At 44.9% G+C, this 461,373-nt stretch carries 437 protein-coding genes, 27 tRNA genes, 2 other RNA genes and 1 pseudogene (1 of these 467 only partly in view); 240 read left to right on the forward strand and 227 right to left on the reverse strand.

The features are described from left to right. Positions 1–751 precede the first annotated feature (751 nt). Positions 752–3,919 (forward strand): autotransporter domain-containing protein, encoded by a 3,168-nt coding sequence (locus E7008_00005; protein MBE6456321.1) that lies wholly within the window; start codon positions 752–754, stop codon positions 3,917–3,919. Positions 3,920–4,264: 345 nt separating this feature from the next. Then, the gene (locus E7008_00010) at positions 4,265–4,927 is read left to right on the forward strand and encodes a hypothetical protein (GenBank protein MBE6456322.1); all 663 of its coding nucleotides are present in this window, start codon (positions 4,265–4,267) and stop codon (positions 4,925–4,927) included. Positions 4,928–4,953: 26 nt separating this feature from the next. Here the strand turns inward: E7008_00010 and E7008_00015 are convergent, their stop codons facing one another. Next, a complete protein-coding gene (locus tag E7008_00015) occupies positions 4,954–7,011 on the reverse strand; it encodes an AAA family ATPase (GenBank protein MBE6456323.1) in 2,058 nt (685 codons plus the stop codon). Positions 7,012–7,154: 143 nt separating this feature from the next. Between E7008_00015 and E7008_00020 the strand changes: the two genes are divergently transcribed. The 5 genes from E7008_00020 to E7008_00040 all read left to right on the forward strand — a co-directional run bounded on the left by E7008_00020 (position 7,155) and on the right by E7008_00040 (position 10,744). Further along, positions 7,155–8,588 carry a DUF4301 family protein gene (locus tag E7008_00020; GenBank protein ID MBE6456324.1) on the forward strand — a complete coding sequence of 478 codons (1,434 nt, stop codon included), beginning with the start codon at positions 7,155–7,157 and terminating at the stop codon, positions 8,586–8,588. A gap of 78 nt (positions 8,589–8,666) precedes the next feature. Then, the gene (locus tag E7008_00025) at positions 8,667–9,035 is read left to right on the forward strand and encodes a 50S ribosomal protein L28 (protein MBE6456325.1); all 369 of its coding nucleotides are present in this window, start codon (positions 8,667–8,669) and stop codon (positions 9,033–9,035) included. 19 nt (positions 9,036–9,054) lie between these two features. Next, positions 9,055–9,139, forward strand: a tRNA-Leu gene (locus tag E7008_00030). A 26-nt stretch (positions 9,140–9,165) separates the two neighbouring features. Further along, positions 9,166–9,843 (forward strand): DNA repair protein RecO, encoded by a 678-nt coding sequence (recO, locus tag E7008_00035; protein ID MBE6456326.1) that lies wholly within the window; start codon positions 9,166–9,168, stop codon positions 9,841–9,843. Between the two features lie 76 nt (positions 9,844–9,919). Continuing rightward, positions 9,920–10,744, forward strand: coding sequence for a hypothetical protein (locus E7008_00040; protein ID MBE6456327.1), 825 nt, complete (start codon positions 9,920–9,922; stop codon positions 10,742–10,744). Positions 10,745–10,829: 85 nt separating this feature from the next. Here E7008_00040 and E7008_00045 read toward each other — a convergent pair whose 3' ends face one another. Then, positions 10,830–11,048 carry a hypothetical protein gene (locus E7008_00045; protein ID MBE6456328.1) on the reverse strand — a complete coding sequence of 73 codons (219 nt, stop codon included), beginning with the start codon at positions 11,046–11,048 and terminating at the stop codon, positions 10,830–10,832. 18 nt (positions 11,049–11,066) lie between these two features. Then, the gene (locus E7008_00050) at positions 11,067–12,026 is read right to left on the reverse strand and encodes a hypothetical protein (GenBank protein MBE6456329.1); all 960 of its coding nucleotides are present in this window, start codon (positions 12,024–12,026) and stop codon (positions 11,067–11,069) included. A gap of 77 nt (positions 12,027–12,103) precedes the next feature. Between E7008_00050 and E7008_00055 the strand changes: the two genes are divergently transcribed. Next, positions 12,104–12,667 (forward strand): hypothetical protein, encoded by a 564-nt coding sequence (locus E7008_00055; protein MBE6456330.1) that lies wholly within the window; start codon positions 12,104–12,106, stop codon positions 12,665–12,667. 27 nt (positions 12,668–12,694) lie between these two features. Next, a complete protein-coding gene (locus E7008_00060; GenBank protein ID MBE6456331.1) occupies positions 12,695–13,027 on the forward strand; it encodes a hypothetical protein in 333 nt (110 codons plus the stop codon). 25 nt (positions 13,028–13,052) lie between these two features. Here E7008_00060 and E7008_00065 read toward each other — a convergent pair whose 3' ends face one another. Further along, complete coding sequence (locus E7008_00065; protein ID MBE6456332.1) at positions 13,053–13,322, reverse strand: hypothetical protein; 270 nt, start codon at positions 13,320–13,322, stop codon at positions 13,053–13,055. Positions 13,323–13,466: 144 nt separating this feature from the next. Between E7008_00065 and E7008_00070 the strand changes: the two genes are divergently transcribed. From E7008_00070 to E7008_00080, 3 genes are all read left to right on the forward strand, one after another. Further along, positions 13,467–14,048 carry an ATP-dependent Clp protease proteolytic subunit gene (locus E7008_00070; protein ID MBE6456333.1) on the forward strand — a complete coding sequence of 194 codons (582 nt, stop codon included), beginning with the start codon at positions 13,467–13,469 and terminating at the stop codon, positions 14,046–14,048. Between the two features lie 26 nt (positions 14,049–14,074). Next, on the forward strand, positions 14,075–15,334 hold the full coding sequence (gene clpX / locus E7008_00075) for an ATP-dependent Clp protease ATP-binding subunit ClpX (protein ID MBE6456334.1): 1,260 nt from the start codon (positions 14,075–14,077) through the stop codon (positions 15,332–15,334). Positions 15,335–15,445: 111 nt separating this feature from the next. Next, positions 15,446–16,660, forward strand: coding sequence for a tyrosine--tRNA ligase (locus E7008_00080; GenBank protein ID MBE6456335.1), 1,215 nt, complete (start codon positions 15,446–15,448; stop codon positions 16,658–16,660). Positions 16,661–16,680: 20 nt separating this feature from the next. Here the strand turns inward: E7008_00080 and E7008_00085 are convergent, their stop codons facing one another. Both E7008_00085 and E7008_00090 read right to left on the reverse strand, forming a co-directional pair. Continuing rightward, positions 16,681–17,514 (reverse strand): hypothetical protein, encoded by an 834-nt coding sequence (locus E7008_00085; protein ID MBE6456336.1) that lies wholly within the window; start codon positions 17,512–17,514, stop codon positions 16,681–16,683. 18 nt (positions 17,515–17,532) lie between these two features. Next, positions 17,533–18,387, reverse strand: a complete 855-nt coding sequence (locus tag E7008_00090; GenBank protein ID MBE6456337.1) for a hypothetical protein — start codon at positions 18,385–18,387, stop codon at positions 17,533–17,535. A 194-nt stretch (positions 18,388–18,581) separates the two neighbouring features. On the opposite strand from E7008_00090, the gene E7008_00095 reads away from it, so the two are divergent. Continuing rightward, positions 18,582–19,655 (forward strand): hypothetical protein, encoded by a 1,074-nt coding sequence (locus E7008_00095; protein ID MBE6456338.1) that lies wholly within the window; start codon positions 18,582–18,584, stop codon positions 19,653–19,655. A gap of 4 nt (positions 19,656–19,659) precedes the next feature. Here the strand turns inward: E7008_00095 and E7008_00100 are convergent, their stop codons facing one another. After that, positions 19,660–20,457, reverse strand: a complete 798-nt coding sequence (locus E7008_00100; GenBank protein ID MBE6456339.1) for a hypothetical protein — start codon at positions 20,455–20,457, stop codon at positions 19,660–19,662. Positions 20,458–21,018: 561 nt separating this feature from the next. Between E7008_00100 and E7008_00105 the strand changes: the two genes are divergently transcribed. Next, positions 21,019–21,095: transfer RNA gene (locus tag E7008_00105), tRNA-Pro, on the forward strand. 36 nt (positions 21,096–21,131) lie between these two features. On the opposite strand, the gene E7008_00110 is transcribed toward E7008_00105, so the two are convergent. Together E7008_00110 and E7008_00115 are read right to left on the reverse strand one after the other, a co-directional pair. Further along, positions 21,132–22,925, reverse strand: a complete 1,794-nt coding sequence (locus tag E7008_00110; protein MBE6456340.1) for a ribonuclease E/G — start codon at positions 22,923–22,925, stop codon at positions 21,132–21,134. A gap of 205 nt (positions 22,926–23,130) precedes the next feature. After that, positions 23,131–24,348 (reverse strand): UPF0104 family protein, encoded by a 1,218-nt coding sequence (locus E7008_00115; GenBank protein MBE6456341.1) that lies wholly within the window; start codon positions 24,346–24,348, stop codon positions 23,131–23,133. 117 nt (positions 24,349–24,465) lie between these two features. On the opposite strand from E7008_00115, the gene E7008_00120 reads away from it, so the two are divergent. Further along, on the forward strand, positions 24,466–24,684 hold the full coding sequence (locus E7008_00120) for a helix-turn-helix transcriptional regulator (GenBank protein ID MBE6456342.1): 219 nt from the start codon (positions 24,466–24,468) through the stop codon (positions 24,682–24,684). Positions 24,685–24,708: 24 nt separating this feature from the next. Here E7008_00120 and E7008_00125 read toward each other — a convergent pair whose 3' ends face one another. Beyond that, entirely contained in the window at positions 24,709–26,121 is a 1,413-nt protein-coding gene (locus E7008_00125; GenBank protein ID MBE6456343.1) for a hypothetical protein, read from the reverse strand. Between the two features lie 69 nt (positions 26,122–26,190). Between E7008_00125 and tpiA the strand changes: the two genes are divergently transcribed. The 6 genes from tpiA to E7008_00155 all read left to right on the forward strand — a co-directional run bounded on the left by tpiA (position 26,191) and on the right by E7008_00155 (position 31,308). After that, on the forward strand, positions 26,191–26,895 hold the full coding sequence (tpiA, locus tag E7008_00130) for a triose-phosphate isomerase (protein ID MBE6456344.1): 705 nt from the start codon (positions 26,191–26,193) through the stop codon (positions 26,893–26,895). Positions 26,896–26,914: 19 nt separating this feature from the next. Continuing rightward, positions 26,915–27,433: a nucleotide exchange factor GrpE gene (locus E7008_00135; protein MBE6456345.1), complete on the forward strand. Its 519-nt coding sequence runs from the start codon at positions 26,915–26,917 to the stop codon at positions 27,431–27,433. Positions 27,434–27,705: 272 nt separating this feature from the next. Beyond that, positions 27,706–28,596, forward strand: a complete 891-nt coding sequence (locus E7008_00140; GenBank protein ID MBE6456346.1) for a hypothetical protein — start codon at positions 27,706–27,708, stop codon at positions 28,594–28,596. A gap of 1 nt (position 28,597) precedes the next feature. Beyond that, positions 28,598–29,305 (forward strand): hypothetical protein, encoded by a 708-nt coding sequence (locus tag E7008_00145; GenBank protein ID MBE6456347.1) that lies wholly within the window; start codon positions 28,598–28,600, stop codon positions 29,303–29,305. Positions 29,306–29,317: 12 nt separating this feature from the next. Next, positions 29,318–29,611, forward strand: a complete 294-nt coding sequence (locus E7008_00150; protein MBE6456348.1) for a hypothetical protein — start codon at positions 29,318–29,320, stop codon at positions 29,609–29,611. Positions 29,612–29,757: 146 nt separating this feature from the next. After that, on the forward strand, positions 29,758–31,308 hold the full coding sequence (locus E7008_00155) for a J domain-containing protein (GenBank protein ID MBE6456349.1): 1,551 nt from the start codon (positions 29,758–29,760) through the stop codon (positions 31,306–31,308). A gap of 804 nt (positions 31,309–32,112) precedes the next feature. Here E7008_00155 and E7008_00160 read toward each other — a convergent pair. From E7008_00160 to E7008_00170, 3 genes are all read right to left on the reverse strand, one after another. Then, positions 32,113–33,318: a DUF2778 domain-containing protein gene (locus E7008_00160; GenBank protein MBE6456350.1), complete on the reverse strand. Its 1,206-nt coding sequence runs from the start codon at positions 33,316–33,318 to the stop codon at positions 32,113–32,115. 171 nt (positions 33,319–33,489) lie between these two features. Then, positions 33,490–33,565: transfer RNA gene (locus E7008_00165), tRNA-Glu, on the reverse strand. A 78-nt stretch (positions 33,566–33,643) separates the two neighbouring features. Then, positions 33,644–34,075, reverse strand: coding sequence for an META domain-containing protein (locus E7008_00170; protein ID MBE6456351.1), 432 nt, complete (start codon positions 34,073–34,075; stop codon positions 33,644–33,646). Between the two features lie 127 nt (positions 34,076–34,202). Here E7008_00170 and E7008_00175 point away from each other — a divergent pair, with 127 nt between their 5' ends. Next, positions 34,203–35,372: a hypothetical protein gene (locus E7008_00175; protein ID MBE6456352.1), complete on the forward strand. Its 1,170-nt coding sequence runs from the start codon at positions 34,203–34,205 to the stop codon at positions 35,370–35,372. 368 nt (positions 35,373–35,740) lie between these two features. On the opposite strand, the gene E7008_00180 is transcribed toward E7008_00175, so the two are convergent. Further along, positions 35,741–36,097 carry an inorganic pyrophosphatase gene (locus tag E7008_00180; GenBank protein MBE6456353.1) on the reverse strand — a complete coding sequence of 119 codons (357 nt, stop codon included), beginning with the start codon at positions 36,095–36,097 and terminating at the stop codon, positions 35,741–35,743. A 536-nt stretch (positions 36,098–36,633) separates the two neighbouring features. Here E7008_00180 and E7008_00185 point away from each other — a divergent pair. After that, complete coding sequence (locus E7008_00185; protein MBE6456354.1) at positions 36,634–37,989, forward strand: hypothetical protein; 1,356 nt, start codon at positions 36,634–36,636, stop codon at positions 37,987–37,989. A 222-nt stretch (positions 37,990–38,211) separates the two neighbouring features. Here the strand turns inward: E7008_00185 and E7008_00190 are convergent. Further along, positions 38,212–38,287, reverse strand: a tRNA-Thr gene (locus E7008_00190). 199 nt (positions 38,288–38,486) lie between these two features. On the opposite strand from E7008_00190, the gene E7008_00195 reads away from it, so the two are divergent. Next, a complete protein-coding gene (locus E7008_00195) occupies positions 38,487–38,768 on the forward strand; it encodes a hypothetical protein (protein MBE6456355.1) in 282 nt (93 codons plus the stop codon). Between the two features lie 59 nt (positions 38,769–38,827). After that, entirely contained in the window at positions 38,828–40,087 is a 1,260-nt protein-coding gene (locus tag E7008_00200) for a U32 family peptidase (protein ID MBE6456356.1), read from the forward strand. 24 nt (positions 40,088–40,111) lie between these two features. Here E7008_00200 and E7008_00205 read toward each other — a convergent pair whose 3' ends face one another. The 4 genes from E7008_00205 to E7008_00220 all read right to left on the reverse strand — a co-directional run bounded on the left by E7008_00205 (position 40,112) and on the right by E7008_00220 (position 45,546). Further along, on the reverse strand, positions 40,112–40,852 hold the full coding sequence (locus E7008_00205; protein MBE6456357.1) for a hypothetical protein: 741 nt from the start codon (positions 40,850–40,852) through the stop codon (positions 40,112–40,114). 366 nt (positions 40,853–41,218) lie between these two features. Next, complete coding sequence (locus tag E7008_00210) at positions 41,219–43,432, reverse strand: hypothetical protein (GenBank protein MBE6456358.1); 2,214 nt, start codon at positions 43,430–43,432, stop codon at positions 41,219–41,221. Between the two features lie 337 nt (positions 43,433–43,769). Beyond that, positions 43,770–44,939: a phosphoglycerate kinase gene (locus tag E7008_00215; protein MBE6456359.1), complete on the reverse strand. Its 1,170-nt coding sequence runs from the start codon at positions 44,937–44,939 to the stop codon at positions 43,770–43,772. Next, the gene (locus E7008_00220; protein MBE6456360.1) at positions 44,920–45,546 is read right to left on the reverse strand and encodes a ribonuclease HII; all 627 of its coding nucleotides are present in this window, start codon (positions 45,544–45,546) and stop codon (positions 44,920–44,922) included. Before E7008_00220 ends, E7008_00215 begins: the two co-directional genes overlap by 20 nt. A gap of 129 nt (positions 45,547–45,675) precedes the next feature. On the opposite strand from E7008_00220, the gene E7008_00225 reads away from it, so the two are divergent. Together E7008_00225 and E7008_00230 are read left to right on the forward strand one after the other, a co-directional pair. After that, entirely contained in the window at positions 45,676–45,972 is a 297-nt protein-coding gene (locus E7008_00225; protein MBE6456361.1) for a hypothetical protein, read from the forward strand. Further along, positions 45,966–46,997 (forward strand): hypothetical protein, encoded by a 1,032-nt coding sequence (locus E7008_00230; GenBank protein ID MBE6456362.1) that lies wholly within the window; start codon positions 45,966–45,968, stop codon positions 46,995–46,997. Before E7008_00225 ends, E7008_00230 begins: the two co-directional genes overlap by 7 nt. Positions 46,998–47,030: 33 nt before the next feature. On the opposite strand, the gene ssb is transcribed toward E7008_00230, so the two are convergent. After that, entirely contained in the window at positions 47,031–47,489 is a 459-nt protein-coding gene (gene ssb / locus E7008_00235; GenBank protein MBE6456363.1) for a single-stranded DNA-binding protein, read from the reverse strand. Positions 47,490–47,621: 132 nt separating this feature from the next. Between ssb and E7008_00240 the strand changes: the two genes are divergently transcribed. Then, positions 47,622–48,263, forward strand: a complete 642-nt coding sequence (locus E7008_00240) for a master DNA invertase Mpi family serine-type recombinase (GenBank protein ID MBE6456364.1) — start codon at positions 47,622–47,624, stop codon at positions 48,261–48,263. Here E7008_00240 and E7008_00245 read toward each other — a convergent pair. Continuing rightward, positions 48,252–50,093 (reverse strand): hypothetical protein, encoded by a 1,842-nt coding sequence (locus tag E7008_00245; GenBank protein ID MBE6456365.1) that lies wholly within the window; start codon positions 50,091–50,093, stop codon positions 48,252–48,254. The genes E7008_00240 and E7008_00245 overlap by 12 nt on opposite strands. A gap of 267 nt (positions 50,094–50,360) precedes the next feature. Here E7008_00245 and rpsB point away from each other — a divergent pair, with 267 nt between their 5' ends. The 5 genes from rpsB to E7008_00270 all read left to right on the forward strand — a co-directional run bounded on the left by rpsB (position 50,361) and on the right by E7008_00270 (position 55,702). Continuing rightward, a complete protein-coding gene (rpsB, locus tag E7008_00250) occupies positions 50,361–51,212 on the forward strand; it encodes a 30S ribosomal protein S2 (protein MBE6456366.1) in 852 nt (283 codons plus the stop codon). A 15-nt stretch (positions 51,213–51,227) separates the two neighbouring features. Beyond that, a complete protein-coding gene (locus tag E7008_00255; protein ID MBE6456367.1) occupies positions 51,228–51,500 on the forward strand; it encodes a hypothetical protein in 273 nt (90 codons plus the stop codon). 28 nt (positions 51,501–51,528) lie between these two features. Further along, positions 51,529–52,398: an elongation factor Ts gene (locus E7008_00260; protein MBE6456368.1), complete on the forward strand. Its 870-nt coding sequence runs from the start codon at positions 51,529–51,531 to the stop codon at positions 52,396–52,398. Between the two features lie 346 nt (positions 52,399–52,744). After that, a complete protein-coding gene (locus tag E7008_00265; GenBank protein ID MBE6456369.1) occupies positions 52,745–54,409 on the forward strand; it encodes a hypothetical protein in 1,665 nt (554 codons plus the stop codon). Between the two features lie 582 nt (positions 54,410–54,991). Continuing rightward, positions 54,992–55,702 (forward strand): hypothetical protein, encoded by a 711-nt coding sequence (locus tag E7008_00270; GenBank protein ID MBE6456370.1) that lies wholly within the window; start codon positions 54,992–54,994, stop codon positions 55,700–55,702. Between the two features lie 24 nt (positions 55,703–55,726). Here E7008_00270 and polA read toward each other — a convergent pair whose 3' ends face one another. Together polA and E7008_00280 are read right to left on the reverse strand one after the other, a co-directional pair. After that, on the reverse strand, positions 55,727–58,495 hold the full coding sequence (polA, locus tag E7008_00275) for a DNA polymerase I (protein MBE6456371.1): 2,769 nt from the start codon (positions 58,493–58,495) through the stop codon (positions 55,727–55,729). A gap of 54 nt (positions 58,496–58,549) precedes the next feature. Continuing rightward, complete coding sequence (locus E7008_00280; GenBank protein MBE6456372.1) at positions 58,550–59,101, reverse strand: porin family protein; 552 nt, start codon at positions 59,099–59,101, stop codon at positions 58,550–58,552. Between E7008_00280 and E7008_00285 the strand changes: the two genes are divergently transcribed. Further along, on the forward strand, positions 59,094–59,669 hold the full coding sequence (locus tag E7008_00285) for an aminoacyl-tRNA hydrolase (protein ID MBE6456373.1): 576 nt from the start codon (positions 59,094–59,096) through the stop codon (positions 59,667–59,669). The two genes, E7008_00280 and E7008_00285, sit on opposite strands and share 8 nt — an antisense overlap. Positions 59,670–59,703: 34 nt before the next feature. On the opposite strand, the gene E7008_00290 is transcribed toward E7008_00285, so the two are convergent. From E7008_00290 to E7008_00305, 4 genes are all read right to left on the reverse strand, one after another. Next, positions 59,704–61,044: a hypothetical protein gene (locus E7008_00290; protein MBE6456374.1), complete on the reverse strand. Its 1,341-nt coding sequence runs from the start codon at positions 61,042–61,044 to the stop codon at positions 59,704–59,706. Between the two features lie 17 nt (positions 61,045–61,061). Beyond that, on the reverse strand, positions 61,062–61,493 hold the full coding sequence (locus E7008_00295) for a hypothetical protein (protein ID MBE6456375.1): 432 nt from the start codon (positions 61,491–61,493) through the stop codon (positions 61,062–61,064). A gap of 291 nt (positions 61,494–61,784) precedes the next feature. Then, the gene (locus E7008_00300; protein MBE6456376.1) at positions 61,785–64,769 is read right to left on the reverse strand and encodes a hypothetical protein; all 2,985 of its coding nucleotides are present in this window, start codon (positions 64,767–64,769) and stop codon (positions 61,785–61,787) included. A 225-nt stretch (positions 64,770–64,994) separates the two neighbouring features. Beyond that, positions 64,995–65,079, reverse strand: a tRNA-Leu gene (locus E7008_00305). A gap of 126 nt (positions 65,080–65,205) precedes the next feature. Between E7008_00305 and E7008_00310 the strand changes: the two genes are divergently transcribed. Genes E7008_00310 through E7008_00320 form a run of 3 tightly spaced genes read left to right on the forward strand, consistent with a single transcriptional unit; the run spans position 65,206 to position 68,296 of the window. After that, positions 65,206–66,804, forward strand: coding sequence for a hypothetical protein (locus E7008_00310; GenBank protein MBE6456377.1), 1,599 nt, complete (start codon positions 65,206–65,208; stop codon positions 66,802–66,804). Between the two features lie 4 nt (positions 66,805–66,808). Continuing rightward, positions 66,809–67,423 carry a hypothetical protein gene (locus E7008_00315; protein ID MBE6456378.1) on the forward strand — a complete coding sequence of 205 codons (615 nt, stop codon included), beginning with the start codon at positions 66,809–66,811 and terminating at the stop codon, positions 67,421–67,423. A gap of 12 nt (positions 67,424–67,435) precedes the next feature. Continuing rightward, positions 67,436–68,296, forward strand: a complete 861-nt coding sequence (locus E7008_00320; GenBank protein ID MBE6456379.1) for a DUF3078 domain-containing protein — start codon at positions 67,436–67,438, stop codon at positions 68,294–68,296. 49 nt (positions 68,297–68,345) lie between these two features. On the opposite strand, the gene E7008_00325 is transcribed toward E7008_00320, so the two are convergent. Then, positions 68,346–69,167: an outer membrane protein assembly factor BamD gene (locus tag E7008_00325; protein ID MBE6456380.1), complete on the reverse strand. Its 822-nt coding sequence runs from the start codon at positions 69,165–69,167 to the stop codon at positions 68,346–68,348. Between E7008_00325 and murJ the strand changes: the two genes are divergently transcribed. From murJ to E7008_00355, 6 genes are all read left to right on the forward strand, one after another. Beyond that, positions 69,121–70,584 (forward strand): murein biosynthesis integral membrane protein MurJ, encoded by a 1,464-nt coding sequence (murJ, locus tag E7008_00330; GenBank protein MBE6456381.1) that lies wholly within the window; start codon positions 69,121–69,123, stop codon positions 70,582–70,584. The genes E7008_00325 and murJ overlap by 47 nt on opposite strands. Positions 70,585–70,659: 75 nt before the next feature. Further along, on the forward strand, positions 70,660–71,544 hold the full coding sequence (locus E7008_00335) for a septal ring lytic transglycosylase RlpA family protein (GenBank protein ID MBE6456382.1): 885 nt from the start codon (positions 70,660–70,662) through the stop codon (positions 71,542–71,544). Positions 71,545–71,683: 139 nt separating this feature from the next. Next, positions 71,684–73,045, forward strand: coding sequence for a glycine--tRNA ligase (locus E7008_00340; GenBank protein MBE6456383.1), 1,362 nt, complete (start codon positions 71,684–71,686; stop codon positions 73,043–73,045). Further along, positions 73,008–73,736: a TatD family deoxyribonuclease gene (locus tag E7008_00345; GenBank protein MBE6456384.1), complete on the forward strand. Its 729-nt coding sequence runs from the start codon at positions 73,008–73,010 to the stop codon at positions 73,734–73,736. Before E7008_00340 ends, E7008_00345 begins: the two co-directional genes overlap by 38 nt. Next, on the forward strand, positions 73,729–74,409 hold the full coding sequence (locus E7008_00350; protein MBE6456385.1) for a tRNA threonylcarbamoyladenosine dehydratase: 681 nt from the start codon (positions 73,729–73,731) through the stop codon (positions 74,407–74,409). The genes E7008_00345 and E7008_00350 overlap by 8 nt, the downstream gene beginning before the upstream one ends. Before the next feature lie 56 nt (positions 74,410–74,465). After that, the gene (locus tag E7008_00355; GenBank protein MBE6456386.1) at positions 74,466–75,212 is read left to right on the forward strand and encodes an SIMPL domain-containing protein; all 747 of its coding nucleotides are present in this window, start codon (positions 74,466–74,468) and stop codon (positions 75,210–75,212) included. A 79-nt stretch (positions 75,213–75,291) separates the two neighbouring features. On the opposite strand, the gene E7008_00360 is transcribed toward E7008_00355, so the two are convergent. Next, positions 75,292–75,368 (reverse strand) — tRNA-Val (locus E7008_00360). Positions 75,369–75,456: 88 nt separating this feature from the next. Between E7008_00360 and E7008_00365 the strand changes: the two genes are divergently transcribed. Then, on the forward strand, positions 75,457–76,464 hold the full coding sequence (locus E7008_00365) for a M23 family metallopeptidase (GenBank protein MBE6456387.1): 1,008 nt from the start codon (positions 75,457–75,459) through the stop codon (positions 76,462–76,464). Between the two features lie 32 nt (positions 76,465–76,496). Here the strand turns inward: E7008_00365 and E7008_00370 are convergent. The 3 genes from E7008_00370 to E7008_00380 form a co-directional block, all read right to left on the reverse strand. Continuing rightward, positions 76,497–76,583: transfer RNA gene (locus E7008_00370), tRNA-Leu, on the reverse strand. 131 nt (positions 76,584–76,714) lie between these two features. Continuing rightward, a tRNA-Ala gene (locus E7008_00375) sits at positions 76,715–76,790 on the reverse strand. Between the two features lie 5 nt (positions 76,791–76,795). Beyond that, a tRNA-Leu gene (locus E7008_00380) sits at positions 76,796–76,882 on the reverse strand. 116 nt (positions 76,883–76,998) lie between these two features. Between E7008_00380 and E7008_00385 the strand changes: the two genes are divergently transcribed. After that, on the forward strand, positions 76,999–79,602 hold the full coding sequence (locus E7008_00385; GenBank protein ID MBE6456388.1) for a hypothetical protein: 2,604 nt from the start codon (positions 76,999–77,001) through the stop codon (positions 79,600–79,602). Between the two features lie 12 nt (positions 79,603–79,614). Here the strand turns inward: E7008_00385 and E7008_00390 are convergent, their stop codons facing one another. Together E7008_00390 and E7008_00395 are read right to left on the reverse strand one after the other, a co-directional pair. Further along, entirely contained in the window at positions 79,615–79,821 is a 207-nt protein-coding gene (locus E7008_00390) for a superinfection immunity protein (protein ID MBE6456389.1), read from the reverse strand. Between the two features lie 51 nt (positions 79,822–79,872). Further along, positions 79,873–81,135 (reverse strand): phosphopyruvate hydratase, encoded by a 1,263-nt coding sequence (locus E7008_00395; protein ID MBE6456390.1) that lies wholly within the window; start codon positions 81,133–81,135, stop codon positions 79,873–79,875. Positions 81,136–81,244: 109 nt separating this feature from the next. Between E7008_00395 and E7008_00400 the strand changes: the two genes are divergently transcribed. Beyond that, positions 81,245–86,410, forward strand: a complete 5,166-nt coding sequence (locus E7008_00400; GenBank protein MBE6456391.1) for a hypothetical protein — start codon at positions 81,245–81,247, stop codon at positions 86,408–86,410. A gap of 75 nt (positions 86,411–86,485) precedes the next feature. Here E7008_00400 and E7008_00405 read toward each other — a convergent pair whose 3' ends face one another. Then, a complete protein-coding gene (locus E7008_00405) occupies positions 86,486–87,172 on the reverse strand; it encodes a hypothetical protein (protein MBE6456392.1) in 687 nt (228 codons plus the stop codon). A gap of 108 nt (positions 87,173–87,280) precedes the next feature. Here E7008_00405 and E7008_00410 point away from each other — a divergent pair, with 108 nt between their 5' ends. From E7008_00410 to E7008_00490, 17 genes are all read left to right on the forward strand, one after another. Next, positions 87,281–87,739, forward strand: a complete 459-nt coding sequence (locus E7008_00410) for a hypothetical protein (GenBank protein MBE6456393.1) — start codon at positions 87,281–87,283, stop codon at positions 87,737–87,739. Between the two features lie 104 nt (positions 87,740–87,843). Further along, complete coding sequence (gene smpB, locus E7008_00415; protein ID MBE6456394.1) at positions 87,844–88,314, forward strand: SsrA-binding protein SmpB; 471 nt, start codon at positions 87,844–87,846, stop codon at positions 88,312–88,314. A 117-nt stretch (positions 88,315–88,431) separates the two neighbouring features. Next, on the forward strand, positions 88,432–90,114 hold the full coding sequence (locus E7008_00420; protein MBE6456395.1) for an OmpA family protein: 1,683 nt from the start codon (positions 88,432–88,434) through the stop codon (positions 90,112–90,114). Positions 90,115–90,477: 363 nt separating this feature from the next. Continuing rightward, complete coding sequence (locus E7008_00425) at positions 90,478–90,972, forward strand: hypothetical protein (protein ID MBE6456396.1); 495 nt, start codon at positions 90,478–90,480, stop codon at positions 90,970–90,972. 103 nt (positions 90,973–91,075) lie between these two features. Next, a complete protein-coding gene (locus E7008_00430; GenBank protein ID MBE6456397.1) occupies positions 91,076–91,468 on the forward strand; it encodes a MarR family transcriptional regulator in 393 nt (130 codons plus the stop codon). 48 nt (positions 91,469–91,516) lie between these two features. After that, on the forward strand, positions 91,517–92,272 hold the full coding sequence (locus E7008_00435) for an efflux RND transporter periplasmic adaptor subunit (protein ID MBE6456398.1): 756 nt from the start codon (positions 91,517–91,519) through the stop codon (positions 92,270–92,272). Then, entirely contained in the window at positions 92,265–92,996 is a 732-nt protein-coding gene (locus tag E7008_00440; GenBank protein MBE6456399.1) for an ABC transporter ATP-binding protein, read from the forward strand. Before E7008_00435 ends, E7008_00440 begins: the two co-directional genes overlap by 8 nt. A gap of 2 nt (positions 92,997–92,998) precedes the next feature. Then, positions 92,999–93,904 carry an ABC transporter ATP-binding protein gene (locus E7008_00445; protein ID MBE6456400.1) on the forward strand — a complete coding sequence of 302 codons (906 nt, stop codon included), beginning with the start codon at positions 92,999–93,001 and terminating at the stop codon, positions 93,902–93,904. Then, the gene (locus E7008_00450) at positions 93,901–95,022 is read left to right on the forward strand and encodes an ABC transporter permease (protein ID MBE6456401.1); all 1,122 of its coding nucleotides are present in this window, start codon (positions 93,901–93,903) and stop codon (positions 95,020–95,022) included. Before E7008_00445 ends, E7008_00450 begins: the two co-directional genes overlap by 4 nt. Continuing rightward, positions 95,019–96,119 (forward strand): ABC transporter permease, encoded by a 1,101-nt coding sequence (locus E7008_00455; GenBank protein ID MBE6456402.1) that lies wholly within the window; start codon positions 95,019–95,021, stop codon positions 96,117–96,119. The genes E7008_00450 and E7008_00455 overlap by 4 nt, the downstream gene beginning before the upstream one ends. Before the next feature lie 14 nt (positions 96,120–96,133). Further along, a complete protein-coding gene (locus E7008_00460; protein MBE6456403.1) occupies positions 96,134–97,411 on the forward strand; it encodes a hypothetical protein in 1,278 nt (425 codons plus the stop codon). 18 nt (positions 97,412–97,429) lie between these two features. Beyond that, a tRNA-Arg gene (locus tag E7008_00465) sits at positions 97,430–97,506 on the forward strand. Positions 97,507–98,004: 498 nt separating this feature from the next. After that, on the forward strand, positions 98,005–99,144 hold the full coding sequence (locus E7008_00470; protein ID MBE6456404.1) for a hypothetical protein: 1,140 nt from the start codon (positions 98,005–98,007) through the stop codon (positions 99,142–99,144). 122 nt (positions 99,145–99,266) lie between these two features. Beyond that, positions 99,267–99,743, forward strand: coding sequence for a tryptophan-rich sensory protein (locus E7008_00475; GenBank protein MBE6456405.1), 477 nt, complete (start codon positions 99,267–99,269; stop codon positions 99,741–99,743). Between the two features lie 299 nt (positions 99,744–100,042). After that, positions 100,043–100,498, forward strand: a complete 456-nt coding sequence (locus E7008_00480) for a hypothetical protein (GenBank protein ID MBE6456406.1) — start codon at positions 100,043–100,045, stop codon at positions 100,496–100,498. 17 nt (positions 100,499–100,515) lie between these two features. After that, positions 100,516–100,914 (forward strand): hypothetical protein, encoded by a 399-nt coding sequence (locus E7008_00485; protein ID MBE6456407.1) that lies wholly within the window; start codon positions 100,516–100,518, stop codon positions 100,912–100,914. Between the two features lie 10 nt (positions 100,915–100,924). Then, positions 100,925–101,215, forward strand: a complete 291-nt coding sequence (locus E7008_00490) for a hypothetical protein (protein ID MBE6456408.1) — start codon at positions 100,925–100,927, stop codon at positions 101,213–101,215. A 7-nt stretch (positions 101,216–101,222) separates the two neighbouring features. Here E7008_00490 and E7008_00495 read toward each other — a convergent pair whose 3' ends face one another. Further along, the gene (locus E7008_00495) at positions 101,223–101,549 is read right to left on the reverse strand and encodes a hypothetical protein (GenBank protein MBE6456409.1); all 327 of its coding nucleotides are present in this window, start codon (positions 101,547–101,549) and stop codon (positions 101,223–101,225) included. Between the two features lie 19 nt (positions 101,550–101,568). On the opposite strand from E7008_00495, the gene E7008_00500 reads away from it, so the two are divergent. The 9 genes from E7008_00500 to E7008_00540 all read left to right on the forward strand — a co-directional run bounded on the left by E7008_00500 (position 101,569) and on the right by E7008_00540 (position 110,131). Continuing rightward, complete coding sequence (locus E7008_00500) at positions 101,569–102,480, forward strand: tRNA dihydrouridine synthase DusB (GenBank protein MBE6456410.1); 912 nt, start codon at positions 101,569–101,571, stop codon at positions 102,478–102,480. Between the two features lie 30 nt (positions 102,481–102,510). Then, positions 102,511–103,383, forward strand: a complete 873-nt coding sequence (locus E7008_00505; protein MBE6456411.1) for a DUF4115 domain-containing protein — start codon at positions 102,511–102,513, stop codon at positions 103,381–103,383. Between the two features lie 76 nt (positions 103,384–103,459). Beyond that, positions 103,460–106,330, forward strand: coding sequence for an excinuclease ABC subunit UvrA (gene uvrA / locus E7008_00510; GenBank protein MBE6456412.1), 2,871 nt, complete (start codon positions 103,460–103,462; stop codon positions 106,328–106,330). A 2-nt stretch (positions 106,331–106,332) separates the two neighbouring features. After that, positions 106,333–106,860, forward strand: a complete 528-nt coding sequence (locus tag E7008_00515; protein MBE6456413.1) for a hypothetical protein — start codon at positions 106,333–106,335, stop codon at positions 106,858–106,860. A 51-nt stretch (positions 106,861–106,911) separates the two neighbouring features. After that, positions 106,912–107,181 carry a hypothetical protein gene (locus tag E7008_00520; GenBank protein ID MBE6456414.1) on the forward strand — a complete coding sequence of 90 codons (270 nt, stop codon included), beginning with the start codon at positions 106,912–106,914 and terminating at the stop codon, positions 107,179–107,181. Continuing rightward, complete coding sequence (locus E7008_00525; GenBank protein MBE6456415.1) at positions 107,181–107,840, forward strand: RlmE family RNA methyltransferase; 660 nt, start codon at positions 107,181–107,183, stop codon at positions 107,838–107,840. The genes E7008_00520 and E7008_00525 overlap by 1 nt, the downstream gene beginning before the upstream one ends. A 370-nt stretch (positions 107,841–108,210) precedes the next feature. Beyond that, the gene (locus E7008_00530) at positions 108,211–108,738 is read left to right on the forward strand and encodes a hypothetical protein (protein ID MBE6456416.1); all 528 of its coding nucleotides are present in this window, start codon (positions 108,211–108,213) and stop codon (positions 108,736–108,738) included. Positions 108,739–108,799: 61 nt separating this feature from the next. After that, positions 108,800–109,027, forward strand: coding sequence for a hypothetical protein (locus tag E7008_00535; GenBank protein ID MBE6456417.1), 228 nt, complete (start codon positions 108,800–108,802; stop codon positions 109,025–109,027). Positions 109,028–109,189: 162 nt separating this feature from the next. Then, positions 109,190–110,131, forward strand: coding sequence for a hypothetical protein (locus E7008_00540; GenBank protein ID MBE6456418.1), 942 nt, complete (start codon positions 109,190–109,192; stop codon positions 110,129–110,131). A 3-nt stretch (positions 110,132–110,134) separates the two neighbouring features. Here E7008_00540 and E7008_00545 read toward each other — a convergent pair whose 3' ends face one another. Continuing rightward, the gene (locus E7008_00545) at positions 110,135–110,971 is read right to left on the reverse strand and encodes a hypothetical protein (protein ID MBE6456419.1); all 837 of its coding nucleotides are present in this window, start codon (positions 110,969–110,971) and stop codon (positions 110,135–110,137) included. Beyond that, on the reverse strand, positions 110,964–111,902 hold the full coding sequence (locus E7008_00550; protein ID MBE6456420.1) for a hypothetical protein: 939 nt from the start codon (positions 111,900–111,902) through the stop codon (positions 110,964–110,966). Before E7008_00550 ends, E7008_00545 begins: the two co-directional genes overlap by 8 nt. Before the next feature lie 83 nt (positions 111,903–111,985). Here E7008_00550 and E7008_00555 point away from each other — a divergent pair. After that, positions 111,986–112,062, forward strand: a tRNA-Pro gene (locus tag E7008_00555). 229 nt (positions 112,063–112,291) lie between these two features. Here E7008_00555 and rnhA read toward each other — a convergent pair. Continuing rightward, positions 112,292–112,720 carry a ribonuclease HI gene (gene rnhA / locus E7008_00560; protein ID MBE6456421.1) on the reverse strand — a complete coding sequence of 143 codons (429 nt, stop codon included), beginning with the start codon at positions 112,718–112,720 and terminating at the stop codon, positions 112,292–112,294. A 5-nt stretch (positions 112,721–112,725) separates the two neighbouring features. Here rnhA and E7008_00565 point away from each other — a divergent pair, with 5 nt between their 5' ends. The 6 genes from E7008_00565 (at position 112,726) to E7008_00590 (ending at position 119,297) form a co-directional block, all read left to right on the forward strand. Further along, positions 112,726–114,537 carry a transketolase gene (locus tag E7008_00565; protein ID MBE6456422.1) on the forward strand — a complete coding sequence of 604 codons (1,812 nt, stop codon included), beginning with the start codon at positions 112,726–112,728 and terminating at the stop codon, positions 114,535–114,537. A gap of 2 nt (positions 114,538–114,539) precedes the next feature. After that, positions 114,540–115,232: a M48 family metallopeptidase gene (locus tag E7008_00570; protein MBE6456423.1), complete on the forward strand. Its 693-nt coding sequence runs from the start codon at positions 114,540–114,542 to the stop codon at positions 115,230–115,232. A gap of 350 nt (positions 115,233–115,582) precedes the next feature. Beyond that, positions 115,583–116,884 carry a histidine--tRNA ligase gene (gene hisS / locus E7008_00575; protein MBE6456424.1) on the forward strand — a complete coding sequence of 434 codons (1,302 nt, stop codon included), beginning with the start codon at positions 115,583–115,585 and terminating at the stop codon, positions 116,882–116,884. Next, positions 116,884–117,951, forward strand: coding sequence for a peptide chain release factor 1 (locus E7008_00580; protein MBE6456425.1), 1,068 nt, complete (start codon positions 116,884–116,886; stop codon positions 117,949–117,951). The genes hisS and E7008_00580 overlap by 1 nt, the downstream gene beginning before the upstream one ends. Positions 117,952–117,955: 4 nt before the next feature. Continuing rightward, positions 117,956–118,246: a hypothetical protein gene (locus tag E7008_00585; protein MBE6456426.1), complete on the forward strand. Its 291-nt coding sequence runs from the start codon at positions 117,956–117,958 to the stop codon at positions 118,244–118,246. 373 nt (positions 118,247–118,619) lie between these two features. Further along, complete coding sequence (locus E7008_00590; GenBank protein ID MBE6456427.1) at positions 118,620–119,297, forward strand: hypothetical protein; 678 nt, start codon at positions 118,620–118,622, stop codon at positions 119,295–119,297. A 30-nt stretch (positions 119,298–119,327) separates the two neighbouring features. On the opposite strand, the gene E7008_00595 is transcribed toward E7008_00590, so the two are convergent. Next, positions 119,328–120,440, reverse strand: coding sequence for an autotransporter outer membrane beta-barrel domain-containing protein (locus E7008_00595; GenBank protein ID MBE6456428.1), 1,113 nt, complete (start codon positions 120,438–120,440; stop codon positions 119,328–119,330). A 120-nt stretch (positions 120,441–120,560) separates the two neighbouring features. On the opposite strand from E7008_00595, the gene E7008_00600 reads away from it, so the two are divergent. The 3 genes from E7008_00600 to E7008_00610 all read left to right on the forward strand — a co-directional run bounded on the left by E7008_00600 (position 120,561) and on the right by E7008_00610 (position 123,339). Next, a complete protein-coding gene (locus tag E7008_00600; protein ID MBE6456429.1) occupies positions 120,561–121,121 on the forward strand; it encodes a shikimate kinase in 561 nt (186 codons plus the stop codon). A 4-nt stretch (positions 121,122–121,125) separates the two neighbouring features. After that, positions 121,126–121,704, forward strand: coding sequence for a large conductance mechanosensitive channel protein MscL (gene mscL / locus E7008_00605; GenBank protein MBE6456430.1), 579 nt, complete (start codon positions 121,126–121,128; stop codon positions 121,702–121,704). Positions 121,705–122,625: 921 nt separating this feature from the next. Next, a complete protein-coding gene (locus E7008_00610; protein ID MBE6456431.1) occupies positions 122,626–123,339 on the forward strand; it encodes a TlyA family RNA methyltransferase in 714 nt (237 codons plus the stop codon). A gap of 2 nt (positions 123,340–123,341) precedes the next feature. Here E7008_00610 and E7008_00615 read toward each other — a convergent pair whose 3' ends face one another. Genes E7008_00615 through E7008_00630 form a run of 4 tightly spaced genes read right to left on the reverse strand, consistent with a single transcriptional unit; the run spans position 123,342 to position 127,303 of the window. Further along, entirely contained in the window at positions 123,342–124,016 is a 675-nt protein-coding gene (locus tag E7008_00615; GenBank protein MBE6456432.1) for a hypothetical protein, read from the reverse strand. A gap of 7 nt (positions 124,017–124,023) precedes the next feature. Next, complete coding sequence (locus tag E7008_00620) at positions 124,024–124,899, reverse strand: glycosyltransferase family 8 protein (protein ID MBE6456433.1); 876 nt, start codon at positions 124,897–124,899, stop codon at positions 124,024–124,026. Beyond that, entirely contained in the window at positions 124,872–126,386 is a 1,515-nt protein-coding gene (locus E7008_00625) for a 4Fe-4S cluster-binding domain-containing protein (protein ID MBE6456434.1), read from the reverse strand. Before E7008_00625 ends, E7008_00620 begins: the two co-directional genes overlap by 28 nt. Before the next feature lie 20 nt (positions 126,387–126,406). Then, entirely contained in the window at positions 126,407–127,303 is an 897-nt protein-coding gene (locus tag E7008_00630) for a hypothetical protein (protein MBE6456435.1), read from the reverse strand. Positions 127,304–127,595: 292 nt separating this feature from the next. Between E7008_00630 and E7008_00635 the strand changes: the two genes are divergently transcribed. Continuing rightward, entirely contained in the window at positions 127,596–129,995 is a 2,400-nt protein-coding gene (locus E7008_00635) for a leucine--tRNA ligase (protein ID MBE6456436.1), read from the forward strand. 45 nt (positions 129,996–130,040) lie between these two features. Here E7008_00635 and E7008_00640 read toward each other — a convergent pair whose 3' ends face one another. The 6 genes from E7008_00640 to E7008_00665 form a co-directional block, all read right to left on the reverse strand. Beyond that, positions 130,041–130,358 carry a hypothetical protein gene (locus E7008_00640; GenBank protein ID MBE6456437.1) on the reverse strand — a complete coding sequence of 106 codons (318 nt, stop codon included), beginning with the start codon at positions 130,356–130,358 and terminating at the stop codon, positions 130,041–130,043. A gap of 61 nt (positions 130,359–130,419) precedes the next feature. Continuing rightward, the gene (locus tag E7008_00645; protein ID MBE6456438.1) at positions 130,420–131,508 is read right to left on the reverse strand and encodes a hypothetical protein; all 1,089 of its coding nucleotides are present in this window, start codon (positions 131,506–131,508) and stop codon (positions 130,420–130,422) included. Next, positions 131,480–133,153 carry a hypothetical protein gene (locus E7008_00650; protein ID MBE6456439.1) on the reverse strand — a complete coding sequence of 558 codons (1,674 nt, stop codon included), beginning with the start codon at positions 133,151–133,153 and terminating at the stop codon, positions 131,480–131,482. The genes E7008_00645 and E7008_00650 overlap by 29 nt, the downstream gene beginning before the upstream one ends. Beyond that, positions 133,146–134,633 (reverse strand): hypothetical protein, encoded by a 1,488-nt coding sequence (locus E7008_00655; GenBank protein ID MBE6456440.1) that lies wholly within the window; start codon positions 134,631–134,633, stop codon positions 133,146–133,148. Before E7008_00655 ends, E7008_00650 begins: the two co-directional genes overlap by 8 nt. After that, on the reverse strand, positions 134,630–135,547 hold the full coding sequence (locus E7008_00660; GenBank protein ID MBE6456441.1) for a hypothetical protein: 918 nt from the start codon (positions 135,545–135,547) through the stop codon (positions 134,630–134,632). Before E7008_00660 ends, E7008_00655 begins: the two co-directional genes overlap by 4 nt. A gap of 28 nt (positions 135,548–135,575) precedes the next feature. Continuing rightward, positions 135,576–136,046, reverse strand: coding sequence for a prepilin peptidase (locus tag E7008_00665; protein MBE6456442.1), 471 nt, complete (start codon positions 136,044–136,046; stop codon positions 135,576–135,578). 73 nt (positions 136,047–136,119) lie between these two features. Here E7008_00665 and E7008_00670 point away from each other — a divergent pair, with 73 nt between their 5' ends. Then, positions 136,120–136,668, forward strand: coding sequence for a hypothetical protein (locus E7008_00670; GenBank protein MBE6456443.1), 549 nt, complete (start codon positions 136,120–136,122; stop codon positions 136,666–136,668). A 25-nt stretch (positions 136,669–136,693) separates the two neighbouring features. After that, on the forward strand, positions 136,694–138,775 hold the full coding sequence (locus tag E7008_00675; protein ID MBE6456444.1) for a hypothetical protein: 2,082 nt from the start codon (positions 136,694–136,696) through the stop codon (positions 138,773–138,775). 33 nt (positions 138,776–138,808) lie between these two features. Here the strand turns inward: E7008_00675 and E7008_00680 are convergent, their stop codons facing one another. Continuing rightward, on the reverse strand, positions 138,809–139,333 hold the full coding sequence (locus tag E7008_00680) for a phosphoesterase (protein ID MBE6456445.1): 525 nt from the start codon (positions 139,331–139,333) through the stop codon (positions 138,809–138,811). A gap of 16 nt (positions 139,334–139,349) precedes the next feature. Beyond that, positions 139,350–140,267: a nucleotidyl transferase AbiEii/AbiGii toxin family protein gene (locus E7008_00685; GenBank protein MBE6456446.1), complete on the reverse strand. Its 918-nt coding sequence runs from the start codon at positions 140,265–140,267 to the stop codon at positions 139,350–139,352. 91 nt (positions 140,268–140,358) lie between these two features. Here E7008_00685 and E7008_00690 point away from each other — a divergent pair, with 91 nt between their 5' ends. The 9 genes from E7008_00690 to E7008_00730 are packed head-to-tail and all read left to right on the forward strand — an operon-like array spanning position 140,359 to position 146,526. After that, positions 140,359–140,706: a DUF2155 domain-containing protein gene (locus E7008_00690; protein ID MBE6456447.1), complete on the forward strand. Its 348-nt coding sequence runs from the start codon at positions 140,359–140,361 to the stop codon at positions 140,704–140,706. Positions 140,707–140,715: 9 nt separating this feature from the next. Further along, positions 140,716–141,108 (forward strand): hypothetical protein, encoded by a 393-nt coding sequence (locus tag E7008_00695; protein ID MBE6456448.1) that lies wholly within the window; start codon positions 140,716–140,718, stop codon positions 141,106–141,108. Beyond that, on the forward strand, positions 141,105–141,410 hold the full coding sequence (locus E7008_00700; GenBank protein MBE6456449.1) for a hypothetical protein: 306 nt from the start codon (positions 141,105–141,107) through the stop codon (positions 141,408–141,410). The genes E7008_00695 and E7008_00700 overlap by 4 nt, the downstream gene beginning before the upstream one ends. 1 nt (position 141,411) lies before the next feature. Then, positions 141,412–142,101: a DUF1460 domain-containing protein gene (locus tag E7008_00705; GenBank protein MBE6456450.1), complete on the forward strand. Its 690-nt coding sequence runs from the start codon at positions 141,412–141,414 to the stop codon at positions 142,099–142,101. Between the two features lie 29 nt (positions 142,102–142,130). Further along, positions 142,131–143,222: a tRNA (adenosine(37)-N6)-threonylcarbamoyltransferase complex transferase subunit TsaD gene (gene tsaD / locus E7008_00710; protein ID MBE6456451.1), complete on the forward strand. Its 1,092-nt coding sequence runs from the start codon at positions 142,131–142,133 to the stop codon at positions 143,220–143,222. A gap of 29 nt (positions 143,223–143,251) precedes the next feature. Then, positions 143,252–143,743 (forward strand): hypothetical protein, encoded by a 492-nt coding sequence (locus E7008_00715; GenBank protein MBE6456452.1) that lies wholly within the window; start codon positions 143,252–143,254, stop codon positions 143,741–143,743. A gap of 5 nt (positions 143,744–143,748) precedes the next feature. After that, the gene (gene xseA / locus E7008_00720) at positions 143,749–144,981 is read left to right on the forward strand and encodes an exodeoxyribonuclease VII large subunit (GenBank protein ID MBE6456453.1); all 1,233 of its coding nucleotides are present in this window, start codon (positions 143,749–143,751) and stop codon (positions 144,979–144,981) included. Then, the gene (locus E7008_00725) at positions 144,929–146,113 is read left to right on the forward strand and encodes an aminoacetone oxidase family FAD-binding enzyme (protein ID MBE6456454.1); all 1,185 of its coding nucleotides are present in this window, start codon (positions 144,929–144,931) and stop codon (positions 146,111–146,113) included. The genes xseA and E7008_00725 overlap by 53 nt, the downstream gene beginning before the upstream one ends. Positions 146,114–146,133: 20 nt before the next feature. After that, on the forward strand, positions 146,134–146,526 hold the full coding sequence (locus E7008_00730; GenBank protein ID MBE6456455.1) for an acyl carrier protein: 393 nt from the start codon (positions 146,134–146,136) through the stop codon (positions 146,524–146,526). A gap of 26 nt (positions 146,527–146,552) precedes the next feature. Here the strand turns inward: E7008_00730 and E7008_00735 are convergent, their stop codons facing one another. Then, positions 146,553–147,632 carry an ATP-dependent 6-phosphofructokinase gene (locus E7008_00735; protein ID MBE6456456.1) on the reverse strand — a complete coding sequence of 360 codons (1,080 nt, stop codon included), beginning with the start codon at positions 147,630–147,632 and terminating at the stop codon, positions 146,553–146,555. A gap of 112 nt (positions 147,633–147,744) precedes the next feature. Here E7008_00735 and E7008_00740 point away from each other — a divergent pair, with 112 nt between their 5' ends. From E7008_00740 to E7008_00780, 9 genes are all read left to right on the forward strand, one after another. Next, on the forward strand, positions 147,745–148,899 hold the full coding sequence (locus tag E7008_00740; GenBank protein MBE6456457.1) for a LysM peptidoglycan-binding domain-containing protein: 1,155 nt from the start codon (positions 147,745–147,747) through the stop codon (positions 148,897–148,899). Next, positions 148,899–149,738 carry a radical SAM protein gene (locus tag E7008_00745; protein ID MBE6456458.1) on the forward strand — a complete coding sequence of 280 codons (840 nt, stop codon included), beginning with the start codon at positions 148,899–148,901 and terminating at the stop codon, positions 149,736–149,738. The genes E7008_00740 and E7008_00745 overlap by 1 nt, the downstream gene beginning before the upstream one ends. 1 nt (position 149,739) lies before the next feature. Continuing rightward, a complete protein-coding gene (locus tag E7008_00750) occupies positions 149,740–150,552 on the forward strand; it encodes a hypothetical protein (GenBank protein ID MBE6456459.1) in 813 nt (270 codons plus the stop codon). 54 nt (positions 150,553–150,606) lie between these two features. Further along, positions 150,607–150,680, forward strand: a tRNA-Gly gene (locus E7008_00755). Positions 150,681–151,284: 604 nt separating this feature from the next. Then, on the forward strand, positions 151,285–151,722 hold the full coding sequence (gene rpsP, locus E7008_00760; protein ID MBE6456460.1) for a 30S ribosomal protein S16: 438 nt from the start codon (positions 151,285–151,287) through the stop codon (positions 151,720–151,722). Positions 151,723–151,780: 58 nt separating this feature from the next. Then, positions 151,781–151,981 (forward strand): hypothetical protein, encoded by a 201-nt coding sequence (locus E7008_00765; protein ID MBE6456461.1) that lies wholly within the window; start codon positions 151,781–151,783, stop codon positions 151,979–151,981. Between the two features lies 1 nt (position 151,982). Beyond that, the gene (gene rimM / locus E7008_00770) at positions 151,983–152,447 is read left to right on the forward strand and encodes a 16S rRNA processing protein RimM (GenBank protein ID MBE6456462.1); all 465 of its coding nucleotides are present in this window, start codon (positions 151,983–151,985) and stop codon (positions 152,445–152,447) included. Between the two features lies 1 nt (position 152,448). After that, entirely contained in the window at positions 152,449–153,135 is a 687-nt protein-coding gene (trmD, locus tag E7008_00775) for a tRNA (guanosine(37)-N1)-methyltransferase TrmD (protein ID MBE6456463.1), read from the forward strand. Beyond that, positions 153,132–153,521: a 50S ribosomal protein L19 gene (locus E7008_00780; GenBank protein ID MBE6456464.1), complete on the forward strand. Its 390-nt coding sequence runs from the start codon at positions 153,132–153,134 to the stop codon at positions 153,519–153,521. The genes trmD and E7008_00780 overlap by 4 nt, the downstream gene beginning before the upstream one ends. Before the next feature lie 63 nt (positions 153,522–153,584). Here E7008_00780 and dnaK read toward each other — a convergent pair whose 3' ends face one another. Beyond that, the gene (dnaK, locus tag E7008_00785) at positions 153,585–155,477 is read right to left on the reverse strand and encodes a molecular chaperone DnaK (protein MBE6456465.1); all 1,893 of its coding nucleotides are present in this window, start codon (positions 155,475–155,477) and stop codon (positions 153,585–153,587) included. Between the two features lie 356 nt (positions 155,478–155,833). On the opposite strand from dnaK, the gene E7008_00790 reads away from it, so the two are divergent. Genes E7008_00790 through E7008_00800 form a run of 3 tightly spaced genes read left to right on the forward strand, consistent with a single transcriptional unit; the run spans position 155,834 to position 158,788 of the window. Next, on the forward strand, positions 155,834–156,757 hold the full coding sequence (locus tag E7008_00790; protein ID MBE6456466.1) for a hypothetical protein: 924 nt from the start codon (positions 155,834–155,836) through the stop codon (positions 156,755–156,757). 19 nt (positions 156,758–156,776) lie between these two features. Further along, the gene (locus tag E7008_00795; protein ID MBE6456467.1) at positions 156,777–157,436 is read left to right on the forward strand and encodes a J domain-containing protein; all 660 of its coding nucleotides are present in this window, start codon (positions 156,777–156,779) and stop codon (positions 157,434–157,436) included. Beyond that, a complete protein-coding gene (locus E7008_00800) occupies positions 157,436–158,788 on the forward strand; it encodes a hypothetical protein (GenBank protein ID MBE6456468.1) in 1,353 nt (450 codons plus the stop codon). The genes E7008_00795 and E7008_00800 overlap by 1 nt, the downstream gene beginning before the upstream one ends. A gap of 22 nt (positions 158,789–158,810) precedes the next feature. Here the strand turns inward: E7008_00800 and argS are convergent, their stop codons facing one another. The 4 genes from argS to E7008_00820 are packed head-to-tail and all read right to left on the reverse strand — an operon-like array spanning position 158,811 to position 163,402. Beyond that, positions 158,811–160,517, reverse strand: a complete 1,707-nt coding sequence (gene argS / locus E7008_00805; protein MBE6456469.1) for an arginine--tRNA ligase — start codon at positions 160,515–160,517, stop codon at positions 158,811–158,813. A 24-nt stretch (positions 160,518–160,541) separates the two neighbouring features. Further along, positions 160,542–161,822 (reverse strand): HAMP domain-containing protein, encoded by a 1,281-nt coding sequence (locus E7008_00810; protein MBE6456470.1) that lies wholly within the window; start codon positions 161,820–161,822, stop codon positions 160,542–160,544. Between the two features lie 14 nt (positions 161,823–161,836). Continuing rightward, complete coding sequence (locus E7008_00815; GenBank protein MBE6456471.1) at positions 161,837–162,484, reverse strand: response regulator transcription factor; 648 nt, start codon at positions 162,482–162,484, stop codon at positions 161,837–161,839. Next, on the reverse strand, positions 162,485–163,402 hold the full coding sequence (locus E7008_00820) for a hypothetical protein (GenBank protein MBE6456472.1): 918 nt from the start codon (positions 163,400–163,402) through the stop codon (positions 162,485–162,487). It lies immediately after the preceding gene. A 137-nt stretch (positions 163,403–163,539) separates the two neighbouring features. On the opposite strand from E7008_00820, the gene E7008_00825 reads away from it, so the two are divergent. Genes E7008_00825 through E7008_00860 form a run of 8 tightly spaced genes read left to right on the forward strand, consistent with a single transcriptional unit; the run spans position 163,540 to position 169,036 of the window. Continuing rightward, entirely contained in the window at positions 163,540–164,199 is a 660-nt protein-coding gene (locus E7008_00825) for an alpha/beta fold hydrolase (protein ID MBE6456473.1), read from the forward strand. Continuing rightward, the gene (ruvB, locus tag E7008_00830; protein MBE6456474.1) at positions 164,196–165,182 is read left to right on the forward strand and encodes a Holliday junction branch migration DNA helicase RuvB; all 987 of its coding nucleotides are present in this window, start codon (positions 164,196–164,198) and stop codon (positions 165,180–165,182) included. The genes E7008_00825 and ruvB overlap by 4 nt, the downstream gene beginning before the upstream one ends. Beyond that, complete coding sequence (locus tag E7008_00835; protein MBE6456475.1) at positions 165,182–165,796, forward strand: HD domain-containing protein; 615 nt, start codon at positions 165,182–165,184, stop codon at positions 165,794–165,796. The genes ruvB and E7008_00835 overlap by 1 nt, the downstream gene beginning before the upstream one ends. Beyond that, entirely contained in the window at positions 165,793–166,167 is a 375-nt protein-coding gene (locus E7008_00840) for a 4-hydroxybenzoyl-CoA thioesterase (protein ID MBE6456476.1), read from the forward strand. The genes E7008_00835 and E7008_00840 overlap by 4 nt, the downstream gene beginning before the upstream one ends. 15 nt (positions 166,168–166,182) lie before the next feature. Then, positions 166,183–166,662 carry a MotA/TolQ/ExbB proton channel family protein gene (locus tag E7008_00845; GenBank protein ID MBE6456477.1) on the forward strand — a complete coding sequence of 160 codons (480 nt, stop codon included), beginning with the start codon at positions 166,183–166,185 and terminating at the stop codon, positions 166,660–166,662. Then, positions 166,629–167,072, forward strand: coding sequence for a protein TolR (locus tag E7008_00850; protein ID MBE6456478.1), 444 nt, complete (start codon positions 166,629–166,631; stop codon positions 167,070–167,072). Before E7008_00845 ends, E7008_00850 begins: the two co-directional genes overlap by 34 nt. A gap of 6 nt (positions 167,073–167,078) precedes the next feature. Beyond that, a complete protein-coding gene (locus tag E7008_00855) occupies positions 167,079–167,888 on the forward strand; it encodes a hypothetical protein (protein MBE6456479.1) in 810 nt (269 codons plus the stop codon). Positions 167,889–167,929: 41 nt separating this feature from the next. Further along, positions 167,930–169,036, forward strand: a complete 1,107-nt coding sequence (locus E7008_00860; protein MBE6456480.1) for a DUF2817 domain-containing protein — start codon at positions 167,930–167,932, stop codon at positions 169,034–169,036. Positions 169,037–169,060: 24 nt separating this feature from the next. Here E7008_00860 and E7008_00865 read toward each other — a convergent pair whose 3' ends face one another. Continuing rightward, the gene (locus E7008_00865) at positions 169,061–169,276 is read right to left on the reverse strand and encodes a hypothetical protein (GenBank protein MBE6456481.1); all 216 of its coding nucleotides are present in this window, start codon (positions 169,274–169,276) and stop codon (positions 169,061–169,063) included. A 150-nt stretch (positions 169,277–169,426) separates the two neighbouring features. Between E7008_00865 and secA the strand changes: the two genes are divergently transcribed. The 6 genes from secA to E7008_00895 all read left to right on the forward strand — a co-directional run bounded on the left by secA (position 169,427) and on the right by E7008_00895 (position 180,374). Continuing rightward, positions 169,427–172,039, forward strand: a complete 2,613-nt coding sequence (gene secA / locus E7008_00870) for a preprotein translocase subunit SecA (GenBank protein MBE6456482.1) — start codon at positions 169,427–169,429, stop codon at positions 172,037–172,039. A 66-nt stretch (positions 172,040–172,105) separates the two neighbouring features. Next, on the forward strand, positions 172,106–175,513 hold the full coding sequence (dnaE, locus tag E7008_00875) for a DNA polymerase III subunit alpha (GenBank protein ID MBE6456483.1): 3,408 nt from the start codon (positions 172,106–172,108) through the stop codon (positions 175,511–175,513). A gap of 2 nt (positions 175,514–175,515) precedes the next feature. Next, positions 175,516–176,382, forward strand: a complete 867-nt coding sequence (gene rsmH, locus E7008_00880) for a 16S rRNA (cytosine(1402)-N(4))-methyltransferase RsmH (protein ID MBE6456484.1) — start codon at positions 175,516–175,518, stop codon at positions 176,380–176,382. After that, positions 176,379–176,747: a hypothetical protein gene (locus tag E7008_00885; protein ID MBE6456485.1), complete on the forward strand. Its 369-nt coding sequence runs from the start codon at positions 176,379–176,381 to the stop codon at positions 176,745–176,747. Before rsmH ends, E7008_00885 begins: the two co-directional genes overlap by 4 nt. Before the next feature lie 46 nt (positions 176,748–176,793). Beyond that, positions 176,794–179,181, forward strand: coding sequence for a hypothetical protein (locus tag E7008_00890; protein ID MBE6456486.1), 2,388 nt, complete (start codon positions 176,794–176,796; stop codon positions 179,179–179,181). Further along, on the forward strand, positions 179,181–180,374 hold the full coding sequence (locus tag E7008_00895) for a hypothetical protein (GenBank protein ID MBE6456487.1): 1,194 nt from the start codon (positions 179,181–179,183) through the stop codon (positions 180,372–180,374). The genes E7008_00890 and E7008_00895 overlap by 1 nt, the downstream gene beginning before the upstream one ends. Positions 180,375–180,524: 150 nt before the next feature. Here E7008_00895 and E7008_00900 read toward each other — a convergent pair whose 3' ends face one another. Beyond that, positions 180,525–181,832: a trigger factor gene (locus E7008_00900; protein ID MBE6456488.1), complete on the reverse strand. Its 1,308-nt coding sequence runs from the start codon at positions 181,830–181,832 to the stop codon at positions 180,525–180,527. Between the two features lie 97 nt (positions 181,833–181,929). Next, the gene (locus tag E7008_00905) at positions 181,930–182,349 is read right to left on the reverse strand and encodes a helix-turn-helix domain-containing protein (protein MBE6456489.1); all 420 of its coding nucleotides are present in this window, start codon (positions 182,347–182,349) and stop codon (positions 181,930–181,932) included. A gap of 117 nt (positions 182,350–182,466) precedes the next feature. On the opposite strand from E7008_00905, the gene E7008_00910 reads away from it, so the two are divergent. From E7008_00910 to E7008_00920, 3 genes are all read left to right on the forward strand, one after another. Next, a complete protein-coding gene (locus tag E7008_00910; protein MBE6456490.1) occupies positions 182,467–183,939 on the forward strand; it encodes a 2,3-bisphosphoglycerate-independent phosphoglycerate mutase in 1,473 nt (490 codons plus the stop codon). A 118-nt stretch (positions 183,940–184,057) separates the two neighbouring features. Then, entirely contained in the window at positions 184,058–194,323 is a 10,266-nt protein-coding gene (locus tag E7008_00915) for a hypothetical protein (protein ID MBE6456491.1), read from the forward strand. A 172-nt stretch (positions 194,324–194,495) separates the two neighbouring features. Beyond that, a complete protein-coding gene (locus E7008_00920) occupies positions 194,496–200,393 on the forward strand; it encodes a hypothetical protein (GenBank protein ID MBE6456492.1) in 5,898 nt (1,965 codons plus the stop codon). A gap of 322 nt (positions 200,394–200,715) precedes the next feature. On the opposite strand, the gene recN is transcribed toward E7008_00920, so the two are convergent. The 3 genes from recN to E7008_00935 are packed head-to-tail and all read right to left on the reverse strand — an operon-like array spanning position 200,716 to position 205,430. Next, positions 200,716–202,368: a DNA repair protein RecN gene (gene recN, locus E7008_00925; protein MBE6456493.1), complete on the reverse strand. Its 1,653-nt coding sequence runs from the start codon at positions 202,366–202,368 to the stop codon at positions 200,716–200,718. 7 nt (positions 202,369–202,375) lie between these two features. Further along, positions 202,376–202,831, reverse strand: a complete 456-nt coding sequence (locus tag E7008_00930) for a hypothetical protein (protein ID MBE6456494.1) — start codon at positions 202,829–202,831, stop codon at positions 202,376–202,378. Next, entirely contained in the window at positions 202,815–205,430 is a 2,616-nt protein-coding gene (locus E7008_00935; GenBank protein MBE6456495.1) for a hypothetical protein, read from the reverse strand. The genes E7008_00930 and E7008_00935 overlap by 17 nt, the downstream gene beginning before the upstream one ends. Positions 205,431–205,521: 91 nt before the next feature. Between E7008_00935 and E7008_00940 the strand changes: the two genes are divergently transcribed. Continuing rightward, complete coding sequence (locus E7008_00940; protein MBE6456496.1) at positions 205,522–207,447, forward strand: hypothetical protein; 1,926 nt, start codon at positions 205,522–205,524, stop codon at positions 207,445–207,447. 82 nt (positions 207,448–207,529) lie between these two features. Here E7008_00940 and E7008_00945 read toward each other — a convergent pair whose 3' ends face one another. From E7008_00945 to obgE, 3 genes are all read right to left on the reverse strand, one after another. Next, positions 207,530–208,153, reverse strand: a complete 624-nt coding sequence (locus E7008_00945; GenBank protein ID MBE6456497.1) for a rubrerythrin family protein — start codon at positions 208,151–208,153, stop codon at positions 207,530–207,532. A gap of 72 nt (positions 208,154–208,225) precedes the next feature. Beyond that, the gene (locus E7008_00950) at positions 208,226–208,717 is read right to left on the reverse strand and encodes a hypothetical protein (protein ID MBE6456498.1); all 492 of its coding nucleotides are present in this window, start codon (positions 208,715–208,717) and stop codon (positions 208,226–208,228) included. After that, positions 208,698–209,720: a GTPase ObgE gene (obgE, locus tag E7008_00955; GenBank protein ID MBE6456499.1), complete on the reverse strand. Its 1,023-nt coding sequence runs from the start codon at positions 209,718–209,720 to the stop codon at positions 208,698–208,700. The genes E7008_00950 and obgE overlap by 20 nt, the downstream gene beginning before the upstream one ends. Before the next feature lie 31 nt (positions 209,721–209,751). Here obgE and ssrA point away from each other — a divergent pair. The 3 genes from ssrA (at position 209,752) to E7008_00970 (ending at position 210,771) form a co-directional block, all read left to right on the forward strand. Then, positions 209,752–210,125: a transfer-messenger RNA gene (gene ssrA / locus E7008_00960) on the forward strand. A 35-nt stretch (positions 210,126–210,160) separates the two neighbouring features. Then, on the forward strand, positions 210,161–210,388 hold the full coding sequence (locus E7008_00965) for a hypothetical protein (GenBank protein MBE6456500.1): 228 nt from the start codon (positions 210,161–210,163) through the stop codon (positions 210,386–210,388). A 74-nt stretch (positions 210,389–210,462) separates the two neighbouring features. Next, on the forward strand, positions 210,463–210,771 hold the full coding sequence (locus E7008_00970) for a hypothetical protein (GenBank protein MBE6456501.1): 309 nt from the start codon (positions 210,463–210,465) through the stop codon (positions 210,769–210,771). A 46-nt stretch (positions 210,772–210,817) separates the two neighbouring features. On the opposite strand, the gene E7008_00975 is transcribed toward E7008_00970, so the two are convergent. Further along, positions 210,818–210,893 (reverse strand) — tRNA-Met (locus E7008_00975). Positions 210,894–211,008: 115 nt separating this feature from the next. On the opposite strand from E7008_00975, the gene E7008_00980 reads away from it, so the two are divergent. The 4 genes from E7008_00980 to E7008_00995 all read left to right on the forward strand — a co-directional run bounded on the left by E7008_00980 (position 211,009) and on the right by E7008_00995 (position 213,269). Next, positions 211,009–211,797 carry an aminoglycoside phosphotransferase family protein gene (locus E7008_00980; protein ID MBE6456502.1) on the forward strand — a complete coding sequence of 263 codons (789 nt, stop codon included), beginning with the start codon at positions 211,009–211,011 and terminating at the stop codon, positions 211,795–211,797. A 1-nt stretch (position 211,798) separates the two neighbouring features. Next, the gene (locus tag E7008_00985) at positions 211,799–212,620 is read left to right on the forward strand and encodes a hypothetical protein (GenBank protein ID MBE6456503.1); all 822 of its coding nucleotides are present in this window, start codon (positions 211,799–211,801) and stop codon (positions 212,618–212,620) included. Between the two features lie 45 nt (positions 212,621–212,665). Continuing rightward, positions 212,666–212,742 (forward strand) — tRNA-Arg (locus tag E7008_00990). Between the two features lie 62 nt (positions 212,743–212,804). Further along, positions 212,805–213,269 (forward strand): ATP-binding protein, encoded by a 465-nt coding sequence (locus E7008_00995; protein MBE6456504.1) that lies wholly within the window; start codon positions 212,805–212,807, stop codon positions 213,267–213,269. A gap of 232 nt (positions 213,270–213,501) precedes the next feature. Here the strand turns inward: E7008_00995 and E7008_01000 are convergent. Next, positions 213,502–213,592, reverse strand: a tRNA-Ser gene (locus E7008_01000). A 9-nt stretch (positions 213,593–213,601) separates the two neighbouring features. Beyond that, positions 213,602–213,982 (reverse strand): DNA-directed RNA polymerase subunit omega, encoded by a 381-nt coding sequence (gene rpoZ, locus E7008_01005; GenBank protein MBE6456505.1) that lies wholly within the window; start codon positions 213,980–213,982, stop codon positions 213,602–213,604. Between the two features lie 50 nt (positions 213,983–214,032). On the opposite strand from rpoZ, the gene E7008_01010 reads away from it, so the two are divergent. The 4 genes from E7008_01010 to E7008_01025 are packed head-to-tail and all read left to right on the forward strand — an operon-like array spanning position 214,033 to position 218,127. Next, on the forward strand, positions 214,033–215,277 hold the full coding sequence (locus E7008_01010) for a MiaB/RimO family radical SAM methylthiotransferase (GenBank protein ID MBE6456506.1): 1,245 nt from the start codon (positions 214,033–214,035) through the stop codon (positions 215,275–215,277). Between the two features lie 19 nt (positions 215,278–215,296). Beyond that, positions 215,297–216,475: a D-alanyl-D-alanine carboxypeptidase gene (locus E7008_01015; protein MBE6456507.1), complete on the forward strand. Its 1,179-nt coding sequence runs from the start codon at positions 215,297–215,299 to the stop codon at positions 216,473–216,475. Positions 216,476–216,478: 3 nt separating this feature from the next. Further along, a complete protein-coding gene (locus E7008_01020; protein MBE6456508.1) occupies positions 216,479–217,384 on the forward strand; it encodes an AAA family ATPase in 906 nt (301 codons plus the stop codon). Next, positions 217,375–218,127: a TatD family deoxyribonuclease gene (locus tag E7008_01025; protein MBE6456509.1), complete on the forward strand. Its 753-nt coding sequence runs from the start codon at positions 217,375–217,377 to the stop codon at positions 218,125–218,127. Before E7008_01020 ends, E7008_01025 begins: the two co-directional genes overlap by 10 nt. Positions 218,128–218,162: 35 nt before the next feature. Here the strand turns inward: E7008_01025 and E7008_01030 are convergent, their stop codons facing one another. Both E7008_01030 and E7008_01035 read right to left on the reverse strand, forming a co-directional pair. Then, positions 218,163–218,732, reverse strand: a complete 570-nt coding sequence (locus E7008_01030; protein ID MBE6456510.1) for a hypothetical protein — start codon at positions 218,730–218,732, stop codon at positions 218,163–218,165. Between the two features lie 66 nt (positions 218,733–218,798). After that, a complete protein-coding gene (locus tag E7008_01035; protein MBE6456511.1) occupies positions 218,799–219,533 on the reverse strand; it encodes a hypothetical protein in 735 nt (244 codons plus the stop codon). A gap of 66 nt (positions 219,534–219,599) precedes the next feature. Between E7008_01035 and priA the strand changes: the two genes are divergently transcribed. Further along, positions 219,600–221,798: a primosomal protein N' gene (gene priA, locus E7008_01040; GenBank protein ID MBE6456512.1), complete on the forward strand. Its 2,199-nt coding sequence runs from the start codon at positions 219,600–219,602 to the stop codon at positions 221,796–221,798. Positions 221,799–221,814: 16 nt separating this feature from the next. On the opposite strand, the gene lpxB is transcribed toward priA, so the two are convergent. The 3 genes from lpxB to E7008_01055 all read right to left on the reverse strand — a co-directional run bounded on the left by lpxB (position 221,815) and on the right by E7008_01055 (position 224,813). Beyond that, positions 221,815–222,954: a lipid-A-disaccharide synthase gene (gene lpxB / locus E7008_01045; GenBank protein ID MBE6456513.1), complete on the reverse strand. Its 1,140-nt coding sequence runs from the start codon at positions 222,952–222,954 to the stop codon at positions 221,815–221,817. Beyond that, the gene (gene lpxA / locus E7008_01050) at positions 222,944–223,744 is read right to left on the reverse strand and encodes an acyl-ACP--UDP-N-acetylglucosamine O-acyltransferase (protein MBE6456514.1); all 801 of its coding nucleotides are present in this window, start codon (positions 223,742–223,744) and stop codon (positions 222,944–222,946) included. Before lpxA ends, lpxB begins: the two co-directional genes overlap by 11 nt. Positions 223,745–223,826: 82 nt before the next feature. Beyond that, positions 223,827–224,813 (reverse strand): hypothetical protein, encoded by a 987-nt coding sequence (locus E7008_01055; GenBank protein ID MBE6456515.1) that lies wholly within the window; start codon positions 224,811–224,813, stop codon positions 223,827–223,829. Between the two features lie 40 nt (positions 224,814–224,853). Between E7008_01055 and E7008_01060 the strand changes: the two genes are divergently transcribed. From E7008_01060 to E7008_01075, 4 genes are read left to right on the forward strand one after another with little or no spacing between them, the layout of a single operon-like run. Beyond that, positions 224,854–225,537: a methyltransferase domain-containing protein gene (locus E7008_01060; GenBank protein MBE6456516.1), complete on the forward strand. Its 684-nt coding sequence runs from the start codon at positions 224,854–224,856 to the stop codon at positions 225,535–225,537. Continuing rightward, a complete protein-coding gene (locus tag E7008_01065) occupies positions 225,534–226,811 on the forward strand; it encodes a hypothetical protein (protein ID MBE6456517.1) in 1,278 nt (425 codons plus the stop codon). The genes E7008_01060 and E7008_01065 overlap by 4 nt, the downstream gene beginning before the upstream one ends. A 1-nt stretch (position 226,812) precedes the next feature. Next, entirely contained in the window at positions 226,813–227,163 is a 351-nt protein-coding gene (locus E7008_01070) for a hypothetical protein (protein MBE6456518.1), read from the forward strand. Further along, a complete protein-coding gene (locus tag E7008_01075) occupies positions 227,160–227,606 on the forward strand; it encodes an RpiB/LacA/LacB family sugar-phosphate isomerase (protein MBE6456519.1) in 447 nt (148 codons plus the stop codon). Before E7008_01070 ends, E7008_01075 begins: the two co-directional genes overlap by 4 nt. A gap of 35 nt (positions 227,607–227,641) precedes the next feature. On the opposite strand, the gene groL is transcribed toward E7008_01075, so the two are convergent. Next, entirely contained in the window at positions 227,642–229,261 is a 1,620-nt protein-coding gene (groL, locus tag E7008_01080; GenBank protein ID MBE6456520.1) for a chaperonin GroEL, read from the reverse strand. A gap of 12 nt (positions 229,262–229,273) precedes the next feature. Beyond that, entirely contained in the window at positions 229,274–229,561 is a 288-nt protein-coding gene (locus E7008_01085; protein MBE6456521.1) for a co-chaperone GroES, read from the reverse strand. A 108-nt stretch (positions 229,562–229,669) separates the two neighbouring features. Here E7008_01085 and E7008_01090 point away from each other — a divergent pair, with 108 nt between their 5' ends. Together E7008_01090 and E7008_01095 are read left to right on the forward strand one after the other, a co-directional pair. Then, entirely contained in the window at positions 229,670–230,050 is a 381-nt protein-coding gene (locus E7008_01090; protein MBE6456522.1) for an HIT domain-containing protein, read from the forward strand. 2 nt (positions 230,051–230,052) lie between these two features. Then, a complete protein-coding gene (locus E7008_01095) occupies positions 230,053–230,268 on the forward strand; it encodes a DUF167 domain-containing protein (protein MBE6456523.1) in 216 nt (71 codons plus the stop codon). Here the strand turns inward: E7008_01095 and E7008_01100 are convergent. Next, on the reverse strand, positions 230,265–230,819 hold the full coding sequence (locus E7008_01100) for a TIGR00730 family Rossman fold protein (GenBank protein MBE6456524.1): 555 nt from the start codon (positions 230,817–230,819) through the stop codon (positions 230,265–230,267). The two genes, E7008_01095 and E7008_01100, sit on opposite strands and share 4 nt — an antisense overlap. Positions 230,820–230,868: 49 nt before the next feature. On the opposite strand from E7008_01100, the gene tilS reads away from it, so the two are divergent. The 3 genes from tilS to E7008_01115 are packed head-to-tail and all read left to right on the forward strand — an operon-like array spanning position 230,869 to position 234,362. Continuing rightward, positions 230,869–231,864 (forward strand): tRNA lysidine(34) synthetase TilS, encoded by a 996-nt coding sequence (gene tilS, locus E7008_01105; GenBank protein MBE6456525.1) that lies wholly within the window; start codon positions 230,869–230,871, stop codon positions 231,862–231,864. Further along, a complete protein-coding gene (gene hflB / locus E7008_01110; protein MBE6456526.1) occupies positions 231,821–233,737 on the forward strand; it encodes an ATP-dependent zinc metalloprotease FtsH in 1,917 nt (638 codons plus the stop codon). The genes tilS and hflB overlap by 44 nt, the downstream gene beginning before the upstream one ends. Then, the gene (locus tag E7008_01115) at positions 233,715–234,362 is read left to right on the forward strand and encodes an MBL fold metallo-hydrolase (protein ID MBE6456527.1); all 648 of its coding nucleotides are present in this window, start codon (positions 233,715–233,717) and stop codon (positions 234,360–234,362) included. Before hflB ends, E7008_01115 begins: the two co-directional genes overlap by 23 nt. A 1-nt stretch (position 234,363) precedes the next feature. On the opposite strand, the gene E7008_01120 is transcribed toward E7008_01115, so the two are convergent. After that, the gene (locus E7008_01120) at positions 234,364–234,840 is read right to left on the reverse strand and encodes a hypothetical protein (protein ID MBE6456528.1); all 477 of its coding nucleotides are present in this window, start codon (positions 234,838–234,840) and stop codon (positions 234,364–234,366) included. Positions 234,841–234,923: 83 nt separating this feature from the next. Here E7008_01120 and E7008_01125 point away from each other — a divergent pair, with 83 nt between their 5' ends. The 3 genes from E7008_01125 (at position 234,924) to E7008_01135 (ending at position 238,824) form a co-directional block, all read left to right on the forward strand. Further along, positions 234,924–235,760 carry a hypothetical protein gene (locus E7008_01125; GenBank protein ID MBE6456529.1) on the forward strand — a complete coding sequence of 279 codons (837 nt, stop codon included), beginning with the start codon at positions 234,924–234,926 and terminating at the stop codon, positions 235,758–235,760. Positions 235,761–235,845: 85 nt separating this feature from the next. After that, positions 235,846–237,924: an alanine--tRNA ligase gene (alaS, locus tag E7008_01130; protein ID MBE6456530.1), complete on the forward strand. Its 2,079-nt coding sequence runs from the start codon at positions 235,846–235,848 to the stop codon at positions 237,922–237,924. A gap of 393 nt (positions 237,925–238,317) precedes the next feature. Continuing rightward, entirely contained in the window at positions 238,318–238,824 is a 507-nt protein-coding gene (locus tag E7008_01135) for a hypothetical protein (GenBank protein MBE6456531.1), read from the forward strand. 33 nt (positions 238,825–238,857) lie between these two features. Here E7008_01135 and E7008_01140 read toward each other — a convergent pair whose 3' ends face one another. The 18 genes from E7008_01140 to E7008_01225 all read right to left on the reverse strand — a co-directional run bounded on the left by E7008_01140 (position 238,858) and on the right by E7008_01225 (position 258,611). Then, on the reverse strand, positions 238,858–239,367 hold the full coding sequence (locus tag E7008_01140; protein ID MBE6456532.1) for a YbaB/EbfC family nucleoid-associated protein: 510 nt from the start codon (positions 239,365–239,367) through the stop codon (positions 238,858–238,860). A gap of 167 nt (positions 239,368–239,534) precedes the next feature. After that, positions 239,535–241,706 carry a polyribonucleotide nucleotidyltransferase gene (gene pnp, locus E7008_01145; GenBank protein MBE6456533.1) on the reverse strand — a complete coding sequence of 724 codons (2,172 nt, stop codon included), beginning with the start codon at positions 241,704–241,706 and terminating at the stop codon, positions 239,535–239,537. A 134-nt stretch (positions 241,707–241,840) separates the two neighbouring features. Beyond that, a complete protein-coding gene (locus tag E7008_01150; protein ID MBE6456534.1) occupies positions 241,841–242,758 on the reverse strand; it encodes a tyrosine recombinase XerC in 918 nt (305 codons plus the stop codon). Between the two features lie 7 nt (positions 242,759–242,765). Further along, positions 242,766–243,497 carry a DUF541 domain-containing protein gene (locus tag E7008_01155; GenBank protein ID MBE6456535.1) on the reverse strand — a complete coding sequence of 244 codons (732 nt, stop codon included), beginning with the start codon at positions 243,495–243,497 and terminating at the stop codon, positions 242,766–242,768. A gap of 21 nt (positions 243,498–243,518) precedes the next feature. After that, a complete protein-coding gene (gene trpS / locus E7008_01160) occupies positions 243,519–244,517 on the reverse strand; it encodes a tryptophan--tRNA ligase (GenBank protein MBE6456536.1) in 999 nt (332 codons plus the stop codon). Between the two features lie 189 nt (positions 244,518–244,706). Further along, the gene (locus tag E7008_01165; protein ID MBE6456537.1) at positions 244,707–245,303 is read right to left on the reverse strand and encodes a hypothetical protein; all 597 of its coding nucleotides are present in this window, start codon (positions 245,301–245,303) and stop codon (positions 244,707–244,709) included. Positions 245,304–245,350: 47 nt separating this feature from the next. After that, positions 245,351–247,435: an RNA polymerase sigma factor RpoD gene (gene rpoD / locus E7008_01170; GenBank protein MBE6456538.1), complete on the reverse strand. Its 2,085-nt coding sequence runs from the start codon at positions 247,433–247,435 to the stop codon at positions 245,351–245,353. Between the two features lie 48 nt (positions 247,436–247,483). Then, positions 247,484–248,038 (reverse strand): DUF1013 domain-containing protein, encoded by a 555-nt coding sequence (locus E7008_01175; protein MBE6456539.1) that lies wholly within the window; start codon positions 248,036–248,038, stop codon positions 247,484–247,486. A 261-nt stretch (positions 248,039–248,299) separates the two neighbouring features. Beyond that, the gene (locus E7008_01180) at positions 248,300–249,604 is read right to left on the reverse strand and encodes a radical SAM protein (GenBank protein MBE6456540.1); all 1,305 of its coding nucleotides are present in this window, start codon (positions 249,602–249,604) and stop codon (positions 248,300–248,302) included. A gap of 8 nt (positions 249,605–249,612) precedes the next feature. Further along, on the reverse strand, positions 249,613–251,055 hold the full coding sequence (locus E7008_01185) for a cysteine--tRNA ligase (protein MBE6456541.1): 1,443 nt from the start codon (positions 251,053–251,055) through the stop codon (positions 249,613–249,615). A 193-nt stretch (positions 251,056–251,248) separates the two neighbouring features. Next, positions 251,249–251,336: transfer RNA gene (locus E7008_01190), tRNA-Ser, on the reverse strand. 79 nt (positions 251,337–251,415) lie between these two features. Beyond that, a complete protein-coding gene (locus E7008_01195; protein ID MBE6456542.1) occupies positions 251,416–252,396 on the reverse strand; it encodes a hypothetical protein in 981 nt (326 codons plus the stop codon). Between the two features lie 216 nt (positions 252,397–252,612). Beyond that, positions 252,613–253,881 (reverse strand): transcription termination factor Rho, encoded by a 1,269-nt coding sequence (rho, locus tag E7008_01200; GenBank protein ID MBE6456543.1) that lies wholly within the window; start codon positions 253,879–253,881, stop codon positions 252,613–252,615. A 140-nt stretch (positions 253,882–254,021) separates the two neighbouring features. Then, positions 254,022–254,507: a 30S ribosomal protein S9 gene (gene rpsI, locus E7008_01205; protein ID MBE6456544.1), complete on the reverse strand. Its 486-nt coding sequence runs from the start codon at positions 254,505–254,507 to the stop codon at positions 254,022–254,024. Further along, the gene (rplM, locus tag E7008_01210) at positions 254,507–254,980 is read right to left on the reverse strand and encodes a 50S ribosomal protein L13 (GenBank protein ID MBE6456545.1); all 474 of its coding nucleotides are present in this window, start codon (positions 254,978–254,980) and stop codon (positions 254,507–254,509) included. Before rplM ends, rpsI begins: the two co-directional genes overlap by 1 nt. 216 nt (positions 254,981–255,196) lie before the next feature. Continuing rightward, positions 255,197–256,993, reverse strand: a complete 1,797-nt coding sequence (locus tag E7008_01215) for a ribonuclease J (protein MBE6456546.1) — start codon at positions 256,991–256,993, stop codon at positions 255,197–255,199. Positions 256,994–257,250: 257 nt separating this feature from the next. Continuing rightward, positions 257,251–257,997 carry a CvpA family protein gene (locus E7008_01220; protein MBE6456547.1) on the reverse strand — a complete coding sequence of 249 codons (747 nt, stop codon included), beginning with the start codon at positions 257,995–257,997 and terminating at the stop codon, positions 257,251–257,253. A 20-nt stretch (positions 257,998–258,017) separates the two neighbouring features. Then, a complete protein-coding gene (locus E7008_01225) occupies positions 258,018–258,611 on the reverse strand; it encodes a hypothetical protein (GenBank protein MBE6456548.1) in 594 nt (197 codons plus the stop codon). Positions 258,612–258,738: 127 nt separating this feature from the next. Here E7008_01225 and E7008_01230 point away from each other — a divergent pair, with 127 nt between their 5' ends. Continuing rightward, entirely contained in the window at positions 258,739–259,329 is a 591-nt protein-coding gene (locus tag E7008_01230) for a superoxide dismutase (protein ID MBE6456549.1), read from the forward strand. A gap of 24 nt (positions 259,330–259,353) precedes the next feature. Here the strand turns inward: E7008_01230 and E7008_01235 are convergent, their stop codons facing one another. From E7008_01235 to E7008_01250, 4 genes are all read right to left on the reverse strand, one after another. Continuing rightward, on the reverse strand, positions 259,354–259,632 hold the full coding sequence (locus E7008_01235; GenBank protein MBE6456550.1) for a hypothetical protein: 279 nt from the start codon (positions 259,630–259,632) through the stop codon (positions 259,354–259,356). Positions 259,633–259,642: 10 nt separating this feature from the next. Then, the gene (locus tag E7008_01240) at positions 259,643–260,038 is read right to left on the reverse strand and encodes a hypothetical protein (GenBank protein MBE6456551.1); all 396 of its coding nucleotides are present in this window, start codon (positions 260,036–260,038) and stop codon (positions 259,643–259,645) included. A 338-nt stretch (positions 260,039–260,376) separates the two neighbouring features. Then, positions 260,377–262,122, reverse strand: coding sequence for an acetyl-CoA carboxylase carboxyltransferase subunit beta (locus tag E7008_01245; GenBank protein MBE6456552.1), 1,746 nt, complete (start codon positions 262,120–262,122; stop codon positions 260,377–260,379). Between the two features lie 2 nt (positions 262,123–262,124). After that, a complete protein-coding gene (locus tag E7008_01250) occupies positions 262,125–262,406 on the reverse strand; it encodes an integration host factor subunit beta (GenBank protein MBE6456553.1) in 282 nt (93 codons plus the stop codon). Positions 262,407–262,552: 146 nt separating this feature from the next. On the opposite strand from E7008_01250, the gene E7008_01255 reads away from it, so the two are divergent. Then, positions 262,553–263,269 carry a peroxiredoxin gene (locus tag E7008_01255; GenBank protein MBE6456554.1) on the forward strand — a complete coding sequence of 239 codons (717 nt, stop codon included), beginning with the start codon at positions 262,553–262,555 and terminating at the stop codon, positions 263,267–263,269. 32 nt (positions 263,270–263,301) lie between these two features. Here E7008_01255 and E7008_01260 read toward each other — a convergent pair whose 3' ends face one another. After that, on the reverse strand, positions 263,302–263,646 hold the full coding sequence (locus tag E7008_01260) for an MGMT family protein (protein ID MBE6456555.1): 345 nt from the start codon (positions 263,644–263,646) through the stop codon (positions 263,302–263,304). 83 nt (positions 263,647–263,729) lie between these two features. Between E7008_01260 and E7008_01265 the strand changes: the two genes are divergently transcribed. Both E7008_01265 and E7008_01270 read left to right on the forward strand, forming a co-directional pair. Beyond that, positions 263,730–263,820: transfer RNA gene (locus tag E7008_01265), tRNA-Ser, on the forward strand. A 118-nt stretch (positions 263,821–263,938) separates the two neighbouring features. Continuing rightward, positions 263,939–264,178, forward strand: a complete 240-nt coding sequence (locus E7008_01270) for a GIY-YIG nuclease family protein (protein ID MBE6456556.1) — start codon at positions 263,939–263,941, stop codon at positions 264,176–264,178. A gap of 80 nt (positions 264,179–264,258) precedes the next feature. Here E7008_01270 and E7008_01275 read toward each other — a convergent pair whose 3' ends face one another. Next, the gene (locus E7008_01275; GenBank protein MBE6456557.1) at positions 264,259–265,455 is read right to left on the reverse strand and encodes an N-acetylmuramoyl-L-alanine amidase; all 1,197 of its coding nucleotides are present in this window, start codon (positions 265,453–265,455) and stop codon (positions 264,259–264,261) included. A 263-nt stretch (positions 265,456–265,718) separates the two neighbouring features. Between E7008_01275 and E7008_01280 the strand changes: the two genes are divergently transcribed. Then, on the forward strand, positions 265,719–266,600 hold the full coding sequence (locus E7008_01280; protein MBE6456558.1) for a glycosyl transferase: 882 nt from the start codon (positions 265,719–265,721) through the stop codon (positions 266,598–266,600). 44 nt (positions 266,601–266,644) lie between these two features. On the opposite strand, the gene E7008_01285 is transcribed toward E7008_01280, so the two are convergent. Next, entirely contained in the window at positions 266,645–266,917 is a 273-nt protein-coding gene (locus E7008_01285) for an HU family DNA-binding protein (GenBank protein ID MBE6456559.1), read from the reverse strand. Between the two features lie 194 nt (positions 266,918–267,111). Then, a complete protein-coding gene (locus tag E7008_01290; GenBank protein MBE6456560.1) occupies positions 267,112–268,359 on the reverse strand; it encodes a hypothetical protein in 1,248 nt (415 codons plus the stop codon). A 96-nt stretch (positions 268,360–268,455) separates the two neighbouring features. Between E7008_01290 and E7008_01295 the strand changes: the two genes are divergently transcribed. Then, positions 268,456–269,524, forward strand: a protein-coding gene (locus E7008_01295) for a peptide chain release factor 2 (protein ID MBE6456561.1) whose coding sequence is annotated in 2 segments (ribosomal slippage) — positions 268,456–268,521 and positions 268,523–269,524 — 1,068 coding nt in all. Because the reading frame shifts where the segments join, the coding sequence is not laid out codon by codon here. An 88-nt stretch (positions 269,525–269,612) separates the two neighbouring features. Here the strand turns inward: E7008_01295 and E7008_01300 are convergent. Then, complete coding sequence (locus E7008_01300; GenBank protein MBE6456562.1) at positions 269,613–271,412, reverse strand: hypothetical protein; 1,800 nt, start codon at positions 271,410–271,412, stop codon at positions 269,613–269,615. A gap of 48 nt (positions 271,413–271,460) precedes the next feature. On the opposite strand from E7008_01300, the gene E7008_01305 reads away from it, so the two are divergent. Together E7008_01305 and ligA are read left to right on the forward strand one after the other, a co-directional pair. Next, entirely contained in the window at positions 271,461–272,129 is a 669-nt protein-coding gene (locus E7008_01305; GenBank protein ID MBE6456563.1) for a porin family protein, read from the forward strand. 51 nt (positions 272,130–272,180) lie between these two features. Continuing rightward, the gene (gene ligA, locus E7008_01310; GenBank protein ID MBE6456564.1) at positions 272,181–274,169 is read left to right on the forward strand and encodes an NAD-dependent DNA ligase LigA; all 1,989 of its coding nucleotides are present in this window, start codon (positions 272,181–272,183) and stop codon (positions 274,167–274,169) included. Between the two features lie 27 nt (positions 274,170–274,196). On the opposite strand, the gene secG is transcribed toward ligA, so the two are convergent. From secG to lepB, 3 genes are read right to left on the reverse strand one after another with little or no spacing between them, the layout of a single operon-like run. Further along, a complete protein-coding gene (gene secG / locus E7008_01315) occupies positions 274,197–274,523 on the reverse strand; it encodes a preprotein translocase subunit SecG (GenBank protein MBE6456565.1) in 327 nt (108 codons plus the stop codon). Positions 274,524–274,556: 33 nt separating this feature from the next. Continuing rightward, positions 274,557–275,204: a ribonuclease III gene (rnc, locus tag E7008_01320; protein MBE6456566.1), complete on the reverse strand. Its 648-nt coding sequence runs from the start codon at positions 275,202–275,204 to the stop codon at positions 274,557–274,559. A gap of 1 nt (position 275,205) precedes the next feature. Next, positions 275,206–276,084, reverse strand: a complete 879-nt coding sequence (gene lepB, locus E7008_01325) for a signal peptidase I (protein MBE6456567.1) — start codon at positions 276,082–276,084, stop codon at positions 275,206–275,208. A gap of 71 nt (positions 276,085–276,155) precedes the next feature. Here lepB and E7008_01330 point away from each other — a divergent pair, with 71 nt between their 5' ends. Beyond that, positions 276,156–277,676, forward strand: a complete 1,521-nt coding sequence (locus E7008_01330) for an ATP-binding protein (GenBank protein ID MBE6456568.1) — start codon at positions 276,156–276,158, stop codon at positions 277,674–277,676. Position 277,677: 1 nt separating this feature from the next. Here the strand turns inward: E7008_01330 and E7008_01335 are convergent, their stop codons facing one another. The 4 genes from E7008_01335 to E7008_01350 are packed head-to-tail and all read right to left on the reverse strand — an operon-like array spanning position 277,678 to position 280,673. After that, positions 277,678–278,283 carry a helix-turn-helix domain-containing protein gene (locus E7008_01335; protein ID MBE6456569.1) on the reverse strand — a complete coding sequence of 202 codons (606 nt, stop codon included), beginning with the start codon at positions 278,281–278,283 and terminating at the stop codon, positions 277,678–277,680. A 13-nt stretch (positions 278,284–278,296) separates the two neighbouring features. Next, positions 278,297–279,157: a hypothetical protein gene (locus tag E7008_01340; protein MBE6456570.1), complete on the reverse strand. Its 861-nt coding sequence runs from the start codon at positions 279,155–279,157 to the stop codon at positions 278,297–278,299. A 5-nt stretch (positions 279,158–279,162) separates the two neighbouring features. Next, on the reverse strand, positions 279,163–279,909 hold the full coding sequence (locus tag E7008_01345) for a GNAT family N-acetyltransferase (GenBank protein MBE6456571.1): 747 nt from the start codon (positions 279,907–279,909) through the stop codon (positions 279,163–279,165). A gap of 41 nt (positions 279,910–279,950) precedes the next feature. Further along, on the reverse strand, positions 279,951–280,673 hold the full coding sequence (locus E7008_01350; protein ID MBE6456572.1) for a hypothetical protein: 723 nt from the start codon (positions 280,671–280,673) through the stop codon (positions 279,951–279,953). A gap of 133 nt (positions 280,674–280,806) precedes the next feature. Here E7008_01350 and E7008_01355 point away from each other — a divergent pair, with 133 nt between their 5' ends. Then, complete coding sequence (locus E7008_01355) at positions 280,807–281,571, forward strand: hypothetical protein (protein MBE6456573.1); 765 nt, start codon at positions 280,807–280,809, stop codon at positions 281,569–281,571. 115 nt (positions 281,572–281,686) lie between these two features. Next, positions 281,687–281,923: a hypothetical protein gene (locus tag E7008_01360; GenBank protein MBE6456574.1), complete on the forward strand. Its 237-nt coding sequence runs from the start codon at positions 281,687–281,689 to the stop codon at positions 281,921–281,923. Positions 281,924–282,002: 79 nt separating this feature from the next. On the opposite strand, the gene E7008_01365 is transcribed toward E7008_01360, so the two are convergent. After that, complete coding sequence (locus E7008_01365; protein MBE6456575.1) at positions 282,003–282,203, reverse strand: hypothetical protein; 201 nt, start codon at positions 282,201–282,203, stop codon at positions 282,003–282,005. On the opposite strand from E7008_01365, the gene E7008_01370 reads away from it, so the two are divergent. Beyond that, entirely contained in the window at positions 282,172–282,546 is a 375-nt protein-coding gene (locus tag E7008_01370; GenBank protein MBE6456576.1) for a hypothetical protein, read from the forward strand. The genes E7008_01365 and E7008_01370 overlap by 32 nt on opposite strands. Positions 282,547–282,811: 265 nt before the next feature. Here E7008_01370 and E7008_01375 read toward each other — a convergent pair. The 3 genes from E7008_01375 to E7008_01385 form a co-directional block, all read right to left on the reverse strand. Then, positions 282,812–282,901: transfer RNA gene (locus E7008_01375), tRNA-Ser, on the reverse strand. A gap of 403 nt (positions 282,902–283,304) precedes the next feature. Further along, positions 283,305–284,102, reverse strand: coding sequence for a prolipoprotein diacylglyceryl transferase (locus tag E7008_01380; protein ID MBE6456577.1), 798 nt, complete (start codon positions 284,100–284,102; stop codon positions 283,305–283,307). Positions 284,103–284,109: 7 nt separating this feature from the next. Then, the gene (locus E7008_01385) at positions 284,110–284,460 is read right to left on the reverse strand and encodes a hypothetical protein (protein ID MBE6456578.1); all 351 of its coding nucleotides are present in this window, start codon (positions 284,458–284,460) and stop codon (positions 284,110–284,112) included. A gap of 78 nt (positions 284,461–284,538) precedes the next feature. Here E7008_01385 and E7008_01390 point away from each other — a divergent pair, with 78 nt between their 5' ends. Together E7008_01390 and E7008_01395 are read left to right on the forward strand one after the other, a co-directional pair. Continuing rightward, positions 284,539–285,270, forward strand: a complete 732-nt coding sequence (locus E7008_01390) for a Bax inhibitor-1/YccA family protein (protein ID MBE6456579.1) — start codon at positions 284,539–284,541, stop codon at positions 285,268–285,270. Positions 285,271–285,289: 19 nt separating this feature from the next. Then, complete coding sequence (locus E7008_01395) at positions 285,290–285,472, forward strand: 4Fe-4S dicluster domain-containing protein (protein MBE6456580.1); 183 nt, start codon at positions 285,290–285,292, stop codon at positions 285,470–285,472. A gap of 30 nt (positions 285,473–285,502) precedes the next feature. Here E7008_01395 and E7008_01400 read toward each other — a convergent pair whose 3' ends face one another. Further along, entirely contained in the window at positions 285,503–286,432 is a 930-nt protein-coding gene (locus tag E7008_01400; protein ID MBE6456581.1) for an L-lactate dehydrogenase, read from the reverse strand. Positions 286,433–286,519: 87 nt separating this feature from the next. Next, an RNA gene (rnpB, locus tag E7008_01405) (RNase P RNA component class A) lies at positions 286,520–286,850 on the reverse strand. Between the two features lie 62 nt (positions 286,851–286,912). On the opposite strand from rnpB, the gene E7008_01410 reads away from it, so the two are divergent. The 9 genes from E7008_01410 to E7008_01450 all read left to right on the forward strand — a co-directional run bounded on the left by E7008_01410 (position 286,913) and on the right by E7008_01450 (position 295,206). After that, positions 286,913–288,994 carry an ATP-dependent DNA helicase RecG gene (locus tag E7008_01410; protein ID MBE6456582.1) on the forward strand — a complete coding sequence of 694 codons (2,082 nt, stop codon included), beginning with the start codon at positions 286,913–286,915 and terminating at the stop codon, positions 288,992–288,994. Further along, positions 288,987–290,291, forward strand: coding sequence for a hypothetical protein (locus E7008_01415; protein MBE6456583.1), 1,305 nt, complete (start codon positions 288,987–288,989; stop codon positions 290,289–290,291). The genes E7008_01410 and E7008_01415 overlap by 8 nt, the downstream gene beginning before the upstream one ends. A gap of 127 nt (positions 290,292–290,418) precedes the next feature. After that, positions 290,419–290,634 carry a DUF378 domain-containing protein gene (locus E7008_01420; GenBank protein ID MBE6456584.1) on the forward strand — a complete coding sequence of 72 codons (216 nt, stop codon included), beginning with the start codon at positions 290,419–290,421 and terminating at the stop codon, positions 290,632–290,634. A gap of 128 nt (positions 290,635–290,762) precedes the next feature. Beyond that, positions 290,763–292,547 (forward strand): AAA family ATPase, encoded by a 1,785-nt coding sequence (locus E7008_01425; protein ID MBE6456585.1) that lies wholly within the window; start codon positions 290,763–290,765, stop codon positions 292,545–292,547. After that, entirely contained in the window at positions 292,544–293,089 is a 546-nt protein-coding gene (gene tsaB, locus E7008_01430) for a tRNA (adenosine(37)-N6)-threonylcarbamoyltransferase complex dimerization subunit type 1 TsaB (GenBank protein ID MBE6456586.1), read from the forward strand. The genes E7008_01425 and tsaB overlap by 4 nt, the downstream gene beginning before the upstream one ends. Next, positions 293,089–293,460, forward strand: a complete 372-nt coding sequence (locus tag E7008_01435; GenBank protein MBE6456587.1) for a hypothetical protein — start codon at positions 293,089–293,091, stop codon at positions 293,458–293,460. The genes tsaB and E7008_01435 overlap by 1 nt, the downstream gene beginning before the upstream one ends. Positions 293,461–293,478: 18 nt before the next feature. Beyond that, entirely contained in the window at positions 293,479–293,823 is a 345-nt protein-coding gene (locus E7008_01440; GenBank protein MBE6456588.1) for a hypothetical protein, read from the forward strand. Continuing rightward, positions 293,807–294,199: a ribosomal-protein-alanine N-acetyltransferase gene (gene rimI / locus E7008_01445; protein ID MBE6456589.1), complete on the forward strand. Its 393-nt coding sequence runs from the start codon at positions 293,807–293,809 to the stop codon at positions 294,197–294,199. The genes E7008_01440 and rimI overlap by 17 nt, the downstream gene beginning before the upstream one ends. Continuing rightward, positions 294,199–295,206, forward strand: coding sequence for a hypothetical protein (locus E7008_01450; protein ID MBE6456590.1), 1,008 nt, complete (start codon positions 294,199–294,201; stop codon positions 295,204–295,206). Before rimI ends, E7008_01450 begins: the two co-directional genes overlap by 1 nt. Here E7008_01450 and E7008_01455 read toward each other — a convergent pair. Genes E7008_01455 through miaA form a run of 4 tightly spaced genes read right to left on the reverse strand, consistent with a single transcriptional unit; the run spans position 295,196 to position 298,761 of the window. Beyond that, positions 295,196–296,470: a hypothetical protein gene (locus E7008_01455; protein ID MBE6456591.1), complete on the reverse strand. Its 1,275-nt coding sequence runs from the start codon at positions 296,468–296,470 to the stop codon at positions 295,196–295,198. The two genes, E7008_01450 and E7008_01455, sit on opposite strands and share 11 nt — an antisense overlap. A 3-nt stretch (positions 296,471–296,473) precedes the next feature. Continuing rightward, positions 296,474–297,298, reverse strand: a complete 825-nt coding sequence (locus E7008_01460) for a PHP domain-containing protein (GenBank protein ID MBE6456592.1) — start codon at positions 297,296–297,298, stop codon at positions 296,474–296,476. Beyond that, on the reverse strand, positions 297,298–297,840 hold the full coding sequence (locus E7008_01465; protein MBE6456593.1) for a LemA family protein: 543 nt from the start codon (positions 297,838–297,840) through the stop codon (positions 297,298–297,300). The genes E7008_01460 and E7008_01465 overlap by 1 nt, the downstream gene beginning before the upstream one ends. 27 nt (positions 297,841–297,867) lie before the next feature. Next, complete coding sequence (gene miaA / locus E7008_01470; GenBank protein MBE6456594.1) at positions 297,868–298,761, reverse strand: tRNA (adenosine(37)-N6)-dimethylallyltransferase MiaA; 894 nt, start codon at positions 298,759–298,761, stop codon at positions 297,868–297,870. Between the two features lie 108 nt (positions 298,762–298,869). On the opposite strand from miaA, the gene gap reads away from it, so the two are divergent. Further along, positions 298,870–299,871, forward strand: coding sequence for a type I glyceraldehyde-3-phosphate dehydrogenase (gene gap, locus E7008_01475; GenBank protein MBE6456595.1), 1,002 nt, complete (start codon positions 298,870–298,872; stop codon positions 299,869–299,871). Between the two features lie 25 nt (positions 299,872–299,896). Here gap and E7008_01480 read toward each other — a convergent pair whose 3' ends face one another. The 8 genes from E7008_01480 to E7008_01515 all read right to left on the reverse strand — a co-directional run bounded on the left by E7008_01480 (position 299,897) and on the right by E7008_01515 (position 308,836). Further along, complete coding sequence (locus E7008_01480; protein ID MBE6456596.1) at positions 299,897–300,637, reverse strand: hypothetical protein; 741 nt, start codon at positions 300,635–300,637, stop codon at positions 299,897–299,899. Between the two features lie 630 nt (positions 300,638–301,267). After that, a complete protein-coding gene (locus E7008_01485; GenBank protein MBE6456597.1) occupies positions 301,268–303,010 on the reverse strand; it encodes a hypothetical protein in 1,743 nt (580 codons plus the stop codon). 63 nt (positions 303,011–303,073) lie between these two features. Continuing rightward, on the reverse strand, positions 303,074–304,189 hold the full coding sequence (locus tag E7008_01490) for a hypothetical protein (protein ID MBE6456598.1): 1,116 nt from the start codon (positions 304,187–304,189) through the stop codon (positions 303,074–303,076). A gap of 109 nt (positions 304,190–304,298) precedes the next feature. Continuing rightward, positions 304,299–305,288, reverse strand: coding sequence for a hypothetical protein (locus E7008_01495; protein ID MBE6456599.1), 990 nt, complete (start codon positions 305,286–305,288; stop codon positions 304,299–304,301). A 58-nt stretch (positions 305,289–305,346) separates the two neighbouring features. Then, positions 305,347–306,465, reverse strand: a complete 1,119-nt coding sequence (gene tgt, locus E7008_01500) for a tRNA guanosine(34) transglycosylase Tgt (protein MBE6456600.1) — start codon at positions 306,463–306,465, stop codon at positions 305,347–305,349. Positions 306,466–306,475: 10 nt separating this feature from the next. Continuing rightward, on the reverse strand, positions 306,476–306,880 hold the full coding sequence (locus E7008_01505) for a hypothetical protein (protein ID MBE6456601.1): 405 nt from the start codon (positions 306,878–306,880) through the stop codon (positions 306,476–306,478). Continuing rightward, positions 306,880–307,920 carry a tRNA preQ1(34) S-adenosylmethionine ribosyltransferase-isomerase QueA gene (gene queA, locus E7008_01510; GenBank protein MBE6456602.1) on the reverse strand — a complete coding sequence of 347 codons (1,041 nt, stop codon included), beginning with the start codon at positions 307,918–307,920 and terminating at the stop codon, positions 306,880–306,882. Before queA ends, E7008_01505 begins: the two co-directional genes overlap by 1 nt. Positions 307,921–307,927: 7 nt before the next feature. Then, a complete protein-coding gene (locus E7008_01515) occupies positions 307,928–308,836 on the reverse strand; it encodes a GTPase Era (GenBank protein MBE6456603.1) in 909 nt (302 codons plus the stop codon). A gap of 99 nt (positions 308,837–308,935) precedes the next feature. Between E7008_01515 and E7008_01520 the strand changes: the two genes are divergently transcribed. Further along, a complete protein-coding gene (locus tag E7008_01520) occupies positions 308,936–309,682 on the forward strand; it encodes a hypothetical protein (protein MBE6456604.1) in 747 nt (248 codons plus the stop codon). Between the two features lie 487 nt (positions 309,683–310,169). On the opposite strand, the gene E7008_01525 is transcribed toward E7008_01520, so the two are convergent. The 4 genes from E7008_01525 to E7008_01540 all read right to left on the reverse strand — a co-directional run bounded on the left by E7008_01525 (position 310,170) and on the right by E7008_01540 (position 313,542). Continuing rightward, positions 310,170–310,245: transfer RNA gene (locus E7008_01525), tRNA-Lys, on the reverse strand. A 105-nt stretch (positions 310,246–310,350) separates the two neighbouring features. Next, positions 310,351–311,022, reverse strand: coding sequence for a hypothetical protein (locus tag E7008_01530; GenBank protein MBE6456605.1), 672 nt, complete (start codon positions 311,020–311,022; stop codon positions 310,351–310,353). Positions 311,023–311,076: 54 nt separating this feature from the next. Next, entirely contained in the window at positions 311,077–312,318 is a 1,242-nt protein-coding gene (locus tag E7008_01535) for an MFS transporter (protein ID MBE6456606.1), read from the reverse strand. A 60-nt stretch (positions 312,319–312,378) separates the two neighbouring features. Then, positions 312,379–313,542 (reverse strand): MFS transporter, encoded by a 1,164-nt coding sequence (locus E7008_01540; GenBank protein MBE6456607.1) that lies wholly within the window; start codon positions 313,540–313,542, stop codon positions 312,379–312,381. Between the two features lie 114 nt (positions 313,543–313,656). On the opposite strand from E7008_01540, the gene E7008_01545 reads away from it, so the two are divergent. The 3 genes from E7008_01545 to E7008_01555 all read left to right on the forward strand — a co-directional run bounded on the left by E7008_01545 (position 313,657) and on the right by E7008_01555 (position 318,085). Continuing rightward, a complete protein-coding gene (locus E7008_01545; GenBank protein MBE6456608.1) occupies positions 313,657–316,080 on the forward strand; it encodes a hypothetical protein in 2,424 nt (807 codons plus the stop codon). Positions 316,081–316,201: 121 nt separating this feature from the next. Further along, the gene (locus tag E7008_01550; protein MBE6456609.1) at positions 316,202–316,774 is read left to right on the forward strand and encodes a hypothetical protein; all 573 of its coding nucleotides are present in this window, start codon (positions 316,202–316,204) and stop codon (positions 316,772–316,774) included. Positions 316,775–316,828: 54 nt separating this feature from the next. Continuing rightward, the gene (locus tag E7008_01555) at positions 316,829–318,085 is read left to right on the forward strand and encodes an acetate kinase (GenBank protein ID MBE6456610.1); all 1,257 of its coding nucleotides are present in this window, start codon (positions 316,829–316,831) and stop codon (positions 318,083–318,085) included. 27 nt (positions 318,086–318,112) lie between these two features. Here the strand turns inward: E7008_01555 and E7008_01560 are convergent, their stop codons facing one another. The 11 genes from E7008_01560 to E7008_01610 all read right to left on the reverse strand — a co-directional run bounded on the left by E7008_01560 (position 318,113) and on the right by E7008_01610 (position 327,657). Next, positions 318,113–318,919, reverse strand: a complete 807-nt coding sequence (locus E7008_01560) for a hypothetical protein (GenBank protein MBE6456611.1) — start codon at positions 318,917–318,919, stop codon at positions 318,113–318,115. A gap of 245 nt (positions 318,920–319,164) precedes the next feature. Continuing rightward, entirely contained in the window at positions 319,165–319,314 is a 150-nt protein-coding gene (locus E7008_01565; protein ID MBE6456612.1) for a DUF4223 domain-containing protein, read from the reverse strand. Positions 319,315–319,379: 65 nt separating this feature from the next. Then, on the reverse strand, positions 319,380–319,730 hold the full coding sequence (locus tag E7008_01570) for a YraN family protein (GenBank protein ID MBE6456613.1): 351 nt from the start codon (positions 319,728–319,730) through the stop codon (positions 319,380–319,382). Continuing rightward, positions 319,720–320,490, reverse strand: coding sequence for a hypothetical protein (locus tag E7008_01575; protein ID MBE6456614.1), 771 nt, complete (start codon positions 320,488–320,490; stop codon positions 319,720–319,722). Before E7008_01575 ends, E7008_01570 begins: the two co-directional genes overlap by 11 nt. A gap of 29 nt (positions 320,491–320,519) precedes the next feature. Continuing rightward, entirely contained in the window at positions 320,520–321,161 is a 642-nt protein-coding gene (locus E7008_01580; protein MBE6456615.1) for a hypothetical protein, read from the reverse strand. Beyond that, the gene (locus E7008_01585; protein MBE6456616.1) at positions 321,161–321,859 is read right to left on the reverse strand and encodes a hypothetical protein; all 699 of its coding nucleotides are present in this window, start codon (positions 321,857–321,859) and stop codon (positions 321,161–321,163) included. Before E7008_01585 ends, E7008_01580 begins: the two co-directional genes overlap by 1 nt. A 247-nt stretch (positions 321,860–322,106) precedes the next feature. After that, positions 322,107–324,383, reverse strand: coding sequence for an outer membrane protein assembly factor BamA (gene bamA, locus E7008_01590; protein MBE6456617.1), 2,277 nt, complete (start codon positions 324,381–324,383; stop codon positions 322,107–322,109). Position 324,384: 1 nt separating this feature from the next. Next, positions 324,385–325,452: a site-2 protease family protein gene (locus tag E7008_01595; protein ID MBE6456618.1), complete on the reverse strand. Its 1,068-nt coding sequence runs from the start codon at positions 325,450–325,452 to the stop codon at positions 324,385–324,387. 28 nt (positions 325,453–325,480) lie between these two features. After that, a complete protein-coding gene (locus E7008_01600) occupies positions 325,481–326,128 on the reverse strand; it encodes a CDP-archaeol synthase (protein MBE6456619.1) in 648 nt (215 codons plus the stop codon). Beyond that, entirely contained in the window at positions 326,129–326,896 is a 768-nt protein-coding gene (gene uppS, locus E7008_01605) for a di-trans,poly-cis-decaprenylcistransferase (GenBank protein MBE6456620.1), read from the reverse strand. It abuts the gene before it with no gap. 20 nt (positions 326,897–326,916) lie between these two features. Continuing rightward, positions 326,917–327,657 carry a ribosome recycling factor gene (locus tag E7008_01610; GenBank protein ID MBE6456621.1) on the reverse strand — a complete coding sequence of 247 codons (741 nt, stop codon included), beginning with the start codon at positions 327,655–327,657 and terminating at the stop codon, positions 326,917–326,919. On the opposite strand from E7008_01610, the gene E7008_01615 reads away from it, so the two are divergent. The 3 genes from E7008_01615 to E7008_01625 all read left to right on the forward strand — a co-directional run bounded on the left by E7008_01615 (position 327,625) and on the right by E7008_01625 (position 329,082). Next, positions 327,625–327,700: transfer RNA gene (locus E7008_01615), tRNA-Ala, on the forward strand. The two genes, E7008_01610 and E7008_01615, sit on opposite strands and share 33 nt — an antisense overlap. A gap of 23 nt (positions 327,701–327,723) precedes the next feature. Further along, a tRNA-His gene (locus E7008_01620) sits at positions 327,724–327,800 on the forward strand. Between the two features lie 136 nt (positions 327,801–327,936). Then, entirely contained in the window at positions 327,937–329,082 is a 1,146-nt protein-coding gene (locus E7008_01625) for a hypothetical protein (GenBank protein MBE6456622.1), read from the forward strand. Here the strand turns inward: E7008_01625 and E7008_01630 are convergent, their stop codons facing one another. The 4 genes from E7008_01630 to E7008_01645 form a co-directional block, all read right to left on the reverse strand. Further along, positions 329,083–329,472 (reverse strand): hypothetical protein, encoded by a 390-nt coding sequence (locus tag E7008_01630; GenBank protein MBE6456623.1) that lies wholly within the window; start codon positions 329,470–329,472, stop codon positions 329,083–329,085. Between the two features lie 269 nt (positions 329,473–329,741). Beyond that, on the reverse strand, positions 329,742–330,548 hold the full coding sequence (locus tag E7008_01635; protein ID MBE6456624.1) for an enoyl-ACP reductase: 807 nt from the start codon (positions 330,546–330,548) through the stop codon (positions 329,742–329,744). Between the two features lie 83 nt (positions 330,549–330,631). After that, entirely contained in the window at positions 330,632–330,883 is a 252-nt protein-coding gene (locus E7008_01640; GenBank protein MBE6456625.1) for a hypothetical protein, read from the reverse strand. A gap of 578 nt (positions 330,884–331,461) precedes the next feature. Continuing rightward, on the reverse strand, positions 331,462–331,779 hold the full coding sequence (locus E7008_01645; protein ID MBE6456626.1) for a helix-turn-helix domain-containing protein: 318 nt from the start codon (positions 331,777–331,779) through the stop codon (positions 331,462–331,464). 483 nt (positions 331,780–332,262) lie between these two features. Here E7008_01645 and E7008_01650 point away from each other — a divergent pair, with 483 nt between their 5' ends. Together E7008_01650 and E7008_01655 are read left to right on the forward strand one after the other, a co-directional pair. After that, positions 332,263–332,517, forward strand: a complete 255-nt coding sequence (locus tag E7008_01650; protein MBE6456627.1) for a helix-turn-helix domain-containing protein — start codon at positions 332,263–332,265, stop codon at positions 332,515–332,517. A 63-nt stretch (positions 332,518–332,580) separates the two neighbouring features. Beyond that, positions 332,581–333,789 (forward strand): site-specific integrase, encoded by a 1,209-nt coding sequence (locus E7008_01655; GenBank protein MBE6456628.1) that lies wholly within the window; start codon positions 332,581–332,583, stop codon positions 333,787–333,789. A 203-nt stretch (positions 333,790–333,992) separates the two neighbouring features. Here the strand turns inward: E7008_01655 and E7008_01660 are convergent, their stop codons facing one another. Continuing rightward, on the reverse strand, positions 333,993–335,099 hold the full coding sequence (locus tag E7008_01660) for a cell filamentation protein Fic (protein ID MBE6456629.1): 1,107 nt from the start codon (positions 335,097–335,099) through the stop codon (positions 333,993–333,995). 523 nt (positions 335,100–335,622) lie between these two features. Between E7008_01660 and E7008_01665 the strand changes: the two genes are divergently transcribed. The 3 genes from E7008_01665 to E7008_01675 all read left to right on the forward strand — a co-directional run bounded on the left by E7008_01665 (position 335,623) and on the right by E7008_01675 (position 339,612). Beyond that, positions 335,623–335,961 (forward strand): NUDIX domain-containing protein, encoded by a 339-nt coding sequence (locus E7008_01665; GenBank protein MBE6456630.1) that lies wholly within the window; start codon positions 335,623–335,625, stop codon positions 335,959–335,961. A gap of 1 nt (position 335,962) precedes the next feature. After that, on the forward strand, positions 335,963–337,936 hold the full coding sequence (locus E7008_01670) for a DUF2075 domain-containing protein (GenBank protein MBE6456631.1): 1,974 nt from the start codon (positions 335,963–335,965) through the stop codon (positions 337,934–337,936). A 134-nt stretch (positions 337,937–338,070) separates the two neighbouring features. After that, a complete protein-coding gene (locus E7008_01675) occupies positions 338,071–339,612 on the forward strand; it encodes a hypothetical protein (GenBank protein MBE6456632.1) in 1,542 nt (513 codons plus the stop codon). Here E7008_01675 and E7008_01680 read toward each other — a convergent pair whose 3' ends face one another. After that, positions 339,613–341,190, reverse strand: coding sequence for a hypothetical protein (locus E7008_01680; protein ID MBE6456633.1), 1,578 nt, complete (start codon positions 341,188–341,190; stop codon positions 339,613–339,615). It abuts the gene before it with no gap. Positions 341,191–341,343: 153 nt separating this feature from the next. Between E7008_01680 and E7008_01685 the strand changes: the two genes are divergently transcribed. From E7008_01685 to E7008_01710, 6 genes are all read left to right on the forward strand, one after another. Then, complete coding sequence (locus tag E7008_01685) at positions 341,344–342,378, forward strand: DNA methyltransferase (GenBank protein ID MBE6456634.1); 1,035 nt, start codon at positions 341,344–341,346, stop codon at positions 342,376–342,378. Between the two features lie 3 nt (positions 342,379–342,381). Beyond that, positions 342,382–343,299, forward strand: coding sequence for a DNA adenine methylase (locus E7008_01690; protein MBE6456635.1), 918 nt, complete (start codon positions 342,382–342,384; stop codon positions 343,297–343,299). 4 nt (positions 343,300–343,303) lie between these two features. Continuing rightward, positions 343,304–345,292 carry an AlwI family type II restriction endonuclease gene (locus tag E7008_01695; GenBank protein ID MBE6456636.1) on the forward strand — a complete coding sequence of 663 codons (1,989 nt, stop codon included), beginning with the start codon at positions 343,304–343,306 and terminating at the stop codon, positions 345,290–345,292. A 107-nt stretch (positions 345,293–345,399) separates the two neighbouring features. After that, positions 345,400–346,317: a restriction endonuclease gene (locus tag E7008_01700; protein ID MBE6456637.1), complete on the forward strand. Its 918-nt coding sequence runs from the start codon at positions 345,400–345,402 to the stop codon at positions 346,315–346,317. A 106-nt stretch (positions 346,318–346,423) separates the two neighbouring features. After that, on the forward strand, positions 346,424–346,957 hold the full coding sequence (locus tag E7008_01705; protein ID MBE6456638.1) for a hypothetical protein: 534 nt from the start codon (positions 346,424–346,426) through the stop codon (positions 346,955–346,957). Then, a complete protein-coding gene (locus E7008_01710) occupies positions 346,944–347,213 on the forward strand; it encodes a hypothetical protein (GenBank protein ID MBE6456639.1) in 270 nt (89 codons plus the stop codon). The genes E7008_01705 and E7008_01710 overlap by 14 nt, the downstream gene beginning before the upstream one ends. A gap of 37 nt (positions 347,214–347,250) precedes the next feature. Here E7008_01710 and E7008_01715 read toward each other — a convergent pair whose 3' ends face one another. Further along, on the reverse strand, positions 347,251–347,586 hold the full coding sequence (locus tag E7008_01715; protein MBE6456640.1) for a hypothetical protein: 336 nt from the start codon (positions 347,584–347,586) through the stop codon (positions 347,251–347,253). A 326-nt stretch (positions 347,587–347,912) separates the two neighbouring features. Here E7008_01715 and E7008_01720 point away from each other — a divergent pair, with 326 nt between their 5' ends. Continuing rightward, complete coding sequence (locus tag E7008_01720) at positions 347,913–348,758, forward strand: MBL fold metallo-hydrolase (protein MBE6456641.1); 846 nt, start codon at positions 347,913–347,915, stop codon at positions 348,756–348,758. Between the two features lie 12 nt (positions 348,759–348,770). Then, positions 348,771–349,298 carry a hypothetical protein gene (locus E7008_01725; protein ID MBE6456642.1) on the forward strand — a complete coding sequence of 176 codons (528 nt, stop codon included), beginning with the start codon at positions 348,771–348,773 and terminating at the stop codon, positions 349,296–349,298. Between the two features lie 22 nt (positions 349,299–349,320). Here E7008_01725 and E7008_01730 read toward each other — a convergent pair whose 3' ends face one another. Then, complete coding sequence (locus E7008_01730; GenBank protein MBE6456643.1) at positions 349,321–349,854, reverse strand: endonuclease; 534 nt, start codon at positions 349,852–349,854, stop codon at positions 349,321–349,323. Positions 349,855–350,324: 470 nt separating this feature from the next. Then, positions 350,325–350,400: transfer RNA gene (locus E7008_01735), tRNA-Asn, on the reverse strand. Between the two features lie 139 nt (positions 350,401–350,539). Here E7008_01735 and E7008_01740 point away from each other — a divergent pair. The 3 genes from E7008_01740 to E7008_01750 are packed head-to-tail and all read left to right on the forward strand — an operon-like array spanning position 350,540 to position 351,996. Further along, complete coding sequence (locus tag E7008_01740) at positions 350,540–350,869, forward strand: hypothetical protein (GenBank protein ID MBE6456644.1); 330 nt, start codon at positions 350,540–350,542, stop codon at positions 350,867–350,869. Positions 350,870–350,881: 12 nt separating this feature from the next. Further along, positions 350,882–351,265 (forward strand): hypothetical protein, encoded by a 384-nt coding sequence (locus E7008_01745; protein ID MBE6456645.1) that lies wholly within the window; start codon positions 350,882–350,884, stop codon positions 351,263–351,265. Between the two features lie 11 nt (positions 351,266–351,276). Further along, a complete protein-coding gene (locus E7008_01750; GenBank protein ID MBE6456646.1) occupies positions 351,277–351,996 on the forward strand; it encodes a hypothetical protein in 720 nt (239 codons plus the stop codon). 93 nt (positions 351,997–352,089) lie between these two features. On the opposite strand, the gene E7008_01755 is transcribed toward E7008_01750, so the two are convergent. Next, on the reverse strand, positions 352,090–352,335 hold the full coding sequence (locus E7008_01755) for a hypothetical protein (GenBank protein MBE6456647.1): 246 nt from the start codon (positions 352,333–352,335) through the stop codon (positions 352,090–352,092). A gap of 236 nt (positions 352,336–352,571) precedes the next feature. Here E7008_01755 and E7008_01760 point away from each other — a divergent pair, with 236 nt between their 5' ends. Next, entirely contained in the window at positions 352,572–353,015 is a 444-nt protein-coding gene (locus tag E7008_01760) for a hypothetical protein (GenBank protein MBE6456648.1), read from the forward strand. Between the two features lie 71 nt (positions 353,016–353,086). On the opposite strand, the gene E7008_01765 is transcribed toward E7008_01760, so the two are convergent. Then, a complete protein-coding gene (locus tag E7008_01765; GenBank protein MBE6456649.1) occupies positions 353,087–354,202 on the reverse strand; it encodes a hypothetical protein in 1,116 nt (371 codons plus the stop codon). A 249-nt stretch (positions 354,203–354,451) separates the two neighbouring features. On the opposite strand from E7008_01765, the gene E7008_01770 reads away from it, so the two are divergent. After that, on the forward strand, positions 354,452–355,450 hold the full coding sequence (locus E7008_01770) for a hypothetical protein (GenBank protein MBE6456650.1): 999 nt from the start codon (positions 354,452–354,454) through the stop codon (positions 355,448–355,450). Between the two features lie 24 nt (positions 355,451–355,474). On the opposite strand, the gene E7008_01775 is transcribed toward E7008_01770, so the two are convergent. From E7008_01775 to E7008_01785, 3 genes are read right to left on the reverse strand one after another with little or no spacing between them, the layout of a single operon-like run. Continuing rightward, positions 355,475–356,872 (reverse strand): hypothetical protein, encoded by a 1,398-nt coding sequence (locus tag E7008_01775; GenBank protein MBE6456651.1) that lies wholly within the window; start codon positions 356,870–356,872, stop codon positions 355,475–355,477. A gap of 47 nt (positions 356,873–356,919) precedes the next feature. Beyond that, positions 356,920–357,294 (reverse strand): N-acetyltransferase, encoded by a 375-nt coding sequence (locus tag E7008_01780; GenBank protein ID MBE6456652.1) that lies wholly within the window; start codon positions 357,292–357,294, stop codon positions 356,920–356,922. Then, positions 357,278–358,474, reverse strand: a complete 1,197-nt coding sequence (locus tag E7008_01785; protein ID MBE6456653.1) for an MFS transporter — start codon at positions 358,472–358,474, stop codon at positions 357,278–357,280. Before E7008_01785 ends, E7008_01780 begins: the two co-directional genes overlap by 17 nt. Before the next feature lie 200 nt (positions 358,475–358,674). Between E7008_01785 and E7008_01790 the strand changes: the two genes are divergently transcribed. The 4 genes from E7008_01790 (at position 358,675) to E7008_01805 (ending at position 361,756) form a co-directional block, all read left to right on the forward strand. After that, positions 358,675–358,759, forward strand: a tRNA-Leu gene (locus E7008_01790). An 83-nt stretch (positions 358,760–358,842) separates the two neighbouring features. After that, a complete protein-coding gene (rpmG, locus tag E7008_01795; GenBank protein MBE6456654.1) occupies positions 358,843–359,022 on the forward strand; it encodes a 50S ribosomal protein L33 in 180 nt (59 codons plus the stop codon). Between the two features lie 464 nt (positions 359,023–359,486). Then, entirely contained in the window at positions 359,487–360,563 is a 1,077-nt protein-coding gene (locus E7008_01800; GenBank protein ID MBE6456655.1) for a glycosyltransferase, read from the forward strand. A 5-nt stretch (positions 360,564–360,568) separates the two neighbouring features. Next, positions 360,569–361,756 carry a hypothetical protein gene (locus tag E7008_01805; protein ID MBE6456656.1) on the forward strand — a complete coding sequence of 396 codons (1,188 nt, stop codon included), beginning with the start codon at positions 360,569–360,571 and terminating at the stop codon, positions 361,754–361,756. 25 nt (positions 361,757–361,781) lie between these two features. On the opposite strand, the gene E7008_01810 is transcribed toward E7008_01805, so the two are convergent. From E7008_01810 to E7008_01830, 5 genes are read right to left on the reverse strand one after another with little or no spacing between them, the layout of a single operon-like run. Further along, positions 361,782–362,264 carry a hypothetical protein gene (locus E7008_01810; GenBank protein ID MBE6456657.1) on the reverse strand — a complete coding sequence of 161 codons (483 nt, stop codon included), beginning with the start codon at positions 362,262–362,264 and terminating at the stop codon, positions 361,782–361,784. Between the two features lie 24 nt (positions 362,265–362,288). Then, positions 362,289–362,525 (reverse strand): hypothetical protein, encoded by a 237-nt coding sequence (locus E7008_01815; GenBank protein ID MBE6456658.1) that lies wholly within the window; start codon positions 362,523–362,525, stop codon positions 362,289–362,291. Continuing rightward, complete coding sequence (locus E7008_01820) at positions 362,522–362,725, reverse strand: hypothetical protein (GenBank protein MBE6456659.1); 204 nt, start codon at positions 362,723–362,725, stop codon at positions 362,522–362,524. Before E7008_01820 ends, E7008_01815 begins: the two co-directional genes overlap by 4 nt. Next, on the reverse strand, positions 362,722–364,092 hold the full coding sequence (locus E7008_01825; protein ID MBE6456660.1) for a phage tail protein: 1,371 nt from the start codon (positions 364,090–364,092) through the stop codon (positions 362,722–362,724). The genes E7008_01820 and E7008_01825 overlap by 4 nt, the downstream gene beginning before the upstream one ends. Next, the gene (locus E7008_01830; GenBank protein ID MBE6456661.1) at positions 363,980–364,849 is read right to left on the reverse strand and encodes a hypothetical protein; all 870 of its coding nucleotides are present in this window, start codon (positions 364,847–364,849) and stop codon (positions 363,980–363,982) included. Before E7008_01830 ends, E7008_01825 begins: the two co-directional genes overlap by 113 nt. Between E7008_01830 and E7008_01835 the strand changes: the two genes are divergently transcribed. The 3 genes from E7008_01835 (at position 364,848) to E7008_01845 (ending at position 368,166) form a co-directional block, all read left to right on the forward strand. Continuing rightward, complete coding sequence (locus E7008_01835; protein ID MBE6456662.1) at positions 364,848–366,413, forward strand: replicative DNA helicase; 1,566 nt, start codon at positions 364,848–364,850, stop codon at positions 366,411–366,413. The two genes, E7008_01830 and E7008_01835, sit on opposite strands and share 2 nt — an antisense overlap. A 77-nt stretch (positions 366,414–366,490) precedes the next feature. Next, positions 366,491–367,498 (forward strand): helix-turn-helix transcriptional regulator, encoded by a 1,008-nt coding sequence (locus tag E7008_01840; GenBank protein ID MBE6456663.1) that lies wholly within the window; start codon positions 366,491–366,493, stop codon positions 367,496–367,498. A gap of 26 nt (positions 367,499–367,524) precedes the next feature. After that, a complete protein-coding gene (locus tag E7008_01845) occupies positions 367,525–368,166 on the forward strand; it encodes a hypothetical protein (protein ID MBE6456664.1) in 642 nt (213 codons plus the stop codon). Here E7008_01845 and E7008_01850 read toward each other — a convergent pair. The 16 genes and pseudogenes from E7008_01850 to E7008_01925 all read right to left on the reverse strand — a co-directional run bounded on the left by E7008_01850 (position 368,163) and on the right by E7008_01925 (position 377,529). After that, on the reverse strand, positions 368,163–368,777 hold the full coding sequence (locus E7008_01850; protein MBE6456665.1) for a hypothetical protein: 615 nt from the start codon (positions 368,775–368,777) through the stop codon (positions 368,163–368,165). The two genes, E7008_01845 and E7008_01850, sit on opposite strands and share 4 nt — an antisense overlap. Continuing rightward, positions 368,746–369,297 (reverse strand): hypothetical protein, encoded by a 552-nt coding sequence (locus tag E7008_01855; protein MBE6456666.1) that lies wholly within the window; start codon positions 369,295–369,297, stop codon positions 368,746–368,748. The genes E7008_01850 and E7008_01855 overlap by 32 nt, the downstream gene beginning before the upstream one ends. Positions 369,298–369,316: 19 nt before the next feature. Continuing rightward, complete coding sequence (locus E7008_01860) at positions 369,317–369,664, reverse strand: hypothetical protein (protein ID MBE6456667.1); 348 nt, start codon at positions 369,662–369,664, stop codon at positions 369,317–369,319. Between the two features lie 27 nt (positions 369,665–369,691). Next, complete coding sequence (locus E7008_01865; protein MBE6456668.1) at positions 369,692–371,407, reverse strand: hypothetical protein; 1,716 nt, start codon at positions 371,405–371,407, stop codon at positions 369,692–369,694. Positions 371,408–371,424: 17 nt separating this feature from the next. Then, complete coding sequence (locus tag E7008_01870; protein ID MBE6456669.1) at positions 371,425–371,943, reverse strand: hypothetical protein; 519 nt, start codon at positions 371,941–371,943, stop codon at positions 371,425–371,427. An 84-nt stretch (positions 371,944–372,027) separates the two neighbouring features. Further along, on the reverse strand, positions 372,028–372,261 hold the full coding sequence (locus E7008_01875) for a hypothetical protein (protein ID MBE6456670.1): 234 nt from the start codon (positions 372,259–372,261) through the stop codon (positions 372,028–372,030). Positions 372,262–372,301: 40 nt separating this feature from the next. Then, a complete protein-coding gene (locus tag E7008_01880) occupies positions 372,302–373,123 on the reverse strand; it encodes a hypothetical protein (protein MBE6456671.1) in 822 nt (273 codons plus the stop codon). Between the two features lie 240 nt (positions 373,124–373,363). Further along, positions 373,364–373,822 (reverse strand): annotated as a pseudogene (locus E7008_01885) (hypothetical protein). Positions 373,823–373,934: 112 nt separating this feature from the next. Further along, on the reverse strand, positions 373,935–374,591 hold the full coding sequence (locus E7008_01890; GenBank protein MBE6456672.1) for a hypothetical protein: 657 nt from the start codon (positions 374,589–374,591) through the stop codon (positions 373,935–373,937). Beyond that, positions 374,584–374,781 carry a hypothetical protein gene (locus tag E7008_01895; GenBank protein ID MBE6456673.1) on the reverse strand — a complete coding sequence of 66 codons (198 nt, stop codon included), beginning with the start codon at positions 374,779–374,781 and terminating at the stop codon, positions 374,584–374,586. The genes E7008_01890 and E7008_01895 overlap by 8 nt, the downstream gene beginning before the upstream one ends. Positions 374,782–374,792: 11 nt before the next feature. Then, positions 374,793–375,209: a hypothetical protein gene (locus tag E7008_01900; protein MBE6456674.1), complete on the reverse strand. Its 417-nt coding sequence runs from the start codon at positions 375,207–375,209 to the stop codon at positions 374,793–374,795. A gap of 172 nt (positions 375,210–375,381) precedes the next feature. After that, positions 375,382–376,068 (reverse strand): biotin--[acetyl-CoA-carboxylase] ligase, encoded by a 687-nt coding sequence (locus E7008_01905; protein ID MBE6456675.1) that lies wholly within the window; start codon positions 376,066–376,068, stop codon positions 375,382–375,384. Continuing rightward, complete coding sequence (locus E7008_01910) at positions 376,034–376,453, reverse strand: helix-turn-helix domain-containing protein (GenBank protein ID MBE6456676.1); 420 nt, start codon at positions 376,451–376,453, stop codon at positions 376,034–376,036. Before E7008_01910 ends, E7008_01905 begins: the two co-directional genes overlap by 35 nt. Positions 376,454–376,531: 78 nt before the next feature. After that, positions 376,532–376,723: a hypothetical protein gene (locus E7008_01915; GenBank protein ID MBE6456677.1), complete on the reverse strand. Its 192-nt coding sequence runs from the start codon at positions 376,721–376,723 to the stop codon at positions 376,532–376,534. 20 nt (positions 376,724–376,743) lie between these two features. Then, a complete protein-coding gene (locus E7008_01920) occupies positions 376,744–377,172 on the reverse strand; it encodes a hypothetical protein (protein MBE6456678.1) in 429 nt (142 codons plus the stop codon). A 111-nt stretch (positions 377,173–377,283) separates the two neighbouring features. Then, positions 377,284–377,529: a helix-turn-helix transcriptional regulator gene (locus tag E7008_01925; protein MBE6456679.1), complete on the reverse strand. Its 246-nt coding sequence runs from the start codon at positions 377,527–377,529 to the stop codon at positions 377,284–377,286. 640 nt (positions 377,530–378,169) lie between these two features. On the opposite strand from E7008_01925, the gene E7008_01930 reads away from it, so the two are divergent. Beyond that, positions 378,170–378,385, forward strand: coding sequence for a hypothetical protein (locus E7008_01930; protein MBE6456680.1), 216 nt, complete (start codon positions 378,170–378,172; stop codon positions 378,383–378,385). Here E7008_01930 and E7008_01935 read toward each other — a convergent pair whose 3' ends face one another. Beyond that, entirely contained in the window at positions 378,386–379,270 is an 885-nt protein-coding gene (locus E7008_01935) for a magnesium transporter CorA family protein (protein MBE6456681.1), read from the reverse strand. A gap of 139 nt (positions 379,271–379,409) precedes the next feature. On the opposite strand from E7008_01935, the gene E7008_01940 reads away from it, so the two are divergent. Then, positions 379,410–379,895 carry a hypothetical protein gene (locus E7008_01940; GenBank protein MBE6456682.1) on the forward strand — a complete coding sequence of 162 codons (486 nt, stop codon included), beginning with the start codon at positions 379,410–379,412 and terminating at the stop codon, positions 379,893–379,895. On the opposite strand, the gene E7008_01945 is transcribed toward E7008_01940, so the two are convergent. The 4 genes from E7008_01945 to E7008_01960 form a co-directional block, all read right to left on the reverse strand. Further along, complete coding sequence (locus E7008_01945; GenBank protein ID MBE6456683.1) at positions 379,852–380,604, reverse strand: hypothetical protein; 753 nt, start codon at positions 380,602–380,604, stop codon at positions 379,852–379,854. The genes E7008_01940 and E7008_01945 overlap by 44 nt on opposite strands. Positions 380,605–380,684: 80 nt before the next feature. Then, positions 380,685–381,797: a hypothetical protein gene (locus tag E7008_01950; protein MBE6456684.1), complete on the reverse strand. Its 1,113-nt coding sequence runs from the start codon at positions 381,795–381,797 to the stop codon at positions 380,685–380,687. Between the two features lie 30 nt (positions 381,798–381,827). Further along, positions 381,828–382,601, reverse strand: a complete 774-nt coding sequence (locus E7008_01955) for a hypothetical protein (protein MBE6456685.1) — start codon at positions 382,599–382,601, stop codon at positions 381,828–381,830. A 68-nt stretch (positions 382,602–382,669) separates the two neighbouring features. Beyond that, entirely contained in the window at positions 382,670–383,908 is a 1,239-nt protein-coding gene (locus tag E7008_01960) for a hypothetical protein (GenBank protein MBE6456686.1), read from the reverse strand. 47 nt (positions 383,909–383,955) lie between these two features. On the opposite strand from E7008_01960, the gene E7008_01965 reads away from it, so the two are divergent. The 4 genes from E7008_01965 to radC are packed head-to-tail and all read left to right on the forward strand — an operon-like array spanning position 383,956 to position 386,934. Beyond that, positions 383,956–384,468: a hypothetical protein gene (locus tag E7008_01965; protein ID MBE6456687.1), complete on the forward strand. Its 513-nt coding sequence runs from the start codon at positions 383,956–383,958 to the stop codon at positions 384,466–384,468. After that, a complete protein-coding gene (holA, locus tag E7008_01970; GenBank protein ID MBE6456688.1) occupies positions 384,468–385,457 on the forward strand; it encodes a DNA polymerase III subunit delta in 990 nt (329 codons plus the stop codon). Before E7008_01965 ends, holA begins: the two co-directional genes overlap by 1 nt. A 5-nt stretch (positions 385,458–385,462) precedes the next feature. Beyond that, a complete protein-coding gene (gene map / locus E7008_01975) occupies positions 385,463–386,224 on the forward strand; it encodes a type I methionyl aminopeptidase (GenBank protein ID MBE6456689.1) in 762 nt (253 codons plus the stop codon). A gap of 8 nt (positions 386,225–386,232) precedes the next feature. Then, on the forward strand, positions 386,233–386,934 hold the full coding sequence (gene radC, locus E7008_01980) for a DNA repair protein RadC (protein MBE6456690.1): 702 nt from the start codon (positions 386,233–386,235) through the stop codon (positions 386,932–386,934). Here radC and E7008_01985 read toward each other — a convergent pair. Further along, positions 386,923–387,444 carry a hypothetical protein gene (locus tag E7008_01985; protein ID MBE6456691.1) on the reverse strand — a complete coding sequence of 174 codons (522 nt, stop codon included), beginning with the start codon at positions 387,442–387,444 and terminating at the stop codon, positions 386,923–386,925. The genes radC and E7008_01985 overlap by 12 nt on opposite strands. Before the next feature lie 9 nt (positions 387,445–387,453). After that, positions 387,454–388,449: a hypothetical protein gene (locus E7008_01990; GenBank protein MBE6456692.1), complete on the reverse strand. Its 996-nt coding sequence runs from the start codon at positions 388,447–388,449 to the stop codon at positions 387,454–387,456. Between the two features lie 82 nt (positions 388,450–388,531). Here E7008_01990 and E7008_01995 point away from each other — a divergent pair, with 82 nt between their 5' ends. Both E7008_01995 and E7008_02000 read left to right on the forward strand, forming a co-directional pair. Continuing rightward, complete coding sequence (locus E7008_01995) at positions 388,532–388,744, forward strand: hypothetical protein (GenBank protein ID MBE6456693.1); 213 nt, start codon at positions 388,532–388,534, stop codon at positions 388,742–388,744. Then, a complete protein-coding gene (locus E7008_02000) occupies positions 388,741–389,019 on the forward strand; it encodes a cell division protein ZapA (GenBank protein MBE6456694.1) in 279 nt (92 codons plus the stop codon). Before E7008_01995 ends, E7008_02000 begins: the two co-directional genes overlap by 4 nt. Positions 389,020–389,228: 209 nt before the next feature. On the opposite strand, the gene E7008_02005 is transcribed toward E7008_02000, so the two are convergent. The 7 genes from E7008_02005 to galE all read right to left on the reverse strand — a co-directional run bounded on the left by E7008_02005 (position 389,229) and on the right by galE (position 397,482). After that, positions 389,229–389,822 carry a 50S ribosomal protein L9 gene (locus tag E7008_02005; protein MBE6456695.1) on the reverse strand — a complete coding sequence of 198 codons (594 nt, stop codon included), beginning with the start codon at positions 389,820–389,822 and terminating at the stop codon, positions 389,229–389,231. A 32-nt stretch (positions 389,823–389,854) separates the two neighbouring features. Then, entirely contained in the window at positions 389,855–390,082 is a 228-nt protein-coding gene (gene rpsR / locus E7008_02010; GenBank protein ID MBE6456696.1) for a 30S ribosomal protein S18, read from the reverse strand. Beyond that, the gene (locus tag E7008_02015) at positions 390,082–390,420 is read right to left on the reverse strand and encodes a 30S ribosomal protein S6 (GenBank protein MBE6456697.1); all 339 of its coding nucleotides are present in this window, start codon (positions 390,418–390,420) and stop codon (positions 390,082–390,084) included. The genes rpsR and E7008_02015 overlap by 1 nt, the downstream gene beginning before the upstream one ends. Before the next feature lie 95 nt (positions 390,421–390,515). Next, positions 390,516–392,747 carry a DNA topoisomerase IV subunit A gene (gene parC, locus E7008_02020; GenBank protein MBE6456698.1) on the reverse strand — a complete coding sequence of 744 codons (2,232 nt, stop codon included), beginning with the start codon at positions 392,745–392,747 and terminating at the stop codon, positions 390,516–390,518. Between the two features lie 67 nt (positions 392,748–392,814). Continuing rightward, positions 392,815–393,945, reverse strand: coding sequence for a hypothetical protein (locus E7008_02025; GenBank protein MBE6456699.1), 1,131 nt, complete (start codon positions 393,943–393,945; stop codon positions 392,815–392,817). A 380-nt stretch (positions 393,946–394,325) separates the two neighbouring features. Next, entirely contained in the window at positions 394,326–396,374 is a 2,049-nt protein-coding gene (locus tag E7008_02030) for a hypothetical protein (protein MBE6456700.1), read from the reverse strand. A gap of 85 nt (positions 396,375–396,459) precedes the next feature. After that, positions 396,460–397,482: a UDP-glucose 4-epimerase GalE gene (gene galE / locus E7008_02035; protein ID MBE6456701.1), complete on the reverse strand. Its 1,023-nt coding sequence runs from the start codon at positions 397,480–397,482 to the stop codon at positions 396,460–396,462. Between the two features lie 153 nt (positions 397,483–397,635). Between galE and E7008_02040 the strand changes: the two genes are divergently transcribed. Beyond that, a complete protein-coding gene (locus E7008_02040) occupies positions 397,636–399,225 on the forward strand; it encodes a phospholipase D family protein (GenBank protein ID MBE6456702.1) in 1,590 nt (529 codons plus the stop codon). A 25-nt stretch (positions 399,226–399,250) separates the two neighbouring features. Here the strand turns inward: E7008_02040 and E7008_02045 are convergent, their stop codons facing one another. Beyond that, complete coding sequence (locus tag E7008_02045) at positions 399,251–399,583, reverse strand: hypothetical protein (protein ID MBE6456703.1); 333 nt, start codon at positions 399,581–399,583, stop codon at positions 399,251–399,253. 98 nt (positions 399,584–399,681) lie between these two features. On the opposite strand from E7008_02045, the gene E7008_02050 reads away from it, so the two are divergent. After that, positions 399,682–400,641, forward strand: coding sequence for a DUF3419 family protein (locus tag E7008_02050; protein MBE6456704.1), 960 nt, complete (start codon positions 399,682–399,684; stop codon positions 400,639–400,641). 7 nt (positions 400,642–400,648) lie between these two features. Here E7008_02050 and E7008_02055 read toward each other — a convergent pair. Beyond that, positions 400,649–400,724: transfer RNA gene (locus tag E7008_02055), tRNA-Arg, on the reverse strand. 96 nt (positions 400,725–400,820) lie between these two features. On the opposite strand from E7008_02055, the gene E7008_02060 reads away from it, so the two are divergent. Beyond that, positions 400,821–401,759 (forward strand): ketoacyl-ACP synthase III, encoded by a 939-nt coding sequence (locus E7008_02060; GenBank protein ID MBE6456705.1) that lies wholly within the window; start codon positions 400,821–400,823, stop codon positions 401,757–401,759. 22 nt (positions 401,760–401,781) lie between these two features. Then, positions 401,782–402,072 carry an integration host factor subunit alpha gene (locus tag E7008_02065; GenBank protein MBE6456706.1) on the forward strand — a complete coding sequence of 97 codons (291 nt, stop codon included), beginning with the start codon at positions 401,782–401,784 and terminating at the stop codon, positions 402,070–402,072. 27 nt (positions 402,073–402,099) lie between these two features. On the opposite strand, the gene E7008_02070 is transcribed toward E7008_02065, so the two are convergent. From E7008_02070 to lysS, 5 genes are all read right to left on the reverse strand, one after another. Further along, positions 402,100–402,528: a hypothetical protein gene (locus E7008_02070; protein ID MBE6456707.1), complete on the reverse strand. Its 429-nt coding sequence runs from the start codon at positions 402,526–402,528 to the stop codon at positions 402,100–402,102. Beyond that, a complete protein-coding gene (locus tag E7008_02075; GenBank protein ID MBE6456708.1) occupies positions 402,452–402,754 on the reverse strand; it encodes a hypothetical protein in 303 nt (100 codons plus the stop codon). Before E7008_02075 ends, E7008_02070 begins: the two co-directional genes overlap by 77 nt. Before the next feature lie 391 nt (positions 402,755–403,145). Continuing rightward, a complete protein-coding gene (locus tag E7008_02080) occupies positions 403,146–403,487 on the reverse strand; it encodes a cold shock domain-containing protein (GenBank protein MBE6456709.1) in 342 nt (113 codons plus the stop codon). 159 nt (positions 403,488–403,646) lie between these two features. Further along, positions 403,647–405,047 (reverse strand): hypothetical protein, encoded by a 1,401-nt coding sequence (locus E7008_02085; GenBank protein ID MBE6456710.1) that lies wholly within the window; start codon positions 405,045–405,047, stop codon positions 403,647–403,649. A 17-nt stretch (positions 405,048–405,064) separates the two neighbouring features. Beyond that, positions 405,065–406,540, reverse strand: coding sequence for a lysine--tRNA ligase (gene lysS / locus E7008_02090; protein ID MBE6456711.1), 1,476 nt, complete (start codon positions 406,538–406,540; stop codon positions 405,065–405,067). A 491-nt stretch (positions 406,541–407,031) separates the two neighbouring features. Here lysS and E7008_02095 point away from each other — a divergent pair, with 491 nt between their 5' ends. Together E7008_02095 and E7008_02100 are read left to right on the forward strand one after the other, a co-directional pair. Then, positions 407,032–407,421 carry a hypothetical protein gene (locus E7008_02095; GenBank protein MBE6456712.1) on the forward strand — a complete coding sequence of 130 codons (390 nt, stop codon included), beginning with the start codon at positions 407,032–407,034 and terminating at the stop codon, positions 407,419–407,421. A gap of 27 nt (positions 407,422–407,448) precedes the next feature. Then, positions 407,449–408,099 carry a hypothetical protein gene (locus E7008_02100; protein MBE6456713.1) on the forward strand — a complete coding sequence of 217 codons (651 nt, stop codon included), beginning with the start codon at positions 407,449–407,451 and terminating at the stop codon, positions 408,097–408,099. A gap of 98 nt (positions 408,100–408,197) precedes the next feature. Here the strand turns inward: E7008_02100 and E7008_02105 are convergent, their stop codons facing one another. After that, entirely contained in the window at positions 408,198–408,533 is a 336-nt protein-coding gene (locus tag E7008_02105; GenBank protein ID MBE6456714.1) for a hypothetical protein, read from the reverse strand. A 386-nt stretch (positions 408,534–408,919) separates the two neighbouring features. On the opposite strand from E7008_02105, the gene E7008_02110 reads away from it, so the two are divergent. After that, positions 408,920–409,369 (forward strand): division/cell wall cluster transcriptional repressor MraZ, encoded by a 450-nt coding sequence (locus E7008_02110; GenBank protein ID MBE6456715.1) that lies wholly within the window; start codon positions 408,920–408,922, stop codon positions 409,367–409,369. 615 nt (positions 409,370–409,984) lie between these two features. Further along, complete coding sequence (locus tag E7008_02115) at positions 409,985–410,635, forward strand: hypothetical protein (GenBank protein MBE6456716.1); 651 nt, start codon at positions 409,985–409,987, stop codon at positions 410,633–410,635. 28 nt (positions 410,636–410,663) lie between these two features. Here the strand turns inward: E7008_02115 and plsX are convergent, their stop codons facing one another. The 11 genes from plsX to E7008_02170 all read right to left on the reverse strand — a co-directional run bounded on the left by plsX (position 410,664) and on the right by E7008_02170 (position 424,092). Then, positions 410,664–411,728: a phosphate acyltransferase PlsX gene (gene plsX / locus E7008_02120; GenBank protein MBE6456717.1), complete on the reverse strand. Its 1,065-nt coding sequence runs from the start codon at positions 411,726–411,728 to the stop codon at positions 410,664–410,666. 73 nt (positions 411,729–411,801) lie between these two features. Then, complete coding sequence (gene rpmF / locus E7008_02125) at positions 411,802–411,951, reverse strand: 50S ribosomal protein L32 (protein MBE6456718.1); 150 nt, start codon at positions 411,949–411,951, stop codon at positions 411,802–411,804. A gap of 134 nt (positions 411,952–412,085) precedes the next feature. Next, positions 412,086–416,198, reverse strand: coding sequence for a DNA-directed RNA polymerase subunit beta' (gene rpoC / locus E7008_02130; GenBank protein ID MBE6456719.1), 4,113 nt, complete (start codon positions 416,196–416,198; stop codon positions 412,086–412,088). 85 nt (positions 416,199–416,283) lie between these two features. Beyond that, a complete protein-coding gene (rpoB, locus tag E7008_02135; protein MBE6456720.1) occupies positions 416,284–420,417 on the reverse strand; it encodes a DNA-directed RNA polymerase subunit beta in 4,134 nt (1,377 codons plus the stop codon). A 356-nt stretch (positions 420,418–420,773) separates the two neighbouring features. After that, positions 420,774–421,139, reverse strand: coding sequence for a 50S ribosomal protein L7/L12 (locus E7008_02140; GenBank protein MBE6456721.1), 366 nt, complete (start codon positions 421,137–421,139; stop codon positions 420,774–420,776). A 47-nt stretch (positions 421,140–421,186) separates the two neighbouring features. Further along, positions 421,187–421,666: a 50S ribosomal protein L10 gene (locus tag E7008_02145; protein MBE6456722.1), complete on the reverse strand. Its 480-nt coding sequence runs from the start codon at positions 421,664–421,666 to the stop codon at positions 421,187–421,189. Between the two features lie 181 nt (positions 421,667–421,847). Next, positions 421,848–422,522, reverse strand: coding sequence for a 50S ribosomal protein L1 (gene rplA, locus E7008_02150; GenBank protein ID MBE6456723.1), 675 nt, complete (start codon positions 422,520–422,522; stop codon positions 421,848–421,850). Between the two features lie 4 nt (positions 422,523–422,526). Next, entirely contained in the window at positions 422,527–422,958 is a 432-nt protein-coding gene (gene rplK, locus E7008_02155) for a 50S ribosomal protein L11 (protein ID MBE6456724.1), read from the reverse strand. 102 nt (positions 422,959–423,060) lie between these two features. After that, a complete protein-coding gene (gene nusG / locus E7008_02160) occupies positions 423,061–423,582 on the reverse strand; it encodes a transcription termination/antitermination protein NusG (GenBank protein MBE6456725.1) in 522 nt (173 codons plus the stop codon). Positions 423,583–423,613: 31 nt separating this feature from the next. Next, positions 423,614–423,793, reverse strand: a complete 180-nt coding sequence (secE, locus tag E7008_02165) for a preprotein translocase subunit SecE (GenBank protein ID MBE6456726.1) — start codon at positions 423,791–423,793, stop codon at positions 423,614–423,616. A 225-nt stretch (positions 423,794–424,018) separates the two neighbouring features. Beyond that, positions 424,019–424,092, reverse strand: a tRNA-Trp gene (locus E7008_02170). 135 nt (positions 424,093–424,227) lie between these two features. Here E7008_02170 and E7008_02175 point away from each other — a divergent pair. The 6 genes from E7008_02175 (at position 424,228) to E7008_02200 (ending at position 431,492) form a co-directional block, all read left to right on the forward strand. After that, positions 424,228–424,968 (forward strand): hypothetical protein, encoded by a 741-nt coding sequence (locus E7008_02175; protein ID MBE6456727.1) that lies wholly within the window; start codon positions 424,228–424,230, stop codon positions 424,966–424,968. A 31-nt stretch (positions 424,969–424,999) separates the two neighbouring features. Continuing rightward, positions 425,000–426,511, forward strand: a complete 1,512-nt coding sequence (locus tag E7008_02180; GenBank protein ID MBE6456728.1) for a hypothetical protein — start codon at positions 425,000–425,002, stop codon at positions 426,509–426,511. Between the two features lie 18 nt (positions 426,512–426,529). Next, positions 426,530–428,911, forward strand: coding sequence for a TrbI/VirB10 family protein (locus E7008_02185; protein MBE6456729.1), 2,382 nt, complete (start codon positions 426,530–426,532; stop codon positions 428,909–428,911). Between the two features lie 481 nt (positions 428,912–429,392). After that, positions 429,393–429,737 (forward strand): hypothetical protein, encoded by a 345-nt coding sequence (locus E7008_02190; protein MBE6456730.1) that lies wholly within the window; start codon positions 429,393–429,395, stop codon positions 429,735–429,737. Positions 429,738–429,790: 53 nt separating this feature from the next. Next, complete coding sequence (locus tag E7008_02195) at positions 429,791–430,129, forward strand: hypothetical protein (protein MBE6456731.1); 339 nt, start codon at positions 429,791–429,793, stop codon at positions 430,127–430,129. A 178-nt stretch (positions 430,130–430,307) separates the two neighbouring features. Then, the gene (locus tag E7008_02200) at positions 430,308–431,492 is read left to right on the forward strand and encodes a hypothetical protein (GenBank protein ID MBE6456732.1); all 1,185 of its coding nucleotides are present in this window, start codon (positions 430,308–430,310) and stop codon (positions 431,490–431,492) included. A gap of 27 nt (positions 431,493–431,519) precedes the next feature. On the opposite strand, the gene E7008_02205 is transcribed toward E7008_02200, so the two are convergent. Both E7008_02205 and E7008_02210 read right to left on the reverse strand, forming a co-directional pair. Next, positions 431,520–432,758: a DUF1015 domain-containing protein gene (locus E7008_02205; GenBank protein MBE6456733.1), complete on the reverse strand. Its 1,239-nt coding sequence runs from the start codon at positions 432,756–432,758 to the stop codon at positions 431,520–431,522. A 139-nt stretch (positions 432,759–432,897) separates the two neighbouring features. Next, on the reverse strand, positions 432,898–434,712 hold the full coding sequence (locus E7008_02210; protein ID MBE6456734.1) for an ABC transporter ATP-binding protein: 1,815 nt from the start codon (positions 434,710–434,712) through the stop codon (positions 432,898–432,900). 137 nt (positions 434,713–434,849) lie between these two features. Between E7008_02210 and E7008_02215 the strand changes: the two genes are divergently transcribed. From E7008_02215 to E7008_02235, 5 genes are all read left to right on the forward strand, one after another. After that, positions 434,850–434,925, forward strand: a tRNA-Ala gene (locus E7008_02215). A gap of 79 nt (positions 434,926–435,004) precedes the next feature. Next, on the forward strand, positions 435,005–435,211 hold the full coding sequence (gene rpsU, locus E7008_02220) for a 30S ribosomal protein S21 (protein ID MBE6456735.1): 207 nt from the start codon (positions 435,005–435,007) through the stop codon (positions 435,209–435,211). 110 nt (positions 435,212–435,321) lie between these two features. Next, on the forward strand, positions 435,322–436,035 hold the full coding sequence (locus E7008_02225; GenBank protein MBE6456736.1) for a ribonuclease PH: 714 nt from the start codon (positions 435,322–435,324) through the stop codon (positions 436,033–436,035). A 60-nt stretch (positions 436,036–436,095) separates the two neighbouring features. Next, positions 436,096–436,172: transfer RNA gene (locus tag E7008_02230), tRNA-Gly, on the forward strand. Between the two features lie 664 nt (positions 436,173–436,836). After that, positions 436,837–437,553, forward strand: a complete 717-nt coding sequence (locus E7008_02235; GenBank protein MBE6456737.1) for a hypothetical protein — start codon at positions 436,837–436,839, stop codon at positions 437,551–437,553. 114 nt (positions 437,554–437,667) lie between these two features. Here E7008_02235 and E7008_02240 read toward each other — a convergent pair whose 3' ends face one another. Genes E7008_02240 through E7008_02250 form a run of 3 tightly spaced genes read right to left on the reverse strand, consistent with a single transcriptional unit; the run spans position 437,668 to position 440,642 of the window. After that, complete coding sequence (locus E7008_02240; protein MBE6456738.1) at positions 437,668–438,369, reverse strand: anaerobic ribonucleoside-triphosphate reductase activating protein; 702 nt, start codon at positions 438,367–438,369, stop codon at positions 437,668–437,670. Positions 438,370–438,374: 5 nt separating this feature from the next. Beyond that, positions 438,375–438,557, reverse strand: a complete 183-nt coding sequence (locus E7008_02245) for a hypothetical protein (GenBank protein ID MBE6456739.1) — start codon at positions 438,555–438,557, stop codon at positions 438,375–438,377. 45 nt (positions 438,558–438,602) lie between these two features. Beyond that, the gene (locus tag E7008_02250; protein MBE6456740.1) at positions 438,603–440,642 is read right to left on the reverse strand and encodes a ribonucleoside triphosphate reductase; all 2,040 of its coding nucleotides are present in this window, start codon (positions 440,640–440,642) and stop codon (positions 438,603–438,605) included. A gap of 391 nt (positions 440,643–441,033) precedes the next feature. Between E7008_02250 and E7008_02255 the strand changes: the two genes are divergently transcribed. Continuing rightward, positions 441,034–442,665 carry a hypothetical protein gene (locus E7008_02255; protein ID MBE6456741.1) on the forward strand — a complete coding sequence of 544 codons (1,632 nt, stop codon included), beginning with the start codon at positions 441,034–441,036 and terminating at the stop codon, positions 442,663–442,665. A gap of 107 nt (positions 442,666–442,772) precedes the next feature. Beyond that, positions 442,773–443,345, forward strand: a complete 573-nt coding sequence (locus E7008_02260) for a hypothetical protein (GenBank protein MBE6456742.1) — start codon at positions 442,773–442,775, stop codon at positions 443,343–443,345. A gap of 25 nt (positions 443,346–443,370) precedes the next feature. Here the strand turns inward: E7008_02260 and E7008_02265 are convergent, their stop codons facing one another. The 3 genes from E7008_02265 to E7008_02275 are packed head-to-tail and all read right to left on the reverse strand — an operon-like array spanning position 443,371 to position 446,611. Then, positions 443,371–444,807, reverse strand: coding sequence for a proline--tRNA ligase (locus E7008_02265; protein MBE6456743.1), 1,437 nt, complete (start codon positions 444,805–444,807; stop codon positions 443,371–443,373). A 14-nt stretch (positions 444,808–444,821) separates the two neighbouring features. Next, entirely contained in the window at positions 444,822–445,652 is an 831-nt protein-coding gene (locus E7008_02270; GenBank protein ID MBE6456744.1) for a 1-acyl-sn-glycerol-3-phosphate acyltransferase, read from the reverse strand. 2 nt (positions 445,653–445,654) lie between these two features. After that, complete coding sequence (locus E7008_02275) at positions 445,655–446,611, reverse strand: GNAT family N-acetyltransferase (GenBank protein MBE6456745.1); 957 nt, start codon at positions 446,609–446,611, stop codon at positions 445,655–445,657. A gap of 305 nt (positions 446,612–446,916) precedes the next feature. Between E7008_02275 and E7008_02280 the strand changes: the two genes are divergently transcribed. Genes E7008_02280 through E7008_02300 form a run of 5 tightly spaced genes read left to right on the forward strand, consistent with a single transcriptional unit; the run spans position 446,917 to position 451,535 of the window. Continuing rightward, the gene (locus E7008_02280) at positions 446,917–447,828 is read left to right on the forward strand and encodes a glycosyltransferase family 2 protein (GenBank protein MBE6456746.1); all 912 of its coding nucleotides are present in this window, start codon (positions 446,917–446,919) and stop codon (positions 447,826–447,828) included. Between the two features lie 5 nt (positions 447,829–447,833). Next, positions 447,834–449,057 carry a glycosyltransferase gene (locus E7008_02285; GenBank protein MBE6456747.1) on the forward strand — a complete coding sequence of 408 codons (1,224 nt, stop codon included), beginning with the start codon at positions 447,834–447,836 and terminating at the stop codon, positions 449,055–449,057. Then, positions 449,054–449,935, forward strand: coding sequence for a glycosyltransferase family 2 protein (locus E7008_02290; GenBank protein MBE6456748.1), 882 nt, complete (start codon positions 449,054–449,056; stop codon positions 449,933–449,935). Before E7008_02285 ends, E7008_02290 begins: the two co-directional genes overlap by 4 nt. Next, on the forward strand, positions 449,874–450,731 hold the full coding sequence (locus E7008_02295; GenBank protein ID MBE6456749.1) for a DUF616 domain-containing protein: 858 nt from the start codon (positions 449,874–449,876) through the stop codon (positions 450,729–450,731). Before E7008_02290 ends, E7008_02295 begins: the two co-directional genes overlap by 62 nt. Before the next feature lie 9 nt (positions 450,732–450,740). Next, positions 450,741–451,535: a hypothetical protein gene (locus E7008_02300; protein ID MBE6456750.1), complete on the forward strand. Its 795-nt coding sequence runs from the start codon at positions 450,741–450,743 to the stop codon at positions 451,533–451,535. Here E7008_02300 and E7008_02305 read toward each other — a convergent pair. After that, positions 451,532–452,584, reverse strand: coding sequence for a lytic murein transglycosylase (locus tag E7008_02305; GenBank protein MBE6456751.1), 1,053 nt, complete (start codon positions 452,582–452,584; stop codon positions 451,532–451,534). The two genes, E7008_02300 and E7008_02305, sit on opposite strands and share 4 nt — an antisense overlap. Positions 452,585–452,596: 12 nt before the next feature. Beyond that, the gene (locus tag E7008_02310; GenBank protein ID MBE6456752.1) at positions 452,597–454,120 is read right to left on the reverse strand and encodes a hypothetical protein; all 1,524 of its coding nucleotides are present in this window, start codon (positions 454,118–454,120) and stop codon (positions 452,597–452,599) included. Between the two features lie 92 nt (positions 454,121–454,212). Here E7008_02310 and hemW point away from each other — a divergent pair, with 92 nt between their 5' ends. Together hemW and E7008_02320 are read left to right on the forward strand one after the other, a co-directional pair. Continuing rightward, the gene (gene hemW / locus E7008_02315; protein ID MBE6456753.1) at positions 454,213–455,280 is read left to right on the forward strand and encodes a radical SAM family heme chaperone HemW; all 1,068 of its coding nucleotides are present in this window, start codon (positions 454,213–454,215) and stop codon (positions 455,278–455,280) included. Between the two features lies 1 nt (position 455,281). Then, on the forward strand, positions 455,282–457,264 hold the full coding sequence (locus E7008_02320; GenBank protein ID MBE6456754.1) for a M13 family metallopeptidase: 1,983 nt from the start codon (positions 455,282–455,284) through the stop codon (positions 457,262–457,264). 511 nt (positions 457,265–457,775) lie between these two features. On the opposite strand, the gene E7008_02325 is transcribed toward E7008_02320, so the two are convergent. The 3 genes in view from E7008_02325 to E7008_02335 are tightly spaced (each overlapping or abutting the next) and all read right to left on the reverse strand, a layout consistent with a single transcriptional unit that may run on beyond the window. Then, positions 457,776–459,074 (reverse strand): hypothetical protein, encoded by a 1,299-nt coding sequence (locus E7008_02325; GenBank protein MBE6456755.1) that lies wholly within the window; start codon positions 459,072–459,074, stop codon positions 457,776–457,778. After that, positions 459,074–460,564, reverse strand: a complete 1,491-nt coding sequence (locus tag E7008_02330) for a hypothetical protein (protein MBE6456756.1) — start codon at positions 460,562–460,564, stop codon at positions 459,074–459,076. Before E7008_02330 ends, E7008_02325 begins: the two co-directional genes overlap by 1 nt. Continuing rightward, positions 460,564–461,373: the 3' portion of a hypothetical protein gene (locus E7008_02335; GenBank protein MBE6456757.1), read on the reverse strand. Its footprint extends 384 nt past the window's final position; only the last 810 of its 1,194 coding nucleotides appear in the window; its start codon lies off the right edge, out of view; the stop codon is at positions 460,564–460,566. Before E7008_02335 ends, E7008_02330 begins: the two co-directional genes overlap by 1 nt.

Genomic DNA, 461,373 nt, shown 5'->3' on the forward strand with positions numbered 1-461,373 from the left:
TAGTCCGTTTGTCTGAAATTAAAAAATCGCAGAAATCCGGTGCAAACAGTGGGGTAGAAAAGTTCAGACCATTGTCCTCTGACTCCGTCAGTGTTGGTTCGAATCCAGCTGCCCCAACCAAGATAAAATAAAAATGCCCCATGCGGGGTATTTTTATTTTATCCGGGGCTGCTGGATCGGTCAGAGCGTTGAAAACGCGCATGACCAATACGAGAATAGACAATTAAGAAAATCTTAAAAAATCGACTTGGGAGATTTTTTTGATTTTATTTATTTGTATATCGAGGCACCCAGCTGCGGCCGCCCAAGATAAAATAAAAATGCCCCATGCGGGGTATTTTTATTTTATCAAAGCAATTGCAAAAAATATTTAGTTAGCATATAATTATGGATGAATCCAAAGGGATTTGGTTTCGGGGTCGTAAGAAAACCCATCAGAAAGTAATGCGGTGTGCCGCATTGAATCCGCAAAAAAAAACAATATTTGGACACTTTGGTGGCAGGTATTGTTATAAACCCCGCCTGGATTGGGTCGGGGGGCCGTCAGTTATAAAAACAGGGTTTCCCAAAGGCTGGCGGGGTCATGCTTTCTGGTGATTTTCTTAACCCACCCGACCGCCAAATTTCGTTGGCGGCATATTTTTTTGTTATTTCAACAAAGAATAGGAAAAAATTTTTATTGAATATCAAAATAAGTGTGCTATGAATGGGGTAATCCAATAATAGGATTTAATTGACGAAAGGAGAAGTCATGTCCAATACAAAACATTTGGCGGATTTGTTGAAAGTCTGCAGTATTTTGCCAGCCTTGGCAATTATGCCCGCAATGGCGGATGTTGAGCGTATAGTCACAGAATCGGGTTCAGAACTTACGTGGACCGATAAAACAGTCAGTGATTTTTCAACCAATCCAAAGGAAGAAGCAACATGGGAAGCCGGATTGATTAAGGTGTCTAAGGGCTCGAAACTGACTATAGAGGGTGGTTCGTATTCAAATATCAAATCTGCACATGATGTTTATGGGGTCGGTGGTGTTATTGGACAATCAAGTAATTTTGATATCCCGGCAGAAGTATATGTAAAAGATTATAATGGCAATCGTGCACAGTTTAAAGATAATGCGGCATATGCTGCTGGTGGTGCAATGTGGCTGGGGCGTATTGCTGAAATTAAAAATGCAGATTTTATAGCCAACAGTGTCTACGGGACTGTGATTGGTGATAATTCAGATTCGAGTACATCGATTGATGGTGGTGGTGCATTATTCTTTGGATCGAGTTCTGTAGCAGAAATTATAAATTCGGGTTTTGAGGCTAATTCTTCTACATCCGATGGTGGTGCGATTTCTATGCGTGCGCCATCAATGGGTGATAATAGCCAGGCGAAGTTAGATATTTTTGGTTCTGAATTCAAAGGAAATATTGCGGATATGAACGGTGGTGCGATTTATTCCACGTTCTATGACAGTAAGACGGAACGCAATGCGGTTTATGTGGAAAAGACTGACTTTGAAGGTAATAGTGCTGTAAATGGTGGTGCGATTTATAACGATGGTGTGCCAGATAAAAAAGATAATAAAGCCAGTATGAAAATTGTTGGTGGTGAATTTGAAGAAAATACAGCCACGAACGAAGGTGGTGCAATCTTTAATAAAGGTAACATGACAGTTGTTGGCGCAAAATTTGACGGCAATATAGTTGCAGAGGGCTATGGTGGTGCAATTAAAAACAATGGCGTATTGGTTGTAGAAAACTCAAATTTTGAAGATAATTTGGCGTACGTCAGCGGTGCGTTTGCAACATCTGGTAAAACGGGGCAGACCACAATAACAGGTGGTAAATTTAGCAACAATCATGCGACTGCAGATGGTGGTGCGTTGGGGCTGTATTTAGATGCGACAGTGACAGGGGTTGATTTTGAAAATAATACCGCAGGCAAGACAGTTACCTTGGATGGAAAGGTTTATGAGGCTGCATCCAATGCAAACGGTGGTGGTGCGTTATATGCAGGACAGAAGGTAAAAGCAACACTGACGGGTGTTCGATTCTTGAATAATGAATCTGGTGTTAGTGGTGGTGCTGTGTCTGCACGTCATAATACATCCAAGGATGGCAGCTATCTAAAATTTGAAACGGCCGAATTTGTGGGTAACAAGGCTGCAAAGTACGGTGGTGCAATGGAAAGCATTTATGATGGAGAGGTTTATTTTTCGAATGCTAAGTTCTATACAAACAGCACTGGAAAATTAGGTGGCGCGATTTATAATGGTGTAGATAGAAACTATTATGCGGACGATGACGCAAGTACAGAGTCTACAAATCATGGTGTGTTCTATCTGTCTGGAAATAACGAGTTTGTAAATAACACGGCCGGCGAATTGGGTGGTGCAATTTATAATGATGCGGGTGGTACAATCAATTTTGCAGGTACAAACGTGTTCCGTGGTAATGTGGCCAATGGGTTGGCAAATGATATCCATAACATGGGCACATTAAATATCACAGATGGTACAACATCGTTTGATGGTGGTGTGACCGGAACGGGTACATTTACATTGGCGTCTGATGCAATATTGGAATTAGGAACGGCAACAATCAAACAGGGGACAATTGACCTGTATGGAACGGTTGTCGCATCAATGTTGAATGATTCGGCACGTGGTGGATCGTATGGTCGCTTTATTGGTGATGTAACGGTTGGTGACGACGCGATGTTCGAACTGAATGTTGGGGCGGCGGGTACATACAACATTTGGAATGGTAAAATCGTAGATGCAGAACAAGTTACCGTTGGCGATATCTATGAAATCGCGGGTATTGATGCAAATGGTGTCAAGATTGTGACCAAATCTGTTGCCGATATTGCAGAAACGGTTGGTATTTCAACCCAGGCGGCGGGCGCGGTTGCGGGTCTGGCCAATGCAAACAGTGGCAAGGCACACCAGGTTTCCTTGGCGTTGCAGGATGCGCTGGATGCGGGTGATGTTGAATATATTGAACGTGAAACCAAAAAGTTGAATCCGACCGAAAAACCAGTTGCCCAGGCGGCGGCCAGTTCGGTTCAGAATCAGGTTCTGTCATTAACATCGGGCCGTATGGCGGGCGGTATTTCCGTTGGCCGTGCCGGTGGTGATGAAAGAAGCCAGGAAAATGGTTTCTGGATTCAGGGATTGTTTAACAAGTCTAAGTTCGCAGATGATTTCCACGGATATACACGTGGGGTTGCGTTGGGTGCGGATACGCTGATTGACAATAAATGGACAATCGGTGGTGGTTTGGCATTCAATAATTCGGATGTTCATGCCGATGGTGGTGCGCATACAGATATCAGCAGCAAAACACTGTTCCTGTATGGCCAGTATAAACCAAACAATTGGTTCGTGAATGCAACCGCGACATACAGTATGTCTGAATACACGGAAAACAAGACCGTTGCGGGTGTTGGTTTGGGGGCAACATATGATGTTGATGCATATGGTGCGCAAATCATGACCGGTTACGATTTCACACCGGGTATCACGACCGAGGCAGGTTTGCGATATCTGCATGTTGCCCAGGATGACTATATCGATGGTCGTGACGCCCAGATTATGGCGACGGATACAGATTTCCTGACGGGGATTGCGGGACTGAAATATGCATTTGCAATCGAAAACGATTGGGCAATCCAGTTGCGCCCAGAACTGCGTGCGGCAATGACGTATGATTTCATCAGCGATGACGCTGCCACAACAGTTGTTATGCCTGGGGTCGAAGCCTATGCCGTTAACGGTGAACGTCTGAGCCGCATGGGTGGCGAATTCGGTATCGGGTTGACCGCATTGTACAAGGGAATGGAAGTATCCCTGATGTATGATCTGGATTTACACAAAGATTATACGTCACAGACAGGGATGATTAAATTCCGTGGACGCTTCTAAATAAAAAAATCCCCCGGTTGGGGGATTTTTTTTGAGATATGAATACCACGCTAAATAAAATTTTATCTTAGTTTTTTGGGGTGTACCTTTTGCCTTGCGCGGGGGGAATTATATTGCTATTGTTATTATGTAATCGGGTATTCCGATTGCGGGGTTTAGCGACCCATTCTGATACGCGTACACCCAGTGCGTCAGGGGGTGTGTTTTTGTATCTCCAACCGTCGGTTGGAGGGTGTGGGAATATATCGAATACCACCACTATTTATCAGATAGTCGCTAACCTCCAACCGCCTTTTTCGAAGATGGCGGTTTTTCATTCGTCAGAAAGAAAAAAGGAGGTTAGGAATGAAAAAAGTATTAACAACGTGTTGTTGTGTTGGTTTGGGGGTGATGGTTCATGGTAATGCAATCGCAGTACTTAGTATGTGTTTAGAGCAGATTTGTGCATCTGATACCGAAATTGTGAACACCATACCCAACAATTGTAAAACATATTCCGAAAAATGTTATAACGGATATAGGGTTTATGTATGTACTGAGTGTTATTCTGGATATACGCTGACGGCGGGAACGCCGATAACTATTTCAGGGTGTGCCAACACTGTTGACCCAAAAAGTTGTACCGCTGATTGCGTTGAAACGGATTGCGATGATGAAACATGGACCGACTTTACGACAGGTTATCAGGTGTATAAAACAAGAACATGGAACGCATCTACATGTTCGTGTACGACTACGCAAAGTTATAGATGCGACGACGGGTATTATGGAACGGCAAGTTGTGTAAGAAATGTTGTTACAGGCGGCTATGCTTGTACTGGGTGCAGTAAATGTCCATCGGGTGGGGTTTATACAGATGCGGCTTTGAAGACACCTGCGACAGCGGCATGTTTCGCGGGGAATGGAAGAACGGTGGAAAGTTGTTATTTGCCAATTGGGACATATTATGATGCATCGGGAAAATTCACGTTAAGTGGGCCGGCGAATGCGTGTACATACAGCAATTAAAAAATCCCGCCAGATGGCGGGATTTTTTATCCAACGGTCAGGTCTTTGCCCTTGACATCGATGTATACGGTGCTGCCTTCGCCAAGGCTGCCGGTCAATATCAAATCGGCGATTTTGTCTTCGAGGGCAGATGTAATCAGACGCTTTAATGGGCGCGCGCCGAATACGGCGTCATATCCATTGTCGCCCAACCATTTGATTGCTTTGTCGGTTATGTTCAATTCAATGTGCCGTTCGGCCAGGCGTTTTTCCAGACCGCGTAATTGAATTTTCACAATGCCCGCCATTACGTCTTTGCCCAATGGGTTAAAGAAAACAATTTCATCGATTCGATTGATGAATTCTGGACGGAAATTGTGCTTTACCGCGTCCATATCGGGCAGGTTGCTGGTCATTATTATAATGGTGTTGGTAAAGTTCACCACGTGACCCTGGCCGTCGGTCAGGCGGCCGTCATCCAGAATTTGTAAGAATACATTGAATACATCTGGGTTGGCCTTTTCAATTTCATCGAACAGTAAAACCTGGTACGGGCGACGACGAACACTTTCGGTTAAAACGCCACCCTGTTCATAGCCGACATATCCCGGGGGACTGCCAATCAGGCGGGAAACCGAGTGTGGTTCCATGTATTCACTCATATCAATTCGGGTCATGGCTGTGTCGTCGTTGAACAGATATTCCGCCAGGGATTTTGCGACCTCGGTCTTGCCGACGCCGGTGGGCCCCAGGAACATGAAACTGCCCATTGGGCGACGTGGGTCGGATAACCCTGCGCGGCTGCGACGGATGGCGCGGGCAATTACCCCCAGGGCGTGATCTTGGCCGACGACGCGTTTACGCAGTTCATCTTCGATATTTAATAATTTCGACTGTTCTTCGGCATTTAAACGGTCGGCGGGAACGCCGGTCCATTTGCTGACAACCGCAGCAATGTGTTCCGGAAGAACGGTTTTATATTCGCGTGCGTTTTCGTTCATTTTGCTGATTTGCTCTTCCAGTTCGGGGATTTTGCCGTATTGCAGGGCAGATGCCTTTTCATAGTCGCCATTTCGCATTGCGGTGGCAACTTCGGCCTTGGCAGAATCCAGGGCGGCCATCGCGTCGGACAGGGCGCGCATTTTTTGCTGTTCGGATTGCCATTGGGCAGTTAATGTTTTTGATTCAGACTCGACGCCGGCTATGATGTTTTCCAATTCTTTTAGGCGTTTTTTAGATTCTTCGTCTTTTTCTTTTTTTAGTGCCTGTTGTTCGATTTTTAACTGCATTAAATGGCGGTCAACTTCGTCCAGGCGGTCGGGTTTGGATGCAACCTCGATTCGGACGCGGGCGGCCGCTTCGTCAATCAGGTCAATTGCCTTGTCCGGCAGGAATCGGTCGGTAATATATCGATTCGATAATTTGACCGCAGACACCAATGCAGCGTCGGCGATTCGAACGCCGTGGTGGCCTTCGTATTTTTCCTTTAATCCGCGCAGGATTGAAATCGTGTCATCAACGGTTGGTTCGTCCACATAGACGGGCTGAAAACGGCGTGCCAGGGCGGGGTCTTTTTCAATATATTGACGGTATTCGTCCAATGTCGTTGCCCCCAGGCAGTGTAATTCGCCGCGTGCCAACATTGGCTTTAACAGGTTGGCGGCATCCATAGAACCTTCGCCTTTGCCGGCGCCAACCAGGGTGTGTAATTCATCGATAAACAGGATGATTTTGCCGTCGGCGTCCTTGATTGCTTTCAGGATTGCTTTCAAGCGTCCTTCGAATTGACCGCGAAATGATGCACCCGCCATTAGTGCGCCCATATCCAGGGACAGCAACTGTTTGTTCAGCAGATTTTCAGGTACATCGCCCGATATGATGCGATTCGCCAGCCCTTCGACAATGGCGGTTTTCCCAACACCTGGATTACCAATTAATACGGGGTTGTTTTTGGTGCGACGGCTTAACACCTGGATTGAACGGCGAATTTCTTCGTCGCGGCCAATGACTGGGTCCAGTTTGCCGTCGGCCGCCAGTTTTGTAAAGTCGGTCGTGTATTTTTCAATCGCCTGTTGTGGTGATTCTTGTAAATCATCTGGGTTCATTGTTATGACTCCTTGTAATTTTTCGTTTGTCCTATATATAGTGCCACAAAGGCGTCTTTCAAGACACAGGAACAAATGCCAAAATGCGCCCTTGCGATGGGGGAAAATTTGTTCTAGACTTAGGATATACAAAGGATGGAACAATGTATGAATTTACCCCAGATGATATTCAGCAAATTCAAAGCCATGGACTAAATATAGATGTTGTGCATCGGCAATTGGCGGATTTTGTGACGGGATTTCCATATGCCGATATTGTGCGTCCGGCCGTTATTGGTGATGGGGTGCGTGAAATGTTGGGGGATGAATTTGAACGGTTTTATGATGAAAATCGTGATAATTATAAGATTGTAAAGTTTGTGCCGGCATCGGGGGCTGCAACCCGTATGTTCAAGGACCTGTTTGAATTTTTGTCATCGGGCGTGATGAATAAAACAACGCAAAATGTTCTGGATAATTTGGAAAAATTTGCGTTCTGGGATGATTTAAAGCGTGTATTGCCAGAAAATCCAACGAATCGTGATGCTATAGAATGCTTGGTAACAGAACGCGGGTTGAATTATGGCGCAATGCCCAAGGCATTATTACAGTTTCATAAATATGCGGATGCGAATCGCACTGCGTTGGCAGAACACCTGGTCGAAGGGGCGCAATATGCCGTATCAAATGGCAATGTAGATATTCTCTTTACCGTGTCGCCGGAACATATGGCGGGATTTGATGTGGTACTGGCCCGTATTTTGCCAGAATACGAATCGAAATTTGGGGTAAAGTATAATATTTCTATGTCTGTACAAAAGGCCGCGACCGATACAATTGCGGTTAATCTGGATAATACACCGTTCAGAAATGATGATGGGTCGTTGCTGTTCCGGCCGGCGGGGCATGGGGCGTTGATTGAAAACCTGAATGATATTGATGGGGATTTAGTTTTTATCAAGAACATTGATAATGTATGTCCAGATGATGCGCGCTATGACACAATTGCACATAAAAAGCGTCTGGCGGGATTGGCCATGCAAATTCAGAAACGCATTTTCGAATATCTGCGTGCGATGGATGCGGGTGTGGCGGATGCGGATGAAATTGTTGCGTTTATAAATGAAAACCTGGGGATTGTGGTTGATAATGGTGCAGATTTACGCGCCGTGTTAAATCGTCCGCTGCGTGTATGCGGTATTATCAAAAACACGGGCGAACCGGGTGGTGGGCCGTTCTGGGTGCGGGGGACGGATGGTATGTGCAGTCTGCAGATTTCTGAACCGGGACAGATTGCGCCGGAAAATATTAGTGTTTTGAAGAATGGTGAATTTTTCAGCCCGACTGATTTGGTTTGTATGCCACGTGATTACCAGGGAAAAAAATTTGATTTAACGCAATATGTTGATCCAACCGCTGGGTTTATATCAGAAAAGTCCAAGAATGGGCGGCCGTTGCGTGCAATGGAACGTCCCGGATTGTGGAATGGTGCGATGGCAAAATGGAATACTGTTTTTGTAGAAACGCCACTGAATACATTTACCCCGGTCAAGGTGATTTCAGACCTGATGGGGGTGGGGCACAGGGTAAATGAATAAAATTGTGAAAACATTACTTGACTTTTCTGAATTTTTATTATAAATTTGGGTTCGCTATAAATTAAAAGGTAGAGTATTATGCCACGTGTATGTAAAGTTACAGGTAAGAAAACAGAAGTTGGGATGAATGTTTCCCACTCGCATCGTCGTACAAAACGTACTTTCTTGCCGAATTTGCAAGTTTTAAAGTTCCACAGTGATATTCTGGGACGTGATTTTTCATTGCGTATTTCGACCGCTGGTCTGCGTACATTGACCAAGCATGGTGGTTTGGATGCGTATGTAATGGCGAAACCTGTATCACGTTTGACCGAAGAAATGGCCGCAATTAAAAAAGCCATTGAAAAGAAAAATGGAAAACCAGCAGTACCTGCGAAAAAGCCAGTTCACAAGGCAAACCGCAGCGCACGCCTGGTAAAAAAGGTTGAAGCAAAGAAAGCCGCATAGTTGGTTTTCAATGCATCATGGCCCCGTGGCGGAATTGGTAGACGCGCTTGACTCAAAATCAAGTTCCGCGAGGAGTGTCGGTTCGAGTCCGACCAGGGCCACCAGATAAAAGAAAAACATCCCAATCGGGATGTTTTTTGTTATAATGCGAATTGATATGAAATTGGAATCAAATGGTATCTTAATCGGATTGCGACCATTTAATGAACGTGATGCAATTGCACGGGTGTTCACACGTGATTTTGGTGTGTTGGTCGGTATGATGCGTGGGGCAAACGTTGCGAAAAAAAATCGACCGTTGTTGGGCCAGGTTGGGGCGGTGTCATGGAATGCGCGTCTGGATTCACAGTTGGGGACGTTTCATTGGGATGCAGAAAAAAATCTGGGGGCAGCCATTATGATGAATCCGGGTGCGTTGATGCGCTTGAATGCTGCGTTTGAAATATTGACAACTTTGTTGCCAGAACGCGAATCGTACATGGATTTGTACGATGAAACCCTGAATATGATTGAAAATTTGGGTGTGGGGGCCAAGAATACATATTTAATCTGGGAAATTAATTTGTTGCGCGATTTGGGATATGCACTGGATTTATCAAAGTGTTCGGGGTGTGGTGTGGTGGAAAATTTAAACTTTTTATCACCACGGACGGGACGTGCAGTGTGTGATAAATGCGCCGCACCGTATATAAATAGACTGTATAAATTGCCGGTAAACCTGGATACAACGTTGCGATTTTTGGAAAATATTTGCGTGCAACAGGGGGTGGATGTGCCGGCTGTGCGTCGAATGATAAAAAACATTTAATTTGTTATATTTATTCCTTGCGATTTGGTGAAAATTTGCTATTGTGAAAAACGTTCAACAGAAGAAGGAGAAAATCATGACTTGGACAATTTTGGTACTGGTCTTGGGTATCGCTTTGTATATGTTCGGTGGCATGCTGCTGAAACAGGATACAAAAAAGCCGGCGGCTGGCGTTATCTGGGCAAAAAAAGCAATCAAAGTATTAGCAATCATCATTATGGCGGGCAGTGTTTGTCGTCTGTATGTGCCATATTATTTGACATCTGTTAATCCTGCGATTATTCAGGAAATGGTCGAAGGTATGCAGGCACAGCAAAATGCAGAAAAAAACAAAGCAATTCGCAAATTGGTTCGTGAATCTGCATTTGAAATGAGTGAACATGCACCAATCTTGGGTAATCCAGAAGCGAAAAAGACAATCTATGTTTGGACAGCTGCGTCATGTGGTTATTGCCGTCGTGTTCATGGCGAACTGGATCGTGTGTTAAAGGCACGTGATGATGTCAAGGTTGTGATGAAAAACTTCTCTATCCATGGTGTGATGAGTGAAGGTCCAGCACGCGCAATGATTGCTGCTAAGATGCAGGATACTGCCAAGGCTGCGAAATTTGCAGATATTATTATGACAAAAGAATATCGTCCATCTGAAAACATCCAGGATCAGGAAAAATTGGCCGCGGCGATTGAAAAGAACCTGATGAAATTTGCCAAAGAAGCAGGTTTGGATGCGGATCAATTGAAACAGGATATGACCAGTGAAGTTGTAGAAATCGAATTGGCAAACGTTCGTGATTTGGCAAATCGTTTCGAAATCACAGGTACACCGTTCTTGATTATTGGCGAAGAAGCGTTCCCAGGCGCAATCCCAGCCGATCAAATCAATGCAGCGTTGGATAAATAATTTTTGATTGCAAATTAAAAATCCCGCCTAATGGCGGGATTTTTTTAAGAGCAATTAAGGAATCATTACTTCGCTACACTTTTATTTATCTTAGTTTTTGTTTGGGAAACAGGTGCGAGTGTATATGTTTTATTTTTGCTAGTATCCGTTCATAAAAAAATGGTTCATTCAGCCATCTTTCTTCGCGGGCGGCGGCAATCGCCAATTTTTGTTCGGTTCGCTCGCGATCGGCACGTTCAAATGCAGACTGTAATTCTGTGTCGCGATAGTTTGGGTCTGTGATGGTGATTCCAAATTCATCCATTTTTTATCCTTTTGTTTTTTAGACCACTTCTGTTACGGCACGCAGTGCGCCATCGCGCGATAATTGTACAACGCGAATTTTCTTTTTCATTTCTGCAATTAAATCGGTGCGATTGTATGCAGGTTGGGTGTGCAGAATGCGATCGGCAAATGCTGCATAGGCGGCATCTGCACTTTCCGCGTGAATCGTTGTGTAAAAATGGTCGTGGCCCGTCCCCAGCATTTCCCACAATACGGATGCATTGTCGGTTGATATTTCGCCGCCAATAATTACATCGGGCGTCATACGTACGACCAAGTCCAACAGGCGCGCATAATTAAAATCGTTCGTTTGTTCAGTACGCGACAGGACAAAATGTACACGGTTTGCCTGGGGGACACGAATTTCACGCGCGTCTTCGACGGTAATTACACGGCTGTTTTTATCAATTAATGTCAGCATGTGATTTAAAAACGTTGTTTTCCCCGTTGCGGTTGCGCCGGATACTAGTATCGGGCTGCCATCATTTATGGCGGACATTAATCGGTCGTATGGGTCGTCGGGGCGGACGTTTTCACGTGGTTTGACCCGTAATAATTGTTGGCCGCGGCGCAGATGATAGTTTTCAAAACTGGTGTCTGGGGCACCGCCACCGCGAATGTTTAATGCAACACCGCCGGTAATATCGCGTTCGTCATATTGAACGTTCGGACCTGCAATTGCTGTAAAGCGGTGATTGCCGGGCAAGGTGGCATAAACCACCGGCATGCCATGAACCGGGTCAAATGGACGTTCGTAAATATTTGCAACAGTATGGATTAAATCAACCAAGTATTGTTTGCTTAGAATTTCAGCCTGGTACGATACCCATGGAACGCGCGCACCGTGCAGGCGCATCCAAACTTCGCCGGCGTGGTTGATGGCGATTTCTTCGACAAATGATGGCGAATAAAATTCCGCCAATGGTTTTAACAAAGATTCCAGGACTATATTTGACATCAATTTGATTTTATCATAAATCCTGACTTGAATCAAAAATCTTTATTTGTTAAAATCATAAAAAAGAGAGATTGAACATGAAAAAATCTATTTTGTTTGCATTGTTGGGTGTGCTGACTGTGGCGGGTTGTGCGACGGATAAAGACGCGCCGTATAACGAAGTGGACTTTGCCCAGGGGGGCGAAGATGCACCACTGTATAACGAACGTACCAGTACATTTATGCAGTCTGATAACCAGTATTCAAATATTGATTCGTATAAGCCAAAAACAGCTGCAGAAAAAGAACAGAATTCAAATCGCTGGAATACGTCGCGTATGGAAACACGCTGGCAGGAATACAAAGGGGCAATGGTTCGTGTCCAGATTCTGTTGGGGAATACCGATGTGCGTGAAATGCGGTTGCGACTGATGCAGAATGCAGATGGTATGGATATTGATGGGGATTCGCGTACGGTCTTGGCGGCGGTGGCGGACTATGAAATGAAACGCGTGTGTGGACGCAATGCAGACAGTATTGTTATGGTGTATGACAGGCCGTCGTTTGATGTAATGCGGCCGACGGCGTATTTCGACTATCGGATTGAGGCCGAAGGCGCAACAATGCGTGAATATGGTTTCAGATGTGTTTACAACAAATAATTAACAAAAAAACAAAAGGGGAAAGTAATGAAAAAATTAGTGTCTGTTATGGGAATTATGGCTGCGTTGGGTTTGGCGGGCTGTGGTGAAAAAGCACCGGTTGCGGAAAATGGTGATACGGTTGTTATCAATTTTGCAGGCTTCTTGGATGGCGTTCAATTCCCAGGTGGTACAGCAGAGAATTTCCCATTGAAATTGGGCAGTGGTCAATTCGTCCCAGGGTTTGAAGAACAGCTTGTTGGCATGGCCGAGGGCGAAGAACGTGATATTAACATCACATTCCCAGAACAATATGTAGCAGACCTGGCGGGCAAGGCCGTTGTATTTAAAGTCAAAGTAATTGACATTGTTGAAAAATAAAAAATTCCCGGCAAATGCCGGGTTTTTATTTTGATTTTTGTCTTATATCAAACAGCCATTGTTTTATGCAGGGCATTTTGATGTATTCATGTGCCATGTCGTGGGCCGCGTCGATTTTATCGTCTGTGCACAGGTTGTGGTGAACAGATGCGCCAAGTAAATCGCATATATTGGCGTTGTAGTCATGTAATACGTTTTCATCACAGGAATGAATCAGGGCAGTGCGCAAGACTTCCTGATTACGTTTTAGACGTTGTAATTCAATTGCATAAAATCCAGGTGTGTGCTCATACATAGTGGTCGTATTTTAATGTAAAAAATTGTTTTGTCAAATTTTGTGATGGACTTGCATATCTTAAAAAAGTGGCTATATATATCATAAATTCGCGAATCGGGTTTTTGTATGGTATAATTCACAGAAAATAAAGGATTTTGTATTATGGCACTGATACCAATGGTTATAGAAGAATCGCCGCGTGGTGAACGCTCGTTCGATATTTATTCACGTCTGTTGCGCGATCGTATTGTGATGGTAAATGGGGAAATTGAACCAACAATGGCAAACAGTATTGTCGCACAGTTGTTGTTTTTGGAATCGGAAAATCCAAACGCAGAAATTTCTATGTATATTAATTCGCCGGGCGGTGATGTATCGGCGGGCTGGGCAATTATGGACACGATGCAGTATATCAAAGCGCCGGTTTCAACAATCGGTATGGGCTTGGTTGCGTCAATGGGGTCGGTATTATTGGCGGCCGGTGAAAAAGGTAAACGTTTCGTTCTGCCGAATACCCAGATTATGATTCATCAGCCTTTGGCGGGCGCACAGGGTCAGATTACTGATATGGAAATCAGAATGAATCAATATCAGAAAAACAAAAAGACATTAATCAAACAGATGTCTGAATTCACAGGGCGCAAGGAAAAAGAATTGTTTGATGCGATGGAACGCGATAACTGGATGTGCCCGAGTGAGGCTAAGGAATTTGGCCTGATTGACGGTATTTTGGAACGTAAATAATTCATAGTTTGTATGGGGAAACAGATATGAGTGATGATAAAACACCAAAAACGGAAAATAACCAGCAGTTTTGCAGTTTCTGTGGCAAGGCGGTTTATGAAGTAAAAAAGTTGGTCAGTGGACGTAACGTCTGTATCTGTGATGAATGTATCAATCTGTGTAATGATATTATGGCGGATGATAATCGTCGCGCAGTCAGCCAGGATGTCAAGAAATTGCCAACGCCATCCCAGATTTATAATTTTTTGAATGAATATATTATTGGTCAGGATACGGCCAAGCGTACGTTGGCGGTGGCGGTGTATAATCACTATAAACGTCATTCGATGGCGACTACGTCAGACGTAGAAATTCAAAAATCAAATGTGTTGTTGATCGGATCAACGGGGACGGGGAAAACACTGTTTGCCCAGACATTGGCGCGTGTGCTGGATGTGCCGTTTGCAATTGCGGACGCGACCACTTTGACCGAAGCGGGCTATGTTGGTGATGATGTGGAAAGTGTTTTGACGCGTCTGTTACAGAATGCGAATTTCGATGTTGAACGTGCAGGTCGTGGTATCATTTATATCGATGAAATAGACAAGATTTCCAGAAAATCAGAAAATCCATCGCTGACACGCGATGTTTCCGGCGAAGGTGTGCAACAGGCATTGCTGAAACTGATTGAAGGCACAGTTGCAAATGTGCCCGCCGGTGGCGCAGGGCGCAAACATCCAGGCGAAGCAACGGTGCAATTAGATACCAGCAAGATTTTATTCATCTGTGGTGGGGCGTTTGATGGCCTGAACAAGATTATTGGTAATCGCACGTCGGCGCGTCGTGGAATTGGTTTTGGGGCACATGTCGAATCTGCCGAAGAACGTAAGAACAAAAGTTTCTTGAAGGATGTTGAACCCGAAGATTTGGTAAAGTTTGGAATTATCCCAGAACTGATTGGGCGTTTGCCAGTTATTACGACATTGCAAGAACTGGACGAAGATGCGTTGGTCAAAATTTTGACCGAACCAAAAAATGCGGTTGTAAAACAGTTTACCGCCATGTTGGGTATGGATGGGGTTAAATTGAATATCACAGACGATGCTCTGCGTGCGATTGCGAAAATGGCGGTTGCGCGTAAAACAGGGGCGCGTGGTTTGCGCAGTATCCTGGAACGGGTATTAATGCAGCCGATGTTTGATGCACCGGACAAAGAAGATTTGGCGGAAATTGTAATTGATGCGGATGTTGTTGATGGAAAAAAGCAACCTGTTGAAATTATGAAGGAATCTAAAAAAGCTGCATAAAAATCCCCCGCCATGTGGCGGGGATTTTTTTTTATCTAAGTTTTTTTTGGTGGTTTTGTTGCATGGTGTTGGATTGCGTGATATTATCGTGTTGATAAAGGAATAAAAATTATGCAAAACGAATTATTGGTTGAATTACAGGCACGTGGGTTTATTAATCAGACATCTAATATGGATGGGTTGAACGATGCATTAAATGCGGGAAAAATTACGGCATATTTGGGGTCTGACCCGACGGCGGATTCGTTGCATGTGGGGCATTTAGTGCCGGTGATGATGATGCGTTGGTTGCAGAAATATGGGCATAAACCGATTACATTGGTTGGTGGTGCAACGGGGCGAATTGGCGACCCATCGGGACGCGACAGCGGTCGCCCAATGATGACCGAAGAAGTGTTGGCGAAAAATGTTGCAGGATTGAAAAAATCATTTTCTAAGTTTTTTAAGTTTGGTGATGGTGCGTCGGACGCGATTATGGTTGATAACTATGATTGGATGAAAAATTACAGTCATATGGATTTCTTGCGCGATTTTGGAACGGATTTTACTGTGCCGCGTATGCTGTCGATGGATTCGGTAAAGCGTCGTCTGGACAACGGTATGACGTTTCTGGAATTTAACTATATGACGTTTCAGGCGGTGGATTTTCTGACACTGTATCGTGAACATAATTGTATATTACAGACCTGTGGCGCGGACCAATGGGGCAACGCTATTATGGGGATTGAACTGATACGCAAGAAGTTGGGCAAAGAAGCATTTGTTCTGTCAACATCCCTGATTACCGATGCCAATGGAAATAAAATTGGCAAATCGGCGGGAAATGCCGTTTGGGTGAACGAAGATAAAACATCGCCATATGAATACTATCAGTATTTCCGCAATATATCGGATGATTTGGTGGAAAAATTCTTGAAAATATTTACAGAAATTCCATTGGATGAAATTGCAAAATTGTCTGCATTGCAGGGGGCGGAATTAAATGTTGCCAAGAAACGTTTGGCGTTCGCGGCGACTGAAATTGCACATGGGACGGACGCCGCCGTTGCCGCAGAAGAGGCTGCAAATGCGTTATTTGGTGGTGGTGCAAATTCGGCCAATATCCCAAGCATAGAAATTGAAATGGCGGGCGATATGGGGATTTTGGATTTTCTGTGTGCAACCAAATTGTTCCCATCAAAATCCGAGGCACGTCGCACGGTCGAGCAGGGCGGAATCCAAATCGATGGTAATAAAATTATCGACCCGAAATTTGTTGTGGCGGTGGCATCGGAATTCATGGTGCAAAAGGGCAAAAAAGTATTCTTGAAAGTGATTGTGAAATAAAACCGGGGGATTTCCCCCGGTTATTTATTTGTACCATGTGTGCAGTTAGAAGACCACGTCCATTGTCCAATATCATCACTGATGGTAAAACTGTATTTTGGGATATAGCAACTGCGGACATTTCCCTGATTCAAGTCTGGTGATGTGCTGTATAGTGCGGTGTCGCCAATTGCGCCGTCGGGACAGAGTTCACATGTATTGTCCGGTTTCAAATATGAACCTGCGGTGCATGCGTATTCTATTTTAGGATAGTTTTTAGCACTTGGCCCACAAACGAATTCTTTTTTGTCTGTGTATTTTTTCCCCTGGGTATATGTTGTATATTGCTCGGTTTCGGGGTCCATTATTTTATATTCGCAATATGTAGAAAAAGTATATGTGCCGCATTGAAATTTAGCCGTTGTACGGGTGTATCGGTTATTGTGTTCGGATGTATCAGACCCCCGAACCCAATCAGTTACATAGTCATTACAGTCACAAACCGACGATATATCCGGCCAGCTGCTGGGGTTAAAACAAACATATTCTATGGCGCGGTATTCGCCTGTGTTTGTATCCGTGCATTCGGGTATAGTTAAATATTCTTCATAAGTAAACAGTTCGGTTTTAGTTCCCATCAGACAGATGTCTGACGTTGGACTGTTCTGGTCGCATTTGGGGCGGTTGTTGCCAATACTGCCGTGATATCCAACGCAGTCGCATACCGCAACCTTGTATTTTGTGGAATTGGTATAACAGTCTGCGCCGGGGGCCCATTGGGCGGTTGGTATTAGTGATGCAAAGGCGTTATGTGTTACCAGGCACATAAGCAGTATTATCCGTAAATTGCCGATTGTGGTCATGGTATTTTTCATGCGTTATTTCCACTGTGATTAGTTTGTGCTGTAATTACAATCGTTGCCCCAGGTCCAGTTGCCGGAAGTGTCAGTGACGGAAAAGCTGTCCTTGGGGACGTAACAGGATGCTATGTTGGTTGATGTATTATACTGGTCAGATGTGTCGTATACCTTGACGCCGTCAACTGTGCCGGCGGTGGGACACGCCGTACATGTTGTGCCGTTTTTCAGATAATATCCAGCCTCGCAAGAATAGGTGGTTTGTAATCCGTTTAGTGTTGTTGGACCACAAACAAAGGCTTCGTATGTTTCGAACATAGAACCTTGGGTATATGTTGTATATTGCCCAGTTTCGGGGTCCATCATTTGGTATTCGCAATATGTTGAAAATGTATGGTCGTTGCATACAAATTCGGCGGATTTTTTTTCGTAAAGTATTGAAGACGCGTCGCCAACATGTTGCCAGCCTGTATCCATGTCATTACAGTCACACCAGGTTTCGGTTGCAGTTGCGCTGCCCAGGCTTGTTACGTTTACGCAAATATATTTTATGTCGCGTGTTACCATGCCAGTACCACCCGCCACAGGGCATGTTGGGGTGACACTCCATTCATCAGAATATGAAAATGTTTCGCTTTTTATTCCGGCAACACACGCGTCGTCGGTCATCGTATAATTTGTTGGACAATCGGGCAGGGTTTCACCAATGCTGCCTTGGTATCCAACGCAATCGCATATGGCCATGCGGTATGCGCGATAGTTGCTGTCGGCGCGATAACAGTATGCGCCGGGACGCCATTCCGATTGTGCCAGTAATGTTGCTGCAAATGCGTTGTGTGTGCACAGGCATATAAACAGTGTCGCACATAACCGACCGATTACATTAGGCATATTGTCAAAAAAAAATCCCCCTGATTTCTGCATTTTTTATCCCCCACATTTGTGCCGAATCTAAACGGTGGTTTGGATTCGGCATATGTTTTTTATCTGTACGCCTTGTATTCTATCAATTTCAGGTGTTTTTAACAAGTGATTTATTTGATTTTTTTGTTGGTTTTGTTACAATTGGCGCGAAGGAAATAAATTTGCGATTTTTATGTTCTGTTTTTATTGCGTTATTTGTTTTCGCTGGGCCGGTGTATGGTGCCAGTGAACTGTCCAAGATTAATGCACAGATTAAACAAACTGAACAACAAAATAAAAAGCTAGAACAACAGGTCAAATCGTCCGAGCGCGAAGTATCAAAAACAAAAAAAGAATTGGTGCGTGCCGCAGACAAGGTTAGTTCCCTGGAAGATCAGCGTGGCGCAATGGCAAAGAAAATTGCAGAACTGGATGCGCAACGCGAAAAAATCACACGTGAAATGGAATCGAATCGGGCGCGGATATCGGATGCCGCCGCCAGTATTTTATTTGTCGCGTCACACCCCAGTTTTGATGCCAATGATATGCGGGAATATGTGCTGATGTCGGCGGTGCTGTCGGGGACGGCGCAACAGTTGGATGGGGAAATTGCGCGTGCAGAAGGGCAGGTGCGCGAACTGGGGAAAATTCGTGATGCACGCGCCGTCGAAAAAGAAAAATTGGACAGAACCGCAAAAAAATATGCGCGCGAAAAAAAAGAGTTGGATAAACTGTTGAAAACGCGCAGTGCGCAAAATGAAAAATTAAAAAGTGAACATTCGGCACTGCAAAAAAAATTGCGCGAATTGTCGGCGCGCGCAAAAAGTATTTCAGAATTATCGGCCGGCGTGGGCAGTTCACAGATGTCAGCAGATGCCAGTTTTTCACGACGTAAATTAAACCTGCCGGTGCGGGGGCGTGTGGTGGTGCGGTTTGGTGAAAAGACCGCGCTGGGGTTGAAGTCAGACGGTTGGCGTGTGCGTACGCGTGGGGATGCGTTGGTTATGGCGCCGGCAGATGGTGTTGTAAAGTTTGCGGACAGTTTTCGTGGATTTGGTCGTGTTGTGATTATGTCGCATAAAAATGGATATAATACTGTGATGACAAATCTGGGTGATATTGATGTGACCCTGGAACAAGAGGTTCTGGCCGGTGAACCAATTGGGCGTATGAATCCAGATAAACCCGAAATGTATTTAGAGGTGCGCCGTGGCAACAATGCCGTTGACCCCGCCCGGTTGTTCAAGGAAGAATAAAAGTTTATTTATCTGTGATTTTGCAATTTTTCATAGTTGTTGTGTATTGTGGGTGTTTTTTCTGGTCGGCGTCTGGCAGGCTTAGAATAATTGCACAGGTTTTAAATGTTTCATTGTTTGGACATTGCCAGCAACGTTTCATTGTTGCGCTGGATATTTGATGGTATTTTTTTCCCATTTCAGCGCGACTGATACATTTTTTCGTTTTTGCGTCCCATACTTCTGTGGTTGAATTGCATTTGACGCAAATTTTTTCGTTACCTATTGTGCCTATTCCCTGGGATGCATTGGTGGGACATTCGATGCATGTGTTTGATGTCTTGCTTTCATATGCCATGTTGCCATCGGTTGCGCCACATGGTTCGATACATACGCCATTGCGTTTGATGTATGGGGCGGTGCAATTGGTTGGTTCGGTACAGGGTTCACCACTGATTTCGCCACATGCATTGGTGGTTTGGACATATGTGCATGTGCCACCGTTGGCCAGTTGTACTGTTATGGTTTCGGATGTTTCCCATTTGGATGCTTCTACGAAATATCCAGTTTCGGTCAAAGTACCATCGCAGCACCATGCAGTAACCGATCCATATGAGAATTTTTCCCCGTGAACCAGTGGATATACATTATGTTTGTTTTTCATTTTTTGTTTGCATTTGCGATTGTGTTTGCCACAGAACCAAGCGCTGTCGCGTTTGTGGGTTTCAATATAACATTCTTTTTGGTCGCCAAATCCATCTTGGACAGCAAATGCAACGTTTGTGCATAGAATCATAGAAATTGCGGTAATGATTTTTTTCATTTTGTCCCCCGTTTTTGCAAGAAAAAACCGTCACAGAAATGACGGTCGGGGTGTTAGAAAAATCAGTCATTTGGTGATTCCTGTTGCCTTCGATATATAACAACAGCACCCCGACATGCGTGGGGTAAAAATAACGGTGCAATAGACACCGATATCATCGGATTACGATGCAATTGCACCGAAATGACTGGGCTTTCTAAGGCCCCGAACAAACATCCCTGTTCATTCAGTGTTTATTTTATGTAATTTTAGATATTTTTGCAATATAAAAACATCCCCGCCCAAAAAGGTGCGGGGATTGGTGGATTTTATTTATCACAGTCTTTTTTGTTCATTTCGGGCTTTTTATTGCAACCGCCGTCATGTGTGTTTGAACAGTTTTTACATTTGCCTGATTTGTTTTCAGATTTTGACATTTTTCATCCTTTTGTTAATGTTTGTTTTTGTTGTGTCCGGACGTAAAAATAATATCGTGCGGGGGGCAATATCACAATACGCGTGTTTTCCCAAAAAAAGTATTTGTAATTTTAGTGAATGTACATTAATATCAATGGCGTTGTTCGGGGTGTAGCTCAGCCTGGTAGAGTACTTGCATGGGGTGCAAGGGGTCGCAGGTTCGATTCCTGTCACCCCGACCATAAAAATTAAACCGTCGCGTTTGCGACGGTTTTTTCTTAACTGACCAATTTTTGCCAGAAAGTTTTCTTTTGTGGTTGTTTTTTGCGTTTGCGACGTTGGGCATTGACTGTGGTCCGTTTTGCATCAACGTGCTGGGCATTTTTGCGTTTTGCATCGGTTGATGGTGCGTATGCCCCCAGCAAATCTTCGGTTTTATTCTGTTCAGGTGCAACACGCTGAATCGAATATTGGTCAATGTTCATCAGGCTGTCATCGCCAACAATCACAATTTCGGTTTCGAATTTGGATTCCATTTCGGCCAATTCGGCACGTTTGTGGTTCAACAGATATACTGCGACATCGGTTGGGACGGTCATGATGATTTTCTGAGCCGCCTTGGCTAATAATTTTTCTTGCAAGTGGCGGAACAGAATAATCGCGGCCGTCTGAATCGATGGTACAACACCCGCACCCATACAGTGTGGACATGCGACGTATGATGATTCCATGAAACTGCTGCGCAGGCGTTGACGCGACAACATCAATACACCAAAGTTGTTGATTTTTGCAACCTGGGTGCGGGCGCGATCGCGTTTCATAACTTCGCGCATTTTCAGTTCCAATTTGCGGTTGTTCTTTTCTTCTTCCATGTCGATAAAGTCAATCGCAACAATGCCGGCCAAATCGCGCAGACGCAATTGCAGGGCGATTTCTTCGGCCGCTTCCAGATTAGTGTTCAGGGCCGTTTGTTCAATATCTTTTTCCTTGATCGCGCGGGACGAATTAACGTCGATTGTTACCATGGCTTCGGTCTGGTTGATAACCAGTGAACCGCCCGATGGTAATTGGACGTATGGCCCGTGTAGACCTTCGAGTTGTTTTTCAACGCCGGCCTTGACCATTAATGGAACGCCGGCATCTTTGTAGTGTACCAACTGTTTGCGGGGTGCGCGGCCGTACATTTGGATAAAATGCTGTTTAGCGGCATCAAATGCTTCTTCGCCCTGGATAATCAGTACGTCTTCTTTGTCGCTTAGAAAATCACGAACGACACGGCGCAACAGGGAATCTTCGGTGTGAATTGTGACCGGGGCGACTGATTCCAGTGTTGTTTTGCGGATTTCATTCCACAAATTTACCAGGTAATCATAGTCGGCGGCAATGTCGGCCGATGCCGCGCCCATGGCGGCGGTACGCAGAACAACGGTCATGCCCTTGGGGATTTTCAGACCGTGCAGAACATCGCGCAGACGGGCACGTTCAGATTTATCAGAAATTTTCTTGGAAATGCCATAACTGTTGCGTTTACGTGAATTTGGCATCAGAACCGCGAAACGACCCGCCAATGACAGATATGTTGTCATTGATGCACCCTTTTGACCGCGTTCTTCTTTGACGCCCTGGACCAGCAAGATTTGTTTTGGTTTGATAACGTCCTGGATTTTGAATTCACGTGCGCGTTTGGCAAATTCTTTGTTGTCTTCGCCGGCACTGTGGTCGTCATATTCGGCGACTTCGTCTTCTTCGTCGTTTGGATCGTCGTCGTCGTCAACAATGTTGGCGTGCGCCAATTCCAGCAGTTTCTTTTTCTGTTCAGCAGTTACCTGGTAATAATCAGGGTGAATTTCAGAGAATGGTAAAAATCCATTTTTCCCAGTCCCATAATCAACAAATGCAGCCTGTAAAGATGGTTCAACGCGAATAACCTTGGCCAGATAGATGTTGCCCTTAATCTGGGGTTTGGTGGTGGTTTCAACGTCAAAGTCTGATACGCGGTTAGTTGATGTATCGACAACTACGACACGTGTTTCTTCCGGGTGGACTGCATCCACATATATTTTTTTTGACATTTTGTAATCCTTTTGTTTTGGCGTTGTATGCAATGGCAACAATCCGTCCCCGTGGGGCGTCCAAGCCCATGCCAAGGGATTGCGCCACGATAACCATCAGCGCCATGCGAATTGTTGAAAATAGTGATAATACAAACACTTATTATAGCCCCATATTCATACACGGGTTTTATTCTAACATGCCATTATATAGTTCGCAAGGTATTTATTTTCTGACGCGTATTTCAGATTTTATACGGTTGATTTTTGCAGGTATTTTTTCTTTGGCTTCGTTCAGCCAACGTTTCATACGGGAACGCAACCAGCGTTCATAGATAAAGAACAAACTGCCCATGCCAATCAGTGGCAAAACATAATAAATTATGCGATATGCCAACAGTGCGCCAAATATGTTAGCCTTGTCCACGGTGTCGGGCAGGGCGACCAAAAATACCGTTTCAAATACGCCGATGCCACCGGGAACTTGGCTGAAAACGCCGGTCGATTGGGCAATGGCAAACAGTCCCATAAATACAACAAACGGTATTTTTACAAATGGGGTCAGACAGAAATAAAGTACCAGACCGGCCAGAATACTGTCTGTTATGCCCAGGATTGTTTGTGTAAATGCCATGCGTGTTGATGGTATCTGGAATTTTAATTGTCCGATTTTTATGCTTTTTTTATGAAAGAATATTGTGGTCGCAAAATATACCAACAATGTGACCAAACAAAATATAAATAATGCGTTGATGCCAATACTGGCGCCGACCGAGTTCTGAAACAGCGCATGTGGGACCAAGAAATAACTGATGACCACAATGGCGGATGCCCCCAGGAAATATGTAAAGCCCGATATAGTCAGCATTTTTACAATGTCGCCACCGCGAATGCGCCACCGTGTATACAGACGATATCGAATTGCGCCGCCACTGACCACGGCGTGGCCGGCGTTGTTGCTGATTGCAAAGCCCAGCATCCCCGCCAACATCCATTTCCACCATGAAACGCGTCCGCCAACATAGTTTAACGCTAAATAATCATACAGGGACAGCGTCAAATACCCCAGCATACATGCCACGCATGCCATCGCCAGGTTCATAAATGGAATATCTAATATTGCGTGTGCGATGTCGGACAGACTGTAATCACGCAATTGCCACCACAGCATACCGGCGGCCAATATAAAAAAGAAAATGCCTGAGTAACTGATTACCTTTTTAATCAGGCGTTTTGTCTGTGCTGACATTAAAATCCTTTTACAAGTGTAATAGGATAACAATTTTATAAACAAAATCAATCTATAAATAAAATCTGGTGGGGGATTGGGCGGTTGCTTTTTATTTATCAAAGCAATTGAATATACCAAAATTATTGTGTATAATGTGTTGGCATTGGGAAACTGGTGTGAGGGTTCAAAGCCTCGTAAGGGATACTCCAACATTGGTTGGAGGGTTGTGAATATATTGAATAAGCACACTATTACTCTTAATAGCTTTGAACCTCCAACCGCCTTTTGTGCGGTTTTTTATTTAACAAAATAAAAAAAGGGAGGATTTAAATGGCAACACTGTTGGTTGATGCGCGATATTTTGGTAATTATTTGCGCATGGCGCGAAATTCAATGAATATCACGCGGTTTGAATGTGCAAAATTATTAGGTGTGTCACATTCAGAATTGATTAAGATAGAAAACGGCAAGGTTTTAATGCCCGATAAAATAATTCAAAAGGTTATGACGAACGGTATGGCGATGATTTTATGTAAACGACGCAATTAAAAATCCCGCCATTTGGCGGGATTTTTAATTCTGAAAGAAACGGTTAAATATTTTTTCGTTTACTTCAATTGGATATTCACGCATCAGGAATGAATTGTAATCATCCATTATGCCTGATTTTGACATGGTTTGCATTTCATTGCGCAAATCAGCCATCTTTTTTGTGTCCATTTTTGGCGCAATTGAATCTTTGATATTCAATACATAGAATGCGTCCGATGATGGAACAATTGATTTTTCGCCCGCGTCGCCACGGAATGCGGCAACCAACACGTCGGTTGGTGCGCCCGATGTACGTGACACAGTTGCGGATTTTCCGTTTGCCAATTTTCCGTTTGATTTAAAGTCTGTTAAAACTTCGTTGGCGCGGACGTATGCCTGTTTTTTCTGTTCGGCGCGTTTCCAATCACCCGTCAATGATTTTTTGACAGATTCAAATTCCGCCGTGTGTGATGGCGTAATTTTGTTTACGCGCAAGAATACAAAACCATCCTTGGTTTCAATCATTTCACTTTCCAGTTCGGCGTCCATATCAAATATTTTTGCCATCATTGTATCCGTCAGAACTTTGTCCACAGGGCGATGGTCGCGATCAAATGTGCCCAGGTCAACATATTTTGCGCCATGCGTCTTGGCGGCGTCCGCCATTGGTTCGCCGGCGATGATATCGTCTTCGAATTTAATGGCGATGGCATAGCCTGCATCATATTTGTCTGGTTGTGACATTTCAGCCGGAATAATCACATACGACACATTGCGTGTTTCTGGGACGATTTGTGGGTTTTGTTTGTAATATTCGGCCAATTGTTCATCCAAAGGTGCGGCAACATCAAAATCTGAATATTTAATTGTTGCGTATTCGATTTCGCGTTCCCCATAACGTGCATCGTATGCCGCACGCACTGCAAATTCAGGCACAGGTACATCAACCCCGACCGCGCCCAATACCATAGAACGCAATACATTGCCACGCAGGACGTCGGCAAAGGCAGCCTCGGAATAGCCGGAATTGTTTAAAACCGTGTCGAATGCCAGGGTGGAAAATTCGCCGTTGACCTGAAATTCTGGGAATGAACGAATTTCGTGGGCAATGCGTTTGTCGCTGACCACGAACCCCAGGTCATCTGCGCGGTTTTCCGCCATCTGTTGGGTTGTCATTTTTGTCAAAATTTGTTTGGAAAAAGCGTTTTGGGTTGCGGTGTCTGTATAGATTGCGCGTTGTTCGTCCCGGCTTAACTGGGCCAGGGCACGCGATTTTTCCAGGTTAAATTCCTGGGCGGAAATTTCTGTGTCGCCAACGTGGACCAGTGTGTTATCGTTTACAACGTTGCCAAAAATCCATTCGGCAACACCCCAACCAACGAATGAAAATGCCAAAATGCTGATTAAAATCTTGGCAACTGGTTTTTCTGATGCATTTCTTAAATATTCTAGCATTTGTTCCCCTTTTGCGATACCATAGCAAAACGATATGACAAAAAGCAATTAAAAAAAAGGGAATTTCAAATGAAAATTATTGCTGGAAATTGGAAAATGAACGGGTCGCGCGCAGGGTTGGATGCGATGTTGCGTGATCTGGAAAATCTTGATACAGAAAATACAGTTATTCTGTGTGTGCCATATACTATGTTGCGTGCGGGAAATGCACGCGTGGCGATTGGTGCACAGGATGTGAGTCAACATACACACGGCGCATATACGGGTTCTGTGTCGGCCCAGATGGTTGCAGATGCGGGTGCAAAATATGTAATTGTTGGGCACAGTGAATGTCGTCAGTATAACGGGGATACGAATTCGATCGTGCGACAAAAGGCGGCCCAGGTTTTGGCCAATGGGATGATTCCAATTATCTGTGTTGGCGAAACAATGGATGAAAAGCAGGCCGGTAAAACCATGGCGGTGATTGAATCTGGGGTGCGTGAATCAATTCCATCGGATGTTGGCACACCGATTATTATTGCGTATGAGCCACGGTGGGCAATTGGGGCGGGTTTGACGCCCACGGCGGATGAAATTGCGTGTGCGCATACACTGATTGCCAATACGCTGGCGGAGATGGGATTGGCGGGGACGCCGGTTCTGTATGGTGCGTCGGTCAAGGGTTCGAATGCCGCAGAAATTATGTCGATTCCAAACGTTGATGGGGTGTTGGTTGGTGGTGCGTCCTTGAAAAGTGATGATTTCATACCTATAATAACCAGTGTAAAATAATTATATAGTATGAACAAAAATGGAAGACGGTATGAATAACGAAGATAAAGAAGTTCAGGTAGAGGCAGTGTCTGTTGATGATGCGCCGGTCGTGGACACACCACAGCAAGAATCAGATGTTGAAAAATTAACCGCCCAGTTGGCGGAAATGAATGACAAATATCTGCGTATGGCGGCGGAACTGGAAAATACGCGTCGTCGGGCGGCGTTGGATGCGGAATCGCGTGCGCGGACGCGTTCGATGGGGGTGGCGGAAAAAATCTTGCCGGTGATGGATGCGGTGGATTCTGCGTTAAAGCATGCCCCCGATGATGCAGGGATTCAGTCGATGGCGCGTGCGCTGGAATCTGCATTTGCCCAGATTGGGATTGTAAAAATTGAATCTGTGGGCCAGGCGTTGAACCCGATGTTTCATAATGCGATTCAGGTTGTGGAATCTGGGGATGCAGCGTCCGGCACGATTGTCGAAGAAATGCAGACCGGGTATATGTTTGGCGATACCGTGCTGCGAACTGCAATGGTTGTTGTCGCAAAATAATCCCACCGCCCAGATGGGCGGTTTTTTTGTTTGCCAAAAAAATATAAATTTTTGTATTTTTTTGTGATATAATACCAGTGACGCAGGCGACTGTGTTGGGGCGTAAGAACCTCGAAATTTGTGGTGTCCGTGGGGACAAAAAATACCTCCAACAAATTGGTTGGAGGGTCGCGAATATATTGAATAAGCGCGCTATTTTCCACAAGTTATAGTTCTTAACCTCCAACCGTCTGCTTTGTGACGGTTATTTTTTACAAAAAGGGAATACAAATATGCGATTAACATTTGGGGTTTTAATGTCGCTGATGGTGGGGGCGGCGCATGCAAACACCGACCTGGCCGCGGCGATTGAAAATGTCCGCACCGCATGCGGAAACATCAGTGTGGAATTATCGGACATGAAAAAAATGGCGGGTATAACAACCGCCGTCACCGGTGTTGGCACGGTCGCTGGTGGCGTTGCACTGGGGACAGGTATTGCCAAGGCGGGTGTTGATAAGGAAATAGAGGCCATGGAAAAATTACCTTTATTGACAATTGCAAATGAGAATGAGTTTGAAACCGCTGTGTTAAATTATGCCAAATCAATAAATCACTCGGTCAATACGGCAATAGGGCATGCTGAAAAGAAATCAAAACAACTGGGCAATGTTCGTACGGGAACATTGGCAACATCAACAGTTGCCAATATCGCGGGTGCGATTATGTCGGGTACAAATCGGGTAAAGGGTGATTTGAAACAACAAATTGATGAATGCTTGGCATCGGTTAAAATATTATCAAATGTTCGTATGCAGGCGCGTATTTCCAAAACTGTCACGGATGCTGATTTGGCACGTGCGGAAAATATCATTCATGCATGCGATGCATGGACCACGGTTGATATCAGTTCAATCAATAAACGTTCAACGGGCGCAACCGTATCATCGGGCATTGGTGCGGGGTTGGGGCTGGCCGGCACAATAACATCTGCATCGGCAAATTCAGACGGTGTTCGTGATGGTGATGCCGACAAAGAAAAGAAATTAAACGCCGCGGCAAATGTGTTGGCGGGGGGCACAACGGCGGCGGGATTGTCCGCCACAATATTTAACGCAACACAAATAAGTGCAATTAAACGTGCGGCAACGGTTGCCGATGAATGCGAGGGGGCGCTGAAGTAAAATGAAAAAAATAGCTTTGTTTTTCTTAACTTTTATATTTTCAACTAATGTGTTTGCGAGTCAACAAACCAGTAACGAAATAGAATTAAATACCCCTGTACGTTGGTATGCCAAGGCCTTGAGTAATGCCATATTCAAAATGGTTTATCAATCCAATCAGGATGCAGATGGGGCAGAACATGCCTCCGCAATCAGAAGTGAATTTTTGCAAACCTTGGATGTAAAAGATGGTGTTGTACTGATTAGCCCTGCTGAATTTATAGATAAATGTATGTCTGTATATCAAGCGTTTGATGCATCTACAAAATGTTCGAATGCGTTGATGGATGCTGTTCATTTTCATAACGAACTTGTCCAATCGTTTGCGAACGCAAATGCGCTGAATGATAGAAATACAAAAATAGAGTGGCAATTCCGGGTTTGGTATAGTGCATTAAGCGTCGTTCTTGATTTGGATTTAGATCCGTTAGTGAATATATTTAGCGATTATATGAATACTGTTAACAATACAGCCTCGTTAAATGAGTGGTTGTCAGAGTGTAATAGAGCCATGCAATTTATTTCTTCAAGCAATACACCGTATCATAAAGATGCCGTTGTTAGAATGCAATCTCATGACTTTTCGTGTCAAAAATATATAGAAGCGCTGGAGCAAAAATACAATGAATTTAGGGCGGCATATCATACTGAAACAACGATAAAATTATAAGGAGCTGAAAAAATGAACAAAAATGATTTAGAAAATTTAGTGGAAGACTATGGTTATTTTGATGCGTTTCCCGGTGGTGCACCCGCGGGGCGTGCGTCACAGGCGGTGGAATATATGGCCGTCCTGCCCAAGCGGGGTAAAAAACAGGCCCTGATTGACGGGGCGGCACGTATTGGGGTTTTATTACAAACCGCACGCAAACGATTCCCGGACGGCAAAACACACGAATGTTTGACATTTCCAACGGCATATCAGCAGAAATTCAAACAACAAATTCGTGATGTTGTAAAAGCACGTGAAAAATAACCCCACCGCCCATCTGGGCGGTGTTTTTTTGGGGGGGGGAGAAAGAAAATGTTGTAGCGCGACTTGACAAATATAAATGTTGTGTTATATATGTGTGATACGGAGAGTGAGCCGTATCATGAACAGCATAACCAAGAGGTGCTATCATGACAAACGTAAAAACAAACCTTCCTCAAACATCCCTAGTCAGTAAGACGGCAAATATCATTTCTGAAACACGTCGTCCAGATGGTTCTTTGGCCACGCAGATATTAACAATCGGATTCGACAAATATTTAATTCAATATGATTCCCAGGGTCAGGTTGTGTTCAAAGAAAAAATGGGCGAGTTATTCTTTAATGAAAAAGACATAACTTATAATAATGGTTGCGTTGCATCAATTACACGTCGTGATTATAGGGGCAACAGGGCCATTTCTCAATACGATGAAAATGGTCATATTATTGCGACTATAAATGCTAATAAAAACGATATTGTAAACTTTGCGCCATCAGGATATGTCCGGTCTGTTATTAAACATTTGTCAGAATACGGTGATTTTGGCAAAACAACTGAAATCGAAGAAATCACATTTAATGATTTCGGACATATAGTATCTTCTGCACACAAGGTGAAAATGACAGATTTGTTTGGCCCAGGACGTGATAAATGGATGACAACAGACACCAAGCAATATTATCCAAATGGGCAAATGGCCAGTCATATCACGTATAAGCAAAAAACAAAACGTACAGGCAGATGGACATCTGAAAATCAAGAAGACGAAGCGGCATCGTATATTTCATCAATCACTCAATATAGTGAAAAAGGCAAGTTGCAGGTGTCTGCACAACTGGGCGAATATGATGAAATAAACTTTAACGGCGATAAAGTTGCGTGTATAACCAGACGTGTAAAGAAAGGTGACAGCCTGGAAACAATGTCCCAAACAACATATTATCCATCTGGAAATTTGTGCACAATAACAACATACCAAGATGGCAGGGTTGTGTCTTCTGTGACTTATGATGAACAGGGCAAGCCACAAAGTAGTGCCCAGCAAGGAACAGAAAATTATCAGGATATATATCAGAACGCACAGCAGACACGCCAAAACACACAGAACATTAAGTCTTTTGCCAAGATTGGCATGACGCCACAGCAGGCGGCCAGCATTTTGGGTGTGTCCTTAAGTGCAACCGAACAGGAAGTAAAAGTGGCATATCGTAAACTGTGTAAAATCTGGCATCCGGACAGAAACCAAGGAAATGAAGAGGTGGCTAAGCGCAAAATGCAACAAATCAATGAAGCGTACAGCGTTATGTCACAATACATCAGGAACCGCGGTGGTCAATCTCGTCCTGAACAGCCACAACAACCGCGACCTGAACACATTAACCGAATGCAGCAGGCATGGAATAAACTACAACAGGCTATTCGTGATTATGACTATGCCGTAGATAGGTTAAAAGCCGCCACGGCAGAAAAAGAAAGAATCAGAAGCGAATATGTCAGAACAGCAGCAAATGATCAAAAGAAACGAAAATTGGAACAGCAATTAAGAAAGGCTGAGATTGCTTGGTCAGCGTGTGTTAACAACAAAATCCGGGCACAGGCATATAAAGATAAATGTGAACGTGAATATAATATGTTGCGCATGCAAAAATATACGAAAATGTATCAACAAAAATGTTGTGAATATCAACGTGCTGCATAATTTGACTGAATGTGTAAAAACTCGTCATTTTGGCGAGTTTTTTATATAAAAAAGTTCGTAAATGTGTGAAACGGTGGTGCTTTTGACGTACGATTTACGAACCGATGAAAGTATTGGAAAACAAAGAAAACCACCAAAAGGTCGGTTGTTATTTGGGCAGCCCCAACATCGCTCCTCGATACGCAATAAATAAAATCAAAAAAATCTCCCTTGGTCGATTTTTTAAGATTTTTCTAATTGTGTATTCTCGTATTCGCCATGCGCAACTGGGGTTGCTCTGGCGTATCCGGTTGTGGCGTTATAGCAAAATAAAAAAATCGGGAAAACCCCGATTTGTTTATTTTGGCAGCCCCAGCTGGACGGCTTTCGAACTTTACTGCTGCGCGACTATGACGAAATAGTCAGAAATATCAACGAACTTTCAGAATGGGTTGAAAATAACAAGTGATAATTTTAGCTTGATTTATACTGTCAGCAGAAAAATATATCCCACAGTAAGCAAACTTGGCCAAATGGCGTACCAAATAGCTTTGCATTGTTTTTGTCTGCTGACTTCAATTATTGACCTGTATATAAAAAACACGTCTAAGCACCCCAATAGTATCAGGCTTGTAAAAAAAGCGACCGCAGATGAGCGAATAAATCCGAAAGCCTCGGCTCCCCAATGGCATCCGCCCATTTCTGCGCAATTATAAAAACAAATATCAATAATTGTGTCTGCTATCATATACAGCAAAAACAGGTTCCATATCAAGAATAAGACAAATATTGTATAAAATGCAAACTTTTTTATCATATTATCATCTAATATTTTACGTGCAGTATAACATCTTTTTTGTTTTGCTCAAACCATTTTATAAAATCACTTATTTCTGTTCGTAAGTCAATACAGCCGGCAGAGCCGAAAGCAACGCCGCCATGTATAGAAAATTTGTCTCTCCCGAATGTGTTAGTTTCTTTTGCAGGTTCTAACCATACTCTGTGGTCTCCCCAGGAAGCATAACCGCCTGGCCATCCTGTTATTTTCCCTTTTGTAGAATATTTATCTCTATGTTGGGCATTTATTTGTCGTATCACATATATTCCTTCTGGCAAAGGCCCTTTATCTTTCTCTTTTTGCATATCTTTGCCCTGATAACTTGGCATACCAGACATTGCGCCCCAATATCCTGTTCTTTTATCATTCGTATTTACCGTCAGGGCTACCCCATCAAATACTGCAACTTGATTTTTGTTTGTATTGACCGGATATTCAAATTTTGCGCCATGTGATTCAAACTTCGTATTCAACACGCGTTCTGTTTCGTCACCCGATGATATGCGCCCGGTTATTGGTAAATTGTTATCGCGTTGAAAATCCTTAATCGCTGTAATCAGTTCTGTGTTTGCGTATTTGTGAAATTGCCCGTCAGGCTCGCTACGCTCATTGGGCTTATAGTAATTCATTTTATACAGGTTCTTTTTCAGTTTTATAACATCGTCTTCATTTGTTGCGTTATTGGCCGATACTGTGCCACTCAGGCTAAAATCTTTTTCTTTGGTTTTGTCTTCTTTTTTATCCTTATTTTCTGGTTTTTGTCCGTTATAGTGATATGGGCAAATACGCTCGTATGGTGCAACTTCGGTACCATCGGCACGTGTGTATCCGGATACTTGAATAATTCCGTCGCATTGTTCGGTGGAATCACGACCATTATTTGCACCTTGTTGTCCTTTCAGTTTTGCGTATATGTTGGCCAGTGTGCCTGTGGCCTGAACCCAATCTTTGGTTCGCATAGATGTGTATTCTTTTAATGACATATTTAATCCTTTGGTAAAAAAACACCCGCATATGCGGGCAATAAAAAAGACGACCAAATGTCGTCTGCTGAATGTGTGTATTATACCATAATATACGAATTTTTTCAATAAAAAATCCGCCCAAATGGACGGAAAATCAGATTTGGCAGCCCCAACATCGCCCCTTGACAACCAATAACCAAACCTAGACGCAAAAACTCTATTAACCATATCCGTTTTTGCAGGTTTGCTAATTGTTTGTCTGCGTATTGGTCATGCGCGCCACCTGTCACGTAAACTTTGTTTACGTGTGGCACATAAATGTGCCTGGGCGCTCTGACCGATCCGGTTGTGGCGTTTTAGCAAAATAAAAAAATCGGGTAAAACCCGATTTGTTTATTTTGGCAGCCCCAACCGGATTCGAACCGGTGTTCTCGCCTTGAAAGGGCGGTGTCCTAGGCCTCTAGACGATGGGGCCAAAACTGCCATGTTCATAACTGAACGCCGGCAAATTATACATGTTGTTTGCCGGCTTGTCAAGTGATTATCAATGATTTTATTCCGATGTGGTTTCGGAATCTGCCACAGGGGCAGCGGTGTCTTCGATTTGGGTAAAGATAATTTCTTTGCCGTCAGATGCAATCAATGTTAATTTGCCGTCGCCCAATTCATATGTTTCAACCGTTGGCATGAACTCAAAGTATTCACGTTCGGTTTCCATGGCCTCAGCATCGCCCATCATCATTGTGGATGCAAAGCCTTCGAATTTAATGTTGTTGCCGTCCGCAGTATAACCGCCGTTATAGCGATTTACAACGCCGCCAAATACGCGCATTTCAACCGGGTCAAATGACAATGTAATGTCAACGCCAGGCTGGGCGGATATAAAGTTTGCGCCCTTTAACAATTCGGGGTTCTGGGTGTCGTCCGCGCCACAGGCCGCCAATGCCAGGGCACATGCGCCAATTGCGAATAATTTGAATTTCATGTGTTTTCTCCTTTGGTATTTATATCATGGTTCGATTATAGAACATTATTTTCAATAATAAACAAGAAAATACACCGCGTATTATGCAAGGCTTGACAATAATTGTGTTTGTGTTAACTTTGTCTTTGTGACAGATAAAGATGATGTGATTTTAATTTCGAATGCTGATAACAGGGCAAAGCCAAGTTTTGCCCAGCGTTTTCGTGAACGCTTGGTATATCCGTTCCAGAAACGGCGTTTTTATGCCCAATGGGAAAACGCACCAATGGATATGCGGTTTCGTCTGACTAATAAATGTAATGAAAACTGTGCGCGTTGTTTCGAGTGTTCGGGCCCAGATAAACCGTTAAACATCGTTCCTGTGGATGATATTTCGTTTTATGTTAATCGGTCGGGGGCGAATTTTACAGGCATTTATATGACGGGTGGGGAATGGTCGCTGATATACGATATTCGGCCACACTATATGCGTGAAATATTTGATAAACTGGATTTATCCAGGTCAGATGAATACACCATTCAGACCAATGCACGATGGGTGCGCGGGGTGCATCGGGATGAAATACTGGGGGATATAAAATATATTCAGTCGAAATTGCGGGGGCAAAATCGCGGGCTGAAATTAGATATGTCGGTGGATCGGTATCGCAGTGCGCAAAGTATCGACTGTGTGCGCGATGTTGTTGCTGCGGTTGCGTCGGATGGGGATTTTGATAATACTAAAATTCGGTTAATGTCGTGCGCGTTGGATGCCAAAATGGCAAATGAACGGGTTTTAATTCCTGAATTCTTTGCGGCACGTGGGATAGAGTTAAAGTTTGAAAACCGTTCGTGGTTTAATCCATATTTCCAGGTGTGCTATGCCAACAATACACGCATTGTTATTCACGAAGAAGGGCCAACTATGCGTATCGGGCGTGCCCGGCAAAATGGTATTGGGTATAAAATTTATTATCCGCAATTACAGTGTGGCGGTCTGCAACGTGAAAATACATTGATGGAACTGTCGCTGCGCGAAGATGGTATGATAAAATGGCATAATTGGTACGATTGGGATATAATGACCCCATACCGTGATGCCAATGGTGGGTATAAGTCCATGGGGCAAATTCGGGCGGAACTGGTGGATATGGTATGGCCGCGTTTGCTGCGTCATAATATAAAAAATACAGTACTGAATCTGTTGCCAATATATGGCGATATTCGTCAGATTTATATCAATAATCAAATCCAAAAAACATACGAAGAAAACAGAAAACAATTTGTACACATCGCCACGCCGATTAAGGAATTGTAATACCTGTCGCGGGGCAGGGGACAAAAACGCACCATTTGGTGCTTTTTTTTGCGGTTTGCGTGTGATGGGGGTGATTGTCCGTGACCTACTGATTACAAACCGCCCAAACGAGTGTTGAATAACGTTTGTCAACGTTGAATTTTGCTTAGTATTCTGGGCTTTACAGCGGATTTTAAATTTATTATACTTAAATAAAAATCGGTAGCAAAAACTAAAATTTCATACCTGCGTGGCGAAGATCCGTCGGCCGAACGTCGTGATGTGCTGCGTGACATGACCCCGCGCCGCCCCATGATAATGAAACGGTCGCAACCACGTCGCCAACATTTAGCTTCGCAGGTTTTATGCCCATGTCTGTCCCCTTGATTTTATCTTATAATCGTGTGCTTGAACCACTGTTCTTGGAAAGCGGTTTTTTGTTCAATATATTCGTTTGTTGGATTTTGTCCGTCTGGCACAACAATCAGTTTATCGTCGTTGTCATTTGTGCGATGAATAATCGCAACGCATTTTCCAGAAAATGTTGCCAATGGTGTATCGATGCCCAATACATATGCGTCTAATTCTTCGCCATCGCCCGATATGGTGTTTGGGATAAATCCATAATTCACTTCGTATGTAAAGCCGTGTTTTGGATGTTTGCTGCCCAGTGGTCTGTCCATTTGTACATTGACGATTTTACCCAGAAAATCACGTGCATTTACGATGTTGGAATTTGTGGACATTTTATATCCTTATGGTTGGGATTATAGAATCAGTATAGATTACAATATTTATGTTGTCAAAGTTTATGTATGCTGATTTTTTGCAGCATACAATCCTTTTTGACATCTGTTGAATTTGGGTGAGCATTGAATTGCGGGATAACAAAAGATTCTTATCGGTTGCGCAATATTTTCTGCTTGTGTAATTCTGCGCGTATACGAGATTTTGGACCACACATACGAAATCCAATTACGTGTCCACGACGATATGCACTGGGGACCAGTATCAGACCTGCCATCCCACCCACAATTACTGGCGGATTTAATCGTGTCGGAAAGTTTGCACAAGTCCCAGAAAAAATTTATGTGTCTAACTATTAATATTGGATAAAAATCGTATAAAATTCTTGACTTGTTCTAAATCTGTACTAAACTTAATGGCGAGAGATACCCGGATGGGTGTTTTATTTGTGGCCGGACGGCTGCAGCGGGCTGTATTTGATCATAGATATGGTTGAATATGATATTAATAACAGGCAGAACAAAGGTAAAAAAAGATGTCTGATAATAAAAACAGCGTTACGGTACGCTTTATGAAACCGGTTGTAAAACAAACAATTCCAGAAACTAATATTTCAAGAATCGTAGGGTTTATTGACCCGTTATCTTTTATTCGCTTATATAGAGCTGGTGGAATGGAAGCCAATCCTCGTGTGCCAAAGGAATCGCAAATTACAAAAGCGATTATAGACACAATAGAAAATCAACCAGACTTATTCCCCTTTAAAACCAAAGGCGTATTGTTTGGGGCAACGAAATGTATAGAGTTAGAACGCGAAAGGTATGAAGTATCGTTCGACGGTGAAAAAGATCGTCTAGGCGTATTGGATGGTGGGCACAACACCTTTGCTATTATTAAATATTTATGTGGTTTGCTTGATGATGTTGATGTGCGATTTAAGAAGAAAGATGACATGCAAGATTTTTTTGATGCACATTATCATGATCTGGTGAATAAGTTGCAACAGTTGAAATCAGAAGATGATATATCTGTAAAGTTTGGCATTCCTGTAGAAATTATAATGCCTACAAACTCAGAAGACAAACAAACACTACAAGATTTCTTTGATAACTTGGTTGATATATGTCAGGCGCGTAATAAAAATCAATCATTGAAAGAGGAAGCTTTAGATAACAAGGAAGGCATTTATGATTTTATCAAAGATGAAGTTTTGCCCCATGAAGTCTCAAAACGTATCATTTGGAAGACGAACGAAGAAGGCGATATCCCGTCTACGGATATAATTGCGTTTGCGTGGGCTTTTTTACAAGATTTTGAAAAACCGATGTCGTTAACGCAAATTTATTCGTCTAAGGGTGCGTGCGTAAAGGGGTTTGGAAACCTAGTAAAAAAACGCGATGAAAACGGCCGTTATATTTATGTTGAACAGACACCAGATGCTAAATTAAAAATTACTGATAAGCAACTGCTGTCGGCGCTGAGTTTGATGCGAGTGTTTCCTCGTATATACGATAATGTTTACAAAAAGTTCCCAGAAGCATATAACGCATCTGGTGGATCGTTTGGACGTATAAACGGAGTTAAACGAATAGCTGCCGGTAAAAATCGTAGTTATTTAACCAAGTTTTATAATGAGCCTTGTGATTATTCGTATCCAGATGGTTTTATCGTTCCTTTAATTTGTGGCGCAATTGCCGCTTTAATAACACGTGATGATAACGGTATGTATGCGTGGAAAGTAGACCCGGTTCAGTTTTTTGACGATCATTTAAATGATTTGTTGAAAGTTTATAAGGGGTTAATAGATATGGCGAAATGGAATCCTCAGAATGTTGGAAAAAATTCGTCTACCTATTCAACCATACAGGCTATTGTACCCGCATATCTTTAACAATAACCGCCCCCATGTGGGCGGTTCTTTTATCCATACAATCCTTTTTGACATCTGTTGAATTCGGTTTATACTGATTCCCGGAATGGTGGGATGGGGTTGGAATTGTGCGCCCCGAATAAAATAAAAACCATCCGCCCCACACGACTTCGCCACCCGACACAAACCCCAACAGTGCAAAGAAACTAAACAAAAAACGCACCGTTTGGTGCGTTTTAAAACTGGTGCCGGTTGTCGGACTTGAACCAACGACCTACTGATTACAAATCAGCCGCTCTACCAGCTGAGCTAAACCGGCAATGCCATGCAATTATACATATCTGGGCGCGCAACGCAAGCAAAAAAATCACAAATGGGTGAAAAATATTAGCGCTGGGGTTGGGAGATGTGTCGTGCAATCTGTTATGCGTGTCGATAAGAATGTTTGCCTATGGCATAAGAGTCGGATTTTATGCATAATTTATGGCATGTGTTTAACAATAACAAGGGGCGCTTTTATGATAACCCACCAGGATATTTGGAGTGCGATTGATGCAGTGGCGGTTAGTCATAAAATTACACCATCGCGTATGGCAATTAATTGTGGGCTGGATGCGACCACATTTAATAAAAGCAAGCGTCTGGATTCGTATGGGAAACTGCGTTGGCCGTCATCTGAAACAATTGCCAAGATTCTTAATCGGCATAATATTACCATGACGGAATTTGGGTGTATGTGTGATAAGTGCGCCACAGAGCGTATCAAACGCGAGCAACAGCAGGGTGGAGAAAGTATGTGAACACAAGTGCTGGATATTTTGTCCTTGCCTTTGGGTTTATTTAGGGCAGAATAGGGGGTATGAAAAACGTAAAATTACCAGAATTGTTGGCACCGGCGGGGACGTTGGACGCCTTTAAAACCGCCATTTTATATGGTGCGGATGCGATTTATGCGGGATTGCCCGGGTTTTCAATGCGCGCGCGTGCAAAGATTGATGTCGAAGGGGTGCGCCAGGGTATTGAGTTGGCGCATGCGGCGGGGAAAAAAGTCTATTTGGCATTTAACCTGTTCGCGCATGATTATGAGTATGCAAATATGCCACGAGTGGCAGAGATTATTCGGCATCTAAATCCGGATGCGTTAATTGTATCTGATCCGGGGATTGTTATGTGGGTGCGGGAAAATTTCCCCAATATGCCGATACACATTTCAACCCAGGCAAATATTTGTTCGGCAAAAACGGTGAAATTCTGGCAAAATGCGGGGGCGAAGTTGTGCGTCCTGGCGCGCGAGGTGTCGCACAATGAATTTAAAAACATCCGTGCAGAATGTCCAGATGTCGGTCTGGAAATATTTGTCCATGGGGCGATGTGCATGTCGTATTCGGGGCGGTGTTTGCTGTCGAACTTTATAACAGGGCGACCGGCAAACCGTGGTGCGTGTGCGCAACTGTGTCGGTGGAAGTATGATGTAATCTTGCGTGAGCGCGAATCTGGCGTTGAAATGCCAATCGAAGAAGACGCGCGTGGTGCGTATATCATGAATTCCAAAGATTTGTGCCTGATGCCGCGGTTGGCAGATGTTGTGGCGGCAGGGCCAGATTCATTAAAAATCGAAGGACGCAATCGGTCGGAATACTATGTGGGGTCGGTTGTTCATGCGTATCGTTGCGCGTTGGATGCGTATGCGGCCAATCCAGATAATTTTGATCCTGCGCCGTTTATGGACAGTTTGAACCGGTTGGAAACACGCGGGTATACAACGGCATTCTTTGACGGGCCGGTTGGGGCGGATGCGCATAACTATGAAACAACACGCAGTACGTCGAACTGGCACGCGGCGGGTGTGATTGTGGCGACGGATGATGAAAATATAACGTTTGAGTTACGTAATGAAACGCGCGTGGGCGATGAAATCACATTTATTTTACCAGGGACGATGGATTCTGTGACGGTTAAATTGACCGAATTAATCAACGCCAAGAATGGTGAACGTGTGGAAAAGTTGGCGGCCGGTATGGGCAATTCGATTTTGATTCCGCGGACGTGGTTGGGGGATGCGCATGCGGATAAATTTGTACCATATGTTTTGGCGTACAAGGCCAAGTATCGTAAATAAAAAGACCGCCGTTTGGCGGTTTTGTTATTGTTGCCCCGCATAACTGCATGGGCTGTCCAATTCGAACGAACCAATATCGTCCCAGTATGTGCCCGCAGGCATAATGCATGCGGTTATTTTTATTGCGCCGATTCCAGTTGTAGTGCCATATGCGGGTGTTTTTTTATCGTCGCTATAATGACCCGAAATTTCGGGGCATCGTACGCATTTGTCGGAATCCATATAATATCCAATGTCGCAACCGCATGCAGACCAGGTATTCAGGTCGGGGGTGGTCGAATTGGCGATTGTGCATTTTGTGCATGTGTTATAGTATTTATAATATCCCGCCTTGCATGCGGTAAAGGTTTTTAGAGGGGGGCTTTTGGTGGCGTCGTATTCAAAATATCCGACGTCGTTTAAACCATAATATATGGCGTCTGGCAGATAGCATTGGTCGGCATTGGTGGCGCCGATGTTGCTGGTTTTGTATGCGATTTTGTCGCGCGCCGCGTTGGTGTATAACGTGTTGTTGTCAATGGTTGCGGCGGGACATTTTTCGCATGTTTTTGTGCCATAATATCCGGTATTGCACTTTAATCCCGCTGTATTTGAACAGGTGTCGTAAGTGGTGTAATCTGTGGGGCATTTTATGCATTCGTATTCTTTGGATTGTTCTGTTTCGAAATATGGGAAATATCCATCATTGCATTCTACGCTAAAGCCCGTTGCGTCGGTTATGCCGATGCACATTATTATGCCGATAATGGTGGCTGTGATTTTCATGTGTCGTCCCCCCGTGGTTGGTTGTTAAACAAAACCACCAAAAAACTGTATGGTGGTCGGGGTGTTAGAAAAATCATGAAAAAGAGTGATCCCGTCGGCCTTTGGGGCGAAACGCCCCTGTGGTATAACCGACGGCACCCCGACAATACGACGGGAAAGACACAAACAATTTTGTGTTTGCGTGTATATGGATTACAGTATTTGTTATCATACCGCTTTTTCATAGGCTTTTCTAAGGCCCCGAATACACATCCCTGTATATTCATAAGTAAGTATAATTTATAAAAAGCCCCAGTGCAATTACTTTGCTAAATAAATGTTTAGCAAAGTAAATACGGAATAAAAAATCCCCCAAACGGGGGATTTTTATTCGGAATAGTGGCAGTTTTCGCCATATTCCCAATTGCCGGTGTCATCGGATTCCGAATAGCCCGCCGGGATAAAGCAATCGGTGATGGCGGCTGGGGTGTTGGTGGCTTGATCAAATGTTGTATGGGCAACAAATCCGCCCGATGTTGGGCACAGTTCTGCGCCTGCACCAATCCAATAGGTGGCGGTGCTTCTGTTTGAACCATCAAAAATTATATTTACTGCATCGGCGATGGTATATGTCCCGCCCGGGCAATAATATCCATTTGGGCATGGAAAACATGGTTGTAGCCAAGAACCATATGTACTTGTGTTAAGCGCGGCAAAAGTTCCGGGTTGGCATGTGATTGCTGCGGATGATACATAACATGATGAACTGCTGCCCATATTCCCGGGACATATAGCGCAAGAAGCGGTCCCAGCCCTGCCAAATGTATTGTAATATGCCCCTTCGGTATATACACCGTTGGTTGGCAGTGTTACGGTGCATGGCAGGCATGCATCCACCGATGTTGCGCCGGTTGTGCTGTTATATGTGCCCGCGGGACATGGATACATGCCGAACATGCCAACCGTTTCGAAAAATTGTGAAACACCGGGGCAATAATATCCCTTGGGACAGGTGTCGCATTTGGCGTCGGTGGTAGAGTTTGATTTGTAAAAATACGTTCCGGCGGCACAGGTTGTGACGCTGGTGGCGGCGACACAGGTGTTGCCACTTTTTACATATCCATCGTCACAGGTAAAGTATAAGGTTGTGCCACAATCGCATCCGGACGAGCATGAATAACAGTCGCTTTTGCTGTCTGAACCGGTGGGTGAAGTTCCCGTGTCGCAAATATAATAACAGTCATGTGCATTGTCGGGACATGTGGCGGTTTTTTGCATGGTTGAATATCCGCAACTTTTCCGTCCCTGAAAGGTATCGCCACCAACGGTGTATGTTACGCCGGGACAGTAATAGCCCGCATCACATTCATCGCAACTTTCGCTGCCATCATAATAGTATTTGCCGGCGGGGCATGTGCCGGTTGTTGGCTCGGTTTCGTCGGCTGTCCAATTGGCATAGTATGTTTTGTTGCCGGTTGTGCTGGTTGAAATGCTTGTTGCCTTGGTTGAACCGGTGGATGTTGTGTACCAACCATCAAATGTATAGCCCGAACAAGATGCCGGGGTTGGCAATGTGACTGGCAGGCTGGATGCCGTATATGTTGTCGGGGTCAGGCCGGATACCGAACATGACGATGGTGCGCCAGACTGTTTGGAATATGTGATGGTGTACGATGTTTCAACAGCCTGGCATGCAGTAGAAGTTGTTGTCGTAGAACCGCCCGCCAGACCTGTTGTTGTATAGCCAGAATTACATGTACACGATGTTGCCGTTGCTGATGATGCAGATGAATTGCTGGGGCAAGTTTTACATGTGCCACTGGACAGAAATTGAGTTGTACTGGTACACGATGTGTATGTCTTTGTGCCATCGTCGGTATCGTAAGTAAAAGCACCCGTACTATCTGTGCCATATGCTGTGCCACCGGCTGGTATGCTGCATGCGGCACTGGATGTTGCGCCCGTGGATGATGTTGTGGTGTAAAATGGTGATTGATAGGCGTTTGTTGTGTACAGCAGGTTTCCTTCGTCATCTTCTGCCTGGGGACAACGAGTACATCCATAATAATTACTGGACGTGCCTATTATTAGGTTTCTGTAATAGCCCTTGGCACAGGTAAGTGTTGAACCCGAGCATGTCGCATAAGAACCAGATGATGGACATGGTGCGCATATGTTGTTATATTTATAATAGCCAGAGTTACAGGTGAATGTTGAACTATTGCCACCCGGACATGTTGCATTGTCGGGACATTTGGTACAGCCAGATGTTCCAGACGAGTTCGCCGTACCGTAATAACCACTGGCACATTTATATGTTGGGGCCCCCAAGGAACACGAACATTGAAATTTTGTAGTGCCATTACAGAAATAGCCCGGTTCATTTACGGTGGTTGCCACATAGCCGCCAAGTGTAGTGGTTGTCGTTACGCAAGTGTTGCAGAAATCATCGTTGCAATAATAATCATCAGGGGTCGCGTTTGGGCAACCGCTTAGTCCCGCATTCGCACCCGTTAATGGATAGCAAACGGTTGATGCGCCCCATGCCGTTGTGCCAAGGCAAATTGCCAATGTGGTGAATAGTATGGAAAGTTTTTTCATCTCTTTTAACCCTCGTGTTTTTTTTGTTGTAAAACATGGCCACCAAATGTGGTGGTTGGGTCATCAGAAAAATTATGAAAAAGAACATCAACGACGGTGTATAAAATCAACCGTGTGATTTTTTATAATCAACAACATTCCCCCGATAAGCACGTCGGGGCAAAATACAAACGTTCGCATGCGCGTAACGATTGCGTGTGTGGATTCCAGTACTTGTTATCATACCGCTTTTTCATAGGCTTTTCTAAGGCCCTGAATGCATGTCCCCATGCACTCGGTATTCAGTATAATTTATAAAATGGATAAAAACAAGGGTAAAAATTACCCTTGTTATCTTTTATTTGTTTTCCAGGATTGCAATGCCGGGCAGGGTGCGACCTTCGATAAATTCCAGGAATGCGCCACCGCCGGTGGATACATATGTTATATCGCCTTTTACCCCACATGCGGACAGGGCTGCGACCGTGTCTCCACCGCCGACGATACTGGTTAATTTGCCGGCGCGGGTTTGTTCGGCAATCGCGCGCGCCAATGCAAATGATCCGTATGACCATGTTGGTGACCATTCCGCCATGCCAACTGTGCCGTTCCAGATTACTGTTTTCGCGTTGCGAATGGCCGCAACGTCGCGTTCGGTGGTCTGGATGCCGGCATCAATAATTACGTCGTCATCTTCGATTTGTGTAAAGTCTTTGTTGGTGCGGGCGGCGTCGCGTTCAAATGTTTTTGCGACCCCCTTGTCCAATGGTAATAATACATCGCAGTTGTTCTGTTTGGCGTATTCCAAAATTTCCAGGGCGGTGTCACGCTGGTCCGCTTCGTACAGGGAATTACCAACACGGCCGCCGGTTGCATAGTTGAACGTTGTGCCCAATGCACCGCCGATAATTAAGGTGTCGGACAGTTTGGCCAGGGCCTTTAATACGCCGATTTTGGTGGAAACCTTGCTGCCGGCGACAATGGATAATAATGGGCGTGATGGGTTTTCCATAACTGCGGTCAGGTGTTCAATTTCAGATGCCAACAATTTCCCCGCATATGACGGCAGGATTTCTGCCACACCAACAGTACTGGCGTGGGCGCGGTGTGATACCGCAAATGCATCGTTTACAAATATATCAAATCCCCGTGCCAGGTCGGCGGAAAACGCAGGGTCGTTGGATTCTTCGCCTGCATAAAAGCGCACATTTTCCAGTAATACCACGTCGCCGTCGTGCATTTCGGTCATAAATGATTTATCCAGACAATCAGGGATTAATTTAATTCCCATATAATCTGCGATTGGTTGCAGGGTGTATTCCATATTACGCGCACCCCGTGGGCGACCGCGGTGGGCAACAATCGCGATGCGCGCGCCCAACGCACGCAGGGCGTTGATGGTTGGCATACTTTCGTCAATTCTGAACGGTTCGGTAATTGTGCCGTCTACGATTTGTACGTTAAAGTCGTCGCGCAGTAATACATATTTACCGCGTAAATCCAGATTTTCAATTGTGCGAAGTTTCATTCTTTATCCTTTCCTTAATCGGGCCAAAACTTTTTCGATAATGTTCATTTATACCATATTGGTCAATCGCCTGCAAATGTGATTTCGTGGGGTATCCTGCGTTTTTGTCCCAGCCGTATTGGGGAAAACGCGTGGATAGGTCGTGCATTGTGCGGTCACGTGTTTCCTTGGCAATAATGGATGCGGCGGCGATTGATAATGATTTTGCGTCGCCACGGACGACGGCTGTGCCGACTAAATCGCGCGGCAATCTGTTCCCGTCGATTAAACAGTGGTCGGGCTTTGAATTTAATTTATCAATTGCACGCTTCATGGCGGTCATAGATGCCCACAGTATATTTAATTCGTCGATTTCAGCCGGACTGCATTCGGCAACCGCCCAGATTGTGTTCTGGGTTATCCAGTCGTATGCACGGGCGCGCATGGATGCGGTCATCTGTTTTGAATCGCGGATTATAACGGGAATTTCAATGTCATAGCGTGGGAAAATTACCGCCGCCGCCACAACCGGCCCACACAGGGGGCCACGGCCCGCTTCGTCCACGCCGGCAACCAATTTTGCACCACATGCGATTTCTAATGAAAAGTCAGGTGTTTGTATACTCATGCCTGGAACAATAGCAAGAAACGCGCAGAAAATAAAATACTTTTTTGTTGACAAAAATAGCGTTTTGGAATATTGTCGTAGGCAATATAAAAAGCAGATTGATAACAATCAAAAACAAAGGTAAATATAATGACGCCAAAGCAAGAACTGATTAAATCAACAGAAGAATTGATAAAAAAATCGCAGGACAGTGAACGTGTGTCCCGGGTGGTTGGATATGGTGGTGTTGCAATTGGTGGTGCATGTATGTTGGCTGCAATTGCGATGGCAATTCGGGAAAATTATGATTGGACAGTAATTAATGGTTTGGTTGGGGCGTTGAACCTGTATCTGGGGGGCGCAAATATTCAGCGTGCCAAGACGTGCCGTGGTAATATTCAAAAACTGATTAAGTCAAAGCAGGAATTGGAAAAAATTAAATGGTAGATTCTTATTCCAAGCGTATATCAGATATTATATATGATACGAAAAATTACGAGATTGAGGTACTGTTTTATTTAACCCAGCATTGTAATTTGGGGTGTCGTGGGTGTTATATGCGTTCGTCGCCAAATGCACCCCGGAACGTGTTGCCGTATGATGATTTGGATTTTTATTTGAATCAATTTGATAATGTTCCAAATTTTACAAATATGGTTACTTTTTCGGGCGGGGAAATTTTTACCGCGCCAATAAACTATGTGCGGACGTGTGCGAATATGGTTCTGGACCGTGGGTGGGGATTGCAGTTAAAGACAAATGGTGCATGGGTTATGGATACACAAAAATGCGCCGATGTTATGAATATGTTGCAAAATTTGCAACCTGGGCGCGGAATGGTGGCCGACGAAAAACAAATCCATGATTTCTTGCGCCGATATCCAAAATGGCTGTTGCGGGTTTGTGGTCGGTGGTTGTTGATGCGGAAAATGCCCACCACGTCAATGTTAAGTATGGCGGTGTCTGTGGATGATAAATTGCACCCCGTCCAATCGGCGGATTGGTTTGTGAAAATTGCTGATCTGATTACAAACGACAAGAAATTGCGCAACAGGGTGAATTTAAAGACGTTCACAGTTGCAGATTCTGTGCCATTACTGGAATCACGTGTATTGAATAATCCAGATTTGAATGTGCAAAATTTTCAAAAAATGCCGGGTAAATGGGCCGCAAAATACAAGATAAATGGTGCGACGGTCGAATCGTATGTGGGGGATTTCGTGGATGTTGGTAATGTGCCAATGGAAAAAAAGTTGACCGAAATTGTTGTGCCACCATTGGGCGGGTCGCGTGGGCGTGTTGTTTATTGCTTTTACCCCGATGGTACGGTTGGGTTTGATTGTAATTATCTGGAATCGGTTGGACGCGTTCCGTTCAAGACAGATACAGGAACATATAAATCATTTGCGCAAATTCAACATGATATACATGAAAAATTGGTTTCTGATTATGCACGTGTAATTCAAAAATAAAACCCGCAGTTGCGGGTTTTATTTTTTTTTGGTTTAGAACGGTATGTCGTCACCAATGTCAGCCACAGAAATTTCTTCGCGTGGGGCAGATGCCGGGGTGGCGGATGCCGCATATTCAGAACCCGCGCCGTCCATAGATTTTGCACCGCTTAAAATAACCATCTGGCCGCCAAATGGGTTCAAGACAACTTCGGTTGTATAAACGTCTGCGCCGGATTGGTTTTGCCATTTGCGTGTGCGCAGAGAGCCTTCAAGATACAGTTTTGTGCCTTTCTGCAACATGCGTTCGGCAACCTCGACCAAATTGGGGTTAAAGATTACAACGCGATGCCATTCGGTTTGTTCTTTTTGTTCGCCGGTTGCGCGGTCGCGCCAACGATCAGATGTCGCCAGGGAAAAACTGACCACCTTTTGACCGCTGCCCATGGTGCGAACCTGGGGTTCTTGGCCGATGTTTCCAACCAGTATGACTTTATTAATGCTTCCTGCCATGTCACTTTCCTTTTAGTTTTTATTCATATGTTTGATTTGAGCAATTATAACCCTAAAAAGCAAGTCTTTTTTATATAGGACAAGAATGTCAAGAATACACACGTAAGCCAAATAAAAACAAGGAGATATAAAATGATTTACGGCTATATACGTGTGTCAACAGACCATCAAACAACAGAAAACCAGCGTTTCGAAATCAAGCGTTTTTGCGAAAAACAAGATCTGGTCATAGATTGCTGGATAGAAGAGACGATTTCATCAACCAAGGATTTGAGCAAGCGAAAATTGGGACGATTGCTGCGCCGGATTCAAAAAGATGACCTGATTATTGCGTCTGAATTGTCGCGATTGGGGCGTAATTTATTGCAAGTAATGAGTATTTTGCATCATTGTATGGATGTTGGGGCAAAAATCTGGACGATTAAGGATAATTACAGGCTGGGGGCTGATATTACGTCCAAAGTGTTGGCGTTTGCGTTCGGGTTGTCTGCGGAAATTGAACGAAATCTGATTTCGCAACGAACCAAAGAAGCGATTGCGCGTGTCAGGGCCGAAGGAAAACGTGTGGGACGGCCGCTGGGCAGTCGCAATACATATAAATTAGAGGGGCGCGAAAGATACATATCGCAAAAATTAGGTGATGGGCGTTCACGGTATGAAATCGCACGACGTCTGCGGGTGCATCGTGATACATTGGCCCGGTTTATCGAAGACCGAGAAATTCAGCCAGAATGTAGTGTCGAACAAAACCAAACGCCGGTCTTAAAACTGTAATTTGGTTTTTGCCAGGACGTAAATTTCATCTGTGCCAAATGGATTATCAACAAATCCAGCGGTCATGAATTTATATGATGCAGATATCTCGACAGATGGGCGGGTTGCCATGTCAATAGTATGGTTTGCGAATGTGTATTCGCCATTAACGCGACGACCAGTTGGTGTGCGCAGGTACATGTTGCCGCCAATGATTGTGTCGGGTGTGCCAATAGTGAATGTCCAATTATTATGTTTTACACCCATGGTAATAGAACCGGTCATAATGTCTGAAAAGCCATTAATCATAGATTCTGTGGATGCGGTTGGGTTCATTGTGCCAATTGTTGTGCGACCAAATAATGTTGTGTTGCCCAATTGGACTTCATTGTTTAACCCAATAAAAGTAATTGTATTTTGTGAATCTGTGGCCAGGAATCCATCACTGCTTAATAATTCGCTGTTTTTAAAGCCAAATTCGATGTTGCCAAAATGCATACGTGTTTCGTTGTTGTCGCGCAGACGTTCAAAACCAATACCGCGATTCTTGATTTCGATATTATCGTTCAGGTTTGTGTTAAATGCGCGACCATAGCTGTCAACAAATGCGAATTTAATATTTTCTGATTTTACATTGTGTGCAATCGTGCCCGACATGCGTGCGGTCTGTAATGGTACGGTTGTGCCATTGGCCAAAGGTACTAGTTCTGCGCCAACTGGGCGGGTTGCGCGTTCCAGGTCCAACATGCCGTGTCCATATACATTATCAACGCCCACTGCGCCAATATCGCGCGCGGTTTCGAACAATAATGCGGTAATTTGATTGGATTTTAGGTATGGAAAGGCTTCGCGAATGACGGAAATTGCGGCGGATACGATTGGGGCTGCAAAACTGGTGCCGTCGATGATTTCGTCTGATGCGGGGGCGTTAATATTACTGCCGGGGGCGGTAATACAATAGTTTTTTGTTATTCCACATTGATTGCTGTAATATGCCAATTCGCCGGTTTCGCTGTCCCAGGCAACAACATTTACAAAGTGACCGTTCAGTTCAGGTACGTGCAGCGGTAATGCCGACATGGCACTGGATTGGCTGTTGCCATCGTTGCCAGCCGCCCAAACAAATATAGCGTCGTTTTTTTTGGTTGCGTCTGTTAATGCGCCAATAAAGTTTCGGTCTGTTAATTGTTCCATGTGATAGCGGGAATAAACCTGGTTGGCAAAGATGTCCATAGACCAACTGAAATTATAAATGTTCGCGCCGTCCGATGTGGCGGTTCGGATTGTATTGCCAATTTTATTAAATGAATCAAAGTCGCGGTGTGAACGCGCAACGGTGTAAATGTTTACGTCTGCATCAGGGGCAATTGTTCCACCCGCCAGGGCCGCGACATTTGCGCCGTGTGATGTGGTGTTGTCTGAATCAAATACCGCAACATATGAATTTTTACCTGTGTATCCACGGGCCAATGAATATGCAACACGAATGTCGTTATATTGACTGGCGTTATTATTGTAGTTCGTTGTATTAAATATAGATGCCAGGTGAACAGAATCTACGTCGCCACCAACCATTGTATAGGTTGGCAGGGTGGGGCGGGATGTGCCGTCAGAACCGCTGTCGGATGAAGACGCGCCAAATAATGCGATTGCACCACCAATCAATGCCGCAGCCCCCGATGCAACGCCGACGGTTGTTGCAAATGAAAAACCGTCGCCAGCCAAATCGGATGCGCATTTGTCTGGGTTATAACGGCGATACATTGCGTTGTCGCAATTGTTGGCCACGGCCGGTGCGCAACACAGTGCGGCCGATAAAAAGGCAACAAATATATTCTTGTACGTCGTCATGTTTTTCCTTTTGTTCCCGTGTGGACAACCCACACACTATTAATATAGTACAAAGCCTTTGTTTGTCAATGCGAAATGCGGTTTTTTTCTTATGCGGGATGATGATGATTTTTTTATATTTTTACTTGATTTTTTGATTGGTTTTGGTTATTATCGGGGCACGCACTTGGTGCGAAGAACACAGCCGTTCTGTTAAATTTGTGTCCAAATCATTGGTTTGGGTTTCCACAGACGGCGAGGATAACAACACAAAAAAGGATAAAAATCATGGCATTGCCAACATTTACAATGAAACAGTTGATGGAAGCGGGTGTTCATTTCGGTCACCACACACGTCGCTGGAATCCATTGATGACACCATATGTTTATGGCGTAAAAGATAAAATTCATATCATTAATTTGAACAAGACTGCGCCTTTGTTGCACCGTTCTCTGGTTGCGTTGGAAGCAATCGCGGCCGCCGGTGGCAAGGTTCTGTTTGTTGCGACCAAGCATCAGGCAAAAGATATTGTGAAAGATGCAGCAGAACGTTGTGGTCAGTACTATGTTAACAACCGCTGGTTGGGTGGTATGTTGACAAACTGGACAACAGTTTCACAGTCAATTCGTCGTCTGAAGAAAATGGAAGCGGATATCGCAAATGCTGACAAATTGGGTCTGACCAAGAAAGAAGTCGGCGTTATGACCAAAGAAGTTGAAAAACTGCGCGATATTTTCGGTGGTATCTTGGATATGCACGGCGTTCCACAGGCGATGATTGTTATTGATGTGCCACGTGAAATGAACGCGGTTCGTGAAGCGAAAAACCTGGATATCCCAACAATCGCGATTTGCGATACAAATGCAAATCCAGAAATGGTCGACTATCCAGTCCCAGGTAATGATGACGCGGCACGCGCAACACAGTTGTACTGTGACCTGTTCGTGGATGCGATTTTGTCGGGTATCGAAAAACGTTTGGGCGGGGCGGCCGGTAAAAAGGTCGAATCTGATATGCGTGCAGATGCAGCCGATGAATTAGAAGATGAAATCAAGGAAAAAGAAGCCAAGATTAAGTCAAAAACATCTGAAGCCCGCGCAGAACGTCGTGGTAAATTGGCAGATAAAGCCGATAAATAATACTGGGGTTGTGTTATGGGTAAAAACGATAAAACACAAGAACAGTTAATTAAAACATCCGTCGGAAACCAGTATATGGCAACATATGCTGGGGTTCTGGGGGATGCGAAATACTATGAGTGCAAAGATCCGGTAAACGGTAAAACCGTTGGTTTTGTTGCGACAATTATTCCGGGTAAGTTTGGGCCAATGTGTTTGGACTATATTGCGGCGTCGAAACGTGCGCGCAATATCGTAGACAGTACTGGGTCATGGTGGACACGGATATTGTTTGCAAGACAGAGATAATAAACTTTAAACAAATGGGGGATTCAAAATGGCAGAAATTACAGCAAAATTGATTCAGGAACTGCGCGAAAAAACAGCCGCAGGTATGATGGATTGTAAAAAAGCCCTGGTTGAAAATAATGGTGATATCGAAGCCGCAGCAGATTGGTTGCGTCAAAAAGGTATCGTAAAAGCAGCGTCCAAGGCGGGCCGTGTTGCAGCGTCTGGTTTGGTGACGGTTGTGAAATGTGACGATATGGGCTGTGTCGTTGAATTGAATGCAGAAACAGATTTTGTTGCGAAAAATGAAAAATTCCAGAAGCTGGTTGCCGATGTCGCAAACAAGGCAATGGAATTAAAGGGTGATTTTGATGCAACAATGAGTGCGGTTAAAGATGATATCGCGGCGACTATTTCCACAATTGGTGAAAATATGAATCTGCGTCGTATTGCCAGTGTTCAAGGCGATAAAATCTTTACATATATTCATAACGCATTGGTTCCAGGTATGGGCCAGATTGGTGTTGCGGTTGCAATTAATGGTGATGATGCAAAAATCGATGAAATTGGTTCAAAAATCGCAATGCATATTGCAGCGAACAAGCCTGAATTTATGACAATTGCAGATGTTGATCCGGTTGCGGTTGAACGCGAAAAGAAAGTGTTCATCGAATCGGGTGCGACGGCGGGCAAACCAGAAAACATTGTCGAAAAGATGGTTGAAGGTCGTATCAAGAAGTACTATGGCGAATCCGTTCTGGAAGAACAGCCATTCGTTTTGGACCCTTCCAAGGCAGTTAAGGATGTTGTTGCCGAAGCTGGCGGTAAGTTGGCTGGCTTTGCGTTCTTTGTACTGGGTGAAGGTATCGAAAAACGTGAAGACAACCTGGCCGATGAAGTGGCAAAAATGTTGAAGTAATAAAAAATCCCCCGTTTGGGGGATTTTTATTTGAATTTTTTTTATCTTTATATTATAATCTGCCTTGAACCAACAGGGATGTTGGGTCAGGGACGTAAGAAATCCTTTATCATTGCGATGTTCTTTGGGGCATTGAATCCGACTTTGGCAAAATAAATAAACCAGGGCGCGGATGCGCTTTTTATTTTGCAAAAATTCGCCCGATTTTTGTCGGGGGGTCCGTGGCTATACAACAGCGCATACGCGTAAAGGCCACGGAGGTCATTCAATGATATGATTTTCTTAACCCCCTGACCGTCATTTCCATGACGGTTTTTGTTTAATTAAACGAAAAAGGGAAAAGAAAATGAAAAAACACTTTATTTTAACTTCGTTGGTTGCAATTGCCATGTCTTGCCCAGCCGTGGCGGCAACAGATGTTACATTCAGTGGTATGTATAACGGTGACGCATCAAAGATTGCCGATGGTGTTGCAGATACGACATATGATTACGTAAAATCAGACGGTACAACAGCGTCGGGTGTTGCGTATGATGCAAACCCGGTGTTGACCGATTTTACATATCAGGATGTTGATGGGGCAATCAAAAGCCTGGCCGACGGAACGCCAGATATATCGGTATATACCGGCACAACAACCGCGTCGGGCGATATCGTGAGCACACAGACAGTCGCCGCAGGGGAAACAGCAAGCCGTGATAATTACACCTATAAAAACGGTGCGGGTGAAGTTGTAACACTGGGCGAAAATGCACAGGATATGGTTGCAACGCATACTCTGTCCGATTATGCAGGTGGTGCAGTTGCCACGATTACAAATGGTACATCTGATACAGCAATTGATGGTTCAATGTATTCGTTTGAATATGAAGGTCAAACCTTAAAATTATCATCGGATGGGACACAATATACACTGAATGGTATCCCCCAGGAAGAACCAACCTCAGGCGCATTGTTTGATTTGTTGACAGAAGTTCGTGGTGCATTTGATAACGATAAGACAGCAATTGAAAATGCAAAAACCACAACAGCTGATAATTGGACAACAGAACAAACCAACTTTGACGCAGCAAATGATGTGTTTGTCGCAGATAGCAATAAAATTGCGGAACTGAATGGTTATTTCGAAACTGTTGGTGCTGCAACTGATGCGTTGGAAGCAGCCAAGACAGCCCAACAGGTGGCGGCAGATAAATACGCAGAAAACGGTGCATTGTTCCAGGCGGCGAAAGACGTCTATGATGCGCCAATTCTGGAAACAATCACAAATGGTGCGAATGAAGCAATTGATGACGCGTTGGCCGAAGGTGGTGCAATCCGTTCTGAATTGGATGTAAACGCAACAGCAATTGCAGACAATAAAACTGCAATTGAAACTAACGCTGCGAATATTGAAGTAAACGCGACAAATATTGCTGCAAATAAAACTGCAATTGAAACTAATGCTGCGAATATTGAAGTAAACGCGACAGCAATTGCAGACAATAAAACTGCAATTGAAACTAATGCTGCGAATATTGAAGTAAACGCGACAAATATTGCTGCAAATAAAACTGCAATTGAATCCGAAGTTGCACGCGCAACAGCGGCTGAAATCGAATTGGATGGAAAAATTGCCCAAAATACATCAGCAATTGAAGAAGAAGTTGCAAATCGTATCGCGGGTGATGAAATGACATTGGCATCGGCCAAGGCATATGTCGATTCCAAGAACGAATTGGCATTAAAGTCTGCATATGATTATACAGACAGCAAGGTTGACGCATTGGAAGATGAACTGTCGGCCGGTATTGCCAGTGCCGCGGCGATGTCTTCGGTTGCGGTGTCTGGCGTAGGCAAGGGTGAAGTGTCTGTTGGTGGTGGCTATGGCTATTACAACAGTCAATCCGCGATTGCATTGGGTGCGGCGATGGGGCTGACCGATAACTGGTCTGTGAATGCAGCGGCCGGTTTGGCAGATTCAAATGTCACATTCCGTGCAGGAACAAATTACAAGTTCAAATTGTTTTAGTTGAATAAATCCCGCCAAATGGCGGGATTTTTTTAAGAGCAAATAGCAAAGCGCAAATAGCAATTAAATATTAAGACTCGTCATTCCCGCTTGGTTTCACCCACGCAAACATTTGTTTGCGCAGGGCCCGGGGCGGGAATCCACTGCGTCGCAGACATTTTTATGCAGTCCCTGCGGGGCAATAGATACCTGCCTGGTATCACCCACAAAAATTTTCAATTTTTGCGGGGCCCGAAGCGGGTATGACGATTTTATTTTTTTACTTAAATAAACTTTTATTTATCTAAGTAATTGAATTTATAACAACTATAGCGTATAATTGTTTTGTTGCCGGGTGTTCCGGTGATGGGGTGTCGAAACCCTTGCTCTAAGCGTCTGTGATATTAATTGCACGCCGGGTGGCGTGTTTTTATGCTGTGGACGAGAATTTATAACTCCTGGTCTTTGCTGGTCAGGAGGGTTGTGAATAATGCGCGCCTTGTGCGCAAAATAAGCACACAATTCTTAGAGATTGTTTCGAACCTCCTGACCGTCTGATTATTGACGGTTTTTTATTAACAAAATTAAACAGGAGTTTGAACAATGAAAAAAATTTTAATACCAATATTTTTATTTGCACCAATGGTTGCAAATGCGGCGACGACGGCTGTGTGTGTGTCGACAACGTGTCCGTCTTCTTCGTCCACGGCAACAATTTATGATTTGCCGGACCCGGGATGTGGTACATATACAACGAAATGTCTAAGGCGTCAGGTAGGTACATCTGGTCTTACATCAGATTATGTATATCTGCGGTACAAAGATTGCACCGCTTGCAAAAGTGCTGCTACAATGGTAACCCAAAATATATCAACTGGAACTAATCTTATTAGGTATCAGCAGGCGTGTGGTGAAACAACGTCGATGACGACGCGAAATGAGTGTTCATGTGGAACGCAATGTGATTCTGCGTACTGTTTGATTATGTGGACGCCTTGGTCCACGGTCAAGACGGGGTATCAAGAACGCACCAAGTCGGCGTGTAATGCATCAACGAATTGTGCATGCGCTGTTGTGGAAAGAGAGGTTCGATGTGCCGCGGGATACTATGGTACTGCCAGTTATGGTATGCTTGCCGATGGTACATATGGGTATTCCGGTTGTTCACGATGTCCATCATCGGGTGGGGTCTATGGCACAAGTGTTGCGGGCAGTACCGCGATAACATCATGCTATATACCCGCGGGTGATATATCGTGGACCGATAATACAGGCACCTATGTATGTGGTGAAGATTCTTTTTATGTAAAATAAAATGGGGGTGTCCCCCCAGTTTTGTTATTTGCCCCATGTGGTGCCAATTGTAAATTCGGCCACCAATGGAATGGATAACTGGGTTATATTTTCCATGGCGAATTTTATTTTGTGCGCGAATTCATCGGCAAATTCAGATTTACATTCAAATACGATTTCATCGTGCACCTGCATAATCATGCGGATTTTGTCGGCATTGGGGTGCATGATATTTTTATCAATTTCAACCATGGCGCGCCGCATCAGGTCGGCTTCGAATCCCTGGATTGGGGCGTTGATGGCCGCACGCATTGCATAGGCGCGCATGCGCGGATTTTTGACGTCTGGTAATTCAATTCGCCGTCCCCATGGGGTGTACACACAGGCGTTTGCCAATGCAAATTCTTTGGTTTTATCAATATATTCCCGAATTTCGGGCAGGCCAGCCATATATGTGTTTATGATATTTTGCGCATCCCCACGCGATACACCCAGTTGCGACGCTAGACCAAACGATGATATCCCATAAATAATGGAAAAGTTCACGGTTTTTGCCGCGCGGCGTAAATCACGTGGGACCGGTTGGTCGGTGGGGATATTAAATATCTTGCGCGCGGTTTGTTCGTGGATGTCTGCGTTATTATTAAATGTTTCTTTGAATGTGTGGACGTTTGCCATGTCCGCCAACAGGCGCAACTGAATCTGGGAATAGTCAACTGATATCAGCGTATGGCCCGGGGCGGCGATAAAGCATTTGCGGATTTCTTCGCCCAGTTCGGTTTTAATCGGTATGTTTTGCAGGTTCGGATCGCGACTGGACAGGCGGCCGGTGTTGGTGCTGGTCTGTAAATAGGTGGTGTGGATGCGACCGTCGGATGCAATTTGGCGCGGCAATGCGTCTGCGTATGTGCCAGCCAGTTTTGCGATTGAACGCCAATTTAGTATTTTTTCAATGATTTCGTGCGCGTCGATTAAATCGTTTAATGCATCGGCGTCGGTGGAACGCTTTTTATTCGCGGGCAGGTTCAGTTCATCGAATAAAACGCAGCCCAGTTGTTTGGGACTGGCGATATTAAATTCGTGGCCGGCCAATGTCCAGATTTCAGATTGTAATTTTCCCAGTTGTTCGTGGAATATGGCGGACAGGTGTTGCAATTTTGCCCGATCGGCCAGAACGCCAGCGCGTTCCATTTGCATTAATATCGGCATCAGGGGTAAATCGCATGTTTCGTATAATTCGCGTAATTTGTTGTTTGCATTCAGTTCAGGACGCATTAAATCGTACAATGCGCGACAGATACAGGCATCTTCGGCGGCGTACAGGCATGCGTCTGCGACGGTCAGGGTGTCAAAGCGCATGTCAGCGTCGCGGGTTTTGGGCGGAAACAGGGATGAAAATTTTATGTTTTCGTGCCCCAGGTACATTAATGCCAATTCATCCAGCCCGTGGCCGTGGCGCGTGCCGTGCAAGGCATATGACAACAGCATTGTGTCGTCGATTGGGCGAATTAGTGTTGTATCCCAACCCTCGTTAGCCATAATATGTAAATCATATTTCAGGTTATGACCAATTTTTATAATGTCTGGGTTTGTTAGTATGGGCCACAATTTTTCCCGTACAATTTCAATTGGGATTTGATTTGGCGCGATATTGTCACCCCCAAACAGGTCGGGTGTGCCACACCGATGACGGATTGGGATATATGCCCCATGTGTGTCGTCAATCGCCAATGATATGCCGACGATTTTATCGGATATATGATTTAAACCGGTTGTTTCGGTGTCAATTGCCAATATTTTATCGATACGTCCCAGATATTTTTCCAGTGCTGATACGGTTGTAATTGTTTCGCATTTGATTTCGCGTTTTTTTGCAGGCGCGGGGGCAGGGGACGCGTCGGGTACATCACACGCGTTGCCGGGAAACGAAAATTCAGTTGCAGCGGGTGAATTTTGTTCGACTGGAAACAGTTTTTCGATTTTTGCAATCAGCGAATTGCTTTCGATATTTTTGCGAATAAATTCCAGTGCGCCCGGTGTGTTAAATCGAAATGGGGTAATCGTTAATCCCGATAAATCGACATCTGTCTTTAATGTGACCAGTTGTTTGGAAATGTACGCCATTTCACGGTTGTCGCGCAACAGACCGCGAATGCGTTCGTTTTGAACCGCGTCCAGGTTTGCATACAGGTTGTCCAGGCTGCCGAACTGGTTGATAAGTTCCGCCGCCTTTTTCGGGCCAATACCGGGCACGCCGGGAACGTTATCGGACGAATCGCCCATCAGGGATTGAACGTCGATAACCTGGTGCGGTTTGACACCGAATTTTTCCAGGACGGCGTCTTCGTGGATTTCGCGATTTTTCATGCCGTCGTATAAAAAGACGCAGTCGGATACCAGTTGCATCAGGTCTTTGTCACTGGTGATAATTCGGGTGGCGTTTGTTGATGTACAGTTTTGGTGCGCCAGGGTGGCGATTACATCGTCGGCTTCGACCCCGGGAACGCACAAGACCGGCATTCCCAATGACATCAGGCCAGATTGAATCATTTGGCCCTGGGCGATTAAGTCCGCCGGTGTGGCCGCGCGGTTCATTTTGTATTCGGGGTATATATCCTGGCGAAATGTGATGCGGGATGCGTCGAATACGCATATAAATGCATCGTCGGGTTTTGCGGATGCCAATATGGGTAAAATCATATTGAAAAATCCGTACACTGCACCGGTCGGTGTGCCGTCGGCACGGGTCAGGCGACTGTGCACGCCATAGTAGGCACGAAACAAAAGCGAATTTCCGTCAATCAGTGTCAGCATATAATTTTTCCCCAGGTTGTTAGTTTGGGGGGCAAATGCCCCCCCGATTGTTATTTAAAAGACATAACGCAGTTTTACGCGACCTTCGTATTGTAACAGGTCTGGTTCTGTGTCTGTTGCTTTGAAAATGTCTGGGGCGTACAGGACGCGACCTTCGACGTCGATGTTAAATGGAATTACCGGTATGTCCAGTGTGATTCCCAACATGCCCTGGTATACCAAGGTATCTTCGATATCAATTGTGGCCAGATTTTTGGGTTCGTATTTGCTGTCGAATGTAGAGCCAATACCAACGCCGATGTATGGTTTTACAATTGGGGTGGGTAATTTAAAGTACGCATTAACCAACCCCAGGTTTGCGGTTATGGCATCTGCGTCCAGATAGTTGTATTCCAATTCAACGCGGAACAATGGAATATCCATACCCAGAACCGCACCATATGATTGTGATGATTTAGAAATATCGTTGTCGTCTGCGAACAGGGTATAACCACCAATGCCGTATGTTGCGCCGGCATAGATATCAAACAGCATATTTGCGTTCGCCGCGCCCGCGGACATCATAATTGTGGTCGCAGTTAAAATAGCAAAAGATTTTATGTTCATGTTTTCTCCTTTCTGTGATAGTATAATAAAAAAAAGAGTGGTAAATATGCAAGAAAATAAACCTTGTTTAGTCGTTGGATTGGGGAATCCCGGGGCGCAGTATGCGAATACGCGTCATAATGTTGGTTTTATGGCGGTTGATTACCTGGCGGGGGTGGGGGCGACGTGGAAAAATGAAAAAGACGCGCTAACCACGCGTGCGGAAATTGATGGGCGACGCGTGATTTTTGTAAAACCCCAGACGTTTATGAACAACAGTGGTGTGGCGGTTGGGGCATTGATGACATTTTATAAAATACCGTTGGAAAATTTGATTGTAATTCATGATGATATGGATATTACGGTTGGTGATTGCCGCGAAAAAATCGGCGGGGGCAGTGCCGGACACAATGGTATTCGTTCGATTGATGCGCACGTTGGACGCGATTATCGTCGGATTCGTATTGGAATTGGACATCCGCGTGACTTTGATTTGCCGATAGATCCGGCGGATTGGGTTCTGGGGAAATTTGGTACGGCGCAGTTGGTTTTGATTGACAGTGCAATTGGCAAAATAAAATTGTGGTAGTTGATAAAATAAATCCCGGTTGTCCCGGGATTTATTAGTTGTTTCCACCGTGATAATATATTTTTGTTGTTCCGGGTAATGTAAATTCATTATCGGCTGCGTCCAAAATTATTGTTGTGCCCCCAACCATATAGCATTGGGTTATTGCGGTTGATTTAGCGTCGGATGTCGAACCCGCGGGGCATTCGTTGTCTGTACTGATATCTGGACAGTAATAGCCCGCCGGACATTCGGCCCATTGGGCGGTTAATGTCATATCGTTGCCACCAGATATATCGTTGATGTCTGTGTTCGGGGATATTATGGTGTTGCTGTCATTGCAACCGGATGTGCATTTCCAGCCATTGAATAAATAACCGTTGTATGTACAGCCATTTGGTATATTGGGGGCAGAACATTTTTTGCCGTATGTACAGGATGGTGGGTTCGCGGGTTGGCATGTCGTGCCCGCGTCGCCAACCTGATATGTTATCTTAAATGATTTAGCGGACCATTGGGCCTTTAATTCAATATCGGTGGTATATGTATACTGAAATGTGCCACCCGCCGGCGTGATGTCCAAGGGAAGCGCATCATTTTTCCAACCTGTTAATGTATGACCCGTATTGCTGAATGTTTGGTCACCCAGGGTGGTGACAGTTGAGTCGTAACTGACGTTTTTCTGTGTTGTTGTTTGGTCTGTTCCGTTATTGGCGCGATATGTTATGGTGTATGTGTTTATTACGCAATCGTCCCCATTTGCGACCGTGTCGCTGTTTGTGCCACCAATGATGTGATAATTCGGCCGGCAGTCACAGCCCAGGCCGTTACTGCTGGTTGTTGAGTTTGCGCCGCATCGGGCACAGGCTTTGTCTGTATTGATAGCGCTGTTGATATCGCCCCATGTTCCATTTATTGTGTATCCGGATTCCCTGGTGCCGTAATAATATATACCCTGTAATGCATTGTTTTTTGATGAACAGGCGTTGCACCCCCACCCCCAGGAGTTACCATTAGTAAATGCCTGGGCGGCTTTGCATTGTGCTGTAAATGCGCATGCGTCTTGGGATGTTTGGCCGGTTGAGGTCTTTGACCATTCGGTGTTAGAGTTGGCGTCCCATGTGCCACAGGAAAAGCAAGCAGTTGCGTTTTCGCCAAGCGTACCATCATTATATGTTCCGACAGGACACTTGGCACATGAAGTCAAATGTGTTTGCCAATAGCACCCGGGGGTGGTGTTGCAAGTTGCCTTTGACAGGGTTGTGCAATCTGTATCAGCGGCATGTGCCACGCACGCGCAGAATGTTAATAAAAATGCAGTGGTAATAAATTTCCTCATCCTGAGAGATATGCTAGAAAAAAGGGGGCGATAAAGCAATAAAAAAATCCGACGCATGTCGGATTTTATATGTTTTATCGTTGGTTGTCCGTGGCCAATTGTGCGTTAATTGTCCAACCGTTTTGAACATACCACAGGCTGTCTTCGGGGACTTTGCTGGCTTCGCCTGGTTCAAAGTCGAAGTTGCCACGCCCGCGAATCTTTGGTGACAGTTCTATTCTGGGTTCAAGTTGCAACATGCGGAAATTACGAATCGATACGCGATTCCAATGATTGTAATAGCCAACTGGAACCATGTATACATAACGAACGTCAGGTTGGGCGGCGGCCTTTTCCAGTGCGAAGTATGTCAGGTTGGTCAGATCGTATTCGGAAAACTTAAACTCAATATCGCGGGTGGGTATTGGTTCTTCTTTTTCACAGGATGTGAAAATTGTTGCGCCGGCCAATCCCAGGATGGGCAGTGCGCGTTTCAGGTAATATGGTAATGTTTTTGTTAGTTTCATAGTTTAATCCTTTTTTGTTGGGGTGGGAATGTTTTCCTGGGGTATAAACAAAAAATCCGGCAAAAAGTCCGGATTTTTAGCGTTTATATCGTTGATAAAAAACCAATTTACAGATGGGGTGTTGGTCGTGGTGGCACAGGGCACACCGTCAACCGCCCGCCATGGGTGGGTGGTATTGCGCCAAATCCCGATATGTATATTGGTTGTATTCATGTTATGGATTCTAGCGCAGGTTTATTGGTGTGTCAAGAATATATGCAAAAAACAATATGTTGTTTGTTATGCGCGTGTTTAGGGGCATATGTTGCTGAATTCGATTGACCATTTGTCGGGTTCGGCGCAATCGGCACCACCGCATGTTTTCCATGATTGACCATTATATACACAGGTGTCAGTGGCGGTTTTATAATATGATGATACACCTTTATTATTTGTCGGGTCTAAATAGTGACCATCGTCGTCAATTAATACCAATTTGCCATTGCATTGCACCGATTTGCCATATGGATAGTTGTCGTCCGCTGTGCCCGTCCAGTTAACCGTGCCCAAACACACCAGGTTATAGTATGTGCCGTTGTCGGTATAGCGAACAATCAGGTTTGTGTATTGCACGCCACTGGTTATACAGACATCGTTCCCGCCAATATCGTTTGTGCCAAAATATGTATCCTTTGTGACCTTGACCGATTGTGTCACATCCGATTGGCAACAATTGCGGGCTGTGCCATTTATGTTTTCATATTGGTTATTGTCACCACAACAATTGCGAGTGTTTGCGTTGTCGGCGAATACGCTGAATTGGCGGTCGCCACAAAGGGTGTTCGTGATGTCCATGCTGCCTGGTGGGACGCACATTCCGTCGGAATATGTAAAGCCAGGGCGGCAACTGGTGTCGCGACAACTGTCGGGAGCGTCGGACGTGCCGGTGTTTTTTGCAAACCATGCCAACAGTGTATCATATGTGTTGCCGGATTGATCTGTTGCCCTGATACGGTTGTGATATGTAATGGATGCACTTAGGTTTGTTTTTGCGGGCGCTTCGCAATTGCCCCAAATGCGTTCCGCCAGGCGGCATGCATAGCATTTGGCGGATACTGGGGTATCGGCAGCTGAATTAAGGCATTCCGTTTCACAAATACTGTTAACACAGTTTGAACCTTTCATATCCGAACTTATGCAGGCGTTTGTTTGGGTGGTGTTAGGTTCTATGGTGATGTTGGACCATCCATCAGGTTTTATGCCGTACATTTTGCCATAGAATGTGCGGAAAATATTCGGGCGTGTTTCAGTGTCACCTGTGTCTGCGTCGGCGGTTTCGACGCCTGCGTCTGGGGTATCATTTTTAATCGTGTCCAGTGGGTGCAGTTCTTGAATCCGGTTCAGGGCATCGTCGCCGGCACTGGCAACACATTCAACAACATCGTCCCAACATGCAGTGCGATTGATGATTGATTTGCGGTTAATGGATGTGTCTATGTTTTCACACAGGCCAAAGTTTCCAGTTACAGATGTACAGGCCTGGATAATGCAGGCGCGTCCAACCTCGCGACAGGTTTGCAGGATTGTTTCGTACGTTTTTTCGGTTGATATGTCGGTTATGCCTGTTTGCCAGTTTTCGCCACCACCAGATGTCTGCATTAATGCGGTGCATGCGGTTTGAACATCTGCACACATCGCATTTACCGTTTGGTCAACCGCAACACCAAAGATAGATAGCGCGCGTGCGTCAAATTCGGTAATGGAATCATATGTTTCGTCCAAGCATTGTGCCGTCAGGGTGGTACAGGATTGACGTACTTCTTCTAACTTGGATTCCTGGGCCAATTTGATTTGGGCCAGCGCGTCGTCAATAAAGCCGTCCCAAACATAATCTGATATGTCCTGGCAATTTTCCATGGCGGGTTCTAGGAATTTCTTTTTAGAATTTAAAAATGTTATAAACCGATCGTTGCCCGGGGCAGTGCGCCATGTTTGGCCCGATTCAGGACGCGATATTAATGATGCCAGGTTATACAGTTCGGTGGTTAAAAACGCCGTGCCCGTTGTGGGGTCAATATAGCGGCCGGTTGTGTCCAGACATTTGCCCATGTCGGCACCACATACGGTCGAATCGGTTAACATGTCCAGCATTTTGCGTTTGCAGGTTAAAATGTCGTCAGAATTGCGTTTCTGGTGTATGTCCAGGCGCGACATGTCCAACAGTGCGCCCGATTCGAATACCTGGGTGCGGGCCTGGTCAACCTGGGTCTGGTATGATTTTTTGACGGTGTTGCAATCAGATTCAATCGCCATTTGATAACTGCTTTCTGCGATGGCCAGGTCGTCGGTGCTGCAAACCTCCATCGCCATTTCGCGACATACCGGCAGGGCAGATACATATAAGTCTGTGCCGGATTTCGCCGTTGTGGATGCGCCCGCCATGGAATCAATCGTGTCAAATGCAGAATCCATATTTAATGATAATGATATGGCGTTCAGGCTTTGGTCAAAGTTGCTGTCATTAAAACTGGTGTTTAATTTTTTGGCAATTTCATCCAGCATTTTTTTTGAAGCGGATGTGTCGTCGGCCGCATATGCCAATTCACCTTCGGTTGGTTTGTATAATGCTTCGGCGTCTTCGCGTTCCATGTTGACGGTTATCAGGCGTTGACTGAAATCCATCAGTTTTTCTTCGACGTTGGCCAGGTTCTGTTTCGTGCCGTCAAATTCGTGTATGCGTGAAGAACAGGCGCAACGTTTAAGTTGTGCGTCCTTGTTCGCGCAGAATTCATCCATACAATCATAAAATACCGTGCGACATTTGGAAAAATCACGGTTCAGCATGTCGGACGCAGTTGTTGCAGTTGCGGTTGCAGTGCGGGCGCGTGTTGGTTGCGTGGCTGTACGTGATTTGTTTGATGTGCGTGTAGTGGGCGCGCCGGTGCGCGCGGTCGTCGCCATGGTGCGCGATTGTGTGGTCTTGATTGTGCGTGGCGCAACCGTTGCAGTGCGTGCCGATACGCGTTTTGTTTCCGGGGTGGATGCCATGCGTGTGATGGTTGTGCCGGTGCGCGGTGTTGTGGTTGTCGTTTGTGTGCGTTCGCGCACAGTCGCGCCCGATTTGCCAATATTTGTTGCACGGGATGCGGTGGTTGCCTTTTTCGCGGGCGTTGTGGTCGGTTTTTGACGATTTGTTGTTATTGGGGTTGATGCGCTGCGTCGCGTGGCCGCACGCGCGATGTCAGATGCATCATCAGCAGCCGCCTGAAACGCAAGCGGCGCAAGCAATACAGCCAAAAGCAGTTTAATTCCCTTCATCCTTGTTTATTAAAGTTTAGCAAATTTATAAAAAGCCAGGCAAGGGGAAAATGTGGTATGAGACAGGGCTGTTTGGTTCTTTCAGTCCGTCTGCGCTGACGCTACGCCGAGACGTTGAATAACCGTTGGTTCTTGCCGTCCGTCGGTGCAAAGCACCGCCGAGACACTCAAATTTTCAACGCGCGCTGCGCTTGCTTGAAAATTTGGTGCGACCAGGGGGAATCGAACCCCCAAGGGTTGCCCCACAGCATCCTTAGTGCTGCGCGTATACCAGTTCCGCCATGGTCGCATATGTGAGACATGAGACATGAGACATGAGACATGTCGCGGTGATATATTTTTGCAATATGAAATTTGTTTTTCAACCTTTTTTATGATAAAATTGTTTTCAAAGGACTCAAGGAAAGGGCGTCATATGAAATTTTTGCCACGATTTTTGTTTAATTGTTCGGCGTTGCTGCTGATGTCGGCGGCGGCGAATGCAGCGGGTACATACTATACGGGTAATTATCAGTCCCCACAACGTGGATACGCCACGCAATCGTATGCACAACGTGCACGGACAAATACATCAAACTATTCGTCCCAGGGTGTGTCGGCATATAATCGTAATCAGTATGCAAATGCGGGATATACAAATTCGCGTGCGGGTGTTGCATCGCAACCACAGCAACAGCAAACACGTGCGGCAACACAATCCAGTAAACGCGGATTCAGTCTGGATGCCGGATTGTCCAAGCAGGTGGCAATGTGGGATTTTGAAATGAATACCGCAGGGTCGAAATTACACTATGATAATATTGATTGGTTGGTGTTTGATGCAGCGGGTAAATATGTGTTTGATGTCGGAAATACAACACTGCAAATTGGTGCGGGATTGCAATACGGTATGCAGATGGGCGAATCCACAATGATTGACGATGATATTAGCCATGGCGGGTATCCAAATGGCGCATATGTTGGTGAATACAATAATCAACGGTATTATGGTGAAAAGATAGGTCATGCATTATCCATTGGGTCAAGCAAAGATGGCAGCATGTTTGGATTTAATGTTGGTGTTGGGTTGACTGATTTTTGGAAGTGGGGAAATGTGAAAATTACACCGTCGGTCGGATGGCGTTATTTGAAATATAAATTAGAAACGTCGGACAACAAGGGTAGTGTTATCGTCAGTGCCGATTATGGTAATGAATGCGTTCTTTTTGATGATGGTTCAACACAGTGTGGGCCGGTGGTGACGTTGTCTAATGGATATACACCTGGGGAATTACATGTGTATCCGGGATATACGTATTTTGATGCGAATGGCGTGGTTTTGGATATTAATGAAAATGGTAATTTTGTGTATCCTGGCACAACAAATTTAGCCGAACCAGCATATGCCGCAGTTCTGGTAGATGGGTGGCGTTACGCCGAAGCGGACGGGACGTACTATTTTGAACAACCGGGGGTCAGCCATTCGTATGATGTTGAATGGTCCGGGCCATATATTGGGTTGGATATGCAATATGATATTAACCAGTATAATGTTGTGACGGCGAATGTTGAATTGGGGTTGCCGTCATATACGGCAACGGGTGACCAGCCGTATCGTTTTGATTGGCAACATCCAAAGTCGGTTCAGGACAAGGGTGGTATTGGCAGTGGTTTCCACTTTGGCGCGGGTGCAAATTGGCGTACGGCAATTACAGACAGTGTTGCGTTGTCAATTGGTGTGACATATGATTATTATTCTGTATCGGATGCAGATGCGACGACGTTTTGGGACCCGGTATATGGGGAACAGGAATATAAATATGCACTGGAATGGTGGATGGATGAGTATGGCTTAACCCAGGAATTGGCAGAGCAATATATGTTAACAGGCATGACGACATCTGACGGTGAAAAGATTCCGGCCGAAGGTATTGCGGTGGCCCGTGCAAATAACTGGGAAGACAAGGTTGATGGCGAAATTGAATCGTTCTATAAATCGTTGGGTGTTCGTATTGGTATAAATGCAAGGTTCTGATAGGATGTTGAAAATACGTTCGTTTTTTGTTGGGGTTGTATTGTGCCTGTGTTCTGTGTCGGTGTGGGCGGTTGATTTGAGTGGATCAGCGGCCGTGAGTATCACCAGTGATACCGCCGCAAATGCAAAGACTATGGCCTTTGACGAGGCGCGGCGACAAATTATTGGTGATTCACTGCGGCAATATGTTGACGTGGATACCGTGGCGGTGGCATTGCAAAATGCAAAAAATTCAGAATTGGCCAATTTGGTGGCAACGTCCAGTATCGATGGGGAAAAGGTGTCGGATACAACGTATTCTGCGAATATTACAATGACGTTGGATTCAAATGCGGCGCGGACATGGTTGGAAAATAATAATGTGCAACATTGGTTGCCAGACGAATCCAAACGTGATGTGTTTGTTGTGTCGGTAAAACTGTCAGATCCGATTGCAGATTGGATTCAATTAAATCAGATTGCACGAAATGAACGGATTGATTTGGGAACACAGTCGATTTCGGGGGATATGGTGACGCTGGAATTGCCGGTGTCGGCGCGTGGTAAATTTACAATCGCGGTGCGCGAAGGTGGATGGCGGTACGCCAGTAGTGATGGGGTATTAAAAATTTGGAAATAGTGGGGTGTTGAATTGAAAAAAATATCGTGGGTTGCATTATTGGGTTTGTTGCCGGGTATGGCGTTGGCGGATGATGCAGTGGCGGACAAAGGAAAATTGACATTGGCGGTGCGTCGAATTGGACTGGAATGGTCGCAGACGGATGTAAAAAATGCCGATGTGTATGAAGATTCGCCGGTATCTGCGCTGAAAGCAGACAGTCAGACATTTATGAAGGGTGTTTTTGATACGGCACTGGAATACAGCAAGAATCGATTTCAGTGGGATAATTCACTGTTCATGGAATATGGTGAAACCAAATTGAAACCATCTGACGAGCCTGAAACAGTCAGTGAAAACGCCGATGATATTTTGTTGAGTTCGAATTTGTCATATGCGTGCTGGGAATTTTCAGGGTTCAAGTTTGGTCCAACGGTTCGTGGCGCGTATGATACAGAATTCAAGACCACCGACGGTACACCGCGCCAGAATATTCTGCGTACAAATGCGGGTATTTCGCTGTTTGATAATGAAATTGTGAAAAGTCTGTATTTGACCGGGGTGTATGAATATGACTTTACATATGCCGGCGAACAGACCAGTAAATTGGCGGCGGAAATCGGTTGGCGTTTAGAATATCAAATTCGCGAAGGGGTAAAATTGTCGTCCAATGGATACTATCGTGAATATCTAAGTTATTCTGAATTTGTTCCGACAGACCTGGAACGTGATTTAAGTGCGGTTCTGCGTCTGGATACGAATTTGTGGGGTGATTTGACGATGGGGCCATATGTGCAATATCGTCGCGCCCGCGCCCGTGGGGTTGATGTTTATGGCAGCAACTTTATCATGGGAATCTCTTTCAACTATATCACGTCCTTTGGATTGATATAGAAAACCAGTTCCTTTCTTGTCTTGAAAATCCCGCCAATGGCGGGATTTTTTATTTTAACTTTTTGGTCCAGGTGTTGTCTGGAAAATTTAATTTTAACATTTCGGCATATCCGTGCGCCTGGTCGGGCAGGCCGATGGCGGTGTATGCCTCGGTCAGGCGGTACAGGGCCTCGGGCGTCATGACGGTGTCCTGTGCGTCGCGGACGACGGTTTGCAATTGATTTATTGCACTGGGCCAATTTTCAACGCGCATGTCGTTGCGGGCGGAATACATCACTTTGCCTGCGATATAGTTCTTTAATATATTAATTTTGTTTTCGGCGTTTTTTGCATATTCGCTGGTTGGAAAGCGTTGAACCAATGCCTGAAACTGCGTCAATGCGTACGCGGACATGCCGGGTTCGCGGCGAACATCGCTGACCTGGCGATAATAGCACATGCCGCGCAGGTACATTACATATGGCACATCGCGGTGGCCGGGATGAAATCGCATAAATCGGTCGGTTGCCAACAGTGCGCCCGCAAAGTCGCCATCCATATAATGTGAATATGCCGCCATTATTAATGCGTCGGCGGCCCAAGGACTGGCCGGGTGCTGGGTTTCAGCGCGCAGGAATTCCATGGCGGCGGCTTCGTAATCTTCGTCGTTAAATTCCGCGTATGCCATTTCGTATATTTCCGGCAGGGATTGTTCCGCCACGATTTCGTTATCTGAACCGGCGCAGCCCGCCAAAATTGCCAAAATTCCAATCAAAGCCAATTGTTTTTTCATGTCTTGATTCCTGTCTTGATTTTTTATTGCTGATGGCAGTATAATCGAAAACATGAAACTGGGCAAACATATTTTTGGCGTTGGTGCAATGACTGGCATCAGTCGTATTTTCGGATTTGTGCGCGATATGCTGATTGCGCGCGTGCTGGGGGCGGGGCGATTATCTGATATATTTCTGGCGGCGTTCAAGTTGCCGAATTTGTTCCGCGACCTGTTGGGCGAAGGGGCGTTGTCTGCAATCTTTATTCCGATGTATACGGATTCAAAAAAAGATGAATCATTTGCACGAAATGTGTTTTCGTGGCTGATGGTTGGTTTGCTGGGGATAACGATATTGTTTGAAATATTTATGCCGTTGATTGTGTGGGTGTTGGCGCCGGGGTTTGATGCAGTGCCGGGCAAAATGGAAATGACGGTTGTTATATCGCGGATAATGTTCGTCTATGTGATTTTTGTATGTGGGGCGGCATTTTTATCGGCAATATTGAATGCTTTTTCACGGTTCTTGTTGGCGGCGTTTATGCCAGTGTTGCTGAATATTATGTTGATTGGGGCGTTGCTGATTGCGATGGCCTGGGGTACGACGCATGTTCTGTATTTAATGGCGGGGACGGTCGTTTTATCGGGAATTATTCAGTTCGCTGTGCTGTGGGGGCGGATTCGTCGTCGGCATTTTGGGCTGCGGCTGGTTGTGCCACGGTGGACACCACGGATGAAGTCTTTGTTCAAGCGTCTGGGGGTCAGTATTGTTGGCAGTGGGTTCTATCAGATTACGATAATTGTTGGGACGTTGGTTGCCAGTTTTCAAAGTGGGGCGGTGTCGTGGCTGTATTATTCGGATCGTATTGTTCAGTTGCCGTTCGCGATGATTGGGTTGGCGGTGGGAACGGTTCTGATGTCGTCGATTTCAAATGCGTTGGCGGAAAAAAATATGCGCAGTGTGTATATTCAGCAAAATTCGTCAATGCGGCGGTCGTTGATGCTGATATTGCCGTGTGTGGCGGGGCTGGTTGTGTTGGCAGAACCGATAATTCGATACCTGTTTGAATATGGCGCGTGGACGGCGGAATCAACGCGGGCGGTTGCGCACGCTATTATGATTCAGGCGTTGGTGTTGCCGGCCATGCTGGTCAGTCAGATTTACAGTAAAACCCTGTACGCGTCCCAGGATGTTAAGACCCCGGTCAAGACCAGTATGGTGTCTTTGGGGGTGGCGGCGGTGCTGTATTTGACATTATTCCCGTTTGTTGGATATTTGGCTGTGCCGATTGGTGTGGTGGTCAGTGGATATCTGAAAAATTATTTGTTGGGGCGGGCGTGTCGTGCGCGGGCGTTGGTAAATCACGATGGGCGCACAATGCGCGCGGTTGTGGCGTTCGGTTTGTGGGCGGCGATTTTGGGCGTGTTGATGTCGTGCGTTGAAATTGACAGTATCTGGATGCTGGGGTTTGTAATCGCGGGGTATGGGATGCTGTATCTGCCGCTGGCATATCTGATTGATAGGCGTATTAAATAGTATAAAATAAATTTGAAACGGGGACTGATTTATGATAAAATTATAATCATAAAAGAATGTAAGGAGTCCCAAATTATGAAAAAAATAGTTTCCTTGGCGGTGTTGGCCGCAATGTTGGCGGGGTGTGCAGATCTGAGCACGACTGGCAATAATACAAGTTATGGTGATGGCTTTGGCGAAGAACCATTGGCAGCCGCCCCAGCACAGAGTTTGAATGATTCTTATTTATTGGCGGCAGCACCAAAGTACTATATTGGTACTGCGTACAAAGTTGATGATGTTCAATATATCCCAGTCGAAGATATGACATATAATCAGACCGGTGTTGCGGGGATTATTCCGACGGAATTAAATGGCACAAAAACCAGTAACGGCGAAGTCTTTGATATTAACCAAATGGTCGCAACCAGCAAGACGTTGCCATTGCCAACAATTGCCCGTGTGACAAATTTGGATAATGGTCAGTCTGTTGTGGTTCGTATAAATAATCGTGGGCCGTTTGTAAATACGCGTTTGATGGATTTGTCGCCAGCTGCCGCCCAGAAAATTGGCTTGAATGGCCAGGGCAAGGTTCAAATTCAGGTTATGGGCGATCAATCGATTGCAGTTAAAAATGCGACACTGGGCGCAGCCGCACCAGTAGTTGTGGAAACAACAACTGCAGTTGTTGAGCCACAACCTGTGGCACAGCCTGCACCTGTTGCAACTGCCCCAGTTTCGGGTGATTACAGTGTACAGGTTGCCGCGTTTTATGCCCAGGATAGTGCAGATTCATTGGCGCAGCGTATGAAAGCATATGGTGATGCAGTTGTCGTTAACGAAGGTGACATGTTCAAGGTTCGTATCGTAAACCTGGATGCGGCGCAGGCACGTGGTGTGATTGATGCGTTGCGTAACAGCGAAGGTATGGCGCCGGGACTGTTGAAAAATGGTCGTTGGGTCAATGCGGACAGTATTTAAAAAAATCCCCCGTCTGGGGGATTTTTTTATGGGTTGGCAGAAAACACAACGGCAATAATCCAGGTAATTAAATTCACTGTTGAAAATTATTAAATTCGGTATAATATATAGGTCATATTTAGATATAGGGGTGAATATTATGCCGGCAAAAACAGTAAATGATATTGTTGCGTTATGTAAACGTCGTGGTTTTATTTTTACAGGGTCTGAAATCTATGGCGGTTTGGGTGGTGCATATGACTATGGTCCGTATGGCGTTGAATTGATGAAAAATATCCGCAATGCGTGGTGGAATGCCATGATTTATTCGCGTGATGATATCGAAGGACTGGATGCGGCATTGATTTCAAACCGTTTATTGTGGAAATATTCTGGGCACGAGGCAGGATTTTCAGATCCATTGGTGGAATGCAAAAAATGCGGCACACGTATGCGCCAGGATAAAATGAAAGACCCAACCAAATGTGATAATTGTGGCAGTACGGATATTACCGAACCGCGTGCATATCAGTTGATGATGGGGCTGTCCATTGGGGCGACGGCGGATGGGGCGGTTAATGCGTACCTGCGTCCGGAAACGGCGACAACAACATATACTAATTTCAAAAATGTTTTGGATGCAAAACCGCACAAGTTGCCGTTTGGTATTGCCCAAATCGGCAAGGCGTTCCGGAATGAAATTTCCCCACGTGGATTTGTGTTCCGTATGCGTGAATTTGAACAAGCGGAAATGCAGTACTTTGTAAATCCGGCGGACGATGAAAAATATCATCAGATGTGGATGGAAACGCGCATGGCGTGGTGGATTGATGTGCTGGGGATTCCGGCGAATAAGTTGCGTTTCCTGCCACATGAAAAGTTGGCGCATTATGCCAAGGCTGCGGTTGATATTGAATATGAATTTCCAGATGGGTTTGACGAAGTCGAAGGGATTCATAACCGCCAGGATTTTGACCTGGGGTCGCATACCAAAGGACAGAAAGATTTCAAAATTAACGCAAATGTGTTGGAAAACAAAGACAGTACAACCAAATTGTCTTATTCTGACCCGCAATCAGGTGAAAACTTTATCCCATATGTAATTGAAACGGCGATGGGTGTTAATCGTGCGATGTTGGCGGTTATGATAGAAGCGTACGAAGAAGAAGACCTGGGCGACGGTAAAACGCGTACTGTGTTAAAGTTAAAGCCACAGTTATCGCCGGTCAAGGCGGCGGTTATTCCGTTGGCGCGTAATGTGCCAGAATTGCTGGATATTTCAAATGATGTGGTGTCGAAACTGCGCAAAATGGGAATTGGTCGCATTGAACTGGAAAATTCGGGGAATATTGGGAAAAACTATCGCCGTCATGACGAAATCGGTACGCCAGTATGTATCACAGTTGATCACCAGACAATGGAAGATGGCACAGTGACACTGCGTCATCGCGACACGATGGCCCAGGAACGCGTTGCAATCGCAGATGTGCCGGGGCGCGTGCTGGAAATTGTTAATGGATAATTTGGAAACGCCCCATGTGGGCGTTTTTTGTACAAATATGAAAAAATACATAGATGCGCATTGTCATTTGTTTGATGAAAATTTGCCCAATAATATTGGGGCGATTGTTAATGCAACGCGCCCGTCCGAATGGTGCGATGTGATTGCCGGGGCAGAAAAAAATCCTAATGTTTTCGCGGCGATTGGTGTACACCCGTGGTTTGTTGGCGAACTGGGGGCGGGGTGGGATGCGCAGATGTGTGAATTGTTGGCACAAAATCCCGGGGTGACGATTGGTGAAATTGGTCTGGATAAGCATAAGCCCGATATGGATACGCAAATAAACGTATTTGTGTGTCAGATGGATTTGGCGGTGGAATTGGGGCGTGGGGTACATGTGCACTGTGTTGGTGCATGGGATAAAATGTTCGCCGTATTAAAGAAATATAAATCACAGCAACCGCCATTTATTTTATTTCACCGTTTTTCGGGAAATGCGATGGATGTGGCACGATTGGTTGCGGACTATAATGCGTACTTTTCATTTTCTGGGACGCGGCGCATAATTGCGGATGTGCCACGGGACAGAATACTGGTTGAAACAGATTCAAATAACCCAACGGGGATTATTAGGGTTGCGGAACAGATTGCCGCGATTTGTCCGGATTGTGATTTTTATAAAAATACAATGGGGATGTTGAAACATGGATAGATTACACAGAACACGTTTGTTGTTTGGCGATGCAGGAATTGAAAAACTGAAAAAATCAACGGTTATGGTTGTTGGCTGTGGCGCGGTGGGTTCGTTCGCGATTGAGGCCCTGGCGCGCAGTGGTGTTGGACATTTAGTGGTTGTGGACTTTGATACGGTGGAAGAATCAAATATAAATCGCCAGTTGTTTGCACTGACATCGACCATTGGCCGGCCCAAGGTTGATGTTGCCGCGACGCGCGTGCGTGATATAAACCCAGATATTATGGTTGATGCGCTGAATATCCGTTGGGATGAAAATACAGATGTTAAAATTATACCGGACTTTGTCATTGATGCGATTGACAGTGTGGAATCCAAGGTTGCATTATATAAATGGGCGGATGCGCATAATGTGCCACTGATTACCAGTATGGGTGCGGCGTCCAAGACCGACCCGGCCCAGATTAAAATTGCGCCGATTTCCCGCACAACGGTGTGTCCGTTGGCGGCGCGTGTGCGGCGTATGGTGCGTGGGGCGGGGTTGTCGGATTTCCCAGCCGTTTATTCGACCGAGTCGCCTGCGCCGGTCGTTGGACATGCAAAAAACCTGGGGTCGATTATATGTGTGACGGGGGTGTTTGGGTTGATGATGGCGAACTGGGTGATTGGGAAAATTGTTCGCAATATTTAACTTTGACATATGGCGCGCATTTTATTACATTATAATAGGTGGCAGGGAGGATATTCATGAAAATTACACAGAAATTAAAGTCTATGTCCGGTGTTTGGATGGTTGTATTGGCGATTGGAATTGCGCTGGGCGGGTATTTTATTGGTGATGGGATTTATCGCGCGATGTCAGGTCGTACCGTTACGGTCAAGGGGTTGGCCGAACGTGATGTTGTGGCTGATACCGCGGTGTGGAATATTAAAATTAACGGTGTTGGTGGTGATTTGACTGAACTGCAACAGCGTATTGATAATGATTTAACAGAAATTAATGCGTTTTTAATTGATGCCGGTTTTGCGCCGGGTGATATTCAAAAACTGCGTGTTCAGGTACGTGATAAATATGCGGGATATACCGATTCGGAATTAAAGAATCAGCAAAATGATGGTCGCTATGTCATTGAAACGGGTGTTATGGTGCGGTCGCATGATGTTGCGTTGGTTGACAGTGTATCGCGCAGAATGGGTGAACTGGTGCGGCGTGGGATTACGATTACCGAAGATTATTCAGGGCCAATTTATATATTTAACGGATTGAATGATATTAAAATTTCGATGATTGAGCAAGCAACCAAGAATGCAACGGCGGCTGGGGAACAGTTTGCCAAAGATGCAGACGCGCGTCTGGGCAAGATTAAAAGTGCAAATCAGGGTGTTTTCAGTATCGAATCACGTGATCCGACCGACAGTTGGTCATCCAATGAACGTCAGGCAATAAATAAAAAAGTTCGCGTGGTTGCAACTATAACATTCTATTTGAAATAAATATCCTCGGAAACGGGGATTTTTATTTGTTGCAGCAAGTGTATAATCAAAAACACCCCAAACGGGGTGTTTTTATTTGTGGTGGATGTGATTGGACTCGAACCAACGACCTCTTCGATGTGAACGAAGCGCTCTAACCAACTGAGCTACACATCCAAAACAGTGGGTGTATTATAAGAATAAAACAGTGGCGGTTCAAGTTTTTATTTTGGCGTTTTTGGGGAAAATGTTATAATGCAGTGGTATGATAAAAATCGGATTGTTTTTTATTGTGATCTTATGCGGGATTCCGGTTGGGGCTGTGACGGCGTCACTGTTGCGTCCGACGCAGTTCCCAACAACATCGGCGGACGCTTCTTTTGTAGAACGTATGGAAAACCTGGCCGATGGGTACGAGCCGTATGCCGGAATGAGTGCGTATCAAATAATGGAATTTGAAGAAATGGAAGATTATGCCCAGCGCGCAATCGAGGCAGAATTACATGCCGCAGGTATCCCAGTGTGTGATGGATGTGATGAAAATGGAAAACCACCCGCCCAGGATGGCAGTACGATTGTACCAGATAAACCACAGCAATCGCCGGTCGTGGCGACAGATGTGCCCGCGCCGGCTGTGTCGTCTGGTGGTGTGGCCAATGGGTATTGCAGTATGCGTAATCCCAATTTGCTCAGTGGTCAATCCATACCGTTTGGCTTGCCAGTGAATACGGCGGATTTGTCCAGTGATATATCAGACAGGACAAAAAAAATAGCACGCAATACGGATAAAGGGTTGTTTTGTGCCCCGTATGGGTGCGACCGTGGTCGCCCGCACGAAGGGATTGATATCGGGTGTGATGCGGGATTCTATCAGATGCCAATTTATGCAACCGCGGATGGTGTGGTGGATTATCTGGTGCGCGCGGGTAATAATGCGTCGGCGGGAAACTATATTCGAATTAATCATGGTAATGGTTGGGCCACACAGTATATGCATTTGGATGAAATATTTGTTACACAGGGGCAACGTGTTCAGTCTGGATGTTTAATTGGATTAATGGGGCACACAGGCGGAAATCGTGACCAGAAAGTGCGTCAGATGTCCCGGGATTTGACGCATTTGCATTATGAAATTATATATTCTGGGCGCGCGTCCTATGTTATGGCACCAAATGGTAATAAAATCCCGATTATACGTGGTTGTACTCGGCTGGGGCCGTGTGGGGATTTTAAAAGTAAAATCTATCCTAATGAGATTATGGTGTATGAATAAAAAACGACCAAGAATTTGGTCGTTAATTTTTGTGGTGGGGATAGTGGGACTCGAACCCACACGGTCGCAATGACCAAAGGATTTTAAGTCCTCAGCGTCTACCATTCCGCCATATCCCCGAAGACTTTTAATAATGCCGCATTCCCGCGGCATTGAATATATTTTTACAAATTTGAGCTTTCTTGTCCGTCGGTGCAAGCACCGCCGAGACACTCAAATTTTCAACGCGCGCTATGCTTGCTTGAAAATTTGGTGGAGCTGATGGGACTCAAACCCACGACCTCTACGATGCGAACGTAGCGCTCTATCAACTGAGCTACAACCCCAAAACTGGTGCGGATAAGAAGACTCGAACTTCCAAGGTATTGCTACCACTAGTACCTGAAACTAGCGCGTCTACCAATTCCGCCATATCCGCAGGCGACAGGTATAATATATTAATTTTCAAATCTTTGCAACAAGAAAAATAGGTTTTTTTGTTGTTATTATTCGCTTGCACGGGAAATCGCAAATTTGCTAGACTTTTTATCAGAGATGAAGAGAGTTCTGGTTTTTCTTGCAAATCTGTTGGTTTGCGTTGGTATCGCAAATGCCGCTGTTCGTGATGGAACGGCTGTTTCGCGCGCAAAATCAGACAAGAATACTGTGGCAACCCAGGCGCGCAGTGCGACCGTTGTAAAGCGTGAAACACCACGTACAAGTGTTTTGTCGGCGCGTAGTGCAACAAATTCTGTTCAAAATCGGTCTGGGTCAGTGGCGCGTACCGCTGTTGCGCGGCCGGCCAGTGTGCGGACGGATAAAAATATCAATACCAAGCGTAATATGACGCCAATTGTTGCGCGTGCGGGTTCGGATACGTCGTCGGGGGTGATGTTGTCAACGCGTACGGGCGCAGAATATGAACAGTGTAAGAATACATACTTTTCGTGTATGGATCAGTTTTGTATGCTGAAAAATGATGATTACAGACGATGTTCGTGCAATGATCGTGTGTTTGCATTGGACGAAGTTCGCGATGTATTGGAACAGGCGGGCGAAAAGCTGACCGTGTTTACAGAAAGTTTGGATGTGGTTGGTATGACAGCCGCGCAAGCCACAGCAATGCGCACCCAGTCCGAGGGTGAAGCCGCCTTGACGGGCGATAGTTCAGCGTCCAAGGCATTGTTGCAGGCAATTATGAATTCTATTCGCGGTGAAGACAGCACCGTTGGTGGTAAATATGCAGATTTGAACAGTATTAATATGTCGTTTGATACAGTTAATGCCTTTGGTATGGTTGACGCAGGCCAGGCGATTGCGGCATATAATGGTAATGCGTTGTACAGTGCGGTTTTCCCGCAATGTCGTGATGCGGTGCGGGCGGATTGTAATGATGCGTCATTGCAACGTGCAATAACAGCATATCTGATGGCGATTGAACAGGACTGTAACACGGTGCAAACCGCAATGGAACAGACACAACAAAAAATGAAGGCCGCCATACGCGAAGGGGGGGCAATGTTGGACCTGGCGCGGGTGGAAAATCGGCAAAAACATAATTCGTCTGATATAACAACCTGTATTAACGAGGTTGAATCTGCAATTTTAAGTGAACAGGTATGTGGGGCAAACTATCATAAATGTCTGGATAATGGTCAATATATTGATGTTTCTACGGGCAAACCAATTGTTGGTGTCAAAGATTTTTATAAATTGGAACAAATGTTGGTGTTCAGCGATGGGGTAGAGGCAGCGCATCAAAAACTGGCCAAGAATTCCAGCAATCGTGGATTTGTTCAAAATTTTGAAAACAGGGTAAAAAAATTTGCGCAACCGGCATTGGATAAATGTGTGGAAAACGCAGATGTTGTGTGGGCTGAATATCTGGACAAGGCCATGTTGTCAATATACTATGCCCAGAAATCTAAAGTGGCCGAGATTAAGCAGGGATGTTTTGATTATGTGTCCAGTTGTTATATGAATGGTGATGCGGCGATAACGGCTGCTATGAAAGAATTGACCGGCAGCAGTGGTGTCGTATTACAGCCGGACAAGGTGGTATTGAATGCACAGATGTGTTCTGATTATGTGATTTCGTGCGATAATATGTTTGATGGAAATATTGTTGCGCAGTACATTGACAATATTAAAAATACAGATACTTTGACGGCGTGTCGTGCGGTTGTGAAGCAGTGCTTTGATAAATATGGCGGGACGAACTATGAAAATTTCTATTATCCGTACAGTGGATTGTTCCCGGCAAATTCTGATCGGGCCCCGGATTGGTTCGCATTGTATGAATACAATAACAAGGGAGAGCGGATAAAAAACGATGATGGTACGTGGGCGTATAAATCAGAGTGCGCCAAACAGTTGCAGGGTATAGCAGCATGCAGCGATTCCGATATGATAGAACAGGCGTTCGGTGGATTTGATGTGGTGCAAGCAGAGCGGAGGAGAAATAATGAATATGGTCAATTCGTGTACACATTGCCGAATGACGATACAACGGGCGATTTGTTTGTCAGGTACGGTTTGATAGATGATTCTGATAATACTACATTGAAACATCGCTATACGCGCTCGACAGGTGTCGCAACCGAAGTTTATAATCAGATTATATCCGTTTTATCAACGCAGTGTATGAACCTGCAGGGGCGGTTTATGGAATATCAGTTCTTTGATGATGGTGCATATGATGCGGATAATTTGTGTAAATCTAATTTTGCGGATTCGCGTTATGGGGATAAGAAGATACTGGGGACTTCGTTGGTTGATTTGTACGGTGTTGGTGATGGCGAAGATATGTGCCCACGCGATTATAATTTGGGTGTTGCAACGCAGTCGTGGGGGGCGTGTCTGTGCTGGGAAAATGGTGCACGACGCAGCAAATGGGGCAAGTCTGCAAAATGTGTGGCCGCAGTGCCAAACGTATCCGCAGCGGATGCAATATGTTCTGGCGGTTCTGTTGAAACGGCGACAGATGATTTGACCGAAAATGATTGGTGTACCGTGGGGCGGATTTCAGATTTGAACCAGGCATGTGCGCCGGGTATGACATTGGGGCACGATGATGGTGATTATGAAACCAAATACTGTATATATAATAATGATACAAATAATGATACATTTGGTGATTTGCCCAAGGGGATAGAGTAATTAAAAGAGAAATTATTTACGAGTGGCCCAGAATAAAGACCACAGCCAGCCGATAATTGACCAGCCGAAAATCCAACTGGCTAGTCTGACGGCGTGCATGTCGGGTTTGCCTTGGTTATTTTGGCGGGCAACCCATGCGGGCGCAAAGATAATGCCGATGGTCAGCAATGCGCACAGTGCGTATTTTATTACCAGTACAAAATCAATGTTGTTCAGCATCTTATTTATATAAAGGGGGACAGATGCCCCCCGTTTGTTATTCCGCGATGATTATAAACCATATTTTGCGGATTTGTCCAGTTCTTCTTCGATACGAATTAACTGGTTATATTTTGCCATGCGATCTGTGCGCGACATAGAACCAGTCTTGATTTGGCCGGCGTTTGTTGCCACCGCCAGGTCTGCGATTGTGGTGTCTTCGGTTTCGCCACTGCGGTGGGAAATAATAACACCGTATTTGGCGTCTTGTGCCATTTTGATTGCGCGCAGTGTTTCGGTCAAAGAACCGATTTGATTTACTTTGATCAAAATTGCATTGGCAACGCCATTTTCAATGCCACGTGCCAGACGTGCCGGATTGGTTACAAACAGGTCGTCGCCAACCAATTGACATTTGTTGCCAATACGTTCGGTTAGTTTTTTCCAACCTGTCCAATCTTCTTCGGCCAGTGCATCTTCGATGGAAATGATTGGGTAATCTGAAATCAATTTTTCATAGAATTCAATCATTTCATCAGATGATAATTTTTTCCCTTCGAAACTATAAACGCCGTCAGAATAGAATTCTGATGATGCAACGTCCAGACCGATTGAAACCTGGCTGCCTGGTTCATAGCCTGCGGAACGTATTGCCGCAACAATTGTGTCCAGGGCTTCGGCGCAGGAATTAAAGTTTGGTGCAAAACCGCCTTCGTCGCCAACGTTTGTAGAGTTGCCACCCTTTTTCAGGATTGATTTCAGGTGGTGGAATATTTCAGAACCCATACGGATTGCTTCGACTTCGGATGTTGCGCCGTTGGGAATAATCATGAATTCCTGGGCATCCAGACCATTGTCGGCGTGTGCGCCACCGTTTATGATATTCATCATTGGACGTGGCAGAACACATGGGTTGGCGTTGCCATAAATTTCTGCGATGTATTTATACAGTGGAATATGTTTTGCGTTCGCAACTGCGTGTGCCAAAGCCATGGAAACCGCCAATATCGCGTTTGCGCCCAATTTATCTTTGTTTGGTGTGCCGTCCAATGCCAGCATTTTTTCATCAATTTCAGTTTGCTGGGACGCGTCCATGCCAACCAGGGCAGGCGCAATGATTTCGTTAACGTTTTTGACCGCGGTCAAGACACCTTTGCCCATATAGGTGTTGCCGCCGTCACGCAGTTCAAGGGCTTCGAATGAACCCGTTGATGCGCCAGATGGAACGGCCGCGCGTCCGAATGCGCCGTCTGATAATGTAATATCGCATTCGATTGTCGGATTACCACGACTGTCCATAATTTGACGTGCATGAATTTTTTTGATTTCAAACATAAATTTTTCTCCTTGCTTTCATCTGATAATGTAGACAATTTCATCTTGCCATAGTAAAATGAAATGTGCCATAATATAATCACAATTGTGATGGGAAGGAAACATAAAAATGATAAAAAAGTTATTGTCCTTGGTTTGTTGTGTTTTGCCAATGGGGGTGCGGGCCGCACCACAGGAAATTGCGCCAATTGGTGCAGATGCGGCGGTGGCCACCACATATGACGCGTGGCAGTCGGCCATAGCCGGCGGACAATCAATTGTTGTCAGTGGCGGAAATGGTATTAATGCGACCGGTGGTCAGACGACGGGTGGTGTTGATGTTGCGCCTGGGTTTGATGTGACGAATAACATGATTGTTGGATTAGATTTGAATCCAGGGACAAACGATGCGACACCGAATGGGGCGGTTAATAATTTATATGTTCTAAATAGTGCAAGCAGTCCATTTACCGTAATTTCAACCGGTGATATTTCAATTGGGTCAATGTTACAGGTATTGAATGGGGTAAATTTGGGATTCAAGACGTCTGACACAAATCCAGAAAAGTTTAGCGTGGATGTTGGCGCAGATGGGATAAAAATAGGTGACGCAATAAATACGGCAGCGTTGACATTGGATAACATTAATGTATTAGATGTGGCGGGGTCTGTTATTGCGTATGGGGATTTTTCGGTTGATGCAAATTCGGTGAATGTTACAGGTGGTGTTAATCTGTATAACGGCACGATGAACATTGATTCCGCGGGTGCGGTGACACTGGGGGAATTGATTGCGAATGATAATGTGGTTGGGACAGCTGTGTCTGGGCAAACAATCACGGTTAGTGGGGATGTGTCTAATCAGGGTGGCGATATGGAATTAATCGCCGAAGATGATGTTAATATTACCGGTAGTTTGGAAAATTCGGTGGCATCGAATTTAAGTGTGTCTGGTGCTGATTTGGTTGTGACGGGGACAGTAAAGAATGATGAAACCGATGGTGGTACATTGACGCTGAATGTTGATTCGTGGCGCATTAATGGTGGTAATCAGAATACGTATTCACTTGTTAATAATGGTAATTTGTATGCGACTGTTGATGGGGAAACCTATATGGAATATGGGTTGAACCTGACGGGGATGGGCACAGATAACGAATTTAGTTTAACAACGGGTACTTTGGTGTTTGGGGCGAATGCTGATTCTGATAAGTGGTTCGGTGCGTTCGCAAATAATTTGAATAAATTTAATGTTAATATCACAGGGGGCGACCTGGATAATTTAACGACTGTATTAAATGGTGCGAATGGTAATACAAATGCAACAATGACGGTTGCAGCCCAAAATATAGTTGCGGATTCTGTTCAGAATGATGCGACGTCATTAACAATGAATGCGCAACAGAATATGACGATAAATGGTGCGGTTCAGGGGAATGCTGGGACAACGAAATTAGTCGCTGCAAACACTTTGAGTGTTGTTGGGGCGGTATCGAATAGTGCGAATACGGTGTTAAATGGAAATGTTGTAAATGTTGCTTCGTTGTCTAATTCGGGTGTGGGGGCGGAATTGACGGTGTCTTCGTTGACAGAAGCAAGCGGCACGGTTAATGTGTCGGGCGATATTACAAATACAGCGGGCACAACAACAGTATGGGCAAAAAATGTTGATATTGATGGAACGGTGACAAATAACAGTGGTACGACGACGATTCGTGGGTCTAATGCGAATGGTGGGGCGGTTGCCGTCGGTGGGATTGATGCAGCGGGTGGTGCGATTGATTTAATTGCACTTGCTGGAAATATGGCGATTGATAATAATTTGGCTGTATCTAATGGTGTGCTGAATATAGACAGCAGTTTGCGTAATTTAACCGTTGGTGGAACTGTGCAGATTGCGGGTAATATGAATGTGGGCGCGGGTGGCGCGTCGGCTGCGGGTGATATGAATATTGTGCGCAGTGATGCGTCGCAGTTTGCCATGACGTCATATAATGCAATTTTAATTAGTGGTGATGTGAATGCTGTGGATTCAACGGTGGTTGGTAATGTCGCTTTGGATGCGCCGATTGTGAATATAACGGGTAATGCAACGGTCGCAAATTCTGGGCATTTGACCCTGGGGACGAAAGCGACGTCTTATATTCGTGTGGCGGGCGATTTGACATTTAATGATGGTGGCATATTTGAAACATATGCCCAAGATTTAGTTGTTGGTACTTTGTCCGGTGATGGTAAATTTATGGCGCATGGCGCGGGTATTACTGCAAATAATGGAAATATTGATATTGATGGCAATATCTATTTTGATGCGGATAATGATCCTGTTGACCCTTCGTCGGGTATGGTGGTGCACGATACAACGACATTAACACTGAAAACAACGCTGGAAGATATGGATATCAGTGTTGGTGCGGTTTCATTGGGCGATGGTAACACATTGGTGTTAAATTCTGCAGATGCACTTGATATTAATGGCGTGTTGGCCAATAACGGGACACTGGATATTGATGCCGTGGGCGCGGTTGGCGTTGATGGCGCGACAACAAATACGGGGACGTTGGATTTGTTGGCGGATAGTGTTTCCATGGTGGGAATTAATAATTCTGGTAATGCCCAGATAGTATCTACAAATGGTGAAATTACAGCGGGTGGTATTACAAATTCTGGATCGATGGAAATCAATGCGGCGACGGATTTGGTTGCGGGCGTTATAACGCATACGGCCGGGGTGATGGATTTGGATGCGAATTCATTGAGTGCGCAAAGTCTGGGGGTTAGTGGGGCGACAGGTTCACAGGTAAATGTTAATGCGCCGATTGTTGCAATCGCGGGGAATGCCAAAGTGTCTGGAAATTTTGTTCAGGGTGGCACAGGTGGTATGTTGAATTTAACTGCGACGGATTTTAGTGCCCAGAATTTAACCATTACTGGTGATTTTATCGCGGATGCGGGGAATACGACATATGATGTTACAGAAAATGTTTCGATTACAGGTAATATTAATGTTGCAGATGGTTCGGTGGTGTCGATTGATGCAGGAAATCGAATTGTTGCATCTGATTTGACAAATGCGGGTCGCGTTCAGTTAAGCGCGGGGCAGGGGATTGAATTAGATGAAATCATTAATGAATCGGGGGCAATGTCGATTGATTCTGGCGCAGGCCTGTTGGATTTTGCAAGTTTGGTAATGAATGGTGGTAATTTGACGTTGCGTGGCGTGGGAATGGATTTAGATGGCGCAATCGCAACGGGGGCAAATTTATATCAAAACTGGGGCAGTGTATTGGCTGAAAAAGATATAAATATTGTCGCAGATGATTATGAAATTACGACCGCTGGGTTAGATGTGGCGATGATTAATCAGGATGGTAAATTATTGATTAATACCAGTGATGTGGATGTTGGTGGCGATATCATCGCAAGTGATTTGCAGTTGTATGCAATGCCACGTGGTAATTGGATGAATGTTTCGGTTGGCGGCAATGTGTCGGGGAATGTTGACTTTGTTGGTCTGGAAAAAATGACAATTGCCGGCAATTATATGTTTAATGATGGCAGTCAGATAAACGCCGCAATATTGCCACATGTCGCAGGCGGCGGTGCAAATGCCAGTGGTATTAATTATTGGGCGTCGGTCAGTTTGAATGATGATGCAACATTGGGCGAAATTACCAACGCAACCGATGGCGATGTGCGTGCACTGATTACAGTTGGTGGTAAATTCGAATCGGATTTGAACACGTTGGGCGCTTTGTCATCAGGCGGTCAGTTGGGACAGCCACAGATTGGTATTGATATTTTCGATATTGTTGACCAGGGTACGGCAATTTGGTTCTTGCATGCAGAAGATGGTGTGGCGGATTTAGCAACGAAAATTCGTAATTTGAACGTTAGTTTCTGTAATGCAGACGGCAGTTTGTGTTATGACTATCTGACGTCGTTGAATGCGAATAATGGTTCTGGTGATGATTTGCCGGCATATGTGTCTGTGCGTGATGTGAATGATGATGGTGTGTCGGACAGTTTGTATATCGTGTTTGACCCACGTTTTGGTGGGCCGGTCGAAGTGTTTAAAATTCAGCCGATTGTCGCCCGTACAGACGAACATACACGTGGTGAATATGTGTCCGCCGGTGCGTTGGATAATATGATTGCGGGACAATTGGTTAATAAACAGTTCTATAATCGTACCCCGATAGAGGTTATTCCATTGATTTTTGATGGAACAAATCTGTCAACGATGGCGAATGAATTGTATAACCGTATGGAAGATTATGTGCTGAACCGTGATGGTGGCGCACTGGCGCGGTTTAGTCGTCTGTTCCAGGTGCGTGAAATCGAACAGATTGCAGGCGCAATTGCGTTAAATGAACATACGTCATTCCGTTCATTCGAAGATCGTATGTTTGATGAATTTATATGGAATCGTAACCGCAATTTGAACAAGGCCTGGTTGGATGTTGATTATGGTATGTTCTATCAGAATATTGATGATGGCAAGCATGCTGATGGGCATCGTTTTAGCGTCGCGGGTGGATTTGACTGGCAAGAATCAAATACTTTGGTTCTGGGGCTGACGGGGCGTGTGTCGCACACAACATCCAAGGCAGGTGATGCAATGGATCTAAGTTATGCCGGCGAAACCCAATTTGGGGATGTTAAAATTGATGTTGCGGATACAAATGTTGGTCTGGGCGGATATTTAATGAAGATTCTGGGACAAAAGACGCGGTTGTATGGTAATGCGTTCTTGGATTTGCATTTGTTTGATGTTGATCGTACCCAGAACTTTGTAGACAGAATTGATGGCGATGGTACGGCATTTAGTTTGATGTCTGAATGGGGATTGATGCATGACATATTGAACCAGTATATCGTTGGTAATGCATATGCGCGTGTGGGGTATAACTTTGGATTCAGCGTCAAAGAAAAGGCGGCCGGGGATGACTATATGCGTTTGAAATCAGATGGATATTTTGTGTTAACACCGGGGTATTCATTGATTGCGCAAAAACGTATCTATCCGTCGGCGTGGTTTCAGATTCGCCCCTATGCATCGATTGGTATAGAGTACGATGTGTTTGGCGCACCGGATTTTGCCAAGTATAAATTCGCGGTTGCGGACGATTTTACCAAGTATGACATTGATATCGATCCGTTGTGGGCAAATATTGGTGGTGGTGTTGAATTGTTGTCTGCGCGCGGTATTCAGTTTGGTATAGATTATCGTTATCAGTACAATGATGCGATACAGTTGCATAATATCAAGGTTTCTGGATCATATAGATTCTGATGAAGAAAATCCCCGCGTCTGCGGGGATTTTTTATTGGTGTTCAGAGTATATAGGGGGCAGTTGTAGGATATATTTCATATCTTTTCAAGGTCAAAAATGGATTTGTCCGAAAAAGAAACGCCTGTCTTGATTACGCGTCCGGGATTGCCGGCGATGATTGTATGTGTGTTCGTAAATTTACCCGTCAGGACGGTGCCGCATGCTACAATGGTGTGGTCGGGAATTTGCGCGTTTTTGGTCACAATGGTGCGCAATCCCAACCAACAATGATTGCCGATTATGCATGCGTGGCGCTGGTGATTGATTATTGCACCCGTCGCGCTGTCCATTATTGCATGGCCGTCGGTCGTGCGTATCATGATTTCATAGGATAACATACAATCGTCGCCCAGGTGCAGTTCACTGCCATTGCCCAGCCAGATTTTTGCGCCGTTTATAACCGTGTGACGACCAATGTACAGTTTGTTTGCGTGTCCGGCCTGGAATATAACAATCATGTCCAGGCCGGAACAGTCACCAGAATCGCATAATACACAAATGTTGTCTGATGCGTTTTTATCAAATGTCAGGCACACGTTGCGGGCGCGCAGGGTTTTGTGTATGCGAATAATGTTGTTTGTGCCACCGCCACCCAGGTGTATATTATCGGGTAACTGATAATTATAGAATATTTCATGTTCGCCATTGTCGTCGAATATAAATACGCGCTGTTTCAGGCGTTCGCGATTGCGTAGGCGGGTAAATTTGGATAAAAACTGCATAGTAATCATTATTGAACCAGTAAGTTTTTATGATTTCAATCGGACAAAAATCCTTGTGCGTGGTGGTGCGTTTGTATTAGACTGTTTATTATTAACAGGAGATAATATATGCGGAATTTATTCTGTTTGCTTTGTGGATTGGTGGTGTTGACGGCGTGCAACAGTGTCTATATGAAGCCCAGTACGCTGGACACCGATGAAGTGTTTTATGCCGATCGTGGCGGGTATTCAATGCGTCGCAGCATTAAGGAAACTATGGAGTCGCGTGGATATAATGTTGTTGTCGGCAAGGCTAGATCCAATGAAAATGTACATGATGGTGCAAGCAGTATTGATGTTGATAAAAATATTATACCAAACGATGTGCGATATATAATCAAAACGTCTGAACGTGTTGAAAAATTTCATCCAATGTGGTGTGTTTTTAACGGATTTTGGTGGTGGAATTTTAATGTGTCGATTGCTGACCAGAAAACAGGCGAAGAATTGCTAACGTGGCGTGGGCGGGGATGTGCAAACAGTTCGGTAAGGCTGTTGAATAAAATACTGGATGATATGGAAAAATAAAAAATTTCTGTATTTTCACGGGCGGTTCAAGGAATGCCCTGGACTAAACTTTTGTTTAGTGGGGTGTTGCTTTTTTTTCAAGGCTGGTATAAAATCGGGGCATTATGGTACGACAAATTATTAAATCAGGACAGGTTTCAGAAAACCGCAAGGCGCGGTTCAATTATTCTATTGAAGATACAATAGAGGCTGGGATTTCACTGACAGGGGCGGAAATTAAGTCAATTCGGTATGGATTGGTGACGATTGTTGATGGGTTTGTTCAACGCCGGGGGGATAATTTATGGCTGGCTGGGGTGGAAATTCAGAAACTGCCAACCGCAGCACGGATTGTGAACTTTGATGAACGTCGCAGTCGCCAGTTGCTGTTGCATCGCAGCCAGATTAACAGACTGATTGGAAAATTACAGGAAAAGGGCGCAACAATTGTGCCGCTGAAATTGTATTTTAATAATCGTGGCAAGTTAAAGGTGCTGCTGGGGGTCGGGTATGGCAAGAACAAGGTTGATAAACGCGAAACAATCAAACAGCGCGAGTGGGATAAAAATAAAGCAAGAATCCTGAAAGGAAGATAGTAAGAACCGCCCAGATGGCGGTTCTGTTTGTATGGGGCGGGGTGGTGTTTTTTCTGCTTTACTAAATGCGTCAAAAATCGTATAATAGTGGGGATTAAAGAAAGAAGGGAATTTGGCATGAAATATAAATCTGATGTTGCAACATGGGTTGTTTCACGTATGCTGGTGCTGGCGGGTGTCATGGCGATTGGTGCGTGTGCGCGTTCGGGCGGCGATGTGACGGGGTATACAGGTGTGGCCGCAACACCAACTGTTGACTATGTCGAAGCGTTGGATGTTTATTCGGCGCCGCATCAGGATTCCTTTTTAAATCAATTGGCGATGAATTATCGGTCGTATGCAATTTATAATGCGCGGACCAGTGGTTATGCCGATATGGGCGAATTATTCGCAAACAAAGCGGTGGCCGCGTTCAGTGGTGAAGTTCCATTCCCAGAATCTTTGGAAAATTGGCCGGTGGAAAATGATCAGGAATCGTTTGAACTGTATACGGCATATAACGATTTGATGGAACAATTGAAAAATGATGCCACGTACACTAATCCAGAATTAGCGGCCGAAGCCCAGGCAAAATTCGATTGTTGGCTGTCTGCGTCGGCCAGTGGTCAGATTGCAACCGCCAATCAGTGCAAGGATAGATTTAATAAAACTTTGGTCGCGTTGCGTGATTGCCAGGGGGGTAAAATTGTAAAAAAGCAAAGTGCCGGGGTTGTTGCAAATGAAGCGGTTGTCGCGACCAATGGTGAAACAGTTGTCGAAACAACGACCCAGCGTGTTGCCGGAACATACTATCCAGAAACGCGCGATATGAAGTCTGTGCGTGGGGCGGGTCAAGCGCGCGAAGGTGTTATTATCGTTAATAATGTTAATGTGCCGGAACACTTGATTAATCCAGTGCCGGTTCAACCGATGGTGTTTAATCAGAATATCTATGGTGGTGATAAAACGATTTCAAAAAGCGCAAATGATAACAGCGTGACAAACAGTGGAAATCGCTTGATGGCGGTCGATTGTCCGATGGGTGATACAGAATGTCAAGCGCAGGCACAAAGTCATGAGTATACCTGTAATCATGGGGATGTAAATTGTCAGAATGCACCAACAGTTGCGGTTGTTGTGACTGAAAAAGAACAGCCTGCACCGGTGTGTCCGGCGTGCCAGGCGTGTCCAACATGTCCAGAATGTCAGGCATGTGAACCGATTCCGATGATTAGTGACGAATTGGTGTCGCGTGAAGAGTTTATCAATATGATGATGGCTATGCGTGCTGAATTGGCGGCGATTAATTCGCGTCTGGATCAGATTCAGGCGGCCCAGGGCGAAAAGACAATGATTAAGGTTCAGCAGATTCCATTAGAACCAACCCAGCATGTTATGGAAGAGGTGTTTGAAGTGCGCTTTGATTTCAACAAGGCGACGATTAAGCCGGAATATCAGGAACTGATTAAGCAATTGGTTGATGCAACCCAGGAAAACAAAAACATCAAGGTTTCTGTGGTTGGACATACCGATACAATGGGGACAGCAAACTATAATTATGCGTTGGGTGGTCGCCGTGCCGAAGCGGTGCAAAAAATGCTGATTAAATATGGTATCCCGGCCAGTCAGATTGTTGCTGTGTCGGCGGGTGAGGAAGGGTTAGCAGTGCCAACACCGGATAATACACCAAATGCGGCAAATCGTCGTGTGCGTGTTGTCAAGGAAGTTCACTATACCGAAGACCCGAAACCGGTCCCGATGGCAATTGAAGTAGAAGAATATTCGGCCCAAACATGTGGCGAATATGGTTGCGAACAGTAAAAATATAGCACAATAAGACTTGACAAAAAGTTTTTTGTGGTATATATTGACTGCCGTCAGAGAGATGTTTTGATAAGAGGCATTTGAAATGACTGATATGGTAAAAGAATTAAATAATGCGATGCAGACCCTGGAACAGGGGATGGGCAAGGCGCGTGGCTTTAAAAATGCTGGCGTCAAGGTCGATATTATGAAGGAATTTCGTTTGCGAAACGTCTTTGTTGGCGAAAATGGTGGAAACGAAATGTAAAGTTTTGAACCCCGGCAATTGCCGGGGTTTTTGTGAATATTATCAATTATTTTTTCGTTGACGTTATTTTTTCTTGTGTTAATCTGGGCTTTACGCTTTTAAAAGGAATGTATATGAAGTTGGATAAAATGCCGGAATTAACACGGGCAAACATAGAAAATTTGTTGGATGTGCCGTATCGTTGTGTTTTGGCGTATGATTATCGTACGCGTGACATTAATCGTATGTCGTATGCAAATTATCCGTCTGGCGGTGTGTTTATGTATGCGGATTTGGCGCGTGCGGCGTTAGAATCTGTGCCGGAATTTGGCGAAAGAAAAATTGTCTTGGCGACGGTTCAGGGCGTTCCAGAGGTTTCGTGGCCAGGTGTGAATCAGTTTAAGAAGTTCCCATTAAATAATGAAATGTCAACATTTGTTATGGGAAATGTTATTGTGTTTAACCCAAAAACAGGTCTGTATGAAGCGAACCCGGCCGGCTGGATGGGGCTGGGGATGCCAAATGTGCTGGCGCGTAATGAATATATGGGATTGCAAAACTTTTTATATAATTTGTGGGCGCGTGAACAGGATCGTCGCAGGTTTATCGAACCGTTTAAAACCAAATAAAACATATGAACCATCGCAATTGCGGTGGTTTTTTGTTTGTACTTGATTTAGTTAATGTGGGTAAACTATAATAGTTAACGCAGGTTAACCAAAGGTGTGATGCGTGGACGTGGAAATAATGCGGTTTTGTCGTGCTTTTATGCGTGATATGGGCGATATGCCGATTCGGAACAGTCAATATGCGCTGTTAAATATTATGTGTACGACGCCGGGGCCACATGTACCGGTTGGATTGGCGGAAACACTTGGTGTGTCCAAGGCAATGGTTAGTGCGCATTTGGTGGCGTTGATGGAACGTGGTTTGGTTGTGCGTGTGCCATCGCCCGAAGATGGGCGCAGTGTCTATGTTATGCCCAGTAAACGCGGCAAGGATTTGTTTAACAAGATTGCCCAGGCAAATAATGAAAAACTGAATTTGATAAAAGCGCAATTGGGGGCTAAAAAATTTGATGCGTTTATAAAACTGGTTTCCCAGGTCAATCAGATTATTGATTAAGAATTCATACCCGACGAAATTGTGCCTGGTTTCTGGCATAATTTTTGTATGAAAAATAAAAAATGGATTAAAGTTTTTATTGTGTCTGCGATTGTGGCAATCGCAATTGTTATTTGTATTGTTGTTATTAAATATTTTGTCGCACGACGGCCGTTTTATTACGCGGGCACGTTGGAAACAACCAAGGTTATTATATCGTCGCGGGTGGCGTCTGATGTTTCAGATGTGTATGTAATCGAAGGCGACAATGTGTCCGCAGGTCAGCCGTTAATGGAAATGTCGTGTGATGTGTACAAGATTTTAGCGCAACAAATTGATAAAGACTATGCGCGGGCGACACAATTGCAATCGCGCGGCCATTTGGCGGATTCTGAGTATGATGCGTTGGTGCGAACCAAGCAGGATAATGATTTAAAACTGCGGTGGTGTCGGGTTGTGTCGCCAATAAATGGTATGGTGATTACCCGTTTCCGTGAAGTGGGCGAAGTTGTCGCGCCCGGCGCGCCGTTGATTTCAGTCGCAAATCCGTATGATATATGGGCATATTTCTATGTGCCGTATGGAATGCTGTATAAGTTGCGTGTTGGACAGTCTGTAATTGGATTTTTGCCCGAAGCCGACAATATGAAATTTATGGGGCGGATTATAAAAATTAGCGAGGTTGCAGAATTTACCCCAAAAAATGTTCAAACACGTGATGAAAGAACACGTCTGGTATATGGGGTCAAGGTACAGTTTGAAAACCCAGATTTAATATTGAAATCGGGTATGGTAATCGAAAGTACGTTGCTGACAGATGAGTAATATTGAAATTCATGTTGAAAACGTGTCAAAACAATTCAAGGGTGTCGTTGCCCTGGATAATGTTTCAATGCGGTTTAATACAGGTAATTTATATGGCATAATTGGACCGGCAGGGGCGGGAAAAACAACGCTGTTTCGGATAATGTTGGATTTGATGCGGGCAAATTCTGGGGCGGTGTTGTATCGTGAAAATGGACGACAAATTAGATTCCATAATATCGCAGAACATATTGCATATATGCCACAGAGTCAAAGTCTGTATGCGGATTTATCGGTTGATGAACATCTGGATTTTTTTAGAAAATTATATGGAATAAGTGATGCGGATTTTGCACACAAAAAGGATGAATTGGTGCGTTTGGCGCGTCTGGGGAATTTTCTGGACAGGCCGGCGGGTAAACTGTCGGGCGGGATGTATAAAAAACTGGGGTTGATATGTGCATTGTTGCGGTCGCCCCAGATTATGTTGTTGGATGAGCCGACCAATGGTATTGACCCAATCAGTCGGCGCGAGTTCTGGGGGTTGCTGCATGATTCTGTGGAACAGGGAATTTTGGTGTTAATGTCAACGGCATATATGGACGAAGCCGAACGTTGTGGTGGGGTTGTGTTGATGGAACGGGGACATGTGTTGGCGGCGGGTGCGCCAGATGCGTTGCTGGAACAATATAACAGCCGGAATTTTGATGATTTGTTTATTCGGCGTGGGGGAAGTGTACGATGAAAATGCCGATGGTAAGTGTTCAAAATATGTCTGTGCGATTTGGGAATTTTTATGCCGTGCGGGATGTGTCGTTTGATGTGGGGCGGGGCGAGATATTTGGATTCCTGGGGGCAAATGGGGCGGGCAAGACGACGACTATACGGGTGCTGTGTGGTCTGTTGCCGGCGACAAATGGGCGGGTGATAATAGATGGAATTGAATTTAAGCCACAATACGCCAATGATATTAAACAGCGTGTTGGATATATGTCACAACGATTTACATTGTATGAAGATTTATCGGTTGGTGAAAACTTTGATTTTGCGGCGGCGTTACGCAGTGTTGAACGTGGGGTATATGTGGCGCGTCGGGATATGTTATTAAACTTTATTGGTTTTAATCGAAAATTGAAAACAGTGGTCAAGGATTTGCCAGGTGGCATTAAACAGGCAGTTGCGCTGGGGGTTGCGTTATTACACGATCCGGCGATTGTGTTCTTGGACGAGCCAACCGCGGGTGTTGCACCGCATGCGCGTATGCGATTTTGGAAATTGATACGTGAACTGGCGCGGGGTGGCAAGACGATATTTGTGACCACGCACTATATGGACGAAGCCGAAAATTGTTCCCGCGTTGCATTGATGCGTGCGGGGGAACTGATTGCGATTGATACGCCAGATGGTCTGAAGCAAAAAACATTTGGTGATACGATGTATGGCCTGCGGGCGCGTGTTGCGCGGCCGATGATGCCCATTCCAGATGCTATTGATATCTGGCAGCCGTATGGGGCGGGATTTCATCTGCGGTTTCGTGATGGGGTAAATGTTGTGGCGCAGTTGCGAAAACTGAAACGTGATTGGGAAATTGTTCCAATACAACCTTCGTTGGAAGATGTGTTTATAAAGTTGGTCGAAGGGGACGGCAGATGAAAATATTTTCATGGCGCAGAACGCGGGCAATATTTTTCAAAGAATTTAAACATATCTGGCGCGATCCGTTTACATTGATGATGGCGTTGATGTTGCCGTTGGCGATTGTTCTGATACTGGGCAGTTCGATTGAGTTTAATATTAAATCTATTGATATGGCGTATTTCGACGCTGATAAAACCAGCGCATCACGAAAATTGGTCGAAACATTTGGCAGTTCTGATTATTTCAAGCCGTATGATATCGCAAACCCAGACAATATTTATGATGACGTTGTGGCTGGGCGGGCGCGTGTGGGGTTGGTTGTGCCGCCCGGTTTTGAAAAGGATGTTATGGGTGATGGTGCGTTGGTACAGGTTCTGGTTGATGGTACGGAAAGCTCAACGATGTCGTCTGTGTCTAATTATCTGAATACGATAAATCAAAATGCGTATTTTAAAATTTTGGATGTGCCGGTAAATATGACGCAACAAAATCCCCAGTACAAGGTGCGATATCTGTTTAATCCGGAATTGAATTCGCGGTGGTTTGCAGTGCCGGGATTAAGTGCGGTGATAATTGCGCTGGTGGCGATTATGTTGACAACGCTGACCATATGTCGTGAATGGGAACGGGGGTCGATGGAAATGCTGTTGTCGACGCCGGCAACGCGGCTGGATATTATTGTGGGCAAGGTTGCGCCATATGCTGTGCTTAGTTTTGTTGGATTTGTGTTGGTGTTTATCATTGCACGAATTGTTTTTGGGGTGCCGTTTGTCGGTGCGTATTGGCAGTTAATATTTGGAACGTGGCTGTTTATATTAGGGTATTTGGCGATTGGACTGCTGATATCGGTGTCCACCAAACGCCAAGAGGTTGCCATACAATACGCTGCGATAATTGGTCTGTTGCCGACGGTGATTTTATCAGGTTTTGTGTTTCCAATTGAATACATGTCGCGTGGATATCGGATTGTGTCGTCGATATTTCCGGCGCGGTTCTATATGGATATAACGCGTGACCAATTTTTAAAGGGCAGTTTGTTTTTCGATATTTGGTGGCTGTATGCGGTGTTGGCGGTCCAGGCGTTGGTGATATTGGTATTAAGTGTGTTTCGGTTTAAAAGGTCGCTGGAATGAAATTGGGCGTGCTGTATGGATTTTTTAAAAAGGAAATAATTGCACTGTTGCGGTCGCCGGTGCTGATGGTGGCGGTGTTGATTATGCCTGTGGTTCAGATGATTTTATTGTCGGGGGCGATTACGTTTCAGGCGGATAATTTGCGGTTGGTTATAAAAAGTGCACCAAATGATGTTGTGGCGGAACGGATTTATAATCGGGCGATTGGTTCAGGGTTCTTTGTTGATGCGGGCGTGGATGCGAATCGGGCGGCGGTGGATGCGGTGCAAAGTGGTGCGGCAGATGTCGCGATTGTTATGCCGGATGGTGGCCTGACACGCAGTTTGGTGCGTGGGGGTGCGGAAATTCAGATACTGATTGATTCTATGAATATATTAAAGGCACACAGTATCGAGGCATATTTGCGCGCCATAATTGCGCGTGTGTTGATTGATGAAACGCATGGGGTGGGGCGTCGGCCAATCGATTTTAATGTGCGGGTGCTGTTTAATCCGCAATTAAATACTAAATTTTTTATGGTGCCGTCAATGGTTGCGATTTTGGTGTTCTTGGCATTGTTGATATTGATTTCTGTGTCGATTACCAAGGAAAAAGAAACAGGTACAATGGAAACGTTGATATCGGCGCCGGTATCAAAATACGATATTATCCTGGGCAAGGTTTTGCCATATGTAGTGGTGTCTTTTTTAGTAATGCTGACGATTGTCATTGCGGGGATTGTAATATTTGGTGTGCCGTTTGTTGGGTCGCAGTTTATGTTCTTGTTAGCGTTTTTGGTGTTTTGTGTGCCGGCGTGTGGGATTGGGGTTTGGTTGGCGACATATACGCAAACCCAGCAACAGGCGATGTTGGGGCTGATTATCGTGGCGTTTTTGTCGCTGATGTTGTCGGGCGCGATTATATCAACGGAAAACATGCCAATTGTTTTGCGCTGGATAAGTTATATAAATCCATTAAGTCATTATTCGTTTCTGGTGCGCAATATTATGCTAAAAGGGCCTGATTGGCTGTACTTTGCACGACACGCAGGGGCGATGGTGGCGGCAGGTGCGGTCATTTGGGTCGTGGCATTGCGGCGGTTCAAGACGACTTTGTAAGTGGGGGACGATATATGAAAAGATTTATATATTTTATTACATTGATGTTAATTGCCGATGGGGCGTGGGGGGATATGTATTATGAATTACAATATGTGTATGATGCCAATCCCGTTATTGGCCAGGGACGGGCGGATTTAGACACAGCGCGTGCCGGCGTTGATGCGTCCAAGACGGATTTGCAACCATATTTGGGGATAACGGGTAATGTTGGGATGGCGCGGACAACGGCACTGGGGTATGATTTTGATTATGCGCCAATGCAGTATGGATTGGAATTTCAGCAAAATGTTTTCCAGGGCGGGGCGATGTTCGCCCAGGTGCGTGGGGCCCAGTTACAATATGACGCGGTGCGTGCGAATTTGTGCGCGATTGAACAAGATGTGCTGATGAGTGCGATAAACGCATATATAGAAGTGTTAAATGCGCGTGCGGTTATGGATTTAAATCGGAACAATGAACGTGTGTTGGGGGAATATTATGCGTTTGTACGCGATGCGGCGGACGTGGGAAATTTAACCCAGACAGATGTTGCCCAGGCGTCTGCGCGTCTGGAAATGGCGCGATATGGTACTGTGGATGCGGTGGCACAGTATGAAAACGCAATCGAAGTGTTTCGGCGTATCTATGGCAATGTGCCGGCGGAATTTGTTGATATTAATTTGGCGCGCGTTGCGGATTTGTTTCCGGAATCTGTGCGTGATGCCACAGAATATGCGTTGCGAAATCATCCGGTGTTGCGGGCATTGGATGCCCAGGAAGTCGCCACCCGTGAAAACATAAAAATCGCATATAAATCTATGTTGCCGTCGATTGATGTGCGTGGTGCGGTACAACAGGTGGATAATGTGCCGTTCTTGGATGATATAACAGACAGTCGGATTGGCGTATATCTGCGTGTGCCGTTGTATGACCGGGGGAATGCATTTGCCAATGCCGATCGGGTGCGCGCAAATATTGCCGGCATTCATGAACAGATTATAAACGCACGACGGGTTGTGGTGGAAAACCTGAACGCGGCATGGAATATATATCAATCCCAGGAATATGCGATTAATGCGACCCAGGCCAGTGTTGATGCGAATATGTCTGCGCTGGATGGGGTGCGTGACGGTCAGGCGCATGGGCGACGGACGGTGTTGGATGTGCTGAATGCGGAACAAGAATTACTGAATTCGCGTGTGGCGCACACACGTGCCAAACATGCGCGAATTGCTGCGTTCTTTGCAGTATTGGCGGCGGTTGGGGAATTAACCCCAGAAAATCTGGGGCTTGATATTTCAGAAAAATAGTATAAAATAGGTGGCGTTGCGCCCTTAGCTCAGCTGGATAGAGCATCAGATTTCTAATCTGCAGGTCGAGGGTTCGAATCCCCCAGGGCGTGCCAGAATTTAACCGTCGCGATTGCGGCGGTTTTGTTTTTTGTTTGGATTTTTGTCATTTTTTGGTGTAGTATATACTTTGACATGGCGATTGCTGTGTTGGGCGTCGAAACCCGTTTATGCTCAGTGCCTGTGAAGGTAGAAAATATCTCCAACCAATATGGTTGGAGGGCGGTGAATATATTGAATAAGCCCGCTATTTTCTGAGCATTATAGTTTCGAACCTCCAACCACCCGCTTTGTCAGGTGGTTTTTTGTTTAAAAAAGGATAAAAAATGAGTGGAGTAAACGTGAAGCAGTCAATTAATCAAAATCTTTTGACTTTTATTTTTTCGATGTTGCTTATTGTTGTGGGCGAGTATGCTTGTGTGTCCTGTTGCGTCTATTATGCATTTGCCTATTCTGTGTCGTTGGCAGCGGGCGTTTCTACTATCTTGACATTGGCTGCGTATACAAAAGATTATTGTGCGAAGAAAAGTAATAAATGTAAATAGGTGACAAAAATGCAAGTATTGATAGTAATATTATGTCTTTTTTTGGCTTATCTGCTTCTTTGCTTTTATGAATTTAAGGAGGCATTAGATGACAAAAAAAGGAAACAGAAATTAATGTCAGATTTAGAAATTTTAATAAAAGCAACGAAAAAGTCTGTGCAAAAACTGAATAAGCACGTTGGTCTTTGGCGTCAAGATTATGTAGATATGATTAATGAGTGTATGGAAAGATACTATAAGGTGTTGGAAACTAAATATTTTCAACTTGTATTTGTTGATGATTATGGTAGAGCGCAGCTTTCGGATTTTGAGAGGGAGTTAATTAACTTTTCTTATCAGATTGTCTTTGAGGATGAAATTCAGTATAGATATCAGCAGATTGTGAAGGAGTTTATTGGACACGCTTCATTTAGTGACGTTATTGTTCTTCGGCAATATATGAAACAAAATGGTCTGTCTTGGAAAGAAGTTGAGCAGCTATGGCCGGCGTGGCGTACAGATTTGCGTTATGTTCTGGAAGCTGGTTTGCTTTTTGCTGCTGAAGTGTTGCGGCAATGGTTTCCACCTATGGATAAAGGTATTTTATTGGAAGACGCTGTGCCAGAAAATGATGCTTTTGAAACGTTCTATGATGGGTATTTTAACTTGGAAGGATTTCTTGATGTTAAGGGAGCAGAAATTATATTAAAGGCAAATGCCAAAGTGCTGTGTTTCTCCATAATCGATAATTTGTTCGATATTACATTTAGAAATGCCGTTTATAAAAATAAGTCTTTTACAAAGATAGGAAAACAGAGTGCCCAGCAGAAAGAAACGCCGCAACAATATGAGAGGCATATTGCTACAAATTTGAAAAAACTTGGGTTTGAAGCGCGTACTACCAAGGCGTCAGGTGACCAGGGGGCAGATGTTCTGGCCAGTAAGGACGGTGTGTCATTTGCGATACAATGCAAAATGTATTCTAAACCTGTGGGCAATAAGGCTGTTCAAGAAGCGAATGCGGGACGTGATTTTTATAAAAAAGATTATGGAGTGGTGATTTCTAATGCGGGGTTCACCAAATCGGCGCGTCAAGCCGCGCATGCGTGTGGTATTATTTTATTAAATGACAATCAATTAGAGTCTTTATTGAAATACACCAATAGATGATAAAATGCCAGAATTTAACCGTCGCGATTGCGGCGGTTTTGTTTTGCGGTGTTTTGGGGAATCGTTCCTGGGGCGGGGTGGGGCGCGGTGTGATATACTGGGTGATGTAAAGGGAGGAAATAATGAAAAAATTTTTGACATTTGTTTTAGCAATTGTGATTTCGTTTGTGCCGGGGATTTTTGGCGGATTCTTTTCACCAATGAGTCCGGGTGTAAACGATTGGTATAATGGATTGGCGCAGTCGGTTTTGACCCCAAATGGGTGGGTGTTTAGTATCGCGTGGCTGATTTTATACACTCTGTTGGGGATAGCCCTGTATTTAATTATGCGCAGTGGCAAAACGCGCCAGAACAAGGCGACGGCATATACGCTGTTTATTGTTCAGATGATTTTGAATACGTTGTGGAGTTATCTGTTCTTTGGCCTGCATATGGTTGGTTGGGCGATGATTTGTGTGGTGGCACTGGTTGGGGTGGCATTCTGGATGGCGATTGCGTTCAAGCCAATCAGCCGGGGGGCATCATTTTTGGTGTGGCCGTATATTGCGTGGCTGATATTCGCAGCGTATTTGAACGGCACGATTTTAATTTTGAACTGATTTTTGTTTAAGCCGGCTTTGCCGGTTTTTTTGTTGCAGTATAAAACTTTTATTGGTACAATGACTGTTGTCAGCATGTGTTTTATGCTGGCGGGGTGTGGAAACCCTTTGTTGGCGTCGGAATATTTGTTAATGGCGCAGATTGCGCTGTTTTTTATTGCGGCGGAAGTTACTCCTGACTGTTGGTCAGGAGGGTTGCGATATATATAAATAAGCACACAATTCCAACAATTGTTTCCAACCTCCTGGCCACCTTAGTTTTATGGTGGTTTTTTGAAATTGTACAAAAGGAGGAAGTCGTGAAACAAAAACTAATATGTTTGACAGTTGTGTTGTTGATGGTGTCTGATGCGGCGGCTGGTGTATATGGATGTGTTGCAGCCAGTGAACCGATACCAGCGCAATCAAGCAGATGTTCGGGAATGGACTGGAACTTGCTGAGCAGCAATTATCCATATTGGCAATATGGTGATGTTGTTGCTGGGTTTGCCAAGTGTGTTGGTGGTAGTAGTGTGACATGTACGTGTCGACAAATCTGGCCATATTTTAATGCAATGGGGGAATGGACTGCTAATGCCAGCAGTATAAACAGTCAATGTTCTGCGTCAACAACATCACTATCTGATTGTTATACAAATTGTGCGCGTGCGTGCTTGGCGTCAATTGCGGATAATTATATTACCTGGGGTTATAATGATACTGGCAATCGATATGAATTACAAAATATATTGTCTTATTCCGTGTTTTATAAATAGTAAATGGAGTTAATATAATGAAAAAGTTGTTCGTTTTTTTTATGTTTTTGATGTCATGTGGAAATGCATTTTCGGTTGCGTGTTTGCAATATGATATTAGTGGTTGTTCCCAGTATTCGTCATCAAGTTATACAGACAGTACAGGTGTTACCGCAATGTATAAGTGCGGTGGTGGTGGCAATCGCGTTGATGTCGTTGGCATGTGTGGAACAGAATTGTCAGGTGGTGACATTGTTTACAACACAACAAATCTGAATGATAACAGCAGGTGTTTTTGTCGTATAACTTACCCTTTCTTGTCTGATTGGGTCGTTGCAGGCGGTGGGTGTTATAATCCATCCGCAGGAACAATAGGATGTGTTAGCGCTTGTGAAGCGTTGTTAAATTCTGGTACTAACTGGATATCGTATAAATAAGGAGATTCTTATGAAAAAAGTATTGCTTTTATGTTTTACTGTCTGTATGTTTGGCGCAAACGCAGCGGATTTACCAGCTTGCAGAGGGACGTTACAATTATGGCCAAATGTCGGGTATTATGAGTCATCTTGCCCCGCGGGAACGATTGAATTGGTTGTGGCGTCTTTGCCTTGTGAATATGCAAGCAGTGCTCAGACATGCGGCATGTTCGTTAATGATAATGGCGAAACAGATGTTTATATCGGAGAGGATGCTTCTGGCGTATTCGAAATATCTGGTTTTTGTGGACTGTCGCAGTAGTGTAGCCTTATATCTTTAATATCTTGACATGTGGGTCGCCAATGTTCAGGTATTTTAGGCCCAATTCTTCGACATAGTCGGGACTGTAATTTTGTAACAGTTCAATGTGGCGGTGTAATTCGTTCAGGGTCTGTTGTTCAGATGCCAATTGCTCGCGTTCGTTGCCCAGTTGCCATACGTTGTATCCGAAACGCTGGATACTGACATCGCCCCAAAACATACCGATGAACATAAAACCGGCAAATAATGCCAAAACAATGCCCAGTTTGCCACGTCCGCCACCAGACCAGGCTGAACCTAAAAAACGAAATAAATTTTTGATTTTTTCCTTCATGGATGGCATTATATCATAAATGTTTAGTGATAATCAAATTTTTGCTGCGCCATTGGCTGGGATTACAGACCGGCCGTTTCGACGCGTCATTCGTGAATTTTCCCCAAATGCGCCGATTGTGACGGAAATGATTTCGTGTCATTCGTTGGTGGGGGCGCATAAAAATTGCCTGCGGAATTTCGATAACTATGCGGACGAAGGGAATGTTGGGGCGCAAATCTTTGGCGCGGATGTGGGGTTAATGGCGGATGCAGCGCGAATTTTGGCAGATGCGGGGGCAAAATGGATTGATATAAATATGGGCTGCCCCGTGCCTAAGGTTGCGACACGCGCCGGCGCGGGGGCGCATTTAATGCGGGATCACGCGTTGGCGGGTAAAATTATGCGCGCTGTTGTGCGGGCGGTTGATATTCCGGTGTCAATTAAAACACGGCTGGGGTGGGATGATGATAATCGGGATTGGCGCGATTTGATTGATATTGCAGCAGATGCAGGCGTGCGATTTGCTGCATTGCATGGGCGGACGCGGGCGCAGTTATATCTGGGGAATGCGGTTCATCCAGATGTGTCGGATGCGCCGATTCCAATTATCGCAAATGGTGATATTAAAACTGCAGATGATGTTAATGCGGTTCAGAAATTGGGCTATGCGGGGGTGATGATTGGGCGCGGATTATTGGGACGTCCGTGGGCGTTGGCGGAAATTGCCGGTGGTGCGCCAACATACAATGTTGGGGATGTTGCGTTGCGACATCTGGAATATGCGATTGAATACTATGGCGAAAAAACAGCAATCCCAATGTTTAGAAAACACGCCGCGTGGTACAGCGCAGGTATGCCGAATTCGTCGGATTTTCGTATCAGGGTTAACAGAATGGATAGTGCGGATGCGTTAAAGGTTGCAATTCGTGAATTTTGGGGTATCATTTAGGCACGGTAAAATTTTAGGGGATTGGTAAAGATGACAGAAAATATTGAAAATACAGATGTTGTTGTGGACGCGCCGGTGGTTATGACGGCGGGGGAAATGTTGCGTAATGCGCGTACAACTGGGCGCAGAAAACGTGAAATTCCAACAATTTCTAAACAATTGTGTATTCGTGAGGAATTTTTAGAGGCCCTGGAAAATGGTCAGTATGATGTAATCCCAGAACCCGTTTATATCTTAGGTTTTGCACGCAACTATGCGATGGAGTTGGGATTAAATCCGGACGAAGTTGTTGAAAAAATCAAAAAAGAAATGGGGCTGGTTTCAGACTGTGTGTCCGATGATGATGATGATGTAAGTGCATGCGCAATGCCCAGTATCCAAGAAGAAAGTTGGGCCAAGGTTGCATTTGGCAAGGCGTATCAGTTTGTTTATCAGAACTGGATTTGGTTTGTGGGTGGCGTTATTGCAATTGCGTTGATTGTGTTTGCGGTTGTTATGCTGACACCGTCAAAGACAGATGAAGTTGTTACACCTGCCCAGGTGGTTGTGTCGGTTGAAGATATGGTCAAAGAACCAGAATACAAACAGCCAGTGCGTGAACGTTTTGGTACAGATAATCGCGCCACGGCGGAAATTATATTGCAGGCAAATAAAAAAACCGGCGAAGCGGGAACGTGGGTTGAAATCAAAGATGCGCGCGGTCGTACAGAAATTAGTCGTGTGTTGATGCCGGGCGATGTGTATTATGTGCCGGTCAAAGGGACGTACAAGGCGACATTTGGTAACGCCGGTGGAATTGATGTGTGGGTTGGTGGAAAATTAGCCCCCCAGGTTGGCCCAGAATATAAGAAAGTTTCTGGTGTGGAACTGGTGCCTGAAAAATTAATGAAAACAGGTAAATAAAATATAGAAAGGGGCGAAAGGAATTTTCGCCCTTTGTATTGAAATTTGTTTTACGTAAACTATATATATTCGTACTATGGCAGGAATAATAAAAATTCGCGGGGCACGCGAAAATAATCTTAAAAATATCGATTTAGACATACCAAAAAATAAGTTGGTTGTCTTTACAGGCGTTTCCGGTTCGGGAAAATCGTCGTTGGCGTTTAATACCATTTATGCCGAAGGCCAGCGCAGATATGTCGAATCGCTGTCCAGTTATGCACGACAGTTCTTGGATATGCAGAAAAAGCCTGATGTGGATTTGATAGAAGGGTTGGCCCCAGCGATTTCAATTGAACAGAAAACAACGTCAAAAAATCCGCGATCGACCGTTGGTACTGTGACCGAGGTTTATGATTACCTGCGATTGTTGTGGGCACGTATTGGTGTGCCGCATTCGCCAGTGACGGGTAAACCCATTAAGTCACAGTCGGTCGCAGAAATGGTCGATTGGACTATGAAAATTCCGGCGGATACAAAAATATTTATAATGGCGCCATTGGTGCGCGAACGCAAAGGCGAATATAGAAAAGAATTGGCGTTCTTGGTCAAGCAGGGGTATCAACGCGCAATTATTGATGGGGAACTGGTGGATTTGTCAGCGGTTGCGCCATTGGATAAAAATAAAAAACATAATATTTTTGTAATTGTTGATCGTTTGCAGATGCCACCGACTGATTCAGATACCGAAGAGTTTCGCTCGCGTTTATATGCGTCGTTTGAAGGGGCATTGCGTCTGGTGCCGGGGTCGGTGTTGGTGCGGCGTTTGGATACGAACGAAGATACACTGTATTCCCAAAATTATGCGTGCCCGGTCAGTGGGTTTACAGTACCAAAAATTGAACCGCGATTGTTTTCATTTAATGCGCCAATGGGGGCGTGTCAGAACTGTGACGGGTTGGGTGTGCAATTGAATATGTCACCGGATTTGGTCGTGCCAGATCCATCAAAGTCAATCCTGGGCGGGGCGATTGCGCCGTGGTCGCGTGGCGGGATGTTAAGTCAGTTCGAACATTTGTTAGACGCGTTACATAAAAAATTCAAGATTCCATTGTCTAAGCCATGGCATACATTGACATCAGAACAAAAAGATTTGGTTTTGTATGGCAGTGGTGATGAACCGATTAAGATAAACTGGAATGGGTTCGTTTATGAAAAACCATACGAAGGTGTTATCCCAAATATCGAACGGCGTTGGCGTGAATCTGATTCCGAGGCAATGCGCACGGAATTGGCAAAGTATCAATCTGAAAAGCCGTGTCCAGTGTGTCATGGTAAACGACTGAATATCCATGCGTTGTGTGTGCGCATAAATGATGCGGATATTATGGATGTTTGTGATATGTCGGTGGATGATTGTTTAAATTGGTTCCGTGATTTGCCAAACCATTTGTCGCAAAAGGATAATGATATTGCACGAATCGTTCTGCGTGAAATAACAGACAGATTATATTTCCTGCAAAACGTGGGGCTGGGGTATTTAACACTGTCGCGGATGGCGGGAACGTTGTCGGGGGGTGAAGCGCAACGAATTCGTTTGGCGTCGCAAATTGGCAGCGGTCTGTCGGGTGTTCTGTATGTGTTGGATGAACCGTCAATCGGATTGCATCAGGCGGATAATGATAAACTGTTGGAAACGTTGAAAATGCTGCGCGACAAGGATAATACCGTTATCGTTGTGGAACATGACGAAGATGCGATGCGTGCGGCGGATTACTTGGTTGATATTGGTCGTGGCGCAGGTATTAACGGTGGTAATGTTATCGCGCATGGTACACCAGCCCAGGTGATTAAGAACAAGGATTCTATAACAGGGCAATATTTATCAGGTGCGCGCAAAATTGAAGTGCCGACAAAACGTCGCGCTGGTAATGGTAAATCGATTGTCATAGAAGGGGCGCGTGGAAATAACCTGAAAAATGTGACAGTTGAATTTCCGTTGGGGAAATTTATCGCACTGACAGGTGTGTCGGGGTCAGGTAAATCGACGTTGTTGCTGAATACATTATATCCAGCTTTAATGCGTGCGCTGTATAATTCTAAAATGGAAACAGGGACGCACGATATTATTCGTGGGATGGAAAATGTAGACAAGGTTGTCGATATCGATCAATCCCCAATTGGGCGCAGCCCACGCAGTAATCCAGCAACATATACCGGTGTGTTTGGTGATATTCGTGATTTCTTTGCGGGATTGCCAGATGCCAAGGCGCGCGGGTATGGGCCGGGACGATTTTCATTTAACGTCAAGGGTGGGCGATGTGAGGCGTGCCAGGGTGATGGCCAGATTAAAATTGAAATGAATTTCTTGGCCGATGTGTATGTTGAATGTGATTGTTGCCGTGGCAGTCGTTATAACGAAGAAACATTGGCGGTTAAGTACAAGGGCAAATCAATCGCAGATGTTTTGAATATGACGGTTGAAGAAGCGTACAGATTCTTTGTTAATGTGCCAAAAATTGCACGTAAATTGGAATTGTTAAAGCGTGTTGGATTGGATTATATTAAATTGGGACAAAGTTCGTTGGATTTGTCCGGGGGCGAAGCACAGCGTATAAAACTGTCCAAAGAATTGGCGGCACGCAGTACAGGCGAAACAATCTATATTTTGGATGAACCAACGACGGGTTTGCACTTTGAGGATATCAAGATGCTGTTGTCTGTTTTGCATGAATTGGTCGAGCAGGGCAATACAGTTATCGTTATTGAACATAATCTGGAAGTAATTAAAACCGCAGACTGGATTGTTGATTTGGGGCCGGTAGGTGGCGCAGGTGGTGGTCGTGTTATTGCAACTGGTACGCCAGAGCAGGTGGCGGATGTGGCAGAATCGCAGACCGGAAAATATTTACAGCGGTATCTGGACAAACCAGCAAAAAATAGTAAAATAAATGCGAAAAAGGAGTAGTTATGTTTGGTTTTGGTAAAAAGAAAGACAAAGCGCAGGTAAACAGTAATATTACTGATGCAGATATCAAGGCGGCGGAAAAGGACCTGGGGGTGGATAAAATGCCGGCCGGAATGAAAGAAACCGCCCAGCGCATGATGAGCGGTGAATTTGATATGAATGATATGTTGGCCCAATTAAAGCAAATCAAAAAAATGAGTAATTTTAGCGGTCTGTTGAAAATGGTGCCGGGAATGAGTGGCGCAGTGTCTGCGATGAAGGAAAAGATTAAAGATGGCAGTGTTGATGCCCAGATTAAAATACTGGAAGCAATGACACCGGCTGAACGCGCAGAACCAGAAAAAGTTTTTGCCAATGCCAAGGCGCGTATCGCAGAAACCGCAAAATGTACCGTGCGTGATGTGGAACATATCATCAAACAGTACACCAAGATGAAGCAACAGATGGCAATGATTCAACGTATGGGTGGTATGGAGGCCGTAATGCAGAAAATGCAGCAACAGCCCGGTCCAAAACCACAGGGGTTGTAATGTCTTTTTTAGAGAGAGGGTGTAGTACACAAAAAACTCAAAGGATATAAGATGAAGATAAATTGGAAAAAATTGTTTGATTGGAGCATCGAAGCCGTTGGTGGCCCAGGCGAAACATATGATAAAAATGGTCGTGTGCGTGGGTACAAAGTGGTTGTAAAGTACACACATCATGGTTCAGATGAATTATTTTTTGGCATGGAAGATGAACATTTGTGGACACAATATGGCAGTCCAGAAAATGCCGCAAAGCAGACGGTGAAGTACTATCAGGATAAAATTGCCAAACAGCGTAAAGTACACTTAGCACGTCAAAAATAATGAAAATAACCAATAAAAAGATTGCTAGTAAAAAATCATCGGTCGCCTGGTTGCAACGCCAGGCGGCAGATCCATATGTTGCACGGGCGCAAAAAGAAGGTTATCGGGCGCGTGCGGCATATAAACTGATTGAAATGAACGAAAAGTTCAAGTTTCTGCGCAATGGCCAGGTGGTGGTTGACCTGGGGGCGGCACCGGGGTCGTGGTCGCAATATATTGCGCGAACATATCCAAAATCGCGTGTGTTTGCGATGGATTTGCTGGAAATTTCACCAATCGTCGGTGTGGAAACGTATCAGGGCGACTTTACATCTGATGCGGCATTGCGTTGGCTGGAAGACAAGTTGGGATTACAACCCGATGAAATTGGCGCGGGCACTGCAGATGTGATTGTGTCGGATATGGCACCTAATACAGTGGGACATAAAAAAACCGACCATATTCGTCAGATGGTGTTGCTGGAATATGCGTTTGATTTTGCGTTGCGTGCATTAAAACCGGGTGGAACATTTGTGTGCAAGTCATTTACAGGTGGCACAACCCAGGATTTGCTGAAACAAATCAAGGAACATTTTGAATATGTTCACCATATAAAACCGCCGTCTTCGCGCAAGGACAGCGTGGAAATGTTTATAGTTGCGCTTGGGTTTCGTGGATAACATCCCCCGTTTGGGGGATTTTTTCAAAGTGCAAATAGCAAAGCGCAAAGAGCAATTAATATTTAGATAAATAAAAGTTTATCTAAGTAATTGAATTTATAACAACTATGGCGTATAATGAATGTGTCGTCGGGTGTTCCGATGACGGGGTGTGAGAACCCGTTCCTTTGCGTCTGAGAAATGTTATGGACGCGCCAAAGATGGCGTGTTTTTTGTCAGATGAAAAATAAAAAAACTCCTGATACCCCATTGGGTCAGGAGGGTTGCGATATATATAAATAAGCACACAATTCAAAGGATTGTTCTCAACCTCCTGACCGTCAAAAAAATGACGGTTTTTGTTTAACAAAAAAATCAGGAGATTGAACAAATGAGAAATAAACATATTTTTATTTGTGCCCTGTGTGCGACGTTTGTTGCGCCCGTGGCACATGGGGCAAGTTGTTTTTATGATGTTGATTGCGAAAGTACAAGTCCATCTGGGGGAATTACGATTGGGCTTACTTGTCCCACGATTACGGTTGGACTGAAAACGTATGTGGGTATCATGAAGCATTCGTTCACGCACACATGCAACTTTGTGTCTGGGTCGTTGTATGGTTCGTGTGGTCAATTAATTAATGCGGATGTCCGTTATGCGTGCTGTCCAGGGTATTATGGCGAATGTAGCGATAATACCGATATTACGACGTGCAGTTGTTCACGATGTCCGCAGTTTAGCGATGCGTCTGGAACGGTTTATGGAACGACGGAGGGACCGGTGGCAGGAAACGCAAGCAGTTATTCTGGCAATGCCCCGTCCAAGACAGATTGTTATGTTCCAGCCGACAAGGGATACGAGGATTCAGATGGGACAGGAACATTTGAATTTACGTCAAAATGTTATTATTCCAATTAAAAAATCCCCCGAATGGGGGATTTTTTAGTGGTTAGTGGTAAGTATCTTACAAGGAGGAAATATGAACAAACTATATTTTTTTCTTTTTTTTATTTTTGTGTTGTGGGGGGCATATATCGTTGGGGGACGTGTTGAACATGAAAAATGTAAGGCTGTTGCAGCAGATGATGTTGCAACCCATCAGATGAAATTTATTAGATTACAGGAGGATATTAATGCAGAGGCTGTTAGTCGTGGGGTTGGTGATATTCGTCGCGTCCTGCGCGAAAAATACACAATTGCCGAATAATGTCTGTGCGCCAATCGTATGCGAGCCGATATATGGACGGGCGGACGACTGGGGTGTGATAAGCGATGATTTGGCACGAAATATTTACAGGCATAATAAACTGTGCGCGGAATATAATAAATAGTCGGTTGACAATGTTGTAGTTTGTGCTATATTTATAGTATGATAAAAAACACTGACACTTTGATTAATGATATAAATGCGCCACGTGTGCATCACCGTGCCTTGACGGGGTATTTGCGGCGCAATTGGTCACGCAATCCGAATGAGTTAAAGCGAATTGTTTATAATACAGATGTGTCACAATATCTGGGGGCGTTGCCACCACAGTTGCGGGCGCGTGTTCCGCGGGAACAGATTGCGACCGTTACAGCACAGTTTCGCGACAAACTGGAAAACTTTTTAATCGACAATATTGTTGATTTGCGGGCAATGGAAACAGATCGGGTTTATGATTTGTCGGAAATTGGCGATTTGTTTGGCACGCAGTGTAGTCTGGTGGCGCGCGGTATTAATGTATATGGGGTAAATCCGTGGTCGGGGTTGTTGGGGTTTGTGTGCAAAATGTCGTTCCCGGAAATTGGCGCGCATTATGCGTTGAAACTGTATTATAACCATATTCCAGAAGTTACGCATTATAGCCACGGTCCGTGGTTTGAAGTTGCGACCGCATTGGCCACTAACAAGGCTGAGCCGCATGATAACGTGCCAATGTATATGGCATCCCTGCGGTACGAGAAATATTTGCTTAGTCAATGGGCCGGTGACAGGGATGATGGTGTGCCGCAACGCGATAATAAATTTAAGGTCTTTTGTACGCGTACTGATGAAGACGAGTCCAGAAATCGTCGTGGTGGGCGTCGAATTGACTGGGGCGAAACATATATGACAAATTATGGTGGTTTGTCGTATCATGGGCGTAAAATATACCGCCAGGCACTGAATATGGACGAAGTAGGGCTGCGTAAATCAATTGTACGTGCGCGTAATAATTTTGAAAAACGTGACGTGGCGAATGCATTGGAACTGGCCGGGTTGATTGCGTGGTATGATGATAATCAGCCGTTATCCCAGTTCCTGTATCGCGTTCAAAATCAACGCTAGGGTTTATTCGCCAACGACCAATCCAACCAATCGTTTGACGATTTGGGCATTTTGTGCATCGCCAGATGGGGCGTATTCCACGAATTCAATGCTGGTTGCATCGTCAAATTCACGAATCAGGTATTCGGCGGCGTCTGGGGTTATGCCGTCGGGCGCGGGGACAAGGACATCGCCAAAATACTTTGGGTCAATCGCATCAAAATCAAACGATACAACAAATGGGCGATTGCCAATTTTATGTCGGATTTCTGCCACTGCATTACGCAAATCGTCGCCTGTTTTCAATTGTTCGGGCGTGCGTGTGTATATGTTATTTGCGCGAACAAATTCGATTTCAGCGGGTTCATATGAACGTGTGCCCAGATAGAATACCCGGTCGGGTGTCAGGGCAGGTTTGGTTTTTAACAAAGACAACCAGCGTTCATCACCAGTACCCATCAATGCGCGAACGTTCGTGCCGTGTGGCGCGCCAGATGCCTGGGCCTGGGCGGATTGGGGTGTGTGAATATCCAAGTGTGCATCAATATACACCAGGCACAGGTCGTTATTTGTCGTACGGTCGGCCAATGCGGCAAAATGCCCATAGTTAACCGAGTGGTCGCCGCCAATCATAATATGTCGCTCGTATGGTGTGGCGGCATAGATTTTTTGCTGAATCTTGTAATTTTCGCCAAAGCGATCGCGGGCGCATTCGTCCGCATCGAACGCGTCGGCAACAACCGTTGTCCAGTCTGCGTTTGGAAACATTTCTTTGATTGCAGCCGGGGCCAGCGCAGGCCCGCCGTTAATCGCAGTGCGCAGGCATCCGCGACCGTATTCGATACCCATTATATTATTCACGATAAGACTCCACTATACTTTCGGCGGCGTTTTTTAATCTTTGTAATGATTGCTCGTACGTGGCACAATCGCGTGCAATTTCAGAGCGGTATGCATCGCGCAGGTTGCCCGCCATATAATAACAACCCTGCAGATGTTGGACACAATATTCGTGCCCGGTGTTATATGCGTTTTGACCACGGACACGACTTTCCATATCTGCCCAGTTGATATCAAGGGCCGCGTCCAGGTTTGTCCATGAATTTTCATTGGTGTATTTGCCAACTGTTGACATCCAGTATTCGTCCATTTCGGCGTCCGTCCATGTGTTTGTTGAACGCATTGTTAAAATCTGGGTAATCAAATTTTCAATCGCAGGTTGGTATTCCGAATCGATTTGGGATAATTTCGAACTGCAATAGCAACGGTTGTACGCGGTGTTTTCGCGTTCGCAATACTGGTTCATACATTCTGTGTAATCGGACAGGCATCGCGTGGATGATACGCGTTCTGTGGCGGTGCTTGCGGTCTGGGTTGTCGCAGAACGATTTGTGTATGTTGTTGGATGACTGCGATTTGTTGCGGAGGTTGAAACCACAGTTTGCGTCTGGTTACCACGCAGATTGCCGCGACGCGCCACAACGCGGCGTGCGTTTGGTGTGGATGCAGTACTTGATGCAGTTGCCGAACGTGCGGTGCTTTTTGCGGTTCGTGGTACAACGCGTCGCGCCCCAGACAGTGGTGTTGTTTTAACGACTGTGTCAATCAGGTTTGAATTCTGGGTCGGTGTTACGCCGGGGTTCAGGTTTGTACGCATCTGGTTATTCATATATGGGTACATGTAATTGTAGTTATAACCAGTTGTGTTGGTCATGCGCGCGTCGCGTGTTGCGGCGGACGCGTTGAAAACCAGGGCGAAAAATGCAAAAAAACAGAATATTCTTTTTCTCATTACTGTAATGATAGAAAAATTGATATAAAAATAAAAGAAAAATTTGCAATCAGAAAAAATGCTGTTATAATAGCCCATGTTTTCGGGGTGTAGCTCAGTCTGGTAGAGTGCTTGGTTTGGGACCAAGATGTCGAAGGTTCGAATCCTTTCGCCCCGACCAGAAAATTCAAACCGTCGCATTTGCGGCGGTTTTAATTTTCTGTTTGGAACGCGTGGATTCGAACGACAAAATTCTTTTGTCGGGTTCGAATGTTACCCTCGTCCGTCGCATAAATGCGCCGCGACTGCGGGGCATTCGTGACGATTTCGCTGTGCTTTGCGTGCAAAATCTACTCATTGTCTCCCCGAGGCATGAGATAAACAAAAATACCGCAGTTAGTGCGGTATTTTTATTTTAAACTTTCGGCGGCGGTGCGTGCCAATGTGTCAACGCGTTCGTTCATTTCATCGCCGTTGTGGCCGCGTACCCAAAACCAATGGATTTTCTTGGTCGATGCCAATTCGTCCAGTTTTTGCCACAGTTCTTGGTTTTTGACCGGTTTTTTGTCCGCAGTGCGCCAATTGTTTTTCTTCCAATTTTTTATCCATGATTGCATGCCGTTTTTTACATACTGGCTGTCGGTGTGGATTTCCAGTTCGTCGTGTCGGCGCGCCGCCGTCAATGCGCAAATCACCGCCATTAATTCCATGCGATTGTTTGTTGTGTTATGTTCGCCACCACTGCGTTCGGCGGTGTGTGTGCCGTCGGTCGCAACAAATCCCCAACCGCCGGGGCCTGGGTTGCCCAGGCAAGAGCCATCAGTCCAAATTTTTAGCATTTTATATGTGTCCTTTTTATGATATAATATCACACATGAAGTATATTTCCAAAGATTTAAAAGACATGGCAAACGCAGTGCGCGCGTGGGCAATGTATGCAATTCGAACGGCGGCCAGTGGGCATGTCGGAATTGTGCTGGGGGCGGCGGATGTTGTGACGGTTGTGTTTGCGAATTTTATGCGCCGTGGGCGCGACCGGTTTGTGATGTCGGCGGGACATGGCAGTGCACTGTTGTATTCTGTATTAAAGTTGGCGGGATATAATATTGGCGATATGGAATCTTTTCGCAAAATTGGCGGGTTGCCCGGACATCCAGAATATGGTATCGATGGGGTTGATGCAACAACGGGGCCCCTGGGCCAGGGGGTTGGGAATGCCGTTGGTATGGCAATTGCGGCAAAAATTCAAAACACAGATTCACGTGTGTATTGTTTGTGTTCGGACGGTGATTTGATGGAAGGCGTTGCCCAGGAATCAATTGCGTTTGCAGGACGATATAAATTAAACAACCTGGTCTTATTATGGGATGATAATGGTGTCAGTATCGATGGTGTGGCGCAGACTGATATTGATATGCCGGCGCGTATGGTGGCGGCTGGATGGCGGGTGATGTCAGTTGATGGACACGATTTTGCACAAATTAACCGTGCGTTGGAAAATGCAAAAAAATCTGATTTGCCGGTGTTTGTTCAATGCAAAACCCAGATTGGACGTGATTCGTCTGTGGCGGGAACGCGCAAGGCGCATGGACTGGCAATCAATGATTCTGAATTGATGCAGTTGGTCCAGAAATTTATTTCGCCGTGTGGTGATAATCTGTGGCGAAATGTGGCTATGGAAAATGTGGCCGTTGTGTCGGGAAATGAACAGTATAATTTGCCACATGCGGTCTTGGCCGATGTGCCCGAAAAAATATCGACACGCGAATTGTCGGGGATGTATTTGGGCGCGTTGTTGGGTGCGGGCGCAGATATAGTCGGGGGCAGTGCCGACCTGGGGGACAGTACGAATGTGCATGTGTCTGGGGCGTGCGATATAACCAATAATGATTTTACGGGGAATTATATAAATTTTGGTGTGCGCGAAGGTGCAATGGCGGCAATTTTAAATGGCATGGCGTTGTCGGGGCTGCGGGTGTTCGGTTCGACGTTCTTGGTGTTCAGTGATTATATGCGGCCGGCTATGCGTTTAAGTGCACTGATGGGCGTGCCGGTGGTCTATGTTTTAACGCACGACAGTGTTGCAGTTGGCGAAGATGGCCCAACACATCAGCCAATTGAACAGTTGCCATCACTGCGTATGATTCCAAATATGAATGTGTTTCGTCCATGTAATGGGACCGAGGTGATTTATGCATGGCGACGTGCGTTGACGGAAAAGGCGCGACCATCATGTATCGTTTTGTCGCGTCAGAAATTTAAACAGTATGCAACACCGTTGGGCGCGGATTTGGCATGTGGTGCGTATATTATTCGACCGGCAAATTCGACGCGTGTTCGTGCAACAATTATTGCCACAGGCAGTGAAGTTCCATTGGCGATTGCGGTGGCGGAAAAATTGGGTAATGGTGTCCAGGTCGTGTCCATGCCGTCGGTCGCGGATTTTCGTGCACAATCCCCAGAATATAAACAACAGATTTTGCGTGGCTTTGTCGTAGCGATAGAGGCATCTGTGTCCGCCCCATGGTTTGAATTTGCCGATGCGGTGGTTGGAATTGACCGTTTCGGAATGTCTGGTGATGGAAATTCGGTTTGTTCGGAACTGGGGTTCAATGTGGATGCGATTGTGGCCGATATTCTGGATAAGATTAGATAGAAATGTCTGACTATGTTTTTACATTATCATCAGGCGAGGAAATTCCAGTTGTAATCACAACACGGCGTGGTGTGCGAAATATTACACTGCGACCCAAAGTCGCGCCAAAGCGCGAGATTTGTATTTCCAAGCCGTGGCTGGTGTCGGAAAATGCGGCGATTAAGTTTCTGGTTTCAAAACAAAAATGGATTGAGTGTACATTTCAAAAATGTCCGGTCAAGGTTCGATTAAAGCCGGGTGACAATATCGAATTTCTGGGGCGTGTGGTGGAATTGGTGCATGTGCCTGGGATGCGGTCTAATAGATTTGAAGGCGACAAATTGTTAATTGGTGGTGCGCCAGAAATGTTTGAACGGCGTATCCGTGATGTTGTTAAGGCGGAATTTTTAATCGAATTAAAGAAAATAATACGTACTGCGCCACGGGAATTTTGGCCACGTCGCATTGCGTTGCGTGACACAACCAGTCGCTGGGGCAGTTGTTCATCAACAGGGACGATGTCTTTTTCGTGGCGGTTGGCGTTCGCACCGGTTGATGTTATGCGATATGTTGTGATGCATGAATTGGCGCACACAAAACATATGGATCATTCGGCGGAATTCTGGGCGACGGTGCGTGAATTGTACGGGTTTGGGGTTGAACGTGCAAAACGTTGGTTGACCCAAAATGGTGGCACGTTGCATCGGTATTTTTAATTGTGAAAACGTACCTGTGGCGGGGTGGGGCGGTTTGATGTATGATATAGATATATCTTTCCGGGGCGCAAAAAAAATCGCCGGCCACAGATGTTAAAAGCAAGAAAATCTTTTCTTTCGTCATTTTGTGGGCTTGGTGGTTGGTTGCGCCCCGCCTGAATTTTTCTATGTTTTTACTTGAAAAAATTAAAATTTGTCCTAAGATTAGTGGGAAATGTGTAATAAAAATGTATTTTTTGTAATCTTTCATCACGCCCGTGCGGGCGAATATTAGCATATTGTGTATTTCTGTGGTATAATTGACATTGATAATGTCGTCGGTTTTCATATAAACAATAGGATTTAGTAAAATGGATTTGAAACCAACAAAACCGTTGTCAGGTTTTATAGAATTGTTGCCCGCACAGCAACGTTGCTTTGATTTTTGTGCGGCGCGTATGTTAGATGTGCTGAAAACATCCGGATTTAATCAGTTGGATTTGCCGGCGATTGAACGCGCAGAAGTTTTGACGGACAAAGATAACTGGGATGAAATCGAAACCCAGATGTTCTTGTTTCAAAAAGGCGATACGAAAATGGGACTGCGTTACGATGGAACGGTCGGATTGTCGCGGTATGTCGCGGGACATCTGAACGATTTGGTGTTTCCGTTCCGTGCCAGTCAATTTTCGAAACGTTATCGTGGTGAACGTGCGCAGCGCGGTCGCTATCGTGAATTTTATCAGATGGACATGGATATTATGGGCGTTAATTCGCTGTCCACGAATTATGATGCAGAAATTATTTCTGTGATTCAGCGGACGTTGGATTCTGTGTCTGAATTTATTGGTGAAAATGCGGTGCGTGTCGGTTCGCGCCCATTCTGGGATGCGTTGTTTGATTATCTGGAAATGACAGATGGCCAGAAAAAAGATGTGTTCGTTTTAATCGATAAAAAAGATAAAATGGGGGATGAAGACTTTGCCGAAGGCTTGCGCGATACGTTAAACAACCCAGAAAAAGAAAATCAGATTAAGTCTGTATTTACAAATGGGTATTATGATTTCTTGAACAAGTCTGACAAGTTGGATTTGGCGGTTGCTGAATTAAACCAATTTATGAAAACACTGGAATTGTTCGGGGTGAAAAATGCCGAAATCGACCTGTCGATTACGCGTGGGTTGGCATATTATACCGGTCTGGTGTTTGAATTTAAATTGTTAAGTCATCCAGAATTGGGAACGGCGGCCGGCGGTGGTCGTTATGCCGATTTAGCGGGCAAGTTCAGCAAGACCAAGATTATTGGCGTTGGTGCGGCGATTGGTTTTTCGCGTATATTTGTCGCGCTAATGGAATCGGGCGCGATTGATTTGTCGCGTTTTGAATCGCCGGTTGATGTTTCTGTGCTGTGTATGGGAAATGAAAACCTGGGGTATGCGGTGTCTGTGTTGAATGCGTTGCGTGACGCAAACATTGCGGCGGTTGCGTATTTGGATGCGGATAAAAAGTTCAAAAACCAAATTGAGTACAGCGATAAAATAAAGGCTAGATTCAGTGCGATAATTGGCGAAACGGAAGCAAAAAATCAAGTTGTTGCGTTGAAAAATATGGCGACCGGCGAACAGCAGAGTTTGACGGTTGGTGATGCAATAAAAGTTGTGCGGGGTGAATAATTATGATTGTTGAACAGAAGTTGAAAGATATTCAAACGCGCGCAGCCGAAATTGAGGCCCAGATGAATTCAGGTGCAGTGTCGGGGGACGAGTTAACAAAACTGTCCAAGGAATATTCGCGTCTGAATGAAATATTGCCGATGATAAATGAATATTTTCAGACGGTTGTGGGTATCAAAGATGCCGAAGAAATGATGGGTGATGCAGAGTTACGCGAAATCGCGAACGAGCAGTTGCATGAACTAAACCATCGTTTGCCGGAAATTGAAAAGAATTTGCAAATTGCGCTGTTGCCACGTGATGCGGCGGATGACAACAGTGTGATTATGGAAATTCGTGCGGGTGTTGGTGGTGAAGAGTCGGCATTGTTTGCGGGCGATTTGTATAATCAATATAAATCATATGCCCTGCGCCAAGGGTGGAAGGTTGAGGTTATCGAAGAAAATGCAACATCGCTGCGTGGGTATAAAGAAATTGTGTTCAAAATTGATGGCGCGGGCGCGTATGGTCGTATGAAATTTGAATCCGGTATTCATCGTGTTCAGCGTGTTCCAGAAACCGAAGCAGGGGGGCGTATTCATACCAGTGCGGCATCTGTTGCCGTTATGCCCGAGGCCAAAGATATTGACGTTGTTATCGATGACAAAGATATTCGTATCGATATTTTCCGCGCGTCTGGGGCGGGTGGCCAGCACGTTAATAAAACCGACAGCGCGATACGTATTACGCACTTTCCAACCGGTATTGTTGTGACATGCCAAAACGAACGTTCGCAATTGCAGAACAAGACGGCGGCGATGGCGGTTCTGCGTTCCAAGTTGTATGAAAAGCAGCGCATGGAACAGGAAAATGCCAGTAATGCATCGCGCAAGTCCATGGTTGGGTCGGGCGACAGAAGTGAAAAAATTCGTACCTATAATTTCCCGGAACAGCGCGTAACCGATCATCGTATTAAACTGACGCTGTATAAGTTAGATGATATTCTGGCCGGTGGGATGGGGCTGGATGAAATGATTGATGCGTTGATTGCGGCCGATCAGTTAGAGCAATTGGCGAATATGGAGTAGATTTGTGCGACGCAAGGCGACAATCAAGGCGGTTTATACACTGTGCGAAAAGGCGTTGGGCGGAAAGTTGCCTGTTGAATATACTGAATATGATAAAAGGTTGCGGTATCAGCGTAGCACCCTGCGTGATTGTTGGCAATCGTATGCGGATTTTACAAAATATCAGTCAGATGTTCGGGATTGGATTGTGGAATTTGAGCAGAAGGGTGGCTTTGATAAGATTGTCGCAGATACGTGGCGATGGTGTTTGGGAATAAATAAAAAATTACCCGTAAAAATCCAAAAACAACGTTAAAAAAATCCCGTGACCGCGGGATTTTTTTTGAGATATGAGACATGAAACATGAGATAGGAATACTTCACTAAATAAACTTTTATTTATTTAAGTATTTGAATTTGTGGCAACTATGGCGTATAATTGTTGTGTCGTCGGGTGTTCCGGTGATGGGGTGTCGAAACCCGTTCCTTTGCGTCTGAGAAAAGAGTTTGAATGCGCCGATGCTGGGCGTGTTTTATCAGATGAAAAATAACAAACTCCTGATGCCAATTGGGTCAGGAGGGTTGCGATATATATAAATAAGCACACAATTCAAAGGATTGTTTCGAACCTCCTGACCGTCAAATGATTGGCGGTTTTTTGTTTAACAAAAAATCAGGAGATAGAACAAATGAAAAAAAATTTACTGTTTGTGGTTGGGGCTGTGTGCTCGGTGGTGGCGTGTCCAGCAATGGGGGCATACAACTGTTATCAGATAGCGCAATCGTCAGAATATTTATGCGACGGTGCTTTGTCACAGTATCAGATAACGGGGGTGAGGCCAAGTTTGGATATGTTGGGTGGCGGTATGACGATGCCAGGTTGTGCCAGCAGTGATTATTTTGAATGTTGGGCATATACATCTGGCAGTAATACGGTTTATGTTCCGTGGTATGACTGTGATAGTTGTATGGCTGGATATACCAGAAAGTCTACAACCGCGCAAATGGGCGGATGTGGAAATGCCACATATTATTATTGCGAAGAAAATTGTACCGGGTGCAGTAATTGTACGTCTGATACGACGTGGTCCACAACGGGTACGGACGGATATGAAAAAAAGGTCACACGCACGTGCAGTTGTAACACGTGTATGATCAGCACTTCATATCGTTGCGCCGCCGGATATTATGGCAGTTCAACAAACGGTACATCGGGGTGTACGCGGTGTCCGTCGTCGGGTGGGGTCTATGGCACAAGTGCCGCAGGCAGTACCGCGATAACATCGTGTTATATTCCGTCTGGAACGTCGATGACAGATAGTGTAGGAACGTATGAATATACGTCAAATTGTTATTATAGCGAATAAAAAATCCCCGTTTCCGGGGATTTTTATTGTTTAAAATGCGTATTTGATATTCATGCCACCAATCCATCCGTCGCGGGCGCCGTCGCGGCGACCAAAGTGCGCAGATATGTTAAAGTGGTTTACATATTTTTCCAGCGATATGCCATATTCGCGATAGTTGTCGGTTTCAAGTGCGTCGGCGACAATATCATTGATGTGTGTGTCGCCACCGTTGTCAAATATCATTACATATTTGGCGTTCAGTGCGCCGAACCATCCGTTTGCGATGTGCTTAATCGCGCGCAGGGTGGGGGTGACTTCGAACATGCTGAATAATGCGTCGTTCTTTAAAATATCGCCGGATGCAGATGTGTAATCTTCGCCACGAATCCATGTGTATCCCAGGTGTATGCCGGGCTGTAATGTAAATGTGCCGTCCAACGCAAAATCGTATGTGATTTCTGTTGCAGCGCCAACCCAGAAATTTGAATGTTCGTCGGTGCCGAATATTGTGTCGGTGGTGTTATTTAATACGCCACCGTCAACTGTTGCAAACAGTCCCCAATTGCCGAATACGTTGCCGTTATAGATGCCAAAGTGACCGCCCTGGGAATCGATTTGGATTTCGTTGTTTTGTTGGTCGCCGTCGATGAATCCGGCGTACATTCCCCATTTAGATACGCCACCCGCGAATTCAGACAGGCCGCCTGCGATGCCGAACATAAATGTGTTTATATTGGAATCTAAGTGCGCGAAATTGTCAAATACAGCGTCGTCGCCCATATGTTGCCAGTTCAACCAAATGCTGTTCAGTGCGGCATCGGCATTGTAAATGTCGCCGCCACTGCGACCGGCACTGCCGTCGTCGTTATATTCGCCGTACATCGGTGCGGTGCCGTACATTGGGGCACGGCCGTATGTGGTGGCAGGATTTTCACCGCGTTGGGCGGAAATTGATTTGGCGCGTTGTTTCTGTGCGCCCATGTTACCGCGCATAGATCCTGCAAATGAAGAAATTGCAGTTTGTGTAATTGTGTGTTGAATTGATGCGATGTTGTGTGCCGTAATTGCGTTTGCATAGGCGTGTGTGTTTGTCGCGGCGTGTGCACCAGATGTGCCCAACAATGACAATAAAGAAATTGTAAAAAGGGTTGTGTGTTTCATGTTTACTCTCTTTTTGTTCCCCGAATTATGTTTGATATTATAGCATAAATTCCCATTAAATAAAATGATAATGTGTTTTTTATTGAGAGTTTTAGGAAATCTGATATCATATGTGCTGATATGAAAAACGCAAAAGATGAATTTATAGACAGACCTGTTGTTATGGTTGGTTTAATGGGGGCGGGCAAAACCAGTGTTGGGCGTGCATTGGCGCGTCGACTGGGGATTCCGTTCGTGGATTCGGATAAGGAAATAGAAGCCGCCGCCGGATGCAGCGTGGTTGATATTTTTTCGCTGTATGGCGAAGAAGAATTTCGTCGTGTAGAACAGCGTGTGATTGAACGTCTGTTGGATACGCCGCCGGCGTTGAAGGTGATTTCAACGGGCGAGGGGGCGTTTATAACACCGGCCGTTCGTGAAATGGTGTTGGAACGTGCGTTGTCGGTGTGGTTGCGGGCGGATTTAGACTTGTTGGTCAAACGTACCGGTGCGCGTGATACGCGTCCGCAATTATTGAATACGGATAGTAGGAAAATCTTGCAGCAATTGATAGACGAACGTTATGGAATTTATGCGTTGGCAGATATTACTGTTGAAACGCACGATGAAAATTTGCGCAAGACACTGGGGGCGGTGTTACGTGGTATCGAAGAGTATTCTAATAAACAAGATAAGGAGTAAAAATATGGCAAAAAAGAATAAGTTAATCAAAGAATTTAGCACTTTTGTTCAGCGCGGTAATGCGATCGATATGGCGGTTGGTATCATTGTTGGTAGTGTTATGACCAGTGTTGTTAATTCGTTGGTCAAAGATGTTATTATGCCGCCGATTGGGGTGTTGATTGGTGGGGTTGATTTTTCCCAGTGGTTCTTTGTGTTGAATAATCCGGCGGGCGGTCATTATGAAACGATTGCGGCGGCCCAGGCAGCGGGGGCGACGACCTTGAATTTGGGGATGTTTTTGAATTCTGTGGTCAGTTTCTTTATAACGATGTTTGCGATATTCTTGTTTGTGCGTACGATGAACAAAATGCGTGATAAAAAACCGGCGAATACACATGCGTGCCCGTATTGCAAGTCGACGATTAATAATGCCGCGACCAAGTGTCCGTTTTGCTGTTCGGATGTAGAGGCGGTTGAAACCGGCGCAGTCGTTGAAAGCGATTTGAAGAAAGGTGTTAAAGAAGTGGCAAAAATTGCAACACATGTTGCAGATGGCGCGTTGGATAAAATTAAAAAAATTAAAAAGATTACAAAGCGTTAGTTTGCAAACGTTGATAAATTGATTTAACTAAGGGCGGGGCAGAAATGGCCCGCCTGAATTTTGGTGGTGACGGACGGATTATGTATAGTTTTGTGTTTGGGTGATGTTTGTGATATAATTCATATGTATTTTTATCAAAGGGGGTAAATATGATTATAGTTGGATTGTTGTATATAATTGTTTTAGTTTTGGTGGTGTTGTGGTTTGTGGCGTGGATTTCGATGCCTTTTAAGTTGGACAGGGTGAACCAAAATTTAGCAGAAATAAAAGAATTATTGCGAGAACAGAATGGGGGTAAAACGGTGCGCAAAAAGACTGTGGGGTAGTGATTTATAAAAGGCGCATAATGTATATTATGTATAGTTTAGTGTGCTGTGGCACACGTAAACGTATACATAATATAGATAATTGTGGGCTTTGGTTTGTGTGTGTTTGCTGTGCTGTGGCACACGTAAACGTATACATATACAATGCGAATGTGTTGAATAAGTTGATAGCCACTTCGTCGATCACGTCCGGATGAATTTGCCTTTCCCGACCGATGTGCAACAATAGATTCCGATCTGGTTAGTGTTTTGGTTTGATTTGTGGTACTATAATATTGATGATGGATTTGATTGTTTTTGTGATTTGATGAAAAGTTAAAGTTTTGTGTTGAAAGTTCTGGGCAATGATTTGTTATTAGGCTTATAAATCGATTTGGTCGATTTGTTGGTTTTTGGTTTTTTTGGGATTGTAAAATGTCCGAAAAATGGTGATTTGCGCCCTATTCTGGCCCAAAAAATCGAAAAAATGGCGGATTTCTGCGGGTTTGCGGGCGTTTGTGCGCCCGGCGGGGCGGTTTTTAGGGGCGTTTTTGGTGGTGGGGTGGGTGATTCTTTGTGGCGACGGTTGATTTTGCGATGTTGCTGGGCTAGAATAATGTGTATGAGATTAGATCAGGCATTAGTTCAGCGTAATTTATATTCCACGCGTGCACGGGCGGTGGCTGGTATTCGTGGTGGATTGGTGACGGTGAATGGCGCGCCCGCTAAAAAGCCCAGCCAGGATGTTGGGGATTCTGATGTCTTGGTTGCGGGTGAATTGCCCTATTCCACCGGTCGTGGCAGTTTGAAATTAGCGCACGCATTAGATTATTTTAAAATCAATCCAGATGGTATGGCGTGTTTGGATGTTGGTGCCAGCACAGGCGGATTTACCGAGGTTTTATTAAAACGTGGTGCGGCACGTGTCTATGCGGTGGATGTTGGTACAGATCAGTTGATTCCAGAACTGTGTGCGGATGCGCGTGTGGTGTCGTTAGAGAGGACAGATATTCGCACCCTGTCTGTACAATCGTTGGTTGATTTGGTGGTGGTTGATGTTTCATTTGTGTCGCTGACTAATATTGTGTCTGCGTTGGTTCCGTGGGGCGCGCGGGATATAATTGTTTTGATTAAGCCCCAGTTCGAAGTACCGCGCGATGTTGCCGCGCGTTCCAATGGGGTTATAAAGTCCGCCCAGTGGCACGAATTTGCCAAAAATCAGGTTATTGAATGTTTTGAAAAACATGGATTTCAATTGGGTGGAATAACGGAATCGCCGGTCAAGGGCGGCAGTGGTAATACCGAATTTTTGGCACGGTTTATAAGATAAAGTTATTCGTATGCTTGTGTGTCTTCGCGAACTTTAATGTTTTGAAATACTTTATCAAGAATTTTAAATTGTTCTGGTGTAGTGTCGGCATAGTGCGCAGGCATTAGAAATTTTCGTATTTTGATACGTGTTATGCCACTTGATATGTGTTGTTTGCGATAACGCCAAAGAGTGCGGATGCCATTTTCAATAATTAACAGGTCTATGTCACTATAACCAAATTTTTTGCGCAGTTTGTCTATGGCAATTTTTGCTTGTTTATTAGAAACATGCCTGTCAGTCATGTAAACTAATAATACTTTTTCGTGGGCTGCGAACACGTCGCGAAAGCGTTTAATTTTTGGTGCGTATGTTTCGACTGCGATTCTGAACCCTTCGACAAATGATAAATCTTTTGGGAAGTCGTGTGCAAATACCAATTTGGTTTTTGAATCCCAGAATCTGTAGTTGTGCCATTTTTCAATGCGTTCATATTTAATTTTCTGCAAACGTTCCGCAACTAAAAAATCTTGAAAATCATCCAGAATTATTCGAATGCGCCCTTCGAATGTTCCGCGTTTAACCCAATCGAATGGAAATTTACGTCCGATAGGTCGTAAATTATAGTGTTTTAGGTTTTGGGTGCAGTTGCATCTATCGCCCAGTGGGATAATTTTATCGTATATAATGTTTCTCATATTAGTATTATAGTTGTGTTTCTTTTATAAATCCTATTTCAGTTAAGCCATTAACTAAAACCTCGGCAAAGAATGCGGTCATCTGACAATAGAACCAGAAATCGTGTGCATGAATCTGTAAAAAACCTATTTTAAGCCATGGTTTCATGTGGCCAGTGTAATGTCGTACCACAATTTCGTTTTGTGGACAGTGTGTAATGAGATTTGATTTTACATTGAATCGCACATCCAATGGTTGATAATTTTTATCAAAGGCTTTGTTTAACACGTCTTGGTCGTTAAAGTACCTGGTTGTGGCTGTCATGCGTTCTGCGGTAATTAATTTGGGCAACATATCATTTTTGCGCCATTCGTTGCAATCTATTAGCATTACACCAGAATTAAAATATAGGTGTTCTGGTGACAGTAATGCAGCCGTGTATTGATTGTTTTTTTTGATTGGATTTTCATATACATTTGGGTCAGGTACCGCGCCAATAACATAGCCGTTTAAATCTTGGGCGTATAGGTCTGAGATGTCTTGCATTATAATTGTGTCGCAATCTAAATATATAACTTTGCCCATTTCTGGTTTTAGGTCTGGAATCAGTAATCGCGCAAAACATGCGGTCGTCAGATAATTGCGCAGTTGTATATAGCCAAACTGGGTATTGGAATCTACGGGAATAAATTCAATTGAAAAATTAGAGAATTTTTCATGTAGCATTTCCATTTTTTTGCGATTCATTGGTGTCATGTCGCAATCTAGAATATAAAATTCTATAAATGCGTTCGTATTGAACAGCAGGCTGGCCATTGATACGGTTGCGATCGGTGCGTACTTGTTGTCGCATGCATAAAATACAGGAATATGATTTAATTTTTTTGTTTTAGTAGTGTCCATTCTGAAATGTCCTTTTTAGTTGGTTCCCATGGATGACCGTGTGTTGTCGCGCGCGAAAAACAGTATCGACAAAACGGAATTGGGCGTGCGCAATAATTAAATACATCATGGGGGTGTAAATGTTTGTTATATATGTCCAGGCTGTCGGCGGCACATGGTCGTAGATTTGTGCCGAACTGGCGATTAAAATAGTGAATATATGCTACGATTGGACAGTGGTATAGACGGCCGCGATATAAATTTATACACCGTGTGTGTTGGCAGTTAATAAAACTTTCGGCGCCATTTTGACGTCCTAAAATATCCAATGGTTTGTGGTATAATGTCTTTTGACAGTAACCAGTGCCGCCAAAGAAATCGAGTGCAACATTGTATTTTTGTGCCAATTCGTTAACGGTTTCCCAATCTACGTGGATGGGATATTTGGTTGGCGATATAAGAATGCTGTAACGATGAGCGGCTTGCCAAAAGTCTGGTTTTTGTTGCGGTAACAGTATTCCGTTTGTAATAAAACGTATCAGGGATTTTGGAAACGCCAGACGTGCATATTTTATAAACGGAATTACGTCCGGGTGTAATAATGGTTCGCCGCCATACAGTTCCAATATTTTGACATTGCCACGTGTGATTTTCCGCAGGCGGAAAATATCACGTTTGAAATCGGCCAGTTTTAATTCAAAGTCCCCTGCCCGCGCTAGGCATGAAAAATGTGAACATGATTTACAGTTTAAATTACAGTGGTCGACCAGGTGAATGCTGACCTGGGGAATGTGATCCAGGGGGACAACCTTACTCATTTGGCCCATGGCACTGTCCAGGCTAAGGCGTTGTATCATGTCGTCGATTGTGTTAATCCAACGGCGTGTTTTACGTGATTGGGCGGCGTATTCGCGCAGAAAGTTATAAGAGTCTATTGTGTCGGCAATAAAATCATTTGGTGTGCGATATCCGCCGTGTACACGAATTATATGGTTGCAAAAGCATGCGCGCGATGTAAAAACGCGTGGTTTATACATTATGCATTGACGCACGAACGCATCCCATCGTGTGATTTGTGTTAATTTATTTTTTATTAAAAAATCGCGTTTAAAAAACGTTGTTTCTGGGTATGAATTGGCACCATTGAAAAATACAGAATTCACCAATGGCATACCGTCAGCCTTGTATGCAAAGAATGGATATGCAAAGTTTGTTGGCGATGATGCGCGAATGTCGGAATTTGATTCCCAATGAGTTTCGGCGCAAAAGAAAATCATGTCGGTATTTTCATCTTCGGCAATTTTGAGTAATTTTTCAATTGCATCGTTTGTATACAAATTGTCATCATTTGTGATTAATATGTATTTACCACGTGCGCGTGATAAATCCAAATGATCATGAATAATTTCAATGTTTTTATATGTTTGACGTTCCAGCCAGGCGGTTGCCTGGCTGCGGAATAATTCGTTGTCGCTGAATTGAACAAAAATAGAGACCAATGGTGACATTCTGGTTCCGTACTGTGTTATTATGATACAAAACTCATAGAGCCATCTTCGAAGCAGATGCCTGTGCCTCCGCTGCCGGTGCTTGCGCTGGTGTCATAGATAAAACGTCCTGTGCTATCGTATAAACTCTCGCTGTCACTGTCAGCTTCGGATAAATGGAAATAGCACATGTCGAATCCTGATGAATAAGTCAGGAAGCCTGATCGGTTATCGTCGCCGTCGTGTGGTGGACAGGCGATGCAACTGATGCCAGATAGCGATGTGTAGTCATTGCCGACCGTGGCGCCCTTTAATTGATAACCTGATTGGGCGCATCCGATGATACGGAAAGCATTGGTGTATGTATACCCATACAGTGAAGCCACCAATTCTTGAGTCCCTTGGCATCCTTCGCAGGCCAATGCGGGTTCGACGCACCACTGTTTGTCTGTTTCGCATTTTTGGTATTTTACACCGTTTTGTGTGTATACGGTTGAATCGCATGTATCTGCTGGGGGGGCGCCAAAAACACTTTGTGTTATGCTGGAGCGATTATTTTCAAACCAGGTTGTCCCACAAAACCATGGTACGTTATCACTGGGGCCGGCTAGTCTGGTGGATGTAAAGTTGTTTGGATTCATATACCAGTCGCCGTTTTCATAAAATGGGCCGGTTGCGTAGAATCCATCGCCACTTGTTCGAAATTCACAATTGTTTGTTGTGAATATTGGAATGCTGGTATAGCTGCTGACGGTTATGCGACAGTCGGCGTTTGCGTTGTCGCCATGCCCAAAATTACATCCACTCAATTTGGTTGTCGTGTCACTGCATGTTGCAGCGGGTATAGCGTTAGCGTTATTTGTTGTGAAAAATATACTGAATGTGCCGATAAATCCGCCACATATACGCCACCAAATATTAAGTAATCCTTTTTGCATGTTGTTTTGTCCCCTCCTCTGGGTGTTCTTCTTATTTCGTGTGTCTGTTCTAGGAAAACGGTGGTTTAGATTCGGCGGATTTTGTTGTTGACTTTTTATTGGAAAATATGGACAATATGTGGGTTAAGTATGTCGAAAACAAACCACCGTTTAGATTAGGCAATGTGTTTGTTTGTTGTTTTGTACAAAAATCAATGTGTTAGTTGCGTTTCTTTAAGGTTTTAAATTGTCTGGACTTTGTGTGTTTTTCGCGGTACTATTTGCCGGAATTTACACAAATATAGGATACAATATGGCAGAAGATATCAAGAAAATTCATGAACGCGAAGCAAAATGGCAACAGAAATGGCGCGATGCGCGCGCATTTGTGCCACGTGATGATGGCAGTAAACCACGTTTCTATACATTGGTGGAATTTCCGTTCTTGTCCGGGGCGGGTATGCATGCCGGGCATATGATGAATTATTCGGGTATTGATGTCTTGGCGCGTTTTCGCCGTGCGCGGGGATATGATGTACTGTTCCCAATGGGGTTTGACGCCATGGGTATCGCCGGGGAACACTATGCAACCAAAATTGGCAAACATCCGGCGGATGTCGCGGTGGAATTAATCAAGGCGTATTCTGATATGATTGACCGTGTTGGGTGGTCTGTTGATCCGGAAACACGCGTTTCTACGTCTGATCCAGATTATGTAAAGTGGACGCAGTGGATGTTTATTCAGTTCTGGAAGGCTGGGTTGGCGTATAAATCCGCCCTGCCGATGAATTGGTGTCCATCATGTCGCACAACGTTCACAAATGAAGAATTAGAAGACAACAAGTGTCCGCGTTGCCATGGTGTTATCGAGAAAAAAGAAAAATTACAGTGGAATTTGGCACTGTCAAAGTATGCGGACAAATTGCTGGATGGGCTGAACGATGTTGATTTCGAAGAACGTATTAAAAAAGATGAAATCAATCTGATTGGCAAATCGCGCGGGGCGGATGTTGATTTTCGCGTGGGCGATGATGTTATGACTGTTTATACGACACGTGTGGATACAATCTTTGGTGTGACGTTCTGTGTTATTGCGCCGGAACATAAATTGTTGGCAAAATGGCTGGACGAAGGGAAAATTACAAATGCCGACGAAGTGCGCGCATATATCAAGGAATCAGCCGCAAAAACTGAAATTGAACGTACGGATGCAACCCGTGAAAAAACAGGTGTCGAATTAAAGGGTATTCGTGCCGTTAATCCATTTACGGGACGCGAAATTCCGGTGTTTACATCGGACTATGTGTTGGTGGACTATGCATATGGGACAATTATGGCAGTGCCGGCACATGATGGTCGCGACTGGGACTTTGCGAAAAAGTTCGGACTGGAAATTATTCCGGTGTTGGCCGGTGGCGAGCCTGATAAAGTCTGGGAAGGTGACGGGGCGCATATTAATTCAGCTTTCTTGGATGGTATGGGCAAGGATGACGCCATTGCCGCTGCGATTAAGTATGGCACAGAACATGGGTTCGCACGTGGGACAACCAAGTATAAACTGAAAGATTGGGGATTTTCACGTCAGATGTATTGGGGTGAACCAATACCGATGATTCATTGTGATAAATGTGGTTGGGTGCCAGTGCCAGATGACCAATTGCCAGTTATGCAACCGTACATGTCGGATTATCGTCCCACAGACGAAGGTGAAGGCCCGTTGGCACGTGCGACGGATTGGGTAAATGTGCCCTGCCCGTGCTGTGGCGAAATGGCAAAACGCGAAACAGATACTATGCCGGGTTGGGCGGGGTCGTCGTGGTATTTCCTGCGATATCTGGACCCAAAGAACGATAAAGAGTTTTGTTCGCGCAAACAGATGGAAAACTGGATGCCGGTGACACATTATAATGGCGGTCATGAACATAATACGCGTCATTTGATTTATTCGCGTTTCTGGCATCGGGCGTTGTATGATTTGGGACTGGTTAACACACCAGAACCATATGCCAAACGTACCGCCCAGGGATTGCTGATGGGGAATGACGGTTACAAGATGTCAAAGTCCCGCGGTAATGGATTTATGGTGGCAGATTTGGTTGATAATGTCGGTGCAGATGCGGGACGTGTGGCGGTTTTGTCACTTGGACCGTGGGAAAATAATGCGGTTTGGACCGACGGTGCGTTGGCGGGGGTGCAGCGTTTCTTGAAACGTGTCGAAAATTTGGCGGATAATTTGACAGATGCACCAATGACCGCTGATCAAGAACGTTTGATGAATAAATTAATCGCAGATGCAACGGAGCGCCTGGAAAATATGAAGTTTAATACGACTATTTCCGCGATGATGGAATATATCAATGCGTTCCCAGGGGGGACAATGCCCCGCCCTGCGTATGAAGCGTTGTTGCAGGTGCTGAATCCATTTGCACCACATTTAACCGAAGAAATGTGGGAAAAAATTGGGCATGATGAAATGTTGGTGTTCACGCCATGGCCGACGTTTGATGCAGCAAAGTTGGTTGAAACATCAATGACGATTGTTGTGTCGGTTAATGGTAAACGTGCGGCGGACTTTGTAGTGCCGGCGGATGCGGATGAAGCAACCATTGTCGAAGCGGCACGCGCGGCGGCGGCAAGTAAACTGGCCGACGTGGAAATTATCAAGACCATTGTCGTGCCGAAAAAGTTAGTGAACTTTGTGGTAAAGAAGTAAAGAAAAACCGCCGAAATGGCGGTTTTTTTATTTGTTGTTTTTGTTTTATCGCAGGCCCTTGGCGCGACAGCATGCGGATGCCGCAGCCTTCCAGTCTGAGAATTGTTTTGATGGGTTGCGCAAATCACGCCATGGTTGCCAACCATTGCAACGCTTTTTCGTGCCAGTGCCACTGCATTTAGCATAGCGGCGCAAGGAACAGGTTTGATTGGAAACACGTCCGGTGTCGGTTGTGCATTTTACAACCACGTTTTGGTTTTTTGCGTCGTTTTGCCCCAGTTCCTTGGACGATATAACCTGGTACGCGTTGGCGGCGCATGCAGTTGTTAAAACGACAATTAATGACAGCAATATTTTTTTCATCAGTCATCCCCCATATGCATATATTATACGAATTTAGCATATAAAATACAACAGGAATAAATTATTGGATAATTGGATCTGTGGTTGGATAATGACAACTGTTTTCACGTGTCAATTTTACACGGTTCATCCAGCCGGTTAAAAATACATCTTGGCCCGGTTTTGATGCGCATTTTATGAAGTATTGTTGCATGGCATCCATATAATCGTTATGCAGGTCGCCGTTATAGTTTTCCGTCGCCATAACAATTTCACTGTCTATGGTGTTGCGTTCGGGTATGCCCAGGACGCGACACAGATTGCGTATGGCTGTAACCGGGCCAGATGCCCATCCGAATGTGAATACATCACTGCGAATGTAGTCGGGTAATTTATCAATGCCGTATTGGGCATAGTATTTTCGGTGGGCGATGTTTTCAGCGTCAGCGCGGGTGATGTTGCGGACGTCAATTTCGGGATTGTTGTTTTGTGAGATGCCATAACATGTATAGCCGCCGGAATCGTTTGGGTGGTTGCCACAGCCACCTTCGGCGCGGAATGTTGTTATCATTGTTTTTTCAAATGCCGGATCGGATTGGCGGTATTGCCCACTGGTCAGGATTTTGTTTGAAAAAACGTTGCTGCGCTGTGGCGGGGTGCATGGACCGTCGTGGATGTGTGGACTGGCAATAACTGGTTGGCCGTTTGTGGCTGTGCCAACGTTTGTGACCGGTGGTTTTGGTGCGGGGGATGCGGTTTCGGATGTCCCAGGTGTTTCAGATGGTTTCGATGGTTGGGGACGATCGCCGATTGCGATGGTGGCATCAACTGCGCCCGGTGTTTGGGGACAACGTGTTGCGTCCAATGGGTATTTTGCACAATATTGTGTGTTGGTCATGGACGCGATATCGTTTTGACGTATGGATTCTGCATGGCGCAACATATATTTTTCTTCGGATTCGATGACGACAGGTTGATATGCGCTGCGCCCGGCAAATGGTTGATAGCCGGCGGCGGCACTGTTGCGACGTTCGATAAATGATGCGTCCATGGATGTTGTTGGAAATGATACGGGACGTAAAAAAGATTGGGCCGCGTGGGCGTTGGACATCATGAATAAAACGATAAAGAATATTTGCGCCCTATTCATTTGTTGTCCATGGTTTGTCATTCATTATCAAGTAGTACAATTCTGGATTGTCCGAGCCTGGATTTCGCAACACAGGACGCACAACAAATATGTCAATGTTGCATGGGGCGGCGGTGTCGTCTTGGTATTCGGTTAAATCCTGGTGAAATTTGGCGGCAAAGTCCATTGCCTGTAAATACGCTGCGTCATCGTCGGCCGCACTGACCGAGTCGCCCGCCCACATCAGCCACATGCCATGATTGACAACGTTTTCTTGGCCCTGTAAATCATCTGCGGATAATAATAACAGGGGTGCAAAGTCGACACCACTGGTGAAATCGCCGGTGCTGGTTTCGGTCCAGTCGTACATGTCGCCGGCGAATTTAATCGCGCCGTACAACAGGCCGCCGGTTGCCTGGATTTTGCCCAGTGTGCCAATGTTTTTCATTGTTGAATTGAACAACCAGTCACGAACACGGGTGGATATTTTGCCACTGCGTCCCATTTTGGCGGCGCGTTTAATTAATTTGTTGCCAGATACGGCAGCCTTGCTTGCGCGTACTGTGCGCGCAATTATGTTGCCGCGCTGGGCGGTGCGGATTGCGCGCAGGCCGCGCAGACTGTGCCGATATGCGTTCAGTTCGGAAAATGTTTTGGTTGCATCGCGATATTTTTTTACATCATCCGCCGATTCCAGTGTTTTGATTGTGTCGTTTAATTTATCCAGTTCGCGGGTTTTGTCGGCGATTTTTGCAGCGTCGACAACCGTATCCAGTGCCTTGATTTCATCAGTTAATTTTGCCGCGTCGCGTGTGGCGCGTACGTATTTTACAACGTCGTCTGATTTTTCTAATGTTTTGATTGTTGTGCCCAGGCCCTTTAATGCGCGGGATGCGCGGGCGGATTTCGTCGCACCTGATATTACCAGACCACCCCCCATTGTTGCAACTGTTATAACGACATCCAGTGCCATTTCGGCATATGAAATCCATTGCAGATTTACATCGCCCGCGACATAGTAATCGTTGGTGTCGTCGTCGATATTAACGGTGTGTTCACGCATAACTGTGTTTATGGTGGTTGCGTCGCGGGATACGGCACTGCGGTCGGTGCATGTGCCGCCATTGCCCGATGGGTATAATTTATCAATATTGTTTTTTATATAGTTCAGTGAAATTGTGTTGTTTTTGTTTGTGCCAACAAATTCATCCAATGCACCATGTTCGGTTACCATAATAGCGTACCAGGCGGGATCTGTGTTTGTCCATATTGCATCATCATCGCGTGCGCCGATGCGTGGACTGTCCCCGCCGGACGGCAGGTCGCGCTTGTTCCCCAGCATAATGCGTTGTTTTAATATCTTGGGCTGGGTTTCATAGTTAATGACAATTTCACGTCCCCCGGGGAATGTATATTGGATGGGGGTGAATTTGATTGTTTCGTCATCTGGTACATTTGCGATTTCAGGACATGCCAATACAGTATTTAGCACATCAGGTAATGCAAATGTTTGATAAATCCAGGTTTGAATATCGGTTTCGTGTGCGGTTTCATCGACTGTGTTGGCGGTTCGGGCAAGTGCGTCTGCAAATGCGCGTGATGCACATTCGGTGGCCGGCGCGTCATCTGCCCACGCAGGGGACAGAAGTAATGTGGTCAATATTGTAAACAATAATGATTTAATCATCAAGGCGCATCCCGTCAATTAATAATCCTGTGGCACCGTTATCCGCCGGCATTAATGTAGACGGGTCATACAGCGGCGCACCAACATAAAGGTCAATGTCGTCTTCGTTCCAGTCGCAGTTTCCTTTGTCTTGGACGTCGGATGCAATTTTTGCCTTGGCGGTTGCCCATTTTTCGTTTGTTGTCATAAATACGTTGCCCGCAGATGGTAAACCGGTGTTTGAAATTTCGCGTAAAACATAGTTGTTCGATTCGTCAATGCACAGGTTTTTGCCGAATATGGGTTTGAACACCTTGGTGTTCAGGTCGTCTGTTGGTGAATTTAAAGAATCTTTTGAACAGGATGTATAACAACCTTCGCCTTCGTCGGTGTCAGTGCAATTCATTATTTGTGGATTAAATCCTGATTCAAGATAACTGTACACGCTGGCGATGCCACCGGCCGCAGCAATGGGGGTTGATATTGCGAATTTTGCCAGTGCACCGGTTAATGCTTTGCTGGCCAATGCTTGTTCGGCTGTTAAGGCGGCGGTGGCATTGGCCAGTTCTGTGTTTGCAGCGGCAACTTCGGCCTGAACAGCTTTTTGAGCGGTGCGCTTTGCAGCGGCCTTGGCTGCTTTGTCGTCAATCAAGTTTAAGGCCCTGGTGCCAGCGGGGCCCTTAATCGTGCCGTTGGCAATGCCAGCTTGAATTTCTTTTTTTATCATGGCGTCTGTTACGCGCTTTTTGCCGGCACTTTTTAAACTGGCCTTGGTTGAAATGACGACTGCATCGTTCGCAGCGGCCGTGGCGGCGGATTTTGCGGCGACAACCGCTTGGTCGCGGGCGACGGCTTTGGCGGTTGTTTTGCCGGCTTCTTTGACGGCTGCTTCGGCGGCGGCTTTGGTTGCAGCCTTGGCGGCTATGTCAACACCCAGTCGCTTAGATGTTGCGTCAATAACGGCTGTTTTTATTCCTTTTTTTACACCAATTTTGGTCAGGTTTTTTGCGCCCTGGACAACGGCAGTTTTTCCCGCCTGGACGGCGACGCCACCCGATCCCCATGAAAATACCGCCGCAACCGCGGTTGCAACCCACAATAATGCGTCTATGCCCGCCTGCCATGATCGGTTGTTTTCGCAAACAAATAATTGGCGACTGTCACCAGTGGTGGTTAATGCCGCTGCGACTTCGTCTACTAAATAATCCCAGTTGACTTCAATAAATAAATCGGGTTCGCTGACGGAAATGTCTTCGTCGGGACTGGTTCTGGCCAATAAATAATCACGGCAAACGTCAATATTTTCTGTAAAAAACTCAACCAGACCATCTGATGAGATAATAACAACGTCATTGTCAGAATCAACATGTTCTTGTAAATTAGTGGCAAGGTCGTTTGCCAATGCTTGCAGGCATTTATCTGTGTTTGCGTGTGCGCCAAATGCTGTTATAAATATAACAGAAATCGCGATGATGAATTTTTGTATAATTTGTCTTATCATTTTGGAAATGCCGCTATTATTCTATCTATTAACTGTTGACGTGCTGGGTCGACTGTGTCAGATCCATCAGACGAGCCGGGTGTGCCAGTGCCAGAGTCTTTTTTTTTACAACGTTCGTCGTCGGGATGTTTTTTACAGTATTCATCCAAACTCAGATTGTTATAATCGCGTATTCGTGCCAGTTTTTCTTGGCGGCGCAGGTATGCCTCTATATTTTCAACTTCGATTTCTTTGTATGCGCGGGCGTCTTTGAACGGTGCATAGCCGGCCGCCGCGTTTTCCATGCGTTCGGTAAATGATAAATCTGCATATGTCGTTGGAAATTCGGTTGTGCGAACCAATTTTGGTTGTTTTACACCGTTGGCCGCCTGTAAATCTTTTAATTCCTGTTTCCGGTCCAGAATTTCCATTTGCCATTCTTGTAATTTAGGGCTGAGTGGGTTTTGCATTTCAAACTTTGAACCGTCGCCCATTGTGCCCATGCCCGTTGTTGTTGGGAATGCAGCACCCGCCGATGGGGCGGCAATGGCATTTGTTTTCAAGTATTGTTCAAACGCGGTGTCAATGTATCCACCACAGGAAGATGCATAATTGCCATTTGGCATTTGGGATAACTGCAACATGATTGATGGACGAATGTCGGACAATTGCGTTGTTATGCATTTGTTGCGGTTTGCACATTCCGCCGCCACCAGGTATGATACCACATTTTGACAGTCGGACGTTTCAACAGACGGGCCGGTTGCATAGACCGCAGTTGGAAAACGCTGATTATATGGGCCATTGGGATTCCAAAATGGGTTTGATGAATAATCCTGGACGTTTTGAATAACGCCATATTTGCTCATTACCGTGTTGGCATGGGCAAATGACGCAAAAAGCGCAGAAAATATAATAAATAAGTTGAACTTCATTCTCATATCCGGGTCCCTGTTGTGGTAATTATAGCAAAAATAGGTTTGCGATTAAAGACAAAATTCCACCAAGTAAAAAGAATGGTGCAAATGGGATGAATTTCTGGTTCTTGGCGCGTGCCCATATTGCGCCGGTTATGCATGCAATAATCAGTGCCAGTGCCAGGCCATTTGTCCCCAGCCATAATCCCCCCACCCCAATCAGTTTTATGTCGCCCATGCCAATTGGTGGTGTTGCGTCGGGGGTGCGGCGATGAATAAAATAATCAAATGCAAATCCGATAATCGCAGACATTGCGTATCCAAATGTTGCCCCAATTACTGCATTGCGCATGTCAATTGGAAATCCAAAAAATGTAATTAATATCAGCCCAATCAGCATTAATGGGAAAAGATATGCGTCTGGGATTATGCGACGGCGAAAATCAGCAATGGAAATCAGTGTCGCACAGCCGATTGCGCCCACTAATAATAAAATGAAAAAGATGTAAAAAATCATGTTTTTCCCCCTTGCCTTTCGAATCGGATGCGTGCTATAATTGTACTATAATGTATAACAAGGGTTTTGTAAAATGAGTAAAGGTTGGGATAACGCAACGCTGAAAAAATTAAAGGCACTGACCGGCAAGGGGTTGTCTACGTCCGAAATTGGCAAGCGTTTGGGTATGTCCAAAAATGCAATTGTGGGTAAGTTAAATCGCCTGGGGTGGAATGCCAAGGCGGGTGGTGCAACCGCTGGTGCTGAAAAAAAAGCAGAAGTAAAGAAAACTGTGGCCAAGCCCGCGGTTGTCAAAAAAACAACGGTAAAAAAATCAGAAGCGGCCAAGAAAACGGTTGCCAAGAAAGCGCCAGTCAAGGCAACAGCAAAAAAAACGACACCAAAAGTGGCCGAGGCAAAAACAGACACCAAGACAACTGCTAAAAATTTGGCTATGCATCAGCGTATTATTCAACATTCGTTGGAGATGGCAAATCTGAAACCGAACCAGTGTCGTTGGCCGATTGGTGATCCGGATTCAGAACATTTTCATTTTTGTGGTGAAACTGTGTTCATAGGCAAACCGTATTGCTATGAGCATTGCAAGCAGGCGTATCAGTTTACACCGCCAAAGAAAAAATAAAGCGTACTTGGGGAAATAAAGCAAAATGCCGAACGAGAGAGAAAATTTATATCAGCCACTGACATATGTTGACCTGGATATTGCGGGTAATGCGTTCCGGGCGTTCTATGATGTCGACAACAAATTGGTTATGGTGTTGGACTTTGTGGTTAATGATGTTAAACCAAATGTTTTGTTGGTGATAAATCCAGTTGGTAATCGCAAGTGGGACGATATCCTGATGAATGACTATGCGGTGGATTTAGAAACCATTCGTCCCAAGAAAGATAATAAATACCAAAAGTTGGATATAGAATATACCGGGTTGTTGGAATACGATAACCTGATACGCGCATATAATGCAGGAAATGACCTGGCAAGTGCGTTGGCAGAATTGGAAGCGTTTCGCAATATGGCAGCGCGACGGGCGGCCCTGGAACGTTTGGGGGCGGCGGATATTGTCGCAGAACGTGCGCGCGAGACGATTGAAAAAACAAATGAAACAATCAGTGCTAATCAGGCGCGACTGAAAAGTTTGCGTGGCAAGTTGGCGGAACAGCGTCGAAATGTTGGGAAAGAGCCAACCAAACAATCTGCAGCCAAAATTTTAAGAACTGAGTCACAGATTGATGCAGCAAGCGATAAAGTTGCACGTGCAAAAAAACGTTTGGTCAGTGCACAACACAGATTGGATGCAGCAACAGTGGATGCGGATATGGCGCGTGCAATTTTGGCGCGTTTGGACGACGATGGAATTGTGGAACATACTGTGCCGACCACGCCAATGCCAACAGATGTGGTCAGTTTTGAACAGCCGTCTGTTCCAATGGCGACGACGCCACAGTTTACCGAAATTACACCATTCCAAGAACCGGAATTTGATGAACCAAAGGCAGAAGATATGGCAGATGATGAAGTAAAGCCGTTGTTTGATAAAGATCCAGAAATTCTGGATGATGAAATTGCGTTTAAACCGATTGACTTTGATTTGCCAAGCGGGGCGGTTGCGCAGTCTGTTCCAGATGTGCCACGGTATGATGAGTCCGCGCCTGTGACGCCATTGAGTTTTGCGCCACCGGCCCAGTCGCAACCGGTTGAACCGATTGCTGCGCCAATGTTGGACAGTTTGACGTCGGTTGATTTGCCGTCGGAACAGATTGATTCTGAGTTAATGGCGACGATTGCACCCGTAGCCGCGCCCCAGGAATTTGTTTCGCCTGTGGCAGATGTCGCGCCGGTTGTGGCGGATGTAAAACCTGTGGCGGATGTGTTGCCGTCGCAATCGCCCGTTGCCCCAATGCCAGAGGTTTCACCAGCCCCAATCGATACAGGTATGCGGCCAGTGTCACCAATAACGGGTGTGGCTGCGGAAACGGCAACGCCGATCCGTCGCAAGCCAACGGTGCTGTATTATGTTATGCTGATTGTGCTGATTGTGTTGTCTGTGTTTACGTTGTGGCTGTATCAGAAATCGGCAAATGATACATTGCCGGAACTGGGGGCACAGACTAAACCGGTCGTTGAAGAAGCAGATAGACAGGATGTTCAACCAGAAAAAGATGTTGCGGTTGATGCGCCATCGCCGTTTATTGCACAGCAACAGGTTGAAATACAGGTCGCAGAACCCGTTGTGGTGCCAGAACCTGTGGTTGCAGAGCCGGTTGTGGTAGAGCCTGAGGTTGCCGATGTGGAATTAGAGCCTGTGCCCGTAACGCCGGCTGTGCCGGTTCAGATGGCGGACGAAGTTGTCCCGGCTGTGCCAGTAGAAGTAACGCCAGAGCCAATTGATGAAGTGCAAGAAGTTGTCGCAGAACCTGTGGTCACGCCGGTGGAGTCAGAGTCCCCGTTCTTGAGTGATGAAACGGTTGTCGCGACGCCACCAAAGCCAATCGTTGATATGGTTGTTGACAAGCCGGCTTATAATGTATCACAAAATGAAAAGATGTTTGTGGCCGACCCGGAATACGAAACAGATGTTGTTGAACAAGAAGAAATAGAGACCTGTGCCAATGGGGATGTGCCAGATGCAGATGGATGTTGCGCGGGTGAAGAATTGGTGGATATGGAGGATGGTACGTTGATGTGCTGTGCCATCGGTACGGATGAATGTTTCCCGCCGATGTTTTAAAAATAAAAATCCCGCATTGTTGCGGGATTTCTTTTATCGACCAAATGTGCGTGATTTGATTAAAAAAGGATTTTGTAATGGCACTGGTCGGTAATCAGTCATTTCTACGCACGCATTTATGCAATGTGAATGTTCTGGAAAATCATAACCCATAATGTGGATGTGACCATGGATGTTTGCAATCGGTGGCATGTTGCCAAATTCTGGTAATGGTTCGTGGGATAGCATTATATAATTTTCAGCATCATAAATCGGGTGTTCGTACACGCGATTAAAACCGCAAGACAGCCACCACGTGGCCGAATGTCCGCGGTCGTGATTGCCCATTATCAGGTATTTGCGCCCATGTAAATGGCGCAACAGATTTGATACTTTGGCCTTGGTCGCGCCATACATTATGTCGCCCAGCCAATAACAAATATCTTGTTTGCCAATGGTTGCGTTATAGTTTTTTATTAATGTGGCATTCATTTCGGCAACTGATTTAAATGGACGGTTGCCGTTCTTGATAATAGATTCTGAATCAAAGTGCGGGTCGGAAAATACAAATTTAGCCATTGTGTGTCCCCCTGGGTTAAAGTGATTTAAAATCTTGGTTCAGGTTTTGCAAAATCTGGACGATTGTGTTCCATGATGTTTGCGGTTCGGTAAACGTGCCAGACATTGCATAATAATCGTCGGACAGTTTGTATAGGGTTTTGTCATCTGGGATTATTATTGCGTCGCGCGCGGCGGTCAGATCGATTTTCTTGGTCGTGTGGCGCGTTTGGTATTCAATGGTATCAATTAATAAATCGTGTGTTTTGTCCAGATCAACAAAGGGTGTCAGCATTGCCACATCATAGTAATGGCGTGAATACGATTTGTCGCAGTGCGGTTTTGTTGTGTTGGCATTGGAATGCAGTGCAAATACTTTGTCCCAAAATGTTTGTTCGTATGATATGGTTGGGATTGCCCCAAACGGTCTGTCAATCGAATATGGTAACAGTGCGCGACATGTTATACATGATGGTCGATAGTGTCGGGGCATAACCTCGATACACAGGTGTCCCGGGCCAAATTCGGATTGGTACAGCATGTGTAATGCAGGTGAAGAAGCGACGCGTTCGCTGTTTTCTGGTGATGGCCAATCGTGATCTGTGATAATTTCAAAACGGCCATCAGCGTTTATAATTTGTGCAATCTTTTCGCGTAATTCACCAAATGTAAAACGTTTGAAGCGCTTTTTGAAATTCCCCAGTTGCTTTTGTGTGTGGTCGCGGGGAATGTCGGTAAAGTTAATAAGCCCCAGGTCAATATCGCGACCAATGCGCCCACCAATGCTGTATGATTTTGACAGGGTTGCACCGCCGGTAAAGATAAAGTTTTCAAATATATAATCGTCGCGAAACAGTGCGTCCAATACAACACATTCCAGATAGTCTTGTTCAGCCAATCTGGGGTTTTTGGTTTTATTAATGGCGCGACGGACCGTCGATGTTATTTCTTTCATGGCATAAATTATAATACACAAAGCGCGTTTGTCAATAAAATGTAATGTTTAATAAATTGACTTTGTGTGGTGGCTGGGGTATGATGTGTGTATGAGAAAAATAATTTGGTCTTTGGTGTTGTTGTGCGCCCTGCCCGGCGTGGCGATGGCGTATGTTAATCGTGATGTGGCGGTATTGCGCGTTATGAACAAAGATGCCGGCAAAGTTCAAGAAATAAAAATTCCTGTTGGGGACGAAGTACAGTTTGAAAAATTGTATATTAATGTGCGTGCGTGTAAACAGACTGACCCGTTCGAAGCCGAAGATTTCTGGGGGTTTATAGAGATTGCCGAAGCCAACAAAGGACAATTTTTTAGTAATTGGATGAGTCGTAATGAGCCAGGACAAAATCCGTTGCAACATGCAGATTATGATGTATGGATGGTTAAGTGCGAGTAAGGTTCTGATATGAAACTGAAAAATATGACGGGGTTTATGCTGGGGAATCCATCTAATGTGTACAGTGTTGGCAGTGCGTGGGCCGATGTAGATTCGCGTGTGTGGGTGTGTGCTACATTGGATAAAGCAAAACGGGTTTTGCGGGAATCACAACAAAATACAATTGGTATGGGATGCGTATGGACAACGATATATCAGGTGTCTGCACATGATATAGTATGCGAAAAAACACATGATGGATTGTTGTATACAAACACACCAACAAAAATCTGTGTGGATCGGATTGTTTTCCACAAAGATGTGCGCCAGATAACAGATGCGGATTTGCTGGTTAATGCGCGCAGGCAACACGGTCAATTCGCCAGATTAATGCTTAGTTTACAACAGGGGGATGTAAGATGAACTTTATAAAAAAATACTTTAAACTTTTTATTGGGGTTGGGGTTTTGATTTTGGTGCTGGTTGTATTTTTCTTTGCCCAGCGCAGCGGAACATTGGAATCAGGAACATTGAAAGATTGGCGCGCTGCGTCGGTGGAACGCCGTGTGTCGGCGGCACAGATTTTGACCGGTGCGGACAAAGATGTAGATCTGTTGGTGGCGTGTGTGGATAAAATGGCGACTTTGCCCGACAGTGGCGAGATGGCAATTCGTGATGCTGCATCACTGTGTCATACGGGTATTCAATTAAAAGATAACTTGTAATATGTGGCGTAGTGTTTTTGCGATTTTGATTCTGGCCGGGTGTGTTGGTGATTATGCCGAATACCCCGGCCAGTCTTATTTAGGGGCACGATATGAAAATTCCCCGCTGGGTGAATGTGCCCCACCCGATCCAGATCCTGTGATACGGTTTGATGCGTTTGATTGTACTACGTTTGTGGAAACTGTGTTGGCCGGTGGGTGCGAGTGTTGCCTGAATCAAATTCGATACAAAGATGGGGAAATTGGATTTCTGACGCGTAATCATTTTATTGAATCTGATTGGCTGAATGCTAATTCAGATTTGGTGCGAAATGTAAGTGGTGAATATGCGCCGACCGCCATTCGACGTGTTGTGATTGATAAAGCAAATTGGTTTCGGGCTGTGCATGGGCTAAATATTGATGTCGCGCCGGTTGTGGTTGATTTGGAGTATGTGCCATATCAATATGTGGGCGATATAAAAATACAAGAACCTGTGATTGTGCTGTTTGTTACTGACAACCCAAAATTTCGTGATACAATAGGTACTGATTTGGCCGTTGTGCATATGGGTTTTTGGTTGCCAAATGGAAAACTGCGCCATGCGTCAAGTAATCAGGGCAAAGTTGTGGATGTTGATATGGCAGAATATGTCGCAGGGCGAATGAAGAATAAACAAAATCTGGGGATTGCATTGGTTGAAATAAAATGAAGAATGAAGAAAAAGTAATTTGTATGGATATGGGAACGCTGGGGGATGCGGGGCGCGGCGATGGGGCTGTGCTGTGTCTGGGGATTGAATCATCGTGTGATGAAACGTCGGCGGCATTGGTGGACAGTAATCGTAATGTGTTGGCGCATATTATTTATTCGCAAATCCCAGAACATCAGAAATATGGTGGTGTTGTGCCAGAATTGGCGGCACGCGCCCATATTTTGGCAATTGATGCGGTGATAAAACAGACGCTGGACAAGGCAGGCAAGACGATTGACGATGTTGATGTTGTGGCGGCGACGGCGGGACCGGGTTTGATTGGCGGTGTTTTGGTCGGCTGGATGGCGGCGACGGGGATTGCACAGTCAACAGCTAAACCATTGGTTGCGGTTAATCACCTGGAGGGACATGCATTAGTTCCACGTTTGTGCGCAACACGTGCGGATGGTGCGGGCGCAGAAATGTCGGTTGAGTTCCCGTATTTGTTAATGTTGGCGTCGGGTGGACATTGTCAGATTTTATTGGTGCGTGGTGTTGGACAATACGAATTGATTGGTCAGACCCTGGATGACAGTGCGGGCGAAGCATATGACAAGGTTGCCAAGATGTTGGGACTGGGGTATCCAGGTGGACCGATTGTGGATATGCGTGCACAAAGCGGAAATCCGCGCGCGTTTGATTTTCCACGGCCGCTGTGTGACAAGCCGGGGTGTGATTTTTCGTTCAGTGGTATTAAAACCGCAGCGCGTACTTTTTTAGGTCGGGCGGAATTGCCGTTGACGGATGCGTATATAAATGATTTTTGCGCATCGTTCCAGGCATCGGTTGTAGACTGTATAGTAAATCGTTTGAATAATGCGTTGCGTGATACACGTGTGCGTGACGCCGCGCCAAAGACACTGGTTGTGGCGGGCGGTGTTGCGAAAAACAGCGCAATTCGTGCGGCAATGGAAAAATTAGCGCGTAAAAATAATATGGTGTTCGCTGCGCCACCGATGAACCTGTGTACGGATAATGGTGCGATGATTGCGTGGGCGGGACTGGAAAATTATCGTGTTGGGCGCATTGTGCGTGAACCGATTGCACCACGTCCACGGTGGCCGTTGACTGAATTGTAATTTTTGTTGTTTTGTGGTATAATAGGACTATGGAAAACTACAAGAAATCTTATGATGCGGCGACACGCAAATTGTTAAGCCAGGCGGCGGATATCGATCGGATGTGTTTGCAACATTTTGATGCGCAATATACCCTGTATGATATAACATATGTATTGCGCAATTTGTACGCAGATGAAAAATTCCGTCGTAAATTTGTGGGGCAAAATATCTTTCGCGGCTTTGTGCCATGGACCAAGGGATTTTGTGCGCTGTCCAGCATTTGTATATATGAGTTGTATGGTGGTTCGGATGTTTGGGTGCCGTCTGCAATTAAATTAGGGGCGTGGGAACATGCGCCGGTTGTGTATCTGCAGAATAAGTTTACAGATACGCCATTTGATACAACTGGGGATCAGTTTGCGCCATTGGTTGTGCCGTATCATGTGGGCGAACCGATTAATAAGCGTGTTCGCGATATGAAGACGCCGAATAAGGCGGAATTTATTAAACGTGTAAAACAAGAATTGGATAGACGGTAAAAACTATGCAAAAATCAGAACCTTTTGTTAGCGCTGAAACGGTTTTTAGTGTGACAGATGCATCTGCACTGTTAAAGGGTGTTGTGGAAACCGCGTTTCCGCGGATAAAAATTCGTGGCGAGTTATCGCAAATTACGCGCGCAACATCTGGGCATATGTATATGACAATCAAGGATGCGGGTGCGGCAATTTCTGTGATTATATGGCGCGGCACACCAGTGTCATTCAAACTGGAAGATGGGATGGAAGTTATTATAACCGGGCGGTTTACAACGTATCCGGCGCGCAGTAATTACCAGATTGTTGCCAGTGAAATTGAAATGGCGGGAGTGGGCGCAATTCTGAAAATGCTGGAAGAGCGCAAGCGTAAACTGGCGGCCGAAGGTCTGTTTGATGAGGCGCGTAAAAAGCCCCTGCCCCGATTGCCACAAAGAATTGGTGTTGTAACCAGTCCGACTGGCGCGGCGTTTCAAGATATTCAAAATCGTTTACGGGAACGATTTCCGGTGCATGTGTTGTTGTATCCGGCGACTGTTCAAGGCGCGACAGCAGCGGCCGAAGTGGCAGCGGGCATTGAATACTTTAATCGTGAAAATAATGTTGACGTTATTATCGTTGCGCGTGGTGGTGGCGCACTGGAAGATTTGTTGCCTTTTTCCGAAGAGGTTGTGGTGCGTGCAGCCGCGGCCAGCCATATTCCGCTGATTTCGGGTGTCGGGCATGAGCCAGACTGGATGTTAATCGACTTTGCGGCGGACTATCGTGCGCCAACGCCAACCGGCGCCGCCGAGGCCGTTGTGCCAACCAAGTTAGCGTTGTCGCAGGAACTGGATAATATGTGGGTGCGATTGTCGGGGAACTTTACAACGCGTTTGGTTAATGCAAAACAGCGTATTGAATCGATAAGTATAAAAAGTCCAAAGCAGTTGGTTATGGAACATGCCCAGCGTCTGGATGATTTGGGGCGGACAATGAATATTATTGTTAATGCAAAAATTGCCGCTGCACATCAAAAAATGGATGTGGTGTCGGCGTTTCCAAATATATTGCAAAGCCGAATGGCGGTGTTAGGACAATCTGTGGCGCATCTGGGACAGATGTTAAATTCGTTAAGTTATAAAAGTGTGTTGTCGCGTGGGTTTGCGATTGTGCGTGATGAAAATAATCAGATAATCAGTCGCGCAGATGGTGGTGTGCCCAAGACAATTGAGTTTGCAGATGGAATTATCCAGATATGATGTGATTATTATTGGTGCGGGTGCGGCGGGGCTGAGTGCCGCGGGTGTCTTGGCGCGTCGTAATAAACGTGTTGTGGTGTTTGATATGGGCGCGCAGCCCGGGCGCAAGGTTTTAGCGTCAGGTGGTGGACGTTGTAATATTACAAATTTGGCGGTAAAGTATGACAGGTATTTTGGTGAAAATCCGGACTTTGTGCGTGGTGCAATCAGTCGCGTATCACCGTATGATATTATTAATTGGGCGGATTCGCATGATATAGCGTTGGTTGAAAAAAATGCGGGACAGTATTTCTGTGCCGATGGTGCGGGTGTGGTTTTGGATGCGTTAATGTATGATGCACATGGTGTGGATTTTGTATATAACACGGCGGTTGACTGTGTGCGCAAAGATGGTGATGATTTTGTTGTTAATGGTTGTGTGGCGCGGTCTGTGATTGTGGCGACAGGCGGCACTTCGTTTGGTGCGTTGGGGGTGTCGGATGCGGGGCACAAGATTGCGCGTGCGTTTGGACACAGAATTGTGCCGGTGCGCCCCGCCCTGTGTGCGTTGGCATTTGACGGCGCGCCGACAGAATTGGCGGGTGTGTCATTGGATGCGATTATTACGATTGGAAAACGGTCTGTGCGGGATTCGTTGTTGTTTACGCATTTTGGCATTGGTGGGCCGGCGGCGTATCGTGCCAGTTTGTATGATTTGAGCGGTGGTATTTCCATTAACTTGGTGCCGGATGTTGATATGTTTGCGGAATTGCGCAATGCTAAAAAAACACAGGGGCGCAAGACTGTGGCGGGCGTTCTGGGGCAATGGATGCCAGCGCGTGTTGCAAAATGGATTGTTGGGGCGAACGTGCGTAATATTGCCGATGTCAGGGACGCAGAATTAGAAACAATCGCGCGACAGATTTCATGCTTGCAAGTGGCGGGGAATAAGATAAAGTATCACGGCATGGCCAGTGCCGAGGTTGTGCGCGGTGGCGTTGATACCAGTCAAGTATCGTCCAAGACGATGGAATCTAAATTATGTCCAGGGTTATATTTTGTGGGCGAAGTGTTGGATGTTGCGGGCGATTTGGGTGGTTTTAATTTACACTGGGCGTGGGCCAGCGGACGCGTAGCCGGCGAAAATGCATAAGTATAAACAAAGGGTTAATTATGGATGTTAAGAAAAAGGTTTTATCGGTCGCGGGACATGTAATTCATGATTTTCATCCCGATGCCGATGTGCAACAAAGTTTTGAAAATCTGGGGTTGGATTCGTTGGATAGGTTTGGGCTGATTGCTGATGTGGAACACGAGTGTAACGTTTCTATGCCGACAAAACTGGTCGATAAAATAAATTCTGTTGGCGATATTGTTGTCGCGGTTGAAAATTTAAAACGGGTGAAAAAAGCACGTGATACGTGGGTTCCGTGTACGTTTAATTGTGCGCTGCAATGTGCGTATATGTCAAATGTGCCCGATACGGCTAAATATCGTGCGACGATTGGGCCGGAAGTTAATTTTTGTGAAAGGATTGCCTGTAATTTATATGGCAAACAACGATAAGAAAATAACCGCCGTTTGGCGGTTTTTTATTTCTGTTCCCCGATATATATGCCCATATTGGCGGCAACCGCCAATAAAGGGTTGTCGGGGGATACGTATGCGTTTGATGTTATTAGTTCGGGTATCTTGGGGTCGGTTACACATTCGCCGGACGCAACAAATTCAGACAATGGGATTGTGTGAACGTTGTCGCATTCCAGTGTGGTCATGACATATGTTTCGCCGTTTTCAATCGCGTTTAATGCACAATCTGCAAATCGTGTGGCCAGTATTCGATCGGTTGCGATTGTATCGCCAGAACGTTGGGTGTGTTCTGGAAATGCGGTGCGGTTTACAATGCCAGCAGCGGTCAGTTTGCGTGAAATCATATCGGCAGGACGGCCGGAATGACCGCGTAATGTAATTCCTTCGGAAACGATAATTATGCCGTAATCTGAATTAGATGATTTGATATGTTTAACTAGATTATCAATGTTGAATTTGATTTCTGGTATTAATATCGCCGATACGCCAGTGGCAATTCCTGCGTGTAATGCCAACATGCCACAGTCGCGTCCCATTGCCTGGACAACGAACCAGCGATGGTGGCTGCGTGCGGTTAACATTAATTGATCGCAGAATGTTGTTAACTGTTGTACAGCGGTATCGAATCCGATTGTACGATCGGTACATGGTATGTCCATATCGATTGTTTTTGGAATGCATATTAGTTGCAAGTCGCGATAGATTTCGCGGTTTGCCCAGGCCAACGATAAACTGCCATTGCCCCCAATTAAAATTAATGCGTCCAGTTGCAGCGCGCGCAATGATTTGCGTAATTGTTTATTAAATGTGTCAACGCGCCCTGTTTCGGCGGCGGTTTCAAAGTTCAATGCGGTTGCGCGTCCGTTGTGCAGAAAACTGCCCGACAGGCGTGCGTTTTCAATTGGTAACAGCATATCGTTTAATTTTATGACCGCCGGTGGGTTTACGCACAGGCCATCTGTGCCATCCAGAATACCGTATACGTCCCAGCCACGCAGGTGTGCGCCCGTCATAATCCGCCATATTGCAGTGTTCAGGCCGCTGCAATCGCCACCTGTTGTCATAATTCCAATTTTCTTCATATAAATCCCCTGTTTTTTGTAAAATTATACCACAAATAAATTGACAAAGAAATATTATTTGGAATAATTTGTCTAAATTAAAATATAACCTAGTTCCGCAGGAGTTTGTGCGATGTCAAAACAGAATAAAAACAATAATATGGGAAAAACAAAACGTTCCACAGATGATTTGATTAATGATGCAATTGCCCAACAAAATGATTGGCAGGAAAATCGTCGTGAATATACGCGTGGATTTTTGAAGTCGCTGAATATGTTTGCGCGTCCGTCGGTCAAAAAACAGGAAAATCAATCTGTGGCCGCCGCTGATGCAGGGATGGCGCGCAGTCGCCACAGCGCATTACGTGCGTATTGGTTTCCGATTGCCTGTGCCATGGTGGTGATATTTATTGCGGTGTGGGTTATGTTTATTCGTGGTGCAACGCAACCGCGTGTTATTGTTGTGCCCGCTGTGCCAGAGCCAGTTGTGCAACGTGTTGATAATATAACAGTGCCGACGTTTGATATTGTTCGAATTGAAAAAGATGGTGATGTCGTTATTGCGGGACGCTGGTTGCCACATCAGAATATTTCAATCATGGTAAATAACAAGATTGTTGCAACAGAACGTACAGATTATGCGGGCGAGTTTGTGTATACGACCTCAACTGCGTGGAAGCCGGGTAATTATACCATTGCTTTGTTGGGCGCAGAACCAGAAGTAAAATCGTCAGACAAGGTGTTCGTTTATATTTCAGATGCAGGTGTGGAAAATTCTGTGTCTTTGTTGATGACCAAAGAAGGCAGTACTTTATTACAGGCGCCGGCAATGTTGCGCGATGGTGACTTGGCAGTATCCAAGATTGATTATTTAGATACGGGTCGCATTGTTGTGTCGGGTGATGGGTTGCCACGTTTGCGCGTGTCGTTGGCGTTAAATGGTGATTATATGGGCTTTGCCCGTGTGTCAGATCACAGACATTTTGGTCTGGGGGCGGATGTCGGCGAACTGGAAAGCGGCAAGGAATATGAGTTGGCCGTGCGTATGCATGATGGTGATGGGCGTACAATCGGGACAGTGCTACATAAATTTGTTATGCCAGAAATGACAGGCGATGATGATACATACTATACTGTCCGTCGCGGGGATTGCTTGTGGATTATTGCACGTAATTTCTTGCGCCGTGGGGTGTTGTTCAGTGTTATTGCAGAACGCAATGCAATACAAAATCCTGATTTGATTTATCCAAAACAGTTGTTGCAAATTCCAACATCGGGCAAGCATTAATGAACGGCAATCATAATAAAATTAGTTTCGCAATAAAAAACACCAATTGGTGTAATTTGAAATGTGCACATTGCAGCGAGTGCAGCGGGCCACACGTTGCGCCAAATATCATGCCATTGGACAAGGTTGAACAATATATTGGCGAGTTCTGCGCGATGCCGTTGCCAAAGTGGGAATACATGGTGTTTACAGGTGGCGAAACAATGGCGCCCTATTTTATGAAACAGTATGAATATATACCGCAGTGTCTGGAAATCGCGGGACGCGCAGGTTTGGCACCGTTTATTAAAACAAATGGTGTGTGGGGAACGGACGATGCGTTGCGTCGTCGTATATTAAACGACTGTGCGAATGCGGCGATAAAAAATAATACAATGACATCAATGGATGTGTCTATTGATGAATTTCATAACACTGTTCCAGCGGTGGCGCGTATTATCCAGGAAATTGTTAGCAGTGAACATTTGGCGCGTTGTGTGCGGGTGTCGATTTCAGGATTAGATACATTGAAATCACATGCGCAGTTTAATTATCTGATTGCATATCTAAAAGCGCACAATATTCATGTGTTCCCGTCGGGCAATACGTTTATTGCGGCACGTGAAACGATTGGGACCAAGATTTTGTTCGATTTTGGGACGCCTGTGTCACAGATGGGGCGCGCAAAACAAAATAATATTGGTGAAGTGCGGCCGGATGGTTCGTCAGATGCGGTTTGGGGAAACTGTTTGCAGATAGATAATGAAGATGTCGCGACGCTGAACTATTTTCATAAAACGCCGGTGAATGGACGAACCGTCTATGATGTGACCCAGGAATTATTACTAAGGACCAGATAAAATGTCAAAAAGAATACCGGATGAAGAACTGACGCCGGCGCAGTTAGCGAAACGCGAACGTCGCAGACTGTATCGCGAAAAAAATCGCGAAAAAATCGCCGCGCAAAAACGTGAATATTATTTGCGTAATATTGATAAGTTTAAGCAGCGCGCACGGAAACAAATGGCAACTATGACGCCAGAAGAACGCGGCGTCAAGGACGCAAAGTATCGCGCAAAAAAACGCGAGCAAATTCGGGCGCGCAAACGTCAGTACTATGTGGCTCATGCCGATGCGTACAAGGAACGCGCAAAACGTTATTATCATAGCCTGACGGCGGAACAGAGAATGGATTTGGCACGTGCCAGAAAGCCCAGCCGTATAGCGTGGCGCGAAAGGAATCGTGAACATTTGGCGGATAAACGGCAACAGTATTATGCGGAAAATAAAGAACGTCTGAAAACGGTTGTTCAGCGGTATTATAAAGAACATGTGGAAGTTTTATCTGAAAAACGGGCGGTGGCGTATACGGAAAAAGTAAACGCGCGACAGATGTGCCCGGCGTTCAGATTTGTTGAATATCTGCGATTGAAAGAAAATGCGCGGTTTGTTGTTGTGTATAAGCCGCATATGAATTTGGCGCATTTGGCGGCAAAAACATGCACGGCAATTCAACAGGCGGATTATAAATTGTGTCCGATTTGCAGAAATGCTAGAATTGCAAAGGATAAAATGGTGGCGGCCTGCCCTATGCCCCGGGTGTTTGAATTTGATGATGCAGTACAGCAAATTCGTAGATTCGCAAAACAGATTGTCGCAGAAAATAAAAGATAAAAATCGTTCTGGACATGGGGGGATTTTTAGTATATTATTTGCCCTGTTCCGACTGCGGGCGTGGTATAATGGTAGCACGTCAGCTTCCCAAGCTGAAGACGAGGGTTCGATTCCCTTCGCCCGCACCACGCTTGTCTTTTGGTTTGTTTGAATCGGGTATTCTCTCTTCTTCGTCTAAAACTCGTTGCTAATAACGCAACTCGTTAAGACTGCGATACGTTTGGATTCCCTTCGCCCGCACCAAGTTTAAAGTTGGTTGTGTTTGAGTCGGGTATCCTTGTGACGCACACATCAATTCGTTGCTAATAACGCAACTCATTGTGTGTTTATACACGCGGATTCCCTTCGCCCGCACCAAGATTGTCTTTTGGTTTGTATGAATCGGGTATCCTCTCTTCTTCGTCTAAAACTCGTTGCTAATAACGCAACTCGTTAAGACTGCGATACGTTTGGATTCCCTTCGCCCGCACCATCCGCTTTCTCTGACGCTACAGCGAGATTGGGGGGTATCCGCTTTCGCTGACGCTACAGCGAGATTGGGGTTGTAATTATTTGAATAAATATTTGACTTTTGATTAGTTTTGGTTCATAATAGGTGCGCAAATCCCAAAGATTGCCATTATTGTATCGCCAGTTCGCAGTATGCGTGTGGTACATCATCCGACGAGTGTTCGTCCTTGATGGCGGTTTTCTTTGTGGAAAAAACAGTTAATAAATATAAGGAGCAAAATTATGGCAACTGTTATTCGTTTGGCACGTTTCGGTGCGAAAAAACGCCCATATTATCACATTGTTGTGACAGATTCACGCAATGCACGTAATTCGGGTAATGTATTGGAAGTCGTTGGTAAATATGACCCAATGCAGGCAAAAGATAGCGATAAACGCGTTATCTTGAAATTGGATGAAGTTAAGGCATGGTTGGCCAAAGGGGCACAGCCATCTGATCGTGTTTACAAGTTCTTGGCCAAAGCCGGCTTGGTAAAACCAAAGGCGATTCCAGTTCAGACCAAAAAACATTTGCAGTCTGAAAAAACACAGATGAAAATCAAGGACAAAGCCGACAAGTTGGCAAAAATTGCCGCCGAAAAAGCAGCGGCAGAAGCCGCAGCCAAGGCTGCAGCAGAAGCGCCAGCCGAAGAAGCACCAGCAACAGAAACAGCTGAATAAATTTTGCTTTGATTGCCCGGGGCGACCCGGGCAAGGTTTTGTTATAAGGGTATGATAAATGGTAGAATGTTATTGCCCACATGCACCGGGGCTGGAATGTTCGCAGGTTGAACGAACAGATGAGTTTTATCGCCAGATGTCTGAGTCGTTATTGGCGAATAAACCGGTGATTTTCCTGACGGGTGGTCAATGCCCTGCGTATAGTGTTGACTGTATCAAGTTGGTCGAATACAAAGAACAAATGAAAAAGCAAAGATAATATGACAGACGTTAAACAAATCTTGGTCGGAAAAATTGTCGCGCCACAGGGTATTCGTGGCGAGGTACGCGTACAGTCTTTTGCGGAAAAAACAACGGACTTTCAGAAGTTTAATGTGTGTAGCAATCGATTTGCAGACGGTGATTTTAAATTTGTGCGCGCAGTGCCAAATTCAAATGTTGTTATTGCCAAGATCCGTGGCGTTGATGACCGAAATGCCGCCGAAGCGTTGCGGGGAACAGAATTGTTTATAAATCGGGACGCCCTGCCCGATTTGAATACGAACGAATACTATCAGGCGGATTTAATTGGGTTTGCAGTTGTACGCGATGGTGTCCAGATTGGTGCTGTGGATTGTTTTCAAAACTATGGCGCGGGCGATATTATTGAACTGGACAATGGTGATATGGTGTCGTTTGTTGGGGCGTCTGTCGACTTGAATGGCAAAGTAATAGTGGTTAGATAAAATGCATTTTAATATACTGACCATTTTTCCAGAAATGTTTCCAGGGACGCTGGCGGGCGGCGTTGTTGGACGTGCGTTGGACAAGAAAATCTGGACATATGATGTGGTTAATATTCGGGACTTTGCTATAAATAACTATGGCAGTGTTGATGATACCCAATTCGGTGGCGGTGCGGGTATGGTTATGCGACCAGATGCACTGGGTGATGCGTTGGATTCAATTAAAAATCCAGGAAAAATTATATACTTTTCGCCACGCGGGGCAACGCTGAACCAAAAAATGGTGCGCGAATTTGTTGCCCAGCCCGATGCGACATATACCCTGCTGTGTGGTCGGTACGAAGGAATTGATGAACGAATCATCGAAGAATATGATATAATGGAACTTTCCATCGGGGATTATATACTGTCGGGCGGTGAAGTTGCAGCCCAAGTTTTTATTGACAGTTGCGTTCGCGTGATGGATAATGTGGTTCACGGTGGTGCGGATACCACCGAAAACGAAAGTTTCGAAATCGGCGGGTTGGAATGGCCGTTATATACCCGTCCGTCAGTATGGCGTGGACGAAGCGTCCCAGAAGTCCTGCTGTCCGGTCACCACGGCAATATCGAACGGTGGCGGAAACAACAATCGGTTGACATAACCAAAGAACGTCGACCGGACTTAATAAAGGAAAATGAAAAATGAGCATTATTAAAAAAATCGAAGCAGCCCAGATTGAAAAATTAAAGGGCGACAAAAAAATCCCAAACTTCAAGGCCGGGGATACATTAAAGGTTCACGTCAAAATTAAAGATGGTGATAAATTCCGTATCCAGGTTTTCGAAGGTGTTGTTATCGCACGCGATGGCGGCATGGGGAATAATGCATCCTTTACAGTACGTCGTGAATCATACGGTGTTGGTGTGGAACGTAAATTCCCACTGTACAGCCCTGCAATCGAAAAGATTGAAAAGGTTCGTATTGGTAAAGTACGTCGTGCAAAGTTATTCTTCCTGCGTGGGTTGTCAGGTAAAAAGGCGCGTATCGTCGAAGACTTGGCAGCAACAAGTGCAGAAAAGAGTGCAAAATAATAAAACCCGCCAATTGGCGGGTTTTTTTAGTGTCTGAAAAATCCCCCAATTGGGGGATTTTAATTATTTCTTTTCAGAAAAGTCCGCGTCGACGGTGCCGTCGTCGTTTTTCTTTTCTGTGTCGGCGGATGCGCCCTGCTCGGCCTGTTGGGCTTTGTAGACCGCTTCGCCCAGTTTCATGGCGCGTTCGGTTAACGCTTCGGTTTTTGATTTCAAACTGTCAACCGTTGCGTCAGCCTTGGCCAATTCGTCGGCTAATTCTTTTTTCGCATCTTCGATTGCTTTTTTATCATCTTCGCTGATTTTATCACCGTGTTCTTTCAGTGATTTTTCAATGCTAAAGATAGCGGTTTCGGCGGTATTCTTGGCCTCGGCCAGTTCGCGTTTTGCCTTGTCCGCTTCGGCGTTGGCAGCGGCTTCGTCAACCATGCGTTTGATTTCGTCTTCGGACAGACCGCCGTCGGATTTGATTGAAATCGCCTGTTCTTTGCCGGTGCCTTTGTCCTTGGCCGATACGTGTACGATGCCGTTTGCGTCGATATCAAATGACACTTCGATTTGTGGCATACCACGTGGGGCCGGTGCGATACCTTCTAGATTAAATTGGCCCAGTAATTTGTTGTCCGCCGCCATGTCGCGTTCGCCCTGGAATACACGGATGGTTACGGCCGACTGGTTGTCTTCGGCGGTGCTGAATACCTGGGATTTCTTGGTTGGGATTGTTGTGTTGCGGTCAATCAGACGTGTGAACACGCCACCCAATGTTTCAATGCCCAATGATAATGGCGTTACGTCCAGCAACAGAACGTCTTTGACATCGCCCTTTAATACGCCACCCTGGATGGCTGCGCCCATACCGACAACTTCGTCTGGGTTCACGCCCTTGTGTGGTTCGCGACCAAAGAATTCTTTGACCGTTTCGGCAACCTTGGGCATGCGGGTTTGACCACCGACCAAGATAACTTCGTTAATCTGTGATTTTTCCAGACCTGCGTCCTTTAATGCCTTTTTGCAAGGTTCAATTGTGCGTTCAATCAAGTCCGCAACCAACGATTCCAATTTCGCACGTGTCAGGGTTGTGTTAAAGTGCTTTGGCCCCGTCGCGTCCGCCGTCAAGAACGGCAGGTTGATGTCTGTGGATGTTTTAGACGACAATTCGATTTTTGCCTTTTCAGCGGCTTCTTTTAAACGTTGCAATGCCAGTTTGTCGCCCGACAGGTCAATGCCAGTCTGGGATTTAAATTCAGCAATCAAGTGTTCCAAAATACGCGCGTCAAAGTCTGAGCCACCCAGGGTCGTGTCGCCGTTGGTTGATTTTACTTCGAATACGCCATCGATAATTTCCAAAATAGATACGTCAAATGTACCACCACCCAGGTCATATACTGCGATGATGCCATCTTTGCCTTTGTCCAGGCCGTATGCCAATGCCGCGGCCGTTGGTTCGTTAACAATACGCAATACGTTCAGACCCGCAATGCGACCGGCGTCTTTGGTTGCCTGGCGCTGGGAATCGTTAAAGTATGCAGGAACGGTAATAACCGCGTCGGTGACCGGTTCACCCAGATAGGATTCGGCGTCTTTTTTCAATTTTGCCAAAATCATTGCAGAAATCTGGGATGGGGCATATTTCTTGCCGTCCATTTCAACCCATGCGTCGCCATTGTCGCCCGCAACGATTTTATATGGAACGCGTGCCGCAATTTCACGGACAGCTGGGCTGTCAAAGCGCAGACCCATTAAACGTTTGATTTCATAGATTGTGTTTTCGGGGTTGGTGACCGCCTGATTCTTGGCTGTGATGCCGACCAACTGTTCCCCGTTTGATGTCAATGCAACAACGGATGGGGTTGTGCGCTGACCTTCGGAATTTTCAATGATTTTTGGGTCAGAACCGTCCATGAACGCCATGGCCGAATTTGTTGTACCCAAGTCAATACCAATTACTTTTCCCATGTTTTTCACTCCTGTTAAAAAATTTGCTTACCCACCATATAGTTATGCAAAATTTGATTTCAAGTGGCAATAGACAGTTTTTCTTAAAATAAAACATAATGTTGTATTTTTAGGATTTTGTGGTATAATTGGTGTGAACTCAATGGGATTGGGTTCGGGGTTGTAGAAAGCCCTTATCGTGTACGGGCGACATTCAGTGTCGCTCAATTTTGCCCCCGACATGTGGTCGGGGTGTCGTTGGCTATACAACAGGCATTCGCCAAAGGCCAGCGAAATCATCACACGATATGATTTTCTAACACCCCGATCGTCAATTTCATTTGACGATTATTTTTTATGCAAGAAAGGGGTAAGAAATGTCAGATGCAGAATTGGATGCGTTAAATGCTGCTATTGCTGGAATAGCAGAAAGAATGGCTGATGGGACCGTTGGAAAAACAGTAACGAAAGATAAAGAAGGAAATATTATAACCATCATGGAAGAGAGTATGGGTCGCCGTATTATTACCCAGTATGATAAAGAAGGGCGTATAACAGTTTCGCAAATCTTGAAGGATAATGATGTTGTGAATTTCAAGGACGGATATATTTCCAGTATTATAAAGTATGAAGAAGATAGTTATAGTTTTGCCTATGGGGCGTTGGGAATGAATGAAATTCAGTATGGTGAAAATGGGCGTATGTTATCGTCTGTACACAAGGTAAGAATACGAGATAAATCTAGTTTTCGAAACGAGCCTGGTAGTGGCAAGTGGATGACGACGGACAAGACGACATACTATGACAATGGTCATATTGCGATACATACCACGTATAAACAAAGAACACAGAATACGGGACGTGGTAATGCGGACTCTTGGGACAATAGCATTCATGGTACAGACAGGGACGAAACAGATGTGGCAGAATCTTTTGTGTCATCAATTGAACAAATGGACGAAAGTGGCAAGTTGTTGCTGTCGGTGCAATTGCATGAATTTGACGAAGTTAACTATCACCCCACAGGGCGCGTTGCGTCAATTCTGCGCAAGGATAAAGACAATAATCCAAAAACCATGACGTCGTATGATGATGTAGGACGAATTTTGAATCAAATGGTTTATCAAGACGGCAAAGTGATTTCGTCGGTAGACTATGTGGATGGCAAGCCTGTGTCCAATGTCCAGCAAGGTAATGAAGAATATCAAAATATTTTTGACCGGGCGGGAGAACGCGTTAAGAAACATGCCAAGGATAAAAAGGCGGTTGTGAGCCCTGCCCCGATTAAAGAACATGAATAACTAATAAAAGGAGAGTTTTATGGCAAAAATGACAGTAAATGAAGCTGCACAAATACTGGGGATTCCATTAAATGCAACCCGGGCCCAGTTAAAAAAAGCATATCGCGCGCTATGCATGAAATATCATCCGGACAAAAATCCAGGTGATAAACATGCCGAAGAAATGTTCAAAAAAGTTGCTGAGGCTAATGAGGTGTTTCTAAAACATCTGGAACGTGGTGGAAACAGCAATCAAGGCAATGGTCAAAATCGTGGCGGGCAATCCAGCAATACTGGCACACGTCCAGGGGCGGATGGTGGAGCGCGTCCCGGGAATAATAATGGCGGTGGCGCGGGGCGTACGGGTTCGACCGGTACGGGGGCAAATGTAAATATAGATTCGATTTTGAAAACATTTTGGCAAAAGTATCAACAGGCCAAGCGTGACCATGAAAACTTTATAAATGGTGAATTGGCCACGACGCGTCAAAAGGTAAAGGATACAGAAGCCAAGTTAGTACAGGCAGATAACCTGGACAAGAAATTGGGCTATGTGCAAACGTTGCAACGTTTGCTGATGCAGGAAAAAATGCAGGTGGCGCGAGCTGTGATGCTGGCCAAAATGGCGAATATGTATCTGAAACAGTATGAAGATGCCACCGCCAGATTTAATCGTAAAAATCAACAAGGGGGCAGATGATGACTAGTTTTATAACATGGCGAGCTGGTGATGTAGAGAAGGCGATTTTTAATTTGTTAAAGCAAATGTTGCCAAATACAAAACTGCAAGATTTCGAAAAAAAACCAAATAGTGAGATTAGAGAGATAAAACCACCACGTGATGGGATTGCGTATGTGGGTGAATATCTAATGGAAATGGCTATGACGGCTATACCTGGTATGGTCCGTTCGTTCGACAAGATAAAAATTGAACAATATTGGAACAAGGACGGGAATTGTATTGGTTTTATGTTTCAAGGCAAAAAATATATGTTCGATAAGGAAAAATTGCCAGAGCGCGACCGGGAATTAGGGGGACAGATGACGGTGAATGATTCATGGGCAGAAAGAGTCGTGTCTTACTTAACAGGATTTTTGCCGAAACGAAAACTGGAAACATTTAGAAAAAATTATTCAAAAGAGGACGTAATAGAGCATAATCCGCCTTTTAATGGTATTGCATATTCCTGTGCATACAGATGTCATACCATGGTGACCAAGCCAATACCCAATAGGCGGGGCGAAGCGAAAAGCAGTTATGCAGATATTGTGCAGTATTGGGACAAGGACGGGAATTGCATTGGTTTTATGTTTCAAGGCCAAAAATATATGTTCGATAAAGAAAAATTGCCAGAACAAGGACAAGAAAAAAACACCCAAAGTCAAGATAACAAAGTGAACGTGTCGTTGGACAGTGATTTAGTTCGGGCGATGACAAGGGCTGTGGGTGAAAATAATAATATGGAAATATATGGCACAGAAGTCTTGGCGATAGAGCCGGCAATTGATGGTGTCGCCTTTGCACAAAAGGCGCGAGGGGTTGCGGCTTTGGCACGACAAGGTTCGAGCGTAGTGGAAAAATCTGTTTGGTTTGATGCAGTACGTTTGTATGATGCCAAAGGTGCTTTTTTGGGGATGCAAGTCACGGATGACAAGCTTTTTAATGAGTATGATGTTTCTAATTCGGGCTTGGTCAAAGCAGATGCCAAGACAATGGAAATGATTAAAAATGCAAATAAAAAACTGGAAGCGGTTCGGGATGCAAATGGTAGTATAATCGGACTTGATTTAACTGCGTTATCTAAAAAGCAACAATTTGAACGAGGACAGGTATTATTAACGACCACAAAAATTCCTGAAAACAGCGATATGGCAAGATTTGTTGCAGAACATCCTGGGGTAAAGGTGACTCACAGAGTCACCACGGCGGGCAAGTTAGTGTATAGTGTTGTGTATAAGTGGCCGATTGGGGGTGAAATTGTTGATTTTGACCAGGATGGCAAAGAAATCCGACGCATCGGTATCAAATCTATGGAAAATCAGCGCGATTAAAAATCCCCCAACCGGGGGATTTTTACATTTCTGATGGGATTTTTAGACCCATTAAATCAATCGTTTTTGCCAATGTGTCGCGCGCAATTGTCGCAATATGCAATCGGCCCGCCCGAACATCGGCCGGCACGTCGTCACGCAGAATTGGACAGTTGTGATAGAATGTATTTATCAACTGGCACAAATCATAGGCATAGTTTGCAATCATATCTGTGGCGCGATTGTCAAATGCACTGTGAACCGTGCGTTCGAAATCCAGGATTCCAATCAATAGATTGCGTTCATCCGAATTCATCGGCATATATGTCGCAGATGGTGCGTCGGTTGCGCGTTTCAATACGCTGTTCAAACGGACGGCGGTGTACAGGATGTATGGACCGGTGCGCCCTTCGAAACTGGTGACGGATGCGGGGTCAAAGATATAGTCAGACCGTACATCGTGCATCAGGTCGTTAAATTTAACCGCAGACAGCGCAATTGCAGCAATTGTGTCGTTGTCCAGTGTTTTGCCGGATTCGGCCACACGTGCGTTGACGGCTTCGTTTACGGCGTCGATAATATCGTCCAGACCGGCGGCGTTGCCGTCACGGGTCTTGAACGGTTTGCCGTCGCGGCCGTTTATTGTGCCGTATCCGATATGCTCGAATTTGTTATAATCGAATATACCGGAAATTTGGGATGCGCGGAATAACTGTTCAAAGTGCAGACCCTGGCGCAAATCGGTGAAATATATGATACGGTCGGGGGCGTCTGTTATTTTACGACAATAAACGGCGGCTAGATCGGTTGAATCATATGTGTCCGCGCCGCGGGAATCAGTCCACATGTATGGTGGCATTGGTTTATTGTCGTCGTCGCGTTTAACAACGATAACCTGGGCGCCGTCGCTTTCGGTTATTAAATCTTTGGCGCGCAGGATTTTTTCAACGTCGTCCAAGTATTTCGCCGCGTTGCGTTCGCCCAAATCATAGTCAAATGGCAAGATGTTCAAGCGTTTGACCGTGTCGTTCATCATGTCCAATGATATTTTCAGGAATTTTTCATACAACGCAAAATAGCCCGCATGTCCGTCCTGGAATTTAGCCTTGATATCCTGGGCGTGCGATTGAAATTCTGGATTTTCTTTGGCGTACGCACTGGCTGCGGGATAGTAGGTGTTTAATTCAGACGGATTGATTTCAAAGTCAACCGATGTGTTTGGGTCGAAGTCGTCACGGAAATATGGTAATTCTGGGTGCAGGCGTTCAATCCACGCAATTACCAATGCCATTGGTTTGCCCCAGTCGCCGATATGATTCCACGAATATGTTTTATGTCCCAACATGCGCGCAATACGGTTGAATGTGTCGCCAACAATTGATGTGCGCAAATGTCCAATGTGTAACGATTTCGCAACATTATATGCACCATAATCCAGGTCGATTGTCATTGGTGTGTCTGTGCGTGGGGATTGCGGTTGGGCGGCAGAATCCCAAATGAATTCGTCGCGCAACTTAATATTAATAAAACCAGGGCCGGCGATTGATGCATCGGCAACAAAATCTAATTCGGTCAGTTTTGGCAAGATTTCCGCCGCCAATTCACGTGGATTTTTGCCAGCGGAACGCGCCATAACCATGGCGGCGTTGGTGGAAAAGTCACCAAATTCGCGGTTGCGGGGAACTTCTAGATTTACAGTTGTGCCCAGTTTTTCATTAATTGCATTTGATACATATTTATACAAATTCATTTTCTGATACCCTTCGTAGTTTTCTTAGATTGGTAATACAATTCTGACGCGCAGACCGCCCAGTTCGCTGTTTTCCAGGAACATTTGTCCGCCGTGGTTTTCAATTGCAGTTTGCGCAATGGACAGTCCCAGGCCCGTGCCACCGGTGTCTGTGCCGCGCGCATCGTCCAGGCGCACAAATGGGCGCATGGCGTCGCGTTTGCGGTCGTCTGGGATGCCTGGGCCGTCGTCTTCGATAATGACTTCGACAGTGTCAGCGGTGTCGTGTTCTGTGATTTTTATTTGTTTATTAGCATAGCGTGCCGCGTTTTCGATGATGTTGCTGAATGCGCGTGCCAATGCCATTGGGCGTGCATAGAATTGGATCGGTGCGTCCGGGAAATCGGTGACGATTTTTTTGTCCGGGGCGGCGTCACGTGCAATTCGGGTCAGCATTGGTGGCAATTCAGTGGCCTGTTCGATTTCAGGTGCTTCGCCACGGGCGAATGCCAGGTATCCGTTCACCATTTCCGTCATACGGTCAATGTCGCGGATTAAATCGTCGCTGGTCGCGGTGTTGGTTTCAACCGCCAAGCGCATGCGCGTTAATGGCGCTTTTAAATCGTGGCTGACCGCGTTCAGCATGTCGGTACGGGTGCGGTTGTATCTGTCCAGACGTTCCTTCATTGTAATCATGGATGCGGCGGCTTCGCGGATTTCTTTGGAACCGGTTGGAACAAACCCAGGTGCGTCCAGGCCACGGCCAAATCGGCCGGCGGCACGGGCAATGCGACGAATGCTGCGCGTGTGCATGATGATAAATGGCGCAATCAGGATTGATACAATTAAAATAGACCCCAACAGCCAGATGATAAAGACCTCGGTACTGGTGGAATAAATGCGATACAGCGATGTGCCAAATGTTGCAATTTGGTTGTCGCGGGTCGGCACATCAACATATACCAGTCGTTTGCCACGGTCCATATAGATGTTGGCGCGACGTTGCAGACGTTTGGACAGTTCGGATGCCAAGCGTCCTGTTTCGTGGGCGTGATTGTCGTTATGACGTGGACGGTTTAGTTTTTCGTGGAATGTGACATTGATGCCAATATCGCGTGCCATTTTTTGGACTGCGTCTGTGTTGCCTTCGTCAATAAAGTTGGTCATTGTTGCGATTTCACCGGCCAATGTTCGTGCCAATGTGTCGTGTACGCGCGACCAGTGGTTGCCAAAAAATGCATTGGCAACAATTACCTGGGCGATAATCAGGGGAATTAAAATCATTAAAATAGTGCGCCATAAAAAACTGCGTGGAATCAATCTCATATTATTTATCCCATTTATGTTGTTGGGGTTGCGGATTTGTCGATTAATTTATATCCACGTCCCCGGATTGTTATTATATCCAAGTGTGATAATACTAAATTTAATTTATTGCGCAAGCGTTTTGCAACCATTGGAGCCGCGGGGGCAATGTTGCCCAGCGGGCTGGTCAGGTGCTGTAATAACTTCTTTTCTTCGCCGGACAAGGCCAGTAACTGTGGTTCTTGGGTTAAAGCAGTTGATACAAAAAATTCGTTGTCTGTAAATATCAGCCCCTGGGGCATCTTTTTGCCAACAGATGCGGATTGGCGAATAATGTTGTTTAGGCGCAACACCAGTTCACGCATTTGAAATGGTTTGGCCAGGTAATCATTCGCGCCGTCGGAAAGCCCCGCAATTGCATTTTCAGGGCCACTGAGTGCAGTTAGCATTAATACCGGTGTTGTGTTTCCCGTCCCGCGAAGCGTGCGCAAAAATGTCAGGCCATCCATGCCGGTCATCATGCGATCCAGGATAATCGCGTCAACTGATATGCGGGTCAGTATGTCTTGGGCGTTTTCTGCGGAATTAGCCGAGAGAACATTAAAACCGTCGCTGCGCAGACCTGATGTAAGTGATCTGCGCAGCATATCATCGTCGTCAACAATAAGAATAGTTTTGTTCATTTACTTGTTTAATGGTTCAACTGCGTATTCGCCGGGTTGTATTGTGCGCATGGCATTGTTCGCGCCCATCATATCTGGGTCAAATGTGGCGGCACGAAATTGCATGTTGCCGGTGGCGAATTCTGTTTTAAACAGTGCATAGCCTGTACCACCGCCGGTGGTTGGTCCCTGCATTCCCAATGAATAATAACCACCCAAGATGCCATAGTCCAGGTCGATGTAATCCAGGCTGACAATTAATGAAACACTGCTGATGCCGTCACTGGTCATATTGCAGGCAAATTCACGATTGGACAGGATTGCTTCGGAATTTACAGGCACAACAATATCCATAACGGTTGGTTCGCATACACGACTGATGCCATTGACCAGAAATTCATATGTCATACCGACGGTTGCCTTGGACAGGCCGGTTGACATGCTGACCTGGGATATTGTGCCCTTGGGGATTTTAACCATGGCGTTGGCGATACCGCTGCGTACCGGAAAGGAAATGCCAGATTGCAGGCAATCGCGTGAAAATGGGTCGGCCTCGCATATATAAACACGGGAATGGGCGTTCATCATGAACATATTTGCCAAACTGTTGAACAAGAATGAACGCGTAATACGGTCGTTCAGGCGTGTACAACCAAAATTGCGACATATTACCATTGGACGATCCGCAAACATTACGCCGGGATGCGCGTTTGATTCGGTGGTGCGGGCGTCAATTATGTTCTGGTCATAGTCCAGGCTGTCCGCACGTTCCATAAATTCAGTTTCTGGGATAAAGTTTGGGTCGTCGGGATATGCATAGTAAGATTGCACCGGTGTTTCGGTGTAAATAGTCTGAAAATTGTCATATACAATATCATCTGCCTGGGCAGAAAAAGCGCATAATCCAACAAAAACAGCAGTCAAAATAGGTCTTAACATTGTGTTGCCTTTGGTTCTCTCTGGCTGAATCTTAGAACATTTTAGATAATTGTGTCAAAACAAAAAAATATTTTTATTGAAATTTATGCACGCTTTGGTCTAATTTAGGGTTAAATAATAAAATTAAAGGTGGAATAATGGTCGATTTGATTATTACAGGGGAATCTGGAAAATTACATGCCGTGTATCATAAATCTGCAAACGAGGCCGCGCCACTGGCCGTGGTTTTGTCGGGTAATCCACGAAATAAGTGTCATATGAACGATCGTATTTCGTATGCAATGTTTCGCGCATTTATGGATATTGGTTTTTCAGTTGTGCGTTTTAATTATCGTGGCGTCGGTGATTCCGAAGGCACAATTGGAACAACGGCGGAAAATATGCTGGATATCGCGACCGTAATTGATTGGATTCAAAATCATAATGAAGACAGCGATAAAATCTGGTTGGCGGGGCATCAGTTGGGGGCATGGTATGTGTTGCAGGCGATGATGCGGCGGCCGGAAATATCGGGCTTTGCGTTAGTGTCGCCGGATGCAGCGGTGTCTGATTTTGCATTCTTATCGCCCCGCCCCAATCGCGGATTGTTATTACAGGGTGCAGCGGAATCAGATGATGCACGCGCGTTTGCGTCGCATATGACCCAGGTCTTGAAAAAACAGGCGCAAATTGATTTGGAAACAATTCGTGTGCGCGGTGCAGATGCTTTGTACAGCCAGCCGGCAGATTTGCGCCAGATGTATAATGATTTAAAGGCGTATGTCGGGCGTGAAAATGCAGAGGATAAACTGTTATGAACAAAGAACGGTTTTTGGACGCAAATATCCCAGATGATATGGCGGCGACCATTCGTCCGCGATCGCTGGGGGATTTTATTGGACATGATAGTCTGAAACAAAATTTGTCGGTGTTTATTTCGGGGGCGCGCAGTCGTGGCGAAGCCATGGATCACGTGTTGCTGTATGGACCGCCGGGGCTGGGAAAAACGACGTTGGCACATATTGTGGCAAATGAATTGGGAACGAATTTTCGTGCGACAGCCGCGCCTATGTTGACCAAGCAAGGCGATTTGGCGGCGATATTGACCGCGCTAGAACCAATGGATGTGTTGTTCATTGATGAAATTCATCGTCTGCCAACCGCAATCGAAGAAGTTCTGTATTCCGCGATGGAGGATTTTAAATTAGACATTATGTTGGGCGAAGGGCCCAGCGCGAAAAGTGTGCGTATCGACCTGCCTCCGTTTACGTTGGTGGGGGCAACGACGCGGACGGGATTGCTGTCGAATCCGTTGCGCGACCGTTTTGGGATTGATTTACGGTTGACGTTCTATTCGCCGGCGGATTTGGCGAAAATTATTATGCGCAGTGCGAATATTTTGGGAACGCCGATTGACCCAGACGGGGCATTGATGTTGGCGCGGTCGGCGCGCGGGACACCACGTATTGCGAACAGATTGTTAAAGCGTGCGCGCGATTTTGCATGTGCGTTGGGAAAAAATCAAATAACCGCCGATACGATTAAAACTACCCTGTTCCAATTACATATTGACGAATGTGGGCTGGATGAAATCGACCGCGAATATATGAATATGATTATCAAGTTCTATGCCGGTGGACCGGTTGGGGTTGAAAACCTGGCGGCGGCATTGTCAGAACCCAGCGATACGATTGAAGATGTTATTGAGCCATATCTGATGCAGTTGGGGTTTGTTCAACGTACGCCCCGCGGACGTGTGATTACAGAGGCCGGGTATAAGCATCTGGGACTGGAAAAGTAATGTCAGTTGATAGGATTGTTGACTTTTTTCAAATCGCAGAAAAGTTAGAGTGCGAATATCGCCTGACACGGATGAGTGATGGCGCGCCCCAGGCGGTTGCGTCGCATTCGTGGAATATGGCGATGATGGCAATGGTGTTGAAACCATATTTGAAAGTGCCAGTAAATATAGAGCGCGTGTATGAATTATGCTTGCTGCATGATTTGCCAGAGGCAATTGCGCATGATGTGCCGCTGCACGAACAGACAGATGAAGTGCGCGCAAAAAAACACATGGACGAAATAGCCGCGGTAAATCAGATTGTACGGTTGCTGGGCAGTGACGAAATTCGGGCGCGATTTGATGAATATGATATGCGGGCAAGTGCAGAATCAAGACTGGTCAAGGCGTTAGATGTTCTGGATACGGCAGTCCAACACATGTGCGCCCAGGATTTGGCATACATTGGCAGTTTTGCAGACAATTTTTATTGGAAAATGTTTTTTAGCCCCGATTTCGCCGCATTTTTTGATTTCGAGCCTGTGATACGTGGCGTCTTTGATGAAGTAAAGCAACGGGTTGCGCGACGGTTGAAAGACGAACTGAATATAGACGCAGGTGATTTTGTAAAATGAAGACTCATATTTTTCCATTTACAATTGCGTACGCGGATACAGATGCCGAAGGGATTGTTTATCATGCACGATATCTGGAAATCGCAGAACGGGCGCGTATGAATTGGTTGCGCGGGCATGTTGTGGCGGGCGACGACATTGGATTTGTGATTCGCGAATTAAATATTAAGTATATTCAACCACTGCGTGCCGCAGATGAATTTGTTGTTGAAACGCAAATGGTGGATGTTGGGGCGGCAACTGTAAAAATTGAACAAAAGTTCGTGAAAGATGGGAACATTTGTGCTATAATAAACCTTAAGGTTGCGTATTTGGGGGCGGATATGCGCCCAAAACGAATACCAGCAGAATTTATTGATGGGTTGATATAAAAAAGGACGAGGGAAATGGGAAATAATTTTTCATTATTAAGTTTATTCACAGGCGATATTATGACAGTTGTGGTGTCGGTCGTACTGGTTGTGTTTAGTGTGATGTCGTGGGCGGTGATTGTTGAAAAGTTTCGCCTGTGGCGTAATCAGAAAAGGAATCCAGTCAAAATGAAGCCGAACGAAAACTTGGATGTCTTTATTCGTCCGTTTGATAAGAATCTGTGGTTTTTGTCGATGGTGTCTTATATTTCGCCATTTATTGGTTTGTTCGGTACAGTTTGGGGGGTTATGGATTCGTTTGCGTCCATTGGCGTGAATCAGTCGGTCAGCATCGGTGTTATCGCCCCAGGTTTGGCGGTGGCGTTGGGGACAACTGCGTTGGGGTTAATTGCGGCGATTCCGGCGGCGATTGCATATCAGGTGTATTCCAAAAAATCTGACGATTTGTATGAACGCCTGGAATGTGCATGTCGGGAAGTAAAAAACCAAAAATAATGGTGGCGCAGATGTCTAGATTAAGACGTAATAAGTCAGATTTGTCAATTCAATTAACGCCAATGATTGACGTTATGACGGTGTTGTTGGCGGTGTTTATGGTGACAACGCCTATGATGACAACGGGGATTGATTTAGAATTGCCGCGTGCGGGTGCGTCTGCGATGACGGGTAATGACCATGCAATTCAAATCAGCGTTGATTCAAATGGACGGTATTTCCTGGCAGAAATGGAATTGCCACGCGACGAAATTGTAAAGCGCGCGATTGCCATGCGTGGGGAAAATCCGAACCTGACCATTATGATTAGCGGGGATACACATGCGGACTATGGCGCAGTGATGAGTATGATGGGCAAATTAAAAGATTCAGGTTTTCAAAAAGTTGGACTGCGTACACAACCAGAATAAAAACAAATGGCAAAATTTAATCAATTTTCAACGGAAAATATGCTGATTTCCATTGGGGGACATTTGGCATTGGTGGCGATTATGGTTACGTCGTTCGCGATAGTGATTAATCGTGCGCAATTGGTTGCACCCGACAGGATTGAAATTGTCGAAATTGATTTGAATGACGTTGTGGTAAGTGGCGACGAAACAAAATTGTATAATGTTGGTCAGGTTGTCGAATCTAAACCCGAAGATCCAACCCCTGCCCCAGTTGCACAGCCGGACACAAAAGAAGTTCAGGCCGAAGAACCAGAAAAAATCGAGATAGAGACGCCAACACTGGTCGAAGAGCCAAAGCCAGAACCACAGCCAGAAAATAAAGAGCCTGAGCCAGAGAAAGAACCAGAAAAGAAACCTGAACCACAGAAATCGGAATCAAAACCGGTTGAGCCAGCACCCGCCGCACCACGGAAAAAGAAAGTTGTACGTGTTAATCGAGAGGTGTTGTCACTGGAACGTACGTTGACGGTGTCGGTTGTGGATGCGTTGCGTGTTGCAATGACGCGGTGTTGGGTTGTGGATACTAAACGGCCAGATATATCAGACATTCGTGCGGTGGCACATTTAACAATGCGAAAAAATGGAACTGTGCGCGATGTATGGTTTGAATCGGCCGCGCGGGCGGAAAATGATCCGGCATTTGCGTATGTGTTGGAAACCATTCGTAATGCGATTAATACATGTCAGCCGTTCCGGATGTTGCCGGCGAACGAATTTATCAAGTGGGAAAAAATTCAGTTAACTTTTTATCCAACACAAGGTAAAGTAATGTAGGGCGTGCCGGCGGAGAGAGGAAAAAACCAAAGGCAAAAAACATGCAAAAGTATTATTCTGAAAATTGGAATCAGGCAACTGAAAAGTTTTATAGAAATGCGTCACAATACGGTGAATTGCGTTGGTGCGTGGCGGACGGGCATAAGTTTGATATTCCATATGTTTTAATCGGTAATGGCCCGCACAAGGTTGTGATTAATTCGGGCATTCATGGTATCGAAGGATACTTTGGCAGTGCCGCGCAGAATATGTTCCTGGACCAGTTTGCAAAGAATTTGAAACCAGATTTCCTGCAAAAATATACAATTGTTTTAATTCATGTTATTAATGGTTGGGGTATGCAAAATCGCATGCGCGAAGTTGTGGATACTAAACATGGTGGCTTGGTAGATTTAAATCGTAATTTTGGTGTTGATTTTAGTCGGCCGGGTGCACTGCCCCAGAATCCAAAGTATGATTTGGCGCATGATATGTTGTTGGCCCGACCAGATGCGGTTCAGAAAAAGAACGCAATCAAAAATTTTTATCATAAACATAAAAAAGATGGCGCGTGGGATGCAATCAGTCGTGGGCAATATAAACATCCATATGGCTTGTTTTATGGTGGCGCAGCACCAATGACAGAAAACAAAATGACAATGCGTATCTATGACGAAGTGATGGATGGTGCGAAGTCACTGACATCAATTGGTTTGCACACGGGGTTGGGACGTTTTGACAGAAAGCGCGGTCGCGTTACCCGACAGTTGATGGTGTCGCATCCGGCGGAACATAAAACCAGTAATTATTTTACAGATTTATTGGTTGCGACCGCTGTGACCCCAGATGAACGCGCCAAAAATGGACCTGTGTTATTGGGTGATTTGGTTGATTGTTTAGAGGCGCGCTATGCCATGCCAGATTTGCCAGTTTATACCGCGGATTTTGAAATTGGCACAGGGGAATTTCCCATTATGTCGCCAATCTATAAACGTATGGATATGGGGGATGCGCGGTATGATTTGCTGAACTGTGGGCGAATTAATGAACAGACGTGGAAAAATCTGACCGAAAGTTGGTATCCGTCGGACGCGCGTTGGCGCAATGCCGCATTAGACGGCGCACGGATTTTGTTTGTGGAATTGATTGAAAATCTGAAACAACGATAAAAAAGAACCGCCGAATGGCGGTTTTTATTTGGATTCGCCCATGGTTTTGGCAGAATTTAATGCGTGGCGCAGGGCCTGTTCTGCGATTTGACGGATTTTTGGTGCAAATGTGCGCATATTCATTGTGTCGGCGACTGTGTTACCAAACAGGCGTGATATATATTCGATTTGGGTCGGGGCAATAATGTAAACGTCACTGGTAATATCTGATGGATTTAGTTTCTTAATCGGCTGTTGCATGAATTTATCCCCCCTGTCGTGCCCTATTCTATCATAATTTTTTGTGTTTCGCACTTGTTAATTTTAGATAAAGTTATTATATCATAAAGTATCTTGACCGAAAGGCGCAAAATTGCTATATATTTCGTGATAAAAGTAAGGAAAAAGGTTATGAAAAATATATTAGGTATGTTATTGGGGTCGGCAAATGATCGATTGGTAAAAAGTTACGACAAGACTGTATCCCTGATTAATGATTTAGAACCAAAATATCATGCAATGTCGGATGAAGAGTTGCGTGGACAAACCGATGTGTTGCGGGCGCGATTGGCCGCCGGGGACAAGGAAAAAGATATACTGCCCGATGCATTTGCGTTGGTGCGCGAAGCGTCGGTGCGTACGATTGGGTTGCGTCACTTTAATGTTCAGATGATTGGCGGTATGGTTTTGACCAATGGTCAAATCGCAGAAATGAAAACTGGTGAAGGAAAAACATTGGTCGCGACATTGGCAATGTATCTGAAAGCATTACATGGCAAGGGCGCACACCTGATTACGGTCAATGATTATTTGGCATCGCGCGACGCGTCGTGGATGGGTGAAATTTATCGTTTCTTGGGGTTGACGGTTGGAATTATTCAGCATGATATGACCGACGAAGAAAGACGCGCGGCATACGCATGTGATATTACATATGTGACGAATTCAGAATTGGGATTTGATTACCTGCGTGATAATATGAAGTTTAGCAAAAAACAGCAGGTTTTGCGTCCGTTCTTTTATGCAATCGTTGACGAAGTGGACAGTATTTTAATCGACGAAGCGCGTACACCATTGATTATATCTGGGCCGGCCGAAGATACCAGTGAACTGTATGCCAAGGTTGATGCGGTTGTTGCCCAATTTGGCGAAAATGATTTCAAAAAAGATGAAAAAGACAGACATGTGACCCTGACGGAAAGTGGGGTCGATACAGCAACGCGTTTGTTAAAAGATGCAGGGCTGTTGGTTGGTGAGAATTTGTACGCTTCGGAAAACGCTGCGTTGGTTATGCATATTCAACAGTCGCTGTTGGCACATCATTTATACCAAAAAAATGTGAACTATGTTGTGCGGGCTGGTGAAATCTTAATCGTTGATGAATTTACCGGTCGCGTAATGAGTGGCCGTCGCTTTGGCAAAGGATTACATCAGGCGATTGAAGCCAAAGAACACGTTAAGGTTCAGCCGGAAAATCAGACTGTGTCCAGTATTTCATATCAAAATTTGTTCCGTCTGTATCCGACTTTGTCAGGTATGACCGGAACAGCCATGACCGAGGCTGCAGAATTTGAAGAAATCTATAAACTGCGTGTGGTGTCGATTCCGACAAATCGCCCAGTTGCACGTAATGATCATCATGACGAAATCTATCGCAACAAAGATGAAAAATATGACGCGATTTTAAAGCAGATTTCGGATTGTATGGCCCGTCGTCAGCCGGTTCTGGTTGGTACAGTATCGATTGAAAAATCCGAAGAACTGGCGGCAATTGTGCGTAAAAAATTGGGGGTTGAGCCGGCAGTTCTGAATGCAAAACATCACGAATCCGAAGCCAAGATTGTTGCCCAGGCCGGTGCACCGGGGGCGTTGACAATTGCAACAAACATGGCGGGGCGCGGTACTGATATTAAATTGGGTGGTAATGCCGAAGAACTGATTGCGGCATTGGATGCGACCGCCCCAGATTTCGAGGATAAAAAGAAAGAAATCTATGCAACGATTGAAGCCAACAAAAAATTAGTCTTGGATGCGGGAGGTCTGTATGTAATTGGTACAGAACGTCATGAATCGCGCCGTATTGATAATCAGTTGCGTGGACGTTCGGGACGTCAGGGTGACCCAGGCGATTCTAAGTTCTTTTTAGCATTGGATGATGATTTGATGCGTATATTTGGGGCGGCGCGTTTGCAGGGGATGTTGACAACGCTGGGGTTAAAAACAGGCGAGGCAATTACCCACCCATGGATTACCAAGGCCTTGGAAAAGGCGCAGAAACGTGTTGAAGCCAGATATTTCGAAGCGCGTAAAGAATTGCTGAAATACGACGATGTTGCAAATGAACAGCGTACGGTTATCTATAAACAGCGTGACGATTTGATGACAGCGGATGATTTAAAACCGTTGGCAACCGAAATGATTGGCGATGTGGTTGAAGTTATCTGTGAAAACAGTATCCCGGAAAAGGCAATGCCGGCGGATTGGAATCTGAATGCAATTCACAATGCGATGATGCGTGTGTTTGCGTTGGATATTACAGATATTGAAAAATGGAAAACCGATGAACAGATTACAGAACGCAAAGCGTATGAAACACTGTATAATCTGGCAATGCGCAGATATGAACAACAGGCGCAAAAATATGGACCTGAATTGATGCAGATGGCGTCGCGCCAGATGATGTTGGGGGCGTTGGATGCGGTGTGGAAAAAACATCTGCAACAGATGGATTATCTGCAAAGTGCAATTGGATTGCGTGGATATGCCCAAAAGAATCCGCTGTACGAATACAAGCGCGAAGCATTGGATTTGTTCAAGAATACTGTGAATAACTTTAAAATTATGTCAATTTCGTATATTTGTCGTATGGAATTGACGCGTGATGATGTTGCCGCGACCGAGGCCGAACGCGCCAAGCATGATGCAGGGTTGAACCAGGCCACCGGCAGTGACAGTCGTCGTAATGCCCCATGTCCATGTGGATCGGGTCTGAAATTCAAACATTGTTGTGGTAAATTGCACTAATATATTTGGTGCAATTTATCCTGTTTTTGTTGGTTTGCATAAAAAGGTATAAAAGGGAAAGGGGTTATGCAGCAGTTTGTTCATCTTCGTACACATTCACGTTTTTCAGTGGGGGCCAGTACACTGACCATCAAACAAATACCAAAGTTGTGTGCGGCAGCGGGGATGACGGCATGCGCGCTAACAGATACCAACCTGATGTCGGGGTGTGCGGAATTTTCAGATGTTATGCCATCGAATAAGTTGCAACCGATTATTGGGGTTGAAATTTCATTGAATCACCATACCGCAGATCCAAAAATACTGCGTGCTAGTTCATTGTCTAAAATAGTATTATTGGCGCAAAATCATACGGGGTATTTAAACATGTGTGAACTGAACCGAATTATGTATATGCGGGGTGAAAATCATCATCTGGGGGCGCATATTTCATTTGAAGAACTGGCGGGGCACAGTGATGGATTGATTTGTTTGTCGGGGGCACATCTGGGGCCGTTGGGAATGGCAATTTTGAACGGCCAGGACGGTCAGGCACGCGAATATGCCCAAAAGTTCCTGGGGATATTTGGTGACAGATTCTATATCGAAATTCAACGTCATGGATTGGACGATGAAATCAAAACAGAGCCTGGATTTTTGAACATCGCGCACGAATTAAATATTCCGATTGTTGCGACAAATGATGTTTGCTTTGCGGCGGATACAGATTATGAATCCGCGGACGCGTTGGGGTGTGTGCTGGGCCAGACCAAGGTTATTGACCCAGAACGGCCGCGCAAATCATCAGAACAGTATTTCAAGTCATATGAACAGATGGCGGAAATTTTTTCCGACCTGCCCGAAGCGATTGAAAATACCGTGCAGATTTCACAGCGTTGTGGATTTATGGTAAATGTTCATGAAAAGCCATTATTGCCACGATTTGGCGATGATTTGGAAACCGAGTGCCAGATGCTGCGTGATAATACTATGAGTGGGCTAAAACGCAGACTGGAACAGCATGGCATTACAGATACACAACCATATTACGACCAGGCCGAATTTGAATTAGGCGTTATTATCGGGATGGGATTCCCGGGGTATTTCTTAATCGTTGCCGACTATATCGACTGGTGTCGCAATAATGACGTTTTGACTGGGCCGGGGCGTGGTTCGGGGGCTGGTTCGATTGTGGCGTGGGCGTTGGGAATTACCAATGTCGACCCGCTGAAATACGGGTTGCTGTTTGAACGTTTTTTGAATCCAGACCGTATTTCTATGCCGGACTTTGACGTGGACTTTGAACCGACAGGTATTGAACGCGTATTGGCGTATGTGTGTGATAAATATGGACATGATTCTGTGTGCCGCATTATTACATTTGGTTCGTTACAGGCACGTGGCGCAATTCGTGATATTGGGCGCGTGTATGGTATGCCCTATTCCAAATCAGACAGATTGTCCAAATTAATTCCCCAGGATGCCAAGACACTGAAAGATGTGGTTGGGATGTCCACAGAAATTCAAGATATCTTGAACAATGACGAAGATTTAAACAAGGTCGTGACCGTCGCCGAAGAATTAGAAGGCAGTCTGCGAAACCTGGGGCAACATGCGTGCGGGGTTGTTATTGGCGACCGCCCAACGACCAAGATTGCACCAGTATATCGCGATCCGGCCAACCCGTTGCCATCATGCCAATTTGATGGAAAATACCTGGAAAAATCCGGTTTGATTAAGTTTGACTTTCTGGGGCTGGAAACACTGGTGGTGCTGAAATACGCGACACGACTGATTCAACAGACGCGTGGTATTAACATTGACCTGGACCAGATTCCAACCGATGATGCAAAAACTATGCGGTTGTGGCAACAGGGATTGACCGAAGGCATATTCCAGTTTGATGCCCCGTTTGTGCAACAGACATTGCGTAAAATGCATCCGACCAGTTTCTTGGAAATATCGGCGTTGAATGCGTTAAATCGTCCCGGCCCAATTCAGTTTATTCCACAATTTATTGCGCGTATGCATGGCGAAGAAGAAATTGAATATGTTCACCCCAAGGCCGAACCGATTTTAAAAGAAACGTACGGGATTATCGTGTACCAGGAACAGGTGATGCAGCTGACACGCGCGTTGGCCGGATTTACCCGTGGACAGTCAGACAACGTGCGCAAGGCGATGGGTAAAAAGATTATTGCCATGTTGGATGAATTAGAAGGCAAGTTCTATGAGGGATGCGAAAAAGAAGGTACGCTGGATCGCGCAACGGCAAAAGATCTGTGGGAAAAGTTCAAGGATTTTGCCAAGTATGCATTTAACAAATCGCACGCAATCGCATATTCCATTGTGGCAAATCAGTGCGCGTATCTGAAAGCAAACTATACGCCAGAATTCCTGGCGGCGTCTATGTCCAGTAATCTGAATGATACGGATCAGTTGGCAATCTTTGTAGATGATGCCAAGTCAAACTTTGGCATCCAAATTGTCGCGCCAGATATTAACGAAAGTGATTCATTATTCACGGTGCGTGATGGCAAGATTATTTATGGTCTGGCGGCATTAAAGGGCGTTGGAACAGTTGCAACCGACGCAATTGTTGCAGAACGCAACGCAAATGGAAGGTTCAAGAACTTAACAGATTTTGCCAAGCGATGTGCGCCGATTATGAACAAACGCATTTTAGAAGCGTTCGCCAAGACAGGTGTTCTGGATTCGTTAGAACCAAATCGCGCATTGATTTATATGAATGCAGATGCAATTTTGTCATATGCAGCAAAATCCAAAGATGGGGCGAATATGTTGTCGCTGTTTGCAAATACGGTCGAAGACGATGTGTCCGAAGACAGACTGCGCAAGAATTTGCCCAAGACCGAACCGTGGACATTTGGGCAGAAGTTGGAAAATGAATTGTCGGCATTGGGATTCTATATTTCGGCACACCCGTTGGATCAGTACAAGCATCTGATTGCGCGTGCCAATTTGGCGACAAGTGCAACATTGGAATCGCTGGGTGACAGAAAACCGGTACAAATTGCCGCAAATGTAAATTCATTTAGTCGTCGCCGGACGAAAACTGGCAAAGAAATGATTACGATTAACGCGTCTGACAGTGCGGGCAATATTGATGCGGTGGCGTTTGGGGATTCTGCGATTGAGTTTTCACAAATTCTGGCAAATGATACGGTTGTTTTGATTTCAGGCAAGACGTCCAATCGTGATGACCGGGTGTCTATATTCGTGGATTCTATTACACCGCTGAATCAATGGGTGGCAAAAATTGCCAAGAAAGTCACCCTGGACATTCGTGATGGCGCAGTGTTGCAAGATGTTAAGAAAGCGATTGTGGCCCTGCCCCGTGGATATACACGCGTTGAAATGGTATTGCACGGCGCGGAAAAGACCGCAACAGTTGCATTGCCGGGTGGCGTTGAACTGGGGGCGACAACAGTGGCGGATTTGACCGCACTGGGAATCAAGGTAGAGGTGGAATAGCCATGGCAACAACGCAGAAACATATTCCGGTTTTGTTGGGTGCGGTTCTGGATGCACTGGGGGATATTCAGGGCAAGACGATTGTAGACTGTACATTTGGTGCGGGTGGATACAGTCGGGCGTTTTTAGAACGCGGTGCAAATGTTATTGCATTTGATCGTGATCCGAATGTGGTGGTGGATGCAAATGTGCTGTGGGGTGAGTTTGGCAATCGATTTAAATTTATTCCACAACCGTTTTCAAATATTGGGGACTTAGAGCAATCGGTTGACGCAATCGTCTTGGATTTGGGGATTTCGTCGATGCAGATTGATATCCCAGAACGTGGTTTTTCGTTCCGGGCGGACGCACCGCTGGATATGCGGATGGAACAAAAAGGATTGACTGCGGCACAGTTGATTGAACAGATATCTGTGGCTGAATTGGCAGATGTGTTACGCAACTATGGAGATGTTAAAAAGGCAAATATATTAGCGCGCGCGATTAAGGATGCATGCCCCCAGACCACGTTTGAATTACGCGATTTAATCCACAATCCCAAAGATGTCGCGCCGGTTTTCCAGGCGTTACGAATTGCGGTGAATGATGAAATGGGCGAACTGGAACGTGCGTTGGTGCATGTGCCAGATTTATTGGTATCGGGTGGTAAATGCATTTGTGTGACATTCCATTCGTTGGAAGACCGAATTGTTAAGAATACTTTTCGAACATGGACGACTGCGCCGGGTGATCCACGATTGCCGGTGGTGGGGGCTGCGCCATTTATACAAATAAAAACCGCCGTGCCGACTGAATCAGAACTGGAACATAATCCGCGTGCACGTTCAGCACACATGCGTGGTGTGATAAAAAATGGGGGTGACGCATGAAAAAGAATCTGAAACATATGGTGGAATATACAGATGCATCCAAAAAGGTTAATCCATTGGATTTGTCGTCCGACCAGGATTTGACGATTGCGCTGATGAATTTGGTCGCAATTGAAGAAATTGCCCCAAATGGCCAGATTGGACAAATTATTGGCGAAATGCGTGAACATCTGATGGGGCGAATGACCCAGGATACAGAAATAATGGTCCGTGGTCGTGATTTATTGGCCCAGGCAGTGCGCGCCATGGAAGATGCCGCACGCGCCCAGCAAGATGGGAATAACGTTACGGCATATAAACTGTATGATGCGTCATATGAAGCGTATGTTTTATATTTGGCCAGTGTTTATGGAATAAGTGCTTGATTCAAATATGCGAAAAATGATAAAATGTGAAAAAGAGAGAATTAAATTGAAACGTTCATTTGTTGATTTTGTCCGTTTTTCTGCGCTGTTGATGGCGATGGCTGGTGTGTCAGTGGCCGATGCCGCACAAGCGCCAAATCCACGTAATGCCGTTGCGGTTGGTGCGACTGGGCATCGTATGGCGGGGAATGTTGTTTCGCGTGGCGATGGGGATAACGCACAAACGGTGATGGGGGCTGGGCGTACGTCGGCGCGCAGTGCGGTAAATAATGCACGAAATGGGTCGGCAGTCGCACGTTCGGCAACGGTGGCGCGATCGGCCGCAAATAATGCGCGCAGTGCGGTAAATGCCCGCAACGCTACAAATATATCGCGGGCGGCAACGGTGGCGCGTTCTGCGACCGGGAATGCGCGAATGGGTGCAAATGTTTCGAATTTGGGACTGGCGCGGGCGGGCGCACAGGCGCGTGCGACGGCGGTCTTTACCGACATTTCCAAGATTGGTGGTGGCTATGCTGCGTGTCGTGATGCATATGCGACATGTATGGACCAGTTCTGCGCCAATGCAAATGATACATATCGTCGCTGTTATTGCAGCGAGCGCTTTACCGAATTTCGTGATACAGAATTAGCATTGGACGAGGCTAAGACCCTGTTAATGCAGTTTGAAGATAATAACCTGAATGCGGTGGATAAAACCGCAGCCGAAGTTGACGCAATGTACAGCGCAACAATTGGCGAAGCGGCAATAAAAAAAGATACCAGTGGCGCACAAAAAACACTGGATGCGATTGGTGATTTATTGTCTGGCAAGCGCAAGGCCAGCAGTGGCAACAGTAATTCGACATCCCTGGGGATTATGTCGTTGGATTTTTCAACAGGTGTTGATGATATCTGGGGTGGCGGTGGCGCGTCGTCCATATTTGATACAAATACGGGTGTCGATTTAACCTCGCTTGAGGGCAAGGCGTTATTTGATGCGTCGAACAAGCAATGCTTGCAGTTGATTACAGACAGTTGTGAAAACAGTGCAACACTGAATATGGCGACCAGTGCATATGGTATTATGATTACCCAGGATTGTAATGCGTATGAAAAGAAAATTGATTCCCAACGCGAGGCGGTTAAACAAACCGTGCGTCAGGCGGAAAAGATTCTGCGCGAAGCACGTCTGGAAGAATATCGTGCGCATAATTCCCAAGATGTTAATGAATGCCTGGACAAGGTGCGGACATCAATGCTGGCGGATACCGCGTGTGGTGTGAACTATAAACGTTGTTTGGATTATAGTGGTGCATACGTCAATCAAACCACAGGCGAAGCAATTTACAGCGCACGTTTGTTTGAACTGGAAAATCTTATCACGTTAAGTAGCGCGGATGGTGATTTTGATTTGCTGGGGCAGAATGCTAATTTTGATCAGTTCCTGGACACCAAAAAGATGTTTGCAACGTCTGCGTTGGATACATGTCGTGATTTGTCAGATATTGTGTGGTCGGAATTCAAACGCAGTGCGTTGATTGAAATTTCCCAGGCCCAGGATGAATTGATTGAAGCAACCAAGATGTCCTGTGTCAGTACAATGAAAGAATGTTACGACACACAATCTGGTGCGTTAAAGGATTTTGACGACACCACAGCCAAGGCCGCGGGCGCATTGTCGGCATACGCAGCAAAGGCAATGTGCGAAGAAAAGGTTGTTGCATGCGCCGCGTTGCACGGCGGACGCGAGAGTTGTAAATTTGACGTCAATGGTCACTTGACAGCAGGATCAAAGAATTGCGGACTGGCGGCGTTGTTATCGTTCGTGAATTCAGTTGATAATGTTCGTGTGGCCGAAGGGTGCGCAACCGCAATTGATAATTATGTTCAAGAATTGTGCACGCCAACCACAGGCAACATGAAATTCCCATGGAATTGTCGTCGGATGAGCATGGGTGCGAATGATGACGCCGCAAGCAGTGCCGCCAACGCCAGTGTTGCAGCACATATTAAACAGTTCGCTGTGGACAATTGCAGTGATCCGACGGCCACGGACAAGACCTATGACGCATTGCCACTGCAAACGCGTACCCAGGTTGAAAAGGCGATTGATGATATTCGTGAACAATTGGATTATCAATTGATGGAACAGTGCGAAGATTTGGATGGTTATTGGTTAGAGGCAGACACAACCGATGGCACACTGTTAAAGGCGTTCTATTCCACGGCGTTCGGTGGAACGGATACGGGATATGCGGTGTCAGTTGGGCGTTGCGTGGAAAATTCAACACGGATTCAGTGCCTGAATTATAACGATGGCGAAGAAACACCAATGGCGTCGTATGATCTGGCCAAGGATGAATGTACATTTACAGAGGCCTGGTATGAACAGCAGTGTGCGACAATTGGCGGATACTATGATAACGGCATGTGCTATGTAGGGAAAGAATAATGAAAAGAAATTTATTAGTATCTTTGATGGCTGTTTTGGTGGCAACGCCTGCGCTAGCAGCAACAGGCAAGTCAATCGCGGTGGCAAAGTTGTTGACCAACTGGGGTGGTGGTAATTGGGATTCGTGTGGTGCACATGCGTTGGTTGGCTCGGCCGAGTGTATTGGCGCAACAAAGGACTGTACAACAAAAAAAATGTACGCGCGTAATTATACCGATGAATATGCGGTTCAGATGATGGTTGCGGTTAATATCACGGAACACGGCGCATATTTTTGCCCAATACAGATTGAAGGAAAAAATAAAAACAAGAAAAACGCGTGGACTGAATACGCGATGATTGGTGGTACGACGGGATGTCGTTGGCTGTGCAAGGATGGATACAGCGGTGATGACTGTTCTGTTGCGCCAGGCAGCACCGCTAAATGTGACGCAGTGGAATTTCGTCGGGCGAATTATGATGGTTTGAAACGTGTTACATCGGGTGCGAATATCGAAGATGATATCGCCATGTTCAACTGGAATCGTTATTATGGTTGCGGTTTGAACAAGGGCCAGGAACACGATAGTGTTTTGGCAATTACGCGTTGGGCGCCGGGTGGACACGGTGCATTTGTGCAGCCCTTAATTGTGCGTGCACAGCGCGAAGGTTGGGAGAATATGATTTCATGGCCGTCAATATTTTACCGTGTTGGCGCGACCGAGATTTTGGCATGCATCAGTGGATATAAGCCAAATGCAGGTGGTACAGATTGCGTCGCGATAAGTGAAAATCTGTGCGCCGAGGCGAAATCATGCCCAGGCTGGACGGGGTTTGATGAAAGTCAGCATACATTTGTTATGCCAACCGGCAAGGATTGCTTTGAATTCAGATGCAAAGGCGAAAATATGGCGTTTGCATCCGCAACGGATCGTTCGTGTGTGGAATGCACAACCAGTTTACGTGGTGGCGTGTCGCCTGTGGATGGAACGTGCGTAAAATGTGACAGTGGCAAGGTGTTTAATAACAAAGCGACCACTGCTGCAGTGCACTGCGGGGATGCGACTGCGTACACAAAAACAGATATGCAATATGGCAAAGGAAAAACAAAAAATAACAATCCAGAGCCAGAGAATCAGTGTTGGACCAAGACCGAAACAGATGTATATCGTGAATGTGTGACGTCGGGCGCGACAAGTGCATCAGAATCTTGAACATGGAATTATTACCCCGCCGAATGGCGGGGTTTTAGCATATGTAATACTGCGCTAAACTTTTATTTGGTGATGCAATCTTACGCTGATTATATTTCGTTGATAAATAAAAACGCCCCGGATGGGGCGTTGTTTTTAAGCTTGGTCGAATTAACGAACGGGTGCCTGTTGGAACAGTTCGTCTGATTTAACCTTTTTTTCCTTGGTCTTGACATGTGTCAACATGGCATCCAGGGCCTTGCGTTCGAACAGCATGCCGCGCAACATAGCCAGGGCGTTTTGATTCTTGTTATAGAATTCAAATACCTGTTTTGGATCTGGATAGCGTGCTGCTTCGGACCAGATTGCCTGTTGCAGATCTTCGCGGGAAACTTCTACTTTGTTTTGAGTGCCCCATTCCGCCAAGATTAAGCCCAATTTAACGCGACGTTCGGCGTCTTTGCGTTCCTGTTTTTCGTCCCATTTATGGTCACATTTTTCATCGTGGCAATGCGCATGTGAACGTTCAAATTCATTTTTCGCCATTTCCAATTCCTGGGACACCAATGTTTCAGGCAAATCTAACTTCACCTTGTCCGCCAAGATGTCCAACAATTCGTTACGCATTTCACGCTGGGCTGCGTCATTGTATTGTTCGGTCAGGATGTTACGAATGTGCGCTTTTAATGCGTCCACGGATTCCTGGCCAACCTGTTTTGCCAATTCGTCGTTTAATTCCGGCAAGATGTGTTTGCGGATTTCATGGATTTCAACCGCAAAACGCGCATCAGCCCCCGCCAGGTTTTCTGCGTGATAATCGGCAGGGAATTTAACATTGACGTCGAATTTATCACCAACCTTGTGACCGATAATCTGGTCTTCGAAGCCAGGGATAAATGCGCCAGAACCCAAAATCAGGTGATGTTTTTTCGCTGCGCCACCTTCGAATGCGGTATCGCCAACAAAGCCTGTGAAGTCGATAACAGCGACGTCACCATTGGCGGCCTTGTACTTGGCATCCTGTTTTTCGGCAACGCTGCGTGACTTGCGGATGTTTTCCAGGGCGGTTTCAACCTCTTTTTCATCCAGGTCGGCTGTCTTTTTCGTTACGGTGAATTTTTCTAAATCAATCGCCGGCAACGTTGGCAAAATATCGAATTCCAGGGAATATTCGGCATCTTTGCCAATTTCCCAACCCGCCAAATCTGCGCGTGGTGCGCCCGCCAGACGGATTTTCTTGTCTGCAACGTATTTGTTCAGATCATTGTTCATGATTTTATCAATCGCTTCGCCGTATGCGGATGCGTTGTATTTTTGACGCAGGATTGACAATGGAATCTTACCTGTGCGGAAACCTGGCATTTTAGCCTTTTTCCCGTATTCCAACAGGATTTCATCCGCCGCCGCCTGTAATTCGGCCGCAGGGATTGACCCAGTTACAGAATAATGTAAATCTTTGATTTTTTCTTTTGTAAACATATGCTTTCCCCTATTAAAAGTAAATTGCCGTGTGATTATACACGCTTTTTCAATGAAAGCAATAATAAAAAAACCGCCAGGGCGGTTTTGGTTTTATTTATTCTTGACCATTTAGGGTTTTTAGCATTTTCATGATGATTTCACGCTGGGAATCAGTGGGCAGTTTCCAATATAAATTTATTAACTGCAATGATTCATTCTTGGCCAATGGGTCAAATGCAGTCTGGTCAGATACACATGATTTTGGCAGGCGACCATTGCGTGGTTCGCGCTCAATATACCCCGGCAGGCCCGAGAAAAAGAATGACACAGGGGTTTCCAACGCTGCACTTAGTTCAAACAGGCGCGATGCTGCGATACGGTTGCCCGCGCTTTCATATTTCTGAATCTGCTGAAATGTGACGCCACATATTTTGGCCAAATCTTTCTGGGACAGGCCCATCATCACGCGGCGCAGTTGCATACGCTGGCCAATGTGTTCATCAATTGCGTTTGGTACAAATGCTTTTCCACTCATGATTTATTAACCTCCCCGTAAGATAAAGTTCCTGATAATTTATACAATTTTTCTTTTGCTTTTGCAATCAAAAAACAGTTATGATACCCTGAATTTGTAAAGGCATAAGGGGATATGATGAAAAAGCCACTTGTTTTATGTATTATGGACGGCGTTGGTATTAATAACGCCACAGAATATAACGCTGTTGCCCAGGCAAAAATGCCATTTTGGAATTCTTTGCTGGAAAAATATCCGCACGCACAGTTGGACGCCAGTGGGCCGGCGGTGGGCCTGCCACAGGGGACAATGGGAAATTCTGAGGTTGGACACATTACAATCGGTGCAGGACGCGTGGTAAACCAATTCCTGCGACGGTTTCAACTGGAAGATTGGGACCAGAATACATATTTGGCGGATTTTATTACATCGGTTCGTCGTGACGGGGGAATTGTGCATGTGGCGGGACTGATGTCTGATGGGCGTGTGCATTCCGATGTAAATGATATTTTAACAATTGTGGAACGAATCTTGGCGGCGGGATTGCGTGTGTGCATTCACTTTATTGCAGACGGCCGTGATACACCGCCACAATCTGCGAAAAAATATATCGATTTGATTAAGGAAAAACTGGCAACCGCGTTAGCAGATAATCGTGCGTTCTTTGGGACAATATCTGGGCGGTATTACGCGATGGATCGTAATCAGAATATGGACAGAACGTACCTGGCAATTGATGCGATTGCAAACGCAAACGCAAAATATCGGGCCACAACAATCGATGACGCGTTGGCGGATGCATATGCACGGGGCGAAACAGATGAATTTATCCAACCAACCGTTATTGATGGCGATGTGGCAATTCGACCAGTGGATGGATTCCTGTTCGGGAATTATCGCAGCGACCGTGCGCGTCAGATTATGCGCGAAATTCTGAAAACGGGCGTGCATGTGGTGTGCTTTTCCCAGTACGGTGAAGGTCTGAATGAATTGTGCCCTGCCCTGATGCCGGATGTCGCGGTGGAAAATACGCTGGGCGATGTGTTGGCGGAAAATGGATTAAGTCAGTTGCGTATCGCAGAAACAGAAAAATATAATCATGTGACATATTTTATGGACGCAGAAAGAAATATTGACTTTCCAATGGGGAAAAAAGTTCTGATTCCGTCGCCAGATGTTGCGACGTTTGATATGAAGCCAGAAATGGCCGCAATAGAGATTACAGATGCCCTGTTGCCAGAATTAGGCAAATATGATGTTGTGATTTTGAATTGGGCAAATGGTGACATGGTTGGACATACCGGCAATATGGATGCCGCGGTGCAGGCGATGGAGACACTGGATGCGCAGTTGGCGCGACTGGTGCCGGCGGTGCTGAAAATTGGCGGTACAATGTTGATAACCGCAGACCACGGTAATGCAGAACAAATGTGGGATGTGGCAAATTCACTGCCATGGACGGCACACACAACAAATCCGGTGAATTTGGTGTTGGTTGCAGAAAATGCCCCAGCCGTGCGGGATGGCGGGTTGGCCGACATTGCGCCAACAATGCTGAAAATTTTGGGCATTCCACAACCGCCCCAGATGACTGGACGGTCATTGATATAAAAACACCCCCATTTGGGGGATTTTTTTTGCCATTAGGCACACAGTATAGAGTGCGAGCATATATTTTTATAGTGGGGTTTATTTTTTCCCTTGCGCGTGTGGGGGTAAATTGTCTACCATGAAACATAAAAGAGAGGAAGAAATGGGAAGAAAGCGCTGTTTCCTGGGATTTTTCGCAACTTTATTTTTGGCATTATTTACCGTCAATGCGTTCGCAGATGGGTATTCGTGTCCGTCGTATAAGAAATATACGTCGTGTAATGCCGGATATTATCTGGATGGCGAGGATGTTGGAAACACGTGCGCGTCGTGCGCCGATGTGTGGTCGGGTTCAACATCGGATGGTGGTGAAAGCGTTGGGGCAACGGCATGCTATAAGACAATTACACTGAATAAGAATGGCGGTTCGGGGACTTTGAATGGAACAAGCGGTTCAGCAAACGCGACCCAAAAGTGTTATTATGGGGCGAACTGTGCCCTGCCGTCGGCGTCGGGGTTGACACAGAACACATACACATTTACAGGCGGATGGGGAACAAGCGCATCATGTACCGCGACAACACAAAGTTTTGCATATACCGCCTTGTCTGGGACGTATTATGCTTGTAAAACCCAGAATAAAATCACAGCAACCGCAACCAACAAAAGCAAAGGATATGATGGAACGGCATTGACATGTAATGGCGTGTCGGTCAGTGTGCCAAGTAGTGGTGCAACTGTTATGTATGGTACAACCAGCGGTACGTATAATCTGACATCTGCGCCAACCATCACAAACGTTAAGGACAGCAAAACGATTTATTATCAGGTAACCGCGGATAATTATGTTTCGACAACAGGCAGTTTTGAATGTTCGATTACACCTGCGGCGGGCAGCACAGTAATTAAGGACAACGGTACAACTGTATCACAGGGCAGCACCGCATTCCCAGGTACAAAGGCACTGACTGTGACCTGTGCGGGGGGTGCAACAATTTCATCACCAACAAGCGGGACTGCAACCGTTGCCAGTGTATCAAACAGCGGCAACACTGTAACGTTGACACCTTTAAAGACAGGCAGTTCTGTTATAACGATTAAATGTCCTGCAACAGACAATTATCAAGCGTCGAGCGCAACGTATACATGGACGGTTAATCCAGGCACAATTACAGCAACTGTGTCGAATCCAAACAAGACATATGATGGCAGCGCGTTAAGTTGCAGTGGTATCAGTAATGTCAAACCAACAAATGCCACGGTTACATATGCAGAAAAAAGCGGTACGGCGTGTAGTACATACAGTTCGACAATCCCAAGTCGTACAAATACGGGCACAACAAATGTGTGCTATAAGATTGCATTGGCGAATTATAGCGACAAGACTGGTGAATTTACATGCACGGTCAATTCTACGACAGGCAGTGTAGTCATAAAAGATGGCAGTACCGTTGTGACCAATGGTTCGGGCAGCACGACATACCCAAACAATAAAACATTGACGGCCACATGCCCCGGCAATGAAGCGACGCCAAAGGTCAGCAGTGGTACAACATCTGTGGCAACGGCAAGCATTAGCAATAGCACAATCACATTAAAACCAGTTGCCGCTGGTAAATCTGTGATAACCGTCAATTGTGATGCGTCGACGAATTATGCCGCATCCAGTGCGACATATACCCTGACTGTAAATCCTGGCACATGCAGTATAAGTGTCAATCCAACCAGCGGTAAAATTACATATCCCACAACAACCAGTACGTTTACTGTTGACAAGGGTTCTTGTAATGGCAATTTAAGCGCAAAATCCAGCAACGACAGTGTCGCAACAGCAACAGTAAGTGGCACAACCGGAACGGTAACTTATAAGTCTGCGGGTGAAGCGACGATTACTGTGACCGCGGCACAATCGGGGCAATATGCAGCCGCAACCGCAACGTACACGGTACAAACAATACCAGGAACAATTACAGCAACCAGTTCGAATGATTCCAAGACATATGATGGCAGCGCCCTGACCTGTGATGGTAACATCAAGGTAACAGCGCCAACGTCTGGATATACAATTACATATGGTATAAAGGACGGCGTCTATGATTTAGATTCTGCGCCAACAATCACAAATGCTGGTTCACAGGAAGTATTTTATAAAATTACTGCGAACAACTATGCGGCAAAAACAGGGTCGTTTAACTGTACGGTTGCCCAGGCGGATAATACATTGACGCTGAGTGCATCAGGTGGCACGATGGCGTATAATGCAAAATCAACATTCACCGTTACCAAAAACGTCAGCGGTGGCACATTAAGTGTAAAATCCAGCAACGAAAGTGTTGCAACGGCCAGTCTGAGTGGTACAACAGTCACATTGACCAGTGGGGCAAACTATGGTTCGTCCACGATTACGGTCAGCAGTGCGGCGACCACAAATTATAAAGCGGCAAGTGCGACATATACACTGGTCGCCAACAAAGGTATAATTACACTGAACAACCAAAGTGCAGACAGCGCAGGCACGGCAAAAATCTATCAGATATATAATGATAATGTCTATTTGACCACATGGGGTCAGGATGCGATGACGACGTCTGCGAACGCAATTATTAAGCCAACAAAAACAGGACATACATTTGCAGGGTATTATAAGAGCACCAGTTATGCATCCAACGAACAGTATATTGGTGCAAATGGCAACATAACAGCAACTGGTTTGACCGCGGGCAAGGCTTTGCAGTCCAATGGTACATGGTACGCAAAATGGGATGCAAATAAATATACTGTTACATATGCGTGTGGTGATGGCGCAACGGGTACACCACCGGCGAATGGTACACCCACATATAACCAGAACTTTACACCGGCGGCAAATACCGGTTGCGTGCGCGATGGATATACGTTTAATGGATGGAATGACGGAACGACAAACCGCGCAGCGGGCACGGCGTTCAAGTGGACATACACATCCAACAAGACCTTTACCGCACGGTGGAAACTGAATGGTGCAACCGATATTAAATATAACGAAAACGGCGGAACAATTAACGATTATGGCAATGCGATTGCGTGTAATGCAGAAAGTGCGGCGTTCGCCCTGCCGACAAATGTGACACGACCGGGTTATACGTTCCAGGGATGGTATAACAATTCCGGTTTAACGGGCACAGCGGTTAAGACGGTTTCAGCAGGGGCATGTACAGGACAATTAGAATACTGGGCCGACTGGGATGCGTGTAATGAAACAACGGCCAAGGCATGTAATTGCGGCGAAAATAAATATCCATTGAATGGAACGTGTACAAGTTGTTCTGTGTCATGTTCGAACGTTTCGGGGTATACAGAAGGAAACTATAATGTATGTAATGCCCAGACGGACAGTGTGTGTTATCGCGCATGTGTTGTGTCTGATATCAAAGGCGCAACGGCCGTGTCGGGTACTGTGACCAAGGGTGGCGTTAACACCTGTGTGGCGACAACATGTGGCGACGAATATTATAAGTCTGGTAATGGGTGCGAAAAATGTCCAGAAAACGCCCAGGAATGTGGCGGTGGTGACGCGTCGTGGGAATGTGATACGGGGTATGAAAAAACCGCCACTGGCGCGGGGTGCAAGCCCAAGACGTATACAGTAACACTGAACGACCAGGGCGCAACGACGACCGGCACAACATCTGTGACGGCGACATATAATCAGCCAATGCCGGCAATTACAGTGCCTGCGAAAACAGACTATGTGTTTGGTGGATATTGCACAGAAAAAGAAGGTGCAGGTGATTGCTATTATAACGACAGTGGGACAAGTGCACTGAACTGGAATATAGATGATGCAAACGAAACACTGTATGCATATTGGATTGTTGACTTCTTTGACTGTGAAGCCGGCAAAGCCGCCGATGGCACGACATGTAGCGAAGGATCGTTCTGTCCAGGTGGTAAGGTAAGCGCAAGTCAAACACATTTGTGTGAACAGGCGTGTCCGCCCGCGACCGGCAAAACTGTGACGTCGCCAGCGGGTGCAACGGCATCAACCCAATGTACAGCCAGTGGCGCGGTTAATATTACCGCCGAAGATACGACAAAATATCCAGACGCCACAGGAACAGGTACGGAAACCTGTGCTTGGAACGGCGAAACCTATGCTGCTTCGTGTAATACTGTGCCAGAGACGTGTATTGGTGGATTCTGGCGACCAACAGATAACAGTCCGTTCTGTAACCCTGTTGGGTATGGATACTATCGTGGTGGCAGTATCGGAATCCGTACACGGAATGCGTGTACAGATTTGAATGGTGCGAACAGCACGGTAACGACATCAACGGAAACATCTTCGGCGGCAACGGCATGCTATAACGTATGTTCCGAGGTTAAAACAACCGATGGGAATGGTGTTCGAACACCAGAAAATGCCACAGAAAACTTTAACGGGACGACAATTCCGGCCTGTTCGTACACAACGCAGTGTACAGATGGCTATGAACCAAGTGGCGATGTATGTGTGGCAAAAACTATAAAAGTCACATTGAATCACAATGGCGGAACATCGGGCGTAGATGCGATTTACCTGAAATATGGTGTTGCATGGTTGGATGCAAATGGCAATACGATTACAACGATTGAAACGCCGAAAAAAACAGGTGAAACATTTGGTGGATATCTGTCGGGGAATACTCAGGTTGTGAATAATGCAGGCGCGATTGTTGCATCAACAATGCTGTTTAGCACACCAACAACAATTACGGCATCTTGGTCAGATAACCCAACAAAAGTCTGCAAAGCAGGAACATACTATCCGGGCACAGGCGCAGAATGTGCAACATGTCCGGCCGGCAGTTATTGCGGGGGTGTGTCTGCAGTCCAAGAGACGGGCGAAGCAGGACGTAAAAAATGCGTTGACCTGAATGTAAATTATACTGCGGCGACCGATGCAAATGGGAATACACTGACGGTGTCAATTGGCTCGGCCACGGGTTCGGACAGTGCCGATGATTGTTTCGCAACAAATATTGTTTATACCCCAAATCTGTATACAGCAGGTGGCCAGACATGTATGTATGACGCGACCACAAAATCCTATTCCGCAGATTGTACAGATCGTGTTGTGTACACCTGTGCGGGCGGGTACGCATTGGCAAGCGATGATGCGGTTGCATGTACGCCGGTTGGATATGGTTATTACAGCCCGGACAAGTCGTTAAGCGCAACACAGTGTCCGTTAAATACAGAAACAAACACGCGTGGAACAACGCAAAACAAAACAACCGCATCGGCCGAGGGGTGCGTTATGGATAACCTGTGGTTCGAAAATGATACCAGTGGGCAACGTCGTCAGTGTTTCTGGTCAGACACGTCCAAGGCATACGACAGACAGTGTCAACAATCGACAGTTGTGTCGTGTATAGCAGGTTATTGGTATGATGCGTCACTGTTTGCAAGTGATTCAACTGCCGAGAAGTATTGTGTGCCGGTTGGCGCGGGCGCGTGGAGTCCAGCACAATCCGCATGTAATGGCGAAGATGCCCAACCAACATCCGCAGGGTGTTCAACAGTGAAAAACACCTGTCCGGGCGCAAATCCGCAGACCAAGATAGATGATGCAACAGGCGAACAGAAGACCACTGCATCGTCGATATCAGATTGCGTTCTGGCGTGCGAAGATCCAGGATTATACTGCGATAATAACGAAGCCAAAGAGTGCGAAGCCGGTTCATACTGTACAGGCGGGGTTAAGTATTCATGTGCGGATGCGACAGATGGCGAATATACATTATCTGCCGCAGGCAGTGATGAAATTGGCGATTGTTATAAGGAACAGACAGGATGCGCGTGTCGTGACATTTGTACAGATTCGTCTGTAGTTAAAGAGTTATATCCGAATGCTAATTCTTGCCAATTAGGAGCATTAACTACATTTGCTGGTGTTGTTTACTACAACGCACCAGAATCGTGTGTGGTTTTGGCAACTGGTGAGGCAGAGTTGTGTCCTTTGGCACAAGCTAGGTGTAAGAACACATACTATTTTGATGGTGATTTGAACGGCGATTGGTCTTGCAAAACCTGTTCTGCCTTAGGTGGTGGGTATTCTAAATCTAATAGCACGCTGGGGGCCGTGCCGGCAACATCACAAAATGGTGCTAAGGCATGTTATAAGGTTGTACCGTTGAATTGTACAGCACCAATCTGTCCGACTGCTGATACAGGTGCTTTTTGTGAATATGATTCTTCGGACACGCTTGGTGCAGCAGGATGGTTACATTACGGGACGGAATCCGCAATACCTGCTGTTGGCAAGTCTAACTTCGTATGTCCGGCGACGGGGGATAATGGTTCGTACTTTGAATGCTTGACGGGATATGACAAGAATGAAAGTGCGGATATCGATCCGACCGATGGGTCTGCGTCTGATCCGTCTGAATTGTGTACGCCACATGTTTATACCATAACACTGGATGCGAATTATGATGATGGGGTGGATAATGTTATCTATCAAAAGTACAAGGATGGTTGGTATTCCGACCAGGCGGCAGATGCAACAGATAAAATTACCAAAGCACCTGTACACACACGCGATAATTATACATTGCAGGGATACTATACCGCACCTGCATTTGGTGGGAATATGGTGATTGATGCGACAGGTGACTTTATCGTCAGTGATGCAATCAATGCAAAGTACACCGCAGATCAAACATTCTATGCAATATGGTCGCAGAATATGTATAAATGTCAGGCAGGCAAATATTATGAAGCCAATGCAGATGGTTCAGACAGCGTTTTGAAAGACTGTGTCGCGCCATATTATTGCCCAGGCGTTAGAGAGGTTGCGGTTGGTGAGACCGGTTGTCGCAGCGATTGCCCGACACCACAGGTAACCCCAATTAAAACACCGGGTACGATTGCGGGTAGTCAGTCCAGCGCAACCAGTTGCTATGCAAACTTTGCAACGAATCCGTTGACAGGTGCAGAGTTGGCAAATGGTGATGGCACATGGGTTTGTCAGTACAGTGGCTCATCAGATCAGGGCAGATATGCGAACTGTAATATCATTGTCAATGCATGTGACGCAGGATATTATAATCAGTCTGGGACGGTGACATGTACAACGCCAGATAGCGGTTATTATAGCCCAGCGGATGATTTGATTCAAACAAAGTGTCCGCCAAAGCAAAATACAAACTATACGATTGGCACGGATGTGTTGCGCGATTCCAAGGATGACTGTTATGTTGTCTGCAAATCCGACATACCGACAGTGGAACACAGTACCAGTGTGGATGTGACCGCAGGTGAAGCATTCAGCAAGATGTTCTGGTCTGAAAAAGATAATGCGTATCCGGCATGTCATTATACGGTTGAGTGCGAAACAGGTTACGAGGCTGTATCGGGTGTCGATCCAAAGTGTAAGGCCAAGAGCTATGATATTACGCTGAATCTGAACGGCGGTTCGGGCGATATAGCGGATACAGTACGTTGTACATTTGATGGTGGGGATTGTGCCCTGCCCGCAACAAGTGTGTTGAAGCGTGACGGATACAACACTGCCAACAAGTGGTGCGTAAATGCAAATGGCACAGGTGCGTGCTATACAGCGGGTGCGATTGCCAATGGTAATGTTTCCGCAAATGGGACAAACACCGTACTGTATGCGATTTGGGAACCAGCGGTGTTCAAAATCACCCTGAGTGCACCAGACGCAGAAACAAACGCAGAGCAAGGGCCAGTATACCTGAAATATGCGACAGGTTGGTTCAGTGATGCAGCAGCGACCAAGCCCATTACATCGATTGGGACAAACCTGCCAGGCAGAGGTACGTCGTACATGTTTGCAGGGTACAAATTGAACGATCAACCGATTATCGATGCAAATGGTACGCTGTCGGGGTCAAGCAATGCACTGACGGCGACGACCAAGGACGCAACCGCCACAGCATGGTGGACACTGGGCAGTACATATTGCGAACCGGGTTATTACTATTCAGGTAATGGCAGCGAGTGCAAGATATGTTTGGCAAACCACTGGTGTCCAGGTGGTAGGTTTGGCACAACCGAAAATGGTGAGGTTGCTGGCCTGAATCGATGCGAATTAGACGGTTTATCCACAGGTGGGACAAGCGCAACAAATGTTGGGGTTTGCTATAAAGAAGGTATGGCGTACACCACATATATTGATGCCGATAAAACATATCCACGCGCGACAGGTACATGGACATGTAATTTTGAAACCATTGGATATACAAACTGTCATGAAGATACAGTGGATATTACATGGTGCGCGGGCGGACACTGGTATGACGAAAGCCAGAACGCAATAGACTGTGTAGTGGTTGGTGCGGACAATTGGAGCGAAGAAGCCGAATTGAAAAAGCACGCATGTCCAGACGGTGGTAATACCAACGGTGCGACGATGTCTGATTCGTTGACAGACTGTCAAAAACGTGTTGAAACATATGTGTCTGACACTAATAACGCCAAGGGCACGCATGTGTGCAGTGCGCGTTCAGATGGCGCGTCGGTAATATACGACCAAAAATGTCAGGCAGATACTATTGAAATCACATGGTGTGCGGGTGGTTATTGGTATGACGAGTCTCAGACAAATACTGATTGTGTGTTGGTGGGCGTTGGACATTACAGTCCAGAATCAGACAAAGCCCTGTACGATTGTCCAGCGGGCGGAACAACGACAATCAATAATGCGTCCACACCGCATGGTGTATGTCAAAAGACAAAGGTATATCCGGGTATTGAATACACTGGTCCGGCGGTGTACGGAACGGGTGTACATGGATGTCTGTATGACCAGGCGGCAGATGGCATGATGTTTGGCGACGAAAAGTCCGACGGATATGTGTCGTGTGGCCAGATTACCATGACAGAATGTAATCCAGGGTATTGGTGGAAAAATGGCGACACCGTATGTAAAGAAGTTGGATATAACAACTTTGGTCCAGTGGCCGACGCAAACAACAGTGGCCATCCAACAGGCCTGGGGACATGTCCAGACGGCGGGTTGACCCAGGGCACAAAGAGCGTTGATGCAACGGCATGCTATCTGGAAAAACTGGCGTGTGATATCACGAATGGAACGGGTGAACAAACACGTTTCTATGACAGCGCAGTGGTATCAGATACTGCTGGTTACAATGTGTGTCGCGCAAATGGTCAGGTGGCAGAATGTGATATGATGTGCGCAATCACTGGATGCGATACAGGATTCTCGTTGGTAGAGGGGGCATGTATAAACTGTCCTGTGGATAATGTATGTACCACCGAAGAAGGTCAGCGTTCGTGCGCCGTTGCGACCAATGGCACACATGCCAAGGCGGATGCCGGCACAACAGATGTTGCGTATTGCTATGCGGAATGTGCGCTGGGTAAAAACGCGTATCAGATGGGTGGACGCGATTACTATGGTGCGAATGTCCCGGACACCTGTGAAATCACAGTCTGTGCGGCGGGGTATACACTAAGCAATGGCGTATGCGTAGAATGTCCAGCAGGCATGATATGCAATCCGTCATCAGGGGATGATGCGCCAAAGTCTTGTGAAACGCTGACGGGCGGCGAATATCCAGAATCAGAATTGAATTCTGACAGCATTAACGACTGTTACAAGGTTTGTGAACCATATGCGGTTGTTAATGGAACGGCCGTACCGGTGGCGGATCGGGCGTACTATCCAGCGGATTGCGAATTCGCAGGCAAATCATCAAGTGGTAATCCATGCGAGATTGTAGATGGTGTATGTATCGAATCGTCGTGCAATTATAACTTTGAAATGGACAATGGTATCTGCAAGCCATGCGCACGCGAACATGCGATTTCATATAAACCAAATGGAAACTGTATCGTAGAATCGTGTGCGAGCGGATATCATCCAAATGGCCAGCAATGTGAAAGCAACGTTGTTGAATGCAGTGCACCAAATGCGATATCTGCGACACAAACATGGGATGCATCACGCAATGCGTTTGGCGCATGCATGATAACCGAATGTGCAGATGGGTATCACTTGGGTGCGAATGCGTGTCAGGTTGATGAACAGGTATGTGAACTGGAACACGGGGTTGGTGTGCGTGAATGGAATCACAAGACCAACACATGGGGCGAATGTATTGCAACCAAGTGCGATCCAGGATATACAAACGAACCAGGACAGACAAACGAACTGTGGAAACAATGTGGCCGTTGCAACAACATGTACAGTGCAAATGGCGAGTTGGCCGCCAGCAGTTATGTCCAGGGCTGTGAAATCGCGGCATGTATGTATCAGGGTGAATTGTATACGCTGGAAAACAACGAATGTCGTCTGATTTGTGATACATATTCGGACGAAACCGGTTCAAGACGCTGGAATGCGTCACGCAAGAAATGTGAACGCACATGCGCGCCTGGATATACATCGTGGTAAGAATCCCCCGTTTGGGGGATTTTTTATCCCGCTAAATTTTTATTTGTATTCAGATTTGCGTATCGAATCGTGGTCAAATTAAAAAAAATATATGTTTGGGTATTTTTTACTTGTGCTATCCCCTATGTTTTTTCTATGATGACAGAGTAAAGAGAAAAAGAAAGTGGGAAGAATGTCTAGATTTCTGCGTTTTTGCGCGTTTTTATCCGTATTGTTTTTCACAACAAATGTGTTTGCCGCGGGGTACTCATGCCCGACGTATAAGAAATATACGTCGTGTAATGCCGGGTATTATATGACCGTAAATGGTACATATAACGGCACACCTGCGGTTGGTAATGCGTGTACCATTTGTCCGGCTGGGTCGTATTGTACAGGTGGCACGGCGAATAAAGTCGCGTGTGCACGTGGCTCATACACAAACGCAACAGGAAAAAGTGCCTGTACGGCGTGTAGCGCAGGAACGACCACAAGCGGCACAGGACAAACCAGCTGTAATGCAACATGTTCAAACAATAATAGCTATGATAATTCATGGGCGACGCCATCATGGTCGGCAAATACTGTTACCAACTTATGTAAAATTAGTAATTGTAAGGCTGGTTCAAAGTACAGCTCAACGGCTTATACATATTATACGGGCACTTGTACAGCTTGTGGCAGTGGCACATATATGGCCAGCAGCGCCCATACCAATACAAGTTGTACGTCATGTACGACAACGTCGGGGTGGACAACAACGACCAACAGTACAGGTTCGACCGCCTATACCGCATGTTATCAGACACAAACACCGGCAAATTGCGCAAGTGGTACAATTAAACGTACCGCCAGCAGCATAAGCGGAACAACAATTACGTATGGTACAGCATCTGTAACCAGTGCACTGTCATCCAGTCCGGGTTATTATGTAAATGGTACATCATGTAAGGTCTGTGCCAATGGTAAGTTCTATGGTGGTGGTACGGCGACATCATGTACATCGTGTCCGTCGTTGACCAGTGGGTACAGTTATGTATCAGGGACTGGTTGGACGTCGTACAGCAGTTGTAAAGAAACCAAAGCCTATAGCAGTGTCAGCGGTAATTGTTATAGTGGTGCATTGACCAAGACCGCAACCAGTGCAACAGCATGGGGTACGGCGGTAAGTACACTGACCGCAAAGGGTGGTTACAAGGTTAGTGGCAGTGGAGACAGCACAACGTGTTCTGCATGTGGTTATGGTAGTTATAGCTCGAATGGTAATGATACCACATGTGATGCGTGTCCGACAGCAGATAGTGGTTGGACTATGACCACAACAAGCAATGTTGCAACTGGCTACAGCGCATGTTATCAGTATCAAACACCAACTAACTGTGCGAGCGGTAGTGTTAAGAAAGTTGCATCCAGTGCGACGGCATGGGGAAGTACTGTATCTGTTCATAGTGCCCTGTCCTCTAAACCTGGGTATTATGTAAGTGGCACATCATGTACAGTATGTGGCAATGGTACGTTCTATGGTGGTGGTACGGCGACATCATGTACATCTTGTCCAACGTTAACCAGTGGATATAGCTATGTGTCTGGCACAGGTTGGGATGCGTACGGCGATTGCAAAGAAACCAAAGCCTATAGCAGCGTCAGCAGTAATTGTTATAGTGGTGCATTGACCAAGACCGCAACCAGTGCAACAGCATGGGGTACGGCGGTAAGTACACTGACCGCAAAGGGTGGTTACAAGGTTAGTGGCAGTGGAGACAGCACAACGTGTTCTGCATGTGGTTATGGTAGTTATAGCTCGAATGGTAATGATACCACATGTGATGCGTGTCCGACGGCGGACAGTGGATGGACAGCGTATTCAACCAGTAATGTTTCGACAACATACAGCGCGTGCTATGAATATAAGTCTGGGACAAACATCAGTTCATATTGTTCTGCGGGTCAGTTGCGTCGTGCCGCGTCAAGTGCAAGCGCGTATAGCACCACGGTTACAATATCCACCGCATTGCAGGCCAAGGCTGGTGCGTATGTAAATGGTCAGACCTGTACACAGTGTAGTGGTGCGGTGTTTAGTGCCGGTGGTGCTGCAACAAGTTGTACAGCCTGCCCTGCACAGACAGATGGATGGACACGTGCAAGCGGTACAGGTTGGGATAGTTATACAGATTGCTATCAGACCAAGGCGGCAACAAGCGTAAGTAGCTATTGTTATAGCGGTCAATTAAAGCAGATTGGCGCAAGTGCTACAACATGGGCAACGGCAACTGTATCTACAGCATTTACTGCAGACAAAGGTTCGTATGTAACAGGTAGTGGCGCAAATACGACCTGTAGTCAGTGCGCAGCGGGTACGTATCAGGGTACAGACGGCAGTACAACGACAAGTTGTAGCGCATGTACAGGTCGTACAAAGTACAGTGCAAAAGGTGCTGCGGCATGTTCGGATGTTGGAACTGGGTATTTTACAACTGGGTGTAATAGTAGTGGCAATAACTGTACAGGCCGTACACAGTGTAGTGGTTCTACGTACTGCGTAAGCGGTGTTCAGAATAACTGTCCATCAGCAGAAACAAACTGGACATTGGGTACTGGCACAGGTTGGAGTGCGGTAACAAGTTGCTTTGAAACACGTGCTGCAACAAACGTGAGCTCGTATTGTTCTGCGGGGCAGTTGAAGAAAAACGCAACAAGCAGTGCAACATGGCCAACAAGTGCGACGATATCAACTGCGTTCCAGGCCAAGGCTGGTGCGTATGTTAATGGTCAGACATGTACACAGTGCGCGGGGGGGGAATACAGTGCCGGTGGTACTGCAACAAGTTGTGGCACGATTAAGGCCAACTGTTATGGCGGTGCGGGTTCGTCAACCGAATGTCCAAACAGTTGTACTGCAAATTCGTCCAGTCCGGCAGGTTCAGATGCAATCAGCGATTGTTCGTGTAATGCTGGTTATTCTGGAAATGCCGCAACATCTGGTGGTACATGTACCGCCTGTGCCAAGGGAACGTATAAAAGTGCGTCTGGCAATACAACATGTTCGTCGGCTGGTTCTGGGTACTATGTTGATACAACGGCTGCAACATCACGCAAGGCGTGCAGTGCATTGGATTCAACCAAGACAGACGGAACGTATTCTTCGGTCAGTCCGTATGATGCCAATACGACCTGTCGATTTAAGCAGAACGCCCAAACAGTTCCAACATACTGTGCGACCAAGACCAGCAATACAATGTCGTATTCTGGTACTGCATGGCCAGCGAACACCTATGCCGTGACGGCCAAAGCTGGTTCGATTATCAGTGGCAACAACAGTGCGTCTGCAACGTGCAGTCAGTGTGGCGCGGGTAAATATAGTGCCGGCGGTACTGCAACAAGTTGCGGAACGTGTGCAAACTGGACCTACTCCTCTGCAGGTGCGACAACATGTACGGCGTGTTTAGATGTTGAATCTGGTTGGACCAAGGCAAGTGGTACAGGTTGGACATCGTACAGTAGCTGTAAAGAAACCAAGACAAGTACTGCGATAAGTTCGTACTGTTCGGCTGGTGTTTTGACCAAAGCCCAGAGCAGCGCAACTGCGTGGGGTAGCGCATCTATTACGACTGCGTTAAAGGCGGCGGCAGGTGCGTATGTTAATGGTCAAACGTGCAGTCAGTGTAGTGCCGGTACGTATCAGGCGACCAGTGGCAGTACAGCGACGAGCTGTAGCACCATTACAGATGGTTGCTATGGTTCGGCGGGTGCGACTAGCGCGTGTCCGAATAACTGTAATGCATTGACTGCGCCAGCGGTAACAGGTGGTACGTTCAGCTCGGTCACACCACGTAGCGCAAATACAGCATGCCGCTATGTTGCACCAAGCAAGACAGCAACAGGATGTTCAAGTATTACAGCGAACACTGTATCGTATAGTGGAACTGCATGGGGTACTAACTTCTATACGACTAAGGCATCAAAGGGTTATCGTGTAAGTGCGACCGGTAATACCTCTGCCCCGGCGTGTACTGCTTGTGCGTGCGGTACGTATCAAGGAACAGACGGCAGTACAGCGACAAGTTGTACAACAACGACGGCTGGTTACTATGCGAATGGTACTGGTAATAGTAGTCAGACACAGGCAGACGCTGGTTACTATGCAGCAGCAGGTGCATGCGATCAGACGGTCTTAAATAATGGTTGTTGGGGTGCTGCTGGTGCAAGTACTGCGTGTCCGAACAACTGTAATGCATTGACTGCACCAGCGGTAACAGGTGGTACGTTCAGCTCGGTCACACCGCGTAGCGCAAATACATCATGCCGCTATGTTGCACCAGACAAGACAGCAACAGGATGTTCAAGTATTACAGCCAACACTGTATCGTACAGCGGTAGCGCATGGGGAACTAACTTCTATACGACCAAGGCATCAAAGGGTTATCGTGTAAGTGCGACCGGTAATACCTCTGCCCCGGCGTGTACTGCTTGTGCGTGCGGTACGTATCAAGGAACAGACGGCAGTACAGCGACAAGTTGTACAACAACGAGTGCGGGGTACTATGCGAATGGTACTGGTAATAGTAGTCAGACCAAGGCAGACGCTGGTTACTATGCAGCAGCAGGTGCATGCGATCAGACGGTCTTAAATAATGGTTGTTGGGGTTCGGCTGGTGCAAGTACTGCGTGTCCAAACAACTGTAATGCATTGACTGCGCCAGCGGTAACAGGTGGTACGTTCAGCTCGGTCACACCACGTAGCGCAAATACATCATGCCGCTATGTTGCACCAGACAAGACAGCAACAGGATGTTCAAGTATTACAGCCAACACTGTATCGTACAGCGGTAGCGCATGGGGAACTAACTTCTATACGACCAAGGCATCAAAGGGTTATCGTGTAAGTGCGACCGGTAATACCTCTGCCCCGGCGTGTACTGCTTGTGCGTGCGGTACGTATCAAGGAACAGACGGCAGTACAGCGACAAGTTGTACAACAACGAGTGCGGGGTACTATGCGAAGGGTACTGGTAATAGTAGTCAGACCCAGGCAGACGCTGGTTACTATGCAGCAGCAGGTGCATGTGATCAGACAAAGATTCAGGCAGGATGCTTTGGTGGCGAAGGCTCGGCCAGTGCATGCCCGAATTCATGTCCGGCAGCGGAATCTGGGTGGACGTTGGCAAGCACAACAGGCTTGAAAGTTGTGACAGATTGCGCGGAAATAACAACGCCATCAACCAGTGGCAGTCCGATTGCAACGATCTGTACGGCAGGTACGCTGACCAAGAAAGCAACCAATGCAACCACATGGGGCAGCGCGACGGCAAGTGGCCTGACCGCCAAGGCAGGACGCTATGTGAACGGAACAACATGTTCGGCATGTGCAGCGGGTACATATACATCCAGCGCGACAACTGCGACATCTTGTACGCCGGCGGCGACAGGATACTATGTAAGCGGGACAGAAGCCACATCACAGACAGCGTGCCCAGCGGGAACTTATCAGGGCAGCACAGGTAAAACAAGTTGTTCTGATGCGGTGGCGGGTACATATACCACAGGCTGTAAGGACACAACCAACAACAAGGCCTGCACTGGAACATCGGTATGTTCAAACGGTACGTATTCTGATCAGAAAGCCAGTTCTTGTACGGCATGTACGACCGCCAAGGGTTATACCAACAGCGGCACAACAGCGTCAAGTCACGCAGGCGCAGCAAGCTGTAAAGTGACATGTGGCGCAGGACAATATGTAGCGTCCGCAGGTGCGGGATGCGTGAACGTTGGTGTTGACACCACAACAAATACTGGATACTGGGGCGCAGGTGGCACGGTTTCCCAGACTGCAACGCTGGGCCGCAACAAGTGCGACACCGGGTTGATTACAACTGGTTCGGGCACAGGTGCGAACGAAGCGGCGGACTGTGGACGCAAGTTGCATGCGGGTGATAATGTGATTTACCTGCGCAGCGAGAGCCGCACAACACCGGCACTGCGTGTCAAGGTTGGCGATAAAACGTTCTTTGGCGCGTTAAGTACAACTCTGTCGGGTGCGTTAAAGGTCAAGAATGGATCAACCGAGTATTCAGTTGTAAATGATTATCAGTAAAAAAAATCCCCCGTTTGGGGGATTTTTAGTGGTTAGTGATTAGTGGTGGAATATATAATACAGCGATAAATAAAAGTTTAGCGCAGTTAATATAAACATACTTTTTGCAAAAAAAGTATGTCATCCCGGTGCTCGATACCGGGACCCAGGTCATAGAAACCTTAGTATTTGTGCGCGTTTTACGCGCATGACCTGGGTTCTGGGGTCAAGCCCCAGAATGACAAAAACGTAAAACGTTTTTGTTAACTAAACTTTTATTTAGCGAAGTGTTTACCACTGGTCAGTGGTGGGGGATAGTTTTTTTGCAGTATTGTTATGAAAATTATTTTTTAATCAATGTTTTTGCCATTGTAATGGATTCAGGCGTGATTTCAGAGCCACTGATTATGCGGGCAACCTCGTTCACGCGTTCGTCACCAGTAATTTCGCAAACCGATGTCGTGGTTTTATCGTTGGCAACAGATTTAGATATCTTGAAATGACGTGTGGCAAAACCTGCGACCTGGGCAGAATGAGTTATAACCAAGGCCTGGTTCGATTGCGCCAGGCGATTTAGTCGCGCACCAACCGCCGATGCGGTTGCGCCACTGATGCCTGTGTCAATTTCATCAAATACAAATGAATGCATGTCATTCGTTCCCGCCAAAACAACACGCATCGCCAACATTAAACGCGCCAATTCACCGCCAGATGCCGCACGGTGTAGTGGCGCAAATGGCGAGCCTGGATTGGTTTTTATCATGAATACAACATCGTCAATCCCGGTTGCAGACGGCGTGGTCACTGACACATCAACCATAAAATCCGCCGCCCCCAGTTTTAAATCGGGTAATTCGGCCAATAAACATGTCCGTAATGTGTTCGCAGCATCCACGCGGGCCGCAGATAATGCCGCCGCCGCCGCATCAAATTCGGCACGACAACGGTTTACAACGCTTGTCATTTTTTTCAGTTCTGCATCTGAATTATCAATCGCGTTTAACTGATCCGTCATCTGGGCCAACATATTTGGTAATTCATCCGCCGGAACATGATGTTTGCGCGCGGCCGCGCGAATGGCAAACAGGCGTTCTTCGATTTCATCCAGGTTGTCCATATCCGTTGTTTCAGGGGTCAAAGACTGGGTTATTTGCGCAACAGATTCCGCCAAATCGTACAATTTATCAATCTGGGCAGAATATGGATTTTCATCGCCACGTATGCGCTGTAAAATATGCGCGACATTAAACAACTGGGCATCCAATGAATTGCCACGTGGCGATAAGGCTTCGAGTGCTTCGGACAAAATGGCGGCATTCTTTTCCGCGTTCATCATATTAGCACGACGTGTGGCAAATTCTTCTTCTTCGCCGGGCTGTGGATTCAGGGCGCGTAATTCGGCCACATTGTGTTCCAAATATTCGCGTTCAGATTCACTGCGTGCCAATAAATCACGCAATTCATTCAGACGTTTTTCCGCCGTATGATATGCCATATACGCTTCGCGTGTGCGTGATAGTAACGTTCCAAAGTCCGCAATGTTGTTTTGCGCAAATGTATCCAACGTAGGACGATGTGTCGATGGATTCAGCAATGTATGATTCGCAAACTGACCATGCATTTCGATTAATGTGTCGCCCACCGCCTTTAACGTTTTGACAGATACAGGTGTGTCATTTATCCATGCGCGCCCGCGACCGTCCTGGGACAATGTGCGACGCAGAATAAGACCGCCCGCACAGTCAATGTCATATTCAGATAATATTCCGGCCGCCGCCGATGGCGTCACATCAAATTCCGCCACAACGGACGCAGTATCACAACCATGACGGATTAAGCCCACATCAGACCGCGCACCCAATGCCAATGACAGCGCGTCCAGTAAAATACTTTTCCCGGCGCCGGTTTCGCCCGTTAATATGTTCAAGCCAGAACCGAATTCTAAATTCAGTTTTTCAATTAATACGATATTAGAAATGCTTAATCCAATTAACATGCCCAGATTATAGCGGTTTTACAGGTAATTTTTCCAGTGAAAAATCATGCGTCCATAATATGTATGCGCTGATTTTGTAATCTGGGTAAAGGGCGCGCAAAAGCGTCATATACTCGCGCAACTGAATTATGTATTTATCACGAAACGTATTATGATTTATGTCGGTTTTATAGTCCAAGATGGAAATCGATTTGGTGTCATCGTCAATGCGCAATCGATCGATGCGGCGACTGATGAAACGGTTGTTTATTGTGCCGGCAATCGGGACTTCAACACGCGAATTTGGCGCAAAAAATGGCACTAAATCAGGATTGTTTTGTATTAACTGTATCAACACAGCATCACCGCGCGTGTTTTGACCATCAATGACAATATGCTGTAATCGGCCATGCATTTGTGTGCCATGCGCCGTGGCGTGCATTGCGGAATCGTGCGCAGATAAAATATTATGCAATATCGTCATTTGTTATCCTGATATGTTCATGGGGGGTATCGGCCGCCAACACGCGCCACAATTGTGTGTGCCATGCGTTCTGGGGGGCGTTTTTATTTGGGGTATATCCGTATATGTACAGTTCATCGCGGGCACGGGTCATTGCAACGTACAACAGGCGATAATATTCCGCCGTGCGCACACGCATCAGCGCATCAGACGCATCGCGACGTTCGGCACTGGCGTCGCCACGGGGCGTCCACAACCATACGGGCATATCGCCGGATTTAATCGGCAAAATATTTTCGTTTTTTGGGGTGCGTACAGTATCAATTAAAAATACAACTGGGGATTCAAGACCCTTGCTGCCGTGGACGGTGACAATGCGAACACCATTTGATGCGTCCATGTCGCGTTTAATTTCACTGCCCCCGGTGATGAACCATTTCAGAAAATGATACAGTGTTCCAGGCTGGGTACGTTCGTATGCCAAACAGATTGTCATAAATTCAGCCAGAGGGTCAATAACCTGAGCGCCCAGGGATGATATAAATTTCTGACGCGTGTTATCAGAACTTAAAACGGAATCAAAAAATGAATATGGCGCAAGTTTCGATGCCCAGGTTTGATATTCAACCAGGCGCGAATAGATGTCTGGATACTGTTCTGATATAACTTCGAACACGGTGGTTGGGGACGCGTCTGGGTCGGCGCGCTTTAATTGTTTGTTTTTATCATTTTTGATTTTACAAAAATTAAAAATATCCAGTTCAGACAAACAGAAAATCGGACTTCTTAACACGCAGCATAAACTAAAATCATCGGCCGGATTCAGACACCAACGCGTCAAATTAAGCAGGTCGCGTATTGCCGGAAAGTTTGGCAAAACGATACGATCACTGCCGGCGACATCTATGCCGCGCCGCTTTAACGCAACGGTCAATGGCGACGCCATGGGATTACGCTGCTGAACCAGAACCATGATGTCGCGCGCCATAAATTTACCGGAATCAATTAATGTTTTTATTTTGTCGGCCACATCATCAATATATTGTTTGAGGGTGGTTTCGTCCTCTAATTTAGCAACCAGTTTGTGCAATTCAACCGCGCCGGGTGCATCCATGCGAAAACACTTATGTTCATTGTTCACAAAGCCAGAAATATCTATGACGCCAGCATCTGCAAAAAAGCGATCGACCGTTTTTAATATCGGGGTGGTGGAACGAAAACTCTGCGCCAATGGGATTTCGGCAATCGTGCGCATATTTTCAGCGATTTGTTCAGATATTGTATCGCGACTGAGTGCAAAAGCATGCGGATCTGCGCCTTGGAAGCCATAAATAGACTGTTTAGTATCCCCCACAATAAACAATGACCGCGGCGATTGACTGGTGTCGCCATCGGCAAAAAAATCACCCGCCAGCAAACGTAAAATATCCCACTGGGCGGGTGATGTATCCTGGGCTTCGTCCACCAGAATGTGAGATAGCGACAAATCAAGTTGCGACAAAACCCAACCCATGGTTGCCGAATTGGAAAATAATTTGCGCGTATATAAAATCAAATCATCAAAATCCAAAACATTGCGCATATGCTTTTGGCGTTTATATTCGTCTGCAAATGCCGCCGACAAATCAAATAACGCAACCGTATCGTTGAACAACATCTGGTTTGCATTAAACTGGTTTTGTATGTAAACACGATCCTGTTCGGCGACCAAATATTCTTTTTTAGAGACAAGTGATTTTTTTTCGCCAGTGGCCGTAAGATATGCAGTTTTGTATTTTTCAAAATCCGCAGTCGTATCAATATACTGTTTTGTTAAGTTAATAATATCGTCCAGGTACTTTGCCGGCTTTTTTGCGTTATTTTGGTCGTTTTGTGCCAATTCGATGATTTTTTTCAGATTTTCTGGGGTAACATCGGTGTTTTTATAGACATCCAAACCAAGAAAATCACGAGTCGTATCAATAAAGTATTCGCGATATTTATCAAGTTGTTCAATTTGAAAAAACTGCTTGTACTGGGAACTTAATATACCCAACAGGTCCGTCATATACGTTTCGGATATACGCCCCACAATATGCGAAAAAGCATCATAAACACGGGCGTTTTTACCAGGTGAATTAATCAAATTATTAAAGGCATCTTGTAATAACAATCGCTGGGCAGAATCAGATATCAATGTCCACGATGGGGACAGGCCCGCCTCTATCGGGAAGCGGTGCAAAACCTCTTCACAAAAACCGTGTATGGTTTTTATTTTTAAAATTTCGGGATTGTCGATAAACTGAAAAAATATTCCACGCGCGTGCGCAATATCAGCCGGTGTTGCTGGACGATTTATCGCAACACCATCCAATAATTCGATTAATTCATCATCACTGGCAACCGCCCATTCGCGCAGGGATTTTAATATACGATTGCGCATTTCGCCCGCACCCGCATTAGTATACGTCAGACACAATATTCCAGACGTGCCACAATCAGACGCACGGAATAAAATTCGCAATAAACGCTGGACCAGGACACTGGTTTTTCCGGTGCCGGCATTCGCTTGAACCCAAACGTTTTCCGTTGGATTCGCGGCCATGTCTTGTTCTGGTGAAAGTGTACGTTTTTTTGCCATTTATACCCTTGCATTGTCGTTTTGATTTTAGTATAAATCCAATGGAACTGCAAGTTATATAAAAATCTGCACTTGGATTCAGGGGGAAGGAATGGAAATCACACAAGCATTATTAATTGGTGGAGCAATTTTAGGCGTACTGCTGACGATTACGCTGGGGGTATTGTTTTTTGTATCCAGAAAATCACAGAAAATTATGGAATCTTTGTTAATGATTATGACGCGCCCCGAACGCGCCAAGGTCGCGGACGCTGTACGTGTATTAAACACGTTGTTGGCAGACGAAATTAACAAACTGGAACAAAGTTTTCAAACGATGCGCGATACCCTGAACACACAAATCGCGTATGCAGACGAATTAAAAAAAGTACTGACCACACAGAACGAAAAACTGGTTGCCACCGCAGATGATGCAACAAAAAAAATCGCCAATATGTCAGGACGACTGGACAATACTGTGGCAGGACTGGGACAAATCGTAGATTCAAAATCATGGACAGATGTGGAAAATTCCACAGACAGATTTATGACATCGGTTAATGGACTGTTGGGACGCATAGACCAAACATCACAAGACACAACCGAACGTACGACACAAATCCAAACACAGATAGACGCATGGATAGAAAGCGGCAAAGAATTATCAGAAAATCTGAAAAACGAATTTAATAACAACGCCGAACAGATGAAAAACCTGGCCGGTGATACAGAAACAATGCAATCCAGGTTGTCCGAACTGTCAAAATCGGTGGCAGACGGATTTAGCGAAGTAAAAACATCCGCATCTAATTATGAAGATGTCATGATAAGAAATGACAGATTATTAGACGGCCACCTGGATAAACTGGCTGAATTTAGCAAACAATCAAAAAAACAATTAACCAGCCAGATGAACACACTGACCAACACTGCCAATGTCGTTGCGGGCCAGGTAAGATTGGCAGAATCGTCAATCGACAAACAGACACGCCGCCTGACCGATGCAGTAGAGACGTTAATGACAACCGCCACAGGGACGGAAAATTCAGTGCGTGGCATATCAACCGAACTCGCAACGCTGACCAATCGATTTGATGGCGAAATAAAAGAATTTGCAACCGGCGTCGTATCAGAATTAAAGACAGTATCGGGCGTTGCAAATGCAACACTTGAAAATACCAAGACGGCGGCAAGCGCATTCAGTGAATCTGTACGCGCGATGGCAACTGGGGTTCGCGAAACACTGATTGAAATGAATACAGCGCATACACAATTATCGGGACAATCTGAAAACCTGATTAAGATGTCTGCGGAAACAACCGCACAGTTGCAGCCACTGTCTGCGTTGATTGAAAAATACTATTCCGCCCTGCCCGACCTGTCACGTGGCAGTGTCGAAGCCAGCCAAACACTGGAACAGATTGTTGGCAGTCTGAACGAAAAACTAAATCAGATGAAGACCACCGTTGCGGAATCAACGACCGCGATTTCAGATTCTGCGATAAAGTTGGAAGATTTGGCCGGCGCATCGCGTCAGCAGATGATCGATTTAATGTCAGACTATGCCAAGGCGGTTAACACCATGCAGACATTGAACAAACAAATGATGGTGGCGCGCGCATCCGCGCCAATGGACGCAATTAAATCCGCGCCGACGGAATCTTTTGGTCATGTCAGCAGCCAGGATTTTTTGAATCAAAGCGACAAAATGTTTGAAAAACTGCACGAACAGTCAATGGATTTAACACGTGCAGCCGGCGCAGAAATTCCAGACGTTGTATGGAAAAAATATCACGGTGGCGACAAAACTATATTTTCGAAATGGCTGGCCAAGATGCTGAATGCAGCAGACAAAAAACGCATCAAGGAAATGCTAAAAGGCGACGCGGTATTCCGTTCCCAGGCGACACAATTCGTGCGCAGTTTCGACAAAATATTGGCACGAGCGCAGCAAACCGATAATGCAGACCGGGTATCGGCAGCACTGATAAAAACCGAACCAGGCCAGATTTATATCGCATTGAAAAACTATGTATAAAAACCCGTTTGACGAGCGCATATAATCCTGATGCGCCTGTGGTAAACCAATTAAAAATCCCGCCGAATGGCGGGATTTTTAATTAGTCATCGATAACACTGTATTCACAGAAGCCTTCGTTTGTATCACAGCGGGAAATTGTCCCTTCGCTGATGAAATAGCCCTGTTCGTGCAGACATGCTGGGCATACAGATGGCGCTTCGGTCCCGATGTGCCACATGCCACAGTTTGTGCAACGCCACATAACAATTTTATCTTGCTTAAACAATGTGCCGTTTTCAATTGCATCAATCAATGCGCGGAAACGTGATTCATGATAACGTTCCGCATAGCCGATATTTTTCAGGATTTCAGCGATTGCTGGGAAGCCTTCTTGGGCGGCAATTTGTGCAAATTTTGGATACATTTCTGTATTTTCTTCGTGTTCGCCATAGGCAGCAGCCTGCAAGTTTTCCAATGTAGTGCCGATTTTGCCCGCAGGGAATGACGCGGTTATTTCCAGATCGCCCCCTTCTAGGAATTTAAACAGACGGGATGCATGTTCTTTTTCTTGGTCCGCAGTTTCCAGAAAGATTTTGGAAATTGCCTGATAGCCGTCTTTTTTTGCCTGGGACGCGTACATTGTGTAACGATTGCGTGCCTGGGATTCGCCGGCGAATGCAATTAATAGATTTTTTTCAGTTTGTGTACCTTTTAATGATACCATAGGTGCTTCTCCTTTTGCTGTTTTTTTGTTCGTAGATGGATTTTACCAGACGATATATCAAAAATCAAAAAATTATTTCTTTTGACGTGCCAATTGATTTTTACAGGCATGGGCATGAATTAAATCCATGTATTCATCGTATAATTTTATACCAAGAAAAGCGCGCGCCTGTTCAATTGTGTTCCCATATGACCAATAAGTGCCATTATCGGTCGTATATTTTGCCACTATATATTTCGCGCCATCTAAAATATATTTACCATAGCAATTTTCAGACACCAACCAGGCCGAATAAAATTCAAAATGGTTCTTTTCCCGATGGGGCAACACAGCTTCCAAAACAAATTGTTTATCCCTAACATCTTGGATTTTATGCGGAAAAGGGTTTTGAACGCGCCACAACCCCGCCACAAATTCAACCTGGGACAACTTTACAGACGTTAACGGCACAGTTGTGTTATCAGATGTATACGCATGTACGCCCGCACGTCTGTCACGATTAAAATCGCGAAATTTGTCCATTATATTTGTATGCGTGGCAAACTTATTTTTGTACTGTGTCATTTTCAAGCCCCAAGAACTTCTTTTCTATGGCGGCAACCAACTCCGGAATCCCTACTCTCCCTGCTGCGCTGATGGTTAATATTTCAGGTTTCTTTTTTCGGCCAAACGATTTCTTGAACGCGGTCATTTTTTCAGACAATTCGTCGGCGTCAATCGCATCAATTTTATTTATTACAACCATTTCAGGCTTGGCAACCAAGTCGCCACCATACGAATCCATTTCATGGCGAATTGCCGCATAGCGCGCCACCCAATCAGGTTCTGTGCCGTCAATAACATGCAATATCATTTTTGTACGTTCAGCATGCCCCAAAAACTGGTCGCCCAGGCCGACGCCGGTATGCGCCCCTTCGATAAGGCCGGGCAAGTCAACCAAAACAAATTCGCGGTCGTGCGCGTACATGACACCCAATTGCGGATTTAATGTAGTAAATGGATAGTTTGCAATTTTTGGGCGCGCCGCCGTCACCGCAGACAACAACGTCGATTTGCCTGCGTTCGGAAAGCCAACAAGTCCAATATCAGCAATCAGTTTCAGGCGCAGAACAACCGTGCGTTCTTCACCCGGCAGGCCATCGTTGGCCTGTTTCGGGGCGCGGTTTGTAGGGCTTTTAAAATGCAGATTGCCCCACCCGCCATTTCCGCCACGCGCAGCGCGATATTCCATACCGTCTTCGTTAAGGTCTGCGTATTCGATTTCTTCGTTTTCTGACAAAATCACCGTTCCTGTCGGCACAGGCAATACCAATGTGTCACCCGATGCGCCCGTGCGCATTTTACCCATACCATTTTCACCACGTTGGGCCACGAATTTCGTTTTATAGCGATAATCAATCAGCGTGTTCACATTTGGCACAGCAACAAACACTACATCACCACCGCGACCGCCGTCACCGCCGTTTGGGCCACCAAACTCGATATATTTTTCACGTCTAAAACTGGCCGAACCGTTTCCGCCATCGCCCGCCTTGACATAAATTTTTGCACGATCTAAGAACTTCATTTTATTTACCTTTGCGCACATTATAATCTAAAAACTTGCAATTTCCAGTCTAAAACACTATAATAAGTGGGCCGAATATGGTGATGATTCTGAATCCGTTGTGAAATAGTCATTTTGGACTGGGGGGCGGTACCCCACAGCTCCACCATCTGATACGACTGGGGGTCGTATTTGATTATGGGGCTGACATAGATTCGACAGGTGATGAAAGACAAATTGGGTGAATCCGACATGGCGTCGTTAAAAGCCAACTAAAAACTGAATGGCGATAGAATCGCTGCGAACGACAATGTTCGCCTTGCAATGGCTGCCTAATATGGCGTTGAATATGGTTGGCAATTGTTGACCACATTCGTTTTAGTTATTGCGGGGTCGCCCGATACCTGGCACCAGAAATCGGGCATTTTGATTTATTACAATAAATATGGAAAGGACATAAAATGTTTGGAAAAATTAAAAAGATATTCTTTACAGGCGTATTTGGTGTTTTATACATTTCATTCATTGCACAGTTGGTCTATGTTTTGGGCTGGGTCGCAGGTATTGAAAATAAATTAATTGGGTTGGGTCTGCTGACACTGGAATGGCTGGTTTTGATTGCGGCACGCTATTTATCAAAGCGTTCCAGCAACAGCGCACAGCACAGTAATGGATTCCGCCGTCGCTAAGAAAAAAAACTGAAAGACCGCCGATTGGCGGTTTTTTCTTTTTTATCGTCTAAAAATATGATATAATACCAGGTATGAAACGGATTATTTTGCCCCTGATGGGTATGATGGTGATTTTGGCGGGCTGTCAGTCATCATCGAACGAAGTTATTGATCAATCAAATATCGCAGATTCGTGCATTGGCGCGAATTGCGCAGTGGTGCGCTATGCATCGCCAAACGGTAATGATTTGGTATTGGAAACAGCCAAACATGTTATTGAAATTCAGGCACCGGCCGACGTACCATATTCGTACTATGTGTGGGCGGGCGATAAAAAGGTGTCAGACGATCCGGACTTGATTGTCGAAGATGGAAAATCAATGGTTTTGGTCGAAGAATAATTATGCTTTATACAAAAAATCCCCCAAATTGGGGGATTTTTAATTCTGGTGGGTTAGGTAGGACTTGAACCCACGACCAAAGCGTTATGAGCGCTCCGCTCTAACCACTGAGCTACTAACCCACGGCGCACATTATATATAATTTATAAAATCATGCAAGATAAATTTTTACAATTGCATTATTCTTGACTTAGAAAATATTGACGATAAAATATATTTGGCAATAAAATATACAAAATGACCGACAGACAAACATTGAAATTTTATCACCGCGCAATATGCGATACTACCCGGAACATCCGCCACGTAGATGTCCCGGTTATTCGTGGCACAAACAGCCGGATTTTTATTGTCGACACAACCGATATGGGACGCGTTGTATTTCGATTTAATCCGCGACACGTTGCGCATCGCAATCACGACATTAGCCAGGTTTTACAGGCGCATAACATCCCAGTTCCAACTGTAAAACTGAACCTGTACCAAGGACAGTATTTTGAAACATATCCATATGCACCGGGACAAACGTTTCAGGAATGTCTGGACGCGGGTATGTCCAGTTCGGAAATCAGGGACGTCTATGAAATGATGGCATACCAAGTAAAGAAAATGTCAGAAATCCCGCTGCACAATTTCAGAAATATTGAAAACAAAAACTGTTCAGCCGTCGCACAATCTAATGTGGTAACCAAGAAAGATTCTTGGGCACTGGGCCAGTGTGTCAAATACGGCACAAAGTTATTAAACGCCGGCCACCAAAGCATTTGCCATTGCGATTTAACACCACGCAATATCGTACTGAATGATGACAAACAAATTTCATCCGTTTTGGATTTAAACGCCGTATCAGTCGCCAACATTAACTTTGCACTGGCAATCACAGGGTTATCATTACGACGAAATAAACTGAATCGATATGAATTTTACAGCATTTGCGACGATGTGTTGCCAGGACGGTTGCAACCAGTACGCCTGAGCATAACAGAGCAAATATGTGGATTATATTTTCGCGGATATTGCAAATAATATGAAATTACACAGCGATGCATTTTATCATTCCGCAATCAAAAACGCATTCCCAAATTCGTGGAATCTGCGCACACCACACGTCCCAGGTGGAGTCAGCCCTGTATTCATGTGCGACACACCATGCGGAACTTATGTATGCCGGTTCAGCGACTATGATATAGTATTTCGCAACCACCGGGTAAGCAATTTACTGGCACTGCACGACATCCCAACGCCACGCACCACAATACACGCGTATCTGGACAGTTGGTTTGAATCATACGAATATTGCCCGTCGCCAACATTCTTTGAACGCGCTGAAAAGTCTATGTCAGACGCAGAAATTTTTGACATCTATAAACAAGCCACAGATATTCAACGCCAGATTTCCGATATTCCCCCAGCGGATTTTAAACCAGAACGCGGCAAGTATATGCATGAAATATTTACCACAACCCAAAAGATGCGCGTCCATCCAATTTTGGCACATACGTACGGGTTTGTGCATCGTATGTTTTCCAACAATGGCACAATGCGAATTTTTCATAATGACCTGAACAGCAAAAACATACTGGTTGACGATAATCTGCGCGTATCACGATTAATCGATTTAGACGCAATCGCACTGTGCAACGAGAGTTTTTCAGTACTGATGACATTGCGAACATATCCACTGAACAACTATGACGAGTATATGGATTATTACGAAGACACAATGCAACGTCGGATAAACCGTCGCGCAATTGTGGGTGGCCTTGGATTTTTGAATGCGATACGCGAACCCCAAGTGGCCCTGAACCGATTGTTGTGGCACGGATACAACACCCCGCCCAGCCGTTAAAGACACCTTGCATTTCGTTGCAAAACATTTATAATAATCAACACTGCACCCGTGGCTTAATTGGATAGAGCATCGCCCTCCGAAGGCGGGGATTGCGCGTTCGAATCGCGCCGGGTGCGCCATAATTGCAACCGACCGAATGGTCGGTTTTAATGTTTAAAACATATTACTAAGGACATATAGCATGGCAAAGATATTTCTGATATGTGGATTCCTGGGGGCGGGCAAAACAACCATTTCAAAACAACTGGCCAAACAGTATGATGCAGAATATATGAATGTTGATAACCACGTAATGCAAATGTTTGCGCGTGACGAATATGAAAGCAACTGGGAAAAATGTTTTACCACAGCAGAAGATGATTTATGGCAAAAAATTCAACTGTGCGCACAATCGAATAAAAATGTTGTCTTTGATGTTGGATTTTGGACGCGCAAATCGCGTGACGCCGCGCGTGCACGCGCCAGACAAATTGGGATGACACCAATTGTATATTACGTTTATGCACCAGACGAAATCTTAAAGGAACGCATCGCGCAACGGCCGGGCAAAATCGCAGAAAACAACATCAAAAACTTTGATACAATTAAACAAATGTTCGAAGAACCCCAGGCAGATGAAGATTTTATACGCATTGATAATTATTAGGCAAAACCGCCCGTTGTGGGCGATTTAAGATTTTAATTTCCTGGCGGAGATGAATTCCTGTCCTCGATACGCAATAATAAAAATCAAAAAAATCTCGCCTGGTCGATTTTTTTAGATTTTTCTAATCGCGCATTATCGTATTCGCCATGCGCTGCGCTCTGGCGCATCCCTTCATCTCTGCTAGGTTAAAATCAAAACCGCCCGTTGTGGGCGGTTTAAGATTTTAATTTCCTGGCGGAGATGAAGGGATTCGAACCCTTGATACCCTTGCGGGTATACTACATTTCCAATGTAGCGCACTAGACCAACTATGCGACATCTCCGGATCTAAATTATTCTGCGTCTGCGGTGGCGGCTTCAACCGCTTCGTCAACCGTGATTGAGCCAGGTTCATCGTCAGCCAAGGTCGCTTCTAATTCTGCGTCGATTTCACGCAGCAATGGATCTTCGCTGCCAATTTCCAGGGATTCAGCACCATCAGCGGCAGATGGGGCATCCTTGTAAGACTGAACAAATTCGTGACGAACCGCGTTCACATCCAGATTTCCACTGGCAATTTCACGCAGGGCAACAACTGTCAATTTATCGTTGTTTTTTGCGACCACAGGTTCTGCACCACCGTTCAGGTCACGAACGCGCTGGGATGCCAGCATACCCAGTTCATAACGGCTTTCTACGTATGGTAATGTATCAGAATTTGTTGTGCGTGCCATTTTAATTCCTTTGTTGAAATCGTTTTCAGTCAGGCTATAATGCCATTCGGATGGTCAAAATGCAAGCAGAAAATAAAAAAAGTAATATTAAAACACTATCTTTTGGATGTCGGCTGAACGCGCTGGAATCAGAAAAGATTCAAAATATGTTAAGCCCGCACGTAAATACGGCCATTGTTATTAATACCTGTGCCGTCACAGCCGAAGCCGAACGCCAATCAGGCCAAGCCGTACGACGCATAGCGCGCGAAAATCCAAACGCACCGCTGTTTGTGACGGGATGTGCGGCGACACGCAATCCAGAACTGTTTGCGAAAATCCCGAACACAGTTGTGATTTCCAATGCCAACAAAATGAAATTAGACGAATATATCGGGGGTAAAATCGATATAAAAAAACCGGAAATCACAATATTTAATCAAGTTGACACAAGATTATCCAAGCAGTTTGTTCAGATTCAAAATGGTTGTAATCATAACTGTGCGTACTGTATCACGCGTCAGTTACGTGGTGCGGCAGTATCATTTGAATACGCAGATATTTTAGCCGACGCACGGCGCGCCGTGGAAAATGGGTTTGGGGAAATCGTGCTGACGGGGGTAGATTTGGCATCCTATGTCAAGAAAGATGGCGACCAGGTTTGTTTGATTTCAGATTTATGCAAACGTCTGTTGGCGGATGTGCCGGGGATTGAACGGTTGCGTCTGTCATCGGTTGACCCGGCGGTGCCGGACATTGACAATGTCATTGATTTGATTTTAAGCGACAAACGCATGATGCCGCATCTGCACTTTTCTATGCAGTCGGGGTCGGATACGATATTAAAGTCTATGGGTCGGCGACATACGGCGCAACGGGTGCGTAATTTGGTAAAGCGTGGCATGGGGAAAATTACATTTAGTTGGGATATTATTTGCGGATTTCCGGGCGAATCAGAGGAATTGTTCCAAGAAACGTTGGATTTAGTGCATGAAACCAAACCGATTAAGATTCACGCTTTTCCATTTTCCCCCCGACCGGGAACACCAGCCGCCGATATGCCAAATCAGGTAAATCGCGCAATTTCCAAAGAACGCGTACGCACAATAAATGACGTTGCGAACGCAAACCGTGCGGAATTTATGCAGGAACAAATTGGCAAGACAGTCCAGGTTTTAATGGAAGAAAACAATATCGCCCGTTGCCCACACGACATTGCCGTGAAAATTGATGGGTGTGCAATTGCGCCACGCACAATTTGCGATGTGAAATTAATCGATGTTGCGGATGATTATTTTATTGGCATTATGATTTAGAATTGTTAATATCAAAACCATGAAAAAGAAATTATTTGCTTTATTTTTAATACTGATTATGGGCGCGGCAAATGCCGCAGAATTCAAGACCAAGGCGAAGTCTGCATTTCTGATTGACTATGATTCAGGGGTGGAAATTGTCGCTAAAAATGCAGACACACTGATGCCGCCATCTTCGATGATTAAATTGATGACGCTGGCGGTGTTGTTTGATGAATTAAAGGCAGGCAATATCACAATGGATACGCGATTTCCGGTTGGGGAAAATGCGGACTATAACCGACCAGAGTGGTATCCAGCCAGTAAGATTTGCCTGGTCGCAGGACAGACGATTAGTGTGCGTGATTTGGTGCTGGGACTGATTGTGCTGTCGGGGGGCGACGCATCGGTTGTTGTGGCCGAACAATTGGCCGGGTCTGAGATGGCATTCACTGCAAAAATGACCGAAAAAGCACGCAGTATTGGAATGGAACAGTCCACGTTTGGTAATGCAAGTGGCCTGCCCGATCCGAATAATTTAATGACCAGTCGCGAATTGGCGATATTGGCAGAACATCTGATATCAGATTATCCAGACATTTATCCAATGTTTGCAACAAAACGGTTTGAATTTAAAGAACACAAAACCGATTGGTGTCGCGAATGGGGGCGAACACACACATTGAACTATAATAAATTATTGTTCAATATGCGTGGCGCAGACGGCATGAAAACAGGTCACACAAGTGACGGCGGATATGGCATGGTTGCCAGTGCCAAGGTTGGTGGGCGTCGCCTGATTGGTGTTATCAACGGATTCCGCGGCAAAGGGCACGATGCATTGGCGGGCGAAATGAAAAAGTTGTTGGAATTTGGATTTGCGAATACAGTCAGCAAGGTATTCTATCAACCTGATGATGTAGTCACAGAAATTCCAGTTTGGTACGGTCGCAAAAAAACGGTAGAGGCAACCGTAGCAAAACCGTTTGCAATAACAGTAGATAAAGAAGTCGGGATTAAGAATGTTCGCGTCCTGGCGCGTTTTAACGAGCCAGTGACCGCCCCAATACAGGCAGGCGATGAAATTGGACAACTGATTGCCGAACAAAATGGACGCGTTATCGCCAGTGCGCCATTGGTTGCAAAAGATAAAGTCAGCAAGACACAATTCTTGGGGCGCGCGTTCAAAAATATCAAGGTAATATTTGGATGGGAATAAGATATGGCACCACGAAAAAAACCGGTAAATGAATATAACTTTCCACATCCGATGGATAACGAACACTTGGTCGGGCATGCGGATACACTGCGCAGTTTTATGAATGCGTGGGAACAACGCGACACACATCCAATTCATCCGGTATGGATGCTGACCGGACCGATGGGTATCGGCAAGGCAACATTGGCATACAAAATCGCAAAAATGGTTTATGGGAATGTTGGGGATTTCTTTATCGTGGATATCGACCGAAATATCGACAAAGACGGCAAACCCAAACCAGACGGCAAGGTGATTTCGGTCTATACCGTACGCGCAATGATTGACAAGATGCAGATGTCGTCTATGTCGGGGGATTGGCGCGTGATTTTGATTGACTCGGTCGATCAATTAAACACCGCGGCATCAAATGCGATATTAAAATTACTGGAAGAGCCACCCGCCAAGACATTGTTTTTGTTGGTGGTGCATCAATTGGCAAATGTGTTGCCGACGGTGCGTTCGCGTGCACGTGTTGAAAAGATGCGACCACTGACCATTTCACAGTTGCGTGAATTGTGTGTAAAGTTTATTCCAGATGATGAAATCAGCACAGAAACACTGAAACTGAGCAACGGCAGTTTTGGAAAGATTGCAAACTTGAAAAAATCAGGCGGGGATGTAATCTATGCGGAACTGATTGAAAAACTGGGCGACAAACGCACGACCAGTTCAGATATTATGGCAATATCACGAAAAATTGCGCCATATCCAGAACTGCATGGAATTTTGTTGGATGCAATTGCATACTTTGGATTGGCAGAGATGTATCCGGTGGCCACACGCGCAATCGCAGATGTCAAGAACGTATATCTGGAACCTGAGGTTGCGATATTTAAAATCATAATGGAAATTAGAAAATGTTTATAGATACACATTGTCATCTGACGGATAAATATGCGGACGGTACAGATGGCGTTATTGCACATGCAATGGATAATGGCGTTGGTGTGATGATTTGTCCCACCGCAGATCCGACCGATATTCCGGCGGCATTAAAACTGGCCGAAACGTACGATAATATATTTTGCACAATTGGAATACATCCAGAATACGCAGATGTGGATGCAACAAAATACCTGACGGATTCTGTTATGACCCATTCGCGTGTTGTTGGCGTTGGTGAAATCGGATTGGACTATCACTATAATTCAGACAATCGCAATCAACAAATTAAATTGTTTGAACAGCAGTTGGAAATTGCAAAAAAATACGCCCTGCCCGTGGCGATACATACGCGCGAAGCCGAAGAAGACACAGCCGCAATTTTAACGGGCGATGTAGGTGGCGTTATGCACTGCTTTACCAGTTCGTGGGATTTGGCGAAAAAGATGCTGGACCGTGGTTTTATGTTTTCCGCCAGTGGAATTTTGACATTCAAAAATGCAGACGAAATTCGCGAAACTTTTTCGAAAATTCCAATTGACCGAATTGTTATTGAAACAGATGCGCCATACTGCGCGCCTGTGCCATATCGCGGCAAGGTTTGCGAACCTGCGATGGTAATCGAGACGGCGCGGGTTTTGTCCCAGATACACGGCATATCAATGGACGAATTGGAAACAACATTGGTGGACAATGTAAAAAAATTATATCCAAAAATTCAAATATAATATACGAATAAAAAAATCCCCGGATGGGGGATTTTTTATTTCTTGCGATAGGTTGCAACCTCGACAAACATGATGTGAACCTGGCGTTCCACGTCACGTCTTTTCTGTTGGGCGGCTATGCGTTCACGCTTTTTGCGATCGGCGACCGTTTTTTGGGTTCGTGGTTGCGCATTCATACGACGTTCAGCCTGGTACAATTCCAGACCACGGATGTATGAATTATTTTCATACAGGGCATCTTTTAGTATTTTTTGTGCACGATTTTTAGAACGTTTTGGGCCATTCTGGCAATATTCCGACAGATAAACAGCAATACGATTTACAAGCGCTTTGATAAATTGCAGGTTCGTCGAATTGGAATCATGTGAATCCAACAGGCGAATATATAACTTAGTTTGTTTGATGATGAATTTTTCTTTGTCTTCGTTCCATGGGTGTAACGTTTGCCATGCCAATTTCTTGGCCTCGATGGTTGGCAAATTACTGTCGCGTTTGCCCAGACCGAATTCCTTATAAAACTCTTCGGATATCCATGCGATATATTTCTTTAACGCGCGATCCGCCATTGTTTCGCCGTTTTTATCCATACGTGATTTTTTCTGCATATTTGCCCCCTGGTTTGTTTTACCAGTGTAAATATAGCCAAAATAAATTGTTTGTCAACAAAAAGATTATTTTCTTTTCGCTTTTCGTTTCTGCATAACGTGGTATTCCAGCTGTATTGCCGTACCAATACCAGATTCATGCATTTTTTTGGAAAAAGCGGTACAGTTATGAAATTCTGTTTCCAGTGTGCCCCAGCCCGAATATTCCCAATCAATCAATCCAACAATGTTCATTGTACGCGGGTCTACTATAATGTTGTTGCAGATGTCATTGTGATTCCAACCGTCGCCATCACCGTTTTTCAAATCAGCCAATTCGACAGGGTCGGCATTATGCATTGCATTAATAAATTCAGCCAATTGTTTTCCCCAACGCCAGCCATTCTTGGTAATTGTGCGCAGGGACATACGGTTTAGATTCTTGCCTGGGATAAAATTATATTTATAAAAGGTATATCCACAGGATTCAATAATATCAATTTTTGGAATACGAATTGGAACAATTGGCCCAAAGGCGTCTGTTATACGCTTTTCCCGCATGATTTTTTCAATGGGGATATCCTTGTCATAATATTTGCGGATTTTGCAAACATATTTATTGTTCACAATAAAATCAATATTCCACCCACCCTTAATCACGCGAATATGCCGGAATTCGTTGTGTGGCAAAGCCGCCCTGAGTGCGCGGAATTTTTTACGATAATCGTACAGTTCTTTGCGTCGGATGGTATTGCGCCATTTGCGCACTGGAATAAAATGCACCAGGAAATCATAAATCTCAAAATATAAACGCCACAACACTTTACAAACCCTTGCCAAATTTATGCCATAAATGGTATTGAAAAAAATGAAAAAAACAAGTACTTTATGAATATGTTTAATTCAGGCACGGTTGTAAAGGTTTTAATATCTAATATTCCAAACGGCGGATACGATTATCGTTTAACCGCACCGGCGGATATTGGCACTTTTGTATCTGTGCGCGTTATGAACCGGCCATGCGTCGGGGTCGTGTGGGGCATAGGCGACAGTAATTTGCCAGATGAAAAAATTCGCGACGTGTCCGTTGTTCATGACGCGAAATTGAATATAACTGATTTACAGTGGATCAAGCGGATGGCCGACTGGACACTGATTCCGGCTGGGATGGTGTTACGGTTGATTATCAATATACCAGATGCGTTTTCACCCCCACGGATGGAGGCATTGTATTCTTTTAACTTTGACAGTGATACACGTATGACACAAAATCGGATGGCGGTAATGGATGCATTTTCGTCGAACGACAACGATCCGATGACCGTGTCTGATATTCAAAATATAGCGCGCGTATCCGCCGCCGTTGTGCGAACCATGATAAAAAACGGCACATTGATATCCGCCGGGGAACAGGTAAAAGCAAAACAATTTGAACCCTGTGTTTATCAAGATTCTGGGGATATCGTATTAAATAGCGAACAGCAAAATGCCGCCGATGTAATTGGATGCGCAATCGAAAATGGCGGTTTTTCAGTACACCTGTTGGATGGAATCACAGGCAGTGGCAAAACCCAGGTATATTTTGACGCCGCGTGGCGCGCGTATAAAAAAGGCAAGTCAGTATTGCTGATGATGCCGGAAATTGCACTGACCGCGCAGTTTATGTCGCGATTTGAATCACGATTTGGCGCACCGCCTGTTGTTTGGCACAGCAATCTGACCGCAGCGCGACGACGCGATATTTGGCACGGGGTTTTAAGTGGTAAAATTAAAATGGTGGTGGGAACGCGCAGTGCGTTGTTTTTGCCATGGGGGGATTTAGGCCTGGTCGTTATTGACGAAGAACACGACACGTCGTACAAACAGGAAGATATGGGGAACTATCATGCGCGCGATATGGCCATACTGCGTGCAAAAATTGCTGGATTTCCCGTTGTACTGGCCAGTGCGACACCTGCAGCCGAAACAATCGAAAACGTAAACATTGGCAAGTATACGCGCCTGAAATTAACATCACGATTTGGGGGCGCGCAAATGCCCACAATAACAACAATTGATTTGCGCGAAAATCGACCGACACCATACACCGTGAACGACGCCGAACAAACTGGATTTTTATCTGCGCTAATGTGCGATGCTATATCAGAAACACTGGCCGCGGGGCAACAGGTAATGCTGTTTATAAACCGGCGGGGATTTGCACCAATTGTGCAGTGTAAAAAGTGCGGATGGACGGCGACATGTCCAGATTGCAGTGTTGGAATGACATATCATAAACGCGTTGGCAAATTATTGTGCCACATGTGTGGACGAACCGCGCCATTGGCCAAGGCGTGCCCAGAATGTGGCACAGACGTATCGATGCGCGGGGTGGGATTGGAAAAAATCCAAGAAGAAGTTAACATGCGATTTCCAAATGCACGGACAGCGTTGGTTTCCAGCGACATTATTACATCGCGCCAGGCGTTGGAACGATTGGTGCACAAAATGGAAAATGGGGAAATCGATATTGTTATTGGTACGCAAATACTGGCCAAGGGGCATCATTTCCCCAATCTGACACTGGTGGGGGTTGTAGATGCGGATATGGGACTGTTTGGGACAGATTTTCGTGCCGCGGAACATACATTCCAACAATTATTCCAGGTTGCGGGACGTGCAGGACGCGGTTCAACCCCAGGACGCGTTTTAATGCAAACGTATCAACCCGATCATCCGGTTTTAACCGCGATTTGTTCAGGGGCACGCGACGAATTTATGGCGGGCGACATGGCGGGGCGGCGGGCGGCAAAAATGCCACCATATGGGCAATTAATTGCGATTATCGTAGAAGGCGAACGTGAAGCCACACTGATGAAATACTGTAATGATTTAGCAGCGGCGGCACCGACACTGAACGGGGCAAAGATTATGGGGCCGATTGCCGCCCAGATTTATCAGATACGAAATTGGTACCGTATGCGATTCTTGGTCGCGGGGGGTGCGACGGCGGCATTGCAACCGGCGGTGGCACACTGGCTGGGCAAGGTTAAGCAACCTGCAAATATTCGCGTCAAGATTGATGTAAACCCGATTAATTTTATGTGAACAAAAAAATCCGCAATTATGCGGAATTTTTTATGCCGTCTGCAATCAACATGGCGGCATCACAATCGCCGGGACACCATAATTTATCGGCAGATTTCAAATCTGCAATCATACGTTCGCGTTTTGATGGGATTGTTAGTTGCTGAACCGCGTCAATGATATTATCGGTTGTTGCGGCCGGGCCCAAAAATTCAGGATACACCGTGCGCTGTAACAGGATGTTAACCAATGACACCCACTGTGTCTGAATTAACATACGGCCAATCCAGGTTGTGATTGCATTCATTTTATAAACCACAATTGTTGGCACGTGCAACATCGCCAATTCCGCCGAAACCGTACCGCTGGCCGCGATTGCAATATATGTTTTCGAATAAATATCATAGCGTTCGGACGCCGGAACAAGTGTTGGACGAACGCGCCAATCGGCGGTTTCATTACGGATGTATTCAGCCGTTGTTTCCACGGTTGGTATTACAAATTTATACCCCACATAGCCATCCCGCGCCAGACGATCGGCAACATCATGCATAAGTGGTAATAGTTTTTTTACTTCGGACATTCTGCTGCCTGGGACAAGGGTAATGATTTTTTCGGTCGTTTTTTTTGCGCGTTTATTCGCACCAATCAGCGCACCCGCAATCGGGTGGCCAACCGCAACCGTTTCCAGGCCGTGTTTGGTGAAATATGGTACTTCGAATTCAAAAAATGCATATAACTTATCAAATATTTTTGCGTATTTCTTGGCACGTCCGGGACGCCATGCCCATACCTGGGGGGCGACAACGTGATGAAATTTCATGCCATCTGCAATCAGTTTTTGACCCGCGGGGGATTTTCGAATCTGCTTAATCACGGACTTGATAAAACCAGGGGCATCAATTGACACAACAACATCAGGTTTATTTTCAATAATCGCGTCGGCCGTCTGTTTAATGCGACGCGTCAATGTGCGGGCGTGCGCCAAAACTTCGACAATGCCCATAACCGCCAGGTCAGACATCGGAAACAATGACCGCAACCCCGCCGCCGTCATATTTTCGCCACCAATGCCGATAAAATTGGTGTCTGGCATATTGGACATAATACGACCGCCCAGGACGTCACCTGATACTTCGCCGGCGATAATAAATACAGTCTGTTTTTTATTCTGCATTTTTGGATGTGCCAATTCCGCGCTTTGAACGATTTTCAATAAAGTCGATTGCGTCCATTGCGTATTTGTTATTCTTGACTTCCTTGCGTACTTTGGCCAGGCGTTCAGACACCGTGCCGTCGCCCCCGTTAAACACAGCGGAATATACGCTGTGGATGGCGTGCATATCTTCGTTTGTAAATCCGTGGCGCATTAATCCAACACGATTAATGGTTCGGTATACGGCGCGCGGACTGCCGTCATAAATGGCATATGGTAATACATCGTTACCAACGCCCGACATGCCACCAATAAACGCATTACGACCAATGCGTGCGAACTGCAAAACCATTGCGCCACCACTTATAATTGCGAAATCTTCAACCTCTACATGGCCGGCAAGTTGCACCAAGTTGGACATAACAACACTGTTACCAACGCGACAGTCGTGCGCAACGTGCGCGTTAACCATAATCTGGCAATCATCGCCAATCACAGTTCCATCAGACGCAGGTGTGCCCGAATGAATGGTTGCATATTCACGAATCTTGCAACGTTTGCCAATGCGGACACCGGTCATGGTGGCTTCGTCCTGCCACTTTAAATCCTGGCTCATTACGCCGACGACGGCAAATGGATAGATAATAGAATCATCGCCGATGGACGTTTTCCCTTCGACAACAACATGTGAAACCAATTCGACGCGATCGCCCAAGACCACGTTCGCACCCACAATGCAATATGGGCCAATTTTACAATCTGCGCCCAGTTTTGCGTCTGGATGAATAATTGCTGTTGGATGTATAGCCATAATAAAACCCGTTTTTTTAATTACTAACGGGTTGAATAATATATTATATCAATATAAATTGTTATTAAATAAATATAACCAATTATAACAAACGCTTGCTTTCAGCCCAAATTTTTATATCTGACGCGTTCGTCCAATACAAAATACCAATCGACGTTATTACCGGCATAACCGTTATTGCGCCAAACATCATCAGCGCAATCGCAAAATATTTATCGCCCAGAACAGGATTTACAACATCTGTGTGCCATACAGACATTGCAATGGACAGGAATACCGCAATCATTGTGCCGATGAATACTGGGACTGCTTCGGTCAAAATAAACAAGGCAACGCCCAATGCGCACACAACACGCATCAGCCATTTCAGTTTAATGTATACACTGTGACGGATTTTGCCGCGTGGATTTATATTCTGGACCGCAATCGTCGTCATGCATGCGCCCCCCAGAATCAACATAGCCAGCAAATGCACCACCGTCAGGTTGCCCAGTTGTCCAAAACGAAAAAATTCAGGCTGCATTAAAATCGCAATTGCGACCATCATCATAATTAAGACAGAACCACCGAATGGACGCATTTCCCCACGCGCAATGCGCCCCAGCAATACCCCCAGTATTAATGCGCCAATCTGTAATAGTGGCCCCCACCATGCGTGCGTGTCCGACGCACCAACCACAACCAACAAACCAATAATCAACAGCCAACGCCACCAATTCATATGTGGTATAATACGTTCATGTAAATGTGATGACACAAACAAAGATGTCAAAAACAAAATTGTCGCCATCATCATTGGCAATACAGATAAACTGTCACGCAGAACAGCATAATTGCCACCAAACAAAATAGCCCACACACACGTCAGGCCAGCGACCCACATTGACGCACGGTTTATCAGGTTTTGTTTATTCCACCCAATTCGGGTCATAATTGTGTCTGCGCACCAATATACAACAACAAACAAAGGCAGTGCCAAAATTGACCACCACAAGAATGCCGGCATCCATAATGCAGCGTTGTTGAATGCGCTGATGGCACTTTCGACGATGATTATATCATTTAACATATACTTGCCTTTTGTTTTTGTTGTTTTATTATAAATACAGATGAATATAAAACAAGAAATTTTTACCCTGATGGGCGGACGCGTTAAAATGCGTCGTGGTTGCTATAATCCGACGTCGGACGCGGTGTGGTTGGCGGCGTTTGCGCCGACGCACGCAAAAACAGTACTGGATGTTGGGGTTGGAACAGGCGGTGTATCATTGTGTATTTGGGCAAATAATAATGATGCAAAAATTACTGGGATTGATATATCGGATGAAATGCTGACCGCGTGTCGCGGGAATGCGGAACTGAATGGTGTGGACATAGATTTAATCAATGCAGACATTACCACGTGGCGCACAAACCAGACTTTTGATTTAGTGGTGACCAACCCGCCTTATTTCAACGGTACGCCCGCCCGACATAACGCACACCATAACGCAGATTTAAAGACGTGGGTTGCGCGTTGCGTTGCACGCGTGCGGCCAATGGGTACATTCTGTATTATCACAGATGCCGCAACCGTCGGCACAGTTATTGCCGAAATGGCCAAGAAGTTAGGCGACATCACAATAATGCCACTGTTTGGCGCGCGCGATGTGGCGGAACGCGTACTGATATCGGGGCGGCTGGGGTCGCGGGGTGTGACGGTGATGCATCGTGGTTTGCCTATGAATTATGAACCTGTTTTGCGCGATGGCTTGACTATTGCGGATACTTTGTCTAAACTATCCCAGAAATGATAAATTTTATAACGCGATATTTTACGTCCCTGTGGGCGTTTATTACATCCCCTTTTCGTGCCATTTGGCGCGTGATTGTGCGTGTGTTTCCACCACGTGAATTTACGGTTATGGACACGCCACGTGGCAATGTGTACACATATGGGCAAAGCAGTTTTTGGCGTTTCACACGCTTCTGTGGCAAGGTTGGTTTAATTCTGTGGGCATCATGGTCAACATATGTGTTTGTATATCACCGGCCATTGCTGCAAAAGCGCACAGAACAACTGGAAGAAGCGCGCGCCACACACACGCGCCACATGTCTGAGTTGCAGACGTATTTAACAAAATACAACAACCTGGTGCGGGATTTGAATGTCATTGATGACAAGGTTCTGAACGCCAAAGATTTAAAAGAAGGCGAACGTGAAAAATTGATGAATTCACGTATCAAAACATGGGGGGAATTAGATTTCTTGCGGACGCGTATTGTCGAAATGTTGCGCGACGAAGAATTTACCCCAGAATATACTAAAATGTCGGAACTGTCGGCGGAATATGAACTGACACGTGCCGAAAACGAAGAATTAAAAAGACGCAATGCACAAATGGTTGAAACTGTGTTACAGATTGCAGATGCCGACAACATAATCGTCGATACAGTGTCTGCACTGACCAAGGAAAACACCGACGAATTACAGAAAAATATCAAACGAATAAACAGCACATTGGTGACGCTGGGATTGAATCAGACAACATTGTTGCGAAATGCGAATAAATACAACAATCCATTGGTTGGGTCGGCATTTACACCGATTGAATTTGACAAGACTTTGGATGAAAAATACCAGAAATTAGCAGACGGTCTGGAACGTTGGAATGGGTTGCGTCGTTTAAACGAAATTCTGCCCCTGGGCAAGCCTGTAAATTCCCGTATCACATCAAACTTTGGTACGCGCAAAGATCCGTTTACAGGCAAACCGAAAAAGCATCGCGGAATTGACTTTGCAGGCAAGATTGGAACAGAACTGATGGCGGTTGCGCCAGGACGTGTTGTGTCGGCAGGCGAACGCGTGGGATATGGCACAACGGTTGAAATCGATCATGGATTGGGATTCACGACATTGTATGCGCATCTGTCCCAGATTCTGGTGTCGCGTGGCGATTGGGTACGCCCAGGAACGGTTATTGGATTGGCGGGTTCATCGGGACGATCAACGGGGCCACACCTGCACTATGAAATTCGGTACAAGGGCGCACCATTTGACCCGACGAAATTTATAAAGGAAGAATAGAATGCTGGCATTTACAAATTCAAGTGAAAAGCAGTCACCAACCGTTATTGGCGCGGGGTGTAAGTTAACAGGCGACATCAAAACAGATCACACCGTACAAATCCACGGCGAAGTTATCGGTAATATCACCGCAGAAACCGTCGTTATCGGGCGTGGCGGACGCGTTGTTGGCGAAATAAAAACACCAGTACTGTTTTTACACGGCGAACTGGACGGGCCAGCGACGGTGAATACTGCGAATATTTTTAGCGCGGCGAAAATGGTTGGGACGTTGTCATATCGTACGCTGAATATCACAGGTAACACAGGCCTGGAATGTAAATTACAGAAAAGAAAGGATAAGGAAAAATGAATAAAACTGTATCCAAAGTATTTATCGCGGCCGACCATCGTGGGGTTGGTTTGAAATTGTACCTGATTGAAATGTTGGCGGCGGCGGGTTATAATGTTGTGAACCTGGGGGTAGACGACCCGAATACACCCGCTGATTACCCAGATGTGGCGGCGGCGTTGGCCGATGCAATGTTGGATGTGCCGGATTCACGTGGCATAATCGTTTGTGGCACAGGGGCCGGTGTTATGATTGCAGCAAACCGTTATCGCCACATTCGCGCATCGCGCTGTGACACACCGGGCCAGGCACGCGATGACCGTTTTCATGATGATACAAACGTTTTAGCGTTGGCCGCCGACGATATTGATATCGAAGTTGCATTTTTGTGCGCCCAGACTTTCCTGGAAAGCCCATTTGACGCAATCGAACGCCGCATCAGACGCATTGAAAAGATTTCGTAAACAAAATCCCCCGTTTGGGGGATTTTTTATTGCCATTACATCATGCCGGGCATGCCACCAGACATTTGTGGATTGGCCGGCTTTTCATCCGGAATTTCAGTCATAACCGCGCCGGTGGTCAGCATTACACCCGCAGTAGATGCCGCGGCGGCGATTGCGGTTTTTACAACCTTGGCCGGGTCAATGATGCCCGCCGCCATCATATCGACATATTCGCCGGTCTGGGCGTTGTAACCAAAATTGTAATCGGATGCATCCATAACCTTGCCTACGACAATTTCGCCAGATGTGCCAGCGTTTTCAGCAATCTGGGCGCATGGCGCGATGATTGCGCGACGAACGATGTCAATGCCGACATCTTGGTCAGAATTTGCGCCATGTAAATCGTTCAGGGCCGATGTGGCGCGCACCAATGCAATACCACCACCGGCAACAATGCCATTGGACACCGCCGCGCGCGTTGCAGCCAACGCGTCGTCAACGCGGTCTTTCTTTTCTTTGACCTCTACTTCGGTCATGCCGCCAACCTTGATAACGGCAACACCACCAACCAATTTAGCCAGACGTTCAGACAGTTTTTCACGGTCATAATCGCTGGTTGTCGTGGAAATTGCGTTGCGAATTTCATCAGCACGGGCGGCGATTGCGGTTTTGTCCCCTGCCCCGTGTGCCAATAATGTTGAATCCTTGGACACAATAACTTTCTTGGCCGAGCCCAATACCGCCGGTGTAATGTTTTCAAATGTCATGCCCATATCATCGGAAATAACTGTGGCCCCCGTCAGAATTGCGATGTCTTTTAACATTTCTTTGCGACGGTCGCCATAGCCAGGTGCTTTGACTGCGCAGACTTTCAAACCGCCACGCAGACGGTTCAAGACCAATGTTGCCAAGGCTTCGGATTCGACATCTTCGGCGATAATCAACAATGGTTTACCAGACTGGGCAATCGGTTCAAGAATTGGCAATAATGCCTGCAGGCCTGTGATTTTCTTTTCAGACACCAGGATTTGCGCACCGTCCAATTCCGACAACATTTTTTCACTGTTGGTGACAAAGTATGGCGACATGAACCCCTGGTCGAATTGCATACCTTCGACAACATCGATTTCTGTGTCCAGACCCTTGGCCTCTTCAACGGTGATGACGCCTTCTTGGCCAACGCGCGCCATGGCGTTTGCGATTTTTTCGCCAATGTCCGCATCGCCGTTCGCAGAAATTGTCGCAACCTGGGCGATTTCCGCACTGTCACGAACCGGGCGGGCGTGCGCATCAATGTCGGCAATAACCGCGGCGGTTGCCAGGTCAATACCGCGCTTTACATCCATTGGATTCATGCCAGCGGCGATTACACGGCGACCTTCGCGGATTAATTTTTGCGCCAGCACTGTCGCAGTTGTTGTGCCGTCACCGGCATCATCGCCGGCCTTTTTCGCAACTTCTTGGACCATGCGGGCACCGATGTTTTCCGCCGGGTCTTTCAGGGATACCGCGCGCGCCACGGTAACACCGTCCTTGGTCGCGACGGGTGCGCCGTATGATTTTTCAATTACAACTGTGCGCCCCTTGGGCCCCATAGTGATTTTAACCGCGTTCGCTAATTTATCGACGCCCGCCGCCATTTTATCTGTATCAAAAACAATTTCTTTTGCCATTTTTATTTCCCCTTAGTCAATAATTCCCAAAATATCTGTTTCGCGAATCAGGACATAATCGCGACCGTCCAACTTAATTTCGTTCGCAGACGATGCCCATTTCGCAAATAAAACAATATCGTCTGTTTTTACAGTCATTGGAATCAATTCATCGCCATCGTACAGCCCCGGTCCAGCCGCAATTACACGACCACGTGATGGCTTTTCACGGGCGTTATCTGGGATAATAATTCCACCAGCGGTGGTTGTTTCTTCGTTAATTCTTTCAAGTAATACATAATTGTGTAAAGGTTTAAACATAAATACACTCCTTGGGATGATAAAACCTGTACGATTGATATAGTCTGAAATTTATTGATTTCAAGTCTGTATTTTAATATGCTGATACAGAAAAACAAGGGGAATAAAATGATGTACGATGTAAATAATGTTTTCGCGAAAATGATACGCGGCGAAATTCCAACAAATAAAGTCTGCGAAAATGATTTCGCGATGAGTTTTTATGATATTAACCCTATGTTCAAAACACATGTTCTGGTAATCCCCAAGGGACAATATCAAAACATTCTGGATTTTGCAAAAAACGCATCGGCCGATGAACAGGCGGGATTCTGGGATTGCTTTGCCCAGACCGCGGAAAAATTGGGGATTAATTGCGAATTTAACTGTCTGGCAAATGCGGGGGCGAATGCACCGTTTGTTAAGCAGTCTGTGTTTCATTTTCACCTGCATTTGGTCGCGGGCGAACGCACACCAGCATTTGATGAAATGGCGGCGGAATTTAAATAGATATGAGAGTAAACGTTCGGGTTATTCCACGCGCGAAAATAAATCGGGTTGAAGTTCAGCCCGATGGCACACTGCGCGTACACACAACCACCGCACCAACCGACGGCAAGGCAACCGCGGATGTAATAAAAATGCTGGCGGGGCACTATGGCGTGCCAAAAACCAGCATTAAATTAATTCGTGGTGAAACGTCGCGCGATAAGGTGTTTGAAATTTAATACTTTAAAATCTGTTTCTTTAATTCTGCGACGGTGTCAGCAGTATGCATATTATAAACATCCAGATTTGCAACCATAAATCCATGTTTACGCATATGTTTAATCAAACGCGCCAATGGATTCCAGAATCCGTTCGTGTTTAAAAAGAATAATGGCTTGTCCGTTTCGCCAATTTGCTGCATCGTCATTATATCGGTCAGTTCGTTTAGTGTACCAATGCCACCGGGCAAAATAATAAAGGCGTCTGATTCATTAAACATAATTTGTTTACGTTCGTTTACACCGTCAACAACCTGGACACTGATGCCGTTATGGGCAGGTTCTTGCATGGCAATAACGTCGTCGGTTGACACACCAATAACGTCGCCACCATTGTCCAATGCCGCCGACGCAACCGTTCCCATTAAACCAACGTCGCCACCACCAAAGACCATACGGATTCCATTTTTTGCCAACATGCGACCAACCGCACGGGCATCACGCTTGAACTGGGGGTCGTCGCCCAGTTGATGACCACAATATACCGCGATTGATTTTAATGTACACGCCATTTTCTTTTTCCCTTTATTTTTGTAAATTATAACATAAAATACCCATACAATGAACGAAAAGTTTTTGGATTTTGTTCGCAAATATTCAACGCAACGCGTGGCGGTCGCCGTCAGCGGTGGTGTGGATTCAATTTGTCTGTTGCACTGGTTGGTGGAACAAAAAATGGATATTGTTGCATTACATGTGCATCACCACCTGCGCGCGGTGGCGGATATTGAAGCCGCACATGTCGCATATGTGTGCGCAGAACTGGGTGTGCCGTGCCACACGTTTCATTGGGACGAAAAAAAACCAAGCACCGGGATTGAGGTTGCCGCACGAAATGCACGATATAAATTTATGACAGATTTTTGTCACGAAAATAATATTGATGTGTTAATGGTCGCACACCAGGCCGACGACCAAATTGAAACATTCTTGATGAATTTGGCGCGTGGCAGTGGGGTTGTTGGACTGGCCGGGATGCAGGCAGAATCGTATCGTGACGGAATTAAAATTGCACGACCGTTGTTGGGCGTTTTTCGACGAGAACTGGTTCAATACTGTGATGAAAATAATATCAAATATTTTAATGACGAAATGAATTTTGACGATAAATACACACGTGTCAAAATTCGGCAAAATCGTCATTTACTGGCGGACAAGTTAGGAATCTCAGACGACCGAATTTTGTTGGCCATTGATAACCTGGGGCGGGCGCGGGACGCACTGGAAAACGATGTAGGGGCGCGGGTTAAATCTGTTATTTATGATGGATATGCATTATTTACTGATTCTTTTCTGTTTGACGTGCCGTGCCATATTGGTTTAAAGTTGCTGGGGATGTTAATTCAAACCATCGGGGGGGACGAGTATCAGCCACGCTTGAATTCACTGAATTTCGCACTAAGTAAATTGCACACAGATTGTAAATTTACGTTGGGGCATTGCGCAATTCGGCGATTCAAAGACCAAATTTTAATTGTGCCCGAAGGTGAAAAAACAAGTATCAGGAAGAAAAATGAAAAAATTAAAAGACTTCACAAAAAACAAATCAACAAATAAACAAAATCGTCGTGATGGGGCGAACTGGTTTTTAATGCTGTTTGGGGTGATTTTTGTCGCAATGGCGGCACGTATATTCTTGTTCGGCGGGTTTACGCCGGCCAATATGCCGACGATGCCAAACACAGCCCAGGCAAAGCCAATTGAATTATCGTTTTCAGATGTTCTGCGTCGCGCACCAGAAATCAAAACAATGAAGATTAATGGTAATGATGCGTCGGGCACGTTAAGTGACGGAACAAAATATACCGCAACAATTACATATGACCCAGAAATGCTGGCAAAATTGTCTGAATCGGGTACGGCGATTACGATTGATACATCGCGCGGGTGGTTGGACGCGGTGGCGACATTTGCACCACTGGCGTTGACATTGTTGTTTATATTCTGGATTTTGCGCGGATTTCGCCGTGGGGGCGCAGGTGGAATCAGTCGCAGTTTGATTGGACAAAACCCAACTAAAATCGCGACCGGAAAACCAAAAACAACGTTCGCAGATGTCGCAGGCATCGATTCTGAAAAACAGGAACTGTCCGAAATTGTGGATTTCTTGAAAAACAAGGATAAATACAAGTCATTGGGCGCACGTGTGCCACGTGGTGTTCTGTTATCGGGACAGCCGGGGACGGGAAAAACATTATTGGCGCGCGCAATCGCAGGAGAGGCAAATGTGCCGTTCTTTGCCGCGTCGGGGTCGGACTTTTCGGGGATTATCGTTGGACTGGGCGTTGCCAAGATAAAAGAAATCTTTGAAATGGCAAAACGCAATGCGCCGTGTATTCTGTTTATTGATGAAATCGACGCGATTGGTCAGAAACGTTCGACGCATTCGTATAACGACCAAGACCGCGAACAGACCCTGAATCAATTGTTGATTGAAATGGATGGGTTCGCCAATGACACGGGTATTATTGTGATTGGTGCGACAAATCGTGTGGATATGTTAGATGCGGCGTTGTTGCGCCCAGGTCGCTTTGACCGCCAGGTTTATATCGAATTGCCAGATATGGCGGGGCGGCGTGAAATCTTGGATTTGTATGCAAAAAAGGTTAAGGTTGGCGACAACGTTAATCTGCAAGATATTGCGCGTGGGACAACCGGTTTTTCGGGTGCGGATTTGGAAAACCTGTTGAACGAGGCAGCCCTGCATGCAGTTCGAAATGGACGTGATAAAATTACCCCAGATGATATTGAAGAAGCGCGCGATAAAATCATTATGGGACCGCGCAAGATTCGCAAAATGCGCCCCGAAGATATTAAATTGACCGCATATCACGAAGCCGGTCACGCATTCGTCAGCATGATGTACGAAGACGTTGCAGATCCGGTTCACAAAGCAACGATTATCCCACGTGGACGTGCGCTGGGGATGGTGCAGCATCTGCCGATTGATGACAAGGTGTCTATGACATTGGCCGAAGTGCGGGCGAACCTGTCAATCGCGTTGGCGGGCCGGTGTGCCGAAGAAATATTCTTTGGCGCAGACAAAATTACAACCGGTGCAGAAAGCGATATCGCCATGGCGACACGGTTGGCGCGTTATTCAATTACAACCGCAGGTCTGTCCAAGAAAGTTGGATTGCCGGCAATTAACCAGGTTGGCACATTTGGTGTGCGTGGCGCGTTGGAAAACGCGTCTGAAAAGACCGCCGAATTAGTTGATGCGGAAATTCGCGCGTGGCTGGATGCGGCGCATATGGATGCGACAAAGCACCTGACAAAAAACAAAAAGACAGTTGAAAAGTTGGCAAATGAACTGTTGACGCGCGAGACGTTGACCGGCGCAGAAATTCGCGAAATTGTTTTTGGCAGCAAAACCAAATCAGACAAAAAGAAAACCGTGCGCAAAAATGCAAAACCTAAGAAACAGTAAATTTGAATTGTTCCAAATGCCCCCACAGAATACACAGTCAATAATGTTGACGGTGGGGGATGCGTGCGTTATTTTTGATCCATGGGGGCGCGCGGATGATTGGGCGCGGATTCTGGATGGGCGCGGGTTGAAATTGCGTGCAATATACGCGACACATGGACATCCAGACCACATTGCGTGCGCGCCGACATTGGCAAAAAAATATGGTGTGCCGTGGTATCTGCACACAGGGGATTTCAGATTAGTTGGTTGGGGAAACGATTTGCTGGAATATTTTGGGTTGCAAAAAATCAGCCTGGACGATATGCGCCCCACCCCGTTGGATTTAAATCGTACTGAAATTTTACCGGGTATGTTTATGGATATTATTGAAACGCCGGGACATACACCGGGTGGTGTGGCATATCATTTCCCAGATGAAAAAATATTGCTGATTGGTGATACGGTATTCCAGGATTCGTTTGGGCGATATGATTTGCCGGGTGGCGATAAAAATATGCTGATGAAATCAATCGCGAATATTTATAACATGGATTTGCCTGATGACACAGCGGTTGTACATGGGCATGGGATGGACACGTCCATCGGATGGCTGAAACAAAACAACCCTTTTTTTCACAGTTAATTTAACGATGAACTGCATCGGCACGTACAGCGCGTGCGCCGGGTGTGTTACTTTCACACATAACCCAGTTTGTATTTGTACCATTAACGTGAACTGTTCTGAAATAGTTCGGTGTTCTTACCAACAACATTACAATCACCACACCCCAGAATAACATCTTGGTTAATCCCCAGGGGGTTTTAAATGCATCACGGACAAATTTGTCCTTTAATAAATTCTGGTACATGGCCCACGCCCATGAAAAGCATAATAAAATCACCGCAAAGAAAAATCCAATTATCAATGGGCGCGTAAATTGCCCCAAGCCACGCGCCAACATATCCCATGTGTTACTGGCCGCGGGGCATACAAACAGTGCGTTTGGTGCGTTTTCCGCACTTAATACAATCGGGGTTGTGGGCGATAAATTTATATCAAAAACCGTCATCAAAACAATTGATGTTAACAGTATAATCGCAAACAACATTGTCGGCTTCATAGACAATCCCCCCGTTTTGGGTTTATTATATCATAAATAACTATGTAATTGCAATTTTTCAAATTTTTATCTAAGATTTTCATATGTTTTATAAGCGCACACGAATTATTGTGGGGATGACCACGTTGTATAACGAATACCTGGGGATATCAATTCCGGGGTTGGCGCGACTGGGGAAAAAAATTACACTAATTATCTATAACGACAACCCAGATACCAAAGTAAAGAAAAGTTATATTCGAAGACTGGGGTATCGGGGAAAACTGTATATTGTGAATGGCGGACATAATCTGGGGCAACTGCGGGCGCGATTGGCAATTGTGGATTTCGTGCGCAAGAAAAAATTAAAAGCAGACTGGTTCGTGTTTGTGGATGATGATGACATATTGACCAATGTCGTAATCCCAAATGTGTCAGAAAATAATTTCGCAATTATTCAGAATATGGCGGTGATTCGAACACGACTGATTGATGTGTTACGCGTTGCGCGGGACGCGACCAATTACACAATTGATAATGAAAATATCTATCTGGTGCGACCGCATGTTGGATTGGCGGGGACTTTGGTGCGATATTCCGCGATACTGCGTATGGCAGATATTATGAACAACGCATTACAATCAATATCAGATGTAGATGAATCGCTGACATTTCGGCCGCCGGTTGATATGATGATGTGGTCGGCGTTAAATATTATCGCACGGCATGATAACGAACGCGCCACGCCAATTTATATGGATACTATAAATTATATTGCGACCGATGTTGATACATGCCCCACTAAGTACGGGATGAAGATTCAACCAGCAAAGAATCCGACACAACAAATATCACGCGCAATCGCACGTTATGACGCCGCGATACGTGCCACGTTGCGTGACAACAATGCCGCCCCCACGGGGCAAGAATTAGACGCATAAAAAATTTTCCAGAAAATTAAAATATATGATTGAAACAGTGGGGTAATCTTTATACAATACCCCCGATAATAAAAGGAATTGAAAGATGACATACAATGAAATTCGCAAAGCATTTTTAGACTATTTTGAATCCAAGGGACACAAGATTGTGCCGTCTGCGTCATTGATACCGAATGATCCAACACTGTTATTCACGGTTGCTGGCATGGTTCCATGGAAGGGAATTTTACAAGGCACAGAACCGGCGTTCGCGCCACGCGTCGCAGACGTTCAAAAATGTATTCGCGCAGGCGGAAAACACAACGACCTGGAAGATGTGGGTTTTGATGGCCGTCATCATACGTTCTTTGAAATGATGGGGAATTGGTCGTTTGGGGACTATTTCAAAGAAGGCGCGATTGAAATGTCGTGGGAACTGTTGACACGCGTGTTCGGACTGGACCCAAATCGTATTGTTGTGACGACGCATTACAGCGATGACGAGGCGGCAAAAATCTGGAAAAAAGTTTCGGGCAAAGATGCGATTTTGCTGGGTGACAAAGATAACTGGTGGTCGGCGGGCGAAACAGGCCCATGTGGGCCGTGCACCGAAATGCACTATGATATGGGCGACCATTTGCCGGGTGGCATGCCGGGTTCGGCGGACGAAGATGGCGGACGCTGGGTCGAAATTTGGAACGATGTATTTATGCAGTATGACCGCGATGCAAATGGTAATTTAACACCACTGCCAAAACAAAATGTTGATACAGGTGCGGGTTTGGAACGTTTTGCGTCCATTATGCAGGGCAAGACGGATAACTATGACACGGATTTGTTTGTAAATCTGAAACGCGCGGTGTCCGATGTCACTGGCGTCGCAGAAACAGCCGAAAATATCGCCAGTTTCAAGGTTATCACAGACCACCTGCGGTCGGTTGGGTTCGCAATCGCAGATGGTGTAATTCCGTCAAACACAGACCGCGGATATGTAATTCGCCGTATATTGCGTCGCGCAATGCGTCACGGCCAGATTCTGGGGCACAAGGGGGCGTTGTTGTCAAAACTGTACCCGGCGCTGATTACAGAAATGGGCGATGCGTATCCTGAATTGGCACGTGAACAGGCGCGTGTTGTTGACATTCTGCAAAACGAAGAAAATGCGTTTGCGGATATGTTACAAAATGGAATGAAGTTATTGGAAAATGAAATTCCAAAGTTAAACAACAATGTGTTGCCGGGGGATGTCGCGTTCAAATTATTTGATACGTATGGTTTCCCACTGGATTTGACCCAGATGATTTTGCGCGACCGCAATATTGATGTTGATGTGGCGGAATTTGAAAAATCAATGGCTGAACAAAAAGAACGTTCGCGTGCAGACACACGTGGAACACGTATTTTCTGGGAATCCCAGACAGATCTGGCCGGCACGGACGACAGCGCGAAATACGCACCAATCGATATGGAATCGCGCGTGTTATCAATTCTGCGCAACGGTGAATTTGTTGACAGTGCAAACGCCGGTGACGAAGTCGAAGTTGCGTTGGATAAAACCAATTTCTATGGCACACAGGGTGGTCAGGTTGGTGATAGTGGCGAATTAAAAATTGGGAACGACACGGTTATGAACGTAGCAGAGGCCGCACGTGTTGACAATGTTGTTATTCACAAGGGCACATTGGTCGCAACACTGAGAGTTGGCGACACTGTAAAGCCGGTTATTAATTCAGCCGTGCGCCAGCAGACTGCACGCGCACACACGGCAACGCACCTGTTGCAGGCGGCATTGCGCAGCGTGCTGAACGAAGACGTGGAACAGCGCGGATCAAAAGTTTCGCCAGATTCAGTTCGATTTGACTTTCGATTTGGGCGTGCGATGACGGCGGATGAAAAACAGGCCGTGGAAGATTTAGTTAACAAGTGGATTGCCATGGATATGCCGGTTGAACACGATGAAATGTCAATGGAAGATGCGGTTAAGAAAGGTGCAATGGCATTGTTTGGCGAAAAGTATGGCGACACAGTCAAGGTTATTACCGCAGGTGATGTTTCGTGCGAACTGTGCGGTGGGACACACGTGTATCACACAGGTGAAATTTTGAAAGCCAAAGTGAACAAGGAAAAATCAATCAGCAGCGGTATTCGCCGCATTACTATGTCGGTTGGAACACTGGCCGAATAAGAAAAACCCGCCAAATGGCGGGATTTTTTTGAGATATGAGACAGGAAATATGAGATAGTAATACTTAGCTAAACTTTTATTTATCGAAGTAATTGAATTTATGGCGAGTATGGCGTATAATGGATATGTCGCCGGGTGTTCCGGTGATGGGGTGTCAAGACCCGTGCCAACGCGTCGACGGACATATTTAGTGACGCATGTATGCGTCTTTTTTGTTGACCAAGACGTAAAAACTCCTGAACCCGGTTGGGTCAGGAGGGTTGCGATATATATAAATAAGCACACAATTCGTTGGATTGTCTTGAACCTCCTGACCACCTGATATTGGTGGTTTTTTAATTACCCAATTATGCAGGGGCAAAATTGGGATTAACAAAATTCAGGAGTGAAAAGATGAAACATTTTTTACCAATAACAATATCAATGTTGTTAATACCAGGTGTGGCCAGCAGTATCGTTACTGGAATAACGTGCCAAACCGGTCAGGTTTGCTGTTACTATAACAATGCAGGCGGATGTATGAAATGCGCTGCGGCGGGTTCTTGTCCCACATGCACATGCCCATTAAATACGGATAATGATCCGACCATATGTTCCAGCACGGAATGGACCGCCAATGGGACCGAGGGAACATATCACCGTTGTTTACAGGTACAAAGTAACGCTGCACTGGAAATATGCGGATGTCAATATAGTTGTATGCCGGGGTATTATATGACATACGACGCAACCGCAGCCAAAAACATATGCGTCAGATGCCCGTCTATAAATGGCGTGTATGGTACAACGGTTGATCATAACATCAACGGTATTACAAGTTGCTATATCCCCACAGGGACAAGCCTGAGCGACGACACAGGAACGTTCGAATTTACAAGCCAGTGCAATTACACAAACTAAAAACCCGCCAAATGGCGGGATTTTTATATTTTATTATGGCATTGGTATGCCGGCGGTTGCGTCACCCATGACACGGTCTATCATAGCGTCGGCTTTTTGTTTAGCATCCATGTATGCCGCAGCAACCGCAGTTTCAACTGCAGACACGCCACCCGACAATACGTCTGGATTAATCGTCAGTTTAACCAGGTCGTATTTGCCAGTCATATCAACGACGCATGCGCCATTCGGCGCGATGCCCTTGACAACAGTTTTTGCCAATTGGTCCTGGGCGGCGGCGACTTTGTTTTGCAATTCGGCGGCCTGGGCCATTAATGCGTCCATATCCATTTTAATCCCCCCGTTTCTATTTCTGTTTGCTGTAAATATGCAACATCTGAATCGCACGTGTTGGAACACCAATAAGCGCCGCATAAGAATCCGAGAAAGCCATACGTGGTAAAACCTCTTCATTGGCATAGCGGGTTGCACGTTCGGATGATTCAAATTCTTTGTCCGACGATACAAATGGCTGAACACGTTTCGCACCAGATGGCGCAACATCCAGTTTGGTCATTTGAAATGAATACATGCCCGTTTTCATATCGCGGGCAATTGCCGGAAAATAATTTTCCGTCATATATTGGCGTAACACCGGGACGTCTTGGGCATCACACCCCAGGTGTGACGCCCATTGTTTGTCCGTCCAGGTTAATTGTTCTGGTCTCATATTATTCCTTTACAATTTCTGCGCCGGTTTTCTGGTCAATGCCAACCATGGACATACGTGTTTTGCCACGTTTGTCGGCACCCAGATAACGAACATAGACTGTATCGCCTTCTTTGATTTTTGTGTCTTCGATTTTTGCGATACGTTCGCCGGTGATTTCAGAAATGTGAACCATGGCTTCGAATCCGTTCATGATTTTTACAAACAGACCAAAGTCTTTCATACCAGATACAGTACCTTTGTAAATCTGGCCAACTTCTGGTTCGGCAACAATGTCTTTGATGCGTTGGATTGCGTTGTCCGCATCTTCGCGTGTTGTTGCCATGATTTTGACTGTACCGTCATCTTCCAGGTCAATAATCGTGTTTGTTTCACGAACCAGGGCCTGAATTACAGAACCACCCTTGCCGATTACGTCACGAACCTTGTCTGGGTTGATTTTCATGGTGTATGCCTGGGGCGCGTATTCAGAAACAGATGCGCGTGGCTTTTTAATCGCCTTTTCAATTTTGCCCAGGATGTGCATACGGCCGTCTTTGGCCTGGGCCAAGGCACGTTCCATGATTTCAAATGTAATGGATGTGATTTTGATATCCATCTGTAATGCGGTAATACCCTGGTCTGTACCGGTCACTTTGAAGTCCATGTCGCCCAGGTGATCTTCGTCGCCCAAGATATCGGTCAAGATTGCGTAATCGTCGCCCTCTTTAATCAACCCCATTGCGATACCCGCAACCGGACGCTTCATAGGAACACCACCGTCCATCATCGCCAATGTTGCACCGCATGTTGTTGCCATGGACGATGAACCGTTCGATTCCAAAATGTCCGACACAATGCGGATTACATAGTCAAATTCACTGCGACTTGGAACCATTGGATGAACCGCACGCCATGCCAAGTTACCGTGACCAATTTCACGACGACCTGGGGATTTCAAGCCTTTGCATTCACCAACGGAATAGCCAGGGAAGTTATAGTTCAGGATGAAATCGCGCTCTTCAGCCCCGTCCAGGGATTCGATTGGCAATGCGTCTTTGCCACCGCCCAATGTCAATGACACCAGGGCCTGGGTTTCGCCGCGTGTAAATAACGCAGAACCGTGTGCGCGTGGCATAACACCCAATTCGATTTCAATCGGACGTACCGTTTTATTATCGCGACCGTCGATACGTGGTTTACCCGCCAAGATATTGCCACGCATAATGCGTGCCGTCAGGTTTTCAACCACTTCGTCCGCCCATGATTCCAATGTGGACGTGGCACGTTCGGATTCTGGGAATAATTCTGGGATACGCGCCTTGGCATCGGCATGGATAGATGCCAATGTTTCCAAACGAACCAGTTTTTCTTTGATTTGCAGGGCCGCTTCTATTGCAGGTGCAAATTGTTCAAAGTCAGATTCCATTGTCAACTGTTCTGGTGTTTTTTCAGGTGTCGCCCAGCGTTCTTTGCCCGCGCGTTCCGCCAATTCGTTAATGGCGTTGATAACCGCCTGTTGCGCGTCAAAACCAAATTTAACCGCGCCCAAAACAGTCTTTTCATCCAGTTCACCAATTTCAGATTCAACCATCAGAACGCCGTCTTTGGTTGCAGCAACAACCAAGTCCATTTCAGAACTTTCTGTTTCTTTTTTCGATGGGTTCAAGATATATTTGCCGTCGGCATAGCCAACACGCGCCGCACCGATTGGGCCCTGGAATGGAACACCAGACAATGCCAATGCCGCAGATGATGCAATCATTGCCAAAATGTCAGGCTGGTTCACTTTGTCATATGAAAATACCTGGGCAATAATTTGAACTTTGTTTTTAAATGTTTCTGGGAACAGCGGACGAATTGGACGGTCAATCAAACGCGCAGTTAATGTTTCGGCGGTTGATGCCTTGCCTTCGCGGCGATCGCGTGAACCAGGAATGCGACCCGCGGACGCAAACTTTTCCTGGTAATCAACGGTTAATGGGAAGAAATCTTGGCCTTCGACGGCAGCCTTTTCGGCGCAAACCGTTGCCAGCACCATTGTTTCACCCAATGTCGCCAAAACAGAACCGTTCGCCTGTTTCGCCATACGACCCGTTTCCAAGCGCAGTGTTGTATTGCCATATGGAATTTCAACCACGATTGGATTGTTTAATTTAGCCTGTTCATCTTTCTTGAATAAACCAAATACCATTTGTTTTCTCCATTTTTTATTATTTTTGATTCTGCGAAGAAAAATCATTCGTTTCTGCATTCTGGACAAATGCACAAATGAACAATTTCAACTTCGCCATGTGAATTATAAAAAATATTTAGGCCATTGCAAGTCTAATCCGCATCGTTTGCACGTGGGTGGGCGGCGGCATATATGTTCGAAATTTCCGCCATGTTTACCTTGGTATACAACTGGGTTGTGGACAGGGATGAATGCCCCAGTAACTCTTGCAGGCTGCGCAAATCTGCGCCGTCGGATAATAATGCCGTCGCAAAAGTATGACGCAGGGCGTGTGGGGTCACGTAATCGGGCAACTGCAGATAATTACGCAAGGATTCAACAACCTTTTCCGCCATGCGCGCCGACATCGGCAGGCCACGCACACTGCGAAACAATTCATCGTCGGGCATGTTGCCGTATGGGCGCGCCGATATATATTTATCAATCGCGTTCCATACCGCCGGCAGGACAGGCACCAGGCGTTCTTTGCCGCCCTTGCCCAAAATGCGCAGGACGGTGGGACGACCCATAATGTCGCGATTGCGCAGAGATAACGCTTCGGATATGCGCAGGCCGCAGCCAAACAACAGTACAACCAACGCCCAATCGCGCGCAGCAATCCACGGTTCGCGCGCGTCAATTTCACGAATTGCGTCGTGCATGTTTTCAACGTCGATTGGGTCAATGGCCTTGGACAATTTGCGGGGGACGCGGGGTGATGAAATCAGTGTAATCGCATCATTTTTCACCCCGTGATTTTTTGCCAGGAATTTATAAAACCCACGCAACGATGACAGTGCACGCGCCGTCGATTTGGGCGATAGACCGCGACGCTGGCGATCGGCCAGGAATGAACGAAAGCATATTGTATCAACACGCGATAAGTCCGATGGAAATGGTGGCGCGCCGTTAAACCGCTCATAAAACCCCAGGAAATCGCGCACGTCGTTTTCATAGGCCGTCCGGGTGTGGGATGAATAGTTTTTCACCCCCGTCAGATAGTCCAGAAAGTCCGCGACAACATTTTCCATACGCACCCTATTTTATTTCAAACACCGCTGATACAGATACAGAAACATCTGTGTCGCGTGATACAATTGTGCCGCCGGTATCGACCATGGCGGATGTGGCAACCATTTTAGTGCGCATCAGACCGTTTTCAGGACGCGAAATATCATTTGCATTTGTGCCGTATGACACGGTCAGCAATTTGCCCACACTGCGACCATCACCCGCCGCCAATGCTGCGGCACGCGTACGCGCATTTTCAACCGCAACCGACAGACATTCTTCCATTATTGGGGTCAGGACCTGCGGACTGGTGTACATGCGCAGATTTTCCGAAAAAACATTTGGCGCGCCTGCAAACCGCGACAGGATGTTTTCAATTACATCGATACTGTTTGCAGAAACTTCGACCGCAAGTGTTGTTTCAATGCCCAGCGTTATGGATTTTTGTTCGTCGCGATTCCATTCTGTTTTTTCGTATGAATTAAACTGGGTTGTCTGCATTTCAACAGGTTGCGTTTTCAGATATTCTGTTATTTGTGCCATTTGTGTGGTTGCCGCACGCATAGACGCAACCGCCGTTGGCGCCAATGTCGTCACACGCAATGTGATTGCCGTTTTATCGCGTGGCGCAGTTGTCAGACATTCGCCATTTACCGCAACTGTGCGTGGCGTGGCGCGGCGTTCCAACGCGCCAAATGCCAGTGCCAGCACCGCCGCCACACCGATAACAGTTCCAATCCAGATAATTGTTTTTTTCATTTTTCCCCCCTGGTGTTTTATTTAGCCCAGCATGGCGTGCTTTACACGCGCCAATGTTTCGTGCGCAACCACGCGTGCACGTGCCGCACCCGATGCCAGGATTTTATCAATTTCATCTGTATTCGCCATCAAACGTTCATATTCCGCACGTGGCGCGGACAGAACAGAATTGATTTGTTCGAACAGAATCTTTTTCGCATCGCCATAACCCATGCCGCCTGCGCTGAATTTTTCAGCAAATTCAGCGGTTTGTTCCGGGGTTGCGAAGTGTTTATACAACTGGTAAATCGAGGATTCATCTGGGTCTTTTTTATCGGCTGGTAATTTTGAATCTGTGATAATGCGCATAACCTTTTTCTTTAATTCAGATTCAGGCGCAAATAATGGGATGATGTTGTCGTAAGACTTGCTCATTTTCCGGCCATCTAATCCGGGGATTAAACCAGTATCTGAACCAATTACAGGTTCGGGTAACTTGAACGTATTGCCGTATGTGCGATTGAAATATTCCGCAATATCACGCGCGAATTCAACGTGCTGTTTCTGGTCTGCGCCGACGGGGACGATGTCGGAATTGTATAACAGGATATCCGCACTCATCAAAATAGGATATGTGTACAGCCCCATGTTAATACCCGCATCAACATCCAAGCCCGCGGCCGTGTTTTTATCCATCGCGGCTTTGTACGAGTGGGCACGATTCATCAGCCCCTTGGGCGTGACGTTCATCAGCAATGTGTTTAACTGATAAATTTCATCAATATCCGACTGGCGGAACAGGACTGCATTTTCCAGATTCAGCCCCAACGCCACCAATAACGCAGCGATTTCGTATGTGTGTTGCCGTATCTGTGACGCATCGTGGATTGTGTTTAACGCATGTAAATCTGCGATAAACATGAATGTTTTATGCGTTTGCGAACGTTCAATCAGTGGCTTTAACGCACCAACATAATTGCCCAGGTGTGGCATACCGGTGGGCTTGATTCCAGTTAAAACAATTTTATTTGTATCGGACATAATAAATACCTTTGCTTAGTATGTAATTTTAATGAATTTTTCGATAAATTAAAAGCCCTAAATTTGATTTTGGGTGGCAAAACAGTTCAGGCGGCAATGCGCCAACAATTTACATACGAAAAGATATCTAAACATTTCATCATACCCGTAATTATAATTTATATTTTGCCGGTTTTCAATAATTATATGCTAGCGTTGCTTTAACAAACGGTTCACATGCGCGGTCAGGCGCGGATTATACAGTCCACAACGTGGCATCAGGATGTAATCTGGATCGATGCCAGCATTCAGAAAATCGACCGGGTCACATGTGTTTGTGCGACGAACATCGGCATCATTTGGCATGTTGGCGCGGGCGCGCGCGGTTTCCAGATTCTGTTCAGGTGACAAAAAGTACGCAACACGGAAATTATAATGACGCGCCAAGTCGTTTTTATAAAACCAATCTATCATTTGGCGGGTATAGCGTGGCTGAATCACATCATAAATCAGATTTTCGCCCAAATGCGCCATAATTTCAGATTCCGGAACGCCGTACAGCCATTTTGGTGTACCGGGTGTCCAGAACAATTCATTTACCCACAGGTGCGTCGCCAAGGGGGTGGTTTCAAAATACGCTTCGTCGCGGAAAAAGTATGGTGCACCTTCGGATTCGCCGGGACGCATGGGGCGCGTTGTCGCAGAACGCAGGTTATAAAACAGCCCCGACGGTAAAGTGTTCTGGATAAAATATGTTTTGCCAGACCCCGACAGACCATTACAAAACAACAATGTATTTTTCTTCATTTATTCCCCCAAAAGTATGCCCCGCACATATGTGGCGGGGCGGGTTGTTAATCTTCCAAGAAACTGCGCAATTTACGGGCGCGGGTTGGATGCTTTAACTTGTTCAGCGCCTTTTGTTCAATCTGACGGATACGTTCACGGGTAACACCGATGTATTCACCGACCTCTTCTAGGGTGCTGGTCTTGTTCGTGGACATTCCGAAACGCTGGCGCAGGACGGTTTCTTCCTTGGGATCTAGTTCAGACAGAATTTGCGTCACGATTTTACGCAGATTCTTTTGCGCGGCGGACGTGAACGGGTTTTTCGCCGTTTCGTCTGCAATAATTTCAATACGCGAACTGTCATCTTCGGTGCCGACGGGCGCTTCTAATGAGATTGGTTTCAGATTAACCTTCATAGCCTTGTGAATCTTGTCCACCGGCAGATAGATAATCTTGGACAATTCTTCGGCGGTTGGTTGACGGCCATATTTATGCATAAACTGGCGCGTGGCACGCTGAATCTTGTGAATATTATCAATCATATGAACCGGGATACGGATTGTGCGGGCCTGGTCCGCGATACTGCGGGAAATACCCTGCTGAATCCAGTTGGTTGCATATGTTGAAAATTTATTACCCAAACGATAATCGAATTTATCCACAGCCTTCATCAAGCCGATGTTTCCGTCCTGGACCAAGTCCGAGAAGTCCAAGCCCAATCCACGGTTGCTGGATTTTTTCGCAAATTTGATAACAAGGCGCAGGTTAGCCTCAATCATTTCGCGTTTGGCGCGGGCGGCTTCGGTTTGGCCACGACGAACCAGTTCAACAACCTTTTTATATTCTGATGTTGGTTGACCGGTTTCAACGGCGATGGCGGTGATATCGTCTTGGATTTTTAGGATGTCCGCTTCGTGTTTTTTCGCAAAATTAGACCAGGTTGGATTCTTGTGTTTTGCCAACTTTTTAACCCAGTTACGGTTCAATTCGTTGCCGGTGTATTCGGCCAAGAAATCTTCGCGTTTAATCTTGTTTGCAATTGCCAGGCGCAACAGTTTACCTTCTAGTCCCATTAACAACTGGTCGCGTTTGGTTAACTGTTCCAGGATTTCGGCAACACGGTCGTCGTTCAGGCGAATCTTGCTGACGTGTTCAAATAATTCCAGGCGCAGTTTTGTGTATTTCTTTTCCAATGCCGCGTCAGGTGTGTCAGACGTCAACAGGTTGTCCAGACGTTTTGCCTGAAGCTTTTGCATACTGTTAAATATGCGTTTGATTTTGGCAAACAGTTCCAGAACCATTGGCATCAGGGATTCTTCCATCACAGGGATTGGAACACCCGATGTGCTGCGTGGGGTGTCTTCTTTTTTGATACCGTCTTCGTCGTCGTCCAGTTCGTCTTCTTCGTCGTCACCTTCGACAGATGCGTCCGCCAAGTCATCCAAGTCGTCATCGTCCAATTCGTCGACATGTTCAACACCCTTGGATTTTAATGCTTCGGACAAGGCAGCCAGTGATTTTTGTTCAGAATCACTGGAATACATAACTTCCAAATTCACGATGTAACGCAGACGGATGTCTTCGTTCAACAACTGCTGATACCAATCTAGCATGGCCTGGATTGTCATTGGGCTTTCGCACAGGCCATAGACCATTAGGCGGGATGCCGCTTCGATACGTTGGGCAATGGCAACTTCGCCGGCGGCGGTCAACAATTGTACCGTGCCAATTTGTTTCAGGTATGATTGAACAGAATCCTGAACCCCCAGAACCAGCGAACCGGTCTGGCTGCGTTCCAATTGTTTGGCATAGTGTTCATAGTCATCGTCGTTGACATCAACCTGTTCGGCATCAGCGTTCAGCAAATTGCGCGTTTTGTCGCGCGGTTCGTCATCTTCATCGGTGCCATAGTACCGATCCAGATCCTGGGGATAATTATCCGATTCCAGTATTTCCAGCCCCAGGTCCTGTTGAAAGAAATCCAAGACTTCGTCATGTTCGTCCGATGGAACTTCGTCCGCATCGGTGGCGGCTGTAAAGTCCATGCGTGACATATAGCCGACCTCTATCGCGCTGTATGCCAGTTTTTGCAGATTTTCCGGTAAAGAATCAATCAATAAACGTGTTGCTTCGTCCAGTTTTTTTACCATCAATTACCCCGTCGCAGTTTTTATGTTTATATCAAAGGTTTGGCAAAATTATTTCTTTTTGCTTTTCTTTTTAGGTGCGGCGGCCGCCTTTTGCGCCTTGGCCACGGCATCGTGGATTGCGGATTCAGACACTAGGCCCAAAACAATCGGGCTTTGGATTTGAATGATTGAATATGATGCGTGTGTTTTATTGCGGACAGACGCAACCGTTGGATTTGTACTGCGCATCAGGCGCGCAACCTGACCGTCGGACAATTCTGGATAGTTTTTCAAAATCCACAAAATGCCGCCCAGACGGTTCTGGCGATGTAATTTTGGTGTATAGCCAACGCCGCGTTTGTTCTGTTTCTGTTGGGCTTCAACAATTTCACGACGCAGGGTCAGGCGCGCGGAAGTGTCCGCTTCGCAATTTTCAATATCTTCGCGTGTTAATTGGCCACTTAAAATTGGGTTTAAAGGTTGAATTTTATATGTTTCGGCGTCTGCGATATTTTTGACTTCCAATTCATGCAGACCGCAGAATTCCGCAATTTGTTCAAACGTCAATGCTGTGTTTTCAATTAACCACAGGGCTGTTGATTTTGGCATATATGGATAGTTCATGGAAATTTCCTCTATTGTTAACGTGGGGCAATATACACCAATATTGCCCCAATTTCAACCGATTTTTATTATTTTTTTGTATTTTTAGGAATTTATGCCTGCTTGACGATTTTATAGCCGTTTTAAGCCGCACGCTGTTTTGACATTTGTTGTTTCAATACACATTTAGGCAACTGAACAATTTTAACAAAACCGTCCACTCCCCCACTCCAACCACTACCGTTACACGAGGCGCAACACGCTTTTATTTCGCTTGCTTTTTTAATAATTTTCATCACCATCTCCTTTTTCTATCGTTTTCGTAAAAGAGAACAAACTCGCATACCCTTGTGCGCTATATTTTACATAACGCTTCAAGAAGTCCGACAAATTTATCAATCCATAGTCGCACGGCTTCTTTTTACAAAAAATCTTTCCGCCACACAAACAAAAATCTTTGCAACGGAAACACGTATCTTGCAATCCCGCTAAACCGCTTCGCCCAGGCAACTCTTCTACTTTCTCGAGGTTATCGCAAACATCACGTATTGTCAAACAACTTTTATGTGGGTCAAAAGCATCGCAACAGCCCAAACGACCGTTTGAGAATATTTTTATATTCTGTCCAGCATATCCATGGCATGGAAAACGTATAAGTTTTGGAGCCGCATCCACAATTAAGCCGTGCTTTATCAAGATATCTATGGCAACAGTAGAATTCCACTTCCTAAAATCATGTAGCGGCAATAGGTTTATATAATTTGCACTTGAATCAAATTCTTCCAAATAAGCAATATCTACAACTATATTTGGATGTAATTGGCTTACTGTTTGAACAAAATCCTCAAAATGATTTATATTGGAATGATCTGTGTTAAAACGCAAAGACAATTTATATTTTTCAAAATCCAAGATATCCACAATGTTTTTAATATTATTCAAAACTATATCATGCGAAGAGCCACTTTGGATATGTCTTTTAATATCATGATCTGCTTTATTTGATAACGTTATGCTTAAACTCAACTCTTCAAATTCTTGCACAATATCCTTTGTCAATAACAAACCGTTAGTTGTCAATACGGTTTTTAATTTGACACTGTGTTGTTTGCATAGTGTATTAATTTTTCTATAAATATAAAAAAGCTTGTCTTTTTGAAGTAAGGGCTCGCCCCCAAATAAACTTAATCTGAGGGTTTCATACTTGTTTTTCTTCAGACAGTTCTGTACATATACAAAAATACAGTCCAATGTTTCTATAGAAATTTCATTTTTTCTGCCCCAAGCGCTTTGATAGCAATACGGACATCGCAAATTACACTTTTGAGTGAACTCTATAATAATATCCAACTCTGTTGGCCCTGTATCCAAATACATTCTTTTTAAAACGGATTCACACTCTTGATTAGTTTCAAAAAAACCTAACCGCTTTAATTCATTATTATCTTGTGGCGACATATTTTGAAAATGCGTTTCTATATCCGTCATATCTACAAGAACAACCGCACCATTCAAAGAGTTATACAAAATAATCTCTTTGTCTTCACTCTGACATAAGAATACATATCTATTTAAATAATTTGACATATTGTTCCTTACAACTCAACGTCCCAAACAGTCCCAGCAACAGTATCTTTTAAGATAATGCCCTTTTTACGCAAATTATCACGTATCAAATCCGCTGTCGCCCAGTCTTTGTTTAATTTAGCTTCATTTCGCGCTTCAATCGCAGTTATAATATCCGATGCAGACATATTGTTTGTTGTCAAAACAGATTGTTTAATACTGTTTACATACTTGTCTGAGTCATTTTGTAATATGTTTAGCACAGACATCAAAGATATTATTTTTTTTACAATCCGGCTCAAATCATATGCCGTTGTCTTTTTTGACATTTCTGAGGCTATAAAATTGAACCAACTAAATAAAGATGCGGTTACACCTGAGGTGTTAAAATTATCATCCATAGCGGCTTCAAATTCAGATGTAATCTTTTCAATCACTCGGTCTGTCTGGTCAGTATCAGCATCGTTAAACACACGCTTTTTAACATCTGAGATTATTGAATACATCTTATACACATGACGTTTTGCCTCTGGGAAAAAACTATCCGTAATATCAATATCTGCCGAATAAGTATTGCGCAGTAAAGCGAACCTAATTACATCTGAATCATATTTTGCTAATACATCCTGCAACAAGATTCCATTACCAAGCGACTTGCTCATTTTTTGACCATTCACTTTGACAAGTCCACAATGAATCCAATATTTAGCAAACTGCTTCCCGGTCAATGCCTCGGTCTGAGCGATTTCGTTTTCATGATGCGGAAACACCAAATCGCGCCCACCACCGTGAATATCTATTTGTTCTCCCAAATATTTTAAATTCATAGCGCTACATTCAATGTGCCATCCTGGTCGCCCACTTCCCCATGGAGACTCCCACGACACCTCGCCCGGTTTGGCGGCTTTCCACAGAGCAAAATCGCCATCATTTAATTTGCCCGGCTCAACCGACTTGCGAACGCCAGCTTCGTTTTTATTTGTTTGTATGTGTGATAATTTGCCATACTCAGTAAAACTGTTCAATTTAAAATAAACGTCCCCAAATTCGGTTACATATGCATGTCCAGAATCAATTAATTTCTTTACAAAGTTAATAATATCATTAATACAATGTGTAGCACGCGCCATAATCGTTGGGATGGCGTTGCCTAGCGCCAGCATTTCCGCATCTGTTTTAACAATATTCTGTTCTGCAAATTCTATTGGGTCTACTCCAGCTGCATTAGCATTAGCAATAATTTTATCGTCCACATCGGTATAGTTCCGCACATAACGCACATCATAGCCACGATAGCGTAGATAACGTGTAATGACATCAAATGCCACGGATTGGTATGCGTGTCCTATATGCGCATCAGCCGACACGGTAATACCACATGCATACATTTTTACTATTCCAGAAGTTAACGGTTGAAATTCTTGTTTTTTGCGTGCCATAACATTATAAACTTTCAGTGTCATATACGTCATTCCTTTTGATTTGTATTTGTGGAGTTTAATAAAACAGTGTTTGAAATGCAAACGAATTAAGTTTGCGAAAGTGTATTATTAGCGACAACAGTAAAAATTAATAAAACGAATTGTCATACCCCTATTATGGCACGATTGCCCCGAATAAGTCAAGACACAAAAATTAAACCCGACAAAAGTCGGGTTGAATTTGTGGCGGAGCGTATAGGACTCGAACCTATGGACCGAAAAATCCGGTCACAGATTAGCAATCTGCTGCATTACCACTCTGCCAACGCTCCGTGCAGGGGGTATTATATAGAAACACAAAAATAATTGCAAGTGAGAAAATTATAAAAAATCCCCCAAATGGGGGATTCTTTACAATGATAGCCCGCAACAATTCGTTGAGGTGTTACAATAACCACTGTCACAGTCTGAGTCGGACAGGCAAAAGTTAGCAGTACCTATTGTACATGTTAATGTGCCGATACTGCCCGAACGTGTGCAACAACCGTTTGTGCACTTTGGTTTAAGAAGTGGACAATCATCATCAGTTATACATGCAGTGCCACCCGTGCCGCAATTAATTGATACACAACATCCAGAAAAACACGAACCACTGGCACAATCAGAGTGGCTGACGCATGATTGGCCACCGCTGCACTTGGCGTCGCACGTATCATCACAACAACATGCCGTCGAGTATTCAAATGTGCCGACATCGTCGGTGAATTCCGTAGCCGCCGGCGCACGACATTGTTCATATGATGTCGCGCCCGCCACACCCGTTGTGTGCCCCACACCACATGTGCTACTGCAAGAAACACAGTCCACGTCCGCCAGACTTAGCATGGTCGCGTTACCCGAGGCGGAATAATAACCACTGGCACAACGATATTGATATACCGTTGATGAAGTACCACAATTATATAAAGTGCCCGACTGGCGTTCTGTTGCCACATTATAACTGGCCCAATCCAGATTCCACACATACTGATCCGCACAGACGCATTTATAATATGTCAAACTTTGCGTTTTATCACCTGTTGAGTCATCCATACACATAGATAGCGTTCCAGCCGACGTGTGTGAATATCCAGTATTGCATGTAAGGCTGGTTATAACCTTGACATGGCGGTTCAGCGTCCAGACCGGTGTCGTAGAACCGACAGGTGTCATGTTCTCATACAGGCCAAAACATTTGGCTGTGCTGCTGCTTGCGTTGTTGGTGTTACCATAAACAGTATAGGTATACGAAGAACTGCAAGTTTCTGCTACGTAATACCGGGCGCACTGTTCAGCGGCATTCGCCATGTTTGGCAGCATTATCGCCACCATCAATATCAGTAATTTTTTCATTTTGTCCCCCTTTGCCGACCGAAAACGGTGGTTTAGATTCGGCATAAAATGGGATTGACTTTTATGGGGAATTGCGCCAGAATTAGGTCAGAAAATGTGCTGAAAACAAACCACCGTTTGGATTCGGCAGTAGAAATACGACTCAAAAGCATAGAATCCGCGCAGTTGCGCGTTTTTTTATTATAAAAAAATCCCCGCGGGTGCGGGGATTTAATTTTACTGATTCATAGAACTGAAAAAGTCCGAATTTGTTTTCGTCAGACGCAATTTATCCAACAGGAACTCCATCGCCTCTAATGTGCCCATTGGGTTGATAATGCGGCGCAGGACATACATTTTTGACAGGATGTCTTTGCCAACCAACAGGTCTTCTTTGCGTGTGCCGGATTTTGTGATGTCAATCGCAGGATACACGCGTTTGTCGGATAACTTTCTATCCAAAATAATTTCACTGTTGCCCGTCCCTTTGAATTCTTCAAAGATAACTTCGTCCATTTTAGAACCGGTATCAACCAATGCGGTTGCGATAATCGTCAACGAACCGCCACCTTCGATATTACGGGCGGCACCAAAGAAACGCTTTGGACGTTGCAGTGCGTATGCATCAACACCACCAGTTAAAACCTTGCCACTGGATGGGACACAGGTGTTGTACGCACGACCCAGACGCGTGATAGAATCCAACAGGATGACGACATCTTGGCCCGCTTCGACCAGGCGTTTGGCCTTTTCAATAACCATTTCGGCAACCTGGATATGGCGCGCGGCTGGCTCGTCAAATGTGGATGATATAACTTCGCCTTTGACACTGCGTTGCATGTCAGTCACTTCTTCGGGGCGTTCGTCAATCAACAGAACAATCAGTTTTACGTCTGGGTAATTCGTTGCAATAGAATGCGCGATATTTTGCAGCATAACCGTTTTACCGGTGCGTGGCGGCGCAACAATCAGTGAACGCTGGCCCTTGCCCGTGGGGGAAATCAGGTCGATAACGCGCGCGGACAGATTGCGGCCGCGGTCGGTGTCAGACGGCACTTCCATTTTTAACTGTTCATCTGGGTACAATGGGGTCATGTCATCAAACGACACACGGTGTTTTAACTTTTCAGGATTGTCGCCGTTGACGCGCTCGATTGTTTCCAGTGCAAAATAACGTTCGGTTTCGGCGGCTGGGGCCTGAATCTGGCCTTCGACATAGTCGCCGGTTTTCAAGCCATATTTCTTAATCAACTGGGGCGACACATACAAATCGTCAGGGCCGGCCAGATAATTCGATTCCGGTGCGCGCAGAAAACCAAAACCGTCCTGCATACGTTCCAGTACGCCGTCACCAATCAATGTAACCTTTTTATCCGCCGCATAGACGCGCATAACCGCAAAACGCAGTTGTTGGACGTTCAACTGGGACGGATTTTCAATTCCCATATCTTCTGCCATTTTCAGCAGTTGTTGAGGCGATTTCGCCTTTAATTCATTAATATGCATAAATTTTCCTTTTCTGGGGGTTCGGGCATCAGAATTGCGCCCATTTCACGTTTAATTATAGGACAAACGCGACAAAAGTCAAGTAATTAACAAACAAAACACCCGCCGAAACGGCGGGTGCCACCTTTCCACAAACGCGATTAACGTTTGCTGAACTGTGTTGAACGACGTGCCTTGCGGAAACCATAGTGCTTGCGTTCTACAACACGGCTGTCGCGTGTCAAGAAGCCCGCAGATTTCAACGATGCGCGCAATTCTGGTTCGATTTTTTCCAAAGCCTTGGAAATACCGTGCTTAACCGCGCCGGCCTGGCCAGATAAACCGCCGCCTTCGACCATGGCAACGATATCATATGATGTTTCGCGTTTTGTTACGCCAAATGGCTGGGCGATAATCATCTGTAATACAGCGCGACGGAAGTATTCAGCCGCAGGTTTGCCGTTAACGATGATGTTGCCTTTGCCCGGCATCAAATATACGCGTGCAACGGAATCTTTACGTTTGCCGGTTGCATATGTTGCGTCATTTAATTTTGGTGCAACAACTGGTGCCTTTTTGGCAGCAGTTTTCTTAACAGTCGCAGTCTTTTTAACTGTCTTGGTCGCTGTTTTCTTTGCTTCTGCCATTATTCGCCCCTTTTGTTTTTACGATTCAAGCCTGCGAAATCAATAACAACTGGTTTCTGGGCTTCGTGTTTGTGTTCTGCGCCTGCATAAACGTGCAGTTTGGTCAAACGCTGGTTCGCCAGGGCGACCGCTGTGCGACGACCCATCATGCGCTTTACAGCGTTGAAAACCAATTTTTCTGGTTTTTCAGAGCGCATCTGACCCAATGTGCGGGATTTCAAAGAACCAGTCCACAAAGAGTGCCAAAAGAAACGATCTTTGTCAGCCTTGTGACCAGACAGTGCAACCTTGTCCGCGTTGATGATGATAACATGATCACCACAATCCATGTTTGGTGTCCATGTTGGCTTATGCTTGCCACGCAGGATGTTCGCAGTGTATGCCGCCAAACGCCCCAGCGTACAATCAGTCGCGTCAATCAGATACCATTTGGCATCCAATTCACACTTTTTTAACGATTTTGTCGCTGCCATTTTTATTTTACCCTTGGTTTTATAAATTAAAGCGCGGCTATTATGCCCCAACCCTGCGGAAAAGTCAAGAAAAAATCATACGGTATTATTATACCGCAACAAATCTCCCGACTGGGAGATTTATTTTGAGACATGAGACAAGAGATACGAGACATGACATACCGCGCTAAATAAAAGTTTATCGAAGAAAAAAATCCCCCGAACGGGGGGATTGTTTTATTTCTGGACAAAATGAACGCTGTATTGCGGTTTCTTGTCCGCGCCCAGGGCTGCACGAACAACCTTGTTCGAGGCAATTTGCACGGCGCGAACCAGATTATTTCTGTCTTTGCGTTCCGCCTTGGTCAGATTGTCAATCGCGCGTGTGATTTCAATCTGAATCTGACGCTTCATAAATCCGGTTTCGTCCGTTTCAAAGATGCCAGCACTGGAAACCTCGGGCGTGCCTTTTAGGAATCCGCGCTTATCCACCGGCAGGGTCACAAACACCGCACCGTTGGATGCAATCTTTTTACGGTTCTTGTAAACCTGGTCGTTGGCACTGCGTTCGGTTTCACCCTCCATCACAACATAACTGGTTTCGATTGTTTCAGCGACATATGGTTCATTCCCATCGGACAGCGCAACCATTTCACCGTTGTGGACAACCATCATATGTTTTGCACCACCGCGTTCCATTGCCATTTTACCGTTTAACATTTCGTTGATATAGTCACCGTGCATCGGGATGGACACCTGGGGGTGAACCATATCATAAAAACGTTCCAATTCAGGACGGCCGGCGTGACCACTGGCGTGCAGGTTATCTGTATCGAATATGGTATGTGTTTTTACACCCATACGTGCCAATTTGTTGTACAGGTATGATACATCCTGTTCGCGGCCCGGGATGATAATAGCACTGAACACAACGGTATCGGTTGGTTGTAATTTTAACTCTTTTACCTGGCCATGGCACAGACGTGTTAGCATTGCAAACTTTTCACCCTGCGAACCGGTCAAGAATATTGCCTGTTTTTCCGCCGGCAGGTCTTTGATTTCGCTGTGCAGATATACATCGTCTTTGTTGATATAGCCGAACTGAATACCCAATTCGCGGAATTCAGGCAGACCAACATATGGCACAGGATTTGGATTACTGCGTTCCTTGATACACGCAATGCGGCCGGCGGCACGGGCCGCTTCGGCAAACATTTTCATACGTGCCAAACTGCGCGAATAACCTGTTACCAAGACGCGACCCGGGGCGTTCTTCATGATTTCGGTCAAAGTTTCACGAACCTGGGTTTCGGTGGTCTGTTTTGTCTGACGCGATGAATTCGTTGAATCGCACATACACGCCAACAATTTTGGATCAGAACCAATCGCCGCCAGACGCGCAAAATCAGTTGGCGCTTCGATTGGAATATCGTCGTTAAATGTCCAGTCGCCTGTGTGCAGGATTTTACCTGCATCGGTTTTGATGATTAACATTTGCGCTTCGGGTACGCTGTGTGTGACGTGGAAAGTTTCAACCGTAAATGGGTCTAAATCCAATGTTGCACCATTGTGATCGAATTCAACAATATCGCGGTGTGGATCAAAGTCCATTTCAATGCCCGCAAACGTACGGCGTAAAATTTCCGCTGGGAAGCGTGTACAATGAATTGGCTTTCTGAATTTTGGCCAAATGTATTTTAATGCGCCAATGTGGTCTTCGTGGCCGTGGGTGATAACAAATCCAACAACGTCTTTTTTACGTTTTTCCAACCATGTTGTGTCACAGTATTGAACGTCCCCTGCCCCGATTTCTTCGTCCAGGAAACCCATACCACAATCAACAACCAGATATTTGCCACGATATTTATAGACATACATATTCTGGCCGATGTGTTCCAGACCACCCAACGCCATAAAATAAATCTTGTCGTCGTTCGCGTCTGTTTCGTGTTTGTTCATGCCCCGAATAGACCGCGGTGTTTTTGGTTTGTCGCCTTTGGATGGCGCAGATTTTTTTTCACGTACTTTTACCATTTATAATCCTTTTGTTTTGTTTCACATTTGTGCGACCATCAAATTCATTACTAATAAAGAAAAAATCTTTATTTGCAGTGAATCCATGGTCGCACGACTTATACCCCATGGTAATTTATTATCGTTAATAAAGACATAGGGGTAAATACCTGGTGGACATAGTTTTTGTCCAAATATTTCAAGCACAAATTATATAATAGTGCATTTGACACCAAAATCAAGACAATAATAAAATCCCCGCAAGTGGGGATTTTATTTTAATCGTCAGATTCCACGTCGTTTGCATGTTCTTCGACGGCGCGTGCCACGGTTTCGATTTGCAACAACTGATTTTCCAATGCCGCGCGTTCGGATGATTTATAGCCGGTTTCTGCATCTGGGGCAACAGTTGTTTTTTCAGATGCATTATCTGATTTCTTGGTCGCAGAAATCGCGGGATTTATCAGATTATTATAAATTTCAATCGCCTGGTGCGTGCCGGCCATATCACGTGCCAACAATTTGTTTTCAGGGCCAGGGAAAAACCAATCGTCCAGTTTTACCGCCGTGATTTGCATAATTGGGCGCGTGCGCGACTGGGCCAACCATTTTGGCAGGAAAGGCACGTCTGAATAGTACCACAGCGCACCCCAATAGAATATCCCCATAACGACAATGCCGCGGATAATACCAAATATAACCCCCAGCGTTTTATCAGTGACATTCATAATGCTGTCCTGAATTTTGTCGCGTAATTTCTGGTTCAAGAATCCAACCAACATCAATATCGCAAAAAATACGATAAAATATGACGCAACCAATGTGCCAACCGTGGAATCAGACAAATCAAACCAAGACTGTAATAATTTATCCAGCCACGGGGACGCAAATCGTGCAGAAATTGCCGCAACAACCCATGACAATGTTGCAATTGTTTCATACACACCGCCACGGATTGTCGCCCAAATTGTGGACGCCAATATGACGCCCACATAAATATAATCAAGTGTTGTTAAATCAAACATATTTGTTCCGGTTTAGATGATTATTTTTTGTTGTCTTTGCGAACCAAAACATAACCCAAGCCCGCAACCAAAACAATCAACAGTCCCCAGAACCAAACTGTGCTGCCGCCTTCATTTTTTTTTGCAGGTTCGGCTGCAGGTTCATCCGCAGGTTCGGCAACAGTTGCAGTATATTCAACAACTGCGTTCGCACGATCAGCATGTTCGGATTTAAATTTTTCCGCATCTGCCGCCATGGCTGCTTTGTTTTCAGCGGCAACAGCCTTTTGTTCATCAGACAGGTCAACTTCGATATATTCACGCATTGTGTCCTGCATAAAGTCTGCATAGCCCTGTTCGCATTTGTCACCGATTACCATAACAGGCACACCACCGTTATCGAATTCACATTTCTTTAACGCGTCCTGGAATGCAGGCAGATTGGCCTGGTCCATAACGTTGACGGCGGTTACCTTTAATTCTGGGTATTCATAGACCAAAGTGTTGGAAATAAATTCACGTGCGTGATGACAGTGTGGGCATGATGGCGAATAATAAATTGTAATATCAGCCGCAGATGCCGCGCCCGCAAATGTTAAACCCATAATAGCAGATAAAAATGATAATTTTTTCATAAGTAAGACTCCTTTCACTGGTTCGATTATAGAAAATATTTTTATATACACGCAAGTGGTTTTTGATAAATCTTTCCTGTTGAAATTTTAATAAAAAAACACAATATTTGGGCAAAGGAGTTTCATTATGTTTACATTAACACAATTTCCATTGCCGTATGCAACAGACGCACTGATGCCATACATATCCCAGGAAACAATCCAAACACATCACGGTAAACATGTGGCGGGATATATTGATAATCTGAACAAACTGATAGAAAACACACCGTATAAAAATGTTTCACTGGTAGAAATTATACAAGAATCTGCCGGCAAGCCAGATGAACAGAAAATATTTAACAACGCAGCACAAATTTATAATCATGACTTTTTCTTTCACGGAATGTGTCCAAAATGTACCGCCCAAATACCAGATGAAATTATTGAACAATTTGGCAGTGTGGAAAATTTCAAAGAACAATTCAAGTCGGCGGCAACATCACTGTTCGGCAGTGGATATACGTGGCTGGTGCGCGATGGCGATAATACATTGCGTATCATAAACACCGCAAATGCAGATACACCAATTGCACATAATATGAAACCGATATTAAACCTGGATGTGTGGGAACATGCGTACTATTTAGATTACAAGAATAAACGCGCAGATTTTATTGATTCGTTTTTGAATAATTTAGTTAATTGGAATTTTGTTGCAGAAAATTTGAAACAATAAAACAACCGCCATTTGGCGGTTGTTTTATTGATACATCATACACGCTTCTGAAAATTCATATGTACCAGTTGCGTCTGTGTACGACACACCCGCCGGCGCGTACATTATACAAGCACCAACTGGATTTGCCACCAGGCACGATTCCGCGTCACCCGCAGAACTTGTGCCCGCAGGACAGCTGGATCTGACCAGCATATACCGTTCGTTAACTGCAACGTATCCTGTGGGACATTCGGTCGCAGGCGCAATAGCCACAGCAACCGATGGCACGATGAAACAAAATATCATTAAAATTGTTTTCATAATCCCCCCACTAGTCCGAAAATGATGCCAGAATAAAACTGCGAAATTCAGATTCATTGACCATTGAAGTGGCGCACGCATGAGAGCAACTTTGATGTCCGGTCGCAACATGGCTCGCCCATGCCCATTTTGTAACAACCGGGGATACAATTTTGCACCAACATTCGGTTGTGCCATTGGCAGAACTTACGCTGTCTGCGACATCATCGTCAACATTGTCAGCAGCGACCGCAATACCCTGGATGGGCAGTCTATTGCAAGTGACAGACCAATCATAAGACGAAGTTTGGAACACAGGGTCAGCACATGTGATTTCTGGGGTTAAAGGGACACATTTTTGCACCGCGGCAAATGTGGGAACAGTTAAAATTGCGCCAAGCGCAGTTAAAAATAATTTGGTTTTCATGTTTTTCAATCTCCTGTTTATTTGTTTGTAAAAACAAAACCACTGTTTTTACACGAGTGGTCAGGAGGCTGATAACAATTGCTAGAATTGCGTGCTTATTCGATATATTCGCAACCCTCCTGACACCAATATCAGGAGTTATTTCCGTCGCAAGAATAAAAAATAGCGCGTCGCATGCGCCATAGGTTTATATTCCGACGCTAGCACAAGGGTTATCAGGCCCCATTATGGTAACCACCATAACACATTTATTATACAAGATAAAATAATATTGTGCAACAGTTTGATAAATAAAAGTATTCATATCTCAAAAAAATCCCCCGGTTGGGGGATTTTGTTTAGTGTTCTTCGCCAATGTGTTCGGGTTGATATATTTCAACGTCGCGTGTCATTGCCAAGAATTTATCCGCGCGTTTTGACGGTAATTCATCGACCGGAATTTGCTGTAATTCAGCAATCTGGGCGGCAACAGAATTGGCTAATAATTCCATTGTTGTTTGCCAATCTGTGTGTGCACCACCGGCCGGTTCATGAACAATTTCATCAATCACGTTCATGTCCGCCATATCGCGCGCGGTCAATTTCATTGCTGCAGATGCAGTTGCGCGATATTTATTGTCGCGCCACAAAATACTGGCGCATGATTCAGGGGCAATTACAGAATAAATTGCGTTTTCCATCATCAATACACGGTCGCCCGTTCCAATCGCAATCGCACCGCCCGAACCACCCTGGCCGGTGTTGACGGCAACGTATGGCGCGCGCATTGACAGCCCCGCCGCAATTGATGACGCAACCGCCTGGGATTGACCGCGTTCTTCGCCTTCGCGGCCAGCGAATGCGCCGGCGGTATCAAACAGCGAAATCAATGGTAACTGGAATTTTTCCGCCAGGCGCATCATGCGAACCGCCTTGCGATAGCCGTCGGGATTGGCCATACCGAAACGATGTTTCTGACGGGTTTCGATGGTACGACCCTGTTCCTGGCCAATAATGACGGCAGGAATACCGCGCCAGAACCCAATACCAGAACCCATTGCCGCATCTTCGGCATATAATCTGTCGCCGGCCAGATATGTCCAATCGTCAACAATACCATTGATGTAATCCAGGAAATGCGGGCGATTTTCATGACGTGCCAGCAATACTTTGTCATATGCTTCGTTTTCACCCATGCCACGAATCTTTTTCGATGCGTCATGCGCAGGCGTCGTGGCAACAATTTGTTTTGGGGCGCGTTCTTGCTTGGTCAAAACCGCCAGGATTTTCGCAATCGCATCATGCAGGTCACCACGTGCCACAACCATATCGACCATACCGTGTTCGTACAGGTATTCAGCCGTCTGGAAATTTGATGGCAATTTTTCGCGAATGTTTTGTTCAATGACACGACGACCGGCGAAACCGATACGTGCACCCTTTTCCGCAATATGGATGTCGCCCAGCATCGCAAAAGACGCCGTTACACCACCAAATGTCGGATCGGTCAACAAAACGATGTACGGAATGCCGTTTGCGTGCAATTTATTCACAGCGGCCGTTGTGCGTGCCATTTGCATTAATGACAAAATGTTTTCCTGCATACGAGCGCCGCCACTGGATGTGACCATAATAAACGGACGGCGTTCTGCAACCGCATGTTCCATCGCTGCAACAATTGCATCGCCCGCCGCACGTCCCATAGACCCCATCATAAACAGGCCATTCAAAACGCAAACCGTCGATGGAACACCACCAATTGTTCCGTCCGCCGCAGATACCGCGTCATAACACCCCGTTTCAGAACGCGCATCATCCAGGCGTTCGGTGTACGCAATGCGATCGACAAACTTTAATGGGTCGTCCGATACATTTGGTGGGGTTAATTTTTCCCAGGTATTATCGTCAAACAGTAAATCAAAACGCTGTTTCGGGGTCATGATAAATGCACGACCGCAACTGGGGCAAATGTATTTATTATCCTTGTAATCTTTATAGTAAACCAGTTTGCCACACGATTCACATTTTATCCACATCAGGCGACGAACACGTTCATAGCGTTCGCGATTTCGATTTTTAATGCCTGATTTTTTGCCAAATAACATAATTACTGTCCGTTCATCTTTTTAGTTAATTCACGACTGGGTTTGAACAAAATAGTCGTACTGGCCGGTAATGGCATAGGCTGACCCGTACAGGGGTTATATCCAATCTTCGTTGCGCGGGCGCGTGGTTGAAATGTGCCAAAACCACGGATTTCAATACGATCGCCGTTGGCGACGGATTCAATCATATGATCCGATACCGTGTCTAGAATCGCGGCCGCGTCGCCGGCACGCATGTGTTTAAAACGAACCTGAATAGAACGTACAATGTCTGACCTTTTCATAATTTATATCCTTTGTTCTTGCACTGTATTATTAATATCTTAGCACATTTTATCAAGAGTAAAGTTTTTTATTTATTTGGAATACGTTCCTGTGCCGAAAATACGCTAAAAATGTTAAATTATTTGCAAGGACAAGAGGTGAAATTATGCACGACTTATTCGATTTATGCGATTGCGATGAACAGACGACGGAAACAACAATGCCACTGATTGGCGACGCAGCCCCCAGTTTTAGTGCCAGCACCACAAACGGCGCAATCAAATTCCCAGGCGACTATGCCGGCAAATGGATTGTTTTCTTTTCGCATCCATCGGATTTTACGCCAGTTTGTACGTCTGAATTTATTGCATTTCAGCGTGATTTAGCAGAATTTGAAAAACTGAATACCCAGTTGGTGGGATTATCGGTTGGGGCATTGTCATCGCACCTGGCATGGCTGGACGCAATTTCAAAAATGCCGGATGGTATCGACATAACATTTCCACTGATTGATGATATGGGGGGCAAAATTGCAAAGATGTACGGAATGATTCAACCACACGCATCGGACACGCACGCCGTGCGCGCAGTCTTTGTTATTGATCCGGCGGGCATTGTGCGTGCGATTTTGTACTATCCGGCGGTTCTGGGGCGAAATATCGAAGAAATTCGGCGTATGATTGTCGGATTACAGACGGGCGACGCGTTTGGGGTGGCAGCGCCTGCGAATTGGATACCGGGCGATGACGTTTTGCGCCCTGCCCCGATGACAATGCGACAAATGCGCAAAGACAAACATACACCATGGTTTATAACGTACAAAAAGTTGGACAAGGATGTTATTTATAGCAAAATCGGAAAACAAAAACCTGAGCAAAAATAATCCAGGCGCAGACAGACCGGTTTATTTCTGGTTCAAAATACCAGCGGAAAGTCGCGTATGTCCAGTGGCACGCCGTCGCGTTCAGGATTCCACTGATACATCGACATAATGACGCGTTTTTCGTTGTCGAATTTGACACCTTCGGCGCGCAGGGCGCGGTATTGTTCCGCCGCCATGCCGGAACACAGCGTGCCGTCTTTGAACACAACACGATGCCACGGCAGATGCCATGACGACTTATTGTTTGAAGCATATCCGACAAAGCGCGCCATACGTGGACGGCCAATCATTTGTGCGATTTGACCAAACGACGCAACGCGTCCGGCAGGAATGCGGGCGACGGTATCATAGACTTTTTCATTGAATGTTTTTTCCATGGAATTTAGTTTATCAGTCATGATGAAAATGTCAAATATTTGGTCTTGCAAAATAATCCGGGGGTGGTTATAATGCGTGGCACGGAGACGTGGCAGAGCGGTTGAATGCGCGCGACTCGAAATCGTGTATACGGTAACCCCGTATCAAGGGTTCAAATCCCTTCGTCTCCGCCACCCGTCTTTGCTAGCGCAAAGCCGCGGTTAAGCGGATTTAAGTGTAGCAAAACGGAGTGCCGCGGCTTTTGGGTCGCAGTTTTTTTTATAAAAAACAAGACAAAAAGACGGGCAAAACATGTATTATGTGTACATTTTACAATCAATAAATAATCCAGATTCCTTTTATATTGGTTTTACAACTGATTTAAAACAGAGATTAGCGGAACACAATTCTGGAAAATCGATACATACAAATAAATACAGACCTTGGCGAATAAAAAATTATTTTGCATTTGGTGATGAACAAAAAGCCAAAGATTTTGAATCTTACTTTAAAACTCATTCTGGACGTAAATTTTGTAAAAATCATTTTTGATTTTTATTATTGTGTATCGAGGACAGGAATTCGTCTCCGCCAGGATTAAAATAAGATGCGCCCCAAACGGGGCGTGTTTTTTAAACTTCGAAATTGTAATTTTTTACCGATTTGACGATGGCGTTGACCAATTTGTCCTGGTGTGCGGATGTTTTTAACAATTTTTCTTCGGCCGCGTTGGACAGATGCCCCAATTCCAGTAACGCCCCTGGAACAGTTGAACGCAAAACCGCAAATGGCGCATGACGTACGTCAGGACCGGGCTGTTGTTCAATGGATGCACGCTTGAACGATTTGGCACAGCCGGTGGCGTATTCTTCACTCATTTCCGCGACGGCGTGTTGTTGCAACGAAGACAAGGCAATGCGGATGTTTTCTTCGAATTCGGTGAATCCAGACACCCCGATTTTGTCGGCGGCGTTTTCAGCCTCGGCCAGTTTTTTCGCCTCTTCATCCGATGCCTTTTCCGACAGGGTATAGATTGAAAAACCCTTCATCTTGCGGCTGGGGTTTGCGTTGGCGTGCAGGGATATAAACAGGTCAGCCTTGCGCTTTTCGGCAATGCTGGCACGTTCAGCCAATTTTAAATATGTGTCACCACTGCGTGTCAGGTATGTTTTAAAGCCGTTCGCGTCCAGTTTGTTTTTTAATTTTTTCGCAACTGATAGCACAATGTCTTTTTCACGAGTGCCACCTTTGCCGATACAGCCAGGATCTTTGCCCCCGTGGCCGGCATCAACAACAATCACATATTTGCGCGATGCAGTAATCGCAGTGGTTGTCGCCGCAGACGACGTTGTGTACTGGGGCGGTTCAGACGGCGCGTTCGTTGCACCTGCGACAAAATCCAGCACCAGACGATAATCATTATCGCCATTCGGTTCAAGGACCAGAATCGATGCCTTAGGAATTTGGGCGATTGACTGTTTTAAAGTGGCAACAATTTGCAGGGCGTCACCATTTTGCACCTGGGCAATGGATTTTACCAGGCCGCCCGATGCCAGTTTTGGCGATACAGACATATTTGTGGTGGCGTTCGCAATATTTACGACCAACTGGCCCGCAGGATATGACAGCGAATACGACGGACGTGCGGATGTTTCAATCACCAGGCGTGTTTTATCGCCGGGCTGAATCCCAGTGCGCAAGGAACGCAAAGAATTGCGCGCAGCAAACGCCATACGTGGCAACAATGCCGTTGCCATAATTGAAAAACCAGTCAACTTTAATAAATTTCTGCGGGTGATTTTCATAGATTCTATTATATCAAAATTCACAGTATTCTTCAAGCCCGTTTCAGGAATATATGGTTGCGTATGGGAATTAATTCCGATAAAATGTAAGTGTCAGTTAGCAGTTGGGCATCGATACCCCAGATAACTAACAAAAATTTGTTTTAACCAACCGTCCCGACATAAAAGTCGGGAAGTTGTGGCCATACAACAGGGTGCGTTAAGAGCATCTAAAAACCACAAGGTCAAAGTTATCTGACTTATCGAACTTCCCGACTCCTATTCCTGATGTAAAATAGGAGTTTTATATGAAAAAAGTTGCCGTTTTATATATTGCACTGGGGCGATATGTATCTTTCTGGAAAGGGTTCTATGAATCATGCGAAAAATACCTGGGGCCATGTGAAAAGGAATACTTTATATGGACCGACAATAATGTCTTTGATTATTCAGACGCAAAAAATGTACATGTTATACACGCCCAGAAAAAGGGATGGCCATATGATACACTGTTGCGGTTTGAAATGTTTTTGCAACGCGAAAAAGAACTGAAAGAATTTGATTATATCTATTTCTTTAATGCAAATATGGAATTTGTAAATCCTGTGGATTTAGCCGAAATTACACCACGCGAATGGCACGACGGATTGGTCGCGGGCAGTCACCCGGGACGCCGTGGCGACGTGTTGTCAGGCAATCCAGACGCATTCGGATACGAACGCAGACCAGAATCAACCGCATACGTACCATACGGCAAGGGAAAACACTATGTCTGTGGCGCATTTAACGGCGGGACAAGTGAAGCGTTTCTGGAAATGTGCAGAAAACTGAAAAAGAATATCCAAATCGATTTAGATAACGACATTATTGCACGCGTTGATGATGAATCGCACCTGAATGCATATTTAATAGATAAAAAATATCTGCTGTGTGGGCGCGCGTACGGATTCCCAGAAAAAAAGATAAAATATGTAAACCCAATTGAAATGGCGATGATTAAAATTGTCTCGCGGCACAAGGGACACCCAAAATACGGCGGTGTACGGTGGCTGCGCGGACAGACAGAACGAAAAATTCCAAACAATTGGTTCATACGCAATGTTATGATACCGGGATGCAAGGTTGTGTCTGTGTTTATTCCGTCGAAAAAATATAGAAATAAAGTAAAAAAATATTTCGGTTCAATTTAAAAATCCCGCCAATCGGCGGGATTTTTATTATAAATCGAAACGATTTAGTTCAAAGCTTCTTTCAATGCTTTACCTGGTTTGAATTTAGGCTGGGTAGAAGCTGGGATTTTGATAGCAGCACCAGTCTGAGGATTGCGGCCTGTTGTTGCTTTGCGTTTTGCAGTTGCAAATGTACCAAAACCAACCAAGCGAACTTCGCCTTTCTTTTTCAAAACTTTTGTAACTGTGTTGATGAATGCATCCAAGCATGCAGCGGCAGTTGCCTTGGTAACGTCAACTTCGTTTGCGATTGCTTCAATCAATTGCTGTTTGTTCATGTTGTTTCTCCTTTCATAGAATTTTATTATAAGGTGTCCCGCAGTTCCAATGGACATTCCTTGTACTGCTTGTCCGAATCGTAGAGAATTCCGCGCTTTAAGTCAAGTCAATAATTAAAAAATCCCAGATTTTTGCAATGTTGACAAATTCTGGTTTAAAAAAACCGCCGATTGGCGGTTCGATTAGCAACTTATTATTTACTTAGACAGTTTGCAAATGATTGCGACACCAACGATTCTTCGGCATCGGTCATTTGCGCAACCGGAACAACAAAACAGCGCGCACTGTCACGCAGTACAAATACCTTGGTCCCGCGGGTGTATGCCGTTTTCATATTGTCAATCTGGGCACTGGTCAAGAATGCGTTCTGGGTCGTTGATGGCAACGACATTGCCGCATTTATAATCTGAAACGCGCGATCGAATGTATAGATTTCATCGCTGAGGGATCGAACCTCCATCCAAATTGACTGATTTTCATATGGATTTTCGATTCTTTGATCCGTTGTTGGGAATGCAGCGTTTACCGCCAGGGCCGCAACCGTTTGCAGGGCCGTTGGCTGGGACGAATCTGTACCATGCGATACTGTGTTCAACTGCATATTATCGCCACACGCCAGATTCATGCGATTTGTATAGCCCGCCAAGACTGCGTCAACGGCAGCCTGCCAATCTTCGCCCTTTTTGTTTAAATCCAGACTGACGATTTTTTCGGCCCAGCCCCAAATGTTTGCACCAACATTACCGGCATTGGCAAAGCGGGTAACCATTTCCGCACTGCCCCCCGGGACACCTGCGCCACAATAATCGGTCAATTGTGTGGTTAGCATACTGGACGTTTCGTTACCATAGGCAAGCGCGACAGAATGACATGACATCGCGGCTTCTAGTTCCTGGCGACGCTGAATACACAGGTCGGAATTAGATTTTGACAACTGGGTCGCCATATTTGACATCGACAGATATGACATTAATTCCTGTTGCACATATGACGGGCACAGACGCGCAGCCGTATTCATGCCACCGGTGGAATTTTTTGTGTTTGCGCCATACTGGGGCAATAAAATTTCCGTATCACGTTGCAGACACAACAATGCATAATTGTACAATTCGCTTTCCGTTGCATACTGGCACTTTGATTCACGCTGGCCAGGGACGACGGTGACGTCACCGCAATAATCCGACAGGCATTTGAAAATCTTTTCCCGACAGGCCGTATCAACATCAGGCTGGGTCACCATGAAATAATTGTTACGTTGGTTCATTTTATAGGTATTCGCAATGCCCGCGTTACCACGCAGACCACCCGATGACGTTGGGGTCTGAATCGCCAGACCGCGATTGCGATCCGATGCGCCAACCGTACCGGCAGATACCGCAAATGCGCCGTTTGCCAACAAACATGCGCCAACCAAGCCAAAAACACACAGAAAATGCTTCATGGTAAAATCCCTCTCGTTGCGTTCATTTTATCACAACCGTTTGCAAAAGGCAAACATTCATTTGATTTAGAAAAATTAACTGATATGATATGTGTTATGATTATAGCAACAGAAGTTTTATCGCAAATCCACGACGACATTTCTGCCGTCAGGGGGTTTCTTTGACCCCGAAAAATTACAATCACAGATTGACGAACTGAATATTCAGGCAAACGACCCGGAACTGTGGAATAATCCAGATAATGCACGGGCAATTTTACAAAAGAAATCCGGTTTGGAAAAGACGTTGGACGAACTGGTTCACATGGAATCAGAATATGCGACACTGCGCGAGTTGTACGAAATAGCACCAGATGATGCGGATGTGTTGGGCGCAATCGAAAAACTGGGCGATATGGCGCACCGGGCAAAGTTTATTACCCTGTTTCGTGAACCTGCCGATGGAAACGGGGCGTTTTTGTTTATCCAGGCCGGCGCAGGCGGGACGGAGGCACAAGACTGGGCCCAGATGATGTCCCGAATGTATGCACGCTGGGCCGAACGGCACGGATTTACAACCGAAGTTATCGAAGAACACGAAGGCGATACAGCCGGAATTAAAAATATCACTTATCGTATATCTGGTGAACGGGCGTATGGATGGTTAAAGAACGAGATTGGCGTACACAGACTGGTACGTATTTCCCCATTTAATGCGAACGGAAAACGACAGACCAGTTTCGCGTCTGTTGATGTTTGGCCGGATATTGATGATACAATCGAAATCGAAATTAACGACAAGGATTTACGTATCGATACATATCGCGCATCGGGCGCAGGTGGCCAGCACGTTAACAAAACTGACAGCGCGGTTCGCATTACCCATATACCAACCAATACTGTTGTAACATGTCAAAACGAACGCAGCCAGATTCAGAACAAAGAAATGGCGATGAAGATGCTGCGCAGCAAGTTGTATGAACTGGAAATGCAAAAACGCGCCGAGGCCGAAGATGCCGCCAAGGCCGCCCAGAAAAAAATTGAGTGGGGCAGCCAGATTCGAAACTATGTCCTGTATCCGTATCAGTTGGTAAAAGATGTGCGGACGGGTGTTGAAAAGACCGATTCCGACGCCGTACTGGATGGCGATTTAGACGATTTTATGTTGGCAAGTTTACAGCAATAAAAAATCCCGCATTTTGCGGGATTTTTTGAGACATGAGATATGAGACATGAGATATGAGAAAAATAGGAATCCCCCAGGTGGGGGATTTTTATTTAGTCACTATTTCACGAAATATTTCCGCCGGGATTGTGCCACCTGTGATTTTAGAATCCATGGGGGCAAAGTCGTCGTTGCCCATCCAGATACCAATAATCAATTCACGCGTTGCGCCAACAAACCATGCGTCGCGATTTTCATTACTGGTGCCGGTTTTACCACCCAAAACACCGTCTGCGCGGGCGCGACCGCCCGTGCCACCCGGCGCAATTACATCCGCCAATAATGCCGTCATTGATGCGACCGTGTGGGGCTGTAATATAGTAATCGGGTCGGATGGATTGCGTTCATAGATTATGTTGCCAGACATGTCTGTGATTTTCGTAATCGAATAAGGTCGCACAGATTGACCTTTGTTCCAGATAACCGCATAGATCTTTGTTAAATCCAGCAAACTCATTTCCGACGCACCCAGGACCGTTGAATATTCGCGACGCAATTTCGTACCAACACCCAAACGCCCCGCCATAGACAACACCGAATCAATACCATATAATTCGGTCAACTTTAACGGAACGGAATTAACACTTTTTGCGAATGCGGTCGCCAATGTAATATCGCCATAATATCGTTCGTTATAATTTTTTGGGTTGTAATCGCCAATTGCAAATGGGGAATCATTAACATAACTGTCCGGCAACAATCCGTTTTCAAGCGCAACCAGATAGACCACAGGTTTAAACGTACTGCCCGGTTGACGTGGGGATGTGGCACGATTAAACTGGCTGTGCTGATAATCTGTTCCGCCTGACATTGCACGAATTGCACCATCGGGATTCATGGCAACAACAGCGGCCTGGTGCGGGGTGGCGCGGGATGGCAAAATCGCGGCAATGTGGTCCTGTAACTTCATATCCAGGGTGGTATGGACATACATGTCTGAATCAAATGTCCCGATTGTCGATTTTAATTCATCCATTACAAAGTCAGTCCAATAACGATACAGGTTTGTATCAATCGCGCCAGTTGCAGGTTTTAATGACTGGGCGGCGGCACGGGCCTGGTTTATTGTGATGTAGCCCTGGTGTACCATTTGGGTTAAAACCGTGCGGGCGCGCGCGATATTTTTTTCAGGATTACGCAGGGGGCTGTACGTGGTGGGTGCTTTTAACATAGCGGCGATCTGGGCCGATTGCCCGATTGATAACCCGGTTGCCGGCACACCGAACATAGCACGCGACGCAGCATCAATACCACGCAAACCACCAACCAAAGACACACGGTTCATATATAAATCCAAAATCTGATTTTTGTTAAAACGATTTTCCAACCAATATGACAAGATTAATTCTTGGACTTTGCGGGAAATCTTTTTTTCGCGCGATAAAAATATATTCTTGGCCGTTTGTTGGGTGATGGTTGAACCACCCGACGCCATGCGACCAGACGCCAAATTGCCAAATACCGCGCGTGTTATGCCACGGATATCAATTGGGCCATGTTGAAAAAATCGTTTATCTTCGATTGCGACAATCGCCTGCCATACATGTGGGGGCAATGTTTCGACCGATACAGGCGTGCCCATAATACGATTAGCACTGCGGATTTCATGACCGTCTTTATCCAAAAACACAACCGCCGCATCGCGCGTTTCGTGCAGTATTGCGTCCAACGACGGCATACGCAGGTATATCACCGAAACATAGCCAGCAATCGCCACACATCCCAACAAGAATAAATTTAAACACCATACCAACAATCGCCGTTTTAGCGACGGCGTCGGACGTTCACAATTAATCTTTTTTTCAGATTTACGTGGCAACATTTCCCCCTGGTACAGGAATATTAGCATAAACAACTTGCGTTTTGCAAAAGTTTATATTTATAATCTTAGCACAGAATGAAAGGATTGGGAAATATGAAAAAATTAGCATTTATTTTGGCGGTTTTAACGGCTGTGCCGGCATGCGCCGAAGAATACTGGGATGACGGATATGATTATACGGCCACGAACGTGGCGACGGTTCGTCGTGACAACTATGTTGGTATTCGGTTGCATAAAAACGAAAGCATCGCGTTTAAATATGATGTGAGTGGTGGTGGCGACACAACATTACGCAAAGACAACTGGGGTTTCGGGGCGGTTGTTGGCAATCGATTAAGCGACCATGTCAAGGTTGAATTTGAAACAATGTACACCGGTGCAAGCCAGGTGAAACGCGGCAACGATTTTGACTTTGATATTTGGGCGAATATGTTCAATGTATACCTGTTCCAGGAATACGCGGGGGCAATTGCGCCGTATGCAGGACTGGGGATTGGTTTTGCCAGCATTTGGGGCGACGTAGGTGCGCCGGGCGGACATATGTCTGATTCTGTGTTTGATTTGTCATTCAGCGCAATGATTGGTGTTAACTTTGCGTTAAACGAACGGGTGGATTTAAACCTGGGGATAAAATACCAGTACTATGGCGAGGTAGAACACGAATTACACGGCGCAGAATTTGCCACCACAGATGTTGATGCGACCGAATTCTATTTCGGGGCGGTATATAAATTTGGGATGTAATCGGATTCTTTTTCCGTTGTATTGGAAATACAAATTTTCTATAATTCGGGTATGAAAAACATACCCGATTTATTTATTTTATCTGAACACGCGGAACTGTTAAAAAAATTAGGCGAATGGGATACGGCGTATCATCAAAATGACGCACCAATCGTTGACGACGCCACATACGACGCGGCAAAGAAACGCGCGCTGGAAATTGAAAAAATGTATCCAGAACTGGCGGCGGGTGGCGCGTCGACACATGTTGGGGCGGCGGTGTCTGATAAATTTAAATCATATAGGCACAGTGTGCCAATGCTGTCGATTTCAGATGTGTTTAACGAAGGCGAAGTGGCGGATTGGTTCAATAAATTGAGCAGTCAGGATTTATTCATTGAACTGAAAGTTGACGGGGTTTCATATGCCGCACGATATGAAAACGGGGTGTTGGTGCGTGGACTGACACGCGGTAGCGGGGTCGAAGGCGAAGATATCACAGAAAACTTGAAAACAATTCCAGATATTCCACAAAAATTGTCCGGCGTATTCCCAGACGTGGTCGAAGTTCGTGGCGAAGTTTATATGAAGCGCGCGGACTTTATCGCACTGAATGCTGAATCAGAAAAACAATTTGCGAATCCACGCAATGCGGCGGCGGGTTCGTTGCGACAGTTAAATCCGGCAATAACCGCAACACGCAAACTAAGCGCGTTTGCGTACACATACGGCGAAATTTCAAATCGTGATTTCGCAACACAATCTGAATACTTTGACCGGCTGGAATCATGGGGATTCAAGACCACACGCGCGTGGGCGCACTATGCGCGCACGTTGAATGAAATTCAGGACGCCTATAATAACACTATGTTAATTCGTCCAGACATTCCGTTTGATATTGACGGATTGGTATTAAAAGTTAATGATATCGCAACCCAAGAACGAATGGGCAGTCGCGCAAACAGCCCACGGTGGGAAGTGGCATACAAATTCCCGGCTGCCCGCGCGATAACCACACTGCGCGATATAACAATTCAGGTTGGGCGCACAGGCGTTTTAACACCGGTCGCGGAATTAGAACCGATTAATATTGGGGGCGTTGTTGTATCACGTGCGACACTGCATAATGCAGATGAAATTGCGCGTCTGGGGGTACGGATTGGCGACAAGGTTATTGTTCAACGTGCGGGTGACGTTATTCCGCAAATTGTCGGTGTGGCTGAATCCAATCCGGATGCAGCGGAATTTGAATTCCCGGCAACCTGCCCTGTGTGTGGCGGAAATGTTGTCCAGGAATCTGGGATGGTGGCGCGCCGATGTGTTAATACACTGGGGTGTCCGGCACAGTTGATTGGCGAACTGGAACACTTTGTCGGGCGCAAGCGGTTTGATATTGATGGACTGGGGACAAAACAATTGGAAAACTTTGTTTCCCGCGGATGGATACGCGAACCTGCAGATATATTTACGTTAATCCAAAATCATGCTGATGAAATCAGACGTATGGATGGTTTTGGGGATAAATCGGTTTCTAATTTGAATACATCCATTGAAAATGCGCGCGACATTGATTTACACAGGTTTCTGTTCGCAATTGGCATACCCGAAGTGGGCGAAGTTACCGCCAAGATTTTGGCACGCGCGTTTGGTTCGTTGGACGCGGTGCGTGGCGCACCGGCGTGGAAACTGAAAAACATTGATGGCATTGGCGATGTTATGGCGGATGAAATCGTGTCATTTTTTGCCGACGAACATAACGCAGGGGCACTGGACAGATTATTACATCAGGTGCGCGTGCGTGATGCAGATATTAATGCGCCGGTGGCAGATGGTCCATTGGCAGGCAAACGCGTAGTGTTGACGGGGACACTGTCAAGATATACACGGGACGCGGCGCGTGAAATACTGGAACGCATGGGCGCAAAGGTCGCAGGCAGTGTTTCTGCAAAAACAGACATCGTCCTGGCCGGCGCAGACGCAGGCAGCAAACTACAAAAGGCCCAGGAATTGGGAATAACAATTTGGGGCGAAGATGACTTTGAAAAAGCAATCGAACAATAAGTAAAAACCCGCCAAATGGCGGGTTTGTTATTCGGATATTGGTGTTGGTTCAGATTGTGGTTGGGGCGCGGATTCCTGGTGCACAATTTCGTTGCGCAAATCACTTTGTGGTGCGGACATATCCGATTTTGCCGACACAAGTGCCAACGCAGCACACAAAACAAAGAATATCGTCGCCAACCATGCCGTCGCACGCGTCAAGAAATTACCCGCCGCCGCGCCAGTTAACGCGCCACCAAACATCGATGCCGCAGAAGAACCAGACATGCCAGACCCTTCGGATTTTTGTAATAAAATCAGGCCAATCATCATAACTGCAACGATAATTAATAATACCAATAAAATAGAAAACATTTCTTACCCTTATGTTTGTTGTTTGCGTTGATTTTAATTCGCGCCATTGGTTTTTGCAAGCATTTTCAATAATTCGGCCGCGGCGGCGGTACTGGCCGCCTTTTTAGAATCACCAGACGCGATTGCAAATTGTCCCAATGCCGTCACACGAACGTGGAAAATCGGATTGTGGGATTCGCCGTGTCCGATTCCGTATTCGTATAAAGGCAATTGGCCCTTGGCGGTTTTTTGAACCAATTCTTGCAATTCTGTTTTAGGATCTTTTGGGGCAACAATGTCGCGGGCGGCCAGTTCGCGCCACAAATTCGCAATCACAGCACACGCGGCATCAAACCCACCGTCAATATAGATTGCGCCGAATATAGCCTCCATCGCGTTGGCCAACATGTGTTTTGTGCGCCCCGCAGTCATATGACCATGACGTACACGCTGGTGCAGGTTCAGACTGCGCGCCATTGAACCAAGTGTTTCGGTCGACACCAATTGCGCGTGACGACGCGCCAATTCGCCTTCGTTTTCACATGGATACATTTCCATCAGCAAATCTGCAACAGACAACCCCAATACACGGTCGCCAATAAATTCCAATCGTTCGTTATTGTGTATCGAATTTACACCACTTTGTGTTAAAGCCAAATCCAACAGTGATTTATTCTTGAATTCGTATCCTAGTTCTTTCATTTTAATCTATCCCCATACCAAATCTGTCCCAACGCATTTTGTTGCCCCAGTTCCAAACGGCCAACATAGGCGCATAATAATTGTGCGAGTACCAGATAAACCAAACATCACCCAAAACATTATCGCGGGGCACAAAACCAACGTCACCGCGGCTGTCGCCACTGTTGTCGCGATTATCACCCATAAAGAAGTAATGGTTTTCAGGCACAACAAATAATTCTGTGTTATCAAAATAGGCATTGTCCGCCATTTCAATTATACTGTGCGAAACACCGTTCGGCAGCGTTTCTGTATATTCGGTCGCATTAAATACACCGCACGCGCCGTTGTACATGTGGCAAAAATCATCAGGCTTGTACTCAATCGTGTAATTAAATTCAGCCGGTTTATTATCAACCCAGATTTTATTACCCTTAATCGACATGTTGTCGCGATAGTATCCGACCGAACGCATAGACTTAGGCAACACAGCAACAATATATGGACGCGGATTTTCACGCGGAACAATCGTGCCATTGATATGCAGACGACCATCAATCATCTGAATTTTATCGCCAGGTTTGCCAATCAGACGTTTGACGTAATCCTGGTGTTCATTAATGGGATTACGGAATACTATAACGTCGCCGATTTCAGGTTCTGTGGCCCAGAAACGGCCGTCCCACATTTTCCAAGAACCAAATGGGAACGAATAACGCGAATAACCATATGCCCATTTTTCTACGAAAATATGGTCGCCAACGTGCAGTGTCGGTATCATCGACCCAGACGGAATGTTAAATGGTTCAAGCAGAAAACTGCGGAAAACAATCGCAATCAACGCCCCATAAAAAATCGTATTAAACCATTCACGGGCAGCATTTTTATTCTTGGCAGGCATATATAATCCTTTGGTTATCGTGAGTATATTAAAACTTGCGCAAAGTTAATTCAAGTTATAATATGCAAAGCATGATATCTTTGAATTCAATCATATTTAATGGAATGGATGCGACACCAATCGATGTCCAGGTGCAATTGTCGGCGGGACTGTCAAAGCCGGAATTTAACATTATCGGGTTGGCCGACCGCGCGGTCAAAGAATCAGCCGAACGTATTCGTAATGTGTTGTCGGCAATGAACCTGTCGTTGCCACCAAAACGGTTGACGGTGAATTTGTCGCCTGCAGATGTGGAAAAAAGTGGTTCACACTTTGATTTACCGATATTGTGCGGAATTTTGTGTGCAATTGGCGTTTTGCCCGAAAATGAACTGGAAAAATATGTGATTTTGGGCGAAGTGGGGCTGAACGGTGCGATTGTTAAAACCGATGCAGTGTTGCCGGCATCCGTATGGGCAAATTCGCGCGGTCTGGGGATTATATGTCCCGGCGACCAGGGCGCACAGGCACGATGGGCGGGGCACGAAAATATACTGGCACCATTTCATGTTATGCAACTGATTAACCATTTCAAGGGAACACAGATTTTGCCTGTGCCTGAACTAACCGCGCCGACGGGGGCACAGGATTCCACGCTGGATATGGCGGATGTACATGGCCAGGCGGCGGCAAAACGCGCATTGGAAATTGCGGCCGCCGGTGGGCATGCGATGCTGATGGTGGGGCCGCCGGGATCGGGAAAAACAATGCTGGCATCACGGTTGCCGACGATTATGCCTGAAATGACCGCACACGAGATTCTGGAAACATCAACCATTTATTCAATCGCAGGGGAACTGGGGACACGGGGATTAATGTCAACGCGACCATTTCGCAGTGTTCATCACACATCCAGTCCAGTCGCGTTGGCCGGCGGCGGTTCGGATGCGCGACCAGGTGAAATATCATTGGCACATAATGGGGTGCTGTTTCTGGACGAATTGCCCGAATTTAACCGCGCAACATTGGAAATCCTGCGCCAGCCGATGGAATCGGGGCGAATTCTGATTTCACGCGCAAAGCGTAATGCAACATATCCGGCGCGTTTTCAATTAATCGCTGCAATGAATCCGTGTCCGTGCGGACATCTGGGGAATGCAGCGTTGTCATGTTCGCGCGCGCCACGATGTGCCGAAGCGTATCAGAACAAGATTTCAGGCCCACTGTTGGACAGAATCGATTTACATGTGGATGTTGATGCCGTTAAACCGTGGGAAATGACAACAGATAATACGCCACGTGAATCCAGCGCAGACATTCGCAAACGCGTTGTTGCCGCACGCGAACGTCAAAATACACGCCAGGGTTGCGTTAACGCGCACCTGGACGGGCCAGCACTGGAACAATATGCCGCATTAACGCCAGAACTGACAACATTTTTAAATACAGCAGCCGAAAAAATGGGAATGTCGGCACGTGGATACAATCGTATAAAGCGACTGGCACGAACAATTGCTGATTTACGTGGCGCAGACGACATAGAAATGCCAGATTTAGCCGAGGCTTTGTCATACCGCCCAATTAATCGCGGTAAGTATGGCGTAAAATTATAATCTATTTTTGGTTTGTGTGGTTAATCCAGTCCTGAATCTGAGAACCGATAACATTATATTTGCGGGCGGCAGCCGCGATACCGTCTGTGTTGGCACAGTCAATGATTTCACGTTTTTGTTCTGGTGAAAATGTACGATGTTTGCGCGTTTCATATATGTGGTATGTATTATTCCACAGGCGGATTGTAGATGCGGCGATATTATATTCACGCGCCGCAGCAGATGGGCCAAATTCACGCGCGTATTTCAGAACCGCAATCTTTTCCGTTTCAGACACACGGACGGGTAATTTGTTTATCGTGTTGGTGCGTTTTGGGCCGTGCTGATTATAGATGTGCAGTTTTTCGTTCCATTTTTGAAGCGTTGCGGTATCTATGTCATAATGATTCATCGCATTAGTCAGGCCATGCGCGTTTGCGTATTCCAGGATTGCGATTTTTTGTTCCACTGAAAACACGCGCATTGTTTGGGTTTCGTATATCTGATATTTACGATTCCAACGTATAACCGTTGATGAAGACACACCAAAGTGACGGGCGGCGGCAATTGTACCATTGTCGCGCGCGTATTCTAAAATTGCACATTTTTCTGCATACGTATACGCCATTGTGTATCCCCCATTATCGACTTAGAAACAGTGAACGACTTTTTTCCAGGAAATAACGACGGTTTGGCATCGCATGAATAAAACGCGACAGATATCGCAGGGAATTCTGAATCATCGTAGTTTCCAGGGTCTGGGTATTGCCCACCTGCAATCGCAGTGATTGCAGTTGGTGCAAATCAAACGCATTGTCATTTTTGGCGTTGCCGGTGTTATATTTAATTTCAAGCATGAAATTGGGAACGTGCGAATTTATAAACTGCATGCGCTTAATCTGTTCGTCCAATGGCATATAATGCAATACGCCCATTGCGATAACTGTATCCAGTGTGTGTTGCATGGACATTTCTTTGGCATTGTCCCAGGTGATTGGCATCGGGATACGACCGCCAACCAATTCAGCCGTACGAACATAGGCATCCATGATTTCAGGTTCATCAATAATATATGCGCCCGGCATATTGTATTCTGTTTGAATGGCGGCCGCCAGTGGCGACAGCCCTGCCCCTAAATCAACGAAACTGTGCGTGGTGTTGCCGGCAACCTTGTCTGATAAAAAGCGGGCACTTTCTGAAAAACGCAATGCGTAATGCAACGAATGCATTGGAACGTTGGTTGCACCTTCGACACAACGGGATAAATATTCCGTGCTGCGAATTGAACCATTGATAATCTTTTGACCAACCTGGCCCAAGTGACGCTTCATACATGACATATTCATAACGTCTAACAAGGCGATATTCCATTCGTGGATATATTCTGTGGCAAATGTAGATATTGGCGACGTGTATTGTTTATGAAGTTCCAGCGCAGGTTCCATAAATAAACTGCACGACATGGGTATGTCCATTAAACCAAATGATAATTTCTGGGCCATTTTCGTTAACGCCCCCGTTCGTTCAGTTGTGCAATATTTGCACGATAATTATTAAATGTGCGCGTTAACGACAGGCGTGCCCAATCATTTGGATGATCGTTCTGGGTCTGTAATAACACGGGTTTATCACGGTGTGCAACGCCAACCAGCAAACCTTCGGCGGTGGCATCTACGTTAAAATACGCAAATAACGGTGCGTGTGGCACAATCAATGCAGAAATGTCCAATCCATGCGACAATGGTGCGCACATACGCGCAATACGTGCCGGAAAACCAAACAATGCGACATCTGCACAATGTGGCAGTTCTATTTTTTTGGCATAGGTGTTTGCACCATATATACTGGTATATTTATGCGCCTTGTAAAAATTTTCAGCATGCCACAATGATATTAGTTCTATGTTTTTATAGGCGGGCGCAATGCTGTGTTCGGCCGACAATAATAAATTATGACCGATATGTTGGCGCTGGTGTGATGGCAAGACATACAGACATTTAATGGTTGCCACATTCCGCGCGCCATATCCACGAATAAAACCAACCATTTTGGCGTCATCATATGCACCAAATGCAAAATTATAGGACTTAGACTTAAATTCCTGTTTATATTCCGACAAAGCACGTGCCAGTTCGTCTGATTCCAGTTCGTAATTATAGTTAAATTCCATCGACGCCGCACGAATATGCAAAAAATCATCCCAGATTCCTGGGACACTTTGGTCAAATATTGGAATGATACGTATGTCGCTCATACCTTAATATATAATACAAATACTTTGTTTTGTCAATATGATTAAAAACTTAAATTTATATCTGGGATTTTGTCGTGCTTTGCGTTTGGTATCACAACGATGTTTTCATCAGCGACCCATCTGCGCGAAAGTGAATTTGGAACAACGCGATCGCCGGCAATAATATAGTGTACCTGGGGGACGGTGGGCAATGCGGTCATATCCAATGATTTTGACAGGGGCATATCATTAAAATACGCAGTCCATTCTGAATGATTCAAAACGCCAGCAATTGTTATCCACCGGATAACATTCAGTTCTGGGGTCTGGTTTATTATTATACCAGATACCATCGCACCACCCGAATAACCAATCAGGACAATAGGACGCTTTTGGGCAATTGTTTTGACCGCGCCAGATACAGAATCGATGATTTTATCCGAAAAACGGCCGTTTGTCCAATCTGTACGGGAACATGATGCCGACATAATATACTGGCACGGGCGGGCAATATATGCCACATTTGGGGACGTGTCACGTGACGCCATGTCGCGTACCAACGTTCCGTTTGGCGTTGGATCAGACGTTGGAATACCACGTGCGTCAAATGAATTTCCGTCGCCTTCGATATAAATATGGATGGGGGATGTGTTGTCAGATAAACGCTGGTACGTGGCAAGTGTGTATTCGCCCGAAACAATTGGCGCGTATATAAAATCAGATGGCGCATGCCACACAGGCGCACATCCAGACAACAATAAAGATAAAATGCCCCACTTCCTCATTTAATGCACGTATTTTACATCATATTAAGATAAAGGTCAAAACATAAAAGTTTTGACAAAAAGACTTGACAAATGTATTGACAAATACTATTTTTGGGATAAAGAATTAAACAATCAGCCAAGGGGGCACATAATGTTTGATAAACTGAAAATGAAATTTGCCGCACGTCGTGTCAAGGCAAAGAAGAAAGACACCAAGAAGAAAACGTCGCGCAAAAACACAAAACGCAACGGATTTTGGGCGCGCGCGTGGAATATAATTTGTTGGCCATTTCGTATGATTGCTAAATTATGCAAGCGGTTTTGGAATTGGCTGTGCGGAATCAATTTAGTTGCAATGGTTAATTTGGCATTGTTGGTGGCGATTATCGTGCTGTTTTCAATGCTGATTATCGATGTGGTTGGATGTCGCAAGCAAGTTGTGATTGTCGCAAAGCAGTCGCAGACTGCCGAACAGATCGTCGTTACAGATGCCGCCGCGCCACGCAATGTAAAACCACGCCCGGTGTTGCCAATCAAGGTTAATGCCCAGACAAATAAAAAGGTAAATCAACCGGTCAATGTTGTGCCGGTAAAACGTAGCGAAGTTAAAATCGCACAGCAACAGACCGCAACGCGCAACAATACATTTTGGGGCGATGTAATCATCGACAGTCGTGGTGCGGGCACGATGCTGAAAAACGCGTCACAGGTTAACGGTAATTTGTATCTGCAAAATATGCGTAAATACACACTGCCGTGTGATATTCGTATTAATGGGAATTTATTCCTGCGCGATGTCAATATGTTACAGTTCTGTGGCGATTTTGTCATCACTGGCAATATTTATGTAAGTCCGCGTTCATCATTTGGACCAATTCCAAAGACAGCGCGCCTGGGCGGACATGTAGTTTTGTAGGTATAAAGTTTCCCCCGATTAATACCACCGTGAAAGCGGTGGTATTTTTTCGTGGAAATATCTGAAAAACATGTGTATAGTGTGCATATCCAAACAATTACAAGGGGGAAATTCAATGTTTGATAAACTGTTAGGCGTGCTGTCCAAAAATTTAGGTTATACAGTTGTACTGGTTGCGGCAATTCTGTTGTTTGCAGTATTTTCCGATGGATTGATTCCGGGATTGATTACCGCGGTGTCTGCACTGTTGGCATATACATGCATTATGGCACTGTACAAGGAATACAAGGCAACACCTGCAAAAAAAGCACCCGCGAAGGTCGCAAAAAAATCAGCGCCTAAGAAAAAATAATACCACCCCGCGATTATGCGGGGTTTTCATTTGAAAAAATTTCTTTACAAGTTTTTTTTATTTGAATACAATCAAGACGTCATAAAATAAAGGAAGGACAAATGGCAGAAAAAACAACAAAAAAAGTAACAGCAAAAAAAACTGTTGCAAAGAAAACCGTTTCTAAACCAGCGGTGGCAAAAAAACCGGCTGCAAAGAAAGCCCCTGCAAAGAAAGTTGCAGAGGTTAAAAAGACAGTGGCCGCACCAGTGGCTGATAAATTCCCATGTGGCTGTGACAAGGGTTGTGCATGTGGCGGTGAATGCGCATGCGCAAAAAAGAAATGCACATTTGGTCGTTTCCTGAAAAAATTAATCTTGGTCTTAATCATTTTCGCATTGGGTTTTGCGGCGGCAAAAATGTGTTGCTGTGACAAGCGCGCGGGCAAGCCACATCCAGAATTTGAAAATGGATGCCTGGTGGTGAAATGCCCAAAAATGGCTGAAAAAGTTCCAATGATGGATGCAAATAATGACGGATGCGTTTCCCGCGAAGAATTCCGTGCTGCACGCAAGGCGATGAAGCGTGCCCCACGCGAAGAAGCACCGGAAATGCCAGCACCAGCGCCACAGATGGCAGAATAAAAAAATCCCGCAATTGCGGGATTTTTTTAGTGGTTAGTGGCGGAATCCATGATTACTTAGATAAATTTTTATTTATCAGAATAATAAATAGCGGATGGTGAGTATTCCCTCGGCATAAATGCCTGCGGGGCATTCCTGACGATTTCGCCGCGCAACGCTTGCAAAATCTACTCATTGTCGAACCCGACAACCAATGTTGTCGGGTTAATCCCGATGCCATAGGACGGTAATAAAAATATGCCCGCATGGGGCATATTTTTATTACTGGCGGATGGTGAGGGATTCGAACCCCCGGTGGAGTTGCCCCCACAACGGTTTTCAAGACCGCCGCATTCGACCGCTCTGCCAACCATCCTAAACTTGTTCCCGTCGGTCTTTCTACCTACGGTTTTGTTCGCTGACCGTGCCTGACGGCACTGCTCACCACTCGTTAGCGTTCGGCTGCACTGCGTTTGCCTTACTTACTCGTATGCAAGACCGCCGCATTCGACCGCTCTGCCAACCATCCTAAACTTGTTCCCGTCGGTCTTTCAACCTACGGTTTTGTTCGCTGACCGTGCCTGACGGCACTGCTCACCACTCGTTAGCGTTCGGCTACACTGCGTTTGCCTTACTTACTCGTATGCAAGACCGCCGCAACGCCCCGCCTGCCAACCATCCTAAACTTGTTCCCGTCGGTCTTTCAACCTACGGTTTTGTTCGCTGACGCTGCGTAGTGTTCACGTTACAAAGTTTTGGTCAACGGCGCATATTGTACATTATTTTTTGCGTATTGCAAATATAAAAATTGCACCACCTGCAAAAAACATTATTAGCGATAACAGTTGCCCCATCGTCAACCCCCACGATGTCAAGAAACCAATCTGGGCATCAGGGGCACGGAATATTTCACAAATCATTCGGAATACCGCATATCCCATACCCATTATGCCCGCCAATGCCCCAGGTCGTTTTTTCAGGCTGGTATAACGATACAGGCAATACATGATTGCAAATAATAATATGCCTTCGGTGGTGGCTTCGTACAATGGGCTGGGGTGGCGCGGGATTGGCGTGTCACCATTAAATACAACTGCCCAGGGGACATCGGTGGGGCGACCCATGACCTCGCGATTAATAAAATTCGCAATACGCCCAAAGAACAGGCCAATTGGCGCAACAACCGCCAGTAAATCCAGAATTTTCCATGCATTTACCGTGTGACGATGGCCATATATAAACGTCGCCATGATTACACCAATCAGTCCGCCATGAAAGCTCATCCCGCCATGCCAAACCGCCAGAATCTGTAACGGATGCGATAAAAAGTAGCCCAAATCATAAAACAGGACATACCCCAGACGTCCGCCTACAATCACACCGATTATTATCGCAGTCAGCAGATCATCCATCTGCTTTTTAGACAACGAAACAACGCTGTCTGCGCGGCGCATCAGCCGACAAAACAACCAATAACCAATGACAAACGCCGCCACATATGCCAGCGCATACCACCGGATATCCAGTCCAAAAATTGAAAATGCAACCGGTGAAATTGGATTAATTGTAATTGCCATAGAATTATTATTTCTGTTTTGTTGGTTGAATTGATGACAGAATACCGGTACGCATTGCACGATATTTTTCAACTATACCGGCATCCATTTGGTCTTGGACGACGATACCCTGGCGCAACAAAATTCCGGCAACTTCTTCGCGTTTGACAAATTTTGCCGCAATCGTTTTGTCGCATGGATATTTGCTGGTCATTTCCTTTTCAATCTGTCGGCCAATTTCATGATATCTGGCAACCAAGTGTTCCAAACCTTCGCGTTTGTTGGCAGACGCCTTTAATATTTCCCGATCCTGGCACATTTCGCGTGCAGATACACGTTTGCATACCGCTACGTATTGTGGTTCATTATAAGCGCTCATTATTAATTACCCTTTTTAATCTTGAATTTGTGTGGGCATTGTATTATATATTTCGTAAATAACAAGGAGAATTATCAAATGGCAAGACAAATGACACCAGTTCGCGATACAACCGCACGCAGTGTGGGGGGTATTGATTTATATCTGAAACGTATTTTCGCATTAATGTTTGGGGCGGTGGGACTGACCGCTGTGGCCGCATATATGACAATTTGGGGTGGCGGACTGCAATACCTGTTTAATTTCCAGACGGGCGGAATGTCAGGATTGTACTATGTATTGTTGTTTGGTGGGCTGGCATTATCCATATGGGCCCAGGTTCGTATATTCAGCATGAAACACACAACAGGTGCGTTAATGTTAGCACTGTACGCAATTTTGATTGGTGTGACGATGACACCGTTGATTGCGGTGGCACTGGCGGTTAATCCGGCATCAATACTGATGGCGTTTATTGTTGCAGCACTGATGTTCGCATGTATGGCAATGTTTGGTTATAAAACGGTCAAAGACCTGTCGTTTATGGGTATATTTTTGATGATGGGGATGATCGGGCTGATTTTGGTTGGATTGCTGTCATTTATTTGGCCTGCAATGATGGGGGGGACATTTGGTACAATCGTATGCTTTATCGGCGTGTTGGTATTCGCACTGTTTACGGCGTATGATATGCAGAACCTGAAACGCGCATATGCCGTTATCGGGGACGAATCCCAGAAAAATCAATTGGCGGTATTGGGGGCGTTGCACCTGTATATTTCATTTATTGCAATGTTCCAATATTTGTTAAGTTTGTTTAATCGTGAATAAGCATAGGGAGAAAAATAAAATGGCTTATAAAATTGATCCAAGTAAATGTATCGGATGTCATACATGCATGGGCACGTGTCCAGTATGTGCAATTTCAACAGGCGCGGATGGCAAGTGCGTAATTGACCCAGCAAAATGTATTTCATGCGGGACATGTGCTGCGATTTGCCCAGTTGGCGCAATCGCACCAGATATGCAATAATTAAAAACCGCCAAATGGCGGTTTTATTTTTTATAACAAATCAAAATTTTTGCGAATTATACGACCGCTGCGACGAAGGGCGGCAGATTCGGACGCATCCATTTTGGGCATTAACGTTGCAACAACGCCGCCACGTCCCACAATGCGCGGTAATGACATGGCCAATGCTTTATCCGCCACACCATCGACCGTGGACACAGTCAAAATTCTGCGTTCATCGTTCGCGATACAGCGCACCAGGTCGGCAACCGCCCCCGCAATACCGTCCCAGGTTGCCCCGCGTCCCTGGATAATTTCATACGCGGCATTATGAACACGGTGTTCGATTGTGTTGCGCGTAGTCTGGGGCAGACTGATTTTCGTCTGGCGACAGAATGAGGCCAAATCAACACCACCAACACACGCGGATGACCAGGCAATCATACTGCTGTCACCATGTTCGCCCAGGACATAGGCATTAATAGACTGGGTTGAAACCGACAATTGGCGTGACAAAATTGTGCGCAGGCGCGCAGAATCCAACATTGTGCCCGTGCCAATGACGCGCGACGCGGGCAATTTTGATATTTTCTGGGCCAACATTACCATCACGTCCAACGGATTGGTGACGATTACCAATTTTACATTTTTAGAATCAACATTTGCCATAACACGTGGCACGATGTCAGATATAACATCAGCATTTGCGTGCAATAAGTCAGTGCGGGTTTGTCCCGGTTTCTGATTTGCGCCGGCGGCAATAATAACAATTTCAGAACCACGGATTGCGCGATATGTGTTTACCGCGGTTATTTTTATATCATATGAAAACGCGGCGGCGTGCCCCAAGTCTTCGGCGGCGGCGCGGGCGCGCACCCCGTTGCGGTCAAACAATACAATTTCATGCGCCAATCCAGTATTCGCAACCGCCGTCGCAACCGCAGAACCAACAGAACCAATGCCGATGATTGATATTTTCATATTCCCCCCGTTAATCTTGTCATGGTTATTTTATCATAAAAAAGCCGATTTATGTACGAGAAAAAAAACATGCGCCCGTAGGCGCATGGTGTCAGATGTTCATATAAGCCGGATTCTGTACTGCCATCGGGCCAGTATGTTTCGCATACCACCCCGCGGTAGTGGGCATGATTAATCTGCGTATCACATTACTGCGAAACGTCAAGCCTTCTACCCGCCCCCGATGTGGGACACATATAGGGGGCCTATTTGAAGTTGCTGCGCGCAGAGATTGCCCGTTTCACTCGAATTTAATCGTTTACGTCACTGTTGCTCTGATCGTCGGGTCGCCCCGCCCGGTATATTAGCCGGTACGCTGTCCCAAGCAGTCCGGACTTTCCTCCACCCGTTGCCGAATGGCCATGCCCAGAACATCTGACAAGGGGTGATTTTAGCAGTTTTTTGCGACAATTCAACTTTTCTTTTTATTATTGAATATTTATGCTTTTTTCACTAAATTTATATGTGATGAGGCGTGAAATTATTGATTTTTTAACGACCGACCTGCAATTTATTCGCGGGGTTGGCCCGGCGTTAGCAGCGCGCCTGGAAGAAATTCTGGGGGGGCGACGGGTTATGGATTTTCTGCGGCATCGGCCGTCCTATGTGCGGGCACGCGGAATTACCGACAATGTGTTGGATGCAAATCCCGGCGACACAATCACAATTCCACTGTTAATCAAATCACATCGTGCGGGACGCGTGTTTCGTGGACGACGCAGTCCAACCCAGATTACATGCAATGATAAAATGGGAAACACGGTTATCATTCAATTCTTTAATGCAAAATATCTGGATTATTGGTTGAACAAAATGCCGGTTGGCGCGTGGCGTATGGTGTCGGGGAAACTGGAAAAAACATCTAAGCCAACGATTAATCATCCAGACTTTATCGAAGAATTACAGAACGCAACAAAAATCCCGTCCGCCCAGGCAATTTATCCCGCCGGCGAAGGAATCACACAGAAAGTATTCGCAAATATTCGCGACCAGATTTTTTCTGCATTGCCCGATAAACTGCGCGGGGAAAGCGATGAACGCGTGCTGGAATTCTTTGACGCGTTGGAACATGTGCACTTTCCAAAATCAGATGATGATTTAGCACCGAACAATACATATATGGCCAAGTTGGCGTACTGCGAATTATTGGCACACCAGGCAGCGATTGTTATCAGTCGGCGCAATCGGATGGATGAACGCAATCGGCGCGCGGTGCGGGCGCAAAAATATAATTTAATGGAACGGTTTTGGGATGCCCTGCCCTTTGAAATGACAGGGGCACAGAAACGTACATGCGATGAAATTTTTGACGATATGCAAAAAAATGTGCCGATGATGCGGTTGGTTCAGGGGGACGTTGGCAGCGGTAAAACAATTGTCGCATTGGCCGCCGCCGTGCGTATGGCGGAAATGGGTGGCCAGACCGCAATTTTAGCACCGACCGATACATTGGCACAGCAGCACCTGGCCAAACTAAAACCAATGTGCGATAAAATCGGGATTGTGTGTGATATATTAACCGGACGCGACAAAGGCGTGGCACGACGCGAAAAATTAATATCACTGCGATCGGGGCGGACGCGGGTTGTCGTAGGGACGCACGCGTTGTTTTCTGCGGACGTGGAATACAAGGATTTAGGACTGGTCATTATTGATGAACAGCATAGATTTGGTGTTGCACAGCGCGAAGCACTGCGTAACAAGGGGGCGAACCCTGATTTGTTGGCGTTGTCGGCGACACCGATTCCAAGAACGCTGTCTATGACGATTTATGGCGACATGGATGTATCGATTATCAATGAAAAACCCGCCGGACGCAAACCGATTAAGACAACAAAATTGTCATGCGGGCGGATTATGGATTTACTGGAACGCATTGATATGCAGGTAGATGCAGGCGCAAAAGTGTTCTGGGTTTGTCCGTTGGTCGAAGAATCTGAAAACGACAATGCGATGGGCGCGGCCGAAGAACGTCATAAAATGTTGACCGAATATTTTCCCAAGGCCGGCCTGGTTCATGGCAAGATGGATAAAAAAGAACGCGACGCGGTTATGGCGGATTTTGCCGCCCCGGATTCTGATATGCCGATACTGGTCGCAACAACGGTTATAGAAGTTGGGATTGATGTACCCCAAGCGTCCATTATTGTGATAGAGAACGCAGAACGTTTTGGTTTGGCGGCATTGCACCAGTTGCGGGGGCGCGTTGGGCGCGGCAATACACAATCGTATTGCGTTCTGTTATTTGGTCGTAATGTGTCCGAAGACGGATTAAAGCGATTGGACGTCCTGTGCGAGACGGACGATGGATTTGTTATCGCGGAACAAGACCTGATGATGCGCGGTGTTGGGGAATTGTTGGGTACGCGGCAAAGCGGTTGGATGCGGTATTACTTTGTTGATTATCGTGAACATCGGGATTTATTCAAATTGGCATCCAGTGCCGCACGTGATAATGATATAGATTCATGGGTACGCGATTTAATGTTTTTCTTTGAACGTGGGGTGGTGCTGGGTGCGTAAGGTAATTGTATTTTTATTATCGGTTATTATTATGATGCCGGCGTTTGGGGCGTCGCTGATTCACGATACGGAAACAGAACGCGTGATAGGTAAATTAGTATTACCATTGGCGCAGGCCGCAAACATCCCAGAAAGTCGTATGAAAATTCACATCATAAATGACGAAGATTTTAACGCATTCGTTATGGGTGGCGAAGATATTTATGTTTATACAGGTCTGTTAAAACAAATAAAAAATCCAAACGCATTACAGGCGGTGGTGGCGCACGAACTGGGGCATACGTTGGGTGGGCATATGGCCCAGATGTCAGATCGCATGAATGCCGAAATGAAACGCACTATGCTGATTCAGGCGTTGGGGGTCGGACTGATGGTGGCGGGTGGTAATCCGACACTTGGGGCTGGGGTTTTGGCGGGGTCATCCGGGGTGGCCCAGCAGTCTATGTTGGCGTTCACGCGTGACGAAGAACGCATTGCTGATAATATGGGCGTGGATTTAATGGTGCGTGCAAAACAAAACCCAGGTGGTTTTATTACTGTGTTTGAACAAATGCACGAATTAACCGGGGCGATGGAATCGAAAATAAATCCAAACCGGGTGAATCATCCGTTGACCATGGAACGACTGAATAATGTAAAACAACAAATTGCAAAAGCAAAACCAGAAAAATGGGTCGAATTGGATGTGGCAGAATACGAACTGGTGCGGGCAAAGTTGGTGGGGTATCTGGATGATGCAAAACAGGTGCGCGAAAAATACCCATATTCAGATAAGTCAGATGCGGCGATTTATGCGCGCGCAATCGCAAATATGCGTGGGGGAAACCTGGATGGGGCGCGAATGGGAACGGAAACTTTAATTTCACGAAATCCAGACAACCCGTATTTCTATGAACTGTTGGGCGACATTGAATACCAATTTGGACATTATGACGACAGTGTAATGGCATATGAAAAATCAATCACACTGGCGGGTGACGCGCCCCAGATTCAGACAGCGTTGGCATTGGTACTGACAGAACGCAAAAAAAACGGTGATATGGCACGCGCCATCGAATTGTGTAAACGCGCAATTTTAAGCGAACCTGCGCCATTGACTTACTGGGTTTTGGCACGCGCGTATGGCGACGACGACCCGGGGCGCAGCGCATGGGCATTGGCAGAATATTACAATATGATTGGCAAAGACAGTGATGCACGGACATATGCCAAGCGTGCACAAAAAGGACTGGGCAAAACAGATGCAGAATATATAAAGTCCGGCGATATTTTGCGCGGCAACACACACCAGAAATAAGCCAGGATTCCTAGATAAGTACCTTTTCCTAAATACAGTATTGCAATTGCATGATGTGTTTTAAAGGTTTATAATATCAATGTCTTATTACAAGACATATGTAAAACCTTGAAAAGGAGAAAAATAGATGAGAGGACTTACAAACTATGTTCTGATACCATTGACATTTATCGGCGCCTTGAACTGGGGGTTGGTTGGTATCTTTGGTTTCGATTTGGTTGCATTTTTGTTTGGGCCAGCAACATTGGCCAGCAACATCGTATATGCAATCATTGGTATTGCGGCGTTGATATGGTTAATATGGATGTTTATCGACCGGCCTGTATCACGCAACGATCGTTAATCACACAATAAAGTTTCATGTCTGCGCCCCAAAAAGTGGGGCGTTTTATTTATGCACAAAGTTTGTAGGAATACTTTTATTTGTCGCGACATTGTTAGTGGGTTTATTCATCTTGAAATACAGATAAAATGTATTATATTTATTGGGCTATGAAGAACTATATTTTACCTTTTCGTGATTTGGTTGTGTCGCCGGGACTGACTGTGCCGGTGTTGGTTGACAATCATATGTCTGTTAATTGTATAAAAACAGCTGCAAATGCAGGACATCAGCAATTGATTTTAGTGCCACAACACAGTTGGGCATACCCATCCAATGTTGATGACATATATACCATTGGAACAATTGGCGACGTGGTTCAGGTTCTGTCGATGCCAGATGGTGCGATTCACCTGTTGGTGCGGACAACGGATGCGGTTGCAATCAAAGATATTGAATTTAATGACGGTATATTTACAGGTGTTGCCGAACCGATTAAGATCGCCGATGATATGGATGCGGATCAAACGTTGCTGCTGCGTGATTTGTTGGCGGATAATATGCAGACGCTGGCAATGTCGACGCGTAAGTTCAAGATGGAAAAACTGCGCAATGTGATTGAAAATTATCCCCTGCCCGCGTTTGTGGACGCAGTTATTCAAACGGCAGATGTGGATACCGATACCGCAATCAAGGTATTGGCCGCAGGCAGTTGGGCGGAAAAACTGACCATTTTGTTAGAAGGCGTTAAATTCATGCTGGAAACAGTAAAAATCGAAGAATCGATTAACAAACGTATTCATCAGCAAATGGAAAACGGCCGACGTGATGCAATTTTACAGGAAAAAATGCGCGCCCTGCAAAAGGAAATGGGCGAAGACGACGGCGAGATTGATACTGCAAATATTCGCAAGCAAATTCTGAAATCTGCTATGCCGGCAGACGCCAAAGAAAAGGCCATGGCAGAATGGAAACGTATGCGTTCTATGTCGCCAATGTCGAATGAAGGCGGATTGCTGAAAACATATTTGGACGAACTGTTGGCGATGCCGTGGGGCAAGTCTGATAATGTCGAAATCGATTTAAAACGTGCACGTGAAGTATTGGACAGTGAACACTCGGGTATGGACGCGGTCAAGGAACGCATTCTGGAACATATCGCGGTTATGAAAAAAACAAAATCAAACCAGGGGTCTATTTTGTGCTTTGTTGGTGCGCCGGGTGTTGGGAAAACATCACTGGGAAAATCAATCGCGACAGCGTTGGGTCGCAAGTATCAGCGCATATCGTTGGGTGGCATTTCAGACGAAGCGCATTTCCGTGGTCATCGCAAGACATATATTGGCGCACAGACCGGCCGAATTATGGATGCACTGAAACGGTGCAAGACGAACAATCCGGTTATTGTGTTGGACGAAATCGATAAAATGGGGCGTGATTGGCGCGGCGATCCGGAATCTGCGTTGTTGGAAATTTTAGACCCAGAACAGAACAAGACATTCCGCGACCATTATTTAGAGGTGGACTTTGACCTGTCAAATGTGATGTTTATTGCGACGGCGAATAGTCTGAATATGTCAAATGCATTAAAAGACCGTATGGAAATTATCGAAATTCCGGGCTATTCAATGGATGACAAAGTCAAAATCGCCCGTGAACACTTGATTGGGCGCGCAGCACGCGACACAGGTTGGAATGTAGACGATATTGTTATGACGGATGATGCAATACGACATCTGATTCAGAACTATACATCCGAACAAGGTGTGCGCCAGGTGCAGCGTGAAATTACCGCGGTTCTGCGTCGGTCGTTGCTGGAAAATGACTGTGTAGATATCAAAACAGAATTTACACCAGAAAAAATCGATGAACTGTTATCGTTGCGAAAATCGGCAGGATTTTCCAAAAAGATTGGATTTGGGGTGCGGATATGATTTTAGTTATCAACACATCAGGCAAGGATCTAGAATTTGTATTGGGCGATAAATACAAATCTGTTGTGGCGGAAAAACAATCTGTCGCATTGCCCGCGGAATGCGAAAAGTTTATTGCCGAATGTGGCGCGACGTGGCGCGACATCAGTGCAATTGGTGTCGTCGTCGGGCCGGGCAGTTTTACTGGGATTCGACTGGGTATCGCATATGCCAAGGGGTTGGCGTTGGGACTGAATATACCGGTTGTTGGAATCAGCGCATTTGATCTGTATCTGGCGGCGACGCCTGATGCATTTGTTGCGATTGATTCAGGACGGGGGGATTTCTTTGTTGCAGCGAATGGATTGCCCCCGCAAACAATGGGAATCGAAGAATTGGAAACCAAACAAATGGAATGGGCGCGCACCGTTGGACATAAACCATTTGATTTAAAACTAGGGACACAGATTGTGGCACAAAAAATTGCAAATGATACTATTGCCCCCGTTGTGCCGATGTACCTGCGCCCCAGTTATGCAGAAGAAAATAAAAAAGGTAAATAATGACAAAAAATTTTTTAAAGCAGAACCAAGAAAGAATTGATACCGCAATTAACAATACACCTGTTAAGTACGCGGCCAGTTCTGGCAAAGATACAGATACTGTGGTGCATTGTTATTATCTGGACGCACAGGACGTATCTATATCCGCGTACGTGATGAAAAACAAAAAAAGTCACACTGTGTATAAGCATTTATTAAAGGTAACAATAAAGTCCAATACCGGCGATAAACGAAATGATTCCGTGTCACAGGATAACGGTCAGATTGCCAAGATGTTCTTTAATAAACTGTCGACAAAATATAGCGAACAAATTGCAAAAACCCAATTAAAGCATAACTGGGTTAACCAGGCGTTTGTTCACAAGCGCTGATAGAACAAGAGGTATGCCATGTCAGATGTGTTAACAAAAATGTTTATGAATCCAAAGCAAAGAACACTGTTTGATGCAGTCAACACAGGCCAGGTTCAGACACGTACAGGATATACATTGAATATGCGCGGCAGTTTTTCAACAACAACATTTTCCGCACAAACCGATATGGGCGTTATATGCGCAACATTTGCAAAACAGAATGCGTATGAAATGAAACCGAATGATTATTATACCGTTTCAATAATCAGCCGGGATGCTGTACATGGTGTATCAGCAGATGAATACAGCGGTATGTTTGCACGGGCAATGTATAACAAATTGAAAAAAAGATACGAACAGAGAAATTGTCGTGCTAGATAACCTGGCAAATCTTCACAAGTTGTGTTTCCCGCACAAACCATGGAGTGCGGATGAATTTGCGGACCTGAAAAAATCGGGCTGTGAAATTATAGCCAGTCAAAACGGATTTGTCGTTTATCGCGCAACATTGGACGAAGCCGAAATAATCACAATCGGCGTTCACCCCGACGCCCGACGGACAGGGATTGGTATCGCGCTTATCGGGGTGATGGAGGCAGACCTGAAAAAACAAGGCGTTAAACATATATTCCTGGAAGTTGCAGCAGATAATGCGCCCGCACGTGCGCTGTACGAACAGGTTGGTTTTGTTCAAGTTGGCGTGCGTCCAAAATACTATGACGGCATTGACGCCATTATGATGCGAAAGGATATATAATGAACTATGTCGGCAGCAGTGCATATGTTATCCAGGCGGCCCCCAGTTCCATGGGTGTGCAACGACCGTTTCGTTATGCTGATAAAATCGATTTGAACAAACCTGCACTGGTGGTGCTGGGTGGTGCGTTAACGACGACTGAACCTAAGGCGTTTGGATATATCGAACACCTGGCCAAGACGGTAAGAAATAAAGCCAATATAAATTTATATGCTGCGGTTTATAATTTTGGAACAATTGATCCTATGTTGGTGAAAGCAAACACGTTTCGGCGTGCAGGACGAAAAATGGCACTGGATATGGACGCAACGATTGCACGCCGCAAAGAACAGCAATTAAATGAAATCAATGCAGCCGAGCCAACACCAGGCTATGTCGAAGATCTGTATGAAATAATTATCGAACCGCGTATCGTTCGTGGCAACGCGGAACGAACGGCCATGAACATGGGCAATTTGATAATTTATTCGCATTGTCATGGCGCAATTATTGTTAACCATTTTACAAATATGGCCACGCAACAAATGAAAGACGCCGGATTCGACGATAATGCAATTCAGAAATGCTTGTCACACGTCGTTGTTATACAACATAATCCAACCGCGCCACTGGAAAATGCAAAATTTACAACGCTGAATTTTATGTCGGCGTCTGATGATACGTTGAATTATTTTGACACTTTTTCCAAGAACGTTTTACGACGCGATGATATTGCGCCTGCGTTTATGGGGGATGACTATGCCAATGTTTTTGTCGCAGGGAAATTAAACAAAACAAATGGTTCGGAACACGGGTTCAGTGTTGGATATCGCGATGATGGGTCAGATCTGACACAAAATGGAAAAATTATTTTTGGCGCAGAACAAAATGCGATAAACGCCGCCATAGACAATGCAATATCTGGGGCGTCATGTACAAATGTAGCGTCGATGGTTGCCAGTGATGAAATTGATATTCAACAATTACGCGCAAATGGTCGTGAACTGATGAAAAAATTTAGTCGTTAAGTACGAAATCTAAAACACGTGGGTCAAAAATTACATCGCGCGGTCGCAGGGGCGCAGATATATGCATGTCGGCACTGCGTCGTGTGCGCGATAACGCAACATAGACCTGGCCGTGGGTGAATGCACCACGCGAAATATCAACCACAACAGCATCCAATGTTTTGCCCTGGGCGCGATGAATTGTCATGGCATAGCCCAGCATTAATGGGAACTGTTTATAGGCGCCAACCTCGTTTTCAACAAGGCGTTCGTTTTCATCGCGCGAATATTCGATTTTTGCCCATTTATCTGGCTTTACCGACACCAGTTCACGTGAATCAGACAACAACTGGACAACTATTTCACGCGCAGACAAACTGCGCACCAGGCCCATCGAACCGTTGTGCCATTTATCACCATTTTTTACAAAAACAACCAATGCACCAACCTTTAATTCCAGTGCCAGGGGGGCGGGCACATCACGTTCAGAAAAATTCCCAGACAGCACACCATTATACACAACCGGTGTTTCATTTATCTGGGCCAGGCGCGTTGCATTTATCCGTTCGGCAACCGCACGAAATGGTGTAATGATTACTGCGTTTGCGCGACGCGCATCGTCGTCAATTTTGCATGAATTAAAGTATTCCAAACTGCGTGTGTTATTGTTACGCAATTGCACCAGGTTTTCCAACAATGGCAAATCACTTTGGCGATACACAAAATCAAAATTGAATTTTATAAAATTTGCGCGACTGTACACATGGCTGTCAAAAAAATATGCGTTGGGATGGCCGTATTCTGTTTCATAATACTGGGTCGCGTCACGTGTGATAACAGGTGGTAACTGAAATAAATCACCAATGGCAACGACCTGGATTCCGCCAAAGGGTTCGTTGTTGTGACGCGCCCATCGCGCCAATATGTCAATTGCATCCAGTAAATCTGGCGCAACCATCGATATTTCATCAATAATTAAAACATCCGTCGCCGCCAAGATATTGCGTGGCTTGGCCTTTAACTTCAAAAATTCAGGCATTATGAAATCGCGGGGCTGAATCTGAAACAGCGAATGTATCGTTTGTCCACCAACGTTTAATGCGGACACCGCCGTTGGACACGCACAGACAATACGCTTTTTCGACGCGCTTTTCAGATAGTTCACAAATGTCGATTTGCCCGTTCCCGCCGGCCCTAATATTAACAGGTTTGAATTAGTACGTTCAATTGCATCAAATGCAGATAACTGGGTCGCGTTCAAAATGGGTTTTACATTTTCCAGCATTGGCTATTTCACACAATCAGGGGTATAAAAATTCGTTATACCGCAATCACATGCCAATCGTTCGGCAACATCAAAGCGACGCCCAATCTGGTCAGAACTGTGCGCATCGTCGGATATTAAAACAGGAATATTGTTTTTGGCGACTGTGCGCAAAATACGCGCCGATGGATACGGTTCGGATTCCAGACCAGTATTGATTTCAATCGCAGCGTTATTCTGGGCCAAAACTTCGATGGCGCGTTGTTCCCGGTCAATCCATTTCTGTTCTGTGCCCAGACCAACCTTTTTCGGCAAATCCAGATGTGCCAACCAGGTAAATAAACCAGATGCGGCGGCCGCACCAATGTTTTGCCAGTATTGCGCCAACATTTCATCACGCGCGTCTGCGTCTGCGTTTGACATATCGTGAACATTACACAGTACACCACCGTATTCCACAAAATGACACGAACCGATTATATAATCGGGCTTTAAAATGCGCATGGCGCGTTCAAAATCACGATGCCATGTTGGGGTATTAAAAAAGTCCACTTCTAATCCACGCAGAACGCGTATGTTGGCATTGGCGGCAATCTGGGTCAATTCCGCATAGTGCGGAACAAACAAATCCAGGATATCATCCAACGACGAGTTATAGATGTTTTTATATCCACGCGCGACCGCAAATGGATAGAATTTCGCATCTTGGATATCGGGATGCAGAATAAAATGATTTGATATGCCAATCGCACGCATCCCCAGTTCCGTGGCGCGCGCAATCATGTCGGCGGGACGGCTGCGACCATCAAACCCGATTGTATGCGTGTGAAGCGTGAATTTTTGTGTCATCAGAACTTAACCTGTGGGGCTTTCTTTTCTGTTTCATCAATTTCAAACATTTTTTCAGGCAAAATGCCAAACATGCGCGCAACAATGTTTGATGGGAATTGTTCAATCTGGGTGTTCAGTGCCATTACAACCGTGTTATAAAACTGGCGCGATGCCTGAATCTTGGTTTCTGTGTCCGTCAGTTCACGCTGTAATTCGATAAAATTCTGGTTTGCTTTTAAATCAGGGTATGATTCTGCGACCGCAAACAGGCTTTTTAATGTCTGGGTTAATTTATTCTGGGCGTCCGCAGATGTTGGACCATTTGCCGCCATTGCCGCATTGCGGGCCGATGTCACCGCAGACAATGTTTCAGATTCGTGTTTGGCCGCACCGCGCACGGTTTCAACCAGATTAGGAATTAAATCATATCGACGCTTTAACTGGGTATCAACCGTTGCCCAGGCTTCGCGTGCTTGGTTTCGGCGCGCAACCAACCCATTATACACCGCGATAACATATAACAACAATAATGCGATTACTGCGATTGTGGTCCACATGATTTTTTCTCCTTTGGTTTATTTTTAATTCTATACATTGTTTAATAAAAAAGCAACATCGTCTGGGGTTGGGGTGTGATTGATGATGATATCAGGATTATACTGGGTGCGAAACCAGGTGCGCTGGCGTTTGGCATATTGATTCGTGCGCGTTATCCAGTTCTGAATACATTGGGATTCTGTGATTTCGCCACGGATAAATTTGCACAATTGTGATGCGCCAATTGCGCGGTTTTCATCCCAGCCAGAATCGATGACCGATTGCGCCTCGTCAAGCGCACCAGACGACAGCATCAGCGGGATACGCGCGGCGATACGTTCCCGTAAAGCATTAGAATCAGGATTAATTAAAACGCGTTTCGCGTGTGGGATAACCGCGCCGGCGCGGGGCATATTCTGAAATTCTGTAATATGGTGGCCGGTGGTGAAAAAAACCTCTAATGCGCGGGCGACGCGTTGTGGGTCGGTCGCGGTAAATTCCGGCGGTAATAATTTGCGGGCGGCGTCAATATCGGTTGCCACCAATTCACGCGCACGTGTACGCGCATCATCTGAGACATCTGGCATTGGTGAAATACCATGAATCAACGCGTTTATGTAATAGCCTGTGCCACCAACAAATATTGGTGTGCGCCCCGCAGCAATGGCGGCATCGTATTCACGACGCGCCATGTCCAGGTATTCAGACACAGAAATTTGTTCGGACAAAGGCAATATTGAAAACAGACGATATGGAACGCCATCAATTTCGTCAAAAGTGTCACGGCCGACAAAAGGACTGGCCGAAATGGACTCAATCCCGCGATAGATTTGGACACTGTCGCAATTTATGATTGTGCCATTTATTTGGCATGCCAATTCATGGGCAAAATCTGATTTACCCGACGCAGTTGGACCTGTGATTATATATGCGTTTGCATTCATTTGTATCGATTATAGTCAAGATGTCCCAAATGTAAATAAAATATTGTAATTTTATCCCGCGGGGTCTATGATGAATCCGTCCAATTAAACAAACGAAAGGAAATAATTATGTCAAAATTAAGAGTAGCAATTAATGGTTTTGGGCGCATCGGACGCTTGGTATTGCGGGCGGCACTGGAATCGGGACGCGAAGATATTGAATTTGTGGCGGTTAATGATCTGGCACCGGCGGAACAGAATGCGTATCTGTTAAAGTATGATTCTGTGCATGGGAATTTGCCGATGGAAGTAAAACTGGATGGGGAATACATTTTGGTTGGTAATCAGAAAATCAAATGTATTGCGGAACGCGATCCGTCAAAACTGCCATGGGGCGAATTGAATATCGATGTTGTCATGGAATGTACGGGTATCTTTACCGCCGCAGACAAGGCACGTGTACATATTGACGCAGGCGCGAAACGCGTATTGGTATCTGCACCATCAACGGGGGCGGACAAGACAATCGTATTCGGTGTAAACCAGGATACATTAACCCCAGATGACATTATCGTTTCAAATGCATCATGTACGACAAACTGTCTGGCCCCGGTGGTCAAGGTTCTGAATGAAAAATTCGGCGTTGTGTCGGGATGGATGACGACCGTTCATGCGTACACAGGTGACCAGCAATTGCTGGATAAAAACCACAAAGATTTCCGGCGTGCACGTGCGGCAAACCTGTCGATGATTCCGACCAGCACCGGCGCGGCCAAGGCAATTGGTTTGGTGTTGCCGGAACTGGCGGGTAAATTAGACGGTATGGCAATTCGCGTTCCAACACCAGATGTATCGGTTGTGGAATTGGTTGTTAATCTGGAACACGATGCGACGGTCGAAGAAATCAACAACGCGATGCGCGCAGCCGAATCCAAGACATTTGGTTATAACGAATTGCCATTGGTATCAATTGACTTTACACATGATGCGCACAGCTCTATATTCGATGCCAGCCAGACCAAGGTTCTGGGGGATAAATTGGCGCACGTGACCGCGTGGTATGATAACGAATGGGGTTTTTCAAACCGTATGTGCGATACCGCCGTCGCGATGGGCAAATTGATTAAGTAAAAAATCCCGCCAAATGGCGGGATTTTTAGTACATGCATACACCATTGGCAGATATTGTAAATTTTCCAGACGCGTCATAATATGTACCAGCGGGCAGATAACATGCGGCAGAATCAGTAGCCGCACTTATAAGCGTTGGGCCCGCAGTTGTTGCAGTGGCAGCGGTTGTTAGGGTGCTGTCCGTATAAACACCTGTGGTGGCACATGCGCGACAGCCGGCGCCGATTGCGCTGCTGCTGATGGCGACATAGCCCTGGTTGCAATATACGTTGGCTTGTTCCATGCCGCCGGGGCACGTTGCGTTGCCGGGACACGCGTTGCAACCACCGTTGGCATCGCTGCTGTTATCATATGCACGGTCGGTCGCGCTGTAATATCCAGCATTGCAACGATAGGTAGTTGACGCGTTACACGTGTTGGTGACTGTGGACCATTGACGCGTTATCCAGTTTTGAATTTTGCCGTAACTGGCGCTGGGTTCGTTATCACTGCTGCACAACGTTTTCATTAACGCAACACAATTATCCGCGCTGTATCCAGCAGTGATACATGCACATACTGATATATCATCTGCTACTATACTATACTCGCATGAAGAACCTGAGATACTGGAACTGAGGCACGGTTTGTTACAGTTTGTTTTGCAAGCAGACAATGCCGCGGTGTATTGATTTTTTGTGCATGTTATATCAGCACTGTTCCATGCGTGCGCAGATGTGCATACACAGGATATTGCAGCGATGGATAACAAAAGTTTATTAGTCATGATTTTCCTTCCCTTTTTTGGTTTTGTTAAAAAGAAACCGCCAAAGGCATGGCGGTCGGGGATTAGAAAAATCATAATAGTGAATGACCCTGCGATTTTCGGGCATGCCCTGTTGTATAATCGCAGACCCCCGACCGATTTATTTCCAGTCGGGAATAAAAAACATACGGCGGCCACAAACAGTCGCCGACGTTTCATTCGTCGGATTCAATGCGCAATATCGCGCATCGCACTATTACGGGATTTTCTAGGTCCCTGAGCCAACATCCCTGTTGATTCAGTACCATTATAAGACAACAGAATAAAAAACACAAATGCTTAGTTTGGATAAGGATTATTGGGCATTAGCGGGTGGAAAAATAAAAAAACAGTCACCCTCCTGGCGCACTGACGTGCGCTATCCCCCCGCCAAGGGCGGTGGACATTCAATAAGAGACAGGAATACCGCGACAAATAAAAGTTTAGTGGTTAGTGTAAGGGCAAGTGTTTAGTGAATGTGTGCGGCGTTTGCCGCACATTATAGTGCCACCACTAACCACTGGCACTAACCACTTACACTTATACCCACCCTGGCACTGTGTGCCATCCCACCACAGGATGGGAATTAGAAATCCCCCATTTGGGGGATTTTTATTTGTCATCCATTTGGGGGATTATTACTGTGTCGTTATAGTGCGACAGGAATCGTGTGCCGGTGGCACAATATATTTTCTGTAATGAATCCTTGTATTCCTGGACCGCGGAAACCCAGCGATCTTCGATATCCTGTTGTGCGCCCTGGTATCCGGCAAACGCCCCCATGCCACCACCAATGCCCGCGCCGGTCAGCGTGCCCTTCATACGCGCCTTGTTCGACAGGTCAATGATGCCGCCATCTTCGGAATCTTGGTACAGCGGGACAAAGCCACCATCCTGAAGTGTGCGTTTTTTGGTTGTATTGTCCAGATTTGCAGCAACACCACGGCCAGTGCGACCGACCACTTCGCGTGTGCCAAAGCGCGAAACAAATTTAGACCAATCAGATTTTTTCCAGCCCATGCCCTTGTCTTCGACATTGACGACCATGGCCGGGGTGCGGTTGTTAATTATGCTGACATCGCCGTTCAATTTAATCCAGACATTGTCGCAGTTGCCGTTATATGTTTCCATCTTGTTATTCTGATAACAAAACTTTTCGGTTGAGGTTTGAATTAAATTGTTCGTTCCCTGTTGATATATGGTTTCGATGTCCATTTTTTGACCGGTTGAACGGTTGGTTTGGGAAAAAACCTGCCGTTTTTCGTCTTGGCCATCGGCATTTTTAACCGTTATTTCCGATGTCCAGCCCGCAATTGTGGCATTTTGGATATTTAAATCTTTGTATTCACACGTTTCTGTGCCATTTGCGTCAGTTTTACACACCTTGAAATCACTGGGGTTCTGGGCGGAAATGTATGGCGTGCCGTCAAGTTTGTCATACTGTTCCAAATACCCCCACAGGCATTGTGTATCGCGGCCGTCGACGGTACAGGCCTCAATCCGCAGGACAGAATCGCCCGTCGCGACGATATTGCCAACAACCGCGCCCGCCGCCGCATTTACACCGGTGGATAAAATCGTGTCGCCGGCAACCTTGCCTGTATAGGCGTTGCCCGCCATTAATGCCGCACCACCCAGCGCGCCGATAATCGTGCTGTTGGTTTTAGCCTTGCCCCCGCCCAGGATGCCATCATGTCCCGGTTCGGGCGCACCCGCCATATTACCACCCAGGCCACCCAAAATCGCGCCGGCCGCAATCTTGAACCCGGCATTTTGTTTTTGTTCGGCGTTCATAATTTCAATAACGTCATCAATGGTTGGTTGGGCGTCTGCGGGAAATTCTATTTCGCCCGCCGCGGGCAGCCATGCCCCCTCGGGAAAATGGGAAATATTACATTCAACCACATCGCCCGCCGCCAGATTTGCGCGCGCCAAAATCGCATCAGAACCGTTTAACCCCGCACCAATCGCGCGCATTTCAACGACCGCCGTACATGTCGATGCGCCGCCCGCGCCATTGCCAACCGTTGGGCGCGACCACGCAAATTCACCATCTGGATATATCATAGAGCACTGTTCCAATTTTGCCATATTTTCGGCCGCATTTGCGTCGCCAGTGCGAATACTGTTCGACATTGCGGCGTTCGATACCGGAATCGGTGTATCCGCAGGAATTGGGTTTACCGCAGCAGCGACGGTGGCCGTATTTGCCGCGGCATTATAGCGCATATCGTTAACCTGCTGATAACCCTGGGCATTGTTGCGCGACATATTTCCAACGCGAATCCCCGCAGATGCCATACAAGGCGCCAATGTGGCCAGCAAAGAATAAAAAAGAAACGAATTTGCACGCATAAAAAATCCCCCCATACCAATAAATCAACACAACCGGGCATGTGCCCGGATGTGTATTATATCCTAGAACTGTAATCGCAGGCGCACCCCAAGATCAACCATCCCCAGGCGTCCACTTTCGTACCAATTTGTATAGTGGAATACGCTGTCATATGGGGCTTGGTATTCGCCGTCGGGTGTGCCAGAACCGTCACCCAGCCATTCAATCTGACTTAACACAATGCTGCCGGATGTTTTAACCTTGCCCAGGTTAGCATAGCGGACAAAGAAGTCCATTTTGATACCGCCCTCTAATTCCGTGGTAAGGCCACCTTCTAGCATAAAGGCAAGTTGTTCGTTTGTGCCACCATTGTGATATGCATAGATATCAGAAATCCCAGTCAATTGGCCAGCATAGGCATATTCTGGATTTAAAATATTATAAAATGTATTATCGTATATGACATAGTCAGCAATCGTATTTAATGCCATACCGACACCCGCGCCAATATATGGACGCAAAGAACCGCCCGCCAGATATCCTGTAAATGAATCAATATTATAGTATATATTCAGCATCGTCACATTGGATGTGATTGCACCACCATCAACCTGGGCTGGGGTATCGGTTGGTGTCAAACTGGCATCGGCGGGAACGTCCACCGAATTGGGATATGAAATGCCAGAATATCTGAGATACGAAAAATCAACACGAACATCGTTGTTAATGGCCGCGCCAACAGAAATCTGTAATGGGATTACATTGTCAGACGCAAAATCCGCACCATAAAACGCGCCAGGCACAGTATATGAATCTTCTTCGCCGATATAGTCAGCCTTGATATTACCCATCAGGGACGCGGTATAACCAACAGACAGCCCGACATACAACCCACTGTCCGCCAGGCGATCATAATCAGCCGGTTGATAATATTGACGACCCGCCACCGTTTGTGCAGATCCCACACGTGGCAACGCACCGGTCACACGTGTCGGTTGGGCCGCAGCAACGGTATTATAACCCGCCGGCACATATCCATTTGTTGAAACAACACGACTGTTTGCCGATGGCAAATACATCATTTGACCATTTGCCCCAGTCGCCTGATACGTCGGATACGCAGGATATGCGGCGTCGCCCACCAGTGGCACACCCAACAGAATACCAGCAAAAACGGCAGAAATGCTTATTTTTTTCATGCCTTTCCCATCTTTCTTTCGTTTTATTATATCATTTTCGCAGGTGGCGGGCAAGTACTTATCAACAAAAAATCCCCCAACCGGGGGATTTTTTATTTGGGTATCATATTTAAAACCATTTCCATGGTTGAAAAACCTTTAACAGGCCCATTGCGGTGCGTTTGTCGGCATAGGTATGACCACAACGTGGACAAACATTGAATGGTTTGATGATGGCCTTGGCCCGGCCAAAAACCAAATGCCACAGATAAATACCCAATGCCCATGCCGCAATCACCAATCCCCATGCGACATAGCCAAAATATGTATCAACCGTGTTTGTTATAACTGTTATTGTTGTGATATCCGATTTTGACAGGTCGTTGTATATTTTTGTCGTAACCGGCCAGGTCGACGGACGCCACGGATAAACATGTGAAATACCATAATCCGTTAACAATGTAGTCCCCAATCCACCCGACGATTTATCCAGCGCAGATTTAATTGCAGCGTCCAGCATGGTATCCACTTCGGCCTGGGCAACACGGGTTAAATCTGTTTTTATCTTGTCCAGTTGCTGGTTTACACGGGCGGCGGTTTGGTCAACGTCGGCAATCGCATCGTTTGTTTTGGCGATTCCTTTGTCCACTTCGGCGACGGCACGATCCACACCATCAGTTTTAGCACCAAACATCTTGGCCAAACCGGTTATTTTTTTCACACCAGACGTTGTCCGGGACGCTTCTTCGGTTTTCTGTTTGGCGGCGGCGGTTGTGTCGGTCACTTTGTCCACGGCGTTTTCGGCCAGTTTTACCTTGTCCAATGCGATGGCAATCGGTTTTTCCAGATTTACTGCATCGGCGACCCCATCCAGCAACGCTTCGTATTGTTTTACAATGCCACGCTGCAAGTCATAGAACATTGACACAACAATGGATTTTTTTATCGGTCCAGAATATGTGTTTTTTACATGCAATGGAAACCATATCAACAGCGCAAACCAAATTATAGTAAATATAGTTATGAACGTTTTTACGCCACGAACCAGCGATTTCTTTTTCGCGACGGTTTTTGCGCCGCCCATGTCAATGACTTCGATTTGTTTTTTCTGTCTGGCCATAAAAAAACTCCTTTACATTATGTAAAAGAGTTTAAACGATTATTGCCTGATATTGCAATTACTTTTCTGCGTTACCCGTATAATTTTTAATAAATTCTGATTTAAATTCGGCAAAGCGGCCCTGCTCTATTGATTCGCGGATGTTGCGCATTAAATCCTGGTAAAACCACAGGTTGTGCTGGGTCAGCAATGTTGCCCCCAAGATTTCATTGCACTTAATCAAGTGATGAATATATGCGCGCGACAGTTTACATGCCGGGCATCCACACTTATCATCCAATGGGCGCGAATCATCACGAAAACGCGCGTTGCGCATATTCATTGTACCAAAACGTGTAAATGCCTGGGCGGTGCGGCCTGCGCGCGTCGGCATTACACAATCAAACATATCAATTCCACGTTCAACCGCACCCAAAATATCCAGTGGCGTACCAACACCCATTAAATAGCGCGGTTTGTCCGCCGGCAACAGTGGTGTTGTGGTTGCAATCATATCGAACATAACACTTTGTGGTTCACCAACCGCCAAACCGCCAACTGCATAACCATCAAAACCAATTTCGGTCAGGGCGCGCGCGGATTTTTCGCGCAGGTCTGGGAAGTCTGCACCCTGGACAATACCAAATATGCCATAGCCCGGACGGTCAATAAAGGCATCTTTGCTGCGGCGCGCCCAGCGGGTAACCATATCAACATTTTTTTCAACGCGTTCGCGCGGGGCGGGTAATTTTAAGCATTCGTCCAAGACCATTGTAATATTCGAATCCAACTGGTGCTGGATATGAACAGAATCTTCGGGGCGCAAGAAATGTTTTTTCCCGCCGTCAAAGTGTGATGTGAATTGGACGCCTTCTTCGCTCATTTTGGTCAGGGTCGAAAGACTCATTACCTGGAAACCACCACTGTCGGTTAAAATTGGGCCGTGCCAGCCACCGAATTTGTGCAGACCGCCCATCTGTTCCACCAAATCACCCCCCGGGCGCATCATCAGGTGATATGTATTGCCCAAGATAACCTGGGTGCCGGTGGCGGCAACCTGGTCCATGGTCAGGGCCTTGACCGTGGCGGCAGTTCCCACCGCCATAAAAGCGGGCGTTTGAAAAGTACCGTGTGCCGTTTCAACCGCGCCACGGCGGGCGTTACCATCGGTTGCAATCAAATTAAATTTTAATGCCATTGTAAAATCCCTATCGTGTACGCGCGTTCGCCATTGCAATTTGCATTTGTTGGGTATGTGCCTGGTACTGGGCCTGCATCTGGGTCAGCAGGCGTTGCATTTCAACAACATTGCGCCCCAATGTAAATGTCAGTTCAGACAGTTTGTCATTATTGTCGCGTGCGCGGTCCAGTTGTGCTTCTAGCCTGGCAACACGTTTTTGTAACGCAGCGTATTCTTTTTGTTGTTGTTTAAATGATTTATCATCTTTCAGCGCGCTGCCGTTGCGATTGATAAATTTACCAATTGCATTTTGTGCCATACGTGATTTTAACAGCATACTGCCATATTTAAGGGTTGCTTTTTTCCCAGCCCGCGTTCCCAGGAAACGTTTTAATACCCGTGGATTTGCCAACACTCGTAACCATGCCGCCATTAGTTTACCTCCCCCATTTGTAATTCTTTTCTAAACAACAAACAACAATCGCCGTAACTGAAAAAACGATATTTTTCCGCGACTGCGTGCGAATACGCATTTTTCATTTCTGGCAATCCCGCAAATGCGGACACCAACATAAACAATGTTGATTTTGGCAAATGAAAATTCGTCAGCAATACATCCACCGCCCGAAACTGATACCCAGGTGTGATAAATATTCGTGTATTTCGACAAAACGGCGCGACACGGCGGTATTTAGCGGGCGCACTGTTGTACCTTGCCGCACTTTCCAGCAATCGCAAAGACGTTGTTCCCACCGCAATAACACGTGTGGCATTGTTGATAATTTCAGCCTGGGATTCTGTGATGCGCCCCCATTCGCTGTGCATCTTGTGTTGGGATATATCTTCGACCTTGACCGGCATCCAGGTGCCTGCGCCAACGTGTAATGTAATATTTACAATTTTTGCACCGCGCGCACGGATTTCGTCCAATAATTCAGGCGTAAAGTGCAGACCCGCCGTCGGCGCCGCCATCGACCCCAGGGGCTGGGAATATACGGTCTGATAACGTTCACGGTCGGCAATTTCCGCATCGCGCTTCATATACGGGGGCAGCGGAATTTTACCAACGCGTTCCAGTGTTTCAAACACATCATCGCACAAGAATTTTAGTTTCAGACCACTGTCCATATTCTGGGAAACAACCGCGACCTGGGTGCCATCATCCAAAGATAACAGACGGCCCGGCTTTAATTTTGTAAATTTTTTACACAATCCCCACCAACATCCATCCTTGGTCGCGGTGTGCAGTGTGATTTCGTGTTTGCCGTCCGCCATAAAACGCGCCGGTATTACACGCGAATTGTTAAATACAACAACATCACCCGGGTGCAATATATCCAGAAAATCACGAATATGTTTATCGACGATGGTATCGCCACTGACCACCAGCATGCGTGATGCATCACGTTGCGCCAGTGGATGCGACGCAATCAAATCATTCGGCAGTTCAAAATCAAAATCAGATAATGTCAACATGGTTTTACTTCTTAAACTCCAGCCCCTGGTCAATATAGTTTTCGGCGCGTTCTTCCCAATCGGGTTCAACACGCACAAACAGGTGCAGGCGCGCATTTACACCCCACTGGTCCTGGATATCATGACGGGCGGCCGTGCCGATGCGTTTTAATTGTTCCCCGCCGCGACCGACAACAATCTTTTTATGGGCGTCACTGCGAACCGCAATCTTTTGATAAATGTCCAACACACCATCGGGCGCGACATCCACGCGTTCGGTTACAACGTTGATATGGTATGGCAATTCCTGGTGAATATATTTATAAATCTTTTCACGTGTTAATTCCGACAGATACAGTTCATCAGGCACATCGGGCGCGTCGGTGGCATCAAACAGGTATGGGGATTGGGGCATCACATCCGCCAATGCCGTCAGCATTTTTTCAATACCATCATTTTTCAGTGCCGAAATCATAAATATTTCACGCCACGGCGCCAGGGTTGATATTTCAGCCACCATGGGCAACAAATCTAGTTTTGCGATTGCGTCAACCTTGTTCAGGGCGACAAAGATATTTGGTCGATCGGCAATTTTTTCCGCCAGGGCACGAATTGTTTCGGTTATCCCCTTTTGCGCATCAATCAGCAACAGTACCGCATCCGCATCAGATACCGCGTCCATAGCGGCGGCAACCATTGCACGATCCAGGCGACGCGACGGCTTGAAAACACCGGGGGTATCGACAAAAATCAACTGACGCGCCCCAACCATTTTTACGGCGCGCAGACGGGTGCGTGTGGTCTGAACCTTGTGCGAGACAATGGACACCTTGCGTCCCATGATTTGATTTAACAATGTACTTTTGCCCGCATTGGTCGGGCCAATAATGGCAACAAAGCCGGAATATGTTTTTTCTGTCATGATGAAAACCATAGCACACCAAAATCAAAAGTAAATAAAAAACCTTGCAAAACAGCGCAGTTTTGTACAGAATATTCGCGTAGGCGGGGCAACGTAGAAAGGATACTAAATATGCAATTGACCGGACCTGAAATCCTGCGCCGGATGCAGGAAAAAGATAAACCAGATATTATTATTAAACCTTTTGATATACGATGCCTGGGGTCAAACAGTTATGATTTGCACCTGGCCGATACACTGCGCGTATATAAACACACAATCCCCAAAGGTATGAAGCCCGCCATTGAATACAAGGGCAGTACCGGCATGCACCATATGCGCGATTGGTTTTATGATACACAAAAAAATCCTGTTATGGGTGACTGTGATTTTGAGCCACATTATTATTTAGACTATCTGAAACATCCAGAAAAATATGACATTCGCAATCCACGATATCTGATTGACCCAACAAACACGACACACCACGAAACAATTGATATTAAGATTCCTGAACGTGGTCTGGTTTTATCACCGGATGTTGGATACCTGGGGTCAACGGTCGAATATACGGAAACGCGCAATCTGTTCCCGTATATTGACGGGAAATCCAGTGTCGGACGCAATTTTATATTAAATCACCATACCGCGGGACGTGGGGATGACGGGTTCTGTGGCGAATGGACATTGGAAATTCGCGTTTTGTACCCAACGGTTGTTTATCCATATATGCGAATTGGCCAGATTTACTATGAACAATTCGAAGGGGAACGTATGCCGTATGACAAAAACCCACACAGCCATTATAATTGCCAACGTGGGCCGACCGCCGCAGCGATTATACCAATTGATACATTCTTGAAAGAAAAGCAAAAATAAAAATTTCCCCGGCGTTGGATGCCCCGCCATGGGAATGGAAATAAAAAAATCCCCCGTTTGGGGGATTTTTATTTGTCTGTTGCCGTGCAACAATTAAACGACCGACAAGCGGTCGTTAAATTTCTGGTGGGGACACAGGGACTGTATATTCCCATGTTCGTTGCACTCCATGGGCCCCTTTCACTACGTAAGGTTCAAACGGCGCATATGCTTGTTTTCACCAACTGGCGTTCCGAAACCTTTTACGGGTTCTCGTCCGTGCGCCATACAAAAATTAAACGACCGGCAAGCGGTCGTTGAATTTCTGGTGGGGACACAGGGACTGTATATTCCCATGTTTGCTTTCGCTCCATGGGCCCCTTTCACTACGTAAGGTTCAAACGGCGCATATGCTTGTTTTCACCAACTGGCGTTCCGAACCCTTTTACGGGTTCTCGTCCGTGCGCCATACAAAAATTAAACGACCGGCAAGCGGTCGTTAAATTTCTGGTGGGGACACAGGGACTCGAACCCTGGACCCAATGATTAAAAGTCATTTGCTCTACCAACTGAGCTATGTCCCCAAAACCGGACCTGGAAAGGGAGAACGCAAGGTTCTGTTTCCAAGGTACGGGGGCAATTTTGACATATAAAAATATAAAATGCAAGAAAAAATACAAAAAAATGAATTATTTTTTCTGGGGGGATACATCTGTATCTGATAAATGCTGGGCCAGGTTTATTGCCGCCACACTGTCCGAATCCAGCCAATCCAAAATGCGCCCCATCATAGATTCTGTATATTTGGCGGACAGGTGTCTGTTTTTACGAAATTTATTTTCGTTAATAAAATGTGTCATATCACGCGCCAATCCCGCCAGGATTTGCGCCTGTTCGGTATTCAAAACCGGCGATTGGCCGTTGCGATACAACAGATTGTCCAGGTCGCTGTGATATTCCTGAAATTTATCCAATATGCGTGGTGTTATTTTTATGCGTTTGGTAATTTCTGGGGCGCGCCAAATCAACATTCGGTTCAGGTTTTCAGTGGTCAATTTTCCCCGCACACCCATTGATTCGCGCAGCAAAACAATGATATTTAACATCAGCACGTTTAATTTATCCGTCATACTGTTAATCATTGTACGTTTCATCTGGTTGGCGATGCGCGAATTGGTATAATCGTACAGCAAAAACACCAACGGTATTGATAACAACGACGCAGATACATTAATTACCAAATCGCGAATATTCGCGTTTGGCGCGTTGTCAATCGCGCCTGTGTACAGTATTATCCCGCCTGCAATCGACATTAAATATGGCAAGGATTTTAACAAGAACGTGCGAACATGTATTTTCATGTTCATATTATTGCATAATGCATAACGTAATATACACAGGAATCAATTCCGCGACTAAACTACGTCATCATTTGCGGGTCGCAAAGTCTTGCTGATACGGATATTTGGGTTGTTTTCAATGCCACAGCGGTCACGAATAAACAATAACGCCCAAAAGCCAATGCCAACCAATATTGCGCCCAGTATTAAAACGCTGTATCGCCAACTGCCCATCGTTCCGCCCAGGCCAATCAACAGGCATGTAAACACATAGATTATATTATCGCCAATACTGTACAGCGATAAAATTACGGCGCGATATGATTGGGGCAAAAAGTCCTGAAATCGCGAATACAATAAAACATACAATCCTGCGAACAATACATACGATGCACCCAACAGCCACAGTCCCGCCACAGAATAAAATATTCCGAACAAAACGTATCCCATACCCGCCACGCAAATTATGGAAAACAAAATCCAGTCTGGAATTTTTTGGAATCTGTATGCAAATGTTTGTCCCAACACGGTGCATCCCAAAATAAAGAATTGGACAATTCCGACAAACGCCACCGGCAACCCAATTTCTACACCAATTGGGCTTAAATAGTCATCCAGATAGCAAATATTACTGACCAACAATGTTAACATCATCATTAAAAATATACACGGTGTACGAATACAAATCCGTGTGCCCGTCTTAAACAACGTCATAAATCGCGTCTTGCGTACGTGCCTACGCCCACTGCGCAGATGTGCGCGCGGTTTGATTCGCAACAAAAACACCACAGACAGCATCAAAATCGCAACAGAAATATATGTAATCCATTCATATCCTGCAAACATCAGCAATGAACCAAACGCAGACAATGCGCCACCTGCCGCCACAACGTTTGATCGCGCACCCAGAACGCGTGCATAAATATCATGATGCCGCCGGGCGCGCAATTCGTCATACAGCATGCCTTCAAACGCGACATTCCAAAATGCCGTTTGTACGCCCCATAAAAACATTCCCAATGCGAAACCCAGGTATGTTGGGCATATCAACCATAATATAAACGCCACCGCTTTTAATCCTTGGGCAAAAACCATAGCGTATCTTTGGCCCAGTTTATTTGTCATCCATGTAACAGGTATTTGCGTCATAAACGTTCCGACCGACAAAATAATAAACAGCGATGATAACTGCATGTCTGACATGCCGTGTTCCTGCATAAAAATTGCATACACCGGCGACAACAGCATCAGCTTATTAAAAAATGAAAACGCATAAATATTCGTCAGAAAACGACGCAAAGACGACTTCTTTTTCATATTCCTTACCCATACACTATGAGATTATAATCATTTTTTATGAAAAAGCCCAGTCTAAAATCACCTGTGTGTGACACATTGTTTGCGCATAAATACCATCGCCCACACCCCCAGGGTTATCATCAAGCCACCCAGTATAAATATACTGTATCGCCAACTGCCCAATGTCGCGCCCAATCCAACAATGCCACATACAATCATATACAGGATATAGTTTACCGTTGTGTATAATGACAGCACAACGGAACGATGACGTGGTGGAATCATATGCTGAAACCGGGAATACATTAATGTATATATCCCATAAAACAGCATATATGCAACACCCATCATCCACAATGCTGCCGGGGTATAATCCACGCCAAATCCAATGAACGCAATCCCAACAACCCCAATCAGAATATACAACAGCATTTCTGAGATATTTGCGAATTTATACGCAAATCGTTGACCAATTGTTGCGCACCCCAATAAAAACAACGGCACAATTCCAACGTATTCGGTCGGAATTCCAATCTGCAATCCAATCGGACTTAAAAAATCGTCCAGGTATGGGATATTTATAATTAACAATGTTAACATCATAACGGACATCAGGCACGGCGTTTTTAGTGCTATCTTGACCCCTGTGCGCATCAATTTACGCATCGGAACAGACTTTGCTGTGGCGGTCGGTGTTGTCGGTCGATATGGCACGGCAATTAAGCAAATCATAGAAATCAATATTGCCGCAACCGATGCCCAGGTTACCCAATCATACCCCATAAACATCAGCAATGAACCAAACGCAGACAGTGCCGTCCCAACAGATTCATACGTTGATTTTCGCCCCAGAATACGCGAATATTCGCGCTGTTTTCCGTACGCGGATACGGAATCGTATACCAGACCTTCGAACGCGACACTGCGAAAACCGGCCTGGACACCCCACAGGAACATCCCCACCACAAATCCGGCATATATTGGCAACGCCAACCATAATAAAATTGCAAATGCCTTTAAAATTTGGCCGATAATCATAGACCAACGTTGGCCCACGCGATTTGTAATGTATGTGATTGGTGCCTGGCCCAGAATTGTGCCCAGGGCCGATATAATAAACATTGTTGACAATTGCAAATCGGTCAGCCCATTGGCCTGCATAAAAATCGCATAGACAGGTGTCAGCAATAAAAACTTGTTAAAAAATGAAAATCCGTACAGGGATGCCAGCAATCTTGTCATAACGCCTTTCCTTTTGGAAAAAAGTATAATCAAAAAACGATAAAAAAGTACAGTAAATATTGAAAATTTGTCAAATTTGAACTATAATAAATTGGATAGACAAAGGGTGCGATTATGGCAGATGTAAAGATGGCTGATTTTTTGTTGCAGTATTTTATGCAGTTGCGTTTCAATGAAATGCCACCAGAAGTGCGCGCCCAGTACGATGCATATGCCAAAAGCGATGATTTTCGCGGTCATATGAAGGAATGGAAAGCACGTTTAGCGGGTCATGACTTGCCAGATCCAAATGGTCCGGACTATCACTTGACCGAAGATGAGTGGAAAGAACTATTTCGTGAATTCCAAAGCGCATTTCGTAAAATGGATACCAATCGCAAGAACTTTGTCAACGCGGTTGATTTTGGTATAAACAACAAAGATGCGATTGAATTTCTGGACGAATATTTTGGGGCAGGAAAACTGTTCGACAAAGCAACCGCCAGCCCCGCCGCCGAGGCACAGATTCAAGTATTAGCCAATGTATTAAATTCATATAAAAATATCCTTGAAATTCAATTCTCGGAATGGGGGTTGACTGGTGGTGATTTCTCGTATAATGACTTGACCAAGGGTATCAAAGACAAGAAATATAATACGGATAGTGATTTTCAGACCAAGGTCAAAAATGTCGCGTATTACCTGACGGCATATACGACAAATCCGTACTACAAAAATGATGACTTGATACGTGCGCTGGGTGGAAACGCATTTGACTTTAAGGACATTCAGGAAGGCTTTGACGATAAAGCGGTTGACCCTGCAAAATTAAATGCGTTTAAAACCGAGTATGATATCCTGTTGCGTACTTTGGCGCACAAGGATAAAATCCGTGACGTATTCCCATCTGACAAAATAAAAACGGCATTTAATACCGCCAAAGAAAATGTTGCCTATGATGATAAAAACAGCAAAGATTATGTGCCGCCAAAACGCGACGATGAATTAACACCACTGCAACAACTTTCTAGGTGGGCGGATGATACGTATGCCGACGTGTTTGAAAAATACATCAAGTTCAAGGGCGACAGACTGTATTTTTCACCACAGGCAAAACAAATTGTTGCCGCTATACACAAGGCCAAGGTTAAACCAACCGATGGTATCAAAGGCGTCTTGGACAAGGCAGGTGATATAGAAAAGGGATTGTTGTACAAATCGCCCAAGGCAACCGAACACTTTAAATGGTTTACCAAAACGATGGGCGAACTAAGCAATACAATGCCCAAGGCGTTTGAGGGTGCGTTGCGCAATGGTCGCCAAATGCACGCAATAATCGAAGAAATGATTATGATTGCCGTACGTGACGGCAAGGTGGACGAGGCCAAAAGCGCAATGGAAGTCTTGTCCGTTATCAAATACGGATACACCACCAGCAAGATTATGGACGCACTGGGCAAGGAAAAGTTAAGCATCTTTTCCGACGGTAAATTGTCTTGGAATAAAAACGAAGGAATGAAATTCGTTACAACCGCCCTGGACAAAAGTATTAAAACTGCATTTATGGGGATTGGGTACGGTATCACCATGGTTGGGAATGCAATCAACCTGTCGGGCAGCAAGTTTAACGGTCGTCGCGGCCGAATGATGGACAAACAACAAGAATGGGCAACGCAAAATGCCGCGGATAAGGCCGCCGCCCAGACCCGCAGAAACACCCTGAATACCCAGGACCAAGCATTGATTCAGCAAGAAAATCAAAACAAAAGCGATGTAAATCAGAATCTGCAACCTGGTCAACGGACTATTACAGACGCAAATTTTCAACAACAAAAAACAGACCTAGAAACCGCTCGAACCGCCGAAGACGCAGAAAAGACACGCCTGGAACAGCGCACCCAAGATCCTGCATATATGGCGTCTGCGCAACGGGTTAATGATTATAATAATTTATTACAGGAACAAACCTCGTACCAACAAAATCAACCAGTTCTGACCCAGCAAATCGCTGATTTGGATAACCAGATTCAAGCAATTCAGACCGATCCAAACATGTCCCAGACAGAAAAAGATATGCGCAGTCAGGGATTGATTCAGAATAAGATAGAAAAACAAAATCAACTGGCTCAGATAAATCAAAGACTGGCCGATATACCGAACGAACTGAATGCGATAACAACGAATCCAAACTGGACAAACGATCAACACATCGTTCAACAGCATCAGGCGGAAACGCAGGCTTATAATAATACAGTTGACCAAAATAATGCCCAAAAAGACAGAATCAAAAAATGGGAAAATGCGACCAAAAGTATCGAGGAAATCAACGAACGCATATCCAAACGTGACGAAGTTATGGACAAGTGGGACGATAACCACAAGGATAAATACCTGGAACTGATGGCGTATTGGGATATGCTGGAAAGCGGACGCAATACGCATATGGGAAAAATGTATAACTGGAAACCAATCAAGGCAGGCAATGCCCAGAAAAAATTTGATGGACAAAAACAGACAATTATTTCCGATTATCTGTCAGGGTATTCATATGCGGCTTGATTTTTTTGGTGATTTGTGATATAATATGGACATGCGTCATCGGGAACGATGGCGTTTGTTTTTTATATACCCGCCTGCTGGCGGGCTTTTTTTATTTTCATGAAAACAAAAAGGATTACTTATGACACGTGTATTACAACTGCGACGTGGCAGTACCGCGCAAAATGACAGTTTTACCGGTCTGCCCGGCGAAATTACAATGGATACAGACGCCAAGACCGTGCGTATTCATGATGGTGAAACATTGGGTGGATTTGCACTGATGCGCGCGGATAACGCGGCAACCAACACCGGAACATTTGATATTACAACGGTTTCTGATGAATTTTGGGCAGATATGGTCGCGCGCCATGCGCCTGCGCCATTTACGGTTGCAAAATCAACCCCAATCCAGATGAACAGTAAAACCAGTCATGTAAACTGTATATTCAGCACCGCCCCCATGCCAACATTTGTGCGGGTTGCGCTGATTTGCCAGAATGACCAGGCCGGATACACCGCAGGCGACGAAGTATGGTCATTTGGAATTGGGGACTGTGCCAATATAACACCAAACTGTTTTATTGATGGGAATGGGCTGAACGTGCGCTTGATGGTTGGTGCACAAACGTACTGGGCCCCGCATCGCGACACAGGAATACGAACACAACTGAGTGATGAAAATTGGCGTATTTTATTCTATGTTTATTATTGAAAATCGTAAAAAACATTGCTATGCTGTGCGCCGAAGAAGAAAAAAGGATTTCATATGTATATACTTGCATTAAATTGTGGTTCTTCGTCCCTGAAATACCAGGTCTTTGACGCAGGCACAAAAAGCGCCATTGTCGGTGGCAATGTTGAAAAAATTGGTTTGCCAGATTCTTTTGTAACCCAGAAATATCCAGATGGCACAAAACAAAAGAAAGAAACACCAATGAAAAATCATGACGAAGCATTGAATGTTGTTTTGTTCATGTTGCGCGAAGCGTCTATTGACCTGAATGAAATTGGTGGCGTGGGTCATCGTGTTGTTATGGGTGGCGATAAATTTGCATCGTCTGTTGAAATCACAGACGAAGTTATCAAGACAATTGATAAATTGTCACCACTGGCACCATTGCACAATCCGCCGGCACTGCGTGGTATTATGACTGCAAAACAGTTGTTGCCAAATGCAACACAGGTTGCAGTATTTGATACTGCGTTCCACCAGACAATGCCAGACTATTCATATCGCTATGCCGTTCCACGCGCATGGTACACGGAATTGGGCGTACGTAAATATGGTTTCCACGGGACAAGCCACCTGTACGTGTCTAAACGTGCGGCGGCAATGTTGGGCAAACCGGCCGATCAGTGCAATTTGATTACAATGCATATCGGTTCGGGTGCGTCTGCAACGGCCATTCGCAATGGTATTTCTGTTGACACATCCCTGGGGATGACACCATTGTCGGGTCTGACCATGGGAACACGTCCAGGCGACCTGGACCCAGGTGTTGTTCTGTATGTTATGGAACAGTTAAAATTGTCACCGGCCCAGATGCAAACACACTTAAGCAAGGATTCAGGCTTGAAAGGCTTAACAGAATGTTATGCCGACCGTCGCGATGTTGAAGAAAACAAAGCAACCAACGATTCATGCCGCTTGGCCATTGATATGGAAGTGCAAAATGTAAAAAAATATATTGGCGCATTCATGGCCGAACTGGGGCGCGTTGATGCGGTTGTGTTCACCGCCGGTGTTGGTGAAAACGATGAATATCTGCGTGGCAAGTTCTGTGAAGGCTTGGAAAACCTGGGTATCAAGTTGGATATGAATAAAAATAACGAAACATTGGCGCGTAAAGGTGCAGGTGAAACAGTTATCAGCACACCTGACAGCCCAGTTAAGTTGTTTATGATTCCAACAAATGAAGAATTGGTAATTGTCGAAGATACCTTGGCGATTATGAACAAGAAATATAATCCAAATCACTTGTTAATGGATTATAGTTTCGCCCAGAATCAAAAACAAAAATAAAGAAATCCCCCCGACCGGGGGATTTTTTTAGTTTTGATACTTACAATTATATGAAAATTTAAAAGTCCCTGTACTATCGGTAATACTTACATTTTGTGGCGCATAGCACGACGTCACACCCAAAGAACCGTCGCTACGTGCTATTTCTTCCACGTCTTCATTACCAACGGTTGGGCAATACTTACAGGTTGCATAACCATCTGTAAAGGCCCTGTAAAACCCTGAAAGGCATGTAAAAGTGTTGTTATCGGTATCACAAGAAGCCATTGCTGTCTCGCTATCGCCGACTATCCCATCCCAATCACACGGATAGCAGGTGGACGACCAATCTACATCTTCATGATTAGACACATGATCCGGTTTGCATTGATATGAACTTTGGTAACTGCAACTATTTTCCGTTGCCAGATATGTACGTTTTAGCTGTTTATTTCCAGTAACATCTGTCCAATCAAGATAATTATATTCCATCGTACCCCCAATAATATTGTCAACACCGACATCAACGACCAAATAATCCGCATCATAAAAAGGTGGATAGTTACTGCAGTCACCTATAGGCTCAGTTGGATCTTCTAAAAGAGAAGTATCTACATCATGACAACATAACGTGTATGGCTCATTCCACCCGTAAGCATAATCACGCGCCTCGGTAATATCAAAATAACATTCGTTGGGGGCTTGACAATAACTAAGGTCACCCGTCAGTTCTTCACATTCAATCAACATTGGCCCACAAATATCTGTAACGTGGCCGGCACTATTTTCTTGCTCCCATAAACTTTCTGACCACGCTTCAAGAGCAACCGACGCGGTTGTCCACCCAATTGCCACACCCAAACCGACGTTTAGATTCGGCAATAAAATGGGGGATAAATTATGCGGAAATCTGGGAATAAATTTTGGGGATTAATGTCGAAAACAATCGTCCCTTTGGATTCGGCATTGTTTTTCTTGCTCTATGCCATGTATTATACCGCATTGCGCGTTTTTTGGCAATATGTTTTTTGGTAAGATAAATAAAAGTTTATCTTAGCATTCATATCTCAAATAAAAATCCCCCGGCTGGGGGATTTTTATTAACAACCACCGGTCATATTGCCAATGATTTTAGAAACCGAGATATCCTTGTGCAGCAGGAAATCATATTCACAATTACCAGATTTATAATGCCCCATGCATGCGCTTAATGTCAAAACGGCAAACAATGCCAATAATGCTTTTTTCATGTGTTCTCCTTTTATAGTTAGGTCAATACCCAGATTATACAAGAACGCATTCCCATTTTCAATATTTATATGGCGTTTTTTATCCAATGAATATGAAATCCACAAACCGCAATAATGTCAAAGCGCGCATTACCACCCCACCCTGTTTTCATAATATACGTTTCCGCCGCACGGCGCAGGCGCGCCGCCTGGGTGGGCGTCACCGCATCGCAGGCAGTGTGGATGGTGGGGCGATTTTTAACCTCTATAAAAACAAGTAATTGTCCGCGGCGGGCAATTATGTCAATTTCAGCACGGTGCGTGTTGCGGCCCGTGATATAGCGCGATTTTACAATACTAAACCCGTGCAGGCGCAAATAAGCACGCGCCAGAAATTCGGCGAACAGTCCACGTTGATAAGATGTTTTAGAATGCATATGGTTTGGCCCGGAAATTTTCGCGCGCAGACTGAATATTTTTTACCAAGTCTGATGCATTGCGACCGTTATCAATCAAATCCAACGCGCCATAGTATGCAATCAACATTGGGTCGTATGAATTCGTACTGGATATCCAATGGTCGTTGCCAGAATTTGGCGCACCATATTTGTCCAAGACGTTTTGCCAAAATACCAGGATTTTGTTTTCGCGCTGCTTTTCAAATTTTTCGGCCGCCCCTTCGACTTCGTTAACGTCGTTATTATAAACAACACGATAAACGCGATTGTCGGTTGCATTGCTGGTAAAATACACAACTATCGTTTCGCCGGTATTTTCACGCACCAGGTGTAATTCGGACGCGTACAACAGGCCGCGATTACGCGCCAGGCTGTGGATACATTTTTCCAATTCCGCCGGTATCACTGTGCCACCAGACCGACATTCGTAATCCAGGTTATATTTCCAATCAGGATGAATTGTGTATATTATGCTGTCCCGTTCGCGTGGCGCGTACAGGCCACGTTCGCGAAAAAACAATGTGTACACATCATCAAACGACATGCCCAACATAATGCCCGCAATATCAAACGATGCAACCGACGCAACAGACGCACCGGAATTTAAATCCACATCTTCCATTGTTATATCGGCGTCCGCACTGTCCACAATTGCGAAATTATCAAAATCAAACGCATCGGATGCCGCACAGGCAGGCGCTATAAACGCCATACATAAAATCGTAAAAATTTTTAGCATCTGTTTCATATAATCCTATTATTCCCATTTTAGCCGTGCGATGCAACATCAATAACAACAAACTTGAACACAGCCGCAGGGTCACCACCGGATTCCAGGTAATCTTCGACCGATTGTTTTCCAACTGTGTCACGCATGCCCGGCGCATAGTTTATCCCCAGATATATTGTGCCGCGCGTGACATCCGGGGTCGACGCAAAATTATTTGGGGTGCGCCACGTCCGCAGTTCATAATTTACAATCCAATATTTGTTATTGGTATCGGGGGCAACTGAAATTAATGATACAGTTCGCAGAGCACGATTTTTAGCCAGGTCTTCGATTTCAGGGGCAACTTTTTGTAACCACGTATTAAATACATCGCGCGACGACATACGACGCAGGGATGTGCGCCCTTCGCGCCGGCGGGTTACGTCGGACATGTCGGGTGTTACGTAAAAATATTCCGTGATATATTTCGCAATCAGGCGTTCACGCATCTTGTCTGCGCCCAGGGTGTGGTCGGACACAGGCACACCAGGACGACGGATGGCGTTATCGTCGGGCTGAAAAAAATATGTGTTGATGGTTGTTTTTGCGCCTGTGTCGTAAATAACACCCGTCAAAACCAAGGCACCGCACATCAGTACCATTAACAACAATCCCGATAAAAACATTATCAATTTTTTCATCAGTTCATCCGATATGCGTTAAAGTCCGCCACATAGTACCCCAATGTTTGTGGATATGCGTCCGTGTTGCGTCCAACCGTCGCATACGCCAAGATTTCAATTGGTGCAGATTTGTTCGAAATAATTTTTGCACGAATTTGCCACGTGCCACCGTTCGGCAAGACTTCGCCAATTGGTAACATCTGGACAGATGACATATCAATGCGCCATGTTTCGCCATCCAATATGCGCGCCTGATATTCAGGTTTGACAGTCGAATTAAAACGTGAAAACATATCGTCGCCCGTCAGGCAATATATACCACATGCACCGGTTTCAACGCCGGTCTTGTTTTCAGGGGTGCAATCAGCCGTACGGTCGCATTTGTTCCAACGCGCGGTGTTTAAATCTGTATTATCTGCAATCCAAAACCAGTTACGAATAAATTTTCCAATCACAGATTCTTGCAGTGTTTGGGTTGTGGACATTTCGCGCATTGCGCCATGCTGGTGCCCGATGATTTCCCAGTTGCCTGTGATACTGTTAATCGACACTAAAAATGGATGAACATGGGCGGAACGCTGAACCCACAGCAACAATCCACACGAACATATTATCAGAAAAAACACCGTCATTATCGCAATAGACAACGTGCGGGACGACGCAATTCGCGGTCCCGCGGGAAATGTCGGTGTGTTAAATTCGTCTGGATATCTCAAAATTCTGTCCCCCCAGTTCCAGAATCAAGATTATTTATTTTAAGCCTGGTACACCATGATGCAGGCGCATGGACTTAACTTTAATTCATTGTTGTCATAGCCAACACCAACCGGTTCGCGGTCGTAAACCTGGCCACAGCCGGCCAGCGCAATCGCAACCAAAACACCAAGAAATAATTTTTTCATGTGTATGTCCCCCTTTCCTGAATATTCAAATTATACGCAATTTTTGCAATCCACGTCAAGACTAAAACTGGGTTTCGAACGATAACAGGAATCGCTGTTCACGGTCATAGTCGGTCATCTTTAACGGCCAGCCCCAACTGAAATTCATTGGGCCCATTGGGGTATTCCAATAAATACCAACACCAACAGATGTGCGCCATGAATCATCGATATAGTTCGGTAAATGATAGAAAGGGTCGGTGTATTCTTTCTGGGGCGGTTTGCCCAAAACACCATAGTCAAAGAATACAAAGCCTTTGACCTGGTATTCATCGGGGATGAAAATCGGGAAGTTCAACTGGGTCGAACCGTTTAATTTCCACAGACCACCAAGCGCATATGTTGTGTTATACCACAAACGCGATCCAACGCCCGCCACGTCAAAACCGCGCAGGGATTCACCGCCCAAGAAATAACGATAAACACGCGATACATAGTCGCCATCCAATGGCTGAATATAGCCAAAATCCAATGACGAACGCAGTTGCCAACGGTCATCCCAGAATTTTACCATTCCAACAATATCTGCGTTATAGCGCATATAGGATTCTGTGCCACCAAAGCCTGTGTACGCAACCCCCAGGTTCGCCACAACACCGGTGTGGGTGTTCTGGGCAAAGTTTGTGTCCAAGTTGTGATAACGGAAATTTGTGCCTAAGGTGAACAGGGTCGCATCCTGCCAGCCATTGTCGGCCTGGATATCATAGTTCTGGTCGAATGCGGCAGACAGGCGTACATTTTGTGTCCAATGGTCAGTCAGACGCCATCCCATGCGCCCCGCCACAGTCAAAGAATCACGGTCGTATCCAAAACCACCCAATGCCGAATAATTATACATTGTGTAAGACACATCAAATCCCGCCGACAGCGCACGCCCAAACAGGTATGGTTCGGTAAAACTGAACAAGGCCTGTTTCTGGTATTCGGCGATTGAACCGCGGATTTGGACAATTTGACCGCGCCCCATAAAGTTGTTTTCGGTTATACCCGCGTCAACCATAAACCCGTTAATGTTTGACCAACCAAAACCACCCGACAGTTCACCGGTGGGCTGTTCTTCGACACGAACATCAAGGTTCATCATATTTGATTCCGCAACACGGGTTGGAACCATTTGGACGTCTTTGAAATAGCGGGTGCGCATTAAACGCTGGCGTCCTTCTTCAATAGTTTGCAATGAAAATGGGTCGCCTGCGCGCATTGGCAACGACTGATAAATCACAGAATCAAATGTGCGGACATTGCCCAGGATGTTAATAGAATTTAGGTAAATACGATTGGTCTTTTGTATTTTGAATACTAAATCAATCGTTTTGTCATCTGCGTTTTTTGTTGGCACAGGTTCAACATTAATAAACGCATAGCCATAATCGGCAACCGCACTGCGCAGCGCAGATAATGTTTCATCAACCATGTCCACATTGTATGTGTCGCCAGACGACATCGCAATCACGTCCATCAGTTCGTCAGTCGGCACGTCCGGGAACGGATTGTCGATTGTCAATTTGCCGAAATCGTATTGGTCGCCTTCGTCTACGGTGAATACAACCGAATAATACTGGCGATCGGGGGTAAATGTGCCGGATGTGTCCGTCACATTAAAATCAACATAGCCGTTGCGCAAATAAAACTGGCGCAACATTTGGCCGTCGTATTGGATACGGTCTTCGTCAAATGTATCAAATTGTGTCATAAAACGCCACCAGGCGTGTTCACGCGACAAAATTTCACCACGCAGGGTGCGATCGGAAAACTTTTTATTTCCTTCGAATTTAATGTCGGTTATCCAGGTGGGGTGCCCTTCGGTAATTTCATAGACAACGTTGACGCGATTATCCGACAGTTCGATTTTTTGTGGTTCTATTTTTGTGCCAAAGTAACCCTGGCGTTGATAGACCGTCAACATACGCTGAACATCGGCACCAATCGTGGCGGCGTCATAGGAAGCACGTTCGGCGGTTCGGATTTCCTTTTTTAAATCGTCGTTGGATACGGCATCATTGCCTTCGACTGTGACCATGTTAATAATCGGGGATTCGACAACGTCAATCTTTAATACATTGCCCGACATGCGGACGTTGATTTTGGAAAAATAACCACTTTCCTGTAATTTTTTCGCGATTGCGTTCGTGCGTGATTCGCCAACATTGTCGCCAATTTTCACATCTGACAAAATACGGATTGATTCCGCATCCATACGCGTGTTACCCGACACATCAATACGTGAAACAGTTGCCCCGAACGCAGCGGGGGCAACAACAGACAACAATAATGCAAACAGTGATACTTTCTTCATCATTTTATAACCCAAATACACGTGCTAAATCATTCCACATTGTTAATATAAACAGTCCCAGAATCAAAACCCAACCACACATAATGGCGATTTCCATACCGCGCCCCTGCAATTTGCGACGGGTTATCCCTTCGATAATCAAAATTAACAGGTATCCACCATCCAGCACCGGCAATGGCAACAAATTCAGCACGCCTAAATTCACAGACAACAACGCAATCAACGCCAACAAGCTGAAAAATCCAGCCGCCATCGCCAGGCCTGAATACTGGGCAATCGTGATGAATGACCCCAACTGCTTCGATGAACGTTCGCCGGTGATAATCTGCTTTAACACAACGACCAAAGTTTTCGATTCATAATATGTTTTACGCGCACCTGAATACATCGCACGAAACAGTCCCTGGGGTTTTGGGTCGGCACGACGCGCGCCGTCGGCAACCATGCCCCAACGTTCAGCCGGCGCTAATTTCACGTTTACCAATTCATCGCCACGAACAATCAGAACATCCGCGTCACGGTTTGAAGCCAATTCTTTGGCCAAGATTACTTCGCCCCAATTGCTGATTTTTTCATCGTCAATGCGGACAATTGTGTCGCCTGGTTTTACGCCGGCATTAAATGCAACGGATTCTTGGATAACCTGGCCGATGACGGGCAGTTGGGAATTGGCAACCAGGCGCGGTTGGAACATAAACAGCGATGTGTAAATTATCCACGCCAATAAAAAGTTCATAAATACGCCCGCCCCAATAATTATAAACTGTTTCCAGGCGGGGGCAGATAAATAATGACCAACCCGTTTGTCGGCGGGCAATTCGGCGTATTTTTTGCGGTTGAACATGTCTTCTTGGCCATAGATGGAAACATATCCCCCCAATGGCAGACACGCAATTTTCCACAACGTGCCACGTTTGTCGTGCCATTTTACAATCGCAGGTCCAAAACCAATGGAAAAGGTATCAACACGCACCCCGGCCCAACGCGCCGCCAAAAAGTGCCCCAGTTCATGCACAAATACAACAACCCCAAGGACGATTAGCAATGCCAAAATCGTTAATAATACATGCATGTTTATACCCTTCCTTTACAATAATACTTTATAACATTATCAACCATACCAATGGCAGTACATAAATCCAGCCATCAAATCTGTCCAGGACGCCACCGTGCCCAGGCAAAATCGTGCCAAAATCTTTGATGCCCATTTTACGTTTTAGCCAACTGGCGGTTAAATCACCGTATTGGGATAACAAAGAAACACTGATACCAATCCACATTAGTTGTGGCATAAATGTGTCCGCCCCCAACAGGCCGTACATTACACCTGCAAATGTACCACAGATAATGCCCGCAATCTGGCCCGACCAGGTTTTGCCCGATGACAGACGTTCCCACATCTTGTCCCCGCCAATCAGACGACCAAACAGCCATGCGCCAATGTCCGCCGAACAGATTATCATCAGCATTAATAAAATAATCCATGGACGCGCACCAACAACATTAATTGCCGCCAACATCACAAACAGCCAAACCAAAAATCCACCAAACGATAACCAATTCGTACGCAGGATATCGTTGGACACACGACGCAGACATAAAATGTATTCTGCAATCATTGCCAAAACAACGATAATACCCAAAATACGCACCGCAGGCAATCCAAAGTATTCACCCAGTGCCGCCAGTGCCGCGATAATCGCCATAACCGCACCGACAATGATTCTTTGTTTAGTATTTGACATCATTTACCCCTGTTTCTTTTTGCCCAGATAATTTGCTTTTTTCCCACCACCAAAACGACGATTACGTTTGGCAAATTCATCCAAAACATTTTGCCATCCGCGTTCATTCTTGACCAAATCAGGCCAATGTTCGGGAACAAATAACAATTCTGCATATGCCAATTTCCACAGCAAGAAATTAGAAATACGGTTTTCGTTGCTGGTGCGAACCATCAAATCAATCGGCAACAGGTCACCCGTATCCAGATACGTTTCAAATGTTTCCAGTGTTACAGGTTCGCCCGCCGCAATTGCCGCATTTACCGCATCTACGATTTCCTGTTGACCGCCATAGTTTACAGCGAACGCGACCGTACCGCCTGTGTTTTCGGCGGTTCTTTCTTCTAATTCATCGCACAGCGCAGCCAATTTTTCTGGCAACCTGTCGCGCGAACCAATCACACGGCAGCGAATGTTTTTTTCCAGCGCATGTTCCATATTCTTGGTCAATTCCGTATAGAACAAGTCCATAAGGAAATCAACCTCGTCTGTGGAACGATTCCAGTTTTCCGTAGAAAAACAAAAGAACGTTATCGTTGAAACACCACGTGCAAAAAACCAATCGACCAAATTTTCAAAGTTTGCAATGCCGGCCTGGTGTCCCATTAATGGTGGCAGACCACGCATTTCTGCCCAACGACGATTGCCATCACAAATAAAGGCGATATGCTGGGGCACTTTGCCAGATGTGGCAACAGCAGGCGCTGTTTTTTTCTTGAATAATTTTAACATAGTATTCCCGATTGCTTGGATTAAACAGACATAATGTCGGCTTCTTTTTCACGTGCCAGGGCGTCAACCTCGGCCCCACGTTTATCAAAGACCTTTTGAATGTCGTCTTCGAATTTACGTTGGTCGTCTTCGGAAATTTCTTTGTCGGTGACGGCACGTTTGATTTTACCCATTGCATCCTGGCGGATATTGCGCATGGAAATTTTGGCCTCTTCGGCGTATTTACCGGCAACCTTGGTCAATTCGCGGCGGCGTTCTTCGGTAAGTGGCGGCATGTTCAGGCGAATTACACCACCCGCCGTCATCGGGTTCAGCCCCAGGCCCGAATCGCGTATCGCCTTTTCAACCGCGGGGGCATTAGTAATATCCCAAACCGTTACGGATAAAGTTTGGTTGTCGGGGGTTGAAACTGTCGCAACCTGATTAACCGGCATTTCAGAGCCGTAAACCGGCACACGCACCGCGTCCAGCAAATGTACAGACGCACGCCCAGTACGCAGACCTGCGTATTCATTCTTTAAAACTTCCAGTGTTTGGGCCGTTTTCTGTTCAACCTCGGCCTTTAATAATTGATAGTCCATATAGAGTCTCCTTAAAGTACAGAAAAAGATTAGCAAATTGATTTGACATTTGGCAAGAAGAAATATAGAATATGTCGGCACATGGGGTTGTAGCTCATCCGTCTGTGCATAGCACAGCCGAGATTGGGGGCAAGTCCAAAGTATCGTGGGGTTGTAGCTCAGTTGGTAGAGCACTTGCATGGCATGCAAGGGGTCGTCGGTTCGAGTCCGATCAGCTCCACCACGAATTTTGAAAGATTCAGTATGGCGGATATAGCTCAGTTGGTTAGAGCGTTGGTTTGTGGTACCAAATGTCGCCGGTTCGAGTCCGGTTATCCGCCCCATTAATAAACGTCCCGTTTGGGGCGTTTTTTGTTGAAAAAATTTGTGTTTTATGGTATAATTCTTGCATTTAGTGGACGACATTTGGTCGTCTTTTTTATTGCCCGCATATGCGGGTGTTTTTTATGGGGGAAGAAAATGCAAACACCAAAATTTTTACAAGAACTGATATCATCGCCTGAATATGGCGATAAAAACAGCGAAACATATAAACGCGCAACCAAGTATATGAATATCCTGTATCCCGGCACAGTACAGTTTGATGCCACAGGTCGTATGATGCGCCCAGAATATGATATGACATTGGAGCAGTTTTATAATGCACAACATGAAATAGAAACGGAGTTCGAGTCTGATAAAAGCGAGGCAGAAGCAGATGTCCTGGACACATACGGTGATTACTTTGAAACAATTGGTTTTAATTTTAACATTGAAGAATATGTTGTTCCTGGCACGCCGATACCGGTCAAAGTTTTAATGCCGGGTGGCCATGTATCAAAGCGCAGTTTGGAAACTTATGCTTTGAATATTCCAGAGTTTGAAATAAAGCCCAAAATATGGATATGGCACAGCGAGCATGGCGAAAATACATGCGACGACTGCTTGGGGAATGATGGGACGGTCTATGAAAACAAAGAAGGCATACCGACGTGTCCCGTTCACCCAAACTGTCGTTGTTGGGTTGAAGAAATAGAGCTGGACAAAAATGGCAAGAAAATAGACAGCAAGGTTTATAAAGGCCAAAAGCCAGAAACACAAAAGGTAACTGATATGAAATTTGAACAAGCGTACAATAAATTACAAGAACCCGAAGGAGGCTATACAGACGGCAAAGATCAAGTTGATGATGAACCAACAAATATGGGCATAAAACAAAGCACGCTGGATAGATACGCTAACAAGCATCCAGACAAAAATTTCCCAGCAGATGTAAAATATTTAACCGCCGCACAGGCCAAAGAAATTTATAAAAACGAATATTGGGATAATACAAGAATCCCGGAAATCAAAAATGACAGAATACGTGATGCTGTTTTCGATATGAATGTAATGGGTGGCGCAGGCAAAACCGTTCAGCGTGCATTAAATTCTTTCTTGGACGCAAATTTAGTTGTTGATGGCGCAATAGGTGGTAATACAATTAAATCTATAAATGCGATTCCTGATAGCAAAGTCAATGAATTTATGGTTGCACTAAAATCTGAAAGAATAGATTATTTAAAGAGCACGCCAAACTGGGTAACAGCAAAAAACGGTTGGTTGAAAAGAGTAAATAAATACTAATTACTGTCTAATCCATACCCCTTCAAGTGTTGCTTGTATGCCACAAAAGGCGCTAAATGAATCTGCATTGATAAAATGCAGATTCATTTTATCTTCTGACTCCATTTGAAACAATATACCAACAGGGATAAAATATTCCGTATCTGTCTCTCTGTCATATTGATATTTTTTGCTGTTGTATTCTGCCTTATCTCCGCTGATTTTTATTTTACCTTCAACATCACAGATATGTAAGTCGTACCAAGATTCCAATTTAAAATCGCATGTTGTATCAACACAATCAAAAATTTCCATCACGCCACCAAAAACAGTGTCCTGGTCATTTAGATACCACTTCCCCGCCCACTTTTGGGTTGTGTTTTCACATTTTGCCGACTGATGAATCAGCATACAAGAACATAAAGTGTATATAAAAAAATGCGCGTTTTTATTCATCTATGTGTATTATATTGCTATGCTTAACAGGTGTCAATTATGAAAAAATAGATTGCACAAAGGCAATTGATATTGATTTTTTATTATCTGATTTGCCATAATGCCAGTATGAAAAAGATAAAGTACTAACTTGCTTTTTCAATTTCTACAAATATTTCGTTCGATGACCGGTACTGTTTTGTGCGTGTTTATTGTATGAAAAAACCGCCCGATGGGCGGTTTGATTAATCCAGATTTTTTAACAGGATATCTTTCATTTCGTTTGGCATCATACCAGTGGTTGAATATCCACAGTCGACATGGTGCACTTCGCCCGTGACGCCGGATGACAAATCACTGAACAGGTACATCGCCGCACCAGACACATCGTCCAGGGTCATATTACGACGCAATGGCGTTGTTTCCGCGTTCAGGCGCAGCATAGCCTTGAAGCCCCCTACCCCGCTGGACGCCAATGTCATGATTGGGCCGGCACTGATTGCATTTATGCGAATACCGTCACGTCCCAGGTCAGATGCCAGATAGCGAACACTGCTGTCCAGGGCAGATTTGGCAACCCCCATCACATTGTAATTTGGAACAGATTTTTCCCCACCAAAGTATGTCAGGGTCACGATACTGCCCCCGTTGGTCATCAGTTTGGATGCACGACGTGTTAAATCAACCAATGAATATACGGAAATATCCATTGTGTTTTTGAAATTTTCGCGCGTAGTATCGGCATAGCGACCAGTTAATTCGTTTTTGTCTGAAAATGCAATCGCGTGCAACATACCATCTAAATGTCCCCATTCGGATTCAATTTTGTTGAACAAGTCATTCATCTGGTCGTCGTTTTGGACGTTGCATTCCTGGACGAATTTGGCACCAATGGATTCCGCCAATGGGCGAACACGCTTTTCCAATGCGGGCATCGCGTATGGCATCGCAATTTCAGCCCCCATTTCATGCGCACGTTTGGCAATCGCCCACGCCATAGACCAATCGTTGGCGACGCCCGTGATTAAAATCTTTTTACCCTGTAATAACATTGTATAATTCCTTTTGTTATTCTTATTGGACAGATAAAAATATAACACCGAACGGTAATAATCGCAACAGGTAAAAATAAGTTCTAGCGTTCTTTGTTTCGTGATTTACGGTCGCAGATTGCACCAAAGTCTGACATTGACATATGCTGTTCGTTTAAAACCTTGGTAATTGTACGCAGGGACGGAAAGCGCGATTTACCAAATGCATCGCAACGCTTGCTCTTGTTAAAAGTCGTTGCGTCCAACCCACAATTTATAGCCATTCTGGATGGACTGATGTTATTTTCACTGGCGATTTCGTCAATCGCATCCCAGATATCATCATGGGTTATCATGAATGTCCCCCCTGAGTTTATTTAGTTGTTGTCACATTGCTATATTGTGTATAAAAACCCAGCGCATAGCAAGCATTTTTAATAGGTTATTTTTCTTATTTCTGCCCGGTTTTGCGTTTTGCCATTCTAGTTCTTTACCGTAAAATCGTAAAATTCGCTCATTTTATATAACACATTGTAATTTTCCAAAGAAAAAACCGCCCCGAAATGTGGCGGTATAAATTCTGGCTCGGGCAGTTGGACTCGAACCAACGACATACGGCTTAACAGCAAGTTCTTGATTTCAGGGCTTTTTTTGCGATATGTCGTGTTGGCCCAGATTCCCGCCACTTTTTGCACATATCTGTGTATGCGCCGTATAGCTGTTTTTTAGTATGTAGCAATTATGTAGCAAAAAAATTGCACCCCCGTATACCCACAAGTGTCTAAATCATACAAAAATGACGTCCGCCAAAAATGAAATTACGGAATGCGTTTGTCGGGCAATAATCATACCTTGAATGCGGGTGCCATACGGTTGATTTCTGCTTGTGGTAAACCATAGCGTCTGGCAACGGTTTGCCATATTTTGTCTCTTTTTATATCGTTTTTGGTGCTCTGGCCCGTTTTGGTAATTTATCAGCGTCCAGCATCAATCCGACTTGGTCAAAGCTTATGTCTGCAACTTCTGCCAGTCTGTCGTGCAGTCCCAATACAAACAATACCTTGGCATAAATGCCCATAGATGTTGCAGGGTCGCCTTTTTCAACCTTGGCCAGTGTTGGTCTGGTTATGCCTGCGCGTTGTATCATCATTTCTGCGGTTATGCGTCTGCGAATTCGGGCGTCTTTGATGTCTGCCCCCAGTTTTACCAATGCGCGCTTAACCGGGTTTGGATAAATTGTTGTTTTTCTCATGTCTTTTCTCTCTATAATGTAAATTATATTTTACATTACGCCAGAATAATGTAAAAGATAATTTCTGTTTTGTCAAATTCATTATACCACAAATCGCACTAAAAAGAAAGAGGTATCACATCGGATACAAAAATAAGAGGTTTATTATTGGTATTAGCCATCCTAAAAAACATGAAAAATCCCAAAATTCGATTCGGGGCAAAAGTTTGATTTTTTTGTCGAGTGCCGTCGATGAGCCGTTGTTTCAAAAACTGACAAAATATGATTTAATACTATTTAGACGTGTTTTAATGTAGTTTTGATACATTATGATACAAATTTTTTTAGTAAAAACAGGCCGTTTTTTGCTGGTTTTGCAAGACTTTTACTTTTTTATGTGCTATAAATTATATGTACAGATATAAAAAGTTGTTGTGATATCAGATTGTATAAAGCGACCTTTTTATATCCTACAAACCATATTGAAACCCAAAGGAGAATAACATGGATTACCAATTCATGAACCATGGAGGACAAGAGAGAGATACAAGACAATACGCCCTGAACAAGGAAGCGTTTAAAGACAGACTGTTTACACCAAAGCAATTAGCTGACTATCTTTGTTCGTCTGTTTCGGCATTAAGTCAATATCGTGCACTGGGGATTGGACCTGCGTACTTCAAGATCGGCAAAATGGTACGTTACCCCCTGTCTGAGGTAAATAAGTGGCTGGAACAAAAAAGAAGCGATAAAAAATAGCTGTTTCTGCTGGATATTATGTTTTTATCGTGCATTGTGTGTTTGTAATAAAGGAGTGCACACATGGCAGAACAATGGAAATGCTATACAAAGCCGTTTCGGGACACTTGGATACATCTGTTGCATTCAGATGTTAACCTGCAGGTCAGCGACGGCACCATCCCAGGATTATTCCTGCGATATTCTGCGGCAACACGCAATATTCGGTTTTTCCTGGGGTGTAAAATAGATAACAAGAAATGCAATATTTTTATAGGTCGCTACAGAGATTATTCTATCAAAGATATTCGTGACATGGCGTGGAATATGCGACATCAAATTGCCCAAGGCGAAGACCCACGCAGAAAAAGAATAGAAGAACAACTGAAAGAAAAAGAAACGCTGGGTGAACAGGTAAAAGTACTGTTCCCGCAATATATGGACAAATATTCCAAAATATACAAGAAGCCACGAACCCAGGATTCTAATTGGGGGCAATATAGATTATATTTAGCGCCTATGTTTGATAAGCTGTACATACGCCAAATAGAAGAAAAACATGTAATGGACGCCTATGCCAAGTGGGTAAAGAAAACGTCTTTCTCAACCGCGAACAAAGCGCTGTCTCTGTTCTCTAATTTCTGGGATTGGTGCGAAATGTATAAATACGTAGATCGCAATACAAACCCATGCAAGTATGTTCGCAAAGGTTCAAACAAAGTTTATAAGCCACAAATACTGGACCAAGACGGTTATCGTGCATTATCGCATGCGCTGGATGTTGGGCCCCAGGTATCTAAAATGCACCCACGGTTATTCAATGCGTTGCGGGTGCTGATGCTGACTGGGTGTCGTGCGTCTGAAATAACCGGGCTAGAGGTAGAAGAACTTGCGCTTATGCACAAGGTAATACACCTGAAAGACAGCAAGACCGGCGCTCGGGATGTAAAACTGTCTGATGCGGTTATACCATACTTGCAGGCTGCGCTGGATGAAGCAACCGCACTGGGCAGCAAATATGTATTCCCAGGTGTTGGGAACGAGCACAGACCAATAAACAACATCCGCAAGCCATTTGAATGGGCACTGTCATATGCCAAGCTGCCACATATGCGAATACACGACCTGCGACATTCGTTTATCAGTATGGGTGCAAATATCGGTGAAAATATAGCTGCCATGAAAGAAGCAGCTGGCCATTCCCGTATAACCACCACCGAAGGATATACCCACATCATGGACAGCAGCACCTATCGTGCCATCAATAACGTTGCAAATGCAATATGTGCCTAAATGGTGCATGTTGCATTTCAGTAAAATAAAATAGGTTCTGTAAAACCTCTTTTGATTGGGGGTAACGGCGACCTCGACACCTTGTTACACACGGGTTTGAAAAATTGGTTCGCAGGTTCGCACTTTGGGTGTTTTAATAGTAATTACAATATGATAAGTGCGAACCTGGTTCGCACCTAAGAACACATTTTCTTATAAATCGATTATCGTTTTTCTGGCAGACTATATTTGCGGCCTTTGTTTTGACCGGTGGCAACCAAGAAACCTTTGTTAACCAATGCGACAAACAGTTGGCGTACGCGCTGTGGCGATTTGCCTGTTATAGAAATTGCGTCCGCAGCAGTAACATAACCCATTGTACATAACTTTTCAGCCATAGCGATAAAGAACGCCCGTTCTGTTTTGTTCAGGTCGTCTATATTCAAATCGCTACATTTATCGCTAGTTATATCGCTAGTTTTTATTTCGGGATTAGCGATATTTATAACCATGTCGTCACCTTTCAGCGAATTGTTTTCGTCCAGCAACAGATTTCCAAAGAACAAGTTCAGGTATTTATAGGTCCGTTTGATACCGCGCGGTATATTTTCATAGTTGGCGCGAACCAAGGCATTGCGAAAATATTCTGCATAATCCTTGAATAATTCGTTATCAGCAGCAAAGCCTTTATTGCGCAGATACTTGATTGCAAATACGGCGATTGTGCGCGTATTGCCTTCGCGAAATGGATGAATTTGCCACAGGCCAGACACGAATTGCGCGATATGTTCAACTTGCGCACGTGTGTTAAGCGTACTGTAATCAAAACGTTCTTCGCGGTCAAAGTCGTATTCCAGTGTTGGCATAATGTCCATATGGCTGGCATAGTGCACAGTATCCCCCATCAGCACGTTTTCTGCCTTGATAATATCCTTGGTACGAACATTCCCAACCCAGTGTTCAGGCAATGCCGCATTAAACAAATACTTGTGAATAGACAGCAAAGTAGTCGGCGCAAAGGTAAAAGACGAATTGCTTAACAGTTCTGCAATACGGTTGGAAACGGTGTCGGCCTCCCAGTATTCAATACCCAGTTCGTCACCCTCTGGGGTGCGGTAATACTGGCGCAGCGACTGATGAACTTCGTCATGACTCAGCTTGCCTTCGATATTATCACGTGCCACCTGGTACAGATAACGCGATGGTGTCAACCCATCAACCTGTTGCAGGCCAATGGCGATATCCCAATTACGTGCCTTTTCTTGTTTAGATGGCTCTTGGGCTGTTTTGTATTCGCTGATAAAATCTGAAAACTTTGCCATATCTTTCATGCCTTACCCTATTGATTATATCCAAGAAATACAAAAATTCCAGTTATTTAATGGGTCTTGTGACGGGCGTTTCATATACGGGTAACGGCGACCCCGCCACCTTGCTACACACTGATAAAAAAACAAGACCGCATGCCGCACTGTCTAATTTCATAAATCAGAATTGATTTCATGTTGATTTCAATATTGATTTCATAAGTAAGGAAAGTAGTAGTAGTAAAGAAAAATAAAAGATAATAAAAATAAAAGATAAAGAAAAGGTAGTGAAAGTAGTAATGCACAAAAAATTGTTGAAAACTTACGTAAAACTGTTGATATGCTGTTAGTTGTATCTAAATACAAAAATATCCTAAAAATTCACCTTAAATGTATCGTGGTGTATCTCTATGCATAAACGCTAAAATCCGCAGAAAATAAGGACTTTACAAACCTAAAAAAACAGTGCAAGATGGTGTTGTAAAGGAAAGGATTCAGTGTGAAAGTAACTGCTGCGATTTTTAGAAATGGGGATAAAGTTCTGCTGATGCGTCGTGCGGCGGATCAGCCGTTGGCGGGCGAATGGGAATACCCCGGTGGTAAGTTTGAAGATGGCGAAGACGGCCCAACATGCCTGCACCGGGAGTTGTTTGAAGAATTGGGAATAGACGCACAAATCGGCGACCTGATTACCATCGCAAAACACACAACAGATTCTGGCAAGGTTATTGAACTTCATACATACGAAATCACATTCTACACAGGCGAAATTCAACTGCGCGTCCACGATGATATGCACTGGGTGCCAGTCCAGGACTTACCCTCCCACCCACAACTCCCCGCCGACCAAATCGTATCCAAAACCCTGCAAACCAAAGGAAAGTAAAATGAGCGACGCTTTCTACAAAAACAGTATTCATAACTTTTTGCGCCAAAGCGATGATGAAATCTTTGGTATTATCGCCGCAGGTGACAGATACGACACAGTTGCAGCACAAAAAGACGCATGGATGGAACAAATTCGCGTGTTGAAATATGCGCTGGCATACGCGCCATCTGGCAGCATTCTGTTTGAATACACTTTGCCACGCGTGGGCGGTCGCATAGACAACATCTTGCTGATAAACAATACTGTCTTTGTTTTGGAATTTAAGGTCGGCGCAGAAACATATGCCAGTGACGCAATCCGCCAGGTTCGCACATATGCATTTGATTTGCAAAACTATCACGAAGAAAGCCGTCGGTGTAAAATCGTTCCTATCTTGGTGGCAACAGGTGTGCCGGATGACTACCGCAAACACGATGTCCCAGAAGACGTAATCCTGACCGATGGTGATGAATTGCGTAATATAATTATTCGCAACACAGATACTTCGTGCACAACAATCAATATGGATAAATGGGCAAATTCCAGATATCTTCCAACGCCAACGATTATTGAGGCCGCCAAAGCCCTATATAACACTCACTCTGTCGCAGATATTGCGCAAAATACGGCAGCCGAAAACCTGACAAAAACATCAGACGCGGTTCAGCGCATAATTGAACATTCAAAACAGAATAAACAAAAATCAATCTGCTTTGTCACCGGTGTGCCTGGTGCGGGCAAAACCTTGGCTGGTCTGAACATTGTATTTGCAAATCAGAAAACAACGGGGCAAAGTTATTCGTGCTTTTTGACAGGTAATCAGCCATTGGTTTCGGTACTTAGCGAGGCTTTGGCTCTAGATGCATACAAGCAAAATGGTACGTCCAAATCTCTTACGCACAGCAAGATAAAATCTTCTATTCAGATAATTCATCACTTTCGTGATCGTTCCTTGAATGAGGCAGACGTTCCAACTGAAAATGTTGTCATATTTGACGAAGCACAGCGTGCATGGAACCAACGTATGTTATCAGACTTTATGCAAAAGAAGAAAGGGGCGATTCTTAACCGTCTAACAGATGATCAGCGTGCCCACTTCTTGGCTATGAGCGAGCCAGAGTTGTTAATTGACTATATGAACCGACACCAAGATTGGGCCGTAATTGTATGTCTTGTTGGTGGCGGTCAGGATATTAACACTGGCGAGGCCGGTATCCAGGAATGGTTTGCGTCATTAAAGCGTTCTTTCCCAGATTGGAATGTTTACGTGTCTGGCGATATAACTGCCAGTGAATACCTGGGCGACCAATCGTTTGCAGAACTGACCGATGGGCTGAAATGCGAAACGATTAAAGAGTTGCACCTGTCTGTATCGTTGCGCGCACACAGAACATCCGATGTTGCGGGCTTTGTGGATTCTTTGCTGGATAATGATGCCGCAGCCGCCGCAGAAAAATATAAACGATTGTCCGAAGTCTATCCAATTTATATGACGCGTGATTTGGCGCGTGCCAAACAATGGGTGCGTGAACAGACCGCCGGCAAGACGTTGCGTCATGGCCTGATTGCCAGTTCAAATGGTCGCAGATTGCGTGCGGACGGAATTTGGATAGAAAGTAAGTGCAAGCCGGAAAAGTGGTTCCTGGGTGAACGTGATGATATCAAGTCGTCATACTTTATGGAAGAAGCGGCCAGTGAATTTGATATCCAGGGACTGGAAATAGACTATGCGGTTGTTGGCTGGGACGCAGATTACAGATATGTTGACAGCAAATTTGAATATTATAAACCCAGTGGTTCGCGTTGGCTATCAATCAACCAAGAAGACAAGCGCCGTTATCTTAAAAACGCGTATCGTGTACTGCTGACCCGCGCCCGTGAAGGTTTTGTAATATTCGTCCCACGCGGCGACGTATCAGACGCTACCCGCCAACCAAAATTCTACGACGCCCTATGGCAATACCTAACCGCAATCGGCGTGGAGGAGTTGTAAAACATGACAATGCAAACAGAAAAAAAAGACCGGCAGTTTTTATCAAGAAGGGATGGTTTGTATTTTGGTGCTTGGCATGCCCTCCCATCGCCTTTTTATATGTAATTTTCGCCGATAGCACAGAGGTGTAATAAGTGAATATTGAGAAATCTAAAGGCCTTACAGAATCAGAGCATCGTTTAGTCAAATTGGGTGAAAGGGTTTTTATGGGGCTTTGGAGTTACCCAAACCCGCAGGTTGAAACTTCGTCCGGATTTAAAGAATTGTGTGACTTGTTAGTCATTTGTGGTGATAATGTTTTAATATTTTCGGACAAAAACATTAAGTACAACGAAGAAATCAAACCGTTTGTGGCTTGGCAACGCTGGGAACGCAAGGCAATTATAGAATCTATTAAACAATTACATCATGCAGAAAATATAATTCGAGACCACCCAGAGAAAGTCTGGTTAAACCCTAAACAAAAATTGCCTGTTAACATACCAGATAAAAAACAAATTAAAATACATTTAATTTGTGTTGCTAATGGGGCTACAGAGGCGTGTAAAAACTTCTTTGGAGGGAAGCGTCGCGGAAGTTTGAGTTTTTCAAATGTTAATGAAGAAAAAACGATAGATTATCAGAAGTTTATCAGCGTGTCACAAGAAGATCAAGATGAATATTTATTAGATCATTTATTCTCAACGTATGATTATGATAAGACAAAAACATTTGTTCATGTGTTTGATGATTATTCATTACCATTTGTTTTAAACGAATTAGATACATTAACTGATTTTGTAAGATATTTAAATGAAAAAGAAAAACTAATCAGAACTAGGTATACTAGTTATGCAGGAGAGGAAGATCTATTATATCAATATATTCATAATTTTGATCAAGAACGTAAATGCCACGTTTTTTTATCAAAGGAAGAAATAGGGACCGGAAGTTCAGAATACCATGTGCCAGAGTGTGACTGGGAGAGCTTTAAGAAAAGCTCTAAGTATTTGTCGCGCAATAGAGCTAATAAACCAAGTTATTTTTGGGATCGTTTAGTAGAAGAAAGTGCTGTTTGTGCACTTGATGGTTCCATGAAAATAATCAGCAAAACCAGCACTGATAGTGAGGATGTTGTTTTGCGATATATGGCAACGGAAGATAGATTATCTAGACGAGTTTTGTCTAAGTCGATTTTTAATGCTATAAAAAAGTGCGGTCCTGACCAAGTTTGTGTAACTGTTTTTTTATCGAACACTACAGCAGATTTGTTGTACCTTTTTTTACAGGTAGATACAGCGCGCGCTACTTCGTATACAGAATATATATATCGCAGAAGAGATCTTTTAGGTCTCTATATAAATTTTGCTAAGGCCAAATGTGTTGCCGAAAATAAAAATATAAATAAAATTATCGGTATAGCAATAGAACCCCCGAAATATAGAAAAGTTACAAGTTCGGATTTAGTGTTGGTGAATTTTAGAGGATGGCCCAAACAAGAACAAGATTTCTGGAATGCAGAGAGAATCAAACAAGGTGTGTTAATACAACCAATCGGTAAATGGTTTCAAAATATGGAAGCAGAGTGGCCTGATGGTGTTAGGACTATAAAAATAGGCGTTAATGACAAATGCCCTTGTGGCAGCGGCAAAAAATATAAGAAATGTTGCGGAAGCGTGTTAAACGCAAATCGATGATTATTGTGCCGCTATAATTTTAACATAAGCAGAATACCCCTTAATGTTATTTATTTCAGATATGACATGATTTAATGTGATCTTACTAAAAAATGGGAGATTTTGTGCTTTTTCAGGGTTTTTGTCGCTCAATATCACAAGAATAATATTATAGTTATCTTTTTCGATAAATTGAAAATGATCATTGTTGCTCTTCATTTTATCGACTACAGCTTGTTTAAATTCTGATGATTGTTTAAAAAGTGTGGCTGAAACATAGGCCTGATTAAACAAATGGCTTAATACGGAAGAGCCTGCATATTTTTTTACATGTATTATATTACCGTTATCGTGATCAAATACGTCACAAAATTCAATTTGGCTGTGTCCACCGCCATATACTATATTTTGCGCATCCATATATAAAGAACCAGGTATGTTATCGTTTAATTGCGCGTTAAAGTCTTTTTCTTTCTGATTCGGAGAGTATACACCCCATGCTAAATCAGGTACCTTCGTTTCCAATATGCTACGAAATTTATTGTCTGTTTCACGCTGAAAATCAGCATTTATCTGATACCAATTAGAATTGATGAACATGTAAACGTTGCCATTGAAATTTATTTCCGCATATAAACATTCAAGAGCAGACCATTCGTATAGTATATCGTCATTCAAAGCACTTAATGCGTGAACTTTTATGTGCTTTAATTTATCTACAGTTAAATCTTCACCCAAATCTAAAAGGTCGATATCATCTTTCAAATCTTTTTTGTTTTTATAATAGAAACCTCGTATATCTTCCCATTTTATAATTTCTGGAACAGCAAGCCATACCTTATCAGTTACATCTGCAGGTTTGTTCAAAAGTTTATCCAATTCACAATTTAATTGAACAAACAGCGGTTCTTGTGCAGAAATCCTGTTTATGTTATCTATCCATCCAAACCCTTTATTTTTATAGTCCTCTTTTGTATAGGCTATATAAGCAGTTTCTAAAAAATGATCCACTGTGTCAGCATCGAATTTAACATTTACAGAAAGAGAGTCTTTCCCAGTAACGTTAGTCCCAAACGTATTATATAATTCCGGTTCGGTTTGTTTGTTTATGCCACCGGTTATTCCTGTTAATATATCTGCTTCATAATCAATGCCAAAATCTTTTAGATCACCTAATTTAGTTATTTGTTCAGATTTATGCTTGGGAACACTTGATATGTTTTGGGTGTCTATTTTTTTTAGGTTTTTATTATTAACAATATTAAGAACTATTTTTAAACCAAAATTTGGCACTATAGCGGATTTTTTTAATAAGTATAAACCATTACCAAAAGCCAGAGCAAACGAATGTGTTTGTCCCATAATATTAAGCTTTTTTATAAATACCGCTTGTGATGAAGCGGATTTAAACGTGTCTGCTATAATAGCCTCATTCTTAAAAAAATTGGACACCCAAGCAGGTATGTTTATCGGCCTTTTTGTGTAATAAAGGGTGCCGCCACATAATTCACAATACAAACATTTGTTCTTTAAAACCTCTGTTTCTATATCTAAACCGTCTTTGATAAAATATACATTTATTTTGTTTGTTTTTGTCATACGTGCCCTTTTGCTACATTATAGTAAAAAAAAAGGAAACATCAACAAGATAAAAGAAAAAAATAGCATGTGCTAAATATTATAAAATGACCATTTGTTCTCTTGACTTAGATGGTGGTTTTGTTCTAAATTTCTAACTGAAAGGAAGAAAGTGTGAGCGGGTATAAAACCTCTAAGATAAATAACCGGCGTTATTTAGGTAATAAGTATAAATTATTGCCCTTTATTGTCGATGTTGTTGAAAAGGAGTGTCGTAATATCAAAGTGATAGCCGATATTTTTGCTGGTACAGGCGCTGTGTCTTCCGCTTTTGATAAAAGCATGGTTATCATTACAAATGATTTGATGTACAGTAATTATATTTGCAATTACGCCTGGTTTGGTGCGGAAACATATGATCAACAAAAAATTATTGATCTTGTGGTTAAATATAACTCATTAGGATCTTGTCGTGATAATTATATGACAAGAAATTTTGCAGACACCTATTTTAGCAAGAAAGATTGTTCCAAAATTGGCTATATAAGAAACGACATAGAACAGTTGTTCAAAAAGAAACAAATAAACGCCAGAGAAAGAGCGATTCTAATAACCTCGTTGTTGTATGCTATGGATAAAATAGCACAAACCTGTGGACATTATGACGCTTATCGCAAGGGTTGTAATTATGAAAATGAACTGGAATTGTATGTGCCACTGGCTCCGGTTGATAACAACCCCAAAAACAAATGTTTTAACACAGATGCAAATTTGCTTGTCAGAGAAATAGAAGCCGATCTGGTCTATATTGATCCTCCATATAATTCTAGACAATATTGCGATGCGTACCATTTGTTGGAAAATGTAGCTCGTTGGGAAAAGCCAGAGGTGCATGGTGTGGCGAAAAAGATGGATCGCAGTAAATTAAAAAGCGAATATTGCACAAATAAAGCAACAGATGCATTTGCAGATTTGATCAGTAATATCAAGGCAAAATATATTATGTTGTCTTATAATAACATGTCGCAAAAGGGTAATGACAGATCTAATGCCAAGATTTCTGACGAAGATATACTGCGTATACTGAGAGGCAAAGGCAAGGTAAAGGTGTTTTCTCAGCAGTACAAGGCTTTTACAACGGGTAAGTCAGATATAGCAGACAATGAGGAGAGATTGTTTTTGTGCGAATGTTCGGGAGGTGTAGAGTAAATCATGGCATTTGTACAATCTCCTCTTAATTATACGGGCGGAAAAGCCAAATTGTTGCCACAGATATTGCCATTGTTCCCCAAGCAAATAAACACATTTGTAGATTTGTTTTGTGGTGGATGTAATGTTGGGGTTAATGCCGTAGCATCTAAAGTAATATATAACGATTTAGATAGAAATTTGATTTATCTATATCATACATTAAAAAATCTGGACAAACAGGCTGTTTTCAACTGGGTATACGAAATAATAGATAAGTATGGTTTGTCTCTTGTTAGTCTACATGGTTATGAGCACTATGGTTGTGATAGTAGTTCAGGACTAGGAGATTATAACAGAGAAAAATTTCTAAAATTACGAGAAGATTTTAACACAAAATTAGCTAAAGACTATTATTACTATGTGGTTCTATATGTATTGATTGTATATGCCTTTAACAACCAGATACGATTTAATGCCAATCAGCATTTTAATTTACCAGTAGGTAAGCGTGACTTTAACTCAAAAATGGCAGAGAAATTATCTTCGTTTATAGACAAACTGCATGAGCAAGATTGTGAATTTACCTGTCGGGATTTTAGAGAATTTGATATAGAAAGTTTGAGTGTTGATGATTTTGTGTATGTGGACCCTCCTTATTTGATTACGTGTGCTACATATAATGAACAAGGCGGTTGGGACTTGAAAGCCGAGCAGGATTTGCTAAACTTTTTAGACAAACTAAATGCAAAGGGAATAAAATTTGCGTTATCTAACGTATTGCGCAGTAAAGGCAAAGAAAATAAGCTGTTGATTCAGTGGTTGGAAAATAATTCAAATAAATATAAGGCAATCAGATTGAATTATAACTATGCCAATTCTAGCTATCACACAAAAGACAGAACTAAATCTAGTGAAGAAGTGCTAATTATTAACTATTAGGGGTATGAATATGGAGTTTTCTTATAAGAGCTTTTGTTGGTGTTTGGGAACAACAAGTTTCAGAACAAAGAATTTTAATAAGACGATAGAAACACAGTTGGGGTTACTGGATTCTTTTTGGAACTTACCTGAGAACAATACCGATAGTTGGCAGGGAAATGATATTTTGCAAACCAGATATTATGATTATATGAAAAATAATAATTTTGTGTATGGTGAAGCTAAAAATAAACCCAAAGACGCTAGAGAAAAAACATCAGGACTGGTTGATTTTGGGTTAGTTATGCCAGATAGAAAATTGTCTAAAGTTGGGAAGCAGCTATTGCAAATGAGTCGTAAGAATGATTTTGTGTCAGATAACTTTTTCAATATACCAAAAGACAGTTTTTTATTTGCCAAGCAATTGCTCAAAACTTCGGTAGATGTTGATTCTGAATTCGTACGTCCATTCATTATTTTAATTTATGCGCTGGAACACTTAGAGTATATCACATTTGAAGAATTTATGTATTTATTGCCACTGTGTACAAATTCACAAAATACAGAAGAAATTATTGATAAAATCAAGCAATTTAGAACGGGGGCAGTTTCTATAGACGATATTATCTTTAATAGAATAATAAATATGGACAACTATAAAGCAGCACTACAATATTTTTTAGATTCAGATGTCACAGAAGATATTATTTGTACTGTTGGAATAAATAGAAAGAGCAGATCGTATGACAAAGCATATTATCCATTGTATGTTGCCTTAAAGTCTATATATTTGGATAATAAATATGATAGTATACCTGAGTTATTAGAAGCGGTAAAAGGTTTATCAAGTGGCATAAGTGGTCGATGGAAGAAGATATTATTTTCCACGCCGCTTGAAAGAAATATACGCAAACTAGGTAAAGAAGCTTTAAATGCAACTATTTTTGATAACATAACTAGCGAGGAGGATTTTAAAAGAGTTTTCTTCAGATTATTGCAAACAAACAAAGCAAAAGCCACTTTGTCTGATTATTTTGATTTAAACAGAAGATATTTTAAGACGTCAGATTTGGTTCTGTTTCAAGAAAATAAAGTTGAATTAGATACTATTCCAAAATATTTTTTTGCTCCGATTGTGAATTGCTTATATCAAGATGCTTTTGTTGAGAGTAATAGTTTGTTTGACGATATTTCATTAGAAGAAATTTCACCTTGTCTGGAGTTAAATAAAGAAGATTTACTGGCAAGATTAAGCAAACGGTTCGGTGTTTCTGTAAAAACATTAGAAGAAGCTAATCAAATTGTTGAAGACGAACGTTATAAACGTTTACAACAATTGATTGATGACAAGTTTACAGATGAAAAGATTTTAGCATTGTTAGACATGTTTCAATGTAGAGCAGATCAAGCAATACAAGAACAAGTAACGGATAATGCAGATATACCCACTATTTTTGAGTATGTACTGGGGATATTGTGGTATAAGATAAGCGAAAGACAAGGTAAGGTTCTGGATTATATGAAATTGTCTTTAGGGGCCGATTTGCTACCTAAAACTCATGCGGCAGGTGGTGAAGCTGATATTGTATACGAGTATTCTGGGAGCGACGATTATCCAGAACACTCTTTGCTCTTGGAGGCAACTTTAGCAGACAATACAAATCAGCGCAGAATGGAAATGGAACCTGTTTCAAGACATTTAGGACAACATTTATTACGCTCTAAAAATATGGACTCATACTGTATATTTGCAACAAATTATTTGCACCCAAATGTTGTATCTGATTTCAGATCAAGGAAAAATGTGCCATATTATGATCAACAAGATGATACCAAATGTGTAGAATCAATGAAAATCATACCGTTAAGCACAGATGATTTAAAAGCAATTATTCGCACAGGTAGAAAATATAGAGACTTATACCGGATCTTCGATAATGCGTATAAGGATGAAACGCAGGTAAGACCGCTAGAATGGCGTAAACAGATGATAGAGAATATTTTGTCTGAATGATTTTCGTTTATTTCTATCTTGTTGATATTGGTTCACAGTACGTCTGAATAAATTTAAATGGTGTTTAATAGATATTGTGATATAATTCTTGAAAAAAGAGGAAAATTATGTCCATCCCAAGTTATCAAGATTTTATGAACCCTGTATTGCAAGTGTATGCAAAATCGGGCGATATTATGAAACGTACAGATGTAATTGACGCTGTTGTGAATATATTGAACTTAACACCAGAAGATATAGATAAAACATTGAAGTCCGGCGAGCCGATTGTGTCTAGTCGTGTGTATTGGGCTGCATATTTTATGTTTCGTGCGGGGCTTTTAGAACGTGTAAAACGTGGTAGTTATAAAATTACAGATGAAGGCAAAAGAGTCGCCTCTTCAGGTGATAGAGTAGACGACGCATATTTAATGAAGTATCCAGATTTTGTAAACTTTATGAACACATCAAATACAGGTAAAAAAACAAAAGCTCAATCTGCACCAAATACACCTGATTCCACTTGTCAAACGCCGATAGATCCAGAAGAAATGCTGGAAAGTGCAATTAACGACCTAAATTCTGTATTAGAAGATGATATTTTATCAAATTTAAAGACTGTTGACCCAAGACGCTTTGAGACAATAGTAGTAGATTTAATGGAGGCTATGGATTATGGCGTGGGTACACCAACTAGATATGTTGCGGATGGAGGCATTGATGGAATTATAGATGAAGATGAGCTGGGGCTGTCCAAGATATACCTACAGGCCAAACGTTATACAGATTCCAAAGTTAATGAAAAAGAAATGCGCGATTTTGTGGGCGCTCTGGCAACAAATAATGTAAACAAGGGCGTGTTTATAACGACTTCTGATTTTTCAGAAAAGGCGGAAAAAGCTGCAAAAGGCGCACATGGCTATACAATTGTTTTAATAAATGGGGCCAAACTGGCGCAGTTAATGCGCGAACACGGTTTGGGTGCCAAACCGAAGAAAAATTACGACGTAAAAGAGTTTGACGCGTCGTATTTTGAGATTGTGTAACTAACAATGCCCCGGTTGGGGCATTTTTCTTGCACGTTCCTGTCTATTTCACTAGCTATTCCATTTTTTGTTGGCATTGTTGTGTTGAAAAAGCAAGAGGCACAACATGACAACTATAAACAAGCAATACGGATTTTATGGTGCGCTGGCGGCACATTATGGCAGCCCAGACCACCGAAACGCAATCTGGGACGTGACGGTTAAACGCCTGGGGCAAATTCACCCCGAAAAGTCCGCCGATGAAATACTGGAATTTCTGAACGGGCGCGCCGGACGACACCTGGCCGATGAAATATTCGACGGCACCGGCACCCTGAGTTATGGGGTGGCGATGTTGCGCGTGGCAATGCTGAACAAACTAAAAATAGCCAAGTGGTGGGCGTATCACGCCGGCACAATGCCACGCCCCATCACAGTAGACAGGCGCATGCTGTACCGGTCCGCAATCAAGAACGAAATGCGCCACCGCCGCATCCGCAAATTGGTGGAGAGCGCACTGGCCTGTACCCAGGACGACGTATGGCAGACCCCAGAAATGTGGTTGAAATCAGACCTGACGGGGCTGGACGAACTGGAATTGATGTGGACACAGATTCAGCAAGAGCTTAAAACCAAAGGCGCTGCACATGGAAACGATTGAAGCGCTGGAACGGAAACTGCACGTCGCCCGGCGGGGTGTACCGGGGGCGAAGTACCAAACAGGCCTGGTCATTGACCTGAACGGACCGGCGGGCAATATATTCTATCTTATGGGAGTGTGTAATCGCCTGGTGCGTGAACTTGGGTTGTCGGCACAACTAAAACGCGAGTATGAAACAGAAATCAATTCTGCGAACGACTATCAATCCCGCCTGAGCATCATGCAAAAATGGTTTGGCATTGTGTTTGTGGAGTAAATATTCGTAATAATAAATTAAAAATAATTGTGAGAGATTACATAGGCAGTTCAAGCTGTTCACGTAATACGTATGTTCCGCGTCTGTGTGATGACAGAACTGCACCAGAATCCTTGCTCATGCTGTAAAGCTTAAGGGTTATTTGACGTTTCGTTTTAGGAGTCACTCCCGGCTTGGTTTCGTAAACACCATCTGCATTTTTAGTAGCAGAAAACATTCTATAATGCGCAACCAGTACCTCATTTATCGTGAGCGGCCTGTTTGCAATATTAAACAGTCTAATAATTTCTTCTGCAAATTGATCAATACCCAATTCCGTTTGGATCACTTCAGGAACGTCATCAATTTTTGAAATATCAAAAATATCGTCCATGTCTAGCACCTCTTTGTTTTTAGTATTGCAAACAATTCGCTGTTGTCAAGCGTTTAAAAGTATGTTCATTGTCTTTTATTAAATTTTATTGAATGTATACAGTTTGTCTTGACATTGCGTATTTCTGCGGTATGCTGTATCCATACTCGAATCGGCGAATTGCCGAAACGAAAAAAAATCTGTCGCGCCAACGACAGATTTGGGATATCCAATATAATCGGACACCACTTGACAAGTCTGATTATATCAAATTCCCACAAAGTGGTCAATCAGTTTGTTAATTGATATGGCTGAATGTTTGAAGAAACGAAGAAAAGGAATTAGATATGGCAGAAACAAAAATAACATTTTTTGACGTGGGACACGGTTCCTGCACACATATACAAACCCCAAATGGAAAAAATATTTTGGTTGATATAGGCGGTAGTGACGATTTCTCGCCAGCTTACCATCTGGTAAACATCGGTCAAATCAGCCAGTTGGATGCGTTGGTTATCACACATCCACATGAAGATCACTATCACGATATTATGAATCTTGAAAGGTATGGAATAAGCCCCAGGGTCTTAAGCAGGGCAAAATCTGCATTCCCGATAGATCGTACCAAATTTGATGTAAAAGATCGTACTAGAGTTGATTATATAAACGCAATGAACAGCAGTTATACAAAAGCCGTTCCACCAGAGGAAGATCCTTTTTCAGAATATGTCAATGGTGGGCTTAAATGGCAGGCGTTTAGCCCAGATAAAAACGACCAAGATCTAGAAGACCCAAACACTTTCTCTAAAGTTTATGTTTTAAGTTTTGGGGAATGTAAAGTCGTGCTTACTGGTGATAACAACAAAGAAATCTTGGTAAAGATGATGACGAATCCAGAATTTGTGGCCGCAGTAAAAAACGCTGATTTTTTATTAGCGCCACATCATGGTCGTACAACAGATTTTTGTCCCGAATTTTTCGCTGTGGTTAATCCGCGCGCAACGATTATATCTGATAAACGTTGCGAGCACGATAGTCAACTTGGATCTTCATGCGCTTATAATAATGGACGCGGAATATGGCTTAACGGTGAATCCAGACATGTGTTAACGACCAGAAAAGACGGCAACATTGTTTTACGCATTGATCAGTTTGGGAATTACTCATTTGATTCTTGGCATCATGCCGCATAAGTGGGGGTGGTCATGAACAAGATTCCTTTTTATCATTTGATAAACATGTTGTTTATTGGTCTGGTTTCTTTAATTGGGCTTGTGTTAATCGATCCTTTGTTCTTTGGCGCACAGTGGCGACTGCTACAAGGGGTAATAAATAGCCCAACTACGGAAACAGTGTGTTTTATTGCATTGGCTTATTTTGTAGGACTGGTTATGAACCGTATGGCATCCGTATTCCTGGAAGAAATTCTAATGACGGACGTGCCCCCAGAACGCAGAACTTGGGTGTCGCGTAAAATCAAGATCCAATGGCATGATTATAAAGAATATGTTTCTGCTGAAAAAGAAGACGTGTTTTTAAAAACATTGAGTCGTGAATACGCACTGTCTCGTAATGTGTTGATGGCATCAATTGTTTTGATGATTTTTGCCTTGGCAGTTGGAAATAGTGTTGTTGGAATTACTTGTTTGGCGATTTCGTTCGTGTTCTACCTTTCCGTCAGGAAACACGCAAAGAAATTATCTGAGCGGATAAATATCGCCCTGCATAACTAAATATCCGCCCTGTGTGGGCGGGTTATTTTTTATATGCGTTCCACAAAACTTCAAACCGTTTACTGTACTCTTGCGCTGGGTGGGTCAGGAAGATGCAGTTTTCGCTGTTATACTTGGTGGCGGCGGTGGTCCAGTTATAAGAGCCGGTCACCATGCGCCGATTATCAAAGACGGCGAATTTATTATGCTCAATCTTGTGCCGGCGGTTGATGCGGACGGGTATGCCGGCGGTGACCAGTTCATCAATCATGGACGATTTATGCCCAGCCATAGTTCGGTCTGTGACAATTCGCACCCTTGCGCCCCGACGGTGGGCGGCAATAATGGCGTTCGCAATTTTTGGATTGGTTATGGAATATACGGCAATGTCAATTGTTGTGGCCCGACCCAGCTCGGCGATTATGCGGTCTTCGCATTCGGTGCCGGGGGTGAAATATGATTCTATGTGTACGGGTGCGCTGGGTGGGGTGACCGTCCGTGTGGGCAATTGCGCCCCAACGCCAACCCCAATGGCAAACGCAATTCCAATAACAAAAGTCCATTGTCTGACAAACATACAACCCCAAACAAAAGACCACTCAAACAAGAGTGGTCGGGAGTTGATCAGTTCACATACAGAACCCCATTGCCTTTGGGACAAGCCCTGTTGTATAGCAACGGCATCCCGACCGGAGTCGGGACATTAGAAGTTGTGGTATGTGGGTGATCAAACCCGTTCTCACTTTTAATGTCGCTTGTGCAATTACTTGCACACACATATTCTACACCATTTCCCACAAAAATCAAGGGGCGTGTTGCGGGGGGTAAAACGCCATTTTTGCAATATGTTCAAAATATGTAGATTTTTTATGGGTTGTGAAATGGTAAGTTATTCATCGGACTGCGGACAGGTTGCGGATCCTGTGTAGCTGCTGTGTAGCCAAGGGGTTAAATAGTGTTGTTTTTGGGTGGATTGTGGTGTGCCTAAATCCAAAAGTGTTAACAAAGAAAAACGTCGCAAAATCAACGATTTTGCGACGGAATTCGTGGCTCGGGCAGTTGGACTCGAACCAACGACATACGGATTAACAGTCCGTTGTTCTACCGACTGAACTATGCCCGAATAGCGTTGCATATAATATACCTTATTAAATCCTATTTCAAGTATTTTTTTATGTTTTTGAAAAATATTGTATATGTATTGAAAAACTGCGATTTTGTGCTAAGTTCACAACAGAATTAAAGCATAAAAGGTAATGAAAATGTCATTTACACAGGAAAAAGGTCTGAACATTGGCGAGAATTTCAAAAACCAGCAAATAGTATTTCCGCATATTACACCCGTTCAAAAAACGACCAATTGTGGTGGTTGTGATAAAAAATGCGAAATAGGAACCGTCATCGTTTGCGATGCTATTTATCCAACGATTTGTGGGGAACGTGTATTGTATTTCAAGTCTCAGGCTGGCGTACAATATCCATTAACGGGTCTGTATGTACACGAATTTAAGTCACCCACATTAGCACGAATTAGGATACTGCAGTTCGGACAAGAGCTGACCAGTCTGTGCGACCATTATAAAACACGATAAAGGAAAATCAAAATGCCTGTACCGAATCCATGGCCTGCATTTTGGGCGGCAAAAAAAATGAATGAAGAACGTCACAAATACGATGCTTATGACAGGTATGAACTTGATGAAAGTCCTGTTCCCCAGGCTTTAGTTGCTGCGAGTGCGATTTTGCTTTTGTCAGCATATATTGGGGGGATGGGTTATGTGCTTTACAAATGTTTCGCCCCAGAAAAAACAGACAAGGCAAAAAAGACAGAATATGTGGCACCAACAAGTCCTCTGGGCAGACAGTTTGAATTCCAGATGGAGTGGGCTGTAAAATCTCCAAACTCATTCTATGAGTACATTGATAGAAATCCGGATGAAAATATCCGCAAAATTACCAAACTGCGTGAGCCTTGCAAAACAAGATAAAAGGAATCAAAATGTCATTTACACAGATGCCAGCAGAACAACCGCCTATAAAAATGTCAGTCGGGGATATGTATTCTATTGCGGAATCCGTGCTAAGCAACAGTGAATGTCCTGTTTTTATAGAAAACATGGGAACAGAAAACAAGACAAAATGGCAAATAATCATTGCTTATGTATCAGAGGTGGGACGTTGTGGCAAGGCAAGAATGACTGTCGAAGCCCAACACAACCCGTCCGGCAAAGGAAAAATTGACCTGTTTCATAATGACAAACATATAGCCACCGCAACAACCAGACTAAATGTCGGACATGCGATTTGTCCGTCAAAACGCAGTCCAGCGGACGTGTTTGTGCCTCTGTTATCTTCTCACTTTTTTATGCTGATTGACAAGATACAATTACGACTGAACAAGAAACTGGAATTGCGTAATAATACAAATTATCTTATAGACACGTTTGAAAGTTATACAGACAAGCACAAGGGTAATCGTTGTTATGGATGCCCCAAGAATTGCAAGCTGGGATTTGTATATAGTGGGGATTATATCTATCCAACAATTGACGGCGAGCAAATAACGGAGTTCAAAGGTGCAAGTGGCAACATGGTGAAAACTGGCCGTCATAAATCATTTCGGTTTCACAAAGATGGCACAGAATGGTTTACAGACGAACGGCTGATAGACAAGGCACGTGATGTCGCAAAAAACTGCTATTACTATAAACAAAGATAGAAACAACAAACGACCATACCGCCCAAATCGGGCGGTTTTTTGCACGACGGACGGGGTGGTGGTGGAACAAGTGCTGGTGTACCGTACGGGTGATTATTCTTGGTCCAGAAACATTTGAACAATTTCTGCGAATTGGATTGGCGTGGTGTTGGTTTTGTGTAAAACCTTGGCCAGGGTTGCGGTGCTGATCCATCGTGGCTGGCCATAGGACGTTTGGCGTTTGCTGGGGTTAAAAATTGTCGCGTCCAGACCACACATTTTGGCAAGACCAGAACATGTTGTGTTATTAATTTGTGCGATATAGCATATTGATTGCCAAATTGCGTTATGATATTTCATTGGTTTATTCCCCTGTATGTAAAAATATATATGATATTTATTTTGACATAAATATAAAAAAATATCGAACAATACAACCACAGGTTGTTTTGAGTCCTGACATACCGGGAACACACCCCGGATTCGAATTTATAAAAATGAATCGGATGCAAGATAAAAAACAATTCCCCGGAACGGATAATAATTTGACTTTTGTTTGGACAGAACTATAATATTGTCAACAAAAGGATTTAAAAATGGCAGATTTAGAAGACTTTATGACGCCCGCGGAACACGCGCAACAAATTGAACAGACAATGGCGGAAATGGCCGATGATTTGATGGTTGCGGCACGGATTGAACCACGCCGCCGCGAAAGATTGGTTGGTGGCGGTTCGCATGGCATAGGTATGATGGTGCGGTTAAAGGATAAACCGCGCATTGACTTTAAACTGGAAATATTTCCAAACGAAATCGAAGAACCACACTTCAAGGTCGTTTATAAAAACACATCGTGCCGGTTCAAGATTATTGACTGTATGCCAATGAAGGCCGAGGCCGAACGTGGTATTCCCCGCCCAATCAGCAAAATTATGAAGGAAATTCAGACCGCATGGTCAAATAACTATGATGATTTGGTTAAGGTTTGGAACAAAACACGCCCCAGCGACCGGGTGTTGATGCATCAAAAGATAAAATAAAAATCCCCGGCGTGCCGGGGATTTTGTCCAATATATGTTAGTTTTATTTTTTGTTTTTAAGTTCCAATTAATTAGAACTGAACATTCAGGCGAACACCCATTTCAGCCTTGACATCTGTGCCATTCTGGGACTGGGTATTTGCATCGTCGAATGTATATTCGCCATAGACGGCAACCTGCATAGCATCTGTCATTTGATATGCGGCAGACAGGCTGATGATATATTCATCAAAACCGTCGTTCATGTCGGAAACAACCGCCATCAGACCATCAACGATTTGCTGCTGCGCACCGGCTGCAGTCTGGGTAACAATACCTGGATTTGCAGTAATCGCAGCCATGGCTGCACTTTGATCCATACCTTGGCCCATCAGGGTTTGGATTGCCAAGCCCTGGGCAACCGCTGTTGGCATTTCGCCCAAACCAGACGCCAGACCTTCGACACCGTTATCGGCATGGTGTTTGAATGTAAAGCCAGCACCAAACGACCAACGATCATCCAACTGATAAAATGCCTTTAACCCGGCATTAACTTCGGTTGTAGATTTCAAATCAACTGAAATTTCTTTGTCGAAACCCAACTGGGTCATTGGCATACCCATAACAGAGTATTTGGTTACATCAATGCTGTTGTTGTCGTTGCCGAATGTGCGCAGGACTTCTACGAATGCAGCAGTGCTGAATTTAGACCATGTCTTGCCCACCTGAGTTCCAACGTGGAATCCCCAGCGACCATTTGAATAGTTATCATATGTGAAACCATTTGCCGCATATGAACCAGACATTTCACTGATTCCGCCCAACTGTGCGTCGGCATACAAATCCCACACCCAACCATCGTCCGTGTTAATGGCACGGTATTTTAACCCAGCGCGCCCCAGGTGCATACCCTTGCGATCAATGTCGCCGTCGTGGGTATAACCGAATTTTGCGTACGCTTCCAGGTTGTCCAAGATACCGTATCCCAATTCTTCGTGAACACGCCAGATTGGAAATTCTGTTGCGCCATCATGATTCTTTCTAACATGTGCGTCTGAATCATCTGCGATTTTGTACATAACACCCGCAGATGTTTTGGAATACACACTGCCCTGCTTTGGCATATACAGTGGGTTTTCCAGATTGGCCGCAATCGCAGGTGCCGCGAATATCGACAATGCAACTGCTGCACTGATAGTTTTTTTCATCTGTTTAACTCCTTAGTTCTCGATGAAATGCCACACCCCCATTATTGGCAAGATGTGGGTTCATATCCACACCGCCCATTATTGGCAACAGCATGTTTTTGTGATATGAACATCCGTATTGTTGCATCAGATTAGGACAGATGTCAAAAAATAAATTTTCTTGACATGGGGGACTTGAAAAGTTATGACGGGCGACCTATATAAAATTGCTGTGGGGGAACCGCAGTACTTTAATCAAGGGGTTCTATCATGAATACACAAATGAATATCGCTGAAAATCAAGAAAAGTTTATTATCCAAATCGACCCACAAATCGCAAAAATTGTGTCGCCGGTTGACCGCAAAGAATTAGCGGTGGCGTATTTACAAATGTTTTCAGGGTTCGCATGGCGAAATTGGACAAATAAATATTCACTGGGGCGCGCATGGCAGACCGCGTTGGCGCAATGTGCGGCATTCACAGATACAAAAAACGATAAAAATCCGGCGGCAAAATATCTGAAAAATGTGTACGAGGCACATAAAAAATACTGGTCCCGTGTTATTATGACGCACAGTGGGCGCGACAATACAATTAACCCAAATGACCAAGACATCAAAAAATTACGCGCGCATGGCGAACGTATGATTCGCGAAGCGATGGATAAAATTAACCTGATATTGGCACGATATAACGAACGTGGCGAAAAATTGGTTGGGCAACAAAAACAAGCACAGGCGCAACATCATGCGGCACAACCACAGGTGGGCGCAATGGCGCAACAAAACACACCGCAACAGGCGGATATGATGGCCCAGGCAACAAAATCGGTTGCCCAGCCCACTGCGCAATCGGGGGCGTTTGCGATGATGCGCGATACTGTTAAACGGCCAAATGCCGCAATCGTCGATAAACCGGTCGAAGTGCCGATGGCGAAACCCGCCGAACAACAAATGGAAAAACAACAGCCGACCGTGGCAAAGCCTGCGCAAATGCCAATTGACGTTCAAAAGCAGACCCCACAGACAGTTGTTCAGCATGCACCAAAATCGGTGGCACAGCGCGTAAAACCATCGGGGGCGTTGCCGGTCACCCAGGATAAGGCTAAACAGCAAAATGTTGTTAAGACAGAAACCAAGGCAGAAGAATTTGCCAAGGCGGAAAAACGCGTGGAAATCAGTGCAGAACAGCGCGCACAATTGCAAATTGAATTTCAGAAACGCATTCAAATGTGGCAATTGGGACAATTCAAACAGAATGCTGCATAAAAAACCGGGGAATTACCCCGGTTTTTATCTGTCATAAATAACGGGCGTCTTGTTTATCGTATATATACGGCCGTCGTTTTCAATGTTATGATATATGTATAACACGTTTGCCGGACCATCCGTCGCCGTCCATGGGTTATAGTACCCAATTATATGGCGTGATGTGTTATATGGAAACACAGAACGGAATGTATTATCAAACACGCGTGAATATTTATCGTCAAATTCAGGGGACACAATCATATTCATCGCAACAACGCCACCGGGTGCAATACGCGATTTAAGACGTGCCATAAATTCCGCCGTGATTAAGGATTCGGGGACCTGGTACGAATTAGAATACACGTCCAGCAATATAAAATCATATTGGTCGGGGGTGTTCTTTAAAAACTGGCTGGCGTCGGCAACGACGAAACGCTTGTTCGGGGTCAGTTTTTTACGCAGAAAATGTTGTTCGGAAACATCTTTTAATGTGTGCTCGATATCAATAAATGTGTAATCATTGCGTGCGTCTTTTAGCCCCAGGGTAAAGCCACCTGCCCCCAGAACCAGGATTTTATGCGTTTTATCCGTGGGCATATTATAGATATAGTGCGCATTCAGGTAATTTATATAATCTGCCATATTGCCATCGGTAAAATAAACAGACATCGGCAGGCCATTCATATTCAACACACGACCGTCTGGCCATTCAGATACAGATATTGTGGAATTTGCATTATTTACAATTATGCCATAATGGTCGCGCTGGTACGTGTTGCTGTTGATATAACAAGACGCCGTCAACACAATCGCACACACAATCCATACCCACCAACGCCGACACAATATCAGTGCCCCCAGGGCAGATAAAACAGTTATTAAAACGACTGTATAATTTACCCCCATAAATGGCATCAACAACAACGTTGTTGCCATAGATCCAAAAACCGATCCAATTGTATCCCACGCCATAATGTTGCCGGTGCAATTTTTGTTATATACGTGCAGTTGGCGCGACAATAATGTTGTGTTAAATCCAAACAAAAATGGACCGGCCGACAGAAATATCAGCGAATATATAAATGTCTGGATTGCACCCGATTGGATACCGCCCGCGTACATCCATGCGAAATACTGGGTGATAAGCGGGAAACTGGCCGCGCAAACAGACAGGGTTGCAATAACCAAAAAACTGAAATTCAAAATGCGACGAATTTTCGCGTCATTTATTTTCTGGGATTCACCAATAAAGTACCCCAATGACATAAAGCCCAAAAATATTGCCATAATAATACTGGTGATGACGGCACTGGAACCGACATAGAACGATAACTGGCGCAGGACAGCCAATTCCAAGGACAAACTGACATAGCCATTTAAAAAGATTAAAAATACCAACGTGGTACGTGATAACTTACGCATTAAATCCCCCATGTACATATGTGCGAAATCTTAGTAAAAAAATGAATAAATATGCAACGACTTTTTTAATGTGCGTTCATTAATCGGATATCATCAAATTCAGAAAACCGATTAAACATCGCACGCGCAAATGGACACAGCGTTATTACATGACGATGCTGGGCGCGCGCCATGTTCGCAACATTACGAACCAGTGTCAACCCGATATGCCGATTGCGATAATCGGGCGCAACACCGGTATAGTCAATTATTAATTTGTCTGCACCAACGCGCACAAATGTTATTTCGCCAACCTTGTGTCCGTTTATCACAGCATCAAATCCGTCATGGGTTTCTGATATAAAATACTGAACATTATCCGACATGTAATCAATATAACATGTGGGGATTTCTTTGTATATCGGACAGTATTCAAAATTCACACTAGCGGCCACGAACATGGTGGGTCAACTGCCACGCCGCCAATGATGACAGTAATATTGCCAACGTTATCACAACCAGATACCAACGCAACCACGCATAGCCACCAAACACCCCAATATACATCAATCCAACATATCCAATCCAACGTCCCAAGAACAATGCAAAATCGCGGAATACAAAATATTCTACGCGATGATTGGCCGTCACACACCGCGAACGCGACAGGTTAAACATACCAACCGAACAAATCTGGTCCATTAATATCATGGCGGTTGCATATACCAGGTTATAGAACAGGAATGTAATCGGTGTCGTACGATACACAAATATCGATATAGCCACCAATGTCAGCAACATTGCAACGGATAATATATAGGGATAATAACGTCTGCGCCCCCAACGACCAAACGCCCACGACGTAATAATAGAAAACACAGCAAAAATAGTTGTAAATATCCCCAGATTCAAATCAGTCTGGAACATATAAACGGTGTACATTGTGATGACAGTCCCCAACAGGCCAACGCCGAAGCCACGCAGAACCTCCATCGCGAACATTTCACGGATAACAGGAAAACGCATCATACAACGAAAAAAACCAACAAAGTCAACCGGACGATGACTGCGGTGGCGCGACGGTGTCAGAAAGAAAGTCAGCCCCAATTCAACCAACGACAAGAAAAACAGAACATATGCCACATTTGTGTATGTGCCCATATCAATGAAAAATCCCAGGACGATTGGTGCGACAACCTTGGTAATATAAATAACTGTGTTTTTTGTGCCAATAAATTGGTTCATGACGGCGGGCGTACCCTTTTCACCAACCATCGTATTCATAGGCAGGTGGTACATTGCCGCCCCAAATCCATATAACATTCCCAACGGAATCAAGAAATCAACAACGCGATCGCCCAAAAACATAATGGATGCCAACAATGCAATTTTTGGAATCAGATTCAGGGCAAACACAGAAACCTTGTTATAACGCTTGCACCAATGCGCCAACAAAAAGAACCCGGCACAAGTTGCCGCATATTCAAATAATTTATACGTTGAAACGGCGATAATTTCACTGGCCGACAGGTGCATGATAAAAGACACCAAAAAAGTCCCCAGGAACAGGTCCGTGATATTGCGCAAAGCCGAAAAAACAATTAACAGGCGCAAATCGCGCGACAAATTCTGTGTGGCCATTATCCCCCCCAGATATGGATTATATCATATCATATAAAAATTTGACACAGAATTATGCCGCGATTATAATAGTGGGCATGAAAAAAATAATTCTGGGCTTTATTATTGTGGCAACGTTAGTAGTTGCGGGGTGCGGGGTGAAATCTGACCTGCGGCGTCCCGACCCGTCGTTCCCACGTGATTATCCGGTATATTAAACGGCGGGTATGGCGAAATTGGTAGACGCGCTGGATTTAGGTTCCAGTGGGGCAACCCATAGGAGTTCGAGTCTCCTTACCCGCACCAAATATGATTTAATATAAAAAATACTTGATTTGGCGAAAAAAATAACTTAATATACTGCGCAGAATAAATAAAAGGCGAATAAAATGGCATCTAAAAAAGGTAGCAAAGAAGTTGTACAGTTAAGAAACAACGAAACTGGCGTATTCTATATTACAACGAAAAATACGAAGTCCGAAAATACAGCAGGCAAAATGAAGTTCCGTAAATACGACAAAAAATTGCGCAAGCATGTCGTTATGACCGAAGCGAAGGTTTCGCACTAATACAAATGTGGTATAGCCTAAAAAATCCCTGCGTTTGCGGGGGATTTTTTATGTAATCTGTGGCTTGACAAGATTTGCTTTTATTCCTATGATTGATGTGGTTTTCCCATTGCGTGGAAATCCGGGACTTAGAAACTCCCAAAAAACAATCCGGTGCGTTGTGCATCGTTAAAACAGCGGTGCATACGCATCATTTCCCGACGCGGGTCGGGAAACCGCGGGTTATATAACAGGGCGCACGCCCAAAGACCCATGGGCTCATTTGATTGCTATGAGGTTTCTAACTTCCCGGCCGCCAGTTATTATGGCGGTTTTTACGTATTTGGGGCAACCGGATCTCATTCCCATGTGGGGTGGATGCGTGTGCCATATATTGAAAGCGCGCGAAGTTAGAAAAACAGTTTAACACGGTTTTCTGATTGCTTGAACGTCCATTCCCTGTTTTTTTAACGTAAAGGACGCCCATGCCAAAAGTTTCGGTTATTTTACCATGTTATAATGTTGCACCGTATGTTGGAGCATGCCTGGACAGTTTGGTTAATCAGACACTGCGCGACATTGAAATTATTTGCGTGGATGATAAATCAACGGATGACACAGCCAATATTATCAAAAAACGCGCGGGGGCGGATGCGCGCATAAAACTGATTGAATTACCGAAAAATGCCGGTGTGTCGGTTGCGCGAAATACGGGCATAGATGCGGCAAATGGCGAATATATCGGCTTTGTTGACCCAGATGACTATGTAGATTTGGATTTTTATGAAAAGTTGTATAACACCGCGAAAAAAACAAATACAGACATCACAGTAGGTAATATTCGTGAATGTATGCTGGATGGGAAACAGAAGAAATTTACAGATTGGTTGAAACAGGTTGGACGAAACAAGTATTATTTTAACCGTTGGTTGTGGTGTGCAATATATAAGAAAGACTTTTTAATCAATAATAAAATATATTGTCCAGTTGGTATTTCCATGACAGAAGATACGGTTTTTGTTACCAAGTGCGCTGTGCTGGCGGAAGGTATATCTGTTGTCTATGATACGTATTATAATTATATGCGTGTTCAAAATTCTGCAGCATCTGTTTATCTGTCATCAACCAAGATTAAGCACATCATAGAAGCTAGCCTAATGATTGTGGACTTTCTGAACAATCAAGACATACCGGAACGCGATTATAATAGATTATTTAGAAAACCATTTGGTTTTGTCAGTTATGGGGCGTATTGGCGCACAACCAGATGTGATGATAGAATGAATTTAGCGCATGCAACCCAAGAAATGTACAACAGACACAAATACAAACACATATTTGCGAATCATGCTCTGTACCCATTTTTTTACAACAATGATTATAATGGTATTTTTGAATATGTATCCAAACTGGCAGAAAAACCAGAAAAAATAGAAATAAAACTTTTTAATATCATAACTATTCTAAAATTTAAACAGTTCGAGCATAAAACAAGAATCTATATACTTGGAATTCCAACACTTACCGTTGGGTGGACCAGACGTGGCGTTTATAACGGGTAAATGATATGAAAAAGTTTTGCATAAAATATAAAATCAAAGAAGATAATAAAATACACATGCATTGTTATGCGTTTGGTGTGAGGTATTTTTGGCGAAAATTTCCGATGTTTGCGCGCGCAAAAGAAAACAGAGATATTATACTTTGTTGTGATTCCTTGACCGATAAATGTGCCGAAGCGATTGATATGTGGACATTTTTTCAGTTCCTGCAAAGCCAGAACATTCCGTCGCGATATGTGCTGTTAAAGCAAAATAAATTGTACGATGTATTAAAAAAGCGATCAAAGTTAAAAGATGTAATCGTCATTAGGCGTATGGAACATTTGTTTATGCACCACGCTGATGTAATCGCAAAATCAAAAATTCTTATCAGCAGTTTTGAAATGCGTTGGGATGTGAACCCGCTGTTGGCGCAGAATCCAAACCTGAAATATATCTTTGCACAACACGGCAGTATTTTTTTGAAAGAGTCTGTTTTGGATTTATATACAGAAGATTTATACAACTATATTATATCAGCGACCAAGAAGGAATCCGAACTGTATGAAACACGCGGGTTGTGGCAAAATGGCAAACAAATTAAATGTGGGCTGCCACGCTGGGATGCGCTGTACAGAAAACCGCATGACAAGAAAAATATATTTGTTTTCTTTACATGGCGCACCAGTATAGCAGGATGGCCTGAATCACATAAAATCTATTCTGACAGAATTTTTGATTTTTTATGCGATGAACGTTTGAACAAATTATTGTCAGAAAATAATATCAACTTAAACATCGCTATGCACCATGCTATGTTACGCAATAATGGGGCTATTGAAGTTCCTAAAAACGTTAATATAATATCAACAGATAAAATATCATCCGCTATTAAAGAATCTGATTTGTGCATTACGGATTATTCCAGCATAGTATTTGATTTTATGTATATGGATATACCTGTTATTTTCTATCGTTTTGATGCAGACGTGGCGTACCCAGACGAACGCGACAATCAAAACGCCACATCTGCCAAGGCAAAAGACAGCCAATTATATAATTGTCTGTATTCGAAAAATGATGTTATTGATAAAATAGAATTTTATATTAAAAACAATTTTGAACTGGAATCAGAATACAAGGAAATAAACAATAATATATTCTGGGAACGGTCCGATATTTGCAAACATTTATATGAGATTATATCTAAATAAAGAACTGGGGCATTGCCCCAGTTCTTTATTTGGCAAAGCCAAATACACACCAACAAACCGCACCGCTATTAGAAGTGTTAGAAACAAATACGGTAAAACCCGTTGTAGATTCCGCACCTGCGCCATATGCAACAACCCCACCAGACGAACCTGACAAATCACAAGTGCTGATTGTATAGTAGGTATCCAGCATTGCAATTGGAAACACAACTTGTTTGTTTCCGGTCCCGCTCTCTGTTCTTCCGCCCATTTCAACCCAGCCGGATTTATATAATCTGTACCAGGTGTAATTATTGTCGGCGGTGGGCGATTGCCAGGCAACGACATAGTCTGTGCCGGTCATATCGGTAACTGCGTCTGCACGGGCCAATGTTGTGCCGCCGGTGGTGTGCCCGTCGTGTACGCGCAGGGTGTTGTTCGTGGTGTCAACCGTGATTTCACCGGGCGCGCCGGTAAATGTTTCGTGTTCGGCGGATGTGCCGCGTCGGAATTGTATTTGTCGTGACATTTTGTTTCCTTTGGTTATAAATTTTTATTTGATAACTGCGCCTTTGATAAGGGTTAAATCTTCTTTGATGTCGTCGATTTTTATCTGGATTTGGCCGATGCCTGTTTCCAATATCGTCGTGCGGTTTTCCAGCGATGTTATGCGCGTGTCAAATGTTTCGTGTTCGGCAACTGATAAGTCTTGGCGGGCCGCCCAATAGACCAACCCACCAATAAAGACAATTAAAAACCAACTGTTGCGCAAAAGCTCCAGCGATATCATGTGTTATCCCCCCTGCCCCGCGCAATTAGTGCTTCGATTTGACGAACCAGGGCGCGCTGGGATTCCGCCCAGCGCAATTCGTTATCTGATGCGTTCGGGCCCAATGTGCGCGCAATTGTTATTTTACGCAGATGTTCCAGGACAACTTGCCCTGCGGGCGTGCCAAAACAGCGCGCGTAGTTTTGTTCTGTGTTTTTCATAGTTCACCCCCAATCACCGTTTCCAGCGCCGATATTTGGGCAATTGGCGCAATGTATTTTAATTCTGCGTCCCCGTTCAGGCGGATTGGTTCAATCAGACCGCGACGCGATAAAATCTGCAAACCACGATCGCACAGTGGGCGAACTAATTCATGAATCAGGCGGCCGTACGTCGCACCCAAAATACGCATCATGTCCGCATTGCGCGCCATGATTTCAGTGGCGGTCATTTCTTTTTCTGATAACAGACCCAGCCGATCCGCCAGCAATGTATGACGAATCCGTTCGCGCAAATCGCGCAGCACTAATTGTGAAACATCAAAGTTTGCACCACTGGTCAATGGGGTCAGGCCAGATGAACCAACAGCCTTGGGGATAATCGCGCCGGGCGTCAGGTTTATGTTTTGCAGGTTGATAACACCATCATCGTCCGCCATCCAGATGCCGGATACAGCAATCGTTGCGTTCTTTAATACCAGTTCGACGACTTTGTTCGCGGTTTTTATATCGGGCAATGCGCGCAGTACCGGACCACGACCATATAATTCACCCGATGACACCGCCCAACGGAATATAATGTATGGGTTCGTTTCAAATGTGCCGGTTGATACAATATTATTTTCAATATCGCCACCAACATCCAACCAGGCTACAAAATCTGTACCAACCAGGCTTTGCACCAGTTTTAATGGGGTTTGGGGGTCGCGTTTTATCGTATCGCGCAAATTTGCCGGTGGCGTCCATGTGGGATATTTTTCCATAACTTCACGTGCCGACATGGATGTGGTATGAAAGACTGCGTTCGGCAATATAGCAATGTCGGTCATTGGGATTGCTGTAAAGTTAAATGCAGATGATGCGCCGATTGGGGATTCGGCCATAAACAGACATGCTGTGCCCAATATAACCATGTCCATATAGCACTGGTGAATGGTTGTATAGAAGTTTGAATCATTCAAATGCGCACGCAGGACAGATGTCGCATAGTCTGCGTTCTGGGATAAATCACTTTCACCGACTAATTGCAGCCACATCGATTCAGGCGGTGTCATCAATGTATAAATCGATGCCGCCAGATTGTCAGACGCATCCATGGCGGTCGCATCATACAATGTTGCCGCATCATCGTCGGCCATGGGCATCGCATAACGACGCGCTGCATCCCAACGGGCAATCCAAGGGGCACGCATATCCAAGGCACGTTTATACAAGTTTTGCAAGTTTTGATACATTTTGTTTTCCTTTTTTTGTTTTTTAGATTTTAAAGTTTGTGTTGGCGGTGAATGTTTGTATGTGGGCGCCGGTGGCGCGGACTGGGATTGGCGTGTCCACAATTGCACCCGCCACCGCGTCCAGGCCGTCATCATGAATGCCCGGCGTTCCAATCGGCGACCAACCCAACATTTCCGCCATCAGGGCTGTGTTCTGGACACGGGTATGTGCGTGCAGACGCCCCGTTGACAACGCTGGTTCAATGGCACTTAAAATACGGTCTGATTTTGATTTGTGGTTCTGGATTTTATTAACATATATGTTTGCACCACGGCGGGTGGCGCAATCGCGCATTATTTCCGGTACACCCATACCAATGCCGTTGGTTTCCAGACTGATTCTGGTTAAATTATGCGCACGCATGTAATCCAGCACCATGTCGCATTGGCGCGACAAGGGGAACATTTCATCATCTGATACAATCAGGTATAAAATATCGTGGATAAACAAATGGCGCGTTTTGTCATCACGGTACAGCAATACACAGGCACTGCCGTCGCGATGGCGACGGCCGGTGGATGGGTCCCAGTATAATGTCATACCGGTTATATTAAATTCACCAATGCGGGCGGTCTGCGAATCAAATTCTGTGTCATAAAATTTTAGGCCGCCGGGATCAAGACGCGCCCGTTCCAGTGGCGCAGATTCCAACATCATCTGGGACGCAAAGTGACGCGCACCGACCGTTTGACGTAATTCTTCAATGCGCGAAGGCGGAAACAGTTCGGGCCACGCGGATGTGCCATCTGGGTTAACCATCGGAATTTTCAACAATTTATACCCACGCAAAAAAGGCGTTGAAAAAGCATTTTTTTCATATACCATTGGCATAGAAGCAAAGGAATTTGACATGGATTTTACCCCCAAAACATTACCAACCAATCTGGAAGCAGAACAGGCGGTTTTGGCCGCAGTACTGATGAATAACCGTGCGTTGGAACGGGTTGGCGAATTCCTGAATTACAAGCATTTTTCACATCCTGCGCATCAAGAAATCTATAAACTGGCGGAAAAGCAGTTTGCCGCCGGTATTCCATTCGACATTATCACCGCGAAAAATTATCTGGACCAACAGGGTGTTCTGGAATCCGTTGGTGGTGTGGATTATTTAAGCCAACTGACCAGTGCCGGCGCAACCGTTGTTAATGTCGAACAGTACGGTCGCATTGTTTATGAACACGCCCTGCGTCGAGATTTAATCGCACTGGCCCAGGATATTACAGACAAGGCATATGTCGAAGATATGGACAACCCCGTCGCGCGCCAGATTGAAATCGCAGAACAAAAATTATTCGATATGGCGACCACAGGCACGTCTGAGCGCGAAGTCACATCGATTTCAACCGCATTGCAAAGCGCACTGGCCGAAGCGGAAATTGCATACAAGGCCGATGGACAGTTGTCAGGCCTGACCACTGGGTTGAATGCGTTGGATAAATCAATCAGCGGTCTGCACCATTCAGACTTGATTATCATTGCAGGACGACCGGCGATGGGAAAAACCACGTTGGCAATGAACATTGCATTTAATGCCGCCCAGGCAATTGCGTTTGGACGCGCAAATAAAAATTACAAGGGCGCGGTGGTGTTTTTCAGCCTGGAAATGTCGGCATCACAGTTGGCGGCGCGCGTGCTGTCATCGCAATCTAAAATTCCGGCAACATCTATGCGTGAAGGAACGCTGACAGATGAAGATTTCTTGAAAATGTCCCAGTATTCCGCCGCGATTGGTCAGGTACCATTATTTATCGATGATACACCGGGCATGTCGGTGCCAATGATGCGCACACGCGCGCGCCGGTTGGCACGCAAACATGGTGGGATTGCGCTGATTGTAATCGACTATCTGCAATTGATGACGTCGCCGGGGGGCAAACATAATGACAACCGTGTTCAGGAAATTTCTGAAATCACGCGTGGGCTGAAAATGCTGGCCAAAGAATTAGATGTGCCGGTAATCGCCCTGTCCCAGTTGTCACGTAGTGTGGAATCGCGCGATGATAAACGACCAATGCTGTCGGATTTGCGTGAATCAGGTTCTATTGAACAGGACGCCGACATTGTTATGTTTACGTATCGTGAAGAATACTATTTACAAAATCGCGATCCGTCCGAACGTATGTCTAATACCACAAATAACGCAATGGTCGAAAGTTGGCAAAAACGATATGAACGTTCGCGTGGCAAGGCCGATATTATCATTGGCAAAAACCGTCATGGTCGTCCAGAAACGGTACGCACAGCGTTCTTTGGCGATTACAGTTTGTTTGACAATCTGGACGAATTCGAAGCACGCGGCGAAAATGATTTTGCACAGCCGGCCCCAACAATTACGGCCGCGCAACTGGCAAACGATGTGGATTCAATGCCGACTGCAATCGATCCAGATGCGATTCCAGACGATATGCCATTGTAATTTATAATTATTTACTTGCGCGGGGAACTAAAATTGACTATTATTTTGTCAAGTATTAGTCATTTAGGAGTTTGCCCATGGCCCAAGAAGAAATTATATTTCCAAATAATATCCGCAACATTCGACTGGCGAATGGTATGAAGATGACCGAACTGGCCCGTCGGGCGGGGTTGTCGTTGTCGGCGGTATCCAAGATTGAAAAGGGTGTGCGTCGATTGAACCAGAAGCAGTTGCTGAATATTTGCAATATCTTGGGGTGCAAATTATCCGATATATTTATCAAGGAATCTGATGATGTGGCCGACCAATGGCAGAGCGAAATTAAACGCCGTATGTCAGATAACGAAAACAGCGGTCTGAAAGTGTTCGGCAGCGGTCTGCGCAAAATCCGCCAACAGACCGGCAAGACAATCGCCCAGGCCGCCAAAGATGCCGGCATGACATTGTCGGTTTATCATAAAATCGAAGTTGGCCAGCGCGAAATATATCAGAACGAAATCGAACCATTGGCAAAATCTTTTGCGTTGGGTGCAGAAGAACTGTTCGATAAAATCGCAAACCTGTATAAATCGGGCGCGCTGAACAAACAAATCAGCAAGGTCAAAGAACGTGTTAAATCTGTTCTGGTGCCGGGTAACCCAGTGTCAGGTATGGACATGCACGGTGGGTTGTATGGCGCAAAATTGTATGACAGCGCACGCAAGAAATTAGTGCCAGTGTTCGGAACACCCGCAGGCAAAGTAATTGCATTCAAAAAATCTGACAAAACCATGATTGTTGCACCAATGACATTGGAAGGACGCGCAGAAATCTATGCGGTTATGCCAAATTCTAAGCGTTTGGGCGGATTTATTCCCGAAAAATCATATGTGTTCGCCGATGCATCTGTCCCGGCAAAGCCCGGTGATTTAGCAGTGGCAATTGATACAGACTTTAATTCGCTGGATGACGACACAACCGTTAATGCATATATTGTCAGTGTACGTCAGGATTCTAAGGGCAAGGTTTATGGCCAAATGTCATCACCAGATGAAAAAATCACACCACAGACCATGCACAAGGTTGTTATGATTGTTATGGAATAATACAGACATATACGGAGAGAGAACCCATGAACGTCAAAACCAGTACAATCGCATTGAAACTGTTGAACCTGTATCGCCAAGAACATGTTATTATTGGCGGGTGGGCAACTGTTAATCCGATATTTGTAAACGAAGCAACCGATGATGTAATCAAAGAATTGCGCGATATGCCGACGGGTAAATTGCTGGTGCGGCATATTGAAAATCTGCGCAGTGGCAAAACACCAATGGATTCGATTGATCCAGAACTGTTACCATATGGTGGGATGATGACCGCCGAAGATATAGCAACGATTAAATTAACCACAAATCAATGGCAAGAACTGGAAGACGCACTGAATAATTTTACCCCGGACCAAGTGGGACTGGAACGTTTTATGAAATTGGACGTTGTTCGCGAATTCGGCGAAGAATGGCAGAATGCAATACGTTCTGCGTTAAATGCACGACCACAATTACTGGACCAGTGGAATATCGTTAACCAAACATACAATGCATACAGATTGTGGGATACAGCAAACGAAATTATCGCCAACCCCATATCAGAACGATCACGCGCCCAGGTTCAAGCCGATATGCCAGAATATGAAACATACCTGCCGATGTTTGGGGATGCGGGGACAGAACTGTTGGCCAAGTTGCGCACGTTCGTCAGTTCTATGAATTAATCATCACTGGTGCGGTAAATTGTATCGTGTGTGTGTGGTGTGCCAATATAAATCATCGCGCCGGTGGGCGACAATATAAAATCCAATTCACGCAAACGTTCACGCATGTTTTCCCGTTTCTGGGGTGTGTTTGATGTATTGGGCACTTCGACATCGTCACAGATAATTAAATCCGCACGCAGGCCGGTTATGTTGCCGTGCAGGCCCTGGCATATAACCGAGGGTTCACGAATTCCAACCGGACGATTAATAGTTATGCGGGTAGACGCCCATTCTTTTTTATTTTTTGGCACCATGTGTTCACACCACGGGTGGTTTTCCAGTATATGACGAATATGCGATACCATGCGCGATGCCAGCCCGGATTCCGCAGATAATATCAATATTCGTGTCTGGGGACGCAAATACAGAACACAGGCAACAAAAATACCAACAACCGTGGATTTGCCCGAATGACGAAACGCCATCAGCAATCCACGATGGGGCGCATCGCATAAAATGCTGTATAAAAATTCCAAAATTTGTCGATGATGTGCGGGTGTTTCCAAACCCAGTGTTCGATTCCATTCATCCAGAAAACTATAAAACGCCGTAATCATCGCGGTTTTCATTCGGCGCGGGTTCTGTGATTGAACCATAATCGTTTATCAATTTTGGTAATGCATTTTCCAATACGCCCAACAGATTACGATACAGTCCCAATACCGCACCACCACCCAATTTGTCACCAATAACATCATGAGTGTAATTGATTAGTGATTTTACATCATCATGAATATTTGCCCATTCCGTCAAGTCAATATTTACAGAATGTAAATCCTGAAATGCAGATAATAGAAAATTAAAGTCTGTGTTTAAATCTTCGGGATCAATCCTGTGTGTTGGCTGATAATCAATTGTGCGCGATAACGATATCTGGCGAAATATGTCCAGTTTTGTGTCGGCGGGTGGCGCAACGTCAAACACTACATTGCCACCGGTAAAATCCGAATTCGGCATAACGGTATAATTGTAATTTGAATCCCCAACGATATCATTGATGGCGACACGAACATCTGCCGCCTGAAAAAACGGAAACGCAAAGGCGAATTCAGTCGTTAAACCATCAGAAACATAAGATATTTTATACATAATCACCCCCATGTCCGCCCTAGGACATTAAATCATCAAATCTGGATAACAGCGATTTTAATAAATTTGGCTTTTTTGCAGTTGCCTGTTTTAACTTATTTAAATTGTTGCGACGCTTTTGCGCATATGGCGCGGTGGTTTCTGATTTCAGACGTTTTAGTACCGCACCTTCGGTAACGCCAGATGCACGCATACCAGATGCGCCATATTTGGCACGCTGGGTGGCCAAGGCCTTTTTAATCAGGTTCGTTTTTTCCACGTCGTCGGCCGCCATTTGCGCCAGAATTTCTTTGCGTTGATTGTTGGCCGATTTTTTTGCATCTTTATAATCCAAGATATCTGTTATATCTGATACAACTTGTCCCATATTTTATCCTTATGTATTGTTATTTTGTTAAACTGTGTACCAACCATGCATACTGACCGACAGTACGGTGATTGGATAATTTTCATTGCCATGTATTGTCCAGCATGGGGTCGTACATTCATGGGATGTTCCCAGTAAACTGATTGATACATCGCCCGTATAACCCGATGCGCCATCCGCATATACTTCGTTCGGCAATGTTATGCGATGGTCGTTTATTGATATGGATTTGGTATCAATAACACGCGCAACAATTTTACGCAATCGCAGACGCGATGCATTATGCCCCGACACACGTAACGGCAAACCAGATGCAGTAAATGAAAAACTGTATTTGTTCACATCCGTCATGGCCACAGGCGAAAAACGTTCCAGATAAGTGTCACCATCACGATTAACCGCAACATATGTATGACCATTGCATACTGTGACCGATAAAAATTCGCCGCGGGTTTTGTATGTACCCCAGGCACTTATCCCCAGGGATGCATTCTGGTTCAAGACCGACATAACACCATTTGATTGAACAACGAATAACTGGCGCGTGGTGTCGTTATAGGCAATATCAACGGGCGACGTCATTAAATGCTTGGACAATGCGCATAAATCATTTGCATTATAATTTTCCCCCAGTTCATCCAATGATAATTCACGTATATCGTGACCCGATGCGGATACGAATATGGTTGCACTTTCAATCTTTTGTGGGGCAAGATAACACGCACCAAATGAACCGACCGATGTATGTTGTTTAATATCAACCGATGCAGGGGTCAAAGGTTTACTGGAAATTGCCCATTCGCCAACATTGGTCAGAATTTGCAGGTTATCACTGCTGACAACGGTGCAAATTTGTTGACGCTGGGTCGATAAAAGGGATATAAAGATTGCCTGGTCATCAAGGCCAGTGCCTGCGTTAAAGTCATTATGCACACCAACACGCGACAGCCATATACCCGACGGCCAATCGCGTGAACCGCCAAAGACCAATCTGTCCTGGTGAAAAGTAATACTGCATGGCCAACCACGACGCGCGCCGAATGCACATTCACGCCAATCAGATACGGACGCGCTGGGTAATGTATATGTGCCGTTGGTATGAACGACAATCTGTGTTGGACTGATGTATTCTGTAATGCGCCATTGCCGATCCAGTAAATATAAACGCCCACCGACGTTTTCAGGTGTCCAAAAATCTGCGTTGGTTGTAAACGTGGCATAGTTATTGCCAGACGCATGTGCAGAAACTGTAATTTTTATGTCCGAAGCATCGTCAAATTTTACAAACGGCATATTTACCGTCATGTCCGCATCATTGCGTGAAAATTCAAATTCGCGAATGTAAAATTTATTGCCCGACTTATACAATGTCTGGGGTGGATAGTTTGGATGAACAAATATCATCGTTCCAAAACGTTGGGCGTATTGCAGGTTGGTGATATCAGTGTATGGCCATGGGGTTTTAAGGGACTGGTACAAAGTGTCGTCAATGTAGATATCAATATAGCAATCTGTTATGGCGATTATATATTCATCGCCATCAGATACAGAAAACGAAACCAGGCGCGCGGGCCCAACCAGTTTATCAACCGACACCAATCCACTGCGACGTGACAAACCGCCACCCGCCAGCACATCCATATTTTCTAGTCTGGACAATCCATTGATATTATCATGCGCATAGAATTCAGGGGCGACTTCGCCATTTGCAAATGAATTTTGTGTTTTTATAAAATCTGCCATGTGAATGTCCCCCGAAATTAAAAGCGTGTATTAAGTAATGAAAAACTGTCGATATTGTTTGCAATTGATGTGGTGCTGTCTATGAATTTTGCGGTCTGCAATTCTGATTCGTACATTGCAACTAACATGCGAAATACCGTTTGATCACCCATCAAGGGAATACAAAATTCCATGGCAAGACGCGTTGCCGCCAATGACACAAAATACCCAGGGTATGATTCCGGTGCAGTTTTGACCACCGCTGTGATTGTTGTTGTGTCGCCGTCCGCGATAATTTTATTGCCAATGATACGACCAGATGTCTTTAATACGCGCAATACATTTGCAGGTATCAGAAAATCGCCGTCTGTATTTTTGGTCAGTTCTATATTCTGGGTTGCAAAACGCCATGGATGTGCCGCAATAACAGAATCCATAACCGGTTCAAACAGTGTGCGCGCAAGTTTGGCGGGTGCACTGTCATCAGTTAATGACTGAATTGGATTTTCGCCCATTTTTAATAATGCCATGGAACATAAATCTATTTTAGTAAGCATTTTTTGCCACCTTGGGTTAAAAAATAATTTTGGGCCGACAATATTTTGCCGACCCAGGAAAGGAATAAAAAAAAGAAATGTTTATTATGCCAATGCAACGGTTGTTACATTCAAATCTGTGATATTTATTTTCTTAATCGCTGTGTTATCCGATGCGTTGATAATGATAATATCACCGATATTCATCAATGTTTTTACATTGTTAAAATATCCATTGGCGGTAATCGTCGCCAATGTTTCAGATGCACTGCTGTAATGCCACAATGTAAATCCATTTGCATACGCGATGACAGATAAATTTTTGTTCTGAAAAGCCATATGTGTTTTCCTTTGGTTTAGGGTTGAATTTTAAATTGTGTTATTCGGCGTCTGAACATTTAACGCGAACAATCCCGTCGCCATCAATTAAGACTGCGCCTTGGGACATGCTGTTGCTGATAAAGTGTGCAGCACGTTCACCATGCCATGAAATATCTGTTTTTACATCCTGGCCACAGGCATGACCAATGCTGGACGCGTGATAAATAAAGCAATCACGGTTTGTGCCTGTACCCGGCAGACCGTTATACAGAACCCATGTAATCCCCAACCATTTGCGTGCAACACCACCGTTTAACAGTGGCAACGCATCGCCAACATAATCCGCCGATACGAATTCATCCATCGACAACAGTTCATTCCACTGACGTACGCCAACAACCGCAAAGCGACGGCCATCATCGGGCACATCGTTTGTATTCAGCACTTCGACCGCAGACAAAATCAAATCTTTGGTCAGGCCAGTTGAATAATCACCAACATTTGCAGTTGCGTTATTCATGGCAGATACAATCAATTCATCGGTCTTGCGCCCCAGTGCATATGCACCAGCCGATGCAACAACACGGCGTTCATCAATATTGACCTTTAATTCATCCAATGCATCAACCCAATCGCCTGCATAATAATCAGACAACATACATTCAACAGGTTCATGGTTCAGATTCATCACAGGTACAATGCCATGACGCGATTTTGTGCTGGCTGTGCCACGGCCAACCTTTTGGAATGTGGTGGATGCACCGATAACACCCGATTTGCTGCGAACCGTAGAACGCAATTTTGTGCCCATCTGTTGATATGCCAAATGAACATCGGCTTCGAATTGTTTCACAAATACATTATCTATGGAAACAGACATGTAATAATCCTTTGGTAAAAAAAAATTAAACAAAGATGTCATAACAGACACCCAATCAATTTTTGTGTTTTTGGTTATGCATAAAATGCGCCATCCGACAAAAAACTTTTGGGTCCGCGTATGCGGATTGTCCATAAAAAAAATCAGTCAGACTGGTATAACATCTGACTGATATTTTCATTTTAAAACCCCGCGTACGCGGGGTAAGTTAGTTAAAAATTATTTTTTCTTGCAAACTTTTTTTGCACATGCCTTTTTGGCGCATGGTTTCTTTGCAACTGGTTTTGCCGCTACCTTTTTAACAGCAACTTTCTTTGCAGGTGCTTTTTTTGCAACTGGTTTCGCTGCTACTTTCTTTGCAGGTGCTTTTTTTGCAACTGGTTTTGCTGCAACTTTCTTTGCAGGTGCTTTCTTTGCAACTGGTTTCGCTGCTACTTTCTTTGCAGGTGCTTTCTTTGCAACCGGTTTCGCAGCTACTTTTTTTGCAGGTGCTTTCTTTGCAACTGGTTTTGCCGCTGCTTTTTTTGCAGGTGCTTTCTTTGCAACTGGTTTCGCCGCTGCTTTCTTTGCAGGTGCTTTCTTTGCAACTGGTTTTGCCGCTGGTTTTTTTGCAGGTGCTTTCTTTGCAACCGGTTTCGCCGCTGGTTTTTCAGCAACTACTTTTTTTGCGGCTGCTTTTCTTTTGAATAAAAATGCCATTCTTTCTCTCCTTAATCTAAAAAGTTTTGGACAGAACAAATCTGTTTTGTTCTTGGTTACATTTTATCGTAATTACAAAACTTAGTAAAGTAGAAAAGTGCATTTATTCAAATTACGAATATAATTTTTTAAATCCATTTTCTATTTTGCGAATGTATTCGACATCGTTATCACGCCAATATTTCGGATCGCGCATCATGCGTCGTAAATCTGAATCAGACAAATTTTCATTTTCGTTTTTGTCTGTTTTTATTGTTGGTTCGATTGATTGCATCATTTTGTACATGCTTTGAATTCCCTGGGGTGTAGCGCACAGTGATTCAAATGCATCATGTGGTAAAAACCGTTCACCAAACGCATTTATCGCGCGTAAATTGTCAATCATTTTTTCATCACTACCAAAGAAAGTTTTTAATTCATTCATCGCAGTGGATTCATCACGTGCAGAAAATAAATCTGATATCACAGGTGATAGAAATTCATTTGCAATATCATAAATTTTTTCAACCTGTTTTTTTGTTAAACCGATTTCAAAAAATTTCTGGCGCAGGTTTTCATCATCATACAATTCATGTGTTGGGTATTCGGATGCGTTTTCCGGCACACCAATTGCACGATTAAATTTTTGACGCGCAACATCATCTGAATTTTCATTTGGAATCGATACCATTGAACCAATCTTTTTTTCCAGTTCTGTGTATGAATTCATCAAGGCTGCTGTATTTAATGTACCATCATCATTACGAAATTTTTCTGGGATGTTATCCATTTTCTTTTCCTTTGGTTTCATTTGAACGGCGCAGAAAGTATATCCCCGCCAGTGTAAATATTGCCTGCAACATAGAAAACAGGTCTGTATCGCCAACCAAATATGCACCAATGGCCGACAATATCCCCGTCGCAGAAATTATGTATGTGCGATATCCCGCCAGATATCCACCACGTATTATTCGTTGCATAAACACACCCCTTATAAATAAAACAGGATGCCGTCAATGTCTGCAATATATCCACGCGATGTTGCCCATGCGGGAATTATATCGGATGCATGAAATCTGGTTGCGCCATAACACGAATCAGGCAACTGGCCCATCAACATGCGGTATGCTGTACGAACACACATTTGAAATGCGCGTGTGTTTGCGGCGACATGCAACCGCGAATGATTTTCATCCGTCGCGGATAATGCTGGAAAAATTGTCTGGTCCATAATCAAATTTGATATATCGACGCCGGATGCATCTGATAAATTTTTTATCATGGATGTAAATGCACATACCAATGGCAATGATACACCACCGGTATGCGCATAAACAACGCGCGCGACTTTATATGCCAGGTTCATGTGTCCAGACGTGTCTGGATTTTTAACTAAGGTCATTTGCATTTGATTGTCCCACAGTTGTTAAAAATAAAAACCCATGCAAAAATGCATGGGCAATAAAAAAACCACAACGCGATGGATGTGGACAGAATTTGTGCTGTTTATGCTTTTTATATTATCACAAATTCAACAAAAAGTCAAGACATTATTTTCAAACCCGCGGAATTCCGGCATTTTACACTGTAATCTCGTCCCCATAAACCAATAAATAACGCGTTCCACGACGCAAAACCAATGCGCCATTTTCATTGATTCCGACCAGTTCGGCAACCTCGCCCTGGTATTTAACGGGACGATTTATACACGCCGCCAGTTCAGTCCAGCGTGCACGCACCGCACGAAAATCGCTGCGACGCCATTTGTCCATATTACGCATCAGGCGCGCCAACAATTCATTCATTGGAATTTCAGAATAATTGTCCATTTTGGTCGTTTTATATCGATCAACCGTCGGATTTGAATTCACATTTATACCGATGCCAACAACAACAAAATCACCAGAATATTCAATTAATACGCCGGCAATCTTGTTCCCGTCAACCAGGATGTCATTTGGCCATTTTATCGTTGGATGAATGCCAAATGACGCGATTGTTTCTGCAATTGCCACACCAACAGAATAAGACAGACGGGCATCGCGTTCAGGGGACGAAAAAATAAAACTGATATACAGGTTGCCGTGGTGCGATACCCACGTACGACGCATGCGACCACGCCCCGCAGACTGGGCCGCGGCCAATACCGCCATATGGTCGGTGGCGCGTCCAAACGCAATTAATTCCAGGGCATAATCCTGGGTGCTGGGGATTTTATCAAATGATAATAATTTATAGTTTGCCAATGCGATATACCCCGTTTGTATTTATAATAAATCCACGTCCGTATGTGCGACGCAACTGATAAATAGCAGTATCCACCGTATGGGTGGTGGTATCCGGCGCATACCCCAATGCGTCCCTTAGTTCATTGCCGGTCATACCACCGGATTTATGCAATAATACTATGATTTGTGCCTGAATACGTGGCAATGACACAGACATGCCAAAAATTTCGCGCAAAACCGATGCACTGTCGTTGGCATCCAGTATAACAGACTTTAATTCCAGTGAACTGAGCGGACAATCAATATGTAAATTATCAAAATTTATATCCGTGGCATTTGGCGCGTCCAAAACAGTCGCCCCAAAATCGGTCAAGATTTGGCGCCATATTGTATCAGATGCATAAATACGAACACCGCTTAACATGTTTGTTATTCTAGACTATATAATTTTTCATGTCCAATAAAAACCGCACTGGAATTGCCTGTGCGGTTTCAATTTAGACTATTTCTTGTCTTGTGGTACATTAACGATGATTTTGCCGCCCTGCCCCGTTTTTATCCACTCTAACGCAGCAATTCTACCTTCTACATGTTTCCTATCTTGCTCATTATCCAGTTTCAATTCGCGTAGCAACCGAATTGTATTATCTATTGATTGAATAATTTCGTCTGTCAAAACTTTGTTTTTCAGCATGGTTTCCCCCTTGTTTTACATTAACGAATTCGTGCGAATTTTTGTTGTTGCATTAACATAGTCGGATATTTTAAACGATAATCAACTCTATGTGCCCTGGGTTTATAACGTGGATTAAAAACAGAGCGTCCTTTGGAACTATATGTTATTTCGCCATCATCATCGGCGTCTATTAAGTCCGATACAGGAATCTCGTAAGTTTGTCCCTCAGGAGATTCATAGATTATCGTTTCTGCATTCGCTGGAACCTCTATTGTTCCACGATCTTCTGGTTTATAATTTATATTATTCAAACGGTCATACGCATCCCAATCAATCTTAACATCAGACTCTTTTTTCGTGTCACTATCTTTTTTATCGAACCAGCCCATATGATATGTAATAGACGGCTGTTTTACATCTAAAATTGATTTAGTATTTTTGGTATAATATGGGACTACAAAAATCATATCAACTCCTTTGAATGCTATACTATATGCTAATACGGTATTTTATGTTTTTCAATAAAAACCGCACTGGAATTGCCTGTGCGGTTTTTGGGGTGTCGAAACAGATATAATCTAGTCGCGCCCGTTATCGGGTGGATCAATAAACTTGGTAAAGTCTTGAATTTTTGCACCCGTGGACGACAAAATCTTGGAAATACTGTTGGTGGATGGCCATCGTGGTTGCCCTTCTTTGGACCAACGCTTGCTCTTATTAAACGTCGTTGGGTCAAGACCGCTGCATTTTGCCAACCCTGAACATGACATACCGTGTTCGGTTGCAAAGCGTTCGATGGCACGCCACACATCTTCATGTGTCATTTTTCTCTCCCTCTTGGTTATACATCAGGAACAACTTTCCGTCTGATACAATGTTGATTTTATTCCAGAAAACCGGGCAAAACAACAAGTACCATTTCCTAGGAATAGACAGATTAAATTGACACAAAAAATTTTTTTGACAAAACACTTGACGAATCGATTTTAGTGTACTATATTTTAAATCGTCAAAGGGACAAACCCAATGACGGATGTGAAAACATCACGTGGGGACCAGAGGTTCAGACTCCCTCCTACATTCTCTCTCCTCTGGACTCTGGTGCCCACACCACAGTTTAGAGTGTCCAATTTCTTTTTCTCCTTTCCTTCCTTTCGGGACACTCGGAAATACCGCCGGCAACGGCGGTGTTTTTCTTGGCAGATACATTGACTGACTTTTATTTATCATTGTATTTGAATTTATGATTTTTATGGCGTATAATATATGGGCATTGGGCGATTTCCAGTGTGGGGCTTAACAACCTCTTGTAGAACGTCGTCAAGACGAAAAACTCCAACTCCTGCGGTTGGAGGGTTGTGAATATCCAATAAACAACGCTATTTTCTACAATAGTTGTTAACCTCCAACCGCTTTTGATATTCAATTGCGGTTTTTTGTTTCACACAAACAATGGGGGACAATATGCGCATCGGACATCAGATAGAAGCCACCAGACAAAAATTGGAAATTCCTGTTTTTAAAATGTGTGACATTTTGGCAATCGAAACCGAGTTGGAATATCATAAAATAACAACAGGCTGGATATCATTAACGACATATCAAAAAATTATGTTTATTGCCGCGACCGAACGTCCGCTGGAATTATCCAACACGCAATCCAAGACGGATTTAGTTTGATTATATAATACGACGGCGAATTGTGCCAAATATCGCAAAGCCCAACAGCAATACCATTATGAATATAAATATCACTGTGGCGGCATTGCTGTGTTCGGCAAATGGTAATTCCAGATTCATTCCGTAATAACCAACAATTACCGTTGGCACAACCAGTATAATGTTCCACATGGTCAAACGATTAATGTTCGTGTTTGAATCCATGTTAATAACACTTTCAAATGTTTCTTTTATCGACTTTAACATTTTGCTGTATGATGCGACAACCTCGGTCGCCTGGGATAATTCGATACGGGCGTCTTCGGCCAATTCGCGGGCATCATCTGTTTTTACAAAGCCACGAACCTTTTCCAGTTTATCCAGCACCGCAACATTTCCACGAATGCCCGCCATGTACAGGGTATAACTGTTTTCAACTTCTAATAAATCCATTAATTCTTTCTTGCGGATGCGTTCCAATAATACACGCTTGGACGCAATAACACGTTTGTTCAATTCCTTTAACATACGCAGGTATGATTCTGCAATATAGTACAGAATATTTAAAATAAATTCTTCGCGTGATGTTTTTTCAGAACGTTTGATTTTATCTAATAAATCACAACGCTTGCGACATACGGTAATTACACGGTTTGATGACAGAATAATTGATAATGGTTCGGTATGCCACAGGGTATCATTTTCGCGGTTAATAATTGGAAAACGAACAATTATAACCTTGTAATCATCTTCGATTTCAAGGCGGGGTTGTTCATCAGGGTCAAGGATGTCTGATATCGTATCCTCGTCAATTTTGTATTCGGTTTGCAGTTTTTCAAAATCTTCGTGATCGGGATTGCCAACGTTTACCCAAGAGAATGTTTTTAATTTTTCGGTCACAAACACGGCATCCCCCTTTGGCTGATATCAAGTTCGTGTTATAATATCGCAAAAAAAATTGTTTTGCAATATTTTCTGGGAAAACAAATACGTTTTTTGCCATCTGATTATGTGATAGAATCAATAAAAATGGGGGGACGCACATATGGCAAAGAAATTTAAAACAAACACCACTGCATTTGGTATCGCACACTATATTTTATTGTTCTTGGTCGTTGGAATGTGCATCGCAATCATTGCGTGGATAATGGTAAAAAATAATAATCCAAATCCAACCAGTAATGTCAAAACCAATGTTGTCCATGTCCGCGATTCTGATCCATGTGTGCAACGCACGCGTGATATGGTGGCGCGCATGTGGGCATATGACCCACGGGCAGTACCACAAAAATACTGGGATATGGCCGGCAATTATTTAAATCAGACAATCACAACACGCACATATGGCATTTGCCAGGACGTAGCATACACATGTCGCCCGGGGCAAATTCGACGCGACTGCGATCCGTGCGCTGTACCAAGTGCGCGCGACTGGGCACAAAGCATTCATGTGGCGGATATGATAAAGAAAAACTGTGGCACAAATATTAACGACCACACGACGGAATCAGGCGACGCAATAACTGAATAACATATGGTGTGTCGGTACGCGTTAAAATTTTTGCAAGTTTCGCCCTGTGTTCGGGACACAATACCAGACAGCCCGTATCAATGTTATATTTGTTTGCGCACCAATTTTTAAACACCAACTGTTCTGTGTACATTTTATCGTATTCGGCCCTGCTTAAATCCGGCGCGTTGTGGTGGGTTATAAATTCATTAATATCACGTGGATGAAATTGAAAACCAACCCCCAACAGAAAGTTTAATATCAGTCCCCAATCGCGATACATATGAAAACGGGTCGCATAATCAAAACGCGCACTGGGGTTCAATGCCCAAATATACTGGGCATAATAATAAGATACGCGTGCGGCGTCGTCAAAAATGTGATGAACTGCGTCGCGATGTCCAAACTTGATATTTAGACGGGGGTTGGTTGCCAAGTTATAGAAATATTCCAATCTATACGCCTCATTGATTATGTCTTTATACAACAGCCAAGAAATATTATAATCGTATGAAAATTTATGCGTGGTTTTGAATCCCGCATCGCGCAATTGTTTATCCAGATTTATCGCGCTGGATTTGATGTCGGCATATTGCGAAATTTGCCGTTTAGCATACAGGTCGGGTGTTTGTTTAATGTTATGTATATGTTCGCGCATATCATTCCCCAGTACCTGACGCACCGAGTCGCGCAAATCCAGAAGCGTGAATTTATCACCATTTTGAATCATTATAGCCCCCAAAGTTGAAAAGATTCTACACGATTATATGCATACGTCAATTAAAAATCCCGCCAGGTGGCGGGGATTTGTTATCGGTTGGTTAGTTGTAATTCTATGCGACGGTTTTTCTGTAATGCGGATGAATCGTTCCCCAATTCGACCGGATGCATATCGCCAAAACCACTGGGGACCAAGCGACGTGGGGACACGCCCGCCGCCGCCAATTCATTGGCAACCGCCGTGGCACGCAATAATGATAATTCTGTGTTATTTTTATATCCAGCAGTTCCGGAAATAACCTGTTTTTTATCGGTATGACCGTCGACACGAATAATCCAGTTGATGTCGGTTGGGATTTTTTCTTCCATATCCTTGATAACATTGGCAATCAGGTGCAACTGCTTTTTCCCATCATTGGATAATTTATACGAACCACTGGGGAATAAAATGTCACTGTTGACGATAAAACGGTCGCCGTCGGTTTGAATTGTCGTGCGGTCGCCCATGGCGATTTTAACCGCCTTGTAAAATTCGGACTGATATTGCGACATGTCTTTTAATTCTGCAACCTTGTCTGCAAGTGCACGGTTCAGGCGCGTTGACATTTCAACATACTGAATTTCCTGGGCACGGGATTTTTCTTCGGCGGCGTCCAGCGCAGTTTGCAATTTGGCCAATTGTTCAGCCAGGTTCAGACGCTGGGTTTCCATCTCGTCCTGGAGTTGTTTGCGTTCCAATTCAAGCGCGGCGGTTTTTTCCTTGTCTAATTTTGCCTGGTTCAACTGGGTATTTAAATCTGCAATTGTTTTTTGCAGGTCGTTGCCCTGGGATTGCAGTTCAAGTACCTTGGCCTCGTACGCGGTGATTAATTCCGTTACACTTAAATCCAGGTCATTTAATTCATTATTTAATTCTGTGTTGGATTGTTCTAAATCCTCTAACTGATTACGCGCCAGGATAAGCAGGCGTTTGGCCTCTATCTCGTCCAGGGACATTTGTTCAATGGTCTGGGCCTGTTCAGCGTTTGTCGCGCGCAACTGGGCAACCGTTTGTGCCCCGTTCGTTTTGTTAAATACACTGGTCGTGGTCCACAAAAACACAAAAACAATCATCAAAAATATCAAGATGATTACCAGGTTTGAAAATAAATCTACAAAGCCTGGCCATGGATTTGTTGATGTACGATAACGAATGTTCATCATGGTGTTACTCTCTCTCTTGTATCTATGGTTCTATATCCCTGAAATTGTTTGTTCCAGTGACTGAACACTTTTGGTCAATTCACGTGTTACCAAATCGATTTTTGGCAGTATCTGTGCGGTCGCATCCGTTGCAGAAACACGTGTGTGCGACGCCAGGTAATCTTCTAGTTCGTGATAAATCATGTTTTGGGCGGTTTGTACCTGTAACCCCAGGAATCCAACAATCAAACTGCCCCCCAGGCCCAGCAGCGAACTGGTAAATGCGGTGGCCATACCCGCCAACGGACGCGACAATCCCGCCTGCATCGACTGTAAAACGGTCTCGTCTGAAAAATTCAAATTACCAATTAATTCCGCAAAACCGCCAACCGTTAAAATTAATCCCCAAAATGTGCCAAGCAATCCCAAAAATATCAGCGTATTTGTTATATAGCGCACCGATTCACGTGAATCTTCGAACCGTAATAAAATCATTTCCATAAAACCATTTAACGTCGATGCAGATATGCGTTTAGGACGCGATGACAGCATTTGCGCAACCGGACGCAACAAGTGCGGTGGCAGTGTCATTCCACGACGACCAGATGTAAACCCGTGCAACCATTTATATTCAGGCAATAATTCGAACATTAACACAAAACACAATCCAATACCAAATAATGACGTGCCGATAATCACCCCGTTCAGCCAGATATTCGCAATGGCAATCGCCATAAAATCCGCCCAGAAATACAACACACCCGCAACCAACAGTGCGGTTATTAATGCCATACGATTAAGTGCGCCGTGAAAGTGTTTTGTCATCTAAACGTTCCCCCGCTTAATCATAGATTAGTAAATTTTAACGAATATTGTCAATAGACTTTATTTGGTTATTTACATATCGCAACATATGGTGGCAATGAACGCGCAGAATCTATTTCACCCGCACCACAATCCAGACAATTAAATCGCCGATTCTGGGAATGCGATTTGTCCAGGGGCACAGATATATTCGCAACCGCGTCCGTGTTTTCTATATACCTAGAATTTGGAAAACCAAAGTAAAATGCACGGGTCGGCCCGACACATTCCGCCACCGCACCGGGATAACAACGCGCGTCGTTCAGGCGTGCAGGATCGGGAACACAGGTTGACACACATGTATCATAGTTGATAACCATACGTTCGCAATCTGTACAGGATGTTTGTGGAACACGCAGTGTCGCACCAATCGCACCATAGACAACCCCAGATGTGATATGTGCACACTTCTTGGTATTAGCCGTACCCGTGGGATCAACAACACATTCCCATTCAAGCGTGTTATAATTTAAACGGGCAACCATTTTTTCAGGGCAACTTTTATCTGGGAACGGGTCAATACATTCCCAAACACTGTCAACCATAACGGCCGCCTGATTGTCAGCGCACAGGGGTTTGCGCGACTCGTCCGCGACACATTCGTATAAATCAGAATCCCATATCATATCACCACCACAGTCCGTTTTGACATTTTGACCAACACACTGCCAACGGCCGAAACGATATGCCTTGGCCGTGCCAACCGGACAAAAGACATCGGGCGCAGGCGCAATATCGTATTCAGTGCCAGCGTCTGGAATTTCATACTGGGTCAAATATACCAATTGACCATCAACCAATTCCATATTCGCAATAATTTCAGATGGAATTTGACGACGCAGGGATGAACCACCAGACATTATCATATTGTCGTCCAACAATCCAAATGTGCCAGCATCTGAGTAGTACGTTTCCAATATTTCCATCATCGCATTATGTTCATTGGAATCCAGGGGGGCGGTCGCAGTAACAATGTAACTGAATGCGGGTTTTTTATTTTTTACAACTTCACAATTGGTTGTTTTTAATTTGCTATCCAGACAGATAAATTTGCTGACTATGCCATTTTGTTCAATACAAATATCGTTAAATTCCGCCCCATTAATTTGGGCGTTGTGCATGGCGGTTGCACACTGGGCAATTGTGCGCAGGTCAGAACGTGATACGGCATATTCTGTGCCATGCTGCGCGACAGTCTGGCTGGGCGAATCCATCAGGTAATAACCAGCCATAAATAATGCAACCAATATCATGATAAAAATATTCATCATTCCCCCTTGCGATTTATAAAAAGTCTAGGTAATATACAAATAAATTGCAACAGGAAATGGATGCGGTCATGAAAAAATTTTTATTACTGTTTGTATTAATTTTAGTGGCAGGATGCGGATTTAAACCAATGTTTTCAGGCCAAGACACAAATATCTATGTCGAACCAATCAGTGGCATTAATGGTATCGAATTGCGAAATGCACTGTGGGCAAAATTTGGCGGACAACGTGGGGCGGACGCAACATATAAATTGACGGTAAAACTGAACACACCAAACACCCAGTACAAGGCCCTGGAACAAACCGGGGATGCCACATGGCAAGAAGTATCTTTGACCGCGACATATGTGTTGACGCACAACGGTGAACAAATCGCCAGTGGAACGGAACGCGCGGCGGAATCTTATACGTTTGTGCGATACCTGGTGGCGTCAAATGCGTCGTATAATAACGCAGTCAAAAATACAATTAATGTTCTGGCCGAGAAAATTGGAACGCGCGCAATTGCAGAAACATACAAGTATGCACACACTGACAAAAATACGGATGCCAAATAATGAAATGGAAAGACGCTGATTTTAAAGGTGGCATCGAAAAAATCCGCGCGGTATTAATTTATGGTCCGGACGCCGGTCAGGTTGATGAATACTGTGATTTGGCCGTCGAAAAATTGGGCATTGAAAAAGATAACTTGTTCGCGTTGGATTCAGATGAACTGCGCGAAAAGCAAGACGCCCTGTTTGCCGAGGCATGCACACCATCTATGTTTGGTGGGCGAAAAATGGTAATTATTTCCAATGCAGGGGATGCATGTGCGAAACAGGTGGCAGACCTGGTTAATCATGGGGGACTGTGTGCAACTGTTATTGTGGCGGCGGGCGATTTGCGCGCGGGGGGCGGATTGCGTGCCATGTTCGAAGGCGCGGATAATATGGCGGCATTGGCGTGCTATACAGATGATGCGCGCACGTTGGCAACACTGATACGGAACGAATTATCGGCGGCGGCGGGAATACAGCAGATTACACCAGATGCAATGGCATATATGACGTCGCACCTGGGGGGGGATCGGGGAATTACGCGTGGTTTTTTGACCAAAATTGCACTGTATGTTGACGACAAACGCATTGTGGAACTGTCTGATGTGGAAAAGTGTTTGCCTGATACAGGCGCGGCAGATATTGACGATTTCTTGTATTCACTGACGGCGGGACATATTCAGCCAACGATGCAGGCGTTGGACAGATTGCTGTACGACAACAAAGAACCAAATATGCTGATACGTATGTTGGTGGGACATTTTAAAAAACTGCAAACTGCGGTTGTTGATGGGCAATTACCACGCCTGTTCTGGAAGGTAGAAGATAAATTCAAACAAGCAATCAAAATTTGGCCAGACGCGGAAATAACCGCTGTGCTGGTGCGGTTAAACGAACTGGAACGCCAATTGCGCACAACGGGCATGCCCGGTGAAATACTGTTGCGCGATTTCGCACTGAAACTGTGTGCGCGGGCGGCAAAATTGGCAATAAAACGAAGGAATTAAATAAAATGTTGGCATCTGTGTACGCACCCAAGGATTTTAAAAGATTGCGCGCGGCGGGCGATGTTGTGGCGCGTTGCTTTGACTTTATTTCACCGCATATTCGGGCGGGGATTTCAACCGGTGAAATTGACCGTATGGTTGCACAATTTCTGAAAGAAAACGGGGCGCGGTCGTCTGACCTGGGATATCAAGGATATCCAAAACATATTTGCACATCCGTTAATGATGTAATTGTTCATGGCATCCCCAGCGATGAAGTAATATTAAAAGATGGCGATATTGTAAACGTTGATCTGACCGCAGAGTATAAGGGATTTCATGGCGACGCATCGCGTATGTTTATGATTGGCAATGTTAGCCCCCAGGCACGTAAATTGGTGCAGGTGTGCCAGGATGCACTGAATGCTGCAATTTCCATCTGTGCGCCGGGTGTACCACTGTCCGAGATTGGCAAAACAATCGAAGAAGTTGTGAATCCGCACGGTTTTTCAATTTCACGCGACTTTGTTGGGCACGGTATTGGCAAAGTTATGCACGACGACCCACAGATTTATCATTTCTATGATAAACGCTGGGACAAGGTTAAGATGGTACCGGGGTTGGTGTTCACAATTGAGCCTATGATTAACACCGGTTCGGCCGAGTGCAAAATTGACGCAGATGGTTGGACGGCACGCACGGTGGATGGCGGATTGTCCGCACAGTGGGAACACACAATCGGAATCACCGAAGATGGTGCAATTATTTTCACAGAAAAGATGATCTGATAAAAACTATGGCAAAGTCAGACGAACTGTTTCATGTGGGTCACCGTGAAAGACTGAAAGAAAAACTGCTGAACGGTCAATTGGCAGACTATGAAAAATTGGAATTATTGCTGACATACGCAATACCACGTCGCGATGTAAAGCCACTGGCGCGCAAACTGATTGCACAATTTAAAAATATATATTATGTGTTGCGTGCACCGGTTGAAGAACTGGTCAAAGTGCCTGGGATTGGTCATAATACAGCCATACTGATTAAATTATTTCATGAACTGGAATTGATATCGTATGAACAACGCGCAGTATCTGGGACATATTTACAAGAAGACAAATTTAGAAATGCATATTGCCGCACTTTGATTTCAAATGCGACTGTTGAAAAATTCTTTGTGCTGTATATGGGCGCAAATATGCAATTGATATATGTGGAAGAACACTCGAACGGGACGATTGATCAAACAGGTGCATATCCACGTGAAATTGCCAAGAAGGCATTGCAACTGAATGCGTTAAGTGTGTTGCTGTTGCATAATCATCCTGTTTCGAATAACAGTCTGTCACTTGACGATTGCACTCTGACCGAACACGTAATCCAGGCATTAGAACCATTGAATATAACGTTGTATGACCACCTGGTATTGGCATCAAATGGCGTTTTACATTCTTATCGCGCGTTACCATGGTTGCAAAAGAAATCGTTAAAGTCGTAAATCTGCGGGCTGGCCAGATGACGTCAGGGGCGCGGCCGAATATGGAACTTCGTGAATGGTCGTATCATCATAGACAGCACCAGAATCATAAATATCAAAATCTTCGTATAAATCATATTCATCACGCGATTTTAATTTTGCATTGCGCGCATCTAACAGACGGTTCATTTCAGACATTGGTACAGATATCGTACGACAGCCACGCGCAAATAAATCATCACCATATATCAGGTTCATCATTGGCCCTGCAATTGATAGCACCCCAAACATAACAATCAAATTACGCAGGTTGGTGAAAAAATCATTTTTTGCGCCACGTATCATTGATATTGCCCAGCCCACAATCATTGTCCCAGTTAATACAGTTATAAACCACCAGGCATAGTTGGCAAAAATCTCGAAACTGCGCAGGATACAGGATGGATCTTCCATATATACAAAATCAGGGTCCACACGAATATTGTGAAACCCGGAATTTGTTAGCAATCGAATTATCGTATCTGCGTTCATATCAATGCGTTATGCGCCCTGCTTTTTTGATGCGGCGGGGGTAAAAAATCCAGGAATAGAGAAATCTTCGTCGTTGGCCGCAATTCCCGCCCAGCCAAATAAATCACCCATCAAGCCATTGTCATCACGTTTGGCCTTTTTAAACGGCAGGATGTTTTTTAATTTCCCAATTTTACCTGCGCCCGATGTTTTTGGGGCGGCGGGAATTTTATCCTGGTTGTCGGCAAATTCAGTTGCCAATTGCGCCAATGTCGCGTCGGCATCGTCGGTTTCAAAAATATCAATTGGGGTTTCATCCACTTCGGCGATTGGCTGAACATCTTCGCGCAGGGGTGTCATACTTTCCAATAATTGTTCCAGCGTCTTTTCCATTTGTGGCACAGGCGCATCGTCCGTTATCATATCGCCAATTGAAACGGGTTCAGCCACATCATCGGTGGAATCGACCGGGGTGGATAATTCGGCATCAATGCTGATATCAGATATTACTGCACCATCCGCCGTATCAATTTCAGGTTCAACAATCGCGTTTACAACTGGTTCTGTGACAGGTTCGGCAACCACAGTGGCAACAGGTTCAGTTACCGGTTCGCGCGTTTCATCACCGGCAGACAATATTGATAAAATTGGAATAACTGGGTCTGGGGTGCTTTCAACCATAGATTCAATGACCGGTTCGGGAATTGGTTCAACCACCGGTTCGATAACTTGTTCGGCCATGACGACAGGTTCAATTGTGGGTTCTGATTCAACCATGGGCATGGCAACAGATTCCACGCTTTCCGGGGCAACAACATCATCAACAACGACCGGTTCGACAACATCGACCATTGGCGCATCCACATTGTCCGCACCCGTTAATGCAGTATCACTGTCCACCGGAACACCAAACAGAATCGTATCATTATCCAGCCCCAGAGCCGCACGCACAGAATCAAAAGCCGCACGAATTTCAGACATTTCAAACACTTCGTTACCGGAAATATAGATTATTTTGGTCTTCATAAATTCATCCCCCACAGTATATGGTCGCATTATATCACATTTTAGGGTTGAACGCATATAAAAAATGTCTTAAACTGAAAATATGGCGGATATAAAACAGCAAATTTTTCAAGAACTGACCCACCTGGAAGAAGCGGCCGCAAAATTACGCGGCACGGCGATTCATGCGGGCAAGCAAACGGATTTAGAGGTGGCAATCCTGACCGAACAGGTGCGCACCCTGCGCGATAAAAATGCGCGCGCAGCCGACGCGATTGATAAATCTTTATCTATACTAAGGAAATTGAAAAAATGAGTGTTGTTTCCATACCAATTGTAAATAAAAACTATCCCATGGGATGTGAAGACGGGCAAGAGGCACGTCTGGTTGAATTGGGCAAAATGGTGGACGCACGCGCGCGACAGATTTTGGATAAGATTGGGCCATTACCGGAAAATGCGCTGTTGGCGACGTTGTGCATCGTCCTTGCAGACGAGGTTAATAACCGCCCTGCCCCAGCCGCGACAGATGCGGATTTAAAGGAAATACTGGCCCGAATTCGCGAAATTAAGCATAAGATTGCACAATAAAATCCCGCAATGTCCACCCACGCAAACATTCGTTTGCGCGGGGCCCGGATGGGGGATTTTTATGAGATATGGACAGGAATATTACGATAAATAAAAGTTTATCTAAGTTTGCCCGTTGGGCAAATTTCGCTAAACTTTTATTTATAGCAGTATAATAAATCACCCACGGTGGTTATCCCGTGGGTGATTTGTTTTATTACAGAAACAAATTATTCTGCGTCTGTTGTTTCAGTGGCCGCTTCGTCGGCGACAGGCGCTTCGACAGCAGGTTCTGCGACAACTTCTTCTTCGACTTCTTCAACCTTTTTTGTGCCGAATGTCAAAGATTTACCCGCAACCAATGCATCGATTTCGTCCTGGGTTTGTGCAACATAAATTTTCACAGGAACGATAACATCTGGGTGCAACGCGATGGTTGTATCGAACGCACCAACAGATTTAATTGGGGCACCCAACATAACCTGGGCGGATTCAACAGATACATTTGCAATTTCTTTCAACATACGTGCAATGTCACGTGTTGATACAGAACCGTACAACTGACCTGTGTCACCAGCCTGGCGAATCATGTGCAGTTTTGCATTCTTGACTGCGTCAACGTTTGCTTCTGCGTCCTTTTTCGCGGCTTCTTGGCGGGCGGTCAATTCGGCCTTTTTCGCTTCGAACAAGGCAACGTTTTCACGTGTGAAACGCATTGCTTTGCCGTTTGGCAACAAATAGTTGCGTGCGAAACCTGTTTTAACTTCGACTGTGTCGCCGATGTTGCCCAATTTTGTGATTTTTTCTGTTAAAATAACTTTCATTTTATCTGTCCTTATATTCTATAAGTTAGGGATTAACCCAAATTGTTACGTACGAATGGCATCAAGCCCAAGTGACGTGCACGTTTGATGGCGGTTGCCAATGCGCGCTGATCCTTCTGGGAAACGCCGCTGATGCGGGATGGCACAATCTTACCACGTTCGGTGATATAGTGTGACAGTGTCTTGATGTCTTTGTAATCGATAACCTTGCCCTTTAATGGGTTTGATTTTTTACGATAAATTGCTGCACGGACTGCCATTATTCTGCCTCCTCGGTATTCTTTTTCATCATGATAGATGGTGTTTTTGCCAGTTCATCAACACGAACATTCAAGAAACGGATAACGTCTTCGTCAATGCGTGAACGACGTTCCAATTCTGTAATCTGGGCACCCGGCAATTCAATGTTCAACATGACATAGTGTGCCTTGCGATTTTTACGAATGATGTATGCCAAATTTTTCAAACCCCAGAATTCTGTGGATTTAACATCACCACCCAGTTCTTTGATGATTTCTGTGAATTTAGCCGCTTTTTCTTTAACCTGCGGTTCGGTCAGGTCCTGACGGAAAACCAAGACGCTTTCATAGTAAGCCATTTTATTTCCTTTGGTCTTATATCAGCCGACGACCCCATGTCGCCAGCAGGAACAGGCCATATTATGGCAATTTATAAACAAAAATCAAGTGTTTTTTATTTGCCGAATTTGCCACTGCGTGGGAAACCAACCGGAACAGTGCGACCCTGGGACGCGCGACGGCCACGCCATGGCGCCCAATCGTCCAACTTGGTCGTGCCACGACCCGTGGTCCAGCCAAATCCGTTCGCTGCATCAAAGAACATAATATCCAAAACATACGTCCGTTCGGCGTTGTATTTTTGCAGTATCACACCCTTGCCACGGGACATTTGCGGAATTTCGTCGGTCCCAAATATCAACAGTTTGTCGTTCGAACCCGACATCGCAACTGTGTCACCCGTCACACGCACACACATGTGCGCAGGATTTTTTGGTTCGGTATTCATAACCTGTTTACCATTCTTGGTCTGGGCAACGCAGCCGTCGCCTGATATGATAAATCCGTTCCCGTGACGCGACACCAACAAATATTTTGCATTAACATCCAAAACAAATGCGTGGACAATTTCTTCGTCGGCGGCAATATCTGCCATCATGCGGACAGATTCGCCAAAGCCACGCGCAGACGGCAATTCGTTCGCGGACAGTGTGAACATCTTGCCCGACGAGCCAAATAAATTGATTTTATCAATCGACATTGCATGGAACGCAGTTTGCAGTTCATCACCTTCTTTGAATTTCAAATCCAGCGCATTTAAATCCAAGTGTCCCTTGGCCGCGCGAATCCAGCCCATTGTTGACAAGATGATGGTCAACGGTTCTTTTTCAATAAATTCGTCTGCGTTGACAACGATTTCTTCGGTCTGTTCCGCCCAGGTTGTACGACGACGGCCCAGTTTTGTCTTTTTATCATATGTCTTTTTAATGTCGTTAAACCATGCCTTTAACTGGTCATTTTGGGCATCGTCACTGGCCAATAAACTTTGCAACTGTTCCTGTTCGGCACGCAGGGCGGCGTCTTCGCGTTTGATTTCCATTTCTTCTAGTTTACGCAGGGAACGCAGGCGGGTGTTTAATATCGCCTCTACCTGAATATCGGTCAGTTTGAATTCGGCAATTAATACCCCCTTGGCATCATCTTCGTTGCGGATGATTTCAATAACACGATCCAGATTCAAATAAACGACCAGCAAACCGCCCAGAATTTCCAGACGACGTGCAATATTGTTCAGACGCCATTTTGTGCGACGCTGCAGAACCAGTTTCTGATGCGCGATAAATTCACGCAACACATCGCCAATCGGCATAACACGTGGCGCGCCATTGGAATCAATCACATTAAAGTTCATGTTGAATCGGTATTCCAAATCCGTCAACGCAAACAGGTGTGCCATCATTTTGTCCGCCGGGATATTACGCGTCTTCGGCGTAATCACAATACGAACGTCGGTTGTTGATTCATCGATGATATCATCAACCAGTGGTAATTTCTTGGAATCAATCAGGCTTGCAATTTGTTCAACCAATTTAGATTTTACAATACCATATGGGATTTCAGATATCACAACATGCCAACCGCCACGTTCCAGGTTTTCAATTTCCCAGCGCGCGCGAATGCGGAATGCACCCTTGCCCGCTTCGTAATTTTTAACAATGGTATCAAAACTGTCAATCAAAACACCACCGGTTGGAAAATCAGGCCCGACCATCTTTTTCATAATTTGGGCGGTCGTCGCGTCCGGTTTATCAACCACCAGGTTCAGGGCATCGCAAACCTCGGCCACGTTATGGGTTGGGATATTCGTTGCCATACCAACCGCAATCCCCATACCGCCGTTCGCCAACAAATTCGGAAATGCGCCCGGCATTACAACCGGTTCCATCGTCGTGCCGTCAAAGTTCGGCATCATGTCAACACTGTCTTCGTCCAGTCCCTCCATAATCAGCATGGCGGCGTCGGTCATTTTAGATTCTGTGTATCGATATGCCGCCTGGGGGTCACCGTCAATGTTACCAAAGTTACCCTGGCCATCAATTAATGGATAGCGTACGGAAAAATCCTGGGCCAGGCGGACCATTGCGTCATAAACAGACGAATCCCCGTGCGGATGATAATGACCCAACACGTCACCCACAACCGTCGCACATTTACGAAACGCGGCGTTGGGGGCCAATTTCTGGCGCAACATGGAATATAAAATACGGCGGTGTACAGGCTTTAACCCGTCGCGAACGTCCGGCAAGGCGCGCGAAACAATCGTACTGACCGCATAAGACAAATAACGTTCAGATAACGCGTCTGATAACTGTTGTGAATCAATGTTTTCAATAATTTCTTTTCCCATAGCATAGGGAATTTAAAACATTTCAAAAAAAATAACAACACAAAAATTCCCCCAAATGGGGGATTTACTACATAGTCTTTTGATTTAGTTTTAAATCAATAGCCAGGTTTTTCGCCATTTCAACACGCGACATTGATACAGATGGGGTGGCGTCTGTTATTATCGGCATATAGTTATCCATATCAAAACGGCCAAAATAACGGTCTCGCGCCATACGAACCAATGTCGTATGCGGGTAAGTTGCCAACATAACCGCCGGTGTTTTTTCATCTGAAATGAATTCAATCAGTTCATCTGACGGCATGGATTCAATGCGCTTTAACTCAGCCGCATATTCAGCGCGGGCAATTTTACGCGTGTCGGCGGCAAAAACATTCGACACATCATAGGTCTTGAATATATCGCCCAGGTTTTCACGATTGTGCCCAACATAGATGTGACGACCGGTGGAATCTGGAATAAATTTACCATCGTCCAGACGACCACGCCCCAGATACATAACGGCGTGGAATTTGCTGCGACTGCCGCGATAGCGCGGAACAATCAAGATAGCCCCCGCATCCAAACCATCGGCACTGAAATTACGGGATGCAAATTTTTGTACATGTTCCGCACGCACAGAATCAGGCGTATCGGCATTTACACGATTACGCGCCAGATATTTATCCAACGCGGCATTATATGCAGAATCAGTTTCATGCATCACACCGTTGTGAATACAATCCGGAAAATCGGGCGTATTATACTTTTTATCCATATGATATTTAAAACCCACACATGCGGTGCGTGCGCCGTCGGGGATAATCGTTATTGTATCACCCATTTCGTCCAATGCACGCGACAGATGTGTATATTGCCCCCATACGCAATGCATGCCAACGGGCGCGCCCGGCAATTCACGGCGCACCGCGGCGCGATAACCACTGCGCCCCATCAGGGGGTGTAATTTTTCCTGGGCGCGCAACATGTTGGACACGTATATGTCACGCAGGCTGTCGGCCTTGGTATCCAGGTAAATTTTATTTATCTTGTTTTCAACCGATATGTCATAGCGCAACGTACGCATATATGACACCCGATGTGTGTTATTAGTGGGGATCAAGGTGGCATCCCCATCATTTTGCGCCGTCGTCAGCCCCGGCCCAATCATTAATGCCGCACCAGAAAAAATATACGGCAATGTCCACTTCCATTTCATATAAACACCTTTGCAATCAAACAGACACAATAAACATAATGCATGTTTATACGCATCTAATTGTTAATATTCGTTTTTATTTTGATTGGTTCGTCACATACAGAAAAATTGCGACGTACATTCAGACATAAATGCCCCGACTTGCCATAACATCATAAGAACCGGCAGCCCGCCCCGTTTCCAGGGAACCAAAGTTTGTATGTACAATATACTGATAAACACGGGTTTTGTCAAGTCCATCACTGTGTTTTTTTGCTAGTTTGCAGTTGTAGACCCCCTCTTCGTTAAAACTTCGTGGGACGGGTATATGGCACTGCGATAAATAAATGCGGAATAAAAAATCCCGCCGGATGGCGGGATTTTAATTATTCATCGTCACCTTAAAGTTCGCCCAACATTGTTGAAACCCAATTTTTCGTCTGTGTTGGATCTGGGTCTTTGGTTGTATCACCATTTACAGACATACATGTGCGAATTTGGGCGCGACATGCGTTTATTGCGATATTATTACTTTTTTTGTAATTATTCGTTGCTAAACATGATGATACATCAGTTATGCAATTTTCAGCATAGTCGGCAATAACCGCATCCTGGGCAACCTTGATCTTGGTCAATGTGCGTTGCAGGTATTCCTTGACCACGTCATTGGCTGGGTTATATGTACGGTTGGCTGCAGTCGTTCCAGTGTATGTATAATCCTGGCACTTGTTCAGGACGGACATACACATACCATAGTTTTTGCCATCTTCGTTATAACCGATTTTGTACAGCAAATAGTTTGACATGATATCAGAGGTCTGTTTCTGCGCGGTCGTCCCAACTGTTTTGGAAATATAATCCGCCAGTGTCCCCTTGTCGTTATCGGTGCCGAACGCATACTTGTTGGTATCATAGAACCATGTACTGTACAAGGTTTTGGATGTACCATAATCGATACCAGGAGCTGTCAACGCAGTTGTACTTACCACATAACCCGGGGTTGAGCCGACAACGATTTCGCCGTCAACGATATATTTACCCGTTGGGTCAAGGCAGTATTCATAATCTGTACCGCAGACATAGTCGTCCTGCATACAGGAATCCAGTGCATTTACGCAACCACGCAGGTCATATGAATTCTTCTGTTGTGCGACCATCAAACGTGCACGTTGCAGTACACCCTTGGCATTGCGGACAGTTTGATTCATTTCTTCGTTCGTGTCGGTCAAACTGCGTTCATATGCGATACACTGTTTATCAATTTCCAGGTCATATGAATTTGTGATAACGGAAATATCAACACCCTGGGCCGCACAGCTGTTCAGAACCGCCGCCTTGCACCGCGTTGCCGCCGTTTTATACAGGGTTTCGCCACGCTGGTTGCTGATGGATGATGTGTCCGCCGTTGTTGTGCCGAACAATGACGCCAGGTCAAAGCCAGTGCTGTCGATACTGAAATCCAACAGGCCAGACAAATCGAATCCCATGCCCGCATCGGATACAGTCGATGCTGATCCACCCTTGACATCAACAATTAAATTCTTGATTCTGTCCAAATCGTTTTTCAACTGGGTATTATCCTGGGTTGATTGCATTTGGATTTCAGCCTCGGTCTGGGTGAATAATGTTTCAATTTCATCCGCCGACAGGCCGATATACTGAATCTGTTGGGCAACATCCTGTAATGCTTCGGTTGCAGCCTTTAACGCTTCTTCTGTCTTGGCATAATTTTTGATATTTTTCGAACATGAACAACGTCCCTGGTTATCGTCCAGAACATTACAGAAGTTATCCATACATGATGTATATTGCGCCTTGCAAAAATCGGTGATTTGCGCCAATTCGTCCATTGTTTGTGTTGCATCCGCCGCAGATTCAGCCGTTGTCACAACATTAGATGACGTCGATGATATTGTCGGGATACGTGCACGAACCGCACTGGCACGGGAACTGACACGACCGGTGTACAATGGTGTGTTTACGGTATCCGTCTGAACAATAGACGCACGGGCCGCCGTTGTTGGCGCGGACTGCATTGCGCGACGCGTTGTCGCAATTTGTTGTGTGCCGTTTGTCGCACTGCGCGCAGCACGCGTTGAAACACGCGAAACCGTACCCCGGGCCGACGCATTCGTCGCCGTACGCGCCGTCACAGCATTTGACGTCGTACGATTTGACGCCGTCACACGACCCACATTGGCACGCGAAGATACATTCGCAGACGCAGTCGATGGCACAGCACGCGACGCATTACGATTCGCAGTACGTGGATTTACCGAACTGGGCTGGGCCACAGGGGCAACAACCACCGTTTCTGTTGCGGCATCGATTTCTTCGCCCGATGGTTCTTCGTCAGAATATTCAATCACACCGTCATAGAAAACGGGCGCAACCTCAGCAAATGCGGGCAACACCAACAATCCACTAAGCACGGCAATAAATCTTTTCATGGTAAATCCTTCCCTTCTATTACACATGATTTTATCATATCTGTAAATTTATTACAAATGAAAAAATCGTGTTTTTGCGGTATTTCTATTTTATTCCGGATACGTGTTTCTGCCACCGCCAAGCGGATGCCAACGTTTCATTTAGCGGAACAACCGCGCGCCAATTCAATACACGCGACGCCAAATCACAATTTGCCCAGATGGCCGGAACATCGCCGGCGCGACGCGGCGCAATCCGATACGGCAAATCAACCCCGGTCGCATCACGGAATGCGTTTATCAATTCCATAACGGACGCGCCCCGCCCCGTTCCCAGATTGAATACGCCAACACCCGTCGCACCCGATAACATATGACGCAATGCCGCCACGTGCGCATGCGCCAAATCGTTTATATCAATGTAGTCACGCACACAAAATCCATCGGGCGTATCATAATCATCACCAAAAACATTCAAATATTCGCGAATCCCGGCCGCGGTCTGGGTAATATACGGCATCAGATTATTCGGCACACCGTTGGGCAATTCGCCTATTTCCGCCGATGGGTGTGCGCCAATTGGATTAAAGTATCGCAACAGTGTGGCACTGATTTGCGGGTATGCGCGCACCGTATCGCGGATAATGTTTTCGCCCATAACCTTGGTCGCGCCATATGGGGATGTGGCCGGTTGCAGTGGGGTCTGTTCGGTAACAGGAAGTTTTTCTGGCACACCGTACACCGTTGCCGATGACGAAAAGACAATGTTTGGCACGCCAAATTCACGCATCAAATCCAGAACATTTATCAGACCGCCCAGGTTGTTGCGATAATACAACAGTGGATTTGATACGGATTCGCCAACAGCCTTGAACGCGGCAAAATGAATCACACCGACTGCATCACGATGCGTTGCAAATGCAGAACGCAGCGCGATAATATCTGTGCAATCCACATTTACAAATTCTGGGCGCGTGCCGGTAATGCGCGCGACACCGTCCAGTGAATCAATCTGCGAATTGGACAGATTATCAAATACCACCACATCAAAACCAGATTCAATCAACGCAACACAGGTATGCGAACCGATATAGCCCGCCCCGCCGGTAACAATTATTTTTTGGGACATAAAAAAAACTCCTTTGGTTTAATTATAGCGTGGCATATAGACAAGGCAAAGGTAAATATTCCCAATTTATTAAAAAATATAATGAATTTTTGTTGCGGGTGTGTTATTGTTTGACTATAATCGTCAAAAAAAATTAAGCAAAGGGGTATTTGGTTGTCGATATTAAAAAAAGTTGCGGTTTGGATTTTGGCATTGCCCCTGATGGGGTGCACAACCGTGCCGACAACAACACGCGATACGCGCCTGGGCGAATATACGCCCAAGGTTACATCCACAGACTTTGAATACGACCCATATGACACCCCGATTGCACAATGCTATGCGAATGAATTGGCGGCCAGCGATGACACGTCGGGCGCGACACTAATCGAAGATGGATTGTCGGCGTTCGTCATTCGTTCGGCGTTCGCGCGTATGGCGACCAAGACGATTGATTTACAGACATATATTTACAGTAACGATTTTTCATCCAAGGTTTTAATTGCAGAACTGAAAAGCGCGGCCGACCGCGGGGTCAAGGTACGCATACTGTTGGATGATTACGGGACAAAATCTGATATCGTGGATGTAATGCTGTTGAATCAGCACCCGAATATAGAAGTGAAAGTCTTTAACACCGTCGCCAACCGTTCGAAACTGTTATATTATCCCCAGTTTTTGACAGACTTTAATCGACTGAATTCGCGTATGCACAATAAACTGTTCATTGTGGATAATATCGCATATATCACCGGCGGTCGTAATGTGGGCAGTAATTATTTCTATCCGGAAACAGCGTCGAACTTTTCAGACACAGACGTTTTGTTTATCGGTGACATGACGCACTTTGCCACCGACAGTTTTAATGAATACTGGAATCATCACCTGTCTATTCCGGCGTCAGTGTTCCCCAAGGCAAAATCTAAAAAAGCGTTAAAAAAACTGGAAAAATCATTCGCAGAAATTGAACGGCGCGCATCCGAAGACGTTCGCAAATATAACACCATCATCAATATGGCAATGCGCGAATATAAACAAAAACGATTTGATTTCAGTTGGGGACGCGGAAAATTCTTGGCCGATCCGCCTGAAAAAGTCGAAATGACCATGGATGAAAAAGAAGCGTATCGTGGCGACATTGTTCGCGCGTTGCAGCACCTGTGGAACAAAACACGTAATTCCGTCTATTTGTCGGCGGCGTACTTTGTGCCGGGACAAGGCGGACTGGAACACATGCTGGGCGAAGAAAAGTCCGGGGTGCATATGACGATTGTAACCAATTCTTTGGCGTCTACAAACGCGCCAACCGTTTATGCAAAGTGGGAAAAATACAGAAAACAATTAATCGAATCTGGGGCGGAAGTGTACGAATTCATGGTGTCGGCCGAAAATCTGCGGGGCAAAGAACACGACCGTGAACGCAAACAGTCCAGTTTTTCGGTCCTGCACAGTAAAACCATGGTGTTTGATGATGATATTTCATGGATTGGCAGTTTTAATCTGGACCCGCGCAGCGCGTACTACAACACTGAAAATGTGGCGATTTTTGAAAGTCGCGACTTTGCCAACAAGTTGCGTGAAATGATTATCCAAGACACCCAGACATCGTGGCGCGTTACACTGGACGATGATGGCGACCCGGTATGGACGGGGTCGCGCCCGGGGGATGAAAAACCACGGGTATACAAACATGCGCCGGATACCAGTTTGTTGCGCAGAATTTGGAAAAATATTAGTAATTTAGTGCCAGAAAAGTTCGTATAAAAAATCCCCACATTTGGGGATTTTTTTAATGCGTATGTGATGCGATATGCAAAATCAGACTGACAAAAAATAACACTGTTATAATACTAACAACAATCTTTTGCGTGCGATGCGATTTATTGCCACCGCAATGCGCGCACGCACAACGGCAATCACGCCAAACCAAATACCAAGACAATACCAGCATACACCCAGAAAATACAAACAACCATGGTTCTAGCCAATGTGGTAAAACATGGAAATGTGCAGCGTCCGGCGCAACCAACCCAATAACCGCCAACAACATTGGCAGACCACAGCAAAATATATGTGGCAATATCGTCGCAAAAATCCCAATCTTAACTGCTTTGTTTTTCATACATAGTTCCTTGGTCGTATGGGCAATTATATATTTTTTTATAATCATAGCAACCAATAAAATATTGACAATATTCCGATAAGTGATATAAATCGAACATGACAGATTTATCAGAAGCAGATTTTTTTTCAACGCGTGCTTTTCACGACCACGACCCGGTCTATTTATTCACAAATGAAAATATATACGGAACATTGAAAACGGCCGGCGATATATCAAATAAAAAAATTCTGACCGTTGGTGCGTCGGGCGATCATGTGTTTGAATCATATTTGCTGGGCGCAAAGGACGTTCACACATTTGATATAAATTCCAGTCAAAAAAATGTAATTGAATTAAAAAATCATATGATTCGCGAATTGTCATATTCAGATTTTATGGATTTCTTTTTCAGTCGCAGAAACTTTTTTAATCAGAAAATTTTAGCACCAATCAAATCAAAATTTTCAGGTGATTTACAGGCGTTTCTGAAAAAATGTACTGTTGGTGACACACGTAAAAACTTTAAATACCGTGCCGCACACACAAGCCAATATGACATCACCAAATTACAATACATTGCAAGTAAATCTAATTTCAATACCGTTCGCGACAGATTGCCCGAACATATACCATTTAAACACTGTGATATATCGACTGTGTACTGGGCGATGCAGAACAATGTACAAAAATATGGCACACACTATCTGGAACACGCAAATATTCCATTTGAACAAAGTAGGCCTGAATTGCACGCGGATTTTACAGAACGATATGATTTAATTTTATTATCAAATATTTTTTCATACTTATATGGCGATTCGTACAACCCAGAAGAAAGATTAAAACGAACCCAGCGCAATGTGCTGGTGCCACTGATTGCGAATAATTTATCCGAAAATGGGCGCGTATATTTTCATTATGATTGGAATGGGAAAACGGCGGAATGGGTAAACTTTTTGCATTACTTTCAATCCAAATATAACACCACGGTGCAGTATGTGGCACGTACGGTTGACGGCGCATTTCATGATTACAAATTCGATATGGTTTTATACGCCACACGAAAGCAACGTTAACAAACAATGGCATCCCCAGCAGGACTTGAACCTGCATCTAATTCTTAGGAGGAACTTGTTCTATCCGGTTGAACTATGGGGACGGGTAAACGGTGATATTTTATTCCCAACAAAATAATATTGCAAGCCAACATTTGCAACGATATAATGCGTGGGCAAAAAAAAGAAAGATTCAGGAAATGGGCAGCAGACTTGTCGGATATGGTTCTTATTTACCAGAACGCGTTATGAAAAACGCGGACTTTGAACGTGTTATGGACACAACCGACGAATGGATTGTCACACGCACAGGGATTCGCGAACGGCACTTTGCGGCGGAAAACGAAACCGTGGTTGATATGGCAGTAACAGCCGCCACGCGCGCGTTGGACAACGCAAATTTATCCATTGATGATATTGATTTGGTTATTGTCGCAACAACGACACCGGAACTGGATTTCCCGTCCGTTGGGGTTCAGGTTTTGGGACGACTGGGGGCGACACACAACATACCGGCGTTTGATGTACGCGGGGCGTGCACGGGGTATATTTATGCGCTGCATTGCGCACGTGCGTTCTTTACCGCAGGGATTCACAGACGCATTATGATAATTGGCGCGGAAAAGATGACCCGTTTTGTTGATATGACCGATCGTTCAACCGCCGTTTTGTTTGGCGATGGCGCAGGCGCATTGATATTTGAACATTCATCGTCCAGTTATTCAGGAATTATCGATACCGTCGTTATGGCCGATGGGCGCGATTTTGAATGCCTGCACGGAACAGACGACCACAAGATTTCTATGAACGGACCAGAAACATATAAAAAGGCCGTTCAATGTATGCCCGATGCCGCGCGATATATTATGGAACACGCCGGTATTACCGCGGAAAATGTTGACTGGATTATTCCGCACCAGGCAAACCTGCGTATTATTTCCAGTTGCGCGGAAAAGTTAGAATTCCCAATGGATAAAATTCTGGTGACGGTGGACAAGCACGCAAATACCAGTGGCGCATCGGGTGTTTTAGCATTGGCATATGCGTTTGATAATGATATTATTAAACGCGGACAGTTAATTTTATATCCCGCGTTCGGCAGTGGGTTGACATGGGGCGCGGCTTTGATTAGAGTTTAAGAAAAAAAGTAGAGGTGTAAAAATGGCAACAATAACAAGAAGTGATTTTGCAAACAGACTGCGGGAACGTTTTGGACTGACGACTGCGGATGCATATAAAATGATTGATGTGGTGTTTGATGAAATTCGTGATGCACTGGTCAATGGCGAAGAAGTTAAATTCGCAGGATTTGGCAGTTTTAAAATCTTGGAAAAAAATGCGCGTATGGGACGCAATCCAAAAACAGGCGAAAGTGCAATTATTTCTGCACGTCGTGTTGCAACATTCCGCCCCAGCAACGAATTCCGCGAACGCGTCGCAAACAAGCAATAAATAAAAATCCCGCAAATGCGGGATTTTTTATTCAACATAGTATGAATCCTGGCCACACACATATGTACCGGTTGAATCCGTCCAAGATGTCTGTTCCGCCGGGATATAACATCCAGAAATATCCTTGGTTGCGGTTGATGCGGTTGTACCCACAATATCACCCGACGGCGGACAGGTTTTACATGCAGTCTCTGTTCCAGAATCTGGCTTAAACGTGCCAATGGGGCATGGCTTGCAGTTGCCACTGGCCAGATAATACCCCGCATTACAAGATGTATAGACGGTTGAACCTTCGCAATATGTTACTTTTAAAGCACCAAATGCGGATACAGAATATAGCATTGGAATAATAAAAAATATTTTTTTCATAGCGCCCCCCCTACAACTCAAATCCTGCTGGGCATAGGCATGTACCAGTATATTTGCGACGATTGTAATAGCCACTGCCCACATCATCTGAAAAAGTCAAAGACGTATCTGTTGTGTATGAACCACTGCACAAAGTTGTTGCGGATGAATTACTTGAATCACAACATACATAGCAATTACCGTCCGCACATATGGTGCATCCCTGTGCAGCACAGGTCGAACCACTTGGGACCGAACAAGTCGCGCATTTTGCATGTACATCCGGCATATAAAATACCGACAGAAAAATTAGTAAAAGTAGTTTTGTTTTCATATTACCCCCGTTTGTTTTTTGGTTAAATCCCATCTGCGCCACAGGCCAAGTGGGACGAACAAAAAAACCATCAAAATTTTTTGATGGTCAGGAGGTTCAGAACAATCTTTGGAATTGTGTGCTTATTCAATATATTCGCAACCCTCCTGACCCCGTGGGTTCAGGAGTTATTTTCACCGGAACACAAAAAAAGACGCATTTTGCGTCATTAATAATCTATTCCGACGCCAAAGCAGAGGTTCTGACACCCCATCAATGCAAAATCACATCGACGCGTGTATTATATGATATAAATATGCCTTTTGCAAATAGTTAGATAAATAAAAGTTTAACGAAGGATTCTTGGCTCAAAAAAAATCCCCCAGATGGGGGATTTTTGTTTTATAAAAATTTATTTTTTCCAAAATGCAAAACCGCGACGTGTTGATTTTTCTTCGCGCTGTTTGCGATCTTCGACCGCGCGGCGGCGTTCGGCACGACGTTCCTGGAAACGACGGGCGGATTCTTCGTCACGTTGAATAACCGCGATTGTTGTTGCGGATAATTTTCCATTGCGAACTTCTTCTTCGAATTCGACAATGTCGTTTTCATTCAAAAATCTGATGCCGGCGGCCTTTAATGAACTGGAATGAACAAATACATCATCTGTGTTGCCATCTGCGTTTGGGGTGTCGGGACTAATAAAGCCAAAACACTTTTTACCGTTATACCATTTTACTTTTCCTTGACGCATAATCCTATCCTTTCCTTATGCTGTTACGGTTCTGCGAAGCACATTCAGAACCTGATTTAATTTTGACAGTTTTGCACGATTAAAGCAAGGGGAATAAAACACCCCTGGCAATGGGGCGTTTTCGATACAAGAGACATCAAATATGAGATATGACCGCGATTATTTTTTATAATAACGCTGAACTTCGTTCATAACAAAGTTAAACAATTTGCCCGCCTGGGTGTCTGATGGCACTGCCCAATCGCGCTGCATATATGGCATCGCCGCAATCAAGACAAAGCGCGCCATAAAGTGGAAAATTCGTGATTCTTGGTGCTTGGACAATTTTGCCGGGGCGTTTTGAACATGAAAAACTTCGTTTTCAATTGCGTCGTCTAACTTCTCGTTAATATTATCCAAAATCTTTTGCGGATAGTACAGGCGACATTCCTTGGGGAAGCCTTCGAACATCGATACATCGTTGTTGCGCGAATATAAAATGTTCCAGCCAACACGGTCGAACAAATCCGACAGACAGTCACAAATCATAAGGTTGTATGTCTTGACGCCGTTTTCCATGTATGTTGCAAGGCGCGCTTCCATATTATCAGATTTGGCACACTTCTTTTTACGCGCCGCTTCGTAGACATCGTGCGTCTTGCTTTCGAATTCAAAGAATGTACGAACCTGGCAGATAATTTCCATTGGAATTATGTTTTCTGCATTTGGGCCGATGTTCAAAATAATCTTGGCATCGCGATAGTTGCGTGGATTTTTCATATTATAAAACGTGTCGCGAACCGCCAAAATGCGATCTGGCATCATTTCATACAGGCGTTCAATAAACGTACGTGCCTGGGGGATTAAATCAAACAGACATTTAACACGCCACACATCTTGCAGTCTTTTGCGTGGCGGCGCAATTTTATCAATCGCACGAACCAAATCCACCGCAATTTTTTCATGACCACGCCCGATTATGGACAACACGGTTTCTGATGCCGCACTGATGTATTTTTCAGAAAATTTTTGACGGATTTTTTCCGCAATCGCACGCGCCGACGCATCACGTTCATGCGACGCCAATACATGATACGCAGCATCCGCCACATCGTTGACATAATCTGTGTAATATTTGCCAGTAATCTTGTCCAGGGCACGATTAATATTCTTTTGCGCGCCAACAATAACCGTCACAATCGAAGACACCGCCAGGTCAACACGCTGGCCCACGGCACTGGTAAAAAACTGGTTACGCATGGGGTCGGCGTCCAGACGGTGATTTACCACATATGGCGATAACGGATTAATGTCCGATATGCGAATTGGGGCATCAACCGCACTGTTGGTTTCATAGTCGTACTTCATAACCGCGGCCTTGGGCGCGCCAAAGCATTTGCCCAAAACATAGAACACTTCGCGAAACCAGTGCATACTGTTTGAATACAGCCCCTTTAGGTATTCGCCCGCTTCGTCATTTATGCGACCGTCGGCAATTGCACGATTTATTATTTCTTGGTTTTTCCGGTCGTTGTCGGCGGCAATATCTTGCGCCCAACTGTCCGACCCAATATAAGACATTTTATCCCCCCGTGTGTTTACTTCATTATTGGGAACAAGATTACGTCGCGCAGGGTTGGCTGGTCAAAAATAATACTGGCCAAACGATCTACGCCAACGCCAACACCGGAAATCGGTGGGAAACCATGTTCCATTGCGCGGACAAAGTCATTGTCGGGGTTAAAGGCTTCTTCGTCGCCGTCGGCGATATTGCGCGCCTGTTCTTCGAATGCGGCCAACTGTTGAATTGGGTTAACTAATTCCGAATACCCCTTGCATATTTCAGCGCCACAGACCAACAATTGGTACATATCAATGCGACGGTCGTCGTCGTCATTACGACGTGCCAGTGGAACCATGTATGCAGGATAATTATACAAGAATGTCGGATTTACAATGTCGCCACGGATTTTACGCTTGTACACATAGTCAACCAGGGTTGGGATTGACTTTAAATCTTCCAATTCCGACATCGGGAACATGCCGGCATCAACCAATTTTTGACGCAGGGCATCAACATCATCAAAATCCAAAATGTTACAACCAAAGAATTCATTCATCTTGGCCGTATAGTCAATCATTTCATAGGATGAAAAGTCCAGTTTTGTGCCCTGGTATTCAATCTGTAATGTGCCACGGCACTTCATCAATAATTCCTGGATTAAATCCCATGTAAATTTGATGTTGTCGTTATAGTCCCAATACGCTGCATACCATTCAACCATGGAAAATTCTTGCAGGTGCATGGCATCCATACCTTCGTTGCGGAAATCCTTGGCAACTTCGTAGACGCGGTCAAAACCGGCACCAATTGCCTGTTTCAAGAATAATTCAGGGGAAATGCGCAACTGAAAATCCGCATCCAATGCGTTGTGGTGTGTGGTAAATGGGCGCGCCGCAGCACCAGATGCAATGTTTTGCATAATCGGGGTTTCGATTTCCAGGAATCCGCGTGCGTTCATAAAATCGCGCCAGTACTGCATCATCTTGAATCGACCCAGCAGTGCTTCGCGGGATTCGGGGTTGGAAATGATATCCAGATAACGCTGGCGATAGCGTGTTTCCATGTCGGTCAAACCGTGATATTTTTCAGGCAATGGACGCAGGGCCTTGGACAGGATTTCATATGCTGACACGCGAACCGTCAATTCGCCCGCCGTTGTGTGATACAATTCACCCGTAATGCCAATAAAGTCACCCAGGTCAACGTTCGCCTTCATAAATTTATAGTTTTCTTCGCCCAATTCTTCGCGGGACATAGAAAACTGAATTTCGCCGTTAATGTCATAGATACGACCGAACATCAATTTGCCCAACCAACGCAGTGCCGTCACACGACCCGCCAGGCGCACAGGCGTACCATCCACCAATTCACGCGCATCGGCAATTGTATGCGTACGATCAAATTTATCTTTCCAAACGACACCGTCACGCGCACGGATATTTTCAGCCTTTTGCAGGCGCGCCGTCAATTCATTGGTTGAAATTGGTGTGTTTGTTGTATTTTCTGACATTTTTGTTTCCTTTGTATTATGCCTGGTATAAAAAAACGGGTGCATAAAAGTGCGCCCGCAGTTTTGTTTCTGTTGGTCGCACCGTATCAATTCAAACGTTTAATAAACAATTTCATAATCTGTGCATCCCGTATTTTGTTGATTGCCCAATGATTATATATGCCTTTTATAAAAAGTAAAGGGAAAAAAAATGACACAATAAAAATTGCCTTTGATTTTTCGCCATACGGACTGTATAATTGCTTTTGAATCCATGGGATATTGGGTTCGGGACTTCGAAAATCCCTTATAGGTTAGATGCAAGTGTTTGCATCGCAAGAAAACAATGGCAAATGCCATTGCCCCCGACGCTGAACAGGTCGGGTTGTCGTGGTTATACAAAAGGTCTTGGACCAAAAACCACGAGGTCATTAGCCTATATGATTTTTCGAACTTCCCGACCACCAAGATTTGGTGGTTTTTGTTTAACAACAACAGGAAGGATACGAAAAATGAAAAACACAATCAAAAACATAACCCTGGCCGCATGTTGCGTGGCAACGTGCGCCATGTCCAACGTCGCCCTTGCCACCGTCGGGTGTATGACCGTACCCAGCTCATCATCATCAAATGCACCAGCCAGTTACAGTATAGAATGGTCGCGTGGCGACGAATATAGCGGTATCGCCGTATGCACAGATGAAAACCAAGGCACAAACGTGGACAGGTTGGATATAAGATTAACACAGGACCATCTGGCCGCATGCTATTGTAAATTATTGCGCCCTGTGACATCGAAATGGCACTTGGTTTCCGTTGCTGGGAGTGGCGGTGCGTCGTCATGCGTCACAAATTGCGCAGGCGACTGCCGAGGTACAAGTCCAACAAATTACCAATTTTAACAATTTACCCAAGGGAGGGGAAATATTATGAACAGAATACTTATTATTTGTGTTGGGGCAGGCACGATACTGCTGGCACACAGTCCCGCAAACGCGATGACAAAATGCTATAAAACACCAGAATGGACTTTGGACGATTCTTATCTGGATGGCAACAATAGTTATTGGGGGCTGGTTATGGGCGACGCATTTGTCGAAGGTGTCGCACTGTGCAGCAACACAACTACAAAATATGCAACAACAACAAATACATTGTGTCAATGCATCGCAACAACACCGTTTGTATCCGAATGGTTCAGCCCCGACGGATATTATGACGACCAAGGCGACTGGCAATACACCCTGGGACGCTTTGACAGTCAGTCCGAATGCGAAGACCAATGTGCATATTATTGTTCGCAAACATACAATATTTATGAGAACCATGAATACCTGCCCGTACCCGCCGATGGACACGAAACACACGCACAATGTCCGAATGGATTTTATGCAGTTTCATATAACACCGTAACGGCCGCTAAATCCAGTTGCGCCAGCGGCTATTCCACCGGAACAATTAAGTCGTGCGATGAAATTGAAAGCGACGACCAGGAATGTTGGCTGTTCAAGCCCGCCGGGACATACACGGATGCGACCGGCACATACGAATACAGCGAACCATGTCCGTGGACAGATTAAAGCAAAAAAATACACCGCGGGCAATTGCTTGCCCGCGGTGGCTCCCTTCCTTCTGGATTACCAGAAACTGTGTAACCTGATGCGCAGCCATATGGCGATTATGCCGCCATTGCAACACCGGATGATAATGTAGCGTCAACTGAATCCATTGCCTTTTTCGCTTCGGCAAAGACCATTTCTTTGACACGCAATGCCAATGCTTTTGTTTCCAGGCTTTCGGCCGCAGTATCAAAATTATCTGTACGAATCTGTAATGAAACATATGCACCAACCAATGACGCACGTGGCAAATCTTCGATTGAACGTGGTGCGTTGTTGTGACCAATTTTTAATTCATCGGCCAGGGATATAATTTGTCTGTCTTCGTTAACCCAAACTGTTGTTGTTAAAACCTGATTCAATGCAATCATAATTTCTTTGATATTCTTTGGCATGCGCGTATCCCCTCCTTCCTGGGCGTATGTTGCAAATTTCTTTCTGTTTCGATGTAAATACGTCGGTATTTACAAATCACAGAAATAATTTTTTGTTTATTGTTTCGTTTTTCCCAAAAAACCGCCAATCCTGCAGATTTCTGGGACTTTTATTTCTGTTCCCCTTGTCTATACAAACATCTTAGAACAAAAACGAATCGCAGGTCAAGCACAAAATACATTTATTTTCATTTTATTTTAATTTTTTTATTTTTATGCAACAAAACCATAAAATACCATAAAATAACCATAAATTGTCATTGACAACCATAAATTGCCGTGCTACATTCGATACGAAGCAGGAAAGGGAAACCGGGGAAAAGCCCCAAAATTAAGAAGTTCATAAAATGTCATTGTTTCTCTCATCTTATGAAAATCGTTTGGATACCAAGGGACGCGTTTCTGTACCGGCCTCTTTCCGGGCTTCGATTTCACATGAGAAATTCGCCGGCGTTGTGTTATTTCGTTCGTTCACACACAATTGTATCGAAGGTATGCCAATGTCCCGCATGGAACAAATGGCCGCCGCAACTGATAAAATGGGCGTATTCGACAGCGAACTGGACGATTTGACGGCAATGCTGTTTGCGGACGCGCGTGAATTGGCGTTTGATGTGACGGGACGCATTGTAATACCCGCCGATATGTTAAAGCATGCCGGCATCACCGGCACAGCCGTGTTTGTTGGTCGCGGGAACAGTTTTCAGATATGGGCACCGGACGCATTTCGCGCCGCCCAGGAACAGGCCCTGAAAAATTTGCGCAATGCACGTCTCAACTTAAAAATTGGTGAATAAAAAAGATACAGTTTCCTTTCTTGTCTAGTGTAAAAAAATCCCCCGTTTGGGGGATTTTTTTTAAAAAGCAAATAATGAATAAATAAAATACTTAGATAAACTTTTATTTATCAAAGTATTTATTTTTATTGGCAGGGGAAAGTTCCCCTCCTGTGGAGGGGTGGCACGCAGTGCCAGGGTGGTCTTTGAATAATGCGAAAACATAAAAGACCACCTCCCGGCTGCGCCGTACTCCTCCACAGGAGGAGAACTTACCTCTGTTCTTAATTTTTTTTACCCCGCTAAACTTTTATTTAGCGAAGTAATTGAATTTTTGTTGTTGATATCGTATAATTTATTTGAATCCACAGGGATGTGGCATTCGGGACCTGAAAAATCCCTATTGTAGCGGTGCGAATGCATCGTAATCCGACTGATGAAACAAAATGTCGGCACTGTTTGGTGCCGTGTGTTTTGTGTATAACCCGACTGATTCAACCCGGTCGGGGGTTTGTGGCGATACAACAGGGGCTTGCCCCAAAAACCACAAGGTCATTCTACAATATGATTTTTCAATCCCCGACCGCCAATTCCACGGCGGTTTTTTGTATCCAAAAAAACAAAAGGGAATTGAAAATGAAGCGTTTAATTTTATGTATGGCGACAATATTGTCGTCCACAATGGCAAACGCCGCAACGTATAACCTGAGCAGTTATTACAAAATATCTACGGACTCTGATTATAAATATTTTTCATATGGTGGCACAGGATACCGCTGTGGTTCTTATGTCTCTGATCATCAAGAGTCAGAATTCATAGATGTGTCGCATGGCCAAACGGTCAAAATAAGTGGCGACAACAATCTGTATTATTGCTGCGATAACGGTTCAAATTCTGATGGATATTGGATTGCTTTTCAAGGCGTATCATCGGTTCCAGAATCCTCGTGCAATACACAATACGAATGGAAATCATTGGGGGCAAATAAATACTGTCAGGCAACCAATACGGCGACATATGATTGGTGCGCAGATAATATCGATACCGGAATTATCTATTACCCAGTAGGCGAATGCGTATATTCGTCGGGCACATGTTCAACATTTACACACTGTGGCACGGGTTATTATAAAAATGGCAGTTCGTGTACGGCTTGTCCCGACGGAGGCACCACAGACGGATATACAAACAGCGGAAAAACCGCATGTTATATACCCGCGGGCACGGCGTTTTCAGACGATACTGGCAACGGTACATACACATCCAAATGTTATTGGACAGAATAATACATAAAAACCCCCGTTTGGGGGATTTTTATTCTTCGGATTTGATTTCGGCACGAACGTTCGATAATGCACGGGCACGTTCTTCGATTAATCCGTTCAGGTTAGCCTGGGTCAAATTGGCGGCATACTGAATCGAATTCGCAAACGCCAATGCGTCACTGTTGCCATGGGTTTTTACCGCAAACCCGCGCAGCCCCAGGAACGTCGCCCCCGCATATGAACGCGGATCGATTTTATGTTTAAGACGCTTGAACACGTGAATCAGGAAAAACGCACCAATTATCGCCAGTACGGATTTCTTGAAATTTTCAACAATAACACGCTTGACCAACTTGGCCGTTCCTTCGACTGTTTTTAGAACGATATTTCCGGTAAAGCCGTCGGTTACAACAACCTGGACACGACCGGCGCTGATATCGTTTCCTTCGACAAAGCCGATGTAGTCATATGGCAGTTTATCCTTATGCTCGGTCAAGATTTTGTTCAGATGAATCAGGGTTTCATTACCCTTGGTTTCTTCGGACCCAATGTTTAAAACCCCCAGTTTTGGCCGTGGCATGTGACCCACAACTTCGGCATAGACACTGCCCAGAATAGCAAAGTCAAACAGAATTGTTTCATCACAATGAACGTTTGCCCCCAGGTCCAGTACAACAACGCGACTGTCCCCGGCGCCCGATGGCAACATTGTTGTAATCGCAGGGCGCGAAATGCCATCAATTGTCTTTAACGCTAATTTGGACAAAGACATTAAAATTCCGGTATTGCCCGCACTGATAACTGCGGCCGACTTGCCTTCGCGGACGTCTTTGATTGCCATGTACATTGACGTGTCCTGGGCGTGACGCAGGACATCCATAACCTTGTCCGTGGGTTTAATTACGTTTGGGGCGTGTATCACTTCGCAATTACGGGCAACACGTGGGTATTTACCCAACAGTTTGCGCAGTTTCTTTTCATCGCCAAACACACGAAAAAAGATGTGATTTTCCCCGTTTTGATACAAATACTGGTTCATGCCACCCAAGACCGCATTCGGACCTTTGTCGCCACCCATTGCATCAATTGATATTACTTTTTTTTCTTCTGACATAGTCTATAAAAAAAGCAGAAAAGGCACAACAATGCGCCCTGCCCTTTCTGCCATTTTCCATTTGTTGGTTAAATTATTTTGCACCACATGCAGGACAAACGTGATGTGGACGTTTCTTTTCGCCACATGTTTTGCATACACCGCATGGCATTACAGACAATGCGTCATGTGAACGACGTTGTGCACTGCGTGCTTTACTTGTTTTACTTTTTGGCGTTGCCATTTTTTTATCCTTTTTATTTATAACTGTCCTATTTTATTCAAATCGTTACGATTTGCAAGGAAAACTTTGTATTAGTGGTTAGTGTAAGTGGTTAGTGGCTAGTGAATTGAATCACCGGCACTAACCACTTGCTACTAAATATCCAACAATTGTTGCTGGGCGTTACCTTCGCGTGCCAGTTTTTCAGCGCGCTGTTCTTCCTTGGCGATTTCGCGTACGCGACGGACATAAGCACCCGTTCCAATTGGAATCAGACGACCAACAATCAAGTTTTCGTTGATACCAACCAATTTGTCGGTTGAACCTGAAATCGCTGCATCCACCAGAACCTTGGTTGTCTGTTGGAACGACGCGTTCGAGATAAATGAACGTGATGTCAATGATGCACGGGTCAGACCGACCAAGACCTGGGATGCTTCGGCCAGGCGACCATTATCGCGCGCAACACGGGCATTTTCTTCTTCGAAATCAACGCGGTCAACAACCTGGCCCATCAAGAAGCCTGTGTCACCAGGATTCGTGATTTCAACACGACGTGTCATTTCACGTATCAAGATTTCAATGTGCTTGTCATTGATTGACACGCCCTGCAGACGATAAACCTGCTGAATTTGGTCAACCATAAATGTTGCCAAGGCCTTCTGGCCCAAGATACGCAAAATATCCTGGGGCACTGGGTCACCGTCAACCAATTTGTCAGCCTTTTTGACTGTGTCGCCTGTGCGGACCAACAGGTTTGTACCCTTAGGCACTGCGTATTCAACAGGTGCTGTGCCATCGGTTGGTTCGATGCGGATGATAATCTTGGATTTCGCATCTTCCAGTTCAATCGTACCATCGATTTCCGCCAGCAAGGCTGGATTGGTTGGACGACGAACTTCCAACAATTCATTAACACGTGGCAGACCGCCCGTAATGTCGCCTGTACGTTTTGCCTGGACAGGGATACGTGCGATGATGTCGCCCGCCTTGATCGCGTCGCCGTTGGCAACGTTCAGGGTCGAATATACTGGCAACAGGTATTCTGCAATCTTTTTACCACCCAGAGAGATAACTTCGCCCTTGGCATCAACCAATGTGATTGCAGGTTTCAGTGCCTTTTTCGTGTTTGTTTTCCAGTTAATAACCTTGCGCGAGACGATACCCGTCATGGAATCAACTTCTTCTTGGAACGATACGTTTTCGACCAAGTCACAGAAGTTCACAACACCGTCTGTTTCGGCGATGATTGTGTTGGAATATGGATCCCATTCAGCAACCTTGGCCCCCTTGGCAACGGCGTCACCGTCGTTCACAATCAACATGGATGCGTATGGCAAGGCCTGGCTGAACAATTCGTGGCCACCGTCGTCGACAACCGCAATTTTGCCGTTGCGCGACAGTACGACAATACGACCCGCGCTGTTTTTAATTGTGTTTACATCAATCAGTTTGATGCGACCCGCCACAGGAACTTCGATAAAGTGGCTGTCTGCACCACCGGCCGCAATACCACCAATATGGAAGGTACGCAACGTTAACTGAGTACCAGGTTCACCAATGGACTGGCCTGCGATAACACCGACCGCTTCGCCGACGTGTACCAATGCATTGCGTGACAGGTCCATACCATAACATTTTGCGCACAAACCGTCGCTGCAACATGTCAGAACGCTGCGAACGCGTACAGATGGCAAACCGGATTCGTTAATCTTTTTCGCCGCCGCCTTGGTAATCAATTCGCCCTGAGGCACGATGATTTCGTTGTTGTTCGATGGATCTTTGATGTCTTCGGCCGCGGTGCGTCCCAAAACAACGTCACCCAATGGAACAGACAATGTTGAACCAGTGTAAACCGGTTTGGCTTCAATCGATTCCGTTGTGCCACAGTCGTGTTCTGTGATAACTGTGTTTTGCGCCAATTCAACCAAACGACGAGTCAAGTAACCTGCGTCAGCCGTTTTCAAAGCCGTATCCGACATACCTTTACGCGCACCGTGGGTGGATGTAAAGTATTCAGACATGGTCAGACCTTCTTTAAAGTTCGAGATAATTGGAACTTCGATAATAGATCCGTCTGGTTTCTGCATCATACCACGCATACCCGCCAACTGCTGAATCTGACGTTTAGAACCACGGGCGCCAGATAACGCCATCATGTACACAGAATTCCAATTGTCACCGGTCGATTTACCCAGCGCAGCATACGCCATGTCACCCAGTTTGTCGGTCGTTTTCTGCCACAAGTCAATCAGTTTATTGTGACGTTCACCACCCGACAGCAAACCGTTCTGGTACTGGTCTTCGATTTCTTCGGCTGCACGTTCAGATTGCGCGATGATATCTTTCTTTTCATCTGGAATAACAATGTCGTCATATCCAATGGAAATACCACTGCGTGCCGCCTGTTCAAAGCCTGTGTTCTTTAACGCGTCCGCCAACAGAATCGTTTCTTTGTCGCCACAACGTTCATATGTTGTCGCCAACAAAGCCTTGATTTCTTTTACCGGCATAACCTTGTTAACCAGGTCAAATGGCATATTGTCAGATTTTGGCAACAATTCACCCAAAATCATACGACCTGCGGTTGTTTTATAGGTTTTACCGTTGATACGCGCAACAATTGGTGTGTGCAGTGTAATTGCCTTGTTATCCAGGGCCAATTGCACTTCGTCCATGTTCGCAAAACGTGGCGATTTGTCGGTGTGTTCGCCGTTAATCAGCGAGATGTAGTATACACCCAACACCATGTCTTGGGATGGAACAATCATTGGTTCGCCGTTCGCAGGTGACAATACGTTGTTTGATGACAGCATTAATGTGCGCGCTTCCAATTGTGCTTCTAATGAAATTGGAACGTGAACAGACATCTGGTCACCGTCAAAGTCAGCGTTAAAGCCTTTACATACCAATGGGTGCAGACGGATTGCCTTGCCTTCTATCAATACTGGTTCAAATGCCAACAGTGACAAACGGTGCAAGGTTGGCGCACGGTTCAACAGAACAGGATGTTCGTGGATAACCTTTTCCAGGATTTCCCATACGACATCTTCGCCGTTTTCAACCATTTTGCGTGCTGTTTTCAATGTGTTTGCATAATCACCCGCTAAAAGACGCGCATAAACAAATGGTTTGAACAATTCCAATGCCATCGTTTTTGGCAAGCCAACCTGGTGTAATTTCAGGGTTGGACCAGATACGATAACCGAACGACCGGAATAGTCTACACGTTTACCCAACATGTTCATACGGAAACGACCCGATTTACCGCGCAGGGAATCAGACAATGATTTCAATGGACGACGGTTCTGGGACACCATTGGACGTGCCTTGTGCCCGTTGTCGAACAGGGAATCGACCGCTTCTTGTAACATGCGTTTTTCATTGCGGATAATTATGTCTGGTGCGTGCATTTCCATGAAACGTTTCAGACGGTTATTACGGATAATAACACGACGATACAAATCGTTCAGGTCAGATGCCGCAACATGCCCCGCATCCAATGTGACCAATGGACGCATATCTGGTGGGATAACTGGGATAATATCAGGCATCATCCATGCAGGTTCTGTTTTAGAATCCAGGAATGCTTCGACCAGTTTTAATTGCTTAATCAGGGCTTTGCGCTTGGCTTCGGATTTTGTATCGGCCAATTCTGCGCGCAGACGTGTGCGTTCGTCGCCCATATCCAGACCCGCGATGATTTCACGTACGCCTTCGGCACCAATACCAACGCGGAATGCGTCTGCGCCGAATTCTTCGACGGCGGATTGGTATTCATCTTCGCTGATGACGTCGTACTGTTTCAGGTTTGTTAAGCCCGGTTCAATAACAATATAGGCATCGTATGAAATAACCTGTTCTAATTTTTTCTGTGGCAGGTTGTTCAACAATGTCGCAATTTTACCTTCGCGCAGAAACCATGTGTGTGCAACAGGCATTGCCAATTTAATGTGACCCATGCGTTCGCGACGAACAGATGCCGAACCAACTTCGACGCCGCAACGTTCACAGACAACACCACGGTATTTGATGCGCTTGTACTTGCCACAGGCACATTCATAATCTTTGACCGGACCGAAAATCTGCTGGCAGAACAAGCCCTCGGCTTCTGGTTTCATGGAATGATAGTTAATGGTTTCTGGTTTTTTAACCTCGCCATGGGACCAGGACAGAATTTCTTCGGGGGATGCAATTGTAATGCGCAGGGCATCAAACTGTTCCTTGGTTTCAATTTGTCCAAATATCTTTTGCAACATATTGCTCATTATATTTTGCTCCTTATAAAATAGTTCTTAGTTGTTAGTGGCTAGTAGTTAGGGTGTGGGGCGAGCCCCACACCAGGGCTAACAACTAATCTACTTTCTTTGGTGTCATCGCCAGACCCAATCCACGCAATTCGCGAACGAATACGTTAAAGGCCTCTGGTGTGCCGGTTTGGATGTCATCGCTGCCGGAAATGATGGATTCATACATCTTGTTACGGCCGGTGATATCGTCGGATTTTACCGTCAACATTTCGCGCAACAGGTGGGCGGCACCGTGGGCTTCCAGTGCCCACACTTCCATTTCACCCAAACGCTGGCCACCCATGTGGGCTTTACCAGACAACGGCTGTTGTGTTACCAACGAATAATTACCAATCGAACGTGCGTGAATCTTTTCATCAACAAAGTGATGCAGTTTCAGCATGTACATAACACCAACGGTCACAGGACGTGCAAACTTTTCACCCGTCATACCGTCGTACAAGTCAAACTGACCCGTTTCAGGCAGACCCGCCAACTGTAACATCGAACGAATATCTTCGGGTGTGGCACCGTCAAATGTTGGTGTCGCCATTGGAACACCGTCACGCAACAGGGCCGCCTGGGCACGAACGTCTGTATCCGTCATCTTTTCCAGTTTTTCGGCGGTTTCTTTGCCATAGACTTTGCCCATGATATTACGCAAATCATCGGTGACAGCGCGTTTTGCCTTGACTTCGTCCAGGACTGCACCAATCTGAGCACCCAATGTGCGTGCCGCCATACCAAGGTGAGTTTCCAAAATCTGGCCAATGTTCATACGCGATGGTACGCCCAATGGATTCAAAACGATGTCAACCGGTGTACCGTCGGCCAAGTGTGGCATATCTTCGACTGGGACAACCTTGGAAACAATACCCTTGTTCCCGTGACGACCCGCCATTTTGTCACCCGGCTGCAATTTCATTTTATGCGCAATGTACACTTTTACTTCTTTTAATACACCGGCGTTCAAAGAATTGCTTTCGGTTGCTTTGGCAACTTCGGCGTCCGCTTTGTCGTTCAGTTTTTTCAGTTTGATGACATGCTGTTCACGCAATTCATCAATCTTGGCCTGGGCTTCTTTGTTTTTAACAACCAGTTTCTTGATATCAACCGCGCGGATGCCCTCGAATACTTCGCCGGTCAATTTTTTGCCAATGAATGGTTTCAAACTGCCGCTGCCGGATTCGATAACCATGTTTTCAGCAATCTGGAACACCTGGTCGGCAAATCCTTTTTCGATAATTGCGACTTCTTCTTCGCGGTCTTTGTTAATCTTTTCGATTTTCTGTAATTCAATCATCTGGGTGCGTTCGTCTTTTTTAACACCGTGACGGGTCAAGACGTTAACACCGATAACTGTACCTTCTTCGTTTGGACCGACGCGCAGTGATGTATCCTTGACGTTCAGTGCCTTTTCACCAAAGATGTTGCGCAGCAGCGCTTCTTCTGGTGTTAACAAGGTTTCAGATTTTGGTGTCACACGACCAACCAAAATGTCGCCCTGCTTTACACGTGCACCGACATAGATAATACCGGATTCGTCCAGGTTCTTTAATGCTTCTTCGCCGACGTTTGGAATATCGCGGGTCAACGATTCTGGGCCCAACTGGGTGTCGCGAACCTTGAATTCCTTTTCAACGATTTTTACAGATGTAAATACGTCGTCGCGTGAAATCTTTTCAGAAATAACGATAGAGTCTTCGTAGTTGTATCCACGCCATGGCATGAACGCAACCAATACGTTACGACCCAACGCCAATTCACCATAGTTCATAGATGAACCGTCAGCAATGATGTCGCCCGCAGAAATACGGTCGCCAACCTTGACCAATGGTTTCTGGTGAATCAATGTTTCACTGTTGGAACGTTCGAATTTTTCCAGGTTATAGATATCAACACCGGTCACAACGTTGCGGCTGTTCATACATTTAACCACGATACGGTTCGCATCAACAGATTCAACGACGCCGCTGTGTTTCGCAACCTTACCCGTGCGGGAATCACGTGCCACTTCGCGTTCGATACCAGTACCAACCAATGGCGCCTGGACGCGCAATAGTGGAACACCCTGACGCTGCATGTTAGAACCCATCAAAGCACGGTTCGCGTCGTCGTTTTCAACGAACGGAATCAAACCAGTTGCGATGGATACCACCTGGCGTGGTTCAACGTCCATCAAGTCAATTTCATCTTTGGGAACCATGGTAAATTCGCCGTCAACACGTGCGGTAACTGTATCTTCGGCCAGAATACCGTCTTTGGTTGTTGGGGTATTACCCTGGGCGATTTTATGACCCAATTCTTCGTCTGCGGTCAGATAGACCATTTTATCTGTGATTTTAGCATTTTCGACAACATAGTATGGTGTTTCAATAAACCCATATGGATTTACACGCGCATATGATGACAAATGGTTAATCAGACCAATATTTGCACCTTCGGGTGTGTGAATTGGACACAGACGACCATAGTGTGTTGGGTGAACGTCACGGACGTCGATGCCGGCGCGGTCACGGTTCAGTCCCCCTGGCCCCAGGGCCGAAATACGACGCTTGTGTTCCAGTTCAGACAGCGGATTGTACGCGTCCATAAACTGGGACAACTGGGATGTGCCCAAGAATTCAGATACCAAAGACATCAATGGTTTTACATTGATAACATCCTGGGGTTGCATGTTGGCAATGTTTGGTGATGACAGTGCTTCGCGGACCAGGCGTTCGATGCGAACCATGCCGGTGCGGAAATTCTGTTCCAGCAATTCACCAACCGTGCGAACACGACGATTTGACAGGTTGTCAATGTCATCAACTGTGTCTTTGCGATCAATAATATTTGTTAACGTTTTCAATACCGCCAGGAAGTCGCCCTTGGTCAACAGACGTTCATCTTCTGGTTTTTTGCCAGAATCAATTTTCAAACGTTTGTTCATCTTGAAACGACCAACCGCCGACAAATCATAGTACGCAGGTTCAAAGCCCTGGCGCAGGAACAGATTTATCGCCGCTTCCAGTGTTGGACGTTCACCCGGACGGATGATGTTATAGATTTCAATTAACGCTTCTTCGCGATTTGTGGTTTTATCCGCCACCAGTGTATTGCGCATATGTGCGCTGATTGTGGCGTTATCAATGGAAATCAGACTGATTTCTTTGATATTCATTTTATCCAAATCGTTCAGAACTTCTTCGGTGATTTCTGTGCCGGCAGGGAATACAACTTCGTCACCCGACATAATTGGATCAAACAAGTATTCGCCAACCAATGATTCAGGCAAGATACCGAATTCTTTGGATTCCATCAATTTCTTCATGCGTTTGGCATTCAGACGATCGCCCTTGGATGCGATAACCTTTTTATCCGCTGGATTAATCAGGTCATAGTTCAGGCGATATTTGTCCAGGCCTGCGAAATCAGCAGTCGCGCCAGTCCACATTTTACCATCAAATTTCAAACCAATGCGGCTGTAGAATACCCCCAGGATTTCTGTGTCAGACATGCCACGAATTGTGGATTTGCGTGGATCGGCCGCCCACTTCTTTTCGTCTTCGGCGGATGGCAGGCAACGCAACAGAACAGTCGCTGGAACTTTGCGACGACGGTCGATACGGACATAGATAATGCCCTTGGATTCTTCGAAATCAATCCATGAACCGTGTTCTGGGATAATACGTGCAGTATATGTGATTGGGTTACCAGCAACCTTGGCTTCTTTGGTTGTTGCAAACACAACGCCCTGGGCACGATGCATCTGGGATACGATAACACGTTCAACACCGGATGCGATAAAGCTGCCGCGTTCTGTCATTAACGGCACTTCGCCCATAAATATTTCTTGTTCTTTGATATCGCGCAGGGTCTTTTTACCATCTTCTGCGACGTCCCATAAAATCAATCTCAGCTTCAATCTTAACTTGCTGGAATATGTCATATTGCGCAACATGCATTCTTTTACATTGTATACGGGTTCGTCCAATGTATATTCCACAAATTCCAGGTCGGCAATGCCGGCATAGTCTTTGATTGGGAACATAGACGAGAATACATTTTGCAGCCCCATGTTTTTACGCGCAGAGGCATCGACATCTTTCTGCAAGAAGTCCTTGTATGAATTATATTGAATTTCTACTAAATCAGGAAGCGGAGTTTGCAAAAAACTTTTACCAAAAGATTTTCTTAGTTTCTGGATAACTGCCATCGGTTTTAATCCTTTTTTTCTGTGCGTTTTGCAAACGAAACGATATCAAGCAGGGCAAAAAGAAAATTCTTAAACAAATTGTGAATAATTTTTTTAAAGATTCCAGATAATTAACTGCAAATTTTTATTTGAATGTATGTCATACATCCTGCATAAAAATTTTTGTTTCTTCCTTAATTATCTGTCACAATTTATTTAACAATCTCCTTTTTGCCCCGCTTTTTTCGCGTATGTTTTTTGACTTTTGTCTTTTACGCCTTTGTGCCCGTATGGGATTTTCATCCCACACGGGCGGCGTTTTGTCATATTTTCATATGACTTGTTTTTTGAACCAACTGGTTCTGGGTTAAAATGAATTATTTCATTTCAACTTTTGCGCCAGCGGCTTCCAAAGATGCTTTCAATTTTTCAGCTTCGTCTTTGGCCAAGCCTTCTTTAATGGCCTTTGGTGCAGATTCAACCAAAGCCTTGGCTTCGCCCAAGCCTAAGCCTGTAGCTTCTTTTACAGCTTTGATAACTGCCAATTTGTTTGCGCCAACTTCTGCCAAGACAACGTCAAATTCTGACTTTTCTTCGGCAGCCGCCGCAACAGGACCCGCTGCAACTGCAACAGCAGCAGCCGCGCTAACGCCCCATGTTTCTTCCAACGCTTTGGACAATTCAACAGCTTCCAAAACGCTCAATTTTGACAATTCTTCAACTAATTTCTGAATGTCTGCCATTTTTTTACTCCTAAGTTTTGTTTTAGGTCAGAATAAAATATTCTGATTTATTGTTCTTTTTTTCCATACTCTGCTGAAACACGTGCCAAGCGCGATGCAGGTTCGACCAAAATACGCGCAATCGTAGAACGAATTTCCAACAGGGAAGGAAGCTTGGATAATTGCATAACGCCGTCAACGTCCAGAACGTCTGCATCCATTTTACCACCAATAATTGTCAAATTTGGGTGTTCATCCGCAAATTTTGCCAATACTTTGGTAACCGCCAAACCGTCAGTCGCAACAGCAACCGCAGTTGGACGTTTTAACATGTCGGATACAGGTTCAAAATCGGTGTCTTTTAACGCCAATTTCATCAAACGGTTTTTGACAACTTTGAATACAGAAACCAATGGGCGCAGTTCATTACGCAAGGCTTCGAATTCTTTTACTGTCAAACCATGGTTTTCAATAACGAAAACACCGTTTGCGTCTTTCAGGGACGACTGCAACGCTGAAATCAAATCTGATTTTTCTTCGCGTCTCATCTATTTTTCCTTCAAGCTTCTGTTTTTGTTAACTTTCCATCCGGTTTTACCCGGGATGGGGCTTTGTTCCTGCCCCAAAGAATGGTTCTTTGTCTATGATGGAAATTAAGTGTTGCCACACCATCAGTCTTGGACAGAAATCTGTTTGTGCGACCGCGGGTTTCCCCACAGTCGCAACTAATTATTTCGCATCAACTTTCAGACCTGGGCCCTGGGTTGTTGCAACGGATACGCCCAGGATATACTGACCCTTGGACGATGCCGGTTTAACCTTTTTCAATTGGTCAATCAAGGCAACCGCATTTTCAACCAATTTGTCGGTTGTAAATGACATCTTACCAATACCCGCGTGGATGATACCCTTCTTTTCAGCGCGGTATTCAATCTGACCCGCTTTGGCTGTTTTAACCGCATCTGCTACGTTGTTTGTAACAGTACCCAGTTTTGGGTTCGGCATCAAGCCCTTAGGCCCCAAAACGCGTGCGATTTTTGACATTTTTGGCATCATGTCAGGTGTCGCAATTACACGGTCAAAGTTGATATTGCCCGCCGCAACAGAATCAATCAATTCTGCGCCACCAACAACGTCTGCGCCAGCCTGTTTCGCTTCGTCCGCCGCATTTTCAGTAAATACTGCAACGCGTACAGATTTGCCTGTGCCGTTTGGCAAGGACAACATACCACGAATGTTCTGGTCTGCCTTGGTCACATCGATACCCAAACGGATAGCGATTTCCAATGTTTCATCAAATTTCTTGGATGCATATTCACGCAAAACTTCAATCGCATCAGCCAAAGCATACACTTTGTCTGTGTCCAAGTTTTTCCAAGTCTGCTGTTTCTTTGTCAGTTTCATGATATTATTCCTCCACCTTTACGCCCATAGAACGGCACTGACCCGCAACAATGTTCATAGCGGATTCAATGGTAGAGCAATTCAAGTCCGGCATTTTCGCTTCGGCGATTTCTTTTAACTGCGCCTTAGAAATTGTGCCAACAAAGTCACGACCCGGTTTATGTGAACCGATTTTCAGTTTTAACGCCTTCTTAATATAGTATGACACAGGTGGCAATTTCATGATAAATTCGAAACTGCGATCTGTATAAACAGTGATAATACATGGAATTGGCATTCCAGGTTCTTTATCAGATGTTCTGTCATTAAACTGTTTACAGAATTCTGCGATGTTCACACCATTGGCACCCAAGATTGGCCCAACCGGTGGCGCAGGATTCGCCTGTTTTGCAGGGACGACCAGCTTGACCAATCCCTTGACTTCTTTCTTTGCCATTTTTCACTCCGTTTTTTTCGTTTGTGTCGTGGTACGATATGGCGTATCTACCACGGGTTGCTGTGATTTTACTGAATATTTTTCAGAAAACCACAAAAAACTTTATACCCGTTCAACCTGGCTAAATTCCAAGTCCATACTGGTTTCGCGACCGAACACCAAAACAGTAACGGTCATTTTCTGTTTTACATTGTCAACTTCGGACGCGACACCGTTAAAGCCCGCAAACGGACCATCGATAACGTGCACTTCCTGGCCGACTTCGTATTCTACATCTTCGGCTGCGACTGCACCCTCTTCTACCTGTTTCATAAGGCGGTGCGCTTCGGCTTCGGATACGGCAATCGGTTTGTTTTTTGCGCCCAAGAACATTACAACCTGGGGGATTTGCTTTACCAATGTAAATGTTTCGTTATTCATAACCATCTGAACAACGATATACCCAGGGAAGAATTTACGTTCAGCCTTGACACGTTTGCCCGCTTTGATTTCTGTAACTTCGCGCGTAGGGACCATAATTTCGCCAAACAGCGCATTCAAACGACGCTTATCAATCTGTTCACGCAGACCACGCGCAACCTTGTCTTCGCACCCGGTGTGAACATTTACGACAAACCACTGCATTTTTTCATCCATTCCTGTGTCCTTTGCCTGATTAGAAAATCCACCCAACAATTGCGTTCAAAATACTGTCAACCACAAAGAAGAACAGCGCCGCAAGTCCAGAAAACACCAGAATCATAATTGTTGCACGAATAACACTATCGCGCGACGGCCATACAATTTTGAACCATTCGCTGCGAACTGACTTAAAAAAATCCAGTATTTTCTTCATAAAAATTGCCTGTAATTACGTAATGTTACCACAACTATAAAATTGGCAGGGGCAGAAGGAATGTTCGCGTCCGCTCACCACTCGTACCGGTTTCGCTGCGCAAACACTTGCAAAACCTTACTCGCATGCGAACCCAACACCATTCATTTCATTCGGGTTCGATTCCATCCGCACACCAAGACCAAACCTTTTCAAATCACAATCGCGATTGCGATTTGAAAAGATTGGCAGGGGCAGAAGGAATCGAACCCTCATCCGCGGTTTTGGAGACCGATATTCTACCGTTGAACTATGCCCCTGTGTGCCGCTTGACGTACCACATGCCATATTATAGTCTGCGACAGAATAGCACACGAATACAAAAAATCAAGCGGAAATATTATAATATTTTTTAACAACCCGCGCAAGAACATTTTCAACCGTCCAAAACATTAATTGCTTGTGTTCAGTTTTTTTCTTGCAAAGGGACGCACTTTTTGTCTACAATCACCATAATCAAGGGAGAGGAAGTCGTGCAAGACCGCGTAGAACCGCCAATTTTACTGTCCAGAATTATGATGTTCGTGTTGGCGACGGCGTTGGTCGTGTTGGTGGCGTTGGGTATGACAATATATAATATGTTCCCGCTGAACCGACCCCAGGTGTTCTTTTTAACAACAACCGTGCGCGACGACCAGGATGTGCGATTAGTGCAAATGCAACCAAAGAGTGAAAACCTGGATAGATACACCAAGGCATTTGTTCGCGAATATATACGGCACAGAAACGAAATATTTCAAAATCCAAACGCGATGCACCAAAAATGGAACAGCGATGATGGCGCGGTTCGCATGATGTCCACCGATAATGTGTATGCTGAATTTGCAGATACTGCCATGTTTAACGCAATTATGAGTGAAGCACCAAGCTTTAATTGTCTGGTAAATTTTGATGGTGCGCCAATGTACCTGGCATCAGAAGATGCATATCAGACAAAAATTCGTTACTTTTGCACTGATAATACTGGACAGACCACGCCAAAAGATTATACAATCAAAATGAAATTAGAGACAGATAATAACGCCCAAATAAAATGGGCAGATCGTGTTGATAACCCACTGGGGTTGCGTGTTTCAAGATATGAAATAATATCTGGGGATGGCGACCCATTGAATACGGGTTTTCTGAACGAATAAAAAAAAACAAAGAAAGACGGGAAGGATTGGTATGACATTTTCAAAGTTGTTTATGGTTTGTTTAGCAGGTGTTTTGACATTGCCCGCATATGCTGAGGTGTATGGCGTCCAAGATGCATGGGACAACCCGACTGCAAATATGGCCGCAGGCAGTATCAAGCCGGGGTACGCGCAACTGACATGGTCGGCGGGGTCTGTTTTGCCAATCAAATTACGCAACGGCATGGTGACGATGATTAGTCTGCCGAACGGGGAACAAATCGCAGATGCGGTTGTTGGAAACCAAGATTTATTCCAGATTGACGCAACCCAGGGTGACCGGACAATGTTTATTTCACCGACAGGTTCAAACCAGGGTTCAGACACAAATATGATTGTGACGGGACAATCGGGTAATAAATACATATTCTATCTGCGCAGTGAACCATCAAATTCCAGCGAAATTACATATTCCCAGGTTGACATTATGTTGGATGGTAATGGCGCATTGCCAATGGCAAACGCCACAACCACGTCGGGTGGTGCAAAGTCTATATTCCAAAAATCTGCCCCACAAACATCGGTCGTGGGGGCCGACGGCGAAGATTATGGTTGGATAAAATCTATGAAAATAGATCCGTCTGAATTCCGTTTTGACCTGGATATATTTGTACCAAACCCAGATGACTATGTAATTGCGCCGGAACGCGTGTGGCGCGATCGTATATTTACATATATTGACTTTGGCGACAAGGTTATTGCAATGACCCAACGTCCGGTCGTATCGCTGTTGGTCGAAGGCGGGGAATCACCAGTCGGATTCCGCACAGATGGCGAAGATGGCCGCCTGTTGATTGTAGAGGCGGTTGGCGACATGGTTCTGCGCAGTGGTCAGCGAATTGTATGTATTAAAAAGCGTGAAAAGCCGTTCTTAATCGCGGATACGGCATCTGTTATGGCATTGGCTGAGGCAAATGTTGCACAAAGCATGCTGTCGGGGCAATCGCTGAATAACATCGCATATACGGACAGTTTAAGTGCGATGAACATGGGCATGAATTATACAGGTACACCGGTGTTTGTTGGGAATAATCAGACCGTAAATCCCGCAACGGGTGCTGGATACTATATGCCGGCTGGATTCACCGTTCCCCAGGCAATGCCACAGGGCAGCAGCAGCGTTGTCAATATGTTGCCACAACAACGCAATACAGCGGGGGCATATCTGCCACAAACAAATATTCCGCTGATTGCCAGCAACCAGGTTGGCGTTGCCGTGGAATTAAAATCTGACACATCAGTCAAGGCGTTGGACGACTATTGGACAATGCTGTTGGCGAAATTTAGTGGCGAAGACGGCCAAGGGTTGTTGACCCCGTACAAGGATATGGTGTTCTTTGCGGTTGATGAACAGGGCGTTGGGGAACTGGGCGCGACATCATCGGCGGCACGTCAATATCGTTTGCGTATCGGGCCATTGGCAGATATTGATACAGCACAGACATTGTGTGATAAATTACTGAAATTCAGCGGAACAAGTTGCAGTGTAATTCGTATGCAATAAATACGGTGGGACTGGGGGATGAGTAAACTGAAACAACAATTTTCAGAATTGCGTCAGAATACGCCAAAGCGCGTGCAGTGGCTGCTGTTGGTGGTGGCGTTTGTGTTGGTAATAATATTGTTGACGCTGTTATTGGGTGGTGGCGATAAACAGGAAGATATTTCTAAAACAGACCAAGCACCCACAGAAATTAAAATTTCGCCGGATATGGTCAACTGGGCCGATGTTTTGGTTGGCGACAAGAAAGCGCAGACGATTAAGGTGTGGGCAACCGCCCCCGCCAAGGTTTTTGACGTTAGATTGCACAAGGAAATCGCAGGACTGAAAATTAGTTCGGCGTGTCCAAAAATGGGACAGATTGACGCAAACCTGGCATGCAAGGTTGAAATTACATATGCACCGACGTCTGTTATGGCGGTTGAGACGATACCAGTATTTATTGATTGGCATGATGCAGATGAAACGGATGCCATGAAAAAGACAGAAAAAATTGTTCTGACACTGGGGGCGGTCGCACCCAAGGTGGATGTTAAACCAATAGAAGCACCAAAGCCCATCGTTTTACCAGAACCTGAGCCAGAGATAGAGATTGAACCAGAACCGGTAATTGTAAAACAGGAAATCAAGCGCGAAATCGAAACAATTGCGCCGCCGGTAAAGTTTGACACGCCAAAGGTCACCCAGGCAGTTGTGGAAGATGTGGAAACATACGAAATACCCGATGGATGTTCGGACTTTGCATTCCCAGGATATGGAAATTCGGGACGCCAAATCGGCTGGATAAAACCCAGTGGTGGCGCATATAAATTTCACCCATTTTCAGACAAAGATTGCAGCAATCCCACGGGGACATACAATCCGGATAATGGCATTATAACAGATGACAAGGGTAAAAAAATTGGGACTGATGCCGATCATATTGGATTTTCAGTTATCAGTGGTGGTGAAATACCAGAACTGAGCAATGCGCCAGCAATAAAAAAGGTTAATCGCGCACAACAATTGGATGATGTGTCGGATGTTATCAGTGGCGGGATGAGCACACTGGGCGAAATCGGTGGCGCAGGCAGTGTTGTAAAAAAAGCCAAAGAAACGGGCGTTATACCTGGAACATCCGCGGGCGAAGACCAAGAAGTTGTTGCTTCGCAGCCATATGATCGCAGTTTCGTGTTGCGCCAGTATAAACCAATCCCAGCGACAATCGTATCCGAAGTGCGCGCGGATGCCAGTGTGTACGAGGAAGGAAAACCATTGCCAGTTCGTGCAACTGTGGACAGAAATGTTTATTCGGATGATGGACGTAATATTATTATTCCGACGGGGACACTAATGCTGGGGTATGTGACGGGCGATTTGCCGGGACCATACAAAGCGATTGGACGCATGCAAATAAATTGGTATCAATTCATTCGTCCGGATGGTGTGGAATTTAACTTTACAGACGAAGACCATCAACCCTTTGCGGGTGACGCCCAGGGGCGTGTAGGTGTGCCAGGACGTGGCAGCACGGATTATATGGAACAGTTTGTTATGCCAATGCTGACGGCAATTGTACCGGCGGCGGTAAACCTGATTGCGCCGGTATCGGATGCATTTGTTAACCAGATTGATTTGGATAATAATACAGTTGTACAAAGCGGGACGGTGCGTTCATCGGAACTGGCGAAAAATGAAATTATTACTGCGTGGAATCAGGTGGCGCAAAAATTATTGGTTGATATGATGGATAATACTGTTCCACCATTTACAATTGCGGCGGGGACGCGTATTACTGTTTATTCGCCGGCTGATTTGATTGTGGTGTGTCCAGACGGTGGAAAAAGTTGCAAAATGGAAGAATATTACGATCGTTCGACACGTGCAGCCCAAGAACGTTTTGACTATACTGATGTTCAAAATTTCAATGTAGACACATCCGGCGAAGATTGGATTGGCCAGGTACGATCATTTAATCTGGCACAGTACTGTGATGAAAACGGCAAGGTTTCTGCATCAGCCGAAGAAATTTATAGCGCAGGTCTGGATTACAGAACGGTATTATTCTATTGTCAGTCCAGCCAGTACAAGGCAATAAATAACGCAAAACAGGATGCACTGTATCAGAATCAGCAATCGTCCCAAAACAAGAATAGCGTTGCGTATATCAGTGACCAGGGACAACAGGCGTATAATGAACAGGTTCTGGGGTTGACATATAACGAAGAAACGGGGGCAATAGAAAACCCATTCAATCAACCCGATGCGCCAGAGGCCGAAGTCGCGCCCGTACTGACATGCGAAGATGGAAATCCACCAGATGCAAATGGATGTTGCGCGGGTGAAATATATACCGATATGGGCGAGCAAGGATTTAACTGTTGCCCCGAGGCAGGTGGTGATTGTTTCCCGCCGATTATATAAAAAAATCCCCCAATCGGGGGATTTTTTTGAGATACGAGACAGGAAATATGAGATAGGAATACTTCGCTAAATAAAAGTTTATCGAAGTATTTTTTTTTACAATTTTTGTTCACAAAAATTGTCATCCCCGCGAAGGCGGGGATAGGGGTTAAGAAATTTTGAAAATGCTTAATTGGCGCATGTTGTGCGCGGTTTAGAGTCCCTATTCCTGCCTGCGCAGGAATGACAAAACACTTAACGTGTTTTGTAAACTAAACTTTTATTTAGCAAAGCAAAAATTTAAATGCGCATTTCAGTGCGCATTTTTTTATTAGATATCGATATATGTATCAAAAAAATCGATTCGCATACAAATCGCCAGATATAAAATCCGAATCTGTTTTCTGATTCGGATTTCAACCGGCGGTTGTAATATTTTACAGGAATCTTTTCTTAGATTATATATCTAATAATGAACATAAAAACCAAAGGAGAAAGAAAAATGACACAAACATTGGCAATTAGTATGGCCGAAAAATTCCAAAATGCAGAACAGATGTGGTTCTGGTTTTTGTATTCGCGTGGAATGCGGAATAACAACTTTATGCGGATGCGCGGAAATCCAACGCGACGTCCATGCGAAGTGTTGGATGTAGAAACACTGATTACCAAACTGTATTTGTGCGGCAAATTGACCGATGAACAATTGGGGGTCATGAAAAAATTTGGCGATAAGCGTCGCGCACCGAACCAACATATTTGGGCGGAAAATCGCGCAGCAAACCAATGGATGATGGCGATGAGTGTACTGACAGATGCCGCAAAACAGCGCGGCTGGATTGAATAAAATATTGCCCCCACAAATGGGGGCAGTAAATAAAATTAAAACAGGAAAAAATTATGTTAATTATTGCATTTTCAACAAAAACATCCAAGGTGTTGCCACGTATATTTTGTGGCGATTTAAAACATGTTGCGCCAATCGTTTGGCGGGGCGGCAAATTGACGCTGTATCAATTTGTGCGACGTGGGCAAATTGTAAAAATTCCAATATTGGCGCGTGATATAAAAATACTGACAACACATGGGTGGCGGTTTGTTTATTTGCCACATACACCGGCCCAAAACATAGATGAACATCATATTTATACGTGCGTACATTTAGCAAAACGCATGATTGGATTGTGCGATTTACGCATACAAACACCAGGTGCACTGTACAAGTATTTGAACAAATAAAAAAACGCGCAACTGCGCGGAATATATGCAGTGCGTCGATATTTCCATTGCCGAATCCAAACGGTGGTTTAGATTCAGCACATTTTCTGACCTAATTTTGGCGCAATTTCCCATAAAAGTCAATCCCATTTTATGCTGAATCTAAACCACCGTTTTCGGTCGGCAAAGGGGGAAAAAAATGAAAAAATTACTGATATTGATGGTGGCGATAATGCTGCCAAACATGGCGAATGCAGTAGAATCGGCGTGTGTCGCATATTGGGCCGAGGCAGTATGTAATTCTGGTTATACATATACCATGTATGGCAGTACGGAAAACTCGACCAGTGCAACAACCAGGTGCTTTAATGCATTTATACCTGCGGCGGGTGGCGGAACGTTCCAATCCGGACGTGCCAAGGTTGTTACCAATGTTGTCTGCGCCAGTGGCTATACAAAAAAATATGTTAACGTAACAAATAATATTTGTGACAATTACGATCAAAGCACGCCAATAGAATTGTCGTATTATGAATGTGCATGTTCAAATACAGTAACATGGGGCACTTGGGTCGCGTACGGCACCGGACTGGAACGCAAACAGGGAACTACCACCGATTGCACTACCGGTGCGACGACAACCGTGTACAGATATCGTTGCGCCGCTGGATATTATTCAGAATCTGGCGTTGCCGAGGTTGGCAAGTTTGGGGACATCACGTGTCTGCGATGTCCCGCAAATGCGGCGACATGTGCAGCGGGTTCAACCACATTTACATGCAATGCGGGATATTACAGATTTGGCGCAGACTGCATATCATGTGTAGCCACATGTGGCGTGGGCCACACCAGTGTTGCCGGCGCAACATCATATGCCCAATGCCGCGCCGAAGCGTCCGTCACCCTGGATGATGGATTGGGTACATTTGAATATACGACGGCATGCTGCTGTGATACAACATGTGATGAAAAATGCGAAAGTGGTAAATCATGCCTTTCGAATGCAGATTGCCTGGATGGGTTCTGCAGTGGTGGCTGTTGTGTCGCATTAAATCCATGTGGGATGTTCAGTCAATGCACACTCGACAGTGATTGTCCGGGCCTGCAGATATGCGACAACGGTTGTTGTGGGTTTGAAGGTACAATCCTAAATTGCGCAAGGGGAACTGAAAATTATTGCACATTTAACTCGGATTGTAGTGGCGGCGCTACCTGTAACCTAACGACCAATTGTTGTGAGGGTGGTAAAGAAAAGTGCGCCTTTAATGACGATAATTACTGTACACAGTTTAAATCTTGTAAAAATACGGGATTGACATGCAATCTAGAAACAAACTGTTGCGAGTTGGGCTCTCTGGATCCAGGAATAGGAGGAATCAAATAAAAAAATCCCCCAAACGGGGGATTTTTTTTAGGATAATTTGTGAATTACCAGACCACTGCGCAACTTTGGTTCAAACCAGGTTGTCTTGGGTGGCATGATATTGCCCGTGTCGGCGATATCAATAATCTGGCGCATGGTGACAGGATACAGCGCAAATGCCGCCGCCATTTCACCACTGTCTACGCGTTTTTGCAATTCGCCCAGGCCACGAATCCCGCCAACAAAATCAATGCGACGGGACGTGCGCAAATCACCCAAATTCAGTATTTTATCAAAGACTAAATTTGACAGCACCGTCACATCCAGCACACCAATTGGATCACTGTCATTATATGTGCCAGGACGCGCGGTCAGTGAATACCATTTGCCATTCAAATACATGCCAAAGTTATGCAGGGCGTTCGGTTTATAAATATCCGACCCCATATCCACAACATCAAAATTTTCAGATAGTTTTTCCAAAAATTCGTCCGGCGTTAAACCATTCAAGTCCCGAACCACGCGATTATAGTCGATAATCTTTAACTGGCTTTCTGGGAAAATCACGGCCAGAAAATAATTGTATTCTTCGTTGCCGGTGTGATTTGGATTTGCCGCACGTTTTTCCGCACCAACCAATGCCGCCGCCGCGGTGCGATGATGACCGTCTGCAACGTAAAGGGCCGGAATACCCGCAAAGATTTCAGTGATGCGTGCGTTTGTTGCGGCGTCACGAATTGCCCAGAACGTATGACCAAATCCGTCAGGTGCAATGAAATCATATTCGGGTTCTTGGGTGGTGACGATGTTTTCAACGATTTTGTTCATTTCGTCGACATCAGGGTACGCAAAGAACACAGGTTCAATGTTTGCATTCTGGATACGCACGTGAATCATGCGATCTTCTTCTTTGTCTTTGCGGGTCAATTCGTGCTTCTTGATTTTGCCAGTCATATAGTCGTCAACGTTGGCCGCAGCAACCAAGCCGTACTGGGTGCGACCGTCCATTGTCTGGGCATAGATGTAATACATTTCTGCGGAATCCTGGACCAGCCAACCACGCTGTTGCCACAGGTTAAAGTTTTCGACCGCTTTGTCATAGACGGGCCCTGAATGTTCGTCGGCAATCGGATCAAAATCAATTTCTGGTTTAATGATGTGCAGTAATGATTTTTCGGTGGCCTCGACCTTGGCCTCGGCCGAGTTTAAGACATCGTATGGACGCGATGCAACTTCGGCGGCGAATTCACGTGGCGGACGAACGCCCGCAAATGGTTTTATTTTCATTTCTTTCCCCCTGTTTTTCTAGCGTTGTTTTTCATCTAAAATAAACTTTTTGCCGTTGGCAAGTTTGCGGATTCGTTCAACACGCGGTAATAACGAACTGCGGTTGGACATGATAAACCCCAGCGCCACACCTAACGCTTTATTTTTTTGTTTTCTTGGATTCTGTTTTGAACTGAATATCACGCAGTTTTTTGTATTCGCCATTTTGCGCGCACAGTTCTGCGTCTGTTCCCATTTCGACAATCTGACCGCCCTTGATAACGCAAATGATATCTGCGTCCAAGATAGTGGACAGACGGTGCGCAATAACAAATGTCGTGCGCCCACGCATCAAATCGTTTAATGCCGCCTGGATTAATTTTTCGCTTTGTGTATCCAGCGCAGATGTCGCTTCGTCCAATAACAGGATTGGTGCGTCTTTTAATATTGCACGCGCAATTGCAATGCGCTGTTTCTGGCCACCGGACAACAAGCCGCCACCTTCGCCAACAGATGTTTTGTATCCATCTGGAAATTCGTTAATAAAACCATCGGCATTTGCCGCGATTGCCGCTGCGACAACTTCGTCATGTGTTGCGTCGGGACGGCCGTATTTAATGTTGTCTTCGATTGAACCGTTGAACAGGAATACGGACTGTGAAACCTCGGCAATATTTTCACGCAGGGATTTTAATGTGTACTTTTTTATATCGGTGCGATTAATTGTAATTTTACCGGTTTGCGGTTCATAGAAACGTTCCAACAAATTGAACATCGTTGTTTTACCACCACCAGATGGACCAACCAGGGCGCAAACCTTGCCCGCAGGGACATGTAAATCGATATCTGTCAAAACTGGTTCAGATGGATTATATGCAAATGAAACATTATGAAAACCGACCGATAAATTTTTCGCGGTTAATTCACGCGCATCGGGCGCATCAACAATGTCTGGTTTGCTGTCCAGGAAATTAAACAAAATTTCCGCCGCCAACAGACCATGCTGCAATGTGTCGCCGGTGCTGGTAATCGATTTTGCCGGTTTGTACGCTGCGGTCAATGCCAACAGGAACGCTGTAAAATCACCGGTTGAAATCGTGCCACTGGCAATAAAATGCCCGCCCATAATCATCGCAATGCACAGGCCAATTGAAATCATAAATTCCATCAATGGTGAACGCAGGGCGTTGGCCTGGGTGCTTTTGTACGAATTGCTCATAGAACTGTTTAAAACGTGCGCGAATTTCTTTTCTTCGCGTTCTTCGGCGGCGAACGCCTGGATTGTTTTGATGCCGTGTAATGTCTGGTTTAACTGTTGCGATACATTGTTGGCAATACCAAATGACTGACGCGATAACTTGCGACGTTTGCGCATAATAACAACCATAGGAATCATAATCGCCGGCGCAAGGAACATTAAAACAACACACATCTGGGGTGCGTAATAGAACATCAATGCCAACGTCATAATCAATGTCGCGACATTTTGAACAACCCGGATTACAGTTCCTGTTACCAGATTCAATACCGCGCCAGCCTGGACGCCAAAATAGTTTAAATTCTTGCCAATGCCGTCAGAATAAAAACGCGCCAGGTTCATGTGCGTCATGTGTTTATAGATTTTCTTTTGCAAATTCGCACTGGCCAGCAGGCCACCCTTGGCCATAATCAGGGCCTTGGCATAAGTGAATGCACCCTTGGCACCAAAGGCAACAATAACCTGAACCCCCAGCCAATAAATGGCGGCCAGGCTTTTTTCAATAAAGGCCTTGTCCACAACCTGTTGAACGATTGTGATGGTGTACGCTTCGGCAGCAGCGGCCAAAATGGTAAAAATAATACCCGCCGCCAACCATTTCCAATATGGACGTCCGATTTCACGCCACACGCGCCCATACAAGGACCATTTAATTCGACCGTTTGATTCATCGCCCTTAACAAAGGCAACAATTTTATTTTTAATTTTTTTCATCATAGCGTGCGTATTATAAAAAACAAAGTTCAACAAGTCTAGTCCAAAAGATTATGGGGCGATTTTTCATTTTTAGATTGACAAGGGGATTAAAAACGTATAAAATCCATTCGCTTTCATGATGAAAGTGGCAAAGTTTTGGGGTCATAGCTCAGTTGGTAGAGCACCTGCTTTGCAAGCAGGGGGTCGTCAGTTCGAGTCTGATTGGCTCCACCAAAACAAGTGAAAGGGGGATGTAAAATCCCCTTTTTAAGTAAAACAACAAAATAAAATGCGTCAAAGGGGGTGAATACATATGGTAAAAGTTCTGGTTCGCGACAATAACGTCGAACAGGCACTGCGCGTTGCAAAACGTAAATCGCAGAAAGAAGGTCTGTACCGCGAAATGAAAGAACGTCAGCGTTATGAAAAACCAACAACACGACGCAAGCGTTTGAAAGAAGAAGCCGTTCGCAACGAAAAGAAACGTCAATCAAAACAGCGTATGGTTTTCGGATTCTAAGAAAAACTAAGCCCCACAATTGTGGGGCTTTTTTTATTTAATTGCGTTGTGCGATTTGTGGTGTAATATAGATTCAAAACAAAAAAATAAACAAAAGGATTTATCATATGCTGCGTCCATCACTGCGAAAAAATAATCAATTGCGCCCTGTTTCTATGGAAACCGGTGTTAACAAATGGGCCGAAGGGTCGTGCCTGATTAAAATGGGTGGGACACATGTGCTGTGTACCGCGTCGGTAGATTTCGCACAACCAACATGGAAACGTATGCAAAACAAAACCGGCGGGTGGGTGACGGCCGAATATTCCATGTTGCCACGCGCAAACGGCACACGCAAATCACACGAAGCGATGACACGCGATAATCGCGCGGTGGAGATTTCACGCCTGATTGGGCGCAGTTTACGCAGCGTTGTCGATATGGAAAAATTAGGCAAGCATACAATCACAATCGACTGTGACGTTATCCAGGGCGACGGCGGAACACGTTGCGCCAGTATAACAGGCGGCTTTGTCGCGATGGCGTTGGCGGTGCGTTGGCTGATGGAACAAGGGCGAATATTCGAAAACCCGATTTCAAACAATGTAGCGGCGGTGTCGGCGGGGCTGTGGCATGGCGACTTGATTCTGGATTTGGATTACGAAGAAGACTGCGCGGCCGAAATGGATTCTAACTTTGTCATGTCCGACGATGGACGGTTTATTGAAATCCAGGCCACCGGTGAACAACATCCATTTACCGCCGAACAGTTAAACGAAATCATGCAAATGGCGGACGCAGGCTGTAAAAAATTAATAGATTTGCAAAATCAGGTACTGGAATAAAAAAAATTAAAAATAGTACTTGCATTTCTGAAAAAGATATGCCAATATATACGACGCAATGCGAGCGTAGCTCAGTTGGCTAGAGCGCAACCTTGCCAAGGTTGAGGTCGAGGGTTCGAGCCCCTTTGCTCGCACCAGAATTAAAAAGAACGTCCGAAAGGACGTTTTTTTTGATTCTGTAGCAAAGGGGCGAGTTGCGAGGCGAGGCAGATTAATAATCTGCCGAAGTACTTTGCTCGCACCAGAATTAAAAAGAACGTCCGAATGGGCGTTTTTTTTGATTCTGTAGCAAAGGGGCGAGTTGCGAGGCGAGGCAGATTAATAATCTGCCGAAGTACTTTGCGACGCACCAGAATTTGAAAAACCGTCCAAATGGGCGGTTTTTTGTTTGACCCGCAAAAGGGTGGTCAGTTACCCCGATAAACTTTTATTTATCCAAGCAAAAATATATTGCTAAAAATCGCTGGGTGCGGTATAATGCGTGGCGTAGAGTAAGAAAAACAATGCCGAATCCAAAGGGACGATTGTTTTCGACATTAATCCCCAAAATTTATTCCCAGATTTCCGCATAATTTATCCCCCATTTTATTGCCGAATCTAAACGTCGGTTTGGGTTTGGCAATGTGGTGTGGTTTTGCTCACGGGTGGACTAATGGCAGCCTAACACCATGGACACTGCAGATACATTTAAATACCGTATGTTATGGTAATCCCACTAGTGGTTTTAATTCCTCAGCGTGCAATGAAGCACTGGCGGCTGGCCCAAATACGTACAGCCAGACTTGTACAAATACCAACAGCATGGGCTATAATTATATTGGGTTGATATATTACAGTAATGCCTTTTATGTTGCTTGTTATTCAAGCAGTTATGCTGCGGCAAGCCAGAATATATGGAATTATTCAGCAACTGTGCCTGTACAGTTGGCGAATGTTAGTACGGGATCGTATAATAACGTAGCAACAATTACTAATTCTGGATACTACCAATGTATGCTTCAGATGTCTGCGTGTGCTGATGATGCCACATGGAATTCTGACGGAAATGGAGTTCAGTCCAAAAAAACCGGATACAGTTGTTCCACTACAAGCGGTACAACGCCGACCTGCACGGGCGGGACAACATCATATCGTTGTGCGTCGGGTTATTATGGCTATTCATCGTCGGGTGTGCCAACGTGCACATCGTGCGCCACAACCGGATTCAGTAATGCAACCAGCATTGCCGGTGATAATTCTGATATAACCAAATGCTATTTACCCGTTGCGTCATATATGGATACCGTTGGCACATTTGATATAACAGGAACATATTGTAATTATAGTCTCGATGGGTACGACCACATTGTCCCCCCGGCGTGCAGCGAAAGGGTGGCACAGGGATGTTCGTTGCCAACGGTCGGGCACGAATGTTATAGAGAGTACACCTTTGCCAGTTCTGGCGATCTGGTATGCATAGATTGCAGCGCGTTGGATAAAGATGGTATGAAGATGATAAACACCTGCTACAAAGATTAGCACACCAAAACGTTTTACGTTTTTGTCATCCCGGTGTTAAGCACCGGGATGACATACTTTTTTTGCAAAAAGTATGTTTATATAAACTTCGCTAAACTTTTATTTATATCTATATTATTCCCGCCAGATGACGGATGGGAACATGGAATTAATTTTATCGCGCAATTGTTGATTCGAAAAAAATACATCGCGCTGGGGTGCGGTTGTTTTATGTTCATCATCTTCGAAATGCGGGATGTATTTTTGAATTGCGATATTCTTGACCCCGCGCGATGACAATATGTTTGCAATTTCCAACAAATCATCGGTTGAAATAAAACGCGGATCACAAGTGATGCGGACTTCGAAATCTTTGCCGGTTGATTGCCAGACGTCCAGACTGCGCATCATATTATCATATGCGATATTTTGCCCTGTTAAATCGGGGTATTTTTCACGCGTCGCCTTGAAATCCAGGCCAATCCAGTCAACCACATCCGTGGCGCGCGCCAGGGTATCGGGATAAAACCCATTTGTATGCAGGCCAATTTTGAACCCCAATTCGCGAACACGACGCATGTATTCGATAACAACGTCGCCCTGCATTAATGCTTCGCCGCCGGAAAAGACGACGGCCTCTAATCGGCCAACGCGTGATTTCAACCATTCAAACACGCGCGTTGGGTCATATTCACCGTCGCCCGGGGATAATAAATGGGGGTTGGAACAATACGCACACCGCAACGGACAACCAACCAAGAACAAAACACACGAAAGTTTGCCTGGATAGTCGATTGTGGTGAACGAAACCAATCCCCCGATTTGTATTTCACGCATAATATTTAAGCCGCACGTTTTAATAAATCAGAATGACGGGCACCAGCAGACAAACTGTTCGCTTCGGTGAACGTTTTGCGTTCACAGAATTCAGAATATTTACCAATGTTAAAGTTTGACACAGGTCTGATAAAGCCCATTGAACGTGAAAAAACTTCGCATGGTGTTCTGTTACAATTTGTTGTCATATCGTTATCCTCCCTTTCTGATTTATGTTTATGACGTTATTTGTTTTATTGTTGTTCGACATTGTCTGTGTTGGCGGCGTTTTCCGCGTCACACTTTGGACAGAATTCGTGTTTGCCCGGCAGATATCCGTGCTTTGGACAGATTGAAAATGTTGGTGTCAATGTCATGTATGGCACTTTGTAATTTTCAAATATTGTGCGCACGATTTTCTGGGCTGCGTCACCCGACGACACAGGTTCGCCCATATACAGGTGCAACATTGTGCCGCCGGTATATTTGCGCTGTAATTCTTCTTGGTGTTCCAGGGCGACAAATGGGTCGTCTGTAAAGTTCACAGGCAGTTGTGTCGAATTTGTATAATATGGCGCGTCCGGCGTTCCCGCAGTAATGATATCTGGGAAATTTTTGACGTCTGTTTTCGCAAAGCGATATGAACAGCCTTCGGCCGGGGTCGCTTCTAAATTATACAGGTTGCCGGTTTGTTCCTGGAATGTGGCCAGGTTTTCACGAATGAAATCCATAACATCCAGAACCAATTTTTTGCCCATTGGGGTTGCAATATTTTCGCGATCGCCGGTAAAGTTGCGAACCATTTCGTTCGCGCCGTTCACGCCAATGGTTGAAAAGTGATGATTCCAATCGCCCAGGTAACGTTTTGTAAATGGGTACAGGCCACGTTCCATGTTCTTGGAAATAATCTGACGTTTGATTTCCAGCGCGTCGCGTCCCAAATCCAACAGACGTTTTAATTCTGTGAATAAACCTTCGCGGTTACCACGGTGGATATAGCCCAGGCGCGCCAGGTTTATTGTGATAACGCCGATTGAACCCGTCTTTTCCGCAGATCCAAACAGACCGCCACCGCGCTTTAACAATTCGCGAACGTCCAAACGCAGACGGCAACACATTGAACGAACATCGGTCGGATTCAGGTCAGAATTCAAGAAATTCTGGAAGTTTGGAATACCGTATTTCGCCGCCAAATCAAACAATGGTTTTACATTTGGATGTTCCCATGGAAAATCAGGCGTGATGTTATATGTTGGAATTGGGAATGTAAATGGACGGCCCAGGGCGTCACCTTCGGTCATAACCTCTAAGAACGCCTTGTTAATCAAATCCATTTCCGCCTGAAGTTCGCCGTATGTAAAGTCAGCCTGTTTGCGGCCAATAAATGGACGCTGGTTTTTCAGGTCATTTGGGCATGTCCAGTCAAACGTAAAATTGATAAATGGTGTCTGAGTCCCCCAACGGCACGGAACAGCGCAGTTAAATATCAATGTCTGCATTGCATTTTTCACATCCGCGTATGACAGATTATCGATTCTGACGTATGGTGCCAGATATGTGTCAACGGATGAAAACGCCTGGGCGCCGGCAAATTCGTTCTGCAGCGTCCCCAAGAAATTCACCATGTGTGAAATCGCAGTTGCCATGTGGCGCGCAGGTTCACATTGCAGGTATCCTGGGACGCCGTTAAATCCTTCGTACAATAATTCACGCAGTGACCAGCCCGCACAATACCCCGTTAACCATCCCAAGTCGTGTACATGAATGGCCGCAGTTTTGTGCGCATCAGCAACCGCCCGCGGATACAGGTTTAACCAATATTCCGCGGTTACGCGTTCGCTGGTACGCAAAATCAGGCCACCGATGGAATAGCCAACATTTGCATTTTCTTTGATTCGCCAGTTCGAACCACCAACATAGCCTTCGATAACTTCGACCGCATCAACCATTGATTCGCGGATTTCTGTGCGCTTTTGACGATAGATAATGTACGCTTCGGCGGTTTTATAGGCACGATTGTCCATTAATGTTTGGATGACGACATCCTGAATATTTTCAACCGTTGGTGTTTTGTCAGCAAATTTGTTATCCAGACGTTTTAATACATCCTGGGTTATTTTGACCACTTCTACGTCCGAAATTTCAGTTGTGACGGCGACCGCCTTTTTAATTGCATCGTAAATCTTTTTTGCGTCAAATGGTACGGTTTCACCGCTGCGCTTTTGTACCGCAACCAGGCGTGTTGTTAACGTTGGCGTAATCTGAATTGTAATTTCATTTTGTGTTTCTGACATTTTGATAACTCCCATTCTTGCACAAAACACAACATATAGTGGTTGTTTGTTCGATTTGATTACAATATATAGTTTTAATAAAAGACTATCAATACAGAAAAAGTGAAAAAAATTTTATTTTTCGCTTTACTTTTTAAAATGCGGATTTTCTGCATATTACAGCGCGAAATCAGAATCGGCGGTTTAATACGAAATGGGCTTTTGTATAAAGGATTTTTTATTTTCACCCTAAAATCGATTCGGATTTTATGCAAAAATTACCAAATATTGATAAAAAATACCGATTCTGTCACTATATATTGAATTTTTTGCCGGGTGATTTTTTGTCCCAACGGGGTAATATTAGGTTGTTTTTCCTGGATAAAATGGGTATATTGGTATTGTCGGTGTTATGGTGATTCCGACATGGTTAATAGAACATAAGGTCATTATTATGATGAAAAACATCTATGAAATGCTGCAAGATGTGTGTTCGCGGAACAAGGACGGTATTTTCCTGGTACGTCAGAATGAAACATATGCAGATTTGTTGAAAAAGGTAAAACAGCGTGCTGTTTTGTTGGCAAAACGATTTGGTATCAAAAAGGGGGATACGGTCGCAATCCTGTCGGGGAATACGCCGGATTTTCTGCGGTCGTATTTTGCGATTACGTCCCAGGGGGCGCGTGCATTGATGCTGGATACCGGGTTGAAGACAACGGAACACATCAATATGATGAAGCGCACAGACTGTAAATTGGTTTTGGCACAGCAGTCTATGTTTATAGATAATGCGCCATGCGAAATGTTTGATATTGAAAATATTGACGACACAGACGAAAACGAATTTGTAATGGCAGAAACCGAACGCAGTGATATTGCCCAGTTGTCGTTCACATCAGGTTCGACCGGCAACCCCAAGGTTGTAGGGTTGACGCATGAAAACCTGTTGGCATTGCACGAAGGGGCCCAGTTTTACAAGCCGGTTATTTTGCCGGGATATACGTTCTATGGATTCTTGCCATTGTATCATATATACGGTGTTGTAATTAATATCATTGTTCCTGTATCCTTGCAGGGTAAATTATTATTACAGCCGGTGTTAAAGCCCCAAGAATTTATCAAGGACTTTAAACAGTACAAGCCAGAAGTTATCCCAGCCGTACCACGTATTTGGGAAGTGTTCTATAAAAAGATTGTAGACAGCGCCAAGGACAAGCATGTTTGGACACTGATGCGCGTGATTGTTTCTATGCGCAAGATTTTGCGTGCGATTGGGTTGGGCGCGCTGGTGGACAAAGTGACAAAACCAGTTCACGATGCGTTTGGTGGCCATACCAAGGTTCTGGTGTCGGCGGGGGCAACATTAAAACCATCAATTCGCAAGTTCTATGAAAGCATGGGATTTGTGGTGGGCGATTGCTATGGTTTGACCGAAACATGTGGCCCTGCCAACTTTAACTTTGCATTCCGCAGACCGGATGGTTCAATGTACTATGCGGGGCCATTGTTGGGCAATGAAATTCAGATTCACAATCCAGATAAACACGGAATTGGCGAAATCTGGGTGCGCGGTAATATGGTTATGCCAGGGTATCTGGAAAACGATGCAGCAAATGCAGATGCGTTTGAAAACGGTTGGTTCAAGACCGGCGATATTGGATGCCTGGACAAATACGGTCGCCTGACGGTCAAGGGTCGCCAGAAACAGGTTATCGTTCTGGACAGCGGTAAAAATGTTTATCCAGATGAACTGGAAGACCTGTATATGCAAAACGATGAAATCCTGAATGCGGCGGTGTTCGAATATGTAATCAAGGACAAAACCGTGCCGTTCGCCGTATTCCAGGTAAAACCAGGAACGACGGTGGATCGCGTGGCGTTCTTGATAAAGAAGTCTAATATGCAGATTGCCCAGTACAAATGGGTCAAGCATTTTGCGATTACCGAAGATGAATTGCCATCGACATCGGCAAAAAAAGTCAAGCATTTCGCAGTTCGCGACATGTTAGACCACGGGGCGTTCACCCGCGCAGAACAGTAAAACTAACATAACTGTTATAACGGGGGCAGTTTAGTTGCCCCTGTTATTACATCTTGACAAATGTATTTTATGTACTATATTATTGTGTGTAAGTGAACGAGGGTAGAATGCCAAAGACAAAGAAAAAAGTTTCGATGAATGTTATTCACATCTTGAAATCTGTTATGGATTACAAGGTGCAGCCGTTGCGCAATGCTGTAACCGCGGGTAAGTATGCTGCAATGGAAGAACCGGTTGTTTGCGAATATATCGCATCGCTGCAAAATTTTATTAACAACAGCCGCTATGATCGCAGCGAAGCAATGGAAGCCGAACAGGAAATGGCCGACTATGAAATGCAGGCGTCTGGAATTCGTGCGAAAATCAATCGCGGAAATGCCGCGGCGGAACAGTTGGTGTACGCAGATAAATTTTATAAGTCATATGCGGATACGTGTCATCAGATTGAAATTGCGCCGCAATTACAAAAACTGGAATCAGAACGCGCCGCACTGGAAAGCCGTCTGGCATCGCTGGAACATAATATGGACGCATGCGAAATTAATATGACACCAAATCTGTATGGCGTGGATATTGCAGATCAATCACGTGCAGATTATGAACACTATTCCCAGGAATATGACAGAACGTACCAACAATTGCAAAACGTTTTAAGCCATATTAAATCATTACAAAAATAAAAATACGGGGCAAACGCCCCGTTTTTTAATACGATTTCGCAACAAATACGTATGTTGGGTCATTATCATCCAAACAACGACGGGTGATTTTATATTTTTCCATCAAACCATCAAATTGTTCGTTTGTGGTCATTTCGTATTTAATACGGAAAAATCCAATTTCACCGTTTGCCAATGCGGTATCCAGCGCATCTAAATCCGCAACATCATGTATCATTTCCGCGTTACGTTTTTCAACACGTGCAACCATGGTATCGTGGATATCGCGCATAATATCATTTACAGTCGCAACCAATTCATCAATTGCGATTGTACGCTTGGATTCACGTCCCAGGTCACGACGTGTAATTGTGACACAGCCAGATTCCATTTCACGCGCGCCAATTTCTACGCGCAATGGAACACCGCGCTTAATCCATTTCCACATTTTGTCGGGCGCGCGCATGTCAGACGTATCGACCAGGACACGCACACCCGCGCCACGCAATTTGTCCCCCAGGTTAGACGCAAATTCATTTAATGCGGCGGCGGTATCTTCGCGTGTGATTGGAATAATCACAACCTGATAGGGGGCAACCGCCGGTGGCAAAATCAGACCATCGTCGTCTGAATGCACCATGAACATAGACCCCATCATACGGGTTGTTGTGCCCCAACTGGTCGTCCAACCATGTTGTAATTTACCGTCTGTGCCCAAAAACTGAATCCCGAATGATTTTGAAAAATGCTGGCCCAGGTCGTGCGATGTGCCGGCCTGTAACGCCTTGCCATCTTGCATGATGTGTTCCAGGGTGTATGTGTGGTCTGCGCCGGCAAATCTTTCTTCGGGTGTTTTTTCGCCCATAATTGATGGAATCGCCAGAACATCACGCATATAGTCGCCATACATTTTGTGCATCTTGCGCGCGTCGGCGTTGGCCTCTTCGTGTGTGGCGAAAACATTATGCCCTTCTTGCCAGTTAAATTCAGATGTGCGCAAGAACATACGTGGGCGCATTTCCCAACGCATTACATTTACCCATTGATTCAATTTCAACGGCAGGTCACGATATGATTGTACCCAACGGGACATCGCTTCGCCAATAATCGTTTCAGATGTTGGACGAATAATGTATGGTTCGGTCAATTTAGAATCTGGGTCAGGCTGCAATGTACCATCAATCATTTTCAGACGATGATGGGTAACAACCGCACATTCTTTGGCAAAACCGGCGACGTGTTCGGCCTCTTTATTAAAAAAGTCAATTGGAATCAATAATGGAAAGTTTGCGTTCTGGACGCCATGTGATTTAATGCGGCGATCCATTTCATCGCGCATCAGTTCCCAAATTGCCCAACCGTATGGTTTAATTGTCATACAACCACGCACAGGGGCGTTTTCCGCCAAATCTGCGGCAACGATTAAATTCTGATACCATTCGCTGAAATTTTCTGCGCGGGTTGGTGTAATTGCTGTTTTCATTTCTTGTATCTCTTTTAATTATTATTTTTATCTTTTAATTCCATATATTTTTCCGACACGATTTTGTGCAGAACGTCGGCAATCTGCTTTCTGTCCATACCCGCCAGGGGCGGTGGTGGCAATAATGTGATTTCAACCATAAATCCACCCAGCATCATGATGTGAAAAACCTGGCCAAAGGCAGACCGTTCACGTTTACACCGTGGGCCCATATCCATTTTGGCATTATCAAAGTATGCAAAATGGTCGGCAAGCGTTTGTTCATCAATCGGACTGCCGTCTTTATAACGATAGTGCATCGCCATGGGCTGAACCGTGACATTTGAATTTTCAACAAAGTTGAACAGCGTGCTTTTGAACGGTTTTACATATGCGCCGTTTGTCGTGGTACCTTCGGGAAATAAAATCATTGGGTATTTTACAGTCTGGACTGTTTTTTGTACAACCGCCAGCGCATCGCGCGCGTGCGACGGACGACGGTCAACAAAGATTACGCCAAACTTTTTCGCAACCCAACCAACCAATGGCCAGTTTTCCATTTCTTTCTTGGCAATAAAACTGCCACGGAATGCAAACGGGAATGTCGCAATTTCAAACACAGATATATGATTGGACACGACCATCAGTGGGCGCGCATCGGATATTTTGCCGTGTACAACAATCTTAATCCCGCCCAGTTTTACCAAAACCCACATAAAGACCGGCATGTACTGAACCGCCCAGCGACGTGGCAGCAAGATTAAAATCGGCAACTGGATAACAACCATTACCCAGAACAGCACGAATTTTATCGCGGCCGTGGTTGTGTTGAAAATATTCTGTTTGCGTATTTTTGGTTTTGCCATTGTTATGCTAGCTCTTCTTTGTCACTGTCTTCGATATATTCGGCGTCGGCGGCATCTTCGCGTAACAAGAATTCAACAAATGCGCGTACAACCTTGAACGGGCCAACCACAGGCAAAGTAATTATTTTGCCGACCGTTTTCATGATATTATCGTGATCGTCATCAGGATTGCCCAGCGCATTTTCGCGACCCAAGAAATGCTTTTGATATGCTGCATCCATTTTGCGCGTTTCAATCATTACAAAAACATCGTATGAATTAAACGGCACGTCAACGAACACACCACGTCCGAATGTTGCCCCCAGGCGCAAGTACCCCTTGATCAAAGGTGTCATTTCAGATTTTGCGTCCGCCGCGTCAACAAATTCACGGGGCAATATATTCATGCGTGCCAACTTTGGATTTACACCGTCCGCAAAGTTTTCGGGTATTACCGTTGCACGCAAGCGCGATGGTGTTAAATGGTTATAGTACAGGTATGATATCGCCTGGGCACTGCGCGCCGGTTTTGTACCAACAAACGACGCAACACCAAATAATATGCCAATCTTGCGACGGACAATCATTTCACCCAATCCCGCCCACAACAGACGCATCACCAACGCATTTTCGCGGTATTCAGGTGCAACGCACGCACGCGACATTTCAGCGATATTGCCACGATATTTTTTTATTTTTGAAATATTATATTCGGATTCTGTGTAGAAGCCACCCATCTTTTCCGCAGCGTTGCGATCGATAATACGATATGTACCAACAACACGACCATTGTGAAAAACCGCCATGTATTCTGCGAAACGATCAAAGGCATCGTATTCTTCGCCCAGGGCACGTTGTTCTTCGGTGGCGGATGCGCCCTCTTCCAAACAGAAAACCTGGTAACGCAGTTGACGAACCTGTTTACGTTCTTCTTTGTTGCGGGTTAGACGCACCTCAAAATCACGGACTTTAATTGCCATAAATATATCCCTTGGTATAAATCTATGGGGAAAGAATACCAAACAAACGCCTAATATTCAATGTTTTTATTTATATTGATTTTTTTATGGACACAGACTATGATTGACACATCGCAGGGTGTTTCTGCGACGGGCGTGAGAACCCGGAACCGAGTGTCCACGAAAATGCGGACAAACTCCACCAATAGTGGTTGGAGTATGTCGAATATGTTGAATAAGGCATGCAATGCTCGGTATTGTTCTCAAGCTCCAACCACCAAGTTAACGCTTGGTGTTTTTTTGTTATCAACATCAGGAGTATATGAATGAGCCAAGCAGAATATTGTCCTAGTGCAGGGGCAAGAAAAAATGTATATGCTGAACCCCAAGGAAAGAAAGGATTTCACACCATGCCAACGGTTTCAGTATTAACGCCGGTCTATAACACAAATCATGAACATCTGCGCCAGTGTATTGAATCAATTTTAAATCAAACATATACAGATTTTGAATTTATTATCCTGAATGACAGTCCGGAAAATACAGAACTGGAAAAACTAATCCTGTCGTACAGGGACAAGCGTATTCGATATATAAAAAACGATACAAATATCGGCATATCCCAGTCGCGGAACAAATTGATTGAACTGGCGCGCGGAAAGTATATTGCAATATTCGATCATGATGATATTTCACATAAAACACGTCTGGAAAAACAGGTAAAATTTCTGGATGAAAATCCATATGTTGGCGTTGTGGGTGCGTGGGCACACTGGTTCGGGGCACAGGATTTTATACGAAAAAATCCAGAATATGATACAGATATAAAAATACGCCTGACCGACGTGTGCGCAATTATGCATACAACCGCAATGATCAGAAAATCTGTATTAATCGAAAACGATGTTCGATACGAAGAACAATACACCCCCGCCGAAGATTATCGACTGTGGGGACAATTGATGCAATATACTGACTTTCACAATATCCAGGAAGTATTGGTTGAATACAGGTGTGATAAAAACAATGCATCGCATCGAATGAAAACAAGACAGACAATCGTACATGAATCAATTAAAATTCAGATATGTAACAAATATCCAATGTATCGTTTGGCATTTGAACGGCAACTGCGACGGATTCGCGTGCGATTATTTGGAAAAATACCACTGATAAAAATCAAGAATAAATGGGCGTTGCTGTTTGACTGTATACCACTGGTTAAAATCAAGGATTGACGCGTATGAAAACGGTAATTAACGTGGTATGCTTTCTGATTCCAGTTGCGTCTGTGCGGCGCAGATTGCGTCACCACCTGCAACAGGGGTGGCGGGCGCATAAAAATAACCTGATGACGTTTACGGGGGGACTGACTGGGCGCGATATTATGTTGTGGGTTGACCATGCACTGGGTGGCGGGACCGAAGTTTATTCCAAACGACAATTTAAAATTTTATGCAAGAAATATGATGTGTTGCGATTGCAATACTTTCCAAAAACAGAACTGTATCATTTAACATTCGCATGCAATAAACACAGAATCTTTACAACACATAATATAGATGAAATAGCGGATTTTTTATGCGGAATTAATATCCGCCAAATCGTTGTAAATAATTTAGTCGCATATAAAAGCACAACAGATATGTTACAGGTTATCGCACGGATAAAACGTAACTGTATGGGTATGCCGCGGGTGTCGTTTCGCGGGCATGACTTTCAATCGATTTGCCCCAGTTTTAACCTGGTGAACTGCGATGGTAAATATTGCGATTTATCATATGTGGGCGGGTGTGAAAAATGCTGGGCACAGAAAAAATTAGCCGACAACCCAATATCACATAATGTTTTAAAATCGGGCGCAGGAACAATATGCGAATGGCGCAGACAATGGGGGCACTTTTTTACAAATACCGCAGATGAAATTATTTTGTTCGCAGAACCAATCGCAAAAATTTTTGTCCGCGCATATCCAGAAATTGACCAAAAAATTAAAATTATTCCGCATACCGTGCAAAATTATCGCGCTGCAAAAATTAAATTGCATGACGATATTAATATCATTGTCCTGGGGAACATTTCCACCCAAAAAGGCGCAGGCGTTATTTGTCAGATGGCGCAACATCTGCCCGACAATGTAAATATTATTGTTGTTGGTGAAATGAAAAACGCGCCCGACAATATTACTGTGCACGGTAAGTACAAGGCGAAAAAATTACCCCAGATAATGGAAAAATATAACGCTGATATTGTATTTATACCATCGATTTGGCCTGAAACATTTTCATACACCACGTCAGAGGCCATTTCAATGGGATTGCCCATCGCGTGCTTTGACATTGGTGCGCCGGCGGGACGCGTTGCAAAGTATAAACGCGGATTGGTTTTGACGGAAATAAATCCAGATAAAAATTTATTTCAAATTATAGACTTTGTAAAAAATTTACGACAGGAAAACAAAAAATGAAAACACCCAAGATATCTGTATTAACACCCATGTACAACACACGGCCAGACGACCTGCGTGCGATGATTGAAAGTATTTTAAATCAGACATATGGGGATTTTGAATTTCTGTTATTAAATGACAGTCCAGACAATCAAGAATTAAAGCAAATTGTCGATTCATATAAAGATGTACGAATAAAATATCTGGAAAATGATAAAAATATGGGAATTACAAAATCGCGAAACAAACTAATCGATTTGGCGCGTGGGGAATACATTGCAGTGGCGGATCACGATGATATATCGACCCCAAATAGATTTGAGTTAGAGGCTGGATTTTTAGACGCAAATCCCCATATTGGCGCGGTTGGCGGAAACGTCATAGAAATTCGCGACGGAATGGAACACGCAACACCAAAACGACCAATACATGACCATGATATTAAGTTATCACTGATTAATGAAAACTATGTATGTAATCCAGTACATTCAGGATGCATGATTCGAAAATCTGTGCTGATAAATTCGGGCGTGCGATATAACGAAAATTGGTCGCCATGCGAAGACAGAATGCTGTTCGTCGATTTAATACCACATACCTGTTTTCATAACTTGGATGATGTTGTTCTGAAATATGTTTGGACAGGCGATAATACAACACTGCGTCATTGGCAAAAAATGTACGACATACCACCAATTATTGTCGCAAACGCACGCGCAAAATATCCGGTGTATTACGATGAATGGAAATGGGCACACAGGCATAGTCCAGTACGGCAAACACGATGGATTAAACTGTTTGGATTTTTTCCGTTTATAAAAATTAAACACAAGCATGGACAAACAAAAATTTATCTGTTTGATTTTATTCAATTGGCACGGGTTAAACATGACTGAGATTAAAAAAGTAATTTATACATGTATTACCGGCGAATATGACGATGTGTGCGCACATGTATATGTTGACGACACATGGGACTATGTATTATTTACAGATAACAAATATTTGCTGACGATGGATAAATATATGCATTGGGAAATTCGGCCACTGCGTTATAAAAAACTGACAAACGTGAAAAACGCCCGTTGGCATAAAATAAATGCACATGTCCTGTTCCCAGATTACAACATCAGTTTATGGGTTGATGGTAATATTGTAATTATGATGCCAGACTTTTTTAAACGCCTAGATTCGTTTATTAATCGTGGCGATACGATATGTATTCCACCCCACCCCGAACGCAAATGTATTTATGACGAAGCCCAAAAGATAAAAGAACTGAAAATTGATAATAAAAATACGGTTAATCAAGAAATGCGACTGTTACGCTTTTTGGGATATCCGCAAAACAATGGGCTGAACGAAACATGCATAATATTGCGTCGACATAATGATGCGCAAATTAAACGCATGCAAAATAAATGGTGGCGAATGGTTCGTGATTATTCCAAACGCGACCAACTGTCATATAACTGGGCCGCGTGGCGATGTGGTATTCAGACTACGCCTTTGTTCGGCACGCCCGGCGAACACAGGCGGTGTGACGAACTGATGTTCGTGCACAAACGCAGTCATAATCAAAATCCGGCCACATATTTTGACACATGGGTTGGACCACGATGGTTTGTACGCGGGTTGGCGTGCATGATGGGGCGTAATAAAAAAGAATTTGTAAAAAAACATTCAAGATAAGGAAATAATATGCACAATAAATATGACATTGTTTATTCAATTGGGCACGATTGTGCGTGCAGCATGTATTTAAAAAAGCATCGACTGCGCGTGGTGTCGGGACCGCTGGATTGGCTGACCAGTGTGCCGGCGCATATGCGTTTTAACATGATTTTAAATGACTTTGATGGATTTATGGACATAAACGATTTCGAATTCGTTGAAAAAGACCCAAACATCGTCAATGATGACAAATGTGATTACTATAAAAACAAGCGCACGGGGCTGTATTTTTATCACGACTTTGCGACAGGTGTACCATTGGAAAAGTCATTCGGGGCGGTGGCCGAGAAATACAACCGACGGATAAGGCGTTTCTATGATAACATTCGCAACAAAGACCGTGTGATGCTGGTATGGTTTTCACATTATCACAATACAACAAATGAACAATGGGCGGATTTTGCAGGAAAATTCTGTGATAAAATGGGCAAAAATGTCGATTTTCTGATTATTCAGCATATGGAAAACCAGCGCACACCAATCCAGACAGTTATCGCACCAAATATTATGCGGTACGATATGCACACCATTGAAAAAGATGAACATGGCAACAACACAACCGTTGGGAATGAAAAAGTGTGCGACGCTGTGTTTTCACGATATGCGTTGCGCGTGCCACGTGAAAGGTGGGTCAAGTATGTGTGGAAATGCAGTCTGTTAAACGGGGTGTGTAGATTTGTGCCGTTTCACGATGCGCGACACGCATGGCGCAATAAATTAAGACGGGATATAGACGAACTGATATACAACCGATGCGATTAGTGTAATTGGTCGGCCAGTTCTGCAATCGCGATTGCGTACCAGTTCGAATTATTCCATTTCTTGATACGATAAAAATTAGGATATGTTAAATATGCATGAATTACGGGCATGGGCGCAACGTCTGTGTCCGGTGCGACGGTCGCCGTTGCCGCCGCAGAACGTGCAGATTCAATTGCCGCGACATCTGCAACCAGGCCCGCCGTCATATCGTTTTGCGGGATTGGTGTGCCGTCTGGATTCATAACGCCCAATGACGTCCATTGTGGCAGTGCCAGTTTTGTTTTGCCATCCAACAAAGATATATCGAAATCACCCGGTAATACGACGTGACGAACAATGCGTTCGTTTTTATTCCACCCCAGTTTGTTCAGGTAATTGCCCGCACTGAACATGGCATCCGATATATTATTGATTATATCAATACGGCCATCGCCATTGCCGTCTGCACCATATTGCGCCAGGGTGGTTGGAATAAACTGAAAATGCCCCATTGCGCCCGCCCAAGATCCGGATATAGAATTTATATCCAGTCTGTTTTTATCCGCGATTTTCATCAGCGCAATTAACTGGTTCGTAAAGAATGTTTCACGACGACCGTCATACATTAATGTAAAAAATGCATCTGTTAATTTATGACGCGATTTTACCGCACCATAATTCGATTCCATTCCCCAAAACGCCAACATGATGTGTGGTGGGATACCGTACCTAGCATCCACCCGCGATAGCAATGTCGGATAACGCCGACGCATCTTTTGACCGTCAGATACACGCGTTTGATTGACGGTGCGCGCCAGATAACCATCCAATGTCAATTTGAATTCAGACTGATTCGAATCACTGCGCACAATTGATGGGATAAAGGATGGATATTTTAGTGTGTCGTTGATGGTGCGTTCTGATATGTTTTCCGATACGGCGCGGGTGCGCACAGAATCCAGCATTTCATACCAACGGGTGGAATCAAACGGTCCACGGTCTGCGAGTGTGGCATTTGGCAAAAAAAGCACTGTGGCAATCAGCCATCCGGCGAATTTGTTCATAGGCATTCCCCCGTTTAATTAAAATGCGTATTTTACACCCAGATGGATTCCAAAGGACTGCCATGTGGCACGCTTTAATGAATCCGATACTTTTTCGGTGTGGGCCTCGACCGTGTCAAGGCGTGGAACTTGGTATGGATTACCATTTGAATCATAGTATGTATCCATAACATATTGGCCATTTTCATCAGTTACATAATAACTGTATTCAGCAACGTACAATTCGCCACCGATTTTACCAACATGGAATAAATTGGTGTCAACCTTTAACGATAATTTTACACGATCGGACAATTTATAATTATATTCCATTTCGGCGGTATATGAATATGCGCCATTGCTGCCTTCGTCCAGGAAACTGGGGTTTTGTTGCCAATCGGTACGGTTGGGCCATATACCTTCGGATGAATATTTGGGCAGACCAACCTGCATGTACAGGCGCAAGTGATCGCGCAATGTCATTTGCTTTTCAACTTCCAGCCCGACATAAAAACCAGACCAGGTTGTGTTGTAGATATGGGTTGTACCTTCGACCACAATAGGGCCATCACCACCAATAATTACACATTCACCCGATGTAACACCCCATGGAATTGTACCCATGTTGATGTTGTAATCCCCCGTCGTCAGGGAATCACCCAGGTATGGGAAACCGTTTACCGCACCGGTGGAATTGATTGGATTGGTGACTAATTTAATATCCTCGGGCGACATGCAGACCTGGTACCAATCGTCAGGTGGGGTTGCCCCAATTGGAACTGCAAAATATTCACCAATGTCATTACCAAATACATAAAAACCATCCTGGGTCATCAATGGCAGATAGACGCCGGGGTTCGGGTAATAATGATTGGACATTTCCAAGTTGTGCTTGAATATTTCATATCCAAAGGTTGGCGATAATTTCCACCCACCAATATCCCAGATATGATGCGCGGATATACCAAACCGGAAATAGTTACTGCGCCCGGACTGATCCCCCATGGAAATTGTAAATATTCCGTATTCAGGGTATCGCGCTTCGAACGGTTTCAGGTCATAGTCCATCGACAAACCACCGTGCGACATATCACCGTATGCGTATTCCCCATAAACAGACAAGTCAAAATCGCGCAGGCTGAAATTATGACGTGCGCCAACACGGATTTCGTTCCAAATCATATCATCCCATTCCAAAATGGAATTTACACCCGTTTCAAATTCAAAGTCCGCAAAACGACGCGAATAACCCGCATAAATCGACGTTGCAGGTTCGGTTTCGGTTGGCATTGCGATGCCGTTTGTTGTCATTGTGCCGGAAAATGTCGGCACGGGCGCGGGACGCGGAACCTGGTACGAATATGTACGTGACCCGACAACCTGTTTATTGCCGGATTTACCAACATATTTGGTGTAGCCCTGGTCCGCATAGCGACCATATGACATCTGATTTGCGGTCGGCGCAGTTTGGGACTGATAGTACGAGGGAACACCCTCGTTCGCGGCAAACGCAACGAATGGCGCAAAAATCAGCGATAAAAATGATACCTTCCCTGCCTTCATATAAATATCGTTGTGTGTATTATAACACAAAATTGTGGCGCATAAAAGTATTTTCATTTCCCCCTTGCACATGATTTTTGGCGGTGTACAATGTGGCAGATATGAAAAATGCGCCCCACAACATTTATATTCATGTGCCATACTGTATGTCCAAGTGCAATTATTGCGCATTTATGTCGGTGGCATGTGAATCGCCAGACTGGCGTACGTATAGTGATAGCATATGTGCAGAACTGATGTTTTGGGCCCAGAAAATGGGCAAAATAGATATCCCGACAATATTTTTTGGTGGTGGTACACCGTCACTGATGCCGATTGATTGTTTTGAAAGAATTATGGATACAATCTGTAAAAACTTTAATGTTGTGCCGAACGCAGAAATTACAATTGAATCAAATCCAGGGACGCTGGATGCGGAAAAACTGCGCGCGTTTTGCAAGGCGGGGGTTAATCGATTGTCCATTGGGGTACAAAGCCTGGATGACGACAGGCTGCGTTTCCTGGGGCGGCGGCACAGTGTGGCGGATGCATTAAAACTGATAAAAATCGCCCAGGATATGGAACTGCGCGTGTCGGCGGACTTTATATATGGATTGCCAAATGACACGGTGGATGACGTAATCAAAACATGCAGGCAGATAAATGGACTGGGGCTGGGGCACTGTTCGATGTATGAACTGACCATAGAGGCCAACACACCATTTGGCAAAATGAACTTGCCAATGCCGGATAATGACACAATGGCACAGATGTATATGGCAATCGGCGATAATTTGAACATCCCACGGTACGAGGTTTCTAATTATGCAATCCCGGGGGCAGAATGCCAACATAATCAAAATGTGTGGGATGGACAACCATACATTGGGATTGGGCGCGGCGCGGCGGGACGCATCTTAATTGACAACGTGTGGTATGAACAAAGGGGGAATCACGCGCAATTTGAACCGATATCAGACGACACACGTGCGGTCGAAGTTGTAATAACCGGTATGCGCACCGTTCGCGGTTGCCAGTTGACAGGGGCGACGAAAAACGTTATTGATATGAACTGGGCAAAGAATCATCCGGACCTGGTTCAAATTAATGGGGAACGAATTTCAGCAACCCCACAGGGAATGCTGATTCTGGATGATGTAATCGTAAATTTGGTGAAGTAAAATGGACAGTAAATTTTGGAACTTAATCGGCATTATCGCAGTCGTTGCAACGGTTGCATGGGCATATTTTTACACAAAGGAGAAAGTTGTTATGGCGGGTATAAAATTAGAAAACATGGATATGACAGTCAAAGCGGGCGACGATTTCTATGCATACGCAAATGGCGGATGGCAAAAACGCAACCCGATTCCGGATGACTATGCCAGATTTGGCGCGTTCGAGGTTTTACGCAACACAAACCTGGAACGGACACGCGAAATTGCCGAAAATGACGGCGGCAAAATTGGCGCGCTGTACAAAATCGCAATGGATGAAAAAAAATTGAACGCAGATGGGGTAAAGCCCGTTCAGCCACAATTGGATGAAATAGACAAACTGACACGCGGGGATTTGGAATCTTATATGGGGAAAACGTTCACGTTTTCTGCCGCATTCTGGGGCGATGGTGTGGCATTGGATGAAAAAGACAGCGAACATTTCCTGTATAATATTGGCCAGGGCGGATTGGGACTGTCGCGTGATTACTATTTCGATAAGGATGCCAAATCAATTGAAATTCGCAAAAAGTACAAGGAATTTATAAAAAAACAAATGGGCAACTTTGGCGTCAAAGTGGATGTGGATAAGTTATATGCAATGGAAGAAAGAATGGCCAAGTCATTCTATCCCAAGGAAAAACTGCGCGATCCACATGCGAACTATCATAAAATGAGTATCGAACAAGTCAAAAAACAGTTTACAGGGTTTGATTGGGATGCTTTCTTATCTGCACGTGGCGCAACGGCGGCGAAATTTATAAATATTGCCCAACCCGAGGCAATCACAGAATCAATCGCGATTATGAACGATACGGATTTTGAATTGATTAAAACATATTTAAAATATCGTATTATCAGTGCGGCGGATTCAGTGCTGGACGATAAAACGTATGATATTTCGTTTGATTTCTATAATCGTACAATGGCCGGTCAGAAAGAACCAAAACCACGTTGGAAACGTGCGGTCGCCATGATTGATGATTCATTGGGCGAAGAAGTTGGACGACTGTATGTTGAAAAGTATTTTTCGGCCGACGCCAAGCATCGCATGCAGACGTTGGTAAAAAATCTGCAAATGGCGTATGCGGCACGTATGGAAAATCTGAAATGGATGTCAGACGAAACCAAGCAAAAGGCGTTGGAAAAACTATCAACATTTCGTGCAAAAATTGGCTATCCAGACAAATGGCGCGATTATTCAAAACTGGAAATCAAAAACGATTCACTGTGGGAAAATATGGTGCGCGTCGCACAATTCGAAGATGCGTTCTGGATTGAAAAAATTGGACAGAAAAAAGACCCAAGCATTTGGTATATGAATGCGCACGAAGTAAACGCGTATTATGACCCATCAACAAATGAAATCTGTTTCCCGGCGGGAATTTTACAATATCCTTTCTTTGATATGGCGGCGGATGATGCATTTAACTATGGCGCAATTGGCGCGGTTATTGGCCATGAAATGACGCATGGATTTGATGATTCGGGACGCCATTTTGACAAGGACGGAAATATGAAAGATTGGTGGACAACATTGGATTCAGCACGTTTTGAAGTGCGCGCAAATGTTATGAAGGAATTTTTCAACAAAATTAAAATTAACGACGAAGTTAACGCCAACGGTGAATTTACATTGGGCGAAAACCTGGCGGATTATGGCGGTGTGTCAATCGCGTTTGACGCATATAAAAAGTTTGGCACACAGACAGGGGACGCCGAAAATATCAGCGCAGATCGTCGGTTCTTTATCGCGTATGCCGGCGCGTGGGCGCAAAACATTCGCGCGGCCGAAGAAATTCGCCTGACCAAGGTTGATGAACATTCGTTGGGCAAAAATCGTGTAAATGGTATTTTACCCCATATCGATGCATGGTATCAGGCGTTTGATATCAAACCAGACGATGCAATGTACATCACACCGGGCGAACGTGTAAAATTGTGGTAAATTAAAATCCCCCGTTCGGGGGATTTTTTTGAGATATGAGACAAGAAACATGAGATAGGAATACTTCGCTAAATAAAAGTTTATCTTAGCATTTGTATTTTTGTATTATGCGATATATAATTATTATGCACTGGGGGATTTCCAGTGTTGGGATTAAGCACCTATTTAAACGCGTCTGAAAAGACGATAAATCTCCAACCATTGGTTGGAGTGTGGTGAATATATTGAATAAGCCCGCAATTTCGTTTAAATTGTGCTTAAACTCCAACCGCTTTTGATTTCCAATTGCGGTTTTTTGTTTTATATCGTGGGGGTTGAATATGGGCATTGGACAACGAATTGAACAAATAAGACAGGAACAAAAAATCCCGGTGTATATTATGTGCAATCATTTGATGATTGAGTCCGAGGCAGAATATCAAAAAATTATATCAGGCATCATACAACCAACAATTTTTCAGCAAATAATGGTGATAGTATCGACACGATCGCCATTGTTTTAAAACCGTGATTATTTCTTGCCGGAACGGATGATTTTCCACCAATCTTTGGCTGTGCCGGATGTTTTTTTCCATAATGTTGTTATGTCGCCACGCATCTGGTCGCCAACCTTGGTCGTGATTTTGCCCCCCAGGTTTCCCGCGATTTCCATACCGCGATTTGCAAACCACCAGGTTAACGCAATAACCAACGCTGTTTCCAAGAATCCGCCAGGCTGCAAATTTGGCACACGGGACGCCAGGTTTGTATCAACCACCCCCGACATTAATGCCGCACAAAATGCAACAACAATGGACAGCGATACAAAATACAGTGCCGATTGAACAAAACGCTCAATCTGTTTATCCAATGATTCGGCGGAAAATATTCCCAGGAACTGATTAAATATATTGCCCGCCATGCCTTTGTACGCGGTTTTGCCAATGGTTTGTGTCAGGGCGGTAAACGGCAACATCATAACCCCCAGAAACAAATCTGCGATTACCCCCAGTGCCATAAACGCAAATTTCCACGCCAGCATTATAAATGCCACAATAAATACAATTCCGCCGATGACTGAAAAAGCACTGGTGCCAATTCCGGCGGTTATCCATTTCCAACCGGCTGCAATCGCTGTATAGCAAAATCCAGACATACGTGTCGGCACACACAGCATATCCGCCGCAGCCGTCGCATCAACAATATTATTTGGTGATGTGTGTGCAATGGCATATTCACGAATGGCGGCACACGTATCGGGTAAATCTGCGCCCGCACTTTGGGCGACTGCGCCCAATATCATATCAGATACGTATGTGCCGACACTGACAATTGGGCCCATTATCCACATGAAAATTTTCGCCGGCCCAAATCGCAGTATGATAACCCAGACGGCAATCATAGTTCCCTTTTTCACAATTTCCGTCAGGTGTTTTTGGATGTCGCCCTTGCCCGATTGCATCATGTTATACGTGTCAAACATTATCCAAAATGCAAACGCAATAAACATAAATATAATTACAAATCGCACCAGGGACGAATCCAATACATCTGAAACAAATGATAATGCGTTCATAAAGGCCAGACCGATTTTCGCCTCTATCGGGACATAGTCACGAACCAATTGCGCCTGAAAATCACCCTGAAACTGTTCAATATCGGTTGAAATCTGTGATGTGAATTTTTCACGATTGTTGTCGGTCGCCCACGAACCATAATCACCAATGTCACCCATTGGCAAATTCGCTGATGCCCCAAATGCAGATGACACCAACCCAATCGCCAAAACAACGATGAATATTTTAGACAAGATTTTTCGCAACGCTTTCATTATTTCTTTTCCATCGCCTTGGTAATTTTTTCGGTTATCTGGACAGGTACAGCCCATAATTTCTGGCCCAGGTCATGCACCCATGCACCATAGTCAAACTGTTCCCCGGTGGATACGTTTGCGTCTTCGCCTGGGATTGGTAATTTAACCGACCCCTTGGGCAATAACCCGTCGATTTTCGGACTGACTGCATAATAGTACAGAAAGAACAAGAACACCATCATCAGCAGGAAATCCCAACCGTCAGACAGAAAATCAAATGCGCCGGGGTATGTGCGTTCCACTTCGGCACGTCGGGCGGTAAAGCAACTTTTGAATAAATCTTTGTCCATTTCACCATTAACCAATGCAACACTTTCACAGGTTGCAAACACGTTCATTACAGATAACGTCTGGGCATCTGGGTTTTCGGCATGCATTCCCATCATTGGTGGCAAAATCGCAGTATAGCCATCACGCGGGCCGGGGAAATACATGTCGGCACAGAAAGACACCGTCGCATAGATAACCAGAACCTTTAACGTAATCGCAATAATTCGCACGGCAGATGATACAACCATACCAATCGCATTACTGAACAGTTTATTCGCCTTGGACCAAGTGCCTTCGAATGCAGACGCAGCCAACAATAATGGCAAAAATATTATTATAAACACCAGTTTGAATACGATTGACAGAATCTGAAAAAATAAATCAAATCCGATTATCAAGAACATCAGCACCAGCGTCAATCCCGCCAGCCATGTAAACGCCCCGCCACCCAAATCCATCCAGGCATAATTCATTAACGCAAAACCGCCCGCCGCACCCGCCAGCATTACACTGTTGATATTTCCCATAACACACATAAATGGTTGCATGATTGGGTTTAGTATATCGGCCGTGTCACCCGTATCATGATTTTCCAACGCACCACATTGCGCGGCATCAGACACACCTGTTGCCAACATCCCCAATTCCGCCCCAACATATAAGACCGGTGTAATTGTTATCTGGGATACGCTGCGCAGGGCGGCGTTTCCACCCATTCCCAGTGCGCCCATTAAAACGCCAACAACCATCAAACGCACAGCCAGTTTCCAGATTTTATCCCACCAGGCCTTTAATTCGATTTTGTGTTCGGTTGGTTTTTCATAATTTATTGTTTTCTTGGCGTGATCAAAGATATACTGGGCCGTATGAATAAACAAAAATATACCAAAACCAATAACCATTAAAACCCACAGATTATCAACCATCAATGTCCAGAAACGTTCGGTCGCATCACCAATTACCGAAAACAAATCAGATATATATCGACACATAAAACAGCCGTTGGCACTGCTGATATCGCCATTTTCAACCCCGGCGGCGGTTAAAAAGTTCCCCATACTGGTATATGTTAAGGCCGCGCCACTGAGTGATGATGACAAATACCAAATCCCCAGCCCCAGCGCAATCGCACCCATAATAAAACGAACTGCAATTAAAATCAGTTTAGCCTTCCACATTACTTTTTATCTTTGTCTTTGTCACCACCACTGATGATTGTTTCGCCAATTTTCTTGGTTGTATCGACAACGTTTTGGGTCAATTGCATCATATCATTTGCCAATTGTTCACTTAACTGTTTATTTTCACTGACACCGAATACAGACAGAACCATTTTTGTAACCTGGGGGATTTGACCCTGTAAAAAGTTTAATACATACACCAATACAATACAACTGGTCAACGTCATCGCTTCAAGATTTGTCATATCTAATTCTGCGTCAAATATTTCACCCGTTGTGATTGCGTTCATTAAATCCGCACTGGATACGTCAGGCGCAGCAAAAAACTTGGCAATAATCGCCATAATTACTGTGTATGTAATAACCGCAGACGCCAACGTGATAATCGCGTTAATTAGATTTTTAAACTGGTTCACGCCAACTGTTTTGCCCAGGCCACCAAACCATTTTGGCACATTGTCTGCACCGTTAAACGCAAACAACATCAGTGACAGCGGAAAGAAAAATGCAAAATATGCCATCGCGATAATAATGTCTGCAAAATAACAGCAATAGCGAAAGAATAACTTAAAGAAACTCCACGTTAAATACAGCCCCATAACAAACAACATTATATGTTTCAATAAACTGCCCACCCCCAGTAACGCGCGCCATGTAAACGCAGAATCCATTACCGCAATGCCCAATTTCATGTATGATTGGAATTGGGTGATTGTCGTCTTCATCAGCAGAATAATTTTGTCACGCAATTGGGGGCGATAAAAACCGTCGGTGCTCATTTGCTGGGGTTGATAAGTGACCTTTTG

This window comes from Alphaproteobacteria bacterium (assembly GCA_015062495.1).
In the GTDB taxonomy this organism is placed as follows: Bacteria; Pseudomonadota; Alphaproteobacteria; order Rs-D84; family Rs-D84; genus Enterousia.

Excerpts from the sequence above, each read along its gene's own strand:
- E7008_00655 (MBE6456440.1), bottom strand. The coding sequence starts at position 134,633 with ATGATAAGACAAATTATACAAAAATTCATCATCGCGATTTCTGTTATA.
- E7008_01395 (MBE6456580.1), top strand. The coding sequence starts at position 285,290 with ATGGCTTATAAAATTGATCCAAGTAAATGTATCGGATGTCATACATGC.
- ruvB (MBE6456474.1), top strand. The coding sequence starts at position 164,196 with ATGAACAAAGAACGGTTTTTGGACGCAAATATCCCAGATGATATGGCG.
- rpmF (MBE6456718.1), bottom strand. The coding sequence starts at position 411,951 with ATGGCAACGCCAAAAAGTAAAACAAGTAAAGCACGCAGTGCACAACGT.
- E7008_01875 (MBE6456670.1), bottom strand. The coding sequence starts at position 372,261 with ATGGCTTTTCAGAACAAAAATTTATCTGTCATCGCGTATGCAAATGGA.
- E7008_02140 (MBE6456721.1), bottom strand. The coding sequence starts at position 421,139 with ATGGCAGACATTCAGAAATTAGTTGAAGAATTGTCAAAATTGAGCGTT.
- E7008_01180 (MBE6456540.1), bottom strand. The coding sequence starts at position 249,604 with ATGTCAAATTATTTAAATAGATATGTATTCTTATGTCAGAGTGAAGAC.
- E7008_02235 (MBE6456737.1), top strand. The coding sequence starts at position 436,837 with ATGGGCTATAATTATATTGGGTTGATATATTACAGTAATGCCTTTTAT.
- E7008_00745 (MBE6456458.1), top strand. The coding sequence starts at position 148,899 with ATGAACGGCAATCATAATAAAATTAGTTTCGCAATAAAAAACACCAAT.
- E7008_01660 (MBE6456629.1), bottom strand. The coding sequence starts at position 335,099 with ATGAAAGATATGGCAAAGTTTTCAGATTTTATCAGCGAATACAAAACA.
- E7008_01150 (MBE6456534.1), bottom strand. The coding sequence starts at position 242,758 with ATGGAAAATGTTGTCGCGGACTTTCTGGACTATCTGACGGGGGTGAAA.
- E7008_02100 (MBE6456713.1), top strand. The coding sequence starts at position 407,449 with ATGAACAGAATACTTATTATTTGTGTTGGGGCAGGCACGATACTGCTG.
- groL (MBE6456520.1), bottom strand. The coding sequence starts at position 229,261 with ATGGCAAAAGAAATTGTTTTTGATACAGATAAAATGGCGGCGGGCGTC.
- E7008_01085 (MBE6456521.1), bottom strand. The coding sequence starts at position 229,561 with ATGTTTAAACCTTTACACAATTATGTATTACTTGAAAGAATTAACGAA.
- E7008_02065 (MBE6456706.1), top strand. The coding sequence starts at position 401,782 with ATGGCAACAATAACAAGAAGTGATTTTGCAAACAGACTGCGGGAACGT.
- argS (MBE6456469.1), bottom strand. The coding sequence starts at position 160,517 with ATGAATTTGTATAAATATGTATCAAATGCAATTAATGAAAAACTGGGC.
- E7008_01755 (MBE6456647.1), bottom strand. The coding sequence starts at position 352,335 with ATGAAATATCATAACGCAATTTGGCAATCAATATGCTATATCGCACAA.
- E7008_01340 (MBE6456570.1), bottom strand. The coding sequence starts at position 279,157 with ATGGCCCAGAAATTATCATTTGGTTTAATGGACATACCCATGTCGTGC.
- E7008_02255 (MBE6456741.1), top strand. The coding sequence starts at position 441,034 with ATGGTGATTCCGACATGGTTAATAGAACATAAGGTCATTATTATGATG.
- E7008_00520 (MBE6456414.1), top strand. The coding sequence starts at position 106,912 with ATGAAGATAAATTGGAAAAAATTGTTTGATTGGAGCATCGAAGCCGTT.
- E7008_00265 (MBE6456369.1), top strand. The coding sequence starts at position 52,745 with ATGAAAAAACACTTTATTTTAACTTCGTTGGTTGCAATTGCCATGTCT.
- E7008_00145 (MBE6456347.1), top strand. The coding sequence starts at position 28,598 with ATGAAAAAAATAGCTTTGTTTTTCTTAACTTTTATATTTTCAACTAAT.
- E7008_00155 (MBE6456349.1), top strand. The coding sequence starts at position 29,758 with ATGACAAACGTAAAAACAAACCTTCCTCAAACATCCCTAGTCAGTAAG.
- E7008_00900 (MBE6456488.1), bottom strand. The coding sequence starts at position 181,832 with ATGTTTACAAAAGAAAAAATCAAAGATTTACATTATTCTGTAACTGGG.
- E7008_00215 (MBE6456359.1), bottom strand. The coding sequence starts at position 44,939 with ATGAAACTTCGCACAATTGAAAATCTGGATTTACGCGGTAAATATGTA.
- E7008_02075 (MBE6456708.1), bottom strand. The coding sequence starts at position 402,754 with ATGAAAACAAAACTACTTTTACTAATTTTTCTGTCGGTATTTTATATG.
- E7008_00050 (MBE6456329.1), bottom strand. The coding sequence starts at position 12,026 with ATGTCAAATATAGTCCTGGAATCTTTGTTAAAACCATTGGCGGAATTT.
- E7008_01825 (MBE6456660.1), bottom strand. The coding sequence starts at position 364,092 with ATGATGACGGCCTGGACGCGGTGGCGGGTGCAATTGTGGACACGCCAA.
- E7008_00455 (MBE6456402.1), top strand. The coding sequence starts at position 95,019 with ATGAAATTGGGCGTGCTGTATGGATTTTTTAAAAAGGAAATAATTGCA.
- E7008_01890 (MBE6456672.1), bottom strand. The coding sequence starts at position 374,591 with ATGGATAACATCCCAGAAAAATTTCGTAATGATGATGGTACATTAAAT.
- E7008_00940 (MBE6456496.1), top strand. The coding sequence starts at position 205,522 with ATGGAAATCACACAAGCATTATTAATTGGTGGAGCAATTTTAGGCGTA.
- E7008_01540 (MBE6456607.1), bottom strand. The coding sequence starts at position 313,542 with ATGACAAGATTGCTGGCATCCCTGTACGGATTTTCATTTTTTAACAAG.
- hisS (MBE6456424.1), top strand. The coding sequence starts at position 115,583 with ATGGATTTGAAACCAACAAAACCGTTGTCAGGTTTTATAGAATTGTTG.
- rpsR (MBE6456696.1), bottom strand. The coding sequence starts at position 390,082 with ATGGCAGTCCGTGCAGCAATTTATCGTAAAAAATCAAACCCATTAAAG.
- E7008_00090 (MBE6456337.1), bottom strand. The coding sequence starts at position 18,387 with ATGCCTAATGTAATCGGTCGGTTATGTGCGACACTGTTTATATGCCTG.
- tsaB (MBE6456586.1), top strand. The coding sequence starts at position 292,544 with ATGATTTTAGTTATCAACACATCAGGCAAGGATCTAGAATTTGTATTG.
- E7008_01665 (MBE6456630.1), top strand. The coding sequence starts at position 335,623 with ATGCGTCGTGCGGCGGATCAGCCGTTGGCGGGCGAATGGGAATACCCC.
- mscL (MBE6456430.1), top strand. The coding sequence starts at position 121,126 with ATGGCAAAAAAGAATAAGTTAATCAAAGAATTTAGCACTTTTGTTCAG.
- E7008_01165 (MBE6456537.1), bottom strand. The coding sequence starts at position 245,303 with ATGAAGAAAAATACATTGTTGTTTTGTAATGGTCTGTCGGGGTCTGGC.
- E7008_00780 (MBE6456464.1), top strand. The coding sequence starts at position 153,132 with ATGAGCATTATTAAAAAAATCGAAGCAGCCCAGATTGAAAAATTAAAG.
- E7008_00995 (MBE6456504.1), top strand. The coding sequence starts at position 212,805 with ATGGCAAAGATATTTCTGATATGTGGATTCCTGGGGGCGGGCAAAACA.
- E7008_02265 (MBE6456743.1), bottom strand. The coding sequence starts at position 444,807 with ATGAAAACAGCAATTACACCAACCCGCGCAGAAAATTTCAGCGAATGG.
- E7008_01930 (MBE6456680.1), top strand. The coding sequence starts at position 378,170 with ATGCGCATCGGACATCAGATAGAAGCCACCAGACAAAAATTGGAAATT.
- E7008_01020 (MBE6456508.1), top strand. The coding sequence starts at position 216,479 with ATGGCACCACGAAAAAAACCGGTAAATGAATATAACTTTCCACATCCG.
- E7008_01955 (MBE6456685.1), bottom strand. The coding sequence starts at position 382,601 with ATGACAAAACACTTTCACGGCGCACTTAATCGTATGGCATTAATAACC.
- E7008_01695 (MBE6456636.1), top strand. The coding sequence starts at position 343,304 with ATGAATATGGAGTTTTCTTATAAGAGCTTTTGTTGGTGTTTGGGAACA.
- E7008_00650 (MBE6456439.1), bottom strand. The coding sequence starts at position 133,153 with ATGATTAAATCATTATTGTTTACAATATTGACCACATTACTTCTGTCC.
- secE (MBE6456726.1), bottom strand. The coding sequence starts at position 423,793 with ATGAAGAAAATACTGGATTTTTTTAAGTCAGTTCGCAGCGAATGGTTC.
- E7008_01835 (MBE6456662.1), top strand. The coding sequence starts at position 364,848 with ATGGATTTTACCCCCAAAACATTACCAACCAATCTGGAAGCAGAACAG.
- E7008_00570 (MBE6456423.1), top strand. The coding sequence starts at position 114,540 with ATGTCTGACTATGTTTTTACATTATCATCAGGCGAGGAAATTCCAGTT.
- E7008_00385 (MBE6456388.1), top strand. The coding sequence starts at position 76,999 with ATGAAGAGAGTTCTGGTTTTTCTTGCAAATCTGTTGGTTTGCGTTGGT.
- E7008_00355 (MBE6456386.1), top strand. The coding sequence starts at position 74,466 with ATGAAAATTACACAGAAATTAAAGTCTATGTCCGGTGTTTGGATGGTT.
- E7008_00015 (MBE6456323.1), bottom strand. The coding sequence starts at position 7,011 with ATGAACCCAGATGATTTACAAGAATCACCACAACAGGCGATTGAAAAA.
- E7008_00020 (MBE6456324.1), top strand. The coding sequence starts at position 7,155 with ATGTATGAATTTACCCCAGATGATATTCAGCAAATTCAAAGCCATGGA.
- E7008_01740 (MBE6456644.1), top strand. The coding sequence starts at position 350,540 with ATGTCATTTACACAGGAAAAAGGTCTGAACATTGGCGAGAATTTCAAA.
- E7008_01155 (MBE6456535.1), bottom strand. The coding sequence starts at position 243,497 with ATGAAAAAAACAATTATCTGGATTGGAACTGTTATCGGTGTGGCGGCG.
- E7008_00735 (MBE6456456.1), bottom strand. The coding sequence starts at position 147,632 with ATGAAGAAAATTGGAATTATGACAACAGGTGGCGATTGCAGCGGCCTG.
- E7008_01990 (MBE6456692.1), bottom strand. The coding sequence starts at position 388,449 with ATGAAGACCAAAATAATCTATATTTCCGGTAACGAAGTGTTTGAAATG.
- rpsI (MBE6456544.1), bottom strand. The coding sequence starts at position 254,507 with ATGGCAGAAGCAAAGAAAACAGCGACCAAGACAGTTAAAAAGACTGCG.
- E7008_01195 (MBE6456542.1), bottom strand. The coding sequence starts at position 252,396 with ATGAAAAAATTACTGATATTGATGGTGGCGATAATGCTGCCAAACATG.
- xseA (MBE6456453.1), top strand. The coding sequence starts at position 143,749 with ATGCAAAAATCAGAACCTTTTGTTAGCGCTGAAACGGTTTTTAGTGTG.
- E7008_00295 (MBE6456375.1), bottom strand. The coding sequence starts at position 61,493 with ATGAAACTAACAAAAACATTACCATATTACCTGAAACGCGCACTGCCC.
- dnaK (MBE6456465.1), bottom strand. The coding sequence starts at position 155,477 with ATGGGAAAAGTAATTGGTATTGACTTGGGTACAACAAATTCGGCCATG.
- E7008_01880 (MBE6456671.1), bottom strand. The coding sequence starts at position 373,123 with ATGTCTGTTTCCATAGATAATGTATTTGTGAAACAATTCGAAGCCGAT.
- E7008_01095 (MBE6456523.1), top strand. The coding sequence starts at position 230,053 with ATGAGAGTAAACGTTCGGGTTATTCCACGCGCGAAAATAAATCGGGTT.
- E7008_00120 (MBE6456342.1), top strand. The coding sequence starts at position 24,466 with ATGGCAACACTGTTGGTTGATGCGCGATATTTTGGTAATTATTTGCGC.
- E7008_01635 (MBE6456624.1), bottom strand. The coding sequence starts at position 330,548 with ATGTTATTACAGGGTAAAAAGATTTTAATCACGGGCGTCGCCAACGAT.
- E7008_01385 (MBE6456578.1), bottom strand. The coding sequence starts at position 284,460 with ATGAGCGCTTATAATGAACCACAATACGTAGCGGTATGCAAACGTGTA.
- E7008_01400 (MBE6456581.1), bottom strand. The coding sequence starts at position 286,432 with ATGAAAATATCAATCATCGGCATTGGTTCTGTTGGTTCTGCGGTTGCG.
- lpxA (MBE6456514.1), bottom strand. The coding sequence starts at position 223,744 with ATGGCTATACATCCAACAGCAATTATTCATCCAGACGCAAAACTGGGC.
- E7008_00825 (MBE6456473.1), top strand. The coding sequence starts at position 163,540 with ATGGTCGATTTGATTATTACAGGGGAATCTGGAAAATTACATGCCGTG.
- E7008_02080 (MBE6456709.1), bottom strand. The coding sequence starts at position 403,487 with ATGCGTCAAGGAAAAGTAAAATGGTATAACGGTAAAAAGTGTTTTGGC.
- E7008_00490 (MBE6456408.1), top strand. The coding sequence starts at position 100,925 with ATGAAAAAAGTATTGCTTTTATGTTTTACTGTCTGTATGTTTGGCGCA.
- E7008_00670 (MBE6456443.1), top strand. The coding sequence starts at position 136,120 with ATGAGTAAAGGTTGGGATAACGCAACGCTGAAAAAATTAAAGGCACTG.
- E7008_01850 (MBE6456665.1), bottom strand. The coding sequence starts at position 368,777 with ATGAAAACCGCGATGATTACGGCGTTTTATAGTTTTCTGGATGAATGG.
- holA (MBE6456688.1), top strand. The coding sequence starts at position 384,468 with ATGAAATGGAAAGACGCTGATTTTAAAGGTGGCATCGAAAAAATCCGC.
- E7008_00895 (MBE6456487.1), top strand. The coding sequence starts at position 179,181 with ATGAAAAGAAATTTATTAGTATCTTTGATGGCTGTTTTGGTGGCAACG.
- rplM (MBE6456545.1), bottom strand. The coding sequence starts at position 254,980 with ATGGCAGCGACAAAATCGTTAAAAAAGTGTGAATTGGATGCCAAATGG.
- E7008_02110 (MBE6456715.1), top strand. The coding sequence starts at position 408,920 with ATGTCATTGTTTCTCTCATCTTATGAAAATCGTTTGGATACCAAGGGA.
- E7008_01710 (MBE6456639.1), top strand. The coding sequence starts at position 346,944 with ATGGAAACGATTGAAGCGCTGGAACGGAAACTGCACGTCGCCCGGCGG.
- E7008_01140 (MBE6456532.1), bottom strand. The coding sequence starts at position 239,367 with ATGTTGCGCCATCTGGTGCGAAACGTGTTCAGCCATTTGTATCGTCGG.
- secG (MBE6456565.1), bottom strand. The coding sequence starts at position 274,523 with ATGTTTTCTATTTTATTGGTATTATTAATTATCGTTGCAGTTATGATG.
- E7008_01520 (MBE6456604.1), top strand. The coding sequence starts at position 308,936 with ATGCAATTGACCGGACCTGAAATCCTGCGCCGGATGCAGGAAAAAGAT.
- E7008_00040 (MBE6456327.1), top strand. The coding sequence starts at position 9,920 with ATGACTTGGACAATTTTGGTACTGGTCTTGGGTATCGCTTTGTATATG.
- E7008_01815 (MBE6456658.1), bottom strand. The coding sequence starts at position 362,525 with ATGATATCGCTGGAGCTTTTGCGCAACAGTTGGTTTTTAATTGTCTTT.
- E7008_00230 (MBE6456362.1), top strand. The coding sequence starts at position 45,966 with ATGGTAGATTCTTATTCCAAGCGTATATCAGATATTATATATGATACG.
- E7008_00850 (MBE6456478.1), top strand. The coding sequence starts at position 166,629 with ATGTGCATGTCGGGAAGTAAAAAACCAAAAATAATGGTGGCGCAGATG.
- E7008_02250 (MBE6456740.1), bottom strand. The coding sequence starts at position 440,642 with ATGTCAGAAACACAAAATGAAATTACAATTCAGATTACGCCAACGTTA.
- E7008_00485 (MBE6456407.1), top strand. The coding sequence starts at position 100,516 with ATGAAAAAGTTGTTCGTTTTTTTTATGTTTTTGATGTCATGTGGAAAT.
- E7008_00045 (MBE6456328.1), bottom strand. The coding sequence starts at position 11,048 with ATGGATGAATTTGGAATCACCATCACAGACCCAAACTATCGCGACACA.
- E7008_01845 (MBE6456664.1), top strand. The coding sequence starts at position 367,525 with ATGAACGTCAAAACCAGTACAATCGCATTGAAACTGTTGAACCTGTAT.
- E7008_00395 (MBE6456390.1), bottom strand. The coding sequence starts at position 81,135 with ATGTTTGAAATCAAAAAAATTCATGCACGTCAAATTATGGACAGTCGT.
- E7008_01715 (MBE6456640.1), bottom strand. The coding sequence starts at position 347,586 with ATGGACGATATTTTTGATATTTCAAAAATTGATGACGTTCCTGAAGTG.
- E7008_00920 (MBE6456492.1), top strand. The coding sequence starts at position 194,496 with ATGTCTAGATTTCTGCGTTTTTGCGCGTTTTTATCCGTATTGTTTTTC.
- E7008_00980 (MBE6456502.1), top strand. The coding sequence starts at position 211,009 with ATGACCGACAGACAAACATTGAAATTTTATCACCGCGCAATATGCGAT.
- E7008_01025 (MBE6456509.1), top strand. The coding sequence starts at position 217,375 with ATGTTTATAGATACACATTGTCATCTGACGGATAAATATGCGGACGGT.
- E7008_01330 (MBE6456568.1), top strand. The coding sequence starts at position 276,156 with ATGATATCTTTGAATTCAATCATATTTAATGGAATGGATGCGACACCA.
- E7008_00865 (MBE6456481.1), bottom strand. The coding sequence starts at position 169,276 with ATGCAACAGCCGATTAAGAAACTAAATCCATCAGATATTACCAGTGAC.
- E7008_01285 (MBE6456559.1), bottom strand. The coding sequence starts at position 266,917 with ATGAACAAACAGCAATTGATTGAAGCAATCGCAAACGAAGTTGACGTT.
- E7008_00750 (MBE6456459.1), top strand. The coding sequence starts at position 149,740 with ATGTCAAAAAGAATACCGGATGAAGAACTGACGCCGGCGCAGTTAGCG.
- E7008_02115 (MBE6456716.1), top strand. The coding sequence starts at position 409,985 with ATGAAGCGTTTAATTTTATGTATGGCGACAATATTGTCGTCCACAATG.
- E7008_02095 (MBE6456712.1), top strand. The coding sequence starts at position 407,032 with ATGAAAAACACAATCAAAAACATAACCCTGGCCGCATGTTGCGTGGCA.
- E7008_02185 (MBE6456729.1), top strand. The coding sequence starts at position 426,530 with ATGAGTAAACTGAAACAACAATTTTCAGAATTGCGTCAGAATACGCCA.
- E7008_01100 (MBE6456524.1), bottom strand. The coding sequence starts at position 230,819 with ATGGCGTGTACATTAAAATCAATCGCGGTATATTGTGGTCATCAACTG.
- E7008_00705 (MBE6456450.1), top strand. The coding sequence starts at position 141,412 with ATGTGGCGTAGTGTTTTTGCGATTTTGATTCTGGCCGGGTGTGTTGGT.
- E7008_02050 (MBE6456704.1), top strand. The coding sequence starts at position 399,682 with ATGACAGATTTATCAGAAGCAGATTTTTTTTCAACGCGTGCTTTTCAC.
- E7008_01775 (MBE6456651.1), bottom strand. The coding sequence starts at position 356,872 with ATGTACATGGGGGATTTAATGCGTAAGTTATCACGTACCACGTTGGTA.
- rplA (MBE6456723.1), bottom strand. The coding sequence starts at position 422,522 with ATGAAACTGACAAAGAAACAGCAGACTTGGAAAAACTTGGACACAGAC.
- E7008_00115 (MBE6456341.1), bottom strand. The coding sequence starts at position 24,348 with ATGTTGGAGTATCCCTTACGAGGCTTTGAACCCTCACACCAGTTTCCC.
- bamA (MBE6456617.1), bottom strand. The coding sequence starts at position 324,383 with ATGATGAAGAAAGTATCACTGTTTGCATTATTGTTGTCTGTTGTTGCC.
- E7008_00335 (MBE6456382.1), top strand. The coding sequence starts at position 70,660 with ATGAAAAAAATAGTTTCCTTGGCGGTGTTGGCCGCAATGTTGGCGGGG.
- priA (MBE6456512.1), top strand. The coding sequence starts at position 219,600 with ATGAATATGTTTAATTCAGGCACGGTTGTAAAGGTTTTAATATCTAAT.
- E7008_00225 (MBE6456361.1), top strand. The coding sequence starts at position 45,676 with ATGACGCCAAAGCAAGAACTGATTAAATCAACAGAAGAATTGATAAAA.
- E7008_01840 (MBE6456663.1), top strand. The coding sequence starts at position 366,491 with ATGGCCCAAGAAGAAATTATATTTCCAAATAATATCCGCAACATTCGA.
- alaS (MBE6456530.1), top strand. The coding sequence starts at position 235,846 with ATGACATACAATGAAATTCGCAAAGCATTTTTAGACTATTTTGAATCC.
- E7008_01425 (MBE6456585.1), top strand. The coding sequence starts at position 290,763 with ATGTATTATATTTATTGGGCTATGAAGAACTATATTTTACCTTTTCGT.
- radC (MBE6456690.1), top strand. The coding sequence starts at position 386,233 with ATGGCAAAGTCAGACGAACTGTTTCATGTGGGTCACCGTGAAAGACTG.
- E7008_00905 (MBE6456489.1), bottom strand. The coding sequence starts at position 182,349 with ATGAGTGGAAAAGCATTTGTACCAAACGCAATTGATGAACACATTGGC.
- E7008_02015 (MBE6456697.1), bottom strand. The coding sequence starts at position 390,420 with ATGGCTTACTATGAAAGCGTCTTGGTTTTCCGTCAGGACCTGACCGAA.
- E7008_01900 (MBE6456674.1), bottom strand. The coding sequence starts at position 375,209 with ATGCAAATGACCTTAGTTAAAAATCCAGACACGTCTGGACACATGAAC.
- E7008_00060 (MBE6456331.1), top strand. The coding sequence starts at position 12,695 with ATGAAAAAATTAGTGTCTGTTATGGGAATTATGGCTGCGTTGGGTTTG.
- E7008_00840 (MBE6456476.1), top strand. The coding sequence starts at position 165,793 with ATGAAGACTCATATTTTTCCATTTACAATTGCGTACGCGGATACAGAT.
- rpoC (MBE6456719.1), bottom strand. The coding sequence starts at position 416,198 with ATGAGCAATATGTTGCAAAAGATATTTGGACAAATTGAAACCAAGGAA.
- E7008_00725 (MBE6456454.1), top strand. The coding sequence starts at position 144,929 with ATGGTGGTGTGCCCAAGACAATTGAGTTTGCAGATGGAATTATCCAGA.
- E7008_01630 (MBE6456623.1), bottom strand. The coding sequence starts at position 329,472 with ATGCTGATTCATCAGTCGGCAAAATGTGAAAACACAACCCAAAAGTGG.
- E7008_01680 (MBE6456633.1), bottom strand. The coding sequence starts at position 341,190 with ATGACAAAAACAAACAAAATAAATGTATATTTTATCAAAGACGGTTTA.
- E7008_02290 (MBE6456748.1), top strand. The coding sequence starts at position 449,054 with ATGAAAACACCCAAGATATCTGTATTAACACCCATGTACAACACACGG.
- E7008_01545 (MBE6456608.1), top strand. The coding sequence starts at position 313,657 with ATGGCAGATGTAAAGATGGCTGATTTTTTGTTGCAGTATTTTATGCAG.
- E7008_00310 (MBE6456377.1), top strand. The coding sequence starts at position 65,206 with ATGAAATTTTTGCCACGATTTTTGTTTAATTGTTCGGCGTTGCTGCTG.
- E7008_01280 (MBE6456558.1), top strand. The coding sequence starts at position 265,719 with ATGAAAAAAGTTGCCGTTTTATATATTGCACTGGGGCGATATGTATCT.
- tilS (MBE6456525.1), top strand. The coding sequence starts at position 230,869 with ATGAACGAAAAGTTTTTGGATTTTGTTCGCAAATATTCAACGCAACGC.
- E7008_01305 (MBE6456563.1), top strand. The coding sequence starts at position 271,461 with ATGAAAGGATTGGGAAATATGAAAAAATTAGCATTTATTTTGGCGGTT.
- E7008_01910 (MBE6456676.1), bottom strand. The coding sequence starts at position 376,453 with ATGTTAAGCGGTGTTCGTATTTATGCATCTGATACAATATGGCGCCAA.
- E7008_01230 (MBE6456549.1), top strand. The coding sequence starts at position 258,739 with ATGTTTACATTAACACAATTTCCATTGCCGTATGCAACAGACGCACTG.
- E7008_00945 (MBE6456497.1), bottom strand. The coding sequence starts at position 208,153 with ATGGTATCATTAAAAGGTACACAAACTGAAAAAAATCTATTAATTGCA.
- E7008_00350 (MBE6456385.1), top strand. The coding sequence starts at position 73,729 with ATGGATAGATTACACAGAACACGTTTGTTGTTTGGCGATGCAGGAATT.
- E7008_01380 (MBE6456577.1), bottom strand. The coding sequence starts at position 284,102 with ATGGCAATTACAATTAATCCAATTTCACCGGTTGCATTTTCAATTTTT.
- E7008_00790 (MBE6456466.1), top strand. The coding sequence starts at position 155,834 with ATGTCAGATGCAGAATTGGATGCGTTAAATGCTGCTATTGCTGGAATA.
- E7008_00390 (MBE6456389.1), bottom strand. The coding sequence starts at position 79,821 with ATGCTGAACAACATTGATTTTGTACTGGTAATAAAATACGCACTGTGC.
- E7008_01555 (MBE6456610.1), top strand. The coding sequence starts at position 316,829 with ATGTATATACTTGCATTAAATTGTGGTTCTTCGTCCCTGAAATACCAG.
- E7008_02210 (MBE6456734.1), bottom strand. The coding sequence starts at position 434,712 with ATGATGAAAAAAATTAAAAATAAAATTGTTGCCTTTGTTAAGGGCGAT.
- hflB (MBE6456526.1), top strand. The coding sequence starts at position 231,821 with ATGAAAAAATTAAAAGACTTCACAAAAAACAAATCAACAAATAAACAA.
- lpxB (MBE6456513.1), bottom strand. The coding sequence starts at position 222,954 with ATGCAGAATAAAAAACAGACTGTATTTATTATCGCCGGCGAAGTATCA.
- recN (MBE6456493.1), bottom strand. The coding sequence starts at position 202,368 with ATGTTAATTGGATTAAGCATTTCTAATATCGTATTAATTGAAAAACTG.
- E7008_00565 (MBE6456422.1), top strand. The coding sequence starts at position 112,726 with ATGTGTCCTTTTTATGATATAATATCACACATGAAGTATATTTCCAAA.
- E7008_01070 (MBE6456518.1), top strand. The coding sequence starts at position 226,813 with ATGCTGGCATTTACAAATTCAAGTGAAAAGCAGTCACCAACCGTTATT.
- E7008_01580 (MBE6456615.1), bottom strand. The coding sequence starts at position 321,161 with ATGAAAAAATTGATAATGTTTTTATCGGGATTGTTGTTAATGGTACTG.
- E7008_00440 (MBE6456399.1), top strand. The coding sequence starts at position 92,265 with ATGAGTAATATTGAAATTCATGTTGAAAACGTGTCAAAACAATTCAAG.
- E7008_00600 (MBE6456429.1), top strand. The coding sequence starts at position 120,561 with ATGAAAAACGCAAAAGATGAATTTATAGACAGACCTGTTGTTATGGTT.
- E7008_00625 (MBE6456434.1), bottom strand. The coding sequence starts at position 126,386 with ATGTCACCATTGGTCTCTATTTTTGTTCAATTCAGCGACAACGAATTA.
- E7008_02275 (MBE6456745.1), bottom strand. The coding sequence starts at position 446,611 with ATGGCAATTAAAGTCCGTGATTTTGAGGTGCGTCTAACCCGCAACAAA.
- E7008_02105 (MBE6456714.1), bottom strand. The coding sequence starts at position 408,533 with ATGCCAAAGAATATCAAAGAAATTATGATTGCATTGAATCAGGTTTTA.
- pnp (MBE6456533.1), bottom strand. The coding sequence starts at position 241,706 with ATGGTATTTGGTTTATTCAAGAAAGATGAACAGGCTAAATTAAACAAT.
- E7008_01225 (MBE6456548.1), bottom strand. The coding sequence starts at position 258,611 with ATGAAAAAATTATCATTTTTATCTGCTATTATGGGTTTAACATTTGCG.
- E7008_01530 (MBE6456605.1), bottom strand. The coding sequence starts at position 311,022 with ATGAAAATACATGTTCGCACGTTCTTGTTAAAATCCTTGCCATATTTA.
- E7008_01345 (MBE6456571.1), bottom strand. The coding sequence starts at position 279,909 with ATGAGCGACATACGTATCATTCCAATATTTGACCAAAGTGTCCCAGGA.
- rpsU (MBE6456735.1), top strand. The coding sequence starts at position 435,005 with ATGGTAAAAGTTCTGGTTCGCGACAATAACGTCGAACAGGCACTGCGC.
- E7008_01090 (MBE6456522.1), top strand. The coding sequence starts at position 229,670 with ATGATGTACGATGTAAATAATGTTTTCGCGAAAATGATACGCGGCGAA.
- E7008_01250 (MBE6456553.1), bottom strand. The coding sequence starts at position 262,406 with ATGAAAAGGTCAGACATTGTACGTTCTATTCAGGTTCGTTTTAAACAC.
- E7008_02025 (MBE6456699.1), bottom strand. The coding sequence starts at position 393,945 with ATGAAATGGAAGTGGACATTGCCGTATATTTTTTCTGGTGCGGCATTA.
- E7008_01720 (MBE6456641.1), top strand. The coding sequence starts at position 347,913 with ATGGCAGAAACAAAAATAACATTTTTTGACGTGGGACACGGTTCCTGC.
- E7008_00290 (MBE6456374.1), bottom strand. The coding sequence starts at position 61,044 with ATGCGTCGGATTTTTTTATTGCTTTATCGCCCCCTTTTTTCTAGCATA.
- E7008_01565 (MBE6456612.1), bottom strand. The coding sequence starts at position 319,314 with ATGAAAAAAGCATTATTGGCATTGTTTGCCGTTTTGACATTAAGCGCA.
- E7008_00800 (MBE6456468.1), top strand. The coding sequence starts at position 157,436 with ATGACTAGTTTTATAACATGGCGAGCTGGTGATGTAGAGAAGGCGATT.
- E7008_01950 (MBE6456684.1), bottom strand. The coding sequence starts at position 381,797 with ATGATGAACATTCGTTATCGTACATCAACAAATCCATGGCCAGGCTTT.
- E7008_01240 (MBE6456551.1), bottom strand. The coding sequence starts at position 260,038 with ATGAAAACCAAATTATTTTTAACTGCGCTTGGCGCAATTTTAACTGTT.
- E7008_01185 (MBE6456541.1), bottom strand. The coding sequence starts at position 251,055 with ATGACGTATATGACACTGAAAGTTTATAATGTTATGGCACGCAAAAAA.
- rpoZ (MBE6456505.1), bottom strand. The coding sequence starts at position 213,982 with ATGGCACGCACAACAAATTCTGATACATTACCATACGTAGAAAGCCGT.
- E7008_00080 (MBE6456335.1), top strand. The coding sequence starts at position 15,446 with ATGCAAAACGAATTATTGGTTGAATTACAGGCACGTGGGTTTATTAAT.
- parC (MBE6456698.1), bottom strand. The coding sequence starts at position 392,747 with ATGGGAAAAGAAATTATTGAAAACATTGATTCACAACAGTTATCAGAC.
- E7008_01960 (MBE6456686.1), bottom strand. The coding sequence starts at position 383,908 with ATGAATATTTTTATCATGATATTGGTTGCATTATTTATGGCTGGTTAT.
- E7008_00700 (MBE6456449.1), top strand. The coding sequence starts at position 141,105 with ATGAACTTTATAAAAAAATACTTTAAACTTTTTATTGGGGTTGGGGTT.
- E7008_00690 (MBE6456447.1), top strand. The coding sequence starts at position 140,359 with ATGAGAAAAATAATTTGGTCTTTGGTGTTGTTGTGCGCCCTGCCCGGC.
- E7008_01255 (MBE6456554.1), top strand. The coding sequence starts at position 262,553 with ATGCACGACTTATTCGATTTATGCGATTGCGATGAACAGACGACGGAA.
- E7008_00470 (MBE6456404.1), top strand. The coding sequence starts at position 98,005 with ATGCAAGTATTGATAGTAATATTATGTCTTTTTTTGGCTTATCTGCTT.
- E7008_01290 (MBE6456560.1), bottom strand. The coding sequence starts at position 268,359 with ATGAAGCATTTTCTGTGTGTTTTTGGCTTGGTTGGCGCATGTTTGTTG.
- E7008_01705 (MBE6456638.1), top strand. The coding sequence starts at position 346,424 with ATGACAACTATAAACAAGCAATACGGATTTTATGGTGCGCTGGCGGCA.
- E7008_00325 (MBE6456380.1), bottom strand. The coding sequence starts at position 69,167 with ATGCCAGTCATTGCACCAACGCCAAAAATATGTTTGCCCAGTTTCATG.
- E7008_01270 (MBE6456556.1), top strand. The coding sequence starts at position 263,939 with ATGTATTATGTGTACATTTTACAATCAATAAATAATCCAGATTCCTTT.
- E7008_00180 (MBE6456353.1), bottom strand. The coding sequence starts at position 36,097 with ATGTCCACAAATTCCAACATCGTAAATGCACGTGATTTTCTGGGTAAA.
- E7008_01455 (MBE6456591.1), bottom strand. The coding sequence starts at position 296,470 with ATGCTGGAAAATGTAAAACCCATTTTGAACGCGACCCAGTTATCTGCA.
- E7008_00500 (MBE6456410.1), top strand. The coding sequence starts at position 101,569 with ATGTTTAGTGATAATCAAATTTTTGCTGCGCCATTGGCTGGGATTACA.
- E7008_01575 (MBE6456614.1), bottom strand. The coding sequence starts at position 320,490 with ATGCTAAAAATTTTTACGATTTTATGTATGGCGTTTATAGCGCCTGCC.
- E7008_01920 (MBE6456678.1), bottom strand. The coding sequence starts at position 377,172 with ATGATTTTTGTAGTCCCATATTATACCAAAAATACTAAATCAATTTTA.
- E7008_01060 (MBE6456516.1), top strand. The coding sequence starts at position 224,854 with ATGAATATAAAACAAGAAATTTTTACCCTGATGGGCGGACGCGTTAAA.
- E7008_02330 (MBE6456756.1), bottom strand. The coding sequence starts at position 460,564 with ATGTGGAAGGCTAAACTGATTTTAATTGCAGTTCGTTTTATTATGGGT.
- rpoB (MBE6456720.1), bottom strand. The coding sequence starts at position 420,417 with ATGGCAGTTATCCAGAAACTAAGAAAATCTTTTGGTAAAAGTTTTTTG.
- E7008_01745 (MBE6456645.1), top strand. The coding sequence starts at position 350,882 with ATGCCTGTACCGAATCCATGGCCTGCATTTTGGGCGGCAAAAAAAATG.
- E7008_00590 (MBE6456427.1), top strand. The coding sequence starts at position 118,620 with ATGAAAAAAAATTTACTGTTTGTGGTTGGGGCTGTGTGCTCGGTGGTG.
- nusG (MBE6456725.1), bottom strand. The coding sequence starts at position 423,582 with ATGCAGTGGTTTGTCGTAAATGTTCACACCGGGTGCGAAGACAAGGTT.
- E7008_01895 (MBE6456673.1), bottom strand. The coding sequence starts at position 374,781 with ATGCAACGAATAATACGTGGTGGATATCTGGCGGGATATCGCACATAC.
- rpmG (MBE6456654.1), top strand. The coding sequence starts at position 358,843 with ATGGCATCTAAAAAAGGTAGCAAAGAAGTTGTACAGTTAAGAAACAAC.
- tsaD (MBE6456451.1), top strand. The coding sequence starts at position 142,131 with ATGGGAACGCTGGGGGATGCGGGGCGCGGCGATGGGGCTGTGCTGTGT.
- E7008_01460 (MBE6456592.1), bottom strand. The coding sequence starts at position 297,298 with ATGACACAAAAATTCACGCTTCACACGCATACAATCGGGTTTGATGGT.
- E7008_00915 (MBE6456491.1), top strand. The coding sequence starts at position 184,058 with ATGAAACATAAAAGAGAGGAAGAAATGGGAAGAAAGCGCTGTTTCCTG.
- E7008_01655 (MBE6456628.1), top strand. The coding sequence starts at position 332,581 with ATGGCAGAACAATGGAAATGCTATACAAAGCCGTTTCGGGACACTTGG.
- dnaE (MBE6456483.1), top strand. The coding sequence starts at position 172,106 with ATGCAGCAGTTTGTTCATCTTCGTACACATTCACGTTTTTCAGTGGGG.
- E7008_00270 (MBE6456370.1), top strand. The coding sequence starts at position 54,992 with ATGAAAAAAATTTTAATACCAATATTTTTATTTGCACCAATGGTTGCA.
- E7008_01730 (MBE6456643.1), bottom strand. The coding sequence starts at position 349,854 with ATGTTTGTCAGACAATGGACTTTTGTTATTGGAATTGCGTTTGCCATT.
- smpB (MBE6456394.1), top strand. The coding sequence starts at position 87,844 with ATGGTACGACAAATTATTAAATCAGGACAGGTTTCAGAAAACCGCAAG.
- E7008_01925 (MBE6456679.1), bottom strand. The coding sequence starts at position 377,529 with ATGACACATGAAGATGTGTGGCGTGCCATCGAACGCTTTGCAACCGAA.
- plsX (MBE6456717.1), bottom strand. The coding sequence starts at position 411,728 with ATGTCAGAAGAAAAAAAAGTAATATCAATTGATGCAATGGGTGGCGAC.
- E7008_02180 (MBE6456728.1), top strand. The coding sequence starts at position 425,000 with ATGACATTTTCAAAGTTGTTTATGGTTTGTTTAGCAGGTGTTTTGACA.
- E7008_00815 (MBE6456471.1), bottom strand. The coding sequence starts at position 162,484 with ATGAACAAAACTATTCTTATTGTTGACGACGATGATATGCTGCGCAGA.
- rho (MBE6456543.1), bottom strand. The coding sequence starts at position 253,881 with ATGCATATTAATGAATTAAAGGCGAAATCGCCTCAACAACTGCTGAAA.
- E7008_01065 (MBE6456517.1), top strand. The coding sequence starts at position 225,534 with ATGATAAATTTTATAACGCGATATTTTACGTCCCTGTGGGCGTTTATT.
- E7008_01300 (MBE6456562.1), bottom strand. The coding sequence starts at position 271,412 with ATGCTAATATTCCTGTACCAGGGGGAAATGTTGCCACGTAAATCTGAA.
- E7008_00935 (MBE6456495.1), bottom strand. The coding sequence starts at position 205,430 with ATGGCAAAAAAACGTACACTTTCACCAGAACAAGACATGGCCGCGAAT.
- E7008_02240 (MBE6456738.1), bottom strand. The coding sequence starts at position 438,369 with ATGCGTGAAATACAAATCGGGGGATTGGTTTCGTTCACCACAATCGAC.
- E7008_01785 (MBE6456653.1), bottom strand. The coding sequence starts at position 358,474 with ATGGCCACACAGAATTTGTCGCGCGATTTGCGCCTGTTAATTGTTTTT.
- E7008_01410 (MBE6456582.1), top strand. The coding sequence starts at position 286,913 with ATGCTTTTTTCACTAAATTTATATGTGATGAGGCGTGAAATTATTGAT.
- E7008_02190 (MBE6456730.1), top strand. The coding sequence starts at position 429,393 with ATGACACAAACATTGGCAATTAGTATGGCCGAAAAATTCCAAAATGCA.
- E7008_00085 (MBE6456336.1), bottom strand. The coding sequence starts at position 17,514 with ATGAAAAATACCATGACCACAATCGGCAATTTACGGATAATACTGCTT.
- E7008_01535 (MBE6456606.1), bottom strand. The coding sequence starts at position 312,318 with ATGAAAAAGAAGTCGTCTTTGCGTCGTTTTCTGACGAATATTTATGCG.
- E7008_01805 (MBE6456656.1), top strand. The coding sequence starts at position 360,569 with ATGAAAAAGTTTTGCATAAAATATAAAATCAAAGAAGATAATAAAATA.
- E7008_00885 (MBE6456485.1), top strand. The coding sequence starts at position 176,379 with ATGAAAAAGAATCTGAAACATATGGTGGAATATACAGATGCATCCAAA.
- E7008_00845 (MBE6456477.1), top strand. The coding sequence starts at position 166,183 with ATGGGAAATAATTTTTCATTATTAAGTTTATTCACAGGCGATATTATG.
- E7008_00810 (MBE6456470.1), bottom strand. The coding sequence starts at position 161,822 with ATGAGATTGATTCCACGCAGTTTTTTATGGCGCACTATTTTAATGATT.
- polA (MBE6456371.1), bottom strand. The coding sequence starts at position 58,495 with ATGCTGACACTGATTGACGGAAATTCGCTTTTGTTTCGTGCCTACTAT.
- E7008_00715 (MBE6456452.1), top strand. The coding sequence starts at position 143,252 with ATGGAAAACTACAAGAAATCTTATGATGCGGCGACACGCAAATTGTTA.
- E7008_01260 (MBE6456555.1), bottom strand. The coding sequence starts at position 263,646 with ATGGAAAAAACATTCAATGAAAAAGTCTATGATACCGTCGCCCGCATT.
- E7008_00240 (MBE6456364.1), top strand. The coding sequence starts at position 47,622 with ATGATTTACGGCTATATACGTGTGTCAACAGACCATCAAACAACAGAA.
- E7008_00610 (MBE6456431.1), top strand. The coding sequence starts at position 122,626 with ATGTGTATGAGATTAGATCAGGCATTAGTTCAGCGTAATTTATATTCC.
- ssb (MBE6456363.1), bottom strand. The coding sequence starts at position 47,489 with ATGGCAGGAAGCATTAATAAAGTCATACTGGTTGGAAACATCGGCCAA.
- lepB (MBE6456567.1), bottom strand. The coding sequence starts at position 276,084 with ATGCCTGCCAAGAATAAAAATGCTGCCCGTGAATGGTTTAATACGATT.
- map (MBE6456689.1), top strand. The coding sequence starts at position 385,463 with ATGTTGGCATCTGTGTACGCACCCAAGGATTTTAAAAGATTGCGCGCG.
- E7008_01175 (MBE6456539.1), bottom strand. The coding sequence starts at position 248,038 with ATGAACTATCCATATATGCCAAAATCAACAGCCCTGTGGTTAATTGAA.
- E7008_00615 (MBE6456432.1), bottom strand. The coding sequence starts at position 124,016 with ATGAGAAACATTATATACGATAAAATTATCCCACTGGGCGATAGATGC.
- E7008_00340 (MBE6456383.1), top strand. The coding sequence starts at position 71,684 with ATGCCGGCAAAAACAGTAAATGATATTGTTGCGTTATGTAAACGTCGT.
- E7008_02005 (MBE6456695.1), bottom strand. The coding sequence starts at position 389,822 with ATGAAAGTTATTTTAACAGAAAAAATCACAAAATTGGGCAACATCGGC.
- rsmH (MBE6456484.1), top strand. The coding sequence starts at position 175,516 with ATGGCAACAACGCAGAAACATATTCCGGTTTTGTTGGGTGCGGTTCTG.
- E7008_00765 (MBE6456461.1), top strand. The coding sequence starts at position 151,781 with ATGGTAGAATGTTATTGCCCACATGCACCGGGGCTGGAATGTTCGCAG.
- E7008_00195 (MBE6456355.1), top strand. The coding sequence starts at position 38,487 with ATGATAACCCACCAGGATATTTGGAGTGCGATTGATGCAGTGGCGGTT.
- E7008_02145 (MBE6456722.1), bottom strand. The coding sequence starts at position 421,666 with ATGAGACGCGAAGAAAAATCAGATTTGATTTCAGCGTTGCAGTCGTCC.
- E7008_00150 (MBE6456348.1), top strand. The coding sequence starts at position 29,318 with ATGAACAAAAATGATTTAGAAAATTTAGTGGAAGACTATGGTTATTTT.
- E7008_02085 (MBE6456710.1), bottom strand. The coding sequence starts at position 405,047 with ATGTCTTATATTGGGTCGGACAGTTGGGCGCAAGATATTGCCGCCGAC.
- E7008_01075 (MBE6456519.1), top strand. The coding sequence starts at position 227,160 with ATGAATAAAACTGTATCCAAAGTATTTATCGCGGCCGACCATCGTGGG.
- E7008_01515 (MBE6456603.1), bottom strand. The coding sequence starts at position 308,836 with ATGGTTTTCATCATGACAGAAAAAACATATTCCGGCTTTGTTGCCATT.
- E7008_00595 (MBE6456428.1), bottom strand. The coding sequence starts at position 120,440 with ATGAAACACACAACCCTTTTTACAATTTCTTTATTGTCATTGTTGGGC.
- E7008_01570 (MBE6456613.1), bottom strand. The coding sequence starts at position 319,730 with ATGCATTCTAAAACATCTTATCAACGTGGACTGTTCGCCGAATTTCTG.
- rpsB (MBE6456366.1), top strand. The coding sequence starts at position 50,361 with ATGGCATTGCCAACATTTACAATGAAACAGTTGATGGAAGCGGGTGTT.
- E7008_00675 (MBE6456444.1), top strand. The coding sequence starts at position 136,694 with ATGCCGAACGAGAGAGAAAATTTATATCAGCCACTGACATATGTTGAC.
- E7008_00135 (MBE6456345.1), top strand. The coding sequence starts at position 26,915 with ATGGAAGACGGTATGAATAACGAAGATAAAGAAGTTCAGGTAGAGGCA.
- E7008_01650 (MBE6456627.1), top strand. The coding sequence starts at position 332,263 with ATGGATTACCAATTCATGAACCATGGAGGACAAGAGAGAGATACAAGA.
- E7008_00110 (MBE6456340.1), bottom strand. The coding sequence starts at position 22,925 with ATGTCAAAAAAAATATATGTGGATGCAGTCCACCCGGAAGAAACACGT.
- E7008_01010 (MBE6456506.1), top strand. The coding sequence starts at position 214,033 with ATGGTCAAAATGCAAGCAGAAAATAAAAAAAGTAATATTAAAACACTA.
- E7008_00160 (MBE6456350.1), bottom strand. The coding sequence starts at position 33,318 with ATGGTTAATAGAGTTTTTGCGTCTAGGTTTGGTTATTGGTTGTCAAGG.
- uvrA (MBE6456412.1), top strand. The coding sequence starts at position 103,460 with ATGGCAGGAATAATAAAAATTCGCGGGGCACGCGAAAATAATCTTAAA.
- E7008_00245 (MBE6456365.1), bottom strand. The coding sequence starts at position 50,093 with ATGACGACGTACAAGAATATATTTGTTGCCTTTTTATCGGCCGCACTG.
- E7008_01985 (MBE6456691.1), bottom strand. The coding sequence starts at position 387,444 with ATGAACGCAGATACGATAATTCGATTGCTAACAAATTCCGGGTTTCAC.
- E7008_01115 (MBE6456527.1), top strand. The coding sequence starts at position 233,715 with ATGCAAAACCTAAGAAACAGTAAATTTGAATTGTTCCAAATGCCCCCA.
- E7008_00005 (MBE6456321.1), top strand. The coding sequence starts at position 752 with ATGTCCAATACAAAACATTTGGCGGATTTGTTGAAAGTCTGCAGTATT.
- trmD (MBE6456463.1), top strand. The coding sequence starts at position 152,449 with ATGCATTTTAATATACTGACCATTTTTCCAGAAATGTTTCCAGGGACG.
- E7008_00200 (MBE6456356.1), top strand. The coding sequence starts at position 38,828 with ATGAAAAACGTAAAATTACCAGAATTGTTGGCACCGGCGGGGACGTTG.
- E7008_00985 (MBE6456503.1), top strand. The coding sequence starts at position 211,799 with ATGAAATTACACAGCGATGCATTTTATCATTCCGCAATCAAAAACGCA.
- E7008_01245 (MBE6456552.1), bottom strand. The coding sequence starts at position 262,122 with ATGTTATTTGGCAAAAAATCAGGCATTAAAAATCGAAATCGCGAACGC.
- E7008_00795 (MBE6456467.1), top strand. The coding sequence starts at position 156,777 with ATGGCAAAAATGACAGTAAATGAAGCTGCACAAATACTGGGGATTCCA.
- E7008_00645 (MBE6456438.1), bottom strand. The coding sequence starts at position 131,508 with ATGACAAACCATGGACAACAAATGAATAGGGCGCAAATATTCTTTATC.
- E7008_00450 (MBE6456401.1), top strand. The coding sequence starts at position 93,901 with ATGAAAATATTTTCATGGCGCAGAACGCGGGCAATATTTTTCAAAGAA.
- E7008_00255 (MBE6456367.1), top strand. The coding sequence starts at position 51,228 with ATGGGTAAAAACGATAAAACACAAGAACAGTTAATTAAAACATCCGTC.
- E7008_01450 (MBE6456590.1), top strand. The coding sequence starts at position 294,199 with ATGAACTATGTCGGCAGCAGTGCATATGTTATCCAGGCGGCCCCCAGT.
- E7008_00070 (MBE6456333.1), top strand. The coding sequence starts at position 13,467 with ATGGCACTGATACCAATGGTTATAGAAGAATCGCCGCGTGGTGAACGC.
- rnc (MBE6456566.1), bottom strand. The coding sequence starts at position 275,204 with ATGAAAGAACTAGGATACGAATTCAAGAATAAATCACTGTTGGATTTG.
- E7008_01870 (MBE6456669.1), bottom strand. The coding sequence starts at position 371,943 with ATGCTTACTAAAATAGATTTATGTTCCATGGCATTATTAAAAATGGGC.
- clpX (MBE6456334.1), top strand. The coding sequence starts at position 14,075 with ATGAGTGATGATAAAACACCAAAAACGGAAAATAACCAGCAGTTTTGC.
- E7008_01945 (MBE6456683.1), bottom strand. The coding sequence starts at position 380,604 with ATGATTCAAAATGGTGATAAATTCACGCTTCTGGATTTGCGCGACTCG.
- E7008_00730 (MBE6456455.1), top strand. The coding sequence starts at position 146,134 with ATGGATGTTAAGAAAAAGGTTTTATCGGTCGCGGGACATGTAATTCAT.
- E7008_00260 (MBE6456368.1), top strand. The coding sequence starts at position 51,529 with ATGGCAGAAATTACAGCAAAATTGATTCAGGAACTGCGCGAAAAAACA.
- E7008_00535 (MBE6456417.1), top strand. The coding sequence starts at position 108,800 with ATGAACAAACTATATTTTTTTCTTTTTTTTATTTTTGTGTTGTGGGGG.
- E7008_00285 (MBE6456373.1), top strand. The coding sequence starts at position 59,094 with ATGTTCATGTTTTCTCCTTTCTGTGATAGTATAATAAAAAAAAGAGTG.
- E7008_00185 (MBE6456354.1), top strand. The coding sequence starts at position 36,634 with ATGTCTGATAATAAAAACAGCGTTACGGTACGCTTTATGAAACCGGTT.
- uppS (MBE6456620.1), bottom strand. The coding sequence starts at position 326,896 with ATGTTAAAATTATTCAAGAAAAAAACAGCGCCTGCTGTTGCCACATCT.
- E7008_00315 (MBE6456378.1), top strand. The coding sequence starts at position 66,809 with ATGTTGAAAATACGTTCGTTTTTTGTTGGGGTTGTATTGTGCCTGTGT.
- E7008_00820 (MBE6456472.1), bottom strand. The coding sequence starts at position 163,402 with ATGTTAAGACCTATTTTGACTGCTGTTTTTGTTGGATTATGCGCTTTT.
- E7008_01610 (MBE6456621.1), bottom strand. The coding sequence starts at position 327,657 with ATGCAAGTGCTCTACCAACTGAGCTACAACCCCACGATACTTTGGACT.
- rpoD (MBE6456538.1), bottom strand. The coding sequence starts at position 247,435 with ATGGTAAAAAAACTGGACGAAGCAACACGTTTATTGATTGATTCTTTA.
- E7008_01440 (MBE6456588.1), top strand. The coding sequence starts at position 293,479 with ATGTCAGATGTGTTAACAAAAATGTTTATGAATCCAAAGCAAAGAACA.
- E7008_00140 (MBE6456346.1), top strand. The coding sequence starts at position 27,706 with ATGCGATTAACATTTGGGGTTTTAATGTCGCTGATGGTGGGGGCGGCG.
- E7008_00065 (MBE6456332.1), bottom strand. The coding sequence starts at position 13,322 with ATGTATGAGCACACACCTGGATTTTATGCAATTGAATTACAACGTCTA.
- gap (MBE6456595.1), top strand. The coding sequence starts at position 298,870 with ATGTCAAAATTAAGAGTAGCAATTAATGGTTTTGGGCGCATCGGACGC.
- E7008_01220 (MBE6456547.1), bottom strand. The coding sequence starts at position 257,997 with ATGTTTGATTTAACAACACTTGATTATATTTATGTGGGCGTCATATTG.
- E7008_01350 (MBE6456572.1), bottom strand. The coding sequence starts at position 280,673 with ATGAGGAAGTGGGGCATTTTATCTTTATTGTTGTCTGGATGTGCGCCT.
- E7008_00460 (MBE6456403.1), top strand. The coding sequence starts at position 96,134 with ATGAAAAGATTTATATATTTTATTACATTGATGTTAATTGCCGATGGG.
- E7008_01335 (MBE6456569.1), bottom strand. The coding sequence starts at position 278,283 with ATGGCGTATACGTATGCAGAAAAATGTGCAATTTTAGAATACGCGCGC.
- E7008_02200 (MBE6456732.1), top strand. The coding sequence starts at position 430,308 with ATGAAAAAATTACTGATATTGATGGTGGCGATAATGCTGCCAAACATG.
- E7008_00530 (MBE6456416.1), top strand. The coding sequence starts at position 108,211 with ATGAGAAATAAACATATTTTTATTTGTGCCCTGTGTGCGACGTTTGTT.
- E7008_02030 (MBE6456700.1), bottom strand. The coding sequence starts at position 396,374 with ATGAAAAGATTTATTGCCGTGCTTAGTGGATTGTTGGTGTTGCCCGCA.
- E7008_00345 (MBE6456384.1), top strand. The coding sequence starts at position 73,008 with ATGTGCCGGGGCGCGTGCTGGAAATTGTTAATGGATAATTTGGAAACG.
- E7008_00405 (MBE6456392.1), bottom strand. The coding sequence starts at position 87,172 with ATGCAGTTTTTATCCAAATTTACCCGCCTACGCAATCGCGAACGCCTG.
- E7008_01940 (MBE6456682.1), top strand. The coding sequence starts at position 379,410 with ATGGCAAAGAAATTTAAAACAAACACCACTGCATTTGGTATCGCACAC.
- E7008_00550 (MBE6456420.1), bottom strand. The coding sequence starts at position 111,902 with ATGAGAAAAAGAATATTCTGTTTTTTTGCATTTTTCGCCCTGGTTTTC.
- E7008_01015 (MBE6456507.1), top strand. The coding sequence starts at position 215,297 with ATGAAAAAGAAATTATTTGCTTTATTTTTAATACTGATTATGGGCGCG.
- E7008_01865 (MBE6456668.1), bottom strand. The coding sequence starts at position 371,407 with ATGGCAGATTTTATAAAAACACAAAATTCATTTGCAAATGGCGAAGTC.
- E7008_00420 (MBE6456395.1), top strand. The coding sequence starts at position 88,432 with ATGAAATATAAATCTGATGTTGCAACATGGGTTGTTTCACGTATGCTG.
- E7008_02285 (MBE6456747.1), top strand. The coding sequence starts at position 447,834 with ATGAAAACGGTAATTAACGTGGTATGCTTTCTGATTCCAGTTGCGTCT.
- E7008_00505 (MBE6456411.1), top strand. The coding sequence starts at position 102,511 with ATGACAGAAAATATTGAAAATACAGATGTTGTTGTGGACGCGCCGGTG.
- E7008_01780 (MBE6456652.1), bottom strand. The coding sequence starts at position 357,294 with ATGTTCGTGGCCGCTAGTGTGAATTTTGAATACTGTCCGATATACAAA.
- E7008_00410 (MBE6456393.1), top strand. The coding sequence starts at position 87,281 with ATGCGGAATTTATTCTGTTTGCTTTGTGGATTGGTGGTGTTGACGGCG.
- E7008_01235 (MBE6456550.1), bottom strand. The coding sequence starts at position 259,632 with ATGAAAACAATTTTAATGATATTTTGTTTCATCGTGCCATCGGTTGCT.
- E7008_01480 (MBE6456596.1), bottom strand. The coding sequence starts at position 300,637 with ATGACTAATAAACTTTTGTTATCCATCGCTGCAATATCCTGTGTATGC.
- E7008_02060 (MBE6456705.1), top strand. The coding sequence starts at position 400,821 with ATGGGCAGCAGACTTGTCGGATATGGTTCTTATTTACCAGAACGCGTT.
- E7008_00635 (MBE6456436.1), top strand. The coding sequence starts at position 127,596 with ATGGCAGAAGATATCAAGAAAATTCATGAACGCGAAGCAAAATGGCAA.
- E7008_00665 (MBE6456442.1), bottom strand. The coding sequence starts at position 136,046 with ATGATTTTTTACATCTTTTTCATTTTATTATTAGTGGGCGCAATCGGC.
- E7008_02045 (MBE6456703.1), bottom strand. The coding sequence starts at position 399,583 with ATGAAAAACAAAGCAGTTAAGATTGGGATTTTTGCGACGATATTGCCA.
- E7008_01855 (MBE6456666.1), bottom strand. The coding sequence starts at position 369,297 with ATGTATAAAATATCTTATGTTTCTGATGGTTTAACGACTGAATTCGCC.
- E7008_01750 (MBE6456646.1), top strand. The coding sequence starts at position 351,277 with ATGTCATTTACACAGATGCCAGCAGAACAACCGCCTATAAAAATGTCA.
- E7008_00280 (MBE6456372.1), bottom strand. The coding sequence starts at position 59,101 with ATGAACATAAAATCTTTTGCTATTTTAACTGCGACCACAATTATGATG.
- E7008_00525 (MBE6456415.1), top strand. The coding sequence starts at position 107,181 with ATGAAAATAACCAATAAAAAGATTGCTAGTAAAAAATCATCGGTCGCC.
- E7008_01760 (MBE6456648.1), top strand. The coding sequence starts at position 352,572 with ATGGCAGATTTAGAAGACTTTATGACGCCCGCGGAACACGCGCAACAA.
- E7008_00855 (MBE6456479.1), top strand. The coding sequence starts at position 167,079 with ATGGCAAAATTTAATCAATTTTCAACGGAAAATATGCTGATTTCCATT.
- obgE (MBE6456499.1), bottom strand. The coding sequence starts at position 209,720 with ATGAAGTTCTTAGATCGTGCAAAAATTTATGTCAAGGCGGGCGATGGC.
- E7008_01505 (MBE6456601.1), bottom strand. The coding sequence starts at position 306,880 with ATGGCGGCATGGTTACGAGTGTTGGCAAATCCACGGGTATTAAAACGT.
- E7008_00835 (MBE6456475.1), top strand. The coding sequence starts at position 165,182 with ATGTCAGTTGATAGGATTGTTGACTTTTTTCAAATCGCAGAAAAGTTA.
- E7008_02260 (MBE6456742.1), top strand. The coding sequence starts at position 442,773 with ATGCCAAAGACAAAGAAAAAAGTTTCGATGAATGTTATTCACATCTTG.
- E7008_02280 (MBE6456746.1), top strand. The coding sequence starts at position 446,917 with ATGAGCCAAGCAGAATATTGTCCTAGTGCAGGGGCAAGAAAAAATGTA.
- rpsP (MBE6456460.1), top strand. The coding sequence starts at position 151,285 with ATGGCAACTGTTATTCGTTTGGCACGTTTCGGTGCGAAAAAACGCCCA.
- galE (MBE6456701.1), bottom strand. The coding sequence starts at position 397,482 with ATGTCCCAAAAAATAATTGTTACCGGCGGGGCGGGCTATATCGGTTCG.
- E7008_00220 (MBE6456360.1), bottom strand. The coding sequence starts at position 45,546 with ATGAGTATACAAACACCTGACTTTTCATTAGAAATCGCATGTGGTGCA.
- rplK (MBE6456724.1), bottom strand. The coding sequence starts at position 422,958 with ATGGCAAAGAAAGAAGTCAAGGGATTGGTCAAGCTGGTCGTCCCTGCA.
- E7008_00930 (MBE6456494.1), bottom strand. The coding sequence starts at position 202,831 with ATGACGATATTGCATAATATTTTATCTGCGCACGATTCCGCAATGCAC.
- E7008_01810 (MBE6456657.1), bottom strand. The coding sequence starts at position 362,264 with ATGTCACGACAAATACAATTCCGACGCGGCACATCCGCCGAACACGAA.
- E7008_01690 (MBE6456635.1), top strand. The coding sequence starts at position 342,382 with ATGGCATTTGTACAATCTCCTCTTAATTATACGGGCGGAAAAGCCAAA.
- E7008_01725 (MBE6456642.1), top strand. The coding sequence starts at position 348,771 with ATGAACAAGATTCCTTTTTATCATTTGATAAACATGTTGTTTATTGGT.
- E7008_01360 (MBE6456574.1), top strand. The coding sequence starts at position 281,687 with ATGTTTGATAAACTGTTAGGCGTGCTGTCCAAAAATTTAGGTTATACA.
- E7008_01765 (MBE6456649.1), bottom strand. The coding sequence starts at position 354,202 with ATGAAAAAAACTATCAGTGCAGCAGTTGCATTGTCGATATTCGCGGCA.
- E7008_02325 (MBE6456755.1), bottom strand. The coding sequence starts at position 459,074 with ATGAAAGCGTTGCGAAAAATCTTGTCTAAAATATTCATCGTTGTTTTG.
- E7008_00435 (MBE6456398.1), top strand. The coding sequence starts at position 91,517 with ATGAAAAATAAAAAATGGATTAAAGTTTTTATTGTGTCTGCGATTGTG.
- rimM (MBE6456462.1), top strand. The coding sequence starts at position 151,983 with ATGACAGACGTTAAACAAATCTTGGTCGGAAAAATTGTCGCGCCACAG.
- E7008_00640 (MBE6456437.1), bottom strand. The coding sequence starts at position 130,358 with ATGAAAAAAATATTGCTGTCATTAATTGTCGTTTTAACAACTGCATGC.
- rnhA (MBE6456421.1), bottom strand. The coding sequence starts at position 112,720 with ATGCTAAAAATTTGGACTGATGGCTCTTGCCTGGGCAACCCAGGCCCC.
- E7008_00010 (MBE6456322.1), top strand. The coding sequence starts at position 4,265 with ATGAAAAAAGTATTAACAACGTGTTGTTGTGTTGGTTTGGGGGTGATG.
- E7008_01800 (MBE6456655.1), top strand. The coding sequence starts at position 359,487 with ATGCCAAAAGTTTCGGTTATTTTACCATGTTATAATGTTGCACCGTAT.
- E7008_00965 (MBE6456500.1), top strand. The coding sequence starts at position 210,161 with ATGTTTGGAAAAATTAAAAAGATATTCTTTACAGGCGTATTTGGTGTT.
- E7008_00475 (MBE6456405.1), top strand. The coding sequence starts at position 99,267 with ATGAAAAAATTTTTGACATTTGTTTTAGCAATTGTGATTTCGTTTGTG.
- E7008_00695 (MBE6456448.1), top strand. The coding sequence starts at position 140,716 with ATGAAACTGAAAAATATGACGGGGTTTATGCTGGGGAATCCATCTAAT.
- E7008_00970 (MBE6456501.1), top strand. The coding sequence starts at position 210,463 with ATGAAACGGATTATTTTGCCCCTGATGGGTATGATGGTGATTTTGGCG.
- secA (MBE6456482.1), top strand. The coding sequence starts at position 169,427 with ATGAAAAATATATTAGGTATGTTATTGGGGTCGGCAAATGATCGATTG.
- E7008_00125 (MBE6456343.1), bottom strand. The coding sequence starts at position 26,121 with ATGCTAGAATATTTAAGAAATGCATCAGAAAAACCAGTTGCCAAGATT.
- E7008_01625 (MBE6456622.1), top strand. The coding sequence starts at position 327,937 with ATGCAAACACCAAAATTTTTACAAGAACTGATATCATCGCCTGAATAT.
- E7008_02205 (MBE6456733.1), bottom strand. The coding sequence starts at position 432,758 with ATGAAAATAAAACCATTTGCGGGCGTTCGTCCGCCACGTGAATTCGCC.
- E7008_00740 (MBE6456457.1), top strand. The coding sequence starts at position 147,745 with ATGTCAAAACAGAATAAAAACAATAATATGGGAAAAACAAAACGTTCC.
- E7008_00025 (MBE6456325.1), top strand. The coding sequence starts at position 8,667 with ATGCCACGTGTATGTAAAGTTACAGGTAAGAAAACAGAAGTTGGGATG.
- E7008_00425 (MBE6456396.1), top strand. The coding sequence starts at position 90,478 with ATGAAGTTGGATAAAATGCCGGAATTAACACGGGCAAACATAGAAAAT.
- ligA (MBE6456564.1), top strand. The coding sequence starts at position 272,181 with ATGAAAAACATACCCGATTTATTTATTTTATCTGAACACGCGGAACTG.
- trpS (MBE6456536.1), bottom strand. The coding sequence starts at position 244,517 with ATGTCCGATACAAATAAAATTGTTTTAACTGGAATCAAGCCCACCGGT.
- E7008_01390 (MBE6456579.1), top strand. The coding sequence starts at position 284,539 with ATGGCAAGACAAATGACACCAGTTCGCGATACAACCGCACGCAGTGTG.
- E7008_01435 (MBE6456587.1), top strand. The coding sequence starts at position 293,089 with ATGACAAAAAATTTTTTAAAGCAGAACCAAGAAAGAATTGATACCGCA.
- E7008_01120 (MBE6456528.1), bottom strand. The coding sequence starts at position 234,840 with ATGAAGCCGACAATGTTGTTTGCGATTATACTGTTAACATCAATTGTT.
- tgt (MBE6456600.1), bottom strand. The coding sequence starts at position 306,465 with ATGGCATTAAAATTTAATTTGATTGCAACCGATGGTAACGCCCGCCGT.
- E7008_00515 (MBE6456413.1), top strand. The coding sequence starts at position 106,333 with ATGTTTGGTTTTGGTAAAAAGAAAGACAAAGCGCAGGTAAACAGTAAT.
- E7008_01670 (MBE6456631.1), top strand. The coding sequence starts at position 335,963 with ATGAGCGACGCTTTCTACAAAAACAGTATTCATAACTTTTTGCGCCAA.
- E7008_00630 (MBE6456435.1), bottom strand. The coding sequence starts at position 127,303 with ATGCAAAAAGGATTACTTAATATTTGGTGGCGTATATGTGGCGGATTT.
- E7008_02270 (MBE6456744.1), bottom strand. The coding sequence starts at position 445,652 with ATGGCAAAACCAAAAATACGCAAACAGAATATTTTCAACACAACCACG.
- murJ (MBE6456381.1), top strand. The coding sequence starts at position 69,121 with ATGAAACTGGGCAAACATATTTTTGGCGTTGGTGCAATGACTGGCATC.
- E7008_02295 (MBE6456749.1), top strand. The coding sequence starts at position 449,874 with ATGGACAAACAAAAATTTATCTGTTTGATTTTATTCAATTGGCACGGG.
- E7008_00660 (MBE6456441.1), bottom strand. The coding sequence starts at position 135,547 with ATGAAGTTCAACTTATTTATTATATTTTCTGCGCTTTTTGCGTCATTT.
- E7008_01640 (MBE6456625.1), bottom strand. The coding sequence starts at position 330,883 with ATGATAACCCATGATGATATCTGGGATGCGATTGACGAAATCGCCAGT.
- E7008_01700 (MBE6456637.1), top strand. The coding sequence starts at position 345,400 with ATGTCCATCCCAAGTTATCAAGATTTTATGAACCCTGTATTGCAAGTG.
- E7008_00210 (MBE6456358.1), bottom strand. The coding sequence starts at position 43,432 with ATGAAAAAACTTTCCATACTATTCACCACATTGGCAATTTGCCTTGGC.
- E7008_02305 (MBE6456751.1), bottom strand. The coding sequence starts at position 452,584 with ATGCCTATGAACAAATTCGCCGGATGGCTGATTGCCACAGTGCTTTTT.
- E7008_00100 (MBE6456339.1), bottom strand. The coding sequence starts at position 20,457 with ATGAAAAAAATCATTACCGCAATTTCTATGATTCTATGCACAAACGTT.
- E7008_00170 (MBE6456351.1), bottom strand. The coding sequence starts at position 34,075 with ATGAAATTCAAATTATTCGCAATTGGCGCATGTGCCCTGGCATTGGCG.
- E7008_00055 (MBE6456330.1), top strand. The coding sequence starts at position 12,104 with ATGAAAAAATCTATTTTGTTTGCATTGTTGGGTGTGCTGACTGTGGCG.
- E7008_01055 (MBE6456515.1), bottom strand. The coding sequence starts at position 224,813 with ATGTTAAATGATATAATCATCGTCGAAAGTGCCATCAGCGCATTCAAC.
- E7008_00205 (MBE6456357.1), bottom strand. The coding sequence starts at position 40,852 with ATGAAAATCACAGCCACCATTATCGGCATAATAATGTGCATCGGCATA.
- E7008_00445 (MBE6456400.1), top strand. The coding sequence starts at position 92,999 with ATGCCGATGGTAAGTGTTCAAAATATGTCTGTGCGATTTGGGAATTTT.
- E7008_02310 (MBE6456752.1), bottom strand. The coding sequence starts at position 454,120 with ATGAAGGCAGGGAAGGTATCATTTTTATCGCTGATTTTTGCGCCATTC.
- E7008_01645 (MBE6456626.1), bottom strand. The coding sequence starts at position 331,779 with ATGAGAAAAACAACAATTTATCCAAACCCGGTTAAGCGCGCATTGGTA.
- E7008_01125 (MBE6456529.1), top strand. The coding sequence starts at position 234,924 with ATGTTTTATAAGCGCACACGAATTATTGTGGGGATGACCACGTTGTAT.
- E7008_00620 (MBE6456433.1), bottom strand. The coding sequence starts at position 124,899 with ATGGACACTACTAAAACAAAAAAATTAAATCATATTCCTGTATTTTAT.
- E7008_00495 (MBE6456409.1), bottom strand. The coding sequence starts at position 101,549 with ATGAAGGAAAAAATCAAAAATTTATTTCGTTTTTTAGGTTCAGCCTGG.
- E7008_00860 (MBE6456480.1), top strand. The coding sequence starts at position 167,930 with ATGCAAAAGTATTATTCTGAAAATTGGAATCAGGCAACTGAAAAGTTT.
- E7008_01420 (MBE6456584.1), top strand. The coding sequence starts at position 290,419 with ATGAGAGGACTTACAAACTATGTTCTGATACCATTGACATTTATCGGC.
- tpiA (MBE6456344.1), top strand. The coding sequence starts at position 26,191 with ATGAAAATTATTGCTGGAAATTGGAAAATGAACGGGTCGCGCGCAGGG.
- E7008_01550 (MBE6456609.1), top strand. The coding sequence starts at position 316,202 with ATGACACGTGTATTACAACTGCGACGTGGCAGTACCGCGCAAAATGAC.
- E7008_01915 (MBE6456677.1), bottom strand. The coding sequence starts at position 376,723 with ATGCTGAAAAACAAAGTTTTGACAGACGAAATTATTCAATCAATAGAT.
- E7008_02070 (MBE6456707.1), bottom strand. The coding sequence starts at position 402,528 with ATGATGTGGGCAGTGGCTATTACAATCGTCGCAAATATACTGGTACAT.
- E7008_00540 (MBE6456418.1), top strand. The coding sequence starts at position 109,190 with ATGATAAAAAACACTGACACTTTGATTAATGATATAAATGCGCCACGT.
- E7008_00685 (MBE6456446.1), bottom strand. The coding sequence starts at position 140,267 with ATGAAAGAAATAACATCGACGGTCCGTCGCGCCATTAATAAAACCAAA.
- E7008_01820 (MBE6456659.1), bottom strand. The coding sequence starts at position 362,725 with ATGAAAAACACAGAACAAAACTACGCGCGCTGTTTTGGCACGCCCGCA.
- E7008_00950 (MBE6456498.1), bottom strand. The coding sequence starts at position 208,717 with ATGACACAGTACAAAAATAAGTTTGCCACGCATACAAATATAATGGAC.
- E7008_00910 (MBE6456490.1), top strand. The coding sequence starts at position 182,467 with ATGAAAAAGCCACTTGTTTTATGTATTATGGACGGCGTTGGTATTAAT.
- E7008_00680 (MBE6456445.1), bottom strand. The coding sequence starts at position 139,333 with ATGGCTAAATTTGTATTTTCCGACCCGCACTTTGATTCAGAATCTATT.
- E7008_01030 (MBE6456510.1), bottom strand. The coding sequence starts at position 218,732 with ATGCAGAAAAAATCACGTATGGATAAAAACGGCGAAACAATGGCGGAT.
- E7008_02320 (MBE6456754.1), top strand. The coding sequence starts at position 455,282 with ATGGACAGTAAATTTTGGAACTTAATCGGCATTATCGCAGTCGTTGCA.
- E7008_00400 (MBE6456391.1), top strand. The coding sequence starts at position 81,245 with ATGATAAAAAAGTTATTGTCCTTGGTTTGTTGTGTTTTGCCAATGGGG.
- E7008_02000 (MBE6456694.1), top strand. The coding sequence starts at position 388,741 with ATGAGTGTTGTTTCCATACCAATTGTAAATAAAAACTATCCCATGGGA.
- lysS (MBE6456711.1), bottom strand. The coding sequence starts at position 406,540 with ATGTCAGAAAATACAACAAACACACCAATTTCAACCAATGAATTGACG.
- E7008_02245 (MBE6456739.1), bottom strand. The coding sequence starts at position 438,557 with ATGACAACAAATTGTAACAGAACACCATGCGAAGTTTTTTCACGTTCA.
- E7008_02300 (MBE6456750.1), top strand. The coding sequence starts at position 450,741 with ATGCACAATAAATATGACATTGTTTATTCAATTGGGCACGATTGTGCG.
- E7008_01770 (MBE6456650.1), top strand. The coding sequence starts at position 354,452 with ATGAATACACAAATGAATATCGCTGAAAATCAAGAAAAGTTTATTATC.
- E7008_02195 (MBE6456731.1), top strand. The coding sequence starts at position 429,791 with ATGTTAATTATTGCATTTTCAACAAAAACATCCAAGGTGTTGCCACGT.
- E7008_01135 (MBE6456531.1), top strand. The coding sequence starts at position 238,318 with ATGAAACATTTTTTACCAATAACAATATCAATGTTGTTAATACCAGGT.
- E7008_01830 (MBE6456661.1), bottom strand. The coding sequence starts at position 364,849 with ATGTCAAATTCCTTTGCTTCTATGCCAATGGTATATGAAAAAAATGCT.
- E7008_00365 (MBE6456387.1), top strand. The coding sequence starts at position 75,457 with ATGATAAAAATCGGATTGTTTTTTATTGTGATCTTATGCGGGATTCCG.
- E7008_01215 (MBE6456546.1), bottom strand. The coding sequence starts at position 256,993 with ATGGTAAAAGTACGTGAAAAAAAATCTGCGCCATCCAAAGGCGACAAA.
- E7008_01595 (MBE6456618.1), bottom strand. The coding sequence starts at position 325,452 with ATGCATGTATTATTAACGATTTTGGCATTGCTAATCGTCCTTGGGGTT.
- recO (MBE6456326.1), top strand. The coding sequence starts at position 9,166 with ATGTTTTTTGTTATAATGCGAATTGATATGAAATTGGAATCAAATGGT.
- E7008_01355 (MBE6456573.1), top strand. The coding sequence starts at position 280,807 with ATGTTTGATAAACTGAAAATGAAATTTGCCGCACGTCGTGTCAAGGCA.
- E7008_01490 (MBE6456598.1), bottom strand. The coding sequence starts at position 304,189 with ATGAAAAAAATAAGCATTTCTGCCGTTTTTGCTGGTATTCTGTTGGGT.
- E7008_01495 (MBE6456599.1), bottom strand. The coding sequence starts at position 305,288 with ATGGCCAGACAGAAAAAACAAATCGAAGTCATTGACATGGGCGGCGCA.
- E7008_01860 (MBE6456667.1), bottom strand. The coding sequence starts at position 369,664 with ATGGGACAAGTTGTATCAGATATAACAGATATCTTGGATTATAAAGAT.
- E7008_01995 (MBE6456693.1), top strand. The coding sequence starts at position 388,532 with ATGGCGGATATAAAACAGCAAATTTTTCAAGAACTGACCCACCTGGAA.
- E7008_01600 (MBE6456619.1), bottom strand. The coding sequence starts at position 326,128 with ATGATGTCAAATACTAAACAAAGAATCATTGTCGGTGCGGTTATGGCG.
- E7008_01485 (MBE6456597.1), bottom strand. The coding sequence starts at position 303,010 with ATGCGTGCAAATTCGTTTCTTTTTTATTCTTTGCTGGCCACATTGGCG.
- miaA (MBE6456594.1), bottom strand. The coding sequence starts at position 298,761 with ATGAATGCAAACGCATATATAATCACAGGTCCAACTGCGTCGGGTAAA.